This is a genomic window from Paraburkholderia domus (assembly GCF_905220705.1).
Taxonomy (GTDB): domain Bacteria; phylum Pseudomonadota; class Gammaproteobacteria; order Burkholderiales; family Burkholderiaceae; genus Paraburkholderia; species Paraburkholderia domus.
In genome coordinates this window covers 57672-519044 of record NZ_CAJNAT010000001.1, presented here as the reverse complement: position 1 = coordinate 519044, position 461373 = coordinate 57672, and the positions used below count along the sequence as shown (strand labels likewise).

The window sequence follows — 461373 nt, the reverse complement described above, 5'->3', positions numbered from 1 at the left end:
CGCGTGCTCGGGATTATCGCGAAGGAACACATCGCCGATGCTGTGGCGAGCAGCATCAGGATATTTCCCGGCTAGGCGGCAGCGGTAGCGGCAACTGACTGGCTGGGGCAAGTCGTTGGCAATAACAGGGTACGGGGCTGGGCTTGCTGTGAAGGAGCGACAAGTGAAACTGACACATGAGCTGGACGCTGTACGAAAGCGCATCAGCAAGGCGTTGCACCTTGATGCATTGAAGGGCGTCTCAGGTGAAAGCCACGTGGCAAGGGCGGTACCCACGCCCGAATGGGTCATTGTCTACCGCACGGCGCAGGGGTTCTGTTGCATGTACCACGATGCGCCGGTTGAGTTCGGCGAAATGCTCGACGTCCAGATCTGGTCCGAGGAAATGGATGTGCAGACCTATTTCATTGGTCTTTGAGCATCGGCGCCGGGCAACATGGAACCAGAACCCGAGCGAATTCGCTATCAGTGCTGATAACGGAACATAGCGTCTGCTTTAAGGCCGAGCGGCCTCAACGGTAGACGAGATCTGCGCGCCGGTTCTGTGCCCACGATGCCTCATCATGCCCCAACGCGACCGGCTTCTCTTTCCCGAAGCTAACCGCTTCCACCTGCGAGTCGGGTACGCCAAGCGTTGCAAGATCATGGAGTACTGCTTCCGAACGCTTTTCGCCCAAGGCGAATATTGTATTCGCTTGTTCCGCGCTCGTCGGTGTTGCCCTGAATCAGGACATGCCGGTTCGGGTGAGCCATCAGATATTTCGCGTGGGCCTCAAGCAGCGGTTGATGGTCGCTCTTGACGGTATAGCTGTCGAAATCGAAGTAGATGCTTTGTTTCGCAAGCGGCCCGTTAGGATTATTGAGTTCATCGACTGTTAGGGGCGTCACGTTTGCCGGCTGGCTGTCGACGGAGTTGCCTTGAGTGGCGCCGCCTTGCTGCTCTAGCTTTACACCCGAATGACACCCGGCGAGCATGCTCGCCATGAGAATGGCCGTGCACAATCCAGTCCTGGTCCCCCCTTGCTTAAGTCCCGTTTAAGGAAGGCGAAATAGATTGGTTGCAGGCATACCTGTCAGAGGTAGCAGGCGAAACGTCCGGACGTCCCCTCGCGTTGCGCTGGGGGCGACCTTTTCGGGATCCGGTGTCCTCAACCGGATCCGTTTTTTTCACGTAAGCCACGCAGGGGTTAAGCGTGTCGGCCGAGCGAACGGCCCGCTTGCGTTACGCCTCGCACTCGACGAGAAGTATCGGCGGATCTGATCGGGCTACTCGGGAGCAACGTTCCGTGCGACAGGCTCCATCTTCGCTAGTTGCAACCTCTGGCGATTCGTGGTGCGGCGGCGTGATTCAGATGTTTCCTTTAATCGACTACGAGATTCTGTTCCTCCTGACATCGGGCACCAGTTCAGCGGACGGCGAACTGAGCCGACGTCATTCAAAGCATTTTCGCGTGCGGCCGGAGGGAGCCGCTATCGAGTCTTTCGAAGAGGTGTGCCATGAACAGGATTTTCCTGGGTGCGGTTTTGATGAGCATCGGCCTATCACAAACCGGGTTCGCGCAAACAAAGTCGAGAGTCCAACCGGAAAAGATGAATTGCGAGGATTTTCTGGCATTGGCGGACAACTACAAGCCAGCCTTGCTGTACTGGGCTGCCGGCGTGAGCAAGGTCGACGTGAAGGCAACCGACGAGCTGATTGTTGACGCGGCAAATCCCGTAGGTCTGGTTGTTGACGAATGCAAGAAAAGCCCGCAGACATCATTTATGAACAAGGTTCGGCAGCTCACGAAGTCTGGACGGCTCAATGTCGTCGCCCACGGTGATCACGGCTAGTGCCTTGACCGACTGGTTTGCTCAGGCACTGACGGCGTCCGTGAGCCGTTTAAAGAGGGGCGCCTTAACGGAACGCTGGCAAGGCGCCCAGCGTGATCTCAAACGATCGCTCAGACCTTGATTAGAGTTCTTCTGAATTGAGTCCGTCAGGGTGCGTGCCATCTACGATTGATCGTCCCTCTGCGAATCCGGCCTGTTCCGCGGCTTGTGCAGTGAGCAGATCGGCGATCGGATGGGCAAAGCTCACCCGCGACGACCCGTAGCGAACGTCGGCCCCGGGACGCGCGACATAACCGACATAGGCAAACGGGATATTCGGCGGGTGCGGCGAATACTCGGGAACAGCGAGGACACGAATGGTATAGCCCTTGTATTCGTCAAACTGCTCTCGTCCTTCAGACATGTCGGTCTCCTCTGATACGCGCACGTATACGCCCGCGCAGCGCTATCCGGCAACACGAGGGCGCACAACAACACCAGACTCTAAAAAAACAGCAGAAACAAGTCCGGCTGGTCAGAACCGTCCCGGCGGCCTGTCGGATGAACGCTCCCTGGTTGGAGCGGATGGCACGACATTCGGCGCCACATGGGGCCTGCTGTAACGCTCAGACAACGCTTCGTAAAGTGCAGGCGCAAACAGTTTCGATATCTGGCTGGCGATTAACGCCGTGGCCATGAGGGAGATGACGAGTGCGTGGCCGTTGATCATCTCGATCACGATCACAAAAGCGGTAATCGGGCTTTGCGTAACTGCCGCCAGATAGCCCACCATGCCGAGAGCGATCAGCATCGGCAACTGCATCTGGCCAAACAGCAAATGTAACGCGTTGCCGATACCCGCACCGATCGCGAGCGACGGCGCAAACAGGCCACCCGGCGCGCCTGGCAGATACGATCCGACCATCGAGGCCATCTTGAGCACCGGGTAAGCCGCGCCCAGTTGCGCGCGCCCTTCCAGCATTGCGCGCGCTTCCGCATAGCCGCTACCGAAGGTGTGGCCGCCCGACGCCACACCGATCACAGCGATGATCAGGCCACATGCCGCGCCAAATGCCACCGGTTGGTTGCCGCGCCAGGCGGTCACGGACGACGGCATCCAGCGGTTAGTATTAAGCAGTAACCAGCAGAAGACGCCGCCGGCAACACCGGATAAGGCGCCAATCATGATCACCGCCACTGCCAGCAGATCGGGAAAACGACTGCCGACGTCGATCGTTCCGAAATACGTGTAGTTGCCCTGCAGGCCGAGCGAGACGACACCCGCAAAGATGATCGCAGTAATCAGCACACCGCTCGTGCGCTGCTCAAAGCTGCGGGTCAATTCTTCGATGGCGAAGACGACACCCGCGAGCGGCGCGTTGAACGCCGCCGATAGACCCGCAGCGGCACCGGCGAGGGCTAGGCGCCGTTCCAGTTCGATGCCCCGGATGGCCCGGAATCGCTGTGGATAAAAGCGTCGCAGATTGAACATGAGCGCGGCGCCCACATGGATCGTCGGTCCCTCGCGGCCGATCGTGAATCCGCCGAGTATTGAGAGGAACGACACCGCAATCTTGCCGATGAGGATCCTGATGCTCAGTAGACGTCGAGCAAGATCGCCGCGGTCATGGAGCGTGGCAATGACCTGGGGGATGCCACTGCCTTCGGAACCGGGAAAGAAGCGTCTGGTAAGCCATACGCCCAGAGCGCCGATTGCCGGGGTGACGGGAAGCGGCAGCCACCAGTATCGCGCCGAATAGCGAAGGAAGGTGTCATACCCGATGTCGATCAGCTTCGCGTAGAAAACGGCGATGAGCCCGGTCGCGATGGCGCCCAGCCAGAACACACCATAGTGCAACCATAGTCGCCGGGCGTGTTGTAGCGCACGTTTGTTAATAAGTTCTGAAATATGCATGCCGCCGCCTAAAACGCATCAGTATGGTTTATATAGCACAGTGTGCCATATATTTGCATAGGCCATGCATGGCAAAGCGGCTGGCGATGGTCCGCGAAAGGCGATATCTACGGCAGCTCGGTCGACTTCCCAAACACCCAGCCAAATGACGCGATCTCGGGCTTGTGCAGCGCCGCCAGTTTAAGCAGACACCGTTCTCCCTTTGAGGTGAGGTGAACCCGTACCTGGCGTCGGTCCTCTTCACCAGGTTTGCGAAGCACCAGCCCGGCGGATTCGCAGCGCGATACCAGGGCCGCCGTGCCGTTAGGCGCTGCCTGCAGTCGTTCGGCCAGTTCGCCTACTGTTGCCCACGATCTGCCGGGAAAACCTTTGAGCTGGAGCATCAGTTGATACTGCAAAGGCGTGACCCCCGCAGCATGAGTTACCTCTTCGGAAAACCGCAGGAAGCGGCGCAACCTGTAACGGAACTCGGACATCGCCTCCAGATCTTCCTTGCTCAGTGCTTCGGGCGATTCGCCTTTGCGTGAACTCATTCGATCTCCTGTCGTTGAATGGGGTGTAACGTTGCGTGCGGGCATCCTTTTGTCGCCCATTCCCGCGTCAGCAAGAAAGGGAGCAGTCAAGGCGACGACTCAACCAAGATCGTCCGCGCTTGTTCGGGATTCTAAAGTGGACCACTGATAGTGTGAGCAAATTAAGTATGTTCAATTGAACGTACGTTGGTCGCTGCCATGGCAAACATTGAATGACTGACGGTAGCTGGCTAAGGTGGGTTGGGACTGCGAATCCGCTGAATCTGGAACCGGACGTCCGTGACCGAGAAGTGATAAATGGCCGTTGAACAGCCCATAGCGGTCCCCCCAACTCCGATGGGCGACCGTCGGCTTTGGTCCGACCGGACTTATCTTAAAAGTCGTCGTTGCGGTCAGGGAAGCTCGAACAGTGGTTCAGGGTTGATCGTGTTGAAAAAGGGCGCGGTCTGACGGTATCGATGACGGCATCAACCTCCCAAGTCGTCTTGAGATGCGTGGCTTTCCCGATCTTTTAAGGCGTGCGGCGTTCATCTTCTAACGCGGTCCACCTAAAACCGTTGAGTGGCGGGAAGGAATGCTGGTATCGCTGACGGTATCGGCGGTGCAAGGGGATCCGAGCTGGGCTCAGCGTTGGATTGCGACAGGTGGTTGTCAATCGAGTGGGTATTGCGCTGAAAATTGGATCGCTGGCAAAGGACGCGGCCCGCAATTTTTGTCTATGGCGATGGAGGCGTGCGTCGCCTCCATCGCTTCGCTTTCTCTCAGCGTTGAGCGTTCGAACGATGCAACGTGCCGCCCACCGCAGCGCGATATTCGCGAAGCCATTGTTCACGTCTCGTCGCCGCGGCAATGACATTGCGTTCCTTGACGTGACCAAAGCCGCGAATTTCATCGGGAAGGTTAGCGAGCTTCATCGCAACATCGAGTCGCGCGCTGTCGAGCGTTGCGCAGAACTCGTCGATCAGCGCGACGTACTGGTCGATCAGCTCACGTTCATTGCGACGCTCGGACGTCTTGCCGAACACGTCGAATGCTGTCCCGCGCAGGACTTTGAGTTTGGCAAGCACACGGAACAGGGTGAGCGTCCATTGACCAAAGCGCTGTTTCTTCAGGTGGCCGTGTTCGTCGCGTTTAGCCAGCAACGGCGGCGCGAGATGGAACGCGAGCTTGTAATCGCGGCCCGGTTCGCCTTCGAACTGCGCGCGCAGTTTGTCCATATAAGCCGGATCGGCGTAGAGACGCGCGACTTCGTACTCGTCCTTATAGGTCATCAGTTTGGCGAGATTGCGCGCGACCACCGGTGTGAGGCGCAGCTTCGCACCTGTTGCAAGCTTCGTTTCGGCGGCTCGCACTCGTTCAACCACCTCCACGTACCGAGCCGCATAGCGCGCGTTCTGATAGAGGCCAAGCCGCTCGACGTTGCGTTCAATGAGGCGGTCAAGCGATTCCGGCATCTGCACGACGATTGCCTGCTGCTTTTCTGCACGCGGCGCAAATGCACCGGCGGCGGTTTCACCGTGCTGCGCGACATAGCGACCCCACTCGAACGCGAGACGGTTTTTCTCGACCGCCACTGCATTGAGCTCAATAGCACGATCAAGGCTCTCGTAGCTGAGCGGCAGCCAGCCGCGTTGCCATACGAAACCGAGCAGCAGTGGGTTGGCGTAGAGCGTGTCACCGAGAAGCTCGAGGGCAAGACGGTTTGCGTCGATGAAATCGCAGTCGTCACCCATCGCGGAACGCAAATCGTCGCGCGTCTGATCGGCAGGGAAACTCCATTGCGGATCGCGGACAAACTGCGCGGTCGGCGTCGCGCCGCTGTTGATTACCGCCTTGGTCACACCGTGTTGCGTGCGGGCGAGCACTTCGGCAGAAGCTGAAACGATTGCATCGCAGCCGAGAATCAAACGCGCTTCACCGGTCGCGATACGCGTCGCGTGCAATTGACTGGGCGTCGCGGCGATCTGCACATGACTGAGCACCGCGCCGCCTTTCTGCGCAAGGCCCGCCATATCGAGCACGGTGACGCCTTTGTTTTCGAGGTGAGCGGCCATTCCCAGCAAGCCGCCAATCGTCACCACGCCGGTGCCGCCGACACCGGTCACCAGCACGCCATAAGGCTTCGATAGCGAGGCGATCGCAGGCCGGGGCAGCGCCGCAAAGTCCGGCAGTGCGCCTGCCGAAGAAACCTTCGCCGGCTGCCTGAGTTGTGCGCCTTCAGCCGTCACGAAGCTCGGGCAAAAGCCGCTCACGCATGAGAAATCCTTGTTACACGACGACTGGTTGATCTTGCGCTTGGTGCCGAGCGGTGTTTGCAGCGGCTCGACCGAGAGGCAGTTCGATTGGACCGAGCAGTCGCCGCAGCCTTCGCAAACGGCATCGTTGATGAACGCGCGCTTCGCGGGATCGGGATACGTGCCGCGTTTGCGGCGCCGGCGTTTTTCGGTTGCGCAGGTCTGGTCGTAGATCAGGATTGTCGTGCCTGCAACCTCGCGCAACTCCCGCTGCAATCGATCGAGTTCATCGCGGTGGTAGACCTTCACGTCTTCTGGAAGACGCACGTTCGCATCGTATTTGGCAGGCTCGTCGGTGACGATGAGCACCTGCTTCGCGCCTTCCGCCACGACCTGAAACGCGATCTGCGGAACGGTGAGCACGCCGTCGACCGGTTGGCCCCCCGTCATCGCGACAGCGTCGTTGTAGAGGACCTTGTAAGTGACATTTGCGCCTGCCGCAATCGACGCGCGAATCGCGAGAAGGCCTGAGTGAAAGTACGTGCCGTCGCCGAGATTGACGAACACGTGCCGCTCATTCGTGAAATGCATCTGCCCGGTCCACGCGACGCCTTCACCGCCCATCTGGCTGAACGTTTCCGTCTTGCGGTCCATCCACATCGACATGTAGTGGCAGCCGATACCGGCCAGTGCACGTGAGCCTTCCGGCACACGGGTCGACGTGTTGTGCGGACAGCCGGAGCAAAACCACGGCTGACGCTCGGCGACCGAACGCGGCGTGGCGGCTTCACGCTCTTTTGCCTCGATGATCGCAACGCGCGCTTCGATCCGGGCGCGTACATCAGCAGGCAAATCGGCCTTCGCCAGACGCCGCGCTATCGCCTTCGCAATCAGGGCAGGCGAGAGTTCGTAATGCGCGGGCAGCAGCGTCTGGCCGCGCGGCACCGACCATTCGCCACCCTCGTCGTCGCGCTGGTCGAATTTGCCGAAGACCTTGGGCCGTACATCGTCGCGCCAGTTGTACAGCTCTTCCTTAAGCGCATATTCGAGGATCTGGCGTTTCTCTTCGACGACCAGGATTTCGTCGAGACCGGTTGCGAAGTCACGCGCGTTCTGCGCGTCGAGTGGCCACACGCAGCCCACTTTCAACACACGAATGCCGATACGTGCGCAGGTTTCATCGTCGAGCGACAGATCCGCTAGCGCCTGCCGCACATCGAGATAGGCCTTGCCCGCGGTCATGATGCCAAGCCGGGGTGTCGGGCTATCGATCACCACCCGATTCAGTTTGTTCGCGCGAACGTACGCGAGCGCCGCATACCACTTGTGGTTCAGCAGTCGTGCTTCCTGCGCGAGCGGCGGATCGGGCCAGCGGATATTGAGGCCGCCTTCGGGCATGTCGAAGTCGTCCGGCAGTACAATTTGCAAACGGTCCGGATCGATATCGATCGATGCGCTCGATTCGACCACGTCGGTCACACATTTCATCGCGACCCACAAGCCGGAATAGCGGCTCATTGCCCAGCCGTGCAGGCCGTAGTCGAGATACTCCTGAACGCTCGCCGGATACAGCACCGGAATGCCGCTCGCGACGAACATATGCTCGGACTGGTGCGCGACCGACGACGACTTGGCCGCATGATCGTCGCCCGCCAGCACCAGCACGCCGCCATTCGGATCGGTGCCTGCCGAGTTGGCATGCTTGAAGACGTCGCCAGTGCGGTCGACGCCCGGCCCCTTGCCATACCACATGCCGAATACGCCATCGACCCTGGCGCCGGGCCACAGGTTGATCTGTTGCGTACCCCAAACGGCTGTGGCCGCGAGATCCTCGTTAACCCCTGGCTGGAACACGACATCGTGTTCCTTGAGATGCTTCTTCGCTTTCCACAATCCCTGATCCAGCGCGCCCAGCGGTGAGCCGCGATAACCGGAAACGTAGCCAGCTGTGTTGAGCCCCGCGCGCTGATCGCGTTCCTTCTGCAGCATCGGCAGGCGGACCAGCGCCTGCGTGCCGCTCATGTACACCCGGCCTTTCTCGAGCGTGTATTTGTCGTCGAGCGAGACGGTGGCGAGCGCGTCAAGTAGCTGTGGCGATAGCGGGGCATTCATGGTCTACGTCTCCGATGGCTTTATTTGAGCCCGAGTATAGAAAGCGGAATTTCCATCGTAAAATCACGAATACCGAACCCTGCTATGCGAAAAACACATGTCTAAAGACATCACCTTGCGGCAGATGCGTTACTTCGTGGCAGCTGCGCAAAGCGGGCAGTTTTCGATGGCGGCGACTGTCGAACATGTGTCGCAATCGGCTATTACGAATGCTGTACTCGCACTGGAGGAAACCCTGGGTGCGCGGCTCTTCGAACGCTTGCCGCAGGGCGTCGCGCTAACGCCTGACGGGCAGGACTTTCTGAATCACGCGCGGCACATACTCGATTCAGTGCGCGACGCGGTCTACAAGGCGCCGTTCCGCGCACATGACCTGAAGGGGACCGTACGCATCGCGGCGTCGTACACGGTGCTGGGCTATTTTCTTCCGGAGCTGATGGCGCGCTTTCGCGCAACCTACCCCGACGTCGAGATCGATCTACACGACGTGGATCGAACGTCGATTGAGCAGGCAGTGCTCGACGGAACAGTGGATCTCGGCGTGGTGCTTCTGTCGAATGTCGAGAACATCAGGCGTTTCGGTCATCACGTGCTGATCCGCTCGCGCCGGCAGTTATGGACCTCGCCAACGCATCCGCTCGCGCAGCTCAATGCGCCGTCGCTCGCGGATATCGCGGCGTATCCGTACATCCTGATCACGGTCGACGAAGGTGAACAGTCGACGCTACGCTACTGGAAACAGAATGGCGTCGCGCCGAATATCGCGTTCCGGACGAGTTCGATGGAAGCGCTGCGCGGTCTGGTCGCACATGGCTTCGGCGTGACCATTCTTTCTGACATGGTGTTTCGTCCCTGGTCGCTGGAAGGCAAGCGGATTGACGCGCGGCCCATACTCAATGCGATTCCGCAGATGGACGCGGGTATGTTGTGGCGCAAAGGCGTGACGCTCGATACGCCGGCTTTGGCGTTTCAGCAGTTTCTGATTCACGCATGTGGGAGTTGAGGACAGGAAGGGCATGCACCTGTACTGGGAGGCATCGGAAGGGCGGGTTCCTTATGCGTATCCGTTTATCGAATACCGTCAGCGCTGATTTTCGTAACACTCGCGCCAGAACCGGTGCCGGTACGTGCCGCACTCGCTGATCTGTGCGCCGCGCCCGGCAGCGAGATCCGTGCCGATCAGGTATTGCATGCTACGATTCCTCGAAAGTCACGACGGAGGCAGCCATGTGGGACAAGATCGAACACGACGGATACGAAGTCTGGGTCCTGCCGATCCTTGCATACGGTCCCCCGGCCCCAACTACCTTGTGGCATTACTCCGCGTACATCTGTCGCCATGGTTCCGATGCTCACCTGGCTGGGCAGAGCATTCGCTTCCAGGAACTTGTCGCCACTTTCCTCAGTGAAGAAGAAGCCCGCGAGGCCGGGTATGTCGAAGGCAAGCGGCGCGTCGACTCGATTCCCAATGGCGGCCTGGATGCCGGCAACGGCTGACCACCGCACTGGTTGTTCAAAATGGAACTCTGGATTCAACCCTGCGCACGATGCGCTGATCTGTATGGGCAGCCGGCTACTGCGGCTCCGCACGACGACCTGACGCTTAACGGTGTCGGCGCCGTGAAGGATGCGCGAGCAGAAGAGCACTACACCTGCGTGCGGTGTGGCGGCGTGTTTGCGCGCATTCTCGCCGGTCCGCCCATGCGACAGAACTGGATGCTCCTGAACGCGGGGCAACACTGATTCTCTTAGGCCGGCGAGTCGGCCTACGGATAGTTCCTTCATACTAGGATTCCTCGAAGCTACCGACGGAGGCCGCTATGTGGACCTGTCGAAACTGCAACGTGTCGTTCGACGCTGATCACGTCGAGCCGGAAGTCGATGAAGAAGGATTCTTTTTCCTCTGTCCCGCCTGTGACTACCGGAACAAGCTGGTGGATACAGGTCCAGACGCGACGGGGCGCCCAAAGCTTGGCCAGAGCGACGAGTAGAGAAATCTTCCGGAGACGGCTACGCAGTTCGACTGCAAGGCGTTCCACATCGGCGCGTCGCCGTCGCAGATGATCCGGCAAGGAAGTTGGCCCGTGAGCCAGAAAAGGAAGCAGCGCATAATGCTGAAATCCCTTTGTCAGGATGATGGAGGCAGATATGACTACGTTTGCTATCGACGCCATTCGTATCAATCCGACGAACGACAGGATTACCCACGTGCGTTGGGGTCCCGTCGACCCGTCGACGCGTGACTGGTTGTCCCCCACGTCGATTGTCGAGGTGGCCGAAGTCGTGGCCGCGATCCGTCGCGGGAATGTCGTTTGGTCCCTTTTTACGCTCGGCGGCACACGGTTTCTGGGGCCAAAAATCGTGTCTGTCGCTCACACCGACGGGCACGACGGGATTGATACGGATGTCCCTGGCGAGCATGTCGAAAAATGTATTGACGACCTGCCGCACGTTTGACCGCGCGCAGCCGGTCAGTCAGATCTCGAAGCGGTGGATGCTGTCGGCGCGCACGGTCATGGTGTCCTCGGAAATCATTCGCAAAGAACGTCGCCATGTTTAATGTAAATTAGTCGTTCTTGAGAGCGCCTTTCAGCGAAGAAACCCATGAAAAATGGCAAGCCAAAATTGACCCGTCGGGATGCCGACGGTCTTTTCCCCGACCTGCAGCAAAGCGGCGCCCATCTCGCGAGCCGGCCTGATAACCCGTTTGGAGAAGGCGTGTCGAAGAAAATCGGTCGACGCGATCGTGACGAGGCATCGCTTTGGAAAGACAACCTCGTCACCTTGCCCAAAGCGATCGAATTGCCTCCGGGATATGAGTCGGTGTCGCACGTGCGCGAGGCGATGGAGCGGGCATGGCGTATGAAATGGATCAGGGAGAGCGGCAACGAGGTCGTCGTGGAATTTCCTGAAGGCTGGTCGGCCGTTCGGCCGCCAAGCGGTGCTGTGGAGTTGAGGGACGCGACCGGCGTGGTCCGAGCCGTGTACGGCTGGGCAGGGGATGCTGAAGTGAGACTCCTGCCGCGGTATCGGGTCGAATCGCAGGAGAACAGTTCGAGCGGTCTCGGCAGTCTGGTTGTCCGTGATCGCGAGAACGGACAGATTCTTGAGCGATCGTCGATCTGGTCTGCTCAGACCGGGACAAACCACCCCGATTGGGCCAGACTGTCGACGTGGCTCGACAGGCAGTATCCGCTTCACCGAAATCCGCTGCGGCTCTGGGGGGATTGCGAAGACAATCTCGGTTGAATTCTGCTCATCGGGAGTCCGGTTCCCCCGCCGCGAGGCATGCAACCTGTGCCGCCGCCAATCGCAAAGAACACCACCATGCAACACCTGAAATACCTGACCGGCTACCCGTCCGGGCTACAAGAAAAAGTCAAAAAGCTGATAGCGGATGAGGAACTCGGTCTTTACCTCGCGAAGCGGTACCCCAACTCGCACGACGTGCAAACAGACAGAGCCTTGTATGAATACTGCGCGGATCTGAAGCGCGAACACCTTCGCAACGGCGCGCAAATCGACAAAGTCACCTACGACAGCAAACTCGACGTCGTGCGCCACGCACTCGGCCTTCATACGAGCATCTCGCGCGTGCAAGGCGGCAAGCTGAAGGCAAAGAAAGAGATTCGCATCGCCTCGCTATTCAAAGACGCTGCGCCGGAATTTCTGAAAATGATCGTCGTGCATGAACTCGCTCATCTGAAAGAAAGCGACCACAACAAGGCGTTCTATCGCCTCTGCGAGTTCATGCAACCGGGCTACCATCAGATCGAATTTGATCTGCGCTTGCATCTGACGTATCGCGATCTGAAGAAAAATCAGACGTAAGCGTCACGCTTCAGGTGCAGCGCTTCGGGCGACGCTTGCCGTTCGTCATCCGGAACGCAGCGCCCTTCAAGCAGCAACCGCTTCGACCACCGCCGACGCAGTCAACAACACCGGTATCGATTTCGAAGTCGGCGTCCCCGCGCCATCGGCGACCGAAGAGAGCGGCACGAGCGGATTGGTTTCCGGATAGTAAGCGCCGAGACAGCCACGCGGAATGTCGTACTCCACCAGCAGGAACCCAGCCGCGTGACGCTCGATCCCATCGGCCCACACGCTCGTGATATCCACGCGCTGGCCCGCAACGAAACCCAGCATTGCGAGATCGTCCTTGTTCGCGAACAGCACACGCCGCTGCCCATACACACCGCGATAACGGTCGTCGAGGCCGTAAATTGTGGTGTTGTACTGGTCGTGTGAACGCGTCGTCATCAAGGTCATCAGACGCTCGCCGTGCTCTGCGCGCGCTTGATGAATCGGCGTGTCGACATCAATCGCATGCACCAGGAATTGCGCCTTGCCGCTCGGCGTTTTCCAGATCCGCTCGCGCGACGCCACGCCCAGGTGAAAGCCGCCTGGGTTCTTCAGGCGCTCGTTGTAGTTCTGGAATCCTTCGATTACCTGCGCGATGCCGTCGCGGATCAGCGCATAGTCGGCGGCTTGAGCAAGCCAGTCGACCTTGCTGCTGCCGAGCGTGGCGTGCGCCATGCGAGCGACGATTGCAATCTCAGACAGCAGATTCGCCGAGGCCGGCTTGTTCATGCCATACGAGATGTGCACCATGCTCATCGAATCCTCGACGCTCACGCCTTGCGCGACACCATTTTGCAGATCGATTTCGGTGCGCCCGAGTGTCGGCAGAATCAGTGCGTCGCGGCCATGCACAAGATGGCTGCGGTTCAGCTTGGTCGTGATGTGCACGGTCAGATCGCACGAGCGCATCGCGTCCCACGTGCGCGGCGTGTCGGGTGTCGCGATCGAGAAGTTGCCGCCTAGCCCGATGAACACCTTCACCTTGCCGTCGAGCATCGCTTGAATCGTGTTGACGACGTCGAGGCCATGCTCGCGCGGCGGCTCGAAACCGTAGACTTCACCGAGCCGGTCCAGGAACGCTTGAGTGGGCCTTTCTTCGATGCCCACCGTGCGGTCGCCCTGCACGTTCGAGTGTCCGCGCACCGGACACAAACCCGCGCCGCGCCGGCCGATATTGCCGCGCATCATCATCAGGTTCGACAGGATTTGCACCGTCGGCACGGAGTTCTTGTGCTGCGTGAGGCCCATGCCCCACGTCGAAATCACCGCGCGGCCCTTCACGTAGATATCGGCGAGCTTCAGCACGTCTTCAAACGGCACGCCTGATTCCGCGACGATGGTGTCCCAGTTTTCGGCGCGCAAATCGTCGGCGAATGCATCGAAGCCGACCGTGTGTTCGGCGATAAACGCGACGTCGAGTACGCGCGCGAGACCCGAGGCCAGCGCTTCGTCGTCGAGTTCGATCACGCGTTTGGCGACGCCCTTGATCAAGGCGAAGTCGCCGCCCACCTTCGGACGGATGAACACGGAGCTGATCTTCGTGCTGCCCATCGTGATCATTTCCACCGGATGTTGCGGGCTGGCAAAGCGCTCCAGACCACGTTCCTTCAGCGGATTGATCGACACAATGGTCGCGCCGCGCTTCGCGCACTCACGCAGCTCGCCGAGCATACGCGGATGGTTGGTCGCGGGATTCTGGCCGAAGATCAGGAGCGTGTCGGCGTGTTCGAAGTCGTCGAGCGTGACCGTGCCCTTGCCGATGCCGACCGTGTGCGGCAAGCCGCGGCTGGTCGCTTCGTGACACATGTTCGAGCAATCGGGGAAGTTGTTGGTGCCGACCATTCGCACGAACAACTGGTACAGGAACGCGGCTTCGTTGCTGGCGCGGCCCGAAGTGTAGAAAGCCGCGCTGTCCGGATTGTCGAGTCGCTTCAGATGATCGGCGATGAGGTCAAAGGCTTCGTCCCAGCCGATCGGCACGTAACGGTCGCGCACGGCGTCGTAGACGAGCGGGTCGGTCAGGCGGCCATGTTGTTCGAGTTCGAAATCCGACTGCGCCATCAGTTCTTCAACCGTGTGCGCCTCGAAAAAAGCCGGCGTCACGCGCTTGCTGGTCGCCTCGGCCGCCACCGCCTTAACGCCGTTTTCGCAGAACTCAAAGGTCGACGCATGCTCGCGGTCCGGCCACGCGCAACCCGGGCAGTCGAAGCCGTTCGGCTGATTCTGTTTGAGCAGCATGCGGTAGTCGCCGCCCGTCACCTTTTCCTTGATGAGGTTGATGGCGACGTACTTAAGCGCACCCCAGCCAGCGGCGGGGTGGGTGTACGGTTCGATGCGAGCTTCGGGTTTCTTCATGATCTTGCCGCCGGATGTGGCTTGGACGAGGCTTTTATGCCGATGCATAGAAGCCTACTGTGTTCCAAAAGCGCCGCAGCATACAGAAAATCGGAAAGAGGAGGGATACAGTTGCTTGGTATTTGTCATAGACTGGCGTTCCCGCCCACGCGTTTGTTTGAGCCAGGTCCTTGAAACTGTACGAAAAACTCGCCGATGAAATGACCGAAGCCGTGCGCCGCGGCGTCTTCGCGGCGGGTGAGCGGATTCCGTCTGTGCGGCAGGCGAGCCAGCAGCACGGCGTCAGCATCAAGACCGTGCTGCACGCGTACGCGCTACTGGAAAGCCGGGGGATTGTCGAGACGCGTCCGCAGTCGGGCTATTTCGTGCGCGACGCCGTGGCGACCGCAGCAGCGCTCGACGAGCCGCGTCTGAGCCGCAAGCCTGTTGCCCAAACGCAGCCGGTGGCCGCCGCGGTCGACGTGAGCCGGCTCGTGCTGTCGACCCTGCGCAGCATCCGCGCGCACGATGCCGTGCCGTTCGGCTCACCGTATCCCGATCCGTCGCTGTTCCCGTGGCGGCGCATCAACCAGTACGCGAATGCGATTGCCCGGCGCCAGGCGAGCTGGAACCTGATGGACGACTTGCCGCCCGGCAACCCTGAACTGATCCGGCAGATCGCGCGCCGCTATGCCGAAAACGGCGTGCCGGTCGATCCGGACGAAATCATCATTACGCTCGGCGCGACCGAGGCGATCAACCTCAGCTTGCAGGCGGTCGCCAAGCCAGGCGATACGGTCGCCGTCGAGTCGCCGACTTACTACGCGATGCTTCACGCCATCGAGCGTCTCGGCATGCGCGCAATCGAAGTGGCGACGCATCCGGTCCACGGTATCGATATCGAGGCGTTAGCCCAGGTCATCGCCAGGCAGAAGATCGCCGCGTGCATGGTGATGCCGAACTTCCAGAATCCGCTTGGTTTCCAGATGCCGGACGAGCGCAAGCAGCAACTGGTCGACCTGCTTGCGGCGCACGAAATTCCTGCCATCGAGAACGATGTCTACCAGGAGCTGTATTTCGGCGAGGCGCGACCGTCGACTTTGAAGAACTTCGATACCAAGGGGCTGGTGCTGCATTGCGCGTCGTTTTCGAAGAGTCTCACCGCGTCGTACCGGATCGGCTGGGCAATGCCGGGGCGCTACCGGGCGCAGGTCGAGAAGCTGAAGTTTCTCAACACGCTGACTACGCCTTCGGTACCGCAAGTTGCCGTCGCCGACTACCTCCGGCAGGACGGCTACGACCGGCATCTGCGGCACGTGCGCAAGGTCTACCGGCAGCAGGCGAGCATCATGATGGCGATGGTGCAGCGGTTTTTCCCGACCGGTACGCGCATGTCGACACCGCAAGGCGGGTACGTGCTGTGGGTGGAATTGCCCGAACGGGTCGACTCGATGCGGCTCTATCAGGCAGCACTCTCACGTAGCATCACGATCGGGCCGGGCATGATGTTTTCGATGCGCAACGATTTTCGCCACTTCATCCGGCTCAATTACAGCTATCCGTGGACGGCGCAGACCGAGGCGGCTTTGAAGACGCTGGGCGAACTGGTGGCGCAGATGGCTCGATAGGGTTTGAGAAAAGCGAGGAGACATTGACGATGGAAGACGACGAACTCGATCCGGTGCTGGTCGCCATATTGGCGCAGTTATGGCGCGCACATCGGGAAACGCCTGGCGGCGCGTGGTCGCTCGCTAAGCTATCCAAGCAGGCAGAGGTGCCGATGAGCGGCTTGCGGCGGCAGTTGACGGCGCTGGTCGACGGCGGGCTGGTGGACACCACGTTCAACGAGGAAGGTACGGGGACTGCGCGCTTGAGTGAGATCGGCCAGGGCTTGTGTGCGGAGTTGTTCGGTGAGGAGGGTCCGCCTGACGATGAGCAGGCCGACCTGGCTCCAAAGCTCCATTGAACTGAATGGTCTGCCTGCCGCGCTGGCGGCAGGAACGCCCACCGCGAATGGCGAACGGCGCCCGATTGCTTGTCCGCGTTCCACTGGCCGCGCCTTGAATTTCGTCGGCTCGTGCGCACGTCGCACGCGGCTAAATGCTAAATGCTAAATGCGAGTTGCGAGGCACCGCTTGCCTCGGAAGGCTCGCGGTGCGACTCGCACTTTCGCGTCTTAAAGCTGGCTCATACCGCCATCGACGATGATTTCCGTGCCGACGATAAAGGCCGACTCCGGTGCGGCCACGTGCAGCACAGTCGAGGCGATTTCCTCCGGCGTGCCGAAGCGGCCGGCCGGAATCTGGCCGAGAATGTGCGCGGCTGTAGCGTCGAGCGTGGCGGCATCGAGACCGAGCTTGCCGTACAGCGGCGTTTGCACCGGCCCGGGACTCACTACGTTCACGCGCACGCCGAGCGGCAGCAATTCCGACGACAAGGTCCTGGCCAGCGAAATCACCGCCGCTTTGCTCGCTGCATAAACCGACGAGGCCGGCATACCGATACGCGCATTGATCGAACCGTTGATGACGATCGATGCGCCACGATTGAGCAACGGCAGGAGCGACTGGATCTGGAAGTAGGCGCCTTTGACATTGGTGTTGAACATCGTGTCCCAGAAGGCTTCATCGACATCCGGAAAGGCGGCGAACTTCGCCACGCCGGCGTTCACGAACACCGCATCGAGCCGGATACCGGCGGCGCTGATCGCGGCCGCCAGTTCGCGGGCCGCGGCAACCGAGCCGGCGTCGTTACGCACGGCTATGGCATTGGCGCCGAGCGCTGCCTTCGCGGATTCGAGCGCGTCCGCATCGCGGCCGGTAATGACGACGCGGGCGCCTTCGTTTGCAAACGCCTTGGCGGTAGCGAAGCCGATACCGCTGCTGCCGCCGGTGACGAGAACTGATTTACCTTGGAAGCGAGTCATTTTGTTTCTCCGAAAGAGTGTTACGGGTTGATGTGAGTGATATTGCGCTTGCGTCGAGCGCTTGCCGTACCACTTTGCCGATGTACTCGTTCGAAGATATCGAACATGTTTTTCGGGTACCAAAATACGGAATCGGTTATGGGCGGAATAACGAAAAATAATTTTTCCGCTGAAATTGACCTTCGAATATGGCCCCCTATGCTTGAGCCTTGCCCGGGATAGTCCCGAGCACTGTGGCAGGCACCTGGAAACCCTCTGCGGAGAACTCATGAAAGCAAAGCTGGCGCGAGCGCTACATCATTCATTGCGCATCAAAACCGTTCGAACCGTTCTCACCGCGGCACTCGGCGCGACGCTCGCGTTCGGTGCCGCCGCGGCAGCAGCAGCGACCGCGCAGCCGCTGGGCATCGCCTTCATCTATCTCGGCAATCCGGGCGACGCTGGCTGGACCTACGCGCACGAGCAGGGCGTGAAAGAGGTCGAGGCGAAATTCGGCGACAAGATCAAAGTGACGCGCGTCGAGAACGTGCCGGAGTCGGCGGATTCGGAGCGCGTGTTTCGCGATCTGGCGTCAAAGGGCAACAAGATTGTGGTCGGGTCGAGTTTCGGCTTTCAGGATTTCGAGTTGAAGGTCGCCAAGGATTTCCCGGACACCGTGTTCGAACATGCGACCGGCTACAAGAAAGCCGCCAACTTTGCCACCTATGATGTGCGGACCTATCAGAGCGCCTACCTGGCCGGACTGGTCGCCGGTTATACGACGAAGTCCAACACGCTCGGCTTTGTCGGCTCGGTGCCGGTGCCGGAGGTGGTGCGTAACATCAACGCGTTCACGATGGGGGCCCGCTCGGTCAATCCGAATGCGCGCGTGAAGGTCGTGTGGATCAACAGCTGGTTCGACCCGGGCCGCGAAAAGCAGGCCGCCGAAACGCTGATCGGGCAGGGCGCCGACGTGCTGATCCAGAACACCGATTCGACGGCGACGATGCAGACGGCCGAACAGAAAAAAGTGCATGCTTTCGGCTGGGACTCCGACATGAAGAAGTTCGGGCCGAACGCGCAATTGGGCGCATGCGTGAGCAACTGGGGTGTGTACTACACGCATCTGGTGGACCAGGTGAGGGCGGGCACGTGGAACAACACGCCGGTCTGGTGGGGGTTGAAAGAAAAGGCGATCGATCTGGCCAACATCAACACGGATGCGGTGTCGCCAACGGCGCAAAAGGCGCTGAACCAGAAGCGTGACGACATCATCTCGGGCAAGTTCAATCCGTTTGCCGGGCCGATCGCGGATCAGTCCGGTGCGGTGAAAGTCGCTGCAGGCAAGTCATTGAGCGATGCAGAACTACTGCGCCTGAACTGGTTCGTGCAGGGCGTGGACGGCTCGCTGCCAAAGTAATAAATTGCCTGGTTTGCCTAACTATTATTAAAGATTAAAGGAGATTGCCCGTGAGTCTGACCGTCCCAACCGATGCCGGTGCCGCTGGAGTGGCGGCCACCTATCCGCCGCAGGGCTTAACGCCGACGCACGAACAGATCGTGCGGCATCTGCGGCATTCGAGCCGGGTAGCCGAGCGAGCGACGCTGCTGGGGCATCATCCGTTCGGTGCCGTGCTGGTCGGCCCGGATCAGGAGACCGTGTTGATGGAGCAGGGCAACGTCGACACGGTGAATCATGCCGAGTCGGTGCTGGCTCGCGTGGCGGCGTTGAATTTCACGCCAGAGTATTTGTGGAGCTGTACGTTGTACACGTCGGTCGAGCCTTGCTGCATGTGTGCCGGCACGATGTATTGGGCCAATATTGGCCGCGTCGTGTTTGGGATGACCGAGAAGCGATTGCTCGAGGCGACTGGCGATCATTCCGAGAATCCGACCATGAGCGTGGATTGCCGGTATGTGTTCGATCATTGCCAGAAGCCCGTCGAGGTGATTGGTCCCGTGGTCGAGGTGGAGGGTGAGGTGATGGATGTTCAACGGAGGTTCTGGAGCGGCAGGTAGCTCCTTTGCCGCCGCGTCTCACTGCGCCGTGCCGGCCTCAGCACCCGAGAGCATAGCCAGTCCACAAAACCAGTCGCCGCCGTGTGGCTGATATTTCCACCGGCCGTTGTTCTCCTTGATCACGGTGGAACACTGGTCATTCACGACGATCCCGGGATTCGGGGCGGTGCATTGAAGCGTCGCGGTCCCGGTTTGTTGTAGCGCGGGCATTGCCGCCTTACGCTGAACGTCTGATTCGGCCGGCACGTCCGGCTTTCCCGTTTGCATGCCTTCGATCAGCCGTTGCAGTTCCTCTATCCGCGTCGCATACCACCTCCCCAGACACGCCGCATCGCGGCAATTCGCTTCCCGCCACGTCCACTTGCTGTCACTGTCGGTGAGGAAGGCTCGGCGGTTGATGACCCGCCGCCGTGCTTTCCAGTACAGTTGCCCAAGCGTGTCATCGAGCTTCGAGAGAGAAGGGTCGTTGCAGATCATCCGTTCGGTGAGCGAGCGTCCCCTGTTGCAGTCGAAGCGGGTAGCGTGAGCGGGCAGATGCGTGAGCATCAATGCGGCGACGAAGATTGGGCGAGAGATTTTCATTGTGGTCCCGGCAGTGCATGCGTTTTTCATGCAATGGATGATCTGCCGAGTCGCCGGAATACAGGCGCCCGAAAACAGCGTGACTTCGGCTGGGTGATTACCAGATCTTGCCTTGTGCGAGCCGCACACAGGCGTGCACGCAAATGCGGGACGTGAAAACGGGAGAAAAAATGAAACAACACCTCGTGCCGTGGTTTTACGCGGCGGTCGGTTTGATGGCCCTGCCCGCAGTGGCTTTTGCGCAGTCACAGGCTTACACGAACAGTTCGGTCAACGTGCGCGCCGGGCCCGCTAAGGATTACCCGGTCGTGACGCAGTTGCCGGGCGGCTACCCGGTTACCGTGATGGGCTGCATCAGCAGTTACCACTGGTGTGACGTTGCCGGTCCGAACCTGCGCGGCTGGGTCTATGCGGCGCGGCTCAGCTATCCCTATCAGGGCAGCAATGTGCCGGTGTTGAGCTACGGCACGGTGATCGGCCTGCCGATCGTGACGTTCTCGATCGGCACATATTGGGGTAATTATTATCGGGGCCGGCCGTGGTACAGCCAGCGATCGCGCTGGGCGCATCATCCGCCCCCGCCACCACCGAGACCCGGTGCCGGACGGCCGCCAGGGGGCCGTCCACCGGGTGGTCAGCAAGGTGGCGGGAATAATCGCCCTCAAGGTGGGTCTCCACAGGGTGGCGGAGGCAGACCCCCTGGCGGCGGGAACGGCTGAAACACGGTGGGCCGGCCCATATCCGGCCCACCCATTCTCGTCAGTACGCCGCGTTCAGAAACGCCGACCCGCGCTCGCAAGGATTCCTGCGAGCGCGGGTCGGCGAGTCGCGTGTGCAGTACCACTTTCGAGGTTGGCAGCGGCGGCAAGCCGAGTTGCTCGCCGACTTCGGCCGTCCCGACGTCGAAACCTGGCTGCCGCTCGATGCCGGCGTCGTGCTCGCCGCGCACCTGGCAGGACTGGCACTGACGGCGGTTGCGCTAGTTGCATTCACCGGATTAATGGTCTTTTCGCTTCATTGGCTGACCGGATAGCCGGTCAGCCCGCGCACTTCTTCGCTATGCATCGCGATTAAAGTGCGTGGGCCTCGCGTAAACCCCGGTGCGCCGCGTACACTAACTTGCCGATGTGGGGTTAGGGGGCGCACAAATGACTTGCGAAGCGACATCAGATAACACGATGGGAGCAACGCCTGAGGGCACCCGCTACCGGCCGGATCTGGCCGAGGGAGTGCTGGCGTCGGAGCGTACGGTGTTGCGGCTGATTACCCGCAACACCCCGCTGCCGGAATTGCTCGATGAAGTATGCCGCCGCGCGGAAGCGCTGCTCGGCGATGGCGCGACCTGTTCGATCCTGTTATTGGATGCGGACGGCATACGTGCGCGCGTGGGCGGCGCGCCCTCGCTGCCGGCGCATTTCAGTGCTGCGATCGACGGTGTCGCGATCGGCCCAAGTGCCGGGTCTTGCGGCACCGCGATGTACGAGCGGCGCATGATCGCCGTTGAAGATATCGAAACCGATCCGCTGTGGGCCGATTTCCGGCACCTCGCGTTGCCGCTCGGCTTGCGCGCGTGCTGGTCGGTGCCCTTTGAAAACGATACCGGCGTGGTGTTGGGCGCGTTCGCGGTTTATTACCGCACGCCGCGCCGACCGACCGCAGAAGAAGAGGCGATGCTCCACGACATCAGTCACAGTGTCGGTCTCGCCGTTCATCAGGACGCCATGGCGCAGCGGCTCGCGCACAGCGAGGAGCATCACCGGCTGGTTGTCGACCATCTCAACGAAGGGATCATCGTGCAGTCGCGCGACGGTGTGGTGCTGGCCTGTAATCCGAGTGCGCAACGCATTCTGCGGGCGAACGCCGACCTGATCGGCCACGACATCCTGACGGTGATGGTGCGCGCGTACCACGAGGACGGCTCCATTGTCACCGACGCGGATCGCCCGACCAGTCAGGTGCTGACGACCGGCAAACCATTGCTCGGCGTCACGATCGGACTGGAACTGACCGACGGCGATGTCGTCTGGATTACTGAGAATGTTGTGCCGATCATCAAACCGGGCGACAGCGAACCCAGCTCGGTGTTGATCTCGTTTACCGACATCGGACCGGTGCGCGAGGCGCAACGGCAGCTCAAGTTTCTGGCCACCCGCGATCCGCTCACCGGCCTCTACAATCGCGCCTACCTGGCCGAGCGAATGCGCGATCTGTTCGCGCCGGGTGGGGTGGCCGGGATGGGCGAACTGGAGCGGGTCGCTGTACTGTTTGTCGATCTGGACGGTTTCAAGAAGGTCAACGACACCGCCGGTCACGAGGCTGGGGATGCGCTTCTGTGCAGCGTGGCGGAGCGGCTGTCGGCGTGTATCGCGCCGGACGACACGCTCGCGCGCGTGGGCGGCGACGAGTTCGTGATCGTGATCAGCGCTTACGAAAACACGGGCCATCTGATCGCGCTCGCCCAGCGCATTCTCGACATGATCGCGGTGCCGTTCGCGGTGGCGGACAACGAGTACTACATGGGCGCTTCGATCGGCATCAGTCTGTTTCCCGAAGACGGCCAGGACGTGCCCACGCTGATGCGCAACGCCGACTCGGCGATGTACCACGCGAAACAGTGTGGCCGCAACAATTTCCAGTTCTTCACGGCTGAGCTGAATCAGCATCTGCAACGCCGCTTCATGATCGAGCAGGCGCTGCGGCGCGCGCTCGCCACCAATGAGCTGAGCCTCGTCTATCAGCCGATTGTCGACAGTGAGTGCGGTCGTACAATCGGCGCCGAAGCGCTGCTGCGCTGGTACAACAGCGAGCTGGGCAACGTCTCGCCGGTGGAATTCATCCCTGTGGCCGAAGACGCCGGCCTGATCGTCGAAATCGGCGCCTGGGTGCTGGCACGGGCCTGCGAGCAGGTCGCGCATTGGCGGCGCACGTTGGCGCCGGATTTGATCGTCGCGGTGAATCTGTCGCCGCGTCAGTTCAAAGGCGGCCTGGTGGAGCGGATCGAGCACTGCCTCGAGCAGTCCGGACTCGAACCCGGGGCGCTGGAGTTGGAGATTACCGAGCGGCTGTTGATGAGCGACAGTGACGCCGTCCTGCCGATGCTGAGCGCGTTGAGCGCGATGGGTGTGCGGATTTCCGTCGACGATTTCGGCACCGGGTATTCGTCGCTGTCGTATTTGAAACGGTTCCCGCTGCATAACCTGAAGATCGATCGTTCGTTCGTCGCGGGATTGCCGGATCATCGCGATTCGATCGCGATCACGCAGGCGGTGGTGGCAATGGCTCATTCGCTTGGAATGAGTGTCACGGCTGAAGGCGTGGAGACTGCCGAGCAGGCGGCGTTTTTGCGCGGGATCGCTTGCGACAAGCAGCAGGGGTATTTTTATAGCCGGCCCGTTGGGGCGGCTGCTTATGCGCGTAGTTTGTGCGACGAGCAGGTGGGGCTCGCCGGGGCGGCATAACTGTCCGGATGTCTCTGGCCACGGTCGCAAACCCACTTCGCCAGGGTGGCCAATGCCACAATCGGACCCTACTGCCGCGGGTATCCAGACGCGATTGTTCAGTTTGACGAACAACTGCCTTCGCGTTCCGGGTATTTATCCGCGCCCCCAGTCTCTCTAAAATTCTCCCATCGTATGTAAATTCCGCGCCGCGCCGTTGCGGCCTCGCGCGATGGGAGTCGTTATGCCAGCCTTGATTACAAACCAGCTTTATCGGCCATCGGTGGTCCTGCCGATGGTTGCCCTCATGCAAGTGATGGTGTCGCAGGATTTCAACCTCGGGCAGGTCGGCTGGGTCGTCGCGACGCGCGGCGCTCAGGCCGCGCTGCAACGTTCGCGCGAATTGATCTGCGCGGTGCACTGCCACGCCTGAACGCAATCCGGCGCAGTCCGCGACAGTCGGGCAGCGCCAGCCCCCCGGCGGGGCGAAAAGAGAGCGCAACAGAAACAACCAGAAGAGGCAATAAAGGCAACGCGAGGCGCTGAGGGTAAGATGCTACGACCTGCACCCCAGCCTCGGGAGATCTGCCATGCCACAGCATTTCGACGCAGTCGTGATCGGCACGGGACAAGGCGGTGCGCCGCTTGCTGTGCGTCTCGGTCAAAGCGGCCGTAAAACCGCAGTCATCGAACGTGCGGCTTTTGGCGGGACCTGCGTGAATGTTGGCTGCACGCCTACCAAGTCGTATGTGGCCAGCGCCCGCGCGGCTCATGTGGCGCGCCATGCCGCGGACCTGGGTGTGCAGGTGGGCGGCGCGGTTAGCGTCGATCTGGCCGCGGTCAAGGCGCGCAAGGACAGGATCATTGGCCAATCGCGCGATGGCGTCGAGAAATGGTTGCGCAGCGCGGATAACGTTACGGTCTTCAACGGCCATGCGCGCTTTACCGGTGCGCATACGCTCGCCATCCACGGCCCGGACGGCGCAGTGTCCGACGAACTCAGCGCCGACGAAATCTTCATCAACACCGGCACGCGCGCAGTTGTGCCGCCGCTCGAAGGGCTCGAGCGAATTCGCTACTACACCAACTCCAATCTGCTCGAACTGACGGAATTGCCGGGTCATCTGGTGATTGTCGGCGGCAGCTATATCGCGCTCGAATTTGCGCAGATTTTTCGCCGCTTCGGCAGCCGGGTGACGGTGCTGGTACGCGGCCAGCGCGTGCTCACGCGCGAGGACGCCGATTTCGCCGACTCCGTGCAGAAGGTGCTGGCGAGCGAAGGGATTGAATTTGTCTTCGGCGTGCAGCCCTCGCGGGTCGAACCGCATCCGCATCACGAGAACGACGTGTGCATCGGCTTTGAGCAGAACATTCCCGCGCTCGAAGCAACGCACTTGCTGTTCGCCACCGGCCGTGAACCGAATACCGACGACCTCGGCCTCGACGCCGCCGGTATCGTGACGGACAAGCACGGCACGATTCCAGTCGACGGCCAGTTGCGTACTAACGTGCCTGGCGTCTGGGCGATCGGCGACATCAACGGACGCGGTGCCTTTACTCACACGTCCTACGATGATTTCCAGATCGTTGCCGCCAATCTGCTGGACGGCGGCGCGCGCAGCGTCGACACGCGGATCATGACGTATGCGGTGTTCGTCGACCCGCCGCTCGCACGCGTCGGGCTCTCGGAGGCCGATGTGCGCAAGGCCGGCCGCGACGCGCTGATCGCCACCATGCCGATGACGCGGGTGGGCCGTGCCCGCGAACGCGGCGAGACCGACGGCTTCATGAAGGTGCTGGTCGACGCAAAGAGCAAGCAGATTCTTGGCGCGGCGATTCACGGCATCGAAGGCGACGAAGCGTTGCACACGTTTGTCGACATCATGACGGCAGGCGCGCCGTATCCGACCCTGCAGTACGCCATGCACATTCATCCGACCATCAGCGAACTGGTGCCGACCTTGCTCGATGGACTCAAACCGATGAAATGAGCGGTGCACCCAGTACCAAACCGGGTGACGAGCGCGATGGGCGAAAACACGCAAGGAACGCAGGCGGCGAGCATAGCCGGAGCACAAGCGATGAAACGCGTAATCAGCAGCGGCAATCTCTTCGATCTCAGCGCGTCGGCGAGCCCTGCCGAGCAAGTCGACGCGCTTGTGGATGAAGCCGGCGTGAGCATCGAGCGGATCGTCTCGAGGGGGCACGCAAGTCCGCCGGGCTTCTGGTACGACAGTCCGCGCGCCGAGTGGGTCGTGCTGCTGAGCGGTGCGGCGACGCTCGAATTCGAGGGCGAGCGTGAGCCGCATCCGATGAAACCTGGCGATCACATGCTGATCGACGCGCATTGCCGCCATCGGGTGGCGTCGACGAGCGGCACGGAGCCGAGTGTGTGGCTAGCGGTTTACTACCCTGGCGGTACGCCAGACGGCACCCGAGGGGTTGATGGGCAATGACCGATAGCTGAGAACACGCCGCCATAACGGGATTACACTCGAACTGGCACGTATCCTGGAGCAAGATCATGACTGATGCCGACCCCAAAAGCACTTTTCGCGGTCTTCCGTTGACCCCGGAACAGGACGCGGAAGTCAGGCACTACATAAAAAAGCAGAAGCAACAGGGCGCGGCGTGGGACACGCCAGAGCTGGCGGCCATGCTTCAGGACATGCTGGAGCCTCCGGGCGACGACGACGCAGAATTCGATCCTGTTTTCGACGAAACGAAAGCGGTGGCTGAACGTGCGGCGGCTTCGATCGACGAGGCGATGGACCCGATTGAAGCGAGCGAAGAGCGGACCGCGGCCATGGAAATCGAGGCGATGAAGGGCATGAGGCGTTGAGTCCGCATGACAGAACGACTGACGAGCGGCGCTTATCGACCCGGCGGGGAGGCGGTCGCGAGTCCACTACGAATCAGGAAAAAACATGAGTATTAGCATCGTCCAGCTCGGGTCTCCAAGGGCGGCAGACGAAGGGGTGCGTATCGGTACCGTTCGGCGGCCGCCACGCGGCGTGCCCCGGACGGAATTCGCCACCCGCGACTATTACGATGTGTGGCTGCCCAATCTGTCGCCTGATGCCGAGCTGGTAAAAGAAGCGAAGGCGGTTGCCAGCGACGCCGAGTGGGCCGCGTTTGCGAAAAAATTCCGGGCGGAGATGAATAGCAGCGATACCAGTAAGGTGCTGGACCTGCTTGCCGCTTTGTCAAAAACGACGCACTTTTCCATCGGCTGCTACTGCGAAGACGAAAACCGGTGTCATCGCAGCATTCTTCGTCAGTTGTTAAACGAGCGGGGTGCGCTGATAAGGTGAGGCGTGCCTACGCGGCCGGCCGGCATTCGACAAGACCCATTGTCGTCGCCGATAATCGGCAGCGTGCGGGCCTGCCGGGGCAGCCGGCACGATGCGGGTCCGGCTGGCAAGCGCGGTGCGCCAAGCCTGCGAGCGCATGTCTTCACAATCGCGACTACACAATCAGGAAACCGACCGATGGGCAAGGGACGCGTCGAAGCCTTCAGCGATGGCGTGATCGCCATCATCATCACGATCATGGTGCTCGAGCTGAAGGTGCCGGACGGCTACGACCTCGCCGCGCTGCGCCCCGTGATCCCCGTGTTCTGCGCCTACGTGCTGAGTTTCATCTACGTCGGCATCTACTGGAACAATCATCACCACATGTTCCATGCCGTGCAGAAGGTCAACGGCGCAGTGCTCTGGGCCAATCTCCATCTGTTGTTCTGGCTGTCCCTGCTGCCGGCCGTCACGCATTGGGTCGGCGCAAACCATCTCGCCGCCTGGCCGACCGCGATGTACGGCGCCGTGCTGTTCATGTCGGCGATTGCGTATTTCATTCTGACCCGCGTACTGATCCGCGAGCACGGCATGGAGTCGACAATCGCGAAGGCGGTCGGTAATGACTTCAAGGGCAAAGTCTCGGTCGTCATCTATCTGGCAGGCATTGCGATGGCATTCGTTCAGCCGTGGCTCTCGGCTGCGCTTTACACGCTGGCCGCGGCGTGGTGGCTGGTGCCCGACCGGCGCATCGAACACCTGATGGAGGCGTAAGCATGTTGCTTGCGCTCAAGCTCGCGCTGGTGCCCGCGTTCCTTGCCGCGCTGACCGTGGCGGGGCGTGTGTGGGGGCCGTCAGTGGCGGGATGGCTGGCGGGGCTGCCCGTAGTGGCCGGGCCGATCGTGTTGCTGCTCGCCCTGGAGCGTGGGCCGGCGTTCGCGGCGCAGGCGTCGGCGGCATCGATCGCGGCGATTGCCGCATCCGAGGCGTTCAATTTTACGTATGCGTGGACGTGCCGGCGTTCAGCATGGCCGCTTGCGCTCATGGCCGGCATGCTCGGGTGGGGCGGCATTGCGATGCTGCTCACGCATCTACCGGGTGGATTGATCTGGGCAGTGGCTGCGGGCTGTGTCGCTGTCGCCATTTCTCAAAGCGGCTTGCCGCGCGTCACGGGCCACGTGCCGGCGGCGCGCCTCGGACTCGGCGACCTCGCGCTGCGCATGCTCGCCGGCGCGCTGCTGACGGTTGCGGTGACGACACTGTCCGCGTCGATGGGTGCGACGTGGAGCGGGCTGCTGTCCGTATTTCCTTTGCTCGGCATCGTGCTCGCGGTGTCGGCGCAGCGCGCGCATGGCGCGGACTTCGTCGCGTTGTTGATGCGCGGCATGGTGATTGGCCGCGGCTCGTTTGCGGCGTTCTTCGCCGTGGCCGCGACAATGTTGCCGCATTACGGCGTGTGGCTGAGCTTTGCGTGTGCTGCGGCGGTGTCGATGGTGGTGCAGGGAGCGACCAGGCGGTTGCTCCGCGCGAAGCGGACAGTGCGGGTGGTGACGCGGGAACTTGCAGAACAGCAGTCGGCAGACTGAGACCGTTTGGCCGATACTCGCGTCATGACTTCGCACACCCAACGCTCCCCAGCTACCCGAATCGGCCTGATCTCCGACACGCACAACCTCGTGCGTCCTGAAGCCCTGCAGTACCTCGCAGGGTGCGATGCGATCATCCATGCGGGCGATATCTGCAATCAGGCGGTGCTCGATGCACTCGCGCAGATCGCGCCGGTCACCGCGGTGCGCGGCAATAACGATATCGACGAGCCGGTCGCGTCGCTGCCGACGCGTGTGAAACTGACCGTGCAACAGGTGATGATCCTCGTCGTGCATGACATCGCCGATCTGGGCGACGATCCGCGTAGCGCAGGCATCGACGTGGTCGTGACAGGGCATTCGCACAAGCCCGCGATCAGCGAGCGGGACGGGGTGCTGTTCGTCAATCCAGGCAGCGCCGGACCCAGGCGTTTCAAGTTGCCGATCTCCGCCGGCATGCTAATCGTTGAAGGTGCGCACGCCACGGCGGCGTTCGATTCGCTACTGACGTAAAAAAACGGGCCGGCAGATTTTTGCCGGCCCGTTTTCGGACACGCTGGTGTTCCTGGTTGCGGCTCACTGCCGCCGCATGCTAGCGCGGGTGATACTCGCAGAACTTCGGCGGCGAGCTAGCGCGCAACCCAGGATCAGGCACGCGCCGTCGCCGTGGCAGCGTAACGTTCATCGATCTCCGCTGCCTCACGCTCGCCGCGCAACACCGCATGCGCTTCCGCGCGCGTTGCAACGCAGGGACCCGAACCGAGCAGCGGCTTGCGGGCCGTTTCACGCAGCGCGAACACCGACACGATACCGATCAGCGATGCGCCCATCAGGTAGTACGCGGGCATCATCAGATTGCCGGTGCTCTCGACCAGCCATGCCGTCACGAGCGGCGTCGTACCACCGAACAGCGATACCGAAATGTTGAAACCGATCGCCAGTGCGCCGTAGCGGATCTTCGTCGGGAACAGCGCCGGCAGCGCCGACGGCATCACGCCGGTAAAGCACGACAGCAGCACGCCGAGAATCATCAGCCCGCCGAACACCGGCAGGACCGTGCCCATGCGAATCAGCAGCAACGCAGGAATCGACAGCACGAACAGACCTACGCAACCGAACAGCATCACCGGCTTGCGGCCGATCGTGTCGGACAGGCGGCCGGCTGCCAGCGTCATCGGCATCATCAGCACCATCACGAGCAGCACGAGGAAGAGACCGTGCGTTTCGTTGAAGTGCAGCGTGGCCGACAGATAGCTCGGCAGATACGAGAGCGCCATGTAGTCGGTGACGTTGAAGATCAGCACGAGGCCGACGCACAGCAGAAGCGGCTTCCATTGCTGCATCAGCAACTCGCGGAAAGATTGCTTCGGGAGCGCTTTGTCTTCGGCTTCGCGTTGCTCGGCCTGCTTCTTGAACGCCGGCGTTTCTTCGAGCTTCATCCGGATGTACAGGCCGACAAGACCCAGCGGGCCCGCGATCAGGAACGGCACACGCCAGCCCCACGAGAGCAGCGCGTCGTTCGACAGGGTCGCCGTCAGGATCGCGACCGTACCCGCGCCAAGCACATAGCCGATCAGCGTGCCGAATTCGAGGAAGCTGCCCATGAAGCCGCGGCGCTTGTCGGTCGAGAATTCGGCGATGAAGGTGGCGGCGCCGCCGTATTCGCCACCCGTTGAGAAGCCTTGCACCAGGCGCGCGACCAGCAGCAACACCGGCGCGAAAATGCCGATCGTCGCGTAACTCGGAATCACGCCGATCGCGAAGGTGCCAATTGCCATCATGATCATCGTCATGGCCAGCACCCGCTGACGGCCGATGCGGTCGCCCAGCGGCCCGAACACCATGCCGCCGACCGGCCGCACGAGGAACGCCGCGGCAAATGTGCCGAAGGTGGCGATCAACTGGGCGGCGGGACTGGCCGACGGGAAGAACACTTTGCCGAGCGTGACAGCGATGTAGCTGTACACGCCGAAATCGAACCATTCCATCGCGTTGCCGAGCGCCATGGCGCCGACGGCCCGCTTGAGGAGGGATTTGTCGACGACGGTGATGTCGTCGAGTGAGAGGCGTTGTTCTTCTTTGTGATGTCGCCAGAAGCCGTTGCTGGAAGCGGTCAAGGTGAAAACTCCAATGACTGCGACGAAACTCATGAAAACGCGCATGAATGTTCCGCCACGGGTGCTGGGGAAGTGCAGTTTCGCGAGCAGAGCGATAGCGTCTCTCTCGCCCAAAGGCGATAAGAAGTGGGCGTGAAAAAGAAAATAAAACGCCCGTGCCTCGCGAACGATTCGCGAAAAAACACTCGTCTAGATTGTGCTGACTGTTGCATCTGCGTGGCCGTGGAAGGGGGGCAGATGCATGAGGACGCTGGGTGGCTGAAAGCTGGCCCATGCGCCGCTGGAAGGCTTGAAACGAAAAAGGCCGGTGCTTTATTCGCCGCTGATGGTTGGCATCAAACGGGGAAACGACCGACAAGCCTTCTTGTATAAAAACTATTCAATCCCGCCCTTGGTACGCACTGCATGCCAAGTTTGAACTGAACGTGACGCGGGGTGAAATGCTGGTGAATTGCTGTTGGAACGGTGCACATGATAGCACGATGACGGATGATCGTGCAAACCCGAGGTCCGGCCGGCAGCCCGGAGGGAGCGCTCAATCCCTTGCGTGGCGGGGGATTCGGCCGATTGCGGCGGTATGGAAAAGAGGCTTAAAAGTGGCTGGAAATGGTCCGGTTAGTGAATTTTGCCAATGCTCGAAAGTGGCGAAAGGCGAGGAAAAATGCGAAGCGAAAGACGAGGCGAAAGACGAGGCGAAAGACGAGGCCAGACAGGCGAAAAAAATCCGCGCTCGCGGCGCGGATTTTTCGTCAGGCTAGTCGCCAATCCTGGCTCGTAGCGCAGGAAAGTGCTTACTCAGCTGCCGGCGGCACGTAGCCCTGCGCCGTATCCGCGCCTTCGCCGAAGAAGAACTTTTCGGTCTGCTTCATCAGATACTGGCGTGCGCGCGGATCGGCCATGTTCAGGCGATTTTCGTTGATCAGCATGGTTTGCTGCTTCAACCAGGCCTGCCACGCTTCTTTCGAGATGCCTTCGTAGATCCGCTTGCCGAGTTCGCCCGGCAGCGGCGGGAAATCGAGGCCTTCGGCTTCCTTGCCGAGCTTCGCGCATTGAACCATACGAGTCATGCTGTGCTTCTCCTTTGTCGACCGGAGTTAGTGCTTCAGCACTTACTCCGGTCCCATAAAAAATGTTTACTGTAGTTAGTGCTTCAGCACTTACTCCGGTCCCATAAAAAATAGTTACGGCGGGCAGTCGCTTTATATGGGGACGCTTAGAGCTGTTTCATCAGCACGAGCGACTTGCGCTGCCAGTTATAGAGTCGGCGGCGATCTTCAGGCAGGTCGTCTACCGTGACCTTGACGAAGCCGCGCTTGAGGAACCAGTGTTCGGTGCGGGTGGTGAGCACGAAAATCCGCGTGAGGCCGCGTGCCCGTGCGCGTTGTTCGATGCGCTTGAGCAGGCGCTCGCCGTCGCCGGTGCCTTGTGCTTCAGGCGCGACCGTCAGGCACGCCATTTCGCCGATGCGCTCCTGCGGGTACGGGTACAGCGCTGCACAGCCGAACAGCACGCCATCGTGCTCGATCACCGAGAAATGGTCGATGTCGCGTTCGATCTGGTGGCGGCCTCGCCGCACCAGCGTGCCGTCGGATTCGAGCGGCTCGATCAGCGAGAGAATGCCGCCGACGTCGTCCGGCGTGGCTTCGCGCAGGCTTTCGAGGTTCTCGTACGAGATCATCGTGCCCACGCCATCGTGCAGGAACAGTTCGAGCAGCAGGCTGCCGTCGAGCGCGTAGGGGATGATGTGCGCCCGCGCCACGCCGCCGCGGCAGGCGCGGATCGAATGTTTCAGATAGAAGCCCGCGTCGCCGGTGACTTCGCCGCTTTCATGCAGCTTGTAGGCGTCGTCGAGCGACAGTTCGCGGACCAGCTCTGGACCTTCTTCGCCGGTTTCCATCAGGCCGGGCGTTTCGGTCAGGAACACGATCTTGTCGGCGCGCAGGGCGATGGCCGCCGCCGAGGCGACGTCTTCCATCGACAGATTGAACGCCTCGCCGGTGGGCGAGAAGCCGAGCGGTGACAACAGCACCAGCTTGCGGCTCGCGAGCGAATGGCGGATCGAATCCGCGTCGATCTTGCGCACCACACCGGTGTGGGCGAAATCGACGCCGTCCAGAATGCCGACCGGGCGCGCCGTCACGAAGTTGCCGGACACCACGCTAATGTGCGCGTGCGCCATCGGCGTGTTCGGCAAACCCTGGCTGATCGCCGCCTCGATATCCAGCCGCACTTCGCCGGCCGCTTCTTTCGCAGACTCCAAGGCGCGTGCATCCGTAATGCGCATGCCGTGCGAAAACTCGGATTCCACGCCGTGCAGGCTCATCTGCTCTTCGACCTGCGGCCGGGAGCCGTGCACCAGAACGATCTGGATGCCCATGGCCTGCAGCAGCGCGATATCAGACACGAGCGCATTCAGGAGCCCCTGATGCACCACCTCGCCGCCGAAACCGACGACGAACGTCTTGTTACGGAACGCATGGATGTAAGGAGCGACTGAACGCATCCAGTCGACGAATTGCGCGTGCTGAGCGAGATCTTCCGTCGCTCCGGCGGGGGCCGGAGCGCTCGCGGGCGCGGGGACGAGGTCGGTTTGGGAATTCATGCCGGGGATTATAATGCGCCCCCATGTCGAATGTACCCAAAAGTCCCGCTACGGCGAACGAGAATGTGGCGCCGGCCGCCGATCAGGTGAAGCCCGGCGACGCTGCGCGCCGCGATGCGCAGGACGCTAACCGCAACACGCCGCCAGCAACGCGTGAATCCCGCCGCGCTGCGGATGACGCGCGCGTGTCTGCGCAGAAAAAAAATCCGTCAGAGGACGCGCGCAACGACCGTCGCGAACCACGGCCGCCGCGCGTTCAACGCGTCGTCGAACCGAACCCGATTCCGCCGATTACTTTCCCGGAAGCGCTGCCGGTGTCCGGCCGTCGCGAAGAGATCGCGCGCGCCATCGCAGAGAATCAGGTCGTGATCGTGTGCGGCGAGACCGGCTCGGGTAAGACGACGCAGTTGCCGAAAATCTGCCTCGAACTCGGTCGCGGTCTCGGCGCGGGCGGCAAGGGTCTGATCGGTCACACGCAGCCCCGCCGGATCGCGGCCTCGGCGACGGGCCGCCGCATTGCCGAAGAACTCGGCACGCCGTTCGGCGAAGTGGTCGGCTACAAGGTGCGTTTTACCGACAATCTGTCGCCGGGCGCGTCGGTCAAACTCATGACCGACGGTATTCTGCTCGCCGAAACGCAGACCGATCCGCTGCTCAAAGCGTATGACACGCTGATCATCGACGAAGCGCATGAGCGCAGCCTGAACATCGATTTTCTGCTGGGCTATCTGAAAGAAATTCTCGTCAAGCGGCCCGATCTGAAGCTGATCGTGACCTCGGCGACGATCGACGCGGATCGCTTCGCGCGCCATTTCGGCAGCGACGACAAGCCCGCGCCAGTGATCGAAGTGAGCGGACGCTTGTATCCGGTCGAGGTGCGCTATCGGCCGGTCGTGGAGGACAGCCCGGCGGTAAAGGCGGCAGAAGGTTCGTCCGCATCGTCTTCGCGTGACAGGCCGAAGACCCAGCGCGAAACCGACCGCGATCTGATGGAAGCCATCGTCGACGCGGTCGACGAACTGTGTCGTGAAGGTCCCGGCGATGTATTGGTCTTCCTGCCCGGCGAGCGCGAGATTCGCGATGCCGCTGAGGCACTGCGCAAGCACCATCCGCCGCATACGGAAATTCTGCCGCTGTTCGCCCGTCTGTCCGCGGCCGAACAGGAACGCGTGTTTCGCACCTCGAACGCGCGCCGCATCGTGCTCGCGACTAACGTCGCCGAAACCTCGCTCACCGTGCCAGGGATTCGCTACGTGGTCGATACGGGCCTCGCGCGGGTGAAGCGCTACTCGTATCGCAACAAGGTCGAGCAACTGCAGGTCGAGTCGATTTCGCAGGCCGCCGCGAATCAGCGGGCAGGGCGCTGCGGGCGCGTTGCCGATGGCGTGTGTATCCGCCTCTACGAGGAAAGCGACTACCAGGTCCGCGTGCGCTTCACCGATCCGGAGATTTTGCGTTCGTCGCTGGCGTCAGTGATTCTGCGCATGAAGTCGCTGCATCTCACCGAGATCGAAACCTTCCCGTTCATCGAGCCGCCGCCAGGCCGCGCGATTGCCGACGGCTATCAACTGCTCAACGAACTGGGCGCCGTCGACGACGACAACCAGCTCACACCGCTCGGCCGCGAACTCGCGCGCTTGCCGCTGGACCCGCGCGTCGGCCGGATGATTCTCGCCGCGCGCGATCAGCAGGCGTTGAAGGAGGTGCTGATCATCGCCAGCGCATTGTCGGTGCAGGATCCGCGTGACCGGCCGATTGAAGCGCAGGAGCAAGCGGACCAGGCGCATCGCCGGTTCGCCGATGAGCGCTCCGAGTTCCTGCAATGGCTGAAGATCTGGAACTGGTTCGAAGAAGCGATCGCGCACAAGAAGTCGAATCGGCAATTGCAGGACGAGTGCCGCAAGAACTTCCTGTCGCAATTGCGCCTGCGTGAATGGCGCGACGTGCATTCGCAACTGTTGACAGTGGTGCGCGAGCACGGCTGGCGTCTGAACGAAGCCGAGGCGACTTTCGAGCAGATCCACCTCGCGTTGCTGACCGGCCTGCTCGGCAACATCGGCCTGAAAGCCGACGACGAACCGTATTTCCTCGGCGCGCGCAGCATCAAGTTCTACCTCTGGCCGGGCTCGGCGCTGGTGAAGAAGGCCGGGAAGTGGGTGATGGCCGCGGAACTGGTCGAGACGAGTCGTCTGTACGCACGCTGTATCGCGAAGATCGAGCCGGAATGGATTGAGAAGATCGGCGAGCATCTGCTGAAGAAGTCTTTGTCCGAGCCGCATTGGGAAAAGCGCGCGGCGCAGGTCTCGGCATTCGAGCGCGCGGTGCTGTACGGCCTGCCGATTTATCACCGGCGGCGCGTGAGCTTCGGCAAACAGGACCCCGCGCGGGCGCGCGAGTTGTTCATTCGCGGCGCGCTGGTGGAGGGCGAGTTCGATACGAAGCTTGCGTTCTTCGCGCACAACCGGAAGCTGCTCGCCGATATCGAGCAACTCGAGCACAAGTCGCGCAGACAGGACGTGCTGGTCGACGATGAACTGATTTTCGGCTTTTACGATCAGGCGTTACCGCAAGGGATTTACACGGGCGCGTCGTTCGAGCGCTGGTATCGCGACGAGGTAAAGAAGAGCGGTCAGCCGGAAGACAAACTGCGTTTGCTGTATCTGTCGCGTGACGATCTGATGCGGCACGAAGCCGCGGGCGTCACGACCGACCTGTTCCCGAAGCGGATGACGATGGCGGGCGTCGAGATGGCGCTCACGTATCACTTCGAGCCCGGTTCGCCGCGCGACGGTGTGACGCTCGCGGTGCCGCTCTATGCGCTGAATCAGGTCGATGCGCGGCGTTGCGAATGGCTTGTGCCCGGCATGCTGAAAGAAAAGACGCAGCTTCTGCTGAAGTCGTTACCGCAGAAGTTGCGGCGCCATTGTGTGCCGCTGCCTGAGTTCGCGGCGGGTTTCGTCGAACGGCATGGTGGTCCGCGCTTTGGCGCGGGCGGTTTGCTCGAGTCGCTGATCGCCGATGTGCGCGAGCAGACCCAGGTCGCGATGAAGCAATCGGACTTCAAGCTCGAGACGCTGACGCCGCACTTGTTCATGAACTTCAAGGTCATCGACGAGCATGGGCGGCAGCTCGCGATGGGTCGCAACCTGTCGCAATTGCGCGCTGAACTCGGCGGGCAAGCGCAGCAGCATTTTCAGAAGATTGCATCGGGTGCGGCTGGGGCGGCATTGGCCGATGCGGGCGGCGGCATCGGTGTGGCCGCTGGCGCGCAGACGAGCGGAACAGCCGGCGCGGCAAGCAGTGCGGCGTCGCGAGGCAAGGGCGCCGCTGCGTCCGGACCGCTTGCCGCGTCGCAAGACGGACCGCAAGGCACTGCGCTGTACGAAAAGCTGACGACGTGGAATTTCGGCAAGCTCCCCGAGTTGCTGGAAATTCGGCGCGGCGGCCAGACATTGTTCGGCTATCCCGCCTTGGTGGATCGTGGCACACATTGTGATGTCGAAGTCTTCGATTCACCGGACGAGGCTGCGCGCATCCATCGCGCGGGGTTGCGGCGACTGTTCGCGTTGCAACTGAAAGAGCCGATCAAGTATCTGGAAAAGAATCTGCCGGGGTTGCGCGAAATGGCGATGCAGTTCATGCCGCGCGGCACTCAGGAAGAACTGCGCGATCAACTGATCGACACTGCGCTCGACCGCGCCTGCCTGCAAGACCCGCTGCCGGCCGATGATGTCAGTTTCCATACGCGCCGCGACGAAGGGCGCAGCCGGTTGACTCTGTTGGCTCAGGAAATCGCCCGGCTGGTAGGGCAGATTCTCAGCGAATACGCGACAGTAACGAAAAAGCTCGTGCAGGCGAAGGCGTTCACGGCGGCGCATGCGGACATGCAGAATCAGCTCGATCAGCTGATCGGCAAGCGCTTCGTGGTGGATACGCCGTATGCGCAGTTGGCGCACTTCCCGCGCTATCTGAAGGGCATTGCGCTGCGCATCGACAAGCTGAAGGCGGACTCTGCACGCGATGCGCGGCAGTTCGCCGAATTCCAGCCGCTGTTGCAGAACTATCAGCGCGCGCTTGCGCAACGCGGCGGCGTGCTGGACCCGCGCTTGTCGGAATTCCGCTGGCTGCTGGAAGAGTTGCGCATTTCGCTGTTCGCGCAGGAGTTGCGCACGCCGATGCCGGTATCGGTGAAGCGTCTGCACAAGGTGTGGGAATCGATGCAGCGCTGAGCCATGGGTGGGTGGCGAGCCGCAGGTGGGCCCTCCACTCGTCTCGTGTTGGACAATGCGGTTCTACACATTGCGTCGGGCAAAAAAACGCGCGACGCTACTCCTTTTGAGAATGACGTCGCGCGCAAAGGGCGCGAGCTCTTCCGGGCCCGCGCTCGCTCGCTGCTTGTACAGCAACGCTATTGGCCCGACGTGACTGGCTCGGATCGAGCCGGTCACGCTTCTTGCCGAGTTTTACCAGTGCATGCCTGCGCCGACCGACGCGCCGAACTGACCGCGCGAGTCGGTCGTACCTTGCACCTTGTAGACCCACTTACCGGTTTCCGACAGTTGCGACACGCCGATGGCCATTGCGGACTGGCCGCCATACGTGCCGCCTGCGATCGCCACCATGCCGTGACCTGGCAAGACAGCTTGCGGCAAGCCTGCTGCTGCAAGCGCCGATGCTGTGCCACCGTACGAATCGCGGCGGGCCGAGCGGATCTGGTCGTCGGTGTAGCTGTTAGCCTGGCCGACTGCCCCGCTCACAGATTGCTGCAACTGATTGACGTTGACGGCATCTGTGCCTTGCACACCGGCTGCGACGTTGGTGATCTGGCGCTCCTGGCCCGCTGCGCCGACCGATACCGTGTTCGCACGATCCGCGACCGAGCCTTGACCCAATGCCACCGAGTTGTCGGCGCTGGCGTTTGCTGCGGCGCCGAGCGCTGTGGCGTTGTTGCCGCTCGCGATCGAATTCGCACCTATAGCGACAGCGTTAGTGCCAGTGGCCTGAGCATTTGCGCCCGAAGCAACCGAATGCGTACCGGTTGCCACCGCGCCTTCGGTGCCGCTATCGCCGTCGGCGCTGAAGAACGGATTGGCCGTGTTGACGCTGATGTTGCTGACCGCACCGTTGATTGCCGCGTTCAACTGGCCGAGGTTGACGGCGTCAGATGCATCTACACCCTCGGCGACGTTGTGGATGACCGTGCCGCCGCTCGCTGCATCGCCGCCCAGCGTCACGCTGTTCTTGTTGACGCTGCCGTCGGGGTTCGTGTCGTACATGACTGCGCCGTCGAGTTTGGCGGCGGTGGCGGCGCCCTGGTCGCTGACGGCTTTCAGTTGGGCGACGTTGACTGCGTCGGTGTCGGCGGTACCGGCTGCGACGTTGGTGATCTGTCGTTCTGCACCGGCTGAACCGACCGAAACGGTGTTGGCGCGATCGGCGACGGAGCCGTTGCCGAGTGCAACCGAGTTGGACGCAATGGCGTTCGCCTGGTAGCCGAGGGCGGTCGAGTTGTCGCCCTGTGCCGTTGCCAGGGTTCCGACGGCGGTGCTGAAATCGCCTTGTGCCCACGAACTCGTACCAGCTGCAAAAGATGCGTTGCCTGAGGCGCCGGCGTAACTGCCAATCGCGACGGCGTGGTCGCCGCTTGCGACTGCGTCGTCGCTACCGTTGTTGGCGCCGTTTGCCTTGAAATAGTGCGAAGTGCTCGCAGTGGCGGCTTGCAATTGGCTCAGATTGACAGCGTCGGTCGCTTCGGTGCCGGCCGCCACATTGGTGATCTGGCGTTCGCTGCCCGCTGAGCCGACCGAGACGCTATTTGTGCGGTCGGCGACGGAGCCTTGACCTAGCGCGACTGAGCCGTCGGCGCTGGCCTCACTCAGATTACCGAGCGCGACGCTGCCGTTTCCGCTTGCCGTGGAATTCATGCCGAGCGAGGTAGCGAGCGGGCCGACGGCTTGTGCGCCAGCACCTACTGCGGTGGCGCCAATGGCGCCGGCAACGGACTTATCGCCCACTGCCGTCGAAACCTGGTCCGTCGCCGTTGCCAACGTGCCGACCGCGGTGCTGTTCGAGCCTTGCGCCCAGGCGCCCGTTCCGGCTGCGAATGAGAAATCACCCGTCGCGAACGAACCGCTGCCGATCGCGACGGAGTGGTCACCCCTCGCAACTGCGTCGTCCCCGCTGCCGGGAATGCCGGTTGCCTTGAAATAACGCGAAGCGCCGGCCGTGGCAGCGTTCAATTGGCTGACGTTGACGGCGTCGGTCGCCTCGACACCGGATTTGACATTGGTGATCTGGCGTTCATTGCCGGCGGAGCCGACGGATACGGTGCCCGCGCGGTCTGCCAGCGAATTTTGGCCGAGCGCAACGGATCCGTCAGTTTTGGCCTGAGCACCACTGCCGAGTGCGACGGAGTTCTCGCCGCTCGCTTGAGCGTTGTAGCCGAGTGCTGAGGCGCCGGTGCCGGTGGCGTGGGCGTCGTCTGGCGTCAACGTGCTGTCGTTGGTGCGAACGTATTTCACGCCGCTGCCGTTCTTCTGAATGTAGGCGTCGCTGGTGTCGCCGGCGATCGCATAGAGTTGCGCGCCGTTGATCGCGTCGGTGCTGGTGGCCGATACCGCACCTTGATGCACATTGCTGATCGTGGTGCCGCCGGTTGCACCACCGTCCGTCGAAGCCGGGCCGCCGAGCGTGACGCTGCTCTTGTCGGCGGGCGTTGCGTCGTACTGGACGCTATTGGCGGTGGCTGTGGCGATCTTGCTGTCGACGGCCTTGAGCTGGCTGACGTTGACGGCGTCGGTATCGGCTGCGCCCGCTGCGACATTGGTCAGGCGCCGCTCGTTGCCGGCCGAGCCGACCGACACTTCGCCATGGGCCGTAAGGCCGCCGATGGCCGAATCGTCGGCGCCGAAATTTTCACCCGGTGAGCTCAGGTCGGCAGTCGTGGTGGACTTTGCGCCTAACGCAACGCTATTGACCGCAGTCGCTGCTGCTGCCGAACCTATGGCGACGCTGTCGGTAGCGGCTTTTGCAACGGATGCATTGGCACCCAACGCGACACTGTTGGCTGCCGCTGCTTTACCCTGCAACCCGACCGCCACCGAGTTGGCTCCAGTCGCTGCGGTGTTGGTGCCGAGCGCAATGGTCTCGCTGTTCAGTGCGCGGGCGGAATTGCCAATCGCTATCGAATCGAGGGCGGCGGCTGTGGCTGTGGGGCCGGCCGCGATGGCGTTCATGCCGTCGACCGCGAGGGCGTCGTCTGAACCATCGGCGAGTCCGCTTACGCTGAAATAATGATCGGCCGACGCCGTATCCGCATATGCCGCCGAAACGCTCCCCACTAACGCTGCCCCTGCCAGCACGACTTGCGCCATCGCCAGCTTTCGGGATGCGCCCCGCTTGGTCTTCGAGCGCGCCACTTCCGAGGTGGCAGTCCACGTGCCCGTTGCTTCACACCAAACTGATTTGTAAATCTTGTTCATACTTTATGAAACTCCGCGGAATTACGAGTGTGGACGGCACGTGAAAGCAGGCTGATTCGGAAAAGGCGTCATCGCCCTTATATGTCGCGCACAAATAGAACATGTCGACCGCGGTATTTGCGTCGTCCGTTTTCCGTGTCTTGCTGAATTTTTCGCGCGTCCGAATCATCTGCGTCACGCCCTTAAATCCACAGGATTAAATGCTTGGGCGATGATCGGCGGGATTGTCAGACTTGGTGGGGAGACGGCGGAATAAGCTAATTCCTAAATGGTTGAAAATAAATAACCAGTTGTAATTAAATTTGAATAAGTGTTATTTGATTGTTGAAAATAAAGAATAGTCTTGCTTTGTCTTATGTAATGGCTTGAGATCTGAGAATGTAATAATCTATTGTTTTCGGAGGTTATTTGATTTGATGCGGATGGGCAGCCGACTTTCTTACGTAAATCCGACGGCGTCTCATCAAGACGGTGGAAAGTGCTGACAGAGTCGTGTCTTGCCTCCTGTCGCACCCTTGCTTCCCGCAGCGTCAAACCGGTATCTAAGTCAACCGTGCTTCTCGGCAAACGTTCTACAATGTCGGCTGTTCTCCGAAGTGAGTTTTCATGCGTAAATTTTTTCTTCGCGGCTGGACTGCCACGTTCGCCGCAAGCGGGGCGCTGATCGCCGCCGCAGGCTTTTTTTCTCCCGCAGCCCACGCCAACAACGTGATCGTGCTCAATTCCGGCGAAGCCACGCTGAGCCTGATCGACGAGACCACCCGGCAGGTCGTCGGCACGGTGCCGACGGGCAAGGAACCGCATCACCTGATGGCCACACCGGACAATTCGTCGCTGATCGTGGCCAACTCGGTGTCGAACAACCTGATGTTCGTCGATCCGAAGTCGGGCCAGGTGCAGCGCTGGATCGAGAACATCGAGGATCCGTACCAGATTGGTTTTTCGCCCGACCGCAAGTGGCTTGTCACCACCGGGCTGCGCTTGGACCGCCTCGACATCTATCATTACGACGGCCAGAAGAACCAGATGACGCTGGCCTCGCGTTTGCCGCTAGCGGTAATGCCGAGCCACATGGCGTTCACCAATGACAGCAAGACGGTTTTCGTCACGCTGCAGGTCTCGGGCGAACTGGCCGCGATCGATCTGGCCACGCAAACCGTCAAGTGGAAGATGAAGGTCGGCAAGGTGCCGGCCGGCCTGTGGATGACGCCGGGCGAGAAGTACCTGTTGATCGGCATGACCGGCGCGGACTACGTCGCGGTGGTCGACTGGCGCAACCAGAAAATCGTCAAGACGATCCAGACCGGCAAGGGCGCGCACAACTTCCGCTCGCTGGCTGACGGCAAGCATGTGGCGGTGTCGAACCGCGTCGCGAGCACGATCAGCATCATCGACGAAGACACGCTCACCAATGTCGGCGACATCACCGGTTTGATGCCGGGGCCGGACGACATGGAACTTTCCGCGGACAAACGCTATCTGTGGGTGACGTTCCGCTTCGCGAAGCATGTCGGCATCATCGACCTGAGCACGCGCAAGCTGATCCAGACGATAGCCGTCGGCCGTTCGCCGCACGGTATCTATTTCTTCAATCGCGCGCCGGTCACGGCGCCGAACGGCGCGTGATGCTGCAACAAGCGAACCGTCAGGAATGAAGTAACAGGCCAGCACCATGTTCCATCTGATTTTTTCTTCTCTCGACAGCTTCGTCTCGGCCGTGCAGACGCTGCTGTACGTCGACGTGGTGCAGCCTTTGCTGTTCCGCTTCGATCTGATGGACTATGACGAAGATACCTACGACAGCCTGTATTGGGTGATCGTGGGCGTCTTCGAGGTGCTGGCAATGTACGCGATCTTGCGCCCGCTCGAGGCGCTCCGCCCGGCGGAGCAGTGGGAAAACCGCAAGGCAGTGCGTGTCGACGTGATTTACACGTGGATCGCCAAGCTGGGCATCCTCAACCTGTTCTTCTTCTTCGCGTTGCAGCCGTTCTTTGACAACGTGCAGGCATGGCTGCGACTGCACAACATTTCGAATATCGATTTCGACAACCTATGGCCAGGCGTCACCACGCAGCCGCTCGTCACGTTCGTGATGTATCTGCTCGTGCTCGATTTTGCGGGTTACTTGTACCACCGCTGGGAACATCGGATCGGCGTGTGGTGGGAATTGCACGCCGTGCACCACAGCCAGCAACAGATGTCGCTGTGGTCCGACGACCGTAACCATCTGCTCGACGATCTGCTGCAGGCGTCATTCTTCGCGGTGATCGCGCTGGTGATCGGCGTGCCGCCGTCGCAATTCGTCGTGCTGGTCGCAATCACGAACCTCGCGCAGAGCGTGCAGCACGCGAACATCCGTCTGTACTTCGGCTGGCTCGGCGAGCGACTGATTGTCAGCCCGACTTTTCATCGCAGGCACCATGCGATGGGCTATGGGCATGAAGGCCTGAACTACGGTTGCAATTTCGGCGTGCTGTTCCCGTGGTGGGACATGCTGTTTCGCAGCGTGTCCTGGAACCAGGAGATGGAGCCGACCGGCATCCAGGACCAACTCGAAGGCCGGCGCTACGGCGACGGTTTCTGGGCGCAGCACTGGCTCGCCTTCGTGCGCATCGCTGACCGGCTTTCGCCGAAGCGTCGTACCGAGGGTAGCGACACCGCTCCGGTTTGAGCTTTCATTCTCTTACGCCGCCGGTTTGCCCGGCGGCGCGTCACGTGGTTTATCCTGTCCACGTTTGCGCGCACGTTCCTGGTTCGTTTTCTGTTCGGCATTGCGGTCCGTATCCTGATCCGTTCGCCGCACATTTTGCCGGTTTGTCGCGTCGCGTCCCTTATTCCATCGTTTCGTTCACCGGCACTGGCTCGCATGAATGATCTGTTGCGCTCGTTTGGGCGCGCGCTCGCAAGCGCGCTCCACCCGCGCATGCTCTGGCTGACCTTCCTGCCGTTTCTGGCGGCAACGGTCGGGTGGGGTGTGATCCTATGGTTTTCCTGGCAGACGCTGATTGGCGCGACCCGCACGTGGCTCGAAAGCTGGTCGTTCACGGTCACGCTTTACCATCTGTTCGACTGGCTCGGCTTTTCGGCGCTGCACGCGGCGATCGCGCCGTTCATTGTGATTGCGATGGCGATTCCGTTGATCGTCGTCACGGTGCTGCTGTTGATTGCCACGCTGTCAATGCCGGCGGTGATCCGCTTTCTGTCGGCACGGCAATTTTCCGGCCTTGAAATGCGCCGCGGCGGAACGTGGTACGGTAGCCTCGGTCAGGCGTTGTGGACCACGCTGGTCTGTCTCGTGCTGCTGATCGTCACGTTGCCGCTCTGGCTGGTACCGCCGTTCTTCGCGCTGATTCCACCGCTCCTGTGGGGCTGGCTGACGTATCGCATAATGAGTTACGACGCGCTCGCGCTGCACGCTACGCGTGACGAACGGCGCGCCTTGGTGAAGCGTTTCCGGTTGCCGCTGCTGTTGATCGGCATCGCGAGCGGACTGCTAGGATCGCTGCCGACGCTGTTGTGGGCGTCGTCGGTCTGGCTGATCGTGCTGTTCCCGGTGATCACCGCCGTAACAATCTGGATCTACGCGTTCATCCTCGTGTTCTCGGCGCTGTGGTTTGGCTACTACTGTTTGCGCGCGCTGCAACGCATGCGCGCGGAAGAGCACGGCCCGCGGCACGCGGCGCCGGTTCCATACTGATGAATTACTGACTAAGCGAAAGAGGCGGCAATGGCATTTGGCGTCATCATCATCGGCGACGAAATCCTGTCGGGCAGACGTATCGACAAGCACCTGCCGAAGGTCATCGAACTGCTGGGCGCACGCGGGCTGTCGCTCGGCTGGGCGGAGTACATCGGCGACGAGCCGGAGCGCATCACGGCAACGCTGCGACGCACGTTCGCGTCGGGCGACATTGTGTTTTCCACGGGCGGTATCGGCGCCACGCCGGACGATCACACTCGCCAGTGCGCGGCAGCCGCGCTCGGCGTGCCGCTCGAGTTGCATCCTGAAGCCGCGAAGCTGATTCAGGAGCGTATTCGCGATATGTATCCGGCGAACTCAGCTACGCCGCTCGATCTGGCGTCGCCGGAGAACCGGCATCGTCTGAATATGGGCACGTATCCGCAGGGCGCATCGATCATTCCCAACGGCTACAACAAGATTCCTGGCTTCTCGATCAAACAGCACTACTTCGTACCTGGCTTCCCGGTGATGGCGTGGCCGATGATCGAGTGGGTGCTGGACACGCAGTACGCGCATCTGCATCACGCAATGCCGCACGCGGAAAAGTCATTGCTGGTCTTCGAGCTGCCGGAGTCGCGCGTTACGCCGTTGATGGAAAAGATCGAACACGATTTTCCAGGCGTGCGGGTGTTCAGCCTGCCGAGCGTCGGCGACGCGGAGCGCGGCGGCGTGTATGCGCGGCATCACATCGATCTCGGTGTGAAGGGCGAACCGGAAGCGGTAGCGGCTGCATTCGTGAAGCTGCGCGAGGGGGTGCACCTGCTGGGCGGCGATATCGTCGAGCTGGAGGTGGCTGCGGCTAAACCGCGCGGTTGAACCGCTGTACACGTCAAGCATGGGGCGCCGCGCTCGCGCCTATCCCTAACTTAAGACTCAACGCATCATCGGGCTGTCACATGCAGCGCCGACGATGCGTCTAATCGTCCCGCCTAACCCGCGAGGGCATCCTCAAGTGTCTGCATGCATTGCTTTGCACGCGCGACCGGCGAAAGATCCTTCGCACCGTGCAGGCAACGGTATCTCCACGCAGTCGCCGCTGAAGCAGGCGAGCAGCGATCAAGCTTGCGCCGTTGAAAGCGGGCAGCAGTGATCGAGCAGCCGATCAAGCTGCTGATCAGGCAACCGCTCAGCAATCAGGCGCCGATCCACGGCAACCCGCGAAAGCACCAGCCCGACACCGTCTTCCGATGCCCTTGGCCGTCCTTATCGCCTTCGAAACCTTCCAGCAGGTCGTACGCCTTGGCGTATCCCGCCTGGGTGGCGGCGATCGCAGCGAGCTTCGAGCGCGCAGCGCTGCGGCACAAAAACAGCACCGGCGTATCGGGCGATGCTGCGTGGCTCAGTTGCTGAAGGAATTCCTGATTCGGCACGGCGCCCGGATAACGCGTCCACTCTACGTGCACGTATTGCCCGTCGCCGATAACCGGCCGGCCGACCCAATCGAGTTCGGCACGGGTGCGCACGTCGACGAGACGCGTGCGCGGATCGAGTTGCAGCAGTTCGAACGCTTCGGCAGGCGACACCGCGCCCGCATAGGGCAACTGGTTCTCGGTGCGGCGCTTGTCCGCCTGGGCGTACAACTGTTCGAGCGTGCTCATGAGCGTAAATCTCCTTCGGACCAAATAACCATTCTAGCGCGCGAGGTGCAGCACGCATGCGGTTCAGAGGAGACGTCTCGTCGGTGCGAAGCAAGAGGATGCGCGCTCAAAAGTGGTGCATATTCCCGTGGATGCACCAAAATGAAGATATCTTCCGTTGTTGATTTTGTAGATGCACTATTTCGGTGCTGGATGCGAAGCAAAGATTTTAGGGCTGCATGCTGTTCGGTGCGCCCATTCCCCGCAAACGCGCGCGCAGTGTGGTTTTGCGCCGGGTTGGCGCATACATGGCACAGAAGCTGCTTTATTGGTGCCGATCGATTTGTCCCAGCAGGCCTTTATGTTCACCCTCAACGATAGAGGGGTGGACGCGCCGGGATGGGTCAGCTAGATTGGGCGGCGGCTGAATCCGCCGAATTCGTTAATCAGGAGATAGGTTATGAGTAAATCCGTGGCCGACGTCGTTCAACTCGTCAAAGACGAAGACGTCAAGTTTGTCGACTTCCGTTTCACCGACACGCGCGGCAAAGAGCAACACGTTTCGGTGCCGGTGTCGGCATTCGATGAAGACAAGTTCGAAAGCGGCCATGCGTTTGACGGTTCGTCGATTGCCGGCTGGAAGGGCATCGAAGCATCAGACATGTTGCTGATCCCGGACGCGAACACCGCCTTCATCGACCCGTTCTATGAAGAGTCGACCCTCGTGTTGACCTGCGACGTCGTCGAACCGGCTGACGGCAAGGGCTACGAACGCGACCCGCGTTCGCTCGCCAAGCGCGCTGAAGCGTACCTGAAGAGCACGGGCCTCGGCGACACGGCCTTCTTCGGTCCGGAACCGGAATTCTTCATTTTCGACTCGATCAAGTGGGGCACGGATCAGTCGGGCACGTTCGTCAAGATCGGTTCGGAAGAAGCACCGTGGTCGTCGTCGATGGACTTCGAAGGCGGCAACACCGGCCACCGTCCGGGCACGAAGGGCGGCTACTTCCCGGTCGCTCCGGTCGACACGTTCCAGGACATCCGTTCGGAAATGTGCCTGCTGCTCGAACAGATCGGCATCCCGGTCGAAGTGCATCACCACGAAGTCGCGGGCCAGGGCCAGAACGAAATCGGCACGAAGTTCTCGACGCTGGTGCAACGCGCCGACTGGCTGCAGCAGATGAAGTACATCATCCACAACGTCGCGCACACGTACGGCAAGACGGCTACGTTCATGCCGAAGCCGGTGGTCGGCGATAACGGTTCGGGCATGCACGTTCACCAGTCGATCTGGAAAGACGGCACGAACCTGTTCGCAGGCAATGGTTACGCAGGTCTGTCGGAATTCGCGCTGTTCTACATCGGCGGCATCATCAAGCATGCTCGCGCGCTGAACGCGATCACGAACCCGTCGACGAACTCGTACAAGCGCCTCGTGCCGCACTTCGAAGCACCGGTGAAGCTGGCTTACTCGGCTCGCAACCGTTCGGCGTCGATCCGCATTCCGCACGTGTCGAACCCGAAGGGCCGCCGTATCGAAACGCGCTTCCCGGATCCGATGGCGAATCCGTACCTGTGCTTCTCCGCGCTGATGATGGCCGGTCTGGACGGCGTGCAGAACAAGATTCACCCGGGCGAAGCTGCCGACAAGAACCTGTACGACCTGCCGCCGGAAGAGGATGCAAAGATCCCGACCGTGTGTGCCGGCCTCGACCAGGCGCTGGACGCACTCGACGCGGACCGCGAGTTCCTGACGCGCGGTGGCGTGTTCACGGATTCGATGCTCGACGCGTACATCGAACTGAAGACGGGCGAGCTGCAACGCTATCGTCAGTCGGTGCACCCGATCGAATTCGAAATGTACTACTCGCTGTAAGCGGCAATGGTGCTTCGCCCTTCAAACGGCGAAGCACTTTGCCCGACGCTCGCGATCGGTCACGAAGGGACGGCGGCGCCGTCCCTTTTTTGTTAGACCCGAATGCGTCCGCTCACGACGTTTGCGGCGTAGGGGCAATGAAGCAGGGCAGTAGGCAGGACAACAAGCGGTACACCTGATTTATCACCATCTCCTATCGGCCAGACTGCAAGATGGTTCTGAAGAATCTGATGAAGGCAAGGAAAGGACACGAGCAGACGCTGTCGGACGACGCTCAGCTGGTGAGTTCCGGTTTGTTGCCGGGCTTCGAAGCATTGCCGACGGTCGTGCTGGTGCTCGACAAGCGCACGCTGCGTGTGGTGTTTGCGAACCCGTCGGCGGAATCGATGCTTGAGCTTTCGCGCAAGCAACTGACGCAGATGGCGTGGCAGGACATCTTCTCGAATGCCGACGAACTGGTCGCGACCATCTCCGCGATCGCTGCTCACCGTTTTCACGCGACGCATCTGGACGCCGTACTCGAGCGCCCGGGCCACGAGCCGCTGCATGTGCATGCGATCGTCGGTTTTCTGGAAAGCGTGCAGGACTATGTGCTGCTCGAGCTGTTCGAGAACGAGCGGCATTTGCGCTCTGACCGCGAGGAGCGCATCAATGACCTCACGGCGGTCAACAAACAACTGATCCGCAATCTCGCGCACGAGATCAAGAACCCGCTCGGCGGGATTCGCGGCGCGGCACAACTGCTCGAATTCGAACTCGGCGAGCGTCAGCGCGACGAGTTGCGCGAGTACACGCAGGTCATCATCAAGGAATCGGACCGGCTGCAAACGCTGGTCGATCGCTTGCTGGAGCCGCACCGTCATCCGCATATCGTCGGCGACGTGAATATTCACGAAGTATGTGAACGTGTGCGCCAGGTGATTCTCGCGGAGTTTCCGCGCGGACTCACGATCGAGCGCGATTACGACGTGAGCGTGCCGGACCTCCGCGGCGACAAGGAGCAACTGATCCAGGCGCTGCTGAACATCGTGCGCAATGCTGCGGAAGCATTGCGTGAGCGCATCTCTCAAGGCGACGCGCGCATCGAATTGCGCACGCGCATTGCACGCAAGATCACTGTGTCGAAACGTTTATGTAAGCTGGCACTGGACTTGCATATCACTGACAACGGGCCAGGCATTCCTGAGGAAATCCGTGACCGCATTTTCTATCCGCTCGTGTCGGGGCGCGAGGACGGTAGCGGTCTCGGCCTGACGCTCGCGCAGACCTTCGTGCAACAACACGACGGTTTGATCGAGGTGGAAAGCCGGCCGGGCCACACCGAGTTTCAGATTCTGCTGCCGCTCGACTGCTAACACCACAAGCTTATCAAGACTTCTGACCGACCTATATGAAGCCGATCTGGATAGTAGACGACGATCAATCGATTCGCTGGGTGCTCGAAAAAGCGCTCGCCCGCGAAAACTTCGCGACACGCAGCTTCGCGAACGTGCGCGAGGCTTCCGCGGCGCTCGATCACGACAGCCCTCAGGTGCTGGTGTCCGACATCAGGATGCCTGGCGGCTCCGGCCTCGAATTGCTGCAAACCGTCCGTGACAAGGTGCCGGGCTTGCCCGTCATCATCATGACGGCGTTCTCGGACCTGGACAGCGCAGTCGCCGCATTCCAGGGCGGTGCTTTCGAATACCTCGCCAAACCGTTCGACGTCGACAAGGCGGTCGAGTTGATCCGCCGCGCTGTCGACGAAAGCATGCGTGGCGAACAGACATGGGACGACCGCGTCGCCGAGGCGCCGGAAATGCTCGGCCAGGCGCCCGCGATGCAAGACATGTTTCGCGCGATCGGCCGGCTATCGCATTCCTCGGCCACCGTGCTCATTACCGGCGAATCAGGCACCGGGAAGGAACTGGTCGCGCGTGCGTTGCACCGACATAGCCCACGCGCGAACGGTCCCTTCATCGCGTTGAATACGGCGGCGATTCCGAAGGATCTGCTGGAATCCGAACTGTTCGGTCACGAGCGCGGTGCGTTTACCGGCGCACAGGCCATGCGGCAGGGGCGCTTCGAGCAGGCCGAGAATGGCACGCTGTTTCTCGATGAAATCGGCGACATGCCGTTCGATTTGCAGACTCGCCTGTTGCGCGTGCTGTCGGACGGGCAGTTCTATCGCGTCGGTGGCCACAATCCGTTGCGCGCCAACGTGCGCGTAATCGCGGCGACGCACCAGAACCTCGAATCGCGTGTGCGTCAGGGCCTGTTCCGTGAGGACTTGTATCACCGTCTCAATGTGATCCGTTTGCGCCTGCCGGCATTGCGCGAGCGCAGCGAAGACATTCCGCTGCTCACTCGCCACTTCCTGCAAAAAAGTGCACGCGACCTGGGCGTGGAGCCGAAGCGCGTGTCCGAAGAAGCACTCGCTCATCTGGCATCGCTGCCGTTTCCGGGCAACGTGCGGCAACTGGAGAATCTCGCCAACTGGCTCACGGTGATGGCGCCGGCGCAGACCATCGAGATCAAGGACTTGCCGCCCGATCTGGGTCCCGCGCAAGCGGGTGTGACCGATCTCGCCGGCGGTGGCACTGGTGTGATCGGCACCGGCGAGGCGGGTCTCGCAGTCGGCGCGCCGATCAATGGCACCAGTGCGGCCGTGCATCCGGCTAGCAGTGCCGGCATGCCGGCTGCGACCACCGTCAGCGCCTGGGAAGGCGGCTTGCGCACTGAAGTCGCGCGGATGCTGCGCGAGAATGCAGCTGACGTCATGGACGAACTTGCGCGCCGTTTCGAAGCAGCGGTGATTCGCGAGGCGCTGGATTTCACGCGCGGACGCAAGGTGGAGGCGGCGGAGCGCCTTGGCATTGGTCGCAATACGATTACGCGCAAGATTCAGGAGCTCAATCTCGAGCCCTGAGGTTTGTATGATCAGCCGGGGCGGCTTGCCAGCCGCCCCGGCCGTTGTCGATTAGGGGGTTCATCAGGCCGCGTGTTGCGGCAGCCTCATAATCCGCCCCGTCGGCGCATCTTCAGCCGCTCTGACGGCTGCACCTTCATCCGCTCCGGCACCGAGCGTCAAAGGTCCTCGGGCTCCCGCAAGGCATAATCGACGCTGTTTTCATTCGACAGCTGACGATGCCCGCTTCCCCCGCTACTTTCTCCTGGCCGCTTTCCCCCGATCCTTTTCTGTCGCTCGAAGCGCTCGAGGACCCTCAGGCGCTCGCGTGGGTCGAAGCGCAGAATGCCCGCACACACGCCGCATGGGGCCGAAGCGCGGAATTCGAGTCGCTCAAACAGCGGCTTGCCAAAGCCTATCTGCCGCGCGAGCGTCCAGTCATCCCCGATCGCTGGAAGGACTGGGCCTATGACCTGTGGCAGGACGAACGCAATCCCAAAGGCATCTGGCGGCGCACGACGTGGGCGGCCTGGCGCAGTGGCGCACCTGTTTGGCAAAACCTGCTCGATTTCGACGCGCTCGGTGCGGCCGAAGGCACGCCATGGGTCTGCGCCGAACTCGACATTCTTTATCCGGACGGCGATCGTGCGCTGATTACGCTGTCGCCGGGCGGCTCGGACGCGCTGGTGGTGCGTGAGTTCGATATCGAAGCGCAACGTTTTGTCGACGACGGTTTCGTGATCGCGAAGGCCGGCAAGCACACGGCTTCGTGGATCGATCGGGATACGCTTTATGTCGGCTGGGACAACGGTCGCAAGACGCTGACGCGCTCCGGCTATCCGCGCGAAGTGCGGCGCTGGACGCGGGGTAGCGCATTGGCCGACTCGCCGGTGGTCTTCAAGGGAGCGTTCGGCGACATCGGCGTGGAGGCCCACTACGATCCCGTCGAGCAGCGCCACACCGTGGTGAGCAGCGTCGATTTCTTCGATTCGCATACGTACTACCTCGATAGCGCCAATGCCGCCACAGACGGTGCCAATGCCGCCACAGACGGTGCCAATGCCGCCAATCGTGCCAGTGCTGCCAACCATGCCAGCGCCTGGAAGCAGTACGACGTGCCGTCGCACGTTGCGGTCGGCGGCTGGCAGGGCTGGCTGCTGCTCGAACCGCGCCTCGATTGGGATTGCAATGGCGTGCGCTATCCGGGCGGCGCATTGCTGGCGATCCGGGAAATCGCGTTCCTGCGTGGTGAGCGTGACGTGGTGCCGCTTTTCACGCCGACGTCGCAAACCTCCGCCTGCGAGTGGACACACACGCGCAATCACCTGATCGTGTCTTACCTGGAGGATGTGCAGAGCAAGACCTCGCTGTGGATTCCGTCGCAAACGGACGATCAAGCCTGGCACTGGCATCAACGCGTCTTTCCATCACGTGACGACGTGCAAGCCGACGTCTCACCCGTCGAGCCGACGCTGGACGACGAAGTGTTCGTCGATACCGACGACTATTTGCAGCCGCCTGCCTACTGGCTCGCCGATCTTGACCGTGATGACTTGACCGATTGGGTGTTGCTCGACCGCTGGCCGACTCAGTTCGATGCGACGCCGTTCGCCGTGACGCGTGGGCACGTAGTGTCTGCGGACGGTACGCGGGTGCCGTACACCGTGATCGGACCGCAGGCGGCGCACCAGGCTGTGCAAGGGCAGACGGCGCAGACGGCGCGGCAGACACACCAGCAAGCGCACGAACAACCGCGCCCATGCCTGCTCAACGGTTACGGCGGCTTCGCAATTCCGTTGCTGCCGGGTTATCTGACTGGGCCAGGCATCGGCTGGCTGGAGCGGGGCGGTGTGTACGTAGTGGCGCATATTCGCGGAGGGGGCGAGTTCGGCACGCAGTGGCATACGGCGGCGCAGGGCGAGCACCGGCAGCGCGCGTTCGACGATTTCATCGCGGTGGCCGAGGCGCTCATCAGCACAGGCGTGACCAGTGCCGCGCAACTCGGCATTCAGGGCGGCAGCAATGGCGGCCTGCTGGTCGCGGCGTGCATGGTGCAGCGGCCCGAGTTGTTCGGCGCCGTGGTGTGCGAGGTGCCGCTGCTCGACATGAGCCGCTATCACCTGCTGCATGCGGGCGCGTCATGGATCGATGAATACGGCGATCCGGACGAGCCCGACGAAGCGCGCGTGCTGGCGGCTTACTCACCCTATCACCGTGTGAGCGCGGACGTGGCGTATCCGCCCGTGCTGTTCACCACGTCGACTGCCGACGACCGCGTGCACCCTGGACACGCGCGCAAGATGGCCGCGCGCATGCAGGCGCTGGGCGCGGAACGGGTCTGGTACCGGGAAAATACAGAAGGGGGCCACGGCGGCTCCGATGAGCTGGAGCAGGCCGAGCATGATGCGATGGTGTTCGAATTCTTGTGGCGTTGTTTGAACCGGGCGGCGTAGGCCTCGCTTGCGGCGCCTTCAGCCGATCTGCGCGATAACCGGTGCGTGGTCCGACGGCTGCTCCCACTTGCGCGGCACCTTGTCGACATCGCAGGACGAGCATGCTTCGGCAAGCGCTTTCGACAGCAGAATGTGGTCGATGCGCAGGCCCGCATTACGGCGGAACGCCATCATCCGGTAATCCCACCACGAGTAGATCTTTTCCGGTTGCTCGAACTGGCGGAACGCATCGACGAGACCGAGTTCGATCAGCCGCACGAACTCGGCACGCTCTTCGGGCGACACCAGATTCTGGCCTTCCCATGCTTTCGGGTCATGCACGTCGCGATCTTCCGGCGCGATGTTGTAGTCGCCGAGCAGCGCGAGCTTCGGATACAGCGCCATTTCGCTCGCGACCCAGTCGTGCAATGCAGCGAGCCAGCCCAGCTTGTAGGCGAATTTGTCGGTGCCCGGCGCCTGGCCGTTCGGGAAGTACGCGGAGATGATGCGCACGCCCTCGACGGTCGCGGCAATCACGCGTTGCTGCGGATCCTCAAAACCGGGGATATTGCGCACGATGCTGCTTTCGTCGACGCTCAGGCCTTCGCGCACCAGGATGCCGACGCCGTTATAGGTCTTCTGGCCCGCGAACCAGCTCCGGTAGCCTTTCTCTTCGAGTTCGGCGCGGGGGAATTTGTCGTCGGTCAGCTTCAACTCCTGCAGGCACAGCACATCCGTGTGGCTGGTTTCGAGCCAGTCGATGACGTGCTGCAGGCGCACTTTGAGGGAGTTGACGTTCCAGGTGGCGATTTTCATGAAGTTCTCACATTCTTGCAGGGCAAGGCCTTGCGGGGCGCTGACCCCTCGTTTTTGCTTTATTTCGCGTTAGCTGCCCGTCCGGCGACCCGAATTCGGATCCGGCAGGATCGGGTTGATTCCGATAGTCCCGCATCTTATCGCGCGAGACGAGCGACCGTGAAAATTGCCCCGGTGGTCGACAAAAATAAAAGCCCGATCCCGTCATGCCGCGGCGTATAGTGGGATCACATTGACGCGCATCGGGGATTCATCATGGCTCAACTTTATCCTGCCCTTTATAAGGACTTCGAAGTTCATCCGCTGGTGTTTTCGCGGCAGTTCGACAAGTTCGACGGTCACAAGCGTCATGCCGAAGGTTACGACGTTGCGGTGCGAGTTTGCCGGCCGGGCGCGATCAGCGGCTCGAAGGCAAGCCGCGTATTTCGTCTCGAGTTGCCGTCCACGTTTTCCGATTTCGGCGTCGCGAAACGCAGCGCGAGCCAGTACGGCGCGGACATCATCGACGGCAAAGTGGAAGGGGCGACGGTCGAGGATCTCTGAGTTGCCCGCTCATTTGCTGCATGAGAGCGGACACGCGTAGCGCCTTGTCTGAAATTATTTCGTCCGATTGTTTGACGTCTCGCGAACGGCCCTATATACTCTTTTTCTCTGACGCGGGGTGGAGCAGTCTGGCAGCTCGTCGGGCTCATAACCCGAAGGTCGTAGGTTCAAATCCTACCCCCGCAACCAAGTTTTGTTGAAAGCCCGCTAGCGCAAGCTACGCGGGCTTTTTAACTTCTGGCGCTTCCTGTTTCCTTTCCTCATGCGTGCGCCACACGCGCGTGCATTCAGTCCGATTCGATCGCCCATTCCACTGCCGCTTGTGCATGCAACGCGGTCGTGTCGAACACGGGCAACGCCGAATCTTCCGGCTTGATCAGCAAGGTGATTTCCGTGCAGCCGAGAATCACCGCTTGCGCACCACGCGCAGCGAGTCTTTCGATCACACGTTGATACACCGCACGCGAGGCGTCGTTCACTTTGCCGTGGCATAGCTCGTCGTAGATGATGCGGTGCACATCTGCGCGTTCGGTGTCATCTGGAATGAGTGTCTCGAGGCCGTAGCATTCACGTAAGCGCCCCGCGTAAAACGCCTGCTCCATCGTATAGCGCGTACCCAGCAAACCCACCCGCGTGATTCCGGCGGCGCGCAGCGCGTTGCCGGTCGGATCGGCGATGTGCAGGAAGGGCACGTCGATTGCCTGCTCGATCGATTCATATACGCGATGCATCGTGTTGGTCGCCAGTATCACCAGATCGGCGCCGCCTCGTTCGAGTTGACGTGCGGCGTCGGCCATCTGTGTGCCGAGCGCGGTCCAGTCGCCCGCGCGCTGGCTGGCCTCGACCGACGCGAAGTCGACCGTCAGCAACAGACTGCGGGCGTTGTGGTGGCCGCCTAGGCGCGCTTTGGCGTGGCGGTTCATGAGCGTGTAGTACTCGGTGCTCGATTCCCAACTCATGCCGCCAATCACGCCGATCATTTTCATGGTCTTGCTCCGTGGGGGAGGTTGTCAGCCGTTGTGCGCCGAACGCCCAAGCATCGAAAGTGTGAGAGTCGAGTATAGGCGGGCTTCAGCGCCCGCAGCCGGTACGGATATCCCGCTGCCCACCGGTACGGCATCCTGTTAAAACATCGGCATGCCCTTTCTGACGCCGATAGAATCGTGATCAGTCAAAGAGCGGTCAACAGGGAGCGAACCATGGATCTGATCATCCGCCGCGCGATGCTGCCGCCGAGCGCCATATCACAGCACAAGCAGCACAAGCAGCCGGTCGACATCGGCATTGAAGCGGGCCGTATCGTCGCCGTCGAACCGAATCTGGCTGCCAGTGCGCGCGAAGAAATTGATGCCGCCGGCTCGCTCGTCACGCCGCCCTTCGTCGATCCGCATTTCCACATGGACGCGACGCTGTCGTACGGCTTGCCGCGCGTGAACGCGTCGGGCACCTTGCTGGAAGGTATCGCGCTGTGGGGTGAGTTGAAGCCGGACCTCACACAGGAAGCGCTGATCGAGCGGGCGCTGCAGTACTGCGACTGGGCTGTCGCACGCGGTCTGCTAGCGATTCGCAGCCACGTGGACGTGTGCGATCCACGCTTGCTCGCGGTCGAGGCACTGATCGAAGTAAAACGCCGCGTTGCACCGTACCTCGACTTGCAACTGGTCGCGTTTCCGCAGGACGGCGTCTTGCGCAGCGCCGGCGCATTCGAGAATCTCAAGCGTGCAATTGCGATGGGCGTCGACGTGGTCGGCGGGATTCCGCATTTCGAACGCACGATGGCCGACGGTGCGCAGTCCGTGCGCATGTTGTGCGAGTTCGCGGCAGAGCAGGGCTTGCGCGTCGACATGCATTGCGATGAATCTGATGACCCGATGTCGCGCCATATCGAAACGCTCGCAGCTGAAACGCACCGGCTTGGCTTGCATGGACGCGTCGCCGGGTCGCACCTGACCTCGATGCATTCGATGGACAACTACTACGTCAGCAAGCTCTTGCCGCTGATGCGCGAGTCGGGTGTCGCGGCGATCGCCAATCCGTTGATCAACATCACGCTGCAAGGCCGCAGCGATACGTATCCGAAACGGCGTGGCATGACACGCGTGCCGGAGATGATGGCGGCGGGCATCAACGTCGCGTTCGGTCACGATTGCGTGATGGACCCGTGGTACAGCCTCGGCTCGGGCGACATGCTCGAAGTCGCGCACATGGGTTTGCATGTTGCGCAGATGACGGGTGTCGATGGCATGCATGCGTGTTTCGACGCGGTCACAGTGAATGCCGCGCGTATTCTTGGTCTGGAAGGCTACGGCATTGCGCCGGGAAGCGCCGCCAATCTCGTGCTGCTCGACGCACGCGATCCGGTCGAAGCGATCCGTCTGCGCGCCGCCCGGCTCGTGGTGGTGAGCCGCGGTAAGGTGGTGAGCCGCGCGCCTGCTGCGCGCGCGGCGTTGTCGCTGGAAGGGCGTCCTGCGCAGGTGGATTTCAAACTGCATCGCGGTTAGCCGCAGCGCGCAGCATACTTGCGCGCGTATGAAAAAAGCCGGTGCTCGCTCACGCGAGTCACCGGTTTTTTTATTGATGCTGTGCGAACAAACAAAAGAGATTGATACGTGGGGGCTTTTTAGAATCAAGGGCCTAGCGATAAATGCGAACTCGATCCAGAGAAATAGAGTTCGACACACGCACTGCTCAATGCGACGTGACCCGGGTAAATCTGCACCATCCTGCCATGTCAGGGCACACGAAAGATTGTCGCAAACAGAGGCGTTCATATAAATCGCCCTGGTTTTCATGCGGGACGTTGTCGAATCTTTACAATTCGTATGATGAATGCGGTGTAGCCTCGTAAAAGACGCCATGTCGGGTCACGACGATACCGACAAGCTGGGGAACGTCCTCGCCAGTTTGGTCCTGGGTTGCGCTCTGGCCCAATCCTGTTATTTGCGATGACGTTTTCTGGCTTGTGTCCGGTTGTGCTGTCTTTGACTTTTTTGTCGTTGCGGCGCGTCACACCTGTTCAGAAAACATGCATTCATGAAATCGATGGTTCTGCCGTCCCAGGCGTATGAGGTCAAACTTGCGCCGCATCCAATCCTATCGGGTCGAACTGGCAAATGGCGTGGCCTACGAGATCCCGGTGAACGACGGGTTCCGGCGAGATGCCGCCAACGGTCAATTGGCGAATCAAGGTTTTCATTTTTTCGAGCAAGGCCAGGATGACGATGGAGAAGATCGCGCGGCCCACCGTCAGCACTACTACCGCCTGCTTAACCCCGATACGGACGCCCGGCCATGAGTCAATCCGCAGCAATTACCACACCGATCGCGCTATCTTGCGGGAACACGGCGACGTTGACGTTGCCGCATTTCGTGCAGAAGGCCGAGTACAAACCCAAACCGGCTACGCATCAACCGCTGGTGAACGGGGAGGAAGCGTTCGGCGCCGTCCATGACGCGATCGCTCTGGCACAACACAGCATCGACATCATCTGCTGGGGGTTCCAGCCGTCGATGTATTTCAGGCGAGGCGGCCCGGATTCGCGGCCAATCGGGCAGTTGCTGCTGGAGATGGCGCGCAGGAAGGTGAAGGTGCGTCTGCTCGTTTGGGGCGATAAGGCCCACGTCGCGCAGTTCCTGGAAAACATGATGCCGGGCGGGCGCTTCACAACGGCGGCGGATAACCGGAATTCGACCCAGCAGGAATTCGATAGCTGGTGGTACGGGCAGGTCAAGCTGGACAGGAAGAATCAGCCGGGAACGGAACTGACGGGGGCCGACCTTCTGCCGTTCCCATTGAATGCGATGGGAAAGGGCGCCGAGCATACGGTCAACCATGCGTTGCGGCACTGGCGTGACCCGGCGTTCGACAATATTGAATTCGCGACGCGCGATTTCAGTCTGGAGGAGCACGCAGAAATCGCCTGGCGGACCGCGTTCGACAGTGACTATGCCGGGCGTGGTACGGGTGTGAAGGCGAAGAATAGCCTGGCGATGGGAGGCGCACCCTCGCATCATCAGAAAATGGTGCTGATCGACTATGAGTATCCCGAGCTGGCCACCGGCTTTGTGATGGGACACAACACGCTCGACGAATACTGGGACACCAGCAGCCATGGCAGCCTGCGGATGCATCCGCAGATGGGGCGCAACGGATTTCGCCCGCGGCAGGACATCTCCGCCCGGGTGACGGGGCCGATCCTGATCGACCTGAACCGCAATTTCTGTCAGGCGTGGGATAAGGCAACGGGACAGCAACTCGGAAAGGAGCGCGCATCGGCGAAGGAACCGGTCATGCGCTGTGGCAAGGATGACGTACCGGTGATGGCGCAGATCCTGCGAACCCAGTCACAGGCGGGAAAGCATGGTGTTAAGGATATCGAATCGCTTTACCTTCAGGCGGTCAACAATACCAGCAATTTCATTTACATCGAGAATCAGTATTTCCGCTTTCCGCCGCTGGCGGACAAGCTGACCAGTCTGGTGAAAGCCTATCAGCAGGGCGGGCGTAAGACGCCGCTGTATCTGTTTGTCGTGACGAACTCGAGCGATGACGGGATTGGTCTGGGCACGGTCAGCACGTATCAGATGCTCAATGCGCTGGGGCGCGCGGATGTCCTGCCGGGTGTCGCAAAGCTTGAGCGTGCCGACGATCTGGGCAGGCAGTATGACGCAGCGCTCAAGGCGAAAAAGGCGGCTGACCAGGCGCTTGAGAATGCCATGCAGATGAAGGTCGATCCATTTTCCGGCTCGGCGCAGTATGCGGTGAACAACATGGCGGCCTGTCAGCAGGAAGCCGCTGAGGCTGCCCAGCGGGTGAGCGAATTGAAATCGCAACTGGAGAAGGCGAAGACGGAAGACCCGCAGAAACTGAACATTCCGGGGCTCAATGTGCATATCTGCACCCTCGTTCCGCCCGATACGCCGAAGGGAATGCAGTGGGACGAGGTGTATATCCATTCCAAGCTGATGATCGTTGACGACGTTTTTGTAACGCACGGTTCGGCCAACATCAATCTGCGCAGCATGGAGGTGGATAGCGAGTTGAATATCTGCCACGAGTCCATGCGCGTGACGCAGCCGCTGCGGGAGAAGCTGTGGGGGATTCATACGAAGGGGATGGGGGTGGGGGAGAAGGGTTTGAATGGGAGGTTGGATGCGCAGAGAGCTTTCAAGAGTTGGGATTCCATTATTTCGAAAAATAAAAAAAGAAAATCTATTGAAAAAAATAGCCCGTACGCATCCTTGGTTGAGTTTCATCGGGATGACCCAAGTCGATCCAGCTGGGACTAGGAAATGAGAGTTGCCGCGTTACTGTTGTTAACGATCACAAGTTTGGCCGCCTGTTCGAAGGAGAATGACTTGCCTGGTTTACCTGACATTGCCAGCGTTCGCGCCAATCTGGCGTTCACCTGCACCCACGAAGCTGATCGTCTACCCGCGCTTGATCCGGACGCAGATGCCTTGTTCCGTTACAGCCGGTATCTGCAAACGCGGGATGGTCCGAAGAACTTCGACGAGATGGCGCGTTACTACCGCATCGCAGCGGCACATGGCCACTACAAGGCGAACCATAATGTGCAGCAACTGGTATCGCAAGGCATGGCGGATTCACCAGACGCATCACGCGAAGCTGTTGAATGGGCTACCCAACTGGTCAATGAGGGGATACCGACGGGTTACTACGATATTGGCTATTACCTGAATGCCGGATACGGCCTGAAGCAGAACAGGGAGATGGCGCTGAAGTACATTCGCAAGGCAGCAGATCTGGGGAACGCGGACGCCCAGCATTACATTGCTGGATTACTGGCTCCCCATGATAGGGCACCGGACATCGCAAGCCAGATGCAGCAATGTGCTGCCGATCAGGGGCACGGGCGTGCAGCCTTTGAGTGGGGTATAGATCGCCAAGAAGAGGGGAAATACCGTGATGCTCTCGTGGCATATCAGAAAGGCGTAGCTGCGGGAAGTAGCGTATCGGCACTGAATCTTGAGGAATCGTTTCTCGCGCCACCTGCTACTGAGGAACTCTATTTTCTTGATCTTTCCAAGGATCAGGAACGTTCGCGCCGCTATAAATTGATAGGGAAGTTTCTTGATCTTAACCAGTTGAGTAACCCAACCGTCCCGGATATCGGCAGGATCGTTCCGCTGCCACCGGCTCAACTACCGGCATGGGACGGCACGTTCGAATGGGAAAAGAAGCAGGCAGAGATTCCACCGAAGCCATCGGACGAACTGATCAACCGCCTGGCGAAGGAAAAGAACCTGGACCCGGCGACCGGCCTGCCACTACCGGCTGCAGCAAGCCAGACCTCCCAGGCGGGTAAGCCTGCGAAGCTGGCGCGTGTACCACTGGGCACGATGGTGCGGGCCGGCGCGCGATGTCCGGAAAGCGGCGTGTGGTGCACACAGATTCTGGCAGAGCTACGCGGCGAGACGACACAGTACTTCCGTAAGGGCGAAACGTTGCCGATGCTGGACGTGTACAGGCCACGCATATTCGTGTGGCTCGACGACGTACAGGGGAAACGTCGCTACACCACGGACGTGATCTGGACACTGACCGCTTACAACGATAAGGCGTAACGCCGGTGAGCCGATGAGATATCCCGTACTGGTTTCACTATTCATTTTGCTGGCGAGCGGCTGTTCGAACCGGGGTGACGCGCTACCTTGGGATGCGGCATTGGGGAACATACGCGCCAATCTGGCGTTCACCTGCGCCCACGAAGCTGATCGTCTACCCGCGCTCGATCCGGGCGCGGATGCCTTGTTCCGTTACGGCCGGTATCTGCAGACGCGGGATGGTCCGAAGAACTTCGACGAGATGGCGCGTTACTACCGCATCGCAGCGGCGCACGGCCATTACAAGGCGAACCATAACGTGCAGCAACTGGTGTCGCAGGGCATGGCAAGTTCGCCGGGCGCCGCACGCGAGGCCGTTGAATGGGCGACCCAACTGGTCAATCAGGGGATTCCGACGGGTTACTACGATATTGGTTACTACCTGAATTCCGGATACGGCCTGAAGCAGAACACGGAGATGGCGCAGAAGTACATCCGCAAGGCCGCGGATCTGGGGAATGCGGACGCACAGTACTACGTTGCCGACTTATTGGCTCCCCATGATCGAGCGCCGGACGTTGCAAGACAGATGCGGCAATGTGCTGCCGATCAAGGGCATGGGCGGGCAGCTTATGAACTGGGAGTAAATCGTCAAAATAATGGGAAATACCATGATGCTGTCGTGGCATATCAAAGGGGTGTGGCCGCAGGAGAGAGCATCTCGGCTCTGATTCTTCAGAGATCATTCCTGGCACCACCCGCCACGGACGAAGGCTCCTACCTTGATCTGCCCAAGGATCAAGAACGCTCGCGCCGCTACAAACTGATAGGAAATTTCCTTGACCGCAACCAGCTGAGCAACCCTACTGTTCCGGATATCGACAGGATCGTTCCGCTGCCACCGGCTCAACTACCGGCATGGGACGGCACGTTCGAATGGGAAAAGAAACAGGCCGAGATTCCGCCGAAGCCATCGGACAAACTGATCAACCGCCTGGCGAAGGAAAAGAATCTGGACCCGGCGACCGGCCTGCCGCTACCGGTTGCAGCAAGCCAGACCTCCCAGGCGGGTAAGCCTGCGAAGCTGGCGCGTGTACCACTGGGCACGATGGTGCGGGCCGGTGCGCGGTGTCCGGAAAGCGGCGTGTGGTGCACACAGATCCTGGCAGAGCTACGCGGCGAGACGACACAGCGCTTCCGCAGGGGCGAAACGTTGCCGATGCTGGACGTGTACAGGCCACGCATATTCGTGTGGCTCGACAGCGTGCTGGGGAAACGTCGCTACATCACGGACGTGATCTGGACACTGACCGCTTACAACGATAAGGCGTAACGCCGGTGAGCCGATGAGATATCCCGTACTGGTTTCACTATTCATTGTGCTGGCGAGCGGCTGTTCGAACCGGGGTGACGCGCTACCTTGGGATGCGGCATTGGGGAACATACGCGCCAATCTGGCGTTCACCTGCGCCCACGAAGCTGATCGTCTACCCGCGCTCGATCCGGGCGCGGATGCCTTGTTCCGTTACGGCCGGTATCTGCAGACGCGGGATGGTCCGAAGAACTTCGACGAGATGGCGCGTTACTACCGCATCGCAGCGGCGCACGGTCATTACAAGGCGAACCATAACGTGCAGCAACTGGTGTCGCAGGGCATGGCAAGTTCGCCGGATGCCGCACGGGAGGCTGTTGAATGGGCGACCCAACTGGTCAATCAGGGGATTCCAACGGGTTACTACGACATTGGTTATTACCTGAATGCCGGATACAGCCTGAAGCAGAACAGGGAGGTGGCGCTGAAGTACATCCGCAAGGCGGCAGATCTGGGCAATGCGGACGCCCAGTACTACATTGCCGACTTATTGTTTCCTCATGACAAGGCGCCGGATATCGCAAGACAGATGCGGCAGTGTGCTGCCGATCAGGGGCATGGGAAGGCGGCTTTCGATTTGGGCATAAGTCTCGAAAACGACAAGCTATACCGAGAGGCGCTGTCGGCATATCAGAAAGGTGCGGCCTCCGGTAACAATACATCTGCGTTGGTTCTTGAAAAATCGTTTTTGTCATTGACCTCCGCAGAGGAAGGCTTCTTTCTTGACCTTCCAAAAGATCCGGAACGCTCGCACCGCTACAAATTGATCGGTGCTTTCCTTGACCGCAACCAGCTGAGCAACCCCACCGTCCCGGATATCGACAGGATCGTTCCGCTGCCACCGGCACAACTCCCCGCGTGGGACGGCACGTTCGAATGGGAAAAGAAACAGGCAGAGATTCCACCGAAGCCATCGGACGAACTGATCAACCGCCTGGCGCAGGAAAAGAATCTGGACCCGGCGACCGGCCTGCCGGTATCGGCTGCGGCAAGCCAGACCTCCCAGGCGGGTAAGCCTGCGAAGCTGGCGCGCGTACCGCTGGGCACGAAGGTGCGGGCCGGTGCGCGATGTCCGGAAAGCGGCGTGTGGTGCACACAGATTCTGGCAGAGCTACGCGGCGAGACGACACAGTACTTCCGTAAGGGCGAAACGTTGCCGATGCTGGACGTGTACAGGCCACGCACATTCGCGTGGCTCGACAGCGTGCTGGGGAAACCCCGGTACCCCACGGACGTCACATGGAAGCCGATTTCTTCCGGTGACGAGGCCTAGCCAGCTACCCAAGCCACCTCGCACGAGCCCGATATGTGCCCGAACCCAGTTCAATGCAGAACCAGCGAGGTGGTCCGCGGTCGACTCGACCGCATCTGGCCAATTTTTACTGGTCGTGCCCGGCGCCTTCGGCCCGCTTGAGCCGTACGGCTTGTGTCGAACTCCATTGCTTCGTGTCCCACTCTATTGTCGGTTCATCAGTCGGCGCCATCTACAACGCCGACTGACGCTTCAACGCAAGATCAATGCGTCGCGGCAGGCGTCATGCCGTTGTGCCGCAACAAGGCGTCGATATTCGGCTCGCGGCCGCGGAACGCCTTGAACGATTCCATCGCGGGGCGGCTGCCGCCCACTTCCAGAATTTCCTTGCGATAGCGCATGCCGGTCGCCTGATCGAGCACGCTGCCGCTTGCGGCTTGTGCCGCTTCTTCGAATGCGGCATACGCATCGGCGGAGAGCACTTCAGCCCACTTGTAGCTGTAGTAGCCTGCCGCGTAACCGCCCGCGAAAATATGGCTGAACGTATTCGGCCAACGCGAGAACGGAGCTTGCGGCACCACATGGAAACGCTCATTGATCTCGCTAGCGAGTTCGGTCGCGTTCTTCGTGCCGGATGCATCAAAACCGGTGTGCAGTTGCATGTCGAACATCGAGAATACGATCTGACGCAACGTGCCGAGACCGCTCTGGAAATTCTTCGCAGCAAGCATTTTGTCGAACAGATCACGCGGCAGCGGCTTGGCGGTTTCGACGTGCGAGGTCATGTCGCTCAACACGTCCCACTCCCAGCAGAAGTTCTCCATGAATTGCGACGGCAGTTCGACCGCATCCCACTCGACGCCGTTGATGCCCGACACGCCGAGTTCATCGACACGCGTGAGCATGTGATGCAGCCCGTGGCCGAACTCGTGGAACAGCGTGATCACTTCATCGTGCGTGAAGCAGGCGGGCTTGCCGCCGACCGGTGCCGAGAAGTTGCAGGTCAGATACGCCACCGGCGTCTGCACGCTGCCGTGCGTGTGCTTGTGACGGCCGCGCGCGTCGTCCATCCATGCGCCGCCGCGCTTGCCTTCGCGTGCATACAGGTCGAGATAGAACTGCGCGACGAGGCCGCCGTCCTGATTCTCGACACGGAAAAAGCGCACGTCCGGATGCCATACTGCCGCTTCGTCTCGACGGATGCGCACGTTGAACAGCGTTTCGGTGACCTTGAAGAGACCCTTGAATACGGCGTCTTCCGGGAAGTACTGTTTGACTTCGTTCTCGGAGAACGAATAACGCTGCTGACGCAGACGTTCAGCGGCGAACGTCATGTCCCACGGCTGCAGGTCGGTCAAGCCGAGTTCGTTCGCGGCAAATTCGCGCAGTTCCTTCCAGTCCTGTTCGGCGTGCGGACGCGCGCGCGTGGCGAGATCTTCGAGGAAGGCCATGACTTGCGCCGGCGACTCGGCCATCTTCGGCGCGAGCGAGACTTCGGCGAAGTTGTTGTAGCCCAGCATGTGCGCTTCTTCCGCGCGCAGCTTCAACTGATCGGCGAGCACCTGAGTGTTGTCCCACTCGGGCTTGCCGTCGCCGTATTGCGGGCCGAGCTCGGAGGCACGCGTCACATACGCGCGGTAGATCGCTTCGCGCATCGCGCGATTCTCCGAGTACTGCATCACCGGGAAATACGACGGAAAGTGCAGCGTGAATTTGTAGCCAGTCTTGCCTTCGCGTTCGGCCGCTTCCTTCGCGGCTTCGATCACGTCTTCGGGCAGGCCGGCTAGCTGTGCTTCATCGCCGGCTTCGACGAGATAGGCGTACGCGTTCGTTGCATCGAGCACGTGATCCGAAAACGCTTTCGACAACCCCGCCTGGCGTTCCTGCAATTCGGCGAAATGCGGCTTCTGGTCCTCCGGCAACTCCGCGCCGGACAGGCGGAAATCGCGCAGCGCATTGCTGAGAATTTTCTTGCGCTCGCCGGTCAGTGACGAGAAATCGCTGCTGGCGTGAAGCGCCTTGTACTTCTCATACAGCGCGAGATTCTGGCCGACGCTCGACCAGAATTCGGTGACGCGCGGCAGATTCTCGCCGTACACGGCGCGCAACTCCGGCGTATCCGCTACGGCATTCAGATGACCGACTACGCTCCAGGCGCGCGACAGCGGCTCGGTGGCGCGCTCGACCGGCTCGACCACGTCGGCCCACGAAGCGGGCGTAATGGGCTGGGCGGCGCGCTCGACGGCGGCGGCTGCATCGGCGAGCAGGACATCGAGAGCGGGCGTGACGTGTTCGGGGCGGATTTCGCCAAAGCGCGGCAGGTCGGAGAAATCGAGGAGCGGATTGTCGTGCTTCGAGAGGGTAGTGGACATAAGGCTTCCTGTCTGACGCGGGTGAACGGGTAATGGGAGCATCGACGGGCGTGCGCGACGACACCCCGATAACACTCCATAAGGACATTATTGGGGCAGGGCACGCCGATTCCAATCCGTCGGCAGACAAATTATCAGATGTCGCGCGACTGTGCGCGGGGAAGCGAGTGCCGCACGTGGTTCAGGCGGCAGGAATGCGCCGCCGGGTTGCTCCCGAATCGCCGCGCCGGCTATGGCGCTGCATTCTGTGCGAAAACGAACGGTGGGAATTGCTGCCATGCCGCATTCTGGCGTGTCGCTATCTGTCAGCGACGCTTTCTGTAAGAGGTATCGATGAACCCGCTTTCGCACGCCCTATCGCGCAACGGCAACAACTTCGACCTCGTGCGGCTCCTTGCCGCCGTTGCCGTCGTGTATGGCCACTCGTATCTGCTGCAAGCGCCCGACGGCACGACGGACTGGGTCCAGAGTGCGCTCGGCTTCGACGGTTTCGGCGCGCTCGGCGTCTACGCATTTTTCCTGCTGAGCGGCATGCTGGTGACCGCCAGTTTCGACCGGCAGCGCTCGGTGCCCCGTTTCGCTGCATTGCGCATCGCGCGCCTGTGGCCGGCGGTGGCAGGCGGTTCGCTGGTGACGGTATTCATCCTCGGCCCGTTGTTCACGACACTGCCGCTGCGCGACTATTTCACCTCCGGCATGACGTGGGCCAGCCTCGACAACTTCTCCACCATCGTGCTGAAAACCGGTTGGGCGCTGCCCGGTGTATTCGAGCACAACCGTTTTCCGGTCGACGTCTGTGCGCCGTTGTGGACCCTGCCGCTCGAAGTGCGCTGCTATCTGATCGTGATGGTGACCGGCATGCTGGGGTTGTTGTCCAGCGCGCGCGGCGTGGCGCTGGCGGCGTTGCTCGGGTGCATCGCGTTCATTCTGCGCGTGCATCTGCCCCATCTGCAGATTGGGCTGCGTGACTTCAGCGAACCGCCCGGCGGCTATTCGTTCTGGCCGGAGCCGTTTTTCATGCTTGGGATGCTGTTGTACGGCTGGCGCGAATGGATCGATATCAACGGCCTGACGGCTCTCGCACTGGCGATGGTGTTCCTGGTGTTCCGCGACACGGCCGGCGCCCAACCGCTGTTCTATCTGGCCTTCGTTTACGGCGTGCTATGGGTGGGCACCACGCCGCTTTTGCGGCGCTTCGTGCCGCGCCACGATTACTCGTATGGGATTTATCTGTACGGCTTCATGGTGCAGCAATGCGTCGCGAATATCGCGCCGCAGTTGAGCCATGTGACAGCGGTGCTGATCGCCGCGCCGTTCATCCTGCTGTGCGCGGCGCTGTCGTGGCACTGCCTGGAGCGGCCAGTGCTGAATTGGTGCCGCGGGCGCCTTGCGCGTCCGCAGACGCCGCTTGGCGCGAGTATGGCGGCAGGGGATCAGGCGGCCCGCTGAGAGGGTGATGTTGGCGTGGAAGGGGGTGCGACAGGCATTCGAAGCCGTACATGCCGGCGAATCCGCTTCGCCGGCATGTGCTCGCAGCGTTACGCCGCTGCCGCTGCTTCGCGTTCGGCGGCTTCGATCGTGTTGACGAGCAGCATCGTGATGGTCATCGGACCGACGCCACCCGGCACCGGCGTGATGTAACCGGCCACTTCCTTGACACCGGCGAAATCGACGTCGCCGCACAGCTTGCCGGCTTCGTCGCGATTCATGCCGACGTCGATCACGGCCGCGCCCGGCTTCACCATGTCAGCCGTGAGAATGTTTCGCAGGCCGGTGGCGGCGACCACCACGTCGGCGTTGCGTGTATGCGCGGCCAGATCGCGCGTCTTGCTGTGGCAGATCGTGACGGTCGCGCCGGCTTCGAGCAGCAGGAGCGCCATTGGCTTGCCAACGATATTCGAGCGGCCGATCACCACCGCGTTCGCGCCTTGCAGCGGAATTTCATAGGCCGCCAGCATCTTCATCACGCCGTACGGCGTGCACGGACGGAACAACGGCCGGCCGGTCATCAGCGCGCCGGCGTTCGCAACGTGAAAACCGTCGACATCCTTTTCCGGGGCAATCGCCTCGATCACCTTGTGGCTGTCGATATGCGGCGGCAGCGGCAGTTGTACCAGAATGCCGTGGATGCGCGGGTCGCGGTTCAGTTCGTCGATGCGAGCCAGCAGATCGGCTTCCGGCAGATCGGCCGGATAGCGGTCGAACGACGAACCGAGGCCGTTGTCATTGCACGCCTTGACCTTGTTGCGCACATAGACTTCGCTGGCCGGATTGTCGCCGACCAGCACGACAGCGAGGCCCGGCTGATGCCCGCGGGCGGTAAGCGCGGCGGCGCGTGCGGCGACGTCGGCGCGCAGGGTCTTGGAAAGGGCAAGGCCGTCGATCAGTTTGGCAGTCATGGTCGGTCGAGATGGGCGGTTTGGAAAGCGGAGCAGGGCGCAGGCGCGCGTGTGCGGCACGTGCGATGGCGCTTTTCATCTGAAACGGGTCGGCACATGAAAAGCGCGCGGCGCAAATCAGGAATAAGCAGCGCTGCAAAGTGCGACATTATACCGGCCCGCCATGGCGTGCCATGTACGGATTCCTGGCGTGCGGGAGTGCGGCGGATTCGCGATGCCTCCGGCGGTCCATACCCGCGCTGGCCGCAGGTGTCAGGCGTGGGTGCCAGCGGGGACGTCAAGATGGATGTCGGCACCGGACACCGGCGTAGATCTGAAAGTAGATCGGCCGCAGACGGGCTTGCGCGCCGCCGCGGCCGTCGAGCGCCTTGCTCTTCTACTGCTGCACGGGCTGCCAGCTATCGTCCGGGTCGAACGATTTAATCGCGGCCGCGGCACGCGCGGTCTGCGGCCCCAGGTTCTTCTGATAGACCTGACCTTCCTGATTGACGATAAAGCTCATCACGCCGGTCTTGCCGTACTCGGCCGGCGAGGCGACCAGACCGAACCCTTTGGTCAGCACGCCGTTTTCGACGTAGTTCTGCGCACCGCCCTTCGCATGCGGACCTTGCGCCGTCAGGATCCGGTAGTGGTAGCCGTGGTAGGCCTCAGTCGGCAGGGTGCCGTTAGGCATGGTGGCGGCGAGCGGTCCGAGCGGGCTTTCCGCTTCGCCTGGCGCCGTCGGCCAATACAGGCCGTCATGCTGGCCCTGCGTACTGACGAAGCGCTGCGCATAGTGCTGCGTCAGATTGTGATAGTCGTTTTGCGAGTCGAGGTAGGCGAGCGAGGTCAGGATCGCCGCGTGTTCGTTGCGGCCGATGCGCCGCGTCAGCATTTCGTCCTGCGCGGCCGGCGGATCGAAACGCCAACCCTTGCCCGCCTGCACGAGCGGAATCGGCAAGGTCCAGCCACTGTCGCCGACCGCCAGATGCGCGGTTGCGCGACCCTTGGTCTTCACTGGATCTTCGACGATCTGATGCCCTTTCGACCATGCGCCGAGGAACTGATAGACGTCGTCCTCGCCGATTCCTTCGGAAGGAATGAAGCGACGGAAATCGTTGCCGAGCACGTGTTTGAGCGCACTTTCGTCGTTGCGGGCCAAGGCGTCGACGAACGCATTGGCCGCGTCGTCCGCGCTGGGATAGACCGCCTGCGCGTGAGCGGCGGTCGTGCCAAGCAGCAGTACCGGCGCCACCAGCAGGGTGCCGGACGTGCCGAAGGCGACGGCGAGTGTCAGAGCGCGGGCGCGCAAGGCACCGCGTGGAAATAAGCGAATCATCAGAGACTCCTCTTGATCGTTCAACGGTTGCGGCCGGGGTGGCGCTCACCGCCGCCGCCACCACCCAGTCTGCCGCCCCCACCGCCGCCCCCACCGCCGCCACCTCCGCGCTGGACGCCGCCGCCGTTTGCACCGAGACCACCGGCCGTGCGTTGCTGGCCGCCTCCGTTGGCGCCTAGGCCGCCGTTGCCCGAACGGTTCGTGGCCGCGTTGCGGCTCGCCTGGCCGCGCTGCGTATCCTGCCGCGCGGTGTTGCCGTCGCCGGCGCCGCGCAGCGCGTTGTCGCGATTAGCGTTCTGCGCGCGGTTCTGCAGATTGGCGTTCTGCGTGCCGCCCTGGTGAATCCCTTGCACGCGCTGGCTCGCGCTACCGCTCATGTTCTGGCCGGTACGGTTCTGCAATGTCTGCTGCGCCTGGGCACGGGCCGCGTCGTCACGGCCGCGATAGGCATCGCGCTGCGCACTGCCGAGGTTGTTGTTGACGTTGCGGTTGACATTCGCGTTGTTGACGTTGCGATTGACGTTGGCGTTGCGGTTCCAGTTCGTCGTGCTGCTGTTCACGTTGAGCCGGTTGTTCACATTGATGTTGTTGTACCGGTTCACGTTGATATTGACGTCATGCGTGTTCCAGTTGAAGCCACCCCACAACGAATTGGCAACGGCGATGCCTGCACCGAACGCAAGGCCGGCAGCGAAACCGGACGCGATTGCATAACCGGGCGGCGGTGGCACATAGACAGGCGGGTAGGCGGGATAGGGCCATGTACCATAGACGACGGTCGGGTTATACGTTGGCACGTACACCACTTGCGGATTGGCCGGCACGATCTGAATCGTGCTTTGCTCGACCACGACCTTTTGTTGCGAGCTCGTCTTCAGATTGCCCGCCGCTTGCGCCTGTTTGCGCAAGCGTTGCACGGAGTCCATCACGTCGTTTGGCTGGCCGAGAAAAGCGGTGCCGAGTTGCGAGACCCAGTCGGGTTTCGACGCCATCGTTGCGAGGACCTGCGGGAAGGCGACGAGTGACTGCACGCTCGGGTCCCATGGCTCGGACGCGACTGCTTTGACGGCGTCGTCGCCTTGCAGCTTCGAGTTCGCTTTTGACCATTGGGCTGCGGCCTCCACGTCCTGCGGGAAGGTGGCGGCCATCAGCACCTGCGCGAGCAGTGCGTCGGGATAGAGCGCGATGGGCGCGGTCAGCGAATCGAGTTGCTGGTTCGACATCTTCGCGGCGCTTTGCGCATAAACCGCGCTCGGCATGGCTAGACCGACGAAGAGTGGTGCGCCCGCAAGTGCGGCGCAAACAAGCAACACACGCGAACGGTGTGTTCCGGATCGTTTCACGTTGAAATCCTCCCGGCTGCGTTAGACGCACGAAGTCAATGAGCAGCGCATGCTGCGTCGCTTCGGCGCGATGGAATGGAGAAGGAAGCGAATAAAGGCCGGCGTGGTTTCGCTTGAGCCGTTTGATAAATCGGATACCTCAGCTACGTGGCCGAACCGCGATAACTGTTTCGCATCGCATGGCGACGCTCTATACGACAACGACAGCACACTTGTTCTGCGTTCATCGGGCATTAACAGTTCCTGCTGAGGAGTTCTGTGTAAATTAAGGGGCGTAGTGAAGCTTGTCAATCTTGTCGGAGGAAAGAAGTTATTGCCACGCGACGTAAGCACATGCCGATTAATGCGTATTGATTGACGGACGCGGACGCGTCGAATCATGCCGCCCGTCGTTGTCGCGAAGCGGGGGGAGGGGGAGGGAAGGTGAAGCGGGCCGGACTTTTCGACAGTCCGGCCGTTGAGACTCAGTCGCGACCAGCGGAGCGTGCCGCGGTCGCTATGTTCACTGTTATTGCGCGGGTTGCGGCTTGTTCGACAGCGCCAGTCGCAGCAGATCGGCGACGGTGTTGACGTTGAGCTTTTCCATGATGTTCGCGCGGTGCGCTTCGACCGTCTTGATGCTGATGCCGAGGTCGTCGGCGATCTGCTTGTTCAGGCGGCCGGCAATGATGCGCTCGAGCACCTGGTGCTCACGCGCGGTCAGCTTGCCCAGACGTTCGGCGGCGGCGCGTTGCTGCTGCACGCTGGTGCTTTCGCTGCGCGCCTTGTCGAGCATGCGCTCGACCAGCTTGCGCAGTTCGGCTTCGTCGAACGGTTTTTCGATGAAGTCCATGGCGCCTTTTTTCATCGTCGACACGGCCATCGGCACGTCGCCGTGGCCCGTCACGAAGATGATCGGCAGCGACGCGTTGTCGGCGATCAGGCGTTCCTGCAACTCGAGCCCGCTCATGCCGGACATCCGCACATCGAGAATCAGACACGCGATCTGGCCCGGATGCGTATGCGGCTGCCATGCGTCGATGAACTGCTCGGCGCTGGAGAAGCATTGCACGCGGTAGCCGTTCGCCTCCAGCAGCCAGCGCAGCGAATCTCGCACGGCCTCGTCGTCGTCGACGACAAAGACAGTTTCCTGTGTGGTGACTGGGCTGTTCATAGCTCTCCCGTAACGGTTTGTGGTGTCGGCGCCTCTGACCCGCCGTTGCTCGGGCCGTCAGGCTCTCCAATAGGCAGACTGCAATGGAACGTGGCGCCTGTGATGTGACCGTCGGATTCGACGTTGTTGACCACCCACAGACGGCCGCGGTGCGATTCGATAATCGAACGGCAAATGTTCAGCCCCATGCCCATACCATCGGACTTGGTGCTGTAAAACGGTTCAAACAGACGCTCGGCTGTCGCTTCGTCGACGCCCGGTCCCTGGTCGACGACGCTGATGCAGACAAACCCGCCTTCCAGACGCACGACGACGCGAATCACCGGGTCGACTGCATTCGGGCGCGCATCGTGCATCGCTTCGACGCCATTCTTGATCAGGTTCACCAGCACTTGCTCGATCAGAACCGGATCGACATAGATCACCGGCAGGCGCGAACGCAGATCGGTCACGATACGGATCTTGCGCTTGCGCGCTTCGAGTTCGGCGAGACCCACCGCGTCCGCGACGATATCGGCCACTCGCGTGGCCTGGCGTTTCGGCTCACTGCGTTTCACGAATTCGCGAATGCGCTTGATGATCATGCCGGCCCGCACTGCCTGTTGGGCGGTTTTCTCGAGCACGGGCAAAAGATTGTCAGGCGTCGTCCGACCGGATTTAACCAGTGCTACGGTTCCCGAGCAATAGTTATTGATCGCGGCGAGCGGCTGGTTCAGCTCGTGCGCGAGCGACGAGGCCATTTCGCCCATCGTCATCAGGCGGCTGGTGAACTGCAGCTTCTCGTCCTGCTGACGCGAAAGTTCTTGCGCCTGCTTGCGGGTGGTGATGTCGGTCGCGATCTGCATTTGCGCGAGGTGGCCGTCCACCCACTGGATGTACTGGCGGCGCACTTCGAACCATTTCTGGATGCTCTGCACATAGACTTCCTGTGCGTCGGCCGTGCTTTCGGTCAACGCGGCGGCGGGCAGGCCCGCGTAAGCATCCACCATATCGATCGAATCGGACGATGCCTGTGCGCTATCGAACCCGCCGCCCGCTAATTCCAGATGGCCGTCCGGGCGAATGCCGAAGAGGTGCCGGTAGTAGCGGTTGGCGAACAGCAGTTCGGCTTCGTCGGCGGCCAGCACGGAGACGGCGGCGTCGAGACTTTCGAGCACGGTCGTGAAGCGCTCGTGCGCGGCGGCGAGTTCTTCGCGCGCGCGCTTGGGCTCGGTGATGTCGGTCATCGACGACATCCAGCCGGTCTGGCGCCCCGAGCTGTCGATCAGGGGTGACACGTAGAGTCGCGCATGGAACAGCGAACCGTCTTTGCGGCGCACCCGCAATTCGAAACCTGAAGAGGGCGCCTTGCCGCGCAGCGTCATGTCGAGCTGGCGTTGCATCTCAGGGTAGGCGTCGCGCGGCCAGTAAGCGAACGGCGCGTTCTTGCCGACCAGATCGCTCTCGTCCCAGCCGGTCATGCGGCAGAACGCCGGGTTCACGTGCGTGATACGCCCATGCATGTCGAGCACGCGCATACCGATCAGCACCGAATTTTCCATCGCGCGACGGAAGAACGCTTCGGCATAGAGCGCCTGCTGCGCCTCGAAGCGTTGCCGCGTGTGTTTCCACAGGCTCCACAGGCTCCACAACACGAAGCACGACAGGCCGGCTACCAGCCAGACCAGCGTGTTGTTGGTGAAGTTGGTCATCTGCGGGAACGCGTAGACGCGTACCGAGATGCCCTGGCCCGGTGGGTCGAGCGGCAGATCGTAGAACATGTCGCGCGGCAGCCGCGGCCGGGTCGACGTGGTGGTCAACTCGCGGTTGTTCACGTCGATGATCGAGATTTTGTATTTGGCCGACAACTCGGGCGGAATGTCGTGCTTCAGGATCCCTTCTACCGAGAACACGGCGGCAATCGTGCCGAGGAAGTCGCGGTCGCGATAGACCGGTGTTTGCAGGGTGATGTAGCCGTTGCCGACGTCGTCGTAGATTAGCGGCGAGTACACCTGGCGACGTGTATTGCGCGCCTCGGCGAAGGCGGCTTTGACCGCTTCGTCCATCTGCGCGTCGTTCGGCTTGGCGAGGCGCTGGCCGAACACGGGGAGTGCGGTATTGGGCCAGCGCGGCTGCTGCTGGCTGGTGTACCAGTTCATGTAGAGGATCTCGGGATGCCCCTGCATGATGTCCGTGGTGGACACCTGGAATGAATGCGGATCGGCGTGGCCGGCGACGAGGTCGCGGCCGAGGGCCTGAATCTGTTCCTGCGCGCCCGTCATGGACAGGCGGATTTGCTGCTGCGCCCACGCGACGTTGCGGTAGAGCGTGTCTTCCTGCTGTTGCTGTTCGCGCCGGTTCAGACTCCACAGAATCAGGCTCATGACGACCAGGAAAACCAGGATCGACAGCAGCGGCGTGAGCAAATAGGAGTTCGACCACCACGGTCCGTGGTGCCAGCGGGAGGACGGCGTCGAATCCGCCGGCGAACCGGCGGTGCGCGCCGAGCGTGCGAAAAGCCGTTCGGTCAACATGCGTGGCATTGTAGCGCAGCGTGTGACTAGCAAATGGCGCAAAAAAGCGCTGAAAGAACCGTTATTCGGCGCAAACTAGCCGACGTATCCGTCGATCGGCAGTCAAATCAGGTTGCGCCGCAGCAATTTTCCGCATTGTGAGATTCGATCTCGTAATTTGAAAATTTTGTTGCGCGGACGTCGGGACCCCTTTTACAATCGGGCGAAGCTGCCGCGGTCGTGCTTCGTCCGCGTCGTCTGTTCAAAGAGCGTTCCTCTATATCCAGGAGACGAGCATGTCCGCTGTACCCGACGAAGTCATGAAATATGTCGCTGCCGAAAAAGACGACGATCCCCAGGAAACCGGCGAATGGCTGGAAGCGCTGGATGGCGTGATTTCTGCTGTGGGCCCTGATCGCGCTCACTACCTGATCGAGAAGCAGATCGAATTCGCCCGTGTACACGGCGAACATCTGCCGTTCTCTGCCAATACTCCGTACATCAATACGATTCCTGTGTCGCGTCAGGCGCCGATTCCCGGCGACCAGGACCTCGAACACCGCATCCGCTCGTACACGCGCTGGAACGCCATCGCGATGGTGCTGCGCGCGGGCAAGGACACGAACGTCGGCGGCCACATTGCTTCGTTCGCTTCCGCCGCCACGCTGTACGACGTCGGCTACAACCACTTCTGGCACGCACCGTCGGCTGAACATGGCGGTGACCTCGTGTTCGTGCAGGGTCATTCGTCGCCGGGTGTGTACTCGCGCGCGTTCCTGCTCGGCCGCCTGAGCGAAAACCAGCTCGACAACTTCCGTCAGGAAGTGGGCGGCGAGGGCATTTCGTCGTATCCGCACCCGTGGCTGATGCCGGATTTCTGGCAATTCCCGACCGTCTCGATGGGCCTTGGCCCGATCATGGCGATCTATCAGGCGCGCTTCATGAAGTACATGCAGGCGCGCGGCATTGCGAAGACCGACGGCCGCAAGGTCTGGGCTTTCCTCGGCGACGGTGAAACCGACGAACCGGAATCGCTCGGCGCGATCGGCATGGCCGGCCGCGAGCGTCTCGACAACCTCGTGTTCGTGATCAACTGCAACCTGCAGCGCCTCGACGGTCCGGTGCGCGGTAACGGCAAGATCATCCAGGAACTCGAAAGCGAATTCCGCGGCGCCGGCTGGAATGTCATCAAGGTCATCTGGGGCAGCCGCTGGGATGCGTTGTTCCAACGCGACAAGTCGGGCGCGCTGATGCGCCGGATGATGGAAGTCGTCGACGGCGAATATCAGACGTACAAGTCGGAGTCGGGCGCGTTCGTTCGCGAGCACTTCTTCAACACGCCGGAACTGAAGGCGCTGGTCGCCGACTGGTCCGACGAGGACGTGTGGAACCTGAATCGCGGCGGCCACGATCCGCACAAGATCTACGCAGCGTTCACCGAAGCCTCGAATGCCAACGGCCAGCCGACCGTCATCCTCGCGAAGACGATCAAGGGCTATGGCATGGGCGAAGCCGGCCAGGCGATGAACATCACGCACCAGCAGAAGAAGCTGCACGTGGATCAGCTGAAGAAATTCCGCGATCAGTTCCGCCTGCCGATCTCCGACGACGACCTCGTCCACGTGCCGTACCTCAAGTTCGAAGAAGGCTCGAAGGAACTCGAGTACATGCGTGCCCGCCGTCAGGACCTCGGCGGTTATCTGCCGGCGCGCCGCCAGAAGGCGGAATCGCTGCCGGTGCCGGAACTGGCAGCATTCGACCCGTTGCTGAAGGGCACGGGCGAAGGCCGCGAGATCTCCACGACGATGGCGTTCGTGCGGATCCTCAACATCCTGCTGAAAGACAAGGCGCTCGGTAAGCGCATCGTGCCGATCGTGCCGGACGAATCGCGTACCTTCGGTATGGAAGGCCTGTTCCGCCAGATCGGTATCTGGAATCAGGAAGGCCAGAAGTACATTCCGGAAGACTCCGATCAGCTGATGTTCTACCGCGAATCGGAAACCGGTCAGATCCTGCAGGAAGGGATCAACGAAGCCGGCGGTATGTGTGACTGGATCGCAGCCGCGACGTCGTACTCGACGCACGGCGAGATCATGATCCCGTTCTACATCTTCTACTCGATGTTCGGCTTCCAGCGTATCGGCGACCTGGCATGGGCGGCGGGCGACATGCGTTCGCGCGGCTTCCTGCTGGGCGGCACGGCTGGCCGCACGACGCTGAACGGTGAAGGTCTGCAACACGAAGACGGCCACTCGCTCCTGTGGGCGGCTTCGGTGCCGAACTGCATCAGCTATGACCCGACGTTCGGTTACGAACTCGCCGTCATCATGCAAGACGGTCTGCGCCGCATGGTCGCGGATCAGGAAGACGTGTATTACTACATCACGGTGATGAACGAGAACTACGAGCACCCGGCGATTCCGCAGGGCGACTCGGTGGCGGCCGACATCATCAAGGGTATGTACGCGTTCCGCAAAGCTGAAGCCGACAAGAAAGCGCCGCGTGTTCAGCTGATGGGCGCCGGCACGATCTTCAACGAAGTGATCGCCGCTGCCGACCTGCTGAAGAACGACTGGGGCGTCGCCGCCGACCTGTGGAGCGTGCCGAGCTTCACCGAACTGGCTCGCGAAGGTCACGAAGTTCAGCGCTGGAACCTGCTGCACCCGACCGAAGAGAAAAAGGTCTCGCACGTCGAGAAGCTGTTGAAGGACGCACAAGGCCCGGTCATCGCATCGACCGACTACGTGCGCGCGCTGACCGAGCAGATCCGCGCGTTCGTGCCGCAGAAGTTCATCGTGCTGGGTACGGATGGCTACGGCCGTTCGGACACGCGTGAAAAGCTGCGTCACTTCTTCGAAGTGGACCGCTACTGGGTCACGGTTGCCGCGTTGAATGCACTGGCAGATGAAGGCACGATCGAACGCAAGGTCGTCGCCGAGGCGCTCAAGAAGTACAACCTTGATCCCGCCAAACCCAACCCGATGACCGTCTAAGGCATCATTCCCCGTGTGCCACGGCGCGCGCGCCCGCCCCTGATCGACAGGAGCGGGTGGCGTGCGCGGCCCAGGAGACACTAACAATGAGTCAAGCGATCGAAGTCAAGGTGCCGGACATCGGCGATTACACGGACATCCCGGTGATCGAGGTGCTGGTGAAGGCGGGTGATACCGTCGAGAAAGAGCAATCGCTCGTTACGCTGGAATCCGACAAGGCGACCATGGACGTGCCGAGCTCGGCCGCCGGCGTCGTCAAGGAAGTGAAGGTCAAGGTTGGCGACAACGTGTCGGAAGGTTCGCTGATCGTCGTGCTGGATGGCGCGGGCGCGGCTGCCGCGCCGGCACCAGCGCCTGCTGCTGCACCGGCTCCCGCGCCGTCGCCGGCCGTGGCACCCGCTGCCGTCGGCGGTGGTCTGCAAGAAGTCAAAGTGCCGGATATCGGCGACTACAAAGACATTCCCGTGATTGAAGTCTCGGTGAAGGTCGGCGATCGCGTCGAGAAAGAGCAGTCGCTGGTGACGCTCGAATCCGACAAGGCGACCATGGACGTGCCGAGCTCGGCCGCCGGCGTCGTCAAAGAAGTGAAGGTCAAGGTCGGCGATAACGTGTCCGAAGGCTCGGTCATCGTCGTGCTGGAAGCGGATGGTGCTGCTGCACCGGCTGCCGCACCGGCACCGAAGCAGGCTGCGCTCGAGAAACCGTCGGATGCGCCGGCTGCGCCGTCGCCTGCTCCGGCTTCGCCGTCAGCGCTTGCGCAGGCGCCGCTGATTCCGGCCGGCGAGGGTGGTGCGCGGCGTGCGAGCCACGCGTCGCCTTCGGTGCGCAAGTTCGCGCGCGAACTCGGCGTCGACGTGGTGCAAGTTCAGGGCACGGGTCCGAAGGGCCGTATTACCCAAGCGGACGTGACCGGCTTCATCAAGGGTGTGATGACGGGGCAGCGTGCTGCACCGGCAGGCGCTGCTGCACCTGCTGCTGGCGGTGGCGAGTTGAACCTGCTGCCGTGGCCGAAGGTCGACTTCACCAAGTTCGGCCCGGTCGATCCGAAGCCGCTGTCGCGCATCAAGAAGATCTCGGGCGCGAATCTGCATCGCAACTGGGTCATGATTCCGCACGTCACGAACAACGACGAAGCGGACATCACCGATCTCGAAGCGCTACGCGTGCAGTTGAACAAGGAAAACGAAAAGGCCGGCGTGAAGATCACGATGCTGGCGTTCGTGATCAAGGCGGTTGTTTCTGCCTTGAAGCAATTCCCGACGTTCAACGCGAGCCTCGACGGCGACAACCTGGTATTCAAGCAGTACTACCACATTGGGTTTGCTGCCGATACGCCGAATGGTCTGGTCGTTCCGGTCATTCGCGATGCCGACAAGAAGGGTTTGATCGATATCGCGAAGGAAATGGCCGAGCTGTCCAAGGCCGCGCGTGATGGCAAGCTGAAGCCGGATCAGATGCAAGGCGGTTGCTTCTCGATTTCTTCCCTGGGTGGGATTGGCGGGACGAACTTCACGCCGATTATTAACGCGCCTGAAGTCGCCATTCTCGGTCTGTCGCGCGGCGCGATGAAGCCCGTTTGGGATGGCAAGCAGTTTGTGCCGCGTCTGACTCTGCCGCTGTCGTTGTCGTATGACCATCGGGTCATTGATGGTGCGGCTGCGGCGCGGTTCAATGCTTATCTGGGTGCGATTCTTGCCGATTTTCGGCGTGTGATTCTTTGATCTGGTGACGTCGCTGTAGCGCCGGGAGCGTGGGTTTCTGTTGGTAATCCACGTCTCTCGTTGAACTTGTTTTCATGTCGGTCTATTAGCGTCGCCCCTGTGCGGGGCGGCACCTACTTTTCTTTGTCTTCCAAAGAAAAGTAGGCAAAAGAAAGGCGCGTCCTTGGGCGGACGGCAAAGGATGTTTCTGTCCAGCACGCTGCCAGCTTTTGCGCTGTTTTTAGGCTGCTTGATTTCGTTCGCGCTACCTCATCATCACGATCAATAAGAGAAGGGGACACTATGAGTCTCGTCGAAGTAAAAGTGCCGGATATCGGTGACTTCAAGGACGTCGATGTCATCGAAGTCAATATCAAACCTGGCGATGTCATCGAGAACGAACAGGCGCTGATGACGCTCGAGTCCGATAAGGCCTCGATCGAAGTGCCGAGCGATACCGCAGGCACCGTCAAGGAAGTGCGCGTCAAAGCCGGCGACAAAGTCTCGCAAGGCACGGTCATCGCGCTGGTCGAGTCGTCAGCAGGCGCGGCGCCGGCTAAAGAGGCACCGAAGGCCCCGGCCAAAGAACCTGAGAAAGCGCCCGCTCAAGCTGCTGCTGCACCGAAGGCCGCGGCGCCCGCACCGCAAGCGGGTAGCTTCTCCGGTAACGCGGATATCGAGTGCGACATGCTCGTGCTCGGTTCAGGCCCCGGCGGTTACTCGGCTGCGTTCCGCTCGGCCGACCTCGGCATGAAGACGGTGCTCGTCGAACGTTATGCAACGCTCGGCGGTGTGTGTCTGAATGTCGGCTGTATCCCGTCGAAGGCGCTGCTGCACACGGCCCTCGTCATCGACGAAGCCGAAGCGCTCGGCGCGCACGGCATCACGTTCGGCAAGCCGCAAATCGATCTCGACAAACTGCGCGACTTCAAGTCGGGCGTCGTCAAGAAGCTCACCGGCGGTCTCGCCGGCATGGCCAAGATGCGCAAGGTCGAAGTCGTGACGGGCACCGGCTCGTTCGTCGATCCGCATCACATGGAAGTGCAGACCGAAGGCGGCAAGAAAGTCGTCAAGTTTAAGCAGGCGATCATCGCCGCAGGCTCGGAAGCGGTGAAGCTGCCGTTCATTCCGGAAGATCCGCGTGTGGTCGATTCGACCGGCGCGCTTGAACTGCGTCAGATTCCGCAACGCATGCTCGTGATCGGCGGCGGCATCATCGGTCTGGAAATGGCGACGGTCTATGCCACGCTCGGCGCGCAAATCGATGTGGTCGAAATGCTCGACGGCCTGATGGCCGGCGCGGATCGCGATCTGGTCAAGGTCTGGGAAAAGTACAACAGCAAGCGTTTTGCCAACGTCATGCTGAAGACCAAAACCACCGCGGCGGAAGCGAAAGACGACGGTATCTATGTGTCGTTCGAAGGCGAAAAAGCCCCGGCCGAAGCGCAACGCTATGACCTCGTGCTGGTCGCCGTCGGCCGTACGCCGAATGGCAAGAAGATCGGCGCGGACAAGGCAGGCGTCGCGGTAACGGATCGCGGCTTCATCGACGTCGATAAGCAGATGCGCACCAACGTGCCGCACATCTTCGCGATCGGCGATATCGTCGGTCAGCCGATGCTCGCGCACAAAGCGGTGCATGAAGCTCACGTCGCCGCCGAAGTCGCACATGGCGAGAAGGCGTACTTTGACGCCATGCAGATTCCGTCGGTGGCCTACACCGATCCGGAAGTGGCGTGGGCCGGCAAGACGGAAGACCAGCTGAAGGTCGAGGGTATCAAGTACGGCAAGGCAGTGTTCCCGTGGGCAGCCTCGGGCCGTGCAATTGCCAACGGCCGCGACGAAGGCTTCACCAAGCTGCTGTTCGACGAAGAAACGCACCGCGTGATCGGCGGCGGGATCGTCGGTCTGAATGCCGGCGATCTGATCAGCGAAGTCTGCCTTGCAATCGAAATGGGTGCGGATGCAACGGATATCGGTAAGACGATTCACCCGCATCCGACGCTCGGTGAATCGATCGGGATGGCCGCCGAGTTGTACGAAGGCGTCTGCACCGACCTGCCACCGCAGAAAAAGAAGTAATGCTGAAGGCCCGCGTGAATCCACGCGGGCTCGATGCACCGAACGCTGAACGCAAAAAAACGGCGCACCCCGCAAAGGGTGCGCCGTTTTTTTATACCGCAGCAGGGCAGAGCGTTTTGCCGTCGAGAAGCAACGAGCCATTCGCCGGGCGCATCAGACTACGGGAAAAAAATCCCGGCCTTTCGCCGGGCAAACGATACGTCATTCAACGTATCGGAGCGTTCGGCCAATTGAAACCGTGTGAGCGGCAACGGCACGACGCTGTTGCTTGCGATAACGCCGGCCCAGTCTGTGAGACGGGTCGGCGTGATGCGCGGCTTGAAACTTAGACTGCCTTCTTGGCCGAGCGCGATGCTTGCGCGGCGGCTTGCGATGCTGCCTTCGATGCGGCCGTTGCGGCTGCGTTGAAGTTGCTTTCCGCGATTTCGACAGCTTGCTTGGCTGCCTTGTGAACCGTTTCGTACGTGGTGTTGGCGGCGGTAATAGCCGACTTCATCACGGCGACAGCGGTTTCCGAACCGGCCGGGGCATTCTTCGCAACGTTTTCGACGAGCGACTGGACCTTGCGGTTTTGCTCTTCGAATTGGGCTTCAGCGACGCGACTGAATTCACCTTGCGTTGCCGAAACGATTTCATACACGTGACGGCCGTACGACAGCGCCTTTTCAGCCACCGGCTGTGCAAGGCTTGCTTGCAGTGCCAGCAGTTCCTGCGCGTCCTTCACCGACAGCGCGCGCTGGGCATTTTCCTGGCTTTCCGCGAGCGTCGATTTCACGACTTGCAGGTTCAGTTCAACCAGCTTTTCGACGCCTTCGAATGCTTTGGTCGTCAGGCCGAACAACGTTTCAAAGTTGGCTTTCTGGGCTGCAGCGAATTGCTCAGGGGTCAGCAGAGTCATGGTTTACGCTCCTGGGTTGCGGCCTGTCTGTGCGGACCGCATTGGGTTAGTGGCGAGACACTTTAAGGTCGTCTCCCCGGACCGCGATGTTTTGTGCATCGCAGCAATGGTTCCCATTTTAGGATGGCTACAACGAATGTCAAGTGCTTTTTGTGCATCGCACAATGTTGAGAAATTACCGATAAAACAATACCTTATGCAGTAGGCATGTCATTAATATGACGCAAGTCAATTTACCCGCCGCACTGTGCTGGTGCGGGATGGACCTGCATTTGTTACCGATTTCAAGAGAGGTTTTGACCGCTTGGCGAGGACCCGCCTGTGCTGGAAAGTGATGGCAGTTTTGACAAAAAATCCATCAATTGGGCATTCTGATGTAAACCAGAAAGTGTCACGGAACGTTAACGCTCTATGCCGGTCGAATGCGCGTTGGCGGTCTCCAGCAGGTGTTTAACAGCCTGCAGCGAGGCTCCTGCGACGTTCCGGTGCGCTGGCAACGCTTAACACGCCTGCGCTCAGACCGTATTTCCCCTGATCAAGGTTGTCTCGAAATTGCCGTTATGCTGAAAGAATCACCTCGATTCCGGCATGTGACGGCAAAAGCGAGGCGAAGCGCACTGACGATTGTTTTTTTCGATCGAAGCGCGGCACTTATTTGTGTTTTTGCGATCGGAGCTTACAAGCCGGTTTAAGGAGCGCGTATAAGTGCTTCAAATTGCTAATTTTTCGTTGTTTTACTACACTTGCGGAAACCTCTTGCCGCTCCCTACCGAACACCCATGAAAACCGACATGTTTTCGTCGCTAAAAGTGATCCACGGCGCGGCCCGCAGCACCGCTCTGTCGGTGGCCGCCTCCATGGTCATCGCAGCGGCGTTCGCCACGCCCGTCAGCGCTTTTGCCGCCACGCCCGCGGCCACGCCTGCCGCGACTGCAAAAACCTCCAAACACGCGAAAGCAGCGAAGAAGCCCGCAGCGGCCAGCGCCGACAAAGTGTCGGGCAAGAAGGCCGCCAAAGGCGCAGCGGTGAATACCGTTGCCGCCGCGGGCGACGACGCGCCGCGCACGAGCGTCAAGCGCAAGCGTGTGACGTACACGTCGAACGGTCGCCACCACTCCGTGGTGCGCCGCGTCGCGTACGAGCCGCGTCAGCCTACCGTTGGCCAGGCTTTCGGTCTGCACGACACGCCGGACGCGCTGATGCTGCGTTCAAGCGTTGCCTACGTGATCGATCAGAACTCCGGCGAATCGCTATTCGACAAGAATTCGCGCGCCGTGGTGCCGATCGCGTCGATCACCAAGCTGATGACCTCGATGGTGGTGCTCGATTCGAAAGAACCGATGACCGACCAGATCGAAGTCACCGACGAAGACCGCGACTACGAGAAGAACACGGGCTCGCGCCTGTCGGTGGGCTCGGTGCTTTCGCGTGAAGACATGCTGCACATCGCGCTGATGGCCTCGGAAAACCGCGCAGCCGCAGCGCTGTCGCGTTATTTCCCGGGCGGTCGTCCCGCGTTCCTCGCGGCCATGAACGCGAAGGCCAAGCAACTCGGCATGACCGATACGCACTTTGAGAACCCCACGGGTTTGACGAGCCAGAACGTGTCGAGCGCGCGTGACCTCGTGAAGATGGTCAACGCGGCGTATCAGTATCCGCTGATCCGCAAGTTCTCGACCGACCGCAGCTATGAGGTCTACACCGGCAAGCGTTCGCTGGCGTACAACAGCACGAATGCATTGGTGCGTAACCCGACGTGGGACATCGGTCTGCAAAAGACCGGTTTCATCAACGAAGCAGGCGAGTGCCTCGTGATGCAGGCAACCATTCATGGGCGTCCGATGATCATGGTGCTGCTCGACTCGTCGGGTAAGTATTCGCGTTTTGCGGACGCTACGCGTCTGCGCACTTGGCTCGACAATGGTGGCGATCAGCCGCGCATCACCAGTGCGGATGCCGGCGGCCCGGGCACCTGATTGCGCTAGCATGCTCTACCGGCTGGTTTTCGGACCGGCCAGCAAAAAAGCCTCGCATCTGCGAGGCTTTTTTTATTGAGCCGGAGGAGGACGCAGCCGCCAGTTTAGGCGTGCTGGGAATGCGTATGCTGCTGCGGTGTCTGCGGGCGATAACCAAGCGACTCGGAAATCAGCAAGGCCGTTTGGCTGAGCTGTCCCAGCCACGAATCCTGCAGGCGATCCGCCGGGGCGGACAGTGACAGGCCCGCAACCAGCTTGCCGGTGTCGTCGTAAATCCCTGCTGCGATGCAGCGCACACCCAGTTCCAGTTCTTCGTTATCGCGCGCGCATGCCTGCTGCCGCACGTGCGACAACTCGCGTTCGAGCTTGGTCAGATCGGTGATGCTGTTCTGCGTGTGACCGGACAGGCCGGTGCGCGTGGCGTAGGCCCGCACGCGGGTTGATTCGTCGGCGGCGAGGAAGAGCTTGCCCACCGAAGTCAAATGCAACGGCGCGCGCCCGCCAATCGCTCGCACCACCTGCATGCCGGAGCGCTCGGAGTAAGCGCGTTCTATATAGACGATCTCGTCGCCCTGACGCACCGACAGGTTCACCGTCTGCCCGGTTTGACGATGCAGTTCGCGCATCGGCGTGAGCGCCGCGTCGCGTACCGACAGCCGCGCCTTTACCAGATTGCCGAGTTCGAGCAGACGCATGCCAAGACGGTAAGTGCCGGGATCCGACCGGTCGACCAGCCGGCACATCACCATATCGTTCAGGATGCGGTGCGCAGTGGACGGGTGCAGCTCCGTGCGGATGGCAAGTTCTTTCAGGCTGACCGGGTCGCTATGCGCAGCGAGTGCATCGAGCAGGCGCATCATGCGTTCGATCACCTGGATCGAAGTTTTGGGATCCGGGTTCGTATCGCTCATGGAAGGAATCGGTTGGCGCGTCAAACAGCGGAAATTGATTGTATCCCGTATTGTGAAAAGAAGGAAAGTGCTTGGAAGCGCTATTCCAATTTAACGTGGCATTCGTCCTATGCCTTCCGGCCGTTGGTATTGTGCGTTAAACAGCGGATAATCAGGCACGTTTTCCTGAAGGAGGGCTCATGCGAGTCGGATTGTTCGTCACCTGCCTGATCGACCTGATGCGCCCGGAGATCGGTTTTTCGGTCATCAAGCTGATCGAAGGCGCCGGTTTCGAGGTGGTGGTGCCACCCGCGCAAACCTGTTGCGGGCAGCCCGCATACAACTCCGGCGAGAGGCGCATCGCGCGCGACCTGGCGGAGAAGACCTTGCGCGAGTTCGAACAGTTCGACTACGTCGTGGTGCCGTCCGGTTCGTGCGGCGGCATGATCCGCGCGCATTACGGCGACCTGTTTGCCGACGATCCTGAGTTGATGAACCGCTTCGGCCGGTTGCGGGCCAAAGTGTTCGAGTTGACCGATTTTCTGGTCAATGTGGCCAAGGTGCAGTTGCAGCCGGGCGAGTTCGCGGGTCAGGTGACCTACCACGATTCCTGTTCCGGATTGCGCGAACTCGGCGTCAAAGCGCAGCCGCGTGCCTTGCTGGCGCAGGTGGGCGTGGCGGTGACCGAAATGAAGGATTGCGAGCACTGCTGCGGCTTTGGCGGCACCTTCGCGCTCAAGTACGGCGACATCTCGACGGCGATCGTCGACGAGAAATGCGCGAATATCGGCGCGAGCGGCGCCGGCACGGTCGTGCTCGGCGATCTCGGTTGCATGCTGAATATCGAAGGCCGCCTGCGGCGCACCGGCGATACCACCACGCGCGTGCTGCACATCGCTCAGGTGCTGGCCGGCGACGCTTGAAGTCGCCGCGGCACCCAAGCCGGCGCGCTTGATTCGGCGCACTCCGTTTCACGCGCTTCACTCGTAAATTTCGCTCGCATTTCGCTCGCGCATTTCACTCGAATACGATCAAGGCCGCCATGCAAGTCCAATCGATGCATTTCAAGGCCCGCGCGGGCCAGAAGCTCGCCGACCAGCGTCTGCAGCAGAACCTGACCAAGCTGTCGACCAAGTTCGTGTCGGCCCGTGCCACGGCCATGACCGCAATCGACTTTCCCGCCACCCGCGCCGCGTTGAAGGAGCGCCGCAATCGCGCGCTGGAAAATCTCGACGTCTGGCTGGAGACCTTCGAACGTGAAGCAACCCGGCGCGGCGTCACGGTCCTGTTCGCCGAGACGACGCAGGAGGCCGCGCGCCTCGTCGGCGATATTGCGCGCCGGCACGAGGTGAAAAAGGTGATCAAGACCAAGTCGATGGTCACCGAGGAAATGCGCTTGAACGAAGTGCTCGGGCAGATGGGCGTGCAGTCGATCGAAACCGATCTGGGTGAATACATTCTGCAGATCAACGACAACGAGCCGCCGAGCCACATCATCGCGCCGGTCGTCCATAAGGATAAGGACGAGATCGCCGACCTTTTCGCGAAAACGCACGACCGGCCACGTCTGACCGAAATCACCGACATGACCCGCGAAGCGCGCGAGATGCTGCGTCCGCACTTCATGAGCGCGGACATGGGCGTGACCGGCGGCAACTTCGTGGTGGCGGAGACGGGTTCGGTCGTGCTGGTCACGAACGAGGGCAACGAGGGCATGTGCACGGTGATGCCGCGCGTGCATGTGGCGGTGACTGGCATCGAGAAAGTGTTGCCCACGCTGGAAGATCTGGCGACGGCAATGCGTCTTTTGCCGCGTTCGGCAACCGGCCAGTCGACGTCGAACTATTTTTCGTTGCTGACCGGGCCGCGTGGCGCGGGCGATCAGGACGGTCCCGAGCATATGTACGTGGTGCTCGTCGACGGTGGGCGCACGGGGCTGATCGGCGGCGACTTCCAGGAGATGCTGCGCTGTATCCGTTGCGGCGCCTGCATGAACCACTGCCCCGTGTATCAGAAGGTGGGCGGTCACGCCTACGGCTGGGTTTATCCGGGGCCGATGGGATCGGTGCTGACGCCGAGCTACGTCGGCATCGACAAAGCGCTGGATCTGCCTCAGGCGGCGACCTTGTGCGGCGAGTGCAACAGCGTATGTCCGGTGGGGATTCCATTGTCCGATCTGCTGCGCAAGTTGCGCGAGAAGCAGGTCGAGCGGCACCTGCGGCCGTGGCGTGAGCGGGCAGGGTTGGCGGTATGGGGGTTCCTCGCGCTGCACCCGGACGCTTATGCGCTCTTCACCAAGCTGGCGGTTCGCGTGCTGGAACGAATGGGCGGTCGAAATCGTTCGATTGCCAAGTTGCCGTTGGGTGGCGCGGGCTGGACCAATACGCGTGACATGCCGGCTCCGGTCGGCCGTACGTTCAGAGAACTGTACGCTGCGCAGCGTAGCCATATTGGCTGAGCGAGCGGTGCGGTTGTCGCAGTTTGCGCGGGAGGTGGAGTGTGGCGTGAAGCTGCCTGCCAGCCTGCCTCGCATCGCCTCGCGCTTTATAGCTGACGCTTCTGAAGCCACTCGCCTAAAGCCGGTCGCGTAGGGCAATTCGGTCGCAAAACCCGAGGCGCGTCCTGGGCCCGGGAGGCGTAACGCGAGACTGCGCCTGCACCTCCGCCGTTCCCTGCTGGCTCAATGGTCCGACATTCCGGGTTGGCGGTTGTAATTGCCTCTGGCCGGCGCATTGCCTCCGTTGCCACGCCCACCGTTATTGCCCGCCTGTTGCGGTGGAGGGGGAGGAGGGTTGCCTGCCCCGGGTCGTGGCGCACTAGATCCACTCGGTCCCCTTGGTCCGCCCACTGCGCCTTGAGGCGGCGGGCCTCCATGCGGGCCGCCGTTCGGCTGACCATGCCAGCCGCCGTTGTCTCCCCGGTTACCGTTGTTTCCATAGTTGCCGTTATTCGGCCGCCCCCCATCAGGATGCCCCGGGTAGCCACGATAGCCCGGCCCCGGTCCGTAATAGCGCCCCGGCCCGTCGTAATAACCAGGGCCCGAGTAATTGCTGTAGCCCATGTAGACGTTGGTTTGCGGCACAACCGGCACGCCGGTGGCATAGCCGTCGTAGCCTTCATAGCCGCTGTAACCGCCGCTATAGCCGTTGCCAGCCATCGGCGTGCCGTCCGGATAAACGGCGCAGCCGCCTAGCAATGCAGCGGCGACCGTGAGGCCGGCGAGTGGAGCAATACGTTTCATTTGGAAGACCATTACGAAGATTTCATGTCTGTAAGACAGCTATTATCGCTAACCGTCGCGCCAGCTTTGTATGTGTTTGTAAGGATTACTTTTTCATGCCACGACGCAAGTCAACGTCGTGCGCGGCAAGACAGTCAATGCACTGTTCTATTCAGCGCAACGCTGTATCTCGTTCCGGTGGGTTTTTCCCGATTGCTAATTCCTATAGCATTTCGACTGGGCATAGTGGGTCATGAGCTCACGAGCCCCTAATCGGAAGAAACGACATCATGAAAAAGACAATATCGGTGTACTGGCCCTTTGCCATCGTTGTGCCGCTTGCTGCGGCAGCCTATCTGCACATTTGCGGCGACGCCGCTTCGCGTTCCTCGCAAGCCCCGCTCGCTGCTGATCAACTGACCGCGGAATTGGCGCGTGCCGTCTCGTACGGCATGGTCGACAGCGCGACGACGTTGCCGGCCAAACCCATGCGCGCCGTAACGGCAATGCCGTTGGCCGAAGCGTCTTAAGCGCGGCGTCCGTAGCCGACTCCGGTGCTGCCTGAGGCACGGGCTCGTCGGCGCGATCTGGTTCAACTTTGTATAATCGCGGCACCGTTTCCTAACTGCCGATCCACGCGCGTTTGGCGCCCGAAAGCCTCTGATGAAAACCGTGTCCATCTGCTTTGTCTGCCTGGGGAACATCTGTCGTTCGCCGACCGCGGAAGGCGTGATGCGCCGTCTGGTCGGCGAGGCGGAGCTTGCGGAGCGGATTCTGATCGATTCCGCCGGCACGGGCGACTGGCACATCGGCCAGCCGCCTGACGACCGCGCTCAACATGCGGCCGCCCGGCGAGGTTATGAGTTGGCCGCCTTGCGCGGACGGCAGATCTCGGCAGCCGACTTCGAGCGCTTCGATCTGCTAATCGCGATGGACGACAAAAACGTCGCTGCATTGCGCCAGGTTTGTCCGGCCGAGCAGCGGGACAAGATCCGGCTGCTCATGGAGTTTGTGTCTGAGACGGATGGCCGTTGGGGTGGCGCGCACGAGGTTGTCGACCCTTATTTCGGCGGCGCCGAAGGGTTTGAACAGGTGCTGGATCAATGCGAAGCAGCCTGCCGCGGGCTGATCTCAGCGCTGCGTCCCCAATTGGTTGCATAAGGCCCGCCGGTCATTGGCGAACTGCGGCCACCTTATTCAGCAATTAAGCAAATGACCCAAATCACGGTAGGGATACTTGACTAATTCAGTCATGTATTTATACTTGACCAAACTTGTCGAGAATTGCGGTTCCCACACCATATGAGACTCACCACGAAAGGCCGTTTCGCCGTCACGGCGATGATTGACCTGGCACTGCGCCAGGAGCAGGGCCCGGTGACGCTTGCGGGTATCAGCCAGCGCCAACATATCTCCCTGTCTTATCTCGAGCAGCTGTTTGGCAAGCTGCGTCGTCACGAAATCGTCGAGTCCGTGCGCGGACCGGGCGGCGGCTACAATCTGGCCCGCCGCGCTGAAGACGTGACGGTTGCCGACATCATCATCGCTGTCGACGAACCGCTCGACGCCACCCAATGCGGCGGCAAGGGCTCGTGCGAGGGCACCAAACAGCACGACGGCCACTGCATGACGCACGAATTGTGGTCGACGCTGAACCAGAAAATGGTCGAGTACCTGGATTCGGTCTCCCTGAAAGACCTGGTCGATCAGCAGCGTTCGCGCGAAGGTGCGCCGGCGGTGTTGCGCGACCGGCGTAACGAGGCGCCGGCGGTCGAACCCGCACGCGTCGTGCCGAAAGGGCCTAATTCAGTTTTCAACATGGCCGGTTCCTAGGCGCGGCAATCTGAACGCACCGCAGCCTGATCAGGAACCCAGAAGCCAGAGCAATGACGTCCCCGGAGCAATTGATGAACAACGACACTCTCCACCTGCCCATTTACATGGACTACAGCGCGACGACGCCGATCGATCCGCGCGTGGTGGACAAGATGATTCCGTACCTGCGTGAGCAGTTCGGCAACCCCGCATCGCGCAGCCACTCGTATGGCTGGGCGGCGGAGCGTGCGGTCGAAGAAGCGCGCGAGAATGTCGCCGCGCTGGTGAATGCCGATCCGCGCGAAATCATCTGGACCTCGGGCGCAACGGAGTCGGACAACCTCGCGATCAAGGGTGCGGCGCATTTCTACAAGAGCAAGGGTAAGCACATCATCACGGTGAAGACCGAGCACAAGGCTGTGCTCGACACCTGCCGTGAACTCGAGCGCGAAGGCTTCGACGTCACGTATCTGGATGTGAAGGACGACGGTCTGATCGACCTCGAGAAGTTCAAGGCCGCGCTGCGCCCGGATACGATTCTGGTCTCGGTGATGTCGGTGAACAACGAGATCGGCGTGATCCAGGACATCGAGGCGATCGGCGAGATCACCCGTGAAAAGGGCATCATTTTCCACGTCGACGCGGCGCAAGCCACGGGCAAGATCGAGATCGACCTGCAAAAGCTGAAGGTCGACTTGATGTCGTTCTCGGCGCACAAGACGTATGGTCCGAAGGGTATCGGCGCGCTGTACGTGCGCCGCAAGCCGCGTATCCGTATCGAAGCGCAGATGCACGGCGGCGGTCACGAGCGCGGCATGCGTTCGGGCACGCTGGCCACGCACCAGATCGTCGGCATGGGCGAAGCGTTCCGCATCGCACGCGAAGAAATGGCAACGGAAAACGAGCGCATTCGCATGCTGCGCGACCGTCTGCTGCGCGGCCTGCAGGACATGGAAGAAACCTATGTGAACGGCGACATGGAAAAGCGTGTGCCGCACAACCTGAACATCAGCTTCAACTTCGTCGAAGGCGAGTCGCTGATCATGGCGGTGAAGGACGTGGCCGTGTCGTCGGGCTCGGCTTGTACGTCGGCTTCGCTGGAACCGTCGTACGTGCTGCGCGCACTGGGCCGTAACGACGAACTGGCGCATAGCTCGATCCGTTTTACGGTCGGCCGTTTCACGACGGAGCAGGATGTTGACTATGTGATCAACCTGTTGAAGACCAAAATTTCGAAGCTGCGCGATCTGTCGCCGCTGTGGGAAATGCACCAGGACGGGATCGACATTTCGACGATCAAGTGGGCTGCGCACTGACCGCCAACGCTTAAGCGTCGCGCTTTGCGTTGCGCTTTTCGTCGAATACGCAACGAATGCAGGTTGAAACGAAACAAGGAGTGTAATCATGTCTTATAGCGCTAAGGTTCTGGACCACTACGAAAATCCGCGCAACGTCGGTTCCTTCGAGAAAGGTGACGATGCGGTCGGTACGGGCATGGTCGGCGCGCCGGCGTGCGGCGACGTGATGAAGCTGCAGATCCGCGTGGGTGCGGACGGCATCATCGAAGACGCGAAGTTCAAGACGTATGGCTGCGGTTCGGCGATCGCGTCGAGCTCGCTCGTCACCGAATGGGTGAAGGGCAAGACGCTCGATCAGGCAATGTCGATCAAGAACACGCAGATCGCCGAAGAACTGGCGCTGCCGCCGGTCAAGATCCACTGCTCGATCCTCGCGGAAGACGCGATCAAGGCAGCGGTCGCCGATTACAAGCAACGCCACGGTGAAGCGGTCGTCGAAGGCGATAAGCAACACGCGTAAGCGCGCTTGAGTGTGTTTGAGTGAGTCGAAGCGGGCGGTGCAAGTAAAAACGCACGGTCCGGCATGAGCGATATTTGATGCAGGCAGGGTGGCAGCGCGTTAGTAGGCACAAGAGTGACGAACGCGCGCGGCGCAATGAGAAACGCTATGGCAATTACGTTGACCGAAAAGGCAGCACAGCACGTCCAGAAGTATCTGACTCGTCGCGGCAAGGGTGTCGGGCTGCGCGTGGGCGTGCGCACGACCGGTTGCTCGGGTTTGGCCTACAAGCTCGAGTACGTGGATGAACTCGCGCCTGAAGACGAAGTGTTCGATTGCAACGGCGTGAAGATCATTGTCGACCCGAAGAGCCTCGCCTATATCGACGGCACCGAACTCGACTTCGCACGCGAAGGGTTGAACGAAGGCTTCAAGTTCAACAACCCGAACGTGAAGGACGAGTGCGGTTGCGGCGAATCGTTCCGCGTGTAAATCGGCTCACTCCGCGTGCAGCGGATCAAAGGCGGCGCGTGCCGCCTTTTTAGTTTGATCCGCGCATCCGGGTTGGTGTCTTGCGGCCGTCTTTGCCGTTGAATCCCTGCTGCGCGCTTTCGACCTGCGTAACCTGCATTTTTAGCCTGCACTCCGGTGCGCTTTCCTGAACGGACTCCTTCTATCCGATGGTCTCGCTGAACGACAGCCACTTCGACCTGTTCGATCTGCCGGCGCAATTCGCGCTTGACGCATCGGCGCTCGATCACGCCTACCGCACCGTGCAGACGCAAGTGCATCCGGACCGCTTCGCGGCGGCCGGCGATGCGCAAAAGCGCATCGCGATGCAATGGGCGACGCGTACCAACGAGGCCTATCAGACGCTGCGCGATCCGTTGAAACGCGCGACCTATCTGTTGCACCTGCGCGGCATCGACGTCGGCGCGCAGAACAATACGGCGATGGAGCCGGCGTTCCTGATGCAGCAGATGGAGTGGCGCGAAGGGATTGAAGACGCGGCCGCGGCGAAGAACGTCGACGCGCTCGACGCCTTGCTAACCGAACTGCGCGACGAAGAACGCATGCGTTTCGACAAGCTTGGCGCGCTGCTCGACAGCGGCGCGAATCAGCCGGCGGGCGAGGCGGTGCGGCAGTTGATGTTCATCGAGCGGGTCGCGTCGGAAATCAGCACGCAGATCGAGCGGCTCGAAAACTAGCGGTCCGGCATGCGCCGAAGCCGCGCATGAATACACAGCGATAGCAGCCGTAGCATTACATCCAGCAACGCGAAAATTCAGGACGGGGCCAAGCGGCTCCGAGAAGATCCAGATGGCCCTACTGCAAATCTCCGAACCCGGCATGGCGCCGGCGCCCCATCAGCGGCGTCTGGCGGTCGGTATCGATCTCGGCACCACCAATTCCCTCGTCGCCGCCGTGCGCAGCGGCGTGCCCGACGTGCTGCCCGACGAGGACGGCTATGCGCTGCTGCCGTCGGTAGTGCGTTACCTGGAAAAGGGCGGCCGCCGTATCGGCCGCACGGCCAAGGCTGAAGCCGCAACCGATCCACGCAACACGATCGTGTCGGTCAAACGCTTCATGGGCCGCGGCAAGGCGGAAGTGGAAGGCGCCGAAAACGCGCCCTACGATTTCGTCGACGCGCCCGGCATGGTCCAGATCCGTACCGTCGACGGCGTGAAGAGCCCGGTCGAAGTGTCGGCGGAAATTCTCGCGACGCTGCGCCAGCGTGCAGAAGATACGCTCGGCGACGAACTGGTCGGCGCGGTCATTACCGTGCCCGCGTATTTCGACGAAGCGCAGCGCCAGGCGACCAAAGACGCTGCGCGGCTGGCCGGTTTGAACGTGCTGCGTCTCTTGAATGAGCCGACCGCGGCTGCGATCGCCTACGGCCTCGACAACGGCTCTGAAGGCCTCTACGCGGTCTACGACCTCGGCGGCGGCACCTTCGATCTGTCGATTCTGAAACTCACCAAGGGCGTGTTCGAAGTGCTCGCGGCGGGTGGCGATTCCGCGCTCGGCGGCGACGACTTCGACCACGCGTTGTATCGCCATGTGCTGGAGCAGGCAGGCATCGCGCCGCAAACGCTCGCACCGGAAGACGTCCGCCTGCTGCTCGACAGCGTACGCGTGGCCAAGGAGGCTTTGTCCGACGCACCGAGTGCGAAGGTGCAGGCGGTGCTCTCGAACGGCACCCGGATCGATCTGACGGTCGACGAGGCCACTTTCGAGGCCATCACCCAGGCGCTGGTTCAGCGCACGCTTGGGCCCACGAAGAAAGCACTTCGCGACGCCAAGGTTGTCACCAAGGACATCAAAGGCGTGGTGCTGGTCGGCGGCGCAACGCGCATGCCGGTGATTCGCCGCGCGGTCGAGTCGTTCTTCGGCCAGCCACCGCTCATCAATCTGGATCCGGATCAGGTTGTCGCGCTCGGCGCGGCGATCCAGGCCGATCTGCTCGCGGGCAACCGCGGCGCGGACGGTGACGACTGGCTGCTGCTCGACGTGATTCCGCTGTCACTCGGCGTCGAAACGATGGGTGGTTTGACCGAGAAGATCATCCCGCGCAATTCGACGATTCCGGTCGCCCGCGCGCAGGATTTCACGACCTTCAAGGACGGCCAGACGGCCATGGCGATCCACGTCGTGCAAGGCGAGCGCGAGCTCGTCAACGATTGCCGTTCGCTCGCGCGTTTCGAACTGCGCGGCATCCCGCCGATGGCGGCCGGCGCGGCGCGGATTCGCGTTACGTATCAGGTCGACGCGGACGGCCTGCTGTCGGTGTTCGCGCGTGAACAGGGTTCGGGCGTGGAAGCGTCGGTGGTGGTCAAGCCGTCCTACGGCCTCGCCGACGACGACATCGCCAGGATGCTCGAAGAGAGCTTCTCGACCGCGGAAGTCGACATGCGTGCTCGCGCACTGCGCGAGGCGCAAGTCGAAGCGCGCCGTCTCGTCGAAGCGACCGACGCGGCGCTCGCCGCCGACCCCGAGTTGCTCGACGACAGCGAACGCACCGAACTCGACGCGTTGCTTACGGCTTTGCGCAACATCGCCCAAAGCGACGACGTCGACGCGATCGAAGCCGCGACTAAAACGCTCGCCGAAGGCACCGACGAGTTCGCTGCCCGCCGTATGAACAAGGGCATTCGCCGCGCGCTGGCCGGCCGCAAGCTCGACGAGATCTGAGCGCTTCGCGGCGTGGCGCGCCATGCGCGCCAGCTGGCAATGAACCGCGCCGCGCAGACTTAAAAAGTCCGCGCGGCGCCAGTAAAATGGTACGGAGCCTGTTTGCGGCAGCCGTGCCGCAGACCCAAACGGAAAATGTATGCCTCAAATCGTTGTGCTGCCTCACGTCGAACTGTGCCCGGAAGGCGCGGTGATCGATGCCGTGCCCGGCAAGAGCATCTGCGACAGCTTGCTCGAACACGGCATCGAAATCGAGCACGCGTGCGAGAAGTCCTGCGCGTGCACAACCTGCCACGTGATCGTGCGTGAGGGTTTCGCCGCCTTGACGCCGTCTGAGGAAGACGAGGACGATCTACTGGACAAGGCGTGGGGGCTTGAACCGGCCTCGCGTCTGTCGTGCCAGGCGATGGTGCCGGCCGAGCAGGATCTGGTCGTCGAAATCCCGCGCTACTCGATCAATCACGCGAAGGAAAATCACTAACTGGAGGATGCAGCCATGAAGTGGACCGATACGCAAGACATCGCGATGGCCCTGACTGACAAGCACCAGGACATCGATCCGCAGCAGGTGCGCTTCACTGATTTGCACCGCTGGGTCACCGAACTTGAGGGTTTCGACGACGACCCTAACCGGTCGAACGAAAAGATCCTCGAAGCGATTCAGGCTGCATGGATCGAAGACGCGGATTACTGAGCGCATTGCTGGCTTTTCCGCTGGCGGCAGGGCGCGATTGATTCCGCCCCGGTTGCGGCAAAGAAAAAGGCGATTCCATTGGAATCGCCTTTTTTAACGCCTCGTGAATCTTCAGGTTGCCAGCGGTCAGCTTGCTACGAGCGTGCCGTTTTCGACCCGCACGCGCTGGCCTTGCTGGAACGGCGGCGCTTCGTGATACGTGAAGTAGCGCGTCTTGCCGCTTTCCATCCGTACCCGCACGGAATAGGACGTCGTGCTGCGGATGTGCTTTTCGACCGAGTTACCGGCGAAGCCGCCGCCGAGCGCGCCAAGCACCGTCATTGCGGTACGGCCGTTGCCGCTGCCGAACTGGTTGCCTACCACGCCGCCGGCCACTGCGCCGCCGACCGCGCCGATACCGGTGCCATGGCCTTCCTGACGGACCGTCGAGATGCCCTCCACCGTGCCGCAGGTCGAGCAATAGGCCGGTTGCGATGGCTGTTGCTGAGCGTATTGCGGTGCCGGCTGGGCCTGTTGCTGCTGGGCGTACTGTTGTTGCTGCGCTGGCGTCGGGGCAGGCGGGCGTTGGGCCGGCGACTGAGCCTGTTGTTGGGCCTGCTGTTCGGCCTGTTGTTGCGCTGCCTGTTGCGCCGACGGATTGGCCGGTGCAGCCGAATCGACCACTGCCGGTTGGGTGGTCACTTGCGCGGCCTGGGTTTGGTCGGTTTGTGCGCCGCTGCTCGACGCCTTCGGGAACAGACCGGTGACGGCAGCCGTCGCGGCAAGACTGGCGATAATGACAGCGCCGGCAGCGGTTGCTACGAGCGGGTGAATACGACGTTGTTGCGTGGGTTTGGTATCTGGGTTGTCCATATTGGCCTCCGTCTGGAGCAGAGTCGACTGTTATTGAGACTGAGTGTCGGGCAAATCGATCCCCGGAGGGTTTCAATTTGTAACCATTCCCCGGCAATTTTCGCGGCTTGTTCGCGTCAAAGCGCGCGCAGCGGGGCGGGGTGCCTGATTCCTTGCGGGTCTGCAGCAGCTTAAGAAAACAGCGGCCCGAAGTAGGATACGCGCCTTTTACCGATGGTTACAAACTGTCAGGTTTCGACCAGCGGTGTTTTTCAAGCGCCGCAAGAAAAAACGCCCGGTATCGAGCCGGGCGTTTTTTTGCGAGCCGTTGACGCGCGCGGCGCGACGATCAGTCTTCGCGGCGCAGATGCGGGAACAGAATCACGTCGCGAATGCTCGGGCTGTCTGTCAGCATCATCACCAGACGGTCGATGCCGATGCCGCAACCGCCGGCCGGCGGCATGCCGTATTCCAGCGCGCGGATGTAGTCCGCGTCGTAGAACATTGCTTCTTCGTCGCCGGCGTCTTTCTGGTCGACCTGCTTCTTGAAGCGGGCGGCCTGGTCTTCCGGATCGTTCAGTTCCGAGAAGCCGTTGGCGATTTCACGGCCGGTGATGAACAGCTCGAAACGCTCGGTGATGCCGGCGACCTTGTCCGACGCGCGCGCCAAAGGCGACACTTCGACCGGGTAGTCGATGATGTAGGTCGGCTCCCACAGTTGCGACTCGGCGGTTTCTTCGAACAGTGCCAATTGCAGCGCGCCCACGCCGGCGTTCAGGAATTGCGGCTTCGACGCGTCCACGCCGAACTTCTTCAGTTCCGTGCGCAGGAATGCGTCGTCACCGAGTTGTGCGTCCGTGTATTGCGGCGCGTACTTCTGGATCGCCTGGCTGATCGTCAAGCGATGGAAGGGCTTGGCCAGATCCAGCTCGCGACCCTGGTAGCTGATCGTGGCGGTGCCGAGTGCGTCGATCGCCGCCTGGCGGATCAACTGCTCGGTGAAATCCATCAGCCACTTGTAATCGGTGTAGGCCGCGTAAAACTCGATCATCGTGAATTCCGGATTGTGGCGTACCGACACGCCCTCGTTGCGGAAGTTACGGTTGATCTCGAACACACGCTCGAAGCCGCCGACCACGAGACGCTTCAAATACAGTTCCGGCGCGATGCGCAGGAACATTTGCATATCGAGCGCGTTGTGGTGCGTTTTGAACGGCTTGGCCGCCGCGCCGCCCGGAATCGGGTGCAGCATCGGCGTTTCGACTTCCATGAAGTCGGCGTCCGACATGAACTTGCGGATCGACGAAATCGCCTTGGTGCGCGCGACGAACGTCTTGCGCGTTTCCGGTGTGACGATCAGGTCGACATAGCGCTGGCGATACTTCATTTCCTGGTCGGCGAGACCATGGAACTTGTCCGGCAGCGGACGCAGCGACTTCGACAGCAAACGCAGTTCGGTACAACGCACCGAGAGCTCGCCCTTGTTAGTGCGGAACAGCACGCCGCGCGCGGCGACGATGTCACCCATGTCCCACTTCTTGAAGGCGTCGTACGTTTCCTGGCCGATGTCGGCGGGCGTAATGAAGAACTGGATCTGACCCGAACCGTCGCGCACAGTCGCAAAGCTCGCCTTGCCCATCACGCGCTTGAGCATCATGCGGCCGGCGATCGCGACTTCGAGCGGATTGGCTTCGAGCGTTTCCTTGTCGGTCTCGGCGTATTGCGATTGCAGATCGTCGGCGTGATGCGTGGGGCGGAAATCGTTCGGATAGGCGATGCTTTGCTCACGCAGTTCGCGCAGCTTCTCGCGGCGCTCGGCCATGATCTTGTTGTCGTCCACCTCGGGTACGGCGTTCGGCTGGGCCGCGTCAGGCTGGGCCGCATTCGGCTGGGTCGGTTCGGTCATGATGATTTGGTATTCGGTGGCCCGCATCGGGGTGTCCCACATGCGGGTGGCCAGTCAGTGTAAAAACCTCAGGCAGTAAAAAGATGCGGCGCGGCGATGCGATGCATGCCGCGCCGATTGCGCTTAGACGCCCTGTTTCAGGCTGGCGCTGATGAACGGATCGAGGTCGCCGTCGAGCACGCTCTTGGTATTGCTGATTTCGACGTTGGTGCGCAGATCCTTGATACGGCTGTTGTCCAGCACGTACGAGCGGATCTGATGACCCCAGCCCACATCGGTCTTGCCGGCTTCCAGCTTGTCCTGCTCTTCCTGACGCTTGCGGATTTCCGCTTCGTACAGGCGCGATTTCAACATGGCCATGGCTTCGGCGCGGTTGCGGTGCTGCGAACGGTCGTTCTGACACTGCACGACGATGCCCGACGGCATGTGCGTGATCCGCACCGCGGAGTCGGTCTTGTTGATGTGCTGACCGCCCGCGCCGGACGCGCGGTACGTGTCGATGCGCAGATCGGCCGGGTTGACGTCGACTTCGATCGAATCGTCGATTTCCGGGTACACGAACACCGACGAGAACGACGTATGACGGCCGCCCGACGAATCGAACGGCGATTTGCGCACGAGGCGGTGCACGCCGGTTTCGGTGCGCAGAAAGCCGTATGCGTATTCGCCTTCGATCTTGATCGTGGCGTTCTTGATGCCCGCGACGTCGCCGTCGGTCTGTTCCAGCACTTCAGTCTTGAAGCCTTTGCGCTCGCAGTACCGCAGATACTGGCGCAGCAGCATGGACGCCCAGTCACACGCCTCGGTGCCGCCGGCGCCGGCCTGAATGTCCAGGAAGGCATTGTTCGGATCGGCCGGGTTCGCGAACATGCGGCGAAATTCCATGTCGGCGACACGTTGTTCGATGCCTTGCGCGTCGGATTCGCAGGCGAGGAGCGTTTCCTCGTCGTCTTCCTCGCGGGCCATGTCGAACAGGTCCTGCGCGTCGCGCAGGTCGTTATCGAGCGACGTGAGTTTGCCGACGACGTCGTCGAGCAGCTTCTTTTCCCGGCCGAGGGCCTGGGCGTGCTTCGAGTCGTTCCAGACGTCCGGGTCTTCGAGTTCCCGGTTGACTTCGATTAGACGCAGTGCTTTGTCGTCGTAGTCAAAGATACCCCCGTAGCGAGTCCGCGCGCGTGCGCAGGTCCGCCAGTGAGGCTTCGATCGCGTTGAGACGTTCCGCTTCCATGTCGATCTTTTATAGCTTCGTAAAAAGGGGAAATTATAGCCGATCGGCGCGCCGCGCCGGAGGCTTGTGAGCGATCCGGCGCGGGTTTGGGGTTGATTCTGTGGGGATTTTTGGCGCTTTGCGCGCGCGTGGCGACCCGGCAGCCGCTTCAGCTCGCCGCGTGCTCGACGATCAATTGCACGCGCGATACGCCATTCCACGTGTCGCTGGCCAGCCGATAGGCAACGGTAGTGCGCGCCGGCAGCGTGTCGGTGTGGTTGAACCAGATCGCGTTGAAACGCTGGCGGCCGCGTACGAGTTGCAGCTTCAGATGCTTGTCCTTCACCAGCGCCTGCGAGGCGATGTCGAACTCGCCGGAAAACACCGGCGCCGGGAAGCCCTGGCCCCATACGGCAGCATCGAGCATTTCGACGAATTGCGGCGTGAAGTAGGCGTCTTCGAGTTCACCGTCGGTTTCGACCGTGCGCGAAAGCGCCTCTTCGGAGAGCCATTCGCGGCCCACTGCCTCGAACGCGGCCGTAAAGCGCGGTACATCGGCGGCGGCGATCGTCAGGCCCGCGGCCATCGCGTGGCCGCCGAATTTGACGATCAGGCCCGGCTCGCGCTTCGAGATCAGATCGAGCGCGTCACGCAGATGGAAGCCCGCGATCGAGCGGCCCGAACCTTTGACGAGCTGGCCGCTGTCGTCGGCGAGCGCGAACGTGAACGACGGCCGGTGGAATTTCTCCTTCAACCGTCCGGCGACGATGCCGATCACGCCCTGGTGCCAGCTCGGATTGAACAGCGTGATGGTGGTCGCGCCCTCGGGATTGATCGCCGAAAGGTCGTCGAGCGCCTGTTGCTGCATGCCGGCTTCGATTTCGCGGCGCTCGCGGTTCATCGTGTCGAGCTGCTGCGCGAGATCCCATGCGCGGCCGATGTCGTCAGTGGTCAGACATTCGATTCCGAGCGACATGTCCGACAGGCGACCGGCCGCGTTCAGACGCGGCCCGAGCGCGAAACCGAGGTCGAAACCCGACGCGCTGCGGGCGTCGCGCGCGGCGGCGCGAAAGAGGGCGGCGATGCCCGGCTGCATCTTGCCTTTGCGAACCCGCTGCAGACCTTGCGCGACCAGCACGCGGTTATTGCCGTCGAGTTTGACCACATCCGCGACCGTGCCGAGCGCGACCAGATCGAGCAGGCCATCCAGACGCGGCTCAGGGAAATCGTCGTTGAAGGCGCCGCGGCGGCGTAATTCCGCGCGCAATGCCAGCAGCACATAAAACATCACGCCGACGCCCGCGATGCATTTGCTCGGGAACGTGCAGCCCGGCTGATTCGGATTGACGATCGCCCGGGCAGCCGGCAGTTCGTCGCCAGGGAGGTGGTGGTCGGTGACCAGCACGTCGATACCGAGCGCGTTGGCCGCTTCCACACCGTCGACGCTGGCGATGCCGTTATCGACCGTAATCAGCAGTTCCGGCTTGCCCGACGCGCTGCGGGCGGCCAGCGCGACGATCTCGGGTGTCAGGCCATAACCGTACTCGAAGCGATTCGGCACCAGATATTCGATCCGGCCGCCGAACATGCGCAGTCCGCGCACCGCGACCGCACAGGCGGTGGCGCCGTCGCAGTCGTAGTCGGCGACCACCAGCATGCGACGCTTGTTCTGGATCGCATCGGCGAGCAGCACGGCGGCGTCTTCGCAGCCCTTGAGCGCAGCAGGCGGCACAAGCCGCGCGAGACCGGTTTCGATTTCATCGGGCATGCACACACCGCGCGAGGCGTACAGGCGCGCGAGCACCGGATGCAGGCCGTGGCGGGTGAGGATTTCGGCGTCGACAGGTGAAGCGGCGCGCGTAACGATTCGAGTCATTCGGAAAGGCCGTGGATCATTCGATAGGTCATTCGATGAAAAGCGAGGCGAGCACGCGCCGCCGCCAGAATTTGCGCAGATCGCCGCGCGTGACCGTGAGCGTCACCGAGCCGGTGTCGCCGCACAGCGTCAGGCCGAGTTCGCCGAGCTGCCCCGACTGCAACGCTTCCAGCGCCGGTTCGAGCCAGTCGGTCTGCAACGCGGCGAAGGCGTCATTCCAGCGCGCCCAGTCCTGCTGGATGTAGGGCGCGGAGAAGGGATCGAGTTCGACCAGCGTGGCGCTGTTGGCGTCGGCGTTTGTGTTGGCCGCGGACGACCCGCCCGAAGCGCCACCCGAACCCACCGCCGGTAGTGCCGCGAACGAGGTCGGCGCCGCCGCGGTTGCAACGCCGGCCGTCATGGCGAGACCGCGTGTGGCCGCCGCGTCGGAGAACACCCGCGCGAACGGGCTCTTGACTGGCTGTGCCGCGCCCTGCGCGTGAAACCAGATCGAGTTGACGGCCGGCAGGCCACGTGCCTCGCGCGCTTCATTGATGGGATGCTCGAACCACGCCATCTGCACTTCGTTCTGCAGCTTCATCCAGGCGCGGGAACGCTCGCCGGAATGGGCCTCGTGCGGCAGCCAGATTTCAATGTTGCGCCCGCTTGCGCGCAACGGCGACGCCCCGGCCAGCGTGCCGAAGCCGTCGCCCGACAAATACCAGCGTGTGGGCTTCGGCGCTTCGATTCGCACGCCGAGCTCCTCGATCAAGGGCTGGGCGACCGCCAGCAGCACGCTGGCTTCGTCATCGGACAATTCGAGCGAGGCCGGATCGATCAGTATCAGATGGTCGTGCGCGATGCGCACGTGCACCGGTTGCACGCAGGCCCACGTGGCATTGCCGGGCTCGCCGCCGTCGGCGCGCAGCATGTACGGGGCAAGCGGCGCTTCGTCGGCGGCCGCCGCGCCGCTGGGTAGCGCGCCGAACTGGCGCGCCACCCAGCGCTCGTGCGGCAGCGTGCGCTGAAAATCTTCGCCGATCACCCGTTCGACCAGCGTCGCGCGGGCGATCAGCCGGTCGAGGGCCGGACTCTGGATGTCGTGCAGGGCGGTGGAGGCGTCCGCTGCGGCGGGCAGCGCGAAGGGCAGGAGAAGATGAAGACGGTTGGCGTGCATGATGCTGCGCATTGTAGGGCAAAGAGTGCGAGTATTCAGACCATATCGGCGGATTCGGACATCGCACCCGAACCCCGTCGATGGCAGCAGCCGAGCGCGGCGGCACCGCGCACATGACGAGGGAGACCGGCATGCCGCGTGAACTGAAAACCGAGCAGGAACTGCTTGGATTGGTCGTGCAAGCGCTCGACGCCAATCCGGCCACGGCTGGCTGGATTCCGACCGGATTCCACGAGACCGTCGAAGACGAGGAAGGCTGCAACTGGGATATCACCCACCTGCATCGCGACCGTAAAGACGCGGAAGTTCGCGAAGTCGCGACCAGCCAGGCGGCCGGGATCATCAATGATCTGAGGAGCCGCTACAACTTGCGCTAGGGTGCTGGCCGCGAGCTCCGTGTGCAATGCCTTTGCGCGGGGGCGCGGCATTGTATGGCAAACTTCGCGCTTGATTGACGGCAGTGGCAGCCCCGGTGGGGCGGCGGCTTCGGTGGCGCGGGGTTTGCTGAGAGCCCCGAGCTGAGGGTCCCGAGGCCAACGGAACGTCATACCGGAACCATCCGGGTTGCCGCGACACCAATGATCACGATGCTCAGGCCGCATGACAGGGGCGACAACTGCAAGTTGCCGCCGTCATGTCCTGCAAAAGGCCCGGGAGCAGACGAAGAACGCAGAAAAGGATTCGCTTGAAATTTCCCTACGAATGGCAGATTGGCTGGCGCTACACCCGCGCCGGCAAACGCACGACCGGTAACGGCTTCATTTCATTCATCGCGCTGGTCTCGATGTCGGGCATCGCGCTCGGCGTCGCGGCGCTGATCGTCGTGTTGTCCGTGATGAACGGTTTCCAGAAAGAGGTGCGTGACCGGATGCTGTCAGTGCTGGCGCACGTCGAAATCTTTTCGCCGACCGGGTCGATGCCCGACTGGCAGTTGACCGCCAAGGAAGCCCGCCAGAACAAGGAAGTGATCGGCGCGGCGCCGTATGTCGACGCGCAGGCGTTGCTCACGCGCCAGGACGCCGTGAGCGGCGTGGCGCTGCGCGGCGTCGAACCGACGCTCGAGCCTGAAGTTTCCGACATCGGTAAGGAAATGAAGGGCGGCAAGCTGACCGACCTCGTGCCGGGCGACTTCGGCATCGTGCTGGGCGCGGACCTCGCCACCAATCTCGGCGTAACGGTCAACGACAAGATCACACTGGTTGCGCCTGAAGGCACGATCACGCCCGCCGGCATGCTGCCGCGGCTGAAACAGTTCACGGTGGTGGGCATCTTCGAGTCGGGGCATTACGAATACGACAGCACGCTCGCGCTGATCAACATCAAGGACGCAGAGGCGCTGTTCCGGCTATCCGCGCCGACCGGCGTGCGGCTGCGGCTGACGGACATGCAGCGGGCGCCGGAGGTCGCGCATCAACTGGCGCGCAGCCTGTCTGGCGATCTGTACATCCGCGACTGGACCCAGCAGAACAAGACCTGGTTCTCGGCGGTGCAGATCGAAAAACGCATGATGTTCATCATCCTCACGTTGATCATCGCGGTGGCGGCGTTCAATCTGGTGTCGTCGCTGGTGATGACGGTGACCAACAAGCAGGCCGACATCGCGATTCTGCGCACACTCGGCGCGCAGCCCGGCTCGATCATGAAGATATTCGTGGTGCAGGGCGTGACGATCGGCTTTATCGGCACGGCGACCGGCGTCGCGCTCGGCTGTCTGATCGCGTGGAGCATTCCGTGGCTCGTGCCGATGATCGAACATCTGCTCGGCGTGCAGTTCCTGCCGCCGTCCGTGTATTTCATCAGCGAACTGCCGTCCGAACTGATTCCCGCCGACGTGGCGCGGATCGGCCTCATCGCGTTTGCGATGTCGGCGCTGGCGACCCTTTATCCGAGCTGGCGTGGTGCGAAAGTCCGTCCTGCGGAGGCACTGCGCTATGAATGACCGTTCCACTAGCGTATCCATGGCCTCTGAAGACACCGCGCTGCATCCCTATGTGCTGGAAGCAACCGGCATTTCGAAGGCGTTCGTGCAGGGCGGCCTCAATGTGCAGGTCCTCAACAACGCACAACTGAATGTCCGGCGCGGCGAAAAGCTGGCGATCGTCGGCGCGTCGGGTTCCGGCAAGAGCACGCTGCTGCATGTGCTCGGCGGTCTCGACGATCCGAGCGCGGGCCATGTCTCGGTGATGGGCAAGCCGTTTACGAAGCTCTCCGAGCGCGAGCGCAACGACCTGCGCAATCGCGCACTCGGTTTCGTGTACCAGTTCCACCATCTGCTGCCGGAATTCACCGCGCTCGACAATGTCGCCATGCCGCTGCGGATTCGCCGCATGACGACCGAAGCCGCGCGGCGCGAAGCGCTCGCGGTGCTGGAGCGCGTCGGTATGGGGCATCGCGCGAAGCATCGTCCGGGTGAGCTGTCGGGCGGCGAGCGTCAACGTGTCGCGATCGCGCGGGCGCTGGTGACGAAGCCCGCGTGCGTACTCGCCGACGAACCCACCGGCAATCTGGACGGCGGCACCGCCGACACCGTGTTCAACCTGATGCTCGAACTGTCGCAAACGTTCGATACCAGCTTCGTGATCGTCACGCACGATCCGGAGCTGGCCGGACGTTGTGACCGGATCATGCGGTTGCGCGATGGCGTGTTGCACGAAGAACTGCCGGTGCCGGTCTAATCACCGCGCGGAACGTGAGCGATGCTCTGCCGCTAGCGAGGCGCGCCATGTGGATCGATACGCACTGCCATCTCGACGCTTCGGAATTCAACGCCGACCGCGACGAAGTCGCTCATGCGGCGCGTCAAGCAGGTGTGGGGCGGATCGTGATTCCGTCGGTCGGCCGCGAGAATTTCACGACGGTGCGTGAACTCGCGCACCGCGTCGACGGCGGCGCGTATGCACTCGGCATCCATCCGCTCTTCACGCCGGGCGCAGAGGAGCGCGATCTCGAACTGCTGCGCATGGAAATCGAGGCGAGTCTCGACGATCCGCTGTTCGTCGGCATCGGCGAGATCGGCCTCGACTATTTCGTCGAAGGTCTCGACGATGCGCGCCAGCAGTTCTTCTATAACGGTCAACTTCAACTGGCGCGCGAATTCGATCTGCCGGTGATTTGCCACGTGCGCAAATCGCAGGATCAGGTGATCAAAGGGCTGCGGCGGCATCAGATTCATCGCGGCATCGCACACGCCTTCAACGGTAGTTTCCAGCAGGCTCAGGCGTATATCGACCAGGGCATGCATCTCGGCTTCGGCGGCAATCTGACCTTCGAGCGGGCGCGGCAAATCCGTCGACTTGCCGGGCAATTGCCGTTCGACGCGCTGGTTGTCGAGACCGACGCGCCCGACATCGCTCCTTCCTGGATGTATAAGCAGCGCAACTCGCCAGACCAGATTCCGGCCATTGGCGCGGGTCTCGCGCAACTGCGCGGCATGACCGCTGACGAAGCCGCCCTAGGCACAACGGCTAACGCGCTCGCCGCGCTGCCGCGGCTCGCACTTTCCTCTGCATAATTGAACGCGATGGTTTGAGTGGTTCGCGCCGGGCGGAACACACGCCCGGCGGGCCTGCTGACGCCTGCTCGCTGTGCGTTGCGCTGTCCGGCGTTTGCTGGGCGGAAGGTGCGGAGGGCGGATGCGGGCATGGTGGGGCGGGTTTGCGTTGGGGGTGATCTGGCTGCAGCGGCAGGCGGCGTTGCCGGATTGGGGTGTGTGGTGCGGGCTGGTACTGGTTGGGTGCGTTGCGATTCCTATAGCGGCATGGGGCTTGCGTCGCGGTGCTTCTGTGATCGCGGACGCCCATGGGGTAGTTGTAAGGTCGCGCGCGTGCCGCGTCTTGTTCAGCGCACGCGTGCGTTCATGGGTCGGTTGGGGGGCGTTGTGGATTGCGGCCTTATGTGCGGGCTTTGGTTATGCCGCCTGGCGTGCTGAAACGCGACTCGCGGTGAGCTTGCCGAGCGCCTGGGAAGGGCGCGATATCGACGTCGTTGGCAGTATCAAGGGGCTGCCGTCACGCGATGAAAAGGGCGCACGTTTCCTATTCGAAGTCGAGTCAGCGGATGCGCCGATTGCCGTTTTTCCGCGTGTGATTCAACTGTCTTGGATTGCCGACGATGCGCCCGCACCGTCGCTCGAACCGGGCGCGCGCTGGCGTCTGAGCGTGCGGCTCAAACGCCCGCATGGCAATGCGAATTTCGGGGTGCGAGATGCCGAAGCCGGTTTGCTCGCGCGCAATGTGCGCGCCACCGGCTATGTGAGTACACCGGCTCACGCGGTGCGTTTGCCGGGCAATGCGCGTGGCGTCGGCGTGACGGTCGATCGCTGGCGCGCCGCGCTGCGTGCGCGCATCAACGCGGTGCTCGCCGGCGCACCGCATCGTGGGATCGTGGTGGCGCTCGCGATCGGCGCGCAGGATGAAGTCAGCGCGGCCGACTGGCTGCTGATGCGCGGCACGGGCACAAGTCATCTGGTGGCGATTTCGGGCTTGCATATTGGCTTTGTCGCGGGCCTTGCGGCGTGGCTCGCCGGTGCGGTGTGGCGGCGCTCGGGGTTCATCGGTCGCAACTGGCCGTTGGTGCTGCCCGCGCAGGTCGTCGCGGTGACGGCCGGCGCGTTGTTCGCCGGGTTGCATGCGGCGTTGGCCGGTTTCAATGTGCCTGCGCAGCGTGCGCTGTGGATGGCGGGTGTGGTGGCGCTTGCGTTTATCAGCGGGCGTAACGTCGCCCGATCGGTGGTGCTGGCGTGGGCGTTGGGGTTGGTGCTGCTGATTGATCCGTGGGCGGTCGTATCGGCGGGATTCTGGCTGTCGTTCTGTGCGGTGGCGGCGATTCTGTTCGCGATGTCGGGACAGCCCCGTGTGCAGGATCATGAGCAGCGTCGCGACGAAGAGGACGAAGGCGGCGTGACACCGACAAGGCTCTCGCGCCTGTGGTCCGGTCTGTGCCGCCGCATTCGCGCTTTCGGTGAACGCCTGCGCGGTGCCGCGCATGTGCAGTTCGCGGTGACCGTTGCGCTTGCGCCGCTCACCGTCTACTGGTTCGCGCAGATTCCGTTGATTGGCCCGCTCGCGAATGCCTTCGCGATTCCATGGGTGAGCCTGTTGGTGACGCCGGCGGTACTGGCGGGCGTCGCGTTGCCCGCGCCATTTGATGTCTACACCTTTCGCACCGCTCACGCCTTGCTCGACCTGCTGGCCACAGGCCTCCAGATGTTGTCCGGTCCGGCGTGGACGCTCTGGCGATTGCCGCAACCAGGCGCGTGGACGCTCGCCGCGGCGGCGGTCGGCGTGCTCTGGTGTCTGGCGCCGCGTGGCTGGCCGCTGCGCTGGGCCGCGCCGCTCACGTGGCTGCCGCTTCTGATGCCGGCGCCGCCCGGCCCTCCGTATGGCAGCTTCCGTCTGACGGCGCTCGACGTTGGGCAAGGCACCTCGGTGCTGGTCGAAACCGCGCATCACGCACTGCTGTTCGACACCGGACCGGGGCCGGAATCGACGCATGCGGGCGAACGGGTTGTCGTGCCGTTTTTGCAGGCGCACGGCGTCACGGCGCTCGATACGCTGATTATCAGCCACGCCGACTCCGACCACTCGGGCGGCGCACCGGCTGTACTGGACGCGATCGAGGTACGTCAAATGGTGGCGGCATTGGCGCCGGCGAATCCGCTGTGGTTGAACGCCAGGCAACGCGGCGCGGACACGCTGCCCTGTGCGGCGGGACAGCGCTGGCAGTGGGACGGCGTCGAATTCGCGATGCTCTGGCCGGATGCCGGACCGCTGCAAGGCAAACCGAATGCGCATTGCTGCGTGTTGCGGGTGAGTACACTGCCTGCTGAGGTGAGTCTGCCCGCCATGGCGAACCCGTCTGATGCGGAGCGCATGTCGCTTGCACAGGCCAGCGTGGGTGCAGGGAGCATACAGGCCGGCAACGGTCAAACGGCGCCGCCGCGCATGACAGCCTTGCTGACGGCGGACATCGAAGCGCCGACCGAACGTATCCTGCTCGCGCGGGATCGCGAGGCGTTGCGTGCCCAGGTGCTGATCGTGCCGCATCATGGGAGCAAGACCTCGTCGACCGAGCCGTTCCTCGATTCTATCGACCCGCTCGTCGCGCTATTTCAGGTAGGCTATCGCAACCGTTTTCATCATCCGAATGCAGGCGTGTTTGAACGTTACACGGCACGGCGCATCGAGCTTGCGCGCAGCGATGTGGACGGTGCGGCGCGGGTCGAGGTGAAGCCGGCTTTCAGCCCCGGCCTCAACCCGCACATCGGACGCGAGGGAGGCTCCGGCGTGAGTGCGGAAGCCGGCCCGGGCCTGAACGGCGCCGCACTGACGCTCGAGCGCTATCGCGACACGCAGCGCCGCTACTGGATGGATCGATGATGGATTGCCGGCCGCATAGATAGAACAAACGCGCCGCCGGGCCCGGAGCCTGCACGACAAGTCAGAACCCGGCCCGCGCGCCAAAACAGAACGGAGATAGCCGCAGTTGAAAAACATCATCCACTTCTCGCACGCGAATGGTTTCCCTGCGTCGACGTACCGGACGATCTTCGCTGAACTCGCCGACGACTATGAGCTGCGCTCCATCGAGCGCATCGGTCACGACGCGCGCTATCCGGTTACGCAGGACTGGCCGCATCTGGTCGAGCAGCTGCTCGATGACGTCGGCCGGTCGTATGAGCAGCCGGTGTGGCTGGTCGGCCATTCGCTGGGCGGTTATCTGTCGCTGATGGCCGCGCTGAAAAAGCCGCAGTGGGTGAGGGGCGTGGTGATGCTCGATTCGCCCGTGATCGCGGGGTGGCGCAGTAGCATGCTGCGGGTCTCGCAATGGACCGGACTCGACGAGCGTCTGTCGCCCGCGGCGGCAACCCGCACGCGCCGCACGCAGTGGGCGAGTCGCGAGGAGGCGTGGCGGCATTTCCACTCGAAGCCGGCGTTCGCGCGCTGGGACGAGCGGATGCTGTCCGACTACATCGACTTTGGCATCCCGCAGAGCTCGCCCGATGGCGCCCGGTCGCTCGCTTTCGACCGGCGCACCGAGTATCAGATCTACAAGACCTTGCCGCATACGCTTGGGCCCCGCCTCGCGCGCGGGGCGCCGGTGCCGGTGGGGTTCATCGCCGGCACGCGTTCAAAGGAGGTGCGTCAGGCGGGTCTGGAAGCCACGCGCCGCGCGGCGAGCGACCATGTGGAATGGATCGAAGGCAGCCATCTGTATCCGATGGAAAAACCGCTCGAAACCGCGCGCGCGGTGCAGCGGATGTTGCGCGAACTGGAGCGGGGGGCTTAAGGCCATGCGCTGTGCGGCGCGCGAGTTCGCTGGCGCGGTGGCCTGCTTGTTAGAAGCGCCGCTGCGGTAACGGTGGCGGCGCGGCCCGCCAAAGTGATTGGGCACCGCAGCCAAAAACGGTGCATGATCGGCGCGCGGCGGTTGCCGCCGGCGCGGCATACTGTCGTGCGGATGTCGCCAGGATTTTGCTGGGTTGAGACCCTGCTTTACGGTATAATCCGTTTTTCCCGCGAGCATCCAGCGATGACCAAATATGTTTTCGTCACCGGCGGCGTAGTATCTTCCCTCGGCAAGGGTATTGCCGCCGCTTCCCTCGCCGCGATCCTCGAATCGCGCGGTCTTAAAGTCACCCTCCTCAAGCTCGATCCCTACATCAACGTCGACCCCGGCACGATGAGCCCGTTTCAACACGGCGAAGTGTTCGTGACGGAAGACGGAGCGGAGACTGACCTCGACCTCGGCCACTATGAGCGCTTCATCAGCACGAAGATGCGCAAGGCCAACAACTTCACCACGGGCCAGATTTACGAATCGGTGATCCGCAAGGAACGCCGCGGCGATTATCTGGGCAAGACGGTGCAGGTCATCCCGCATATCACCAACGAGATCCAGGCGTTCATCGAACGCGGCGCGGCTTCCGCGACGTGCGGTGAGCCGGACGTTGCGATCGTCGAAGTGGGTGGCACCGTGGGCGACATCGAATCGCTGCCGTTCCTCGAGGCTGCGCGTCAGATGAGCCTGCGCATGGGCCGCAACAGCGCGTGCTTCGTGCACCTCACGCTGGTGCCCTGGGTCGCCACTGCAGGCGAATTGAAGACCAAGCCTACCCAGCACAGCGTGCAGAAGCTGCGTGAAATCGGTATCTCGCCGCACGTGTTGCTGTGCCGCGCCGACCGCCGCATTCCGGACGACGAGCGCGCGAAGATCTCGATGTTCTCGAACGTGCCCGAAGACGCGGTGATTTCCGTGTGGGACGCCGACAGCATCTACAAGATTCCGCAGATGCTGCACGACCAGGGTCTGGACGCGATCATCTGCGAAGAGCTCAAGCTCACGCCGAAGCCGGCCGATCTGTCGATGTGGTCGAACCTCGTCGAAAAACTCGAACATCCCAAGCACGAAGTCACGATCGGCATGGTCGGCAAGTATGTCGATCTGACCGAGTCGTACAAGTCGCTGATCGAGGCGCTGCGCCATGCGTCGATGCATACGTCGACCAAGGTCAACATCGAGTACATCGATTCGGAAGAGATCGAGACGCAAGGCGTCGAGAGCCTCAAGCATCTGGATGCAGTGCTCGTGCCGGGTGGCTTCGGCCGTCGCGGCACCGAAGGCAAGATGGCCGCGATCCGCTATGCACGCGAAGCGAAGGTGCCGTATCTCGGCATCTGCCTCGGCATGCAACTGGCCGTGATCGAATTCGCCCGCGACGTGGTCGGCCTGAAGAACGCGAACAGCACCGAGTTCGATCAGGAAACCGAGAACCGCGTGGTCGCGCTGATCACCGAGTGGTACGACCGCGAAGGTAAGGTCGAGAAGCGCACCGAAGAATCGGATCTGGGCGGCACGATGCGCCTCGGTTCGCAGCGTTGCCCGATCAAACCCGGCACGATGGCCGAAGAGATCTATGGCAAGGATGTGAACGAACGCCATCGTCACCGTTATGAGGTCAATAACCGTTTCGTGCCCCAGCTCGAAGCCGGTGGCCTTATCATCAGCGCCCGTACCCCGAGTGAAGATCTGCCGGAAATGATGGAATTGCCGCGCAGCATGCACCCGTGGTTCGTTGGTGTGCAGTTCCACCCGGAATTCACGTCCACGCCGCGTGACGGTCATCCGCTGTTCAAGTCGTTCGTCGAAGCGGCGCTCGCGCATCATCTTCAGTTGTCGGGCGTCGAGGAGAAAGCATGAAACTGGGCGATTTCGAAATCGGGCTCGACAAGCCGTTTTTCCTGATCGCAGGCACCTGTGTTGTCGAATCGGAACAGATGACGATTGACACAGCCGGCCGGCTGAAGGAAATCTGCGCGAAGCTGAACATTCCGTTCATCTACAAATCGTCGTACGACAAGGCCAATCGCAGCAGCGGCAAGTCGTTCCGCGGTCTGGGCATGGACGAAGGTTTGCGCATCCTGTCGGAAGTGAAACGTCAGCTCGGTTTGCCGGTGCTGACCGACGTGCACGCCGAGCACGAGATCGAGCAGGTTGCGTCGGTGGTCGACGTCCTGCAAACGCCTGCTTTCCTGTGCCGTCAAACGGACTTCATCCACGCTTGCGCGCGTTCGGGCAAACCGGTCAACATCAAGAAGGGCCAGTTTCTCGCACCGCATGACATGAAGAACGTGATCGACAAGGCGCGTGATGCGGCGCGTGAAGCGGGTCTCTCGGAAGATCGCTTCATGGCCTGCGAGCGCGGCGTGTCGTTCGGCTATAACAACCTCATGTCGGACATGCGTTCGCTTGCGATCATGCGCGAAACCAACGCGCCGATCGTGTTCGACGCGACTCACTCGGTGCAGTTGCCGGGCGGGCAGGGCACGAGCTCGGGCGGTCAGCGCGAATTCGTGCCGGTGCTGGCGCGTGCCGCGGTTGCTGTCGGCGTGTCGGGTCTCTTTATGGAAACTCATCCGAAGCCTTCGGAAGCCAAGTCGGACGGCCCGAACGCGGTGCCGTTGCATCGCATGGCCGATCTGCTCGAAACGCTTGTTACGCTCGATCAGGCCGTCAAGCGCGCGCCGTTCCTCGAAAGCGATTTCAACTGATTCAGGTGTTCGCGGCGTGTCACGATTGCCACGCATAATCGGCTCAGTCGGCACGCGGCGAATGCACGCAATGGTCGTCGAAAGCATCAGGGCGCACGTAGTTTGCTGGGGAGACCGGCACGGCCCGGTGCAGTGTCACAGTAAAGAATTCAACGTCATTTCTTGAGGAAACCATGAGTGCTATCGTAGATATCATCGGTCGAGAGATTCTCGATTCGCGAGGCAACCCCACCGTCGAATGCGACGTGCTGCTCGAGTCGGGCACGATGGGCCGCGCTGCGGTGCCGTCGGGTGCGTCGACGGGCTCGCGCGAAGCAATCGAACTGCGCGACGGCGAAGCCGGCCGTTACGGCGGCAAGGGCGTGCTGAAGGCTGTCGAGCACATCAACACCGAAATCTCCGAAGCGATCATGGGCCTCGACGCTTCCGAGCAGGCCTTCCTCGACAAGACCCTGCTGGAACTCGACGGCACCGACAACAAGTCGCGCCTTGGCGCGAACGCGATGCTGGCCGTTTCGATGGCCGTCGCGAAGGCTGCTGCTGAAGAAGCCGGCCTGCCGCTGTACCGCTACTTCGGCGGCTCGGGCGCAATGCAACTGCCGGTGCCGATGATGAACATCGTCAACGGCGGCGCGCACGCCAACAACAGCCTGGATATCCAGGAATTCATGATCGTGCCGGTGAGCCAGCCGACCTTCCGCGAAGCACTGCGTTGCGGCGCTGAAGTGTTCCACGCGCTGAAGAAGATCCTGAGCGACCGCGGCATGAGCACGGCAGTGGGCGACGAAGGCGGCTTCGCGCCGAACTTCGGCAGCAACGACGAATGTCTGTCGACCATTCTGCAGGCCATCGAAAAGGCAGGCTACCGCGCCGGTGAAGACGTGCTGCTGGCACTCGACTGCGCCGCGAGCGAGTTCTACCACGACGGCAAGTACCAGTTGGCGGGCGAAGGCCTGCAACTGTCGTCGACGGAATTTGCGGACTACCTGGCGAACCTGGCCGACAAGTTCCCGATCGTCTCGATCGAAGACGGCATGCATGAAAGCGACTGGGCCGGCTGGAAAACGCTGACCGACAAGCTCGGCAAGAAGGTGCAACTGGTGGGCGACGATCTTTTCGTCACCAACACGCGCATCCTGAAGGAAGGCATCGAGAAGGGCATCGCCAACTCGATCCTGATCAAGATCAACCAGATCGGTACGCTGACGGAAACCTTCGCGGCGATCGAAATGGCAAAGCGCGCCGGCTACACGGCTGTGATCTCGCACCGCTCGGGCGAAACCGAAGATTCGACGATTGCGGATATCGCAGTCGGCCTGAACGCCGGTCAGATCAAGACGGGTTCGCTGTCGCGTTCAGACCGCATCTCGAAGTACAACCAGTTGCTGCGCATCGAAGAAGACCTCGGTGATATCGCCAGCTACCCGGGCAAGTCGGCGTTCTACAATCTGCGCTAATGGCTTGTTTGCTAGCGCCGACCGATGAGCCGGTTATCCTTCGTTTCTGATTGACCCCGCCGCCCTGCGTATAGCGCAGGGCGGCGTGTATTTATTGTGCTTACTTCATGCGGCTTGTCACTGCTGTCCTGATCGTTCTACTGGCGCTGATCCAGTACCCGCTCTGGTGGGGGCATGGCGGCTGGTTGCGCGTGCATGAGTTGCAGCAGCAACTGGCGCAGCAACTGCAGAAGAACACTGATTCGAAGCTGCGCAATGAGCGGATCCAGGGCGAAGTCCAGGATTTGCAGAGCGGAACGGCCGCGGTGGAAGAGCGCGCGCGTTACGAAATGGGCATGGTGAAGGACGGCGAAGTGTTCGTACAGTTCGTCTCGCCGAACGCGCCGTTGCCGAGCGCGAACACGCCTTCGGTGACCACGTCTACGCGTGGTGAGGTGTCGGCGGCACCGCTGCATGTGGTGCCGAATCCTGAGTCGCGCGCGAAGCCGGATCGCAAGCATGGTGGTAAAGCGACGAAAGACAAGAAGGCCACGCACTGAGTGTATTCAGGCTGGTTGAGCTCGCAGGCGGAATGCGGAAGCAAGCTCTGGTGCGAACGTGAAGGCTCACAAGAGGACGCAAAAAAGGCGCGGTGAAAACCGCGCCTTTTTCTTTGGGCTGTATCGCCGGCTTCCCGGCTCGATCGCCGCGCGGCGTCTCGGGGTGTCCGCTTCGGCTTACCAGCCCCAGTACGGTGAGTAACCTACGCCGACACCCGTACCCCAGCCGTGCCCCCAACCGCCGCCGTAATAACTGCCGTACACGCTGACAGGTGGCGAGTAATAACGTGAGTACGCTTGAGCTGCGTTCTCGGCGGCGATGGCCTGATTCTGATCCGACAGCACCTGACGGTCGATCGCATCGTAGCGCTCGCGTTCTTCAGGCGTAAGCGGCCGGGCGGTGCTGGCCATGCCCGACTGGTCAGCCGGTAGGCGGCTATAAATCGGCGATGGGCCCGGTGGGTCCATCACGCAGCCCGCAAGCGCGGCGCTGCCGGCGACGACTGTCAGCACGGTGAGTGAACGCACGCAATGCTTCAATGAAGTAGGGATGTTCATTTTGATCTCCATCGGTCGGATGCCTAAGCAAAACATGCGCAGCGCGCACGGCTAGTGATCCAACGCAATGCTCGACGAAAACGCGCCACATGTGCCCTGAAAAGGCAGCGGGCGGCGCGTTATTTACTGCCGTACTCAGGTGTTAAAAACCGCCGCCTGGCTGCTTCAGTGCCGCTGGTCAGCAGCCGGCGTCACTCCTTGTGAGAGCGCATTGGCCACAAAAAGTTGCGCGACGTCGACCGGATCGAATTCGTACCGTTGATTACAGAACTCGCAATGAATCTCGACGTGACCGCGCTCTTCGATCACGCCGTCCACTTCCTCGCGACCCAGCATCTTCAGCATCGCGCCGACCTTTTCGCGCGAACAGCTGCATTCGAAGCGCGTCATGGCCGGTTCGAAATGCTGCACGTTCTCCTGCCAGAACAGACGTCGGAAAATCGTTGCCGGTTCTTCTTTCAGCAACTCGTCTTGCGACATCGTGCCGCCGAGCGTGCAGACGCGCTCCCACGTATCCGCGTCCAGATCGCCCGGATGGGGGACGATGCCGCCGTCGCCCGGCAGCTTTTGCAGCAGCATGCCGACTGCGCGTTCGGTGTTCGCCGCGAGCCACAGGCGCGTGTCGAGCTGCTCCGAGTGATGCATGTAATGCTCGAGGACCTCGGACATCGACTTAAGCGGGCCATCCACACCCGACAGCGGCACAATACTTTGATACGGTTGCTGGCCGGGCTGCTTGTCGCGCGGGTCGAGCGTGATCACGCAGCGGCCATGGCCGCTCGCGTTGACCAGTTCGATCATGGAGGTGGTGTCGTCGATCGTATTGCCCGCTTCGCCGGAGAGCTTGGCGGTGGCGCGCATCGACAGGTCGGAGCTGCACTGCACCACCAGCATCTTGGCCGGTCCGTCGCCGAAAATCTGCATGACGAGCGTGCCGTCGAACTTGAGGTTCGCCGAAAGCAGCGCGCACGCGGCCATCATCTCGCCCAGAATCGTCCGCACGGGCGCCGGATAGTCCCGGCGCGTCAGCACTTCCTGCCACGTATTGCGCAGCGAAACGATCTCGCCGCGCACGGGCGCCGCGCTGAACATGAATTTCTGCAACTGGTCGCTCACAACTTTTCCTCGGTCGTATGACGCAGCCTGATGCTGCGCCGTGCGCGCCGCGCGCTCCGGCTGATTAGCCGATGCGCACGAGCTGCGCCTTGAAATATTCGCGGCGCTCGGCATAACTTGCCGTGCCGCGCTGCATATTGGCGATATCCGTCTCGGTCAGTTCGCGCACCACTTTGGCGGGCGCGCCGAGAATCAGCGAATTGTCGGGAAACACTTTGCCTTCGGTGACGATGGCGCCCGCTCCAACCAGACAGTTGCGGCCGATCACCGCACCATTCAAGACCACCGCCTGAATTCCGATCAGCGAGCCTTCCTTGATCGTGCAGCCGTGCAGCATGACCTGATGGCCGATCGTCACATTCGGCTCGATCGTCAACGGGAAGCCCGGATCGGTGTGCAGCACCGCGTTTTCCTGAACGTTGCTGCCGGCACCGAGCGTGATCGGCTCGTTGTCCCCGCGAAGCGTCGCGCCGAACCAGACGCTCGAATTTTCCTCAAGCGTCACATTGCCGATAATGTTCGCCGAATCCGCGACGAATACGCTTTCATGGATGGTCGGGGCTGCTTCGCCAAGCTTGTAAATTGTCACAGTGTCTCCTCTTGATCGGTCGCTACCACGCTGCCCGGGCGGACTGGGCTTGCAAAACGGGGCTGCAAAACACCCGAAAACGCAGCGACGGGCCGGGTTGTCCTGCCGGCCCAGCGCAATCGGCGCGTGAGATGGTCGAATCGAGTATTGTAAACGGTTGTGTGGTTAGGCCGCTTGGCGCCGCCGCGAGCCGTGCGGCGCTCAGCCGTAGCGAGCGCCGCGCCTCCCGTCTTGCCTGTTGTCGTTCCCTTTGCCAACGTGGTTGCCATGATTTCCGCTGCTCCGTCTGTTTCGCCTGCTTCGCCACTATCGAGTCCGGAGAATCGGCCGACTTGCGCGCGCACTGCGGCACTGGCCACATTGCGCGAAATCGACCCGGTAACCAAGGCAGCCGCGGCCCGGGCGCTCTACGCCGCGGCCCTCGACGGCAGCCTCTTATGCTCCGCGGACCTCGAACTCGCCGAGCCGGCAGATCTGCCGGGCCGTCCCGGCCGCCCGGAATTGGTCGATCCGCGCAAACTCAAACGCCGCAGCATGCAATCGCCCGAAGGGCGAGCCGTCTTGCTGCATGCGCTCGCCCACATCGAATTCAACGCCATCAATCTCGCGCTCGACGCCGTCTGGCGTTTTGCCGGCATGCCCGCCGCGTTTTACACAGACTGGCTCAAAGTTGCCGCCGAAGAGGCGCATCACTTCTCGCTGCTGGTCGCGCGGCTTGCGGAATTCGGCCATGCCTACGGCGACTTCCCAGCACACGACGGCCTCTGGGACATGTGCGAGCGCACGCGCGCTGACGTGCTGGCGCGCATGGCGCTGGTGCCGCGCACCCTCGAAGCGCGCGGCCTCGATGCCTCGCCGCCTATCCGCGCCCGCCTGCAGCAGGCGGGCGACGAGGCGTCCGCAGCGATTCTCGACGTGATCCTGCGCGACGAAATCGGCCATGTCCTGATCGGCAACCGCTGGTTTCGCCATCTGTGCGACAAGGGTGGCCTCGATCCGCACGCTACCTACACGCGCCTCGCCGACCAGTATCACGCACCGAAATTACGCGGTCCGTTCAATTTCAAGGCACGCCGCGACGCCGGTTTCGACGAAGCCGAACTGGCCGCGCTGGTTGCCCTAGCTGGCCTCGACGCCGGGCAACCGGCTCCGCCAGCCCCGCCGGTCATGCGCGACTGAAACCTTCTTCCATAGCCTGACCCCACGCATCGCCCGGCTATCTCGTTATAATCGAACGACCATTCTTTTTTCGGGCGTGATGTTCATGAATACCTCCAAGTCTGAATTCATTTCCGTGCGCGGCGTCCGTCTGCACGCGCGGCGCTGGGGCAATCCGGATGCGCCGATGCTGTTCATGCTGCACGGCTGGATGGACGTGGCGGCGTCATTCCAGTTCGTCGTCGATGCATTGGGCGGCGACTGGCAGGTGATTGCGCCCGATATGCGCGGCTTCGGGCTGTCGGATTGGCCGGTCGCCGAGCGCGGCGGCAACTACTGGATCCAGGACTACCTTGCCGATCTCGACGTGCTGCTCGACCACTATGCGCCGACCGGTGAAGTCAATCTGGTCGGCCACAGCATGGGCGCGAACATCGTCTGCCTGTATGCGGGCGTGCGGCCGGAGCGGGTGCGGCGCGTGGTCGATCTGGAAGGCTTCGGTCTCGCGCCGTCGCACTCGGCGCAAGCGCCCAAGCGCCTGCGCAACTGGCTCGACGAATTGCGCGATCCGCCGCAGTTGAAGCGCTACGCGTCGCTCGATGACGTCGCCGGTCGCCTGATCAAGACCAATCCACGCCTCGATCCGCAGCGCGCGCAGTTTCTCGCGCAGCATTGGTCCAAGCCGGATGGAGAAGGGCGCTTCATGCTGCTCGCCGATCCGGCACACAAGCTTCGCGGGCCGACGCTGTACCGCCTCGACGAAGTGATGGCCGTATGGCGCAAGGCCACCGCCAAAGTGCTGCACGTCGAGGCCGCTAACTCGCCGACGCTCGCGCAGATCGCCGGCGAGATTCCGCTCGACGAATTCAAGGCGCGTTTCCAGGCTTTCCCGAACTGGCGCGAGAAGATCATCGACGAAGCGGGGCACATGGTGCACCACGACCAGCCGGAGCAGGTAGCCGCGCTGATCGAAGGCTTCTGCGCCTGAACCTTGCAATCAGGTTTCGATGCGAGGTCCACTATCGCGAGATAGCTCTGCGGCCATTTACTGCGTTGCAGTAAAATGAGTACAGAACCTTCTCAAGACAAAGATGAACGCCGACCTCCACTGTCATTCCACCGTTTCCGACGGCCAGTTCGCGCCGGCCGATGTCGCGCGCCGCGCGCACGCGGGTGGCGTCACGCTGTGGGCGTTGACCGACCACGACGAACTGGGCGGCCAGCACGAAGCGCGCAGCACCGCTGAGGCGCTTGGCATGGGCTACCTGAGCGGCGTGGAGATTTCGGTGACGTGGGCTTCGCGCACCGTGCACATCGTCGGTCTCGGCGTCGATCCGACGAGCGCAACCCTGATCGACGGCCTCGCGCGCACCCGCAACGGCCGCGCGGCGCGCGCCGAAGCGATCGGTGAGCAGTTGGCCACGCTCGGCATCCCCGACGCCTATCAAGGCGCGCTCAAATACGTCTCGAACCCGGACATGATTTCGCGCACGCACTTCGCGCGCTTCATGGTCGAAAACGGCTACGCCAGCTCGACACAGGACGTGTTCAACCGCTATCTCGGCGATGGTAAACCGGGCTACGTGTCCCATCGCTGGGCGAAACTGGCGGACGCGGTCGGCTGGATCCAGGCCGCCGGCGGCGAGGCGATCATTGCGCATCCCGGCCGTTACGCATACTCGCCGGTAGAATTCGACGCATTTTTTTCTGAATTCATCGATCTCGGCGGCAAGGCGATCGAAGTGGTGACGGGTAGCCACACGCCTGATCAGTACCGCGAATACGCGGACGTCGCGCGCCGCTTCGGCTTCGAGGCCTCGCGTGGTTCCGACTTCCATGCGCCCGGCGAGGGCCGTGTCGATCTCGGTACGCTGCCGCCGCTGCCTGCCGATCTCAAGCCCGTCTGGGAACGCTGGTTGTGATCGCGCGCCGTGCCACGACGGCACGATATGCGCGAAAGCCTTCGTTCGAAGGACGTGCTTTCGCCCGATCTTCCGTCCGACTTTCCGTTCGACTTTTTGTCCGTAGCCACCCGTAGCCATCGTTAGTCAAAATGTCCCAATACTTTCGGCTTCATCCGGAGAACCCGCAGCCGCGCCTCGTCAAACAGGCTGTGCAGATCATCAAGGACGGCGGCGTCGTCGCGTTGCCGACGGATTCAAGCTATGCGCTCGCCTGTCATCTCGACGATAAGGACGCGGTCGAGCGCTTGCGGCGGATTCGCGGGCTCGACGAGAAAGCTTTGCTGTCGCTGCTGGTGCGTGATCTGTCGGAGTTGTCGAACTTCGCAATGGTCGACAATCGGCAGTACCGCCTGATCAAGTCGGTCACGCCGGGCCCATACGTCTTCGTGTTGCAGGCCACCAAGGAAGTGCCGCGCCGTCTGTCGCACCCGTCGCGCAAGACCATCGGTCTGCGGGTGCCGGATCATGCGATCACGCTGGCGATTCTCGAAGAACTCGGCCAGCCGCTGCTAGGCTCGACGCTGATCATGCCGGACGAAACCCAGCCGCTGAACGACCCGGAAGAAATCCGGGAGCGGCTCGAGAAACAGTTGGACCTGGTGATCGATGGCGGCCCGTGCGTGTGCGAACCGTCGACAGTGATCGATTTGACCGGCGCTGAGCCGGTGCTGGTGCGGGCAGGGCGTGGTTCTCTCGCGCCATTCGGTCTCGAAGAGACGGCATGAGCGAAAGCGGACAGACGCACGCCATCGCGTTGTTACAATAGCGAGTTATGGATTCCTCCCTGATACAGACCATTGCGGTTTACGCATTGCCGGTGATTTTCGCCATCACGCTGCATGAAGCCGCGCATGGCTACGTCGCGCGCTGGCTCGGCGACAACACTGCGTACGTGCTCGGCCGCGTCTCCATCAATCCGATGCGACACATCGATCCGCTCGGCACGATCGCGATTCCCTTGCTGCTGTACTTCGCCACCAGCGGCGCGTTTATGTTCGGTTACGCTAAGCCGGTGCCGGTCGCCTTCGGCAACTTGCGCAATCCGCGTTGGGGCAGCCTGTGGGTCGCGGCCGCTGGGCCGGGCTGCAATTTCGTGCAGGCGCTGGTGTGGGGCGTGATCAGCGTCGCACTTGGCGTGGCGGGGGTCGACGAACCGTTCTTCACGCGTATGGCGGCAGCCGGCGTCGGTGTGAACCTCGTGCTCGGTGTGCTCAACCTGTTTCCGCTGCCCCCGCTCGACGGCGGCCGCGTGCTGATGGCGCTGTTGCCGCCGCGGCAATCGATCGCGCTGTCGCGCCTCGAACCGTACGGCTTTTTCATCGTAATGGCGCTGGTCATGACGGGCACGCTCACGCGTTATTGGCTCAGCCCGCTCGTGACACTCGGCTACGGTGCGATTACCGCAATTCTGACTCCACTTGTTTCGCTTTTCTAAATAACCATGTTCCCAGACCGTATCTTCTCCGGCATGCGGCCCACCGGGTCGCTGCACCTCGGCCACTATCACGGCGTGCTGAAAAACTGGGTGCGGTTGCAGTCCGAATACCCGTGTTTCTTCTGCGTGGTCGACTGGCACGCGCTGACGACGCACTACGAAACGCCCGAAGTGATCGAAAAGAACGTGTGGGACGTGCTGATCGACTGGCTCGCCTCAGGCATCGATCCGGCGCAGGCTACGCTCTTCATTCAGAGCAAGGTGCCCGAGCATGCGGAGCTGGCGTTGCTGCTCGGCATGAGCACGCCGCTCGGCTGGCTCGAACGCGTGCCGACCTATAAGGAGCAGCAGGAGAAGCTGAAGGACAAGGACCTGTCCACCTACGGCTTCCTCGGCTATCCGGTGCTGATGGCGGCGGACATTCTGCTGTACCGCGGCTCGCTCGTGCCGGTCGGCGAAGACCAGGTGCCGCACGTCGAAATGACGCGTGAAATCGCGCGCCGCTTCAACTACCTGTACGGCCGCGAACCGGGCTTCGAGGAGAAGGCCAATGAAGCCGCGAAGAAGCTGGGCGGCAAGCGCGCCAAGCTCTATCACGAGCTGCGCAACGCCTACCAGCAGGAGGGCGACGACGAAGCACTCGAACAGGCGCGGGCGATGTTGCAGGAATCGCAGAGCCTGTCGATGAGCGATCGTGAGCGTCTGTTCGGCTACCTCGAAGGCTCGCGCAAGATCATTCTGGTTGAACCGCAGGCCATGCTGACCGAAGCGTCGCGCATGCCGGGTCTGGACGGCCAGAAGATGTCGAAGTCGTACGGCAACACGATCGGCCTGCGCGAAGACGCGGAAACGATCACGAAGAAAGTCCGTACCATGCCGACCGATCCGGCACGCGTGCGCCGCACCGATCCGGGCGATCCGGACAAGTGCCCGGTGTGGCAGCTGCACCAGGTTTACACGGACGAAGCCACGCACGAGTGGGTGCAGAAGGGTTGCCGTTCGGCAGGTATCGGCTGCCTCGAGTGCAAGCAGCCGGTGATCGAAGGCATTCTGCGCGAGCAGCAGCCGATGCTCGAGCGCGCGCAGAAGTACATGGACGATCCGTCGCTGTTGCGCGCAATCGTCGCCGACGGTTGCGACAAGGCTCGCAAGTACGCCACGGAAACGATGCGCGACGTGCGCGAGGCGATGGGCCTCTCGTACAACTGAGTGCGGCGTTGAAGTGATGAGCTCTCCTGTTGCCATGCCGGACGGTTCCTCGCACGGAAACGGCGAACCGTCGCACTGGGTGCGCCACTGGGCGCATCTGGTCGCGGCGGGCGGCGCGGTGCTCGACGTGGCGTCGGGGGCGGGGCGGCATGCCCGGTTCTTTGCGTCGCTGGGCCACCCGGTGACCGCGCTCGACCGCGATGCGGCTGCGCTGGACCTCATGCGAGACGAACCGCTTGTCACCACGCTCGTAGCTGATATCGAAGGCGCCGCGTGGCCCTTGTCCGTGGATGCGAGATTTGCCGCGATCGTGGTCACGAACTACCTACATCGGCCCCTGTTTCCGCAGCTTTTGCGCTCGCTTGCGCCCGGCGGCGTACTGGTTTACGAGACCTTCGCGCAAGGCAACGAAAGTGTCGGCAAGCCGTCTAATCCGGCGTTTTTGCTCGCGCCCGGCGAGTTGCTCGACGTGGTGCGCGGCCACCTCCGTGTGGTCGCATTTCAAGACGGATTTCTCGCGCAGCCACGCCCGGCTTACGTCCAGCGGATATGCGCAATTATGGAGGCGGATCGCTCAGCCGAGCGCGCAGAGGTGGCACCGCCGCCTTGTTACGAGCTGGCTGGGTAATCCGCTACAATCGCGGTTTACCTGATCAAATTCATGGCGTTTCATGACTAACGGCAATCAAAGCACTGACGGCGTTCAGATTCGCGGCAGCATCCCTGCCATCATTACCCCGATGCTCGAAGACGGCGGCCTCGATCTGCCGGCGTTTCGCAAACTGATCGACTGGCACATCGCAGAGGGCACGAACGCACTGGTCGTGGTCGGCACGAGCGGCGAGTCAGCCACGCTGTCGGTCGAAGAACACGTGCTGATGGTCAAAACCGCGGTCGAGCATACGGCGGGCCGGATTCCGGTGATCGCGGGCTCGGGCGGCAATTCCACTACTGAAGCCATCGAGCTCACGCAGCAGGCCAAGGAAGTCGGCGCGGACGCCACGCTGCAGGTCGTGCCGTACTACAACAAGCCGACTCAGGAAGGCATCTATCGCCACTTCGCGAAGATCGCCGAAACCGTCGATCTGCCGGTCATCCTGTACAACGTGCCAGGCCGCACCGTTGCGGACATGAGCAACGAAACGATTCTGCGTTGCGCGCAAGTGCCGGGCATTATCGGTGTGAAGGAAGCGACGGGCAACATCGATCGCGCCGCGCATCTGATCAAGTCGGCACCGGCACATTTTGGCATCTACAGCGGTGACGATCCCACGGCGATCGCGCTGATGCTGCTTGGCGGCCATGGCAATATTTCGGTCACCGCGAACGTCGCGCCGCGCGCGATGAGCGATCTGTGCAAAGCCGCGCTCGCCGCTGACGCGAAGACCGCTCGTGAGATTCATTTGAAACTCCTGTCGCTGCATAAGAACCTGTTCATCGAATCGAATCCGATTCCGGCGAAATGGGCGTTGCAGCAACTGGGTCGTGTGCAGGGCGGAATCCGCCTGCCGCTTACGCCGCTCGACGCGCAATACCACGAAGTGGTGCGCGGCGCGCTGCGCGAAGCGGGCCTGCTGGGCTAAGCGGGCTCGACCCGTCCCCCAGCGCCAACGAAAGCCTGCTACCGGCATTCCCTTAACCGACGTCGATCCAGCCCACGTTCCCGGCACACAGAACCAGGCACCGCGTTCCAGCATCACGAAGGACCTCATGAAACGTTCCGCACTTTCCCTCCACGCAACCCGCATGGCGGCGCTGGCGCTTGCCCTGGTAACGCTCGCCGGCTGTGACACGCTGAACGACTGGTTCGCCTCTGACCGCGTCAACTACAAGGGCGCGGGCAGCGCACCGCCGCTCGCAGTTCCGGGCGATCTGACCACCACGCCGACCGATCAGCGCTATGTTGCGCCGCCGGCCAATCTGGCGTTGGGCGGCTCGCCGCAGCGCGCGGTCACCGCCGCGGGTAATGCCACTGAAGGCCAGCCGAATGCGCAAGATCCGCTGGGCATGCACATCGAGCGTGACGGCGACCGTCGCTGGCTGGTAGTCGACGGCCGCACGCCGGAACAGCTGTGGCCGCAACTGCAGGAGTTCTGGCAGGAGAACGGCTTCGCGCTGAAAACCGACGCGCCGGCCACTGGCATCATGACGACCGACTGGGCTGAAAACCGCGCCAATATTCCGGACGACTGGTTCCGTCGCACGGTCGGCAAGGTGATCGACTTCGCTTACTCGTCGGGCACCCGAGACAGCTTCCGCACGCTCGTGTCGCGTGGCCCGGCTGGCGCCACGGACATCTCGATCACGCATAGCGCGATGGAAGAAGTGCTGACTGGCCAGGACAAGACGTCGTCGCGTTGGGAAGAACGTCCGCGCGATCCGGCGCTGGAAGCGTTGTTCCTGACCAAGCTGATGCAGAAGTTCGGCCTGACCGAAGTGCAATCGAAGCAACTGCTAACCGATGCCCGCCCGGCCGTCGCGCCGGCCACGATTGACCAGAGCGCGGGCGCCTCGACGCTCGACCTGCCGGAATCGTTCGACCGCGCGTGGCTGCGCGTGGGTCTCGCGCTTGACCGCACCAACTTTACCGTCGACAACCGCGACCGCTCGAAGGGCATCTATTACGTGCGTTACGCGGATTCGATGCAGGAACTGAAGAAGGAAGGGCTCTTCGGCAAACTGTTCTACAGCGGCAATTCGTCGAAGAAGCCGGGTCAGGAATTCCTCGTCAATGTGCGCTCGAAGGGCGACACCGTGACGCAGGTGGCGGTGGTGGATGCGAACGGGCAGGTGGATAACTCGTCCGACGCGCAGCGCATCGTGACGTTGCTGCACGCACAACTGAACTAAGCGGGCTGTGCGCTTCGCCAGTCTCGGCAGCGGCAGTGAAGGCAATGCCTTGCTGGTGGAAGCGCAAAGCGGCGCGACTACCACACGCGTTCTCCTTGATTGCGGCTTTTCGGCCAAGGAAGTCGAGCGGCGTCTAACGCGGCTCGGCGCGGGCGTTGAAGGTCTCGACGCCATTCTGATTACACATGAACACAGCGACCACATTGGCAGCGCGCTGACGCTGGCGCGCAAGTGGTCGATTCCGTTGTACATGAGTTGGGGCACCGCCCGCGCGGTGGGGGCCGACGAAGCCGACGTCGACCTGCAGGTGCTCTGGGGCGACGAAGCGGTAGCGATCGGCGACCTTAGCATCCTCCCTTACACCGTTCCTCACGACGCCCGCGAGCCGCTGCAGTACGTACTCTCCAATGGCGCGAGCCGGCTTGGCGTGCTGACCGACGTCGGCACTTCCACGCCGCATATCAGCGCGGTGCTGAGCGGCTGCGACGCGCTGGTGCTCGAATGCAATCACGATGTGCGGATGCTGGCGGGCAGCCGGTATCCCCAATCGCTAAAGGCGCGCATCGGCGGCAATCACGGGCATCTGAACAACGAAGCTGCGGCTGAAATTCTGGCCTCGCTCGATCGCTCACGCTTGCGCCATCTGGTGGCCGCACATCTGAGCCAGCAAAACAACTCGCCGGAACTGGCGCAGGCTGCCATGGCGGGTGTGCTGGGTGCGGCGCCAACCGAAGTCGTAGTCGCTTCCCAGGACGAAGGCTTCGCCTGGCTAAGCCTGTGATCTGTCTCTGATTGCCTTGCGTCGCCGTGTGCAGTTGCGATTGGCGTCCGCGCGCAACGGCAATGCAATGAAAAAAGCCCATGACGATTGCTCGTCATGGGCTTTTTCTTCAAGGCCGGCGTTTCGGGCGCCGTGCCTTGCGTCAGACTTAATTGCGGTTGCCGCCGAAGATGCCGAGCAGCGCGAGCAGATTGACGAACACGTTATACAGATCCAGATAGATCGCGAGGGTTGCGGTGATGTAATTCGTTTCGCCACCGTTCACGACGCGCTGGACGTCGAACAGCATGTAGGCCGAGAAGATCACGATTGCCAGCACCGACACGGTCAGCATCAACGCGGGCAGGTGCAGGAACACGTTGGCGACCGAAGCCAGCAGCAGCACGATCACGCCCATGAACAGCCACTTGCCGAGACCCGAAAAATCACGCTTGCTGACCGTGGCGATGGTTGCCATGGACGCGAAGATCACACCAGTGCCACCGAAGGCGAGCATGATCAGCGACGGGCCGTTCGAAAAACCGAGTACGAAGCTCAGGATGCGCGACAGCATCAGGCCCATGAAGAACGTGAAGCCGAGCAGCACGAATACGCCAATGGCGTTGTCTTTGGTTTTCTGGATGGCGAACATGAAGCCGAAGGCGATCGCGAAGAACGCCAGCATGCTCATGCCGGGGCTGGTGGCGGCGAACAGCGAGAAACCGGTGGCCACGCCGACCCAGGCGCCGAGCACTGTCGGAATCATGGACAGCGCGAGCAGCCAGTAGGTGTTCCGTAGTACGCGGTTGCGCGTTTCGACCGTGCTGACCGCGCCATTGCGGCCAAAGCTATACGGATGATCGTTCATGGTCTCTCCTTACCTCAGAAGCGTGTTGCGTAATGGTTGTGTAGCGCGTCGTGCACCAGGTCGTACGGCGCTGGCCGGGATTCTTGCCGCCAGTCGCAGGGTGTTCATCCCTAAGATTGGCGCGGTGGCCGGGAGTTTCAATACCCGGGAAAAGTCCACACGGCCTACGCTACCAGTATTCAGAAACTCCTGCTTGGAGTCTTTCAGTTCTGTAAGGGTTCAATCGCAATCATACACGGGAACATGCTACAATAGCGGATTCATTTGAATCTGTAACCTCTTAATTTTTTGGAGTTTTTATGGCGATCGAACGCACCCTGTCGATTATCAAGCCGGACGCAGTGGCCAAGAACGTGATCGGTCAGATCTACAGCCGTTTCGAAAACGCTGGCCTGAAGATCGTGGCTTCGCGCATGGTCCATCTGTCGCGCGCTGACGCAGAGAAGTTCTACGCTGTGCACGCTGCACGTCCGTTCTTCAAGGACCTGGTCGATTTCATGATCTCGGGCCCGGTGGTCGTGCAAGCGCTGGAAGGCGAAAACGCGATCCTGAAGCACCGTGACCTGATGGGTGCAACGGACCCGAAGAAGGCAGAGAAGGGCACGATCCGCGCCGACTTCGCCGACAGCATCGACGCTAACGCGGTGCACGGTTCGGACGCCGTTGAAACGGCAGCAGTTGAAATCGCGTTCTTCTTCCCGGAAGTGAACGTCTACTCGCGTTAAGCGGGTTTGGACGGGTTTGGACGGGTTTGAGCGGGGTTGAGTTTTAGAAGCTCTATCCGCGCGATTCGTGCGCAGCCGTTGGATTTGTCGCACGAATCCGCACGAACAGTCCGGCAAAGTAGTAGGGTAAAGCAGCAGGAATGGGCGCGAACGGCATTGCGTTCATGCAGCTTGTTGCATGAATGTAGTCTCGCACTGAAATGGCAGGATTCGATATGACGAGCAGTTCCACCGTCAACCTTCTCGACCTCGACGCCCAAGGGCTTGTCGCCTACTGCGACAGCCTGGGCGAGAAGCCGTTTCGCGCCAAGCAATTGCAGCGCTGGATCCATCAGTACAACGCCGCCGACTTCGACGGCATGACCGATCTGGCGAAGTCCTTGCGCGAAAAGCTCAAAGGGCGCGCAACGATCACGATGCCCGGCATCGTCAGCGACAATATTTCGACCGACGGCACACGCAAGTGGCTGATCGACGTCGGTAACAGCAACGCGGTTGAAACCGTTTATATCCCCGAAGAAACGCGTGGCACGCTGTGCGTGTCGTCGCAGGCCGGGTGCGCGGTCAACTGCCGTTTCTGTTCGACCGGCAAGCAGGGTTTTTCCCGCAATCTCACTACCGGCGAAATCATCGGCCAACTGCGGATGGCCGAGTTCGCGCTGCGCGCGACGCGTGGCACGGACGGTGGCCGTGCCACGGGTGGTGACGGCAAAGGCGAGCGCGTCGTCACGAACGTCGTGATGATGGGCATGGGCGAGCCGCTGCTCAATTACGACGCGGTGGTGCCCGCCATGAGCCTGATGCTGGACGACAACGCATACGGCCTGTCGCGCCGGCGCGTCACGCTGTCCACCTCGGGCGTGGTGCCGATGATGGACAGGCTCGGTGCCGATCTGCCGGTGGCGCTCGCGGTATCGTTGCATGCGCCGAGCGACCCGCTGCGCGACATGCTGGTGCCGCTGAACAAGAAGTATCCGCTGCGCGAATTGATGGCTGCCTGTCAGCGCTATCTGAAAGTTGCGCCGCGCGATTTCATTACATTTGAATATTGCATGCTCGATGGCGTGAACGACAGCGAAGCGCAAGCGCGCGAATTGCTGGCCGTTACACGCGACGTACCGTGCAAGTTCAACCTGATTCCGTTCAATCCGTTCCCCGAGTCGGGCCTCATCCGCTCGAAGCCGGAGCAGATCAAGCGGTTTGCACAAGTGTTGATGGACGCAGGCGTGGTCACCACAGTGCGTAAAACACGCGGCGATGATATCGACGCTGCCTGCGGTCAGTTGGCCGGTGCGGTGAAAGACCGCACGCGCCTCGCTGAGCGCACCGGGAAGGCGGCGAAGGTTATCGAGGTTCGCGCCGTGTAATCGTGCGAGGCGGCAAGGGCGAAGGCGTTCGGTGGAAAGTACTGCGAACGCGCGAAATCTTGCCGTTCCAGCAGCGATTGAAAAGAAAGTTTGCAGAAGCGATCGGAAGCGGCACACAAGGCCGCACATTTTGTTATAAACGGTCTGCGATTCGGGCGTGAGGCTTTGGCCCGTCCGGGTTGCACAAGTGAAAAAGAATCGACGCTAAAGGATTTGGGATGAGTGAGCCGCAGCACCCGCAGCCGCAGGACGCAGACACAAACGAAGGCCATCCGGCGCCGGCCACGCGGGCGGTGGTGCAGCCTGTTGTGCCGCCGGGACTGGCGGGTTTGGATTCCCTGGCGGCGGTTGGCGCGCGCTTGACCCAATTGCGTGAATCGAAAGGCTGGACGATTGAAGATGTGTCGGCGCGCCTGAAGGTATCCGTGACCAAGCTGCGTGCGCTCGAATCGGGTGACATCAGCCATTTGCCGGACACGACCTTTGCGCTCGGCGTGGTGCGCAGCTACGCGAAGATGCTCGGTGCTGATCCCACGCCGTTCACACAGGCTTTGCGCCGCGAGAAGGGTGTGCCTGCGCCGGATCTGTCGATGCCTGCTTCGTCCGGCAGGGATTTGCCGCGCGGCCGCGTATCGCTGTCGCTCGGCGGCAGCGGGCAAAAGAGCCGCTCGTGGCTATGGGGTATTGCGGCGGTGATCGTCGCGGTGATCGCGCTCGGGATGTGGCATACCAATGGTGGCGATTCGTCGGCCTGGCTCGCACGTTTGAAAGCGAGCGCCAACGGCGCTGCAGGTGGCGCGACCGGAGCATCGGGCGCGGTGGCGCAAGGTCAACCGGCAGGTTCCGAGGCAACTGCGGACGAGGCTGCTTCCGCGCCGGAAACGCAGGCCGCAGCAGATAACACAGCGTCGGCTACGCCGATGCCCGCACCGCTGGCGACCGGTACGGAGCCGTCGTCCGCTCCGGCAGTCACGGCAGCAGCGGTAGCGCCGAAGGCCGGTTCGCAGGTCCAGGCTGCGGCGCAAGGCGCGAGCGTGCCGGTGGTCGCCGCAATAGGCGCGCCGGGTGCGGATACGGCAACGGCAGCGCCGGTCGCAGGTGAAGCGATCGTCGCGTTGCGCGTGACACAGGACAGCTGGTTCAGCGTGCGTGGCAAGGACGGTAAGGAGGTGTTCTCCGGCCTTGTGCACGCGGGCGATACGAAGGAAGTAACGGGTGCGGCCCCTTTCAAGGTCACGATCGGTAACAAGGCAGGTCTCGAATCGCTTACGCTCGACGGCCAGCCAGTCGATCCGTCGAAATATTCGGCAACCATGGGTAATGTGGCGCGCTTCGCGTTGCCTTGATAGATACGGTATGCGTCGCGGCCAACCGGGTCGCGGCGCTTTTTCAATTCAGGCGCTACGTCTTTTGTGTGGCGCATGCGGCGTAAATGGGTTTTTCGATGCAATCCGAAGCTCAATCCCAATCCAGTAGCAAGATTGTTTCAAACGAGCCGGTGTTCGGCGGCCACGCCGCCCGGCGCAAGTCGCACGCGGTCGATGTCCGTTGGGGTGGCCAGCTCGTCACCATCGGCGGTGATGCGCCCGTGCGCGTCCAGTCCATGACTAACACCGATACCGCGGACGCGATCGGCACGGCGATCCAGATCAAGGAACTTGCGCAAGCCGGTTCGGAACTGGTCCGCATCACGGTCAACACGCCGGAAGCGGCGGCGGCCGTGCCGGCTGTTCGAGAGCAGCTCGATCGCATGGGCGTGTCGGTGCCGCTGGTCGGCGATTTTCACTACAACGGTCATTTGCTGCTGCGCGATTACCCCGCGTGCGCGGAGTCGTTGTCGAAGTACCGGATCAATCCGGGCAATGTCGGCCACGGCGCGAAGCGCGACACGCAGTTCGCGCAAATGATCGAAGCGGCGGTGAAGTACGACAAGCCGGTACGGATCGGTGTCAACTGGGGCAGCCTCGATCAGGATCTGCTCGCGAAAATGATGGACGAAAACGCCGCGCGTTCCACGCCGTGGGAAGCGCAGAGCGTGATGTACGAAGCGCTGATCCAGTCGGCGATCGGCTCGGCGGAGCGTGCGGTCGAGATCGGCCTCCCGCGCAACAAGATCATTCTGTCGTGCAAGGTCAGCGGCGTGCAGGATCTGATCGCGGTGTATCGTGAACTCGCCCGCCGTTGCGAATTCGCGTTGCATCTTGGCTTGACCGAAGCAGGCATGGGTTCGAAGGGCATCGTGGCGTCGACCGCTGCGTTGTCGGTGTTGCTGCAGCAAGGCATTGGCGACACAATCCGCATCTCGTTGACGCCGGAACCGGGCGGTCCGCGAACCGGTGAAGTGATCGTCGGCCAGGAAATTTTGCAGACCATGGGTCTGCGTTCTTTCACGCCGATGGTGATCGCATGCCCGGGTTGTGGCCGGACGACCAGCACGTTGTTCCAGGAACTGGCGTCGCAAATCCAGACCTATCTGCGCACGCAGATGCCGGTGTGGCGCGATCAATTTCCTGGCGTCGAGAAGATGCACGTCGCGGTGATGGGTTGCATCGTCAACGGTCCGGGCGAATCGAAGCAGGCAAATATCGGCATCAGCTTGCCGGGTTCGGGTGAAAATCCGGCCGCGCCGGTGTTCGTCGACGGTGAGAAGGTCAAGACGCTGCGCGGCGATAACATCGCGCAAGAATTCCAGCAAATCGTGAGTGACTACGTCGAGCGCCGCTATGGCCGCACCGAAGCCGGCCGCGCCGAAGCACTCAACTAAATACCGTCAATCCAAGACAGATGACTGAACAGAAGAAAAAGCTCGAAAAGTTGTCCGGCGTGAAGGGCATGAACGACATCCTTCCGCAGGAAGCAGGGCTGTGGGAATTTTTCGAAGCGACCGTCAAGTCGATGCTGCGTTCGTACGGATACCAGAATATTCGTACGCCGATCATCGAGCATACGCAGTTGTTCAAGCGCGGTATCGGTGAGGTGACCGACATCGTCGAGAAAGAGATGTACAGCTTCACCGATGCGTTGAACGGCGAAAATCTGACGATGCGCCCGGAAAACACGGCGGCTGTTGTGCGCTCGGTGATCGAGCACAACATGCTGTACGACGGTCCGAAGCGCCTGTGGTACATCGGCCCGATGTTCCGTCACGAGCGTCCGCAGCGCGGCCGCTACCGGCAGTTCCACCAGGTCGGCGTGGAAGCCTTGGGCTTCGCCGGCCCGGATGCCGACGCTGAAATCATCATGATGTGCCAGCGCTTGTGGGACGACCTCGGCTTGATGGGCATCAAGCTCGAACTCAATTCGCTGGGTCTCGCGGAAGAGCGCGCGGCACATCGCGTCGAGTTGATCGCGTACCTCGAAAAGCACATGGACGTGCTCGACGAAGAGGCGAAACGCCGTCTGTACACGAACCCGCTGCGCGTGCTCGACACGAAGAATCCCGCGATGCAGGAAGTCGCGCAGAACGCGCCGAAGCTGATCGATTTTCTCGGCAAAGAATCGCACGCGCACTTCGAAGGCCTGCAGCGCATTCTGAAGGCGAACAACATTCCGTTCACGATCAATCCGCGTCTCGTGCGCGGCCTCGATTATTACAATCTGACCGTGTTCGAATGGGTGACCGACAAGCTTGGCGCGCAAGGCACGGTCGCGGCCGGCGGGCGCTACGATCCGCTGATCGAGCAGCTTGGCGGCAAGCCGACGGGTGCGTGCGGCTGGGCAATGGGTGTCGAACGTATCCTCGAGTTGCTGAAAGAGGAGCAACTCGTGCCGGAAGACGAAGGCTGCGACGTGTACGTGGTCCATCAGGGCGACGCGGCACGCGAACAGGCCTTTATCATCGCCGAGCGTTTGCGCGATACGGGCCTCGATGTGATCCTGCATTGCAGCGCGGACGGTCAAACGGCGAGCTTCAAGTCGCAGATGAAGCGCGCTGACGCCAGCGGCGCGGCATTCGCGGTGATCCTCGGCGAAGATGAGATTGCCAACGGTACGGTCGGCGTCAAGCCGCTGCGCGATACAGGCGCTAACGGCGGTAAAAACGAGCAACATAACGTGCCCGCCGAAGACTTGACCGAATTTCTAATCAATGCGATGGTTGCAACCGCCGAAGACGGCGACGACTGATCGCGATGTCGTCGAGCCCCTTGGCTCGACACGTACAAGTATCAAGAAAGAGGAAATCGCCGGGCGATGAGTTACCACGACGAACAAGAATCGATTGAAAGTCTGAAAGCATGGTGGACGCAGTGGGGCAATGCAACCACATGGATCGTGCTGGTGGCGTTGGTCGCTGCAGCAGGCTGGAACGGCTGGAATTTCTGGCAACGGCGTCAAGCGGCGGAAGCCGCGGTGCTGTATGACCAGGTGCAGCAAGCTGTGGCATCGGGCGACAAGGCGAAGATCACGCGCGTCGCGACCGACATGGAAGACAAGTTCAGCCGCACCGCGTATGCGCAGATGACCGCACTGGGCGCTGCCAAGGCGCTGTACGCCGCGGGTGACGAAGCCGCCGCGAAGGCCCAACTGCAATGGACCATCGATCACGCAAAAGACGACGAGTTCAAGCAGATCGCCAAGCTGCGTATGGCTTCGCTGTTGCTCGACGACAAGGCTTACGACCAGGGCCTGGCACTGCTCGCCGAACCGCAGTCCGATGCGTTCAAGGGCATTGTGGCGAACGGCCGCGGTGATCTGCTCGCGGCTCAAGGCAAGCGTGACGATGCGCGCGCGGCCTACAAGCTCGCGCTCGACTCGCTGTCGAAAAACGATAGCTCGGCTCGCCAGTTGATTCAGTTCAAGCTGGACGCGCTGGGCGGCTAATCGCCGCATGCAGCGCGCCGCATGTAACGACCAACCGGTCTCCTTTAATTAATTTCCTGAATGCTTCGTCCACCGATGAATCTGCTGAAACGTTACGCTGTGCCCGTTGCCTGTGCGATGACCGTGCTTACCATGGCGGCTTGCTCATCCACGAAAGACGAGCGCCGCGTGCCGACGCCGCTCACCGAGTTCAAACCCGTGCTCGACGTGCAGCAAGCGTGGAAGACAAGCGTGGGCAAGGCGGGGCGTTACCTGTTCTCGCCGGTCGCGGTCGGCAACGCGGTGTACGCGGCTGGCGCGAACGGCTCGGTTGCGAAGATCGACGCGCAAACCGGCAAGGACATCTGGCGCGTCAAGCTGCATGACGACCTCTCGGCAGGTGTCGGCAGCGACGGCACGCTCGCGGCGGTCGGCGGCCTGAAGGGCGACGTTTACGTGCTCGGCGCGGACGGCAAGCAGTTGTGGACCGCCAAGGCGCCTGGCGAGATCATCTCGCCGCCGCTGGTCGGCAATGGCCTTGTGGTGGTGCGTACTGTCGATGGTCAGATCGTCGCGTTCAATGCGCAAACTGGTGAGCAGAAGTGGAACTATCGCAACCGCGCGGTGCCGCTCAATCTGCGCGTCTCGTCGGGCATGACGTTCGCGGGTGACGCGGCTGTGCTGGCGGGCTTCCCGGGCGGCGCGTTCGCCGCGATCAACCTGCAGACCGGCGACAACTACTGGCAGACGCCGGTGTCGTATCCGAAGGGCGTGACGGAAGTGGAGCGCATCAATGACGTGACGGGTCCGCCTACGCTGGTCGGTTCCGAAACCTGCGCGGTGACGTTCCAGGGCCAGATTGGCTGCTTCGATGCGAACTCGGGCCGCGCGCTGTGGGAAAAGGCGTTTTCGAGCACAAGCGGCCTCGCGCAGGACGACCGCGCTGTGGTGGCGGCTGATGACTGGTCGGTGGTGTCGGCGTTCGACGTCAGCAGCGGTGCACCGCTGTGGAAGAACGACAAGCTGAAGAACCGCGAACTCAGCGTTCCGTTCATACTGGGTCACGCAGCCGTGTTGGGCGACTATCAGGGTTTCGTGCACTTCCTGTCGCGCGACGACGGCACGCTCGTGGCCCGTGTGAAGACCGACGGCAGCCCGATTACCGCGGCGCCGGTGCTGGCCGGAGAGACGCTGGTCGTGCAGACGCACGACGGCGACCTGTACGGCTACCGCCCGCGCTAATCGCGCAGGGCGTCGGTAGTCAGGCTTCGTCAAGCGTGCAGGCCGGCTTCGCCGGCCGCACGCGTTTTTGCTGTGCAGCAGAGTAACCAGAAATATTTCGCCGGACTGGCTGGTCCGGCAAGTCGGATCAGAACGGCCCATGTGGCCATCGGTGGCTGCTTGCGGCGCCACCTTCAACGGCATCGTAGAGAATCGTATCGAACTGGCGTGCGAGCCGTTGAGCAAGAAAGACTGAAACTGGCGGCCCATTGGCGCCGCCCCATACAGCCAAACCCCCGTCCGCCCGGGTGCGCATATTGACAGCACATCCGGGGCTGGCCGAATTCGTGATAATTTTCGTCAAACGCTGCCGTGTAGCGGCCGCATGGCGTCGCTACGCGGGCGGTCGATTTCGATCCCGCGTTTCACCGTGAACAACATCTGATGAAACCCGTTATTGCCCTGGTTGGGCGCCCCAATGTGGGGAAATCCACGCTATTCAACCGTCTCACGCGTACGCGTGACGCGCTGGTTGCCGACCTGCCCGGTCTCACCCGCGATCGCCATTACGGCGAAGGCCGCGCCGGCGACCGGCCGTATCTGGTCGTCGATACTGGCGGCTTCGAGCCGGTCGCGAAAGACGGCATCCTGCACGAGATGGCGCGTCAAACCCGCCAGGCGGTTGAGGAATCGGACGTCGTCGTGTTCATCGTCGACGGCCGCAACGGTCTCGCACCGCAGGACAAGACGATCGCCGACTACCTGCGTAAGACCGGTCGGCCGATTTTCCTCGTCGTCAACAAGGCGGAGGGGATGAAGTACAGTAACGTCGCCGCCGACTTCTACGAGCTCGGCCTCGGCGACCCGCGCGCGATTTCGTCCGCGCACGGCGACGGCGTGACCGAAATGATCAACGAAGCGCTCGCGGTCGCCTACGCCGGTCAGCCGGAAGAGAGCGACGAAGAGAAAGCAGCGCATGGCGTGAAGATCGCGATCGTCGGCCGCCCGAACGTCGGCAAGTCGACGCTGATCAATTCGCTGGTCGGCGAAGAACGCGTGATCGCGTTCGACATGCCCGGCACCACGCGCGATTCGATCTACGTCGACTTCGAACGTCAGGGCAAGCCGTACACGCTGATCGACACGGCCGGCTTGCGCCGTCGCGGCAAAGTGTTCGAAGCGATCGAGAAGTTCTCGGTGGTGAAAACACTGCAGTCGATCTCCGACGCGAACGTCGTGATCCTGCTGCTCGACGCGCGCCAGGACATCTCGGAGCAGGACGCGCACATTGCCGGCTTCGTGGTCGAGCAGGGTCGCGCGCTGGTGGTAGGCGTGAACAAGTGGGACGGACTCGATTCGCATGTGCGCGAGCGCACCAAGGCGGACCTCGAGCGCAAACTAAAATTTCTGGACTTTGCGAAATTCCACTTCATTTCCGCGACGGAAAACACGGGGATTGGCCCGCTGATGCGCTCGGTGGACGACGCGTACAAGGCTGCGATGGCCAAGCTGCCGACGCCGAAGCTCACGCGCGCGCTGATCGAAGCGGTGGAATTCCAGCAGCCGCGTCGCCGCGGTCCGGTGCGTCCGAAACTGCGCTATGCGCACCAGGGTGGACAGAACCCGCCGCTCATCGTGATTCACGGCAACGCGCTCGACGCGATCACCGAAACGTACAAACGCTACCTTGAAAACCGCTTCCGGGAAACTTTCAAGCTGACTGGGACTCCATTGCGAATAGAGTTCAGATCGTCGACGAACCCTTACGCGGATAAAGGCTAAACCCAGGCTGAAACCCGTGTGTGTGCTGGGTTTGGCCGCAAGGCCAGGCCTCTCGCGCAAAAATGAAAATCGGCTATAGTGTAGCGGTTGACGGCGGATCTCTTTTTCTTCGTCGTCAATTCAGTCAACCTGCAAAAAAATACGGAGTTTGCTATGAGCAACAAAGGGCAATTGTTACAAGACCCGTTTTTGAACGCACTGCGTAAAGAGCATGTGCCGGTGTCGATCTACTTGGTCAACGGCATCAAGCTTCAAGGGAACATCGAATCGTTCGACCAGTACGTCGTGTTGCTCCGGAATACGGTCACCCAGATGGTCTACAAGCACGCAATTTCTACTGTCGTGCCGGCCCGTCCGGTGAATTTCCACCCGGATTCCGAACAGTCCTAACCCCCGTCGCGGCCGGCGTAGCGTCGCCCGTTGGCGATTACTCCCGGCCGCCTCATTTTGATACCCTCCAATTTGATCAATGCAGCGCTTGTCGGCATCGACTTCGGTAAGATCGATTTCGAAGCCAGTCTCGAAGAACTCAGCCTGCTCGCGCAAAGCGCGGGCGCGAATCCCTTAGTCACCCTCACGGGGCGCCGGTCCAGTCCCGATGCCAAGATGTTCGTCGGCAGCGGCAAGGCCGAGGAATTGCGTCTTGCGTGTGAGGCGAACGACATCGAACTCGTCATTTTCAATCACGCTCTGGCACCTGCGCAGCAGCGCAATCTGGAGCAGGCGCTTAACCGCCGCGTGATTGACCGCACCAGCCTCATCCTCGATATTTTTGCGCAACGCGCCCGCAGCCATGAAGGCAAGCTGCAGGTGGAGCTCGCGCAGTTGCAGTATCTATCGACGCGGCTAATCCGCGCATGGACCCACCTTGAACGCCAGAAGGGCGGTATCGGTTTGCGGGGTCCAGGTGAAACGCAGCTCGAAACCGACCGCCGTTTGATCGGCGAGCGTATCAAGGCGCTGAAAACCAAGCTCGAAAAGCTGCGCCGTCAGCACGGCACGCAGCGCCGCGCGCGCAGCCGTAACCAGACCATGTCCGTATCGCTTGTCGGCTACACGAACGCGGGCAAATCCACACTTTTCAATGCGCTGACAAAGGCCCAGGCGTACGCCGCCGACCAGTTGTTCGCCACGCTGGATACCACGTCCCGCCGCGTCTATCTCGGCGACGAAGCCGGCCAGGTGGTGGTATCCGACACGGTCGGTTTCATCCGCGAATTGCCGCACCAACTGGTGGCGGCTTTCCGCGCCACGCTCGAGGAAACCATCCACGCCGACCTGCTGCTGCATGTGGTCGACGCATCGAGCGCCGTGCGCCTCGATCAGATCGATCAGGTGAACGAGGTGTTGCACGCAATCGGTGCGGATACGATCCGTCAGGTGCTGGTGTTCAACAAGATCGATGCCGTGCCGGAGTTGGCGGCCCGTGGCGACGCGGTTGAGCGGGATGAGTATGGTAATATTTCGCGCGTCTTTTTGAGCGCGCGCACGGGACAAGGGCTGGATACATTGCGCGCTGCCATCGCTGAAATCGCTACTGCCGAACCTCTCTCCGATGCGCTGCTCGATCTGTCGGAAGAAGACCGGTCGGCAGCACCGCGCGAGGACCACAAGGTCTCAGAACTCGGGCACTGACCCGCTCCAATTGCACTGACCCGCTGTCTACTCTGGTGAACGAACACAGGTGAACGATTACAACGAGCGGAGTATCTGGCTGCGCATGCGCGCCATGCTTTCACTGAACGATCCGCGCTGGGGCCGGGGCGACGGCAATGGGGATCGCCAACGACCCAACGAACCCAAGCGTCCGCCGGCCAAGGACGGTGAAGGTCCGCCCGATCTCGACGAGATGTGGCGCGATTTCAACCGCCGTTTGAGCCGGGTGTTCGGTCGCAAGGGCGGCGGTGCGGGTGGTGGTGGCCGTCCGGACAACGGTCGTGGCGCGCGTATCGGTGTGGGCATCGTGATCGGCGTGCTGATCGCGATCTATCTCGGCAGCGGCGTGTTCGTCGTGCAAGATGGCCAGGCCGGCGTCGTGATGCAGTTCGGCAAGTATCGCTACACCGCGGGGCAGGGTGTGCATTGGCGCCTGCCGTATCCATTCGAAGCGCACGAACTCGTCAATATCGGCCAGATCCGCCAGGTGGAAGTCGGCCGTAACAACGTGGTGCGTCTCGCCAACGTGAAGGACGCGTCGATGCTCACGCACGACGGCGATATCGTCGACGTGCGCTTTGCCGTGCAGTACCAGGTGAGCAAGCCGACGGATTATCTCTTCCGCAGCGTCGATCCCGATCAGAGCGTGATGCAGGCCGCGCAGGCGGCGGTGCGCAGTATCGTCGGGGCGCGCAGCACCAACGACATCCTCGCTCAGGATCGCGAAACAATTCGCCAGCAACTGATGGCGTCGATTCAGCAATCCCTGGATGAATACCAGTCCGGCCTTGCCGTGACCGGTGTAACGATCCAGGGCGTGCAGGTGCCCGACCAGGTGCAAGCCGCTTACGACGCCGCCGCCAAAGTGCGTCAGGACAACGACCGCGCCAAACGCGACGCGCAAGCGTATGCCGCCGAGTTGCTGCCGCGCGCGCAAGCCGACGTCGCGCGCCAGATCGACGAAGCGAAAACGTATAGCGACAAGACCGTGGCTCAGGCGCAAGGCGACGCTGAGCGCTTCAAGCAGGTCTACGCGCAGTACTCGAAAGCGCCCGCTGTGATTCGCGAGCGCATGTACCTGGAAACCATGCAGCAGATCTATTCGAATACGACCAAGGTGTTTGTGGACAACAAGAGCGGCAACAACGTGCTGTATCTGCCGCTCGACAAGCTGGTCGAGCAGACTCGCCAGCGTGTTGCCGACGCCGCCGCGGCCGCTTCCGGCGCTGCTGTTGCATCGGGTGCTGCCGTGCCGCAAGCCGCGAGCGGCGCAGCCACGGCGTCTGCCGCTGCTTCCGCACCCGCCGCGGTCGCGACGCCTGCCAGTCAGGCTGCAGCCAGCAGCGATGCACTGCGTTCACGCGACTCCTTCCGCAGCCGTATGCGCGAAGACGACGTTCAATAAGGCGCGCACACCATGAACAAGATCATTGCGCTCGTTGTTGCCTTAGTCATCGTGCTGTTTGCCGCGTCGTCGATGGTATTCGTGGTCGACCAGCGGCACATGGCCGTGCTGTCATCGCATAGCGACACCGCACCCGCCTTGCTCGGCCCCGGTCTGCACGTGAAGTTGCCGCCGCCGCTGCAAACGGTCACGCTGGTGGATAGCCGCATCCAGTCGCTCGACGCGCCGGATGAAGACCGTTATGTCACGTCGGATAAAACCGATCTGCTGGCCAACCCGGTCGTCAAATACCGTGTGACCGATCCGCTGAAGCTGCTCGCTGAAACCAAGGGCGACGTGCAAAGCTTGCCGGACCGCCTGGCGCTGTTGTCGCGCAGTGCGCTCGGCGACGCGTTCGGCAAGGTCACGCTGACCGATGCGCTTGCCAAGCAACAAGCCGTTGCCGACGAAGCGCGTAGCGCGATGGACAAAGCCGCGGCATCGCTGGGCATTTCGGTGCTCGACGTGCAACTTACGCGCGTCGATTTCCCGGCGGCGATGGCTGACTCGGTCTACAAACGGATGATCGCCGCACGCGAGCAGGCCGCGGCCGACGAACGTGCGAAGGGCACGGCCGAGGCCGACCAGATCAAGGCGGACGCCGTCGGCCAGCAACAGGCGATTCTCGCGGACGGCTATCGCCAGGCACAGACCATCAAGGGCGAGGGCGATGCCAAGGCGGCGGAAATCGCCGCTGAGGCATACGGCAGCGACCCGCAGTTCTACCAGTTTTATCAAAGCATGCAGGCGTACAAGAACACCTTCAAGCCAGGCGACGTGATCGTGGTCGACCCGAGCAGCGAGTTCTTTCGCTTCATGCGTAGCCCGACCGGCGGCGCTGCCCCGGACGCTCCCGCGGCACAGCGCAAACACTGATAACCGGAACGCCGCGGCATCCGCATCGCGGCCACTTCATTCGCATGGACATAGCCGGCTCGTTACTGCTCGCGATCGCATTGATGCTGATTATCGAAGGGATGTTTCCCTTCGTTTTTCCGAGCGCCTGGCGCGACACGTTCCGTAAAATAGCGGAACGGCCGCCGCATCAGATTCGCGTCGGCGGCTTGGTCGTGATGGTGCTCGGGCTGATCCTGCTGTTTATCGTGACCTGAAGGGGTGCTTCACGGCGCCCGCCGCTGCGCGCTGTTGAGTTGGCGATATGCGTGGCGACAGGAGCACTCCTGCGCGGGCCAAGGTCGGCTGAGGGGCTGCGAAGGGCGGCTCCGATGCCCGCGAAAGCCGCCAAAATAAAGCCGTCGCCCGCCATTCACACACACTTACCGGCGCACCCAGCCGCCGTGTTCAACGTCGTAGGACTGTATCGATGTCGACCTGGTTACTTCCCGAGAATATCGCCGACGTGCTGCCGTCGGAAGCCCGCAAGATCGAAGAGTTGCGGCGCCATTTGCTGGACCGTTTCCGCTCGTATGGCTACGAGATGGTGATGCCGCCGCTGCTCGAGTACATCGAGTCGCTGCTCACCGGCGGCGGCCACGATCTGAATCTGCGCACTTTTAAACTCGTCGATCAGATGTCGGGGCGCACACTCGGTCTGCGTGCCGACATCACGCCGCAGGTCGCGCGTATCGACGCGCACCTGTTGAATCGTCAGGGCGTGACGCGGCTTTGCTACGCCGGCAATGTGGCGCACACGCGTCCACGCGGTTTGCACGCCACGCGTGAGCAGATTCAGATTGGCGCGGAAATCTACGGCCACGCCGGTCTCGAAGCGGATCTGGAAATCCAGCAGTTGATGCTCGACGCGCTGCGTCTGGCCGGCCTCGCGAAAGTGCGGCTCGATTTGTGTCACGCAGGCGTGCTTGCCGCGCTGATCGAAGCGGAGCCTGCTGCTGCCGAACTGGGTCAATCGCTCTATGACGCATTGGCCGGCAAGGACGTGCCGCGCCTCGTCGAGCTGACCGCCAACCTCACGCCGGTTACGCGCGACGCATTGCGCGCGCTCCCCACGCTTTACGGTGACGCATCGGTGCTCGATGAAGCCCGTGCACGCCTGCCGAACGCACCGGCGATTGCCCGCGCGCTCGACGACCTCGCGTTTCTCGCGAGCCAGGTCGATGGCGCCGAGGTGATGATCGATCTGGCCGATTTGCGTGGCTACGCGTATCACAGCGGCGTGATGTTCTCGGCGTATGTCGACGGCGTGCCGAATGCCGTTGCGCGCGGCGGCCGTTACGACCACGTCGGCCAGGCCTACGGCCGTGCACGCGCGGCCACCGGCTTCTCGCTCGATCTGCGCGAAGTCGCGCGTATTTCGCCCGTAGAAGCCCGCAGCAGTGCGATTCTCGCACCGTGGCAGCACGACGAAGTGTTGCGCACCAGCGTCGCCGCGCTGCGTAACGCCGGCGAAGTCGTGATCCAGGCGCTTCCGGGTCACGAGCACGATCTGGATGAATTCGCCTGCGACCGCGTGTTGGTCGAGCGCAACGGCGCGTGGGTCGTCGAACCCCGTTCCTGAGCGTGAGTCGGCAGGCCGCCTGAGGGGCATCCCAAGGGCATTTCAGAAGGCGTCCAAAGCGTCGCCGGACCCGGCGCGGCCCCTCGCCGCGCTATTTTCGATATACCCACCATAACGTGCATACCGTTGAGCGGAAACGGAAAAATTCGGAAGGTTCCGCGAACATAGGTAGAATACGTTTTTAACCAGCTTACGAAACAACATGTCTGCCAGCGCAGTGAATGTGAACCCCGGGCGTAACGTCGTCGTCGTGGGAACCCAGTGGGGTGATGAAGGCAAGGGCAAGATCGTCGACTGGCTGACGGACCACGCTCAAGGCGTCGTTCGCTTCCAGGGCGGTCACAATGCCGGTCACACGCTTATCATCGGCGGCAAGAAAACCATCTTGCGTTTGATTCCGTCGGGCATCATGCATCCCGGCGTCGCGTGCTACATCGGCAATGGCGTCGTGTTGTCGCCGGAAGCGCTGTTCAAGGAAATTGGCGAACTCGAAGCCGCCGGGGTCGATGTTCAGAATCGCCTCTTCATTTCCGAAGCCACCACCCTGATCCTGCCGTACCACATTGCCATCGACCAGGGCCGCGAAGCGCGCCGTGGCGCGAGCAAGATCGGCACCACCGGCCGCGGCATCGGCCCGGCCTACGAAGACAAGGTGGCGCGCCGCGGTTTGCGCGTGCAAGACCTGTTCGAGCCGGAAAGCTTCGCCGAACGTCTGCGTGAAAATCTCGATTACCACAACTTCGTGTTGACGCAATACCTGGGCGTAGCCGCTGTCGACTTCCAGCAGACGCTCGACACGATGCTGAGCTACGCCGATCGTCTGAAGCCGATGGTGACCGACGTGTCGCGCCGTCTGTACGACGAAAACGCTGCCGGCAACAACCTGCTGTTCGAAGGCGCGCAAGGCACGCTGCTCGACATCGACCACGGCACCTATCCGTATGTCACGTCGAGCAACTGCGTGGCTGGTGCGGCTACGGCGGGTGCAGGCGTCGGTCCGCAAAAGCTGAACTACATCCTCGGCATTACCAAGGCGTATTGCACGCGTGTCGGTTCGGGCCCGTTCCCGAGCGAACTGTACGACGCGGATAACGCCGCGCGTCAGGAGTCGATTGGCCTGGAACTTGCCAAGGTCGGCAAGGAATTCGGTTCGGTCACCGGTCGTCCGCGCCGCACGGGCTGGCTCGACGCCGCCGCGCTGCGCCGCTCGATCCAGATCAACGGCGTCTCGGGCCTGTGCATGACCAAGCTCGACGTGCTCGACGGCCTCGACGAAGTGAAGCTGTGCATCGGCTACACAGTCGACGGCAAGAATGTCGACCTGCTGCCGCGTGGCGCGTCTGAAGTCGCGCGTTGCGTGCCGGTGTACGAAACCTTCGCGGGCTGGAAGGAAAGCACCGTTGGCATCACGGAATGGGACAAGCTGCCGGCTAGCGCGCGTGCGTATCTGACACGTGTGCAGGAAGTCGCGGGCATTCCGATCGACATGGTGTCGACCGGTCCGGATCGCGACGAAACGATTCTGCTGCGTCATCCGTTCAAGGTTTAAGCCATGGTTCAAGGTGTACCTATGATTGCGATGAAAGATCCGCGCAACGACGACAAGAACCTGTGGGTTGGCTGGGACGAGTATCACCGGCTGATCGAACTGCTGGCACTGCAGGTGCACGAGTCGGGCTGGAAGTTCGACAAGATCCTGTGTCTCGCGCGGGGCGGTTTGCGCGTCGGCGATCAGCTCTCGCGCATTTACGATCTGCCGCTGGCGATTCTTGCCACTAGTTCGTACCGCGAAGCGGCTGGCACGGAGCAGGGCGAACTCGACATCGCGCAATACATCACGATGACGCGCGGCGAACTGCACGGCAACGTGCTGCTGGTCGACGATCTGGTCGATTCCGGTGTGACGCTGGCACGCGTGCAGCAGCATCTGAAAGAACGCTATCCGGCGATCACCGCGGTGCGTTCGGCGGTGCTCTGGTACAAGGGCTGCTCGAAAGTGAAGCCCGATTACCATGTGCAGTATCTGCCTACCAATCCGTGGATTCACCAGCCGTTCGAGGAATGGGATACGGTTCGCCCGCACAACCTCGGCGCGTGGATCAAGCGCGGTATGCAGCAGGAGCAGCAGTCGTCGGGCACGTGATGCGTGCTACGACGCCGTATTTATCGCGTCGTAGTCAGTGCAGTGTCTGCAAGACGGAGTCCGGTTGGGCTCCGTTTTTTTATGTGCGTCTTATTTGCACTGTATGTGTCGGATGTGTGTCGCGCGAACGGCGTCTCGCAAAATGCGCGCACGGCGCCGGCCAAACGCCTGACGCAGCAGACGCGCCCAAATCGCGGTGCTACACTTCGCGGACCATCCACGTGGTGTATCCACAACAAGCCGGGCGGCGCTAAGCGGGCAGTTTAGAATAGCGGTCGTTTTTTCCGCTCAGGGAACGGATTTCCTCGCGTCTATGACAGATAACAATCACGTGCACAAACAGCCTTTGCCTTCCCTCGCGATTGCCGCGATCGGAGTGGTGTTCGGCGATATCGGCACGAGCCCGCTGTACTCGCTGAAAGAGGCATTCAGCCCGTCACATGGCATTCCGCTGACCGATCAATCAATTTTGGGCGTGATCTCGCTGCTGTTCTGGGCGATCGTGATCGTGGTCGGCATCAAGTACGTCATGTTCGTGATGCGCGCCGACAACAACGGCGAAGGCGGCGTCCTTGCGCTGATGGCGCTGGCGTTGCGCTCTCTCGACCAGAAGTCGAAAATGACCGGATTGTTGATGATGCTCGGCATCTTCGGCGCCTGCATGTTCTATGGCGACGCGGTGATCACGCCCGCCATTTCGGTGATCTCGGCGGTCGAGGGTCTGGAGATCGCGGCGCCCAATCTGTCTCATCTGGTGTTGCCGCTCACCATGGTGATTCTTGTGTTGCTGTTCTGGATTCAGCGACACGGTACGGCCACCGTCGGCCGCCTGTTCGGTCCGATCATGGTGCTGTGGTTCCTGGTGCTCGCCGCGCTGGGTCTGTGGCACATCATTCAGTCGCCGAACGTGATCCAGGCATTGAACCCGTATTACGCCTACACCTTTATGGCCGCGCATGTGTTGCAGGCCTACGTGGTGCTCGGCTCGGTCGTGCTGGTGTTGACGGGCGCCGAAGCGCTGTACGCCGATATGGGCCACTTCGGCGCGCAGCCGATCCGCATGGCGTGGTACTTCCTCGTGATGCCCTCGCTGGTGCTCAACTACTTCGGCCAGGGCGCGCTGCTGATGCATGACCCGAAGGCGATCGAAAACCCGTTCTTCCTGCTCGCGCCGGATTGGGCGTTGCTGCCGCTCGTGGTGCTGTCGACGGTGGCGACCGTGATTGCGTCGCAGGCGGTGATTTCGGGTGCCTATTCGCTGACAAGCCAGGCGATCCAGCTCGGTTACGTGCCGCGCATGAAGATTCTGCATACGTCGGAGCTGGCGATCGGTCAGATCTATGTGCCGGTGGTGAACTGGATGCTGCTGTTCATCATTCTGTGCATCGTGATCGCGTTCAAGAGTTCGGATAACCTCGCCGCGGCCTACGGTATCGCGGTGACGGCCACCATGGTGATCACCACGGTCCTCGCCTGCGTCGTGATGGTGAAGGTGTGGAAATGGAACAAGTTCCTCGTGGCGATGATCATCGGGGTGTTCATGGTGGTCGACTTAGGCTTTTTCGGCGCCAATCTGCTGAAGGTCGAAGAGGGCGGCTGGTTGCCGCTCGGCATCGGCGCATTGCTGTTCTTCCTGCTGATGACCTGGTTCAAGGGCAGGATGATCGTCAAGGAGCGCACGGCCGCCGACGGCATTCCGCTCATGCCGTTCCTGCAAGGCTTGCTCGCGCATCCGCCGCATCGCGTGTCGGGTACCGCGATCTATCTGACCGGCAGTGATTCGCTCGTGCCGGTGAGTTTGCTGCACAACCTGAAGCACAACAAGGTGCTGCACGAGCGCACCATTTTCCTCACCTTCGTGACGCTCGATATTCCGTATGTGAAGGATGAGGAGCGCGTGACAGTCAAGGATCTCAACGGCGGCTTGTATCTCGTCAAGGCGGCGTACGGTTTCAACGAAACGCCCGACGTGAAGGCGGTGTTGCTCGAGGTGGGCCGCACGAACGACATGACGTTCGAGTTGATGGACACGTCGTTCTTCCTGGCGCGCGAAACGGTGGTGCCGACACAGTTGCCTGGTATGTCTGTGTGGCGTGAACGGGTATTCGCGTGGATGCATCAGAACGCTGCCAAGCCGACTGACTTCTTCAGCATCCCGGCGAATCGGGTGGTTGAGTTGGGGACGAAGATCGAGATCTGACGACGGACCCAAGGTCGTCAGCGCCTTGCATGCCGGGGTGCGATAAGCGATAAAAAAGCCCACGCAATTTGCGTGGGCTTTTTTTCGTCGCTCAGTCTCTCGAACATCAGTGCGTGAGTGAATCACGCACTAATGAATCGGCTTACTTCTGCTTGAGCTTGGCGAATGCCGCGGCCATTGCGCCGCCTGCTTCCGGTTCACGCGAGCGCTGTTGCTGCGCGCCGCGTCCGCCACCGCCGCCGGAACGGCCGCGATCCTGCTGGGCGCCGCCACCGCTGCGTGGCGCTGCTGCCGCGCCGAACTCGTCGTCGAGACGCATGGTCAGCGCGATACGCTGGCGCTTCACGTCGACTTCCAGCACCTTCACCTTGACGATCTGACCGGCCTTGACCACTTCGTGCGGGTCTTTGATGAACTTTGTCGACATGGCCGACACGTGCACCAGACCGTCCTGATGCACACCGATGTCGATGAACGCACCGAAGGCCGCGACGTTTGTCACGACGCCTTCGAGCACCATGCCCGGCGTCAGGTCGCTGACTTTCTCAACGCCTTCGCGGAAAGTTGCGGTCTTGAATTCGGGGCGCGGATCGCGGCCCGGCTTCTCGAGTTCGAGCAGAATGTCGCGCACGGTCGGCAGGCCGAAGCGTTCGTCGACGAATTCCGCCGGCGACAAGCCGCGCAGCGCGTCGCGATTGCCGAGCACGTCGCCGACATGCTTCCTGATCTTCGCGAGCATGCGTTCCACGACCGGATACGCTTCCGGGTGAACCGACGAGCGGTCGAGCGGGTTCTCACCGTTGTTGATGCGCAGAAAGCCGGCTGCCTGTTCGAAGGTCTTGTCGCCCAGACGCGGCACCTTGCGCAGATGTTCGCGCGAAGGGAACGGGCCGTTTGCATCGCGATAGTCGACGATGTTGCGGGCGAGCGTCGCGTTCAGACCCGACACGCGCGCCAGCAAAGCGACCGACGCCGTATTGGCATCCACGCCGACCGCGTTCACGCAATCCTCGACCACCGCGTCGAGCGAGCGGGCCAGTTCGCGCTGATTCACGTCGTGCTGGTATTGGCCGACGCCGATTGCCTTCGGTTCGATCTTCACCAGTTCCGCGAGCGGATCCTGCAGACGGCGCGCAATCGACACGGCGCCGCGCAGCGACACGTCCATGTCCGGGAATTCCTTTGCCGCGAGTTCGGAGGCCGAGTACACCGACGCGCCGGCTTCCGAGACGACGATCTTTTGCATCTTGAACTCTGGATGACGTGCGATCAGTTCGCTCGCGAGCTTATCCGTTTCACGCGACGCCGTGCCGTTGCCGATGCTGATCAGTTCCGCTTGCGTCTGCGCACAGATGCGCGCGAGCTTGGCGAGCGAGCCATCCCAGTCGCGGCGCGGCTCGTGCGGGTAAATGACGTCGGTTGTCAGCACTTTGCCGGTGCGGTCGACCACAGCCACCTTCACGCCGGTGCGCATACCCGGATCGAGGCCGATCACGGCCTTCGGACCCGCCGGCGCTGCCAGCAGCAGATCCTTCAGGTTGCGCGCGAACACGCGAATTGCTTCATGTTCGGCTTCGTCGCGCAGATTGGTCAGCAGTTCGTTTTCGATGTGCGGCTGCACCTTCACGCGCCAGCACCAGCGGCACACGTCGGAAAGCCACTTGTCAGCCGGGCGGTTCTGATTGGCGATGCCGAAGTGGCGGGCGATTAACGCTTCGCCGGGATGCGGCGCCTGCGCGTCGAGTTCTTCACCGAGCCCCAGCTTGACCATCAGCACGCCCGCATTGCGGCCGCGGAACAGGGCCAGTGCGCGATGCGACGGCACGGTCCTGATGGTTTCCGAATAGTCGTAGTAGTCGCGGAATTTCTCTTCTTCCGCGTTTTCCTTGCCTTCGACCACTTTCGACGACACCACGCCCTGGTTGAACAGGTAATCGCGCAGCTTGCCGAGCAGATCGGCGGTTTCGCCGAACTGTTCGGAGAGGATGTCGCGCGCGCCGTCGAGCGCGGCCTTGATGTCGGCGACGCCTTTTTCGGCGTCCACGTAGGCGGCGGCTTCGGTTTGCGGGTCGAGCAGGGGATTGGCCAGCAGCGCGTCGGCAAGCGGCTGCAGACCGGCTTCGCGGGCGATCTGCGCGCGCGTGCGGCGCTTCGGCTTATAGGGGAGATACAGGTCTTCCAGCACCTGCTTGCTATCGGCGCCTTCGATCGCGGCGCGCAACTCGTCGGTGAGCTTGCCCTGTTCGTCGATGCTCGCGATGATCGCGGCGCGCCGGTCTTCCAGCTCGCGCAGATACAGCAGGCGCTCCTCGAGATTACGCAGTTGCGTGTCGTCGAGATTGTCGGTCACTTCCTTCCGGTAGCGGGCGATGAACGGAACAGTCGCTCCTTCGTCGAGAAGTTGCACCGCGGCCGCGACCTGGCGCGGCTGGACGGACAGTTCGGCGGCGATGCGCTGTACGATCTTGAGTGCTACGGTTTCCGTCATAAGGTCTTGGTGTTCCTGCTACTCAATCAAAGGTCGCGTGGTAATGACACACGCCGGGCCCACGTAGGGCACGTCGGTGCATGCTGGGCGTGCGCGCTGCGACCAGGTTGCTGGAGCGGGGCATTTTGCCATAAATGCAAAGGGGCTCAACCGCAGGGTGATAGAATTTCGGGCATGTTCCGTTGACCATTTACGACGTTGCCATCATCCTTGTCCCTCAACCGCCTGGACTCCCGCTTGGTCTCTCGCTTGTCACAACAGCCGCCTTTTTTGTCGCCGCGTTTGTCATGCTCGCCGCTTACATCGCTCGTGTTGGCGTCGCGGTCCGTGTTCAAGTCGGTGTTTCCGTCCAATGGGATGTTTTTCGCTGCATGCGCCGTGTGCGTGATGAGCGCTGCGCTGACCCTGTCCGCGCCGGCCGCAGCGCAAACCGCAGCGCCGCTCGAGGCCGCCAGCAGTCTCGCGCCGGCGGCCGTTCCGGGCGCACGGGCGGCGAGCGCGGCGAATGCCACGGGCGCGGATAAAGCCGGCAACGCTGGGAATACTGATAACGCGGCATCGCTTGACAGCGCATTCGACGCGCGGCAAAGAGTCCTGGATCAGCGCTCCGAGGAAAACAACTACCGCTACGCGGTCGCCGAACACGATTGCTATAGCAAGTTCCTGGTCAACCACTGTCTGAACAAGGCGCGCGACAGCATGCGCTCGGTGCAAGCCGACATTCGCAAGGAGCAGCTCGCGCTCGACGGCGAACAGCGTGTCCAGCGCGCCCGCGAGCGTGACGAGCAGGCCGCGCTCAAACGCGCACAAGACGAAGCTGGCGCGCCGCAACGCGCCGCCGACGACGCGCGTAATGCGCAGGCCTACGAAGACAAGCAGCGCCAACATCAGCTCGACCAGGCCCAGCGCGCAGCCGAGGCGCCGCAACGCAGCGCCAACGCAGAGGCTTATCAGGCCAAGCAACAACAGCACGCGCTGGATCAGGCGCAACGCGGTATCAGTCCGTCGCAAGCCGCAGCCAACAGCCAGGCATACGATCAGAAGCAGGCCGACTTCCAGCGTAAGCTCGACGAAGCGCGTCAGCAGGGCGCGCAAAAGGCCCAGGAGCGGGCGGAGAAGCAGCAGACTTTCGAAAAGAAGCAGACCGAAGCGGCTCAGCACAAAACCGACGTCGAAGCCCGTCAGAAGCAGGCGGCCGAGAAAGCCGAGCAGAAACGCCAGGACCAGTTGAAAGAGCAGCAGCAACTTGAAGAACAGCAAAAGCAGCAGCAACAACAGCAACAGCAGTAGGTGTGCTGTTGTAGGTTCTGGTAGGGTTGTAGCAGGAAAGTAGTCGCCGTAACGCGTTTTAAGCCGGACAGCAACCTCAGGCATTGGGCTGCACCATGCAGCCCGTGCCGCTTACGAGAGGAGGCGAGTATGCGCGATCAACATCACGTCATCACCGCGGACACACTTCGCGATCGTATTCTGCAGTTGGAATCGGAGCATAGTGGGCTCGATCGCTTGATCGACCGAATGTCGGATGAGCCCGGCATCGACGACTTCGAGTTGCAGCGCCTGAAAAAGCGCAAACTCAAAGTCAAGGACACCATCATCTTGCTGCAATTGCAGCTCGAACCGGACGCACGCGCCTGAGTTCGCGGCCTGGCAGGTGCCGGGTCGCGCCGCGCGCGCCGGACTTTGCAGGAAACGCTTGCCTTGAATTCACCGCTTGAAACTTCCCCACGTGCCACGGCTAGCGACGACGCTGCGGCGGCCGGCAGCCCGGTGGCCGGCGCTCCGGCGTCGCGTCCTCCCACGTCGGCGCTCTCCGCGTCATTGAACCCACGCCGGGTCGCTGAACTGGACGATATCTTCGCCGACAACGGTCTGCTCGCCCGTCAGATCGACGGCTATCGTTCGCGCGCGTCGCAGATCGAGATGTCGCGCGCCGTCGCCGCAGCCATGGAAGCGTCGGGCCGCGCGATGCCTGAGCCCGCGATGTTCGAGGCGCAGAAGCGTCCGGCGCGGCGTCTGCAATCGCCGGGCGCGAATGCTGCCCCTGATGTCCCCGAGAACGACGAATCGAACGGTCTCGACGGCAGCGAAAATACGCTGATCGTGGAAGCGGGTACCGGCACCGGCAAGACCTACGCGTATCTTGTGCCGGCTATGTTATGGGGCGGCAAGGTGATCGTCTCCACGGGCACCAAGCATTTGCAGGATCAGCTCTTTCAGCGCGACATTCCGACCGTGCGCGATGCGCTCGCCGTACCGGTGTCGGTGGCGATGCTCAAGGGCCGTGCGAACTACCTGTGCCACTACTATCTGCAGCGCACCGCGGATAACGGCCGTCTGCCGTCGCGCCAGGAAACCTCGTATCTGCAGGACATCATTCGCTTCGCCAAGATCACGCGCACCGGCGACAAGGCTGAACTCGCGAGCGTGCCGGAAACCGCGGCGGTGTGGTCGATGGTCACGTCCACGCGTGAAAACTGTCTTGGCCAGGAGTGCCCGCATTACAAGGAGTGCTTCGTGATGCAGGCGCGTCGCGAGGCTCAGCAGGCCGACATCGTGGTGGTCAATCACCACCTGTTTTTCGCCGACATCATGTTGCGCGATACCGGCATGGCTGAATTGCTGCCCACCGCCAACACCGTTATCTTCGACGAGGCGCATCAACTGCCGGAGACCGCAACGCTGTTCTTCGGCGAGACGCTTTCGACAACGCAATTTCTCGAACTCGCGCGCGATTCGGTGGCGGAGGGTCTGGGCCATGCGCGCGAGACTGTCGATTGGGTGACGCTCGGCTCGACGCTCGAACGCGCGGCGCGCGACGTGCGGCTGGCGTTCAAGGAAGACTCGGTGCGTCTGTCGATCGGCCAGTTGCCCGACGATCATCCGTTGTTCCCCGCGCTCGAAACGCTCGAAACCGAGCTCGATGCATTGGCCTCAGCGTTGGCCGGTCAGGCTGAGCGTGCCGAGTCGATCGGCGCGTGTCTGCGCCGCGCACGCGAGCTGCAAGGCGTGCTCGCGGGTTGGACCACGCCACCCACCGAGACCGAGCGCGCAGCCGCTGAGCAGGCCCCGGCTGACGCCAAGGCCGAGCGCGCCGATCCGAATGAAAAGGTGCGCTGGATCGAAGTATTCGCGCACACCGTGCAGTTGCACGAAACACCGCTGTCGGTCGCACCGATCTTCGCGAAGCAGCGCGCTGGTGTGCCGCGCGCGTGGATCTTCACGTCAGCCACTTTGTCGGTGCGGGGCGACTTTACTCACTATGCTGCGCAGATGGGCCTGAACGCGAAACGTTCGATGACGCTGCCGAGTCCCTTCGACTATCCGACGCAAGGGCTTTTGTACGTGCCGCGTAATTTGCCGCAGCCTTCGTCGCCGATGTTTACCGACGCCGTGTTCGATGCGGCATTGCCCGCGATCGAAGCATCGGGCGGCGGTGTATTCATGTTGTGCACGACGTTGCGCGCAGTGGACCGCATCTCGGCCAAATTGCGCGACACCATTGAAGCGCGCGGTTGGGGCTATCCGTTGCTCGTGCAGGGCGATGCGAGCCGCACCGAGTTGCTCGACCGCTTCCGTGCGTACGGCAATGCGATTCTGGTGGGCAGTCAAAGCTTCTGGGAAGGCGTGGACGTGCGTGGCGATGCGCTCTCGCTGGTCGTGATCGACAAGCTGCCGTTCGCGCCGCCAGATGATCCCGTGTTGTCGGCGCGTCTGGATGCGCTGACGAAGAAGGGGTTGAGCCCGTTTGCGGTCCATCAGTTGCCGCAGGCTGTGATTACGCTCAAGCAGGGCGCAGGCCGTCTGATTCGCGCTGAGACCGATCGCGGCGTGCTGATGATCTGCGACACGCGTCTCGTCGACAAACCGTATGGGCGCCGCATATGGCAGAGCCTGCCGCCATTCAAGCGCACACGTGAGATCGAAGTCGTGCGGGAGTTTTTCGAAGAGAACGGAACGCCGGCTCAATAGGTGACTAAGTGAATGCCGTTAAAAAAACGGCGCTTAAATGACAAAACGCCACGGATGTGAATCCGTGGCGTTTTGCTTTACTGTCTCAGGAAATCGAGGTGATTTCCTGAGACAGTTTTCGCCCAGAGGCGAGCCCTATGCGACAGCTTACTGGCTTGCGCCCGAAGCCGGAGCAGCAACAGCAGCCGAAGCGGCAGCCATTGCGTCCGAAGCAGCGGTCGTAGCCGAAGCAGCAGCGTCGCTCGCAGCAGCAGCCGCACCCGAAGCAGCAGTCGAAACGTCCGAAGCGGCAGCCGTTGCTGCCGAGGCAGCAACCGTTGCGTCGCTAGCTGCGGTCGTAGCTGCCTGATCGCTGCTCTTGTTGCATGCAGCCAGTGCCACAGCTGCCAACAGGGATGCTACGAGGAGGGATTTCTTCATGATCACGTCCTTTTATGGTTAAAGGTAAGCAACAGCGCAAAATAATACCGGTAATGTGCTCCAACACCGACCTGGGCCGTTGGTGGAGACGCTCTTTTGACGAGCTGGAATCTTCCCTACGGCTTGGGCGGAAATTATATGCACTTTCGTACTGACAATCCATAAATCCGGGGTCAATACGTTGTCTTTCTCATACAAAATTTCACAGTACGGTATAACAGGCGGGCAGAGTTACGCAAGCTCGCCCACTTGTATCCAGCCCGCACAATACCACTCGTGCAGCAGTGCTGTCACCGACGAATCGTGTGAGAGTGTTACAAAGCGTTTCGCACTCACACACCGGTGATCAGCGAGGTCAATCAACCACTTTCTTGCGCCATCAAACGGTATTTCCTCTCCATTTACGAAGAAAAAACGGCGGTTGTACAACAAATTAGTCTTGCGGTCCAGCCGAATGCCGGACTTCGATGCCTGACTGATGAAACGCGCTGCATTAAGCGGTCGTTGCGGCGGATCAAATACGACGCTCGGCTTCGGTTCGCTGAGGTACGTACCAAGGAACGTTGCAATGTCCTGCTCACGCCATTTGACGCCAGCAAGGATCGCACCAACTCGCTCGATCAACGCGGCGGGCAGTTCCGCCGGACGGTCGACAGCGGGCTGTTGCGGGTCGCGATAAAGCGCATCGGGCCGCACGGCCGCTTCGCCGCGTTCGGCCAGATGGTAGAGGAACTGCGCGGTCAACTCGCCCGCGGACGGGGCGCGAAAACCCATCGAGCAGGTCATGCATTCGCCTTCGGCGACGCCGTCATGGGCGATATGCGGCGGCAGGTACAACATGTCGCCCGGTTCAAGCAGCCATTCCTCTTCCGGCTCGAAATGCTGTAAAACTTTCAACGGCAAACCCGGTTGGAGTGTCAGATCTTTCTGCGCACTGATCCGCCACCGGCGCTTACCTTTTACTTGCAAAAGAAACACATCGTAGGAATCGAAGTGGGGGCCGACGCCGCCGCCATCGCTCGCATACGAAATCATCAGATCGTCCAGACGCGCGTCCGGTACGAAGCGAAAACGGTCGAGCAACGCGCGCGCGCGATCGTCGTAGAGGTCCACGCCTTGCACTAGCAGCGTCCATGCGCGCTGTTTGACCGACGGCAGTTCATCAGGCGCGAACGGGCCGTGCTCCATTTGCCATTTGTTGCGAAAGTGCGTGATCAGGCGCGCTTCGACTTCATCCTGATCGGCCAGCTCGAAAAACTCGTCGCGCGACAGCGGTGCCTCCACATTCGGGATCGCCTGACGGATCAAGAGCGGCTTCTTCTGCCAGTACCGGCGCATGAATTGCGACGGCGTCAGATTGCCGAGCAACGGCGTGGGCGTGTCCGGCGAGGGCGGGAGAATAGGGCGTGCCGGCTTTGAAGCCGGCGAAGATTTCCGTGCCGAAGCTGCATCGGCCGGGTGGTCAGTGGGCCGCTTGGGCATCGTATAATGTGAGTTGTATTCTGGAGAATCGAATGAAAATCGCAAAGAACACCGTCGTGTCGGTCGCTTATAAGCTATCGGATGCGCAGGGCAATCTGATTGAAGAAAGCGACGAGCCGATGGTCTATCTGCACGGCGGCTATGATGGCACGTTCCCCAAGATCGAGGAAGAGCTCGACGGCCACGAGGCCGGCTTCGAGACCCAGATCCAGCTCGAGCCGCAAGACGCGTTCGGCGAGTACGACCCCGATCTCGTGAAGATCGAGCCGCGCGACCGCTTCCCGGAACCGCTCGAAGTCGGCATGCAATTCGAGGGCACGCCGGAAGAAGGCGATGAGGATCTCGATTCCCTCGTCTACGTGGTGACCGACGTCGCAGGAGACAAAGTCGTGCTCGACGGCAACCATCCGCTCGCCGGCATGGCGCTGCGTTTCGCGCTGACGGTCAAGGACGTGCGTCCGGCTACCGAAGACGAAATCCAGCACGAACACGCGCATGGCGCCGACGGCCTCGAAGTCCTCGATGACGATGACGACGAAGCCGAAGAAGACAAGTCAGGGCCCACGCTGCACTGAACTCGCGGGCGTGCCGGGAGCGCCTGAAGGCACACCCGGTGCGCGCGGCAAAACAGCCGAGGCGGGCGGTGCGGACATGGCGGGCCCGTATTCGCCGCTTCCGTCCTCCGCCGGTTCGCGTTGCGGCTGAACCGGTTGTGGCTGCCCGGGCGCCTGCAACAACGGCGGCAACTCGGAAGCCGGGCCTAACGCAGGCACGGCAGGCATCGAAGCTGCCGGCTCTTCGCGCGGCTGCAGGGGTGCTGCCGTGGGCATCGGCATTTGCCTCGGCACATCGCGCACACTCACGCGGAACGGCGGCTTCTTGCTGAGATCCGCTTCAATCTGAATCCACTGGTTAAGACGATCATGCGGCGCAAGCGCGACACGTGTGAGATTCGTCACCAGCATCCCCTTGTCATTGCGCAGCGGCTGATCGATCACGAAGCCGGCGCTCGCGCGTTCATCGTCGCAATGGATCACCAGCACCGGTCCGCGAAAAATCTGCGCGAGTTTGACGAGGCTGCGCTTGAATTCCAGAAAACCGTCGCGGCGCGTATTGCGAGTAAAACGCAGCCAGGCAAAACGGTCGGGTCGTTCGTAACGCTCCGGATCGGGGTCGCCCTGAATGAACACGACAATCGCGTGCGCGTCGCGGCGTTTCGCGTATTCGGCGGCGTGCTCGAGCCAGAATGCATTGGCGATCACGCGATCTTCGAACTCGCCGTTGCGGCCGCCTGCAGTCAGGTAGTGATTGTTCGGACTCGGCGCGTTCAGACCGACAAAGACAGTATCGCCGACCTGCCAACGCACGTTCTCCCGGAACGGACGGAAGCGCGACACTTCGCTCTCGCGTGTTAATGCGATCGGGTTCTGACCCATCGACGTGGAGTCGGTGAACAGGGTCTGGCGTAGTTGATCGAGCCGTTCGACCGGGTCGAAGCCGCCGGCCTCAGCCGTGCCGCAGTCGGCCCAGTCGTGCTGGCCCGGAATGAAGAAGAGGGCGGGCCGCGATGTTTCGAGCAGCGCGTGGCGCCGTTCGTATAACGCATCGCGGCACGCTTCTTTCGCACCTTTCAGATTCCCGTCGTAGACAATGAACGATACTTCGCGGTCGCGGCTGATCGCCTCGATAAGGCGCTGCGTGGGCGCTTCGTCGGCGGGGCTTTGCATCGTGTTGGCGATGACCGCGAAGGCATAGCGCGGCGCCTCGGCGTGCGCGAGCGGGGCAAACGCTACAAGCGCCACGAGCGACATGAGGCCGCCCCTGAATTTGAGGGCGTTGGTCAGTGCCGCGCAAAGTTTGCGCGGGCACTGCGAGGGCCTGTGTGCGTCAATGATCTGCATCCGGCGCGGCGGCCAGGTCGTGCAGTTCGTACAGCAGATCCAGCGCTTCGCGTGGCCGCAGTTCGTTCGGGTCGATTGCGCGCAGACGTTCGACGAGCGTCTGCATGGCCGGCGACGCCGCTGTCGATTCCCGCGTGTCGTCGCGCGCGTCGTCGGCGTCTTCGACCAGCATGGGCATGGGTGCCGCGAACAGATCGAGTTGCGGTGCGGGTTGCGCCGCAGATTGCTGTTCGAGATGCGCGAGGTGCTTGCGGGCTGCGCGAATCACCGCGTTCGGCACACCGGCTAGTTGTGCGACCTGCAAACCGTAGCTCTGATTCGCCGGACCTTCACTGACCGCGTGCAGGAACACGATGCCGTGCCCATGCTCGACCGCCGACAGATGCACATTGGCCGCGTGTGGAAACTCGGCAGGCAACTGCGTGAGTTCGAAGTAGTGCGTGGCGAACAGCGTATGGCAGCCATTATGCGAGAGCAGATGCCGCGCGATGGCCCACGCTAGCGCGAGGCCGTCGAACGTCGACGTGCCGCGCCCGATCTCGTCCATCAGCACGAGACTTTGCGGTGTCGCGTCGTTCAGGATCGCCGCCGCTTCCGTCATCTCCACCATGAAGGTCGAACGGCCGCCGGCCAGGTCGTCGGCGGCGCCGATTCGCGTGAAGATGCGATCGATCGGACCGAATGCCGCGCGCCGTGCCGGCACATAGCTGCCGACGTACGCCAGCAGTGCAATCAGCGCGGTCTGCCGCATAAAGGTCGATTTACCGCCCATGTTCGGGCCGGTGATCAGCAGCAGTTTGCGCTCGGGTGTGAGCGTGCAGTCGTTAGCGATGAATTGCTCGACCTGCGCCTCGACAACCGGATGCCGGCCCTGTTCGATTTCGATGCCGGTATCCGGCGAAAACGTCGGCGCGACCCAATCGAGCGCGCGGGCGCGTTCGGCGAAGGCTGCCAGCAAATCGAGTTCGGCGAGCGCCGCGGCGACCCGCTGGCAGTCCGGGATAAAAGGCAGCAGCGCTTGCAGCAACGCGTCGTAAAGCGAGCGTTCGCGGGCCAGCGCGCGTTCCTGCGCGGACAGTGCCTTGTCTTCGAACGTTTTCAGTTCCGGTGTGATGTAACGCTCGGCGTTTTTCAGCGTCTGACGGCGGCGGTAATCGTCCGGCACCTTGTCAGTCTGGCCGCGCGTGACTTCGATATAGAAGCCGTGCACCTTGTTGTACTCGACGCGCAGATTGCCGATACCGGTGCGCGCCCGTTCGCGTGTTTCGAGGTCGATCAGGAACTGCCCGCAGTTCTCCGAAATATCTCGCAACTCATCGAGTTCCGCATCGTAGCCGCGGGCGATCACGCCGCCGTCGCGCACCATGGCGGATGGCTCTTGCGCGACTGCGCGCTTGAGCAGTTCGACGCACGCTTGCGGCGGTTCCAGCGATGCGTCGATACGCGCCAGCGAATCAGCATTCGACGAAACGGCCGCCAGTTGCGCGCGCAACTCGGGCAAGGCGATGAACGTATCGCGCAGGCTTGAGAGATCGCGAGGCCGCGCCGACAGCAGTGCGAGGCGCCCGGTAATCCGCTCGATGTCGGAAATCTGCCGCAACGCGCCGCGCAGCGAGTCGACGCCTGCGCCCAGCGGCGCGTCGAGCAATGCGCCGATGGCCTGCTGACGTGCTTGCGCCACAGCGGCTTCGCGTGGCGGATGATGCAGCCAGTGACGCAGCAGACGGCTGCCCATCGTCGTGCAGCAGGTGTCGAGCAGCGAGCACAGCGTGGGCGATTCAGTGCCGCGCAGCGTTTCAGTGAGTTCAAGATTGCGGCGCGTGGCGGGGTCGAGCCCGATATATTCGGACTCGTACTCGACCTTCAGGCTGCGCACGTGACGCAATTGCTGGCCCTGCGTGGCCGCCGCATACAGAAGAAGCGCACCGGCCGCGCCGCATGCCGCTGTCAGCGAATGCGCGCCGAAGCCGTCGAGGCCGGCCACTTCCAGCTGATCGCACAGACGCTGCGTGCCCGACGTGATATCGAAGTGCCAGACCGGCACGCGGGTGAGGGCGCCCGCGCTGACGGGCGGCGTCCAGCTCGCGGAGTCGGCAGGCGCATCGGCCACCAGAATTTCCGCGGGACGGATCCGCTCGAGCGCGGCGGCCACCTGGTCGGGTGCAACTTCGGCGAGGCGCAACGCGCCGCTCGCCAGATTCAGCCACGCGAGCCCGACACTCGTTGCGACGCCGCGGCGGTTATGTGCGACGCACAGCGCCATCAGGTAGACATCGTTTTTGTCGGACAGGAGTGCAGCGTCCGTCAATGTGCCCGGCGTGACCACGCGCATCACTTTGCGCTCGACCGGCCCTTTCGACGTAGCCGGATCGCCGATCTGTTCGCAAATCGCGACGGATTCGCCTAGCTTTACCAGCTTGGCCAGATATTGTTCGACCGCGTGATGCGGCACGCCCGCCATCTTGATCGGATTGCCCGCCGACGCGCCGCGCTGCGTCAGTGTCAAATCGAGCAGGCGTGCGGCTTTTTCCGCATCTTCGAAAAAGAGTTCGTAGAAGTCGCCCATCCGGTAGAACACCAGCGTGCCCGGATGATCTGCTTTGATGCGCAGGTACTGCTGCATCATCGGCGTGTGTTGTGCGACGTCATTGGCCGCTGCGGTTTGAATGCCCATCCTCGGTGTCTTCTTGCGTTAGCTGTTCAGGGCGTGAGTTTAACCTGCCGGCGCGGCGAGCGGACCCTGGCCGGACGGCCAATCCGCAAAGCATCTCAGCAGGCCGCCACGCAAATTCTCGCGCCAGCCGGGCGCCGCTGGCCATGCCGTCATTCTTCTACTAAAGCCCGCATATCCACCGTGCGCTCATTCACGGCACTACGCCGTTTTGCGAGCCACATCATGAAGGTGATGAAACTGCCGAACACTAACGCGCCGATTTTGCTTCGCATTGTCAAAGACGCCGACGAGCTGTGCCCGCGGCAAGTAAGAGATGGAAAAAATCTGCTGTAGCCCGAACGCATTCTTACATTCACGGGGTGGGCGAATCATCAAACACTGGTGGCCCCAAGTCCAGGGTGATTAGGTAGCGCTCGTCGTTCGGATGGTCTTCAGTGCGGAAACAACGGATATTGAGCGAGACTTGATACTTGTTTTCGGCCTGCCAGTAGCTCGTCGGTGCGGCGCATGTCCGAATCTCTGCGCGCCTCGTTGGCGTGTCTTCGATTGGCTGGCTTCGCGCTTCTCGAAATGGTTTCCATCCTCCCCGTCGAAGCTGATCCTGTATATCTTCGAGGATTGCCATCGCCTCATCAAGATGCAATGTCGTGACTTGTGGGGACAGTGTCACGGAATCGACGTTGCCCTTGCGGTCGTAATTTACCACCAGGAATTTCGCAGCAGGAGTGACAAAACCATATTTGGGGGCGGTGAAGCGCAATCGAGTGGGACGGCTCACGTAGCCTCCCCAGTTTGCGTTGGACTCGAGGGCAGGCAATGTTGAGCGAGAATGCTGGCGCATCTGCTCGTACGGTTCGCCAATTGCTAGTGTGACCTCATCAATGGGACGAAGCATTGCAAAGACTCCCCAAATGAGAGCCAGTCCAGGTATCGCGCAAACGGTAAGCCAGCGCCAACTGAATTTCCTGATTGCCATCAGCGGCTTCCCTGTGCAATGAGGAACAGGGAATTTTCCACAAAATGCCGCTGGATAGGATCATGTAGGAGCTCATTGAACCGCTGTGCAGCGCGTAAAACGAACGCCATTCGTTGGCTGCCATCCGCAAGATTGGCTAGGGGCTGCTTGCTGAATGTCTCGTATTTCGCATTGGCACCTGCAACTGTGCACTGATTGGCAAGAGTCAACTGGATCTCCCGCGCCGATCCGGTTGGGATATTCAGCGCCCACGCGAACTGGTTGGCCCGCATCAATATGGCAAACGCCGAATCGTTGTACATGGATGGTTGCAGGATGTTGATCTGCTCGTGCCAAGCCAGCGTTTCGACGCTTTGACTGATATTTCCGGCATCGATCGCTTCAAATCCTTGCACAACGTGGGGACTGGCAACGCCAAACGATACGCTCGTAGCGATCGGCCACACGACTGATCCGTTTAACAGTTGACGCTCGCGTAGGCATCGCTTGAACCTCTGCAAGCCGAACTCCTTGTAGAACATGTGCAGCGGCCAGATATCGAGAAACAACGACGTGTTGCCCTTGGCGAGCATTTTATAAACATTCTCCGCACCGGCGCCGTTCACCTGATCCGGGATCGGCATTCGTGGCGACCCATAGGGTGCCATCCGCTCAAACGCGGAGCTTTGTCTTTCCCATTGCTGGTAGGCGTTACGCTCCCTGTTCGATTTGCCGATCAACTCTGCAGCGTTAAGCAAGCCGCAGCCGACTTGTTTGGACGCAAAGGCAGCAAGCCCCGCCCACTGGAATCGATGGTCGTCTAGCCACAATTGCGCATACGCCGCATTGATGCGTCGGTTGCGGGCGATTGGATCGTCGACGGAAGCGATGGCTTCTGCCTTTTTCTGATAGAAGCGCCAACTGTTGATGCAATCCTGCTTTTCATCTTGCGCCCGCTTTTTCGCAGCCGCCTCTTCCTCTCGCCAATTCGGGTAACAGACCGGGCAACGGTGGTTGTCGCACTTCGCCATCGAACGTTCTTCCAATATGGGATTTCACATGCGGGGATGTTGCTGACCCCAGTTTCCCATACGAAAAGTGACGACTATCTCAATAGAGTAGCTGCTGCCGTTGGCGTGGCTGTGTCGGCGCAAAGTCAACGGATGCCAATGCGGTCGGAGGGGATATTTCGATGCCGGCCAACTCATGCGTTAGCGTAAACGCGCTCGGTTCGCCGTCAATGCGCCGTCATTCTTCTACTAACGCCCGCATATCCACCGTGCGCTCATTCACCGCACTGCGCCGTTTTGCGAGCCACATCATAAAGGTGATGAAACTGCCGAACACGACGATGATCCATTGCGCCGGCATCTTTGCGGTGAGCAGCACTGCGTAGGCGCCAAGCATTAGCAGTACGGCGAGGTTCTGGTTGAAATTCTGCACCGCGATCGAATGTCCCGCGGAGAGCAGCGTCGCGCCACGATGCTGGAGTATCGCGTTCATCGGCACGATAAAAAAGCCGGACAGCGCGCCGAGCAGGATCATCAGCGGATAGGCGAGCAGGATATAGATCGGCAGGACGTACGAGCCGATACGAATGCCTGCGCCCGCCGGAAACAGGTCCTTGTTGTAGAACGCCACGGCGATCGCTGCGGCGCCAGTGAGGATGCCGATGGGCAGCACGCGCAGCGAATTGCGTAACGGAATCAGCGCTGCGGCAGCAGCCGCGCCGACCGCGATGCCGAGCCCCGTGACGCCCTGCATCACCGCCGCCTTCGACAGCGACAAGCCGAGGTTCACGTTCGCCCATTTGAGCACCAGCAATTGCAGCGTGACCGCGCCACCCCACATCAGCGTCGTGACCCACAGCGCGATCTGCGCGAGCTTGTCGGCCCACAGTACGTTGAAGCAATGATAGAAGTCGCCGACCAGTTTCTTCGGCTCGGTTAAACGGTTCGGATAGCGCGCACCGGTGTCGGGAATGAAGATGTTGATCCCCGCCGCGATGGCATACGTGACCATCACCGCGAACATGGCCAGGTCGGCCGAGGAGCGGATCAGCGGCAGATGCGCATGCGCGACGAATCGGTCGGCGAGGGTGCTGATCAGCGCGCCGCCCACCATCGTGCCGACAATGGTCGACAGGACGGTGGCCGATTCGAGCCACGCGTTCGCCTTGACGAGTTTTTCCGCGGGCAGGAGTTCGGTGAGGATGCCGTATTTGGCCGGCGAATACGCGGCCGCGCCAAAGCCGACCACGCCGTACGCAATCATCGGATGGACGCCGGCGATCATCATCAGGCAACCGCTCGCCTTGAGTGCATTGGAGATGAACATGACGTGCCGCTTTTGCATCGCGTCGGCAAACGCGCCAACGAAGGGGGCGAGCAGCACGTAGGAGATGGTGAAGAAAATCTGCAGCAGCGGCGTGACCCAGGCGGCCGAACGGATCACCGATAGCAAGGCGATGGCGGCGATCAGCAGTGCATTGTCCGCGAGCGACGAAATGAACTGCGCCGCGATGATTGTGTAGAAGCCTTTTTTCATGAAGCGGATCGTAAGCTGCGCGACAGTCTGGCGCGAAGCAGGGCGCTGCGTGAAACGCGCAAAACGCAGCCGGTGATCGAGCGTGCCGGCGCGGCTTCCCGCTTTGTAGCACGAACGCCTGCCGGATGCAGGCGCGCCAACGAAAAAGCGGCCGAAGCCGCTTCTATGTTGCCGATACCGGCGTAGAGCCGGTCGGATTACAGGTTCAGGCTCCAGACCTGAGACCTTAAGCCGATTGCTGGCGTGTGCGGCTGTAGCGCGACAGGATCGGGATCATCTGCGCGTAGACCTTCGGATTGCCCGCGACGATTTCGCCGACGTGCAGGAAGTCCGAGTCGCCCGTGTAATTGCCGACCAGACCGCCGGCTTCCGTGATCAGCAGGCTGCCAGCGGCGACGTCCCACGGATTCAGACCTTGCTCAAAGAAGCCATCCATGCGGCCGGCAGCGACGTTCGCCAGATCGAGCGCGGCGGCGCCCGGACGGCGCAGGCCGGCGCAGGCTTCGGTCATTTCAGCGAATTGGCGGCCGTACGCTTCGAGACCGTCCTTTTCACGGAACGGGAAGCCCGTGCCGATCAGGCCGTCGGCGAGGCGGTCGCGTTTGGCGACGCGAATGCGGCGGTCGTTCAGGTACGCGCCACGGCCGCGCGAGGCGGTGAACAGGTCGTTGCGGGTCGGATCATAGACCACGGACTGCGTCACGATGCCCTTGTGGGCAAGCGCGATCGACACGCAGTAATAGGGGAAGCCGTGGATGAAATTGGTGGTGCCGTCGAGCGGATCGATGATCCACTGGAATTCGGACTCGTTGTCCGACTTGCCGGATTCTTCGGCGAGGATGGCGTGATCGGGGTAAGCGGTCTTTAGCGTATCGATGATCGCGGCTTCAGACGCTTTGTCGACCTCCGTGACGAAATCGTTGTGCTGTTTCTTGCTGACCTGGATGAGATCGAGGTCGAGCGACGCGCGGTTGATGAGCTGGGCTGCACGGCGCGCGGCCTTCACAGCGATATTGAGCATGGGATGCATGAGACTGGATCCTTGTGCCGGGGCAGCACGGCTGCTTACCGGTAAATGAGCGCGGGATGAGCGCTGATTGTGCGCCATCGAGGGGCGCGGAAACAGCACGGAACGCACGTCCGATGAACAACCGGGTGCGCATTCCGCCGACGGAGACGAATTGGATAAGAACGATGCGCCGGACTTTTCGTAAGCGAAAGCCGGGCGCGAATACTGGTATTTTACCTGAGTCCGCGCGCCGCGGCAGCGATTGCTGCCCGGCACGGCGTATGAAGGTCAATCGGCGCGGGTTTTGCACGGTGGCAAAGCGCAATTTGGGAGCGGGTGCAAGGTTGGCGCTACCATACGCGTTCTTTAGCTTGCCGAGTTCCATCGTGGACCACACCCACCATTCTTCCGATCCCGCCGTGGCGGACCTGCGCGGCGGTTTTACGTCGACGCGCTTCGTGCTCGTCGAGCCCAGCCATCCCGGGAACGTCGGCGCTGCGGCGCGCGCACTGAAAACCATGGGCTTTTCGCGCCTCGTGCTGGTGTCGCCGCGCGTGCCGCACGTGCAGAGCGATCCGGAAGCCATTGCCATGGCGAGCGGCGCCGACGACGTGCTGGCATCCGCGCATGTCGTGCCGACGCTTGCTGATGCATTGAGCGGCGTGCATTGGTCGATCGCGCTGACCGCGCGGCTGCGCGAATACGGGCCGCCGCAATGGACGCCGCGTGCTGCGGCTGGTGCCGCGCGTGAGCAGGCAGTGCACGGCGAGATCGCGCTGGTGTTTGGCAACGAGCGCACGGGTTTGTCGAATGAGGACGTCGAGCGTTGTAGCGCGCTCGCCCATATTCCGGCCAATCCGGCCTACAGTTCGCTCAATCTTGCGCAGGCCGTGCAGGTGTTGGCGTATGAATTGCGCACGACGTATTTGTCCGCTGACGACGCACCGGCCTCAGCGCCCGCGCCGCTTCAGGCCGGCGCAGGGGCGGCGAGCGACGAGATCGAAAGCATGTTCACGCATCTGGAAAGCGCGCTGATCGCGCTCGAGTTTCTCGATCCGGCCAATCCAAAGAAGCTGATGTCGCGCTTGCGGCGCCTGTTCGCGCGTTCCGGTCTGGAGCGCGAAGAAGTGAATATCGTGCGCGGCATCGCCAAGCATATTTTGCTGAAGACCAAACCGCCGGGCGGCGACGCTTCCTAAGGGCACCCCCCAATCGACGACCTTGCCGACAGCGTGGGCTTCCGGCAGGTTTCGCGCAATCGCCCTACAATCGCTCAAAACGTTCTAAGCAAAGCTGCCGATCTGCTATGCGGCAAGCCATCCGCTATGCGTGGTGTTTCGCGCATGCGGTTTTTTCCCCCACGACACAGTCCCTGCCATGTTCACGAGACTTCGCGAAGACATTGCCACGATCCGCGAGCGCGATCCCGCCGCCCGCAGCGCCTGGGAAGTCCTCACGTGTTACCCGGGTCTGCACGCGCTCGTGCTGCACCGGCTCGCGCACGCATGCTGGCAGGCCAAGCGCCGCTGGCTCGCGCGTTTCATCTCGCAGATGGCGCGTTTCATAACCGGCATCGAAATCCATCCCGGCGCGACGCTGGGCCGCCGGGTGTTCATCGATCACGGCATGGGTGTCGTGATCGGCGAGACGGCACAGATTGGCGACGACTGCACGATCTACCAGGGCGTTACGCTCGGCGGCACGTCGCTCACGCGGGGTGCGAAACGGCATCCCACGCTTGAGCGCGGCGTGATCGTCGGGGCGGGGGCGAAGGTGCTCGGCGGTTTTACGATTGGCGCGGACGCGAAGATCGGCTCGAATGCGGTCGTCACGAAACCGGTGCCGGCACGCGGCACAGCGGTGGGTAATCCGGCGCGGATCATTGTTCCGGCGGCTGCTGCGGTGGCCTCAGCCGCTGCGTCCAGTGCGGCATCTGACGGTGCTGCGCGCGACGCCAAACGCACGACCGAAAGCAGCGCATTTTGTGCCTACGGCATCACGCCGAATGCGGACGATCCGGTTTCGCTGGCGATTCACGGCCTGATCGATCACGCCGCCACGCAATCGAAGCGTATCGACGAGATTGTCGACGCACTGGAGCGGCTCGGAACAAGTCTGGAAGGACTGCAGGGCGCCGATGCGGCGCTGCTCGATCTGCGGCGCCTGTCGGCCGCGATTGCTGGAAAGGTGGAAGGGGTGGCGGAGCGCTAAGTGAATCAATCGAGCGGCAACGCTCGAATCCCTTCCGCATCGATCCGCAGATAACCGCCGCGGCGCTCGCCGTGGTCAAGATCCCAATCCGGCAAAACCCAGCGGGTGCCGTCCGGCTCGCGATGCCGCGCCGGACGATGCGTATGCCCGTGAATGATCGTGGCCGTTTTCGACGATTTGAATAACGCAGCGACGGCTTTCGGCGTCACGTCATACTTCGCTGAAATTGGACGCGAGCGGCCAAGCTCGCTTTTCGAACGCATGTTTTCCGCTAGCGCCTGACGCCAGCGAAACGGCCATGCGAGAAATAGCATCTGCGCGGCACGGCGGCGCGCAAAGCGCCGGAACAATTGATAGCCGCGATCCGCGGTGCAGAGACCATCACCATGCGCGAGCGCGATACGTGTGCCGAACGCGGTAATCACAAACGGATCGGGCAGCCAGATCGCGCCGGCCGCTTTCATGAAACGCTTGCCAAGCAGGAAATCGCGATTGCCGTGCATGATGTAGAGCGCGATGCCGCGCTCCGACAAGGTATGCAGCAAGGCCGCCATGCGCGCGACGAACGGCTCGACAAGCATGTCGTCGCCGATCCAGTACTCGAACAGGTCGCCGAGGATGAAAACCGAATCTGCCTGCTCGGCCGTGACGCGAATGAAGTGTTCGAACGCGGCGACCGTGTGCGGAATCGCCTCGCTCAGATGAATATCGGAGAGGAAAAAAAACGGGCGTGCGGCGTGCGGGCGTTTGCCCTCGCCAGGCACGCCCGCGGCGACGCTTCGCAGCGGCGTTTCTTGCAGCATTGAAGGTGCCTGATGTCAGTTCAAACGGGTTTGCCCTGATCGGACGCTTAGTCGACGATCACCGCTTTTTCGATCACGACGTCGTCGGCCGGCACGTCCTGATGGAAGCCCTTCGAACCCGTCTTGACCTTCTTGATCTTCTCGACGATGTCCATGCCGTCGACCACCTTGCCGAACACGGCGTAGCCCCAGCCCTGCGGCGTCGGCGACGAGTGGTTCAGGAAGTCGTTGTCGTTCACGTTGATGAAGAATTGCGCGGTCGCCGAGTGCGGGTCGTTCGTGCGAGCCATCGCAACCGAGCCGTTGACGTTCTTCAGGCCGTTGTTTGCTTCGTTTTCGATCGGCTCAGCCGTCGGCTTCTGCTTCATGCCGGGTTCGAAGCCGCCGCCCTGGATCATGAAGCCGTCGATCACGCGGTGGAACACCGTGTTGTCGTAGTGGCCGGCCTTCACGTAGTTGAGGAAGTTCTCAACCGACTTCGGTGCCTTTTCAGCGTCCAGTTCGAGTTTGATGACGCCGTGGTTTGTATGCAGTTCAACCATGATGGAATCCTTTAATGAGCGGGGTGGGTAAAAGGCGCGGCGAGTCGTCTTATGAACTGACGACGGCCCGCGCCGGTGCGTAGATTTGAGGCTTAGGTGTTCTTCCGCAGCGTGTTTATGCTGTCTTCTACTTCTATTCTTACTTGCCGACAACCGTGGCCGATTCAATCACGATCGCCTTTTGCGGCACGTCGCTCATCGGGCCACGCGTGGTGGTGGGCGTGCCTTCGATCTTCTTCACGACGTCCATGCCGCTCGTGACCTTGCCGAACACCGCGTAGCCGTTGCCGTCCGGATTCGGATAGTCGAGGCCGGCGTTGTCCACCGTGTTGATGAAGAACTGCGCGGTGGCCGAATTCGGATCGCTGGTGCGCGCCATGGCGAGCGTGCCGGCGGCGTTCTTCAGACCGTTTTGGCTTTCGAGCGGAATCGGCGCGCGCGTGGGCTTCTCAGCGAAGCTCTGCGTATAACCGCCGCCCTGAATCATGAAGCCGCGAATCACACGATGGAAAATCGTGCCGCTGTACTGGCCGGACTTCACGTAGTCGAGGAAGTTGGCGACTGTCTTCGGCGCCTTCTCAGGATACAACTCGACGCGGATGTCGCCTTCCGTGGTCTTGAAGAGGACGGACGGATGCGCGGCCTGCGAACCGGACTGGGCAAAGGCGGGGGCGTTTGCGATCAGGGCGGCGCTGCCGAGCGCCAACATCAACCATTTCATGAAGATCCTCAGGGTTGGAAAAAACGTGTTGCCGAAAACGGTGACGGTGTTACTTCGACGGCGCCATGTAGGGCGGCATGGCGAGCGAGCCATTTGCGCCGCCGTACTGGAAGCTCGGCGTTTGTGTCATGTCCGAGGTAGCGCGCGTGGCACTCGCCTCGACAGGCGCGGCGGCTTTTTTCGCCGGCGCGGTGCCCTTGGGCGGCGAGACGATCTTCTGGATGTCGACGAGGCGCTGCGTGGTGGTGGCGCTCGCTTTGCCGAGACCTTGCGCACGACGGTAAGCCGCGTCGGCCATGCGCAGATACAGATCGCCGAGATTCTCGTACGCGAGGCCGTAGCCCGGGTTCACCTTGGTCGCGGTTTCGAGCGCGGCGCGTGCTTCGTCATAACGGCCGTGCTTCGCATAGAGCGCCGCCAGGTTGTTATACGGTTCGGGCAGTTCCGGATACAGCTGCATGAGTTCGGTGAACGCGGTGATCGCGTCGTCGTCACGATTCAGATGCGCCAGCACCGTGCCGCGCTTGAATTTTGCTTGCGCGTCGTGCGGATTCGAGGCGATGCGCGCGTCGAGTTGGGTGAGCGCGGCTTCCCAGTTCTTCTGCGCGATCGACGCATCGATCTCCGGCGTGTTGTCACGCACGGCGGGGCCCTGCGGCATCGTGGCGGCTTTCTGCGCGTACGCGGCAGCGCCCGGCAAGACCGTGAGGGCGACAGCGCAGAATGCCGTCGCGGCGAGGGTCGCAGCGCTGCGCGCGCGGCCGCTGGAAGGTTTCATAGGCTCGGGTCTGGATGTTATACTCCGACCCATTCTAACAAAAGGTCTGCGCGTTCCGTCGAACCGCAAACTGTCTTTTCGCCACTCGTGGTCGTCTCCGCCTTGATCGCAGCCTGACCGCCGCACCAGATGCACCGGTTTGCTGCTGCGCTTGTTGTTGTGTAAAGCGGCACTACAGGACGCACCCGCCGTCTTCTCGCGGGGGCCTCATGCGCACAACAGCACGAAACACATTGCGGATTTCTTTCGGCCCACGCACCGTTCTCTATGGAATCACTGCGCATCTACAACACGCTCGCGCGTGACAAGCAAACTTTCGTGCCGCTGCAAGATGGCGTCGTGCGGATGTACGTCTGCGGGATGACCGTATACGACTATTGTCACGTCGGTCATGCGCGGGTGATGGTCGTGTTCGACATCGTGCAACGGTGGTTGCGCACGCTCGGCTACGACGTGACCTACGTGCGCAATATCACGGATATCGACGACAAGATCATCCGGCGCGCAGTGGAGAACGGCGAAACGATCAAATCGCTGACCGACCGCTTCATCAAGGCGTTGCATGAAGACGCGGATGCGCTCGGCATCGAGCGGCCCGATCTGGAGCCGCGCGCGACGGATTTCATCCCGCAGATGCTCGGCATGATCGAGAAGCTTGAGGCAAACGGTTACGCCTATCAGGCGGGCGACGGCGACGTGAACTACGCGGTGCGCAAGTTCGCGGGCTACGGCAAGCTGTCGGGCAAGTCGCTTGAAGATCTGCGCGCGGGCGAACGCGTCGCCGCGAACGACGCGAAGCAGGACCCGCTCGACTTTGTATTGTGGAAGCAGGCGAAGCCGGATGAACCGGCCGACACCGGCTGGGATTCGAAATATGGGCGCGGCCGTCCGGGCTGGCATATCGAATGCTCGGCGATGGGCTGCACGTTGCTCGGTGAACATTTCGACATTCATGGCGGCGGTCAGGACCTGCAGTTTCCGCACCACGAGAACGAGATTGCACAAAGCGAAGCTGCGACCGGACAAACCTTCGTCAATTACTGGATGCACAACGGCTACGTACAGATCGACAATGAGAAGATGTCGAAGTCGTTGAACAATTTCTTTACGATTCGCGAAGTATTGGCGCAGTACGATGCCGAGGTCGTGCGGTTTTTTATCGCGCGTGCGCATTACCGTTCGCCGTTGAACTACAGCGACGTGCATATCGACGACGCGCGCAATGCCCTCGCACGTTTGTACACCGCGCTGAAAGACGTCACGCCAGACGGCGCGGAGCTCGACTGGAACGAAGCGCATGCGCAACGTTTCCAGGCAGCAATGAATGACGACTTCAACACGCCGGTGGCAGTTTCGGTGTTGTTCGAGTTGGCAACTGAAGTGAACCGCACGCGCGACCCCGCGCTGGCCCGTCAATTGCGCTCGCTCGCGCAGGTGCTCGGGTTGCTCGGCCGAGAGCCGCGTGCATACCTGCAGCAGGCTGCGGGCGCGGCCGCGGAAGGCGCACTCGATGCCGTCGCGATCGAAGCGAAGATCGCCGCGCGCGTGGCCGCCAAGCAGGCGAAAGACTATGCGGCAGCAGACCGGATCCGGGCCGAATTGCTCGAGGCCGGCGTTGCACTTGAAGACAAACCCGGCGGGTTGACCGAGTGGCGGCGCGTGTGAGCGCACCTCGTACTTCCCTTTGATCGACTCGCCAGGCAGGAGGCAGGATGGCAACGGCCACGAAGACGCCGGCTAAACGAGCCACGTCTCAAACAAACGCCGCAGCCGCGGCAAAGTCGACGCGAACGTCGGCTCGTGCGGGCAGCGGCGCGGTAACGAAAGCATCGTCGAAAGCCGCTGGAGTGGCGGCCAAGAGCGGCGCGGGCGGGGCAACCTCGGCGACGACGGGCGCAGCGAAGAAGGCCCCGGTCAAGCGCGCGCTGAACGGCGCGTCGGCGCACGCGCCTGTTTCGACGCGGGCCAAAACGTCGCGTGCAAAGAGCAATGGTGCGTTGCCTGCTGAAATTGCTGGCGACGTGCAGGAGCTCGCGCGCGATTCACATGAAGATGAAGTCGTACGCAAGACGCGCGCGTCGTCGAGTGCGGGCGGCGAAGCCGCGGGTGTTGCTGAACTCGCGGTGCCGGTGCAGATCGGCGGCCTCACGCCTGAAGTCACCCGTCCAGCCTATTGGGACAAGGCATGCGCGGACCTCGTCAAGCGCGACCGTATTCTGAAGAAGCTGATCCCGAAGTTCGGCCCGGTGCATCTGCTGAGTCGTGGCGATCCGTTCGTCACGCTCGCGCGTTCGGTGGTCGGGCAGCAGATTTCGGTGGCATCCGCGCAAGCTGTCTGGGCGAAAGTCGAGGCGGCGTGTCCGAAGCTCGTGCCGCAGCAGTTCATCAAACTCGGTCAGGACAAGCTGACCGCCTGCGGGTTGTCCAAGCGCAAGGCCGAGTACGTGCTCGATCTCGCGCAGCACTTCGTGTCGGGCGCATTGCACGTCGGCAAGTGGACCTCGATGGACGACGAAGCGGTGATCGCCGAACTCACACAGATCCGCGGCATCGGCCGCTGGACTGCGGAAATGTTCCTGATCTTCAATCTGTCGCGCCCGGACGTGCTGCCGCTCGACGACCTCGGCCTGATTCGCGCGATCAGCGTCAATTACTTTAGCGGCGAACCGGTTACGCGCAGTGAAGCGCGTGAGGTTGCGGCAAACTGGGAGCCGTGGCGCACCGTCGCTACCTGGTATATGTGGCGTAGTCTCGATCCATTGCCGGTCGACTACTAAGCGCCCCCAAACCTGGCGCTTCGCACCAGGCCCCCCGAGGGGGACAATCCCCCAAGGGGACTTCCTGCGGGGCGGAAAACGTGGGGCGGCCCGGCGTTTTCTTGAAAAGAACAAGAAGCAATGTTATTTCGAAAGCTATCAATTGCTAAGAATCGATAGTTGCGAGATGGTTTTGACATCGGCGCGCGCGGTTAGAATACGCGCTGCCCGGTAAGTCCAAGGATTACAACCAATGAAGACCACCTTTCTGGATTTCGAACAGCCGATCGCTGAACTCGAAGCGAAGATCGAAGAATTGCGCTTCGTGCAGGACGATTCGGCCGTCGATATTTCGGAAGAGATCGAGCGGCTGTCCAAGAAGAGTCAACAGCTCACCAAAGATCTGTACGCGAACCTCACCCCGTGGCAGGTTTCGCAAATCGCCCGACACCCCCAACGCCCGTACACGTTCGATTACGTGAGCGAGCTGTTCACCGATTTTCACGAGCTTCACGGCGACCGCAATTATGCGGACGACCTGTCGATCGTCGGCGGCCTTGCGCGTTTCAACGGCCAGGCTTGCATGGTGATCGGCCATCAGAAGGGCCGCGACACCAAGGAGCGCGCGCTGCGCAACTTCGGCATGCCGCGTCCGGAAGGCTATCGCAAGGCCGAACGCCTGATGCGTCTCGCCGAGAAGTTCGGCTTGCCGATCTTCACGTTCATCGATACGCCGGGCGCCTATCCGGGTATCGGTGCGGAAGAGCGGGGCCAGTCGGAAGCGATCGGCCGCAATCTGTACGTGATGGCTGAACTCAAGACGCCGCTGATCGCCACGATCATCGGTGAAGGCGGCTCGGGCGGCGCACTTGCGATTGCCGTCGGCGACAGCGTGCTGATGCTGCAATTCTCGACCTATTCGGTGATTTCTCCGGAAGGCTGCGCGTCGATCCTGTGGAAGAGCGCCGCGAAGGCGCCGGAAGCCGCGGAAGCGCTCGGCCTGACCGCGCATCGCCTCAAGGCGCTCGGCCTGATCGACAAGATCGTCAACGAGCCGCTGGGTGGTGCGCATCGCGATCCGAAGGGCATGGCCGCGATGTTGCGCCGTGCGCTCGCCGACTCGCTGCGCCAGTTCCAGGGCATGAGCATCAATGACCTGCGTCAACGCCGTTTCGAACGGTTGATGTCGTACGGCAAGTTCAAGGAAACGACGCCGGGTGCTTAAGCCCGCGCGCGTTTTCTTTCGTCTCTCAGCGCTTCGCGCGCTAGCGACGTGACTCCCACCGCCGATTCGCCTGCCGACCGCCTCGTTCTCGAGGCGGTCGGCGTGGCGCTGTCCGTGCTCCCTGCGAGCGCGCGCATCGCGATTGCGTTCAGCGGTGGCGTCGATTCGAGTGTGCTGCTCGATGCGGCGGCGCGTGTCGCGGGTGCGTCGCGTTGTGTCGCGCTGCATGTGCATCACGGTCTGAGCGCTCACGCCGACGAATGGCTCGCGCACTGCGAAGCGTTTGCACAGGAACGTGGCGTTGAATTCGCGGCGCAGCGTGTCGAGGTGCCGCGTGACGGGGGGGTGAGTGTCGAAGCCGCGGCGCGCGATGCGCGTTATCGCGCGCTGGACGCGATGTGCGCAGCACGCGGCGTTCACACGCTATGGCTCGCTCAACACGCTGACGACCAGGCGGAGACGGTACTGTTGCAACTGCTGCGCGGCGCGGGCCTTGCGGGCCTTGCTGCGATGGCGCCCGAGTACTTGCCGGCGGGTGCCTCCACGGTACGCGTGCGGCCTTTGCTGCACCTCCTGCGTGCGCAACTCGAGCAGTACGCGAGCGCCCGCAATCTGCGCTGGATCGACGACGAATCGAACGCGGACCTACGTTACGCGCGCAACGCACTGCGCCACGAGGTGACGCCGGCGCTGGCCGTCCACTTTCCTGGTTTTCGCGACGCACTCGCGCGCACAGCGGCGCACGCGGCATCATCGCAGCGTCTCCTCGACGATCTCGCGCGCATCGATCTGGACGGAGCAGTACGCGATGAAGGTCATGCGCTATCGCATGACGCGCTGCTCGCCCTCGACGACGATCGTGCGCTCAATCTGCTGCGCTACTGGATGCGCACTTTGGGTTTCGTTGCTGCTTCGACTGCGCGTCTTGTCGACGCTTTGCGCCAGTTGCGCGAAGTCGGCGCATCGGGCGAGGGCAATAGTCTGCGTATCGATCATGCAGGGCAGACGCTGCGCAGTTATCGCGGCCTCGTCTACTGGGAAGCGGGAGATAGCAACGAACCTGCCGACGAAACCGCGCTTACTGAGCGCGCAGTCAGTGAACTCGCATGGCAGGGCGAAGCAATCTGGCGCTTGCCGCAATGGCGGGGCACCTTTGTATTTGTCGCTGTCGAAGCGAATCTGAATGGGGATGCCGGCGCGGGTGCCGATACCGATCGCAGCAATGCCGCTGGCCATGCCGGTGCTGTGTCGAACGATCCCGATATGCTTCCCCTCAGCGTTTTACGTCGGGCATTGTTGAGCGCGCGTTCGCGCAGCGGCGGTGAACGGATGCGCACGAGCGAGACACCAGGCAGCCCGAGCCGCACGCTGAAAAATCTGTTCCAGGAGCGCGGTATTCCTGCATGGAAGCGCGACGTGCCGCTGCTCTACGTGGGCGACGAGCTGCTGTTCGTACCCTTCCTCGGCGTGAACCGCGCAGCGATGCCCGAGCAGCTCAATGCGGCCGAACAGCGTGTCCGGATCATCTGGCGCGACGATCTGCTGATCGCCTGACCGGCCGGTCGGACAGGTGCGTTGTCCATCCGGCGAATCTCCGACTCAGGGCGCAAAACCGCACCGAATAAGCCTTTTCAGCCGGTAATACGGGCCATTCGACGGGCATTTCGGCTTGTCTTTTTGCGCTCGATCGGGTAATTTAACTTGTTTGCCCGACCCGATTTCGCCGTCGCTTTTGCGGTTTCCGATCGTGATCCGTCGTTTCCGGTAAGTCACTAGCGATCATTCCCGGGCAAATCCGCGCGTGCTACACGCGTGCTGCATCTACGCCGCCACACACTTTGCCGCCGTTCACAAGACGTTGCGCCCCTGTGCTTTTGTGCGGTCGTCTCCAGCGCGCCAGCGCGGTTTCTCCTCCAGTTCAGAACGACAATGGCACTCATCGTACATAAATACGGCGGCACTTCGATGGGCTCGGTCGAGCGCATCAAGAACGTCGCCAAGCGCGTCGCGAAATGGCACAAGGCTGGCCACAAGATGGTCGTCGTGCCGTCGGCAATGTCCGGCGAAACCAACCGCTTGCTCGGTCTCGCGAAAGAAATCACGGGTCAGCCGAGCCCGCGTGAACTCGACATGATCGCGGCCACGGGCGAGCAGGTCAGCTCGGGACTGCTCGCCATCGCGCTGCAGGAAGCCGGCGTCGACGCGGTCAGCTATGCCGGCTGGCAAGTGCCGGTCAAAACGGATAGCGCGTTCACGAAAGCGCGCATCAGCGAAATCGACGGCGAGCGCGTGCTGCGCGATCTCGACGCGGGCAAAGTGGTGGTGATCACAGGCTTCCAGGGTATCGACCCTGAGGGCAACATCACCACGCTGGGGCGTGGCGGTTCGGATACGTCCGCTGTCGCCGTCGCTGCCGCATTGAAAGCCGACGAGTGCCTGATTTACACGGACGTCGACGGCGTCTACACGACCGACCCGCGCGTCGTGGAAGAAGCGCGCCGGCTCGATCGCGTGACGTTCGAAGAAATGCTGGAAATGGCAAGCCTGGGTTCCAAGGTGCTGCAGATCCGCTCGGTGGAATTCGCCGGCAAATATCAGGTGAAGACGCGCGTGCTGTCGAGCCTGACCGATCCGCTCATCCCGCTCGACACTGAAATGAAGTCGGGCACCCTGATTACTTTTGAAGAAGACGAGACCATGGAAAAAGCAGTCATCTCGGGCATCGCGTTCCAGCGCGACGAAGCTCGTATCGCCGTGATGGGTGTGCCCGACAAGCCGGGCATCGCGTATCAGATTCTCGGCCCGGTGGCGGACGCGAATATCGACGTCGACATGATCATCCAGAACCAGAGCGTCGAGGGCAAGACGGACTTCACGTTCACGGTCGGCCGCGGCGACTATCAGCGCGCCATGGACATTCTCACGGGCCAGGTGAAGGGTCACGTGCAGGCTGAGCAGGTGCTGGGCGATCCGAAGGTATCGAAGATCTCGGTGGTCGGCGTCGGCATGCGTTCGCATGTGGGTATCGCGAGCACGATGTTCCGCACGCTGTCGGAAGAGGGCATCAACATCCAGATGATCTCGACCTCCGAAATCAAGATTTCGGTGCTGATCGACGAGAAGTATATGGAGCTCGCCGTGCGCGCGCTGCATAAGGCGTTCGAGTTGGATCAGGCGTAATTTGCCGGACAGGGCGGGGCGTACAAGAGCGCCTCGTCTTTTGATGCACGGGGGCCGCATACGCGGCCAATGTGACGCGGTCAATGGGCATTAATTGCGTCGTCGATGACAAAACTGGCACAAAAAATGTGCGGTAGACATTGACCTTCGCGGTTCGGCCCGCTATTATCTTGGCTTCGTTGCGCTGACTCCCTGCGCAACCGAAAGTTTGGGAGACGTGGCCGAGAGGTCGAAGGCACTCCCCTGCTAAGGGAGCATCTGGGCCAAAACCTGGATCGAGGGTTCGAATCCCTCCGTCTCCGCCAGCGATGGCGGTGGAACCCCGCAGAGTCTAGGCTCTGCGGGGTTTTGTTTTTTCAGCCCTCAATTCATGCGACGGGCAAGCTCAAAACGCGTGACGCAGCCCCACCCTGCCGACGAATTGCGATGGCCCTGACGACGGCGTCGTATTCTGCGAGTCGCCGGCCACAGCCACTGCGTTGGTGATACTCGTCCCCGTGCTACCCGCCGCAACCAACGTCTTGCCTCGCGCATGCCGATACGCCAGTAATGCGTACACCGTGGTGCGGGCGGAGAGGTTGTACGTCTGCTCGAGCGAAATCTGCTGATTGGCGGTTTGTGCGAATGGGCGCAGTCGGGCGTCGCGGCAATCGCGGCGGCGGATTGGTTGGGCGATCGTGACGCTATGCGGTTTTGCGATCCGATTTGAACCACCTGCGAGGGCGGGGCGCTAACGCGCTGGAAGGCAAGGGCGATTGATGCGGACGGAGCGGGCGAGTTTCATTGTCCGGTCGACTCTTTTACATGCTGCGCAAATATTTCGGCATCCTGCTGATGTGAGTGTGCGGTCAATGCGCCGCCGCAAGGCAGATCGGGGAGCCGCCGACCCGATTACCTGGTGCATGCGAGGGCAGCGGCAAGCGTTGCCGCGCAGAGGATGCCGGCGCTGAAAGATGCGTGACTGCCGACAATCGAGTGACTAACGGCGAGGTGGGCCGGTTACATCGCCACTACTTTTCCACCAAACCTTCGTCCAATGTAACGAGACGTAACCGGGCGGCCAGCGGCGCGATGTTATGCATCAGTTATTACAAAGTTGAAATACGCGGATGGCTGCCTTGCGCTATATTTCGGCCAACAACACATTCTTCAAAAGGGTGATTCAATGAAGTCCGCACGTCTTGTTCCACTTCTGATCGGGGTTCTCGGGTTGGCTGCGTCGGGTGCTGCAATGGCCGGTGGGCTCAACATTGGCGTCAACATCGGCATTCCCGCGCCGATCTATGTGGCTCCGGCTCCGGTCTATGCACCGCCGCCGCCGCCTCCGCCGCCTGTCGTCTATCAGCCGGCTCCTGTGTACTACGGCGGCCCGGCGATCGTGATCGGCTGGCACGGCGACCGTTACTGGGACGGCCGCCGCTACTGGGCGCGTGACGACTGGTATCGCCATCATCCCCCGGGCCGTTACGACTACGGCCGTGACCACTACGACAATCATCGCGGCTGGCATTAAGCCATCAACAGGCCGCAGTTGACGCGGTCGCCACGTGGAAAAAGAAACCGCCCGAAAAGGGCGGTTTTTTATTGCGCCCGCGAAATCAGCGGACTGGGCAGAAAGCGCCGGGTCAACGCAGCACATGCGGTTACTCGGCGCCGAGGTAGCTGAGCGTGAGCAGCGACGCGTCCGGCGCAGGCATGGATTGCACGGGTTTATTGGGTAGAATCCTCTCACATTGAGATCACCCGCTGACCAACAAGGCCCCTATGACAACTGGCTCGCGATGGGTTCAAACGCCTCGTGCACTTTGGTGCAGTGTGATTCACAGGCTATCGCGTGTCGGTCTACCGCTTGTGCCGCGCTCCCGGCGCTTAGTGTGCGCTGTCGCGCTGTGCGGCGTGTCCGCGCTGGCCGGTTTGCTTGCGGCGCCCGAGGCCCATGCGGTCTATGCGATCGCGCAATACGGCGAGCCGAAGTATCCCGCGGATTTTAAGCACTTCGACTACGTCAACCCGGATGCGCCAAAAGGCGGCACGCTGGTGCTGGCCAATCCGAGCCGGCTCACCAGTTTCGACAAATTCAATCCGTTCACACTGCGCGGCAACCCCGCACCGGGCGTCGACCTGATGTTCGAAAGCCTGACCATAGGCAGCAGCGACGAAGTGGCTTCTGCCTATGGCTTGCTTGCCGACGATATCAATATCGCGCCCGACGGCCTGTCGACTACTTTCCACATCAATCCCCGCGCACGTTTTTCGAATGGGGATCCGGTCACCGCCGACGACGTCAAGTTTTCGCTCGACACGCTGAAAAGCCCGCAGGCCGCGCCGCAGTTCGCGTCGATTTTCGGCGAGATCACGCGAGCAGTTGTCGTCGATCCGCATACGATTCGCTTCGAGTTTCATCAACGCAATCGCGAGTTGCCGTTGCTCGTGGGCAGCATGCCGGTGTTCTCGCGCAAGTGGGGGATGAAGCCGGACGGCAGCCGGATCGCCTTCGACCAATTGGCGTTCGAAAAGCCGATTGCCAGCGGGCCTTATCTGATCGATCAGTACGACAACGGCCGCACGATCACGTATAGGCGTGATCCGAACTACTGGGGTGCGACGTTGCCGGTGCGCGTCGGCATGAACAACTTCGATCGCATCGTCTATAAACTGTATTCGGATAACGTCGCGCGCCTGGAAGCGTTCAAGGCCGGCGAATACGATGCGATGGTCGAGTACGTCGCGCGCAATTGGGTGCGGCGCGACGTCGGCAAGAAGTTCGATAGCGGCGAGTTGATCAAGCGCGAGTTTGTGCAGCATAACGGCACGGGCATGCAGGGTTTCATGCTCAATCTGCGTCGGCCGCTGTTCCAGGACGTGCGAGTGCGCAAGGCGCTCGATCTCGCGTTCGACTTTCAGTGGCTGAATCGCCAGTTGTTCTTCAATCAGTACACGCGCATCGACAGCTTCTTCGTCAATACGGATTTGCAGGCGAAGGGTCTGCCTTCGCCGGGTGAACTCGCGCTCCTCGAGCCATGGCGCGCAAAACTCGATCCGGCGGTATTCGGTCCGCCGCCGAAGCAGCCGGACACGGATCCGCCGGGTTCGCTGCGCGCCAATCTGCTGCAAGCACGCGCCTTGTTGCAGCAGGCGGGGTGGACCTATCGCGACAACGCCTTGCGCAACGCCAAGGGCGAGCCATTCCGGTTCGAGATCCTCGACGATTCAGGTTCGGCCGCGCAAATGGAGCCGATTGTCGCGACGTTCATCCGCAATCTGCAGAAGCTCGGCATTACCGCGACGTTTCGTGTGTCCGATTTCGCGGTCTATCAGAAGCGTCTCGACGCATTCGATTTCGACACGACCACCATCCGCATGCCGGACGTGCAGGTGCCGGGGTCGGAGCAGATTGATCGCTTCGGCAGCAAAGCCGCGGATACCGCTGGCTCGGACAACATGATCGGGCTGAAATCGCCGGCCGTCGATGCGATCCTGAACGCGCTCGTGCATGCGCAGACGCGCGAGCAATTGATCGACGCGACACACGCGCTCGACCGCGTGCTGATGCATGGCTACTATGTGGTGCCGCAGTGGTACAGCGCGACGCACCGGGTAGCGTTCAAGCGTGGTCTCGCGTGGCCCAGAACCTTGCCTCTGTACTATGGAGCGGAAGGCTGGATCACGTCGATGTGGTGGTATGCGCAGCCACAGCCACAGCCACAAGCACAGTCGCACTAAAAGCGTCCATTCATTCACCGCCTTCGCACCGGAACCGACGCCATGTGGAGCTACATTCTCAAGCGCCTGCTGTTGATGATCCCGACCTTGCTCGGCGTGCTGACGCTGACCTTCGTCGTGATCCAGTTCGTCCCGGGCGGCCCCGTCGAACAGATGCAGCATGAACTGCGCAAAGGCGCGGAGAACGGCGCACCGTTCGGTTTGCGCACGCATACAGGTGTCGACGCGCAGCAGATCGCGCAACTGAAAGTGCTGTATGGCTTCGATAAACCGCCGCTCGAACGCTACGTCCTGATGCTAAAACGCTTCGCGACATTCGACTTGGGGCAGAGCTATTTCCGTCACCAAAGCGTGTGGTCGCTGATCGTTTCGAAGTTGCCGGTGTCGATCAGCATCGGCTTATGGACGTTCTTCCTGACCTACCTGATATCGGTGCCTCTGGGCATCGCCAAAGCGGTGCGCAACGGCTCGCGCTTCGATATTGCAACGAGCCTCGTCGTGCTGGTCGGTTACGCGATTCCGGGCTTTGTATTGGGTGTGCTGTTGCTGGTGCTGTTCGGCGGCGGCAGCTTCCTGCAGCTTTTCCCGTTGCGCAATCTCACCTCGGACAACTGGGCGCAGTTGAGTGTCGGCGGCAAGATCGTCGATTACCTGTGGCATATCACGTTGCCGATCACGGCCTCGGTGGTGGGCAGTTTCGCCGTCGTCACGATGCTGACGAAGAACGCTTTTCTCGACGAAATCCGCAAGCAATACGTGCTGACCGCGCGCGCCAAAGGTCTGTCGGAAAAGCGCGTGCTGTGGAAGCACGTGTTTCGCAACGCGCTGCTGCCGTTGATCGTCGGTTTCCCGTCGGCGTTCATCGGTGCGTTCTTCACCGGCAGTCTGCTGATCGAGACGCTGTTTTCGCTCGACGGACTCGGCCTGCTGTCGTACGAATCGGTGGTGCGGCGCGACTATCCGGTTGTGCTCGGCACGTTGTATCTGTTCACGCTGATCGGTCTTGCGACCAATCTGATTTCCGACCTTTGCTATGTGTGGGTCGATCCCCGCATCCAATTCGAACAACTGGAGCGCAGATGAATCGAGCCCGCCTTTCCGCCGATGCGGCGGCGCGCGCCGAACCGGTTCGCGCGTTCGTCTCTCCAACGCCTGCGCGTCGCGTATGGCAGCGTTTTCGCCAGCAGCGCCTTGGCTACTGGAGCCTGATCATATTTGTCGTCGCGTTTGCGGTGAGCCTCGCCGGGCCGCTGTGGTCGAACGACAAGCCACTCGTGGTGCGCTACGAAGGGCAGCTGTATTTCCCGATGTTCAAGACTTACGCGGAGACCACCTTCGGCGGCGACTTCCCGACGCCCGCCGATTATCTCGACCCGTATATCAAGCATCGTTTCGACGCGCCGGGTAACTTTGCGGTGTATCCGCCGAACCGGTACTACTACGACACGCTGAATTATTTCTCGAAGGCGTCGAACCCGGCGCCCCCGTCGCGCGATAACTGGCTTGGCACCGACGACCGTGGTCGCGATCTCTTCGCGCGTCTTCTGTACGGGTTTCGCGTGTCGGTGGAATTCGGGCTGGTGCTGACCGTGATCGGCACCGTGCTCGGGATCGCCGCGGGCGCCGTGCAGGGTTATTTCGGAGGACGTATCGACATTGTCGGGCAGCGCTTGATCGAAATCTGGAGCGCCATGCCGCAGTTGTATCTTCTGATCATTTTCGCTTCGATATTCGAGCCGGGCTTCGTTCTGTTGATCGTGCTGCTGTCGCTGTTTGGCTGGGTCGGCCTGGCGGCCTATGTGCGCGCAGAGTTTCTACGCAATCGCCAGCAGGACTATGTGCGCGCGGCACGGGCGATCGGCCTGTCGAACTGGCAGATCATGTGGCGGCATATATTGCCGAACAGCCTGACGCCGGTGATCACGTTCCTGCCGTTTACCATGAGCGGCTCGATTCTCGCGCTCACCAGCCTCGACTTTCTCGGTCTCGGCGTGCCGTCGCCGACGCCAAGCCTGGGCGAGCTGCTTGCGCAAGGTAAAGCGAATCTCGACGCGTGGTGGATCTCGCTGTTCACGTTCGGCGTACTGGTCGTGTTGCTACTGCTCCTGACCTTCATGGGCGATGCGCTGCGCAATGCGCTGGACACCCGCATCTCCGATGCCATGCGTGCTGGAGGCAACCAGTGAGCGCTATGGGCGAGAACAACGCAAAACACGGCATGACGCCGCCGCTCCTGGAGCTCGATCGTTTGCATGTGGCCTTCGGCGACACCGTCGCGGTGAGCGATGTAACGCTCGCGATTCAACGCGGCGAGCGGGTCGCGCTGGTCGGCGAATCGGGCTCGGGAAAGAGCGTGACCGCGCTGTCGATCTTGCGTCTGTTAAGAGACTCGCAGGTGAGCGGGTCGATCCGTTTCGACGGCCAGGATCTGCTCGCGAAAAGCGAGCGTGAGATGCGCGGCATGCGCGGCTCGGACATCGCGATGATCTTCCAGGAGCCGATGACGGCTCTCAATCCGCTTTATACGGTCGGTGACCAGATTGCGGAGACGATCGTCATGCACGACGGCGTCGCAGCGAATGAAGCGCGTAAGCGCGCCGTGGCGCTGCTGGGGCGCACGGGCATCGCCGAGCCCGGCAAGCGCGTGAACAACTATCCGCATCAGCTCTCGGGCGGTCAGCGGCAACGCGCGATGATCGCGATGGCGCTCGCGTGCCGCCCACGTTTGTTGCTGGCCGATGAGCCGACCACGGCGCTTGATGTGACGATTCGCGCGCAGATCGTCGACCTGCTGCTGGAACTGCAACGCGACGAAGCGGAGAAGCGCGGCATGGCCGTGCTGCTGATCACGCACGACCTGAATCTGGTGCGCCATTTCGCGCAACGCATCGCGGTGATGGAGAAGGGCGTGCTGGTGGAAAGCGGGTCGGTCGAGCAGGTATTCGAGTCGCCGCAGCATCCGTACACGCAGCGTCTGCTGGCGAGCCGTCCGCAGCGCACGGTGGTCCCTGTGCTGCCGATTTCACCCGTGCTGCTCGAAGCGCGCGATGTCTCAGTGGATTTCAAAACGAAACTGCCGGGCGTCAGCGGCTGGTTTCGCTCGGGACACTTCCGCGCGGTCGCCGATGCGAATGTGTCGGTGCGCCAGGGTGAGACGCTGGGGATCGTCGGCGAATCGGGTTCGGGCAAATCGACGCTCGCGATGGCCTTGCTCGGTCTGCAACGCACCGTGCGCGGCGAGATCGAGTTTCAGGGCAGGGCGCTCGGCAGCTATCGCGGCCTCGAACAGACCGCCTTACGCTCGAACATGCAAGTTGTCTTTCAGGATCCGTTTAGTTCGCTTTCACCGCGTCAGACCATCGAGCGGATCGTCGGCGAAGGGCTCGCGCTGCATCGGCCGCAGATGAGCCCGGAGGCGCGGCGCGACAAGGTGGTTTCGGTCCTGCGCGAAGTCGGTTTGGACCGTACGGTGTTGTACCGCTATCCGCATGAGTTCTCCGGCGGCCAGCGTCAGCGGATTGCGATCGCGCGCGCTCTGGTGCTGGAGCCACGCATCCTGATCCTCGACGAACCGACCAGTTCGCTCGACGTGTCGATCCAGCAGCAGGTGCTGAAACTGCTCGCCGGGTTGCAACAGAAGTACAACCTCGGCTTCGTTTTCATCAGTCACGATCTGGCCGTGATCGGGGCGATGGCGCACCGTGTCGCGGTCATGCAAAACGGTTCGATCGTCGAAAGCGGAGACGTTGAGCAGATTTTTGCGACACCGGCGCACCCTTACACCCGAAAGCTGCTGAAAGCGGCGCTTGACTACTGATTTTGCACTCTTTCACCAATTGGGTGCGTGTCTCGATTGTATTTTTCTATTTGTTTTGACATGTGAATACTTACTGGCTAGTATCGACCAAACTTTTTTCCGTAGCCCACTGATTTTTAGGCAAAAAATACCGACCAATGCAGCACAGAAACCTAACCCAGGCTTGCACGCGCGTCGTCGCCGGGATGTTCATTGGCGTCTTGATGGCAGCAACTCCCGGCGCGTTCGCCGACGAAGTAAGCAGTTTTAATCAGAATGCCTCATATTCGACCCCCAGCGGGTCGAATTCTTTGTCCCCCCTCAATTCGCAATCGGCCGCTCCCGACAGCGACGGCGGCGCCAAATCGTTCCTCTCCGGCATGGCCGGAAAAGCGGGCGATGTGGTGGTCGGCGCGCTGAACATGATCGGCGTTCGCTATCGTTGGGGTGGTAATACACCCGATTCGGGGCTCGATTGCAGCGGCTTTGTCCGCTACGTGTTCCAGGACACGCTTGGTATGGCGCTGCCGCGCCGCGCTGAGGAAATGAGCCGCGTCGGCGAGAAGGTTCGCGTCAGCGACCTGAAGCCGGGCGATCTGGTGTTCTTCAACACCATGCGCCGTACGTTCTCGCACGTTGGCATCTATATCGGCGACAACAAGTTCGTGCATTCGCCTTCCACGGGCAGCACGATTCGCGTCGACGATCTGGACAGCGGCTATTGGGAAAAGCGCTTCACAGGTGCCCGCCGGATCGAGACGTCCTATCAGGACGGTGAAGATCTGCGCAAGCGCGTGAATGCTTCGATCGGCGGTAATCAGTAACTAATTCTGTCTGCACCGGCGGTCTGGGTGTGAAAAAAAGCCTGCTTCGCTCGAAGCAGGCTTTTTGCGTTTGGGCGCTTGCTGATGTGTCACCGAATCTTTCTCGCTGCACCCCGGGGTGGGTCTGGGCTGCGTGTGCGCGGCTTACGACAGCAGGTAACGCGCACCGGCCGGTGTAGCCAGTGCGACCCAGGCGCGGGTTACGCCGCGCTGCGGCTTGCGGCCAGCTTGCGTTGTAACTCCGGCATCATCTTCGCTACGGCTTCCTCTCCGGCCAGGATCGCTGCGTTACGCTGCGAGAAATCGCTGCCGCTCATGGCGGCCAGATTCGGCCGGATCACGACGTCGGCATACTTGTCGAGTTCATAGGTCTTGATCGTCTGGCCCATGATCGTGAAGGTTTGCATGAGTACGTCAAACGAGCTGGCGGTGACGCCGCTTTCCGGGCGCTGCGAGATGTCCACGGCGATCACGAAATCCGCCCCCATCTTGCGCGCAAACGAGGCGGGCACCGGGCTCACCAGGCCGCCGTCCACGTATTCGTGCCCGCCCATCTTCACCGGCTCGAAGATCGACGGCACGCTGCATGACGCGCGCACCGCAATGCCGGTGTTGCCGCGCTGGAACAGGATCGGCTGGCCGGTCCTCAGGTCGGTGGCGACCACGCCGAGCGGTTTGACCATCTTCTCGATTGGACGGTTGTTGAGCGTCGTATTCAGGTAGTTCTGCAGTGCGACGCCTTGCAGAAAGCCGCGCGTGCGAAACGGCATGGCCCAGTCGCTGATCGATGCTTCGTCCATGTTCAGCGCGAGCTTGTTCAGCGCAAAGCCGTTCATTCCCGAGGCGTACAGCGCACCGACGACCGAACCGGCGCTGGTGCCGGCCACCAGGTCGACCTGGATATTGCGTGCCTCGAGCGCCTTGATCACGCCGATGTGCGCGAACCCGCGAGCGGCGCCGCCGCCTAGCGCGAGCCCAACGCGGATCGATCGCTGCGGTTTGTCGAGCGGTGGCGTGTTCGTAGTGGGCGTGCCGGCAACCGGCGTGCTATCGGTCTTGCTGCCGCCGGTCGTGGTGCAGGCGGCCAGCACCGCGGAGGCGGCCGCCAATGAGAAGTTGCGGCGGGCGAGGCGAGGGGATGACGGTTTCAACGGGTTCTCCAGCAACGGCCAAGGGCGGCGCAATCGATGCAAGCGGCGCAACCTGTGCCGCGATCAGGCGGATAGTCAAACGGACGGAACCGCCGGTGGCGATTCCATGCGCTGTGGTTCTATCCCCACCCGCAGCGCGCGCACATCATAAATCAAAGCTCCGGGCGCGCGTCGGCCTCGTAATGAAACGTTGCAGAGGAAGCTCTCGGGCGCCTTGATGCACGCTTTCCACGCGCCCTGCGTGCTGCCATTGGCCATTCGGACGAGGGCAGGCAACACGTGTTCGGAAGGTATAATTCGGCTCTCGCATTTTTTTCCTTCGTGTCCGTGCAAGGCGTTTTCAGCTGCACGGACACGGTCCGCTGCCGCGCTTCACTGGCGATGTCTGCTACGGCGCCGGCGCCTGTCTTCCGAGTAACCGCTAATGACCACCTCCGTCCGTACCCGTTTCGCACCGAGTCCCACCGGCTTCATCCACCTCGGCAACATTCGCTCCGCGCTTTATCCGTGGGCGTTCGCGCGCAAGATGAAAGGGACCTTCGTGCTGCGGATCGAGGACACCGACGTCGAGCGTTCCAGTACCGAAGCCGTGGACGCCATTCTCGAAGGCATGGAATGGCTCGGCCTCGATATCGACGAAGGCCCGTTCTACCAGATGCAGCGCATGGACCGTTATCGCGAAGTGCTCAAGCAGATGCAGGACGCGGGGCTCGTGTACCCGTGCTACATGTCGACGGAAGAGCTGGACGCACTGCGCGAACGCCAACGCGAAGCCGGCGAAAAGCCGCGTTACGACGGTACGTGGCGTCCGGAACCCGGTAAGGTCTTGCCGGAGCCGCCGGCCGGCGTGCAGCCCGTGCTGCGCTTTCGCAATCCGCTCTCGGGTGTGGTCGCATGGGACGACGCCGTGAAGGGCCGCATCGAAATCTCGAACGAAGAACTCGACGACCTCGTGATCGCGCGCCCGGATGGCACGCCGACCTACAACTTCTGCGTGGTGGTGGACGATCTGGACATGCGCATCACGCACGTGATTCGCGGCGACGATCACGTGAACAACACGCCGCGTCAGATCAACATTCTGCGTGCACTCGGCGCCGAGCCGCCGGTGTATGCCCACTTGCCGACCGTGCTGAACGAGCAGGGCGAGAAGATGAGCAAGCGTCACGGCGCGATGAGCGTGATGGGTTATCGCGACGCCGGCTTTCTGCCGGAAGCGGTGGTCAACTATCTGGCGCGTCTGGGCTGGTCGCATGGCGATGCGGAAATCTTCACGCGGGAGCAGTTCGTCGAATGGTTCGATCTGGAGCATCTGGGCAAGTCGCCGGCTCAGTACGATCACGACAAGCTGAACTGGCTCAACGCGCACTACATCAAGGAAGCGGATAACGCGCGCCTCGCAGAGCTTGCCAAGCCGTTCTTCACCGGTTTGGGTATCGACGAAGCCGTCATTGCGCAAGGCGCCGATTTGACGTCGGTGGTGGGCTTGCTGAAGGACCGTGCGTCGACGGTGAAGGAAATCGCCGAAAACGCCGTGATGTTCTATCGCGCGCCGGTACCTGAAGCCGATGCGCTCGCGCAGCACGTCACGGATGTCGTGCGTCCGGCGCTTGCCGATCTGGCTGCATCGCTCAAGACGGTGGAGTGGAGCAAGGAAGCAATCGCTGCAGCCTTGAAGGCAACGCTCGGCGCGCACAAGCTGAAGATGCCGCAACTGGCCATGCCGGTTCGTCTGCTGGTGGCGGGCACCACGCATACGCCCTCGATCGACAGCGTCCTGATGCTGTTCGGCCGCGATGTCGTGGTGAGCCGTATTGAAAAAGCGTTGGCCTGAGCGCATTCGCGCCTGCGTTGAGAGGGTTTGCATGCGACTTGCGAAAAAAGTCGCATGCAATTGCTCAAAGGGTATTTACAAAGCGCAGATTGGCCTCTAGAATCTCGTTTCTGTTCTGCAAGGGGGGTATAGCTCAGCTGGGAGAGCGCTTGCATGGCATGCAAGAGGTCAGCGGTTCGATCCCGCTTACCTCCACCATCAGAGCAGAGTGAAGTGGTTCCGAAGTCTGGAGCTTGTAGCAAAAAAGACTTCACAAACAGCTGTAACGTAGTTAGAATATCGGTCTTTGCTGCTGACGAAACGAAGTTAGCCGAAAGTTGAAGTAAGTTAGCAGCAAGATAAAGACAGATCTGAAAAGATTATGTCCCCTTCGTCTAGAGGCCTAGGACATCACCCTTTCACGGTGAGTACAGGGGTTCGAATCCCCTAGGGGACGCCAAACATCAGCGTCGCTTGGAAGTAGTAAAGCAGCGCAGCTTGCAGAGAAAAAACCAACGCTCGCAAGTCATGATAGGCAAACTGGAGTGGTAGTTCAGTTGGTTAGAATACCGGCCTGTCACGCCGGGGGTCGCGGGTTCGAGTCCCGTCCACTCCGCCAGACAAAGCCCGTTCATACAAACTTGAACGGGCTTTTTCATTAAAGGTGTAAGCAGTACGTTGTCCCCTTCGTCTAGAGGCCTAGGACATCACCCTTTCACGGTGAGTACAGGGGTTCGAATCCCCTAGGGGACGCCAGAACATCGGTGTCGCTCAGTTAGCAATATGAGTTAGCAGTATGAGCGGTGCAGTTGGTGAGAGAGCCAAGCTCACACACCACGGTTAAAAAATCTGGAGCGGTAGTTCAGTTGGTTAGAATACCGGCCTGTCACGCCGGGGGTCGCGGGTTCGAGTCCCGTCCGCTCCGCCAGATTTTGAAAAGCCCACTTCGAAAGAAGCGGGCTTTTTTTATTTCCGCAGCCGGCTCTGCCTGGGTATCGTCCGGGTATGCTCGGGACAAACAGCCATTGCCAGCACGCGCGGCCTGTTTTACCGTTGACCCGACTCATCTTCGTCGTTCCACCATGTTCGATCCAACCGAAGCTCCGTCACCGTTTCATCTGCGCAGTGCCAGCATGGACGATTTCGAGTTCGCCGAGGCGCTGACTCGCAATAACATGGGTGGCTACTATCGCCGGCACCATCTGGTCTGGCGTGGCGATCTGTTTCTCGGCAGCTGGCGCGAGTCGGAGAATTTCATTCTCGAAGTGGACGGCGAACCGATCGGTGTGCTGCGCATCACACAAGAAGGCGATTCGCTGCATATCCGCGACGTGCAGATTGCCGAAGGGCATCGGCGGCTGGGCGCCGGCACATACCTGCTCGATATGTCGCATCAGTGGGCGCGCGAGCGCGGACTGCGGGAGTTGCAGTTACGCGTGTTCGTCGACAATCCTGCAGCGCGGCTGTATCAGCGCAAGGGCTACAAGCTGGCCGGGCCGCGCCTGGCGCAACTCGGGGCGATCCGTCATCTGGCGCGGCGCGTCTGACGCACTGCGGCTAGCGGTTGCGCGTTACGCCATCACTTTTGCGCGGTCTCTTCGTCCGCCTCTCGATCGCCACGATCCCCGCTCTCCACACGATGTTCAGAGCCACGCTCGATGAATGCACGCGGACTTTCGCCGAAGGCCCGCCGGAACATCGCCGAGAACGCACTCTGGCTCTGATAACCCAGCTCCTGTGCGACATGTGAAAGCGGCCGTCCTTGGCTCAACAGTGGAATTGCGCGCGCGAGAATGGCCTGCTGACGCCATTGCGAAAAACTCACGCCCAACTCCTGACGAAACAGCCGCGCAATCGTGCGCGTACTCGCCCCCACGCTCGATGCCCATTGTTCGAGCGAGTCGCCGTGAGTCGGGTCTGCGATCACGGCCTCGCACAGCGCACGCAAGCGCTTTTCGTTGGGCATCGGCACGGACAGAGGCAGCGGCTCCGAACGCGTCAGCTCGTCGAGCGCGAGGGCGCCTAGCAGCTGTTCGCGTGTCGCTGAAATGCCTGGTGTATCGAGCGCTGCGATGACTTCGCGCAGCAGATCCGACACTTCGACCACGCGCGGCGTATCCAGTCCGGCCGGGACGGTGCTTTCGGTAATGTAGAGCGTGCGCAGAAATGCATCTTCGACGGCGACGACTTCGTGCGTCACATGCGGCGGTACCCAGATCGCCCTGGATGGCGGCACCATCCACGTCGTGCCCGTCGTCGCAACCCGCAGCACGCCGCGCGAGGCGTAGGCTACCTGTGCCCATGCGTGCGTGTGGCGCGCGATGCGCCAGCCCGAAGGTATCAGCCGCGAGCGTACGCGGATCGGGTGCGTTTGCGTCGGCTGGAATTCGGGCGGGATGTCGGCGAAGTGGACCTGGCTCGACTGGACTGAGTCAGTGGACGAATTCATGTTGAAGATCGATCCAGTGGACAGAACTCAAAAAACGCGGAGCCTGTGAGCACGGAATCTACGAGCATGGGGCGCTCAAACATCGAGCGCTCAAGCGCGGACTCCGAAGGCGCGGACCCAAAACCACCGCGGGCTTCTCATTGTAGGTGTTACGTCGGAGTCAACGTTGCATAATGTCTCGATTGCACCGATCCCGAGGAGAACCCCATGAGCTTTGCAACCGCTGACTTGTGCGATGCGCACGAGGACCAACTGGCGCTGGGCACGCTGCGTGTCCTCGAGCCGGTGTTCCATCTCTTCAGTCGCGCCGAGTGTTTCAGCGGCGAGGCGGTGACGCTAAAGGTGTTCGAGGACAACGCACTCGTGCGCGCCACGCTCGAGGAGAAGGGCGCGGGCCGGGTACTGGTGGTCGACGGCGGCGGCAGTCTGCGTCGCGCGCTGGTCGGCGGCAATCTTGCGCAAATCGCCGAGCAGAACGGCTGGGCGGGCATCGTGCTGAACGGCTGCGTGCGCGATGCGCTGGAGCTCAATGAAGTCAATGTCGGCGTGGCGGCGTTGACAACCTGCCCCCGGCGTGGCCAGAAGCTCGGCACAGGCGAGCGCGACGTGCCGGTGCAATTGCCGGGCGCGCTGGTACGTCCGGGCGAATGGATCTATGCGGATATCGACGGCGTGCTGGTGGCGAGTACGTCGCTGATTTGAACCCTCGGCTACAGCCGAGGCAAGCCAAACCCATCCTTAAGGAGAGCAAACAACGATGCAGACCGTCTTTGTATACGGCACGTTGCGTGCCGGTGAAGTGAACGACCTCAGGAATGCTGCGGCGCGCAACGAGATCGCCGCGCCCAATCTGCTCGGCACGGCCACCGTGCGCGGCCATTTATTCGACTTCGGCTTGTATCCGGGCCTGGTGGTCGACGAAGCGGGCGTGGATGTCACAGGCGACGTCTACGAAATCGACGATGAACTGGTTGCGGTGCTCGACGAGATCGAGGCAGTGTATCCCGGCGTCGAAGATCGTTTCCTTGCGCGAGAAGTGATGGTGAAAGTAGACGGCAACGTCGTGAACTGCCGCTTCTATCCGGTTGCGCCCAATGCGGTGAAGGGTCTCCCGGAAATCAGATCGGGCGATTGGGTCGAGTACCGCAGCACGCGCTGAAGGGCGCATAACTCGCCCGCAGCGAGCGGACTGCGAGCACATGACGAACGCATCGCCAGCACGTTGCGCGAGCACATAAAAAAACGGCCCGGCAGGCATATGCCTGTCGGGCCGTCCGGTCGGTCAGCCTTGCGACCCAGGCCGCTCTTTCATCGTGCGTGGCTGGCGAAAGCGGGTCTGGTACGACGTCGTTATTGCTGCACCATGAGGCCGATGCATGAGGCCGGTCAGATGCCTCAGATTTCCTCGTACAGCGGCAGCGTCAGGAAGTCGGTGAACTGCTCCGACGTCGACATGTCTTCGAAGATTTGTGCGGCGCGATCGTACGGCTTCGTATCGCCGCCGACTGCCTGCTTCACCTTGTCGAGCTCTTGCGCCGACAACTCGCGCACCAGCTCGGCCGTGACTTTGCGGCCGTCGTCGAGTTTGCCCTTCGGCGAGCGCAGCCATTGCCACACTTGCGAGCGCGAGATCTCCGCGGTGGCGGCGTCTTCCATCAGGTTGTGAATCGGCACGCAGCCGTTGCCCTCGAGCCACGAACCCAGGTAGTGAATGCCGACGTTGATGTTGTTGCGCAAGCCCGCTTCGGTGATCGACGCTTCCGGGCGGAAGTCCATCAGGTCGGCCGCGGTGACGAGCACGTCGCCGCGCTGCTTGCCGATCTGATTCGGCTTGTCGCCGAGCACCTTGACGAATTCTTCCATCGCGATCGGCACGAGGCCCGGATGCGCGACCCAGCCACCGTCGTAACCGTCGCCCGCATCGCGCGCCTTGTCGGAGCGCACACCGCCCATTGCCTTGTCGTTCGCCGCCGGATCGTTCTTGATCGGGATCAGTGCGCTCATGCCGCCGATTGCCGGTGCGTTGCGGCGGTGGCAAGTCTTCAGCAACAGCAGCGCGTACGCACGCATGAACGGCGAGGTCATCGTGATCTGCGAGCGGTCGGCAAGGCAGAAGTCCTTGTCGCTCTTGAACTTCTTGATTGCCGAAAAGATGTAGTCCCAGCGGCCGGCGTTCAGGCCAGAGCTATGTTCGCGCAGCTCGTACAGGATCTCGTCCATTTCGAATGCAGCGACGATTGTTTCGATCAGCACGGTCGCGCGGATCGTGCCGCGCGGCACGCCGACGGCTTCCTGTGCCGCGAGGAAGATGTCGTTCCACAGGCGCGCTTCCAGATGGCTCTCCATCTTCGGCAGATAGAAGTAGGGCGCCGTGCCGCGCGCGACCTGTTCCTTCGCGTTGTGAACCATGAAGAGCGCGAAATCGAAGATGCCGCCGGAGACGCGCTTGCCGTCCACCGTCACATGCTTTTCGTCCAGATGCCAGCCGCGCGGGCGCACGATCAGCGTGGCGATCTTGTCGTTCAGCGTGTACGACTTGCCGTTCTGTTCGAGCGAAATCGTGCGGCGCACCGCGTCCTTCAGATTGATGTGGCCGGTAATCTGGTTGTCCCAGCTCGGCGCATTCGAATCTTCGAAGTCGGTCATGTACGAATCCGCGCCCGAATTCAGCGCGTTGATGATCATCTTGCGCTCGACCGGGCCGGTGATTTCCACACGGCGGCATTGCAGATCTTGCGGCAGCGGCGCGATCTTCCAGTCGCCTTCACGCACGCTTTTCGTTTCGGCGAGGAAGTCGGGGCGCTCGCCGGCGTCGAGCCGTTTCGTGCGTTCTACGCGAGCCTGCAACAGCTGCTGACGGCGCGGTTCGAACGTGCGATGCAGCGCGGCGACGAGTTCGAGCGCTTCGCGGGTGAGGATCGCTTCATAACCAGGCTTGATCTCAGCCGTGATTTCCATGCCTTGCGGCAGCTGCAGCGGCGATTGCGATGACAGCGGATTCGTCATGGTTTCTCCTTGGTCGGTCAGATTGCAAAGATGCATATGTTGAAATGCGGTTGAGTTGCGTCGCGGAATCGAAGTGGTAGCCGTCATGCGCCAGGGCTGTGGCGCGTGCGGCTGCCGCCGGGATTGCCGGTGTTGCCCGTACCGCTGGTACGGCCGGGCGATGCGAGGGACTTCAGAAATGCGAGCAGATCGTTCATGCCTCCACCCGCGCCATGCGGCGTGACGCCCAGTTCTTCGGCTGGTGCGTTTTGCCGGTTAAGCCAGAACGTTGTGAAGCCGAACCAGCTCGCGCCTGCCACGTCCCAGCCGTTCGACGACACGAAGACGATCTCGCGCGCTTCTGCGTCGAAGGCTTGCGTGCCGAGTGAGTAGGCCGCGGGCGAGGGTTTGTAGGCGCGCACTGTGTCGACGGATAGAACATGGTCGAACAGGCCCGTCATGCCGGCGCTCTTCACGGCGATGTCGAGCATTTGCGGATTGCCGTTCGAGAGAATCGCGAGACCAAGCCGTGAGCCGGGTTTGCCGCCCACAGGTACAGACGCTGACGATCTGGAAGGCGCATCGCGCAGCTGGCGCAGCACCGGCACGGCATCGGGAAAGGCGGACAGGCACGCATATTCGTCCATCAAACGCTTCTCTGCCGCACGGCTCAGGGTGAGATGCAGTTTCTTGGCGGCGAAGCGCAAGGCGTCGAGCGTGATGTCCCAGAACGGCCGGTAATGCACGCCGGGCGCGCTGGCCGGCGCCGCGAGTGTACGCAGCTGCGTGTATTCGATCTGTTTTTGGCGCCACAACTGCGAGAGCGCGTCGCCGTGGCCGGGGAACATCTGCTCCGCGGCGGCGATCACCGAATGCACGTCGAAAAGCGTGCCATACGCGTCGAAAATCACTGCTTTAGGGGAGAGTGTCGTTGTGGCCGACATTGCCGTGCACTCCTATCAGAGGTCAGGAGGAATTGTATTAGTGATGCTACGCGCTAAAAAAGAGGCTAAACATCACTTGATCTTTTACTTTCATACACCTAATCTGACGCGCACCGACCACTTTCCCACGCAAGCGCCCAAGGGGACTCCCTTCGAGGCGTTGCGGCTCCGCTAGCCATGGACCGTTTCAAGCAAATCGAAACTTTCGTTACCGTCGCGGCGAGAGGCAGCCTGTCTGCCGCGGCCTCGGCCGAGGGCGTCGCGCCCGCAATCATCGGCCGCCGCATCGATGCGCTCGAAGAGCGCCTCGGCGTCAAATTGCTGGTGCGCACCACGCGCAAGATCACGCTGACCTTCGAAGGCTCGGCGTTTCTCGAGGACTGTCAGCGTGTCATTCACGACATGCAGAACGCCGAGGCCAGCGTGTCGGCGGGCGGTGTGAAGGCGAGCGGCCATTTGCGGCTGTCGGCGCCGGCCGGGTTCGGGCGGCGGCACGTTGCGCCACTGGTGCCGGCCTTCACTGTCGCGCATCCGGATGTGTCGATTACGCTCGACTTGTCCGACCGGCTGGTCGACCTCGTCAACGAGGGGTTCGACTGCGCCGTGCGCCTGGGCGAGCTGCCGGATTCGTCGCTGGTGTCGCTCAAGCTGGGTGAGAACCGCCGTGTGTGCGTGGCATCGCCGTCGTACCTGAGCCGGCGGGGTTCGCCGCACTCGTTGGCCGATCTCGCGCACCACAACTGCCTCGCCCTGGGCGCGAGCGCCAATCAGCAGCGCGGCTGGATGTTCCAGCAGGGCGACAAGGTCGTGTCGATCAAGGTGTCCGGCACGATGGAATGCTCGGACGGTGCCGTGCTGCACGAGTGGTGCCTCGAAGGTTATGGGCTCGCATGGCGCTCGTGGTGGGAGGTCGGCACGGATATCGCGGCTGGCCGGCTGGTCAGCGTGCTCGACGAGTTCGCCGCGCCGCCGATCGGTATCCATGCGGTCTTTCCGCAGCGACGGCATTTGCCGCTGCGGGTCCGGCTGTTTCTGGACTTTCTCAAGCATACGTACGGCCATCCTGATTACTGGGGCTGAGCGCGGCAGAGGTCCGGCCAGCTGGCGTGATGGTCCTTGTGCCGCCTCACGCAGCCGTTGCGAAGCTCCACGCAGCGGGTTTCCGATATGCGGACAGACCCGCACGACAGCCTTGAGCGCTTTTCTGCGAACTACAATCGATTGAAGCGGCTTTTATGCCGAGCCTCGTGGGACGCTGACGCCGCGCTCTGTAAGCAGCCGGCGACGGAGGGCAACATGTTCAGGCACATCCTGGTTCCGACCGATGGTTCAGACCTGTCGCGCAAAGCGATAGACGGCGCCATCGATCTCGCGCAGGTTGTCGGCGCTCGCGTCACTGCCTACGCGTGTCTGCCGCAATATCCCTACTCGCCGTTCTCCGACGTGGTGATCGAGCCCCCGGTCGAGTTTCTGCAGCGCAGCGAGCGTGAAGCGCAGGTGCATCTGCGGGAAGTGGAGCTGGCCGCGCGCCGTGTCGGTGTCGCGTTCGACAGCCGCACCAGCGTGCATCCGGCGCCGTACCTCGGCATCATCGAAGCGGCTGAGCAGGGCGGCTGCGACGTGATTTTCATGGCGTCGCATGGACGGCGCGGTCTCGGCAGCCTGCTGATCGGCAGCGAGACGCAGCGGGTTCTGACGCATACGAAGATTCCAGTGATCGTGTACCGCTGAGGTGCACGCTCGCGATTTCCATCGCGAGTACGTACGGCAGGCATGGCAAAAAAACGCGCCGGCGATGATGCCGGCGCGTCCTGTACCCGCCGCACAATGCGTTGCGCTGGCTTTGTCTTAGCTACTGCTCTCTCCCAGATTCCAGCGATCAGGGCAGACCGGCGTACGTCAGCCCTGATCGCTTTGCTCCTCCCTGACGGCGGCCCTCTAACGGGGCCGCTTTCTCGTCTGCGTTGCCATTCTCGCGATCAGACCGCGAGATGACCGATGACCTAAGCGACCTTCTTGTCGAAGAACTGTTCGTCTTCCGTCGAACCATGCAGGGCAGTCGTCGACGCATCGCGCTCGACCGTTTGCGTCACGGCGTCGAAGTAGCCGGTGCCGACTTCGCGCTGGTGCTTGACCGCGGTGAAGCCCTTTTCGGCCGCAGCGAATTCAGCCTGCTGCATTTCGACGAAGGCGGTCATCTGGTTGCGGGCATAGCCGTACGCCAGGTTGAACATCGAGTAGTTCAGCGCGTGGAAGCCGGCCAGCGTGATGAACTGGAACTTGTAGCCCATTGCGCCGAGCTCGCGCTGGAACTTGGCGATGGTTGCGTCGTCCAGGTTCTTCTTCCAGTTGAACGACGGCGAGCAGTTGTACGACAGCAGCTGGTCCGGGAATTCCTTGTGGATCGCGTCGGCGAATTTCTTCGCGAACTCGAGATCCGGCTTGCCGGTTTCGCACCAGATCATGTCGGCGTACGGCGCGTAGGCGAGGCCACGCGAGATCGCTTGTTCGAGACCCGGCTTCGTGCGATAGAAACCTTCCACTGTGCGTTCGCCCGTCAGGAACGGCTTGTCGTTGTCGTCCACGTCCGAGGTGATCAGGTCGGCGGCTTCAGCGTCGGTGCGAGCCAGCAGCACGGTCGGTGCGCCGGAGACGTCGGCGGCCAGACGTGCAGCGGTGAGCTTGGCGATGTTTTCGCGGGTCGGCACGAGCACCTTGCCGCCCATGTGGCCGCACTTCTTCACCGAAGCGAGCTGGTCTTCGAAGTGGACGCCTGCAGCGCCGGCTTCGATCATTGCCTTCATCAGTTCGAACGCGTTCAGCACGCCGCCGAAACCGGCTTCCGCGTCGGCCACGATCGGTGCGAAGTAGTCGATGTAACCTTCGTCGCCCGGGTTCTTGCCTTCCGACCACTGGATCTGGTCAGCGCGCGTGAGCGTGTTGTTGATGCGCTTCACGACGAGCGGCACCGAGTTCGCCGGGTACAGCGACTGGTCCGGGTACATTTCGCCGGCGACGTTCGCATCGCCCGCCACTTGCCAGCCCGACAGGTAGATCGCCTTCAAGCCTGCTTTCACCTGCTGCATTGCCTGGTTGCCGGTCAGCGCGCCGAGCGAGTTGACGAACGGCTCGTTGTTCACGCTTTCCCACAGCTTTTCCGCGCCGCGCTTGGCAAGCGTATGCTCCACTTGCAGCGACCCGCGCAGACGGATCACGTCTTCAGCGGTGTACGTACGCTTCACGCCTTTCCAACGCGGATCGGTTTCCCATTGCTGCTGGAGTTGCTTGGCTTGTTGTTCGCGCGACATGGTGTGCTCCTCGGTTGCCTGTAATGAATGGTTGACTCTGGTCCCATGCAAGAAACTTGCGATCTTCGTCGAAGCGACTGGCCCTTTTAGGCGTTACGTTTCGTGAAGTCTTGTATAAGAGTCTAGGCAAATCGATGGCGTCGCAATAGTCGCGAAGAGGCGTTTTTTGGATATTAATTTATGTTTAAAATCAATTGATTACGGAGATCGTTCCGCATTGAGAAACGTCTTTTCCCATCTCGCAATAGGTATCTTGTGCCTTGCAACACAATTTTTTACGACGCAAAAAAATTTTCCACATCGTGAAATTCGGGCGATGAGCAAAGCACGGACGAAAAGAAACCGGTGCCTGAGCACCGGTTTCTTTCGACTGAGGATCGGCGCGAGGCCGTCCGGGTCTTTTCAGGCCGCCTTACGTACTGAACGAGCCACGTAAATTGCGCTTGCCTGATGACTGCTGAGTCGCTGCTTAGCTGCCGCGACGCGCCGTACGCGGGCCGTCGCTGCGGCGTGCGCCGTAGCCGCCGTCACGCGAACCGCCGCCGAAGCCGCCTTCACGCGAACCGCCGCCGAAGCCGCCTTCACGCGAACCACCGCCAGCCGACTTGCCTGCCCAGCTGCCGCCATTGCCGCTACCGCTGCGAGCACCGCCGCCGTTACCGGCCGGCTTGCCAGCACCGCTGCCGCTGCCGAAGCGACGGCCACCGCCGTTGCCACCGCCCGGACGGCCGCGGCCGCCAAAGCCAGGACGGCCGCCGTTGCCCGACGGAGCCGACTTGCGCGGCTCGAAGCCTGCGACGACGTTGACCGGCAGCGGAGTGCGCACGAAACGCTCGATACGCTTCAACGCGCCTTGTTCAGCGTGGTGCACGAGGCTCACTGCGATACCCGAGCGGCCAGCACGGCCGGTACGGCCGATACGGTGCACGTAGTCTTCAGCGAACTTCGGCAGATCGTAGTTGAATACGTGCGTGATGCCCGGGATGTCGATACCGCGAGCGGCGACGTCCGTTGCGACCAGCACGCGCACACGGCGCTCGCGCAGCGCGCGGATCGTGCGGTTACGTGCGCCTTGCGGCAGATCGCCGTGCAGAGCAGCCGATTCGAAACCGGCGTCGGCCAGACGGCCAGCCAGTTGGTCAGCGTCCATCTTGGTTGCCGTAAAGACGATAGCCTGGTCGAGGCCCTCGTCGCGCAGCAGATGGTCGAGCAAACGATCCTTGTGATCGCGGTCGTCAACATAGTGGACGGTTTGCGCGATGTTGGTACGTTGTTCGAGGCGTTGAACGATCTCGATGCGTTCCGGATCCTTCAGCAGACGGCCGGTCAGCGAACCGATCTTGCCGTCGAGCGTGGCCGAGAACAGCATCGTTTGACGCGTTGCCGGCGTAGCGGCGACGATCGTTTCGATGTCTTCGATGAAGCCCATGTCGAGCATGCGGTCGGCTTCGTCGAGCACGAGGATCTGCAGTTGCGACAGATCGATACGGCCGCGTTCCAGGTGGTCGATCAAACGGCCAGGCGTAGCAACCAGGATTTCCGGGTTCTTTGCCAGCAGCATCAGTTGTTGACCATACGCGACGCCGCCCAGAATGCTGACGGTGCGCAGACGCTTGAGGTGCTTGCCATACGTGGCAGCGGCGGTGGTGACCTGCATGGCGAGTTCGCGGGTCGGCGTCAGAACCAGCATGGTCGGACGGGCAACCGGTTGCGGACGGCGCGTGCGGGCACCGTCAGCCGGACGCGGTTCACGCGGCTGGCTGGCTTGCGCCTTTTGCAGTTGTGAGAAACGTTCGATAGCGGGCAGCATGAACGCGGCGGTCTTGCCCGAACCGGTCGGGCTCGAGACCATCAGATCGCGGCCGGCGATGCCAGCGGGGATCGCGCGTTGCTGAACCGGAGTCGGGTTTTGATAACCAGCGGCGGTCAGCGCGGAGACGACATCCGCGGAGAGACCGAGCGACGCGAACGACGGGCCGGTCGGCGCTGCGGCTTCTGCGGCGACGGCTTCCGGAGCGGCAGCAACAGCTGCGGCTTGTGCGGGTGCGTCGGCGAGACCGAGGGCTTGATCGGCGATGGCGTTCAACGGGCTGCTGGGGGTATTGCTCGAAGTCATGAGAATCCTTGGTACACAGGGAATTAAAACGTCGGCGCCAATCGGCATACCCAAGTCGTCGGATTCAGCGAGCAAAGAAGCAGCGAGCAAATCGAAAAACGGGGGCAGCTCGCGACAATGAAGGCGAGCTTTTCGTTAGAAGCTGTATCGGATGCGACATGCCAACACGGCGTGCCGCCAGCCTGGGACATGATCGCCCGTAGGGGGCTAGGCAGGAGGGGACAGGTTCTAAACTGGATTGGAGCTAAACGCTACGAGGCGCTGCGCCGCAAAGGCCGCTAGAGGAAAGCCGGGCAAAGCAGTGAAGCGCAGGCCGCATTATATAGAGTTTTGCTGCACTGCGCCACCGTTAAGACGTTTCCTGGCGGAAAACTTTCGTTTGGCTGCTCGAATCGGCTTAAGGGCTTCCTCGCGGGTCTGGCCATGTGGCTCCCCAAGAGGCCACCGGGGGGCTGTCTGGGCTAACTGCCTTGCCGTGGCCAAGCCAGGCCGATGTTCCCGGCCTGCCGTTTCGACAACGGATTTCGTTACGGGGCCAGATTCAGGCCGCGGCGCCGCTCTTGAGGGCTTCGATCAGTTCGACGTATTGCTGCTTCGCGGCGTCTTGAGCGGTGCCTTTGAGTGCGGCCCACGCATCGTACTTGTATTTGCCGACGATATCGGTGAAGCCGGGTTTGTCGCCGTGGACGTCGCCCTCCGTGGCCTGCTTGAAGAGGGCGTAGAGGCGCAGAAGGGTGAGGTTGCCCGGACGCTCGGTCAGTTGCTTGGCATCTTCCTGGGCCTGGACGAATTGTGCGTTGATGTCTGTCATGGTGGTTTTGCCCGGTTGGCGGGGTTGGTTCTGGCTGGGCTGATGATCATAACAACTGCATGCTGTCGCGGAGCCGAGGGCTTATTCCAAACACCGATTGCCACCCGGCGGACCTACCCAAAACCGCATCCGCACGCGCCGTGCCGATTACAATACGGTCCATGACTCAAACTGTGCTTCTTGCCCTCGATACCTCGACCGAATTCTGCTCGGTAGCGCTCCTGTCCGCCGTCGGCGGCGCGGCGAGCCAGACAGCGAACCCGGCCCGTGCCGAACCCCGGATCTGGGTACGCCACGAGCAAACCGGCGCAGTCTCCAGTACGCGCCTCTTGCCCGCCATTCGCGAACTGTTCGACGAAGCCGGCCTGAAGCTGGCGGACTGCCACGCTATCGCCTTCGGCTCGGGCCCCGGTTCGTTCACAGGGCTGCGCACCGCGACGGGCGTCGCTCAAGGCCTCGCGTTCGGCCTGAACCTGCCGGTCGTGCCGGTCAGCACGCTGCTGGCCTGCGCGGAAAGCGCACGGTTGCGCGATCCGTCGGCGACCCGCGTGCTCGCTGCGCTTGACGCCCGGATGGACGAGATCTATTGGGCCGACTACGCATGGGACGAAGCCGTAGGCGAATGGCGCACGCTTCAGCCGGCTTCGCTCGACGCGCCGGAGCGGCTTGTTTTGCCCGACGTCCCCTTTACCCTGGCCGGTAATGCTGCTGCCGCTTTCGGCGCGCGGCTGCCCGCTGTCGCGGCTGCGCGAACCGTCGACGGCGAAGCGCTGCCGCACGCGGTGCCGCTCGCGCACGTGGCGCTGCGCGCGTTTCGCGCCGGACGTATCGTGCCCGCCGATCAGGCCGCGCCGGAATACGTTCGCGACAAGGTTGCCCAGACCACCGCGGAGCGCGTTGCCGAAAAGGCCGAGAAAGCCGCCAAGGCCGAGCAGGCTGCCGCCAGGTTGGCACATGACGCGGATCAAGGCGAGGGCCGGCAATGAGCGGTGTGTTGCTGGCGGACCGTTATATGTCGCCGATGACCGAAGGCGATCTGGACGAGGTCGCGGCTATCGAAAAGATTGCCTACGAGTTCCCCTGGAGCCGCGGCAATTTCGGCGACTCGCTGCGCAACGGCTATTTCGGCATCTGCCTGCGCCACGTAACAGGCACGCTGATTGGCTATTGCGTGCTGATGCCGGTGGTCGATGAAATGCATCTGCTCAATTTGTGCGTAACGCCCGCCGCGCAAGGCGCCGGTGCCGGGCTCGCGCTGCTGCGCGAAGCGGTGCGTATTACGCGCGCCGAAAAACTCGAAGGCCTGTTGCTCGAAGTGCGGCCGTCGAATCATCGGGCTATCCGGCTTTACGAGCGCTTCGGCTTTGCGTCGATTGGCCGGCGAAAAAACTATTATCCGGCGCGGCACCGCAGCCGGGAGGACGCCATCGTGATGCGTTTCTCGTTTGCCACGGAGGGCGCAGATGGCGCTGCATGAATCGGTACTGGAAGAGTTTGGACTTGCGCCACTCTGGGTGCGTCGCGGGATGGCGGTGCAGGAGGCGGCGGTCGAAGTCGCGATCGAGCAGGGCGTTGCTTCGGCAACCGCTTCTGTAGCGCGTCGCGACGATCCACCTGCGACGAAGCGTGAGTTGTCGCCGTCCGCGCTGGCCGAGGACGCTCGCCGGCCTGCGATTCGTGTCAGTGAAGCTCAGCAGGCCGATTCGCCGCAGGCCATGCAGGCACGTGATCAGGGCGACCGGCGTGAGCCGTCGGCACAACAGCAGGGGCAGCAAGGACGGATGCAAGCGCTGGTTGAAGCGCGCCCGCCTTCCCAGCCGACCCGAACCCCTGAGCCACCGGCGGTTGAAATACCGCCCGACGACGATTTCGCCTGGTTCGACGATCTACCCACGCACCCCGGCACCGACGCGCGCGCCGAGACACCCGAGCCGCCCTCGATCCAGACCCTCGACTGGGACGCGTTGAGCGCGCGGGTCGCTGCCTGTGAACGCTGCCGTCTGTGCGAGAAACGCACGAACACGGTATTCGGCGTCGGCGATCGCAACGCCGACTGGATGCTGATCGGCGAAGCCCCGGGTGAGAACGAAGACCGCCTGGGCGAGCCATTCGTCGGCCAGGCCGGCAAGCTGCTCGACAATATGTTGCGTTCGCTGACGCTCGCGCGCGAACGCAACGTCTATATCGCCAACGTGATCAAGTGCCGGCCGCCGGGCAACCGCAATCCCGAGCCGGACGAAGTCGCGCGTTGCGAGCCTTATCTGCAACGGCAGGTCGCGCTGGTCAAGCCGAAGCTGATTGTCGCGCTGGGCCGCTTCGCCGCGCAAAGCCTGCTCAAGACTGACGCGAGCATTTCGTCGCTGCGCGGCCGCGTGCATGAATACGAAGGGGTACCGGTCATCGTCACCTATCACCCGGCGTATCTGCTGCGCAGCCTGCCGGACAAGGCGAAGGCCTGGGCAGACCTGTGTCTCGCGCGCGATACGTGGCTCGCGGCGGGCGGCGTGCCGTCCAGCGCGGCAAAGTGACGGACGCAAGCGGACCGGCGGCGCGCCTCGCCGCCGCGCCCGTCACATCCGCCGTAGCCCTCGAGACGCTGCTCGACACTTTGCGTGACCCGGCCGTGCGCGATCTCGCGTGGGTGCTGCTGAGTGCCAATTTGTTGCGCGCGCAACCACCCGTGGGCGCGCTTGCTAGTCCTTTCGGATCGCAGCAGGAAGCTGCTGCAACCGTCGACTGGTTACGTGCGCTTGACGCCGATCCGGCCGGCTTGCATAGCGATCTCACCGCGACGCGTATGACGCGTCTTGGCCGCTACGCCGAGCGGCTGCTTGGATGGTTCCTGCAATATGGACCGGCGGCGCGGCTGGTCGCGGCCGGTGTGCCCTTGCGGCGCGCGGGCGTGACGCTCGGTGAATGCGATTTTCTCGTGCAGACGCAGCAGGGCGCGCGCTTGCATTGGGAGCTGGCGGTGAAGTGCTATCTGCATGCAGGCGAAAGCCACGCGCAGCCCGCGGCGCGGTTAGCCGATTACGTCGGTCCGAATCTGAAAGACCGCTTCGATCTGAAGCTCGCGCATCTGCTGAATCACCAACTGCCGTTGAGCGCGCGCGACGAGTTTGCATCCATCGGCTATGCAGGGCCGTGGACGCCGCAGATGTTCATCAAAGGCTGGTTGTTCTATCGCGCCGGCGAGACGCCTGCCGATCCCGCCGAGCTCGATCCGTCGCATGGACGTGGCTGGTGGGTGACCCGCAAGGATTGGCCGGACTTTGCCGCGGCGCATGCGCACATGTGGCGCGTGCTACCGCGGCTGGAATGGCTTGCGCCGAGGCGTTATGGAAAGGGGGAGGCGGAGGCCGCAGGGTTTGCTTTCGTCGATCAGCAGACGCTTGCCGAACAAACCTCACATCAGCATGGACCAACAATGGTCGCGGCGTTCGCCAACGACGGCGTAGGCAATCTTGCAGAACTGTCGCGCGGCTTCATCGTGCCGGACGATTGGTCAGAGCAGGCGCAGATCTACGCGCGGCAATAGCAGGACGTGTGGTTGGTGACATCGGCGAGGGGCTGTACCCATCCGTGGCTGCTGAGCGCTGATCCAATTCGCCGTTGAACCCGGCATTTGAATCGAACGGCCTGCGGCATTGTTTGGTGCAGCCGTGGGCGGCTTCCGTTCAGCCCTTCACCACCATCGATAAAAATGATGCACCGGCCCGACGCCGCTGCCGACGTCGAGTCGATCGCTCGCTTGCAACGCGCCGGTCAGATACAGCTTGGCGTCGGCGACGGCGCTCGCCAGATCGTCGCGCTGCGGAATCAGCGCCGCAATTGCCGACGACAGTGTGCAGCCCGTCCCATGGGTATTCTTCACCGGCACGCGCGGGCCGCCGAGGCGCAGCGTGCCGCTGTCCTGTACGAGCCAGTCGGGACTGTCCACCGCGCTCAAATGGCCGCCCTTCATCAGTACCGCCCGCGCACCGAGCGCGCGCAGCGCTTCGCCTTGTTCGACCATGCCGGCTTCGTCGGTGGCAGCTTGCATGCCGAGCAAGGCCGCTGCTTCCGGCAGATTGGGCGTCAGCAGATCGGCCAGCGGCAGCAACTCGTCACGGACGGCCGCGACCGCATCTGGCAGCAGCAGCGCGTGATTGCTCTTCGAAATCATCACCGTGTCGAGCACGATGTGCTTCGGCTTGTGCCGCCGCAGCGCATCGGCGACCGCGCGCGCGATCGGCGCATTCGCCAGCATGCCGATCTTCACGGCGTCGATACGGATGTCGTCGAACACCGCATCGAGTTGCGCTGTAATGAAGGCGGGATCCGGCGCATGAATCGCCGTGACGCCACGCGTGTTCTGCGCGGTGAGCGCGGTGATCACGCTCGCGCCATAAGCGCCGAGCGCCGAGAAAGCTTTCAGATCGGCCTGAATGCCGGCGCCGCCGCCAGAGTCGGAACCGGCGATCGTCAGCACATTGGGAATGGGTTGAGTCATGGCAAAGCGAGGAAAGGGGAAAGGCGCGGGCAGTAAGCGCGGGAATTAAGCGCGCTGCCCGCCGCGGGTCAGTGCTTGACTTCGCCGATCAGCGCGACCGAGTCGAACGCGCGCTGATTTGCCTGGTGGCGCCGCATCACGAACCACATCATCACGCAGACGAAGGTGCCGAACAGCACGATCACCGCGGCGACAGGCACGTCGAGCCACACCAGTACTGCGTATAGGCACAGCATCACGAGCACCGAGAGATTTTCGTTGAAGTTCTGCACGGCGATCGAGTGACCCGCCGACAGCAGCACGTGACCGCGATGCTGGAGCAGCGCATTCATCGGTACGACGAAAAAGCCCGACAGGCCGCCGACGATCATCAAGAAGATATACGCAAAGATCAGATAGCCCGGCAGGTGCACGTGGCCGAAATACAGACCCCAATGCCTAGGGAACAGATCGCGTGTATAGAAGGCCATCAGCATCACGGCGATGCCCATCATGATGCCGACCGGAAGTACCGTCAGCGATTTTTTCAACGGCACGCGCGAGGCTGCGTAAATCGCGCCGACCGCCACGCCGACCGCCACCACCGCCTGCAGAATTGCGGCTTCCGAAAGCGACATGCTCAGCGACACTTCGGCCCACTTCAGCACGATGAATTGCAGTGTCGCGCCGGCGCCCCAAAAGAGCGTCGTGACGGCGAGCGAGATCTGACCGAGCTTGTCACGCCACAGCACGAGGAAACAGTCGGCGAAATCAGTGACGAGCTTGATCGGGCCGCGTTCCTGTTTTGGATAGCGTGCGCCGGTGTCGGGAATGCGCAAATTGAAGAGCGCCGCGATCACGTAGATCGCCATGATCACCAGCATCGCCGCTTCAGCGGGCGTATTGACCGTGGGGATGTGGTGCCGGAGGATCGGCGCGGCAATGTGAGGGCTGATCAGCGCGCCGCCGAGCACCGTACCGAGAATGATCGAGCCGACGGTGGTGCCTTCAATCCAGCCGTTCGCGGCGACCAGTCGGTCAGGCGGCAGCAGTTCAGTGAGAATGCCGTATTTGGCGGGCGAGTAGGCCGCCGCGCCGAAACCCACAATGCCATAGGCGAGCAACGGATGCGCGCCCACCAGCATCGTGATGCAACCGACTACTTTGATGGTATTGGTGACGAACATCACCTGTCCCTTTGGACGGGAGTCGGCGAAGGCACCTACGAAGGCGGCCAGAACGACATACGACAGCACAAAGAACAACTTGAGCAGCGGCGTCATCCAGTTCGGGGCGTGGAGATCTTTCAGCAGTGCGATAGCAGCGATCAGAAGCGCATTGTCGGCCAGCGACGAAAAAAACTGCGCGGCCATGATGGTGTAAAAACCTTTTTTCATCTGATGCGATGCTGTCCTCGCTGCGGTCTGTCCGCCCCGGCCGTGTGCTAAGCGTCCGGGCTTATGCCGTTCGAAATGGGTTGTGCGCACGGCTTTATATCACGAAAATAGCTGGATTCGGACTAGCAAAATCCTTGATCGCACCGCCCAGCGGGCCGCCGAGCGCTGAAAACGCCCTGTAAGCTCCTGATTCGCAAGCGTCTTTACGAAAATTACCCATGCCGCGCCCCCTCTCAGCCACGATTCATACAGCCGCACTCGCCAATAATCTCGCCGTCGCCCGGCGCTATGCACCAAAATCCAAGATCTGGGCCGTCGTCAAGGCAAACGCCTACGGACACGGCCTCGCGCGCGCTTTTCCCGGTCTGCGTGCAACGGACGGCTTTGGTCTGCTTGACCTCGAAGAAGCCGTGAAGTTGCGCGAATTGGGCTGGGCCGGCCCGATTTTGTTGCTCGAAGGCTTCTTCCGTCCGACCGATATCGACGTGATCGACCGCTACAGCCTGACCACGGCGCTGCACTCGGACGAACAGCTGCGCATGCTCGAAATGGCGCGCCTGTCCAAGCCGGTCAATATCCAGCTGAAGATGAACACCGGCATGAACCGCCTCGGTTACACGGTGGAAAAATTCCGCTCCGCGTGGGAGCGTGCGCGGGCCTGCCAGGGCGTCGGCCAGATCACGTTGATGACCCATTTCTCGGATGCCGACGGCGAACGCGGTATCGCGCATCAGATGGAAGCGTTCGAACGCGGCGCGCAAGGTATTGCCGGCGCGCGCAGCCTCTCGAATTCGGCGGCGACGCTGTGGCATCCCGAAGCACACTTCGACTGGGTCCGGCCGGGCATCATCCTGTACGGCGCGTCACCCTCGGGCGTGACGGCCGCGATTGCAGGCACCGGCCTGCAACCGGCCATGACGCTCACCTCTGAACTGATCGCCGTGCAGACGCTCGCCGAAGGCCATACGGTCGGCTATGGCTCGGCGTTCAAGGCGCGCGGGTCGATGCGCATCGGTGTGGTGGCCTGCGGTTACGCGGACGGTTATCCGCGGGTCGCGCCGGAAGGCACACCGGTGATCGTCGACGGCGTACGCACGCGGATCGTCGGACGGGTATCGATGGACATGCTGACCGTCGATCTGACGCCAGTCCCGACGGCCAACGTCGGTTCGCGAGTCGAGCTGTGGGGTCCGTCACTGCCGATCGACGACGTCGCGCAGTCGTGCGGGACGATTGGCTATGAGCTGATGTGCGCGGTGGCGCCGCGCGTGCCAGTGCGCGCGGAGTAAGGCGCGTGGCTAAACAGAAGACGTTGTACGTCTGCAGTGAATGCGGCGGCCAGTCGCCGAAGTGGGCCGGGCAGTGCCCGTCATGCAATGCGTGGAACACGCTGGTCGAATCGGTGGCGGAGACGCCGTCTACGCATCGCTTCCAGTCGCTCGCGAAGAGCGCGCCGGTGCGGCGTCTCGCCGATATCGACGCGTCCGACGTGCCGCGCTTTTCGACCGGCGTCAGCGAGTTCGACCGTGTGCTGGGCGGCGGTCTGGTGCCGGGCGGTGTGGTGCTGATCGGCGGGGACCCCGGCATCGGCAAGTCGACGCTGCTGCTGCAGTCGCTTGCCGAAATCGCCGCGGATAAACGTGCGCTTTATATCAGCGGCGAAGAATCGGCTGCGCAGATCGCGTTGCGCGCGCAACGGCTTTCGTTGCTGGAGCCCGGCTCGAAGGCCAGCGAGCTGCAACTGCTCGCGGAAATCCAGCTCGAGAAAATTCAGGCGACGATCGCCGAGCAGCGGCCGGACGTCGCGGTGATCGACTCGATTCAAACCGTTTATTCCGACGCGCTGACCTCAGCGCCTGGTTCGGTCGCGCAGGTGCGCGAGTGCGCGGCGCAATTGACGCGCATCGCCAAACAGTCGGGCACCACGATCATCATGGTCGGACACGTCACCAAGGAAGGTGCGCTCGCGGGGCCGCGCGTGCTCGAGCACATCGTCGATACGGTGCTGTATTTCGAGGGCGACACACATTCGTCCTATCGTCTGGTGCGCGCGATCAAGAACCGCTTCGGCGCGGTCAACGAACTCGGCGTCTTTGCGATGACCGAGCGCGGTTTGCGCGGCGTCGCCAATCCGTCGGCGTTGTTTCTGTCGCAGCATGAGCAATCCGTTGCGGGGTCGTGCGTGCTCGTCACGCAGGAGGGCACGCGGCCGCTGCTGGTCGAAGTGCAGGCGCTGGTGGATTCGGCTAACGCGCCGAATCCACGGCGCTTGGCCGTTGGACTGGAACAGAACCGCCTGGCGATGCTGCTGGCAGTGTTGCATCGGCACGCCGGCATCGCCTGTTTCGACCAGGACGTGTTCCTGAACGCAGTGGGCGGCGTGAAGATCACCGAGCCGGCGGCCGACCTGGCCGTGTTGCTCGCGATTCACTCTTCGATGCGCAACAAGCCGCTGCCCAAGGGGCTCGTTGTATTCGGCGAAGTGGGACTGGCCGGCGAAATCCGGCCATCGCCGCGTGGTCAGGACCGTCTTAAGGAAGCGGCCAAGCTGGGGTTTTCTGTCGCGGTCATTCCGAAGGCCAATGCCCCCAAACAGCCGATTGAAGGCTTACAAGTTGTTGCGGTCGAACGGATCGAACAGGCCATCGATCGGGTTCGCACGCTTGAATAGACGGGGCTCCCGCGTCGGCGGGGCCCCTACGGTCCGTAATGGTCAGTAAATATCTCCATATTGGCTGTAACCTACCCGACATTCCTTTTTCCTAAGCTGGCAGGGTATTGCATCCCTTCTGATGCTCGAAAAAGGATCGCACCTTGAAACAGTCTTATGAAACCGTGGCCGAGCGGCCGATGCAGGTGCGCGGCTGCCGCGTCTCCGAGCCTATTCGCCAGCCCTGGGGCGGCGCTTGCCGGATTGTCGAGTGGATCGATACGACGGGACAGATTTCCCGCCGGGTAGTGGCCGAAGATGTCACGGCCGCCGAAGTGCGCGCGACGATCAACCGTCACGTGGAAGGCCGCAAGCATTTCCTGTACGACGACGAACAAACGCCGCGCCAGGTTTTGCCGCGGCAGACGGCGGTGCGGCGCTGAGGTACGGGGCAGTGGGGCATTGGCCTGCACCGCCTGAATTCAAGTCGTAGCTTGGCCTTGGCTTAACCTTCGCCACGCTTCAATAGCGCTTAACCGTGATGACGACCATCGTACCCGGCATCGTTTCCTTTCTGGTCTTCGTTCATTGCCGCGCACGCTTGTGGATTGAACAACGGGTGCTGCGCGGCTTCAGCCGGGGTCAGTACCGGCGAGACGCAGCAGTCCAGCGATTCCAGCAGCAGGACCCATTCTTCCAGTGGGCGCTTGCCGATCAGCTCGGCTAACTCCTGCGTCAATGCGGCGGCATCCGGGCCGCCAATCGCCTGGCCGAGGCTCCAGTGGCGCGTCGCCCATTCGGGCCGGTCCAGCGCCATGCACAGCGTTTCCCAGAACTTCAGTTCCAGCGCGCCGACAGCGAGCCAGCGCTTATCGAGCGTCCGGTACAGGTTGTAGCAGGGCACGCCGCCGTTCAGCAGACCAGCGCCGGCGGCCGGCGCGGCGCCCTCGTTGGCGAGCGCCACTTGCGCGACGACGTTGTGAGCATGCGTGACATGCGTCATCGATACGTCGACGAAGCGGCCGTCCCCTCCGCGCGACACATGCCATAGCGCGGCGAGAATCTGCGTCACTGCACTCAATGCGCCGCCGAGCAGGTCGGCAATCTGGAAATTCGGCAGAATCGGCGCACCGTCGCGGCCCGCCAGTTGATCGAGCACGCCCGCGTAGCCGATGTAGTTCAGATCATGACCGGCATGGTCGACAAAGGGACCGCTCGCGCCGTAACCGCTGATCGCGCAGTAGACCAGCCCCGGATTGACCGCGCGCAGGGTTTCGTAGCCGATGCCGAGGCGCTCCATCACGCCGGGCCGGAAACTCTCGATCAGCACATCCGCTTCCGCAGCGAGTGCGCGCAATACATTGCGCCCCGCTTCCGATTTGAGGTCGAGGCGCGTCTCGCGCTTGCCGCGATTCACCAGGCGGTAAAACGCGCCGGGGCGGCCTGCCACGCGGTCTCCCGACGACTGCATCATCGTGCGGGTGGGGTCGCCCGCACCGGGCGCTTCGATCTTCAGCACGTCGGCGCCGAGTTCCGCAAGCCGCAAGGCGGCCACCGGACCGGGCAACAGGCGCGTCAGGTCCAGTACGCGCAGGCCTTGCAGCGGACCGGGCGCTGCCACGGATGACGGCGCAACTGACGGCGCGACTGACGCCTCGGATACAGATTCAGACGAAGACGCTGACGAGCTCACGGGTGACAAGGGCTACCTCCGATCGATGCCGGCGCGGTCCGGGAACAGCCTGCCGCTAGCCGATTTGTTCGAGTTCCTCGTGAGTCTCGAGCCAATCGGCTTCGAGCGTTTCGAGGCGCGCGTTCACATCTGCCTGACGGCGGATTGCCTCCGTCAGTTTGCTCTTCTGCTCGGGCTCATAACTGGCCGGATCGACGACGAACGCATCGAGGGTCGCCTTTTCCGCGTTGAGCACGTCCATTTCCTTTTCGATCTTCATGATGCGGCTTTGCAGCGGCTTTTTCAGATGCGCGAGCTTCTGGCGTGTTTCCGCTTCGAGGCGGCGTTGCTCCTTGCGATTGACGCCGCTGTCCGCGCTATCCGCATCGTTCGACGCCGTGCCCGCTTTCAGCGCCGCGCGTTGTTCCGCGGCATGCTGGAGCAGCCAGTCACGGTAGTCGTCGAGATCGCCGTCGAATTCCTGCAGACGGTGTTTGGCGACCAGCATGAATACGTCGGTGGTGGCGCGCAGCAGATGCCGGTCGTGCGACACCAGAATCAGTGTGCCCTCAAATTGTGCGAGCGCCATGGTCAGCGCGTGACGCGTTTCGAGATCCAGGTGGTTGGTCGGCTCGTCGAGCAGCAGCAGATTTGGCTTTTGCCAGATGATCAGCGCGAGTGCCAGACGTGCTTTTTCGCCGCCCGAGAAGGGCGCGATCTTCGCGGTCGCCATCTCGCCGGAAAAGTTGAAACTGCCGAGGAAGTCGCGCAATTCCTGTTCGCGCGTATCCGGTGCAAGACGCGCCAGATGCTGCAGCGGCGTGTCGTCCGGGCGCAGCGTTTCGAGCTGATGCTGCGCGAAGTAGCCGATGCGCAGACCCTTGCCTTCGCGCACATGGCCGCCAAGCGCCTCGAGCGTGCCGGCGAGCGTTTTGATCAGCGTCGACTTGCCCTGGCCGTTCGCGCCGAGCAGGCCGATGCGCTGACCATTCTGGATCGACAGCATCACGTGGTCGACGATTGGAATTTCGCCGTCTTCACCACGATAGCCGCAGCGCACGTCTTCCATCACCATCATCGGATTCGGTGCGGAATCGGGCGTCCGGAATTCGAACGTGAACGGCGAAGACGCATGCGCCGGTGCGATCAACTCCATCTTTTCGAGCGCTTTCACGCGGCTCTGCGCCTGGCGTGCCTTGGTGGCCTGCGCCTTGAAACGGTTGATGTAGCTCTGCAGATGCTCGACCGTGCGCTGTTGCTTCTCATACGCGCTCTGCTGCAGAGCGATCTGTTGCGCGCGCAGGATTTCGAACTGCGAATAGTTGCCGCCGTAACGCTTGATCTGCTGATGCTCCAGATGCAGCGTGACGTTGCAGACCGAATCGAGAAATTCGCGGTCGTGCGAGATCACGATCAGCGTGCCTGGATAACGGTGCAGCCAGTCTTCCAGCCAGACGATTGCGTCGAGATCCAGGTGGTTGGTCGGTTCGTCGAGCAGCAGCAGGTCGGAGCGGCACATCAGCGCCTGCGCCAGATTCAGCCGCATGCGCCAGCCGCCCGAGAAGCTGCTGACCGGCTCGCGCGTTTGTTCGAGCGTGAAGCCGAGGCCGAGCAGCAAAGCCTCGGCGCGGGCGGGCGCGGTGTAGCCGTCAGCGTCGGCGAACGCGGCGTGCGCTTCGCCTTCGGCGGCGCCGTCATGTGCGGCCGAGGCTTCGGCGATGCGTGCTTCGATGGTGCGCAAGGCGGCGTCGCCGTCGAGCGTATAGGCGAGGGCGGTTTTGTCGGCGGCGGGTGTTTCCTGCGCGACGTGGGCGATCTGCCAGTTTGGCGGCATGGCGAAATCGCCGCCGTCGGCGTGCAGTTCGCCGAGCAGCACGGCAAACAGCGTCGACTTGCCCGCGCCGTTCGCCCCCACCAGACCGGCCTTCTCGCCGGGGTTGAGGGTGAACGTGGTGTTTTCAAAGAGCGGCTTGGTGCCGCGCGCGAGGCTGAACTGGTTAAAGCGGATCACGAAGAGGCCGGCTGGAGAAAAACGCTATTTTAGACTGCCGGGGCTGACACCGGGCGCTCAACCGGGATCGGCCATTCGGCCGACTGTACCGGTGAAGCTTTTGGCATAGACTGACGACTTTCACGGGGGAGAGCATATGACATCGATTTATTCGTTTTCTGCACGTACGCTCGGCGGCGAGGAAGTGAGCCTCGAGCGCTACCAGGGCAAGGTCTTGCTGATCGTCAATACGGCAAGCGAATGCGGATTCACGCCGCAGTACGCGGGTCTGCAAAAGGTTTTTGACACTTACGCGGCGCGCGGACTCGCGGTGCTCGGTTTTCCGTGCAACCAGTTTGGCAAGCAGGAGCCGGGTGACGCCACGCAGATCGGCAGTTTCTGCGAAAAGAACTACGGCGTGACCTTTCCGATGTTCGACAAGATCGATGTGAACGGCGCCAACGCGCATCCGCTGTTCCGCTATCTGACGGGCGAGGCGCCGGGCTTGCTGGGACTCGAAGCGATCAAATGGAACTTCACCAAGTTCCTGATCGGCCGCGACGGCAATGTGGTGAAGCGCTACGCGCCGCTGACCAAGCCCGAGGCGGTTGTCGAAGACATTGAAAAACAGTTGTAACACGCGGCGCAGCCGGAGGTTCGCCACGAGCTGAGAGCTGGAGCTGGAGGCCGCGCACGAGCGAGCGCTCAAACCCGAGTTGATGCCGGGCCGGTCTCGGTGGCGCAGCAGCAGGGGGCGCTACAGGATCGGCGAGAACAACCGCGCCACGTGCATCAAAACGCGCCGCAGCGCGCTCGCGTTGCGGTACTCGGTGCGGTCGATTTCGAGCGACTCCGCGAAGTCTTTGAGCAGCATCGCTTCGACATCCCTGGCGAAGCCGCGGTCCACGGTCAGCACCATGATTTCGAAGTTCAACCGGAACGAGCGGTTGTCGAGATTGGCGCTGCCGATGGCCGCCGCCGCGCTGTCGATCAGCACGACCTTCTGATGCAAGAAGCCCGGCTGGTAGCGGAAGATGCGGATGCCCGCGCGCAGTGAGTCGTACGCATACAGTTTCGAGGCTGCGAACACCACGCGGTGATCGCGCCGGCACGGAATCAGAATCCGCACATCCACGCCGCGTAGCACGGCCAGTCGCAACGCGGCGAATACAGCTTCGTCGGGTATCAGATAAGGCGTGGTGATCCAGATCCGCTCGCGTGCCGCATTGATCGCTTCGACGAAGAAGAGCGAGCAGGTCTCCTGCTTGTCGGCCGGACCGCTTGGCACGACGAGGCAGTGCATGCCCTGGTCGTCTGGCTGGAAGGCGGGCATCTCGAACGCAGGCAGTTGCTGGGTCGCCCAGTGCCAGTCCTCAGTGAACACGAACTGGATGCTGGCGACCGCTGGGCCGCGCACTTCGATATGCGTATCGCGCCACGGCGACAGCGGCGGTTTGCCACCGAGATATTCGACGCCGACGTTGTGTCCGCCGACAAACGCGCGCTCGCCGTCCACCGAGACGATCTTGCGGTGATTGCGGAAGTTCAATTGCAAGCGGTTGACGAAGCGGCGATTGGTGGCGAACGGGTGCGTCTCCACGCCGGCCGCGCGCAGCGTCGCCACGTAGCGGTGGGGTAGATCGAAACTACCGATGCTGTCGTACAGGAAGTAGACGCGCACGCCCTGCTGCGCTTTCGCGATCAGCGCGTCTTTGAGCATCTCGCCGAGCGCGTCGTCGCGCACGATGAAGAACTGCACGATTACGTATTTGCGTGCGCCTTCGATCGCTTCGAAAATCGCCTCGAAAGTCGCGGCTCCGTTCACCAGTGTGCGTACGGAATTGCCCGGCAGGAACGGCATGCCACCCAGGCGCGTAAGCGAATGCACAAGTCTCGCGCCAAGTTCCTGGGTAGGCAGCCCTGCCGAGGAGGCCCGCGTGTCCCATTCCTGAGGATGGGCGCGTGTGCGCAGCAATTCGTTTTCGATGCGACGAGCGTCTGCATAACCCTGGAATTTGCTGCGACCGAGGAACAGGTACGGCACCAGCGTCAGATAGGGCATGGCGACCAGCGATACGGCCCATGCGATCGCGCCTTGCGACGTGCGGGTGTTCAGAATCGCGTGGCACGCTGCCACCACGCCGAGAATATGGGCGAGGGCGACCAGCGGGCCGATATGAAGCAGGTCGAATTCCATAGGCGGACGAAGGGTTGGCAATGTGCTGTCAGCGGCTGCCTGACAGCACAGCGGAAAGCCGACCGCGCCTATCTTACCGAACGTACGTGCGTTGAGGGGCGTGACGGTCCAGCTTCTTCGTGGATTCCGCGAATGCGGGGCGGGGGAGAGACGCACGGTACTGGCGTGTGCGGCGAGGCGGCGCGACACGCGCGGCAGGCAATGAACGTCCGCCGCGCGTGTCGCGCGATAAAGCGATCCAGCGATAAAAAGTCAGACCGGCAGATCCGCGGCCTGAATCAGGAACACGTTGTCATCGCCGGCGCTCGTCGACAGCCAGACCAGATCGAGGCCGCCGAATGCCGCTTCGACATTCGCGCGTTCGTTGCCGATCTCGACCACCAGCACGCCGTCTGCGGTCAGCCAGTTGCGCGCTTCGGCGATGATCCGGCGCACGATATCCATGCCGTCCGCGCCGCCTGCCAAAGCCATGTCCGGCTCGTGCTTGTATTCGGCGGGCAGTTCCTGCATCGAGGTGGCGTTCACATACGGTGGATTGCTGATAATCACGTCGTAGCGGCGCTCGGCGAGCGGCGCGTACAGATCGCCTTCGAAGAGGGCGACGCGGTCGTCGAGTTTGTAGTCCGTGACGTTGCGCGTGGCGACCTCCAGAGCAGGTGCGGAGAGATCGACGGCATCGATATCCGCGTTCGGGAAGGCGTGCGCGGCTAGGATCGCGAGGCAGCCGGAGCCGGTGCACAGTTCGAGCACGGCGCTGACCTGCTCGGGATCTTCCACGTACGGTTGCAGACCGTCCTGCAGCAATTCGCCGATGAACGAACGCGGCACGATCACGCGTTCATCCACGTAGAAGCGGAAGCCGTGCATCCACGCTTCCTGCGTGATGTACGCCGCCGGCACGCGCTGGCCGGCGCGGCGCTCGATCACGTTCAGCACGGCGTCGATTTCAGCGGCGGAGAGGCGTGCGTCGAGAAACGGGTCCAGCAGATCGAGCGGCAAATGCAGCGTGTGCAATATCAGATAAGCGGCTTCGTCGTAGGCGTTGGCCGAGCCGTGGCCGAACGACAGCTCGGCCTGGTTGAAGCGCGACACCGCGAAACGCAGCAGGTCGCGGACAGTGGAAAACGGGAGCGTCATCGCAGTAATTCCTTGGTCAGGCGATCAGTTGTTCGAGCACGCGGCGATACACGTTTTTCAGCGGCTCGATGTGTGCGACTTCGATATGTTCGTCGATCTTGTGGATGCTGGCGTTCAGCGGGCCGAATTCGATCACCTGCTCGCAGATGCGGGCGATGAAGCGGCCGTCCGAGGTGCCGCCGGTGGTCGACAGTTCGGTCGTGACGCCGGTTTCGTCCTTGATCGCTTTAGCGAGCGCATTCGACAGATCGCCGCGCGGCGTGAGGAACGGCAGGCCGCTCACGGTCCATTGCAGGTCGTATTCAAGATTGTGCTTGTCGAGGATCGCATGGACGCGTGCCTGCAGGCCTTCCACCGTGCTTGCCGTCGAGAAGCGGAAATTGAACATCACGTCCGCATGGCCAGGAATCACGTTGGTCGCGCCGGTGCCGCTATGGATGTTCGAAACCTGCCAGGTGGTCGGCGGGAAGTACTCGTTGCCGTCGTCCCAGCGTTCGGCGACCAGCTCGGCCAAGGCGGGCGCGAGCAGATGCACCGGATTTTTCGCCAGATGCGGATAGGCGATATGGCCTTGCACGCCCTTGACGATCAGCTTGCCCGACATTGAACCGCGCCGGCCATTTTTCACCATGTCGCCGAGTTGAGCGCTCGACGTCGGTTCGCCGACGATGCAGTAGTCCATGCGCTCGCCGCGCGCCTGCAGGGCTTCGACGACCTTGACGGTGCCGTCGGTAGCGGGGCCTTCTTCGTCGCTCGTAATCAGGAAGGCGATCGAGCCGCGATGGGCGGCGTGGGCCGCGACGAACTCCTCGCTGGCCACCACGAAGCCGGCGATCGACGCCTTCATGTCCGCTGCGCCGCGGCCATAGAGCTTGCCGTCACGATGGGTCGGCTCGAACGGCGCCGAGTGCCATTGTTCGAGCGGGCCAGTCGGCACGACGTCCGTGTGGCCGGCGAACGCGAGCAGCTTGCCGCGCGTGCCGTCGACGCCGCGTTTGACGGCCCACAGATTGGTCACACCGTTCGATTCGATCGTCTCGTGCTCGAAGCCGAGCGCGGACAGGCGTTCGATCAGCAGACGCTGGCAATGCTGGTCGTCGGGCGTCACGGAGGCGCGCGCGATCAGTTGTTCGGTAAGGGCGAGGGTGCCGGACATGGATTCAGTACAAGCCACTTTGAAATGAAAAAATGCCGGCTGGCGGTTGGACACCGCAGCCGGCAACAGCTTTTAAGCAACGCGGCGAGGCCGCGTTTTACTTCTTGTTGCGTTCGATCTTGCACTGATGCGAGTCTTTGATCGTGACGTTCGAACCGTTGTAGCCGGTCCCACGCCTCAGATCTTGCGCATCAGATCACGCAAACAGCGCCGCGTATTCGTCCGCGGAGAAGCCGAGCGATTTGACCTTTCCATTGACCACCAGCACCGGCCGCTTGATCACCGACGGCTTGTGGATCATCAACGCGATCGCGCCCGACTGCGTGTCCGCCGCCGCTTTCATGTCGTCGGACAGTCCGCGCCAGGTTGTGCCCCGACGATTGAGCAACGCGTCGAGCTTCACATCCTTCAGCCAGTCCTGCACGAGCGGCTCGGTCACGCCGTGTTTCTTGAAGTCGTGGAATTCGAACTCGACGTCATGCTCTTCGAGCCACACACGGGCCTTCTTCACGGTGTCGCAGTTCGGGATGCCGTAGACGACGGTCTTGGTGCCGCGTGCCATCAGTCGCCTCGCAGCAGCTCATTCAGGCCGACCTTCGCACGCGTCTTGGCGTCGACCTTCTTGACGATCACGGCGCAGTACAGGCTGTGCGAGCCGTCCTTCGACGGCAGGTTGCCCGCCACCACCACCGAGCCCGCCGGAATGCGGCCGTACGTGACTTCACCGGTTTCGCGGTCATAAATCTTGGTGCTTTGGCCGAGGTACACGCCCATCGAGATTACCGAGTTTTCTTCGACGATCACGCCTTCCACCACTTCCGAACGCGCGCCGATGAAGCAGTTGTCTTCGATGATGACCGGGTTCGCCTGCAGCGGCTCCAGCACGCCGCCAATGCCCACGCCACCCGACAGGTGGACGTTCTTGCCGATCTGCGCGCACGAGCCGACAGTCGCCCACGTGTCGACCATCGTGCCTTCGTCCACATAGGCGCCGATGTTGGTGTACGACGGCATCAGGACGACGTTCTTCGCGATGAACGAGCCGCGGCGTGCGATGGCGGGCGGCACCACGCGGAAGCCGCCTGCAGCAAAGTCTTCAGCCGTGTAGTTGGCGAACTTCGAGGGCACCTTGTCGTAGAACTGCGAGTAGCCGCCCGCCGCTTGCACCACGTTGTCTTCCAGGCGGAACGACAGCAGCACGGCTTTCTTCAGCCATTGATTGACGACCCAGTCGCCGTCCTTCTTTTCGGCGACGCGCAGCGCGCCCTTGTCCAGTTGCTCGATGGCGTGGGCGACGGCTTCGCGCACGTCGGCCGGAGCGGCTTTCGGCGACAGTTCGGCGCGGTTTTCCCAGGCGGTATCAATGATCTGCTGAAGTTGTTGCGACATATGCGTGCTTTTCTGAAGAGTTGAAGTCTGAAGAAGGGAATGCGGTGCGCGGGGTTGCTGAATTCGAAAAATTCGCGAAAAACTCAGCCCGCGAGCGCGCGGCAAAAATCGACGATCCGTTGTGCGCCTTGCGTGCATTCGTCGACATCGGCGACGAGCGCCATGCGCACAAAATTGCGGCCGGGGTTCGCGCCGTGCGCAGTACGCGCGAGGAACGAGCCCGGCAGAACCGTCACATTATAGTCGGCGTAGAGGCGCTGGGCGAACTCGGTGTCCGACAGGCCGGTGCGCGAGACGTCTGCCCACAGGTAGAACGCAGCGTCCGGCAGGCGTACGTCGAGCACCTCGGCGAGCATCGGCGTCACGGTGGAAAACTTCTGCACGTACTTCGCGCGGTTCTCGCGCACGTGCGTTTCGTCATTCCAGGCCGCGATGCTGGCATTCTGGAACACCGTCGACAAGGCCGCACCGTGGTATGTCCGGTATAGCAGGAAAGCTTTCAGGATCGCCGCGTCGCCCGCCACGAAGCCCGAGCGCATGCCCGGCACGTTCGAGCGCTTGGACAGGCTCGACAGCATCACGAGACGCTCGAAGCCGCGGCCGAGCTTGTGGGCCGCTTCCAGACCGCCGAGCGGCGGATTGGCTTCGTCGAAGTAGATTTCCGAGTAGCACTCGTCCGAGGCGATCACGAAGCCGTAGCGGTCCGACAGCGCGAACAGTTCGCGCCAGTCGTCGAGCGTGAGCACCGCGCCGGTGGGATTGCCCGGCGAGCACACGTACAGCAGCTGCGTGCGCGCCCAGATGTCGGCCGGGACCGCCGAATAGTCGCAGGCGAAGTTGCGCGCCGGGTCGCTATTGACGAAGTACGGCTGCGCGCCGGCCAGAATCGCCGCGCCTTCGTAGATTTGGTAGAACGGGTTCGGACAGAGTACGATCGCAGGTTCGCCGTCGGCAGTAAGCTTGGGGTCGATTACCGTTTGTGCGAGCGCAAAAAGCGCCTCGCGCGAGCCCGACACGGGCAGCACCTGGGTGGCCGGATCGACCGGCGGCAGGTTATAGCGCTGCGTGACCCACTTCGCAATCGATTCACGCAGCGGCTGCGAGCCGATGGTCGCAGGATAGGCTGACAAGCCGCCGAGCGAAGCAATTACCGCGTCGCGAATCAGCGAGGGCGTGGGATGTTTTGGCTCGCCGATGCCGAAGCTGATGTGCGCGAGGCCGGCCGGCGGCGTGACGTCCTTGAAAAGCGCGCGCAGCTTTTCGAACGGATAGGGCTGAAGGGAGTCGAGTAGCGGGTTCACTGGGCGGATCGAGCCTGATCGAAGATGGGCGCAGAGGAATGCTGGGCACGCATGCTGACCGTAAAACGCGTGAAACACGCGAAAAGGGCGGCAGCGGCGGCGAGCGAATGATTATAGCGTGGCGGCGCGGGCGGGAAATTCATGGCGGCATTGCCGTGTGCCAGCCAAAACGCATGCAACAGAGAGAAGCCGGACGGTAGTCATCTTGGATGACTCAGGGCCGCAATGGCCCGAACGCAAGCTTTGTGGCCCGCAGAAGGTATCTGGGAGCACATTGCGGCGGCGCCTGGCGTGTAAGACGCGGCGCAACCCGCCAGGCAGCGCAGGCATTGCGACGCAGCGGGAACGACGCGAACTGCCGGCGGTTCGCGCAAAAAAGAAGCAGGAGCAGCAATGGTCGTAGCAGCAACGGAGACATCCGGACGATTCGGACGATTCGGACGAAGCGGGCGCGAGGACGCCGCCGTCCGTAACCTCAGCAACCCCACCCGCAAGCGCAGCCACTGCAGCGGGAGCACCGCACCATGACCAACTGGATCCGCAACGGCTTGCCGACGGGTTGGCCCACCCTGGCGATCATGCTGGGCGCCTCGGTGTGGGGGATGATCTGGTACCCGCTGCGCATGCTGAATGCGCTCGGCGTGACCGGTACGGCAGCGAGCGCGCTCACGAGCGGCGCGGGTTGCCTGTTCGTCCTGCTGGTGCGCTATCGCGCGCTCAGGACCGTGCGCTGGCACTGGCTGCTGCCGGCCTTGGCGCTGGCCGCGGGCATTACCAATCTCGGCTTCGTGTGGGGCTCGATCCACGGCGAGGTGATGCGCGTGCTGTTGCTGTTCTATCTCACCCCCGCCTGGACCGCGCTCTTTGCGCACTTCATTCTGCACGAACGGCTGACCTGGGCGGGCGCGGGCCTCGCCGCGCTGTCGCTGGCCGGTGCGATGACGATGCTGTGGTCGCCGCAACTGGGCATGCCGGTGCCCGGCAACCTCGCCGAATGGGCAGGACTTGCGGGCGGCATGGGCTTTGCAATGAGCAACGTGCTGATTCTCAAGACGAGCCGCGTGCTGCCCGAGATGAAACCCGAAATGCGCACGGCGACGATCTTCGGCGGTGCCGCGATTTTCAGCGCCTTTGCGTCACTGTTCGAGGCGATGCCCGCACCGCCCACCGGCGCGCATCTCGGCACGGCCGCATTACTAGTGCTCGGCCTCGGTTTTCTGCTCGCATCGAACAATATGCTCGTGCAGTATGGACTCGCGCGGGTGCCGGCCAATCGGGCCTCGATCATCATGCTGTTCGAGATCGTGGTCACGGCCCTGTCCGCGTGGCTCTTTGCTGGCGAGACGCCGGGCCCGCGCGAATGGGCCGGCGGCGCGTGCATCGTGCTGGCGTCGGCACTGTCCAGTTGGGTGCATCGGACCAAGGTTTTGCCGCCTGATCCGGCCAATCAGGATGTGGGGCTCGACGCCGACGGTGACGCAGACCGTAAGGACGCTAAGAACCGCTCACGCGCGATGGTATGATTGCCCCTCATTAGCCGGCGCACGCTTCACCGCGTGCGATTGGCGCCCGTATCGCGGGGTTGCGCGGGTCGTGTCGCTGCATCGGCGAACGGCTGGCGCGGCCTTCACGAGCCACCTTTTATTTTCCCTTTTCAAACAGCGAAATCGCCGTGCGTCTGACCTCGATCAAACTCGCTGGCTTCAAGTCATTCGTCGATCCCACGCATTTCCAGGTACCGGGCCAGCTCGTCGGCGTGGTCGGGCCGAATGGGTGCGGCAAGTCCAACATCATCGACGCCGTGCGCTGGGTGCTTGGCGAATCGCGCGCTTCCGAGCTGCGCGGCGAGTCGATGCAGGACGTGATCTTCAATGGCTCGACCGCGCGCAAGCCGGGTAGCCGCGCCAGCGTCGAACTCGTGTTCGACAACGCCGACGGCCGTGCCGCCGGGCAGTGGGGGCAGTATGCCGAAATCGCCGTCAAGCGCGTGCTGACGCGCGACGGCACCTCGAGCTACTACATCAACAACTTGCCGGCGCGCCGTCGCGACATTCAGGACATTTTCCTTGGCACCGGCCTCGGGCCGCGTGCGTACGCGATCATCGGGCAGGGCATGATCGCGCGCCTGATCGAAGCGAAACCGGAAGAGCTGCGCGTGTTCCTCGAAGAGGCCGCGGGCGTGTCGAAGTACAAGGAACGCCGCCGCGAAACTGAGAACCGCCTGCACGACACGCGCGAGAATCTGATTCGCGTCGAAGATATCGTCCGCGAACTCAGCGCGAACCTCGAGAAGCTCGAGGCGCAGGCGATCGTCGCGACCAAATACAAGGATTTGCAGGCCGACGGCGAAGAGAAGCAGCGTTTGTTGTGGCTGTTGCGCAAGAACGAAGCCGGCGGTGAGCAGGAACGCCAGCAACGCGCGATCGAACAGGCGCAGATCGACCTCGAAGCGCAAACCGCGAAGCTGCGCGAAGTCGAAGCGCAACTCGAAACGCTGCGCGTCGCGCATTACTCCGCCAGCGACGCGATGCAGGGTGCGCAAGGCGCGTTGTACGAGGCGAATGCCGAAGTCAGCCGCCTCGAGGCCGAGATCAAGTTCATCGTCGAATCGCGCAACCGCGTGCAGGCGCAGATCGCCGCGTTGACCGCGCAGCGTGAACAGTGGCAGTCGCAAGCCCAAAAAGCACAAGACGATCTCGAAGACGCTGAAGAACAGCTGGCCGTCGCCGAAGAAAAAGCCGCGCTGGCCGAAGACGAAGCCGCCGGCAAGCATGACGCGATGCCGGCGCTCGAAGCCCGCTGGCGGGATGCGCAGACCGAACTGAACGCCGAGCGCGGCGGTATCGCGCAGACCGAACAGGCGCTCAAGCTCGAAGCGGCGCATCAGCGCAATGCCGACCAGCAGCTGCAGCAATTGCAGCAGCGTCACGAGCGGCTCAAGTCGGAAGCGGGCGGTCTGGACGCCCCTGACGAAGCGCAGCTCGAAGACTTGCGCATGCAGCTCGCCGAGAACGAAGAAATCCTGCATGACGCGCAAACGCGCCTCGCCGACGCTCAGGAAACCCTGCCGCGTCTGGACGGTGAACGCCGCAGCGCGCAGGAACGCGTGCAGTCCGAAAGCGCGCAGATCCACCAGCTCGACGCACGCCTCGCCGCGCTCAAGCAACTGCAGGAAAACGTCCAGACCGAGGGCAAGATCCAGCCGTGGCTCGAAAAGCACGAACTGAACGGCTTGCCGCGTCTGTGGAAGAAGCTGCACGTCGAAGCCGGTTGGGAAGCCGCGCTCGAAGCGGTGCTGCGTGAGCGGCTCGCCGCGCTGGAAGTGTCGAACCTCGACTGGGTCAAGGCGTTCGCCACCGACGCGCCGCCTGCCAAGCTCGCGTTCTACGCACCGCCGGCAGCCGGTCAGGCTGTCGCTACGCCGCCGGCTTTGCGTCCGCTGCTGTCGCTGGTTCGTATCGACGATGCAGGTATTCGCGCCGTGCTGAACGACTGGCTTGGCCTCGCCTTCGTCGCTGACGATCTGCAACAGGCACTGGCCATGCGCGCGCAATTGCCGGACGGCGGTTCGTTCGTCGTCAAGGCTGGCCACGTCGTGACGCGTGTCGGTGTCCAGCTGTATGCCGCCGATTCCGAACAGGCCGGCATGCTGGCCCGTCAGCAGGAAATCGAAAACCTGGGCCGTCAGGTGCGTGCGCAAGCCTTGCTCGCCGATGAGGCGAAGGCTGCTGCGATCCGTGCCGAAGCCGCGCACACGCAAGCCGCCCAAGCTTTGACCGATGTCCGTCAACAGTCGGAGCGTGCGACGCAACGCGTGCACGCCTTGCAGATGGACGTGCTCAAGCTCGCACAAGCGCATGAGCGCTACACGCAACGCAGCACGCAAATCCGCGAAGAGCTCGAAGAAATCACCGCGCAGATCGAAGAGCAGCGCGCATTGCGCAGCGAATCGGAAGCGAACTTCGAGCGTCACGACTCCGAACTCGCCGAATTGCAGGCGCGTTTCGAAGATCACCAACTGGCCTTCGAAGCGCTCGACGAAGCGCTCACCGCTGCGCGCGCCCAATCGCGCGATCTCGATCGGGCCGCCACCGACGCGCGCTTCGCCGCGCGCAACATGGCGAACCGCATCGACGAATTGAAGCGCAGCATCCAGGTCTCGCACGAGCAGAGCGAGCGCGTGGCCGCGTCGCTGGAAGATGCGCGCGCCGAGCTGGAAACGATCAACGAGCAAACCGCGCATACCGGTTTGCAGGACGCGCTCGATATTCGTGCGGTCAAGGAAGAAGCGCTGCACGCTGCGCGCCTCGAACTGGACGATCTGACGGCCAAGCTGCGTGCCGCCGACGAAACCCGCCTGACCGCCGAGCGTGCGCTGCAACCGCTGCGTGACCGCATCAACGAATTGCAGTTGAAGGAACAGGCCGCGCGCCTGAACGGCGAGCAGTTCATCGAGCAACTCGCGGCAGCCGGCGTCGATGAAGCCGAGTTGCAGGCCAAGCTCACGCCGGACATGAAGCCGTCCTACTTGCAAGGCGAAGTCACGCGGATCAACAACGCGATCACGGCGCTCGGCCCCGTCAACATGGCCGCGCTCGACGAACTGAAGGCAGCGACCGAGCGCAAAACGTTCCTCGATGCGCAATCGGCCGACCTGAACAACGCAATCGAAACGCTGGAAGACGCGATCCGCAAGATCGACGGCGAGACGCGCACGCTGCTGCAAGGCACCTTCGACGAAGTGAACCGTCATTTCGGCGAACTGTTCCCGCGTCTCTTTGGCGGTGGCCAGGCCAAGCTGATCATGACCGGCGACGAGATTCTCGACGCCGGCGTGCAGGTGATGGCGCAACCGCCAGGCAAGAAGAATTCGACGATTCACCTGCTGTCGGGCGGCGAGAAGGCATTGACGGCCACGGCGCTGGTGTTCGCGATGTTCCAGCTGAATCCCGCGCCGTTCTGTCTGCTCGACGAAGTGGACGCGCCGCTCGACGACGCCAACACGGAACGCTTTGCGAACCTCGTGCGCGCGATGTCGGACAAGACACAGTTCCTGTTCATTTCGCACAACAAGATCGCGATGGAAATGGCGCAGCAACTGATTGGCGTGACCATGCAGGAGCAGGGTGTGTCCCGGATCGTTGCGGTCGACATGGAAACGGCTGCTGGTTTCGCCCAGAATATCGTTTGAGTTTAGTTTTGAGTTGACCATCGCGGGCGCCCGCGTTCAGCGCAGCGGCCATCGGCCGCGCGACACGTGGGGCGGGCGCATAGCCGCGCAGACAGAAGAATTGCTGATGGAGCATGCATGGACGAGTTGACACTCGGTTTGATCGGCGCGGGTGCCGTGGTGGTCGGGGGCGTGGTTGTGTACAACGCATGGCAAGGCGCGAAGGTGCGCCGCAAGATGCCGCGCCCGATGCCGGCCGATACCGCCGAAAGTTTCGCGCGGGACGATCAGGAGGAGCAGAGCCCGTTTATCGAACCGGCCCGGCCGACCACGCGGCGCGAGCCGGTAGTGGGTTCCGACACGGCGGCGGAAACGGCAGCGGCGCGCGTCGAGCCGACTTTTGGCTCAACCGCCGCACCGCTCGATACGCCGGCCGATATCCAGGCCGAGACGACTACACCGAACGGCTATCCGGAAGCGGAGGGCATTGCCGAAGCCGAAGGCGGCCATGCTGCGCAAGCCGACGAACCGGTCGAGCCGATCCTGCCTGCTGCCACGACGATTTCGTCGGCGCCGCCGGCCATCGTCGACCGCCGCATCGACTGTATTGTGCCGATTCGTCTGAACGGCCCGGTGGCCGGCGACAAGGTGATTCCGCTCGCGCAGCGTCTGCGCCGCGCCGGCAGCAAGCCGGTGCATATCGAGGGCAAGCTCGAAAGCGGCGCGTGGGAATTGCTGCAAAACGGCGCGCGCTATGAAGAGCTGCGCGCGGCCGCGCAATTGGCCAATCGCAGTGGCGCGCTCAATGAACTGGAATTCTCGGAGTTCGTGACCGGCGTGCAGCAGTTTGCCGATGCGCTCGACGCGTCGCCGGAATTCCCCGATATGATGGAAACGGTCGCGATGGCGCGCGAGCTCGACGGGTTCGCCGCGCAGTGCGATGCGCAACTGTCGATCAACGTGCTGTCCGACGGAGCGCCGTGGTCGGCCAACTATGTCCAGGCCGTCGCGTCGCAGGACGGCTTGCTGCTCTCGCGCGACGGCACGCGCTTCGTCAAGCTCGACGCGAAGCAGAGCCCGGTGTTCATGCTGCAATTCGGCGACACCAATTTCCTGCGCGACGACCTGACTTACAAGGGCGGCCAGATGATCACGCTGGTGCTCGACGTGCCGGTCGCGGACGAAGACATCCTGCCGTTCCGCCTGATGTGCGATTACGCGAAATCGCTTGCCGAGCGTATTGGCGGACGGGTGGTCGACGACGGGCGCCGCCCGCTGCCGGAAACCGCGCTGCTGGCAATCGAAAAACAGTTGATGACGCTCTATGCGAAGCTCGAACAGGCGGGCATTCCGGCGGGTTCGCCGGCCACCCGGCGTTTGTTCAGCCAGTAACGGCTCTGATTTTGCATGCAGGACTCGACGGCCGCACGATGTGCGGCCGTTGTTGTTTGGGGCAGTACGTCACGTGATGCTGCAGGCGCGGCTTGGCGTGATGCGCATGTCGCGTCCGAGGCTGGGCTTCCCCAGCGGTGTTTGCCTGGCGTTTCGCGCGACGGTTTCATCGGCCGTTTCGCGGCAACGACGAACGCACGAAACTGGCCGTTCGGCCGATGTAAAGGGGCACGCTTTCCTGCGATAATCCAATGTCTGAATTTCACTGAAGAACCTTCCGACAGCATGGCCCGAACTCCCGCCTCAAACCCTGCAACCAGCGCTCCGGCAGAGCGGGCCGCGTGGCTGCGCGCGGAACTCGAACGCGCCAACTACGCGTACTACGTACTCGATCAGCCGGACTTGCCGGATGCGGAGTACGACAAACTCTTCAAGGAACTGGAGCGAATCGAGACTGAACATCCGGACCTGGTTGTGCCGGACTCGCCCACCCAGCGCGTGGGTGGCGAGGCGTCAAGCGGCTTCGAAACGGTCGTGCACGATCAGCCCATGCTGTCGCTGAACAACGGCTTCGCCGATGAAGATATCGCCGCGTTCGACAAACGCGTCGGCGATGCGCTCGGCAAGAATACGAGCGAACCGCCGGTACCGGTCGAATACGCGGCTGAGTTGAAGTTTGACGGCCTCGCTATCTCCCTGCGCTATGTCGACGGCATATTCGTCCAGGCGTCCACGCGCGGCGACGGCGCCACCGGCGAGAACGTCACCGAAAACGTCCGCACGATCCGTTCCATTCCGCTCAAACTCAAGGGCAAACGCGTGCCGCATGTGCTCGACGTACGCGGCGAAGTGCTCATGTTCAAGCGCGATTTTGAACGTCTGAACGAGCGCCAGCGGGCCGCTGAGCAGAAGGAGTTCGCCAATCCGCGCAACGCCGCCGCGGGCAGTCTGCGGCAGCTCGATTCGAAGATCACCGCGCAGCGGCCGCTGTCGTTCTTCGCTTATGGAATCGGTGTGCTCGAGGGCATCGAGATGCCGGCCACGCATAGCGAATTGCTCGACTGGTACAAGGAACTCGGCTTGCCGGTGAATGGCGAGCGGGCGGTGGTGCAGGGCGCCGAAGGATTGCTGGGGTTCTTCCACGCGGTAGGCGAGAAGCGCGACACGCTGCCTTACGATATCGACGGTGTCGTCTACAAGGTCAATCGGCGCGATGAGCAGGACGCGCTCGGCTTTGTCTCGCGCGCGCCGCGTTTCGCTCTGGCGCACAAATTTCCGGCGCAGGAAGCGCTAACCAGACTCGTCGCGATCGACGTACAGGTTGGCCGCACCGGCGCGATCACGCCGGTTGCGCGGCTGGAACCGGTGTTCGTCGGCGGCGCGACGGTGACGAACGCGACGTTGCACAATGAAGACGAAGTGCGCCGCAAAGATATCCGGATCGGCGACACGGTCATCGTGCGGCGCGCCGGCGACGTGATTCCCGAAGTGGTGAGCGCGCTGCTCGACCGCCGCCCGGACGACGCCCGCGAATTCGTCATGCCTACGCATTGCCCGGTGTGCGGCTCGAGCATTGAACGGCTGCCGGACGAGGCGATTGCGCGTTGCACGGGTGGCCTGTTCTGCCCGGCGCAGCGCAAGCAGGCGCTGTGGCACTTCGCGCAGCGGCGGGCGCTGGATATCGACGGACTCGGCGAAAAGATTATCGATCAACTCGTGGAGCAGAATCTGGTGCGCACGCCGGCCGACCTGTTCAACGTTGGCTTTGCGACGCTTGCTGAACTCGATCGTTTCGCCGAAAAGTCCGCGCAGAATCTGCTCGACTCACTCGAAAAAGCCAAGCACACCACGCTGGCACGCTTCATTTACGCGCTCGGCATCCGGCATGTGGGCGAATCGACGGCGAAAGATCTTGCCAAACACTTCGGCTCGCTGAATCCGATCATGGATGCCTCGGTCGAAGAATTGCTGGAAGTGAACGACGTGGGTCCCGTGGTGGCCGAGTCGATTCATCAGTTTTTTGCGGAGGAGCACAATCGCACGGTGATCGAGCAACTGCGCGCGCCGGGTAAGGTTACATGGCCGGAGGGACCGCCCGCGCCAAAGGCGCCGCAAGGGGTGCTAGCCGGCAAGACGGTCGTATTGACCGGCACCTTGCCGACGCTCGCCCGCGAAGAGGCGAAAGAAATGCTCGAAGCGGCCGGCGCGAAAGTGGCCGGCTCGGTGTCGAAGAAGACAGACTACGTGGTGGCGGGGGCCGAAGCGGGCAGCAAGTTGGCGAAGGCCGAGGAACTCGGCATCCCCGTACTCGACGAAGATGGTATGCGTAAGCTCCTGGAGGGGCAGTCATGATCCGTGAAATTCTCAAGATGGGCGATCCACGTCTTCTGCTGATTGCCGATCCGGTCGATCATTTCGACACGCCCGAACTGCATGCGCTCGTCAAAGACATGTTCGAGACCATGCACGACGCGGACGGCGCGGGGCTCGCCGCGCCGCAGATCGGCGTTAATCTGCAGGTGGTGATCTTCGGCTTCGGCCACAACGAACGCTATCCGGATGCGCCGCCGGTGCCGGAGACGGTGCTGATCAACCCGACCATCACGCCGGTGTCGCTGGATATGGAAGAGGGCTGGGAAGGCTGCCTGTCCGTGCCTGGCCTGCGAGGCGCGGTGAGCCGCTTTTCGATGATCAAGTATCACGGCTTCGATCAATACGGCAAGCCGATCGACCGCGTTGCCGAGGGCTTTCACGCGCGCGTCGTGCAACATGAGTGCGACCACCTGATCGGTAAGCTGTACCCGATGCGGATCAACGATTTCGCGAAATTCGGCTTCACGGAAGTCCTGTTTCCGGATATGGACCCGAATCGCGACGATTGACGCCGCATCGTGGCCAGCGGCGGACGCATTGTCGCGTGCGCCGCCAGCATAAAAAAACCCACGTTTTCACGTGGGTTTTTTGTTGGGCGAGTGTCACGGTGCGGGCACCGTTAGTCTTTCGCTGTTGAGCGTCAAACCCCCGGCATCAAAACGACTCGTCCGCCGAGAGATAGCGCCATTGGCCCGGCGGCAGTGCACCCAGCATGACCTGGCCCATCCGCACGCGCTTCAGGCCGATCACTTCGAGGCCGACCAGCTCGCACATCCGGCGGATCTGACGCTTCTTGCCTTCGCGCAACACGAAACGCAGCTGCTCGCCGTTTTGCCAGTTGACCTGTGCGGGCTTCAGCGGCACGTCGTCGAGCGAGAGGCCGTGGCACAAGAGCGCGAGGCTTTCCGGCGGGAAGTGGCTTTCGACATCGGTTGTGTGCTCGCCGAACGACACGCGCACCAGATACTCCTTGTCGATCTCCGAATGGCCGCCAATCAGCTGCTTGGCAATGCGGCCGTCCTGCGTCAGAACCAGCAAGCCTGTCGAATCGATGTCCAGGCGCCCGGCCGGCGCCAGCTGGCGCAGATGCGAGACCGAGAAGCGAATGTCAGAACTGTCGCCTTCCCAGCGATTTTCCGGCGTGACCAGCGTGATGGCCGGTTGATAGCCGTCTTCCGCCTGGCCCGATACAAGGCCTACCGGCTTGTGGATCAGGACCGTCACCTGGCTTGCTTGCGCGGCTTCGGCGGCCGGATCGATCTCGATGCGCTGGTCCGGACGAACCTTGGTGCCGAGCGTGTCGATCCGCTCGCCGTCGACCAGCACCCAGCCTTTTTCGATCCACTCGTCGGCTTCGCGGCGTGAGCACAGGCCGAGTTCCGACATCAGCTTGGACAGGCGCAGGGTGCCTGGCGCGTCTTCGTAATCGCGGCGCGGCGTGCGCGGGGCGGCATCGGCGTCGCGTTCGGTTCTGGCGGCAGGCGCCGGGCCGCGCGGCTTGTCGGCACGGGCGGGGCGGTTGTCATCGCCAAAGCGACGGCCGGCGGCCGGCAGCGCCTTGTCGAAGCTGCGAGCAGGGCGTTCGCTTCGGTCACTACGTTCGCCGGCACGCGGCGGACGATCGCCGAATTCACGCTTGGCCGGTGCCCGGTCGCCGCGGTCGTCGCGCGGTGCGCGTGCCGGACGATCCGTTCGATCACCGTAGCCGCTTTTGACGGGCTTCGCGAAAGTGCGCTCGCCACGCTCGCCTTCAAAACGACGCGGCGCGCTGTCGCTGCGCGGCCCGCGTTCGCCGCCACGGCGCTCCTGCGGGGCGCCACGGTCACTGCCGAAGCGGGGGCGATCCGAAGCGTCGCGCGCCGGACGCTCGCCGCGCGGTCCGCCTTCCGACGGACGGCCTGCGCCCGGGCGCGGACCGCTGAACGAGCGGCGTTCGCTGTCGTCTCGGCGCGGTGCGCGGTCGCTGCGGTCCGCGCTTCCTTCGAACCGGCGGGGTGCGCCCTGGCTGCGTTCGCCGCGATCCGCGCCGCCTTCAAAGCGACGGGGAGCACGATCGCCGCCGCCTTCAAATCGACGCGGCGCGCCCTGACTGCGTTCACCGTCAGCGCGACGTGGAGCGCGCTCGCTACGGTCGGCGCCACCTTCAAACCTGCGCGGCGCACGCTCACCATCGTCCCGACGCGGAGCACGGTCGCCGCCGCCCTCAAACCGGCGCGGCGCGCCTTGAGTACGTTCGCCGTCAGCGCGACGCGGAGCGCGTTCGCTACGATCGCCGCCACCTTCAAACTTACGGGGCGCGCGAGCGCCCTCGTCCCGACGCGGAGCACGGTCGCCGCCGCCCTCGAAGCGGCGCGGCGCGCCTTGGCTACGTTCACCGTCAGCACGGCGCGGAGCACGTTCGCTACGATCCGCCCCACCTTCAAACCGGCGCGGAGCGCGCTCACTGTCGTCCCGACGCGGAGCGCGATCGCCGCCGCCCTCGAAGCGGCGCGGCGCACCGCCGGCCCCTTCACGCCGCGGCGGCCGATCCGACGGTGCCCGGCGCGCAGCGCCGGCACCACCCGCATCCCGCTCGCGGGAAAACGATCCTTCAGCGCGTGGGGCACGCGCACCGGCGCCCGCCGGCTTACCCGCACCGGCCGGCCGCTTGCCGCCACCCGCCGCTGCGCCAGCGCCTTCACCCCGTGCCCCGCTAAAACCCGCCGTCGGTGCAGACGGCTTCGGCCCAGCCGGGCGCGTCGGCTTACGCGCCGAGGTGCTTCCGGTACGGACAGGGGCGCGTTCGGACGAAGCCGGCCGCGGGTGCTTGGCTGTTAATTTGAGTCGCATGAAATCTCACACTGCAATCGCGCGCAGCAGTTCGGTCTCGACCTGAATTTGCAGGCGGTTGTCCGACAGACCGTGCCCATCCAGCAGGAACACGTCTTCGACGCGTTCGCCGAGCGTATTGATCCGCGCCGACGCGACGCCGACCCGGTGCTCGGCCAGCACGCGCGCGATCGAATAAAGAAGGCCTGGCCGGTCGTTCGCAGACACGGACAGGATGTAATATTGGCCGCGCTCGTCGGCCCGAAGATCGACGCGCGGCGTAACAGGGAAGGTCCGCGACAGCCGTGACAAACGGCCTTTCGACGGTCCCGGAAGCAGGGTGCCGTCACCGGTGAGGCGTGCGGTCAGTTCCTGTTCGACCAGATTGGCAATATCGCGATAATGCACGTCTTCTTCGGTATGCGCGACGAGGAAATTATCGAGCGCGTACCCGTGACGGGTCGTGCTGACCCGCGCATCGAGCACCGACAAGCCATTGCGGTCGAAATACGCACAAATGCCGGCGAACAGATCGGGCTGATCCTTCACGTACACCAGCACTTGAAGCGCTTCGCCGATCGGCGACGGACGCGCCCGCACGATCGGCGTCGTGGTCTCGACGTGCCGATACAGCACGCGGGTCTGCCACGCGATGTCCGCCGCGTCGTGGCGCAGGAAGTAGCCGATATCCAGCTTGTCCCACAGCGCTTTTTGGGCGCCCTCCGGCACGGTTTCAAGGCGCAGTAGCGCGAGCGCCTCTTCCTGGCGCGATTTCAGTTCCGAATGCGCGTCAGGCCGTGCGCCGCCGAGCACCGCCAGGGTCGCGCGGTAAAGGTCCTCGAGCAGCTTGCCCTTCCACGTGTTCCATACTTTCGGGCTGGTGCCGCGAATGTCGGCCACGGTCAGCAGGTAGAGCGCCGTGAGCCGGCGCTCGTTGCCGACCAGTTCGGCAAACCGCTTGATGACTTCCGGGTCGCTGGTGTCCTGTTTCTGCGCGACCTGGCTCATGGTCAGATGCTGCTGGACCAGCCAGACGACCAGTTCGCCGTCCTCGCTTTCGATGCCGTGGCTGCGGCAGAAGCGCCGCGCGTCGGCCATGCCGAGCGTGGAATGGTCACCGCCGCGGCCCTTGGCGATGTCGTGAAACAGGGCAGCCACGTACAGCACCCACGGCCGGTCGAAATTGGCGATCAACTGGCTGCAGAACGGATATTCGTGCGCATGCTCGGCTACAGCAAAGCGGCGCAGATTACGCAAAACCATGAGGATGTGCTGATCGACCGTGTAGACGTGATACAGGTCGTGCTGCATCTGCCCGACGATGCGCCGGAAGTTCAGCAGATAGCGCCCGAGCACGCTGGTCTGGTTCATCAGGCGCAGTGCGTGCGTGATACCGGCCGGCTGCTTCAGGATGTCCATGAACAGGCGCCGGTTTTCCGGATCGCGCCGCCAATGCTGATCCATCACGTCGCGGGCGTTGTAGATTGCGCGCAGCGTGCGCGCCGACAAACCTTTCACGCCCGGCGTCTGTTCGTAGAGCAGGAAAGCTTCGAGGATCGCATTGGGCTCGCGCTGGAATACGTCGTCGCTGGCGATCTCCAGCATGCCCTGCTTCTCGACGAAACGATCCGACAGCACGCGCGTGATGCCGCTCGTGTTGGGGAACAGTTGCGCTTCAATGTTCTGGATCAGGATCGTGGCGAGCTGCGTGACAGCCTTGGCGGACCAGTAATAGCGGCGCATCAGCTGTTCGCTGGCGCGCTTGGTGGCCGTTGGCTTGTAGCCGAAGCTTTCGGCTACCGGTGTTTGCAGGTCGAACACCAGAATGTCCTGGCGGCGGCCGGCGATCACATGCAGCCGTGCACGCAGCGTTTTCAGGAAGCCTTCGTTGCGGCGCAGTTCGCGCGCTTCGCGCTCGGTGATGAGGCCGCGTGCTTCGAGCTCGCGCCAGCTGCTGCCGAAACCGGCCGCCTGTGTAATCCACAGAATCAGTTGCAGATCGCGCAAGCCGCCCGGGCTTTCCTTGATGTTCGGTTCAAGCGAATACGGCGTGTCCTGAAACTTGGCGTGCCGCTGACGCATTTCCAGCACTTTGGCCTGGAAGAACGCGCGGGGGTCGAGCGTTTCGCGGTAGCGCTTCGCAAAGTCGTCGAACAGCAGGGCGCTGCCCGTAATGCGCCGCGATTCGAGCAGCGAAGTGCGCACGGTGACGTCGTTCGCGGCTTCTTCGACGCATTGCGCCACGCTGCGCACGCTGCTGCCGAGTTCGAGCCCCAAATCCCACGCCAGGCTGATAAAGCGCTCGATGCGCGCTTCAAGATGCTCGATCGGCGCGTCGGGCAGCAGGACCAGAATGTCGATGTCGGAGTGCGGCGCGAGTTCGCCCCGCCCGTATCCGCCGACAGCGAGCAGCGCCAGTTCGGGCGGCAGCTCGCAGGTGTTCCAGGCGGCGCGCAGCGACTCGTCCGTGGCGCGCGCCAGCGCGGCCATCAGCGAGTCGACGTTGGAGGCGGTCTTGAAGCGTTCCAGCAACTGGGCTTTGGCCACCTTGTAGTCCGCCTTGAGCGACGTGGCATGAGATTGGGCGACGGCTGGAACACTACTCATTGGCAGGCGGGGCAGGTGAGGGCGGAAGTCGGTCAGGCCGTGGCTGCGACAACCGGCGGACGCGCGGGCGTACCGGCCGAGACAGTCAGCACGTCGTAGCCGGTTTCGGTGACGAGCACGGTGTGCTCCCACTGTGCCGACAGGCTGCGGTCTTTGGTCTTGACGGTCCACTGGTCCGGCATGGTGCGGATGTCACGCCGTCCGGCGTTGATCATCGGCTCGATCGTGAAGATCATGCCGGCCTGCAGTTCGAGTCCGGTACCGGGACGGCCATAGTGCAGAATTTGCGGGTCTTCGTGGAACACCGTGCCGATGCCATGGCCGCAATACTCGCGCACCACGCTGTAGCCTTGCCCTTCTGCATGCTTCTGGATTGCGTAGCCGATATCGCCGAGATGGGCGCCCGGGCGCACCTGATCAATGCCGAGCCACATGCATTCGAAGGTGGTCTGCACCAGGCGTTTGGCCATGATCGAGCCTTCGCCGACAATGAACATCCGGCTGGTGTCGCCGAAATAGCCATCCTTGATCACCGTGACGTCGATATTCAGGGCGTCGCCGTTCTTCAGCGTCTTGTCGCCCGGAATGCCGTGGCAGATCACGTCGTTCACCGAAATGCAGGTGGCCTTCGGATAAGGCGGATAGCCGGGCGGCTGATAATTCAGCGGCGCCGGAATCGTGCCTTGTTCCTTGAGCATATATTCGTGACACAGCCGGTCGAGTTCGCCGGTCGTGATGCCGGCCGTGACGAACGGCGTAATGTAGTCGAGCACTTCGCTGCCAAGCTTGCAGGCGACGCGCATCTGCGCGATATCGTGTTCGTTTTTGAGCGTAATAGCCATGAGTCGGGCCTGAAATGCGATTTATTGCAGGATTATCGCACCATATTCCGGTAACCGCAGGGTTTTGCCACGGTTTTGCAATAAGGCGGCGCACGTGCAGGTGCAACCCGGCTGTGGCAAACGGGAGCTACCGCGCGGGTTGAGTCGGGCGATAGGCCCGTGCTATAATCTTTGGCTAAGTCGATCTCTGTCTTATTTTTGTTGCCTTATTGTTGTTCCAATGGGCGCAAGCAGGCGGGAAAGGCTTCTCGTGGCGATAGTTGCCTTCGCTACGGGATAAGGTGGTACCAAGGCAGCAGACTCGCAAGCCGGCGCACCCAGGGTGTCCGTCGCGTTCAGCCAAAAATGGCAGCGCGGCTGATACGGCAGCCGGCTTAAGACCCAACCCTCGCGGAGATTTTCATGGCAGTTACCATGCGTCAAATGCTGGAAGCCGGTGTCCACTTCGGTCACCAAACGCGCTTCTGGAACCCGAAGATGGCCCCCTTCATTTTCGGTCATCGCAACAAGATTCACATCATCAACCTCGAAAAGACGCTGCCGATGTACAACGACGCGCTGAAGTACGCGCGTCAGCTGGCAGCCAATCGCGGCACGATCCTGTTCGTCGGCACGAAGCGTCAATCGCGCGACACGATCGCTGAAGAAGCACAGCGCGCTGGCATGCCTTTCGTCAACGCACGCTGGCTCGGCGGCATGCTGACCAACTTCAAGACGCTGAAGGTCTCGATCAAGCGTCTGAAGGACATGGAAGCAGCGCTGGAAGCAGGCGAAACCGAACGCATGAGCAAGAAAGAAGCGCTCCTGTTCGAACGCGAAATGGCCAAGCTGCAAAAGTCGATCGGCGGCGTGAAGGACATGGGCGGTATTCCGGACGCGATCTTCGTGGTCGACGTCGGTTACCACAAGATTGCCGTGACCGAAGCTAACAAGCTCGGTATTCCGGTCATCGCCGTGGTCGACACGAACCACTCGCCGGAAGGCATCGACTACGTGATCCCGGGTAACGACGACGCTTCGAAGGCTGTCGCTCTGTACACGGCTGGCGTGGCTGACGCGATCCTGGAAGGTCGTGCAAACGCAGTGAACGAAGTGGTGCAAGCTGCCCGTGGCGGTGACGGCGACGAGTTCGTCGAGGTCAACTCGGAAGCGTAAAGCTGCCCCGTGTCCGGCAAAAAAGGGGGCTTTCTACAGGCCCCCTTTTTTTAAGCCGCGACAAAGTAGTGGTGTGCTGTGAGCAGTGCCTGAAACATAGCCCGTAGAAAATACGTGCGATGTTGAAACGAATTCTTGCCGCCGGTATCGAAGTCCGGGCGGCGTGTGACAGACGGAACTCAAGGAGCAAATGATGGCGGCAATTACCGCAAGCATGGTTGCAGAACTGCGCGCAAAGACCGACGCGCCGATGATGGAATGCAAGAAGGCGCTGACGGAAGCCGACGGCGACATGGCGCGCGCTGAAGAGCTGCTGCGCGTGAAGCTGGGCAACAAGGCCAGCAAGGCAGCGTCGCGCGTGACGGCTGAAGGCGTCGTCGCATCGTTCATCGGCGGCAACGCGGGTTCGCTGGTCGAGCTGAACTGCGAAACCGATTTCGTTTCGAAGAACGACGATTTCCTGGCTTTCTCGAAGACGGTCGCTGAACTGGTCGCTACGCAAAACCCGGCTGACGTCGCGGCTCTGTCGGCATTGCCGCTGGACGGCTCGACGGTCGACGCAGTGCGTCTGGCACTGGTTGGCAAGATCGGTGAAAACCTGTCGATCCGCCGTTTCGTGCGTTTCGACACCGCAAACAAGCTGGCGGCGTATCTGCACGGCACGCGTATCGGCGTGCTGGTCGAGTACACCGGCGCGGACGAGCAGGTCGGCAAGGACGTGGCGATGCACATCGCCGCAATGAAGCCGGTTTCCCTGTCGTCGGACGACGTGCCGGCTGATCTGATCGCCAAGGAACGCAGCATCGCTGAACAGAAGGCTGCTGAATCGGGCAAGCCGGCTGAAATCGTCGCCAAGATGGTCGACGGCAGCGTGCAGAAGTACCTGAAGGAAGTGTCGCTGCTGAACCAGACGTTCGTTAAGAACGACAAGCAGACGATCGAACAGATGTTGAAGGCTGGCAACGCGAGCGTGCAGAAGTTCGCGCTGTTCGTGGTCGGCGAAGGCATTGAGAAGAAGCAGGACGACTTCGCAGCTGAAGTGGCCGCTCAAGTCGCTGCTGCAAAGCAACAATAAGCATCGCTTAAGCTTCAGTTAGTACCGTTGGACCCGCGGCGAAGCAAGACTTTGCCGCGGTCGGCGGCGCCGCAAGGCTGCGCGCGGGTGACCCTCGTAGCGCACGCCGCTGGCGAACCTTAGGGTTTGTCAATTTGGCGACGCTTGCCCGAATCAGTATTTCACCCCTACATTAGTCCTTTGTTGTTGCCCTGTTCTGCGCGATCTGGATACCCCTTATGCCCACTGCCTATAAACGCGTCCTGCTCAAACTCTCCGGTGAAGCTCTGATGGGCGACGATGCCTTCGGCATCAATCGCGCGACCATCGAACGAATGGTGGCGGACGTGGCCGAAGTGGTCCGTCTCGGAACGCAGCTGGCCGTGGTCATTGGCGGCGGTAATATTTTCCGCGGCGTCGCGGGCGGCGCAGCGGGTATGGATCGCGCGACAGCCGACTACATGGGCATGCTGGCCACGATGATGAACGCGCTGGCGCTGCAAGATGCAATGCGCCATGCCGGTATCGAAGCGCGCGTGCAGTCCGCGCTGCGCATGGACCAGGTGGTTGAGCCGTACATCCGGCCCCGCGCGATTCGCCAGCTCGAAGAAGGCAAAGTCGTGATTTTCGCGGCCGGTACCGGCAACCCGTTCTTCACGACCGATACGGCCGCCGCGCTACGCGGCTCGGAAGTCGGTGCGGAAGTGGTGCTGAAGGCCACCAAGGTGGACGGCGTGTATTCCGCCGACCCCAAGAAAGACCCGAGCGCGACCCGTTACACCACGATCAGCTTCGACGAAGCCATCGGCCGCAATCTGCAGGTGATGGACGCCACGGCGTTCGCGCTGTGCCGCGACCAGAAGCTGCCGATCCGGGTGTTTTCGATCGTCAAGCCGGGTGCGCTCAAGCGCATCGTACTAGGCGAAGACGAGGGCACCCTCGTCCACGTGTAAACTCTCGTTCACATAACGTGGGCTTTAACGCGAGCCCAGGCCGCCGCATAGTGCGCGCGCTGGCCGGCTCGCACCGTTTTGAAGGTTCGGAGGTTTAAAAATGTCTGTGGCTGATATCAGGAAGGGCGCTGAACAAAAGATGCAGCGTTCCATCGACGCGTTCAAGAACGACCTGTCGAAGATCCGCACGGGCCGTGCACACACGGGCCTGCTCGATCACATCCAGTGCGACTACTACGGATCACCGGTGCCGATTTCGCAGGTCGCGAACCTGACGCTGATCGATGCCCGCACGATCGGCGTGCAGCCGTGGGAAAAGAAGATGGTCCAGGTCGTCGAAAAGGCGATCCGCGAGTCGGACCTCGGTCTGAACCCGGCTACGCAAGGTGACGTGATCCGTGTGCCGATGCCCGCGCTGACCGAAGAACGCCGCCGCGAACTGACCAAAGTGGTCAAGAGCGAAGCGGAAACGGCCAAGGTCGCTGTTCGCAACCTGCGCCGTGATGCAAACGAGCAACTGAAAAAGCTCGTGAAAGACAAAGAAATTTCGGAAGACGACGAGCGCCGTGCAGGTGACGACGTTCAGAAACTGACGGACAAGTTCGTCACCGAAATCGACAAACTGGTAGTGACCAAGGAAGCCGAGATCATGACGGTCTGAGGCTGGTTGGCTCCCACGAAAACGCCGGGCCGCCCCAAGTTTTCGTGCCCCCTTGGGGGCCTGGTGCGAAGCGCCAGGTTTGGGGGCACTCAACAGCTTCAAGGTTTCCACTTCTTTTTGCAGTCACTGTCCCGACGGCCATGACCTACACCAGCTCAACCGTGCGCGTGCCTGATGTCGCCACGGTGCCGCGACATATCGCGATCATCATGGACGGCAACGGCCGTTGGGCGACCCAGCGCCGTCTGCCGCGCGTGGCTGGCCATACGCGCGGCGTCGACGCGGTGCGTGCGGCCGTCGAAGCCTGCGCCCGGCAGGGCGTCGAATACCTGACGCTCTTTGCCTTCAGCTCGGAAAACTGGCGCCGCCCGAACGACGAAGTGTCGTTCCTGATGCGTCTCTTCGTCACTGCGCTGGAGCGTGAAATCGGCAAGCTGCACGCGAACGGCATCCGTTTGCGCGTGGTCGGCGATCTGTCGAAGTTCGATGCACGCATCCGCGATCTGATCAAGCGCGCGGAGACCAAAACCGCGCGCAACACCCGTCTCACGCTCACCATCGCCGCCAACTACGGCGGCCGCTGGGACATCATGCAGGCCACCCGCAAGCTCGCTGAGCAATCGGCGCTGGCGGGCAAGGCGGTCGAGGTGAACGAGGACTCGTTCGCCGAACACCTGTCGATGGCCTATGCGCCGGAGCCGGACCTCTTCATCCGCACCGGCGGCGAGCGCCGCGTCAGCAACTTCCTGCTCTGGCAACTCGCGTACACCGAGTTCTACTTCACCGACACGTTCTGGCCGGATTTCGACGCCGACGCGCTCGGTCACGCTATCGCTTCCTACGCGGAGCGCGAACGCCGCTTCGGCCGCACCAGTGCTCAACTCGAGCCGCAATCGCAAAACGTCGATTCGCTTCCATGCTAAAAACCCGTGTCATCACGGCGATCATCCTGCTGGCGGTCTTCCTGCCGGTCACGTTGTTCGCGCCGGTGGGCGCGTTCGGCGCGCTGATTGCCTTCGTCGTCGTGTTCGCCGCGTGGGAATGGGCGCGCTTGCTGAAGCTTGGCGGCGCGGGCCCGGTTATTTATGCACTGCTGGCCGCCGTTGCGCTGGTCGCGAGCACGCGGCTCGGTACGGGCGTCGAAGAGCCCCGGCCGCTCTTTCAGGCGGCCGCTATTTTCTGGGTGATCGCCGGGCCGTATGTGCTCCTGCGCAAACCGACGCTTGCGCAAGGCGCCTGGCGCGCCTTTCTATTCCTTGCCGGCATTGTGGTATTCGTCGCGTGCTGGCATGCTCTCGTCGCCGCGCGCATGAAGGGTGTGCCGTTCGTGCTGTCGCTGCTGCTATTGGTATGGCTGGCCGATATCGGCGCATACTTCTCCGGAAAGGCTTTCGGGAAACACAAGCTGGCGCCTGCCATCAGCCCGGGTAAGACCTGGGAGGGCGCGATCGGCGGCTGGCTGGTGGTGATGATCGTCGCCGCGGCGGCGGTCTTTTTGCACGCATTCGAGCCGACCCTGTATTCTGCGCTGCTGGCGCAATTGGGCGCCGTACGTACACTGCTCGCACTGACCCTGCTAGTGGCATTCAGCGTGGTGGGTGACCTGTTCGAATCAATGATGAAACGCCAGGCCGGAGTGAAAGATTCAAGCGGCCTGTTGCCTGGGCACGGTGGTGTACTCGACCGCATCGACGCATTGTTGCCGGTGCTGCCGCTTGCCATGCTGCTGCTCGGCTAGAGAAAGAGATATGCAAAAACGTCTGACATTGCTCGGTTCCACGGGCTCGATTGGAGACAGCACGCTCGACGTCGTCGCGCGTCATCCCGAGCGCTTTTCGGTTTACGCGCTCACGGCGCATCGCAACGGCGACAAGCTCGTCGAGCAATGCCTGCGCTTTCAGCCCGAAGTTGCCGTGGTCGGCGATGCCGATACTGCCGCGCGCGTCGCAGCGAAGCTGCGCGAAGCGGGCTGCAAGACCGAAGTCACGTACGGGCAGCAGGCGCTCGTGGACGTGTCGAAGAGCGACAACTGCGATACGGTGGTGGCGGCGATCGTCGGCGCTGCAGGGCTCGCGCCGAGCCTGGCCGCCGCGCGCGCCGGCAAGCGCATTCTGCTCGCCAACAAGGAAGCGCTGGTGATGTCCGGCGCGATCTTCATGGACGCGGTGCGCGACAATGGCGCCGTGTTGCTGCCTGTCGACAGCGAACACAACGCCATTTTCCAATGCCTGCCGCGCGACGCCGCGCTGCATGGCGGTGTCTCCAAGATCATCCTGACCGCCTCGGGTGGGCCGTTCCGCACGCGCGAACCGGCCACGCTGGCCGACGTCACACCAGACGAGGCCTGCAAGCATCCGAACTGGGTCATGGGCCGCAAAATTTCGGTCGACTCCGCCACGATGATGAACAAGGGCCTCGAGGTGATCGAGGCGCATTGGCTCTTCAATCTGCCCGGCGAGCGCATCGAGGTGCTGATTCACCCGCAAAGCGTGATTCATTCGATGGTGTCGTACGCCGACGGCTCGGTCCTCGCGCAACTGGGCAATCCCGACATGCGCACGCCAATCGCGCATGCGCTGGCGTTTCCGGATCGCGTCGATTCGGGTGTTGCGCAACTCGACCTGCTGCAGGTCGCATCGCTCTCGTTCGAAAAGCCGGATTACACGCGCTTCCCGTGTCTTGCGCTCGCTATGAAGGCGTTGGCCGAAGGTGGCGTCGCGAGCGCGGCCTTGAATGCCGCTAACGAGATCGCTGTTGAAGCGTTCCTGTCTCGCCAGATCGGTTTCATGGCGATTGCGCAGGTGGTTGATGCGGTACTCAACGCGTTGCCGAACCGCAGCGCGCACGCGCTTGAAGACGTGATCGAAGCGGACGCGGCCGCGCGCCGCGCCGCCACCGACTTCATCGCGCGTCTGCCGGACGGCGTCCGTCGCACGGAACGCGCCGTCCAGTGAGGCGCCTATGAATCTGCTGATCGAACTGCTTGCCTTCGCGGTGGCGATTGGCGTACTCGTGGTCGTCCACGAGTACGGGCATTACAGCGTGGCGCGTTTGTGCGGCGTCAAGGTGTTGCGCTTTTCGATCGGCTTCGGCAAGCCGCTGTTTCAATGGGTGAGCCCGAAGACAGGTACCGAATGGGCGATTGCCGCGCTGCCGCTGGGCGGCTACGTGAAGATGCTCGACGAGCGCGAGACCGGCGGTGCGCCGATTCCGGCTGAAGCCTTGCCGTATGCGTTCAACCGGCAGTCGGTGTGGCGCCGTTTCGCGATTGTCGCGGCCGGCCCAGTCGCAAACTTCCTGCTCGCCATCGTACTGTTCGCCCTTGTGTTCGCCACCGGCGTGACCGAGCCAGCGGCGGTGGTTGCCGCGCCTGCTCCGAATACGCCGGCGGCATTGGCCGGTTTCGACGGTGGCGAAACTATCGTTGCGGTGCGTGCCGAGAACGCCAGCGAATCCGAGCACGTGCGCTCGTGGTCCGACCTGCGCTGGAAACTGCTGGGCGCTGCATTCGATCACAAGCGCGTCGTGCTGAGCGCGAAAGATGCCCACGGCACCTCGGATTTCCAGTTGGATCTGAGCGGTATCACCGAGAAAGACGTCGACGACGACTTTATGTCGCATCTCGGTTTCGAGCCGGGTGGTGGCAAGCTGACGGTCGCGGGGGTGCAGCCGGCTAGCGCAGCGCAAAAAGCGGGTCTTGTGGCGGGTGACCGTCTTCGCGCAGTCGACGGTATTCCTACCGACAATGCCACGGCCTTCATCGCTTATGTAAAATCGCACGCCGGTTTGCCCATGACGCTGCAGGTGGAGCGTGGCGGGCAAGCTGCAGGCAAGCTGGAAGACATTCGCATTGTTCCGCAGTCCCAGCGTGATGACGCGACGGGACAGCAGATCGGTCGTATCGGCGCGGAACTTGCGACCCAGGTGCCGTCGATCGACGTTCGTTACGGACCGGTCGAAAGTCTGCAGCTGGGCGCTCGCCGTACGTGGGACCTGGCTGTTTATTCGGTGCGCATGTTCGGGAGAATGATCGTCGGCGAGGCTTCGCTGAAGAATCTTTCCGGTCCTGTCACGATCGCCGATTACGCAGGAAAGAGCGCACGTCTAGGTCCTTCTGCATTCCTGTCGTTCCTGGCCCTTGTCAGTATTAGCCTCGGCGTACTGAACCTGTTACCAATTCCGGTATTGGACGGGGGTCATCTGTTATATTATTTGGTTGAAGCTGTAACCGGCAAAGTTGTCTCTGATCGCTGGCAACTCGTTTTTCAGAGGGCGGGTCTCGCCTGCATCGTCGCATTGTCGGCGATTGCGCTGTTCAACGATCTGGCTCGTTTAATCCATTTTTAAAGTGTCTGGCGGCGTTCACGATGGCGACCGTCTGACCTGATGCAGCTATACACACTGGGGAAGCACGTTGTTTAAACCTCATCGCTTTGTTCCAAAGACGGTTATAGCCGCGGCGTTCGCCGCGCATGGGCTGGTTGCACACGCAACGACGCCCTTCGTGGTGCAAGACATCCGGATCGAGGGATTGCAACGCGTCGAACCTGGTACCGTGTTCGCATACCTGCCCATCAAGCAAGGCGACACGTTTAGCGACGACAAGGCTTCTGAAGCCATTCGCGCGCTGTACGCCACGGGCTTCTTCAACGACGTCAAGATTGCGACCGAAGGCAATGTCGTCATCGTGCAGGTGCTGGAACGTCCGGCCATCGGCACGATCGACTTTTCCGGCATTCACGAGTTCGACAAGGACAACCTGACCAAGGCGCTGCGCGCAGTCGGTTTGTCGCAAGGCCGTTACTACGACAAGGCACTCGTCGACAAGGCCGAGCAGGAACTGAAGCGCCAGTACCTGACGCGCGGCTACTATGCCGCCGAAGTCACCACCACGATCACGCCGATCGACCGCAATCGCGTGTCGGTGCTGTTCTCGGTGGCCGAAGGTCCGAGCGCGAAGATTCGCCAGATCAACTTCATCGGCAACAAGGCGTTTAGCACGGGTACGCTGCGCGACGAAATGCAGTTGTCCACGCCGAACTGGTTCTCGTGGTACACGAAGAACGACCTGTACGCGAAAGACAAGCTGACCGGCGACCTCGAAAACGTTCGCTCGTACTACCTGAATCGCGGCTATCTCGAGTTCAACATCGAGTCGACCCAGGTGTCGATCACGCCGGACAAGAAGGACATGTATCTGACGGTCACGCTGCACGAAGGCGAGCCGTACACGATCAACAGCATCAAGCTGGCCGGTAACCTGCTCGACCGCGAGCCGGAGTTGGCCAAGCTCATCAAGATCAAACCGGGTGACCGCTTCTCGGCTGAAAAGCTGCAAGCCACCACCAAGGCGATCGTCGACAAGCTCGGCGAATATGGCTATGCGTTTGCCACCGTCAACGCGCAGCCGCAGATCGATCAGGAACACCACAAGGTCGACCTGACGCTGCAAGTGGACCCGAGCCGCCGCGTGTACGTGCGCCGCATCAACGTGGTCGGCAACACGCGGACTCGCGACGAAGTGGTGCGCCGCGAAATGCGCCAGCTCGAAAGCTCGTGGTTCGATTCGAACCGCCTCGCGCTATCGAAAGACCGGATCAACCGTCTCGGCTACTTCACCGATGTCGACGTGACCACGGTCCCGGTCGAAGGCACGCCGGACCAGGTCGATGTGGACGTCAAGGTGGCCGAAAAGCCGACCGGCGCGATCACGCTGGGCGCGGGCTTTTCGTCGACCGACAAGGTGGTGCTTTCCGCGGGCGTGTCGCAGGACAACGTGTTTGGTTCGGGTACGAGTCTCGCGGTGAACGTGAATACCGCCAAGACGTACCGTACGTTGACGGTCACGCAGGTCGACCCGTACTTCACGGTCGACGGCATCAAGCGGATTACCGACGTTTACTACCGTACGTACCAGCCGCTGTACTACTCGACGGATTCGAGCTTCAAGATCGTCACGATCGGTGGTGACCTGAAGTTCGGTATTCCGTTCTCCGAAGTTGACACGGTGTACTTTGGTGCCGGCCTCGAGCAGAACCAGCTGGACATCGACGCGAACACGCCGCAGAGCTATATCGACTACGTGAACGAGTTCGGCCGTGTGTCGAACAACGTGCCGATTACGGTGGGTTGGTCGCGCGACGCGCGTGACAGCGCACTGGTGCCGAGCCGCGGTTACTTCACGCAGGCGAACGCCGAATACGGCACGCCGCTTGGCGGCACGCAGTACTACAAGGCCGACATCAACGCGCAGTACTATTATTCGTTTGCGCGCGGCTTCGTGCTGGGCTTCAACTTCCAGGGCGGTTACGGTAACGGCCTCGGTGGCAAGCCATACCCGATTTTCAAGAACTACTACGCGGGCGGTATCGGTTCGGTGCGGGGCTACGAGCCGAGCTCGCTGGGTCCGCGTGACGCGAAGACGAACGACCCGATCGGCGGCTCGAAGCTGCTAGTGGGCAACGTCGAATTGACGTTCCCGTTGCCGGGCACAGGCTACGACCGCACGTTGCGTGTTTTCACGTTCCTCGACGCCGGTAACGTCTGGGGTACGGAAGGCAACAGCACTGGCGCGAACGGTCTGCGTTACGGCTATGGTGTCGGTCTCGCATGGATCTCGCCGATCGGCCCGCTCAAGCTCAGCCTGGGCTTCCCGCTTACGAAGCACACTGGCGACCAGTATCAGAAGTTCCAGTTCCAGATCGGGACGGCGTTCTGATGCGGCGGCCGGCGATCCGGCGGCGGGCAGCCCCGGCCAATATGGGCGGCTCCTGGCGTCGGGCCCGGCCAAACTACAGTATCGAGAGGATGACTTTGCTAACCGGTATGTTTTCGAAACGTGTGGCGTGCGCGCTGGCACTGGCAATGACGCTGGGTGTCGGCCTGGCGGGGACAGCGCACGCGCAGGAAGCGAGGATCGCTGCGGTGAATTCGGACCGTATCCTGCGTGAATCGGCTGCCGCGAAGGCTGCCCAGGTCAAGCTCGAGGCAGAGTTCGCCAAGCGCGACAAGGATCTGGCCGATATGGCACAGAAGCTGAAGTCGATGTCGGACTCGCTCGACAAGAGCGGCGCGTCAATGTCGGCCGCCGATCGCGCGCAGAAGCAGCGCGATCTGTCGCAGTTGGATACGGACTTCCAGCGCAAGCAACGCGAGTTTCGCGAAGACCTGAACCAGCGCCGTAATGAAGAGCTGGCGGCGGTGCTCGACCGGGCCAACAAGGTGATCAAGCAGATTGCCGAGCAGCAGCACTACGACCTGATCGTTCAGGAAGCGGTGTACGTGAGCCCGCGCATCGATATTACCGATCAAGTGCTCAAGGCTCTCGCGGCCTCGGGCAACTGAACGCGCACGCCGGTCCGCAGTATTGGGCCGTAGAACTGACAAGTTGGACTGATTTTGCAGCAACCATCTTGCATGGGACCGGAGTAGGCGCTTTGCATGGGACCGGCGTAACGCGCTGAAGCGCTAACTCTGGTCGACAGCGTTGCTTGGGATCGGAGTAAGCGCTGAAGCGCTAACTCCGATCGACAGCGTTGCATGGGACCAGAGTAAGCGCTAAAGCGCTAACTCTGGTCGACACAGGAGAAAGGATAGGCATGGCATTTACGCTCGAGGACATCGTCCAACGGTTCGGCGGTGAAGTAGTCGGAGATGGTTCGCAGCGCGTCGGCAGTCTGGCGCCGCTCGACCAGGCAGGCCCGGACCAGCTGGCGTTCCTCGCCAATCCGAAGTATCTGTCGCAGGTCGAGACGACCCGTGCCGGCGCCGTGTTGATCAACGCCGACGACCTCGCGAAACTCGCTTCGCGCGAAACTCGTAACTTCATCGTCACGCCGAATCCGTACGCTTACTTTGCGCGCGTCGCGCAGACCTTCATCGACATGGCAGCGCCCAAGGCTGTGCCCGGCGTGCACCCGAGCGCGACGATCGACTCGTCGGCCCAGATTGCCACGAGCGCGGTGATCGGTCCGCGCGTCACCGTGGAAGCGGGCGCCGTGATCGGTGAAAATGTGCGCCTGGATGCCAACGTGGTGATCGGCCGCGGCACGCGGATCGGCGCGGGCTCGCATCTGTATCCGAATGTCACCGTGTACTACGGCTGTAAGCTCGGCGAGCGCGTGATCGTGCACGCGGGCGCGGTGATCGGTTCGGACGGTTTTGGCTTCGCGCCAGACTTCGTGGGCGAAGGCGATGCGCGTACCGGCGGTTGGGTGAAGATTCCGCAGGTCGGCGGTGTGTCGATCGCGGCAGACGTCGAAATCGGCGCAAACACCACCATTGACCGTGGCGCCATGGCCGACACGATCATCGAAGAGTGCGTGAAAATCGACAATCTCGTGCAAATCGGCCATAACTGCAAGGTCGGCGCCTATACGGTGATTGCGGGTTGCGCGGGTATTGCGGGCAGCACTACGATTGGCCGTCATTGCATGATCGGCGGCGCGGTCGGGATTGCCGGTCATGTGACGCTGGCTGATTATGTGATCGTCACGGCGAAGTCCGGCGTGTCGAAGTCGTTGTTGAAGCCCGGTATGTACACCAGCGCGTTCCCGGCCGTGAATCATGCGGACTGGAACAAGAGCGCCGCTTTGCTGCGTAACATCGACAAACTCCGCGACCGAATCAAGGCACTCGAAAATGCTGCGTCGGCAGGCAAGCCAGCCAATGCAGCAAGCAATTCCGAAACCGACAAAGTCTGAGTATCAGGCCGGCCCGCAGGCCAACTCGTGAAACAATCCGCGGGGCAACCTGCCGGCACCGCGTAAAATAGCGGCCAGGCATCAGAAGCAAAGTCGGTTGCCGTGACCGGGTGGCACGGCCGCCGGGTCTCGGCAAGCGCCGGTAGCACGCGTTACCAACCCACCTGCACCAGCATCCGCAGTCATCATCGCGCAGTTAATGCGTGAGTAGAAACACCATGAGCACCGAAAAAATCAATCTCGACATTCATAAGATTCTCACGCTGCTGCCGCATCGTTACCCGATCCTGCTGGTTGACCGGGTGCTCGAACTCGAGCCGCACAAGCGCATCAAAGCGTTGAAGAACGTGTCGATCAATGAGCCGTATTTCCAGGGGCACTTTCCGACCCGTCCGGTGATGCCCGGCGTTCTGATCCTCGAAGCGCTTGCGCAAACGGCGGCCCTGCTGACGTTTTCGGAAGAGCCGAGCGATCCGTCGAACACGCTGTATCTGTTCGTGGGCATCGACAATGCGCGCTTCAAGCGCGTGGTTGAGCCGGGCGATCAGTTGATCCTGAACTGCACGTTCGAGCGTCATATGCGCGGCATCTGGAAGTTCAAGGCGCGCGCCGAAGTGGATGGTGCCGTGGCGGCAGAAGCTGACCTGATGTGCGCGGTGCGGCACACGGACAAAGACGCTTGAAGATCGGCTTCCGGGCAGTCAGCGGCTTACTCTGAGCCCTGCAAGCCCAGACTACGCCCATCCAGACAACGCAACAGAATCAGAAGCGAGGACGCATGAGCAGGATTCATCCCACTGCGATCGTCGAACCGGGCGCGCAACTCGACGAATCCGTCGAAATCGGACCGTATGCCGTGATTGGCGCACATGTGACGATTGGCGCACGGACCACGGTCGGTTCGCACAGCGTGATCGAAGGTCACACCACGATCGGCGAAGACAACCGGATCGGCCACTACGCATCGGTTGGTGGCCGTCCGCAGGACATGAAGTACAAGGACGAGCCGACCCGGCTCGTGATCGGCAATCGCAACACGATCCGTGAATTCACCACGATCCACACCGGCACGGTGCAGGACGCGGGCGTCACCACGCTGGGCGACGATAACTGGATCATGGCCTACGTGCACGTCGGACATGACTGCCACATCGGCAACAACGTCATCCTGTCGAGCAATGCGCAGATGGCCGGCCACGTGACCATCGGCGACCACGCGATCATCGGCGGCATGTCGGGCGTGCATCAGTTCGTGCGGATCGGTGCGCATTCGATGCTGGGCGGCGCTTCGGCGCTCGTGCAGGACGTCCCGCCGTTCGTGATTGCCGCCGGCAACAAGGCCGAGCCGCACGGCATCAACGTCGAAGGCCTGCGCCGCCGCGGTTTTTCGGCGGACGCGATCTCGGCGCTGCGTTCGGCCTACCGCTTGCTGTACAAGAACGGCCTGTCACTGGAAGAAGCGAAGGTGCAGTTGCGCGAACTCGCATCCGCGGGTGGCGATGGCGACGCGCCGGTACAAACGCTGCTCGCGTTCGTCGAAGCGTCGCAACGCGGCATCATCCGCTAACCGATGGCCTTGAACCCGAGTCCGCTGCGCGTCGCGATGGTGGCAGGCGAGCCGTCCGGCGACCTGCTGGCGGCGTCGCTGCTCGACGGCCTAGCGAGCCGTCTGCCCGCCGGTAGCCAGTATTACGGGATCGGCGGCCCGCGCATGATCGCCACGGGCTTCGATGCCCACTGGCCGATGGAAAAGCTGACGGTGCGCGGCTATGTCGAAGCACTGCGGCATATCCCCGAGATCCTCGGCATTCGCAACGAACTGAAGCGCCAGTTGCTGGCTGAGCCGCCGTCGGTGTTCGTCGGCGTGGATGCGCCCGATTTCAACTTCGGACTCGAGCATCCGTTGCGCGAAGCGGGCATTCCGACCGTTCACTTCGTCTGTCCGTCCATCTGGGCGTGGCGGGGCGGGCGCATCAAGAAGATCGCCAAGGCGGTCGACCACATGCTGTGCGTGTTCCCGTTCGAAACGGCGCTGCTGGAAAAGGCCGGCGTCCCGGCGTCCTACGTGGGCCATCCGCTGGCTGACGAGATTCCGCTCGAACCGGATACGCTCGGCGCGCGCCGCACGCTCGGCCTCGCCGAAAGCGGGCCGATCATCGCGGTGCTGCCGGGCAGCCGGCGCTCGGAGATCGATCTGATCGGTCCGACGTTTTTTGCCGCGATGGAGATGATGCAGCACCAGGAGCCGGGTTTGCGTTTCGTGATGCCGGCGGCCACGCCCGCACTGCGCGAAATGCTGCGGCCGCTGGTCGATTCGCATCCCGGCCTCGCGCTGACCATTACCGACGGCCAGTCGCAACTCGCCATGACGGCGGCGGATGCGATCCTCGTCAAGAGCGGCACGGTGACGCTGGAAGCCGCGTTGCTGAAGAAGCCGATGGTGATCTCGTATAAGGTGCCCTGGCTGACCGGCCAGATCATGCGCCGCCAAGGCTACCTGCCATACGTCGGCTTGCCGAACATTCTGGCGGGGCGTTTCGTCGTGCCGGAAATCCTGCAGCACTTCGCGACGCCGCAGGCGCTCGCCGAGGCTACGCTGAAACAGTTGCGTGACGAGACCAACCGGCGCACGCTGACGGAAATCTTCACGGAGATGCATCACGTGCTGAAGCAGAACACCGCGCAGCGTGCGGCGGAAGTCGTGGCGAGCGTCATTGAAAAGCGGAAGGCGCGGCCGTGACCACGGCACGCTCACCTCGTCGCAAGGCCGCTACTGTTGCAGGCGCGGCGGCGCGGCAGGTCGGTCTGGACTTTGAGACACCGGATGACATCGTCTGCGGCGTCGACGAGGCCGGACGTGGGCCGCTGGCTGGCCCGGTGGTCGCTGCCGCAGTGATTTTCGACCCGTCGAAGCCGATGATTCGCGGCCTCGACGATTCGAAAGCGCTCACCGCCAAAAAACGCGACGAGCTGTACGACAAGATCGTCGACCGGGCGCTCGCGTACTGTATCGCGTCGGCGAGTGTCGAAGAAATCGATACGCTGAACATCCTGCACGCCACGATGCTGGCGATGAAGCGGGCTGTCGAAGGCCTCTCGGTCGTGCCGACGCTCGCGAAAATCGACGGCAATCGCTGCCCGACACTGAGCATTCGTAGCGAAGCCGTGATCGGCGGCGATGCACTGGTCAAGAGCATTTCGGCGGCGTCGATTCTCGCCAAGGTCACGCGCGACCGGCTGCTGCTCGAATTGCATCAAACCTATCCGGTCTACGGCTTTAACGCGCATGCCGGGTATGGCACGCCGCAGCATCTCGCCGCGCTGCGCGAACATGGGCCCTGTGAGCATCATCGGCGCTCGTTTGCACCGGTGCGTGAAGCGCATCTGCGCTTCGGTACGGGTTTGAAGCGCCCGGCGGGCGACGTCATCGTCGTTCCGGGCACGCTCACCGGCACGACGCTCGACGACGACGCCTTCGGCGAACGCAGCGGCGCCTGAGCGCCATGTACGGCCCGGCGCGTCGCCAACTCTTTCCTCATTCTCTAAGCCTTCGCTGCCTGTGAAAGCCATCACCTCGCGGGACAATCCGCTCTACAAGCGCCTGAAGGCATTGGCCGGCTCGACGCATCAGCAGCGTCGCAGCGGCCATGCGCTGCTCGAAGGCTTCCATCTCGCGAGCGCCTATCTCGACGTCGCCGGTCAGCCGGAAATGTGCATCGTCACCGAGGGCGCGTTGCGCCACGACGAAGCGCAGGCGATCGTCTCGCGCATCGACGAGCACCGTATCGTTACGTTGCCTGATGCGTTGTTCGGCCAATTGTCGAACGTCGTGCACGGTGTCGGGATTTTGCTGCTGGTCGAAAAACTCGATACGCCGTTGCCGGAAGAGGTCGCACAGACCTGCCTCGTACTCGACGGCGTGCAGGATGCCGGCAACGTCGGTTCGATTCTGCGCAGTGCGGCGGCCGCGGGTATTCAGCAGGTGTTTTGCGCACCGGGCACCGCGTACGCGTGGTCGTCGAAAGTATTGCGCTCGGGCATGGGCGCGCATTTCCTGCTGCAAATCCACGAGGATGTCGAAGCACAGGTGTTGATCGAGCGCCTCACCGTGCCCGTCGTCATTACGGACTCGCACGGTGCCGAGGCGATCTACGACTGCGATCTGAGCGGACCGCTCGCATGGGTGTTCGGCAACGAAGGCGCGGGCGTGTCGCAGACCTGGCGCGATGCGGTTTCGTTGCGGGTGACGATTCCTCAGCCGGGCGGCATGGAATCGCTCAATGTGGCGGCCGCGGCGGCAGTCTGTGTGTTCGAACAATGCCGCCAGCAGCGCCGCGCGTAGAGCACGGTACTGAATAAGCCGCGCGGCCGCGTATGACGGCGTGGTCTAAAGCGTCACCAGCCAGTCCGGCTGCCGCGCGCCTGGTGAGCGCGCGGTGCCGACCGAACCGGATTCAGTAAACCGGCCGGTCCAGCTTGATCTCTTGCAGAATCGTCGTCGCGATCTCCTCGATCGACTTATGCGTCGACGACAGCCACTTGACCCCTTCGCGCCGCATCATCGCTTCAGCCTCATTGATCTCGTAACGGCAATTTTCCGGCGCAGCGTATTTGCTGCCCGGCCGGCGCTCGTTACGAATCTCCGACAGCCGCTGCGGATCGATCGACAAACCAAACATCTTCTGCCGATGCGCCAATAGCGGCGTGGGCAGCTTGCCGCGCTCAAAATCTTCCGGAATTAGCGGATAGTTGGCCGCTTTCACACCGTACTGCATCGCCAGATACAGGCTCGTCGGCGTCTTGCCGCTGCGCGACACGCCGACCAGAATCACGTCCGCGTCGGCCAGATTGCGGTTCGATTGACCGTCGTCGTGGGCGAGCGAGAAGTTGATCGCCTCGATCCGGTTCTTGTATTCCTCGGTATCGGCGTTCTGGTGGCCACGGCCCATCGCGTGGCTCGACTTGAGTTCCAGTTCCTGTTCGAGCGGCTCGACAAAGGTCTGGAACATGTCCAGCACGAGCGCATTCGAGCCTTTGACGATCTGATTCGACGCGCTGTCCACCAGCGTCGTGAAGACGATCGGACGGCGGCCGTCCTGCTGGATCGCTTCGTTGATCTTTTCTAGCGTGGCGTAGGCTTTGTCCGTCGAGTCGACGAAGGGCACGCGAACCAGGCGGAATTTCTGGTCGAACTGGGAAAGGATCGAATGCGCGAAGGTTTCGGCAGTGATCCCGGTACCGTCGGAGACGATGAATACGGTGGGCGGCATCAGTGGGGCAGGGAACGTGAGCGGACAAAAGCGCTCGAATGAAACATCGCCGCATTGACGTCGCTGCACGGTGGCTAACCGGAGATTGCAGCGGCGTCATTGCAGCGCGCCGTGGGCACCGCAACTGCGCCCGGATGGCGGCGGGGCCTCGCAAAAGCCCGTCAGCCGGTCCGGGGCGCGATTCGAGGCGCAATTCTCGTCCGACTGTCACATTTTGAGAGTCGGCACGGTAGAATAGCGGCAACCTGTTGGATAAGCAATTGCAGGCGATTGGCGTCTAATTCACCTCGAACGGTCGGTCAACGCCGCGCTTTCAGCCAGTAACGTGCGGCGAATGGGGTGGATTGATCGGTAATTTCGTCCATCCGCTTTCTACGTCGTGCATCTGGCACCTGATGATGTTCCCGGCCATTTGCAGCGATTGCTTCTCCAACAGGTTGTGCAAGACGCGAGGTCACGATTCCAATGGGCGTCTCGCGTTCAAGCCCACTTGCACAGCCGTGAATTTCTTTCACACTTAGGGGCTTGTATGACTAACGCAGTTACCGTCGCAAAGGAAGAGGCGTATGTAGTTCCGTTTGAGCAGTTGCGGATGACCGATGTGGAGATTGTCGGCGGCAAGAACGCGTCGCTTGGCGAGATGATCAGTCAGCTCGCCGAAGCCGGCGTGCGCGTGCCGACTGGCTTCGCCACCACGGCGCTGGCTTTCCGTGACTTCTTGCATCACAACAATCTGACTGACCGCATCGCGAAACGTCTCGAAACGCTCGATATCGACGACGTGAAGGCGCTCGCCGAAGCGGGCAAGGAGATCCGTCAATGGATCGTCGACGCCCCGATGCAGCCGCGTCTCGAAGCGGATATCCGTGCAGGCTTCGACACCCTGCAAAACAGCTCGCCTGAAGAGTTGTCGTTTGCCGTGCGTTCGTCGGCAACGGCAGAAGACTTGCCGGACGCGTCGTTCGCAGGTCAGCAGGAAAGCTACCTCAACGTGGTCGGCATCGACGACGTGCTCGATCGCATGAAGCACGTGTTCGCGTCGCTGTATAACGACCGTGCTATCTCCTATCGCGTCCACAAGGGCTTCACCCACGCTGAAGTCGCGTTGTCGGCTGGCGTGCAGCGCATGGTGCGCTCGGACGTCGGCGCGGCGGGCGTGATGTTCACGCTGGATACGGAATCGGGCTTCAAGGACGCCGTCTTCATCACGTCGAGCTACGGTCTCGGCGAAACGGTCGTGCAGGGCGCCGTGAATCCGGACGAGTTCTACGTCTTCAAGACCACGCTCGCACAAGGCAAGTACCCGATTATCCGCCGCTCGATCGGCTCGAAGCTGATCAAGATGGAATTCACCAAGGCCGGCGAGCAAGGCCGCGTGAAGACCGTCGACGTTGCGCACGAGCAGCGCAACCGTTTCTCGATCACCGACGAAGACGTGATCGAACTCGCGAAATACGCCGTCATCATCGAAAAGCACTACGAGCGTCCGATGGACATCGAGTGGGGCAAAGACGGCCGCGACGGCAAGATCTTCATCCTGCAGGCGCGCCCGGAAACGGTGAAGAGCCAGGCTGCGGGCAAAGCCGAGCAACGCTTCAAGCTGAAGGGCCAATCGAACGTGCTGGCTACCGGCCGCGCGATCGGCCAGAAGATCGGTGCGGGTCCGGTGCGCGTGATTCACGATCCGTCGGAGATGGACCGTGTGCAGCCGGGCGACGTGCTGGTCGCCGACATGACCGACCCGAACTGGGAGCCGGTGATGAAGCGCGCATCCGCGATCGTCACGAACCGTGGCGGCCGTACCTGTCACGCGGCAATTATCGCGCGTGAGCTGGGCGTGCCGGCCGTGGTCGGCTGCGGCGACGCCACCGACGTGCTGAAGGAAGGCGCGCTGGTGACGGTGTCATGCGCTGAAGGCGACGAAGGCAAGATCTACGACGGTCTGCTCGAAACCGAAATCACCGAAGTGCAGCGCGGCGAACTCCCGCCGATTCCGGTGAAGATCATGATGAACGTCGGCAACCCGCAGCTCGCCTTCGACTTCTCGCAACTGCCGAACGCAGGCGTGGGTCTGGCGCGGCTCGAGTTCATCATCAACAACAACATCGGCGTTCACCCGAAGGCGATTCTCGAGTACCCGAACATCGATCAGGACCTGAAGAAGGCCGTGGAGAGCGTCGCACGCGGCCATGCGTCGCCGCGCGCCTTCTACGTCGACAAGCTGACCGAAGGTATCGCAACGATCGCTGCGGCGTTCTATCCGAAGCCCGTGATCGTGCGTCTGTCGGACTTCAAGTCGAACGAGTACAAGAAGCTGATCGGTGGTTCGCGTTACGAGCCGGACGAAGAAAACCCGATGCTGGGCTTCCGTGGCGCATCGCGTTACATCGCTGACGACTTCGCTGAGGCGTTCCAGATGGAATGCATCGCGCTGAAGAAGGTGCGTGAAGAGATGGGCCTCGACAACGTCGAGATCATGGTGCCGTTCGTCCGTACGCTGAAGCAGGCGGAGCGCGTGGTCGGGTTGCTGGAGAAGTTCGGCCTGAAGCGCGGTGAGAAGGGTTTGCGCCTGATCATGATGTGCGAAGTGCCGTCGAACGCGATTCTCGCCGAAGAATTCCTGCAATTCTTCGACGGCTTCTCGATCGGTTCGAACGACCTGACGCAGCTCACGCTCGGCCTCGACCGCGACTCCGGCATGGAACTGCTGGCAGTCGATTTCGACGAACGCGATCCGGCCGTCAAGTTCCTGTTGAAGCGCGCGATCGACACGTGTCTGCGACTGAACAAGTACGTCGGCATCTGCGGCCAGGGCCCGTCGGATCATCCTGACTTCGCGCAATGGCTGACCGATGAAGGCATCAAGTCGATCTCGCTGAACCCGGACTCGATCATCGAGACGTGGCAAAAGTTGGCGAAGTCGTCGGCGAAGTAAGCGAAAAAACAAGCGCCGGGCAGCTGCCCGGTAAGCGGTTTGCATAAAGGGTGTGCGGTACATCAAAAGCACGTAAAAGCGTACTGCACCGCCCGATAAATGCATCCGCTTCGTGCTATAAACACCCCGGTAGATCCGGGGTGTTTTGCTTTGTGGAGGTCGACGTGGCGCCAGGTGGCTTGGTCTGGTGGATCGGGGCGGGTGTGCTGGTCGTGCTGGAGCTGATCAGCGGCACCTTCTATTTGCTGATGATCGCATTGGGCTGCGTTGCAGCAGCCATTGCGCAACTGGCGGGCGTGACCGCCGACCTGCAGTTCGCGATTGCCGCCGTTGTGGCGCTTGCGGCCGTCCTGTTGCTCAGGCGCTCGCGCTTTGGCCGTAGAACGCGCAAGGAGGCGTCGAAGAACCCGGACGTGAATCTGGACATCGGCCAAACCTTGAGCGTGCCGGCGTGGCACGAGCGCCGGGCGCGGGCCAATTACCGCGGCGCGGCATGGGACGTCGAACTGGCGGCTGGCGAGCCTGAAGATGCGCAGCTCTATGAAATCGCCGAGATGCGCGGCAGTTGCCTCGTCGTCGTGGCCAGCCGGCAGGCGAAAACCAAGGTAACCGTGGCCTGAGCGCGCCAATGCGTGCACAGAACCATGTACAACTATTCGAACTACGGACCGGAGGTTAGTAATGGATTCAACCATTGTCGGGGCGGTGTTTCTGCTTATCGTGATCGTGCTGGCGGCGCAGACGCTCAAGATCGTGCCGCAGCAGCATGCGTGGGTGCTGGAGCGGCTCGGTCGCTATCACCGCACGCTGACGCCGGGCTTGAGCTTCGCGTTCCCATTCGTCGACCGGATCGCGTACAAGCATATCCTCAAGGAAATCCCGCTCGAAGTGCCGAGCCAGGTGTGTATCACGCGCGATAACACACAGTTACAGGTGGATGGTGTGCTGTATTTCCAGGTCACCGACCCGATGAAGGCGTCATACGGCTCTAGCAACTTCGTATTCGCGATTACGCAGTTGTCGCAGACCACGCTGCGCTCGGTGATCGGCAAACTCGAACTCGACAAGACTTTCGAAGAGCGAGACTTCATCAACCACAGCATCGTGTCGTCGCTCGATCAAGCGGCGTCGAACTGGGGCGTCAAGGTGCTGCGCTACGAGATCAAGGACCTGACACCGCCCAAGGAAATTCTGCATGCGATGCAGGCGCAGATCACCGCCGAGCGCGAGAAGCGCGCGCTGATCGCGGCCTCCGAAGGGCGCAAGCAGGAGCAGATCAATATCGCGTCGGGTGGGCGCGAGGCGTCGATCCAGAAGTCCGAGGGCGAGCGGCAGGCGGCGATCAATCAGGCGCAGGGTCAGGCCGCGGCGATCCTGGCGGTGGCAGAGGCTAACTCGCAGGCAATTCAGAAGATCGCTGCGGCTATCCAGTCGAATGGCGGGATGGAGGCGGTGAACCTGAAAGTGGCCGAGCAGTACGTGAACGCGTTCGGCAACCTCGCCAAGCAGGGCACCACGTTGATCGTGCCGGGCAACCTGGCGGATATGAGTTCGATGATCGCGTCGGCGCTGACCATCGTGAACAAAGGGAAGGGCGCAACCGAAGTGCGCTGATTGACGTTTTTCCTTGCCGAAAAGAAATGGCCCGCAAATCAGCGGGCCATTTTTCGTTGAATCGCAGCTTTTTGCCGGCGAACCAGTCGGGTGGCGCAGCACGGCAAAACCACGCATCACGCGAGGCTAATCAGGCCAACTTGCCGGCCAGCGCGCAATTCAAGCCGGAGATGACGATCACGATCACGACGGTGAACGCATCAGACGCGCCTTCTCGCGTTCCCAGTCGCGCTTCTTTTCGGTTTCGCGCTTGTCGTGTTGCTTCTTACCCTTGGCCAGCCCGATTTCGCATTTGACGCGGCCGCCTTTGTAGTGGAAGTTCAGCGGCACGAGCGTGTAGCCGCGCTGCTCGACTTTGCCGATCAGTTTGCTGATTTCCTCGCTATGCAGCAGCAGCTTGCGCGTGCGCACCGGGTCTGGGTTGATGTGGGTCGAGGCTTCGGGCAGCGGGCTGATGTGCGTGCCGATCAGGAACAGTTCGTTATTCTTGATGACCACGTAGCCTTCCTTGATCTGGCCGCGGCCCGCGCGCAAGGCTTTGACCTCCCATCCCTCGAGCACGAGCCCTGCTTCATAGCGTTCTTCGACCGAGTAGTCGTAGAAGGCTTTTCTGTTGTCGATGATGCTCATGAATGGAAAGTGCCCAACTCGTTTAAAATCACGATTTTAGCAAAGCGGGGCAAGGAAAGCCCGCGGCGCTTGTCCACCCTTGCCACGCGCTGTTCAATTTATGGCAGATGTCCAGAAAACCGTGTTGATCCGCCATTCGGCGGAACAGATGTTCGACCTCGTTACCGACGTCGCCGATTACCCCAATTTCCTGCCCTGGTGCGGGGGAGTCGAAATCCGCCGCCAGGACGAAACCGGCATGGAGGCGAAGATCGACATCAACTTCAAGGGCATCAAGCAGCACTTCGCCACGCATAACAGCATGGAACGGCCCACCCGCATCGATATGGAGTTCGCGGACGGTCCGTTTCGCAAATTCACCGGTTTCTGGCGTTTCACGCCATTGCGGGCGGACGCCTGCAAGATCGAATTCGCGTTGCACTACGAATTCACCAACATCATTCTCGAGAAGATCATCGGGCCGGTGTTCAGTCACATTGCCAACACCTTCGTCGAATCGTTCGTGAAGCGCGCCGATCAGCGCTACGGTAAGGCATGAGCGCGCGCTTGTCGATTGAAGTCTGCTACGCGCTCGCCAGGGAGCAGACGCTCATCGCCGTGGAATTGCCGGAAGGCGCCACGTTGCAGCAGGCGCTCGACGCAAGCGGCATTTTGCAGCGCTATCCGCAGATCGATCTGGGCACGCAGAAGGTCGGCGTGTTCGGCAAGCTCAAGCCGCTCGATGCGGTGCTCGCCGACCACGATCGCGTTGAGATCTACCGGCCCCTGCTGGTGGATCCGAAGCTCTCGCGTCAACGCCGCGTTGAGAAGACCCGCAAGGCGGGCTCGATCGAAGGGCGCCGCTGGCAGAACAAGGATTCGCGCTAGTGCACGGAAGGCTGCGCCTTCTCCTCAATCGATGCCGCGCCGGACGTGTCGTCGTCCGCATGCTGGCGCACCGACCAGCACACGCCCGCCACCAGCAGCAGGATCGCCGCCGTTTCCAGCGGCCGGGGCAGGCGCTGGTCGTAGATGAACGCATAGAGCAGGGCGAAAAGCGTCTCGAACACGATCATCTGGCCGGACAGGGTGAGCGGCAGCCGTTTCGACGCGGCATTCCATAACCCATTGCCGAGCCACGACGCGCCGACTGCGAGGCCCAGATTCAGCATCCAGAAGGTGTGCCAGCGCTCGTCGCCGAGCGGCCCCTGGAGGCTGCCAGACGGCATGACGGCGACCACCAGCCACAATCCTGCGCCTAGCGCGCCGGTCACGACACCCCACAGCACCGACCACTCGTTACCGCTGAAATGCGTCTGGCGCTGCAGATAGCGGGCGTTTTCGACCGCGAACCAGGTCCAGCAGGCGAGTGCGCCAACCGCGCAGGTGAGGCCGAGGATTTTCGTCGCGATACTTACTGGCGTGCTGTCCGCGACCGTGAACACGTCGATGTTGATGCAGGCGATGCCGGCCACCACCAATGAGAGCGGCCATACGAGGCGGGCGAGCGGCACGGCGCCGTGATCACGCCGGCCGAGCAGCGTCACCGTGACCGGCAGCACACCGACGATCAGCGATGCCGGCGCGATGCCGATCATATGGACCGCTGCGGTCAGCAGCAGGTAGTAGAGCAGATTGCCGGCCAACGCCAGTTTGACCAGCGCGCCGAGATCCTCGCGGGTCAGGCGTTTGACGAGCGAACGCGCCATCGGCAGCGCGGCGGCCAGCGAGACGATGCCGTACATCGTGTAGCGGCCGGCGCTCAGCAGCAGCGGCGAAAAATCGGGCAACACGCGCGGCACCAGAAACACCATGCCCCACAAGGCCCCGGCCATTACTCCATATGCCACACCGCGCTGCATCGACTGCCCCTGCAAGAAAAACTGGAATGGTCGGCAGAATAGCCGTTCGGCGGGCAGCGTGTCTTGTTTGATTCTGCATTCCAGCGGTTCTATCCGGCGTGTTCAGGCGCTTTTTAACTTCCACGCGATGGCCCGGCGGCGCGCAAGCACCCCGAAATACCCATTCCCGAACCGGGTGGGGCGTCCATGCGCCCGAACGCGCAAACGAAACCGGATCGAACTCGAGGCGAACGCAGAAGCGAAATCGGAGGGTGCAAAGTCACGAAAAAAATCCCCCGAAATTCGCTAAGCTGCTGTTAGTGCAGTGAAAACCGGGGAGGTATCGCGTATAATTCGCTTTTGCGCCTATAGGATTTGCCATGCGTCTGATCCAAACAGCACTCACGTTCGATGACGTGCTCCTCGTCCCGGCTTTCTCCGATGTTCTGCCGCGCGACACCAGCCTCAAGACCCGGCTGACCCGCAACATCTCCCTGAATATGCCGCTCGTGTCCGCCGCCATGGACACCGTTACCGAAGCCCGTCTCGCGATCGCGATGGCGCAAATGGGCGGCGTGGGCATCATCCACAAGAATCTCACGCCGGCCGAACAGGCGCGTGAAGTTGCCAAGGTCAAGCGCTTCGAATCCGGCGTCGTGCGCGACCCGATCACCGTGCCGCCGCAAATGAAGGTGCGCGACGTCATCGCGCTGTCGCGCCAGCATGGCATTTCGGGCTTCCCGGTCGTCGAAGGCGCGCAACTGGTGGGTATTGTCACGAACCGCGACTTGCGCTTCGAAGAGCGTCTGGACGAGCCGGTGCGCAACATCATGACGCCGCGCGAGCGCCTCGTCACCGTCAAGGAAGGCACGCCGCTGGCCGAAGCCAAGGCGCTGATGCATAGCCACCGCCTCGAACGCGTGCTGGTCATCAACGACGCCTTCGAATTGCGCGGCCTGATGACCGTCAAGGACATCACCAAGCAAACCGAACACCCGGACGCGTGTAAAGACGAACACGGCAAGCTGCGCGCAGGCGCAGCGGTCGGCGTGGGCGAAGACAACGAAGAGCGCGTTGAGCTGCTGGTGCAGGCAGGGGTGGACGTGATCGTCGTCGACACGGCGCACGGCCACAGCAAGGGCGTGCTCGAGCGCGTCAAGTGGGTCAAACAGAAGTTCCCGCACGTCGAAGTGATCGGCGGCAACATCGCCACCGCTGCGGCGGCAAAGGCACTCGTCGAATACGGCGCAGACGGCGTGAAGGTCGGTATCGGCCCGGGCTCGATCTGCACGACGCGGATCGTCGCCGGTGTGGGCGTGCCACAGGTCACCGCGATCTCGAACGTGTCGGAAGCGCTGAAGGGCACGGGCGTGCCGGTCATCGCCGACGGTGGCGTGCGTTTCTCGGGCGACGTCAGCAAGGCGCTGGCCGCCGGCGCCAATTCCGTGATGATGGGCAGCATGTTCGCCGGTACTGAAGAAGCGCCGGGCGACGTGTTCCTGTTCCAGGGCCGCCAGTACAAATCGTACCGTGGCATGGGCTCGGTCGGCGCCATGAAAGACGGCGCGGCAGACCGCTACTTCCAGGACAACTCCGCGAACATCGACAAGCTGGTGCCGGAAGGCATTGAAGGCCGCGTCGCGTACAAGGGCTCGGTCAACGCGATCCTGTTCCAGCTGATCGGCGGCGTGCGCGCCAGCATGGGCTACTGCGGTTGCCGCACGATCGCGGAGATGAACGACAAGGCCGAGTTCGTGCAGATCACGGGCGCGGGCTTGCGCGAGTCGCATGTGCATGACGTGCAGATCACCAAGGAAGCGCCCAACTACCACGTGGACTAAACGCCAATGAAGCCATTGCTGCGCGCTGTACTCATCCTCGATGCCTTGTTGTTGCTTGCGTTCGGCCTGCTGTTTCTGCTGACGCCCTGGACTTCGTTGTACAACGCGCTGCTATTGGTGCAAACCCAGCCGGCTCTGGTCGGCCAGGGGTTTGGCGTGGCGCTGATCGGGCTCGCGTGGCTCGCTTTGCACGCGTCGATCGACGGATCGCTCACGTCGACGGTTGCCAAGGTTGTCGGCCATGTGAACTGGCTGACCGGCGTGCTGATGCTGGTCTGGCTGCTCGGGCTGCATACGCCGGCGCTGACCGGTTTCGGGCAGATCATCGCAGTGCTGACAGGTGTCGTGCTGCTGGTGGTCGGCCTGGGTGGTGTGCGCCTGTCGGGTGCGGTGCGGCGGCGTGAAAAGGTGCGGCTGGTTGAAGCTGCGGCCGCCGAACGTGCCGAAAAGCAGGCGGCGAAAGATGCCGCCAAAGACGCTGCCAACAAACGCGACTCCGGTCGCGTGACTGCGGGCTTTCCTGTCTATCATGCCGAACCCGTAGTCGAGCCTGTTATGCCCGTCACGCGGCCCGTGGGTCCTGTTTCGGCAGCGCCGCTTCCTCCGGTCGATGAACCGGGTCTGACGGCATCTGAACGCGCTGCCCGGGCCGATGCTGCCGCAGCGCGCGACGACGCTCGCAACTCCGCCGCCGATGCACCTGGTGCGCCCCGGCCGCCGTTTCATGGCTGATGCGCCAAGCGCCAGAACGCCTGCCGAAGCTACCGGTTTTCGTTCGCACGCGCCGCAGTTGAATGCCTGCGGCGCCCGCAAATCCAGCGCGCTTCATCGTTACGCTTCATGCTCGATCGTCCCCACGTGGACCGCTTTGAATTCAACGCCGCGCTTCGTGCGCGGCATCCCGTATCCGTTCACTTATGACTCCGTCCGCTGCCATGCATGACAAGATCCTGATCCTCGACTTCGGTTCGCAAGTCACCCAACTGATTGCACGTCGCGTTCGCGAAGCCAACGTGTATTCGGAAATTCATCCGTACGACGTCGACGCGTCGTTCATTCGCGATTTCGCGCCGAAGGGCGTGATCCTCTCCGGCGGCCCGAGCTCGGTCACCGAAACGGATACGCCGCGCGTGCCGCAAGCGGTGTTCGAACTCGGCGTGCCGGTGCTGGGCATTTGCTACGGCATGCAGGCGATGGCCGAGCAGCTCGGCGGCAAGGTCGATATCGGGCACCTGCGTGAGTTCGGCTACGCCGAAGTACGCGCGCGCAACCATACGAGTCTGCTCGAAGGCATCAGCGACTTCACCACGCCGGAAGGTCACGGCATGCTGAAGGTGTGGATGAGCCACGGCGACAAGGTGCTGGAAATGCCTGAGGGCTTCCAGTTGATGGCGTCGACCGAATCGTGCCCGATTGCCGCGATGGCCGACGAAAAGCGCCATTTCTACGGCCTGCAATGGCACCCGGAAGTCACGCACACCGTGCAGGGCCGCGCAATGCTCGAACGTTTCGTGCTGCAGATTTGCGGCACGAATCCCGACTGGGAAATGGGTCATTACATCGACGAAGCCGTCGCGAAGATTCGCGAGCAGGTGGGTAACGAACACGTGATTCTGGGCTTGTCTGGCGGCGTGGATTCGTCGGTGGCGGCGGCGCTGTTGCATCGCGCGATCGGCGATCAGCTGACCTGCGTGTTCGTCGATCACGGTCTCCTGCGTTTGAACGAAGCCGAGCAGGTGATGGCAACGTTCGCCGATCACCTCGGCGTGAAGGTGATCCACGTCGACGCGAGCGACGTGTTCCTGTCGAAGCTGGCCGGCGTGACCGATCCGGAAGCGAAGCGCAAGATCATCGGCGCGGAATTCGTCGAAGTGTTCCAGACCGAAGCCAACAAGCTGACTGATGCGAAGTGGCTCGCACAAGGCACGATCTATCCGGACGTGATCGAATCGGCCGGCAAGGGCAAGAAGGCCACGCAGACCATCAAGAGCCACCACAACGTGGGCGGCTTGCCCGAGACGCTGAATCTGAAGCTGCTTGAGCCGCTGCGCGAATTGTTCAAGGACGAAGTGCGCGAACTCGGCGTGAAGCTCGGTTTGCCGCCGGCAATGGTGTATCGCCACCCGTTCCCGGGCCCGGGTCTGGGCGTGCGGATTCTCGGCGAAGTACGCCGCGATTTCGCGGATCTGCTGCGTCGTGCGGATGCGATTTTTATCGAGACGCTGCGCACCTTTATCGACAAGGAAACCGGCAAGTCCTGGTACGACCTGACGAGCCAGGCGTTTGCGGTGTTCCTGCCGGTGAAGAGCGTTGGCGTGATGGGCGACGGCCGGACTTATGAGTACGTCGTTGCGCTGCGTGCTGTGCAGACGCTGGACTTCATGACCGCGCATTGGGCGCATCTGCCGCACGAGTTGCTGGGGCACGTGTCGAATCGCATCATTAATGAAGTGCGCGGGATTAACCGGGTGGTGTACGACATCTCGGGGAAACCGCCGGCGACCATCGAGTGGGAGTGAATCCCATTCTGGTGCATTTTCTGGCAATGCCTAGCAAAGCCAAGCAGTAGAAGACTAAGCCCGCGATTTTGCGGGCTTTTTTGTGCCTGTTCCTGAATCATCAATAGGAATCCGAAGCGCCTGCTGGTAGCGAAAAGCACGGCCAAGCACTTTTTCCGAATGGTGTTTTGATGGGTGGTTTATGATACTTGTTGTTCTTTAACGGGTTGCCCTGGTTGCGTTGCTTAGAACTGCCGCAAGTCGAATATTCGCTGCATCGGCATCCACTTCTGTCCGGTTGGGGTCCACGGCGTGGGAGCCTGGAACCTCCACATCAGATCCTCCCACTGTCGAACTGCCGCATTGGTTTCGGCGGCACGGGCCATTCTGTCGGCGTCGAATATGGCGTCGTCCGTTTCCATGATCATGAGTAGTCGCGTCCCTAAGCGATAGATCTCCATACTCAAGACTCCATGCTCGCGTATGTGCCTGACGACATCCGGCCAGACCTGACGGTGAAGCTCCTCGTAACGCGCAATCAGATTCGGATCGTCTCTCAAATCCAGGGCAAAACAGTGGCGCATAGCCGTTTCCTTTTACGATACGTTCGAACCGACAACGAACGGATTGGGGGCGAAGCGCGTCATTGACCAAACATTCCCTGATGCGAGCCCGGCGAGTCGCCCACCGTCATACCGTCGAATTTCCAGAGCCGTCCGGCATTGTCAAATCAATCGTGCTGGCTGCTGAACTGTCTTTGCAGCTCGATGATTGCGGGAAGGTGAAAATCGAGAACATCGGGAGCCGCGTTGCCTTGCCGGCGGCAGACTTCCACAGCAAGTTCGAGCGCCCGGGCACGCGCGATGATCAATAGGGATCGCGCCTCCCACAATAAGTCCTTCTGTAGCGCGGATAGCCGAAAAGCTTGCTCAGCCTCCACAACTGTAAGTTCAAACGCTTCAGTATCCATTGGCAATTGTCCCCGACCGTTCACATTCACTCCTTGAGTGCGACGCTCATCCTTACCTCCTGGCGCTTACCAGTCACATGACTGGGGCGCATCGAGCCACGGCAAACACCACGTCAGATTCCGCTAGCAATCATTTCTTTAAGACGTGGTTGCTCGATCCGCGTGCCGTTGGCTTGTGTCAGGGAGGCCGTCAACGCCAGCAATGGGGCTATCCGACGTTGCTTCTTCTGCGCGTGATTCTGTGCGATATCGGCGAGGCGGTGCGCGAGAAAGGGATTGAGCAACCGCTCACGGAGTTGTGCCACATAGGCAAGTGCATCATCCCGCTGACCCGAGGCCTCGAATACGGGTAAGACTTCCTCGTGCCAAATCGTCTCGAGTTCCGCCCGTAGGACAGGGTCGTTCATCGCACCGCAGACTGTCTCGTCAGCTGCGCGAGCGTCGCGTAACCAGCGCTCGGCGAGAAAGGTATGCCCGAGATTCAGCAGGAACAGCTTGCGCCGCTCGAAATGGTGGAGATTCTCAGTGAGCACGATCGAAGGATGTACACACGGTACCTGCAGCCGTGGCTGCTGTTCTATCGCCCACAGTGCATACGGTTCCGCGATCGCGCCCACAGGCCGGATCGGCTCTGACACGATCCGGTCGACCAGCGAATTGGCCCATACGCAATGGTCAGTCAGATAGCGGATAAACTCGTCGGGCATGTGCCATTGCAACGCCAATTCCACGGCGATGCCTCTTAACACTTCCCCGTTTTTCTCGATCAGCTCGCAAGGAAACAGCGATAGCGGTGCGTCGGGCTGGTTTTGCCATCGTGTGTGCAAGAGGGACAGCAGTCTGGCGGGGAAGCTGTGCGGTACGCGGCTCGGGTCGGCGAAAGCGCGAGCATTATCGTGTTCATCGAGTTGATAACCCTGGTCCCCCGTGTTCGAAACAATGATCCGCACGGGACCGGAGATCGCCTCGCGGAGCAGAGCCCAATCCTTGCGCACGTGCACGGCTTGGCGAATCGCCCGTCCGGTCAGTGTTACGTCAATCAATCGGCCTGAATGCAGTCCACGTATATGGACCGGATAGCCGCCGCCGTTCGCGAGCGCGGCGATGCGCGCGGCGCTGTCGGCGCTTTCTGTGGTCTGAACCACGGCAATGCCGCCTGGCGCCGCGCCTGGTTGGCCGGACTCGAGCGCCTCTGAGACGAATAAATCGACATGCGCCTGCAGGAAACGGCTCGTGCCGAATTGCAGAATGGGTTGCGTGAGCGGTGCGGCCGTTGCCTGTGCTTCCTCATGCGAAGGGCGCATCGCTAACATTCCACGATAGCTTTGACGACACCGCCGGCAGGATCAAGCAGTGTCGCGAAGTGAGCAGGGACATCGGCCAACGCCATTCGATGCGTATTCAGCGCGCGGTCCGGGATATGGCCGGCCCGCATGGCCTTGATGACGGTGTCGAAGTCCTCGAGCGTCGCGTTGCGGCTGCCGAGCAGGGTGGCTTCGCGCTTGTGGAATTCGGGGTCCGAAAAAGTGATCGTGTCAGCCACGATGGAAACGAGTACATACCGGCCGCCATGGGCGATGAACTGGAAGCCGCGTTCCATTGCTTTGGGGTTGCCGGTTGCGTCGAACACCACATCGAAAAAGTCGCCGTCCGTCAGTTCCGACAATTGCGCGTGATCGCCGTCGCCAATCTGCACCGCTGCGGCGGCGCCTAGATGTTTAACGCAGAAATCGAGCCGGTCCACACGCGTGTCGAGGGCGGTCACCGTCGCGCCGCGCAGTCTGCAGAAGGTCAGGACCGCCATGCCGATCGGCCCCGCGCCGACTACGAGCACGCGCTCACCCTGCTTCACGTCGCCACGCCTGACCGCATGCGCGCCGATCGCAAGGAATTCGACCATGGCCGCCTGATCGAGCGTGATGCCTTCGGCCTTGTGGACGAACTGCGCGGGAACGCTCAGGTACTCGGTGAACGCGCCGTCTCGATGCACGCCCAACACCTGGATATTCACGCAGCAATTGGTCTTGCCGCGGCGGCACGCAATGCATTGGCCACACGACAGATACGGCATCACGTAGACCTGGTCGCCCGCAACCAGTCCGCTGTGGCGCGGCGCCTGTTCGACGATGCCCGACAACTCATGGCCCATCACGCGCGGATAGGCCAGATAAGGCTGATTTCCCGTGAAAATATGCAAGTCCGTACCGCATACGCCAACACGCTTGACGCGCAACAGCACGTCGTTTTCTCCCGTTTCGGGTTTAGGCCTTTCCTGTGCGCTCAGCGTTCCTGGCGTCTCGCATATCACCGTAAGCATAGCAATCCTTATTTCGTCGCCGTTTCGACCGGCGCAGCGTTAGTTCGAGTACGTCTTGCGGCGGCAGCCGGGCGCGATTTCGATCGAGCCGCCCGGATCCGCCAGGATGGTCAATACAGCACGTTCTTCGCTTCGGGCTTGTCAATGTTGTCTTTGGTCACCATCACCACGCCGGTATCGAGGTTCTTCGACACCGGTTTCTTTTCGATCAGATTGACCGCTGTTTTCACGCCCAGCTCTCCCATCTGGTACGACCCCTGTACGGCGGTGGCGGCAAGCGTGCCGTCCTTGACGAACCCCTGGAGATCCTGATTGCCGTCGAAGCCGATCGCCACCACTTTGCCGGCTTTGCCGGACTGTTCGAGCGCGCGGCCCATGCCGACCGCGGTTGGCTCATTCGCGCCGAAAATGCCTTTGAGGTCGGGATTGGCGGTCAATGTGTCGGTGGTCTGATTGAGCGCAGTCGCCATCTGCGAGTTGGAATAGAAAGGTCCCACCACCTGCAATTGCGAATGTGCCTTCAGATAGTCGCGGAACCCGCCGACCCGGCCGATTTCCGAGCCCGCACCGGCCACGTAGGACATGACCGCGACCTTGCCGGTTTGGCCCACGCGATCGATCAGCGCTTTGGCGCACAGTTCGCCCGCCTTCTTGTTGTCGGTCGAGAGGAATGACTGGTAGTACTGCTTGCCGGAATCGGAGAGCGCTGAATCGATGATGACGACCGGGATATGGGCTTCCCACGCCTTCTTGACGGCCGGCACGAGCGCGTCGGGATCGGACGGGGCAAGTACGATGCCGGCCACCTTGCGATTCACCGCGTTCTCGACCATGTTGACTTCGTCGGCAATGGCGGTTTCCGCCGCCGGGCCCTGGAAAGTCATCGTGTAGCCCTTGAGTTGACCCATTGCCGCATTCGCGCCCTTCTGGACGTTCTGCCAGTAGTTGGAACTCGATGTCTTCACGATAACCGCGATCTCGCCGCCGGCGGCGCGAGCAAGTCCGGTGGCCAGCATCAGGGTGGCGGCCAGCAGGCTGAGTTGGAATGTGCGCATGTCTCTACTCCTGTGAGGATTTGTTGTCGTACATGGACTTCTCGGCGGCGCGGACCAGCCGGTCCGAACCGCCGATGGATTTCACCGGCGATTGCGGAGCTGGTCGATCCAGACAGTGCCCAGAATCACCAGGCCGATGATGATTTGCTGAATGAAGCTGGACACTCCATTCATGTTCAACCCATTACGCAGAATGCCGATCACGAAAGCGCCGATCGCCGTGCCGGAAATCGTGCCGACGCCGCCCATCAGCGACGTGCCGCCGATCACCGCGCTGGCAATCGCGTCGAGTTCGTACATCACGCCTTCATTCGGCTGCGCGGTGAGCAGTCGCGACATCAGCACGCAGCCGGTGACGCCTGCAAGCGCGCCGGAGAGCACATACGTGAACATCGTCACGCGCGCGACATTGACGCCGGACAGCCGGGCCGCTTCGGCGTTCGAGCCGACCGCGTAAATATGCCTGCCGAGTGTGGTGCGGCTTAGCATGATCGACACGGCGATCGCGATGACGATCATCAGGAGCACGGGGTAGGGGATGCCTGGAAACGTCACGTCCGGAAAGCCGTCCGCCCCAATCGTCTCGATCCTGAACAGCGCGCCGTTGCCGAGCACACCGAAGGCTTCACCCAGCCCCGACACGGGGCGTGCGCCGGTGATTTGCAGTGCCACACCTCGCGCCACGAGCATCATGCCGAGCGTGGCGATAAACGGTGGCAGGCGCATGCGCGTCACACACAGACCGTTCACGGCGCCGCACAGCGCGCCGACGACGATGCCAAGCAGCATGCCGACGGTGACCGGCATGCCGGCCTTCACCGCGAGGGCCGCCACGACGCCGGACAGCGCGAGCACCGAGCCGACCGAGAGGTCGATACCGCCGGTGATGATGACGCAGGTCGCGGCGACGCCAAGGTAGGCAATCGAGGTCACCTGCAGCGCGACGGTCATCGCATTGTCGACGGTATGGAAGGCCTCGCTCGTAGACGAGAACACCAGGATCATCACAATCAGGCTGGCGAAGGCGGCAAACTTCTGAATCAGATCCTTGCGCCGTTCGCTGGCAAGCGAACGGCTGGGACGTGTAAGCGTGCTCATTGCGAAGCTCCCGAGGTGTCCGAAGCGCCTCTGCGTCCCGAGGCGTAATGCATGATTTCTTCCTGACTCGTTTGGCGCGTCTCGAGGATCGTTACGAGGTCGCCCTCATGAAAAACGGCCACGCGATCCGTCATGCCGAGAATCTCGGGCAGCTCGGAGCTGATCATGACCACGCCGATGCCTTGCGCCGCCAGCTTGTCGAGCAGTTCGTAGATCGCGAATTTGGCGCCGACGTCGATGCCGCGGGTGGGCTCGTCGAAGAACAGCACCCGTGAGTCGCGAAACAGCCACTTGCTGATGACAACCTTCTGCTGATTGCCGCCTGACAGGTTGCGTGCGATCTGCCTGACGCTCGGCGTGCGTATGCCCAGCGCGTCCACGTAGCGTTTCGCAACGGCGGCCTCGGTTGCGAAGCGTATAAAACCCAGGCGGTTCGAGACCGCATCCATGTTGGCCAGCGTGATATTGCTGGCGACGGGCATGTTGAGCGACAGGCCGTTGGCCTTGCGGTCTTCCGACAGGTACGCAATGCCGCGCCGGATCGCGTCGATCGGCGAGCGGATCGCAAGGGTCTCGTGACCTAGCCTGATCGTGCCGCTGTCGGGTAGATCGGCGCCAAAGATCGCGCGCGCGACTTCCGTTCGGCCCGCGCCCATCAAGCCGGCGAAACCCAGGATTTCGCCGCGCCGCAATTCGAAGCTGACGGGTCCGAAGACATTGGCGCGCGTTAATTGATCGACCGACAGCAAGACCTCCCCGGTCGGAACGGACGTGCGCGGCGGAAATTTATCTTCGAGCGAACGGCCGACCATGCGTGCGACGACCTTATCGATGGTGGTTTCGCGGAACACATCCGTCGACACATAGCGTCCGTCGCGCATGACGGTGACGCGGTCGACGATCTCGGTCATTTCATCGAGCCGGTGCGAGATATAAATGATTCCGACGCCGGCGCGTTTCAGCTCGTGAATGATCCTGAACAGCTGACAGGTTTCCGTCTCCGTAAGAGACGACGTCGGCTCATCCATGATCAGCACTTCGGCGTCCAGCGAGAGCGCCTTGGCGATTTCCACCATTTGCCGTTGCGCGACCGGGAGCGTGCGCACGAGTGTTCCCGGTGCGATGTCGACACCGAGCCGGTCGAGGCAGCGCTGCGCATCGGCGCGCAGACGCGCCCGGTCGACGAATACACCACGGCGCGGTTCACGGGCGAGAAAGATGTTCTCAGCCACCGACAGGTGCGGCACCAGGTTCAGCTCCTGGTGAATGATGGCGATGCCTGCCGCTTGAGCTTCGAGCGACGAAGCGAAGCGGCATTCGCTGCCCTTGTAGATGATGGAGCCATCGTCGGGCGGATACTGGCCGCTGATGATTTTCATCAGCGTCGATTTGCCCGCGCCGTTCTCTCCGCAAACGGCATGAACTTCGGCACGCCGCAAGTCGAAACTGACGCTGTCTAGCGCGACGACGCCCGGGAAGCGCTTGGTCACGCCCGTGAGTCGCAACAACTCGCCGTTCTCGTCGGGCCGTGAGGAGCGAGCCGGCGCATCGGCAGCCGGGGCGTTTACCGGTTCGGACGCCGATACACGGGCGGACAGGGCAGACATACGATGTTCGCCGGGAGCAACTGCGAGGCGGGCATGACCCGAATGCGGGCGCGCCGATAGAGCGCGGCGCGGCGCGGGCCGTGTTGAGAATTCCAGCAAGGCTGTCTCCAATTCGTGACTCCGCTGGGTGGGCGGGTACGTGGTTTTGTTCTTTGCGAATCGAACCCGTATCCGGTGCGGCAGCGAACGGTGGGGGCAAATTGATCATAGATACGTAGTGTAAATTGGTCAAGCCACTTTTAATTTTGACGAGTGGGTTCAGTCGTATCCATGGCTGACAATAGTTGCCAGAAGCCGGGAGCTGGAGCGGCAAGCGCACAGACTGGAGGCTTATTGGCGGCCATGCGGACGGGTGGCCTATAATCTCTATCGAGCTTTCGTCGCGGTAAATTGGCCTGACCAAAACGCAATCCGGTCTTTCGCGCGGCGGGCGATATGCGGGTTCCAGGGAGGACACTTGACAAGCACCCAACTCAAACAGGTCGAGACGAAACGTCTCTATCAACACATCGCTGATCAGATACGGGCGCTCATCCAGTCGGGTGGCTTTGCCCAGGGCGCACGTTTGCCTCCCGAGCGCGATCTCGCCCAGCAACTGGGTGTTTCGCGGCCCTCATTGCGAGAAGCGTTGATCGCACTGGAGATTGCAGGCTCCGTTGAGATTCGCCAGGGTTCCGGTGTCTACGTGTGCCGGACGCCCGAGCGTTCGCCGAATGCAACCGTCGCCTTGGGTGAAAGTCCGTCCGAGTTGATGCAGGCACGCGCGGTATTGGAAGGCTCGCTGATCGTGTTGGCCGCCGCGCTGATTACGCCGGAGAGGTTGGCCCGCCTGCGCGAGACGCTCGATGGGATGCGCGCTCAGATCAAGGCAGGGCGTTCTCCGCTCGACCATGATCGCGCGTTCCACGTGGGTATCGCAGAGATGACCGGCAATCTCGTGCTGGTCCGGATGGTGACCGAATTGTTCGACGAGCGTCACAGTCCGATTTCAGCGCGTCTCAGCGGACACGCGGAAACGGGGCAAACCTGGGCGGCAGCGCTCGAGGAGCATGAGACGATTTATCGCGCACTCGAGGAGCGCGACCCGCTCGCTGCTCAATCGGCGATGCGCAGCCATCTGAAGGCATCCGAGATACGGTGGACTGAGACGGGATGATGTCTTGTAAGCGTCTTTGCACACATGCGTCCACTAAATGTTGCCGGCCTCTCACGCTGTGGTGCATGGACGCCCAGGGTGGGCGGTGATCTGCACGATTTTCTGATGAAGTTGGCCAAAGGTAGCGGTACGTTCAACTGGCATCATCACCGGCACGAAGATGAGCTGTTCTTCGTCGTCACGGGTGTGCTGCGGATGGGTCTCCATCTAACGGCGGGCGACGCCGAGATCGAAGTGGGTTCTCGACGGACATCGATTGATAACAAATGAACATCAATCATTCCAATCGGCAGGCAGCAACAAACCGCTCCTGCAGCAGCATCTTGAACTCAATATCAGGCTCCTGGCTGCCCATAAAACTCACGCTGAAATCGGCCTCGCCACTGATGACGGAGCCAAGCACCTCGTTCGCGCTCGAGTCCAGCAGCTTGACCCTGATGCGCGGAAAGCGGCGATGATAGTTTGCGATGACGTTCGGCAGAAAGTAGTAGGCCACCGAAGGCACGCACGCGATAGTCACACGCCCCAGGCGGCTCGATGAGACATCGCGGATGCCGAGCAGTGCGACGTCGAGATCGTCCAGCAGTTGCTCGGCGCTCGGCGCAAACACGCGGCCGATGGTGGTCAGCGTGACACTGCGCGTGGTGCGCTCGAATAACCGCACGCCGAGCGCTTCCTCCAGTTTGTCGATCCGGCGACTCAACGCGGGCTGCGAAATGCTGATCGCCTCGGCGGCCTTTCGGAAGCTTCCCAGCTCCACCACCGCGCGAAACGCCTGCAAGTCGGTCAAATCGAAGTTAATTCCCACGGGCCAGCCTCCGCATGTCAGATGCCGAGTATTTTGCATGATTCTGCCGGGACTACGCCGCCGCGATGGCGCGCGTCTATGCAGTCCCTGATCCATACTACGAACCTCGGGTCGTTGGTTTGAATGATTGATGCATCGGGTTATCAATCGTCCTCGTAGTGAGACGGAAGCTAGCCATTCGAGCTATTTCCGGCTTTGAGTTCGGGCTACGAACGAGCGCTGAGTTCGATCCACAGATTGCGAAGAGGCCTGCAACCGGTATATTTGCTCGAATGATGTGAAACAGGAGTCAGAGAGATGGACTTTGATTCGGCAAGTCGAAATCGTAGTGTCGCTATGCTGTTGACGTTGTCGGGCGGCTTTCTGGACGCATTCACGTATGTCGGGCATGGTGGCGTATTTGCCAACACGATGACGGGGAACGTCGCACTTCTCGGCATTCAGATAGCCGCAGGACAGTGGGCTCAAGCGGCCCGGCACATCCCTCCCTTGATCGCTTTCGTCTTCGCGGTATTTGTCGTTCATCTTCTGCGCCTCGATGCCCTCAAGCCATCGATCCGTCGTCCGGCGCTCGTTTGTCTGCTACTCGAGATCGTCTTTTTGGCCGTGGCGGCAAGCGGTCTGCTCGGTGACTCGGACGCCTGGCTTATCCCCGGCATTTCGTTTGTCGCCACTTTGCAGACGTTATCATTTACGCACGTGGAGAAGCTGACCTATACATCAGTCATGACGACAGGAAATCTGCGGCGAGCTGCGAAGAAGCTTATGGAGGGCTTTATCCCGAACTACGATAGGGCTGCGTTGCACGATGCGTCACTGCTTGGTATGGCAGGTTTCTGCTTTTTTGCTGGCGCGGTTTTAGGAGGCGTGAGCACACGGGCGCTGCATGACGGTGCACTCTGGCTTGCGGTGCTACTTCTTGTTGCAGCGCTTCTACAGATAGTCCTGCTGGTTCGCCAGCGCGGCGACGAGGCCACCGCGCAAAGTTCCGGCGAGTGATGTTAGTGTCCATTAATTCTCCTGGCCATATTCACCGCATTTGCTGGCGCAAGAAGGGCCGCGGCCTCTGCCAGATAAGGCCTGCGTGGTGAACCTTTCCTGCTGTGGCGTGCAGTCGACGAGCACGGCGTCGAACTCGACATCCTGCTGCAAAATCGGCGCGACAAAGCCGCCGCCAAACGCTTCTTCAAGCGTGTGCTGCGCTCGAACCCGGTGCCACGCACGATCGTCACCGATCAATTGCGCAGCTATCCGGCGGCGAAAGGCGACATCCCGAAACTACTCGACGTGAAGCATAGGCGATACGCCCCGCGCCTGTTCACTCATCAAGCGTTTTCTGGCGCGAGCACGGCGACACCATCAGCGGCACGCACGCCCTGTCCCACGGGGAGCACGAAGAGCGGATTGATTTCCGCCTCGACGATCCTGTCTCCGAGTTGCACGGCCATGCGCGAAAATGAAACGATTGCGTCCACAAGCGCATCGACGTCGGCGCGAGGCCGTCCACGGAATCCGTCGAGCAGCGGCCACGTTTTCAGTTCGTGGATCATCGCAAGTGCTTCTTCACGCGCGAGCGGCGACTCGGGGGACAGCAGTCGCATCGTGGTGTCCTTGAACAGCTCTGCCGTGACGCCGCCCATGCCGAGTAGCAATGCGGTGCCGAGCGGATCGCGATGAAGACCGAGAATCAGTTCGGTTCCTCCGCTTACCATTTCCTGCACCAGGAAGGCATTTGCCGACACGCCGGTCGCGATCTGGACATCATCGCGCATGCGGTTCAGGCGCGAGCCGATCTGGTCGACGTTCAGGCCGACCGCCACGCCACCGACTTCGCTCTTGTGCGTAATCTCACTCGACAGTAACTTGAGCACGACCTTGCCACCGAGTTCGCGGGCGGCCATTTCAGCTTCCACCACGCTACCCACCGTCCGTTCGCGTACCGACGCCACGCCGAAGCTTGCGAAGAGCGCTTTAGCCTGTGCTTCATTCAGGGAGCCGGCCGGGAGGTCGATTGTGTCGACTTCCGCTACAGGCGGGCGGTCGTCCGAACGCAAAGCACTGCGCATGTTTTCACCGTGGAACCACATTGCCGCGAGTGCACTCGTCACGCTTTCGGGCGAGACGAATGCGGGGACGTCCTGTTCGTTCAGCAGGCGTGTGATTTCCGGCGCATGAGGGCTCACGAAGGCCATTACGGGTTTGTCGCTGCCCGGCAGAGAGTCGCGGATCGCGCCAGCCATCAGGTCAGGCATCGCGAGCCCCGACGATCCGACAATCACGACTACCGCGTCATAGGCTGGGCTATCAAGCAGCGTACGGATTGCGCCGCGCAGAAGATCCGGTTGCAAGCCGGCCAGCGTCACGTCAATCGGGTTGCGGTCGAGTACCGCATGATCGCCCGTTTGCAATGCGCGCAAGCGCACAGCGGTCGCCTCGTCAGGGGGCGGCGTCTCGAAGTTCGCCATGCCCAGACTGTCGGCGACGAGCGTGCCGGCACCGCCTGTCGATGTCAGGATCGCGACCCGTTTTCCGGGCAGCGTACGGCGAGTGGCAAGCGCATGAGGGATGTCGAGCAGGTCTGAGAAGGTCTGCGCGCGAATGATGCCGACCTGCCCGAAGAGCGCGTCATACATCCGGTCGGAACCTGCCATGGCGCCCGTGTGCGAGACGGCGGAACGGGCGCCGGACTCCGACCGGCCAATCTTGAACACCACGACCGGCTTACCCGCGGCCTGCGCGCGCAATGCGGCGCGGCGGAACCTGTCCGGATGGCGCAATCCCTCCATGTACAAAGCGATAACAGATGTTGCATCGTCGTCGACGAGATAGTCGACGAAGTCCGCCATGTCGAGGTCGGCTTCATTGCTGGTCGACACGAGCTTCGACAGGCCGATTCCGCGTGCGGCTGCCCGCGACAGCAACGAACCAAGAATCCCGCCGCTTTGCGACACCACACCGATCCCACCGACGGTAAAGCGATCGGTCTCCAATGCGCCGCTTGCCGACAGTGTGATGCGGTCAGTCAGATTGACGAGCCCGATGGTATTCGGCCCAAGCAGGCGCATGGCTCCAGCTGCTTCGACGAGTTGCGACTGCCGTTGTGCGCCTTCCTGACCAGTCTCAGCGTAGCCGCTTGCCAGAACGATCGCCGCGCTGGTGCCGCGATCGGCCAGTTCCTTGACTGCAAGATGGGCGCGTTCGGCACCTAGCAGTACGATGCCGACATCGGGCGCATGGGGCAACGACTTCACATCGGCATAGCAGCGCAGGCCGTCAATGGTTTCATAGCGCGGATTCACGGGATAGATGTCGCCTTCGAAACCGTGCTTCCTGAGGTAAGCCACCGGTCGACCGGCAGTTTTCGCCGGGTCCGCCGAGGCGCCGATCACCGCCACGCTCGCAGGGCGCATCAGTCTGGAAATAGCATTCATGTTGGTCTCCCTGGCGCTCATTTGCTTTTGTTCAGGAACGCGAGCACCGCGTCGCGATGCTCGCCGCTCGTATAGCAGACGGCCTGTGCCTGGCTGCCCTGCGCGAATACCTGCGGCGCAGAGAGCTCGTAGCTCTGGTTGAGAATCGACTTGCCGAGTGCGAGTGCGGTGGGCGAGCCGACGCTCAATTCCGCAGCCCATGCGTGCGCGTCGCCCAGGAGAGCGGCGGGTGTGCTGAGCCGATCCGCGATGCCGAGTTGCAACGCTTCCTTTGCATCGACCTTGCGTCCGCTGAAAACAAGCTCCTTGGCACGGGCGAGCCCCACGCGGCGCGGCAGAAAGTACATGCCGCCGCCGTCGGGAATCAGACCGCGTTTGATATAACTCCATGCGAAACTTGCTTCCTCTGACGCGATAACGAAGTCACACGAGAGCGCCATGTCGGCGCCGAGGCCAGCGGCCGCTCCGTTCACTGCGGCAATAGTCGGTTTGGGCATGGAGTAGAGGAGGTTGACCGTGTGATGCACGAGCTGTTGGCGCGACCAGCCGTTGAATGCAATCTCTCCGGCGGGGGCCTGCATGCGCTCAGCCATGCCGCTTACGTCACCGCCCGCGCAGAAGCCTTTACCGTTGCCCGTCAGGACCACCGCATGCACCTGCCGGTCTCGTGACACTTCCTCTAGTGCTGTGATCAGTTCGAGGCGCATCTCGTTGGAGATGGCGTTACGTTTTTCCGGACGATTTAGCGTGATCGTGGCGATCCGGGATTCGATGGTGACTTGAATGGTCGATGGGTTCATGCGTGTCTCGATAGGGGAATTGACGTCGCGGACTGCTTGATCGCGTTAGTGCAGCTTAGCCGTACATCCTGCCGAAGACATCACTCCAATTCCACACAGTGAAACTAACGCGCTGGTCGTTCGGTCAGCTGCCGCAGTTTCACTGTGTGGAATTGAGCTCTTGTCAGCGTCCTTCCGGCGTCGATAATGAATTCAACGCAGGGCACATACACGACGCACCTGTGACCACTTATAAAGACCGGAGACACCATGCAGGTAGCCCCTTCCAGTTCAATCGATGACAGCGCCACCGGGCAGCCTGAAGCAGAAGGCGTCTACCGGAAAGTCACCTGGCGGCTATTGCCGTTCCTTTTTGTGTGCTACGTCTTTGCTTATCTGGACCGTGCGAATGTCGGTTTTGCGCACCTCCAGTTCTCAAAAGACATTGGCCTCTCGGATGCCGCTTTCGGGCTGGGCGTCGGTCTGTTCTATGTCGGCTACATGCTCTTTGAGGTGCCGAGCAATCTGTGGCTCGCCCGGGTCGGTGTAAGAAAGACGCTGTTGCGCATCATGGTATTGTGGGGCATCGTCTCAGCGGGCACGGCGTTCGTCCATACTCCCACGCAGTTCTATATCGCTCGGGTTTTACTGGGCGCAGCCGAAGCAGGCTTTTTCCCGGGCGTCATTCTCTACTTCACCTACTGGTTTCCCGCAGCGCGCCGGGCGCGCGTCACGTCAATCTTCATGACGGCGATCTGCGTGTCGGGGATCATCAGCGGACCGTTGTCAGGGTGGATACTGAACAGTATGTCGGGCTTATTCGATTACAAGGGCTGGCAATGGCTGTTTCTGCTCGAAGGCTTGCCATCGGTGGTCGCCGGACTATTCGCTTATGCCTATCTGACCGACCGCCCGGAGCAGGCCACCTGGCTCTCGGACGACGAAAAGGCGTTTCTGCTTAGCGAGTTGAAGCGCGACGCGCAGACGAAAGCCGGCCGCGCGCACGGTTCGATCTGGGTGGCACTGAAGGAGCCGAAGTTCTACTTTCTGACCTTCGCGTATTTCAGCGTACCGTGGGCGAGCATCGTCGTGCATATCTGGGCGCCAAGCGTGATCCAGAAAAGCGGTGTAACAAATTTCTGGCATATCGGGCTTCTGTCTGCCATTCCTTATGTGGTCGGCGCTGCTGCGATGTACCTGCTCGGGCGCAACTCGGACCGCATGCTGGAGCGGCGGTGGCACTTTATGGCGAGCGCGCTGATGGCTGCGTTCGGCGTCGCGCTTCTGCCTGCTGCGGCGAATCACGCAGGCGTACTGGTGGCGCTGCTGTGCGTCGCGACTGCCGGTTATCTCGGCATGTTGTCGCTTTTCTGGACGATCCCGCCAGCTTACCTGTCGAGCACCGTCGCAGCGAGTGGCATTGGTCTCATCAGCAGTCTCGGTCAGTTCGGCGGCATTTCGGCTCCGACTGTGATCGGCTTTGCGTCGACCCACTTCGGCAGCAGCGCAATGGGCCTGTATGCGGTGTCGGTCGTTTCAATTCTCGGCGGTCTTGCGGTTGTGCTCGGCATCCCCGCGCGGGCGATCAGCGAACGCCGTGAGTGATGGCGGCATGCAGGCGCTTAGCCCTCGAGACGTGCGCATTCAGCGGTGATATCGTCGCGCAGGCGCAGCAGCTTCGCCGCCAGTTCACGCACGATGCCGTCCTGAGACGTTGTGGTGCGTACGCTAAAGTTAAGCACAAGCAACTGGTGTCCCGGGATGACGAGTGGTGTGGCGAGCGCGATGACTTCGGGTTGCCAGCTCGCCACACAGAATCCGTTGCGATGTACTGCTTCGACGGCGCTGGTGATTTCACGCGCAAGCATTGCCCAGTCATTTCGTCCGCGCCGCTGGAAGGTGTCCATTAGCAGCGTGAAATTCTCCTTCGGCTGCATCGCGAGATAGGCCCGGCCGAGTGACGTCAGCTCCATGGGCACGCGTTGCCCTGACACGATGGTACGCAAGGACGCGCGCTGGTTATAGCGGATTGACTCAAGGTAGACCATTTCGTGCCGGTCGGCCCCTGCAATCCCGACATTGATGTGCAATTGCTGGGCCGTTTCACGGATAAGTGGGCCTGCGACACTCAGTACGGTCGACCCGCTACGCAATGCCTGTGCAAGACTCAGTACCGGCAGGCCAAGCCTGTAGGCCCGGCGCGCCGCATCGTGCTCGAGATAACCTTCCTGCACGAGGGTTCGCGTCAGACGGCTCACGGTAGCCTTTGGCAAACCGGTTCGTTCGGCCAGATCTCCGTTGCCGAGAAGCGCCGCACCGGGGCCAAACGCGCGAAGCAGTTCGATCCCGCGCTCGAGCGAGCGATTCAATCTGGACGGCGTGGCGGCCGGTAATGCACCTTTACGATTTGCCATTTAATGTTTGATGTCGAAGTTGCTGCGTGAAGCGCGAATGCCTGGCTTGCCGATCAACGTCCCGGGTCTGTCAGATCTCGCCCCTGCAGCCAGACGACATCAGATTTCCATGCGTCGCTTGAGGTGAGCCCGCGAAGTTTTTCCTGCAGTAACGTGGACCACGCATTGACAAGACGCGACGGCCGGCTTTCTCGCAGCGTCGTAATAGCGACGGTCGAACGGATCGCAGGCCGCTCGATGCTGAGCGCCGTAAGCTCGCCGCGAGCCGCTTCCTGCTGGATCGCGATATAGGTGAGAATTGAATAACCCGCCCCCGATTTCACGAGTTGCTTTGTTAGTGCGACGCTGTCGACTTCAAGTTCTACACGTAGCCGTACACCGTGCTGAATTGCCGCCTGCTCGATTAGCCGGCGGTTGCTATGCGGGAGCCCAGGCAGGATCAGCGGGATGTCCCCGAGATCCCGGACCTGATATTCGCGCCTGGCTGACTGCGCCCCAGGCGGTCCCACGAGGAACATGGGTTCACTGAACAGTGGCCGGACATCGAAAGAATCGAGCAATGGCTGGTTATAAACGACCGCGAGGTCGACGCGCTTGTCCAGTACCCACTCCTGGAGCGAGCTGCTGAGACCTTCGCGCATGTGCAGGCTGACCCGAGGCCATAGGGTCCTGAAATCCCGGATCAGTTCGGCACCTATCAACATCCCGATTGTCGGCGGTAATCCGACGGCGAGATGGCCCCGGTCCTCGTCGGAACTGGCCCGGACCTGTTCCCCGGTTTCGCTAACCATGTGAATGATCAACTCTGCTCTTTCCAGCAGACGCGCTCCTGCTGCCGTCAGCCTTACTCCACGACCGTGGCGAACCAGTAGCGGGACGCCGATGTCCGTCTCCAGTTTCGCGATCTGTCTGCTGAGCGCTGGTTGCGCGATGTACAGGTCCGAAGCAGCCCTGCTGAAGCTACCCGCACGGGCAACATGCACAAAACTTCGTAGTTCCCGGAAGTCCATGACAGGAGAAGCTATGCCAGAAAAGCATAGGAATACATGTTTTAACGGTCTTTGTCAAAGTATTGGCCGACCGATATGCTTAACGCAAATACAAGAGCAGTTCGCAAATTTTGGAGACATCATGCTGTACCTTCCAGTCTTTCATTGCTTTCCTACGTCTGATAGCGCCCGGGTCTCGAACGGCTGGCCTACGCGGCGGCTCTCAATCTGACCGGCGCTTTGGCGCGACCCTAGTCAAACCCGCAGCTTCCACGGCGCTCCCGGCGAGGGATGCCGTCGGAATAGCTAAAGGTTTTCGTTCGGGCACTGCTCATACGACAAGGCTTGCAGTCGTCTATCTGCTGTCGCTTCGCAGTGGTACACGTAGGATACCTAATGAACGTCCTAAGAAAACTGCATGTCCAGGTACTGATTGGCCTTGCATGCGCAGTTGTACTTGGTCTCGCTGCACCCCAGTCTGCGATTGCCATGAAGCCGCTCGGACAGGGATTTATCGCGCTGCTGAAAATGATGCTCGCACCGATAATCTTCTGCACGCTGGTTCAGGGACTGGCGCATGTGAAGGATCTGCGCATGCTGGGCCGGATGGGCGTGAAGTCCCTCGTTTATTTTGAGGTTGTCAGCACTTTTGCCATGGTGCTCGGCTTTGCGATGGTCAACCTGTTCCAGCCGGGGGCGGGTCTTCACGCTTCGAACATTGCCGAGAGCGCAGAGGCGCTCAAAACAACCTCGGGCGCCGCCAATATCTCGGCGGTCAATTACCTGCTTAGCCTGATACCGCATACCCTCGTCGACGCGTTCGCAAAGGGAGATATCGTTCAGGTCCTCATCATATCGCTGCTTGCCGGGCTGGCGCTGAACATGGCGGTGGGCGCCGACTCCGTCATCCTGCGGGGAATCGATGAGGCACAGAACGTCCTGTTCCGGATGCTGGCCTTCATTATGAAACTTGCACCGCTTGGCGCGTTCGGCGCGATGGCCGCGGCGATAGGCAGCTACGGCGGAATGACGCTCGTCTATCTTCTCAAGGTCATTGTTCTGTACTACGTCACGTCCTTGTTTTTCGTGTTCGGTGTGCTCGGTTCCATTAGCTGGGGGATCGGGCTGCCATTTTTCAGCGTTCTCCGGCTGATCCGTGACGAGATCCTGCTGATATTCGGTACGGCGTCAAGCGAGGTCGCGTTTCCGCGACTGGTCGAAAAGCTGCAGAAGGCTGGGTGCGATGAAGTCGTTGTCGGATTCGTCCTCCCGGCGGGTTATAGCTTCAACCTGGACGGCACATCGATCTATATGGCAATCGCCATCGGGTTCATCGCGCAGGCGACCGACACGCCGTTCTCGCTCTGGCAGCAGCTTGGACTGCTCGCCATCCTCAGTCTCACGTCGAAAGGCGGCACAACTGTCGCAGGGGGCGCTTTTGTCAAACTCGCGGCAACCCTGCAATCAGTTCACACGCTACCGGTAGGTGGCCTGGGACTCCTCTTTGGTATCGATCGCGTGATGGCCACCGCTACCGCCCTCGTCAACGTTGTGGGCAACACGATGGCGGTGTTTGCTATTTCCCGCTGGGAAGGTGCGTTCGACGCGGAAGCTTATGCGCGGGAAACCGGCAAGCGGCCCCGTAGTTCCTGTCTGAAGCTTCGCAAGCCCGCGGCCCAGGCCGGCGCAGTCCAGTCGAACTGAATATATCGTCAAAGGAAAAATTCATGCAGCGCATATCACCCATTGACCCTGATCGCCTCGATCCAGAGCAGCGCGCAGTCTACGACTCGATTGCGAGCGGGCCTCGCAAGGGAGTCCGCGGACCCCTCGCAGTCTGGCTGCACCGTCCGCAGCTGGCGGACCGTGCACAGGCACTCGGACGCTATTGCCGGTACGACAGCAGCATTACGCCCCGGCTGTCAGAACTCGCCATCCTGCTGATGGGTCGACACTGGCTCGCGGAATACGAGTGGGCTGCGCACAAACCATTCGCGCTCGAGGCCGGCTTGTCGCTGGAGGTCATCGACGCTATCCGCGATGGGCGGGAGCCCACGTTCGCGCAGCAGGATGAAGCACTGGTCTATGCCTTCATGAAACAACTTCATGAGAATCGCGCAATCAGTGATCAGCTTTATAGCGACCTCGCGCGCGCCATAGGACAGAACGGACTCGTTGATCTGGTCGGCATCGCCGGCTATTACACCCTGATCTCGATGACGATCAAGGTGTTCGAGGTGCCACCTCCGGCTGGCGTCGCTCCCGAACTGCCCAACACATTTGATTGAGGTAACTACTATGGAAACGTCATTGAACAGCAGCCATTTCAGCAATTACGCAGGCCGCCTTAAGGGAAAAGTGGCAATTGTCACCGGGGCAGGTTGCGTAGGCCCGGGATGGGGCAATGGACGCGCCGTCGCGGTCCTTTTTGCGCAGGCAGGTGCGACCGTGTTCGCCGTCGACAAAAGTGCGGAGGCGATGGATGAGACGGTGCGCCGTGCACGAGAAGCAGGTGGCGAAGTAACCGCGCACACGTGCGATGTTACCGACAGCGCAGCAGTGGAGGCAATGGTCGCTGCATGCAGGGGCAAATATGGCCGGGTGGACATTCTGGTCAACAACGTCGGCGGCTCTGCTTCTGGCGGTCCGGTAGCACTGCCGGAGGACAAATGGGATGCCCAGGTGGCGTTCAATCTCAAAAGTGTCTACCTGACCTGCAAGCACGTCCTGCCTGTTATGGAAGAGCAGGGAAGTGGGGCGATCGTCAACACGGCATCGACCTCGGGCATTCGCTGGACGGGGTCCGCGCAGGTCGCCTACGCAGCTTGCAAGGCAGGGGTGATCCAACTCTCAAAAGTCGTCGCTGTCGAGTACGCAAAAAAGGGCATCCGCGTCAATACCGTTGTCCCGGGCCAACTTCACACGCCGATGGTTGAAGTCCGACTGGCCGGTCAACGGGCCGGTGGGGATGTGGACAAGCTGCTCGAAAGCCGGGTCGCGCGTATCCCGCTGGGATTCATGGGCGATGGACGCGATACGGCAAACGCTGCCCTGTTCCTTGCCTCGGACGAAGCCCGGTTCATTACGGGTACCGAGATCGTTGTGGACGGTGGTATGACCGCGCGGTGCGATTGATGATGATGAGCGCCCAGGCAGGCGGATTGTGGGACTGCCACACCCATATCTACGGTCCATGGAAGTCGTTTCCGCTTCCCGATGATGCTGCCTACCGACCAGCCGAAGCGCCGATGACCCGCTTGCTGGAAATGCATCAGGGACTCGGCATTTCCCACGGCGTGCTGGTTCAGGCCGCCTGCTATGGGACGGATCATCGCGCGTTGCTTGCCGCTCTCGCGATCACTGAGGGCCGCTACCGCGGTGTGGCGCTGATCGACGGCACAGTCGACGACGCAACGTTGCAGACAATGCACGACGGCGGAATTCGAGGGATTCGTTTCAACTTCATGGGGCATCTACCGGGAGAGCGCAATCTGGACCAGTTGCGCGTGCTCGTTGAGCGGATCAAGCCTTTCGGGTGGCATGCCCTGCTGCACGGCCAACTGCGGCAGCTCCTGCCGGTGCTTGACGCATGGAGCGATCTGGATATCCCACTGGTGATCGACCACATGGGGCGCGAGGAAGCGACGCGCGAACCCGATGAATCACGGCTCAAGGAACTGGCAAAACATCTTCGTCACACGAAACGCTGGATCAAGTTATCTGGTGTTGACCGGATGATGAAAGGTGTGCCGTCATCCTGGACCGCGGCGATACCCGTCGCAAGGATGTTGCTCGCCGCTGCCCCGGAGCGGGCCATCTGGGGCACGGACTGGCCGCACCCGAACGTGCAGGGCAACGTTCCGGACGACGCGTGTCTGCTCAGGTTCGTCCAGGACGTTTGCGGCGATGACAAAACGAAAGAGGCGGTACTCGTGGATAACCCACGGCGTCTGTATTTTTAACGGTGGACTTTTCAATGCAATCGATAGCAACCGATGCCGTGGCCTCGTCTGACGCCGAACAATCAGCCTGCCGGAAGGCGGCATGGCGGCTGGTGCCTCTCCTCGCTCTGGCGTACTTTGTCAATTATCTGGACCGTACTAACGTCGGCTTTGCCGCCCTGACCATGAACCGCGACCTCGGCTTGACAGCTTCGGAGTTCGGCTTCGCGGCAGGCATTTTCTATGTCGGATACTGCCTGTTTGAAGTACCCAGCAACCTCGCGCTCTATCGATACGGTGCGCGCAAATGGCTGGCGAGAATCATGATCAGTTGGGGACTGTTTGCTGCTGCCACGAGTCTCGCAGCAGGTGCCACGAGTTATTCGCTTATCCGCCTGCTTGCCGGGATCGGCGAGGCTGGGTTCTTCCCGGGAGTGATCTTCTACCTGACGCTCTGGTTTCCATCCCAGTATCGCACGCGCATGATGGGATGGTTTCTGGCAGCGATTCCGCTTTCATCGGTATTCAGCGGCCCGCTTTCTGTTTCCATGCTGAAGCTGGACGGGTCGTTCGGCCTGCATGGATGGCAATGGCTCTTTATCCTTCAAGGGCTGCCAGCCTGTGTTCTCGGTGCCCTGTGCCTCATTGTTCTTACAGACACCCCAGACAAGGCGAAATGGCTAACTCCTGATGAACGTGCGGCGCTCCAATCGGCGATCAGCAATGAGCAGCAGGGCCGTCCCGGCGAGCACAGCTTCTCCCGTTCGCTCCGGGACACCCGCGTCTGGCTGCTGGCTGCGATCCTGTTCAGCTACATCATCGGTATCCTGGGGATCGGGGTATGGCTTCCCACGATTCTCAAGACCCATCACCTGTCGGACACCCAGGTCGGTTTTGCGACCGCGCTCCCTTATGTCGTCGCGAGTGTTGCGATGCTGACGTGGGCTCGTGTGGTAGCGAAGTCGCGCCGGTACGTGAAGCATCTCGCATTGACATGCGGGCTCGCGGCGATCGGATTTTTTGGTTCGGTAGCATCGGACAGTCTGATGCCGGCCATGATAGGACTGACCGCTGCATTAGTCGGGCTGTCATCCGTCAGGACCTGCTTCTACAGCATTCCAGCCACGTTTCTCAGCCAGGAAGCACGGGCGGGAGGCCTCGCCTTCATCAATGCAGTGGGTAGTCTTGGTGGCCTCTGCGGTCCGTACATGGTGGGCTGGCTCAAGGACGTCACAGGCTCGTTCAAGGCGGGGTTGATCGGTATGGGAAGCATGCTGGTGCTTGCCACAGTCCTGACGCTTGTTCTCAGAAAAATCATCAAGGAGGATTAAGGCCATGGCTGACAGTATCTGGCAGCGCAGCATGCGCACGCCCGATCCATCGATCATCATTCTGGACAAACGCTTTGAGCGTTACCGGCTTGCACATGCGACCGTTGAGCGCCTGTGGACCGGGACCCGATGGGGTGAAGGCCCCGTCTGGTTCGGCGACGCCCGCGCGCTGCTCTGGACAGACCTTCCTAACGACCGGATCCTGCGCTGGGACGAACAGACGGGCGCGGTCGCGCCCTATCGTGCCCCGTCCAGTAAGGCCAACGGCCTCACCCGCGACCGGCAGGGACGACTCATCGCCTGCGAACACGGGCAGCGACGCGTTACGCGCACGGAATATGACGGCCGGGTAACCGTCATCGCGGACAGCTACCAGGGCAAGCCGTTGAATTCGCCGAACGATGTGGTCGTATCAGGCGACGGCGCCGTCTGGTTTACTGACCCCCCGTTTGGACTGGTTAGTGATTACATGGGCCAGATCGCGGAGGCCCAGCTTCCGGCAAGCATTTACCGAGTCGATCCCGGTAACGGCTCCATCACCTGTGTCGCGGACGATGTGCCCGGGCCGAATGGCCTCGCGTTCTCACCGGACGAGCGGATCCTGTATGTCGTGGCATCGCGTGCCCGTCCGCGGACCATCCTTGCTTTCAACGTGGAAGACAGAAGAAGTCTCCGGGACGGGAGAGTGCTCATCGACTCAGGAGACGGCACGCCTGACGGTTTTCGGGTGGACGTCGACGGAAATCTCTGGTGTGGGTGGGGCACCGGCACGGCCGAACTGGATGGCGTACGCATATTCGCGCCGGATGGCGCCGCGATTGGTCACATCGGATTGCCGGAACGATGTGCAAACCTGTGTTTCGGTGGGCGTGATCACAATCGCCTCTTCATGGCGGCTACATCGTCCCTTTATTCGCTCTACGTGAACACACGCGGCACCGTCTGATGCCGGCAAATAAAATTAAATTAATCAAGGAGACAAAACGATGGTGTCGAAAAGAAAGCCCTTTCACGCGAAGTTACTGATTGCGTTGTCCTGGGCGACACTCACGGCGGCATCGGCGCACGCGGCCGATGTTCATGTTCTGGCCACGGGCGCCCTGTCTGCCGCTTTCCGGACTCTCGGACCAGGCTACGAGCGCGAGACGGGTAATCACCTCATCGTTTCATGGGGCCCTTCCTATGGGACTTCTGCGGACGCACTGCCTATGCGCATCAGGAATGGCGAAGCGATGGATGTCTGTTTCATGATGGGTGCTGCGCTTGATGGACAGATCAGGCAAGGCAAATTCATTGCGCAATCGCGCGTTGATGTGGCGCAGTCGCGCATAGGTGTTGCGGTGATGGCTGGCGCGCCGAAGCCGGACGTGAGTACGGTGGAACAGCTGCGCAATGCACTGCTGGCGGCGAAGTCAGTGGCGTTCTCCGAAGGCGCGAGTGGAGCCTATATCACCGGCACGTTGTTTCCGAAGCTTGGCATCGCGGATCAGATGAAAGCAAAGAGCATCCAGATCAAAGGAAAAGAACTGGTCGGAAATGCTGTCAGGCGGGGCGACGCGGAACTCGGCCTCCAGCAGATCAGCGAGCTTCGCGCCATCGATGGAATCCAGTATGTCGGGCCGCTTCCGCAGGAAGTTCAGAAGACGAGTGTCATATCCGTTGCAGTAGCGCGTGACGCAAAAGAACGTGCGGCGGCTGAAGCGCTCATCGCATATCTGAAAACACCAGCGGCCTCGGCAACGCTTGAAAAGACCGGACTTGATCCGGTAGCCGAGAGCAAATAAAGCGCATTCGCTCGTGTACTGCGGCCCCCACTACGGACCGCAGGCTCAACCTTAATTTTCCATATTGGACCCCGCGAGGCCCGAAGGAGACGTCATGACATTTAAAAGAATCGCAATCCTGGTTTTACTCGCAGGCTTGAGCACGGCCTGCACCACGCCTTCAGTATCGAGTCAGAGAATTGAGCGAACAATAGTCAAGCGGGGCGACGTACGGATTGAGACCATCAGTCAGGGCAAAGGTCCCGTCATTGTCATCCTGCCGTCGTTGGGTCGCTCCGCTGAGGACTATGACGAGGTTGCCCGGCTGCTGGCGACCGACGGCTTTCGCGTCCTGCGCCCCGAGCCCCGCGGCATAGGGCAGAGCAAAGGGCCAATGGAGGTTGACATGCATGCGTTCGCCGCAGATGTCGCATCCGTACTCGACCAGGAAAAGACTGGCCCGGTTGTGGTCGTTGGACACGCGTGGGGCAGCCAGCCGGCGCGCATGCTGGCAGTCGATCGTCCCGATCTCGTGCGCGGCCCTGGTGATGGCTGCCGCGTCGGCAGGCAAACTGCCTCCGGGCTCGACGGAGAAACCCTATGGACGGTTGCGCGAGGCGATCGACGGTTCGGGAAATCTGGCGCTACCCGAATCGCAGCGACTCACGTACCTCCGGCAGGCGTTCTTTGCCCCGGGTCATGATCCGCGACCGTGGTTGACCGGGTGGTTCCCACAAGCGCACGAGGCGCAGGCCCACGCGCGGGACATTACCCCTGTTGACGCCTATTTCGCTGGCGGTTCGGTTCCTATCCTGGATCTGCAGGCTCAGTACGACGCCGTGGTCGTGCCGAATGTATTCAAGCCGATGCTGGGCGAGCGCGTGACGGTCCAGGTTATCGATGATGCCGGTCATGCGATGGCACCCGAGCAGCCGCGCGCGATGAGCGCCGCAATCGCGCATTTTGCGCGTCGCATTTACGCACAGTGATCACAGAGATAGTCGCCTTGTCCCGCCACAAGGATGCTTGAGGAGAAACACAATGAAACTCGTAAAGTACAGCGGTGCTTTGATCGTCGCAGCGACGTTATCATCCCACGGGTTCTGGTGCAAATAGGCTGATATGCTGTCCTGTTCAATAAATAAGGCATCCATACGTATTGGAGACGTCGCGGCTTCACCGGCTGTTTGCACCAGAACCTGACTGGCGGTATCTTCAACTTCACCGCCAACATAGCCGGGATCGCCACGCCGATCGTGATCGGCACAATCGTTGCGATCACGGGTTCGTTCTATTGGGGGCTCATGTTCATCGGCGCCGTGGCTGTGCTGGGCGCGGCGTCGTACATCTTCATTCTCGGCGATGTCAAGCGCATCGAATTGCCCGAGGCAGGCGCCGCGGGAAGGATGTCGTGAGGGCCGCTCGAGTGGTGTATGTTTGATCTACCGCGTCAATCTTTCGAGGGCAAACAGATGGGGCTTTCCAATTACGCACGTGAAGACATCGGCAATCTTGTGCTGCTGGAACACGTCAATCTCACGATCCCGGACCAGCGTCTCGCGACCGCGTTTTATGTCAGTGCACTCGGTCTGACGCGCGATCCCTTCCTGATGACGGGAGTGACCAACATGTGGATCAACGTCGGCCGCTCGCAGATTCACTTGCCACACGGCGACCCACAGCGTCTTCGCGGGCATGTTGGGCTGATGGTGGGCAAGCGCGCGCCGCTGATCGAGCGGCTACGCGCCGTCGAGCCCGTGCTGGAGCAGACCCGATTCGGATGGACCGAGCGGGACGACCGCGTGGAAGTGGTCTGTCCATGGGGGAATCGTTACGACTGCCTCGATCCTGATGCATGCACAGCGAGCGACCCGTGGGCGGGCATTGACCTTGGCATCGGGTATGTGCAACTCGATGTGCCCGTCGGCTGTGCGATGTCGATTGCTGGGTTCTATCGGGAGATATTCGATGCGTCCGTCGACGTACTTGAGCGCAACGGTTCGCTACAAGCCGTGATCGCGGTCGGTAGGCATCAACAACTCGTCTACGCGGAAACCCTCTCGGCAAGCCAGGAATACGATGGGCATCACATTCAGCTCTATGTATCCGATTTCTCCGGACCTTATGAGCGGCTCGCCGGTCGCGGGTTGAGTTATGGGGAGGAGACGCACCAATATCGCTTCGCCGAGCTCGTCGATCCTGTAAGTGGAAGGCATTGCTTCACGCTTGAGCACGAGGTGCGCAGTTTGCGACATCCACTGTACGCGAGACCCTTGGTGAACCGGAACCCGGATCTAACAAACCGTAACTACAGAATGAGCGACGAGGGGTTTGGCGGGGTGTTCTGATTGGTAGGGCGAACCTGACTGAGAGAAGCGAGTACCGTAGTTGTGCCGTTGATTTGCATAAGCCTGATCGGGAGGTCCCCGATGTGAAGGGCCGGAGCGGCGCCAATGTGAATCACTCAGGGCGTCGTAGCGAAGTATGGGTAGGCCGTGTTCAGGCAGAGCGGGAGTCAAACCTGGTGTGTGCGGTGATGGAAATGGACTGGCGCCGCCGGCCACGAGGCCGGCGGCGCAAAAACGGGCGATTTCCCGATGGGTTACCGGCTTTGGCGCCGAATTGATGACTACGACGACCGCTCTTCGGCCGTACGTTCGCCGGCCTCGTCCGCTGTCTCTACATATATCGCACACTCGGGGCAATTCTCAGCCGCGAGTTCCGCCAACTCTTCCAATTCCTTCGGCAGTGTCGATTGAATTCGTACGGTAGCGTAGCCACCACTGTCGAGTCCAAACAGTTCCGGGGCAAGACGGCTGCAATTGTTGTGGCCGTGACAGAGGCCCGGCGTAATGCCTATCTTCATGGTGGTCACCTGTAGTGTGCGATATGAGATCGTGAAGACCCGCGACTGTTTCCAGCAATAGACTGCCGCGGCTGGCGTACCGTCACGAGCGGCCGCGAGGGCAATAGCGGACCTGAAGCGAACAGAACGCGTCGAGTCCCCATGGGCCGTTCTCTATGCCGATGCCGCTCCATTTCCAGCCGCCGAACGGTAAATGCGGCTGCACGACCAGGTGCGTATTGACGTACGCGCTTCCGCAATCGAGCTGGGCGGCCACGCGTGCCGCACGCTCCTCGTCCGAGCTCCACACCGATCCGGACAATCCGTACGGCGTTGCATTGGCCCGTGCGATCGCTTCGTCGAGATCGCTGTAGCGCAGAACGGGTAACGCCGGACCGAACTGCTCTTCATCGACGATGCGCATGCCCTCACGCGCCTCGTGCAAAATCGTCGGCTCGAAGAAGTAGCCCGGCCTGTCCATCGCGTGTCCGCCGGCGGCCGCCAGTGCGCCGTCAGCCAATGCATCGGCGACGAGGCTCGACACCCGCTCGAACTGTGGCTTGTTGTTGATCGGACCGAGCTGCACGCCATCGTCCATGCCGTTGCCAACCCGTGCGCGACGGGCGCGCTCAGCGAGCGCTTCGACCACCGCATCGTGCAGCCGGTCCGGTACGTAGACGCGTTTGATTCCCGCGCAAATCTGCCCGTTGTTCGTGAACGCTCCCCAGAAAATGCCGGCCGCGACGCGTGAGGGATCGGCATCATCCAGCACGATCGCGGCGTCGTTGCCGCCCAGTTCGAGGGTGATGCGCTTCAGATCCGGAGATGCGGCAGCGGCGACCGCTTTGCCCGTTGCAACGGATCCTGTAAAGCTGATCTTGCGAACTGTCGGATGACCGGTCATCCACGCACCCAGCGCGTCGCCGCCGCTGACCACGTTCAGTACACCAGATGGCAAATGCCCGGCGATGATTCGCCCGGCGGCGAGTGTCGACAATGGCGTGAACGGCGAAGGCTTCAACACGATCGTATTGCCCGCGAGCAGTGCGGGTGCGAGCTTCATCCCGAGAAGAAGCAACGGGAAATTCCACGGCGTGATCGCGGCAACGACGCCCAGCGGACGGCGCACGAGCACTGCCCGACCCCGTGCATCGTCCTGGAGCGTCTCCGGCTGCAGCGGCAGCTCCGCGAAATAGCTGAACCAGCGCGCGGTCTCGGTCACTTCGAAGGCGGCCGCCATGAGCGGCTTGCCTTGTTCTTTTGTCACCAGTTCAGCAAGCTCCAGCTGTGCCGCGATCAATGCATTAGCAATGCCTTGCAGCGCCGCGCGGCGCACGCTGTCGTCGCTTACGCCCCACGACACGAAAGCGCGCGCCGCACTGGCCATCGCGTCGTCGAGCTGATCCTGTGTGCATTGTGGGGCCTGCGCAAAGACCTCGCCGGTGGCGGGATTGACGACGTCGAACCACGAGGCAGCGGTCGTCTCGCCGCCGTCGATCGTCATGTTGTAGAGGCTCATAAAAGCTCCAGATTGGAAAAGGGTGGCGTTGCGTTCGGTCAGAACCGCAAGACGGCGCGTGCGCCGCGTCCAGATGCACAGTAGTCGAGTGCATCGTTGACGGCGGGAAACTCGAACGTGCGGGTCACCAGTTCGTCGAGCTTCAACAGTTTCTGTTCGTAGAGACCAATCAGGCGTTGCACTTCGCGATGAACGTGCGCGGAACCGTAAAGCGAACCGCGAATGGTTTTCTCGGTCATGACGATGCCGGTAAACGACGGCACGTTGACCACCACATCGTCGGGGCCCGCACCGACCAGCACGGCACGGCCGCCACGCCGCGTCATGCGGATCGCGTCGCGCACTGTGTCCTGATGGCCGACCACCTCGATGGCCGCATCCACGCCGCGTCCCTCTGTCGCCTTGCGAATCTGGCGGATCAGGTCGGCGCCTGGCTGTAGCGTCAGCGTCGCGCCGAATTCACGGGCGAACGCGAGCCGTTCCTCACTCGGATCGATCGCGATGATCTGGCTCGCGCCGCTGATACGCGCGCCTTGTATCGCGTTCAGACCGACCCCGCCGCAACCGATCACTGCAATCGATTCGCCGACCGCGACGCGGGCCGTGTTGACCGCCGCGCCGAACCCGGTCAGCACGCCGCACCCGATCAATGAAGCTGGGGCGAGATCCATCTCGGGCGGCAGTTTGACAGCGGCGCGGGCGGGCACGACGCAATGCCTCGAGAAGGTTCCGAGCCCGGCCATGTGATAGACCGGCTCGCCGTTCCATCGGTAGCGAGTCGTGCCGTCAGGCATCGTGCCGCGCGCCATCGCCGCTGTGCCCGAGTCGCACAGCGACGGCTGCTCGTGCTGGCAGTAGAAGCATCGGCCGCATTGGGTGAGCCAGCTCAACACGACGCGATCGCCCGCAGCGAGTTCGGTCACGTCTTCGCCGACTTCGACGACCGTGCCGGCGCCTTCGTGACCGAGAACGACGGGCAATGGATTGGGCAGGCGCCCGGTGAAGACGGACAGATCGGAATGACAGACACCCGATGCGCCGATTGCGACGAGCACTTCGCCGGCGCGCGGCGGTTCGAGATCCAGATCGATCATCCGGATCGGTTCGCCCGGACGGGTGAGGACGGCGGCTTGCGTTTTCATAGGTGAGGATGTTTTCGCGGAGAGTAGAGGGACGATGGGCGGGTATGCCGGCCAGTCAGCGGTCGACAGCGATCAGAACCTGTTCCGGTCCGCGCGTTTGACCGGCGGTCCATTCGACCGCGTCCGGCGCGGTGAGATGGAAATTCGGCACCACACGCAACCATTCTTCGAGCGCCACGCGCAATTCGAGGCGCGCCACGTTCGAGCCGAGGCAGCGATGCTCGCCGGAGGAGAACGTCAGATGCCGGTTGCGTTTGCGATCGAGCTTGACGGTGTCGGGCTCGTCGAACACGGCCGGATCGCGATTGGCGGCGGCCAACGGCAGAATCACGCGTTCCTGCGCGGCAATGCAGCGGCCGTGCAGTTCGACCGGCTCCGAGGTCAGGCGCGCAATCGAAACCGGCGCATAAGCGCGCAACAATTCTTCGACCGCAGTGGTGCGCATCATGTCCGGCTGCGCCAACAGCTGCGCGCGATCGTCTGGGTGCGATGCGAGGTGCCACAGGCTCGCGCCCATCGCGCTCCAGGTCGTATCCGCTCCGGCCAAAACGAGCAGGAACAGGCTGCCCAGCATGTGCTTGCGACTGAGCGGTTCGCCGTTCAGCTTGGCATGGGCGAGATAGCTGATCAGATCGTCTCCCGGCGCGCCCGCGCGTTCCTCGAGAAGCTTCTCCAGATACGCCAGCTTTTCCTGCACGACGGCGCTGCGCACCTTCTGGTCGAGCGGGCCAAGCCGGACCAGTCTGACGACCCAATCGACAAAACGGTTCTGCGCGTCGAGCGGGACCTTGAGAATGTGCGATATCACCGAGAGCGCGAGCGGGCGCGCGAAATCGCCGACGGCATCGCCTTCACCTCGCTCGGCGATGGCGGTGGCGAGCCGGCGTGCTTCGTCGCGCACGAACGGCTCCAGTTCGGCAATCTTCGCGGGCGTGAAGAAAGGCGCGAGCAGATCGCGATGCGCCTTGTGGTCTTCAGGACTCGACGTGAGCGGCGGCAAAAAGAGTTCATGTCCGATTTCCGGAATCGGTCCGGCCACTTCGACGGCGCGTGACGAAAAGCGCGCGCCGTCGTGAGCGATGTCGCGCACGTCGTCATAACGGGTGACGACCCATGAGCCGCCCCACTTGTCACTGTGCGCCACGGGGCAACCGCCTTGCCGCATTGCAGCCCACAGCGCGTCTGGGTCGTTGGCGTAGTCGCCCGCGAAGATGTCGTAGCCGTCTTTTACGTTGCCTGCGTTCGTTGTGTCGCTCATGAGTGTCTCCGGTGTCGTTCCCTGTCACGTGCAGTTAACACTACATATAACAATCCAAAATGTCAAAGTGTGTAGAACGTTTTACGGGGTATTCGGAACGGCAAAATACCTTCCGGCTGTCGTCGGAGATCGCCGATAACCTGCTGGCAAAGGTCGCTACGCCGATGCCGCGTTTACACCTATCGAGGTTGACGCAAGCGATGAACTAGACTTGGTTATGTTCTACACAAAAATGAACATGGGAGCGAAGTAGGTAGACTAAATTCTGTGTGCAGCGCGGTGTTCCTGCAGCCCGTAACAAACATGGCGCGCCACAGCCCGCATTCACTACAATCGATGGAGCGAAGCGATGGGCGTGGAGGTTGGATTGGCCGGCTCGTACTGGGCGAAAGACACATCGGTCGAGGTGCTGGACTGCACCCTCGGCGATCTGTTGCGTAAGGCAGCGGCCGAGGTGCCGGAGCGCATCGCACTGGTCGAAGGAATCGAAGACCACGCGGTGCGGCGGCGGTGGAGTTATCGCGCGTTGCTCGAAGCGGCCGAGCAGGTGGCCCATGCGCTACTTTCCCGTTTCGCGTCCGGCGAGCGGATTGCGGTGTGGGCGCCGAACTGCCCCGAGTGGATCCTGTTGCAATACGGCGCGGGGCTCGCGGGAATCGTTCTGGTGCCGGTCAACCCGGCTTTTCTCGCGGACGAACTCACGCACGTTCTGAAGACGTCGGAAGTCGCTGGCGTCTTCTACGCATCGGTCTACCGCAATAACGATCTGTCGGCGGTCCTCTCGTCGGTGCGCGCGCGCCTGCCGCATCTGCGCGAAACGGTGTGTCTGAGCGACTGGGAGGACTTCGTCGATTCGGCCAGCGCGAGCACGCCGCTGCCGGCAATCGCCCCCGGCGACATGGTGCAGATTCAATACACGTCCGGCACCACGGGATTTCCCAAAGGCGCCTGTCTGCATCAACGCGGCATCGTCAACGCATCGCGCTTCGCCGCGTTGCGCGCGGGCTTCGGCGACGGCGGCGTGTGGATTAACGCGATGCCGTTGTTTCATGTGGGCGGCTGCGGGGTGTCCGCAGTCGGTGCGCTGGCGCAACGCGGGACCTTCGTGCTGATGCCGGGCTTCGATGCCGCGAAGATGCTGGAAATGATCGAAAGCGAAGGGGGTACGGCCACGCTGGTCGTGCCCACAATGCTGGTTGCGATGCTCGATCATCCGGACCGGCCGCGCCGCGATCTTTCGTCGCTCAAGCTGATTCTCTCTGGCGCGTCGGCTGTCCCTGCGACGCTCGTCAGGCGGACGACCACGACGTTCGGCTGCAAGTTTTCGATCCTCTTCGGTCAGACGGAACTGAACGGCGTCATTACGCAAACCGGCGGCGACGACTCGCCGGAGGATCAGGCCGAAACAGTAGGCCGTCCGTTACCGCAGATGGAACTGAAAATTGCCGACCCGATCTCGGGCGAAGTGTTGCCGCTCGATACGTCGGGCGAAATCTGCGCGCGCGGCTATCAGACCATGAAAGGCTATTTCAACGCGGCCGATGCGACCGGCGCCACGCTGCGCGAAGACGGCTGGCTTCATACCGGCGATCTCGGAGCAATGGATGAGCGCGGCTATGTACGCGTCACGGGCCGGCTCAAGGACATGATCATTCGCGGCGGCGAGAATATCTATCCGCGTGAGATCGAAGAGGTGCTGTTCGATCATCCCGGCATTGCGCACGTGTGCGTGATAGGTCTGCCCGACGAGCGGTGGGGTGAAGTCGTGGCGGCAGTCATACGGCTCTCGGCTAACGACGGGACGGCTCCTGATGCGGCGCCTCCTTGCGCGGCATTTGTCGACGGCTTGCATGCGTGGTGCCGCAGCCGTCTCGCCGCCTACAAAACGCCTGCCGTCTGGTTCTTCATCGACGAATGGCCGCTCACCGCGAGCGGCAAAGTGCGCAGGCACGTGCTGCGCGAGCAGATCCTGGGTGGCGGCCATCGTGGGCTAGTTGCCACGAAGACGCCCGTGCAACCGGTCGGTTGATCAGGTTGGCCTCATGAGCGCACGCCTCGCCCTCGCGACAGACACCTCGACGCGTGCCGCCTCCGCGGATACCGCTGCGCGGCGCATGAATTCCGGTAGCGCTCGCTCTTTGCTGCTCACTTTGCTCGGCGAATTCGTTCGGCCCGGTGGACGCGCGGTCTGGACCGCCACGCTCGTTCACGCGATGGGCGGAATCGGGATCACGGAAAAGTCGGTGCGTCAGGCGATCGCGCGCGCGGGGGCGTCGGGATGGATCGAGGCGCACCGGGTCGGCAGGGAGACCTGCTGGTCGCTGACCGGGCACGGCCGCCGCATCATCGACGAAGGTGCGCAGCGCGTGCAGTCGATGAGCCGCAATGCGCCATGGGACGGCCGCTGGCTGGTCGTCGCGATTTCGCTGCCGGAATCGCATCGGCCCGAGCGCATCAAGCTCTATCGCGCGCTGTCGTGGGCGGGTTTCGGCAATCCGATGCCGGGTATCTGGGTCAATCCGCACACGGAACGTTAAGAAGAGACGCATCGCGTGGTCGAGAAACTGGGTCTGGCCGCCTTCACGTGCGCATTCGCTGGGTCCGGGTTGCGTTTCGGTTTGACGGACCGGCAGTTGGTCGAAAAGTCATGGGACCTGGAGTCGGTCGCGGCACACTATGACTCGCTGCTCGAACAGTTCGGCAAGCTGCGGCCTCGCTCCGATGACTCGGTGCTGTTCACGCACGTCAAACTGGTGAACGCGTGGCAGCGCGTGCCGTTCATCGATCCAGGTTTGCCAGCCGCCTTGCTGCCGTCGCGCTGGCGGGGCCGCGAGGTGGCCGCGAAGCTCGAGTCGTTGCGCGAGCAATGGAGCGGCGCGGCGCATGCTCGTTGGGGGCAACTCGCGGGCGCCGCGCCGGTGCTCTGAGCGGCGTCGTGTCGACTCGTTGCGCTAGCGGTTGGTGATCCTGGCTGGCAGCAGGAACGTGAGCAGGCAGCCCAGCATGGCGAGCCCGGCGAATACCACGAGCCCGGCGCTGACGCTATGCGTGGCATCCTTGATCCAGCCGATGAGGAAGGTCGCGAAGAACCCACCGAGGTTGGCCACCGAGTTGATGAGCGCAATGCCTGCTGCCGCGGCGCGTCCTTTCAGCAGACTGCCGGGTATCGCCCAGAACACGGGAAACGACGCAAAAATGCACGCATTGGCGACAGTCAGGAGTGCGAGCGTGATGAATGTGTTGTCGAGAAAGCGTGCCGCTATGGGGATGCAGACGCCCGCGGTGAACAGCGGAATGATCAGGTGCCAGCGCCGCTCGCGATGTTTATCCGAACGTTTCGCGAGCACCAGCATCAACAGGATCGCCGCGAGGCTCGGGATCGCGGTGAGGAGGCCGATCCGCAGACTGCCTTGTACGCCCGACTCGCGAATAATGGTCGGCAGCCAGAAGCCAATCACGTAGATGATCAGCGCCAGCGTCATGTTGATCAGCGACAGCACCCACACATAGCCGTTACGCAACGCCGGGCCGGCGCCTTCGTGCTTCAGCATCGGCGGATGGCGTGCCAGATCGCCGCGCAGCGCGTCTTTTTCGCTTGCAGTCAGCCAGGTCGCCGCCTGGGCGTCGCGCGGCAGCAGCATCAGAACCAGCAGCCCGAGCATGATCGACGGGATGCCTTCGAGAAAGAACAACCATTGCCAGCCCGTCCAGCCATGCACGCCGGCGGAGGCACCCATGATCCAGCCTGACAGCGGGTTGCCGATCAGACTCGCAAGCGGCAGCCCCATCAGAAACAGCCCAACTGCGCGGCCACGCAAATCCGGCGGATACCACTGCGTCAGATAGAGCAGCACGCCGGGCAGAAACCCCGCCTCGGCCGCGCCGAGCAGAAAGCGCACGACATAGAACTGCGTTGGCGTGGTCACGAGCAACGTGCACATCGACAACGCACCCCAGGTGATCATGATGCGGCTGATCCAGAGTCGCGCGCCGAAGCGGTGCAGCAGCAGGTTGCTTGGCACTTCCAACGCGACATAGCCGACGAAGAAGAGCCCCGCGCCGAGTCCATAGACCGTTTCGCTGAAGTGCAGATCGACCGACATCTGTAACTTCGCCAGACCGATGTTGATGCGGTCGAGATACGCGGCGAGATAGCAAAGACAGAGAAACGGAATCAGCCGCCAGGTGATCTTCCGGTATATCGACGCCGTCGTTGCAACGGGCAACGCGATGCCGGGCGCTTCATAAGTCGGTTGCATTTGGTTTTCCTTTGAGCTTGCACGTGCGGTGGCGGGAGGGCAACAGGAGCGACGCCGCGTGACCTAGAATTTGTGCCGCAAACCGATGCGTACCGCGAGCTGATTGGTCGTGGAGGAAGCCGGCAGCGAGTACAGGTTGGCCACCTTGGCATCGCCACCCGCATGCTGGTAAGAGATCGACGTGTAGACGTCAGTGCGTTTGGAGAGGAAGTAATCCACGGTGCCGCTGACTTGCTGGTACTTCGGCTTCATGCCGGAATCCACCAGCTTGACGTTGCTCTGTGCGAGCGCGGTGGTCAGAAACAGCGCGGGACTCGCCGCGTAACTGCCGAAGACTTCAAAGTTGTCGACATTCACGGGCGAGGTGGTGACGTCGAAACGCACATGGCTGTAGGTCGCACCGACGGTGAATTTGCCGATCTGGTAGTTACCGGACACGACCGCGATCTGTTGTTTGAGTACGGTGCCAGTCTCGTAGAGAGCCGGAAGCGACGGATAATCCGAGCCGGAAGTCCCGGACACACCCACCGCGCCCGTCGTGTTGCCGGCGGGTTGGTTCAGATCCTCATAGGCCGCGGCAATCGAAAGCCCACCGTGTTTGTAGCTTGCCCCGACGTTCCACACCCGGTTGGTCGCAAACGAGCCTGCCTCATTACCGAATGCGTAAATACCGCCGAACGAAAAGCCACCGTAGCTCGGACTGATGTATTTGACGGCGTTGCTAAGACGGAACGTGTGCTGGAGGTTGTCGTTATCCTGAACATGCCCGGAATAGACACCGAGATACGGTACCGAGCTGACCGGGATGACGAAATCCGCGATCAGGTCGTATTGCCGGCCGACCGACACCGTGCCGTACTGATTCGACAGGCCAAGATACGCTTGCCTGCCAAATTCGCGGCCGCCTTGCATGAAAGTGCCGTCGAACAGGTTGAAACCGCTTTCCAACACCGCGACGCTTGTCAATCCACCGCCCAGGTCTTCAGTGACACGCAGTCCCCAGGCGTCGCCCTGCATCACGCTGCTGGCGGTCTGCCAGTTCGATGATCCTTTCTGATTGTTGGTATAGGTGAGGCCCGCGTCGATCAGGCCATAGAGCGTCACAGTCGCGTGCGCGGCGCCTGTGAACGCAAGACAGGTCATGCCTAAGGCAATCTTCTTCATCAACGTCTCCAAATGATCAAGATTTTTTTGTTATACGTAGGACTAAGGAAAGTGATCTGGGGTGGCGCTTTTCGTCGCCGCGATTCGTTCATCGCGGAACATGGGTCGTTTGCGGAGCGCTTCTGATGTGCTACATTATGCGATATCAATTTACATCGCATGTAGCATTTATGCAGCGACGTGTTTACCCTTAAGCACCGATTTCTGGCGTCGGGGAATGCGTTCGCCAATCCACCATGGAGCAGGGACACATGAAGCTCAATCCGTTCATCGATCTGCTTGGTGCAAGGGTCGAAGTGTGGCGTGACGGCTATGCCGAGATCGTTTTACCGGTCACGCCGAGCCTGCAGAATTCCGGTGGCATTCTGCACGGCGGTGTGACCGCCGCGCTGCTGGATTCGGTGTGTGGCCTCGCGGGTCTGTTCAATCGCGAAGCGGGGAAGCAGCGCGTCGGCTCGACCCTTTCGCTGACGCTCTCGTATCTGGAGAAGGGCGTGGGCACGCATATCGTCGGCAAGGGCTACGTTCAGCGCGAAGGCCGTTCAGTGTTCTTTGCCAACGGCGAGGCGTGGACCGATAGCGGTGTGCTTATCGCCACCGCGCAAGGCGTGTTCAGCCACGCCACGTTTGCGGCGTGAAGCAGAGGGCAGCGGCTCACGTGGGCGCGCTTCGCTGCTTGACGTAGCCGTGGCAAACTGCCTACCATCGGACGTTTTTACAGCACCCTCCATTTTTACGTTCGTCAGATCAGGAACGCGGCATGGCAGATTCGTCTCACAACGCAATTGAATTCGGCGACGAAGCCGATACCGCAGAACGCGTCACGCCGGGCAGCGCTCGCTCGCTTCTGTTGACGCTGCTCGGCGAGTTCGTCGTGCGCGAGGATCGTCCTGTGTGGACGGCTGCCTTGCTGCACGCATTAGAAGGTGTTGGCGTGGCCGAGAAAGCGGCTCGCCAGGCGATTGCGCGTGCGGCAACAGCGGGATGGATCGAGAATGCACGCGACGGCCGACGCGCCAGCTGGTCGCTGACCACGCGCGGCCGCGATCTGATCGCAGCGGGGTCGCTGCGTGTGAAGTCGCTGGCAGGCGAGGCGTGGAACGGTCATTGGCTGGTCCTGCATCTGTCCTTGCCCGAAACGCATCGCACGATGCGCGTCAAAGCCTATCGCGCGCTGAGCTGGTTGGGCTTCGGCAATCCATCACCGGCACTGTGGGTCAACCCTCACGTGAACAGACAGGCTGAAACGAAGGCGGTACTTGCGGAGCTGGGTCTGTCGGGGGTGGCCTTCGGGTTTGTCGGCAAATCGTTCGATCTCGGGGTGAGCGATGCTGAACTCGCCCAGCGAGCATGGAATCTCGACGGCGTGTCGGAACACTATCGCGAACTCGCATCGATCTTCCAGAAGATGCGGCCGCGCTCCGACGACGCGATCCTGTTTGCGCACGTGCAACTGGTCAATCAGTTGCAACGCCTGCCCTATATCGATCCCGGTTTGCCGGACATTCTGTTGCCGGCCGGTTGGCAGGGGCGCCAGGACGCCGCGAAGCTAGGCACGATTCGGGCGCGCTGGCAGGACGCCGCCCATGCGAGGTGGACGGAGCTAACCGGCACCGCGCCGGCGCGGTAACCGGCCTCAGCAGTTGGGAGTGACACGCGAAGGCTCCGTGAGCTGCGTGTCACGCGGGCCGGCCGTTGCGTCGGCTGCGGGCCATTGTTCGACGAGTTCGCGCTTGAGAATCTTGCCTGACGCATTGGTCGGCAACGCGTCGAAGCGCAGCCACCAGCGGGACGGAATTTCGAAGCGACCGAGTGTCGCGCCCGCATGCGCCGCGAGATCCTCCGGGCGTATCGTCGCACCCGGCCGCAGCACGACGGCGGCGGCCACTTCCTCGCCGAGATCGTCATGCGGCAATGCCACGACGGCGACTTCGAGCACGTCCGGATGCGTAGACAGGCAGCGCTCTACATGAGCCGACGCGATATTCTCGCCGCCGCGAATGATGATGTCTTTCGAACGACCCACTACATAGAGTCGATTCTCTTCGTCGAGACGGCCGAGGTCGCCGGTACGAATCCAGCCGTCCTTGTCGGCGATCGAGGCTTCTTCGCCCCAATAGCGGCTGGCCGCCGAAGGCGTGCGCGCGCAGATTTCGCCCACGCCGTGCGGATCCGCTTTATCGATCCTGATCTCGACTACCGGCAACGGCCGGCCGACGCAACCAGGCCGCCCTTGCAACTCCGCACCGGATGCCGCGGCCAATACGCCGCCGGCCTCCGTCAAGCCATACAAGCTGTTGACACGCTTCTTGATGAGCGGAAACGCCGCCTGAATTTTCGCGCGCAGTTCGGGCGAGACGGCGGCGCCGCCCATCGGGATCGATTTGACGCTGGAGGTGTCGTAGTCGGCGAAGTGTTCGAACTCGATCACGCGTGACACCATCGTTGGAATGCCGCCCCATACGCGTACGCGTTCCTGCTGGATCAGACTCAATACCTTTTCGGGTGTGAAGCGGCCTTCCAGAAAGATCAGGGCGCCGCCGGAGAGCAGCGTCGAGAAGCTAATCTGAATGCCCGACAAATGAAACAGCGGAACGGTCAGCAAGCTGGTCGTGCCGGCGTGGTCCGGGCCCAGTTCATCCGGCAGGCGGCCGGTCAGCACCAGCAGATTCTGGATGTTCGCGATCACAGCGCGATGCGACATCACCACGGCCTTGGCGGCGCCTGTTGTGCCCGAACTGAACATGAGAATGGCCGGATCGTCTTCCGCGATATCCGCGTCGGGCAGATGAAACATCGCGTCTGCGCCATGTTCCGCGTGCAACTGATCGAAGGCAAGCCGTGTATAGCCGGCCGGAAAGGTGCGGTCGGCGGGACGGTCGCTGAGGATGAGCGCGGGCTTCACCAGATCCACTGCGTGAGCCGTTTCCGTGTCGCTCCACCAGGCATTGCCGAGTGCGGCGACGGCGCCCAGACGCTGGGTGGCCCAGAACGCGAGCAGCCACTCGACGCTGTTGAAGCCGAGCAGCATCACGCGGTCGCCGGTCCGCACGCCGGCCGCGCGAAGCTGTGTCGCCACTACGCCGACGGCACGCGCATGCGTCTCGAAGCTGAGGCGCCGCTGTCCTTCGACGAGAAACGGCCGCTCGCCCCAGCGCAGGCTATCGGTCAGCAATTCGCCGAGCGAGCGCGGCCGGTTTCGATAGGCGCGGCAGGCATGCTGATCGACCGTGATCGATTCGACATCGCGGCCCCAACGTTGGGATTGACCGGCTTCGGTCATGATTTCCGCCATTTTTTACCTCTGTGATTGGATAGAAAGCGCTGCGCGCGTGAGATGCATTGCGTGGTTCAGGAACCAGCGCACTGGCGCGCGGCGAGACCCAGCGCGCCGAGGACTTCGTCGGTGTGTTCACCCACGGCGGGCGACGCGGCCACGCGCGAACGTCGCTTGCCGTCGAAACGGATCGGCGCTTCTACCGATTTCACCGGTGCCGAACCGGCGCCGGTGTCCACTTCAATCCATGCGCCCGTGGCGGCGGCCTGCGCGTCGTCGATCAGATCCGCCGGCGTTTGCACCGGCGCCCACCACACGCCGTGTTCGTCGAACACTTCGGCCCAATGCGCGAGCGGATGCGCGGCAAACGCGGTGTCGAGCATGGGAATGAATTCAGCGCGATGCTTCGCGATCGCCCGGGCGCTGTTGAAGCGCTCGTCGCTCAGCAAATCGCTGCGGCCGATCGCGGCGAGCACCGAGGGCAGATGGCGTTGCGCCTCCACGCCCACCAGGAAGAACCAGCGGCCGTCCTGCGTGCGATAGGAGTTGTACAGCGGCGTACGCGACTCACCGCGCGGATATGGCGGCTTGGGGTTGCCACCCATGGCTTGCACGCCGAGTTCGCCGCACAGCGCCCACATGCCGGTGCGCAATAACGACGCCTCGACGAATTGGCCCCGGCCGGTGCGCTCGCGCTCCAGCAATGCCGCCAGGGTGCCGGTCGCCGCCGTCATCGCGGTGAAGCTGTCGCCGATGCCTTGCATCAGGGCAAGCGGCGCGCTGTCCTGCTGCGTGATCTCGTGCGAAATGCCGGTGCGCGCGAAAAAAGCCGCCACGTCATAGCCTGGGCGGTTCTGGTCGGGACCACCCCAGCCATATGCGCTAACCGAGCAATAGACGAGCCGGGGATAGCGCTCGCGAATCGCCTCGGGTGTCAGGTCGAGACGCATCAGTGCATCGGGGCGCAAGTTGGTGAGCAGCACGTCGGCGCTGGCCAGTAAGGCGTCGAACGCTTGCATGCCCGCCTCGGATTTGATCTCGAGTGCCACCGATCGTTTGCCGCGATTGGCCGCCAGAAACGCACCATTGGGCGTGTCGCTGCGCGCACCGAGCGACGAGAAGATCGCCCGCATCGGTTCGCCGCCCGGTGGCTCGATCTTGATCACGTCCGCACCCCAATCGGCCAGCAGGCCGCCGGCGAGCGGCCCGGCCATCCAGTGCGCAAATTCGATCACCCGTATGCCAGCCAGCGGCTGTGCGCCTTGATCGTGCGGCGCTGCATGGGCGCCGTGCGTTGTCTCGCTCATATCTGTTCTCCAGGGTTTTCCAGAAGCATCCCGATCGATAAGGCCTGAAATGCGGCACTTGCGAGAGATCGGGTTGGCCTTGAAAAAATACTACATACGTTGATACTATTAGTCAAACGATGTAGCATTTATTCGGGCGCTGGCACAGTGGGCCGGATTGAACGGTCGACGGCCCTGTCCTCGCGGTTGGCAACTTTTTGCATGGAGCTATGTATGGAACCAGCGATCCTGGTCGAGAAAGACGGTCCGGTTGCGCGGTTGATCCTCAATCGCCCCGAAAAGCACAACGCGCTGAAATTCGACGACCTCGACACGCTGGTCGAAGCGCTTCACGAAGCGGAGGCCGACGACGACATCAAAGTCATCATCCTGAAGGGGCGAGGGCAGTCGTTCTGCTCGGGACACGATTACAACGACGCAGTGCGCTCATACGGGCTCGAGGTGACCGAACCTGGTGTGAAGCCGCGCCGGCCGAGTCAGCGCTCGCGCTTGCTGCGCGATCGTAAGCTCGGCGAGAACTACATGGCGTTCCAGTACTCGCTGAAGCCCGTCATCGCGCAGGTGCAGGGGTGGTGCACGGGCGCCGGGCTGTATCTGGTGGAACTGGTGGACCTCGCGATTTCTGCGGACGACGCCCGCTTCAGCCATTCGGAACAACGCCTCGGGCTCGCCGGCAATACGTGGCATCTGAATACGCAGATCATGACCTATGGTCCGAAGAAAGCGCGTGAATTACTACTGCTGGGTGACAACTTCGACGGCCGCGATGCGGAACGCCTTGGCCTCGTGAATCAAAGCGTGCCGCAGGAGCAACTCGAATCCACCGTCGAAGACTGGGCCCGCCGCGTCGCGCAGCATCCACGCGACGCGCTCGTCACCGGCAAGGCAATGTTCCAGATGGCACTCGACAGTCTCGGTGGCTCGCAGCAGTTCTATCGTGGCTATGTGGGCCACACACTCGGCACCAATCTTCGTCTGGAAGAAGATGAATACAACTTTTTGCGCGAGCGGCGCGACAAAGGCACCACTGCTGCGTTTAAAGAACGCAACAAGGTGTTCGACTGATTCGCCGGCGTTGCGCAGACATCAACGGCGCCGTGATTGAGCGCTTGTCGCACGCACATGAGAGGAGACGAAAGTATGGATCTGCATGTCACGGAAACGAGCAAGGAAGATGGCGTGGCGATCGTGCGCCTGAGCCGCCCCGGTCGCGGCAATTCCTGGACCAAACGCATGAACGAGGAATATCGCTGGCTGATGGCGAGTCACGACGCGGATCCAGAGGTGCGGGTCATTGTCGTGACCGGCGCGGGGCGGCAGTTTTGCGTCGGCGCCGATTTCAAGGCGCTCGATCACTATGTCGACGCGAAACAGGATTATGTGGAAAGCACCAATGCACAGGTGTTGCCACAACCGGGACATGGCGTGCGAGAGGAATTCGATCACGAGATGGTCTGGCACTGGGGCCTGCAAAAGCCTGTGATCGCGGCGATCAACGGCGCCTGCGCGGGCATCGCCGTTGCACTCGCATCGTTCTGTGACCTGCGCTACGCAGTGAGCGGCGCCAAGCTCACCACCTCGACGCCGCGCCTGGGCCTGCCGGCCGAATACGGGCTCGCGTGGATTCTGCCGCGCATCGTCGGCCTGACGCATGCCATGGATATTCTGATCTCCGGCCGTGTGCTGGTTGCCGAGGAAGCGGACCGTATGGGCTGGTTGAACGGCGTGTTCGAAGCGGAAACATTCGAATCGCGGATCATGCAGATCGCCAAAGACCTTGCGAAGACGACCTCGCCGATCGCGGTCAAAACCGCCAAGCGACAGGTCTATGCCGAGTTGCTGAGCGCCAACGTGGGCGCTGCCGTCGAAGATTCGAAGCGGCTCATCGGCGAGCTGATGAAGGCGCCCGACTATCTGGAAGGCGTCAAGTCGATGCAGGAAAAACGCGCACCGGCGTTCGCGGCGCTGGCAGCGCCGTGAACCGCGCAATCGGCTGTACGCTGAAAGGGGACACACGAGGTGCGGGCCACCAGTCTGCATCGACGTCGGGCAAGAAGGAGAAACGGGATGCAAGCAGAGTTGAAACTTGAAGAGTCGTATTGGCCAGCGGACCGTGCGCCGGATTTGTGGGAAACCACACTGGGCGACGTGTTGCGTGACGCTGCACGGCAGGTGCCCGATCGAATTGCGTTCGTGGAAGGCAATGCCGCCACGAAGGCCACGCGCCGCTGGAGCTATCGCGAACTGTTGAGCGCCGCCGAGCGCGTGGCGTTTGCCTTGTTGAAGCGCTTCGCTCCCGGCGATAGGGTCGCGGTGTGGTCGCCCAATTCCGCCGAATGGATTCTGTTGCAGCATGGCGCGAGTCTCGCCGGTCTGGTGCTCGTGACGGTCAATCCCGCCTATCTCGCGGACGAAGTCCGCCACGTTTTGCGCAGTGCCAGAGCAGCGGGGATATTCTTCACGGCGGCGTATCGCAATACCGATCAACGTGCGATTGTCGACGCGATTGCCCCGAGCTTGCCGCATCTGCGCGAGATGATCTGCTTTGACGACTGGGCGCAATTCTGCGAGGCCGGCGACTCGCCGGTTGAATTGCCGCGCGTGCAGCCCACCGATATGGTGCAGATTCAGTTCACGTCCGGCACCACCGGTTTTCCGAAGGGGGCATGTCTACACCATCGCGGCCTGGTCAACGCATCACGCTTCGCATCGTTGCGCGCGAACTTTCCGGAAGGCGGTGTGTGGGTCAGCGCGATGCCGCTCTTTCACGTCGGCGGGTGCGCGGGGAGTCAGTTGGGCGCGTTCACCCGGCTGGGCACTTTCGTGATGCTCACGCAGTTTGACGCTGCATTCATGCTCGATCTGATCGCCGGGGAGCGGGGCAATCACATTCATGCGGTGCCCACCATGGTGATCGCGTTGATGGAGCATCCGAGCCGGCCGCGACTGGATCTAACGAGTCTGAAGGTAATCATGAGCGGCGGCACACCTGTGCCTGCGCCGCTGGTGGTCAAGGTCATGCAGACCTTCGATTGCCGCTTCACCATTACCTTCGGGCAAACGGAACTGAACGGCGTCATCTGCCAGACCTTTCCAGACGACACACCGGAGCGCCAGGCTGAAACCATCGGGCGTCCCGCGCCGCAGATGGAAGTGAAGATTGCCGACCCGCAAACCGGTGCGACTCTGCCGCTCGGCCAGACGGGCGAAATCTGGGCGCGCGGCTATCAGTCCATGCTCGGCTATTTCGACATGCATGAAGCGTCGAAAAGCACGCTGCGCGAGGACGGCTGGCTGCGTACCGGCGACCAGGCACGAATGGACGAGCACGGCTATCTGCGCATTACCGGGCGTCTGAAGGATTCGATCATCCGCGGCGGCGAGAACATCTATCCGAAAGAGATCGAGGACGTGCTGTGGACCCATCAGGCCGTTGCGCAGGTCGCGGTGGTCGGCGCCCCGGATTCGAAGTGGGGCGAAATCGTGGCTGCCGTGGTGCGCTTCAAAGACGACATACCGAAGCCGACCGCCGACGATCTGCACGCGTTCTGCCGCGCACGGCTCGCGGCGTACAAGACCCCTGCGTTGTGGTTCTTCGTCGACGAATTTCCCGCAACGTCGTCGGGGAAGATCCAGAAATACAGGTTGCGCGAACAGATCGCGGCAGGTGAGTTGGTCAGCGAGCCACGCATCGTCTCGCAAACTGCGGCCCCGTCCGTAGCGAAGGCGTCGATCGCATAGAGACTCAAGGCCGCTTGCGAAAGCTCGCGGTATAAAACGGAGCGGTCAGGCCGCCGCTCACAGGAGACAGGCATGATGTCATTTAACGACGCCTTGCGCGAAAAGCAGACCTTCCTCCGCGAAGGCGAGAAACGACTACTGATCGACGGGCAGCATGTGAGCGCGGCGTCCGGGCAGACGTTCACGTCGATCAACCCGGCTACGGGGCGCGTGATCGCGACGGTGTCCGATGGCGACGCGGTCGATATCGATCGCGCTGTCGCTTCGGCGCGCAAGGCTTTCGAAGGGCCGTGGAGCCGTTTCAAGCCGGCTGAGCGTCAGGCGCTGCTACTGCGTCTCGCGGATGTCCTCGATGAACATTACGAAGAACTGGCTTCGCTGGATACGCTCGATATGGGCGCGCCTTTGCTGCGCACGCGTGCTTCTCGCGAGCGCGCCGTCGGGCTGATCCGCTATTACGCGGGTCTTGCGATGAGCATTCATGGCGAGACGATTCCGAATTCGGTTCCAGGCGATATCTTTTCGTACACGGTGAAGGAGCCGGTCGGTGTGGTCGGCGCCATTACGCCCTGGAATGGACCACTGACCCTGGCGTTGTGGAAGATCGGTCCGGCATTGGCCACCGGCTGCACGGTGGTGCTGAAACCCGCTGAACAGTCGCCACTGTCGTCGTTGCGGCTAGGGGAACTATGCCTCGAAGCAGGCTTGCCGCCGGGCGTGCTGAACGTGGTCACCGGACGTGGCGGCGCGGGCGCGGCACTGGCCGCGCACCATGACGTCGACAAGATCGCCTTCACCGGATCCACCCGCGTCGGGCAGAAGATCATCGAGGCGTCAGCCGGCAACATCAAGCGCCTTTCGCTCGAGTTGGGTGGCAAATCGCCTCACATTATTTTCGCGGACGCCGATCTCGACGCCGCAGTGCCGGTTGCCGCGATGGCGGTATTCGCCAACTCCGGGCAGATCTGCAGCGCCGGCACGCGGCTGTTCGTGCAGGAGGCGGTATACGACGAGTTCGTCGAAAAGGTCGCGGCGTTCGGCAACGCATTGCGCGTCGGCGATCCCGCTGACCCCGACATGCAGCTCGGGCCGCTCGTGTCCGAGCAACAACTGACGCGCGTCGCCGGCTATCTGCGCGCCGGCCAGGATGAGGGCGCGACGCTGCTCGGCGGAGGCCTGCCGGCTGGCCAGTCCGAATTGAGCAACGGATTTTTCGTGCGACCCACGGTGTTCGCCAACGTGCGCGACGAGATGCGCATCGCGAGAGAGGAGATCTTCGGTCCGGTGATTTCCGCGCTGCGGTTCAGCGACGCGGCCAATGTGATCGCGCGTGCCAACACCTCGGACTTCGGCCTCGGCGGCGGCGTGTGGACCCGCAGCCTCGCCACGGCGCAGCAGGTGACGCGTGGCCTGCGCACCGGCTCCGTGTGGGTCAATTGCTATCAGGCGATGGACCCAGCGGTGCCGTTCGGCGGCTACAAGATGAGCGGTTACGGCCGCGAGTCTGGACGCGAACACGTCGAGGAGTTCCTCAATACGAAGGCGGTGTGGATCAATGCATAGCCATGGATGCCGTTTGCTCGTGGACCTGTCCCGACCCGCTAACCGCTCGAACCCGAAGTGCGCGATATCCGCAGCATTGTCGCGCGCGCATGTGAAAGGAGTGCCACATGCCCGCAACATCTCCTTCTGAGCATTTCGATTACATCATCGTCGGCGGCGGATCGGCCGGCTGCGTGCTGGCGAGCCGCCTGTCGGCGAAGGCCGCCAACCGCGTGCTTCTCTGCGAGGCGGGCGCCGACATTTCGCTCGACAACGTACCACCCGCGATCCTCGACAGCTATCCGGGCACCGCTTATCTGAATCCCGACTACATCTGGCCGGAGTTGCAAGCGACGACTGTGCGGATCGACGGCGTAGCGGGCCGCGCACGCAAGTATGAACAGGCGCGCATTCTCGGTGGTGGTTCGTCGATCAACGGCCAGTTCTTCAACCGTGGTGCGCCGTCCGATTACGACGCCTGGGAGGCACACGGCGCGCGGGGCTGGGATTGGCAATCCGTGCTGCCAATCTTCAAGCGAATGGAAACGGATATTGACTTTCATGATGCGCTGCACGGCACCGATGGGCCGATACGTGTGCGGCGCATTTTTCCCGAGCAATGGTCCGGTCATGCGCGAGCTGTCGCCGCGGCGCTTGAGGCGCAAGGTTATGATTATTTGCCGGATCAGAACGGCGAGTTCCGCGACGGTTATTTCCCGATTGCGATTTCCAATTTCAACGAGCGGCGCGTGTCGGTCGCGACGGCTTACCTCGACGCGGCAACGCGCAGTCGGCCGAATCTCACGATCAGAACCGGCACCGAAGTCGCGAGCCTGGTCTTCGATGGCACGCGTTGCACGGGCGTCGTGATTCAGGAAGGCGACAAGGGCAAACGCGTGAGCGGCGGCGAGATCATCGTATCGTCGGGCGCGATCGGTTCGCCGGCGTTGCTGCTGCGCTCCGGGATCGGGCCGGTCGCGCATCTGCGCGATCTCGGCATCGACATTGTCGCGGGACTGCCGGGTGTCGGGCGGAACCTGATGGAACATCCGTCGATCGCGCTGGCGTCGTTCATCGACGACGGCGCGCGCATCAACGACGTGACGCGCCACCATATCCGCGTCGGAGCCCGCTATTCGTCGAAGATCGGCGGCGCGCCGCAAGGCGATATGCTGATCCTCGGCGTAACAAAAACGTCGTGGCATGCGGTGGGCCGCCGCATTGGCACCTTGCTTAACTACGTCAACAACCCGTTCTCGAAGCGAGGCGAGGTTACGCTGCAGTCGCGCGACTGGCGTGTTCGACCCAACGTCGCATTGAACCTGCTGGACGACGAACGCGATCTGGACCGGCTCGTCGACGGTTTCCAACGCATGGCCTTGTTGCAGGCGAGTGCGAGCATGCAGGCCGTGACGAAAGATCCTTTTCCCGCCAGTTACAGTGAGAAGGTGCGGCAGGTAGCGATGCTGAGCGCGAAGAACAGATTTATCACGGACGTACTGGCGAAACTGCTCGACGGCCCGGCACCCTTGCGCAGCTTCCTGATGCGGCGTGTGGTGGCGGGCGGTCCGACGCTGGACGAATTGCTCACCGACGATAAGGCATTGCGTGCCTTCATCCGCAGTGCATGTGTCGGCGTATGGCATGCCTCGTGTACCTGCCGCATGGGTGCCGCCGACGATCCCCTGGCCGTGACGGATGAGTTTGCGCGGGTGCGTGGCGTGGCGGGATTGCGAGTTGTGGACGCGTCCATTTTCCCGGTCGTTCCGGGTGCCAACACGAACGCACCGACTATCATGGTGGCGGAGAAGATCGCCGATGGATTGTTATCGATGCAGTCGGACGGCGGAGCGATCGCGGCAGCGAACGTGTTTTCGCGCAACGATCCATAGAACGAAGGGCGACGGATCGCCCCGTCGGCAAAGACGGGTTCAGCAGTATCCATAGTTGACAGTCCTTTTTTCTGTAGGGTGCGCCGCCAGGAATCCTGAGGCGCACGCTCATCTTAGGCAGTAGGGCGAATCGGGTCTGTCATGCACAGAGGGGACGAGCGAACAAACAGGTGTCACGCTCCTCAGTGCTTTCTTCTCCGTACCGCGTGATCGGCTGCGCAACGTAGCATTTATAAAGCGCTTCCTCGCTCGAGGTGATCGAGGACCCATTGCACGAGATCGCGCTTCGTTCTTACTCCGAGCTTGTGTATACGGAGGCGGGCACGGCGCACTGAACGTCTACGGAAAGTGCTCGCCCGCGACGGGCGAGCACTCGATGTCCTCCGATTATGTCCTCTGCGATTACAGGGCCGCAGTTTGCTCAAACGGTTTCGCGAATGCGGAGTCGGGGTAGGTTTCGATGAAGCCTGCCATGCTGCGCTGCAACTCCTCCGGGGAAAGCCACGGATAGGAAAGCCGTCCCTGCAGTGCGTTCAACTTTTCGGCGTGCAGGTCGGGCACAGCGTCCATGCGTTCGATATGAATGTGCAACTGGACAATCATGCCCCCGTTGCCCCCGTTGCCTGCATCGGCCGAAAAGCGCCAACGGTACGTACCGTTGCCAATTCGAAGCGATTCGGTTTCCTTCTCGCGCATGATCACAAGCCACGGCATCTCGCATGTGCGGCTCTCATTCAGGTGCGGCTCGACGCAAATATAGTAAGTGCGACACCGGTCAAAGCGCTCGCCGAAGTCAGCCACTAAGGTTTTGGCGATGGCGGGAGCGCCTGCAACCAGGCGAGGAAAATCGATGTCGTCGGTTGCGATTGAAAACGTCAGTTCGGCGTCTGTTGCAAAACATTCGGATATCAACGCCGGCTGGTTCAGGTCCTTGGCGCGAAGATAGCACTCCAGGAGCGAGCGGACGGAAGACAGCAGCGGAGAAGTGACCATAAATAACTCTCAGGATAAAGCGCAGGGGGGGGCGAGCGGTGCACAGCCGTGGTGCATACAGCTTTGAAGTATAATTAGCTTTCAAAGCTAAAACGTGTTCCTCCAGGGAGCGGAGTTGTCATGGCGAAAAATCAAGAAGAGTCCATTCTGACGGTAACAAACCCTGCCTGCCTGATCGACGGCACGGACACCGAATTCCGGCATCTCATCAACGGACTGTTGCCATTCGCCGCACGGCTGCTCTCGATTCGCGACGGGTTCGGAACGTTGATCGGTCTCACCGGAATCCAATATTCGTTACTCATTGCGGTTGCGCATCTGTCGCACGACGATGTCGTGACCGTCAACCGGCTGGCGGACCATCTGCATCTGAGCGGAGCGTTCGTCACTGTCGAGACCGGAAAGCTCAAAAAGCTTGGCGTCATCGACAAGCGCTCGGATCCTGACGACAAGCGCAAGATGCGGTTGACCATCACGTCAGCCGGCTCGAAACTGCTCAAGGAGCTTGCCGCCAGGCAACAGCACATCAACGACGTGCTGTTTGAAGGCGTGACCAGAACGGAGTTCAAGGCGCTGTGTTCCGTGGTGGACCGGCTGGTGACCAATGGAGATCGTGCCACGCTCGATCTTGCCCACCTGATTGCACGGCAGGACTCGCGATAGCCGTAAGGCACTGGTCGAGGTGAAGGGGAAGAGGGACGCACACCTCAACGGCCTCCTGTCAGTGCGCCGCCCATTGAATGGTACTGAGGTCGATCCCCTCGAGGTGCATGTCCCACAGCGGGCTCAACGCGCGTAGCTTCTCCACGGTGTTTTGTACCTGCAGCACCACCTGGTCGACTTCTTCCTCCGTGGTGAAGCGGCCGAGCGTAAAGCGAATCGAGCTATGCGCCAACTCGTCGCTCCGGCCCAGTGCCCGCAACACGTACGACGGCTCCAGTGAGGCCGACGTGCACGCCGAGCCGGAGGACACCGCAACACCCTTGATGCCCATGATGAGCGATTCGCCTTCCACGAAATTGAAGCTGACGTTCAGATTGTGCGCAATGCGGTGCGTCATGTCGCCGTTGACGTAAACCTCCTTCATCTGCGTCAGGCCGTTGAGCAGTCGATCGCGCAATGCCTCGACACGACGGCTCTCGGACGCCATTTCTTCCTTCGCGATTCGAAACGCTTCACCCATGCCGACGATCTGATGGGTGGGCAACGTTCCGGAACGCATCCCCCGCTCATGCCCGCCGCCATGCATCTGAGCTTCAATCCGCACGCGCGGCTTGCGTCGGACGTACAGCGCGCCCACACCTTTCGGACCGTACACCTTATGAGCGGTCACGGTCAGAAGGTCCACATTCAATGCGTTGACGTCGATGGCTATCTTGCCCGCCGCCTGCACGGCGTCGCAATGAAAGACGATGCCTTGAGCACGGCACATCGCGCCAATCTCCGCGATAGGTTGAACGACGCCGGTCTCGTTGTTGACCATCATGACAGAAACGAGAATCGTGTCGGGACGTAGTGCTTCCTGCAATGCACTGAGGTCTAGCAGGCCGTCCTGCTGGACGTCCAGGTACGTCACTTCAAAACCCTGCCGCTCCAGTTCGCGGCACGTGTCCAGTACCGCCTTGTGCTCGGTCTTCACCGTCACGATATGGCGGCCTTTTCCCTTGTAGAAGTTTGCTGCGCCTTTGATCGCCAGATTATTGCCTTCGGTCGCGCCGGAGGTCCAGACGATCTCTCGCGGGTCGGCCCCAAGAAGCCCGGCAACGTGTGTGCGAGCCGTTTCCACGGCGTCGTCTGCTTCCCACCCGTAACTGTGGCTCCGGGAAGCAGGGTTGCCGAAACTCTCGTTCAGGAACGGAAGCATGGTTGCGACGACCCTTGGATCAACCGGCGTCGTTGCGCTGTAGTCCATATAAATCGGACGAGAGGACTGTTTGGTTTGCATGGTTCTTACTCCAGAAGGCCCGGTCTTTCACATCGAGCGAATGCCGGCAGATGCAGCGGACGCAGTTTAGCTTGGAGTCGGCCGCATTCTCGTCAACATCCATCCGCCGAGTAGGGTTGTCGCGTCGCTGCCGGCCTCAAATCGGGGTTTACGATAGCTTGCTTAGCTTTATTGAAACGTCTTTAATAAAAGCTATGTAACAAAGCTAATTAACAACGCTTTGTATGATGAATTGTAGCATCGCCACACGGGCGGTGCGCTGGAAGGAGAGCGAGATGGGAGAGGACATCGTCAAGTCGAGTGACAACCCGGACGCGCAGCGTCAGTTCCGGACGGCGTTGTCGATGTTTGCGACAGGGGTGGCCGTGATCACGGCCCCGAGAAAGAATAGACCGCCGATCGGCATCACGGTTGCGTCGTTCAATTCCGTTTCGCTCGATCCGCCTTTGATTCTGTTTTCGGTTGACCGGCGAAACCTGAGCTTGCCCGACCTGAGCGCCGTAGGCACCTACGCGGTCAACGTTCTCGACGAAGCTCAGCAGGATGTGTCGAATCGATTCGCGAAAGCGAATACCGACAAATGGGCGGACATGCCCGGCGTCCCGAATGAGCGCGCCGACGTCGTCCTGCTGCCGAACTCACTAGCCACTTTTGAATGCGAATCGTATGCGCAGTACGACGGGGGAGATCACGTCATCTTCGTCGGCCGCGTCAACAAGTACCAATCGCGGTCGGAGGGACGTCCACTCGTCTTCTTTGGCGGGCGATACCACACGCTCAACGGTGCTCACCAGCCTTCTGCCTGAGCACGCATCTGATCCCATTTCCGGAGAACATCATGATCAAGAACGGGACCCAACATATCGCCTCGCTGCGCGATGGACGACAGGTCTATATCAACGGTCAGGCCGTCGGCGATGTGACGTCGCATCGGGCGTTCCGCAATTCCATTCGCAGCTACGCAAACCTGTACGACTTCCAGGCGCGTCCGGAGAACGTCGAAAAAATGACCTTCGAGTCGCCTGACACGGGGCGTAGGGTCAGCAAGATCTGGCAACTGCCGACCTCTTATGCCGAGCTCGTGGAGCGGCGGGGCGCGCTCGAGGCATGGACGGAGCTTCACTACGGCTTCATGGGGCGTTCCCCGGACCATGTCGCTTCATGCATCTCGGGCATGTACATGGGCATCGACGTGTTCGAGCAGTACGATCCGGCGCGCGCGGGTGCCTTGCGCGATTACTACAAATACGCACGCGACAACGACCTCTTCCTCACCTATGTGATCGTCAATCCTCAAGCCAATCAGGCCAAGGCGGCGCACGAGCAGGAGGATAAATATCTCGCCGTGGGTATCGTCGATCAGGACGCAGAAGGTATTACGGTGCGTGGCGCGAAGATGCTTGCCACCAGCGGCATCATGGCGAACGAGGTGTTTTGCAGTTGCATCCAGCCGCTACGCCAGGGCGACGAGATGTATGCGCTGTCATTCGCTGTGCCGATGAATGCCAAGGGCATGAAGGTGATGTCACGCAAGTCGTACGAGGAGAACGCGCCTTCGGTCTTCGACAACCCCTTGTCGAGCCGGTACGACGAAAACGACGCGGTGCTTTATTTCGACGACGTCAAGGTGCCGTGGGAGCGCATTTTTGTGGCCGGCGACGTGGCGATGTGCGCGAAGCAATTTCATGCGACGCCCGCGCACAGCTACCAGAACTACCAATGCCAGGTGCGTTTGATGGTCAAGTTGCGCTTCCTAGTCGGTCTTGCCCTGAAGATCACGGAAGTCAATGGAACCAACAGCTTCCCGCAAGTCCGTGAGACGTTGGGTCAACTCGCCTCTGAAGCGGCAATGGTGGAAGCCTGGGTGTACGGCATGGAGGCTAAGGGCCGCATTGAAAACGGCTACTTCGTGCCGGACCGCAACATGCTCTACGGCTCACAGGTCGTGACCCAGCAACTGTATTCGAAGGTGCTCAATACCCTGCGTGAACTGGCAGGGGGCGGGATGATCATGCTGCCCTCCAGCATTCGCGATTTCGAAAATCCGGACCTCCTGCGAATCATCGAGAAAACCCAGAAATCGCCGGTTTGCAGCCCGGAGGAACGCGTCAAGTTCTTCAAGCTCGCATGGGACGCCGTCGGTTCCGAGTTCGCCTCGCGTCACAACCAGTACGAACTGTTCTATGCGGGTGCGTCGTTCGTGACGAAGGGCCACGCATTCCGTACCTACGACTGGCCACGTGCCACCGGTCTCGTCGACGACCTCTTGTCGACCTATTCGCTCGGCGCGGAGCTGGCGACGTTGCAGGCCGCCTGATTCCGAATTTCACCCCGATTCCCATTCACACAGGAGAACAGCATGGCAATCAACAAACTTCACGACGAGTTTCGCACGCTGGACATGGAGCGGGGCTGGCAGTTGCCCGAAGGCTACGATCCGGCTTCCGGCGCGCAGGAACTGGTCCTCGCCGGCTCGCTCGATACCGTCAATAAAGCGGGCAGCCGCACGCGCCTGCTGCGCCTGCCGGGCGGGCTCTTCACGAAGAAGCCGTTCGTCCACGACTACTGGGAAGAGGTGTTTCTCGTGGAGGGCGACCTGACGGTCGGCAACGACGAGAACGGTCACGGCGGCACGCCGTTCAAGGGCTACACCTACGCGGTTCGGCCGCCTGGCGCCTACCACGGTCCGTTCAAGTCGGAGAAAGGCTGCGTCCTCCTCGAGACTCATTACTTCGATCCGGCCTGATCATGCTGCCTCCAATTGACGCCTTGCGCGTTCAGCTTGCCAATCGCCATCTCGACGCGCAGGCGCTCCTCGCCTCGTATGTCGGGAACATCGAGGCCGATGCGGGTGAGGGCCGGAGAGTCTTCCCGCACGGGATCAGTCCTGCCGCGGCGACACAGGCAATGACGAGCGATGCGCTGCGTCGATATGGGATTGCGGGGCCGCTCTCTGGCATTCCGATCTCGGTCAAGGATCTCTTCGACGTACAGGGGGAGATCACCCGGGCGGGAGGGCGAGTCCTGCCGGAGCAGCCTGCCGCCCGCGATGCCGTGGCGATTGGCCGGTTGCGCGCTGCTGGCGCGGTATTCGTGGGCCGAACACACATGACCGAATTCGCGTATTCGGGACTGGGTATCAATCCCCACTACGGTACGCCGACGAATCCGTTCGATCGCGAGGCGGCGCGCATTCCTGGCGGTTCGTCATCCGGTGCCGCGGTATCGGTGGCGGATGGGATGGCGGCCGCCGCAATCGGCTCCGACACGGGGGGATCGTGCCGGATTCCCGCGGCCTTATGCGGTGTAGCGGGCTTCAAAGCCACCGCGTCACGCATCTCACTGGACGGCACGGTGCCTTTGTCGTCCAGTTACGACTCGGTCGGATCGATGGCGCCGAGCGTCGCTTGCTGTGCCTTGATCGATTCGATCATGGCAGGCGAACCGGAAGCGGTGCCGCCTCCCTTTGCGATGCAGGGCTTACGGCTGGCCGTGCCGACGAAACTGGTGTTCGACGAGATAGACGCGCATGTGGCCAGCACTTTCGAGCGTGCTATCTCAAGACTGAGCGCGGCCGGCGCGATTCTGCGAGAAGTGGAATTCGATAGCTGGAACGCTCTCTCCGAGTTGGGGCAGCACGGCGGCCTGGTAGCGGCAGAAGCGTGGGCGTGGCACGTCAATCTGATCGGTAGCCAGGCGAGTCAGTATGACCCGCGAATCCTGTCTCGCATCCGTTTCGGCAGCCAGCAAAGCACGGCCGAATATCTCCGCACCAAAGCGCGCGGTCGCTGCTATGCAGTCAGGCTGACGCTGAATTGCAGCCGTTCGACGCCGTGGTATGTCCGACGGTACCGATTATCGCGCCACGGATCGCGGATCTCGCCGAGGAGCGTGTCTATGTGTCGACCAATCGACTGCTGCTGCGCAATCCGGCGATCGCCAACATGCTCGATCTGTGCGCGCTATCGCTTCCTTGTCACGAAGAGGGCCACGCGCCGGTTGGCCTGATGTTGATGGGACGGCACATGAGTGACCGGCGTCTGCTTGCGATCGGCGCCTCTGTAGAAGCGATGTTGCATCAAACCGGCTGACCTCGCGGGTTGGCGAGCTGTGCGGGCCCCGTCCGCTATCCATAACAAGGAGGAGATCATGTTCAAACGTCTTGCGCGTACTGCCGTTCCAGCCGCAGCCATGCTGTGCGCCGCCGTATCTCATGCCGGCGAGCCGGTCATGACCAACGGTGGTGTGGTGAAAATCGGTGTGCTCACCGATATGTCTTCCATATTTTCCGACATCGGCGGAAAGGGTTCCGTGGTCGCCGCGCAGATGGCCGCGGACGACTTCGGCGGCAAGGTCAACGGCGTACCCATCAAGGTGATCAGCGCCGATCACCAGAACAAGACAGACGTGGCCGCCACTGTTGCGCGCGACTGGTTCGACAACCAGCACGTGGACATGGTCGAGGACCTGCTGCCGTCCTCGGTCGCGCTGGCGGTCTCGAACGTGGCGAAGGAAAAGCATCGGATCGCCATTGCAAGCGGCGCTGGAACCACACGGCTTAGCAATGAAGACTGCTCGCCGTACACGATTCAGTACTCGTACGACACGTATGCACTCACCACGAGCCTCGTGAAGTCGATGGCGCGCAGCGGCGACAACACCTGGTTCTTTCTGACGGTCGACTATGCGCTTGGCGCGTCACTGGAAAAGGACGCGACCACCGCGCTGACGGCAACCGGCGGCAAGGCGGTGGGCAAGGTGAAGCACCCGATCAACTCGTCGGATCTGTCGTCCTATCTGTTGCAGGCTCAGGCGTCGAAGGCAAAGGTGATCGGCCTCGCCAACGCCGGTAGCGATACCGTGAACGCGATCAAGACAGCGCGCGAGTTCGGCATCATCGGGCAAGGCAAGCAAAAAATCGCGGGCCTGCAATTGTTCATCAGCGACATCAACAGTCTTGGCTTGCCGGCGGCACAGGGAATGATGCTGACGACGTCGTTCTATTGGGATCGTGATGACGCAAGCCGCGCGTGGTCGCAACGCTTCTTCGCAAAGACCGGGCGTATGCCGACCTTGGTCCAGGCAGGTGTCTATTCGTCGACGCTCCATTACCTGAAAGCGGTCCAGGCAAGCGGAACCGATGCGGCCGATGCGGTCATGGCGCAAATGAAGAAAACCCCGGTCGACGATTTCTTCGCGAAGAACGGGACGATTCGAGCCGATGGTCTGATGGTCCATGACATGTATCTGGCCGAGGTCAAGAGCCCTCAGCAGTCCCATAAGCCGTGGGACTACTACACGATCAAGCAGGTCATTCCCGCGCAGGAAGCGTTCGCACCGCTTAGCGCGAGCCGCTGCCCGCTCGTCACTGCAAAATCCAACTGAATCGGATCGCGGGTGGCGAGGCATTTCGTGCGTTCACCCGCTACAAGGAGTATCTGATGAAAACAATCTTGTTTGAAGTCGACGACCGTCACGGTTCATTTGAACGCACGATCTCGATTGACGCACTGGTCATTGCCGGCTGGACTGGCCGCGATACGGTCGCGATGGAAAAACACATTCGCGAGCTGGAAGAGCTGGGCGTCAAGCGGCCGGCCTATACGCCCGTCTTTTACCGTGTCGCAGTCGAACGGCTCGAACCGACGCCGAAGATCCAGGTGACGGGCTCGCAGAGCAGCGGCGAAGTGGAGTTTGTCCTGTTGAAAGACGACGGCGAAACCTTCGTCGGAATCGCGTCCGACCACACGGATCGCGAAGTGGAAACCTACGGCATCACCGTATCGAAGCAGATGTGCGGCAAGCCGTGTTCACGCAAGCTCTGGCGGTTAAGCGAGGTCGCCGCTCATTGGGACGAGCTTGTCTTGCGTTCCTACGCGACGATCGACGGCGAGCGCGTCCTTTACCAGGAGGGCAAGGTGACTGCCATGCGCGCGCCCCAGGACCTGCTCGACGAGTTCGCACGCCGTGACGGCCAGCTTGTGGACGGCACGGCCATGCTGTGCGGCACGCTCGCCGCGTTGGGCGGCATCCGGCCCGCCGAGCGGTTCGAGATCGAACTGGAAGATCCGGTCCTGCGACGGTCGTTGACTCACAGTTATGCGGTCGAAACGCTCCCTGTGGTCGGCTAAAGCCGCTTTATTCACCGCACGCGTCCAATAAGCGAGGAGGGCGGGCATGGCGCACAACGACCTGATTCTTGAAACTAGCAGGCTCACCAAGTCGTTCAATGGCTTTACGGCAGTGAGCGACGTCAATTTGCGTGTCCGGCGCGGCACGATACACGCACTGATTGGACCGAACGGCGCCGGCAAGACCACTTGCTTCAATCTCCTGACCAAGTTCCTGACACCGACGTCCGGGCAGATCTTCTTTGACGGCAGGGAGATCACCCGCGCGGCGCCGGCGTCGATTGCCCGCCGCGGGGTGATTCGCTCGTTTCAGATATCCGCGGTATTTCCGCATCTGAGTCCGGTGGAGAACGTGTGTATCGGACTGCAACGCTCGCTCGGCGTGTCGTTCCGTTTCTGGATGAGTAGTGCGGTGCTAGGCCAGCTCAGGGAACGCGCGCTGTCATTGCTCGATGAAGTGGGTCTCGCCGAATTTGCCGACGTGAAAACGGCTGAGCTCTCGTATGGCCACAAGCGCGCCCTCGAAATCGCCACGACGCTCGCAATGGATCCGGTGCTGATGCTGCTCGACGAACCGACGCAAGGCATGGGGCACGAGGACGTCGATCGAGTCACCGCGCTGATCAAGAAGGTATCGGCTGGCCGGACCATCCTGATGGTCGAACACAACATGAAAATCATTTCCAGTATTTCGGACACGATCACTGTCCTGCAGCGCGGAGAGATTCTTGCGGAAGGCGCTTATGCAGACGTTTCTGCCAACCCGCGCGTGCGGGAAGCCTACATGGGGACCGAAAGTGGATCGCTTGAACAGTGAACGCCTGAAGAGCCCGGCTTCGGCCGACAACCGGGTAGCGCAACCCGAGGTCCTCAATATCAAGGGCTTGCATGCGTGGTACGGCGAATCGCACATTCTGCATGGTGTCGAGGTTCACGCGGCGCGTGGCGAAGTGGTCACGCTGCTGGGACGCAATGGTGCCGGCCGCAGTACGACGCTCAAATCCATTATGGGTTTGACCGACGCGCGACGAGGGTCGATCTGCGTGAATGGCCGCGAAACGATCGGGATGCCACCGCAAGGTGTCGCGCGGTTAGGGGTGGGTTACTGCCCCGAGGAGCGCGGAATCTTCGCGGGTTTGTCGTGCGAAGAAAATCTGCTGCTGCCGCCGCGGCTGCCGGTGGCGAGTTCGGCCGGCATGTCGCTTGAAGAGATCTACGAGATCTTTCCGAATCTTGCTGAACGCAGAGCGAGTCAGGGCACACGCCTGTCCGGCGGCGAGCAGCAGATGCTGGCGATCGCGCGGATTCTGCGCACCGGAGCGAACCTGTTGCTACTCGACGAAATTTCGGAGGGGCTGGCGCCGGTGATCGTGCAGACGCTGGCGCGCGTCATCACGCTCCTCAAGTCACGCGGCTTTACGGTGCTGCTGGTCGAACAGAACTTCCGATTTGCCGCACCGCTCGCCGATCGCTTTTACGTGATGGAGCACGGCAAGATTGTCGAGAGTTTTGACGCAGCATGTCTCGATGAAAAGACGGGCGTGCTTCAGGAACTGCTCAACGTTTGAACGGGAAGGTTATTGTGGAACTCTTTGGTATTCCGCTAGCTGCGTTCTCCAGCCAGCTGGTTCTCGGTCTCATGAACGGCTGCTTCTATGCCGTTCTGAGCCTGGGCTTGTCCATCATTTTCGGGCTGCTGAACGTCATCAACTTCACACACGGCGCATTCTTCATGCTCGGCGCGCTGTTTGCATGGATGGGCACGAATTATCTGGGTCTCGGTTATTGGCCGATGCTTGTCGTTGCCCCCTTCGCAGCAGGCGCACTAGGGATGGTCGTCGAACGGACCATGCTGCGCCGGATCTACAAGCTCGACAATCTTTATGGCCTGCTGCTTACCCTGGGCCTGACGCTGATCATAGAAGGACTGTGTCGCTCCTTCTATGGTGCCTCCGGCATGTCTTACCCGGCGCCGGAAGGGTTGATGCAAGGCGTCCAGTTGGGTTTCATGGTGCTGCCCGCGTATCGGGGGTGGGTGGTGGTGGCGTCGCTGCTCGTGTGCGGCGGGGTCTGGTGGGCCATCGAGCGCACGAATCTTGGCGCGTTGCTTCGCGCGGCGACTGAGAACCCCCGTTTGGTCGCGGCATTCGGCGTCAATGTGCCGGCAATGGTCACGCTGACTTACGGGATCGGGGTGGCGATTGCCGCACTGGCCGGCGTTCTCGCCGCGCCCGTCATGCAAGTGTCGCCGCTGATGGGGCAGAGCGTGATCATTACCGTGTTCGCGATCGTCGTGATCGGCGGCATGGGATCGATCGCGGGGTCGGTCGTCACCAGTTTGTGCCTTGGCCTGATCGAAGGCCTGACCAAGATGTTTTATCCGGAAGGATCCGCTACGGTCGTATTTGTGATCATGGCGCTTGTACTGCTCGTGCGCCCAAGCGGGCTCTTTGGACATTCGAAATGAGGCACATCATGCGAAATTGGCTTGTAGGCGCTGTCGTGTTGGGTTGTCTGGCCGTTGCTCCGTGGCTGGGCGCCTATCCGGTGTTCATGATGAAGCTGATGTGTTTCGCGCTGTTCGCATGCTCGCTGGATTTGCTGCTCGGCTATGTCGGCTTGCTATCGTTCGGGCACGCGGCGTTTTTCGGCGGTGCTGCCTTTATCGCGGGGAGCGCCATGCGGGATCACGGCTGCTCTCCTGAGGTGGCGCTCCTTCTCGGCACCGGCGTTGGAGCGGCGCTCGGGCTGATAGTCGGACTCTTTGCCATTCGGCGCAAGGGAATCTATTTTGCAATGGTGACCTTGGCCTTTGCACAGATGCTGTTCTTTTTCTGCGTCCAGGCGCCATTCACGGGGGGTGAAGACGGCATGCAAGGTGTGCCGCGCGGGCGCCTGTTTGGGGTGATTTCGCTCGAGAATGATCTAACACTGTATTTCGTTATCCTGTCGATCACGACGATCGCATTCCTGTTTCTTCGCCGCGTCATTCATTCTCCATTCGGCAAAATCCTGACGGCGCTGAAAGAGAACGAGGCGCGGACGATTTCCCTTGGTTACGATGTGAATCGCTTCAAGCTTCTCGCATTTGTCCTATCGTCGGCTATGGCAGGGCTTGCTGGTGCGATGAAAACTTTGGTGCTGGGTTTTGCAACGCTCTCGGACGTGCATTGGACGCTATCCGGCACGGTCATTCTGATGACCCTGATCGGCGGGCTTGGAACACGATTTGGCCCGGTGGTGGGCGCGGTGATCGTCGTCGTGCTGGAATCCAGGTTGGCGGCGTTTGGCGGCTGGCTGGCCGATATGACGCACATCGCCTGGTTTCAGGGATTGGGGGAGTCGGTCAGCTTACTGACCGGCGTGATGTTCGTTGCCTGTGTTTTGCTGTTCAGGCGCGGCATCGTCGGGGAATGGGCGCAATGGATGGAGCGGCGCGGCCGGATGTGGATCCGGGATGTCGGGCACGACGCGGTCCATGCGCAAGAGCATCCTTGTTCGTGACATCGTTTCAGCCTTCAGGGTGCCTGCTTAGCCTGCCCGGCGCGACTCATTCCATGCTTCCCGCAAACCTTTTGGCCAACCGCTCCCGCTCGAACGCCTCGACAACGAAATCGACAAACACCCGCGTTTTCGCCGGCAGCAGCGCTCGCGTCGCGTAGTAGATCGAAATCGCCCCGGTGTCCGCGTACCAGCGCGGTAGCAATCGCGCGAGTTCGCCCCGTTCGACCGACGACAGCACATCCGACACGGACAGCAGCGCAACCCCCAGTCCGAGAATCGCAGCCTCGCGCATCGCCGCGGGGTCGTTGACCATGATGGTCTCGCGCAGCCGCGCAGGCATCTCGCCGTCCGCCGAGTTGCGCATCGTCCGGTGGCGCACACGGCCGGTTCGGCTCGAGCGCATCACGATGCCGTCGAGATCCGCAAGATCTCCAGGGTCAGCCGGTGGCACGCGGCCGGCCATGTAAGCCGGAGATGCAACCGCCACGAGATGCACGGGCGCCAGTGCGCGCGACACGACGCCCGGCGCGAGATCGAAATCGCCCCCCAGCGCCGCATCGTATCCCTCTGCAATCAGGTCGACCTGCCGGTTCTCGAAGTGCCAATCCGGACGAATCAGCGGATAGCGTGCGAGGAATGCCGGTAGCAGCGGCATGACGTACGTGATGCCAAATGTCGGCGCCATGCTGACTTTCAGCACGCCTGCGGGCTCGCCGCGATCGGTCGAAACGGACGCGATCGCTGCCTGCAGCGCGTCCAGATTGCCGCCAATTTCGACGAGAAAGCGCTCGCCTGCCTCGGTCAACGTGAGCTTGCGCGTCGAGCGTTGGAACAGTCGCACGCCAAGATTGCGCTCCAGCAACGCAACGTTCCGACTGACCGCAGCGGGCGTCAACGCAAGACGCCGCGCGGCCGCGGAGAAGCTGCCCGTTTCGGCGCTGCGTACAAACGACTCGAGGTTGGCGAGGGTTTCCATACGGGAATCTTAAAGCATTGATTGAAAATAATTCAAGCGATTCCTCTCTAATCATCTTGCAATAAAGACGGCAATATTCACTGACTTACCCGCACGAGTGAACGGCAAATGCCCTTTCCCTGCGGGCAGGACCGCGCTCGTCATAGGCGGCTCTACCACTTGATTCATCACCCTTCACAGGGAGTATCACTATGAGCACCATCGGTATCATTGGAGCAGGCGCCATCGGGTCCGCGTTCGCGAAAGCGCTGGCGGGCAAAGGCATCGAAGCCATCATTGCGAACAGCCGAGGGCCGGCCTCACTCGCGGACCTCGCGCGCGAGATCGGCCCCTCGATCACGCCGGGAACGCGCGAACAAGCGGCCGCGCAGGACATCGTCCTTGTCGCAGTGAATTGGTCGAAGCTGCCGACCGCCCTGGCCGGGCTGCCGGACTTCGGCGGACGCATCGTGATCGACGCGAACAACCCGATCGAGCCACCGCTGTTCGAAGCAGCCGAATTGCATGGCCGCACGTCGAGTGAAACAATCGCCGACCTCGTGCCGGGCGCACGCGTCGTCAAGGCATTCAATCATCTGCCGGCGCATCTCATCTCCGACGATCCACAGGCCGAAGGCGGACGTCGCGTGCTGTTCTTCGCGGGCGACGACGCGCATGCGAAATCGGCTGTGAGCGGACTAATCGAGCGGCTCGGCTTCTTCGGCATCGACCTGGGTTTGCTCGAAGACGGGGGCCGGCTGGTTCAAATCCCGGGCGGTCCGCTGCCGGTGCTTAATCTCGTCAAATTGGGCTAGCCAACGGAAGGCGCGGCATACCGCGCCTTTCACTCAAAGACCCTGGCACGCTTCACGGGTGCCGGCTCCGGTCCGCAAACGGTCACCTCTAAACCGAGTTCGCGTAAGACCACCGGGTCGACGTCGGAAGTCCAGTATGAGTCTGGACTTGGCCCGAGGCGGCTGCTAAGGCGCACCTGCTAAACTCGGGCCGATCCCCGACTTAAGCGTCTGTCTTTGAGTAAGCCAATCATGAAGAGTAGTCCCCAAGGCGGCCTTGTCTATTCCACCGACGGCGGGCGGATGTGTCCCGAATGCCGGCAGGCGCTCGCGAATTGTGTCTGCAAGACAGTTGCCAGGACACGGCTGGCAGGTGATGGCGTCGTGCGGGTGACGCGCGAGACCAAAGGCCGAGGCGGCAAGAGCGTGACGCTCGTTAAAGGGCTTGCGCTCGATCCGCTTGCTTTGGCGCTGCTAGGCAAGCAGTTGCGCACGGCTTGCGGTTCTGGTGGCACGGTTAAGGATGGTGTGATCGAAGTGCAGGGTGACCATTGCGAGCGGATCATCGAAGCGCTCAAAAAATACGGCCACCAAGCGAAGCGGGCCGGGGGCTAATCGCTTCAATGCGAGGCAGATACGTCCACATGATGGTCGTGAACCCGCCTAAAATCTGCTGGATACCCGACAGGTCGACACGCCAATGGAATCCAGCCTGCACCGCTACCGGTCACAACTCGAAACGACGCCGTGGTTTCGAGGTTTGCCTGTCGAGTTGCGGGACTATCTGATCAGCCATGCCAATCTGCTCACGCTGGAAAAGGGCCAATTCCTGTATCGGCGTGGCGAACAGTCTTATGGCCTGTACGCCGTTCTGGGCGGCGCACTCGCTTTCGGCACAGTCGGGGTAGACGGGAAAGAGGCGTTGCTCGCGGTGCTCGGACCGACTGCATGGGTGGGGGAAATCTCGATGTTCGATGGGCTGCCACGTCCGAACGACGCCACTGCCGTCAGCAGGACGCTGTTGCTGCGCGTGCCCGAGGCCGCGCTGCAAGACCTGCTCGATGCCACGCCTCGTTATTGGCGCGATTTTGCGTTGTTGATGGCGCAAAGACTTCGGGTTTCGTTCGAGAACGCCGAAGCGATGACGCTGTTGCCCGCGGCACAGCGCGTGGCGAACCGTTTGCTGATGATCGCTGGAGGTTATGGCGGTCTCAACGCCTCGCAGAGCAGGATCAAGGTCTCGCAAGACAGCCTGGCTTCAATGGTGTCGCTGTCGCGACAGACCACGAATCAGTTGCTCAGGAACCTCGAAAGCCAACGCATATTGAGCCTGAAATCCGGGGAGATCGCCATTCTCGATTTCAACCGATTGCGCGCAGCCAGTCTCGGCGATCCAAATCCCTGACTGTCACGCCGTTTCGTCGCATCGTGGGTCCAGTTCAACGTCGCGCTCGGCTATGGCCAGAAGCAGAACTTGCCTTGGCCAGACGGATGCAAGCGAATGCCGGATATGCCGCCGCCTGGCAAGAAAAAGCGCGCCCGCCATACACGACCACGGATCCACACCGTGACTCAGGAAATACGTGGGCGAGCGTGGAACGGACATGGCGGTGTTACCTCACGCGGCGAGCGCGGCGGTCTCTTTCTTCGCCGAGGCGATGGCCCCACTGCGTGCTTCCTCACTTATCGCCACACCTTCGGCGCGAATAAAGGTGATATCCGTGATGCCCAGAAAGCCGAAGGCCGCTTTCAGATAGGTTTCTTGATGATCGAAGAAGGCGGCGGGCGAACCTTCGCTGTAAACACCGCCGCGCGAGGAGGCGATGACCAGCTTCTTGCCGCCGCACAGTCCGACCGGGCCGTGCTCACCGTAGCTGAACGTCTTCCCGGTGACAGAGATGCGGTCGATCCAGGCCTTCAGTTGAGAGGGCACGCCAAGGTTGTACATCGGCGAGCCGATGACCACGATGTCGGCGGCCAGGAACTCATCGAGCGCGACCTGGCCCATGGCCACGTCGGACTTCAATGCCTCGTCTACCGGAGCGCCTTGCGCGGCCGCGAGGTGGGCTGCCGTCAGATGGCCGATCGGTGTGGCGGCAAGGTCGAGACGAGCGATTGTGAGGTCGGGGTGGCCGGCCCGGAAGGTCGCGACGAACTCCGCTGACAGGTCACGACTGACAGAGCCCTGTCCGAGGATGCTGGGATCTACGCGTAGCAGTTTCATGAAAATAATCTCCGAGGTGGCAGACGATGCGTATCCCGTAATCCCGGACGATAGGCTTCGACTTCCAATCTGGATAGCCTATATTTTCAGCTGAAATCCATCGATTTCGTAGATATATGCCTGACGGCGTGGCGCCGAATCAGTTGCGCAAGTTCATCCCAGCGGCCGGCACAGGCCGCAACCCGAAACTGATCACGATAGGGCACGCTATTCGCCGATGCGCGTGTCGCTGCCAACGAGATGGATAACCGCTGCAGCAGCGCGGGATACCTCAGCTGCTCTTCACGCTAGGGTTATCCCTCGCGCCTCGTCAACGCGACGGAATAAGGCGTGGCGCGGTGGCCATTGCGTTCGCAGCGCGCAACGTAAGTTTTCTGGCAGTTGCGCTCAACGTTTCCGGGCAACGTGTGGTTGTGGACACAACGCCTTGATCGGAGCCGGTGCCGTCAGAGGATGAGGTTTTCGCCGAGCCGGCAGGCTGATCAAGTCATGTCGGCTTATTGAGTCACGCAACAAGACCTCAAGCGCTCGTGCCCAGCTGGCAATGAATAGGTTGCCGATGGGGTTCATATAGTTCGCAGTACAACATAATCATAAAATTGGAGTTCATCAATGATGAAGTTAGGGAGATTGGCTGGAAAGGAGCGATATCGACGCAAGGCCGGGCTGTTGGCGGCCATCATGTCTACTGCGGCGCTGTACTCTGTCTCAGCCGCTGCGCAGTCGTCGATCACGCTTTTCGGCGTCGTCGATCAAGGCGTTCGCTACACGACTCATGCGGATCCGCAAGGCGATTCTCGTGTACAGCTCGCCAACGGCGCAAACGAGAGTCTGTGGGGATTCAAGGGAGCGGAAGACATTGGTGGCGGAACGAAGGTCATATTCCAGTTGGAGAATCGCTTTTTCCCGAACACCGGGGCGACCGACCCCGCTTATCCGTTCTTCAATACGGCCTTTGTTGGCCTGCAGTCGAGCAGTTACGGAAAGCTGACCATGGGCCGTCAGATCAACCCGCTTACCGATGCTGTTGTGGGCGCCTTCGTGACCAATGCATGGCTGCCGACCTTCTACCAGTTTCGGCCAGAAGTCATGATGGCTCAGGGCGTGTGGACCAGCAACATGGTCAAATACGCGGCGCACTGGCAATACCTCACGGCTGAGGTGTCGTATGCGTTTGGTGGCAATGCAGGCGCATTTGGTTCGGGAAGCCAGATTGGGGCATCGATTCTCTATTTGCCCGGCGCACCCTTGCGCCTGGCTGCCGCCTACCTGGACTCGCGCGATGCCGTGAACGGCTCCGCGCACTTCAAATCCTGGACGGCCGGCGGGTCCTATTCGTTCGGCGATACGACAGTCAATGCCGGCTGGGCCGTGAACCGGCAGGATGCCGGGTTCGTCGGCAATTTCCCTAACGGTCCATTCACTCCACCGGAATTGTCCGCGCTTAAATTCAATACGTTCAGTGCCCGGGAAATGTTTTTTGGTGGCGTGACGCAACTGGTAGGGAATGCGACTCACCTTTCCGCGAACGTATGGCGCACGATTCAGACCGGAAAGACGCAAGCGGCCGACGGCAACGCGACGCAATTCCAGCTGCTCGCGGACTATAACTGGTCGAAACGCACCGATACCTATCTGGAAGCCGACTACTCGCTGTACCGCGGCGGCATGGTGGGTGCCCAGTTCCAGGGCATTAACGCCCTGAGCTCGGCGTACGGCACGACCCAGCTAGGCATCATGGCCGGCATCCGGCATACGTTCTAGGCTAGCTGCGGGACGACGCGCGGCCCAGGCGAGCGCCGGCGGGAGCGATCATGGGTAATCCTGAAAGGACGAGAGGATGTCCTTCGAACATATTTCGATTCGGCCATACCGCAGAGCGATCGCTCCTTTTTCGGCCAGGGCCTTGAGCTCCAGCGACAGCGTCTGCCGTGTGATGCCGAGCATCATGGCCAAGGTGTCCTGCGAGACGCTGACGTCCTGGCGACTCTGCGGCCACGCTGTCACGTCGCCCGACGCGAGCAGCAACAGGCGCCGGGCAACGCGTGCGCGCGTCGAGTGGAGGGTGGCATCTTCGACCATGCGATAGAGCCAGTTCATGTGAATGGACTGCAACTCGGCGATGGCCCGAAGGAACGCTTGACTCTGCATCAGCTCGTCAAAGGCGGGTGTCCTGACCACGAAGACGGTCGATCGCTCGATCGCTACGACGTCACGCGCGCGTGGCTGGCGAACGGTCATGGAGGTCTGTCCGAACCAGTTGCCGGCTTCGATGACTGCCAGGATCGCCTCCTTGCCGTCTTCGCGCAGCGTGAAGGCTTTGAGTCTGCCGTTCTTGAGGCCGCAGAAGCCGGTCGGCGTATCGCCGCGGCGGAACAGATATTCGCCGGGCTGCAGCGTCATCAATTCGCTTCGCTGGACGAGCGCCTCCTGCTCGACCGCAGGCAAGGAGCAGAACCACTGGTTTGTCCGCATTTCTTCGGACGTGTCGGTCATGAATGCCATTTCGGAACGGTCAATGTGCACAAGTGCTGAATACGCGGCAGGAAATCACAAACGAGCGCGGCTACCGACGCGTGCGTACCGCACCGTCAGGCGTTTGGCCGCCAACCCATTATCGGGTTCGGGCCGCTTATCGAGAAGATCGATTCATTTTATACGTGCGGAAAATTGCCGTGCAAGGTAGGGCAAAGGGGGTGGATTCCAGCTTCACTGCGGCGCAAGCCGGCCATTGCCCGGCCGCCCGAGCCTTGCCGGCTCCGGTCTCCCCCGGTTGCGTCCATGGCACTCCCCCATTCAGGGGGTACTTCCCGAGTCCTGACACTTGCATGATTATCCCAACGCATTTAACACAGCGGGCCGGGAAAAATTAAACGATCAACACCCGCTTGCCATCCATTTTGGAACTGAAGGAGATACAGATGCAGGACGAAGTCAAGACGCCAGGTGCCACCGCTTACGCCTATCCGTTGCTGATCAAGCAACTGTTGCTCACGCCGTTCGTTCAGTCGCAGGACGAGGAGATCGTCTACCGGGATCAGTTCCGGATGACCTACGCGACGATGCGCGAGCGTATCGCACGCCTCGCCAATGGTTTGAGCCAACTTGGTGTGCAGCACGGCTGCACCGTCGCGGTGATGGATTGGGACAGCCACCGCTACCTCGAATCCTATTTCGCGGTGCCGATGATGGGCGCTGTCTTGCAGACCGTGAACGTGCGTCTGTCCCCGGCTGAAATCGCCTACACGATCAATCACGCCGGCGCCGAGGTCCTGCTGGTTCACACGGATTTTCTGCCTGTCGTCGAAGCGATCAAGGACAAACTGGAAACCGTGCGTACTTTCATCTGGATCGATGAGCCAGGTAGCGAAGCTTCCGCGCACAGTATTCCCTTCTCGGCTGAATACGAGGCGATGCTCTCGGCGAACAGCACGAGCTACACGTTTCCGGACTTCGACGAGAACACGCGCGCAACGACGTTTTACACCACCGGTACGACCGGTCTTCCCAAAGGCGTCTACTTCACGCATCGGCAACTGGTTCTGCACACCATCACCCTGATGGCGGCACTGGCGAGCCCTGTCTCGGGACAGCGTTTCCATCGCGGTGACGTGTATATGCCGCTCACCCCGATGTTTCACGTCCATGCGTGGGGCATGCCGTATATCGCCACGGTCATGGGCGTGAAGCAGGTCTACCCCGGGCGCTATTTGCCGGACCGCCTCGCACGACTCGTGCGCGACGAGGGCGTCACGTTCTCGCATTGCGTCGGCACGATCCTGCACATGCTGCTCTCGTGCGACGAAGGCAAGGTGACGGACATGAGCCGGTGGAAGATCATCATCGGTGGCGGCGCGTTGCCGCAAGGTCTCGCCAAAGCCGCGCTGGACCGCGGCATCGATGTGTTCGTCGGTTACGGCATGTCGGAAACCTGCCCCGTGCTCAGTCTCGCGCAACTTCCGCCCGGCGCCGAAAAACTCGACGCCGACGAGCAGCTTCGTCTGCGCTGCAAGACCGGCCGGCCGGTTCCTCTGGTTGATCTGCGTGTCGTCGACGACAACATGGACGAGCTCGCTCACGACGGCAAAGCCACCGGCGAGATCGTCGCGCGCGCCCCGTGGCTCACGCAGGGCTATCTGAACAATCCCGAGGCTTCGGAGCAACTTTGGGCCGGCGGCTATCTTCATACGCAAGACATTGCCAATATCGATCCGACCGGCAACATCCAGATCACCGACCGTCTCAAGGACGTGATCAAGTCCGGTGGCGAGTGGGTTTCATCGCTCGAGATCGAGAATCTGATCTCGCAGTACGAGGGCGTTTCCGAAGTGGCCGTCATTGGCATCAAGGATGAGAAATGGGGGGAGCGGCCGGTGGCGCTGGTCGTGCTCAAAGAGGGGGTGGCAGTCACGGAGGATGATATCAAGCAGCACGTACTGTCGTTCAGCACATCCGGAAAGATATCGAAATACGCGGTGCCGCAGATCGTGAAGTTCGTCGATGCGATCGGCAAGACGAGTGTCGGCAAGACCAACAAGAAGTGGCTGCGCGAGCAGTTCGCCTGATTGGCAAGCAAATTTCCAGGAGTGCAAGCGATGAGTATCGAGAATTACAGCGTGGCCACCATCGGCGACTTCGTGGGCCGCGAGTTGGGGGTGTCGAACTGGGTGGTTGTCGATCAGGCGCGTATCAATGCGTTCGCCGAGTGTACGGGCGACAGGCAATGGATTCACGTGGACGAGGAGCGGGCGAAGCGCGAGAGCCCGTTCGGCGGCACGATCGCACACGGCTATTTGACCCTGTCGTTGCTAGGGGGCTTCGCGATCGAGATCGGCATCGTTCCCAAGGACGCATCGGCGGGGCTCAACTACGGTTTGGACAAAGTGCGTTTCATGGCACCCGTCAAGGCAGGTGCGCGTGTGCGCAGTCGGGTGACGCTCGTGTCGGCGGAGCACAAGGGCGGCGGCCGCATCCTCATCAAGACCATGAACGAACTGCAGATCGATGGCGAGGACAAGCCGGCACTGGTTGCCGAAACCCTCGCGATGCTGGTCGCGTGAATCATGACGTTTGGCGTAGCGGAAGACTTTCCTGAAGGAGCAGCAACATGGCGGTAACCACTGAAAGCCCACGGCAAAGCGACAAGGTCGATGATCTCGCGGCGTCGGCTGCTGAAGAAATGCTGGGCCCCAATCCCTTTGTCGGCCTGCGACCGTGCGATATCGTCGCGACCGCGCAGCAAATCGGCGCTCAGGCATGGCGGCAACCCGGCCTGGTCATGGAGCAGGAAGCGGCTTTCGCTCGCGAGCTTTTCGGGCTCTTCTCGGGTAACGCGGAATCTACGCCGCCAAAAGGCGACAAACGCTTCACCGACGCCGCATGGCAGAACAATTCGCTGTATCGCGTGACGCTGCAAGGCTACCTCGCGTGGCGCAATGCGCTTGCGGGTTTCGTCGAGCGCTCGGGGCTGGATTCCGCCAACAAGGAGCGGGCGCGGTTCGTGATGTCGCTCATCACGGACGCGGCGTCGCCGACGAACACGCTGCTGGGCAATCCCGCTGCGCTCAAGAAGGTCATTGATACGGGCGGCGTCAGCCTGCTGGACGGTTGCAACAACCTCGTGATGGATCTGCTCAAGAATCACGGCATGCCCACGCAGGTCAACAAGTCGGCTTTCGAGGTAGGCAAGAATCTCGGTACATCCAAAGGTGCGGTCGTTTTCCGCAACGAAGTGCTGGAACTGATCCAGTACGCGCCGACGACGCCGAACGTATACAGCCGCCCGCAACTGATCGTGCCGCCTCAGATCAACAAGTTCTACATCTTCGATCTCTCCGAGGGCAAGAGCATCGTCGATTATCTGGTCGGGAACGAACTCCAGGTTTTTGTCGTCAGCTGGCGCAATCCGACCGCGGCGCAAAGCCACTGGGATCTGGACACGTATGTCAGCGCGCTGGTGGAAGCCATTGCGGCTGTGCGGGAGATCACCGGGTGCGACGACATCAACCTGCATGGCGCCTGCTCGGGTGCGATGACCATCTCTGCTTTGCTCGGACATCTCGCGAGCCGGGGCGATACCACGGTCAATGCCACGACGCTGATGGTCGCCGTACTCGACAATACCGCCGACTCGCAACTCGGCCTCTTTGCGACGCCTGAAGCCATTGCGGCGGCCAAGCAGCACAGCATCTCACGCGGGGTGCTGGCGGGCGAGGAAATGGGACGCGTCTTCGCCTGGATGCGGCCCAACGATCTGGTGTGGAATTACTGGGTCAACAATTACCTGCTGGGCAACGCACCACCGGCGTTTGACGTCCTTTACTGGAACAACGATACGACGCGGCTCCCGGCGAAGATGCACGGGCAATTGCTCGACATTTTCACGCAGAACCTCTTCAGCAAGCCAGGCGCGCTGAAGGTGCTGGGCACGCCGATCGACCTGTCCCAGGTCACGTGCGACAAGTATGTAGTGGCGGGCATGACGGATCACATTACGCCGTGGAAGGGGGTGTACAACACCGCCACGACGTTTGGCGGCGATACCCGTTTCGTCCTGAGTTCAAGCGGTCATATCCAGAGCCTGATCAATCCGCCCGGCAATCCGAAGGCGAAGTACTACCTCAATCCTGAGCTGCCTGCGAAAGCCGATGCATGGCTTGCCGGCGCAAAGACAGAAGCAGACTCGTGGTGGGGCAACTGGAGAGACTGGCTGACCGCCCGGTCCGGCGAAAAACGGGCAGCGCCTGCGGCCCTTGGCAGTGAACGGCACCCGGCCGGTGTGAACGCACCCGGGACCTATGTTTCGGAAGCCTAACCGGCATCATTGCCGGATAGCGAATACGATTTTTTCGCAACTGCTTTAACGGAGTCATCATGACAACAATCAATCCCAGCAATATGTTTTCTGAATATACGAAGCTCATCACGCAGTTCAAGCTGCCGGGCATCGACGTAGCCGCAATCCTCGAATCGCGCCGCAAGGACATTGAAGCGCTCGCCGAGGCGAATATGACTGCGCTCGCTGGTGTGCAGCAACTCGGTCAGAAGCAGATGGATGTCGTGCGTTCGACGATGACTGAACTGCAATCGCTCGTGACCCGCTTGCGGTCCCCGGGCAGTGAATCCGCTGCTGCAACGGGCGAAGGGGTTCAAAAAACATTGCAAAAGGCATTCGGCGACATGCAGGAACTCGCGGATGCGGCGTACCGGGCTCAAACCGACAGTATCGCTGTCGTCACGAAGCGCTTTGCGGAGCATGTCGAGGAACTCAAAGCGCTCGTGCAGCCCAAGAAGTGATCGAACGGGCTGATGCGAGCCGCCACAACGAAGCGGCTAATCAGCAACCATTTTGCATGAGACCGGGGTGGGTGTTAAAGCATCAACTCCGGTCAACAAGCGGATCAACCGGATGACCGACTTACAAACAGACGCGGAGTGTGTCGACGCCATGCAAATTCAGACGATCGAACTGGACGGCCAGTTGCTGCGTGTCGCAGTCCGGCGTGGCAGCGACGCCTCGCCGCCGTTGCTCTTATTCAATGGCATCGGCGCGAATATTGAACTGGTTGAGCCGTTCGTTGCAGCACTGGATGACGTGACCGTCATCGTCTTCGATGTCCCTGGCGTTGGCGGCTCGCCCGTCCCCTTGATCCCGTATCGGTTCTCGACGCTCGCCGTCCTGTCCGACAAGCTCCTGACGCGGCTCGGCTACGCCGGCCCCGTCGATGTGCTCGGCGTATCGTGGGGTGGGGCGCTGGCCCAGCAGTTCGCGCACCTTTACCCCAGGCGCTGCCGCAGGCTGATTCTCGCGGCCACGTCGCCCGGGGTGATCATGGTGCCCGCCCGGCTGTCGGTACTGTCAAAACTGATCGGGCCGCGACGTTATACCGATCCGGCCTACCTGCGGCAAATCGGGGCGGAGATATACGGCGGCGCGTACCGCCACGACTCCGCCTTGCTCGAGCAACACAGCCGCCATATCCAGGCGCCGCGTGGCCGCGGTTATCTCTATCAATTGCTGGCTGCATCGGGTTGGACCAGCCTGCCGTGGCTCGGCGCGCTTCGGCAGAAGACGCTCGTCATGCATGGAAACGACGATCCGATCGTGCCGCTCACGAACGCAAAGATTCTCGCGGCAAGGATTCGACATGCGACCCTGCACGTGGTCGATGACGGCCATCTCTTTCTCATCACCCGCGCAGGTGAGGTCGCTCCGGTGGTGAAGCGGTTCCTGCGGCAGGAGGCGGGTTGAGCTTCGTGACTGGGACGGACAGGAATTCCGGGCGCGCGAAGCTTGACCCAGTCGGGGACGGGAAGCGCGTTCGGTTAAAGCGCATGCGCACGACGGCGACCTGTTTGCTCGCGGCGATGATCGCACTGCTACTCGCCTGCGTGGTCTGCCAGGCAGCCTATCCGTGGTTGGAGTGGCCACGTGCTTTTGCCGAGGCAGGTACTGTCGGTGCGATTGCAGACTGGTATGCCGTCGTCGCGTTGTTCCGCTACCCGTGCGGGATCCCGATCCCGCACACGGCCATCATTCCGAGGAACCAGCAGCGCATCGCCGAGAGTCTGGGCAGCTTTGTCGAGGAGAACTTCCTGACACCCGAAGTCATCGTCGCGCGACTGAGTGGTTTCAATGCGGCAGAAGCGCTGGCAGGGTGGCTCGCAGTACGTGAAAACAGTGCGGTAATCGCGGACGTGGTGGCCGGCTCGCTCCCCCGATTGCTTGACGGCATGGACGAGACGGACGTCGAACATTTCTTTGATCGAGTGGTGATTCCGCGCTTGCGTACGGTCGAGGTATCGCGTGTCGCAAGCCAGCTCCTGGATATCCTCACCGAAGGTAACCGGCATCAGCCGCTACTGGATCGCGGACTCAGCGCCGCGGAAACGTGGTTGAGCGCCAACGTGAACCTGATCAAGGCGAAGTTCAGCGAAGCGTCGAAATTCACGCCTGCGCCGCTGGATGCATACATCGTCAACAAGTTTGTCGAAGGCATTGTCGCGCTCACCCATGAGGTCGTGGCGGACCCGGAGCACGAGCTTCGGCGTCGGTTCGACGTGGCGGTGCAAGAATTGTCCAACAACCTGCGGACCTCAGTTGCTTATCGCCGCTTTGGTCGACTGTTGCTGCGCGACTGCATTCGGCATCTTGAAGACGGCAACTACTACCGTGTCCTGCTCGATCGCGTCCGCGCACACGTGCTTGCTGATCTCGGCAGCGGGCGTTCCGCGGTGCGCGACATGATCACCGCCAGCTTCGTATCCGTCGGTAGAGGCGTGGCGAGTGAGCCTTCCATTCAGCGCAAGTTGAACGCCTGGTGGCTTGATATTGCCGGCCTGCTTGTGCTGCGCCATCGCCACCAGCTTTCGGCGCTGATTGCCGACGTCGTAAAAGGCTGGGACGCGAAGGAGGTGAGCCGGAAGCTCGAGGCCGAGATAGGCCGCGACCTGCAGTACATTCGGATCAACGGGACATTTGTCGGTGGCGCGGTGGGCGTCCTGATCCATGCATGCGTATTTCTTGTCTTGCGGTAGGCCAGGTGCTCTCCGTGTAGCATGGGCGGCTAGCGCGAGCCCGTTGTTGCCGTAGACGCACCCTAGCTATGGTTGACCAATCCGAGCGCCTGCGCGCGCGAGACGGCCTGGGCGCGTTTATCGACTTCCAGCTTCGTAAAGATGCTCTTTACGTGGGACTTGACCGTTTCAGGTGTGATCCCGAGCGTACGTGCAATTTCCTTGTTTGACTGTCCCTTCGCGATCAACTCGACGATGCCGCGCTCGCGCGAACTGAGGCGGTCGCGCTCGACTTCTCGCCGTGGCTGGCTGTTGGGTTCGTGCTGGGCTCGCCAGCTATCCAGCAGACGGTCTAGCCAGGTCGCGATCTCCTGCGTTTTGGCCGTCGTGGCGCCGACGCTCTCGCGCGCCAGCTTCAATAGCGGGCCGATTTCCGGCCCTTGATCGACAATGGATTGGCAGACTCCGGCAGGCGCTGCGACCGTCGCAACCTCGTGGAATATCGTGAGCGCCCGATCGCGCTCGCCGGCGTTCAGCCACGCCAGCGCGAGGAGGGTCCGCAGTCGCAACGCGAGATAGGTGCCGTGGAGATGTTCGAGACGGGCCAGTGCACCGTTCAATATCTCGACCGCCTCCTGGGTCTGCTGCCGTCGTATGGCGAGGCACGCAGCCCCCAGGTCCCGGTAGTTCTCGATCTCCGGCGACACGGGGCCGGCCGACCCGGCGTCGGAGGTGGCCAACTGACGCAGCTGTGCCACGCACGCGCCTGCTTCGGCAAGCCGGCCCTCTGCAAGATTCAGCCGGGTTCTTTCGGCGAGCGCGGCGGCAATCAGCCGGTTCCATCGACGTGCCTGACCCAGCGCCTGTCCGCTGTCGAGCAAGGCATACGCGTGCGCAAAATTGGAGCGTGCCACGGCGATTCGAATGAGTATGCGATAGCTGATGAGCACACTGTCGAGAAATACGGCAAGTTCAATGACCGGCATGAGCTCGACGAGCAGCGCTTCAGCTTCGTCCAGGCGCCCCTGCTCATAACGTAATTGGGCGATCATCGGCGCGCACAAGGCCGCCGCTATCGAGTGCGGGCCCGAATGGTGCTCGGCGAGTGCCATCGCTTCGTTGAAGCGGCGCTCCGCGAGCGGAAAGCGCAGTTGCTGCATTTCCACATGGCCGAGCAGGCAAAGCCGATAGACCGTGGAGAACACGCTGCGTTGATCTTCCTCGACTGGGTCTGGAATCCAGGGGATGGCGTGAAGGGCCTCGAGATTGCCCGCTTTCCAGTGGCAGAAGCGGGCCACGTTCGAGATCGCATTGGTAGTCCATGCATCGCGCGACGGCCGGGCCAGATACTGTTGCGCGAGCGGGAGTGCCCGTTGTGGATCATCCTGTAGTGCTGCAAGTGCCGAGCGAATCGCGGCGCACTCCCACCGGACGTAGTCCGCGTCGACCGCCTTGTCTGCGGCATCGTGTTCGATCGAATCCAGCATCGAGAGCGTGTCATCGAAGCGCATGGCGAGTACCGTGCCCCAGACAATCGCAAGCGTGACGGTAATCTGCGCCCGCATCAGGTCGGCCGGGAATTGACGCTGCCAGCCGACCAGCGTGAGCAGATCGCCGCTTTTGAGGAGCGACTTTGCGCAGTGTTCCATGAGGCGAATGGCATCGTCGGTTGCGCCGGCGGCGATGGCATGCCTGACTGCGTCGGTCCACTGGTGCTCTGCCGCGTACCACTGCCACGCGCGGCGATGCAGTTCGGTGATCTCGTCGGGATACCGGTCGTTCAGCCGACGCCGGAGGTACTCGGCCATGAGCGGGTGATAACGGAACCAATGTCCTTCCAGGTCCAGCGGCTCCAGCAGCAACTGGCGCGCCACAATCGCGTCCAGCGTGATCTGGCTCTGCTTCTCGCCGGTGAGCGCCTCGCAAAGCGGCGCACTCAGACGATCGAGTATCGCCGTACGCAGCATGAACTCGAACATCCCCGCAGGTAAGGACTGGAGTATGTCTTCGAGGTAGTCTGCCAGCGGCCTTGATGCGCCGGTCGGCGCGCTGGCCCGCCAGCCTTGGGGGCGATCGTCCCGCGCCAGCACCGACGCGGAGATCCGCAGCGCGGCAGCCCAGCCTTCGGTGGTTGCGAACAGGGACTTCACGTCCGTGGTGCCGAGCTTTCCTGGGCATTCGTGCTCGACGAAGCGGCGCGTCTCGTCGAAGTCGAATCTCAACGTCGACGCGTCGATCTCCAGAAGTTCGTTTCGGGCTCGCAGCTTGGCCGTAGGAAGCGGGGGATCGGTTCGCGTGCACAGCACCACGTGGACCTGGGAGGGCGCATTGGCAATGAACAGCGACATCGCTTCGTGAATCGGTGCCTCGCTGATCAAATGGTAGTCGTCGATGAAGAGGTAGACCTCCTCGTCGACGTCGACAAGCTCGTTAATTAGCGTCGATGCGAGTGCATTCGCCGGCACGAACGACGCTTCGGCGGTCAAGCCGATGACTGAGGCACCGACGTTGCCGCAGGCTTGCCGTAATGCGTGCGCAAGATGATTGAAGTATCGGGCGGGCTCGTCATCGTCGGCGTCGAGAGCGAGCCAGGCGACCCGCGCGCTGTTCGTCGCGAGCGCGCTGAGCCAGCCAAGCGCGAGCGACGTCTTGCCAAATCCCGCGGGCGCCTTGATCACCGTCAGGCGCTTCTTTTCCGTCTGCGCGGCAAGCGAAGCGAGGCGCGGGCGGTCGATCAAGCCCGTGGGCAGGCGTGGCGGAACGACCTTCGTTGCAAGGAAGAGAAGTGGCTTGTTCGAGATTGTCGCTTCTGTCACGTGCATCAGTTGCTCCAGGCGTACGGGTTGACCCTGGCTGCCATCCCCCGTCCATGCAATCGTGCTCCCCTTTAAGGGGGATTCTGCGCGGTGCTGCGCTCAGACACTATGGATTCCAGCGAGGAGACGCGCAGTTCCACAGTGGGACAACGGTGCGGCACCCCGGCCGGTGATGGGGGAATCGCCCCTCGGCGGGTGCCGCCTGAACCGTGTCTTGCTCACGAAATGATACGCCCAACCACCTTGAGGCAGGCGGCATGTCTGCCGCATCGAATTGCATTGCGGTGCACAAACTCTGGCCCGCGGCGCGTATCCCGAACGAACCAAACGAAATCGCTGGCGATCGGCTCACACGGCCGGCGTGAGAATGGAGACCTGTACCAGATTCGCGACGGAATCCGTCTGGATAACGAAGTTATTAGAATCGGTGCCTGTCCCGATTGGCGCGATGGTGAGCGCCGCGTTCAGGCCGTTTTCTTGTTCCACAAGGCCGCCAGCCCAGCCGGTCAGCACACTGCTGTTGCGTGAGCCGACGGCCACCTCTCCGGTCGCGGTTGCGAGGCGCAACGCGGCGTAGTCACATCGGATGCGGTGGCGCTGCCGAGTGCGTGTTCGGTACCGCCGTTCAGTGGCTCGGTGAAGCCTACATCCGTTGACGGCGTGTAGTTTTCAAAGACGAAGTAGCCGGCGTAGCCTGGGAGCGGAAGCTGCGGATTGCCACCGCCCGCTTTGGGCGCCATTCGTGAATGTGGGAGAGGGCGGCGAAGAATAGGATCAACGTGCTGCGTTCCCCGCCAGCGTATACGCCCCCCAGAAATACGGATGCCTGTACAAGGCGCCGTACTTGCCATTGAGCATGTCTCGCTGCACCTGTGCAAGCGAGCCGGCTTTCGAAAGCGCGGGCGCCTGGGTATAGGCCTGGAACAGTCCGACGGTCAGTTGCTTTGCCGATTGCGATTCGACTGCCCACTGCGTCACCAGCAAGGAGCGTGCGCCGGCTCCGAAAAATCCGCGTGACAGAGCGGATACGGAGTCGCCCGCGTCACCGGTCGCGAAGCCGGTATTGCAGGCCGACAGCACAACCCAATCGGCATTCAGACGCAGCGTGACGATATCGTCGATCGTCAGGATGGAATCGGCAAGGCCGCTGCCTTCATACGCCAGCGCCAGGCCGGCTTTACGCAGGCCCGGCACCTGGCCTGCGATGACGCCGTGCGTGGCGAACACCACCACTTTGTCGTCCGACATGTTTTCCTTGAGCACCTGGCTACGTGACGCCTGAATACCCCAGATCACGCTCTGTGGTGAAGCGCCGAGTGCAGCGGCGATGGCACGCGCTTCGTCGAGCGTTTCAGGAAGCGGCGCCACCCGGTGATAGTCGAAATCGGTGACGTCGGCATTCGCGGGTATCGCTCGCGCTCGCACTTCGGGCGCGGCGGTATCGGAGATCGGCAGGGTCTTGCGACCGTCGAAGGCGGGGTCGGCAAAGGCGATGAACGAATTGCCGGCCGTTCCGGCGTGCTCGCTGCGCGCGAGCACGAGCGCCGATGCGCTGGGCATTTGCACGGGTGTGGCCGCCGTGATCCACCAGTTTGCTTCGGCGAGGGTTTTCGCGGGGCGGGTCACGAGCACGTTGAAGGGCACGGCGGCCAGCAGGCCGGAGGTCGACAGGTAGATGGTGGTGGCGCCCTGCAGCGACGTCTGGATCGGCGCGATGAGCGCCGCGTAGAGGCCGGAAGCAGCGGCCAGATCAAAACCGCCGGCATCGCCGGCTCTTGACGGAGGCGTGCCGGCGTCGAAACTGGCACGCAAGGCCACGGCCATTTTTTTCAACTGCTCGCGGGTGACGTCGAGCCGGACCGCGCGCAAGGCGCCCCCGGGCTGGACCACGAAGGCGTAGCTCGCATTTCGACCGGCGTATAAATTGACGTACACCTCGTCGGGCTTCAATATCGCGCCGATTTTCTCAGGCGAGGGGATAGCCGGCGCCACCAGTTCGCGATAGATCGGAAACCTTTGGGCGATGTCATGGCGCAGGCCGCGCAACTTTTCAGACGCTTCCTTGAGCGCCTTCTCCCGATCTTCGACAATGCTGCTCTGCCGGTTGAGGACTGCGGTGTCCGCACGGCCGGTGAGGTTCGCGAGGTTATCCGTCGCGCGTGCGAACATCATTCGGCCCGTATTCTGCTCGTACCGTAGCGCCTGCTCCTTTTCGATCAGTGCGCGCAGAGCGGGATCGCCTGCGGCGAGCCGCGCGGCGCCGTCGATCATCGCGCCCTGCGTGGCGTTGACATGCAACAGTTCGGCAATGCGAAATGCCAGAGCCCGAGCCGATTCGGGCGCGCCTGGACGCATCAGCCGGTCCATGGATGCCACCAGCGCGCCGTCCTCGTCATACGAGCCGCGTGTGCTGGCGTCGCTCCAGTCGTCGTTCGTGCCGGTGAGTGGCATGACATAGCGCTCGATGTCCGCGTCGCTGATCTGGCCGGCTGGGTCGTCGAGCCGGTACAACATCTGCATTGCCGCCTGATATTTGTAAAACGGACTTTCGGCGCCTTGATAGCGCAGGGTTTTTGCCATCACGATACTGATTCTTTCGTTGGCGCTCGCCCATTGCCCATGCGCCGCAAGACTCATCGAGTCGTACTCTTCTGGCATAACGATGCCTGCCAGAACCGGGTTGATTGCACGGCCGCGATCGAGCGCTTCGGCATCGGCCGCGAATTGCTGGATTCGGCCCATGCCCAAGGCGACTAGCAGACGCATGCGCAGTGCGCCCCCGTAGCTGGTATCGTGCTCCACGAGCCCCGCGCGCTGGTATTCGGCAATGGTCGTATTGATCGCATCGAGCGCCGCGTCGTAATCGTCGAATGAGCAAAGCGCGATTGCACGGGCAAAATTGACGTCCGCACGTTGCGTCAGCGTAGGGTGCAGGTCGGGACGATGGTCGACATACCATTGCATTTCATTGGCATAACTGAGCGCCTCTGAGCGCCGGTTGTTTTGCACCATGAGACGCGTCAATCCGCTGACGGACGCGAGCACTTCGTTGGCCGCAGCGCGGCGCCGCCGTTCGCTCAGTGATACGTTGTTGAAGTTGCTCCAGGCGAGATCCGCATGCTCGCGATATTTGAGTAGGGCAAGGTCATGCCGGTTCAGATGGCGCCGGTCGATTTCCGCTTCCGTGGAGAGAAATGCGTAGGCGGGTTCACGTGGGAGGGTTTCCAACTCGCTGGCGGGCGTTTCTTGCGCCAGTTCCTTCGCACGATCCACCATCTTTTGACTTCTCGCGTAGTCGTTGGCAAGCGCATACGAGATGGCCAGGTCGGACGCCTTCAGCGAACGCCGCCCTTTTGAAATGGCGGAGTCGCTGAGTATTTCGTCACCTACGTGCAGGGACTCGGCGACATGACCGCTGCGATAATAACCACGGCTCAGTTCGATAAGCAGCGCATAGCGTTGCTCACCATCCTTGGTGGTTGCCAACTGTTCGCGGATCTCATGGGCGCGTGCATCCGACCAGGGCGGATTCTGAAGTGGGGCAGAAGGCGCGGTTTGTGACGCGGCCGCTACCTCGCTCGCTGTAGCCGGTGGCTTGTCATCGGACTGGGGCCACACGCGCAGCGGCAATGCGAGAACTAGCGCAATCGAAAGCGTGACACTCGTGTAGGTCAACGTCATGATTGGGCAAACCTCCGATTGCAACATGCCTCGCTAATAGGCTAGTTTTCGGTGCAGGAACAGGCCGGACATTCTTTGTCATTTCAACGCCAGGACCGACCATGCAAACGCGCATTGCGTTGAGCCACCCGTTTTGCGCAGGGGCGTTATCCGCCGTGCTCGCGCTGGTTTGGCTCGACAGCGCGTTAGCGCCGGAACCGAATCAGACGCAGCGGCCAGCCCATGCGCCGCGATCCGTTCGCTTTACGACGCCAGAGTCAGACGTTCGAATCCAGCGCGTGGACTTCGTTCTTGACCAGCCGCCCCCGACGAAAGAGGACGAGGCGCAAAAAAAACGCAAAGCCGAACAGCGTCGCGCCGCTGCGGCTAAATCAAAGTCAGGCGTGAAGTCTGCTTCCGAAGCAGGCGTGCCGCCTGGGGCGCCGCCTGCCGCCGCAGGCATTCCAGCGAATAACGTCGCGACCAGGCCCACCGCCCAGCCGATCGCGCCGAGTTCACGCGCTGCCGCATCCGCGCCGACACCGGCTTCATCGGCCGACGCCAAGGCAAGCTCATCTGCGGCGCAGAAACCCGTTGCCTCGGCCAACCCGCAACCCGCAGGCACCGGACGCCCTCCCAGACTCAGCAGAGATCAATTGCTGGCCTTGTTGCCCGGCTCCACCATGTTGCGAACCAACACGGCAGGCGCGCTCAGGCAGTGGGTCAACAAGCCCGACGGCACGCTGACCGTCTTCTGGGGCGGGGGCAACGTCCGCAACGGGGCGCACAGCGCAAGCGGCCACTGGAGTATTACCGACGAAGGCCGCTTTTGTCTCCACATCGATTGGGAAGATCTTCCCGAAAACTGGTGCCGCTTCCTGGAGCCGACGGCCAACGGCGAGTATCAGCCCATCGCCGACATCGCCGACGCAAACTGGACGCCGCCGACGGATAAAACCGATTGGCGGCCTCTGACCATTCATCACTAGCGCTGCGCGCACCGCACTACCGGTCTTGACGCGGCCAAAACAATCGCCTGTCCCACGGATGACATCTACGGCGCGTCGTCCACACACAGCACCGGATCGCTGACCAGACAATCCGCATTCGACGCAGCAGGATTCACGCCGCGCGTTTTTAAAGATGTCTCCTGCGCCGCGATGTGCAAGCCTTTCGGCAACAGTACCCACATTCGCAGCCGTTCCTTCGTGCGGCTTGCCTGAGTCTGCGCGGTTTGACCGAAGCCGTAAAAGTAATCGGCTCTCACGGCGCCCTGAATTGCGCCGCCCGAATCCTGGGCCAGCATCAGGCGGTTGATCGCACCCGGCGCCTGGGGGTCGTCGCGTGTGGAGACAAACACCGGCGCGCCGAGCGGCGTGGTGCGCGGATCGACAGCCACGGAACGGCCCGCCGATAGCGGTACGCCCAACGCGCCCAGCGGACCGTTCGGCGAATCCGGGATCACGCGAAAGAACACATAGCTCGGATCCGAAATCGCGAAGACGGGACGAGGCGCAGCCGCATTCGGCACATGTGCGCTGGCTGCGCCGCCAGCTGCATTGTCGGTACTGCGCCCGCCAGTGGTGCTCGTCACTGCCGGCGTGACCGCGCCCGCTGTCGAAGGCGTGGTCGTCGCCAGTTTGAAGCCGCGCAGCAATGGCGAGGCGGGTTCATCGTCGTCACCGTCCGCATGCGCTGCGTTGGCGTCGGTGCTCGTGGCCGGCGCGTCGTCGTCGCTGACATCGATTTGCATCTCCAGGCCGCGCACAACGAGTTTGTGCGCGCCAGCCGCCGTGTTGCCGTTGTGCGCGAGCGGCGGCAGAAACGGTCGGCCGTTCTGTTCCGCGTAGGCAAAGCGGCGAATCGAACCATCGCTCATGCGGACCTTGCCTGCGCCTTGCAACTGCATCGAATACAACATGACGGGGTCGTCGACGTACGCGAGGATCGGCGCTTTCAGCGCGCCGCGCTCGATCTCGGCGCGCGTGTAATACGGCACGATGCGCTCGCCATCGAGCCGCAGGCGAATCTTTTTGTCGCGGATATCCGGCACGCTGTCGCGCAAGTCCAGCGTGTAGATACCCTTGAGGCTGCCGATCGTGACATCGGCCAGCGGTATCACGCTATGCCCATCGATGCGAGCCGCGCTTACGCCGCCGCGCGCCCGGTCCGGCAGACGCCGCGAGTCGAGATAGAGCATGTCGCTCGGGGTGCCGTAGACCGGATAGACGTAGGCGCCGCCATACTGCCGGCTACCGTTGAGCAGCGGCTCGTAGTAGCCGGTCATCGTGCCGTCGAGCGACCGGTCGGTATTGCGGATCTGGTACGCGTTGAAATACGTTTCGAAGAATCGCCGGATCGCCGCGACGTTGCGAACGTCCACCGCCGACGCGGCACTGCAGGGTTCCGACCAGCCGCTACGGGCGCCGAGCACGGTGCAACTGCGGCGAAACGCTTCCCACGATGCGCTGACGTCGTCGGCGTTCCAGCCGGGCAAGTCGGTAAAGGCGGTCGATTCGTAGTAAGCGTGACGCGTCGCGAAGCCGCCGATCGGCGCGGGTTTGGGTCGCGGGCTGTCGGATCCAGTGGCCGTGGTCGATCCCACCGGCTGTGTCGCTGTCGGCACAACCTCCGGCCCACCTGTTTGCGTTACTGCGGCTGGCTGCGCGGGCGTTCCTTGTGTCGGCAGTGCAGCTTGTGCGGGCTGCGTTGCTTGCGCCACTTGCCCAGCCGGTGATGTGGCGGCGGGGTTCGTGGCGCCCACGGTCACGCTCGTCGCGGGATTGTTGCTCGCGCAACCAGCGAGCGTGGCTGTCAGCGCAAGCAGAAGAAGCTGAACCTTTTGCATGCGGCCTCCTTGCCGACCATCGGTACGTCGTGCGCGCGGCTAGCCAGGCGGCTTGACTGCATCGATGGTGAAAGTGGTGGCGCCGAAGTCGTCGGCGCAACCCGTCGCGTCTGCCGCGCAGCGCGGCTTGCCCGCGAACGGCGAATAGCGCGCGCTGCGCCGCGTGGCCGCTTCGCGCTGTGCGTCAGCCGGGAATGATTCGAACGGCGCCGCCGGCTTCAGGCCGCCATCGGAGAAATCGCGTGGCGTCGCCGACACCAGCGTCAGGAAGTGATTGGGACCGGGCGGGTCGCCCGCCAGCATCGGCCAGTTTGCGCGCGGCAACGACAGCGTCTGACCGGCTGCGATCTTGTTGTTGCGGTCCAGGCCGTTTGGAAACAGCATCAGATATTGACCGTCAGGATCGACCATGAACACATACACATAGCCCGCGCGGTTGCTGTTGAGTTTGAATTGCAGATGATCCTTGCCGATCCTCGCTGTCGTGCTCTGCGGTGTGGCGGTGACATGAATCGACGGATCGGCCAGCGCGGCAATTCGCTCGAGCTCGCTGGCGGGCGTATAGGGTGCAAGCGTATCTGCAGGCGCGAGAGCCGCGACTGGCGGCGGTGCGACGCTTGTGAGTGGAACAGGCGGTGTTGTCGCGGTCGGCGCCGCGGCGGACGCCCCTGCATCCGTAGGAGGATTCGAAGCGCGAGCAGCAGGCTCGTTCTGGATGGCCGCAGTGGTGGCTGCCGGACTTTGAACGGCGTTGCCCGGTGTCGATGGGCCAGCATTGGCCGGCTTCGGCGACGCCGGGCCGGCGGCGTCCACGCTAGCCGTAGTAGTCGCGGTCGCGGCCGGTGGCGTGCGCGTTGCGAACCAGGCGCCGATTGCCGCAAGCGCGACAATGCCAACGGCGGCGGCCGCGATCAGGCCCGCCCGTTTGCGTTGACTGCCGGCTGCTGCTGCGGCCGGCGCGCTTGCCTCTTTGCGGCTGGCCTCGCCAGTCCTTACGGTCGTTGTCCGGGCATTTGCGCCTGCCGCCTCGACGGGCGTGCGGGCCGTGTTTTCGGTCGCCGCCTCTGCGGCGTCGGCTGCATCAATGGAAATGCCCAGTTCGCTTGCGAGCGCCTGAACGCTTGGCGGGCGGTGTTCGGGGCGCACGGAAAGCGCATGGTCGATCGCGCGCAGAAACCGCTCGGTATAGCGGCCGGCCGCCGCCGTAGCGAGCGGCACATAAGTGTCGCTCATCAGCCTGCCGACAGAAGGCGGCGGCGTCTTGCCCTGAATCGCGAAATAGACGACAGCGGCGAGCGCGTACACGTCCGTCCACGGCCCCTGTTTCATGGCCGCCACTTCGGCGTATTGCTCGACGGGCGCATAGCCGGGCTTCAGAATCACCGTCAGCGCCTGGGTCATGTCGCCGATCACCCGCCGCGCGGCGCCGAAGTCCAGTAACACAGGGCGGCCGCTTCCCTTGAGCAGCATGATGTTGTCCGGCGCGATGTCGCGGTGATAACACTGTGCCGCATGCAGCACCGCCAGCGCTTCGATCAGCGGGGTCAGCAGGGCGAGCAGCCATACCTCATCGGGTGGCGCGGAGAGCTGGCGCAAGCCGTCGCGCAGCGTCATGCCCTCGTAATAGGGCATCACCATGTATGCCGTGCCGTTGGCTTCCCAGAACCGGTACACCTTGACAAGCGAATGATGGTCGAAGCGGGCGAGCAGGCGTGCTTCGTTGATGAAGCTTTTAAGTCCTGCGCGAAACGTTTCTTCATGACGTTCGGACCTGACCGACACTTCGGCTGCGCCGACGCGCGAGGCCAGCGCCGCGGGAATGTACTCCTTGAGCGCGACGTTTCGTCCGAGCTGGGTATCGTAGGCGAGGTACACGATACCGAAGCCACCCTCGCCAATCAGATCGACGATCTCGAACTCGCCGAGCCGTGTGCCGGCGGGCAGCGCATGTTGCGCGTTCGAGCCCACTACGGCCGGGCGGGTGACGACGGTGCGATCGGGGTCCGCCGCTTCGGCGGCGGCCTGCCGGTCGTCTGGTCCAGGCGACCGCTGCACGATCACCGTTTTGTCGTCGGGGCTGCTCATCGACTTCGGCTCCCTGGAGGGTTCGACGGCAGAGCCCGGCACACGCGAGCGCCACCCTCGCGCGCAGGCGCGTCCACCTTTAAGACGATTGACACGGCTATTTTTTGAAAACAGCCTGGCGCACCCGTGATCGAATGGGGGTTCGCGTTCGGGCACCGGTTTCAAAATCCGCCGGCCCGATTCGTTTACACGGATGTAGCAAACCGTTGTGTGCGGCCCGTGGACCGCGCGCGCATTCCGTCCTAGCCGCTTCCTTTTACCTTCTTGCAGGAAGTTAAAGTGAACGAGCGCAAAGGCTTGTCAAGCGGGATGGCACACAGCGTCGTGCGGGCTATCTCGTGGCGCGCTGCCCTTGCATTGCCCCGACGGCTCGACTCCTTACGGCTGACCTCTGCGCTCGTCATGGGCTCGCTCCTACTGATGAGCGCGACGGGCAGTGCGCTGGCGGCCAGCGCGTCCGCAGCCGCGGCGCAGCCCGCCAGTGGCACAGCGCTTGCGCCCGAATCGTTCGGTTTTCGCCAAGCCGCGGAACGCGAACGCGACGCGGAAACGATCAACACCCTGACCTCCGAAGGACGGCTCCTGCTATCGCGCGACCACGTCAAGCTGCCTGCTTACGACTATTGCAGCATGTCAGTCGCGGCCGCGGAGCGCGGTGACTTCCGTGACAGCGTCGATGCCGCGGCGCGCGCGCTGGTGGTCGCCGGGCAAACCAATAACGCCGATCTGGCGGCTTTGTCCAAACGCGACCTCGCGATTGCCTACAGCTATGCAGGCGATCTCGACAACGCCGAACGCTACGCCCGCGACGCTCTGGCTTCGACGCCCAAGGCGCCCGAGCAGGTCTACGCACCCGCCAACAAGGTGCTCGGCGACGTCGCCTTGCGCCGGGGCAAACCGCAGGAGGCGCTCGCCGCATACAACGACGCGCTCGCTACCGCGTCGCCACGCTACAAGCCGCTGGTGCTGATGTCGGTGATCAACGCGCAGATCGCCGCGGGCGACACGGTTGCCGCGCGCAAAACCTTCGATGCCGCCGGGGCCCCGGCCACCACCGAACTCGAGCCTGCCTACCGGCGCATTGAAGGCAACCTGCTGCTCGCCGAAGGCAAGCCCGAGGAGGCGAAACGAGCGTTCGAAGCGCTGTTGAGCCAAAGCGGCAACTCCAGCGACGCGAACTACGATCGCCTGTGGGCTCACGAAGGGATCGGCCGCGCCAATCTCGCTCTCGGCGACAAGCCGCACGCGCGCGAAGCCTACTTGCTCGCAGTCGACGACTCCGAGAAAATCCGCGCGCGCTTTCGCAGCGACGAGTTCAAGACGGGACTGTTCGGTGACACGCAAACAGTGTTCGAAGAGGCGATCGCGCTGACACTCGAAACCGGCAACTATGAGAGCGCCTGGAATCTGTCCGAACGCAGCCGGGCGCGTGCGCTGCTCGACGTCGTGCGCAACCGGGTCGACGCCGGCGTCGACGATCAGCAATTGAACGGACAGGTGCCGAGCCTTGCAGCCACACGCAGCGCGCTCAAACCGAACGAGGCGATTGTCGAATTCCACAGCCTTGAAAAGGAGTTGGTGGTCTGGGTGGTGCGCAGCGATGGCCTCACCGGGCACACGCTGCCGATCGCGCGCGCGGACATTGATGCCGCCGTTGCCGACCTGCGCAACGCGATCGTGCGCCGGCGTCCGGCCGCGCTGACCTACGGCGACAAGCTCGATGCGCTGCTGATCGCGCCGCTCGGCCTGCGTCCGAATGAGCGGCTGATCATCGTGCCGCACGGCGCGTTGCACTATTTGCCGTTTCAGGCACTGCACAGCACCGGCGGCTTTCTGATCGAACGTCACGCCATCGCGCTTGAACCTTCGGCGAGTGTCGCAGTGCAACTCGCGCAACGCCAACAGCAGATCGCGAGCAATCTGGTTGCGTTCGGCAATCCGGCCATTACGCCTGCGTTCGCGTTGCCAGGCGCCGAGGCGGAAGTGCGGGGGATCGCGCCGCTCTTTGCGCGCAAGGAGGTGTTTTTGCAAAGCGATGCCACTCGCCTGAGCTTTCGCGAGAACGCGCCGGCAGGCCGTGTGTTGCACGTGGCGACGCACGCGCAGGCCGACACGATCGACCCGCTGCACTCGAGCATCCTGCTTGCGCCCGCGACGCAGCCCGCCGACGGTCCGGACTCGTTGCTGGCTAAAGACATCTACAACCTGAAGCTCAACAATGTCTCGCTCGTTACGCTGTCGGCCTGCGAGACCGGTCTTGGACGGATCGCGCGCGGCGACGAGATTCTCGGCTTCACACGGGCGTTCTTCTACGCCGGCGCCACCAGTCTGATCGTGTCGATGTGGCCGGTCGCGGACGAATCGAGCGCGCTGACCATGCGCACGTTCTACTCGCAGCTGGCGGACGGCCATGAGGCGATCGATGCAATGCGTACTGCGCAACTGGCGGTTCTGCACGATCCGCGCTTCGCGCATCCGTTTTTCTGGGCGCCATTCGATCTGATGGGTGGCTGGCGCCTGACCATCGCGCGTCAACAATAAGAATGAACCGACACCTACACCCATGAACAGACTCCGACTGATTGCCGCGGCGGTGTCCTGCAGTAGTGCGCTCGCGTGGGGCCAGACGCTGCCAAATGCGGGCAGCATCCTGAACCAGACGGCGCCGCGCGACACGCGTCCGGCGCCACCCGGCGGCGGCCAGGCGTTGCCCGCCGTGCCGCAGGCGATCCCGCCGGTGACGGCGCCCGGCCCGACATTTCTGCTGAAAGGCATCACGCTCAAGGGCAACGATACGATTCCGGCAGACGTGCTGCTTGCGCCGGTCCAGGACAAGATCGGAAAGGAAATCGGCTTTGCCGATCTCGAAGCGATTGCCGCGCGCATCACGAAGGTCTATCGAGATCGCGGCTATGTGCTCGCCCAGGTGGTCATCCCACCGCAGGACGTGAGTTCTGGCAACGTCGAATTGAGCGTGCTCGAAGGGCGTGTCGGCCATGTGCGTCTCGACATCGCGGCGGGTACGCCGATCCGCGAAGACCTGCTGCGCGCACGTGTCGCGCAGATTCCGGTGGGCACGCCGCTGCAGCAGCACGAACTCGAGCGGACCATGCTGCTGCTCTCCGACCTGCCGGGCATCCTCGTCTCCTCGGCAATCGAAGCGGGCGACGAACCCGGCACGGTCGATCTGACCATTAGCATCGCGCCGGCCAAACGCTGGACCTTTGCCGTCGACGTCGACAACTATGGCGCGGACTCCAGCGGAACATGGCGTCTTGGCACACTGGCCCGTCTGAATTCGCCGTTCATGATCGGCGATAACCTCGATCTGCGGCTGCTGGCCAGCGAGCGGGGCGACACCTTATATGGGCGCGTCGGCTATGAAGCGCCGATCAACGCCCAGGGCACGCGCATCGGTGTCGCCGTGTCGCGGCTGAACTATGCGCTTGGCAAGGAGTTCGCATCGCTCGACGCGCAGGGCGAAGCGACCGTGCTCGACTTCACGCTCACGCATCCCCTCGTGCGGACCCGCAATCAGAGTCTGCTGGGCCGCGTCAATTTCGAGTACCGCGACCTGATCGACAACGTCGGCGTCGTCGATCTGCACAATCCCAGATCGATGGTGGAGGGCAGCGTCGGCCTGAGCTACGAAAGCCGTGACGCGCTCTTCGGCGGAGGCTTCAACAGCGCCGACGTGGAGTTGCTGATCGGCAGTCTTCATTTCCGCAACGCGGCGGCCGAGCAACTCGATGCCTCGTCGTTCGGGCGTGACACGCAAGGCAACGAACTGCGCGCGACGTTCTTCGCCAACCGCCTCAATGCGGTCACAGACCGGTTCAGCGTATTCGCCGGCGTATCCGGCCAATGGGCCGCCACGACGCTCGACAGTTCGTCACGCTTCCTGCTGGGCGGACCGCACGCGGTGCGGGCTTATTCGCCGTCCGAAGCGCTCGTCGACGAAGGTTTCGTCGCCACCTTGGAAGGACGTTTTGCAATTGATTCGCGGGCGACCGTGTTCAGCTTTTTCGACTTCGGCACGGGCTGGTACAACGCCAACTCGCGCCCGAACCAGGGGCCAAACATGATCACGCGCAGCGGCGTCGGTCTCGGCGCATTCTGGGCGGCGCCGGGCGGCTTTTCGCTGCAGGGCACGGTCGCATGGCGCACGACCGGGTCGGATACCACCGGCAACGACAAGGTGCCGCGCTTTTATATGCAATTGACGAAGACGTTCTAGTCAGAATTTGACCCCCTGTTTCCACGCGCGAAGCGCCGGCGACGGGATTGCTGAATCGTAGGTCGTGCCGGCATCCGCCCGGTGCTGAGGTGTGCGATGAACAAGCCATGCAGTGTGCGACCGAGGCATGCAGGCGCGATCGCCGGTGCGGTCGCCGCGTTGTTCGCGGCGTCGTATATGCCGTCCCTGCTGGCGAACCCGACCGGCGCGCAGGTGGTGGCCGGAACGGTGAACGTCAACTCGCCGGGCGCGGGGCAGATGAATATCACGCAGACATCGTCCAATGCGATCGTCAACTGGAACACGTTTTCGATCGGCGCCGGCGAAGCCGTCAGGATTGCCCAACCGTCGGCCTCTTCGGCGCTGCTCAACCGCGTGATGGGCAACGACCCCAGCGTGATCGCGGGACGCTTGCAGGCCAATGGCAAGGTGTTTCTCGTCAATCCCGCGGGGGTGATCTTTGCGCCGGGTTCATCGGTGAATGTCGGCTCGATGGTTGCGTCGACACTCAATATCTCCAACGCCGACTTCCTCGCCGGCAACTTTCACTTTGTCGGCACGTCCGTGGCGCCGGTCAGCAATGCCGGTTCGCTCACGGCCGGAGCGGGCGGCACCATCGCGTTGCTCGGCGGCGCCGTCAGCAATAGCGGCACCGTGAGCGCCAAACTTGGCACCGTCGCGCTGGGCGCCGGCAATGACATCACCGTCGATTTTGCCGGCGACGGCCTGACGACCCTGAAGATCAATCAGGGGGCGGCGAGCGCCCTGATCGGCAATACCGGCACGCTGGCCGCCGATGGCGGCACCGTGGTCATGAGCGCGCAGACTGCCGATGCGCTGGCCGGCACGGTCATCAACCAGCAGGGCATCGTGCGCGCGCAAAGCCTGAGCGAGCGCGACGGACACATTCTGCTCGACGGCGGCACGAACGGCGTGACGCTGGTAAGCGGAACGCTCGACGCAAGCGGCGGCGCAGGGCAAACGGGCGGCAGGATCGACGTGACCGGTCATGACGTGGCGCTGCTAGCCGGCGCGTATGTGGATGCGAGCGGCGCCGTGGGCGGCGGTACGGTGCACTTCGGCGGCGGGGCGGCGGGCGCGGACCCCACCATTCGCAATGCCAACGCGATCTGGATGTCACCCACAGCTAGCATCCATGCGGATGCGCTTGTCAACGGGAATGGCGGCAACGTCGTGGCCTACAGCGAGACAGCCAGCCGGATATACGGCACGTTGTCGGCGAAGGGGGGAGCGCAAGGCGGCAATGGCGGGTTGATCGAAACCTCCGGGCACGCGCTCGACACGACCGGAGCGACGATCGACGCGTCGGCGGCGAAAGGCCAGGGCGGCAGGTGGCTGCTCGATCCGTTCGAGGTCTTCATCGTGTCGGTGTTGCCGGAAGGCGCCACCGGGCCGACCCAAAGCGAAACCGGACCCGGCGATTCCAATACGGTGATGTTCGGACCGCTCACGGCCGGCACGTACATCCTGAACACGGCGATCACCGACCCGCTCAACCACGGCATGACGGTGACGGTATCGACGGGGCTCGATCTGGATGACAACGCAGGCGATATCAACGTCAACGCGCCGATTGTCACAACCGGCACCTTACCCGCCACGCTCAAGCTGAGCGCGTCGGGATCGGTTCTGGTCACCAGTAATATCACGTCGAGTTCGGGGCCGCTCAGCATCGTATTCGATGCGAACGTAGGCGGGACCAGCCCGGCCAGTCTGGTCTCGCTCCAGGGCATTACGCTGAGTACCAACGGCGGCAGTGTGACCCTGGGCGGCGGTGGGACCAGCCCGGTCCTGATCGACACCTCGAGCGTCAACACGGCGAACGGCAATCTGACGGTCACCGGCACATTCCCAGTGAATGGCGTCGCGATTGGCTACCTGACCACGTCCTCGGCGGGCGTCATCATCAACGCTTCGGCCATTACCACTGAGGGCGGCGCGATCTCACTAACGGGCACCGCACTGGGCCCGGACGCCTCGGGGGTGGCGATCAACGCCACCAGCACGATCTCGACGACGAGCGGCACTTTGGGTATCACGGGCACGGCCTCCGCCGGCGGCGGGGGGAATGACGGCGTGTTTGTCGTCGGCAACAACCTGATTCAAACCGGTACTGGAGCGCTCACCATCAATGGCACAGGCAGTTCGAATGGCGAAGATGAGGGCACGGGTGTTCTCCTGTCCGGCAGTTCCGCCCGCACCACAAGCGGGGCACTCAGCGTGACCGGCAGCGCCGTCGGCGACTTCGGGACCGGCGTCTTTCTGACCGGCGGCGCCACGGTGGGCGCGGGCCCCGCTTTGCAGCCCGGGCTCAGCAGTTCGGGCGGCGCGATCATGGTTAGCGGCAGCGTGGCGGGAAACGGGGGCGAAGGCGTGGGCGTCAACAGCACGACGATCTCCAACACAACCGGCGTGATCGGCATATCGGGCACTGTCACCGGGGCCGCCGGTTCCTTCGCGGACGGCGTCTATTTCTATGGCGTAACGTTGAACACCGGCAGCGGCGACATCACCGTCGCCGGGACTGTGCCGTCGGTCATGAATGGCAGCATCGGTTTCGACATGCACGGGTCATCGGTCCAGTCGGCGAGCGGCAACATCGCATTGTCCGGGCAAAGCATTGGAGCGGCTTTTCCAGGCGCTTCGGTCTTGGGCCTGCTGTTCGAAAACAGTCTATGCGACTGTGTACAGACGGCCCCGGTGTCGGTGACGACCGGCTCGGGCACGTTGAGCATCTTCGGCAGCGGTACCGGTACGTTCGTCGACGGCGTGTTGATCGGCGACGGGTCGACGATCAAGTCGACCAACGGCGGCGCGATCGATATTCGCGGCGCGGTGGCCGGCCCGGCTGGCACCGGCCCAAACTATGGCGTGCTGATTGCCAATGGCACGATCAGCGCGACAGGGCCGGCGACCACCATCGGGATCGCCGGTTCGACCACGACGTCCGATCCGGGCGTAGCGATCGGCGTTGTCGTACCCGCCAGTGCGCAGAACGAGTTTCCGCTGGCAGGTCCATCTGGCGGTTCCACGGTCAATAACGTCACGATCTCGACCACGAGTCCGGGTTCGATCGTGTTACGTGCATTCAACGACGGCACGGCGAGCAGCCTCGCCATCACGCAATCCACCCTGTCGTCGCCGGGCGGCGTGCTGTCGATCATGCCGGCGTCGGTCGATCCGTCGAGCTTCGCGATCACCGCGCAAAACGCGACGCCGATTACGCTGTTCGGCACGGGCGGTGGTCTCAGCATCGGCCCGCAGACCTTCGCGACCTTTGCGTCGATCCCGAACATCGTGCTGGGTTCCAGCACGCAAACCGGGCTTATCACGGTCAACGGACAGTGCGCGTCGGGCGGCTCGCCCTGCGTGCCGACGCGCCCGAGCTTCGCGAACAATCTCACGCTGTCCAATCCGGGCGCGGGCAGCCAGGGGATCGCGCTGCCGTACGGTATCTCGACACCAGGACAGACCTTGATGCTGCTCTCGGCTGGCCCTGTCACGGACCCGGGCGGCATACAGGCCGCCGGGCTGCTCCTCGCCGGCCCCGGCAACTTCACGCTGACGGATCCGCAAAACGATGTCGGCGTGCTGGCGATGGCCGGCGCGGGCAATGTCGACTTCTCTAACTCGCACGGTTTCGTGATCGGTCCGCTCACGAGCCAGACGTTCAATTCCGCTGCGGGCCAGTTGAACACGATCGACGCCACGAACTCCACCCTGACCGGCAACCTGGTTGCGACTGCGACAACGGGCAATATCGGGCTGGGCGGCAGCGCGCCGTCGCCGGCGGGTCCGAATACGAACCTCAGCGCGGGCGGCGCCGTCGATCTGGTGATGGAGAACGGCGTCTTCGTCGATGCGGGCTCGGGCATGATCAGCGCCGGCAACGCATGGCGAATCTGGGCGAGCACCTGGAACGGGGAGATGCGCGGCAGCGTTCAGCCGAACACCGCGCAGCCCAATTTCTACGGCTGCCTGTTTGGCTCGGGCTGTAGTTGGGGTGGCAGCGTGCCCACCACCGGCAATCATTTCGTCTATGTCGCGAGGCCGACGGTGACCGTCACCGCAGGCGGCGCGACGCGTTTCGCCGGAGCGCCTAACCCGCCTTTTACCGCCACATCGAATGGCTTCGTCAACGGCGATAGCGCGGCGGGAGCGTTGAGCGGCTCAGTGACATCCCCTGCCAATGCAAATTCACCCGGCGGACAATATCCGATCAACCCCAACTTTACGTCCGGCGTCGGTTATATCGTGAACGAAGTGCCTGGCACCCTGACGGTGATCCCGATATTGAATCCGATCGCGCAAAGCGGTCTGCAGTCGTTCTTCAGCAGTCAGGAGCAGACCTTCGTCTATGAAAACAATCTGCAGGGCACCAACATTTGCATCGGCTCGAACCAGCCGCTCTTCAGCACCACGCCGCCGGGCGACAATCAGGACATTCTCGCGGTCGAATGGAAGCGGGTACGTTCGCAGCCGAACCTGAACAGCTGCATGCTGATAAACAGCCAGCACGGCTGTGGCGACTTCTAGCGTTGGCAAGTGGGTGCAGGTGCGGCGTGCGCTGCCGTGCCGGCGGGCGAGTGCAGCGCGCGCAGTTGCGCGATCGCGGCCTCGGCTCCGGCAACAAACTGCTGCGACAGCCGCAGTGCTTCGACGACCTCCTCGTGGACAGGCTGCTCCATTCCCATGTGAATCCTGAAGAACCGTTCAGCATGGATGGCTGGATGGTAATGTTGGCGTACACGTTTGGCATCGATCAGCCGCCGGTTGCCGAACAGCTTGCTCAACGCCCATGAGAATGCGCCGTCTTCTCCGCCGACGCGACGAAAGAACTCGTCTGTCGGAAATCCGCCGAGCGCGCGGTACACCGCGCGCCGGATGACGAGGCTGCTCGGCACGGTGTTGCTCAGGATCGCGGCGTATTTTTCGAACTCGGGGTGCGCGACGATGGCCTGCGGAAAGCCGGCAAACTCGACATCCAGCCGCACGGACGCCTCCTGCGGACAACCCTGCAGATATCCGCTTGCGGCGCGCAACGCAGCGGGCAGGTATTCGTCGTCGGCATCGATAAAGGCGAGCAGATCCTGAGACGCATGCATGGCGGCCCAGTTGCGCGCGGCGGCGACGCCGCCGTTCACGTGCATGCGCAGCACTTCTACGCGCGCGTCGGCGCGCCTGTAGTGCTGCGCGATTTCGATCGAGGCATCGGTCGAGCCGTCGTCGACGACGATGATCTGCGCGGCCTCTGGCTGAATGAGGCAGCTTTCCAGCGCGCGTCCAAGCGTCGCTGCCATCTGAAGGCAGGGAATGATGATCGAGATTGGCACGATAGCGAGACTCGTCGAAACGGTTTCGGGCGCTATACCGGCGCCGGACCCTGCGCGAGCTGCAACACCGTCGCCTCCGGATCTTCACTGACCCACACCGCGAGCGCCGTGAAGTTGTCGTGATTCGCACTGGCGCTCGCGCGCACTTTCACCGCCAGCGCGTCGAGCCAGGCGCCGGGTGTCGCAGCCTCGGCCAGCGCTTCGCCCATGCAGGCGTCGTCGGCATACTCCCACAGCCCATCGGTGCAAATCAGAAAAGCGTCGCCGTCACGCAGCGCGAACGTGCCGTCCACGCCCGCAATGTCCAGTTGATCCTGGGTGCCCAGCGCGGCATACAGCACATTACGTCGCGGATGATGGCGCATCTCCTCCGCGGCGAGCAACTGCGCGTCGACCATCTCCTGAACCATGCTGTGGTCGCGAGTCCGGACGCTGATTTCGCCATGGCGGAAACAGTAGAGCCGGGTGTCGCCACAATGAGCCCATGCGGCCGTGCCGCATTCGCGATCGATAGCGAGCAGCACGGCCGTCGAGCGCATGTCCTTCTCGTTATCGTCGCCGCGCAACTGTTCTTCGACGATGTTCTCGTTGGCATGTGCGAGCGCGCTCACCAGCCGCTCGCCCGTCGGCGGCAATTCCGCAACAGTCAGGTAGCGCAAATCCGCCAGTACGGAATCGACGACGATGCGCGAGGCGGTGTCGCCGCCGCCGTGTCCGCCAGCGCCGTCCGCGACGACGCAATAGTAGAGCCGCTCGCTCGACCAGTCGCCGAACGAATCTTCATTGCGTGGCCGGCCGCCCTGGTCAGTCAGGCTTGCGGTGGCAAGTTGCACCGTTGACCTCTCATGTGCTCGTGGTCTCGCGACCTCATTCCTGCGCGTGCGACTGGGCGGACAGAATGCCCAAAACCAGCAGGATGGCAATGCGATTGCCCGGCGTGATATCGATGCCGAGGCGCTGCTCGATCCATTGGCCGATTTCCGTGCGGGCGAAGTCGGCGGGTATCGAGCCTTTTTTCAAGGTGACGCCGAGCTTGCGCGCCCGGTAGTGATATGACGCGATGCCGTAACGCGCCGCCACCTGCGACAAACCGCCTTTTTCGTTTGACAGCCAGCCGAGGCTGCCTGCGAGCAGCATGCGGTCGGCATCGTCGAGCGCGGCGATGAAGCGCGACGCGGATTCGCGCACCTCGGCTTCGTGCAGTCCGTATTGCAGCAGTACCGAGCCGATCGGATCCGGATGAAATGCCGTTTGCCGGTCGATTTCGAGCATCACGTCATCTTCATCGAGCGACACATTGCGCTGATGGCTTGCACTGCGCAGACAGTCGATCAGATAGCGGCGAAAGTACGCGCACACTGCATGACTGGTTGAAGGCGCACTGTGCAGCGGGAAGTTCTGCACGGCCGTCTGCGCGGTCTCGAGACGGAATACCTTCAAATAGAGAAACTGCGAGATGAGTTCTTCCTTGTCCTCGCCAAGCGCTTGCAGTTCCGACGGGTGGTAGCCCGTCAGCGCGTGGCGCACGATCGTATAGATCGATTCCATCTCGTCATGGCTCAGGCATGTGCGCCGTTGCCACAGGTCGGGCAGTGCGCTTTCCCCAGCATGGTCTACTGCAGCTGCGCCTTGGATATGTGCCACTCTTCACCCCGAAGTGGTGAGCCCCGCTGCCGGGGCGAAGCCCTGATGCGTACGCTGCAAGTTTTACCGCTTTTGTGGTACGGCGGATCCTGTCGCCAACGATTCTGGAACTCGCCCGCCGCTCCCGATTAGGCAGGCGACAGCGCCAAACGCGGGCAATACCATGAAATCCGCAACGCACCCCGCAGAGGCATCAGAAACAAAGTTAGTCTATTGGCCTGTTTTCTTTATTACAAGATAAAACTTAATATGTCATGCAGATGAATTCATACGCACGTTCCATTGATATCGGTACTAACCCTCAAATTTATATCAGGGTTTACCTGTTTCAAACGAGGCTTGATTTTTTAAAAAAATGAGCGTCTGATTCGTTTACTTATATGTTCGTCGATCCGCCGGATCGGCCATTGGATAGGGCTGTTCGGGTAGTCAGAAGATGACTTGAATAGTCTGATGATTGCTGGTTATTGATTGTCATACGAAATTTAACGTTTTAAACAATTACAAAATTATCCGTATTGGATATAGTGTTTCGTTTAATTAATGAATTTCCGTTTTTATTGATGTCTGGCTTTAATTTTCCGGGCTGCGTGCTATTCTCCTATCGGATTGTCGGTAAAAAAGTCCGCAGTGCGCTAAAACTCCGGAATACCCGCGCTTAGACAATCTAATTAGAGTTGATACGCATTTCTGGGAGCGCTGATTCATTGCTGGCAGGGCGACCCGTGCCGATCATTTACGGCACGTAAATATTACTCATCCGAGACCGATTCAAGACATGGCCACGCTTGCTGCGGGCGTAATGCTTGCCGAAATATCAGCTGCCAGTCCGTGCGGGGACGACCTCGAGTACGACCCTGACTTCCTTGAACTGGAGCAGGTCGTACACGGCAAGCCGGAGGTGCAGTACGGCGCAACCACGGTCGCCGCCACGCCGCCGGACTGGAAAATCGCGGAAGCGTTGTCACTCGATTTGCTCGCAAAGAGCCGCGACCTGCGTGTCGCGGTGCATCTGGCGCGCGCGCTACTGAACCGCAAGGGTTTCGGCGGTTTCGCCGAAGGCCTCGCGCTCGTGGAAGGACTGCTCGAACAGCGCTGGGACCACGTCTATCCGCAACTCGACCCCGACGACGACAACGATCCGACCGCACGCGTCAACGCGCTCGTCGCGCTCACTGAACAGTCCGGCATGTTGGTCGACGTTCGCGATGCACCGCTCGCGTCGTCGCGCATGCATGGTGTCGTCACGTTGCGCGACATCGAATATGCGACCGGAGAAGTCCCGCTTGCCAACGGCGCTGAGGCGCCGTCGCTGAACTCGATCGAGGCGGTGATTGCCGACGCGCACGAAGATGCCGCCGCTGCGCACGCGGCATTGCTCGATGCGCTGCATAGCGCAACGCGCATCGAGACGGTGTTGACCGAACGCGTCGGCGCAGCGCGTTCGATCGACCTGTCGCCGCTCGCGAGGCTGCTGCGGCGGGCAGCCGACTTTCTCGGCGAGCGTATCGGCGGTAGCGGCGGTACGGGCGGCCCAGCCGAGGCTGCGAACTCATCGTCAGACGGCGACGCTGCCACGGGCGAGCGCGCGAGCGCGGCGCCGGCGGGCGCGCCGCTGTCCGGCGACATCGTGGATCGTCAGGATGTGATCCGGATGATCGACAAGATCTGCGCGTACTACGAGCGCCACGAACCTTCCAGCCCGGTGCCACTGTTGCTGATGCGCGCGCGCCGGCTGGTCGACAAGAGTTTCATGGAAATTCTGCAGGACCTCGCGCCCGAAGGAATGGGCCAGGCACGGCAGGTCGGCGGGATCGATAACGAGTAGGCAGTCAGGCGGGGATGTGCTTTTTGCTTGTAGCAACGCCAGTCACGCGCCACGCTGCTCGCGGCCGTGCGGCGTCAACCAGGGGAATGGTCGTGGCCAAGGAAAGCAGCCAGAAATTCATCGCGCGCAATCGAGCGCCGCGAGTTCAGATCGAGTACGACGTCGAGGTCTACGGTTCGGAGAAAAAGGTCAATCTGCCCTTTGTCATGGGTGTGCTGGCCGACCTCTCAGGTCAGCCGGCGGATCCGCTGGCGCCGGTGGCGGATCGAAAGTTTCTCGAGATCGACGTCGACAATTTCGACGAGCGTTTGAAGTCGATGAAACCGCGCGTTGCCGTGCAGGTGCCGAACATGTTGACGGGAGAGGGCAACCTGGCGGTCGACATGACCTTCGAGAGCATGGACGACTTTTCTCCTGCGGCGGTCGCGCGCAAGGTGGACGCGTTGTCGAAGCTGCTGGAGGCACGCGGCCAGTTGCAAAACCTGCTGACCTATATGGACGGCAAGACCGGCGCCGAGGATCTGATCGCGAAACTGCTGAACGACCCTGCGTTGCTGCAGTCGTTGGCATCCGCACCGAAGCCGCAGGAATGAGCGTGATCTACAGGGGAGTCTGACCATGGCCGAACCCAGCACCGAAGGGCAAGCGCAACCAGGCGAAGCGGCGCTTGAAGTGAGCGATTTCGCGAACCTGCTGCAAAAGGAATTCAAACCGAAGAGCGACAAGGCGAAGGAAGCCGTCGAGACGGCGGTACGCACGCTCGCCGAACAGGCGCTGCGCGACACCAACGTGATCTCCGGCGATGTGCTCGCAACCATCGAATCGCTGATTGCGCAGATCGACGCGAAGCTCACCGCCCAGATCAACCAGATCATCCACTCGGAAGAGTTCCAGAAGGTCGAGAGCGCGTGGCGCGGCTTGCACTATCTGGTGAACAACACCGAGACGGACGAGTCGTTGAAAATCCGCGTGATGAATGTATCGAAGGGCGATCTGTACAAGACGCTCAAGAAATACAAAGGCACCGCGTGGGATCAAAGCCCGTTCTTCAAGAAGCTCTATGAAGAGGAGTACGGCCAGTTCGGCGGCGAGCCGTATGGCGCACTAGTGGCCGATTATCATTTCGACAACAGCGGACCCGACGTCGATCTGTTGACGCAAATGGCAAAAATTTCCGCTGCGGCGCATGCGCCGTTCATCTCGGGCGCCGATCCTGCCGTAATGCTGATGGACTCCTGGCAGGAGTTGGCCAATCCACGCGATCTGACGAAGATCTTTCAGACGCCCGAACATGCCGCGTGGCGTTCGCTGCGCGAGTCAGAGGATTCGCGCTACGTCGGCCTCGCCATGCCGCGTTTCCTCGCGCGCGCGCCGTATGGCGCCAAAACCAATCCGGTCGAAGAATTCGATTTCGAGGAAGACACCGCCGGCGCGGACAGCAGCAAATACGCGTGGGCCAATGCGGCCTATGCGATGGCGACCAATATCAACCGCTCATTCAAGATGTATGGCTGGTGTTCGCGGATTCGCGGCATCGAGTCGGGCGGCGCGGTCGAGAATCTGCCGGTGCATGCATTCCCGACCGACGACGGCGGCGTCGACATGAAATGCCCGACCGAAATCGCCATCAGCGACCGCCGCGAAGCCGAACTGGCGAAGAACGGCTTCATGCCGCTCGTCCACAAGAAGAACTCCGATTTCGCCGCCTTTATCGGCGCGCAGTCGCTGCATAAGCCGGCGGAGTACGAAGACCCGGACGCTACCGCGAACGCGAATCTGGCCGCGCGTCTGCCTTATCTGTTCGCCTGCAGCCGCTTTGCGCATTACCTGAAGTGCATCGTGCGCGACAAGATCGGCAGTTTCAAGGAGAAGGACGACATGCAGCGCTGGCTGCAGAACTGGATCCTCCAATACGTCGATGGCGATCCGGCGCACTCGACGGAAGAGTCCAAAGCACGACGCCCGCTCGCTGCAGCGGAAGTCGTGATTGAAGAGGTAGAAGGCAATCCGGGCTATTACACGTCGAAGTTTTTCCTGCGTCCGCACTACCAGTTGGAAGGCCTGACCGTATCGCTACGGCTGGTTTCGAAGCTTCCGTCAGCCAAGGCGGCATGACGGAAATCCCTATTCAGTGACGAATTGTTTTGAGCGGAGAAAGACATGGCCATCGATATGTTCATGACGTTGGGCGATATCAAGGGCGAGTCGCAGGACAAGACCCATAAAGAAGATATCGAAGTGCTGGCGTGGAGCTGGGGCATGAGCCAGAGCGGCACGATGCACATGGGCACGGGCGGCGGGGCCGGCAAGGTGTCGGTGCAGGACCTGTCGTTCACCAAATACAGCGATAAGGCGAGTCCACCGATCATGGCGGCGTGCACCAAGGGCACCCATATCGACAAGGCACTGCTGACCGTGCGCAAGGCCGGGGGCGACAATCCGCTCGAGTACTACAAGATCACCTTGGAGGGCGTGCTGATCAGTTCGTATTCGACGGGCGGGTCCGGTGGCGAAGAGCGCTTTACCGAGAACGTGACACTCAACTTCGAGAAGTTCCATGTCGAGTACCAGCCGCAAAACGCCAAGGGTGCGAAGGAGGGCGGCGTGGTCGAAGTGAAATGGAACATTCCCGCCAACGCGCCAACCTGAGCAGCTGGCGGCATAGGACGACCGCACTGCACCGGCCGCGCCGCTGCAGTGCATCGGCGCGTGGGATCACGTAAGCCTGACCGGAGCGAACCAGCATGACCGCAGAAGAGCATTTGCGCGAAGGCGATCTCGACGGGTGCCTGCGGGAGTTGCAAGCCCAGGTTCGCAAAGAGCCGTCGAAAGCCGCCTATCGCGTCTTTCTGTTCCAGTTACTCGCGGTGACGGGGGCCTGGGATCGCGCGCTGACGCAACTGAACGTAGTGGGCGAGCTCGACGCCGCCGCGCTGCCGATGGTGCAAACCTACCGCGAAGCGCTGCAATGCGAGGCGCTGCGCGAGGCGGTCTTCAAAGGCGAGCGCGGACCGCTGATTTTCGGCGAGCCGACCGGCTGGCTTGCATTACTGCTCGAAGCGTTGCGGCTCGATGCTGCGGGCGATACCGGCGCGGCGGCCGCCGCGCGCGCGCAGGCGCTCGACGAGGCGCCCGCCACAGCCGGCACCTTGAACGGCGAGCCATTTGCGTGGCTCGCAGACGCGGACAACCGGCTCGGCCCCACACTCGAAACCGTGCTGAACGGGCGTTATTACTGGATTCCGTTTTTTCGAATCAAACGCATCGAGATCGAACCGCCATCCGACCTGCGCGACCGGGTCTGGATGCCGGCCGTCTTCACATGGGCCAACGACGGCCAGGCCGCCGGCCTCATTCCCACTCGCTACCCGGGCACGCTCGCGCAAGAGAATCGTGCGCTGTGGCTTGCGCACCTGACGGAATGGATCGGTGACGACGCAACGGCTGCGCGTCCCGTGGGACAGCGCATGTTCGCCACGGATGCGAACGACTACGCGTTACTGGACGTGCGGACCATCGAACTGATGAGCGGCGACGCCCATCCTGACGAGGACGGCGCGGCCGTGCCGAACCATGGCTGAGCTGACCGCCCGCGACCGCCTGCAGCCTTCGCTGCTCGACCGGCTGACCGATCTCGAACCGGAGGCGAAACTGGAAGCGCGCGAGCGCCGTGTTCTGTCGATGCGTGCGCTGCGCCAGAGCGTGCAGCGCGATCTCGGCTGGCTGCTGAACGCGAACGGCCTCGCGTCGGTGCAGGATCTGACGGGCTATCCCTATGTCGCAACCTCGGTGATCAATTTCGGCTTACCGGACATTGCCGGCAAGACCGCCTCCGGGATCGATCCATTGCAGCTCGAGAGACTGGTGCGCGATGCAATCTGGGCGTTCGAGCCGCGCATCCTGCGCGATACCGTGCGAGTCAGTTCGATGCAGCTCGAAGAGACGACCGGGCGTCATAACACGGTGTCGTTTCTGGTAGAGGGCGATCTGTGGGCACAGCCGTATCCGGAGCGGCTCTACTTCAGGACTGAACTGGATCTGGAAGTCGGCGAAATCAGGGTGCTCGACCAGGGCGGACCGCGCTGAAGCCATGAATCCAGACCTGATCAAATACTACAGCCAGGAACTGCAGCATCTGCGGGAGATGGGGGGCGAGTTCGCGCGCGAGTTTCCGAAGATCGCGGGGCGGCTCGGATTGGAAAGCCTCGAGTGCGCGGATCCCTACGTGGAACGTCTGCTCGAAGGATTCAGTTTCCTTGCGGCGCGCGTGCAGTTGAAAATCGACGATGAATATCCGCGCTTCACCCAACATCTCGCGGAACTGGTGTACCCGCATTACCTCACGCCAACGCCGTCAATGGCCGTGGTGCAAATCCAGCCCGATCTCACCAGTTCCAATCTCGCGGAGGGCGTGCGGATTCCACGCGGCAGCGCACTGCGCAGCGCGCTCGACAAGAACGGCTCGACGCGTTGCGAATACCGCAGCGCGCATGAAGTGACGCTCTGGCCGCTCGAAATCGCGGAGGCCAAATTCTTTACGCATTCAGGCTCGCTCGGCGGCATGGATAGCGCACTGCCGGCGAGCATGGTGGCCGGAGCGGGTATCAAGGCCGGCCTCAGACTGCGCCTGCGTGCCACGGGCGGTCTGAAAATCAACCAGTTGAAACTCGACCGGCTGACCTTGTATCTGCGCGGTACCGACGGCATGCCCACGCGCATCCACGAACGTCTGCTGGGTTCGGTGAGCGGTATCGTCGTCATGCCAGTCAAACGCCCGGCAGCCTGGCATGTGCAGTTGCCGGCAAGCGCGCTGCGGCCAGTGGGCTTTGCCGACGACGAGGCGCTCCTGCCGATCAGTCGGCAGTCGTTCCAGGGCTACCGGCTCTTGCAGGAGTATTTCGCCTTTCCGCAGCGCTTCATGTTTCTGGCGCTCGACGGTTTGCAAGCGGCATTGCGCCGTTGCACTGACACCGAGGTCGAAGTGATCGTGCTGCTCAAGCGTAGCGATCCGCTACTCGAACAATCGCTCGACGCCGCGAATTTCGCGCTGCATTGCACGCCCGCGGTCAACCTGTTTTCACGGCGCACCGATCGCATTCCGCTGTCGGACGAGCAGTTCGAATATCACGTGGTCGCTGACCGCACGCGGCCGATGGACTTCGAGATCTATCAGATAGAAACTGCGACGGGCTATAGCGCGGGGGCGGGCGGCGAACAGCAGTTCGAACCTTTCTATCACGCGCGCGATCTCGGCGCGACCTATCGCGCCGGCGCCTATTACCAGGTACGCCGCGAAAAACGTCTGCCGTCCTCGCGTCAGCATGAGCGCGGGCCGCGCACCAGCTACCTTGGCAGCGAGATGTTCGTCGCACTGGTCGACGCGGCGAATGCGCCGTTTCGCGCCGACCTGCGGCAACTCGGCTTGCAGGTGTTGTGCACCAATCGCGATTTGCCGCTGATCATGCCGATCGGCGTCGGGCCGTCCGATTTCACGCTCGACGTCGAAGCGCCGGTCCAAAGCGTGCGGTGCCTGAGCGGCCCGAGCCGGCCGCTGCCGTCGTATGCGCACGGGGCCGTCGCGTGGCGGCTGCTGAGCCACCTGTCACTGAATTACGCGTCGCTGCTCGACAACGACGCACAGGAAGGCGCACGCGCCATGCGCGATCTGCTCGGACTCTACTGTCCCGCCGACGATATCGCGAGCCAGCGCCTGATCGAAGGCGTGCGCTCGATCGATTCACGTTCGGTGACACGACGTTTGCCATGCGCCGGACCGATCGTGTTCGGCCGCGGCCTCGAAGTCACGGTGACGCTCGATGAGGCAGCGTTCGAAGGCGCCGGCGCGTTTTTGCTCGGCGCCGTGCTCGCCCATTATTTCGCGCAATATGTGTCGATCAACTCGTTCACCGAGACCGTCGTGAAGACGCTCTCGCGCGGCGAGATCATGCGCTGGCCAGCGAGGGTCGGACAATGCCGGACGCTCTGACACTGTTGCGCCGGCTCGAGGACGAAGCCTATCGCTTCGACTTCTTCCAGGCCGTTCGGCTGCTGGAAAATGCTTATCCGGACAAGCCGCGCGTGGGCGAATCGCTGCAGCCGCGCGACGACGCGATCCGTTTCGTGCAGGAGCCGGAACTGGTGTTCCATCCCACTTCGCTGGGTGCCTTCACACCGGCCGGGGACCGTCACGCCGCGCGGCTTGCGGTCAAGTTCTTCGGCCTGCTCGGGCCGCACGGTCCGCTGCCCACTCACCTCACGGAGTACGTGCGCGATCGTGTACGCAACGCGAACGATCCGACCTTCGCGCGGTTTCTCGACGTTTTTCATCACCGGATGGTGACGCTGTTCTACCGCGCATGGGCCAATGCGCAGCCGGCTGTCAGCCTCGACCGTCCCGGGCGCGATCGCTTTTCCTTTTATGTCGGCAGTCTGTTCGGGCTCGGCGAAGCGATGCTGCGTGAGCGCGACGCGGTGCCCGATTTCGCCAAACTGCACTTCGCCGGTTTGCTGGCCGGGCCGACGCGTCCGGCTGCCGGTCTGAAGCTCGTATTAGCGCGTTTTTTCAATCTGCCGGTTGAAATCGAGCAGTGGGTCGGGCATTGGATGACGTTGCCGGCCAGTTCGCTGTCGCGCCTGGGCGCACCGGACGGCTCCGCCGCGCTCGGCGTGTCGACGCTGCTCGGTGCGCGCGTATGGGACTGCCAGCACAAATTCCGCATTGTCATCGGGCCATTGAGTCGCGCCGACTACGAGCGTTTCCTGCCGGGCGGCGAGAGCCTGAACCGCCTCGTCGACTGGGTGCGTAATTACGCTCGCGACGGGCTCGATTGGGACCTTCGGCTGGTACTCAGGCAGGAGGAGGTGCCACGCCTGAAACTCGGGCGTCACACCCGGCTCGGTTACACCACCTGGACGCTGCGCGGCGCGGCGCACGGCGACCAGCGCCAGTTGTTGCTGCATCCGACCGACCAGGAAGGCCGTTCGCGGATTTCCGCTGCGGCCCGCGCGTCGGCGTCCGAGGCGCCGCCACAGACACCATCGAGGGACTAGCAAAATGGCCGAGATCAAACGGGCAGCATTGTTCGGCAAGCTGAACAAGCTCGGATTCCGTGCAATCGAGAGCGCGAATGTCTTTTGCAAGTTGCGCGGCAATCCTTATATCGAACTGGTGCACTGGTTTCACCAGATCTTGCAACTGCAGGACTCCGACCTGCACCGTATCGTCAAACATTACGGACTCGAACCGTCCGGGCTGGCGCGCGATCTGACCGACGCGCTCGACCGTTTGCCGCGCGGCTCGAGTTCGGTGACCGATATCTCGTCGCAAGTCGAGGAAGCGGTCGAACGCGGCTGGGTGTTCGGCTCGCTGATGTTCGGCGATGCGCAGGTGCGCACCGGTCATCTGGTGGTGGGCCTGTTGAAGACACCGTCCCTGCGTAACGGGTTGTACGGCATCTCGCGCCAGTTCGAACGCATCAAGCTCGATTCGCTCGTCGACGATTTTGACAGCTTGCTGCGCGAGTCGCCGGAAGCGGGCATGAGCGCGAGTGACGGTTTTCAGCCGGCGGGCGCGCAAAGCGAAACCGGCGATGCCGGCGGTCCGGTGCCGGCCGCCGCGATGGGCAAGCAGGAAGCGCTGCGGCGCTTCACCACGGATCTGACCGAACAGGCGCGCAACGGCAAGCTCGACCCGATCGTCGGACGCGACGAGGAAATTCGCCAGGTGGTCGACATCCTGATGCGCCGACGCCAGAACAATCCGATCCTGACCGGCGAGGCGGGTGTCGGGAAGACGGCGGTCGTCGAGGGTTTCGCGCAGCGCATCGTGGCGGGCGACGTGCCGCCGTCCTTGCGCGACGTCCAGTTGCGCACGCTCGACGTCGGCCTGTTGCAGGCGGGTGCGAGCATGAAGGGCGAGTTCGAGAACCGCTTACGGCAGGTGATCGAGGAGGTGCAGGCCTCCGAGAAGCCGATCATTCTTTTCATCGACGAAGCGCACACGCTGGTTGGCGCGGGCGGGGCGGCCGGCACCGGCGACGCGGCGAATCTGCTGAAACCTGCGCTTGCGCGCGGCACGCTGCGTACGGTGGCCGCCACGACGTGGGCCGAATACAAGAAGCACATTGAAAAAGACCCGGCGCTCACGCGTCGCTTCCAGGTGGTGCAGGTCAGCGAGCCGGACGAAACCAAAGCGATCCTGATGATGCGTGGGGTCACCTCGACGATGGAGCAGCATCACAAGGTGCAGGTCCTCGACGAAGCGCTCGAAGCCGCGGTGCGGCTTTCGCACCGCTATATTCCGGCGCGGCAGTTGCCCGACAAGGCGGTCAGTCTGCTCGACACCGCCTGCGCGCGCGTGGCGGTCAGCCAGCACGCGACGCCGGCTTCGGTCGACGATTCGCGCAAGCGGATTGCGGCGCTCGAAACCGAGCTGGCGATCATTGGCCGCGAAACCGCGGTCGGCGTCAACACGCAGGAGCGTCACGCCGCGGCGTCGGAAAAGCTTGCGGCCGAACAGGCGCGCCTCTCCACGCTCGATATCCGCTGGCAGGCGGAAAAGGAACTGGTGACACGGATTCTCGCGCTGCGCGCACAACTGCGAGGCGAGACCGGCAAGGTTGAAGGCGCCAGCGAAGCAGGCGAAGCAGGCGAACCAGGCGCTACGCAGGAGACGGCCGCCGGCGATGCCGCCGTGCGCGATGCGCGACTCGCCGAACTGCGCGACCTGCAGGCGCAACTCGCACAGCATCAAGGCGAAGATCCGCTGATTCTGCCGACCGTCGACCAGCAGGCGGTCGCTTCCGTGGTCCAGGACTGGACCGGCATCCCGGTGGGCCGGATGGTCCGCAACGAAATCGAAAACGTGCTCAAACTCGCGGAGAACCTGAACCGGCGCATCATCGGCCAGGCCCATGCCACCGAGATGATCGCGCGGCGCATTCAGACTTCACGCGCCGGTCTCGACAATCCGAACAAGCCGATCGGCGTATTCATGCTTGCCGGCACCTCGGGTGTCGGCAAGACCGAGACCGCGCTGGCGCTCGCCGAGGTGCTTTACGGCGGCGAGCAGAACGTCATCACCATCAACATGAGCGAGTATCAGGAAGCGCACACGGTGTCGTCGCTCAAGGGGGCGCCGCCCGGATACGTCGGTTATGGCGAAGGCGGCGTGCTGACTGAAGCGGTGCGCCGCCGTCCGTACAGCGTGGTGCTGCTCGACGAAGTCGAGAAGGCCCATCCGGACGTCCACGAAATTTTCTTCCAGGTGTTCGACAAGGGTTGGATGGAAGACGGCGAGGGCCGCGTGATCGACTTCAAGAACACGCTGATCCTGTTGACCACCAATGCCGGTACGGACCTGATCACGAGCCTGTGCAAAGACCCGGAACTGATGCCGGAGCCGGAGGGCATCGCGAAAGCGTTGCGCGAGCCCTTGCTGAAGGTATTCCCGCCGGCCTTGCTTGGGCGCGTCGTGGTGATTCCGTACTACCCGCTCTCCGACGAGATGCTTGGCGCGATCATCCGCTTGCAGCTCGGGCGGATCGAGAAGCGCATGCGCGTGTCACACAAGATTCCGTTCAGTTATGACGACGACGTCGTGAAGCTGATCGGCAGCCGCTGCACCGAACTCGAAAGCGGCGGCCGCATGATCGACGCGATTTTGACCAACACGCTGTTGCCGCGTATCAGCACGGAATTTCTGACGCGGATGATGAATGGGAGCTCGGTAACGAAAGTGCAGATCGGGGCGCGCGACGGCGAATTTCTCTATACGTTCGATTGATGGTTCGACGGGACGCTCGCGTGGGTTTTCTGGTACTTCGCATGGTGGATGCCTTCATATGCCGCAACAAGTCAGCATGGGCGCAACGCTGCAATGTTCGTTCGGCGCCGCGCCTTCGTCTCTGGTGGTGCTGCCGGTCAATCGCGTGATGGGCGAAGGGCCGCCCGCGGCCAACATCATGGACCACATTCCGCTCGTCAACATCATGCCGTTCGGCGTGTGCAGTTCGCCCGCCAATCCGACGGTCGCTGCAGCGACGACGGCGGCGTTGGGCGTGCTGACGCCGATGCCGTGCATTCCCGCGACCATGACGCCGTGGACGCCAGGTGCGCCGACCGTGCTGCTCGGCAACCAGCCTTCGCTCGACAACGTATCGACTTGCATGTGCAACTGGGGCGGCGTGGTCACGATCATCAATCCGGCAACTGTCAAGACGATGATTCCGTGACATGACCACACAAGACCCGAACCGCCACGCCACCGTCAGTTGCGCACCTGCCGGCAAGGATCTGTTGTTTCTGCATCTGAGCGGCACGGAGGAGTTGGGGCGCCTGAGCGAATGGCGACTGGATCTACTGAGCATGCGCAACGACTTGCAAGCGGCCGATCTGCTCGGCCATGACATCTCGATCGCGCTTGCGCTGCCGGGCGACGGCGAACGCCAATTCAACGGTATCGTCACGGTGTTCCGGATCGTTGCGCCGGGTGACGGCACCCGCAACCGGATGGCACGCTATGAAGCCGTGGTGCGCCCGCGGCTGTGGCTGCTGACGCGCGCCTCGCATAGCCGCTTTTTCTATGAGACGAGCGTGCTGGATATCGTCACCCGCGTGCTGCAGGACTACAACATCGACGTCAGCAATAAATGCCAGGCGAGCTATCCGCCGATGCAGCACTGCGCGCAATACCGCGAAACCGATTTCGCTTTCGTTAGCCGGCTCATGGAGCATGAAGGCATTTACTACTACTTCGAGCACAAAGCGGGCAAGCACACGCTGGTGTTGACCGATTCGAGCGACGTGCATGGGCCGATCGATCACTATCCGTCTATCTCCTACGACGCATGGCACGAGCCTTCGAACGAGAAGGAATGCATCTATGCCTGGAGTTCGGGTGCGGAATTGCAGACCGGCAAGTACGAAGTCAACGAGTACGATTTCGAAAAACCTTCGTCGAGCAATCAGCAAGGCCTGCTGTCGCGTGCGACGCGGCCGAAAGTGTACGACCCGCCGGTGTACACGATGCAGGAACATCTGAGCGGTCACGTTCAGTCCGGCGATGGCGATCGTTATGCGAAGGTCGGCGTCGAAATTCATCAGGCGCGCAACGACAGCATCTCGGGCCGCTCGAGCGCGCGCGGCATCTGGCCGGGCGGCCAGTTCAAGCTCGAGGGGCATGCCTGTGACGCGCAGAACCATGATTATCTGGTGGTCAGCGCGGCGTACGAAATCAATTCGGATGTGTATGCATCCACGGTTCGCCACGATCCGTCGCTACCGTTCTTCGACTGTGCGTTCACTGCATTGCGCAAGGAAAACCACTTCCGCACGGAGCGGTTGACCCCGCAGCCGGTCGTGGCGGGTCCGCAGACCGCCGTGGTGGTCGGCCCGGACGGCGAAGAAATCCTCACCGACAAATACGGCCGCATCAAGGTGCAGTTTCATTGGGAGCAGTTCGCACCGCCGGCCGATGCGGACGCCCGCATGAAGCGCTGCTGGGTGCGCGTGTCGCAGAGTTGGGCCGGCAAACGCTGGGGGACCTTCTTCGTGCCGCGTATCGGCCAGGAGGTGATCGTCGATTTTGTCGAGGGCAATCCGGACCGGCCGCTCGTGACCGGCTGCGTCTACAACGCCAACACCATGCCGCCGTACGATCTGCCGGCCAATCAGGCGCTGTCGACGTTGAAGAGCAATTCGACCAAAGGTGGCGGCGGTTTCAACGAAATGCGTTTTGACGATGACAAAGGCGACGAGCAATTGTTCTTCCACGCAGAGAAGGATCACGAAACCTGGGTGAAGAACGACATGCTGAGCAACGTGGGAAACGATCGGCATCTGAAGGTCACCGGGAACGAGTTTGTGGCAGTCACCGGCGCACGCCATGACGCCGTGACCGGCGACCAGAACGCCCAGGTGGACGGCAACGCGTCGCTCAAGGTCGCGCAGAAGCTGCAGGAAAAAGTCGGGATGGACTATGCGATCGACGCGGGCATGAACATCCATATCAAGGCGGGCATGAACATCGTGTTCGAAGCGGGCGCGAGTATTACGCTAAAGGCAGGTGGCGCCTTCGTGGTGGTGGGCCCGGTGAGCGTGGCGGTGTCAGGCACGCCGATCCTGCTTAATTCCGGCGGCTCGGCGGGCTCCGGCAGCGGCTCGTCGCCAACCGCGCCGAGCGCACCCAAAGACGCCGACGACGGGACCAAAAAAATCAAATCGTGAGCTGATTGATCTGACCGGTTGTGGGGAGCCAAGTGAACTATCCGATTCTTTCGCTGCGGGTTGTGCGATTCAACGACGAGACGCTGGCCGAGCCGATTGCGATCGCGTTCGGACCCGCAGGCGGCACGATTGGCCGGGCAAACGACTGCACGCTGGTGCTGCCCGATCAACAGCGCGCGATTTCGCGCGTCCATGCGCGCGTCGAGTTTCGCGGCGGCGACTATTTACTGTGCGATCTCGGCAGCAATCCGAGCGTGTTGAATCAGCGCGCGCTAGGCGGCACGCGCGAGGCCCGGCTCGCGGATGGCGACCGTCTCCTGATCGGCTCGTATCTGCTCGAGGTGTCGATCGGCGAGCAGGCGGCGGGGTTGCGCAGTCTAACGGGCGGCCACGATCCGCTCAGCGCCGCGCAGGTGCTCGGCGGTCCGTTGCCGGCCGATCCGCAAGGCGACGTGTTGCGGCTTGGTTCGCTCGATCCGCTTGGCCAGCCGGGCTTTGGCGAACAGCCGCGAATATCGTCGCGGCCGGGCTTTGCGGGCTCGGAGAGCGATCACGTGTCGCCGGAGTTGCAAGCGTTTTCGGTGCCGCAACCGGCCCGGCAGGATCCCGGCAGGACGGCGCCACCGGCAGCAGGGATTCCGGCTGACTACGATCCGCTCGCCGATGCGTTGGCGCAGTGGGAAACGCCAGCGCAGGCGGGCAGCGCATCGTATGCGGCGACGCCGCGTCATACGCAAGAGGAGGCGGCGTGGCCCGCTTCGGCGCCCCCGGCACCCGCGCCTCAAGGCGGTCCGACGGGCTTGCCCGCCGGATTGCTCGATACCTTTTCGGCAGGCACCGCGGCCACCCCGTTCGATGACCTGTTCGCGGCGCCATCTGCGCCATCTGCGCCGGTTGTGCCGGTGGTCGTGCCGGTTGTAGCGCCACAGACCGCTAGCGTGCGGCTTGTCATGCCTGCGGCGGCGTCTGCCCCACAGCCCGCTCCGCCGCTTGCTCCGATCACGCCATCACCTTCTGTGCCGTTGCCGATCGCCGACGTTGCGCCAACTCAGGCGTTCGCCGCGGAGCTGCCTGGCGGCGTGCAAGCGGCCATGCCATCGCCCGCCCAGGCTGCCCAGGCCGCCCAGGCCGCCCAGCCCACTCCTGCGCGCCAGGACGCAGCCGTTCCGGCGAGCACGAATGCCGCCACGTTCCAGGCCCTGCTGGAAGGTCTCGGCCTCGATGCATCGCGCACGCCGAACTTGCCTGAGCCGGAATTCGCGCGCCTCATCGGCGAAATGCTGCGTGAATCGCTGCGCGGCACGATGGCCGTGCTGCGAGCGCGCTCGATGACCAAACGCGAAGCGCGCCTCGACACGACGATGATCGTCGCGCGCGACAACAACCCGCTCAAATTTTTCCCCGACGTCGACAGCGCGCTGGCGCCGATGCTGACCGGCCGCAATGCCGGCTATCTGCCGCCCGACGAGGCACTCAGGCGTGCCTTCAACGATATCGAGGCGCACGAACTCGCCGTCCTCGCCGGTATGCGCGCGGCGCTCGCCCACGTGCTCAGCCGCTTCAATCCCGGCTCGATCGAAGCGCAGTTAAAAGACCCCGGCGCACTCGAAAAAGTGCTGTCGAACCGCAAGGCGAAGCTGTGGGATCTGTTTGTCGAGTTACAGGGCGCCATCACGCGCGAAGCCGACGACGACTTCCAGAAGCTCTTCGGCAGGGCGTTCAACGACGCGTACGAGGCCCAGATCGACGCATTGCACGCGGCCCGCGAGCGTCAGCCGAAGGACCCGGCCAATCCCACCTGACATACTTTTGAACGAGACAACATGTCCTGGAACAGCAAAGTCATCTGGTCGGAGGGGATGTTCCTTCAACCCCAGCATCTGCAGCAGCACGACCGCTATCTGCAGAGGCAACTGGAGACGCGCGCCGCCGGCCTGCGCCCGTACAGTTGGGGCTTTACGGCGTTGGAGATCGACGAGCCCTTGCTCAAACTCGGCAAGCTCGCGCTGCTGTCGTGCTCCGGCGTAATGCCGGATGGCACACCATTCGATCTTCCCGCCGATGATGACTTGCCCGAGCCACTCGACATTCCCGAAAGCACGCGCAACATGCTGGTCCAACTGGCGTTGCCGGTGCGCAGGCCAGGTGTGGCCGAAACCGGCAACGAGGTGAGCGAGGAGAACTTCGCGCGGCATCGTATCGCCGAACTCGACGTGAGCGACAGCAATGACCCGAATGCCGGCGCTGCGTTGATGCAGATCGGCAAGCTGCGGGTGCGTCTCGCGCTCGCTCCCGAAGTGGCGAATGCCTACACGACGCTCGGCGTGGCGCGCGTGCTCGAACGCCTGCCCGACAACCGGGTCGTGCTCGAGAACGACTACAGCCCGCCGTGTCTCGACTATCGGGTGGCGCGCCGCCTTGGGGCTTTCGTCGACGACCTGGTGGGCCTTCTGCATCAGCGCGGCGAAGCGCTGGCCGCGCGCCTTGCGCAGCCGGGCGTGACGGGCGTCGCGGAGGTGGCGGATTTCCTCTTGTTGCAACTGATCAACCGTCACGAGCCGCTCGCTTCACATCTGTCGACGATGACTGGGCTCCATCCCGAGGAACTCTACCGGGTGGCAGTGCAGTTGGCCGGCGAACTGGCGACTTTCAGCCAGGCGTCGAAGCGGCCGCAGGCGTACCCGGTATACCGCCATGAGTGGTTGAAAGAAACCTTTGCGCCGGTGATCGACGACATACGTGCGTCGCTGAGCATGGTGATGGATCCGCATGCGGTGCCGATTCCGCTCGAAGAACGCAAGTTCGGCTTGCGCGTGGCGATCGTGCCGGACAAAACGCTGTTCGCCGGGGCTACCTTCGTGCTCGCGGTGCGCGCGCAGATGCCGGCCGAGCACATCCTGACCGGCTTCGCACCGCAGGTGAAGATCGGACCGGTCGAACGCATTCGAGATCTGGTCAACCTGCAATTGCCTGGCGTCGGCCTGCGTGCGTTGCCCGTGGCGCCGCGGCAATTGCCGTTCCACGCCGGCTTTACCTACTTCGAACTTGATCGTGGCAACGACCTGTGGAAGCAGTTCTCGAGTTCCGCCGGTATGGCGCTGCATGTCGCCGGCGACTTCCCCGGGCTGACGATGGAGTTCTGGGCAATCCGCCGCTGATGCATTGATTGAGGATGTTCATCGTGACTCCAGACGAACCGCGCGGCCCCAGCGACGATCCCGGCGCGACGATCCTGATCCCGACGCCCGGCGGCGCGCGGGCGGCGTTCATGGCGGCCGCGGCAACGCCCGCGCCGATGCTGCCCGCTGGCGGCGGTCTCAATCCGCTGTTGCGCGCGGCCAACCCGCTGATCGAACTGGCGCTGCCGCTGCGCCAGTTGCCCACTCATCCGAATGTCGAAGAGTTGCGCAACCAGCTGATGCAGATGGTGCGCAACTTCGAAGTGCAAGGCCGTGCCAACGGCATCGACGACGAGAAGCTCGGCGCTTCGCGCTACTGCCTGTGCACCTTTCTCGATGAGGCGATCTCCAGCACGCCATGGGGCGCGGGCCTGTGGGGCAGCCGCAGCCTGCTCGTGACGTTCCATAACGAGGCGTCGGGTGGTGAGCGTTTTTTTCTGATCCTGCAACGCCTCGCGCAGAATCCGGCGGGCAATGCCGACGTGCTCGAATTGATCTATGTGATTCTCGGACTCGGTTTCGAAGGACGCTACCGTCTGATCGACGGCGGCCGCACGCAGCTCGACACGATCCGCGAGCGCCTCGAGCAGATGATTCGCGGGCAGCGTGGCGCCGCGGAGCGCGATCTGTCGCCGCACTGGCTGCCGGTCAAGGTCGAGCGCAAGCCCTTGTTGCAGCTCGTTCCGTTGTGGGTCGCGGCGGCTGTCGCGTGCATGGTGCTCGTGATCGTTCACCTGGTGTTGAGCTTCAGACTCAACGACATGTCCGATCGGGTGTTCGAAGCGCTTCACGGTATTCGTGTTGCGCCGGCGCCCGCGCTCGCCTCGAAACTTGCAGCGGCGCCGAAGCTCGCGCCGAAGCTGTCGCAGTTCCTCGCGCCTGAAATCGCCCGCGGCCTCGTGAGCGTCGCCGAGTTACCCGATCGGACCGTTGTCACGATCAACGGCGACGGCCTGTTTGAGTCGGGCAGTGCCGATCTGGCGCCGGGTTTTGTCCCCCTCGTACAACGCATTGGCGACGCGCTGAAGGAAGTGCCGGGCAATGTCGTCGTGGCGGGCCACACAGACAACCAGCGGGTCTTCTCCGCGCGCTTCCCGTCGAACTGGCATCTGTCGCAGGCGCGCGCCGAAGCAGTGCGCGATATGCTCGTGGCCCGTGCCGGCACGCCAGGCCGCTTCAGCGCCGAAGGGCGGGGCGACGCCGAGCCGATCGCTCCCAATGACACCAGCGCGAATCGCGCGAAGAACCGCCGCGTCGATATCACCGTGCTGGCGCCGGGAGCGGCATCGTGAGCGTCTTTGCGCTCGGTGCGTCGCGCGTGGAAGGGAGCCGCGTATGAAAATCTTCAACTGGCTGAGACGGCCCATCGTGCTGTCGTTGCTCGGCGTGCTCGCACTGTCGCTGATCGTCTGGGTCGAGGGGCCGCTGATTGCGTACGCGGGCCACGAGCCGCTCGAAACCGCCAGCAGCCGGTGGACCGTGATCGTCGTGCTGTTGTTGCTGTGGGCGCTTTACTGGGGCGTGCGCTGGATCGCAATGCGCCTCGCCAACGTCAGGTTCACCCGCGTGGTTGCCGAGGGGCCGGTCGAGCCGGCGCCCGGCAAAAAGGAATCCGAGGCTGACGTCGCCGCCTTGAAGCAGCGTTTCGAAGCGGCCATGGCGACCTTGCGCAAGGCACGCGTCAAGGGTCGCTTCGGGAGTCAGTACGTGTATCAGTTGCCGTGGTACATGTTCGTCGGCGCGCCCGGCACGGGCAAGACCACCGCACTGTTGAACTCGGGGCTCAAGTTTCCGCTGGCCGACCGGCTCGGCAAGCAGTCGGTCGGCGGCGTGGGCGGCACGCGCAATTGCGACTGGTGGTTTACCGACGATGCGGTGCTGCTCGATACCGCAGGCCGCTTTACCACGCAGGACAGTTTCGCCGAGGCCGATCAGGCCGCCTGGGCCGGTTTCCTGCAACTGCTGCGCAAATATCGACCGCGCCGGCCGCTGAACGGCGTGATCGTCGCACTGTCGGCGCACGACCTGCTGCAACTATCGGATACGCAACGCGCGCAGCAGGCGAATGCCGTTCGCGAACGGCTGAAGGAACTGTACAGCCAGCTTGGCATGCGTTTTCCGGTCTATGTGATCGTGACCAAATGCGATCTGCTCGCGGGCTTCGCCGAATTTTTCGACGATCTCGGCCGCGACGAGCGCGAGCAGGTATGGGGCGTGACTTTTCCATTCAATGAAAAAGGCTCGCCTGACGACGCGTTGGCTGCATTTCCCGCTGAATTCGACGCGCTGGAAAAGCAGCTGCAAGCCCGCGTGCTGAACCGGATGCAGCGCGAGACCGACACGCGCCGGCGCGCGCTCGTCTATGGATTTCCGCAACAGTTCGCCGGTCTGCAGTCCGTGCTGAAAGGGTTTCTCAACGAAACCTTCAGTACGTCCCGTTTCGACCAGTCCGCGTTGCTGCGCGGGGTCTATTTCACCAGCGGCACCCAGGAAGGCCGGCCGATCGACCGCGTGATGAGCGCGGTGGCCGCGGCGCTCGGATTGCAGCAACAGGTTGTCGTGCCTGACCCGGCGAGCGGGCGTGCTTACTTCATCACGCGGTTACTGCGCGAAGTGATCTTCGAGGAAGCAGGGCTCGCGGGCACGAACCAGAAACTGGAGCGGCGCCGCGCGTGGTTCCAGCGTGCCGCTCTGGTGGCGATCGGCATCGTCACGGTGTTGGCGCTGCTGCTGTTCTTCGTCAGCTATCAACGCAACAGCACCTATATTGCCGATGTTCAGCAGCATGTTGGAGAGTTGCAGAAGCTCGCGCAGAGCACGCAGCAGACTGACAACCCGCTTGCGTTGCTACCGCTGCTCAATGCCGCGCGCGACATTCCCGGCGGTTATGCGGACCGCGACAAAGGCGTTCCGTGGTTGTCGCGCCTCGGCCTCTATCAGGGCGACAAGCTCGGCCTTGAAGCGCAGACCAGCTATCGCCGGCTACTGCGGCAAACCTTGTTGCCTCTCGTGGTCAGCCGAATGGAAGAAGAGCTGCGCCGCGGCGATGCGAACAATCCAGACTTCCAGTATGAAGTCTTGCGCGCGTACCTGATGCTCGGCGACTCGCTGCACTACGACGCCGACTCCGTGCGGCTGTGGGCGGATGTGGATTGGCGCCGCGGTCCGTTGCGCGACGCCAGCGATGATCAGCGCAACGATATCGACGGCCATCTCGCAGCGTTGTTCCAGCCGGCGCGCTTCGATGCGTCGCTGCCACTGGACAAGGACCTGATCGCGCAGGCGCGTGCGACGCTCGCCAAGATGCCGTTGACGCAACGCCTGTTCAACCGCGTCAACCGCAATCTCGAACAGGCCCGGCCCCAGGAGTTCAGCGTCGCCAATGCGGCCGGTCGAAACGCCGCGCTGGTGCTCGTGCGCAAAAGCGGCGCACCGTTGACGCGCGGCGTCTCCGGGGCTTACACGCGGGCCGGCTATCAGAAGTTCGGCCAGTTGCGTGACGAGGCGGTGATCGATGTCGCGAAGGACGACTGGGTGTTGGGCCGTGAGGAATCCGTACTGACGCCGAATGGCGTCGAGGACCTGAGGGCGGGTATTACGCGCCTCTACTATGACGAGTACATCCGCCAATGGGATGCGTTGCTCAATGACATCGATGTGGTTCCGTTCGACGGCGTGGAAAAAGGCGCACGGGTGGCGAACCTGCTCGCGGCGCCCGATTCGCCGCTGCGCTCGCTGATGTTGGCTGCGGCGCAGGAAACCACGCTCGGTACCGCGAAGACCGGCGCTTCGCTGACGGAGCAGGGCGTTGCCGCGTTGAGCGGCAAGCTCGATGCGGCCAAGAAGCGCCTCGAGAACGCCCTTGGCAACCAGCCGGACGACGCGGCAGCGCCGCCGCCGGCAGAGCTCAATCCCGTCGACGCGCATTTCCAGGCGCTGCATGAACTCGCCGGCAAACCGGGCGCCACAGGCCCGGTTCCGTTGGACGTGCAACTCGCGGCGTTGAAGGATGCGGCGGCCTACCTTGAGGCCGCGGACGCCGCGCGCCGACAGGGCTTGCCGGCTCCGCCAGGGGATGCGTTGAACAAGCTCAAGCTCGTCGCCCAGGGTGCGCCGCCACCGCTAGCGACAGTGGCCACGGCCGTTGCGACGGGTGCGGGATCGCTGATGGTCGGCGGTGAGCGGGCGCGCCTCAACGCGTTGTGGCAGGCGAACGTCGCGCAGTTGTGCCGGCAGGCACTCGACGGTCGCTATCCGCTCGTGCGCGGGTCCACGCGTGACGCCGCCCCCGATGATTTCGGCAGACTGCTCGGGCCGGGCGGCCTGATCGACGATTTCTTCCAGAAGAACCTGACGACGCTGGTCGATATGTCGGGACCACAATGGCGCTGGCGCAGCGGCGCCGATACGCTCGGCATACCCGTCGACGTACTCGCGCAGTTCCAGCGGGCCGCGCAGATCCGCGACGCGTTTTTCCGTGCGGGTGGCCGCGATGTGTCGGTGCGCTTCGAGGTGAAGCCGCTCACCATCGATCCGGCGATTACGCAATTCACGCTCGACATCGACGGACAGCAACTGATCGTCAAACCGGGCACACCGCAATCCATGGTGTTCCAGTGGCCGAGCGGGAAGGGGACCGGCCAGGCGCACGTCGAGTTCATGCCGCCGGGCAGCGCGACGCCTGCGCGTGCCGACGGCCCGTGGGCGCTGCTGCATCTGCTGGACGACGCGCATTTGCAGCCCACCTCGCAGGCTGACCGGTTCCGTCTGAATTTCGAATCGGATGGCCGGCGCGCGGAGTTCGAACTTGCGGCCAGCAGTATCGTGAACCCGTTTCGCCGCGGCATGCTCGAGCAGTTCCGCTGCCCGGATCGGCTATGAGCGAAGCCCCGTCTCCAAAGCCGGGTTTTTTCGGGAAGGTGCGCACGCATGGCGACTTCGTATCGCGGCGCTTGCCGGTGGAGTTCGTGACGCCTTGGGATAAGGGCTTGCAGGAAGGCATGTTGCTCGGGCGGCAGCGCTTCGGCGCACAGTGGCTGCCGTTGTATCTGAATGCGCCTGTGTGGTGTTTTGCGTTGGGGCCGCACGTGTATGGCCCGAGCGCCTGGGCGGGCGTGTTGATGCCAGGCGTGGACCGTGTGGGGCGTTACTTTCCGTTCACGATTGCTCAGGCATTCGAAGGCGTCGAACTCGAGCGGCAACTGGCCGGCGCACAAGCATGGTATGACCGCTTGGCGGAACTGGCACTGGCAACACTGGCGCCGGAATTCGCACTCGATGAATTCGATGCGGCGTTGCGCGCGGAGGATTTGTGCAATGGCGATCACGAGTTGACGCCATGGCGTCTTGCAGTGCGGGACGCGTCCGACGAGGGCTTTGCAGCATTGCTCGTAAACGCCGCCGTAACGGGACAGGGTGTCTGGTGGAGCGACGGATCGCCAGCCATGGCGGCTTCTGCGAGAATCTCCACGGGCGCGACGAGCGGCCTGCAGTTCGCGAGTCTCCTCGACCTCGGTGCGGACGAATGGGACTCGGTTGTCGAATTGACGTCGAACGCAGGTGCCTGGAAATAAGTTGAACCAACGCGCTGTACGCTGGCCCGGGTTTCAAATTGACTGCCCGTCATTCGTCTTTAAAGGATGAGGCTGTCATGCCGGTTCCTGCCGGTGTTCGCCGACGCTCCGTGACGGAGCGCTGGCGGTCTTACGGCATATGAATTCTGCGGAGATCGCCGTATGTCACGCCTGACACATTCATCTTCCGGACGACGCTCAGAAAGCGCTGTTCTGGTTGCCGCGCTCTGCCTCGTGGCGTTGCTGTGCACGGCCACACGCGCAGCCGAACCGGTCCTGAACGAGAAGGACATCAACGAGCAGTCGGTGACACGCGCGCTCGAGCCCGACAAGTCCAACGAGTCCAACGAACCTGACGACAACGTCGTGACACGCGGCTTCGTGCTGTCGAACAAGCAACCGTCGGTCGCGCCGCGACCCGCCGCTGCGTCGAGAAAGCCCGCCGCGCAAATGCTCATCACGTTTGCCAGCAATTCGGCCACGCTCACCGACAGCGCGCAGGCTGCGCTCGACAAGGTCGCCAGTGCATTACAGTCGGAGCGGCTCGCGGCGTACCGGTTTCGCGTCGAGGGACACGCTGATCCGCGCGGCTCGCCCGATGCCAACATGAAGCTCTCGGAAGATCGCGCAGCCGCGGTGGTCCAATACCTGACGCAGAAGGACGGCATTGCTCCTGAGCGGCTGTCGTCGCTCGGTAAAGGTTCTTCGGAGCCCTTGAACAAGCGCAATCCGGCGGCGCCGGAAAACCGTCGCGTGACGATCGTCACGGTGACGGAGTAGGTGGATTTTCGGGCTGGTGCCGATGACACGTTATCGCGTGCGTTGCGCCCGAGCGGCAATGGCGGCGCTGCTGTTTGCTTCGGCAACCGCGATTGCGGTTGCCGTGGAGGTGAATGCCTGGAAGAGCGCTGCTGATGGCTCGAGCGCGAGTGCGACGCTGGAGCCCGCTGTCGATAACGATACCGGCGCGCTACGCTTGCCGCTTGGCCATCTCGAAGCCGCGTTGGCGTCCGCGCGTTTGCAATTGTTCACCGTTACGGACCGACCCGGGCTCTACGTGATGCAGGCAGCAAGCCTCGCGCAACAGGGGGCAATGTTTGCGCGTGTGGTTGCCTTGCTCGAACGGCGCGATATGCCGCGCAATCGCGTGGTGTCGGCGGCGGCCATTGCGGCGCATGCGCGGCGCTTTGGTACCGACCCAGCGGGCCTGACTGCGGGCAACAATTTCAGCACCGTCGAGCTGACGCACTTTTTCGAAGTGGCGCGCGAGCAGGGCGTGGTGTTGAACCAGGACGAGCGCGTGTTGCAAACGATCCTCGTGCGATGGCGTTTGATCCGCCAGGAGCAGGGCATCTGGAAAGCGGTGAGCGCACGGGATTTTCTGATCACGATTCCAGGACTGGGGCCGGCACCGGGCGGAGAGATGATTGACGCCACGGTCAGGGCAGCGATCCTCAGTCACGAATTAGGGCATTGGCAGTATTTCTCCGACAGTGCGTATGCGCACGCGTGCCGTGTGTTCTGGTGGCAGGTATTGAGCTATGAAGAACGCGCGGAATTGACCCGGCAGTTGGCAAACCTCGGTTACGATCCGAGCGACCGGATTGTTATCGACGAGATGCAGGCGTATTTGCTGCATACGCCTGCGGCGTATATGCCGATCGTCGATACGCCGGGGGCGGGTGGGATCGATGTGGGGAAGGTGCGGCGGAGACTGGAGCAGAGTGTGGCGCGAGGCCCGCAGTAAAGAGGGTTGCTGAACGTTTGGGTGTGCTGCGGTGTGCTATATGGTGCGGCGATGAATTCATCGCGCTCGCTGGTATCGCAGGAGAAACGCTTACCCAAAGGATTTCGGGTGTTGATTGGCCGAGCGTCCAAGAGTTGCGCCGAGCGTTCTGACTGCCTTCATGCGCCTGCACAATGTTCGCAACGCTGAATAGAACGGTTTCCGGATCCTGAACTATATTTGGTAGGTCCGGATATTTGGTGCTGAGGAGCCTGCACATGACATCGATGCCCCGTTGGTTCTCTGATTTGCGGTGGTGCGACCCGCCCGTCCCGGTTACTCACTTCGTTGCAAACATTGTCAGTAGAGAACTGATTCCACTTGGGGCGGGCATCTACGTCTTTTCGACCGACGATCAGGCTCTGACAGCGACAAATGTCCTATATGTCGGAAAGGCGGACGGTGCCAGACAAACGCTTCGATTACGCCTTGGCGTGTATTTCCGAAGATTCGCGCGGCAAACCGGCAAGCCGAGCAAACATGCTGGGCTGGAATGTCTCTGCACGACCTACCAAAAAACTCCGAACGCCTTGTTCGTACGATGGGCAGGGTGCGTTGTAGCGCGAGAAATCGAGGGGGAATTGATCAGCATCTTCAATCCCGCCTGCAATGCTAAGGACGAGCATCGTTACGGGTACGACGAGGATGAGTTGATCCCTGCTGAATACCTTTATTAGCCTCTGATGTGATGGTCGACTCCTTCAGCACCGTGAAGAGCCCGCGCCAAAGCAGGAAGATCGTGGCTTCACGAAATGAGATGGATATCGCGCGCTTCCGGGGCAAACACGTCGCTCAATTACGCAGAAATTCAAAAAGTGTGAGGTAATCCCGTCTTTGTCGTGTACCGTCAGGCTGGATGTCATATCATAAAGTCACGACGTTTGATCCGTTGATCGACGCGTGAGAGTTTTTGAATGGAAAACGGTTTTGTCGCATTAAAATTTTGCAGACGTAAATCGGAAGCTTCCATGATAGTGCTGCACTACCGTAATCCGAAAATTGACGTACGTTCGCACAGGTCCGCCGCGTCGGTTGCTGCGATTATCCTACTGTCTGGGCTGCTGCTCCTCGATCTTTCTGCGAAGTGTTACGCCCAGGATGTCATTTACGATCGAACCTTCGACCTCGCGTCCGACACGGATTTTCGGGATTACGAGAAGGCTATTGCACATTTCTTGTTGCAGCATCATACGAAGACTGCGAACGATTTCTGTGTTCTCGGAGTTGCCGGCCCAGGTAATTTAAAGCAAGCGTGGATCTTGTGGCAGCAAGGCAGGAAGATCATTCTATGGGAAGGCCGAGGCGCGGAACTCGATCTTTCGCCACGGATGGTGGATCTTGACAAGGACGTAGTGAAATCGGATAGCGACCTGCATGGAAGCACATACCTTGTCACGAAGGCATGGGTCGACAAACTCACCGTCAAGTGCGATCAATTCGGCACGAAACTAAGATTCAGGAAACGAGACGGGACCCCCGACAAAATCGCTCCAAAACAGAGCGGTTGAGCATGCCTTCAGTTACTGAGAGGTTACGATGATCCTGCTACCGCCGAAGAACGACAATGAAGGCGCCGAGGTTCGTCTGCTGCTTGCCGAATGCCGCGGGCCGTCCTTTAGCACATTCACGCTTTCAGACGCCACGACTTGCATGCAACTGATGGACTTGGTGTTGTTCAATCGCCTAGATAACCCCGGTCGATTCGGCGCAAAAGGTGCAACGACGGTTGGCGACATTATAAGGGCGCCTGGCCAATTCGCTGGCTTTCAGAATTATCCAAAGTACGATAGCCATGTGCAACATCGAATCCAAGTAGCGCTCGACATTGCGAATGCAGCCAAGGACAAACGCAGTCCCGATTTTGCCGCATTCATAAATGCGGCCATAGCGATTGCGACGAGTACCTCTACCATTACCGAACCTTCGCCAGGGACGTTGGTGTCATGGCGGACCGCGGGTTCGGGATCTCCTGGCTCGGGGTTTGCTCTATTTAAAACTGTTCTAGGAAACGACTTTTATTTCGTTCCCTGATTTGCCCATATGAGCCACCGGTTATTGGCGGCGCCTGGATGGAAAGAAGACGGGTAGGGTCGGTCAGGATCACCGAATTCGCGCTTCGCAACCTTAAGCCCGGTAACGCTCTGTACAAGGTTGCCGACCGTGACTACATGTATGTCACGGTATTCTCGGCGGGCACGATTTCGTTTCGATACGACTACCGCGTCAATGGGCAGTGAGAGACGCTGACAATCGGCCGCTATGGTCGGGGAGGCATCTCGCTGGCATTGGCGCGTGGCGCACCGGCCACCGCAGTCTACATACGCGACGTAGTCAAGCAGATCTACGCCTAGGCGAACCTGCAAAGTGGAAAGATCCTTCGAATAAATTGACATGGGTGAGCTTGAGGCGTCGACCGTGGTCTATGCCGGAATGTGGAGCCGTTTTGCTCCGCATCTGCGTCGCTCATTCATGGCACATTGCTTCCGCCGGGCGAATCCTCGAACTGCGCCAGTTCGGGCAAATCCTCACGAGTGATGACATCAGAAAGCCGATCACGTCGATTCCGATCACGTCGGTCGCGCGAGTTTCGAGGGGAGTTCGCTGAGAAAATAGACAGACGGCGTCAGAAGCTGAATGCTGAGTATGTGTTCGACGGCCGGTAGGAACCACGGAATACTCCACGCAATTGGGCAGCCCACGAACACGCCGGTCATCGTTCCGACGAATCCGATCGTCGTACCTTGGACAACAAAAATTTTCATGATTGATCCCGGTTGAGCGCCGAGCGTGCGCAGGATCGCGATGTCTGCCTGCTTGTGCGTGACGCTCATGACGAGCGACGACACGAGATTAAATGCCGTGACGGAAACGATCAACATCAGGATCGGGAACAACATGCGCTTTTGAAGCTGCTCTGCGACGAACCATGTTTTGTTCTGTTGCGTCCAATCGCGGACATAAGCGTGCACGAAGCGTCCGCATGTCCCTGTTTGGCTGTCCCGCACTGGCAGGAGTAGACTCGCTGGGGTTGCTCCGTGATACCACGCCGATCGTCGCCATGCGCCGATGCACGCGCGTGAACAAAAGGAGTCGAAAATACAGTTCGAGTGGCGTCGGGGAATTCGAAAATGCGTCTATCAAAGGTTGATCTGAATCTCTTCGTGGTCTTCGAAGCCGTCTATAGAACGCGAAACCTGACGCGCGCAGCGGAGATGCTCTTCATCACTCAGCCCGCGGTCAGCAATGCGTTGGCGCGGATGCGCAAAACATTCGACGATCAGCTTTTTGTCAGCACGTCGGCCGGCATGATACCGACTGCTGTTTCGGAAAACATCATCGGCCAGGTTCGCGAGGCGCTGCAGCTGCTTGACTCGAGTACTCACGTGGGAGGGAGCTTTGACCCTGCGTCGTCTGAGCGTACGTTCCGGCTCAGCATGACCGACCTCACGGAGGCGCTCCTTCTGCCCGCACTGGAGGAGGTGCTGCAGCGACTGGCGCCCGGCATCCGCATCGAGAGCTACTTCACGACACGTAAAGACGTTCCGGAAGCGCTAGCCAGCAGTGCGATCAATCTTGCGATCGACGCGCCGCTGATTGACGACCCATCGCTCGAACAGGCGCCGCTGGGCCGCGACCGGTATGCATGCATGCTGCGTCACGACCATCCGTTTACCAGGAAGAAGCTGACGATCGATGACTACCTCAGGTTCGGTCATATCCACGTATCCAGTCGCCCGCAGGGGCCGGGTCTCGTCGATGCGGAACTGAACAGGCTCGGCCTCAGGCGATCGATTCAGACGCGGGTTCAACACTATCTGGTTGCCCCCTTGATCGCGATGCGAACCGATCTTGTCCTCACGGCCCCGCTCGTGCTCCTTCAGCGGTATGGCGCGCGAATCCTGGCGCTGCCGTTCGATGTTCCGGATCTCGAGTCTCATGGCTACTGGCATCGAAGCGTGACCGGGGACCCGGCTCATCGTTGGCTGCGCGAGCAGGTTGGCCGTCTCATGCGGGAAATGAACCAGTAGCCGGGGCTTATGGGGGCATAGGGGGAATGCGCTCCCGGTGTCACGAAAAGTTATAGCCGGCTATCACAACAATAAATTTCCTGAATGCCGCGGCGCTGGGTAATCTGCTAGTCATGTTGAAACGAGGACGGCATGGCAGAACTCTATCTTGTACGGCATGGTCAGGCGTCCTTCGGCGCCGAAAACTATGACGAGCTATCACCTTCCGGTCGTACCCAATCAAGTTGGCTCGGCGAGTACTTCGCGCAGGCGAGATTGCGGTTCGACCGCGTTGTCATCGGCACGATGCAGCGGCATCGGCAAACTGCCGATGCAATTCTCGCCGCAATGGGCGGCCCGCAAGCCGAGATCACTCAAGACGCGGGTTTGAACGAATACGATTTCCAGGCATTGTTCGCCGCCCTCGGCGAAGCGGGCATGCCGCTGGGTTTGTCGGCCGCCAGTTCAAAGAAGGACTTTTACAAAGGGCTCCGGCACGTGCTGCAACTTTGGGCCGATGACCGCTTGCCGGGCCGTGTGCCAGAGACGTGGCAGCAGTTCCAGGCACGTGTCCAGCGTGCGCGCAGCGAAATCCAGCGGGCTGGCGGCGGGCGCGTTCTGGTGGTGAGTTCGGGTGGTCCGATCGCGGTAACAGCACAACAGGTTTTGCAGACACCCGATGCAACCGCGATTGCACTGAACATGCAGATTCGAAACAGCAGCGTTTGCCAATATGTCTTTAACGAGGGAGCGATGTCGCTAGTCAGCTTCAATTCGGTGCCTCATCTCGAACGTGCCGAGCGGCATGAATTTGTGACCTACGGCTGACCTCAAACGGGATTCCTGCTATATGAACCACCCCAGCCTTCAATTCGACACTGAAGATCTCTCACGTTATCTGACGGCGCACGTGCCCGGGTTTCAAGGGCCGTTGTCCGTCGAGAAATTTCCCGGCGGACAATCCAATCCGACGTTTCTTTTGAAGGCGCAAAGCGGTAGCTACGTGCTGAGACGTCAACCTCCCGGCGCACTGCTCAAGTCCGCACATGCCGTTGATCGTGAATATCGCGTGCTGTCGGCGCTTGGCCGAACACCGGTCCCTGTCGCTCGTGCCTATCACCTTTGCGAGGACCGTGACGTCATCGGTAGTCTGTTTTACGTCATGAGCTACGAAGACGGGCAAATCTTCTGGAATCCGGCGCTGCCGGAAGTACCGGTCGAGGAGCGCGGTGCCATCTATGAAGCACTGCTCGGCACGATGGCGGCGCTCCACGACGTGGATATCGACGAAGTCGGATTGTCGGACTACGGCCGCCCGGGCGACTATTTCGCGCGTCAAATCGACCTGTGGACCAGGCAATATCGCGCCGCGCAGACCGATGCATTGGAGCCGATGGAGTCGCTGATCGAGTGGTTGCCTGCCCACTGTCCGGCGGAAACCGGAAAGCCTTCGCTCGTGCACGGCGATTTTCGTATCGACAACCTCATTTTCATGCGTGGCGCGCCGCAAGTTCGCGCTGTTCTTGACTGGGAGCTATCCACGCTCGGCAATCCCCTGGCTGACATCGCGTACTTCTGCATGTGTTTGCGGCTCCCGCCCGATGGTCATATCGCCGGACTCGAGGGCTTGAATCGACGGGCGTTGGGGGTGCCGGACGAGGCGTCGATTGTCGAACGGTATTGCGAGCTCCGGGGTCTTTCATCGATTGAGAACTGGAACTTCTACCTGGCGTTCAGTTTCTTCCGTCTCGCGGCTATCGCACAGGGCGTGAAGAAGCGAGCCTTGAGCGGCAACGCATCGAATGAAAAGGCGCGACAGGTGGGTGAGATGGCCGGGGCGCTTGCGAAGATGGGCATTGAGCTGACCTGACCTGAAGACAGGCAGGAAACACGGAACGTAGACATAGGGAGACTGATTGTGACTACTAATTTGTTTGATCTGAATGGAAAAATTGCTCTGGTTACGGGCGCCAGCCGGGGTATCGGTGAGGAGATCGCCAAACTACTCGCCGAGCAGGGTGCCCACGTGATCGTGTCGAGCCGCAAGCTGGAAGATTGCGAATCTGTGGCACGCGAGATCCAGGAAGCGGGCGGGAGCGCAGAAGCGCAAGCGTGCCATGTCGGGCGGTTGGAGGACATTCTTGCGATCTTCCAGCACATTCGTGCACGGCATGGCCGTCTGGACATCCTCGTCAATAACGCGGCAGCAAATCCGTATTTTGGCCACATTCTCGACACCGATCTGGCGTCCTTCGAAAAGACGGTGGAAGTCAACTTGCGCGGTTACTTCTTCATGTCTGTTGAGGCGGGCAAGTTGATGAAGGAGCATGGCGGCGGTGCGATCGTCAACACGGCTTCGGTCAATGCATTGCAACCCGGCGACATGCAGGGAATCTACTCGATCACCAAGGCCGCTGTTGTCAACATGACGCGGGCATTCGCGAAGGAATGCGGCCCGTTGGGGATTCGGGTGAATGCGCTGCTTCCCGGACTGACCAAAACCCGCTTTGCGGGGGCACTGTTCCAGGATCCGGCCACGTATGAAAACTGGATGTCGCGCATCCCGCTGCGGCGCCATGCGGAACCGCGTGAGATGGCGGGTACCGTGCTTTACCTGGTGTCCGACGCTGCGAGCTATACCAATGGAGAGTGTGTCGTCGTCGACGGCGGACTGACGATCTAGTCAAGGAGTCGAAGCGTGCTGTTGGCCGCGTAGTTGGCCGACACGTCGACGACATCAATCAGAATTATGGAAGAGTAAAAATGGATTTCGCATACAGCCCGAAAGTCGAAGCGCTACGCACACAGGTGCGTGCGTTCATGGACGCTCACATCGTTCCGCGTATCCGGCAATGGCACGAGGAAGTGAGTGCCGGTCAGTATCCAGTTTCCTTTATGGAAACCTTGAAAGAGCAGGCGCGTGAAGAAGGTCTCTGGAACCTGTTCCTTCCGCATCTGCGTGATGACGAACCCGGTACCCGCCTGACCAATCTCGAGTACGCGCCACTCGCTGAAATCATGGGGCGGGTGTCGTGGGCATCGGAAGTGTTCAACTGCAATGCGCCGGACACGGGCAATATGGAGTTGCTCCATATGTTCGCCACACCGGCGCAGCGCGAGCAGTGGCTCAAGCCCCTTCTCGACGGCAAGATCCGCTCGGCGTTTGCGATGACGGAGCCGGCTGTGGCCTCGTCGGACGCGACCAACATCACGACGTCGATTCGTCGTGACGGGGATGACTATGTCATCGACGGCCGGAAGTGGTTCATCACGAACGCAGCACACCCGAATTGCGAACTCTTCATTGTGATGGGAAAGACAGACCTGGACGCGCCGAGCCATCGCCAGCAAAGCATGATTCTTGTGCCCCGCGATACACCCGGCGTCAAGGTGATCCGCAATATCACGGTGGTCAATCACGCGGCGCCTGAAGGACACTGTGAGATCGAATTCAAAGGCGTACGTGTACCCCGTTCGAATCTGCTCGGCGAGGAGGGCAGCGGATTTGCGCTCGCGCAGGCGCGCCTCGGACCGGGACGGATTCATCACTGCATGCGCTCGATCGGTGCCGCGGAACTGGCGCTCGAGTTGATGGTGGAACGGTCCCAGGCGCGCACGGCATTTGGAAAGAAGCTGCATGAGCTCGGGTCAGTTGCTGAATCGATTGCGAAGTCGCGGATCGAAATCGATACGGCAAGGCTGTTTGTTCTGAAAGCCGCGTGGATGATCGACAGCGTGGGGGCAAAGGAGGCGCGCAAGGAGATCTCGATGATCAAGGCGCTCGTGCCGAATGTTCATACCGCCGTGTGCGAGCGGGCGATACAGGTGTTTGGCGCGATGGGACTGAGTCCCGATACGCCATTGGCCGATAGCTGGACGTGGGGCCGTGCGTTGCGGTTCGCAGACGGCCCGGACGAGGTTCACCTGCAGGGCATTGCACGCATGGAAATCAAGGCGCGGCCCTATGAGCCGGGCAAGGATAGTCCCTACCTGACGTCGTCGATGTAAGACAGGCAATCCGTTATGTGACCGTCGCGTGTGGCCCCGGATGGCGCCGCCGACGTTCCGGCAAAACGGAACGTCGGCAAGCGTCAGGTCATCGCGTGGGAATGAGTTTGCCGGTCTAACGACATGGAAAAGGGCGCTGCGGCGCCCTTTTTTATTGTCGGCGTTTTGGCACCGCAGGCGCTTTGGATTGGATTGCAGTGGCTTTGGTGCCTGTGCCGGTATCCGAGTCCGAGCCGATGCCAGAAAGATTACCGCGCCGAACTCATTGGAATCAGTCGGGACTTTTCGCTTTTAGATCGTCCCATTTGCAGTTGATACTGTATGAATGTACAGTGTTATAGGTATTTGGGCGGCCAGCGAATGCAAGCGCTTCCGAAGCCCACGTCCGCGATCGATGTGTCCACGCTTTCCAGAGGCGTGGGCACGCGCACTATTGAACGGAGATTCACCCCATGCCGGCTTCAACCCGTCAGGAACGACATGCCTGAACAACTCTGGTTGCCCGGGCTCGAGGCACCGCCAACGCCGACAGACGGCTTGTTCTTTGCGGTCTTTCCCGATACGAATACGGCGGCCGGTATCGCGAAGCTGGCGCAGCAGCTCTGCGGGGAGACGCGCTCGAAGAGCAAGCCTCTTGCGGCCAACCGCATGCACGTCACGTTGCTGCACCTCGGGAATTTCGCGGGCGGTTTGCCGCCGGCGCGGGTGGATGCGGCCGTGAACGCGGCCGCGTCAATCAGGATGGAGCCATTTAGCGTCGAGTTCGACAATGCCCTCAGTTTTGCGCTGAAGCCGCGGCCGGGACCGCTGGTGTTGGGGGGAGGCGAAGGTGTCGCTAGACTTCACGCGCTTCACGACGCACTTGCATCGGCATTGCAGCACGCTGGATTTGAGGATCGCGCTATCTCGGCAAATACGCCGTACACCCCGCACGTGACCCTCGCTTACGGCATGCCCTGGATCGCGGCACGTCCTGTCGAAGCCGTCAGCTTGAACGTGCGTGAGTTTGCTCTGGTGCACAGCTTGCTCGGGCGTACCCGGCATGTCGTTCTGGCGCGCTGGCCGTTGGCGGCCGGGTGAACGTACTGGCTCGCGTCGGACGTCGCGAAGCACATGCGTTGAGGCGCGCCGGACTAGAATCGCACGCCGGTCGCGCAACCGCCGGCAAAACCGCCGCCGCTTCCACCCCCACCTCCGCAGAACACGCCGCAGCCTGACAACGCGGCCGACATCGTAACGGCCGCCAATGCCGCGCTTAGATATCGCCTGAAAGCGCATTTTCGAAGCCGCGCAGTTAATGCGCTCAGTCGCAGATCGATGCGTGTGACACAAGCGGGACGTGCAGCGTCGGAGCTGTGATCGGTGATTCCGGATTGCATAGCGTAAGTGGACTCCATGAGTGGGGCAGGTGCGGGAGGCCGGCTTTTCGTCGCATGGCGAAAGACGTTCGTAAGTTTTTTTGTGAAGACGAAGCGTCGGCGCCGGCAACTTTTCAGCCTAGCCCACGCCATGCGCCCCTCAAATACGCAAAATCTGAAAACCAGGGGGATCCGTCGGTCAGACAGCCAGAATCGTCTTGCGCTCCCTGATAGAATGCTTGGGCCGCAACGTAGTGGACTGCAGATGAGATTGCTTGATGCGTTAGTCGAACAGCGTATTGCCGCCGCAGCCGCGCGCGGTGAGTTCGATGATTTGCCGGGCGCGGGTGCGCCGCTGCCTCTGGAGGACGATGCACTCGTCCCTGAGGAAGTGCGCGTCGCCAACCGGATTTTGAAAAATGCGGGTTTCGTGCCGCCGGCTGTCGAGCAGCTACGCGCCTTGCGCGACCTGCAAGCGGAGTTGAACGCCGTGAGCGATCCGGCCACCCGCTGCCGTCTCCAGGCGCGCATGCTGGCGCTTGATATGGCACTTGAATCCCTGCGCGGCGGACCGCTGGTCCTGCCGCGTGAATACTGCCGGCGCATTGCCGAGCGGCTGTCGGAGCGCGTCGGCAACCTCAATATGGCCGATGCGGGTTCGCAGTGAGCGAGCCGCTTACCCGCTCCGCTGCGCCTGACCAGGAGCCTGTCGAATCCGGCAAATCGTCCGAGGCCGCGACATTGTCGGTTGCTCAGGCCAGATCCATTGGTCACGACGCTCCAGCACCCTTGGCAGGTGATTCAACGCCAATGGCTGCCACCACGCCACTAATCGAAACTCTCACGCCAGACGAATCTCGGACACCACCTGTCTCGGAGCGCGATCGCCGCTTTATGGCGCTCGCTCAGGCCGCCGCCGAAGAAGCACGCGCAGCGGGCGAAGTGCCGGTTGGCGCTGTGCTCGTGCGGGGCGACGAAGTCATTGCCAAAGGGTTTAACCATCCGATCGGTGCGCACGACCCGTCGGCACATGCGGAAATGATCGCCTTGCGCGCAGCCGCGCAAGCTGTTGAAAACTACCGTCTGCCTGGCTGCGAGCTCTATGTGACACTGGAACCCTGCCTGATGTGCGCCGGTGCAATCATGCACGCCCGGATCGCGCGGGTTGTGTTCGGGGCGCGCGATCCGAAAACCGGAGCGTGCGGCAGCGTCGTCGATGCATTCGCGAATCCGCAGTTGAATCACCACACCACGGTGACCGGCGGCGTGCTCGAGGCCGAATGCGGCGGTGCGCTCAAATCGTTCTTTGCCGAACGGCGGCGCGCAAGCCGTGAAGCACGCGCGGCGGCACGGGGTGAAGCGCATGTCGTAGCAGGCGGCGAAGCACAGCCCGATGGACACGCCGGAGCGCGTGGCGAAGCACAGGTTGAAGCGCGGCTCGACGCACACGTGGGAGCGAGCAGCGAAGCACACATCGCAGCGGACCCCGCAGCAGGCAGCGAACCGGGGTCGGCTGAGCCGCTCTAAAACAATAACGTCTAAACAGGTCTTGCCAATGACCGTCCATCGCACCATTGAACTGATCGCACCTTCGGGGTATCCGCACGATTCCGAGGCGCTGCATCGCGCGTTGCACCGCTTGCATGCGCAGGGCCATCGCGTCGAGGGTGTGGAGGCGACAAGGCGCCGTTACCAGCGCTTTGCCGGCACTGACGGCGAGCGTGCAGCGGATCTCAACCGGCTGGCCGATCCCTCACGTGCGTTGCCCGATATTGTGCTGGCCGTGCGTGGCGGCTACGGCGCTGCGCGCATTCTGCACGGACTCGACTACGATGGGCTGCAGCGGCGGCTGACCGATCAGCCCATCGCGCTGGTCGGTCATAGCGATTTCACCGCGGTACAGCTCGCTTTACTGGCGCGCGCCGGTGTGAAAACTTTCGGCGGGCCGATGTTGATCAGCGACTTCGGCGCGGAAGATCTGAGCGAATTCACCATGCAGCATTTCTGGTCCGCGCTGACCACGCCGACGATGACGGTGGCGAGCAACGTACCGCAAGCGCAGACTGCCGACGTGACGGGCATGTTGTGGGGCGGCAATCTGGCGGTGGTGGCATCGCTGATTGGCACGCCGTACATGCCGCCGGTGCAGGGCGGCATTCTGTTCGTCGAAGATGTCAACGAGCAGCCGTTCCGGCTCGAGCGGATGCTCTATCAGTTGCACCTGTCGGGCATCCTCGCGCAGCAGCAGGCGCTTGTGCTCGGCGATTTCTCCGGTGGCAAATCGTACGAGTACGACAATGGGTACGACCTGCACACGATGATCGAGCAGGTGAGGTCGGTGATCGGGATTCCGGTTATCACCGGTCTGCAATTCGGCCATGTTCCAAACATGTTGACGCTGCCGGTCGGCGCGGACGCGCACCTCGTCTCCGACGCGCACGGGTTCAGGCTGACGGTGTCGGATTATCCACACCTGGCCTGAATCAGCGCGGGGCAGGGAAGCGGGCGTTTGCCCGCTTTATTTTCACATTCATAACGCAACTAACGGTCATTGATTCGAGATGGCCGCACGCAGAACGGTGTTGTGAAGGTCTTCTACTTTGTTGACAAAAATCGTCACCAATAGACGGCCCTCCCATACTTTAATTAAACTGGTAGTGAAGTAGCACAAGGCCTGCGTGGCGTGTTTACTAGCCCGCAGGCCGGTCCCGTCATTCGGATTGTCAAAATTTAAAGCAAAAATTGTTGACAATCTTTATGTCCGTCCTATGATGACAAACATACCGAGACACACATCATGTCCGACACAGACTCCGCCGCCGCGAATAGTTCGAAACCCGAAGCGATCGCCGAGCGCATCCGCGCTGCGATCCTCGAGCATCGGCTCGCTCCTGGCGCCAAGCTGACAGAAGCACAGTTATGCGAAGTATTTGGCGTGAAGCGCGGCCCGATCCGGCAGGCGCTCGCCCAACTGGCAACAGACCACCTCGTCGATCTCGAGCCAAATCGTGGTGCGTTCGTCGCTAGCCCGTCGCTGCAGGAAGTGCATGAAGTGTTCGAAATGCGCCGGATCATCGAACTGGCTGTGGTGGAAAAGATTTGCGGCGGTCATGGCATGCGCCGTTTGAAGAGCATCGGCAGCATGATCGGCCGCGAACGCAAAGCGTTCGAAACACGTGATTTTCCGGCGTGGATTCGCCTCTCGGGCGAGTTCCATACCGAGTTGGCCGGGCTCACCGGCAACGCCGTGCTGTGCGACTGCCTGAACGGACTGGTGGCGCGCTCCACGTTGATTTCGGCACTGTACGAGTCGCTCGGACGCAGCCCTTGCTCGTTCGAAGACCACGAAGCGATTCTCGCCGCGCTCGACGCCGGCGATGCAAAAGAGGCCGCGGCATTGATGTCGCGCCATTTGCAAAGCGTCGAGTTGAAGATGCTGGAGCGCCCCGTACGTGGCGCGGCCGATCTGCATGAAGTGTTTGGCGCACTCAACGGCGCACCGAAGGAAGCAACTAGACCCAAGTCCGCGCCAGGCTGAGGCGAGCGGCCGGTGCGCGCTCGTTGCTGGTGCGCGCCGCACTGAATTGAACTGAACCGAATCAAGCGTTGCAAGGCGGCTCGGCGTGAGCGCTGCCGGCTTGCGCACGCGTGGCCGTCACTGAATGACAGCCTTGGAGTAGTAACACACCGCCCGGAGTCCGCGGCTGCCAGCGGTGCGATAACCACAAGTACATCAAGTACGGAGACGCCCGCGGCGCGGTCAATCAGTTGGCTCGAACCTCCTGTTTCCAGATCGAGGAGAAGAGGGCGATTGGCATGGCCGATGCTAAGTCCTTCGATTCGCAATCGATGGTCCCTATCCCAAGGAGGAATCATGGCTCAGTTCAGTGCAGCGCCCGGCAGTCCCGCAATTCCCACCTACGCAGACGCCGGCACGCCCAGCGAATCGTCGATACCAGCAGGCTACAGCGAGAGGCTGTACAACGAGGATCTGGCGCCGCTGCGCCATCAAACCTGGGGCGCTTACAACATCTTCGCGTTCTGGATGTCTGACGTACACAGCGTCGGCGGTTATGTGTTTGCAGGCAGCCTGTTTGCACTTGGCCTGACGAGCTGGCAGGTGCTGATCGCGCTGCTGGTCGGCATTACCATTGTCAACGCGCTCTGCAATCTGATTGCAAAGCCTAGTCAGGCGAACGGCGTGCCCTATCCGGTGGCCTGCCGCGCGACGTTCGGCGTGCTCGGCGCGAATATCCCGGCCGTGATTCGCGGCTTGATTGCAGTGGCATGGTATGGAATCCAAACTTATCTGGCTTCGAGCGCGCTGGTGATCGTGGTGCTGAAGTTCGTCCCGCAACTGTTGCCGTATGCGGACGTTCATCACCATGGCTTCATGGGCCTCTCGACCCTTGGCTGGACCGGCTTCATGCTGCTTTGGGTATTACAGGCGCTGGTGTTCTGGCACGGCATGGAGACCATCAAGAAGTTCATCGACTTCGCCGGTCCGGCAGTCTATGTGGTGATGTTCATTCTCGCGGGCTACATGGTGTATCGCGCAGGATGGCGAAACATCGGCATCAACCTGGGCGGCGTAAAATATCACGGCATGCAAGTCGTGCCGGTGATGATTACGGCGACGTCGCTGGTGGTGTCGTACTTCTCCGGACCGATGCTGAATTTTGGCGACTTCTCGCGTTACGGCAAAAGCTTTCGCAGCGTGCAGCGCGGCAACTTCTGGGGTCTGCCGGTCAACTTCCTCGCCTTCTCGCTGGTGACGGTGGTCACGACCGCGGCCACGCTGCCGGTGTTTGGCCAACTGATCACGGACCCAGTCGAAACGGTGGGCCGTATCGACTATCCGACCGCGGTGATTCTCGGTGCATTGACCTTCACGATTGCAACTATCGGCATCAACATCGTCGCTAATTTCGTGTCGCCGGCCTTCGATTTCTCGAACGTCGCGCCGCGTCTGATCAGTTGGCGCGCGGGCGGCATGCTCGCGGCGGTGGCGTCGATCTTCATCACGCCGTGGAACCTGTTCAACAATCCGGCGGTGATTCACTACACGCTCGATGTACTCGGCAGTTTCATTGGACCTTTGTATGGCGTCCTGATCGTTGACTACTTTCTCGTGAAGCGTCAAAAGGTCGTGCTCGATGATCTCTATTCGGTCGCCCCAAGTGGTTCGTACTGGTATACCAACGGTGTCAACTACCGCGCCGTGGCCGCATTGTTGCCGGCTGCGCTTATCGCTGTGATCTGCGTGATGGTGCCGACGCTCGACGGGTTGGCTAATTTCTCATGGTTCATCGGGGCTGGATTGGGTGCCGTGTTCTACCGTGTGCTCGCTCGCTGAGCACGTGCTGCAACAGGAGTCGATATGCGTATCAAACTGATCAATCCGAATACAACGCAGCGTATGACGGACGCGATGGGCCGCTGCGCGCGCGAGGTCGCCGCGCCCGGTACTGAGGTGATAGCGGTAAATCCGACGATGGGGCCGCCGTCGATTGAAGGCTACTACGACGAAGCGCTCGCGACGCCCGGCTTGTTGGCCGAGGTCATTGCCGGCGAGCGTGAAGGCTGCGACGGTTACGTGATCGCCTGCTTCGGCGATCCCGGTCTGTACGCGGCGCGCGAGTTGGCGCGCGGTCCGGTGATCGGCATCGCCGAAGCGGCGATGCATGCAGCAAGTGTGCTGGCGCCGGGGTTTTCGGTGGTGACCACGCTGGCGCGCACCTGCGGGATGGCGTGGCATCTCGCGGAGCGCTACGGCATGAAGCGTTTTTGCCGCAACGTGCGCGCCACCGATGTCGCCGTGCTCGATCTGGACAAGCCTGGCTCGGCGGCGCGCCGCATCATCCTCGACGAATGCCGGCGCGCGCTGGAGGAGGACGGCTCGGACGCGATTGTGCTCGGTTGCGCCGGCATGGCCGAGTTGTGCGCGGAGATCGAAGATGCGTTGGGCGCGCCGGTGATCGAGGGCGTGACGGCGGCGGTCAAATGGACCGAGTCGCTAGTCGCGCTGCGGCTGTCGACAGCCAAACGGGGCGACTATGCGCGGCCACTGGCCAAGCGTTATGACGGCGCGCTGGAAGCTTTCAGTCCGCTTGATGCGGACCCCAATCCGCGGCCGCGGCGCGATTCGGCCGCAAATACGGCAGAAAGCGCAAATTCGGCCGGTTTACTGCGGGTAAACACCACAGAAAGCCCGGCGCAGCGGGCTCCGCACATACTTCCCGTCTGACACGCACTATCTGCCCGGGTGTATGGGCGCACCCGGGTGTTTTCGCTACACTGGTCCCACTCGGCGCTGGTGCCCGAACGCTATTTTCTGCTGCTTCTGGTGCCGCTTTTTTAGGGCCGTTTTCGCCCGCGCCGGCGTGAGCAACATGCACACGCCAAGCAAACCCCACGTGCATGTCACGTGAGTTCCTCGCGAATTTTACGTACCGTCACCACGCTTTCGTCAAACCATGCCACTCGACTCGAACTACCCACGCGATCTGATCGGCTACGGCCGCCACCCGGTGCAGGCGAACTGGCCGGGTCGAGCGCGCGTCGCGGTGCAATTCGTCCTGAACTACGAAGAGGGCGGCGAAAACTGCGTGCTGCACGGCGATCCGGGCTCGGAGCAGTTTCTGTCGGAAATCGTTGGCGCGGCGTCTTATCCGGCGCGTCACATGAGCATGGAGTCGATCTACGAATACGGCTCGCGGGCAGGCGTGTGGCGCATTCTGCGCGAATTCGAAAAACGCGACCTGCCGCTCACGGTGTTCGGCGTCGGCATGGCAATCGAACGGCATCCTGATCTCGGGCGCGCCTTCGTGGAGCTCGGTCATGAGATCGCCTGTCACGGCTATCGCTGGATTCACTACCAGGACGTGTCGCCGGAAAAAGAGGCGGAGCACATGCGCCTCGGCATGGAAGCGATCGAGCGAATCACGGGCGAGCGGCCGCTCGGCTGGTACACCGGCCGTGACAGTCCGAACACACATCGTCTGGTCGCCGAATACGGCGGTTTCCTGTACGACTCGGATTACTACGGCGACGATCTGCCGTTCTGGATGGATGTCGAAGTGACGGGCGGCGCAAAAAGCCCGCAACTGATTCTGCCGTACACGCTCGACACCAACGATATGCGTTTTGCAAGCCCGCAAGGCTTCAACACCGCTGACCATTTCTTCACGTACCTGCGCGACGCATTCGACGTGCTCTATGAAGAAGGCGACGAAGCTCCGAAGATGCTGTCGATCGGCATGCACTGCCGTTTGCTCGGCCGCCCGGGGCGCTTCCGCGCACTGCAACGTTTTCTCGACCATATCGAGCAGCACGATCGCGTGTGGGTGACGCGTCGCGTCGATATCGCGCGTCACTGGCGCGAACATCACCCTTACCAACAAAACAACCGCGGGGCAGCGGCATGAAGGCGATGCAATACACTCTGGACCAACTCAACAGCACCTCGACCGACGCGTTCGTCGCAGCGTTGTCGGGCATTTTTGAGCACTCGCCGTGGGTCGCGGAAATCGCCGCGCAGCAACGGCCGTTTGCCAGCATCGACGAACTGCATAGCAAGATGTCGAACATCGTCGAGACTGCCGGCGAAGAGAAGCAACTGGCATTGATCAACGCCCACCCGGAGCTAGCCGGCAAGGCTGCGGTGCGTGGCGAGTTGACGGCCGAATCGACGCGTGAGCAGAGCGGCGCGGGTCTCGCCCGGTGCACGCAGGAAGAATTCGACAAGCTGGTGGCGTTGAACAGCGCCTATCGCGAGAAGTTCGGCTTTCCGTTCATCCTCGCGGTGCGCGGTTACGACCGCCACGGCATCATCGCGAACTTCGAGGCGCGCGTGAACAACAGCCGCGCCGACGAATTGCGTGCCAGCCTCGATCAGATCTACCGCATCGCACGTTTCCGGCTCGACGACCTGATCGACGCGTAAGCTTGGCTAAGCGTCGCGGACCTCGAAGAGAAACGTTTTTTCAGCACTAACAAACATTAAGGAAGACAAAGATGGCACTCCCGATTCTCGACCCCAACGCACCGGAATTCACGCGTCGCTATGTGAACCTTGCGGACCCGCGTCTGGGCGCACAGGCGCTCGAGACCAGCGACGATTTCTTCGCACCGAAGGAACGCATGCTGAATCCGGAGCCGGCCGTCTTCATTCCGGGCAAGTACGACGACAACGGCAAGTGGATGGACGGCTGGGAAACGCGCCGCAAGCGCGCCACCGGCTACGACTGGTGCGTCGTCAAGCTGGCACGTCCGGGCGTGATCAAGGGTCTCGACCTCGACACCAGTCACTTCACGGGCAACTTCCCGCCGGCGGCTTCGGTTGAAGCTGCGCGCGTGGTGGACGGCGTGCCGAACCAGTCGACTCAATGGACCGAAATCGTCCCGTCGACCACGCTGCAAGGCAACAGCCACCACTATCACGAAGTCAGCGACGCGAACGCTTACACGCACTTGCGCGTGAACATCTACCCGGACGGCGGTATTGCGCGTCTGCGTGTGTATGGCCAGCCGCAAGTCGACTGGGCGGGCGCAAGCCGCACCGAGCAGTTCGATCTGGCCGCGATGGAAAACGGCGCATATCTGGTCGCGGCGAACAACCAGCACTTCGGCGCAGCGTCGACGATTCTGATGCCGGGCCGTGGCGTGAACATGGGTGACGGCTGGGAAACGCGCCGTCGTCGTGAACCGGGCAATGACTGGGCGATCGTCGCGCTGGCGCAACCGGGCGTGATCAGGAAGATCGAAGTCGATACGGCTCACTTCAAGGGCAACTATCCGGACCGTTGCTCGATCCAGGCTGCATACGTCACGGGCGGCACGGACAGCTCGCTGATCACGCAAGCCATGTTCTGGCCGGTGCTGCTGGGCGAACAGAAGCTGAAGATGGACAACCAGCACTATTTCGAAAGCGAAATCGCTGCATTGGGTCCGGTCACGCACGTGCGCTTCAACATCATTCCGGACGGCGGCGTGTCGCGTCTGCGTCTGTGGGGCACGCTCGCATCATGAAAACGCTGCTCATCGAACCGTTGACGAAGGAAGCGTTCGCCGCATTCGGCGACGTGGTCGAACTCGAGGGCGCGAAGCAGATCCCGATCAACCTCGGCACCACGATCCGCTTTCACGATCTCGCGAAAGTGGATGTGACCGACGAGAGCGGTCGTACGCTGGTGAACCTGTTTCGTGGGCAGCCGCGCACGTTGCCGTTCGAGGTGAAGATGCTCGAACGTCATCCGCTCGGCAGCCAGGCCTTCATGCCGCTGAACGACAAGCCGTATCTGGTGGTCGTGGCGCCGGCCGGCGAGCTGGACCCGAAGCAGATTCGTGCGTTCGTGACGAGCGGCTGGCAAGGTGTGAACTATGCGAAGGGTGTCTGGCACCATCCGCTGATCGCATTGGGCGACGTGAGCGACTTTATCGTCGTCGATCGTGGCGGCGATGGACTCAACCTGAACGAGCAGGATCTGGCCGAGTCCCTTTGGCTCACTGAAGATGCGTTGAGCGCGGTGACCGTTTGAGGTCGTTGCTTTAACGTAGTAGTTTGAGCAGGTTGGTTGTAAGAAAGCCCACAGTTCACATGCTGTGGGCTTTTTTGCTTTTACGTAAGACGAGGGCGGGGGCCAACTGATCTTTCAGCTACGCTTGCCTAAGAGCGGTGAGTGCCCGATCACCTCGCGCGCACGTTCCGCAGGCTCCGGCGCTGAAAACCCCGCGGCTTCGATTGCCGGTTTGAGTCCTTTGAATTGCAGGCTTTTCTTCGGCGATCGAAGCGACGCCATGCCGTCGTCCCAGGCATGGAGCATGTGTTTCGCGACGTTGTGCCACCGCGGTTCGTTGCGCGCCGCTTCAATTAACTCGCGGCCGACGGCGACCGCCGAATCGCACAACGCTTCGACCATCTGCGCGTATTGCCGTGGTGCGATCCCCGTGCGGGTGTTGAAAAAGCGCTCGAGCGTTTTGCCGGCCGCTCAGGTTTTACGGCCGTCGATCGGTCGCCGTTGTGTCGCGATCGTATTTGAGGACGTAGTCGTCGCGCTCGCGAAACAGCGTGGCGACGTGCTTGCCCAGTACCTGAACGTCGAGCCTCATGAGTCCGCGTCCGGCATGCGTTGTTCAGCCAGGATGTCTTCGAGCGTGCGCCCGTGGCCGTGCGCGACGAACTTGAGGTCGTAGCCGGCCGCTTCGAGCAGACGCACGAGCACGGACACGCTCATATCGTTTTTGGCTAGCGTTTCCATACGCGCGACAGTGGTGCGAGCCACGCCCGCGCGGAGGGCCAATTCCTCTTGCGACCGGTGGCTTTCGCGCCGAACGGCCTTCAGCATGTCCGATACGTCAGCGAGATTGGTCATTTGTAGCCCCTAGGTGTCAACTTGGCGAGTTTAAGGCTATCTTGTAGCCCATAAGGCACAAAACGTTTTTATGATTTTGTGCCTGTCAGGCTGCATTTCATCGACTTTCGTCCAATTTGTGTCTCTTGGGCTACAAATTAAATTGTCATTGCTGACAAGCAAGCCTAACCGACTGGCCAACAAAAAAGCGGGCTTCCCGCTCACGCGAAAAGCCCGCTTCATGCTGTTTTGCCCAGCCGGGCAACACGCCCGGCCAGTTCATTACTTCACTGCACCGCCTTCGAACCATGCGGCGATCTTCATCCGCTCGTCGTCGGTCATGTGCGTGACGTTGCCCAGCGGCATCGCCTTCAACGTCACTGCCTGCTGATAGATCCGCTGTGCATTCTGCGAGATCTCGTCCGGGGTATCCAGCAACACGCCAGCCGGGGCGCTGCCCATCAGCGTCGGATGCGCGGAGTGGCACGCAGCGCAGCGCTGTTGCAACACCGGCGCAATTTCAGCCACCGTGACCTTCGGCACGTTCGCGGCCTGCGCTTGCGGCACGATCGGCTTGGGCATTGTCGAGAAAAGGGCGGCGAACATCAGCACGATACCCACCAGCGGCAGATACCACAGCACCTGGCCACGGTGACGCATCACGAAGAACTGGCGAATCAGCGCGCCGGCCAGCATGATCATCAGGAGCACGACCCAGTTGTACTGATTCGTGTACGTCATCGCGTAGTGGTTCGACAGCATCGCGAACACCACCGGCAGCGTGAAGTACGTGTTGTGCACCGAACGTTGCTTGCCGCGCTTGCCGTAGATCGGGTTCGGCGTTTCGCCCTTGAGCATCGCGGCAACCATCTTGCGCTGGCCCGGGATGATCACGAAGAACACGTTCGCCGACATGATCGTCGCCAGCATCGCGCCCATGATCAGGTAAGCCGCGCGGCCCGCAAAGATATGGCACGCCAGGTACGCCGCGATCACCACATAAACGCCGACGCAGATGCCGAGCACCTTGTCCTTGTTGCCGAGGAGGCGGCACAGCGAGTCATAGACGATCCAGCCCGCGGCGAGGAAGCCGAGGGCCGAAGCAACTGCGACCACCGGGCCCATGTCGAGTACGTTCTTGTCGATCAGGTACGTGGACGGCGACATCAGATACAGCACGGTGAAGAGGCTCGCGCCCGACAGCCACGTGGTGTACGAGGGCCACTTGGACCAGTGCAGGTCGTCCGGCATTTCCGGCGGCGCGACGGTGTACTTCTGCATGTTGTAGAAGCCGCCGCCGTGCACGTGCCACAGTTCGCCGAACACGCCGCGCTTGCGCTGGTTCGGGTCCGTAGGCGGTTTCAGGCTGTTGTCGAGCGCGACGAAATAGAACGATTCGCCGATCCAGGCGATGGCGACGATGACGTGAAACCAGCGCAATGCCAGGTTCAGCCAGTCTGTGATAAAGCCTTCCATGAAACTCCTCCACTTCTGATTCGTTGCACGCGCAGCGACGCTTGTGCCTTGATTGCGCCTTCGGTGACCCGGCTGACGGGGCGTCGGCATGCATTGCGTCGCTGCACAGTGTGCGGGGTGTCCCCCAAGGGGACTTCTTTTGGGGCTCCGCCCCGTCGGGGCGAAAGACGCGGTGCGCTCAGTTCGCACGCGCCGTTTTTTATTGGAACGTCAGGTCGAGTCGCTCGCGTTCGATTGCGCTTCGCGGGTGTCTCCAAGGATCCGCACAGTGCAATCGGGCGCGCTCGGAAATACAACGCGACTTCAACCTCGTCCTCCTCCAACGCCTATCGAAAAACGCTCTGTGAGCTCAGTTGCCCACTTAACTGCCTCGATAAGTGCTGTACGACCACGGCGACACCAGCAGCGGCACGTGATAGTGCGCGCCGGCATCGGCCACGCCGAAGCGCAACACGACGCGATCGACAAACCGCGGCTCCGGCACCTTCGTGCCGATCGAGGCGAAGTAGTCGCCGGCGCCGAACACAAGTTCGTATTCGCCCGGGACCAATGCGTCGCCTTCGAGCAGCGGCTGGTCGCAGCGGCCGTCGTCATTGGTGGTGGTGGTTTTAAGCGCGCGGCGAGTGTCGCCGGAGAGCGCAAAGAGTTCGACCTTGATGCCCGCGCCAGGACGGCCGTTCGCGGTGTCGAGCACATGGGTAGTGAGCTTTCCCATTCGCAATTTTCCTTATGTGGATGCGAGGTTTCGGCGGCGGCCCGATCCAGAATACGTTGCGGCGGATCGAGGCTCCACGTCAGTGGCTACATACCCGTCGGCGAATTGAAGCGAGCGCCGTGGCAGCCATTGTAAAAAGGATGTTCCCTTCAGCGCGCGCGAGATAGGAAAGATAATACCTGGCGCATGACAGACAGCCTGTTGAAAGCCGTATCGTGCCGATTCGTCGACTATTGCCGTGCATTTAATCGTACACGCGGATCGTACCGGCGCCAAAATGGGCCCACTATATCGGCAGCGTGAGGTTGGGTATCGCACTGGCGCGAGTTGTCAGCATTATTTTGGCCGTCGAAGGTTACACCTGTGCGCCGCAGCAAACAGTAGCGAAGCGCGGCACACCCCGAAGACGGCGGAAGCACGCTGGGTAACCGGGCCAACGGCGTTCGACGGGACGCGGCGGCACGGTTTGCGTGCCGTCACATCGCGTTCGAACGGCTTTGCACGGAAGCAATAAAGCGGAGAAACGAATGACGATGGAGCAGGCGGCTATCAAGCCGAAAAAGACGATGTTGGTGAAGCACGCGGACGTGCTGGTCACGATGGACGGCGCCCGGCGCGAACTGCGCGACGGCGGCATGTATATCGAGGACAACCGCATCGTCGCGGTCGGACCGACGGCGGAATTGCCGCAAACGGCCGACGAAGTGTTGGACATGCGCGGCCACCTGGTGATTCCAGGGCTGGTGAACACTCACCACCATATGTATCAGAGCCTGACGCGCGCGATTCCGGCCGCGCAGAACGCCGAGCTGTTCGGCTGGCTGACCAACCTCTATAAGGTGTGGGCGAACCTCACACCGGAGATGATCGAAGTCTCGACGTTGACGGCGATGGCTGAGCTATTGCTGTCCGGTTGTACGACCTCGAGCGACCACTTGTATATCTACCCGAACGGCAGCCGCCTCGACGACAGCATCGTCGCGGCGAAGCGGATCGGCATGCGTTTTCACGCAGCGCGCGGCAGCATGAGCGTGGGGCAGAAGGACGGTGGTTTGCCGCCGGATTCGGTGGTCGAGCGCGAAGCGGACATCCTGAAGGACACGCAGCGGCTGATCGAGACGTACAACGACGAAGGGCGTTACGCGATGTTGCGTGTGGTGGTGGCCCCGTGCTCACCGTTCTCGGTGAGCCGCGACCTGATGCGCGAATCGGCGGTGATGGCGCGCCACTACGGTGTCTCGATGCACACGCACCTGGCGGAGAACGTCAACGACATCGCGTATAGCCGTGAGAAATTCGGCATGACGCCAGCGGAGTACGCGGAGGACCTGGGCTGGGTAGGTCACGACGTGTGGCATGCGCACTGTGTGCAACTCGACGACGCGGGCATCGAACTGTTCGCCCGCACGGGTACGGGCGTCGCACATTGTCCGTGTTCGAACATGCGGCTGGCGTCGGGTATTGCGCCGGTCAAGCGGATGCGCCTTGCGGGGGTGCCGGTGGGCCTGGGCGTCGATGGTTCGGCGTCGAACGACGGTGCGCAAATGGTCGCCGAAGTGCGTCAGGCGCTGCTGCTGCAGCGTGTCGGCTTCGGCCCGGACGCGATGACCGCGCGTGAAGCGCTGGAGATTGCGACGCTAGGCGGCGCGAAGGTGCTGAATCGCGACGACATCGGCGCGTTGGCGCCGGGCATGGCCGCGGATTTCGTGTCCTTCGATCTGCGTCAGCCGCTGTTTGCGGGCGCGTTGCACGATCCGGTCGCGGCCCTGGTGTTCTGCGCGCCGTCGCAGGTGAGCCATAGCGTGATCGGCGGCAAGGTGGTGGTGAAGAATGGTCAGTTGACGACGCTGGAACTCGGACCGGTCATCGAGCAGCACAACCGGTTGGCGAAGACGCTGTACGAAGCGGCAGTCTGAGCCCGGAGTAAGGGCGCAATAGAAGAAGCAGGTCTACCGGCATCCACGAAGGCGGGATGCCGATAGACCGCAGAGCAACGAATTATGGCTTATCGATCAACGTCTTGGTCGCCTCGGCAACCAGACTGCGCAGCCAGCGTACTTCGTCAGAGTAATGCACGCGCTCGTGCCACAACTGGTAGTACTGCATCGGCGGGAAATCGAGCGGGGCGGGTACCACGGTCAGCGGCAGGAACTTGGCGTAGTAGTCAGCAAAGAGGCGCGTTGTCGTGAAGATCAGATCGGACTTGATCAGCACGTAAGGCGCCAGATTGAAGTACGGCAACGTGACGACCACGTGACGCTTTAACCGCTCGCGCGCGAGATGCACGTCAATCGCGCCGCGTTGGCCCACCGAGTAAGGAGTAGGCGCAAGATGCGGAGCATTCAGGTACTGGTCGAGCGTCAACCCGCCGCGTTTGGCGAACGGATGCGCATTGCTCATCAGGCAGACGATCTGATCGACGAACAGGTTCGACAGGTGCAATTGCTCCGGCGGTTCCGGCCAGTTGCCGACCACGATGTCGAGCTTGCCGTCCTCGAGCGCGAGTTCATAGTCGAATGCCGGTCCGAGCGAGTGAAATTCAAGCGTCGCGTTCGGCGCGGCCTGACGAAAGCGTTCCACCACCGTCGGCACGAACAGCACGTTCAGGTAGTCCGGGCAGCCGATCCGGTAGCAACGGATCGAGGTCGCCGGATCGAAGTTGTGCTGCTGGAACTTGATGCGTTCGATCTCGCGCAATGCGTTTTGCACCGGCTCGAGCAGGCGCAGGCCGTACTCGGTCGGCACCATGCCGGATTTGCCGCGCACCAGCAGCGGGTCGCCGGTGATGTCGCGCAAACGGCGCAGCGCCGCGCTGATAGCGGGTTGCGATTGATTCAGTTTGACGGCCGCGCGCGTGACGCTGCGTTCCATCAACAGGGTATGCAAGACGCGTAATAGATACGTATCGATCGCCTCGCGTTGCTGACTCATGACTTCTCCGAAATATATGTTCTGGCTGATCGAACGGGCGTGGGTGTATATGACTTTTAATATGAACTCAAGGCCACGTCAAGAGTGGGATACCCGCAGAGCACGCTGCGGCGGGGGTTTGCGGGGAATTTTGACGGCTCGACTGACCGAGTTGAATTAGGTATTGTCATCCGGTTGTGGTGACGGATCGCCTGCTGACAGGGCAGGCGGACGCGCCGTAACCGGCAGTCTCTGACGTACTACGGAATCACATGAGCGACTCTTCTTATAGCGACGGCGCCGCCGCGCAGCCGGCAAGCAGGCCGGAACAGACGGCGCCCCGGTTGATGCTTCATGGCATCACCAAACAATATCCGGCCGTACGTGCCAACGACGACGTCACGTTGATCGTCGCGCCGGGTGAAATCCATGCCGTGCTCGGCGAAAACGGCGCCGGCAAAAGCACGCTGATGAAGATCATCTACGGCGCGGTACGACCGGACGCCGGTGAGATCCGCTGGGAAGGCCAGCCGGTCGAGATCGCCAACCCGGCGGCCGCGCGCAAGCTCGGCATCGGCATGGTGTTCCAGCATTTTTCGCTATTCGAGACGCTCACGGTCGGCGAAAACATCGCGCTCGCGCTCGACGAACCTTTCGATCTGAAGACGCTTTCGAAGCGTATCCGCGAAGTCTCCGCCGCCTACGGCCTCGACATCGACCCGCAACGTCACGTGCATAGCCTGACGGTGGGCGAGCGGCAACGCGTCGAAATTGTGCGCTGCCTGCTCCAGAATCCGCGTCTGCTCATCATGGACGAACCGACTTCGGTGCTCACGCCGCAAGCGGTTCGCAAGCTCTTCGCGACGCTGCGGCGTCTCGCGGCAGAAGGTTGCAGCATCCTCTACATCAGTCACAAGCTCGACGAAATCCAGGAGCTCTGCGACACCGCGACGGTGATGCGTGGCGGCCGCGTGACCGGTCACGTGACGCCGAAAGAAGAGACGCATGCCTCGCTCGCGCAGTTGATGGTCGGCCATTCGCTGCCCGATTACACGCGCCGTGAGCACACGCCGGGCGCCGTGCTGCTCGATGTGAAGCAGTTGTCAGTGGAAAGCGACGATCCGTTCGGCACCTCGCTCAATAACGTGTCGTTCGGCGTGCATGCCGGCGAGATCTTCGGCATCGCGGGGGTGTCGGGCAACGGGCAAGCCGAATTGCTGTCGGCACTCTCGGGTGAAAAGCGCGGCGCGCGTGCCGATGCGGTCACGATCTGTGGCAAGGCGGCAGGGCGGCTGGGGGCGGGCGGTCGGCGCGCGCTCGGTTTCGGGTTTGTGCCGGAAGAGCGTCTGGGCCGCGGCGCGGTGCCGGCGATGTCGCTGTCGGAAAACGCGCTGCTCACGGCGCATCGTCAGCAGATGGTGAACTCCGGCTGGATCAAGGCGGGCGCGATGCGCGCCTTCGCCAAACGCTGCATCGAAGCCTTCGACGTCCGCTGTGGCGGCTCGGAAGCGCTGGCGCAAAGTCTTTCCGGCGGCAATCTGCAGAAATACATCATGGGCCGCGAGATTTTGCAGGCGCCCAAGGTGTTGGTGGTCGCGCAGCCGACCTGGGGTGTCGACGTCGGCGCGGCGGCTTTCATTCGTCAGCAGTTGCTCGACCTGTCCGCACGCGGCGTGGCGATTCTGGTGATCTCCGAAGAGCTGGAGGAGTTGTTCGACATCTGCGATCGCGTCGCCGTGCTTGCCGGCGGCAGACTCTCGCCGGTGCGTGCCACGGGGGCGACTAACGCCGAGGAAATCGGCCGCTGGATGGCGGGCCTGTTCGGCGACCGCGAGGGCGCGGCGCCGTCGGCGGAACAGCAGGCGCATGCCTGATCAGATGCCTGATCGGACAGCTAATCGACGTTAGCACCAGAACCAGACATAAGCACTCACATAAGCACACGCTCCCATGATTCTTCCGTATCGACTCGAAGCACGCACGACGCCCTCGCGTACGATGCAAATTGCCGTGCCGCTGATCGCCGCGTTGCTCACGCTCGCCATCGGCTTCCTGATCTTCAGCCTGGTTGGCCGTGATCCGCTCGAAGCCATGCACGCGTTTTTTATCGAACCGCTCTCCAGCGTGAACGGCTGGTCCGAACTGCTGCTGAAGGCTTCGCCGTTATGCCTGATCGGACTCGGTCTCGCGATCGGTTACCGCGCCAACGTCTGGAACATCGGCGCTGAAGGGCAGATGCTGCTCGGCGGCATTGCCGCGAGCGGCGTCGCGATCTATTTCGATCAGGCCACCGGCTGGTGGATTCTGCCGACCATGATGATCGCCGGCGTGCTCGGCGGCATGGCGTGGGCCGCGATCCCGGCACTGCTGAAAAGCCGCTTCAACACCAACGAGATTCTCGTCAGCCTGATGCTCACGTATGTGGCCACGCAGTTGCTGATCTATCTGGTGAGCGGCCCGTGGCGCGATCCGCAGGGCATGAATTTCCCGCTCTCGGAGATGTTCAGCGGCGACGCGTTGTATCCGACGTTTTCCGGCGACTGGCACTGGAAATGGCTGCACGGCACGCGTCTGAACGCGTCGGTGTTCGTCACGCTGATCGCGATTCCGTGCGTGTGGCTGTTCATGCGCAAGAGCTTTGCGGGCTACCGGATGAACGTCGGCGGTCTCGCGCCGCTCGCCGCGCGCTACGCCGGCTTTTCAGACAAGAAGACCATCTGGACATCGCTGCTGATCAGCGGCGGTCTGGCGGGCCTCGCCGGCATGGGCGAGATTGCCGGTCCGATCGGCCAGTTGCAGGCGACATGGTCGCCGGGCTACGGCTTCACCGCGATCATCGTCGTGTTCGTCGGACGACTGCATCCGGTCGGCATCGTGCTCGCGAGTCTCCTGATGGCGTTGCTGTACCTCGGCGGCGAAGCGGTGCAGACCTCGATGCAATTGCCGCAGGCGCTCTCCGGCGTGTTCCAGGGGTTATTGCTGTTCTGCCTGCTGGGTGCTGATCTGTTCGTGAACTATCGCGTGCGCCGCCGTTCGCTCGCCGCTTAAGTCCACTCTTTCGCTACTGATATTCCCGACGGATCTCCATGGATATTCAACAAGCCAGCGCGCTCACCTCGAGCGCCGTCACCGCCGCGATTCCGCTGATGTTCGCGGGCGCAGGCGAACTCGTCGCCGAGAAGTCAGGCGTTCTCAACCTCGGTGTCGAAGGCATGATGCTGATGGGCGCCGTGAGCGGCTACGCGGTCACCGCTATCACAGGCAACCCGTGGCTCGGCGTGGTCGCCGCGATCGGCGCGGGTCTCGCGATGTCGCTGCTGTTCGCGTTCCTCACGCTGACCATGCTCGCCAACCAGGTCGCCACCGGCTTGTCGCTGACGATCTTCGGCATTGGGCTGTCGGCTTATGTCGGCAAGCCATACACGTCGGCGGCCGTGCGCGCCACGATCGACACGTGGACCATTCCGGGTCTCTCGAAGATTCCGGTGCTCGGACCTGCGCTCTTCAGCCTCACGCCGCTCGACTATCTCGCGTTCCTGATGTTCGCGGTGATCTGGTGGTTTTTGTATCGTACGCGTGCGGGCCTCGTGCTGCGCTCGGTCGGCGAATCGCCGCAAGTGGCGCACTCGGTCGGCTTTCCCGTGATCGGCGTGCGTTACGGCGCGGTGGCCTTCGGCGGCGGCATGGCAGGTCTCGCAGGCGGTTATTACTCGATCGTCAACCTGCACTTGTGGCAGGAGCAACTCACGTCGGGTCGCGGCTGGATCGCCCTCGCGCTGGTGGTGTTCGCGACGTGGCGCCCGGGGCGTTTGCTGATCGGTGCGCTGCTGTTTGGCGCCGTGACCGGCCTGCAGTTTTACGCTCAGGCTATCGGCGTGCCGGTGCCGACGCAATTCCTCGCGATGCTGCCGTATGTCGCGACCGTCGTCGTGCTCGTGCTGATTTCGCGCAACCCGAACACGATTCGCCTGAATGCACCGGCATCGCTCGGCAAGCCGTTTTTTTCGGCGGGATGACACGCTTGTCGCTTCATATGACCGACCACACGTTTCACATCAATCGATAAACACGACAGGAGAAAACATGAAGAGAAGAAATCTGCTGACCGCATTCGCATGGGGCGCGGCCTCGCTGGCGCTTGCCGCGCCGCTCGCGCAAACCGCGCAAGCGGCCGACGCACCGGGCGTTGCGTTCGTCTACCTCGGTAATCCTGGCGATGCTGGCTGGACCTATGCGCACGACCAGGGCTCGAAGGAAGTCGAGGCGAAGTTCGGCAACAAGATCAAGATCACCCGCATCGAAAACGTGCCGGAATCGGCCGACTCCGAGCGCGTGTTCCGCGATCTGGCGAACAAGGGCAACAAGATCATCATCGGTTCGAGCTTCGGCTATCAGGACTTCGAACTGAAGGTCGCGAAGGACTTTCCGGACACGGTGTTCCTGCACGCAACGGGCTACAAGAAGGCGCCGAACTTCGGCACCTATGACGTACGGATGTATCAAGGCGCGTACCTGGCGGGCGTCGCTGCGGGCTATGTAACGAAGACCAACACGCTTGGCTTTGTCGCATCGGTGCCGATTCCTGAAGTGGTCCGCAACATCAACGCGTACACGCTCGGCGCGCGTTCGGTGAATCCGAAGATTCACACCAAGGTCATCTGGATCAACAGCTGGTTCGATCCGGGCAAGGAAAAGCAGGCCGCTGAAACGCTGATCGGCCAGGGTGCGGACGTGCTGCTGCAAAACACCGATTCGAGCGCGACGCTCGCGACTGCATCGGAAAAGCACGTGCATGCGTTCGGTTGGGATTCGGACATGAAGAAGTTTGGTCCTGATGCGCACCTCGGGTCGGTGGTTGCGCACTGGGGCGTGTATTACAACGCGGCTATTCAGCAGGTGCTGGACGGCAAGTGGAAGAACGATCCGGTGTGGTGGGGCATTCCGCAGAAGGCTGTCAATCTTGAAGACCTGAATTCGTCGGTGATTTCGGCTGACGCGCAGAAGCAGGTCGCGGCGAAGCGCGATGAACTGGCAGGCGGCAAGTGGGACGTGTTCACGGGCCCGATCAAGGATCAGTCCGGCGCGGTGAAGGTGCCGGCTGGCAAGACGCTGACCGATCCGGAACTGCAACGCCTCAACTGGTACGTGGAAGGCGTGGACGGCTCACTGCCGAAGTAATCCGTTTTTGTGGTCGTCGCGAGCGACTAGGCGGCGGTTTCAGCAACCGCTGCTTTAAGGAGCTGCGTCCAGTACGGACGCAGCTTTTTTTTGCTTCGGGTTTTGCGTTGAACAGGTTTCAGGCGAAGCGCTAGTCGATGCGTAGGCCGACCTTGATGGTTACCTGCCAGTAGGCGACCTTGTCATTTTCGATCTGGCCCCGCGTTTCTGTTACCTCGAACCAGTGCAAATTGCGCAGCGTCTTCGACGCTTTTGTGATCGCGGTGCTGATTGCGTCGTCGATCGATTTGGTCGATGAGCCGGTCAGTTCGATTTGCTTGTAGACGTGTTCCGACATGAACTTCCTCCTTTGATCTTCGTTGGTGTGAAAAAAGTATAGGCAATGGATCGAGGCCGACGTCGCTCGTATGAGCGAGTCATCTCGCACATCGCGTGCCGGATATGCCGCGGCGAGGCGAGGCCGTTATGATGTCCGCGCAACTCAATCTGAATCTGAAACCTGACGAGGCTTGAAAGTGGAAATTGGTTTTTGCGGTCCCGGTCTGATGGGCGCGCCGATGATCCGGCATCTGTTGCGCGCGGGGCATGCCGTGCATGTCTGGAATCGCACGCGGGCCAAGGCGGAAGCATTGTCGGCGGACGGCGCCAAGGTGGTCGATACGCCGCGCGAGCTGGCCTCGCGGTGCGAGGTGGTGTTGCTGTGCCTCGCAGATGCGGCGGCGGTTGAAGAAACGGTGTTCGGTGCAGTTGGGCTGCTGAGTGCGGATGCCACGGCAACGCGACGGCTGCGCTGGATCGTCGATCACTCGAGCATTCCACCGGCGGCGACGAGGGCGTTCGCGCGGCGTGCGGCGACGGCTGCTGAAGCGGCGGCAAGCGCGGCCGCGGGTGAGGGCCAAGGTGAGCGAGAGCCTGAGGGCGACGGCGCCACAAGCGTCGGCTGGATCGACGCGCCCGTATCCGGTGGCGTAGCGGGTGCGACGGCGGGCACGCTGGCGATCATGGCGGGCGGCGCCGCGGCGGACGTCGAAGCGGTCACGCCGCTGCTTGGCGCGTATTCGGCCCGCGTCACGCACATGGGCAACGTGGGTGCGGGACAGACCACCAAGCTCTGCAATCAGACCATTGTCACCGCGACCCTTGCGGCGATCGCCGAGGCGGTGAGCCTCGCGCAACGCAGCGGCATCGACGCCGCCAAACTGTCGGAAGGCCTCGCCGGCGGGTGGGCCGATTCGGTCCTGCTGCAGATTTTCGTGCCGCGCATGACGCAAAGCGGCCTCGCGCCGATCGGCGCATTCCGCACGTTCCAGAAGGATATCGACACGGTTGCCGCGACGGCGTACGAGACCGGCACGCCGATGCCGGTTTCGTCGACGGTCCAGCAACTGTTGCGTCTCGGCGCGGCGATGGGGCTGGGCGAGGCCGATCTGTCGGCTTTCATCGACGTTTTGCAGACGCCGCGCGGCGCCTAGTGGGCACGCAGGAGGCATGAGCGGTGCGTGAACCGACCGTGAGCGCAGCGTGAAAGCGGCGTCAAAAGGCGCGTTCACGGCGCTTGCGTGGGTTGAATTCGCGATAACCTGCTAAAATATTGGGTTGTTCGCCGATATCACATTCAAAGGACGCGCCGTGCTGTCTACCGCCAATATCACCATGCAATTCGGGCCAAAGCCCCTCTTCGAGAACATCTCGGTCAAATTCGGGGGAGGGAACCGCTATGGCCTGATTGGTGCGAACGGTTGCGGCAAGTCCACCTTCATGAAGATCTTGGGCAGCGATCTGGAACCGAGCTCCGGCAACGTGATGCTCGAACCGAATGTGCGCCTGGGCAAGCTGCGCCAGGACCAGTTCGCGTACGAAGACGTGCGCGTGCTGGACGTCGTGATGATGGGCCACGCCGAAATGTGGGCCGCCATGACCGAGCGCGACGCGATCTACGCGAACCCCGACGCGACTGACGACGACTACATGCACGCCGCCGAACTCGAAGCGAAGTTCGCCGAGTACGACGGCTACACCGCCGAAGCGCGCGCGGGCGAGCTGCTGCTCGGCATCGGCATCGCGATCGAAGACCACAACGGCCCGATGAGCAACGTCGCGCCGGGCTGGAAACTGCGCGTGCTGCTCGCGCAGGCGCTGTTCTCGAAGCCGGACGTGCTGCTGCTGGACGAGCCGACCAACAACCTGGACATCAACTCGATCCGTTGGCTGGAAGACGTGCTCAACCAGTACAACTCGACGATGATCATCATCTCGCACGATCGTCACTTTTTGAACCAGGTCTGCACGCACATGGCCGACATGGACTTCGGCACGCTGAAAGTCTATCCGGGCAATTACGACGACTACATGCTGGCCAGCACGCAGGCACGCGAGCGTCAGCAGAACGCCAACGCCAAGGCCAAGGAACGTGTCGCCGACCTGCAGGACTTCGTGCGCCGCTTCTCAGCGAACAAGTCGAAGGCGCGTCAGGCGACCAGCCGTCTGAAGATGATCGACAAGATCAAGATCGAGGAATTCAAGCCGTCGTCGCGGCAGAACCCGTTCATCCGCTTCGAGTACGAGAAGAAGCTGCATAACATCGCCGTAGTGGCGGAGAAGATCGCGAAGAAGTACGAACGCACGATCTTCAACGACTTCAGCATTAGCGTGCAGCCGGGCGAGCGTATCGCGATCATCGGCGAGAACGGCGCGGGCAAGACCACGCTGCTGCGCTCGTTGCTGGGCAAGCTTGCGCTCGATCACGGCACGGTGAAGTGGGCTGAAAACGCGAACATCGGCTACATGCCGCAGGATACGTATGAAGAGTTTCCGGACGACGTCACGCTGATGGACTGGATCGACGGCTACCGCCAGGAAGGCGACGACGAGCAGATGGTGCGCGGCACGCTCGGCCGTCTGCTGTTCAATGCTGACGACATCCGCAAATCGGTCAAGGTGCTGTCCGGTGGCGAAAAGGGCCGCATGATCTGGGGCAAGCTGATGTTGGGCCGTCACAACGTGATGCTGATGGACGAGCCGACCAACCACATGGACATGGAGTCGATCGAATCGCTGCAAATCGCGCTCGACAAGTTCGACGGCACGCTGATTTTCGTGTCCCACGACCGTGAGTTCGTGAGCGGCCTCGCGAACCGGATCATCGAAGTGAAGACCGACGGCACGCTGAATGACTTCGGCGGCAACTATGAAGAGTTCCTGACGAGCCAGGGCGTGCAGTAAGCGTTCCTCGCTTCACGGTGTCGCGTCAAGCAAAGCCCGCTTCTTCGAAGCGGGCTTTTTTCATGGCGAGCGTCTTGCGGGAAGAACCATCAATTTCACCGTGAAGTGACCAGCATCAACCAACCAGACTCAAAACCAGGCCGGCAAGCAGGCTCATTGACCCAAAGCAACGTAAGCTGCGCCCGACGACCGATTATCACCGTTTCGATAGTCTATCCATCGGGTCGTCAATGCTCACCTCTCACTCGTTCCCACCGCTAGTTATCCGCGGCCGCTCACTGCTTCCGATCGTGCAAGGCGGCATGGGCGTCGGTATCTCGGCCCACCGGCTGGCAGGCAGCGTCGCGCGCGAGGGCGCGCTCGGCACCATCGCCAGCATCGATCTGCGCCATCATCATCACGATCTGATCGAACTCTGTCGGCAAAGCCCTGATCGGGCCACGCTCGAACGGGCGAACCTCACCGCGCTGGCCCGTGAAATCCACGCCGCCAAAGTACTCAGCGACGGCCACGGTATGATCGCCGTCAACGTGATGAAGGCAGTCAACGCGCAAGCAGATTACGTGCGCGTTGCCTGCGAAAGCGGTGCCGATGCGATTGTCATGGGCGCGGGCCTGCCGCTCGATTTGCCGGACATGACCCAGGGTCACGACATCGCGCTGATCCCAATCCTGTCGGATAGCCGCGGCGTCGCACTGGTGCTGAAGAAGTGGATGAAAAAGGGCCGTTTGCCCGACGCCGTTGTGATCGAACATCCCGCCCATGCAGGTGGTCACCTCGGCGTGACCAACCTCGCCGACCTGCACGACCCGCGCTTTGATTTCCTGCGTGTACTTGAGGAACTCGATGCAGTATTCACGTCGCTCGGAGTGAGTCGCAAGGACGTGCCCTTGATCGTCGCGGGCGGCATCAATAGTCACGAAGCAGTGCGCGAGTTACTGACCGCCGGTGCCAGCGGTGTGCAGCTCGGCACGCCGTTCGCCGTCACCGAAGAAGGCGACGCGCATCCCAACTTCAAGCGCGTGCTGGCCGAGGCGACGCCCGAGGACATCGTCGAATTTGTCAGCGTGACGGGGCTGCCCGCGCGCGCCGTGAAAACGCCGTGGCTGATGCGCTATCTGCGCCACGAAACGAAAATCCGCGAGAAGATCGGCGCGCTCAAACACGTCTGTCCCACTGCCCTCGAATGCCTCAGTGTTTGCGGCTGGCGCGACGGTGTCGAGAAATTCGGGCACTTCTGCATCGACACGCGGCTCGCCGCTGCATTGCGCGGCGACGTGGCCAATGGTCTGTTCTTTCGCGGCCGCGAAGCCTTGCCGTTCGGCACGGCCATTCGCAGCGTCCATGACCTGATCGAACTGCTGCTGACCGGCGCGACGCGACCCGCTGTCGCAGGGCGATGGGCGTTCTCGCTGGGTTGATACGGGTCAACGTGAAGCCTCGCGGGACCTTCGACAATCCCCGCACGCAAACACACACTCGGGGAAGCACATGAAGTACTCGCTCAGGAACAGAATCAAGGCCGCCGCCGTTGCGTCGTGCCTGCTATGCGCGGGCGCGCTGGCACCACAGGCTCAGGCTGCCGGCGATGACCAGATGAACGGCATTCACGCTGGTGACGTACTGGTGCGTCTGCGCGCAATCAGCATCATGCCGAACGTGGAGACCAATCAGTCGCTGTCAGCGCTCAACGTGGGCGTCAACAACGCCATCGTGCCGGAACTGGATCTGACTTACATGATCCGCGACTACCTCGGCGTCGAGCTGATTCTCGGCACGTCGCGTCATCAGCTGACGTCGAGCCTCGGCAATCTCGGCGGCGTGAACGTGTTGCCGCCCACGCTGCTGCTGCAATATCACTTCAACCACGCGGGGCGTATCCGTCCGTACGTCGGTGCGGGTCTGAACTACACGTTGTTCTATAACAACGGCTTGAACGCCGGCGGTCAGCCGATTTCGATCAACAACCACAGCTTCGGCCCCGCATTGCAGGCCGGTGTGGACGTACAGGTGACCAAGTCGCTGTTCGTCAACGCGGACATCAAGAAGATCTGGATGCACACCGACGCAACGCTCGGCGGTCAGTCGCTTGGTCGGCTGAATATCGATCCGGTGGTGGTCGGTCTGGGCGTTGGTATGCGGTTCTGAGTTCCGCGCTTGAGAAGCCGCGCTTGTCATGCAAAAACGCCGGAATTTTTCCGGCGTTTTTTCGTCATGGCGATCCCGATCGAGAGGCGGGTTCCCCGGCAGTAAGGCCGATGCAGGCGGCCGCGGCGCGAGGTGGCTACAGCTTGTCGTTCTTGAAGCGCATCGCAGTGCCATCCTGCTCAATGCGTACCCATACGGCGCGCTTTTCCTCGTCGCTCAGGAACACCCAGTTGGACACTTCGGTGGCGGTGCGGCCGCAGCCTTTGCAGACCTCGTCGAAAAGCGTGGAACAGACGCCGATGCACGGGCTGTCGGGAAGATCATGGAGATTCGAAGCCATCGGAAACCTTGGAGCAGAGAAGCGGAGTTCCGCTATGTTAACCGATGCGGCGATCGCGCCCTGGCGTCGCGCTCACCATGGCACAGATGCATGCACGGTTGGCCGTATCCACTGCCGCCTTCGTCCCAAATCGAACTCCGCCCCTCAGCGCGCGAAACGGCGAGATGCTCGGAGAATGCTTACAGAATAACTTCATTAAGACTGCATTCGCTTGCAAGCGAAGGATCCGGTACTCGACGCAGCGAGGTCAAGGCGCGTCCGCGTGATTCGCGCCGGTCTCCCAGCCCTATTGCAAACCGTGGCGCAACGGGTGGTTACACCTCGCATCGAGGTCAGCCGTATTGCATAAAATTCGCGAATGGTGGCCTCTGGCTGCTACCCCGAGATGAACATGGGTGTGGCGGGACCGCCGTAACTTGACAACGAGATAACACCGAGGCTGCCACTGGTGTTTTTTACGGGTAGACACGCGCCGATAACCCGCTAAAATTGCGCCCATTTTGTAGCGGCACGGCTTACGCTGTACCGTTTGCGCGACAGCCCAGCATTTTTTTTGGTGTGCGCAATAATTAATGGTAGTTTTCGGGTTTTTCAGGGGAGCCGCGTGCGGTGTGCCGCGGCGTGGGCGAAGGCGGCCGGCTCGGGCCGGTCAGGATCGGAGAACGGGATGAAAAGACGGGTAGTGGGGCAAGTGGCAGCGCTGGTCTTGTGCGCGACACCGTGGTTGGCGGCCGCTGCGAAAGATACGCAGCTGAACGTGTATAACTGGTCCGATTACATTGCCAAGGACACCATTCCGAACTTCACCAAACAGACTGGTGTCCAGGTCAAATACGACAACTACGACAGCGACGACACGCTGCAAGCCAAGCTCCTCACCGGCAACTCGGGCTACGACATCGTCGTGCCGACCAGCAATTACGCCGGCAAGCAGATTGCTGCCGGCATCTTCGCGCCGCTCGACAAGTCGAAGCTGCCGAACCTCAAATACCTCGACCCGTCGCTGATGGCCCTCGTGGCCGGCGCCGATCCGGGCAACAAGTACACGGTGCCTTGGGCATACGGCACGACCGGTCTCGCCTACAACGTCACCAAGGCTCAGCAGATCCTCGGCAAGAATGTGCCGCTCGACAACTGGGACGTGCTCTTCAAGCCGGAAAACATTTCGAAGCTGAAGGCCTGTGGCGTGTCCGTGCTCGACGCACCGGACCAGATGTTTGCCGCCGCGCTGCATTACATCGGCAAGGATCCGATGAGCACGAACCCGGCTGACTACCGCGCCGCGCTCGAAATGATGAAGAAGATCCGTCCGTACATCACGCAGTTCAACTCGTCGGGCTACATCAACGATCTGGTTGGCGGCGACGTGTGCTTCGCGTACGGCTGGTCGGGTGACGTCGTGATCGCCAAGCATCGCGCGATCGAGGCGAAGAAGGCCTACAAGATCGAGTACTACATTCCGAAGGGCGGTGCCCCGGTGTGGTTCGACGTAATGGCGATTCCGAAAGACGCGAAGAACAAGGAAGCCGCGCTCGAGTGGATCAACTACATCGAAACGCCGCAGGTTCACGCCGCGATCACCAACGCCGTCTACTATCCGAGCGCCAACCTCGAAGCGCGCAAGTATGTGGACAAGGACGTGGCGAACGACCCGGCCGTGTATCCGTCGCCTGAAGTCATCAAGACACTGTTCCTGTTGAAGCCGCTGCCGCCGGAAATCCAGCGGCTGCAAACGCGACTGTGGACTGAATTCAAGTCCGGCCGCTGATTCGCCGTTAGAGTGAACGGGTAAGTATCATCATGAAGCCCTCGGTGTCCACCGGGGGCTTTGTTCGTCAAACGCCGGAGTAAAGCATTGTGATGAGTAGTGACCAGTCGAGCGCGCTAGCGGGGGCCGCCGCGCCGTTCCCGAGTCTGAACGCCGAAGCGGGCGACGCAGCAGAGAACTTCGTCCAGATCGTCGATATCGTGAAAAAGTTCGGCGAGACCGTAGCGGTCAAAGAGGTCAACCTGTCGGTAAAAAAGGGCGAGCTGTTTGCGCTGCTCGGCAGTTCCGGCTGTGGCAAATCGACCTTGTTGCGCATGCTGGCCGGCCTTGAATCGATCACGTCGGGCAAGATCCTGATCGACGGCGAAGACCTCGCGCAATTGCCGCCTTATCGCCGGCCGGTCAACATGATGTTCCAGTCGTATGCGCTGTTTCCGCACATGACCGTCGAGGCCAACGTTGCCTTCGGACTGAAGCAGGAAAGCGTGCCGAAATCCGAACTGAAAGACCGCGTGCAGACCGCGCTCGATCTCGTGCAGATGGGCCGTTTTGCGAAGCGCAAGCCGCATCAGCTCTCCGGCGGTCAGCAGCAGCGCGTGGCGCTCGCGCGCTCGCTGGTCAAGCGACCGAAGCTCCTGTTGCTCGACGAGCCGATGTCCGCGCTCGACAAACAGATCCGTCAGCGTACGCAGATCGAACTGGTCAACATTCTCGACAAGGTCGGCGTGACCTGCATGATGGTGACGCACGATCAGGAAGAGGCGATGACGATGGCGGACCGTCTTGCCGTGATGAGTGAAGGCGAGATCATCCAGCTCGGCACGCCGCACGAAGTGTACGAATATCCGAATTGCCGTTTTTCGGCCGAGTTCATCGGCTCGACCAATCTGTTCGACGGCAACGTCGTTGAAGACGAACCCGATCACGTGTTCATCGAAACCCCCGACCTGCCGGTGCGTCTCTACGTGAGCCACGGCATTACCGGGCCGCTCGGCATGCCTGTGACGATCTCGGTGCGGCCCGAGCGCATCGCGCTCACGCGCAAGCCGCCTGAAGGCGCATACAACTGGGGCAAGGGCGTTGTCACGAATGTCGCTTACATGGGCGGCTATTCGCTGTATCACGTGAAACTCGACGCCGGCAAAACGGTAATCGCCAACGTGACCAGCCTCGCGCTGACGGAAATCGACCCGCCCACCTGGGGCGACGAAGTTTATGTGCGCTGGAGCGCGTCGGCCGGTGTGGTGCTGACGTCATGAAGCGCACGATCAATTCTCTGGCATCGTGGCCGGTGCGCCGTTTCAATCTGACCGGCCGCACCGCGGTGGTGGCCGGGCCGTTCATCTGGCTGCTGCTGTTTTTCCTCGTGCCGTTCCTGCTGGTCGTGAAGATCAGCTTTGCCGATTTGCAGCTCGGCATTCCGCCGTATACGGAACTCACCACGTACACGGATGGTGTGGTTCACGTTGCTCTGGACCTGTCGCACTATGCGTTTCTGCTCACCGACAGCCTGTATTTCGCGACCTATGTGAATTCGGTGGTGGTCGCGGCGGTATCGACGTTGCTGTGTTTGCTGATTGGCTATCCGATGGCGTACTACATTGCGCGATCGAATCCGGCGAGCCGCAATCTGCTGATGATGGCTGTGATGCTGCCGTTCTGGACGTCGTTTCTGATTCGCGTGTACGCATGGATCGGCATCCTGAAGAACAATGGCTTGCTGAACAACTTTCTGATGTCCGTGGGACTGATCCACACACCGATCGAGTTGTATCACACGAACACCGCGGTTTATATCGGCATGGTGTATTCATACCTGCCGTTCCTCGTCATGCCGCTGTATGCACATCTGGTGAAGATGGACATGACGTTGCTGGAAGCCGCCTATGATCTCGGCGCGAAGCCGTGGCGGGCGTTCTGGCAGATCACCTTGCCGCTCTCGAAGAACGGCATCATTGCCGGTTGTTTGCTGGTGTTCATTCCGGCGGTAGGCGAGTACGTGATTCCGGAACTGCTGGGTGGCGCGAACACGCTGATGATTGGCCGTGTGATGTGGAATGAGTTTTTCGACAATGCCGATTGGCCGATGGCGTCTGCCGTGACGTGCGCGATGGTGTTGTTGTTATTGGTGCCGATGGCGTTTTTCCAGTACGCGCAGGCGAAGGCGATGGAGGAACGACGCTGATGAAGCCGAACCGGATTTTGCAGTTTATTGCCTTGGGGATTGGGTTTCTGTTTCTCTACATTCCGATCGTGAGTCTGATTGTGTATTCGTTCAACGAATCGCAACTGGTCACGGTTTGGACGCGGTTTTCTACGCGCTGGTACGCGGCATTGCTGCAGGACGACGAGTTGATCGCGGCTGCGTGGTTGTCGTTGCGCGTGGCGTTGCTGACGGCTTTCGCGTCGGTGATCATTGGCACATGGGCTGGGTTTGTTTTGGCCCGGATGGGGCGGTTTCGTGGATTTACGCTTTATACGGGGATGATCAATGCGCCGTTGGTGATTCCCGAGGTGATTCAGGGGATCTCGTTGCTGCTGTTGTTCATCGAAATGGCCAAGTGGTTGGGGTGGCCCGCTGGGCGTGGCATTTTCACGATCTGGATCGGGCACGTGATGCTGTGTATTTCTTATGTGGCCATCATCGTGCAGTCACGTGTGAAGGAGTTGCATCCGTCTCTTGAGGAAGCCGCGCTTGATCTTGGGGCTACGCCGCTTAGGGTGTTTTTCTTCATTACGTTGCCGTTGATTTCGCAGGCTCTTGTTTCTGGGTGGCTGTTGTCGTTCACTTTGTCTATCGACGATCTGGTGTTGTCGGCGTTTCTGTCCGGGCCTGGGTCGACTACGTTGCCGCTGGTTGTTTTCTCTCGTGTGCGGCTTGGGTTGAATCCGGAGATGAATGCGCTGGCTACGTTGTTTATTGCTGTTGTTACCGTTGGGGTTGTTGCTGCTAATTATTTTATGCAGCGGGCGGAGAGGAAGAGGGCTGTGATGGCGGTATAGGGTTTGTTCTTGCGTGGCGCTTTGTTTGGCTGTATGCCTGCGGTGTTGGCCTTTCCTTGTTTTGTTAGTGGTTTATTAGCGTTGCCCCTGTGCGGGGCGGCACCTACTTCTCTTTGCTGCTGCAAAGAGAAGTAGGCAAGAGAAAGCAGCTCACACCGCCAATTTTTAAGCGGGTCCCCCGCGCAGTTAGGGTAGTGGTGCATCTGGAATCGGTGCCCTCGCACATTTGGCGTAAGTGACAAAGGATTCATCAGCGCCCACTCCGCACTGCGTGCGTCGCGGATGGGTCAGCGTGGGAAACCCGGGGCTTCGGTTACGCGCGGCGGGAGCGATGGGCCTTGCCTCGCCGAAATATCCCTGAACTCGTGGGCAAAGCGCGAGTGCGAAAACGTAGCAGCGGGTTTTGTGAAGTGCCCGTCGGCGCGCGTAGCGCCGCCGGAAGTATGACTGCCTTGTCGCCAGGGCTGAATGTGCGAGGGCACGGATTCCAGATGCACCACTACCCCCTCCGAGCCAGGGGACCCGCTTATGAGCTGGCGGTTTGAGCCGCTTTCTTTTGCCTACTTTTCTTTGCGGCATGCAAAGAAAAGTAGGTGCCCGCCCCGCACAGGGGCAACACTAATAGACCACTAAGAATTCAAGGAAAGGCCAACGCCATAGGCATGCAGACAGCAAGCGCCGCGCAGGCAAAAAAACCATCAAACCTTATACCCAATCCGAACCCCACCCCAATGCCGCCCGGCAACAAACACAGGCGCCGACGCATCCTTCATCAAAACAAACTGCCCACCGCCCATATCGCGCCGATACGTCTGCAGCAAAAATTTCTTAACATGCGAAGCCGCCGCAACCCCGGTACGGTCATCGAACATCCGCCGATTCCGGCAATTAGCCATGTTCCACACCACATCCTCGCGCTGCGGCAAAGAAAACTTCAGATTGTGAGTAGGCAGATACCCGCGCACATCGACCGCAGCACAAAACGCCACGCGTGGATCAAGCCCGAGTAACGGCTCCTGAATAGCAGGCAAAACCCGATCAGTAAAAGCAGTAAACCGGGTAACGAACTGAGCCGGATTGCTTCCCGCAACGGGCATATAACGTTGATCGAACAGATCCTCAATCGACACTTCGCCTCGAGCAACCGCCGCTTCGAATACCTTGCTCACCGCAGCCGCGGCCTGCTGCACCGCATCAATAAACCGCGTATCCGCAGTCTCGACCCCCGTGGCGGTCGTCAACTCGATCAACGTCTCGGACACGCTGAGCAGATTTCCCAGCCGGTCCTTCGCCTGGACGAAGTTCTCGCTCGAATCTTCAACGCCGCTCGCCATCTCCAGCACCTGCGCCTCGAGCCCGTTGCATTGTGCTTCGATCTCGCCGGTCAACGCGGCGATCTGCCCAGCCTCGTCGTTGAGCTGCGTAATCGCATCGCCCGTCGCATGCACGACGTCGCCGATCTTTCGCGTGCCTTCGCGTACCCGGTGTGCGCGCGCCGTGTTCACCGAACCCTCGGTGATCAACTGCTCGGTCTGTTGAGTGAGTTGCGCCAGCGTCGTTTCGATCTGGCCCGTCGCCTGCGCGGTCTTCGCCGACAGGTTCTTCACCTCGGCGGCCACCACCGCGAAACTCTTGCCGGAGTCGCCGGCGCGCGCGGCTTCGATGGCGGCGTTCAGCGCCAGCAAGTGCGTCTGGCGGGCGATCAGTGAAATCTCCTCGGAGACGCGGCTGACGTGCGCCAACGCGCTGCGCAACGCGCCGATCTGGCTCTCGATCACCGTCACGCCTTCGACCAGCCCGTGGATGTCGGCCAGCGACGCTTCCAGTGTCTGCTGCGATTCCAGCACGCTGGTCGCGGCTTCGGTCGACACGCTGCGCATTTCGCGCGCGGCAGTGGCAATGCGATGATTGCCCGCGAGTGTCTGTGCGGCGGACTCGCGCAGCGCGCGGCATACCTGCGCCTGGTGCTGCACGCGTGCGGCAACTTCTTCAACGTGGCCCGATACGTCGCAGATTTCAATTCCCAATTTGCCGGCCTGGGCGGCAATATCGCCGACGATCGTTTGCGAACGGCCGCTGCGGCGAAAGCTGAAACGCGTCATGCTCGTCTCCTTGATGGCGCAGTTGGCGCAGTCAATTGGCGCGGTCACCCAGTGCGGATGCCGCGTCTTCTCGATGCGTTTACGGCAGACTTTCAGTCAACTTGATACGGGGTATCCCGTGGTCGTTATGATGTGGGATTCGGCAGGGCGCAGACACAGCCCAGTGCGCGGCACGTGTGCGACGCCAGCCCCGAGACAGGCTCGGCCCCGCAAGTGGCTGTGCCGGCCATTTCTCGCAGCCCTCCCTCTCACCAGCGGACCATGATCGACTCCTTCGCGCGCGTTTCAGGCTGGCAGCAACTCTTTCACCTGTGGGAGCTGATCGTGATGCTCTGCAAATTCCTTTGGAGCCTGCTGCGTTTGCTCGGCGGCGGCTGAACATCGCCGTGAACCTTGCTCAATGAATGGCTGCTTGCCCCTGAAGCTTTGGAGGCGAGTCGGCCGAAGCAGGCGGCCAATATCGACCTGTCGCCACTCTCGTGCAGGGTCTCTTCGGAGAGGCGCATAATCTTGACTGAATTGCACTCTCTTCGGTCTCCGGGCGCGCCGCGAACGGCACGCCTTTACTTGCAACGTTGACAGACTGACGAGAATTCCTCATCTGAAAACAGTGCCCGATAAGGTTTGTGAACCCTCGGATGTCTTGCGCTCCGAGCCCCATAACCAAGGAGAGCCTCGTCATGGGAATGCGCCCAGATCCTACGTTCCACGCGTCGCCGAAACTCGCGATGGATGCGCCAGCGGAAGACTTCGCCTACACGTTGCTGCTCAGCCCGGATTTCTCGCAGCCCGACGCGCTCGCTGTGGTCGACGTGAAGCCCGGATCGCCGACTTACAGCCAGGTGGTCCACACAGTACCGGTGCCTAACAAGGGGGACGAATTTCACCACTTCGGATGGAATGCCTGCTCGTCGTCACTGTCGCCGCTGACCGGCCACGCCTTCCTGGAAAGGCGCTATCTGATCATTCCGGGGATGCGCTCCTCGCGCATCTACATCGTAGACACCAAGCCACATCCGACCCAGGCGCGCATCCACAAGATCATCGAACCTGAGGAAATCTTCCGCAAGACAGGCTACTCGCGTCCCCACACCGTCCACTGCGGGCCTGAAGGAATCTACGTCAGCACGCTCGGTGGCGGCGGGAAGGATGGCACCGACGGCCCCCCCGGCATCTTCATCATGGACTGCGAGACTTTCGATGTCCTCGGCCGCTGGGAAATCGATCGCGGGCTGCAGGAGAAACACTACGATTTCTGGTGGAACCTGCCGCGCGACTACATGGTGTCGAGCGAGTGGGCGTTGCCGCCGCAATTCGAGAACGGGATCGTCCCCGAAGATCTTCTGTCGAACAAGTATGGGCACCGAATCCACTTCTGGGATCTGCGGGCACGGCGCAACGTGCAGACGATCGATCTCGGCGCCAACCACCAGATGGCGCTCGAAGTACGGCCTGCGCACGATCCGAGTAGGGAATACGGTTTCATCGGCGTCGTGGTCGACACGACGAACCTTGAAGGGTCGATCTGGACCTGGTGGCGGGAAGGGGGGAAGTTTCACATCGAGAAGACCGCGACCATTCCGCCGGAGCCTGCAGCCGCAGAACTGCTTCCGCCGTTGCTTCAGGGATTCGGCGCGGTGCCGCCGCTCGTCACCGATATCGATCTCTCCATCGACGACAAATTCCTGTATGTCGCCTGTTGGGGAACCGGCGAGATGCGTCAGTACGACGTGACGGAACCCCGGAAACCAAAGCTCACGGGATCGGTCCACATCGGCGGAATCGTACGGCGTACGCCCCATCCAAACGGTAAAGCCTTTGCGGGTGGTCCGCAGATGGTCGAGATCAGCCGCGACGGAAAGCGGGTCTACTGGACCAACTCGCTCTACTCGACGTGGGACAACCAGTTCTACCCGGACGGTGTGCCAGCGGCACAGGTCATGGCTCGGGCTGAACCCGCCGGCGGCCTTACACTGGCTGACGACTACTGGGTAGCCTTTCCCGACGGATACCGGGCCCACCAGATCCGGCTTGAAGGTGGCGACTGCTCGACCGATTCGTTCTGCTACCCGTCGGTGGGGATTTGATAGAGGGCGGCTGGTCGCAGACCGGCCTTTGGTTAGCCGTCGCGGCGAGCGGTCTCTATCACGGGCTCAACCCGGCAATGGGATGGCCGCTCGCCGTTTCGAGCGGGCTGATGGACCGACGTGCGCGGGCGCTGTTCTGCACGCTCTTATATCTCGCAGCAGGGCACGTGCTGGCAATGTTCGTCGTGATGGTGCCCTTCGCCATGCTTGCGACGCTGCTCGCCTGGCAGCGCGAGATCCAGATTGGCGCGAGTGTGCTGGTCATCGGCTTTGGTGTCTTCCTTCTGATCCGGCGGCGCCATCCGCGCGTACTCGCGCGGATCCCACCGTCGCGGCTCGCGCTCTGGTCCTTCGCCGTTGCCATCGCGCACGGCGCAGGACTGATGCTGGTACCGATCTACCTCGGCCTTTGCCGGTCCTACGACTCGGATCAAGGGCATCAAGCCGCGCGGGCCCTGATCGACGCCAATCTGGGCATGGCGCTGCTTGTCTCCGGCGTCCATGCCACCGCCATGATCATGGTCGGTGGGCTCCTGGCCTGGTTGGTCTACCGCTACCTGGGACTGAAGTTCGTGTCACGGAGCTGGTTCAATCTGGACGCAGTCTGGGCATCGAGCCTTATCCTGGTGGGCACGCTCGCATTGGCGCTCAATACCGCGGTACCGGGCGGCGAGGGGTGATAGCCGTTGGCTTGTGGTGCCGCACGGCATCGCGAGCCGGGTCGGTATAAATCAGCGGGAGACGCTCGCCGTGCCTGCCGTTAATGGCGCGGCCGCGGTGCTCGTGCTTGTACCGAGAAACGCGCGCAGATCGGTCATGACGCGCTCGGGCGCCTCTTCCATCGGGATGTGACCGAGTCCCGGGTACATCACCGATTTCGCACCTGGAATACGGCTCGCAAATTCGGCCGCGTGCGCAGTCGGAATCCAGCGATCTTTCGCTCCCCACAGCACCAGCGACGGCACCTTCAGCGTCTTCAGCACATCGGTGTCGACGTCCTTGAAGTCGAGCGTCGGCACCATCTTGCCGATCGCCGCGCGCGTGCCTTCGCCGTGGAAGAATTCGATGTAACGCCGCAGTGTCACCGCATCGAGCTTGCGCGGATCGCCATATACGTTGCGCACGGCGCTCTTGATAATGACTTCAGGCAGCCACCACGGCGAACTGACTCGCACCAGCGCGCTATTGAAGAGGCCGATGTAAATCGGCAGCTTCATCGGAAAACCGGCCGAGTCGATCAATACCAGGCGTTCGACGGCGTCGCGATGGCGCACCGCGTAGTCCCACGAAATCAGGCCGCCGAGTGAGTTGCCGATCAGTGTCGCGCGCGAGATGCCGAGCGCCTGCATGAAGGTGTCGATGAAACGCCGGTAGGTCGGCAGGTTCATCGTTTCGATTTCGCCGGCGCTCGAGCGCAGCGGGCCGGTCACGCCGAATGGCGGAAGATCGAGACGGATCACACGATGCTCGCGTTTGAGTTCATCGGCAACGCGATTCCACGTATGCAGCGAAGACGCGAAACCGTGAATCATCACGATCGTGTCGCCGCTGCCTTCATCGACGTAATGCACGTCGGCACCCATGATCTTGACGAACTTCGAACCGCTTTGTGTGTAGCGCCGCTGCAATTCGGCGCGCGGCACGCTGGTGATGCCGAGGCGCGCGGCGACCGAGCGGGGCGGCAGTTGCGCTGTCGATGCGGACGTCGCGGATTCGATGCTTGCCATGATTGTTGTCTCCCTTTAGTTCGAGTTAGATCGTCTCTGCCTCTGCGTCCTGGCATCCGCGTCAACGTGCGCATCGCGAGCGTCCCCTCAGCCGCTGCTTGCTGCTTTACGGCGCGAAGCGATAGTCGCGTGGCCGCACACGCCGCGTGCGTTTGCGAAAGCTGAATGTGAAGCCCGGCCACAGCGCTGTCACCTTGCCGCTCTTCGTCTGGTACCAGCTATGACAGCCGCTGACCCACACGGAGTGCTGCATCTCTTTCTGAATACGCTCGTTGAAATCGCGCTGAACGTCGGGCCGCAGGGTCATCGTGCGTGCCTTGCGTCGCTGCAAAACGCGCAGGCAATCGGCGATGTACTGCACTTGCGACTCGATCATGTAGATCAGCGAGTTGTGACCAAGCCCGGTGTTCGGACCGACAATCATGAAGAAGTTCGGGAAGTTGGCGACGCTGGTGCCGAGGTAAGCCTCCGGCCCGTCGCGCAGCCACATCGCGCCGAGATCGGCGCCGTCGAGGCCGGTCACGTCGAACGGTGCGCCCACGTCGTTTACCTGGAAGCCCGTGCCGCAGATGATCGCATCGGCCTGGTGGTGCACGCCGTCGTCAGTGACAATACCGTCGGCGACGATTTCGCGGATGCCGGTCGTCACCACGTCGACGTTCGGTTGGCTGAGCGCCGGATAATAATCGCTCGACAGCAGCACACGCTTGCAACCGAGCCGGTAGTTCGGCGTCAGTTTGGCGCGCAGCGCCGGGTCCTTGACGCGCCGTTCGAGGTAGCTCATGCCGAACTTCATCGGCAACTTCATCAGCTTTGGATTGACGACGAACGCAATCGCGCGCGATTCGAGTTGCCAGTAGATCGCATTGCGCACGAAGCGCTGCGTGAACGGCAGATGGCGGAACAGCCAGTGCGCGCGTGGGCCGACCGGCTTGTTCGGCTTGGGCATGATCCACGGCGCGGTGCGCTGGAACAGTTCGAGTTGCGCGACACGCGGCTGGATCTGCGGCACGAACTGGATCGCGCTGGCGCCGGTGCCGATCACCGCGACGCGCTTGCCTTCGAGCGGATAGTCATGGTCCCAGCGCGCCGAATGAAACAGCTTGCCTTCAAAGCGGTCGAGGCCGGCGATCTGCGGCATGGCCGGTCGCGACAGCGGACCGCTCGCGGCGATCACCACATCGGCCTCGATGCTTTCGCGCACGCCGTTCGAATCGATCTCGACTCGCCAGATCTGCCGTACTTCGTCGAAACGCGCCGAAGCCACGCTCGCATTGCAGCGCACGTAACGATCGACGCCGTACTTGTGCGCACAATGCTTGAGGTAGGCGAGGATCTCCGCCTGGCCGCTGAACGCGCGCGACCACGACGGATTCGGCTCGAACGAAAACGAATACAAGTGCGACGGCACATCGCAGGCCGCGCCGGGATAGGTGTTGTCGCGCCACGTGCCGCCAATATCGCCGGCCGCCTCGTAAACCGTGAACGACGTGATGCCCATCTGCTGAAGGCGTATCGCCATGCCGATGCCCGCAAACCCGCTTCCGACAATGGCAATGCGTGGCGCGGCGGGTTTGGCGGATGAGGCAGGTGTCACAGCGGGTCTCCGGAAGTAGGCAAAATTCGGGTGTCTACATATGTCTACACCAGCATACCGCGCAGAGTAGACAACTGTACACTTCGCGTCAAGATCGTTTAGAGTACGACTATTAAACGCGCGAGCCGCGCTCAGACTGAAAGCTCATGAAACCCGTACCCGAAGCGGCGCCCGCCGTCGACCATGGCACTGTTGCCGGGCAGGACCTTGCGCCGGGCAAGCGCAAACTGATTGAAGCCGCGTTGCGTTTGACGGCGGGCGGGCGCAGCTTTGCAAGCCTGGGCCTGCGCGAACTGGCGCGCGAGGCGGGATTGAATCCCAACACGTTCTATCGCCATTTCGCCACGCTCGACGACCTGGCTCGCGAGGCAGTCGAATCGGTAAGCCGCCGCTTGCGGCCGATGCTCCGGCGCGAGCGCTGGCTTGCCGCGCACGACGAGCCGCAAAGCGTGCCACGTCGCGCGTGCGTAGCGTTTTTCGCGTTTGCGTTGGAGAACCGCGAGGCGTTTCTGAGCGCGCTGGCCGAGTATCACGGCACATCGCCAGCGTTGCGCGAAGCGGTGCGTGCGAACCTCAACGAGGTGTCGGCGGAAATGGCAGACGACGTCGTGCAACTGGACCTGATGCCGACGCTCGCCCGTACCACTGTCGACGAAGTCTGCACGCAGATCGTGCTGCAGCTGTTTCATCTGTCGGCGGAGTATATCGACGGGGATGCCGCGCGCCGGGAAGCGCTGGTCGCCTATGCGGAGCGTTTCATCGTCCGGCTGTTTGCGGGTTCGGTGCTGCTCGCGCAACATGAGTTGGCGAGGGCGCCTGCCGCAGTGAGGGCGTAAAGGGGTGCCGACATAAAAAAACAGGCTCCATGCGGGAGCCTGTTTTCAGTGCAGCTTGATTGATTGCAGCTTGATTGACTGCGTTTCAAGCCGCGCTGTGTTTCTCAGGTATCGCTCCAGCCACCGGAATCGTCGTTGCTGCCCATGTCGACGCCACCGCCGCTGTTGTCGCTCCAGTCGTTCGAGCCCTGGCCGAAGTCGAGGCCGCCGCCATTGCCGCCGTCACCGCCTCGGCGACGCGTTTCGTCATCGACAATCACGTCGCGCTCTACGACTCGTTCACGCCCGGAATTCAATGCCTCGCCGAGCAGCACGCCGGTCAGCAGACCGCCCATGCCACCGCCGAAACCACCACCACCTTGTTGCACGATGACTGGTGGTTGCTGCTGATACGGCCCTTGCTGCGGATAGGGCGCTTGCGGCGGGTTGCCAAAACGCTCGGCTTCCTGCGCATACGGCGACTGCTGCGTGGCGGCGGCCGGCGCGGCATAAGGATCGGGCCGCCCCTCGGCGCGGGCGCGCATGCTGCCGATGCGCTGCTCCAGTTCATCGAGCTGATACGGCGGCACCGGATTCTTGCTGTTCGACAGCGTTTCGACGAGACCGCGCAACTGGTCTTCGGTCGACTCGACTTCCTTCTCCAGCGCCTCATGACCTTGTACGGTGGAGAGCTTCACGTCGAGCTTCAACGAGCGCACGGCGTTGAGCATCTCGGTCGCGCGCTTGAGTTGTACTCGACGATCGTCGTCGGCGCGCGAATCGTCTTGCGAGCGGGCGCGACGCAATGTCCAGCGCAACACCAGCGCGATCACGCCGATCAGGAGAATGATGCCAACCCACATGCCGATGCCAGGGCCATGCCGTTGCGGCGCTTGCGGCACCACCGCCGACTGCTGCTGCACGGTGGGCGAATTTTGCTGCACGAACGGGTTGGCCGCGCGGCTCGTGGTGTTGCCGCCTGCGGCGCCGGCACGTTCTGCGTTCTTACGGATACGCGCTTCGGTTTGCGCGAAACGGGTCGGGTCCGTGAAGCGGATTTGCGGGTCGAGCGTCTTGGCCTGTTGGACCTGGGCGAGGGCGTCGGCAGAACGGCCTTCACGATCGAGTACCTGGCCGTACAGGTAGTGCGCGCGAGCATTGTTCGGATGTGCCTGCAGCACTTCGCTCAAACCGGCATCGGCCTGCTGCCAGTTGCCTTGCGACATGGCGGATTCGATCTGCTGGACCGTCGGCACAGCGAACGCCATGGCCGACACGAACATCAGCGAGGCGAACGCGCTTGCGAGAAATTTTTTCATTTACGGACCGGGTGCGATGCACCCGTCTCCTTCAGTCGATTCCGGCGGCCTTGGTAACGGCAGCCGGTATTTACTGCTGACGCAATCACTGGGCCGGCGTATTGATCTGCTTCTTCAATGCTTCGAGACGATCTTCGACCGATGGGCCACGGTTCAGCTCCGCGAGCTTGTCCTCGAGCGCCTTACCGCTCTTTACGTCGGCCGAATTCAGACGCGCGTCGGAACGGGCATTCGACAAAGCAACCTTGTCTTCCAGCTTCTGGAAATCTTCAGAGAGATTCTTGCCACCGATACCGCCCAACGCCGTAGCTGCAACATCTTTGGCTTGAGCGATCTGCTGCTTGGCTTGCAGAATGTTCGAACGCGCATTCAGGTCGTTACGACGGCTGCGCATGTCGTCGATCTGGCTCTTCAACTGCGCAACCGACGGCTCCAGCGTGGTCAGTTCCTTGGCCAGCGCATCGCGCTCGGCTTCGGCCGTGGCTTGTGCGCCGAGGGCTTCGCGCGCGAGTGCTTCGTCGCCGGATTGCAGCGCGCGCTTCGCGCCGTCTTCGTACTTCTTCGCCTTGTCGGCGGCCACATCGCGCTTGCTTTGCTGAGTGGCGACTTGCGCCTGAATCTCGATCAGCGAGTTCTCGGCTTTAGCGATGCTCTCGTCGAGTTCGCGCACGATCTGGCGCGAATCGCGCGACGGGTCTTGCACGGAATCGGCTGCGTCGTTCAGGAGACCTTTAAGCGTGCGCGAAATGCTGTCAAAAAGCGACATGAAAACCTCCAAAGAATGAAATCGGCGCTGAATAAACCCACGCGCTTTAACCGCTTTCAAATACTACTTTACGCCGCTGCGCGCGAAGCTGCGCAACGTTCGGACCGGAGTTCGGGGCACACCCGCCAATTGCAATAGCGGCGCCGTAAATTTACGGTTTTGAAACCGGATTTCAATCGTCCCGGCGGTTAAAACGCGCGGCCGGTCATTCAGCCGTTCGCGGATATTACACCACGCGTTCTCTTAAAACCCACTTAAAGGGCGCGATGACGCAATTGCGAACTTTGTGCGCGGCGTGTGTCGCGAATGTGAATAGGCTGGCATGTGGGCAGGGCGTGCCCGTGCTTCAGCCGCAGCGCGTCGATTCTCGTCGGGCCGGGCTGCGAGCCCCTGCTTCTTTCGATTCAGGCGAAGCGGCCGCCTTCCGTGCTCGGATCGCTTTGTGGATCGTCCGCGTCCCGCGCGGCGTCGAGGCGCGGGCGCTTGAGCACTTTGCGCAGCTGCGCTTCTGCGTCGCCCGGTTCCTGCGCCGAGTCCGCAATGGACGCCGCCTTGGCCGCGGCAACGCGCCCCACGGCTTCGGCTGCCGCGGCGGCTTCTATTTCCTCGGCGGTAGCGGTGAGGGCGGCCATTACACCGGCTGGCAGCAATGGTGCCGGGCTTGCGCCCGCAGGTGTGCCCAACAATTCGTTCGCTTGCGATGCGGCCGCGGTTACCGCCGGAGCAGCGGATTCGTTGTCGCCGCGGGTTTGCAAGGCCGCCGGGAGCGCCGCCCGTGCGTGGCGCGTGCCGCGCGCGACACGCTGCAGCGCCGCGTCGAGCGCGTCCGGCGCGCGCGGCGCATTCAGCCGGTCGACAATGCTGGCCGCTTTCACCTGTTCGCTGGTCGCGCCGAAGCTCAACACCGCGCGCCGCATCAGTTCGCTGACGCTAATGCCCAGGTTTTCGGCGGTGGCGGCGATCGCGCGTTTCTGCGCGGTCGTGACGAATACGACGATGCGTTCGCTGGGCTTGTTCATGGTCGGCTCGCATACTTGTTTGCATTGGCGATTCAAGGCGTGTATTTGGCGTACGCCGTCTTGCGCGTCGGTGACGACTCCCGCGCCGAGTCCATCATATGACGAGTTGCGGCAATGCGGAACGGGCGCGACATGAAAATCCCGTGACATCAACGAGTTGTAGCTTTTCCGGCGGGCTTGTCCACAGGCCTTTCAACAATTTCTGTTGATAACTCTGGCCGGCGGCGCCGGGCGCGTGGGCGATTGCCGCGATCTACCGTCGTGACGCGATGCGAAGGGAATTCTTACAAAAAAACTGTCTTGGACGGCGCTTGATTTCTTTAAAATGCGCTGTTACGTTGCGCCGGACGATGTCCCAGGCGTGCCGTGCGGCTGCCCGGGGGCATAGGGCCGCGCGGTGTTTTGCGCCTCATGCAGTCCGTTTGCTATTGTCGTTTGTTTTTCCGCCTGGTCTGCCGGCGCTGTGAGCCTTGGGTTCGCTGCCGGTTTGGCGCAGGGCACGGCGGGCAACTGCGTTTTCGCGCTACGACCACGATCCATGCACGCGCCAGGAGCGTGTGCAGAAAGGCGTTCAGTTACGCGCCCACTATTCCAGTCATGCCAATCATCAAACGACCGCATTCTTCAAATTCTCCGGCAGGTAATGACCGGGACGCCTACCACCGCACGCCAGGACGCAATGCCGCTTCGCGCGACGGCGAGGCAGGCCGCCGTTCGATCGGTGCGTCCATCACCATCTGGTTTGTCAGTCTGCTGGCGACGATCGCCGTGGTGGGCGCACTGATCGTCGGTTACGCGCTCGTGGTGATGGGGCCGCAACTGCCGTCGCTCGATGCGCTAACCGACTATCGTCCGAAAGTGCCGTTGCGGGTGTACACCGCGGATCACGTGCTGATCGGCGAGTTCGGCGAAGAGCGGCGTAGCATCGTGCGCTTCCAGGACATTCCGGACCAGATGAAGAAGGCGGTGCTCGCGATCGAAGACTATCGCTTCTACGAGCACGGCGGCGTCGACTTCATCGGCATTTTGCGGGCGGGCGTTTCCGACCTGATGCACGGCGGCGCCTCGCAGGGCGCAAGCACGATCACGATGCAGGTGGCGCGCAACTTCTTCCTCTCGAGCGAAAAGACCTATACGCGCAAGATTTACGAAATGATGCTGGCGTATAAGATCGAGCGTGCGCTGACCAAGGATCAGATCCTTGAGGTCTACATGAACCAGATTTATCTGGGCGAGCGCTCGTACGGTTTTGCAGCGGCCGCACGCGTGTATTTCGGTAAGGATCTGAAAGACATCACGCTGGCTGAAGCCGCGATGCTGGCAGGCTTGCCGAAGGCGCCGTCCGCATACAACCCGGTGGTGAATCCGAAGCGTGCGAAGGTCCGTCAGGAATACATTCTGAAGCGCATGCTCGAGCTGAAATACATCAGCCAGGACCAGTACGATCAGGCCGTCAAGGAAGAGATTCACACCAAGAATCCGGGCAACGAATACAGCGTGCATGCTGAGTACATTGCCGAAATGGTTCGCCAGATGATGTACGCGCAGTACAAGGACGAAACCTATACGCGCGGCCTGAACGTCACCACCACGATCGACTCGGCCGACCAGAACGCAGCCTATCAGGCAGTGCGCAAGGGCGTGATGGATTACGAGCGGCGCCATGGCTACCGCGGACCAGAAGGCTTCGTGGAACTGCCCGCACCGGGCGACGACCGCGATCAGGCCATCGACGACGCGCTCACCGATCACCCCGACAACGGCGAAATCATCGCCGCCGTGGTGACGGACGCGAATCCGAAGCAGGTGAAGGCGCAACTGGTCGACGGCACCGAAGTGACGATCAGCGGCGACGGCCTGCGCTTTGCAGCCGGCGCGCTCTCCGCGCGCGCGGCGGCCGCCACGAAGATCAAGCCGGGCTCGATCGTGCGCCTCGTCGCCGACGACAAGGGCAATTGGCAGATCACGCAGCTTCCGCAAGTGGAAGGCGCGCTGGTTTCGCTGACGCCGCAGGACGGCGCAATTCGCGCGCTGGTGGGTGGCTTCGACTTCAACAAGAACAAGTTCAACCACATCACGCAGGCGTGGCGTCAGCCGGGTTCGAGCTTCAAGCCGTTCATCTATTCGGCGGCGCTCGACAAGGGTCTCGGACCGGCCACGATCATCAACGACGCGCCGCTGTACTTCCCGCCGAGCACGCCGGGCGGCGATGCATGGGAACCGAAGGACGACGATCAGCCGGACGGTCCGATGCCGATGCGCCTCGCGCTGCAGAAGTCGAAGAATCTGGTGTCGATCCGCATCCTGTCGTTCATCGGCACCAAGTACGCCCAGGATTTTGTCACGCAGCGTTTTGGTTTCGACGCCGACAAGACCCCGCCGTATCTGCCGATGGCGCTCGGCGCGGGCCTCGTCACGCCGCTGCAATCGGCGGGCGCATATTCGGTGTTCGCGAACGGCGGCTACCGTATCAATCCGTATCTGATCAACGAGGTGACGGACGCACGCGGCGAGCCGCTGTCGAAAGCGCAGCCGCTGACCGCTGGCCGCGATGCCCCGCGCACGCTGGAACCGCGTAACGCGTACATCATGAACAGCCTGCTGCATTCGGTGGCCACGGCCGGCACGGGCGCGGGCACCAACGTGCTGCATCGTTCGGACCTGCAGGGCAAGACGGGTACGACCAACGACGCGAAAGACGGCTGGTTCGCCGGTTATCAGCAATCGCTGGTGGCGGTGGCGTGGATGGGTTATGACCAGCCGAAGAGCCTCGGCAGCCGCGAGTTCGGTGCACAGCTCGCGTTGCCGATCTGGGTCGAGTATATGCAGCGGGCGTTGCGCGGCGTGCCGGAAGCCGAGCCGGCGCAGCCGGACGGCGTGACCTCGGTCGACGGCGAACTGTTCTATACGGATATGACGCCGGGCAACGGTTTCGTGGCCAGCATCGGGCTGGATTCGGCGAATCCGACGGCCGGTGCGAGCGACGCAGTCGGCGGCGTCGGGCCGGCGGGTATGACGCCGCCGGCAGTGCCGCCGCCGAGCGTCTCGTCGAATGAAAAGAAGCAGATCATGGATCTGTTCGAGACAAACAAGCCTTGATGTCCCCGAATCTCCCAAGGGACTTCCTTCGGGGGGGGCGACTAGGGCGTAGAGAGCGTGTGCGGTCTGCCTCGGCCGCACACGCAAGTTTTTGAAAGGGCAGGGGAAATGGCTGCTTCGGGCGGATTCATCAGCGCTACTTGGGCGGCCCTCCGGGCAGATTTTGTGCCCGCCCGCCGCAGTGTGTTTTAATCACGTCTGCGGTGCTTTTATATTGGGTCCCATATGGACGTTCGATTCCTAAGCGGATTCGGCCTCCAGCACTGCTGAGTCTTGCTGTGAGTGAGGCGCCCATCTTCGAAAGCCGCGCCGCGCGAGACCCGTTTGACGCGCGCATGTCACTTCGCCCGTGGACAACTGTAAGGTTGCCGCGGCCGACGTGTTTGTCATCCAGCATCTACCGGGCCTTTGCCTCTTGAAAAGTCGAATACTCATCTGTCTGATGACAGGTCTGCTGCGCGTGTTTGCCTTCCTGCCGTATGGCGTTGTCGCGCGTATCGGCACCGGCATCGGTGCCTTGCTGTACCGGATTCCTAGCTCGCGCCGGCGCGTCGTGCATACCAATCTGAAACTGTGTTTTCCCGACATGAGTGACGAGGCGCGCGAACGTCTCGCGCGCGCGCATTTCTGCCATGTGATCCGCAGTTATGTTGAACGTGGGCCGCAGTGGTTCGGCAATGCGCAGTCTTTGGCGCGCCTTGTCGAAGTGGAGAGCGCGATCGATCTTACCGACATGCAGGGTCAGCCGACGATTTTTGTCGGCTTCCATTTTGTCGGTATCGAGGCGGGCTGCATGATGTATTCGACGCGGCATCCGGTTGCGTCGCTGTACACGCCGATGTCGAACCTGTTGCTCGACGCGATGGCCAAGCGGCAGCGCGCGCGTTTCGGCACGGAGATGATTCCGCGCAGCGATAGCGTGCGGAGGGCTTTGCGCGTGCTGCGCGAGGGTAAGCCGGTGATGCTGGCCGCCGATATGGATTTTGGGCTGCGGGATTCGGTGTTTGTGCCGTTTTTTGGCGTGCCGGCTTGCACGCTGACTTCTGTTTCGCGAATGGCGCGCGCTGGGAATGCGCGTGTGGTGCCGTTTGTGACTGAAGTCTTGCCGGATTATCGCGGTTATAAATTGACTATTTTTGATGCGCTAAGCGATTTTCCTTCGGATGATGTCGCTGTCGATGCGCGGCGGATTACCGAGTTTCTTGAGACGCAAGTGCGACGGATTCCTGATCAATATTACTGGGTTCATAAGCGGTTTAAGAACCGGCCGGTTGGGGAGGCGGGGGTTTATTGATGTTTTTTTGCGCGTGGCGCACTGGTTGGGATTTTTGCCTGCGCGGCGCTTGTTTGTCTGCGTGCCTATGGCGTTGGCCTTTCCTTGATTTGTTAGTGGTCTATTAGTGTTGCCCCTGTGCGGGGCGGCACTTACTTTCTTTGCCGCCGCAAAGAAAGATAAGCAGAGAAAGCGGCTCACACCGCCAGCTCATAAGCGGGTCCCCCGCACAGTTGCTGTAGTGGTGCATCTGGAATCTGTGTTCTCGCACATTCGAAGTTCGTGACACAGCAGTCATACTTCCGGCGGCGCTGCGCGCGCCGAAGCGATACTCCAACAGCCACTCGCCGTGCGGGCTAGCGCCCGAAATGTCTAAGCTCGATTTCGTTGCGCACTCAAGCACTTACCCCGGATGTCCAGGCGTTATCAACAGGCCTTTCAACAAAATCTGTGGATAAGGCGCCAGTCCGCAATTCGCCCGTCCTCTCGAACCGTGTGCTCGATCACCATTGCATCCACCCGCACCGCACGCAACAAACCGATCTGCATCAAACACTTACGCGCGTAGCCCCATAGTTATCAACAACCCTGTCAACATAAACTGGGGATAACGTTGATGTTTGGTGAGGCCTCCCAACGGCCTTCGCCGCGGCGAGATGGCATATTCAGCATCCCCTGGTTCATTCCGCACCGCACCCAGAAAATCCCGCGCGTTCAACGTGTTAGCCCGCTTGTCAGATAGTTTTCAACAGCCTCATCAACATAAACTGGGGATAAGTCCGCATCCGTCAGTACGGAATCCCAGGTTTAGTTGGACGCGCCCACGGTCGCCGCGGAAGCCGCTGGCACCGTAGCTGCCGCAGACGGCGTCGACTCCACCGGCGGATTGCCCATCGCCTGAAACAACGCCGCGGTATCCGTCAGCCGCGCACTCGTATAACGGATCTCATCGAGCTGCGCATTGCGAAACTGCTGTTCGCTCGAACGCGTTGACGCAATCGGTAACGCGCCCAGCCGGTAGCGCCCGCCCGTCTCGTCGAAAATCCCCTGCGCTGAACGCGCGGCGACGTTCGCCGCGTCGAGCGCTTGCGAGTCGTGCTCGAGCGCGGCGAGTGTATCGGCAACGTTCTGGAACGCGGCCAGCACGGTCTGCTTGTACTGCGAAACCGTAGCGTCATACGTGTCGACCGCCGCGCGGCGCTGCGCGAACAGTGCGCCGCCATGAAACAGCGGTTGTGACAATGACGCGCCAATACTCCATATCGCCCCCGCGCCGGACAGCGCCACCGGCCAGCTAAAGCCGCCTTGTCCCATCGACGCACTCAGCGAGAGGCTCGGGAACATCTGCGCCGTCGCGACGCCGACATCGGCCGCCGCGGCCTGCAAGGCGGCGTCCGCAGCCTGGATGTCGGGCCGGGTGCGCAGTAGCTCGGATGGCACCACGACTGACACCTGCTCAGGCAGATGCAGTTGCGCAAACCTTCGTCGACCAGCGCGTTCAGCGCCTCCGATTGATACAGCGTCCACCATTCGGACACGGGCTTCGCGCCGACCACGAATTGCTGAGTGATGCCTTGTGCGGGCACGGTTTGCGTCGATCGTGCCTCGCCGCCTTGGTGGGCCGACTGCAACATCGCGGGTTAGATATAGCCGCTGCGTGACGGAATTGTCATCCAGTCATCATTTTGGTGGAGACCGGGCTGGCTATATTGAAATTCGTTTTCGCGCATTTGCACGACGGTGATATTCAGTGCGAGGTCATGCCAGACATTGGCTGAGTAGCTTCGGCCGTCGCGATCGCCCGCAGATCCATTCCGAATTGCTCCAGCACCGCTGACGTTTCCGGTGCCACGTGGAGATGCCCGGAAGACGTTCCGATGACTCCGTGGCAATTCACCCGCCGCGGCTGAACAGCGCATATTGCTACCCGAATCACTTCTTCAAATCCGAGGTTGGTTATGCACAGGTATGCCGACAATGAGCGGTCACGCAAACGGCAAAATATCCGGAAGAACAAAAGAACGGCAAGGCGAGGCCGTACCGTTTCCGGGGCGAATTCAGCGGCCGACCTCATTGGGCAAAGCGGCGCATGGAACTTCGATGAATTCGACGTGGTGCCGTATTTGATGACGCAAATCCCCAGTTGGGCGGATTCAGGGTTGGCGTTAGACGTTGAACTGGAAAGCGGTTATACACAACGATTCGGCCCTGAGGGCAGCAGCGCGATCCGCGTCAGGTTGAGAAATGACCACTACAGCGCGGTGGTGAACGGCAAGGATGTGCTGGTGAGGGGCGATGGCAACTGTTTCTTCTATGCCGTCTGGGAGGCGTTGCAGGATGACAGGCATGAGACAGCCGCGCAGAGGATATTCAACGGACGGGAGCCCTTGACGAGGCACGAGGCCGCGCAATATTTCCGCGACGCAATCAAAGACTACGTAGAGCGGAATCCGGAGCGGTTCAGGGAAATAGCGGGCTCACAGCCTGATGTCGACGAAGCGGGCGCGGATATTTTCGTCGACGCGCCCGACAATGCCGAATGGCTACCGGAGCATTTTCTGCGTGCGCCAGACGCGTCTGCGTCGGAGCGGGCGGCTTCGACCGAACTATCCCGCACGCTCTTTCATGTCGGCAATCAGGCCACTGAATGGCTAGGTTATTCCGCGCTGACGAGATTCGTCTATCAACAGCTAGCCGCGTTCTCCCCGTTGCTGAGCGTCTACACGTCCTTCGCTGTCAGCGCATATCGTCTGGTGAATGCCTTGATCCGGCGCGATCTGCTGGACGGGTTGATGCAAACGCTCCTGATGCTCCCTTATCAGTTGCTGTCGCCGCAGACGTGTCTGTTTGTCCTCGCTGAGGAAACGAAGCGGTATATCGACGGCGTACTCGGAAGGGTGGATAGCGAAGTGATGAGTGAGGATGATGAGCATCAGCATGAAACGATATACATGTGGGTGGGAATAGCTGCGCTGATCACGCAATACCTCTATTTCTATCGCAGGGAAATGGCGTTCCCGCGGTCCGCGCTGGGCAAGAGAATGTTGGGCATGATTGCAGTGCTCAAACGCGCGGCACAAGGTTATGCGGTTTTGCAGACGCTTGTCGACGCGGTGCCTCTGGCGAGCACCACTGACGTGTATGACCCGCACGCTGAGGGGCATGATCCGCAGGCAGGCCGAATGCCCCTCAGTGCCGCGGAGAAGAAAATTCAGAAGCAGGAGAAACGGGCGCGAGTTGCTGCTGCCAAATCTGAACAGACCCGTTTGCGGACTTCGGCAGAAACTTCGGGTGGTGAATCCGCATCGCCAGCATCGACGCGTTCAACCGCTACCGACGCCACCGCGAGCAAGCCGCTCATTGTCGTGGGAGCGCTCGTCGCCAGCCACACGATCATTCACTTCGGTTCGGGCGATGCGGCCGCGATGGAGAACTCGGCTTTGCTGGTCAACGAAGATGCCAGTGTGATAGCGACATCTGCCGGTGTGCAATCACTGGTAAGGAAGAGCCCGCTCGCAGGTGCCGTGGTGGGCACGTTAGGGGCGGCGGCGGCGGCGGGGTACGGCCTCTATCGGCTGGTGATCTGGCTTGCGCAAAGCCACAGCGCCAAAGATATTCCGGAGGGTGTCAGTCATCTGATCAACGCGACATCCAGCGTACAAGGGGAAGCCTACGAGGCGATGGCGGGTGAGGGAGGCCGCACTGCGGTATATGGCACGGCGGACAGCTTGGTGAGTTCGGCCTTGCATGCGTCGGGGCATGCTGTTTCCGATACGGATGTAAACACGACAGGCCAAGTCCCCGTGTCGACGCAACTGACGACGGAAACCGCGTCGCAGAAAAATTCTGAACCGACCGCGGCATTGGGATCCGCATACGAGTTTCCGACACCGATGGGTGAGCGCGCCGATCAGCGCCCGCCGTCCGGCGTCGAACTCGAAGATATGGCGGACGATTTCATCGTCACAGTGACCCGGAGCGAAATTGATTTCCTGACGGTTCCCGACTCAGAACCGCCTGGCGATGCCGGTTTGACGGCGGAGGAGCGGGGTCTGATTTTGTACAGATCTGAACAGCAGGCGGCGAAAAAAACCCAAGGTGGGCAATCCGCACGAGTTCGGAATCGCAGGTCTGCGGAAGATGATGCGGGGGCTTCGAAGACCCGTGCCGTGACCAGCGAGCTCGATTCGTGGGTGCGGGAAAACTGGCTTGAGCGTGATTCGATCGTTACTAATCCTGCGGACGACTGGCGTGAAATTGACCGGAATATTTACAAGGACAAAAACGGGCGCGTTTGCCTTTACGTGGGCGGAAATTATTGGGAAATCCAACCCAAGGAGGTCTACGACGGAGAGTTAAAAAATGCGGCAACTGGAGACGGCTTGTCACTTCAACGATCCAGACCGGACTTCATTTGGGGGTTTACTGAAACAGATAGAAAAAGGCTGGGCTTCGGCGCGCTTCCCGAAGCCGATATACCGAAACCGGCAGTGGTTTCGCCTGACCTGGTCTCGTGGGTCGCTGAAAACTGGGGGGCAGGCAGTCTGGCCATGAAGCCGGGCGGCGTGCGGTTTTCGGATGGGCTTTATGAAGATGAAGACGGAAATCTGTTTCTAAACGTAGGCCGCTCATGGTGGCGGTTCAGTTTTATGGCTGACAGAAAAATCGGTAAAATACATAATCAAAAAAACGAAATTATCGATGTAAAGTTTGACGGCGTGGAGTGGCGCCAATTTAATGCCGACGACAGGAGGGGGCAGGGGGTTGCAGGCTTGCTAAAGAAAGGTCACGTAATCGAAGGTCTCTTCAGTTATAAGGTGTACAGTAATGATTCAAATTATCAGCTGAAAAAAATTATACAAACTGTTTTGGCCGGAAAGGATGAAATCAAGTATTCAGAGCTTCTGTTCGATGTAAGAGATCAACTTGATGGGTGGTTTGCAAAAGAATTTAAAAATTTTAAATCTCAATTAATCGCGGAAATAATGTTGGCGAAGAGTGAGGTGGAAAATCGGATTGCCCATCTGAGCTCTTCTGGACGTGATGAGAATTCGGAAGACTGGCTAACCTTGTGGAGTTATTATAATTCAGAAGTTCAGATTCCCATGTTCCAGGAATACCGAAACTCGCTTTCCTTGAGATGGGTCGACGAAGATGCCTTCGAGGAAGCATTATCAACAACAGAAGATAACAGTAGATATGTGTCATTTCGGCGTGACGTTAAGAATCGGATCACCCGGCTGGATACTGAGATGCTGGATCTGGAAGAGAGAAATGGATTCATATTGGCAGGTTTAGCGCCTCAGGAAACCAAAATGAAAGCCCTGCAAGACAGCCTGGATGAAATAATCGACGGGCATGTTTCGGCCAGTTTTTTTGGTGAGGAGCAAATCTACGCAATAAACGCCATTAATGCGGAAATAGAATCTCTCAAGAAAAAATACGGTCTCGATAAAGCTGGAATCGCTAGCGGAGTAGAGAAAATACAGGCTAAAAGAGAAGAAATCCGGAGTCTTGAGCAGAATCTTGAGGATTACAATAATGACGTGCGACTCGAGGAAGAGAGGCTCACTACTTACAGACATGGAATCGCATTGGCCAGGCAGGATATTCTGGACGTCTGGTCGAAGACTAACTCCGCTGAGGATTTTGCCTCCTGTTCGCGGGTAAGCCGCGTTGCATATCTTTATTCACTATTCAAGCAGTCTTCCGTGCGGATGAAATTGCTGGGTGACGAGCGAGCCAACTACACTCAGAAGGATGTGGAAGAGTTGGACGCATCCGACGTGGCAACGAAGTACCTGTACGAATTCTTTTCGCTTACCCAAAATTATATCAGGATAGTCTCAAGGTTAGATGTATCTGAAATTAATAAAATAATTCTTCACGGTGATTATCGCGATATTCTTGCTGCTCAAAGAGAGGCAGTCATATTCTATTCTGAAAATTCTGATACTCCATTGAAAGGAGTGTCCGGTCCAATTGCATTGGACGCTTATTATGATTTAAGTAAGTCTGATGAGAGTGTTGGGCGGGATTTGATAAGTGTGGCGGCAGTAATTTACGCTATTATGAAGGATTTGAAAATTTCGGCCGACTGCAGAGAGATACACTCTGACCGGATTCTTGTGAAATTTCTGTCTGACAAGAAGGCGATGGGCCCATTGGGAACTATTGCAAAGAAGCCTGAAGGGTATATCTCTCTCTGGGATTTCAAGAGTAGTGATAATTTTTACACGCAGCAGGAATTTACGGACCAGTTTGCCAATTATGTCGACCTGTTTAGCAAGCATGAGGCGGATTTGATATCGACGTCGTTAATGATATCGTCTGGTTTGACTGCCGCGCAAATCTACGGGAATTTCAGAAATTTTTATAAATTAAAATTTTGGGATGTGTTGGGCGGCTCGGAAGTTCCGGGTGGACTGGCATTTGTCAGATTGGAGAATTACGATTGGCTGCTGATTGCATGCTTGCCGAATGCGATGGTTGCCAAATATATTGGTAACCGGGAGATGGGTGAAAATGTATATTTAAAATCTATAAGGGACAATCCTTATCGCAGACAGCACGAGGGGAATAATGCCTGGTTTGATCTGTATGATTATGATTTCAATATGAATTATCCGGACGAAAATATTACCAAGGAAAGGAATTATGAACGGTGGCACGACTTAAGGGATAAGCTGATTGTTCCTCTTTTGGGCGAGAACAGTTTTTCTAATGAAAACGATAGGCCGTTGGTGCTTTTTTCTTACAAGTCGTCAATGTCTGAGATAACTGAGGGTCCGTTGCTTTCTGCAGTCAGGGATTTTAGTCATAAAAATATTAAAGAAATTGCGGAGGCGTCAAAAAGCGTCTTGTATAAGCCGTCGTTCTGGCAGCAGCTTGCGTTATCGTTCGTGCCATTTTATGCAGAGATTTATTCCAGTCAGACCGACAGAAAATATACGCCAAATGTGAGTCAACTTATATTCGACAGTCTCACAGTCTTTGCGGCGCTTGGCTCGACGTTTTTGTCCGCGGTGAGTTTGACCCGAGATATGCTTAACCGGATTGCAAAAATGGTATGGACGGCGCGAAAGACTGGCTTATCCGGTGGGCCATTAATCATGACAGTCGTAAGGGAATTGCCGCGTTTAGGCTTGATGACGGCTGGAGAGAGCGCCCGTATTATCGGGTGGGGATTATATGACCTGCTCGAGCCGGTTCCGTTGAAAACGGCATTCGGTCCGGTTTTCAACGGATTGGCGAAGCTGCCGAAGTTTAAAAATGGCGCCATGTTGAATGATGTAGCAGACACAGTATTCGGTCCGCCTCCGGTGAATGCGGGTGAATTTGGATCGATAAATAGTAAGTGGCAGAGAAAAGATATTACTTTGGATGGAATGATTGAAGGTGGCGGTCCGTTTGATAGCGGCATCTACAGCAAGCCAGTTTCAGGAAGTTCCATATCAGAAAACTCTTTTAATTACATTGAGATCGATCGCGCAGTCTATCAGGTGCGCTGGGATAATTATGCCAGTACTTGGCGGGTGATAGATCCCGCTCATCCAAAACGATTAAATCATGCAGTTCCAGTTAGATTGGATGATGACCGGCGTTGGGTTGTACATAATGGTTCTCCGACACAACGGAAGGTTATGTCCCCTGTGCCAGAAAATAAAAAAATGGAAAGACTAAAGCGTGGGGACGTACAGCCGTTGATGGGTTCGGGATTGTTATTTGGCGAAATGCCTGATAGCCCGGGTATTGATTTTGACTTTGTGCGAAGTGACTCGATCATAGAAACAGCGGCATTGTCGCCGCAAAAATTTTCGATGGCAGAAATCGATAAAGCCGACGGACGGTTGCGCGGGGCTATTGAGGTATGGGGAGGTGGACACGTCACGTCCAAATCCAGAAATGGTCCCGTTATGGGTTTGTGGGGAGATAAAAATTTGCTTGATGACAATGTCAAGATAATCGAGATTTCCAACGGTCAATCAGGAACAGTTGGAGTCCGCATCTTGCTTGAAGAGATACAGGAAGGACATCCGATTATCATTTCGGCTGGTGAATTGAGCGGTTGCACGATGATTTATGCCGTGGATGCGGATTACTTTTATGCTTTTCATTTCGGGCAAAAGGCGGGAGATAGTGACTGGCTAACAAGTCGCGATGGCGCAGCAAGTTTTTATAAGGCTCATCTTTCCCTTGGGGGAAAGCCGTTTACCGGTTTGCGGATCAATAACGGGATATTGACTGACGACCACGGGGCACCGCTTCGGGGTAACGACGCGCTGGTTGATATACTGTCAAATTATCATAAAAGCACGATTAACTACTTTGGAAAATATGCGCCTGATGGCACGAGTACCCGAACGACGAAAGTGAAGAGTAACGTAAATCAATTCGATTATAATAGAATTGATCCGGTGTCGCGTGATCCTCGGGTAGGAATCGCGTATGCGCTGCTGACGAAAGACAGAGGTAAAGTAAAAGTTTCGACCTATTCCGAAGATATGTCGATTGGAGCGCGTAAAGAGAAACCCGACTTCAAGGTGCTGGCGAATTCAGATTGTACAATTAAAGATTTTGACGAAAAATTTGATGCTCGAAAAATTGAACCAGTCAGGCGCATTGATGAATCTACCGTGCCGCGCGGAGAGATGGTTGATCATATCAGATCACTTCTGAATCTTGCTTATGAGCACAACGGGAACATCGCGGGTTTTATAAATTCTCAAGTCGACAATTCGATGGGCGCAGTAAGAAGGTTGTGGGATCTTTTAAAAGGTCGAGAAAATAGTGAATTCGTAAAGAGTTTTGACGTTAAGGGAATGCCGCAGGAAAAAGCTGAGCGTATTGAGGAGCTTCGGGATTTTATTAGCGACCCGAGGGTATCGGTCTATATCCGGGCTATTAACTATTGGGAAGAGGGGGGTATCGAATGGGTGAACGGGAGGCACTTCACGCTCATACTGGACGCTACCAATGTCAAGTTTGTGCTGGACCCTACTGCTGGCCAATTCGCTAAATTTGACATTACCGGTCCTCTGCTCGAAGTCGAGGAAGAGTGGGTCAGCATTTACCAGACAGGATTTGCGAATACGGAGGCAACCGTCAAATACAAAGATTTTCCGTCGTATGAGGCGGCGTTGGCATTCAGCCCGCCTTACCCGGTTGATGCGCGGACTTTTGTTGACGATGCTTTTTTGCTCAGAGAGGCCGACTGGTATGGCCAGGCGGGCGCCGGCCTAGCTGACGTGGCGCCGACTGTGTCCGCTTCGACCGTGGTTCAGCCCGAATCTACGCCGTCCGCTAACGACCGGGCAACGTCGCACGATAGCGATCGGCCGCTTGCGTCTATGTCGACGCCGGGCGCCGATCAGGGCAGCGGTGCGGTGTCGTCGCCCGCGCAAACCGGCTATGGGCGAGCGGAGTTGCGCGACACCACGCTTGCCGGTGGACTGATTCACTTCTTCTCATTCGATAACGGCCTCGCTGACGCGATTACGCCGGGCGTATCGCTGCGACCGTTCGGCAGCCTGTCGACGACGACCGAAGTACAGATCGACGACAATTTCGATGGCAAGGCGTTGCAGGTGTCGTCGCTGAATAACGTAAGGAGAGCGGTGAACCGTTTGAAGCTCGTCGATGACGTCAGCGCCCACCCGCAATTCTCAATTGGGTTCTGGTTCAAATCTGACGGTGTGCAGCACCATGCGCCCATTCTGTGCAACAAGGACTGGGGCGCGGCCCTGAATCCCGGCTTCGTGATTGATCAGCAAAACACAGGTTTGTTGAAGTTCAATGTTGCGGACGGCAGCAAGCGTGTCGATGGGTATATTCCTTTCACCATCAACGCGTGGGTTTACGTAGCAATAGCCTTCGACACCATCGCGCGGACTGCCACCGTGTACGTGGGCGACCCGTCGCGTGGTTTGCAGACAGCGACGTTGAGTCTGGACGGCATGGACATGAGAAAGCTTGTCGGTGTCCACTCGACCATCGGCCTTAACGAGGACGCACGGGGCGACTATTACTCACGCTACGGTCGTGCTACCGGTACGATGGCCTTCAACGACCTCGCTATGTGGAACAAGGCGCTCGCGCCGGAGCAGGTGCAATTGTTATTCACCTCGGGACGTTCCTTATCGACGTTCCTGCAGAGCTAACGCCCGGACGGGTCCGACTCCACCGGCGGATTGCCCATCGCCTGAAACAACGCCGCGGTATCCGTCAGCCGCGCACTCGTATAACGGATCTCATCGAGCTGCGCATTGCGAAACTGCTGTTCGCTCGAACGCGTTGACGCAATCGGTAACGCGCCCAGCCGGTAGCGCCCGCCCGTCTCGTCGAAAATCCCCTGCGCCGAGCGCGCGGCGACGTTCGCCGCGTCGAGCGCTTGCGAGTCGTGCTGCAGCGCTGCAAGCGTATCGGCAACGTTCTGGAACGCGGCCAGCACGGTCTGCTTGTACTGCGAAACCGTAGCGTCATACGTGTCGACCGCCGCGCGGCGCTGCGCGAACAGTGCGCCGCCATGAAACAACGGTTGTGACAATGACGCGCCAATACTCCATATCGCCCCCGCGCCGGACAGCGCCACCGGCCAGCTAAAGCCGCCTTGTCCCATCGACGCACTCAGCGAGAGGCTCGGAAACATCTGCGCCGTCGCGACGCCGACATCGGCCGCCGCGGCTTTCAAGGCGGCGTCCGCAGCCTGGATGTCGGGCCGGCTGCGCAGCAGCTCGGATGGCACCACGACCGGCACCTGTTCAGGCACATGCAGTTGCGCAAGATCGAGGTCGTCCGGGGCAGCGTCCGGCGTGCGGCCAAGCAGTACAGCCAAAGCATGACGCGTCGTTAGCCATTGTTGCTTCAAGCCCGGCAAACTCGCGGACAGGCTCGCCGCACTTTGCTGTGCGCTCAACTGATCGGCGTGTGAGACCGCGCCCAGTGCGTAGCGCCGTTGCGTGTCGCGCGCCTGATCGTTGGCAATCGTCACGAGCCGTTCGGTTGTCTCGATCTGCGCATGCAGCGCGGCGCTCGTGATCGCCGCCGTCACGATGTTGGCGGCCAGCGCGCGGCGCGCAGCGTCGAACTGATAGGCCTGCACGTTCACGCGAGCAGCAAGCGCGGCGTCGGCTAGACGCGCTGCGCCGAACAGGTCGAACGTGTAGTGCGCCTGCAATTGGCCGACGAAGATGTCGTACAGGAACGTATTCGGACCCGCCTCGGGGATCGCTAGCGCGCGATTGCGGGTGGCCTGGCCGCCCGCGTCGATGGTTGGCAGCATCGAACTGCCGATCTGTGCGCGCAGTTGCTCGCGGGCGGCGGCAAGGCTCTTGTCGGTGGCGGCGAGCGTCGGGCTGTTGCGCAAGCCTTCGTCGACCAGCGCGTTCAGCGCCTCCGATTGATACAGCTTCCACCATTCGGGCACGGGTTTCGCGCCGACCACGAATTGCTGGGTGATGCCTTGCGCGGGCACCGTTTGCGTCGGCTGCGCCTCGGCGCCGTAGTGGGCCGGTTGCGGCATGGCGGGCGGCTCGCCGTTCGGGCCGAACGAGCAGGCGGCCAGCGCCAGTGCGGCGGCGCTGAGAAGCGTGAGGCGCAAGTGTCGAGGGAATGCAAAGGTAGCCATGATCTCAATTCCCCGAATGCGTCGTGCCGGACGGCGTCTGCGGCTCGCGCTCGTCGTCGCGCACTCTGAACGATGTGGCGTACAAGGCCGGCAGATAGAACAGCGTGAGAATGGTCGCGCTCGTAATGCCGCCCATCAGCGCAGTGGCCATCGGGCCGAAGAAGTTCGAGCGCAGCAGCGGAATCAGCGCGAGCACGGCGGCTGCCGCGGTGAGCGTGATCGGCCGAAAGCGCCGCACCGTCGCGCCGACGATCGCGTCGAAGCGCTTATGCCCCGCAGCAATGTCCTGCTCGATCTGATCGACCAGAATCACCGAGTTGCGCATGATGATGCCGAACATGGCGATCACCCCGAGCATCGCAACGAAGCCGAATGGCTGGCCGAACAGCAGCAGCGTGATAACCACGCCGATCAGGCCGAGCGGCGCGGTCATCACCACCATCAGCACGCGCGCGAAACTTTGCAACTGAACCATCAGGAGCACCAGCACGGCGATGATCATGATCGGCATCTGTGCGTTGATCGACGTCTGCCCCTTGCCGCTTTCCTCGACCGACCCGCCGATTTCGATCCGGTAGCCGACCGGCAGCGTGCTGCGAATCTGGCTGAGGGCCTTGTCGACGGCATGCGTGACATCGATCCCTTGCGCGCCGGGGGCGACGTCGGACTGCACCGTGATGGTGGGTTGCCGGTCGCGTTCCCAGATCACACCGTATTCGAGGTCGTTGCGCAGGTGACCGAGCGTGCCGAGCGGCACCGGGCCGTTCGGCGTCGGCATCGCCAGCGTGACGAGTTTCGCGGGGTCGACGCGTTCCGCTTTGGGCGCGCGCAGATCGACGCTAATCAGCTTGTCGCGCTCGCGATACTGCGTGACGGTGTAGCCGGAGAGCGTCATCGCGAGGAAGCTCGAAATGTCTTCGGAGCTCACGCCGAGTTCGCGTGCCTTCTTCTGATCGACTTCGAAGCGCACCGAGCGCTCGGCGGGCTCGTCCCAGTCGAACTGGACGTTGCTGGTGCCGCGGTCGGCGCGCATGGTCGCGGCGACGCGCTCGGCGATCGAGCGTACGGTGGCGATATCGTCGCCGCTCACGCGGAACTGCACGGGATAGCCGACCGGCGGCCCATTCTCGAGGCGCGACAGGCGTGTGCGGATCGCCGGAAAGTTGTTGCGCAATTCCGGTTCGAGCCACTGTGCGAGTTTCTCGCGATCTTTCACGGATTTCGCCGTGATCACGAACTGCGCGAAATTGGGCTGCGGCAATTGCTGGTCGAGCGGCAGATAGAAACGCGGCGCACCGGTACCGACGAAGTTCACCGCATGATCGATTTCCGGACGGCCGACCAGCGCTTTTTCCAACCGCTCGGCTTGTCGCAACGTCGCTTCGAACGACGCACCTTCGGGCAAGCGCACATCTACCAGCAACTCGGGACGGTCCGAGCTCGGGAAGAATTGCTGCGGCACCAGCGTGAAGCCTGCCATGGCCAGAATGAACAACACGACGGTGATCGCCAGCACGACGAAACGCCGCTCGATGCACCAACCGATCCAGCCACGCAGCCGCTTATAGAAACGGGTGTCGTAGATGTCGTGTTCGTGATCTTCCGCTTCGTGTTCCTGACGTTTGCGCTCCGGCAGCATGTGATAGCCGAGCAGCGGAATCAGCACCACGGCCGCGAGCCATGACGCGATCAGCGCGATCGCCGACACCTCGAAGATCGAGCGCGTGTATTCGCCTGTGCTCGACTTCGCCAAAGCAATCGGCAGGAAGCCGGAGACGGTCACGAGCGTCCCGGTCAGCATCGGAAAGGCCGTACTGGTGTACGCATAGGCTGCGGCGCGTGTGCGGCTCCAGCCTTGCTCGAGCTTCACCGACATCATTTCGACCGCGATGATGGCGTCGTCCACCAGGAGCCCCAAAGCGAGCACCAGCGTGCCCAACGACACTTTGTGCAGCCCGATGTCGAATAGATACATGCACAGCGCCGTGACGGCGAGCACGACAGGTATCGAGATCACGACCACCATGCCGGTGCGCACGCCGAGAGACAGAAGGCTGACCACCAGTACGATTGCAATCGCTTCGGCGACGGCTTCGAGAAAATCGTCGACAGAACGCGCGACCGCGTTCGGCATGCTCGACACTTCGACCAGGTGTAAACCGGCGGGCAGGTAAGTCTGCAGCTTGACCATCTCCTGATCGAGCGCTTTGCCCAGACGAATCACGTCGCCGCCCGGCTGCATCGTTACGCCGATGCCGAGCACCGCCTTGCCGCCGGCGCGCATTTGCGTGGCGACTGGATCGTCGTAGCCACGCTTGATGGTCGCGATGTCGCCGAGACGGAACGAGCGGTTGTTGATGCGAATCAGCGTGTCGGCGAGTGCGTTGACGTCCTTGAACTGACCGGTGGGGCGCACGAACACTCGGTCGTCGGTGGTGGTCAGCGTGCCCGCCGGCGAGACGCTGTTCTGCGAATTGATGGCCTGGCCCAGTTGCTGCGGCGAGATGCCGAGACGTGTGAGTTGCGTGTTGGCAATCTCGATGTAGATGTGCTGATCCGGATCGCCGAAATAATCGACCTTGCCGACGCCCGGCACACGCAGCAGCACCGTGCGCAACTGGTCCGCGTAGTCGTGCAGTTGCGCGGCGGAAAAGCCGTCGCCTTCGAGCGTGTAGATGTTGGTGTAGACGTCGCCGAATTCGTCGTTGAAGAACGGGCCTTGAATGCCTGGCGGCAAGCTTGTCGCGATATCGCCGACTTTCTTGCGCACCTGGTACCAGGTTTCGGGCACGTCCTTGACCGGCGCCGAGTCTTTCATGGAGAAGAACATCAGCGATTCGCCGGGGCGTGAGTAACTGCGCACGAAGTCGATCGCGGGCGTTTCCTGCAATTTCCGACCGATGCGGTCGGTGACCTGTTCCTGCACCTGGCGCGCGGTCGCGCCGGGCCAGAAGGTGCGAATCACCATCACGCGGAACGTGAAGGGCGGGTCTTCGGACTGCGCGAGGCGGGTATAGGCGAGAATGCCGAACGCGGTAGCGAGCGCGATCAGGAAAACGACCAGCGCCTGATGGCGCAGCGCCCAAGCGGACAGGTTGAAGCGTCCTTCTTCATGCGTGGTGCTCATGAAGCGAAGTCCTCGGGATGCAGCGGCGGGATCACGTGGACTTTTTCGCCGGCGGTCACGGTGTGTACGCCTTGCAGTACGACGCGCTCACCGTCCTTGAGCCCCTGGCCGATCACGATCGTGCGCTCGTTATAGCGCGTGACTGTCACGCGGCGCAGTTCCAACGCGTTATCCGCGGCACGCACGACCCACACGGCCGGCTGCGTGCCGTCGTGGAACAACGCGGTGGCGGGCACGGTGAAGGAACCGCTCTGATCCGCAGATGAGTTGGCCGATGAGTCCGAGGGCGAGGGGGCTGAGAGCGCGATGTCGGCGGTCATGCCGAGGCGCACATCCGGGCCGGGATTGTCGAGCGTCAGCTTGGCGCGGTAAGTGCGGCTTTGCGGATCGGCGGCGGGCGACAGTTCGCGCACGCGCGCATTGAAGCTGCGGCCCGGCAGCGCGGCCAGCGTGACCTTCGCGGTTTGCCCGACCGAGAGCGCGGCTAACGCGCTTTCCGGCACGTCGCAGACCACGTCGATGTCGCCGCTCCATGCGAGGTTGTAGACGGCTTGACCCGCGGACACATTCTGGCCGGTGTCGGCCTGTTCGGCGGTGATCACGCCGGCGTGATCCGCAACGAGCGTGGTGTACTGCAACTGGTCTTTCGACAGCGCCGCCTGCTGCGCGGCCTGGTCGCGCTGCGCGGCGGCCGAAGCGTAGGCATTGGTGGTCTGTTCGAGTTGCGCAGGCGCGATCAGGTTTTCTTTCGCCTGTGCCTGGTCGCGATCGAGTTGCTGCTTCGCATACACGAGACTGTGTTGCGCGGCGTCGAGTTGAGCCTGCGCGCTGGCGGCATTCTTCTGTGCATCCGCCGGATCGAGCCGGGCGACGATCTGCCCGTTCTTCACGACGTCCCCCAGGCGTACGCGCCGTTCGATGATCTTGCCGCCGACGCGAAACGATAGCGGTGTGGAATAGCGCGCCTGCACTTCGCCGGGCAACGATGCCGCAGCCGTCGCGCTGCCGTCCGCATGCACGGCGACGGCGACCACCGGACGCGGCGCGGGCGCAGCTGCTTCTTTCTTCGAGCACGCGGCTAGCGTGACGATACCGGCGAGGGCGAGGGCGAATGCTGCGCGGCGCAGGCGCGCGGGACGGGCATACCGATGGGACTGCTGGCGCATCGCAGGCGATGCGGGAGAACCGGGACGCTTCACAATTACCCCAACTGGAGACAGCGAACGAACACGGCAAGCCGCAGCGGCCCGCCAGCGAAGACGCGGGGCCGAATCATGCAATTGGCATACGCATCTGACTTAGAATGATTGAATGCATTCTAATACACAGGTGTATTTGAATGTTGGTGTGAATTGGAATTCTTTTCAGTGCTAGACTTGCGCCCATGAAACGGCAACGACTTACACGCGAGCAGAGCAAAGACCAGACGCGTCAGCGTCTGCTTGACGCTGGGCAGGCGATTTTTATGAAGAAAGGCTTTGTCGCGGCGAGTGTCGAAGACATCGCCGGGGCGGCGGGGTATACACGCGGCGCGTTCTATTCGAACTTCCGCAGCAAGAACGAGTTGTTCCTCGAACTACTGCGGCGCGACCACGAGACCATGCAGGCTGGGCTGCACGCTATCTTCGAGACCGCGGCGTCGCGCGAGGAGATGGAAGAGCGCGTGCTGCGCTACTACAGCAGCTTGCATCGCGAGAACAAGTGTTTCCTGCTGTGGGTCGAGGCGAAGCTGCTGGCCGTGCGCGACGGCCGCTTCCGGATACGCTTTAACGCGTTCATGCACGAGAAACTCGAACAGTTGAGCGCGTACATTCGCGAATTTTCGACGCGGGTCGGCACGCCGCTGCTATTGCCGGCGGAGACGCTGGCGATGGGCTTGATGGGGTTGTGCGACGGCGTGCAGTTCTTCTACACGGTCGACCCGCAGAACGTGCCGGCGGAAATGGCCGAAACGGTACTGGCGGGGTTTTTCGCGCGCGTGGTGTTCGGACGCGACGCGTAATACGAATGCCGGCGGATCAGTTCGCCGGCAACTGCGCGCAGGCGTCCGCAACCGGCGTGGCGCAGGCGAACGAATACTGCCCGCTGTAGCGCAGCGCTTCTTCACCGACGTGCAGGACGACCTTGATCTCCGGACACCTTTCGTAAGCGATGAAGGCCGAACAGGCTGCGGCGGACCAGCAAACCAGTGAAAACGCGATTTTTTCGAAAAGCTGAAAACGATGTGGCATAGCGATTAATTTCCTTTCGGGCGCTATGTTACCAGCATCTAAGGGTTTATACCTACCAAATATCCGCAATAAGCCTCGCAATAGTGTCGCGAGCGCCTCAGAAACCTGACCGGATTGTCATGTTCGGGTCAGGGTTGGGACATGATCGGGTCGATACAATCGAATCGTTGGGCAAATCCGCGCGCGCCTTGTCGCGCGGGTCGACACAGGCGGCAGCGTTGCGCCGGCCCGGCGTTACCGAGGCAGGAGTCGTCCCATGAATCAATTGCAGTCGATGCGCGTATTCGTCAAGGTGGCCGACCTTGGTAGTTTCGTTCGCGCGGCTGGCGCGCTGGATCTTTCCACTGCCGTCGTCACGCGTCACGTCGCGGATCTGGAAGCGCGCCTCGGCACGCGGCTGCTCAATCGCACGACGCGCCGTCTTTCTCTGACCGAATCCGGCACGACCTATCTGGAACGTGTGCGCCACATTCTCGATGACCTGGAAGGCGTCGAGCAGATGGTGGTGGCGCGCAATCACGAGCCGGTCGGGACCTTGCGCATCGTCGCGCCGGTGGTGTTCGGGCTGCATAGCCTGGCGCCGGTGGTGCAGACGTACGCCGCGCGCTATCCGGATGTGAAGCCTGACGTCACGCTGGCGGATCGTCACGTCGATCTGGTGGAAGAGGGTTTTGACGTCGGCATCATGGTCGCGCGGCCGATGCGCAGCGCGAGCATCGTCACGCGGCGTCTGACCACGGGCTATATGACGGTCTGCGCGACGCCCGCCTATCTGGAGCAGCACGGTACGCCGACCCGCCCGGAGGATCTGCTGACGCATCCGTGCCTGAGCCGGCCAGCCGAGCAGGGCGGCGACGAAAAGGTGTTCTCCGGACCGCAGGGTGAAGTCCGTGTAAGGCCCACCAACGCGATTGCGGCGAACAACACGGAGATGCTGCGGCAGTTCGCCTTGCTCGGCATGGGTGTGGCGATTTTGCCGAGCTATCTGATCGGCCGCGATCTGGCGTCCGGGCGCCTTGTGCCGTTGCTCGGCGATTATCACCTGCCGCAAGTCGAAATTACGATTGCGTATCCAAGCCGCCTTCATTTGCCGGCGAAAGTGCGTACCTTTATCGACCACCTCGTCGCGCATTTCCAGCGAGCCGACGAGCACGCGAGCGATCCACGCGCCAGGATGCTGCGGCGTGCCGTTGCTGGTTCGCCGGCTTACGCCGACGACCTGCCGGTCTCTGCCTTGCCGGGCGACGCGGCGCGGCCGAAGCACCAGGCTTCGCGCGCGCGAATCGTGGCGTCGTCACCGATTTGACGGACGCATTGCGTGGCGGCGATTCGAATCGCTTTTACGTACGCCATGGCTTCGTTAAAACCGCCGAAAGCGAATGAGATATTTATTACGTGCGGCAAGCACGTGATTCAAGCTAGATCCACACGTCGTTTGCCGCGGTGCGTTCGTTGCTTTCTTCGCCGGTGTTCTTCACGCCGCGCGGCTCGATCAGCAGCAGCTTGACCTCGCGTTCGGCATACGGTTTGTGCTCCGTGCCTTTGGGCACCACGAACATTTCTCCTGCCGAGAGCAGTACGGATCCATCGCGCATGTCGATGCGCAACTGCCCGTCGAGCACGATGAACGTTTCGTCCGTGTCGGCGTGTTCGTGCCAGACAAAGTCGCCTTCAATGCGCACCAGCTTGAACTGGTAGTCGTTCATTTCCGCGACGACGCGCGGTTGCCATTGGTCGCCGATGAGCTGCAGTTTTTCAGCGAAGTTGATCGCACGGTGCGGCCGTTGAATCGTTTGATGATCGGACATTGGGGTACTCCTCCTGAGTGGTAGGTGTCAGGCACGAGCGTAGGGCGCAAGGCGCTATTGGGTCTTGTACGTTTGTGCGCGCGGCTGCCAGGGCGCGGGATATCCGGTGAGTCGCCGCTTAACGCGTGCCGCGCGCCGAAGGCCCTAGCATCTTGAGCCAATGTGCTGGCGCCACGCCCCACACGCGCTTGAAGTGCCGTGTCATATGGCTCTGGTCGGTGAAGCCGGCCGCTGCCGACGCGTCGGCGAGCGACACGCCCTGAACCGCGAGGCGGCGCATGAGATCGAGGCGGCGCATGGTCAGATAACGGTGTGGACTCGTGCCGAACAGCGCACGAAAATCCCGCGACAGACTCCAGCGGTCCCGGCCAGCGGCTGCCGCCAGTTCGTCGAGCGTGACTGCGCTATCGAGCGAGCCAAGCATATACTCGCGGGCCCGCTCCGCCGCGAGGTAGTCCACCGGACGGCGCGTTGCCGCCGCACCTGCCACGGCATCGAGCGCAATAGCCAGATCGTAGAGCGCGTCGTCCTGTTCGAGCGAATCGATTGCGCAGTCCA

The 461373-nt window shown here is 61.7% G+C and carries 378 protein-coding genes, 7 tRNA genes and 11 pseudogenes (2 of these 396 running past the window's edge); 271 read left to right on the top strand and 125 right to left on the bottom strand.

From position 1 onward, the window contains the following. Positions 1-75, top strand: partial view of a chloride channel protein gene (locus KHO31_RS02220; RefSeq protein ID WP_236060659.1) — the 3' end only. Its footprint begins 1503 nt before the window's first position; only the last 75 of its 1578 coding nucleotides appear in the window; its start codon lies beyond the left edge, outside the window; it ends in the stop codon at positions 73-75. Positions 76-163: 88 nt separating this feature from the next. Further along, entirely contained in the window at positions 164-418 is a 255-nt protein-coding gene (locus tag KHO31_RS02215) for a hypothetical protein (protein ID WP_201069743.1), read from the top strand. Positions 419-512: 94 nt separating this feature from the next. Here the strand turns inward: KHO31_RS02215 and pal are convergent. Beyond that, a pseudogene (gene pal / locus KHO31_RS02210) lies at positions 513-984 on the bottom strand (peptidoglycan-associated lipoprotein Pal). A 513-nt stretch (positions 985-1497) separates the two neighbouring features. Here pal and KHO31_RS02205 point away from each other — a divergent pair. Next, positions 1498-1833: an HdeA/HdeB family chaperone gene (locus tag KHO31_RS02205; RefSeq protein ID WP_201069741.1), complete on the top strand. Its 336-nt coding sequence runs from the start codon at positions 1498-1500 to the stop codon at positions 1831-1833. Positions 1834-1954: 121 nt separating this feature from the next. On the opposite strand, the gene KHO31_RS02200 is transcribed toward KHO31_RS02205, so the two are convergent. From KHO31_RS02200 to KHO31_RS02185, 4 genes are all read right to left on the bottom strand, one after another. Beyond that, positions 1955-2236, bottom strand: a complete 282-nt coding sequence (locus KHO31_RS02200) for a hypothetical protein (RefSeq protein ID WP_201069739.1) — start codon at positions 2234-2236, stop codon at positions 1955-1957. A 111-nt stretch (positions 2237-2347) separates the two neighbouring features. Next, a complete protein-coding gene (locus tag KHO31_RS02195; protein ID WP_201069738.1) occupies positions 2348-3727 on the bottom strand; it encodes a chloride channel protein in 1380 nt (459 codons plus the stop codon). Positions 3728-3834: 107 nt separating this feature from the next. Continuing rightward, complete coding sequence (locus KHO31_RS02190; RefSeq protein ID WP_201069737.1) at positions 3835-4260, bottom strand: MarR family winged helix-turn-helix transcriptional regulator; 426 nt, start codon at positions 4258-4260, stop codon at positions 3835-3837. Positions 4261-5021: 761 nt separating this feature from the next. Next, entirely contained in the window at positions 5022-8606 is a 3585-nt protein-coding gene (locus tag KHO31_RS02185; RefSeq protein ID WP_211622618.1) for an indolepyruvate ferredoxin oxidoreductase family protein, read from the bottom strand. Between the two features lie 97 nt (positions 8607-8703). On the opposite strand from KHO31_RS02185, the gene KHO31_RS02180 reads away from it, so the two are divergent. The 7 genes from KHO31_RS02180 (at position 8704) to KHO31_RS02150 (ending at position 12437) form a co-directional block, all read left to right on the top strand. Beyond that, complete coding sequence (locus KHO31_RS02180; RefSeq protein ID WP_201069735.1) at positions 8704-9609, top strand: LysR family transcriptional regulator; 906 nt, start codon at positions 8704-8706, stop codon at positions 9607-9609. A 224-nt stretch (positions 9610-9833) separates the two neighbouring features. Then, positions 9834-10103 (top strand): hypothetical protein, encoded by a 270-nt coding sequence (locus KHO31_RS02175; protein WP_201069734.1) that lies wholly within the window; start codon positions 9834-9836, stop codon positions 10101-10103. A gap of 21 nt (positions 10104-10124) precedes the next feature. Beyond that, positions 10125-10349 (top strand): hypothetical protein, encoded by a 225-nt coding sequence (locus KHO31_RS02170; protein WP_201069733.1) that lies wholly within the window; start codon positions 10125-10127, stop codon positions 10347-10349. A gap of 77 nt (positions 10350-10426) precedes the next feature. After that, positions 10427-10597, top strand: a complete 171-nt coding sequence (locus tag KHO31_RS02165; RefSeq protein WP_201069732.1) for a hypothetical protein — start codon at positions 10427-10429, stop codon at positions 10595-10597. A 157-nt stretch (positions 10598-10754) separates the two neighbouring features. Then, entirely contained in the window at positions 10755-11063 is a 309-nt protein-coding gene (locus KHO31_RS02160; protein ID WP_201069731.1) for a hypothetical protein, read from the top strand. Between the two features lie 147 nt (positions 11064-11210). Further along, on the top strand, positions 11211-11855 hold the full coding sequence (locus KHO31_RS02155; RefSeq protein WP_201084554.1) for a hypothetical protein: 645 nt from the start codon (positions 11211-11213) through the stop codon (positions 11853-11855). Positions 11856-11933: 78 nt separating this feature from the next. Next, the gene (locus tag KHO31_RS02150) at positions 11934-12437 is read left to right on the top strand and encodes a YgjP-like metallopeptidase domain-containing protein (RefSeq protein WP_201069729.1); all 504 of its coding nucleotides are present in this window, start codon (positions 11934-11936) and stop codon (positions 12435-12437) included. A 66-nt stretch (positions 12438-12503) separates the two neighbouring features. On the opposite strand, the gene KHO31_RS02145 is transcribed toward KHO31_RS02150, so the two are convergent. After that, on the bottom strand, positions 12504-14822 hold the full coding sequence (locus tag KHO31_RS02145) for an FdhF/YdeP family oxidoreductase (protein WP_201084552.1): 2319 nt from the start codon (positions 14820-14822) through the stop codon (positions 12504-12506). Between the two features lie 170 nt (positions 14823-14992). Between KHO31_RS02145 and KHO31_RS02140 the strand changes: the two genes are divergently transcribed. Further along, the gene (locus KHO31_RS02140) at positions 14993-16429 is read left to right on the top strand and encodes an aminotransferase-like domain-containing protein (protein ID WP_201069726.1); all 1437 of its coding nucleotides are present in this window, start codon (positions 14993-14995) and stop codon (positions 16427-16429) included. 29 nt (positions 16430-16458) lie between these two features. Beyond that, on the top strand, positions 16459-16767 hold the full coding sequence (locus KHO31_RS02135; protein ID WP_201069724.1) for a helix-turn-helix transcriptional regulator: 309 nt from the start codon (positions 16459-16461) through the stop codon (positions 16765-16767). A 210-nt stretch (positions 16768-16977) separates the two neighbouring features. On the opposite strand, the gene KHO31_RS02130 is transcribed toward KHO31_RS02135, so the two are convergent. Next, entirely contained in the window at positions 16978-17727 is a 750-nt protein-coding gene (locus KHO31_RS02130; RefSeq protein ID WP_201069722.1) for an SDR family oxidoreductase, read from the bottom strand. A 268-nt stretch (positions 17728-17995) separates the two neighbouring features. On the opposite strand from KHO31_RS02130, the gene KHO31_RS02125 reads away from it, so the two are divergent. Next, entirely contained in the window at positions 17996-19126 is a 1131-nt protein-coding gene (locus KHO31_RS02125; protein WP_211622616.1) for a BMP family ABC transporter substrate-binding protein, read from the top strand. Positions 19127-19176: 50 nt separating this feature from the next. After that, a complete protein-coding gene (locus KHO31_RS02120) occupies positions 19177-19725 on the top strand; it encodes a nucleoside deaminase (RefSeq protein ID WP_201069718.1) in 549 nt (182 codons plus the stop codon). Between the two features lie 18 nt (positions 19726-19743). On the opposite strand, the gene KHO31_RS02115 is transcribed toward KHO31_RS02120, so the two are convergent. Next, positions 19744-20307, bottom strand: a complete 564-nt coding sequence (locus KHO31_RS02115; protein ID WP_201084551.1) for a lysozyme inhibitor LprI family protein — start codon at positions 20305-20307, stop codon at positions 19744-19746. Positions 20308-20477: 170 nt separating this feature from the next. Here KHO31_RS02115 and KHO31_RS02110 point away from each other — a divergent pair, with 170 nt between their 5' ends. The 11 genes from KHO31_RS02110 to KHO31_RS02060 all read left to right on the top strand — a co-directional run bounded on the left by KHO31_RS02110 (position 20478) and on the right by KHO31_RS02060 (position 29136). Further along, positions 20478-21026: an SH3 domain-containing protein gene (locus KHO31_RS02110; RefSeq protein ID WP_211622614.1), complete on the top strand. Its 549-nt coding sequence runs from the start codon at positions 20478-20480 to the stop codon at positions 21024-21026. 113 nt (positions 21027-21139) lie between these two features. Continuing rightward, positions 21140-21340 carry a hypothetical protein gene (locus KHO31_RS02105; protein ID WP_201069712.1) on the top strand — a complete coding sequence of 67 codons (201 nt, stop codon included), beginning with the start codon at positions 21140-21142 and terminating at the stop codon, positions 21338-21340. Between the two features lie 115 nt (positions 21341-21455). After that, positions 21456-23765, top strand: coding sequence for a putative bifunctional diguanylate cyclase/phosphodiesterase (locus KHO31_RS02100; protein ID WP_201069710.1), 2310 nt, complete (start codon positions 21456-21458; stop codon positions 23763-23765). Positions 23766-23988: 223 nt separating this feature from the next. Then, positions 23989-24177, top strand: coding sequence for a hypothetical protein (locus tag KHO31_RS02095; protein WP_169483861.1), 189 nt, complete (start codon positions 23989-23991; stop codon positions 24175-24177). Between the two features lie 157 nt (positions 24178-24334). Further along, positions 24335-25735 carry an FAD-containing oxidoreductase gene (locus tag KHO31_RS02090; RefSeq protein WP_201069708.1) on the top strand — a complete coding sequence of 467 codons (1401 nt, stop codon included), beginning with the start codon at positions 24335-24337 and terminating at the stop codon, positions 25733-25735. A gap of 90 nt (positions 25736-25825) precedes the next feature. Further along, on the top strand, positions 25826-26200 hold the full coding sequence (locus KHO31_RS02085) for a cupin domain-containing protein (protein WP_201069706.1): 375 nt from the start codon (positions 25826-25828) through the stop codon (positions 26198-26200). A 68-nt stretch (positions 26201-26268) separates the two neighbouring features. Continuing rightward, on the top strand, positions 26269-26586 hold the full coding sequence (locus tag KHO31_RS02080; protein WP_201069704.1) for a hypothetical protein: 318 nt from the start codon (positions 26269-26271) through the stop codon (positions 26584-26586). 85 nt (positions 26587-26671) lie between these two features. Then, positions 26672-27058, top strand: coding sequence for a DUF488 domain-containing protein (locus KHO31_RS02075; RefSeq protein ID WP_201123063.1), 387 nt, complete (start codon positions 26672-26674; stop codon positions 27056-27058). Positions 27059-27235: 177 nt separating this feature from the next. Then, the gene (locus tag KHO31_RS02070; RefSeq protein ID WP_201069700.1) at positions 27236-27811 is read left to right on the top strand and encodes a TMEM175 family protein; all 576 of its coding nucleotides are present in this window, start codon (positions 27236-27238) and stop codon (positions 27809-27811) included. 2 nt (positions 27812-27813) lie between these two features. Beyond that, on the top strand, positions 27814-28623 hold the full coding sequence (locus KHO31_RS02065) for a hypothetical protein (protein WP_211622612.1): 810 nt from the start codon (positions 27814-27816) through the stop codon (positions 28621-28623). Between the two features lie 24 nt (positions 28624-28647). Continuing rightward, positions 28648-29136: a metallophosphoesterase family protein gene (locus tag KHO31_RS02060; RefSeq protein ID WP_201069697.1), complete on the top strand. Its 489-nt coding sequence runs from the start codon at positions 28648-28650 to the stop codon at positions 29134-29136. A gap of 134 nt (positions 29137-29270) precedes the next feature. Here KHO31_RS02060 and proP read toward each other — a convergent pair whose 3' ends face one another. The 3 genes from proP to argA form a co-directional block, all read right to left on the bottom strand. Next, positions 29271-30773: a glycine betaine/L-proline transporter ProP gene (proP, locus tag KHO31_RS02055; protein ID WP_236060660.1), complete on the bottom strand. Its 1503-nt coding sequence runs from the start codon at positions 30771-30773 to the stop codon at positions 29271-29273. Between the two features lie 758 nt (positions 30774-31531). After that, positions 31532-31807 (bottom strand): oxidative damage protection protein, encoded by a 276-nt coding sequence (locus tag KHO31_RS02050; protein WP_074282891.1) that lies wholly within the window; start codon positions 31805-31807, stop codon positions 31532-31534. Positions 31808-31953: 146 nt separating this feature from the next. Next, positions 31954-33342, bottom strand: a complete 1389-nt coding sequence (gene argA, locus KHO31_RS02045; protein WP_201084546.1) for an amino-acid N-acetyltransferase — start codon at positions 33340-33342, stop codon at positions 31954-31956. 23 nt (positions 33343-33365) lie between these two features. Here argA and hrpA point away from each other — a divergent pair, with 23 nt between their 5' ends. Beyond that, positions 33366-37571, top strand: a complete 4206-nt coding sequence (gene hrpA, locus KHO31_RS02040; RefSeq protein ID WP_211622610.1) for an ATP-dependent RNA helicase HrpA — start codon at positions 33366-33368, stop codon at positions 37569-37571. A 234-nt stretch (positions 37572-37805) separates the two neighbouring features. On the opposite strand, the gene KHO31_RS02035 is transcribed toward hrpA, so the two are convergent. After that, positions 37806-40823, bottom strand: coding sequence for a YadA-like family protein (locus KHO31_RS02035; RefSeq protein ID WP_211622608.1), 3018 nt, complete (start codon positions 40821-40823; stop codon positions 37806-37808). 606 nt (positions 40824-41429) lie between these two features. Between KHO31_RS02035 and KHO31_RS02030 the strand changes: the two genes are divergently transcribed. The 4 genes from KHO31_RS02030 to KHO31_RS02015 all read left to right on the top strand — a co-directional run bounded on the left by KHO31_RS02030 (position 41430) and on the right by KHO31_RS02015 (position 45381). Next, the gene (locus KHO31_RS02030) at positions 41430-42449 is read left to right on the top strand and encodes a YVTN family beta-propeller repeat protein (protein WP_201069691.1); all 1020 of its coding nucleotides are present in this window, start codon (positions 41430-41432) and stop codon (positions 42447-42449) included. 46 nt (positions 42450-42495) lie between these two features. Continuing rightward, the gene (locus tag KHO31_RS02025) at positions 42496-43494 is read left to right on the top strand and encodes a sterol desaturase family protein (RefSeq protein WP_211622606.1); all 999 of its coding nucleotides are present in this window, start codon (positions 42496-42498) and stop codon (positions 43492-43494) included. Positions 43495-43689: 195 nt separating this feature from the next. Continuing rightward, entirely contained in the window at positions 43690-44520 is an 831-nt protein-coding gene (locus KHO31_RS02020; RefSeq protein WP_201084542.1) for an EI24 domain-containing protein, read from the top strand. 30 nt (positions 44521-44550) lie between these two features. Further along, positions 44551-45381, top strand: coding sequence for a competence/damage-inducible protein A (locus KHO31_RS02015; RefSeq protein ID WP_201069688.1), 831 nt, complete (start codon positions 44551-44553; stop codon positions 45379-45381). 317 nt (positions 45382-45698) lie between these two features. Here KHO31_RS02015 and KHO31_RS02010 read toward each other — a convergent pair whose 3' ends face one another. Continuing rightward, on the bottom strand, positions 45699-46163 hold the full coding sequence (locus KHO31_RS02010; protein WP_201069687.1) for a rhodanese-like domain-containing protein: 465 nt from the start codon (positions 46161-46163) through the stop codon (positions 45699-45701). Between the two features lie 439 nt (positions 46164-46602). Between KHO31_RS02010 and glnA the strand changes: the two genes are divergently transcribed. The 4 genes from glnA (at position 46603) to KHO31_RS01990 (ending at position 53358) form a co-directional block, all read left to right on the top strand. Continuing rightward, positions 46603-48018 (top strand): type I glutamate--ammonia ligase, encoded by a 1416-nt coding sequence (gene glnA, locus KHO31_RS02005; protein ID WP_105506871.1) that lies wholly within the window; start codon positions 46603-46605, stop codon positions 48016-48018. A gap of 212 nt (positions 48019-48230) precedes the next feature. Then, a complete protein-coding gene (gene glnL, locus KHO31_RS02000) occupies positions 48231-49373 on the top strand; it encodes a nitrogen regulation protein NR(II) (RefSeq protein WP_201123067.1) in 1143 nt (380 codons plus the stop codon). Between the two features lie 35 nt (positions 49374-49408). After that, entirely contained in the window at positions 49409-50926 is a 1518-nt protein-coding gene (gene ntrC, locus KHO31_RS01995) for a nitrogen regulation protein NR(I) (protein WP_201069684.1), read from the top strand. A 218-nt stretch (positions 50927-51144) separates the two neighbouring features. Beyond that, complete coding sequence (locus KHO31_RS01990; protein WP_201140830.1) at positions 51145-53358, top strand: prolyl oligopeptidase family serine peptidase; 2214 nt, start codon at positions 51145-51147, stop codon at positions 53356-53358. An 18-nt stretch (positions 53359-53376) separates the two neighbouring features. On the opposite strand, the gene xth is transcribed toward KHO31_RS01990, so the two are convergent. Beyond that, entirely contained in the window at positions 53377-54153 is a 777-nt protein-coding gene (xth, locus tag KHO31_RS01985; RefSeq protein ID WP_201069680.1) for an exodeoxyribonuclease III, read from the bottom strand. A 255-nt stretch (positions 54154-54408) separates the two neighbouring features. On the opposite strand from xth, the gene KHO31_RS01980 reads away from it, so the two are divergent. Both KHO31_RS01980 and KHO31_RS01975 read left to right on the top strand, forming a co-directional pair. Next, positions 54409-54696: a hypothetical protein gene (locus tag KHO31_RS01980; protein ID WP_201069679.1), complete on the top strand. Its 288-nt coding sequence runs from the start codon at positions 54409-54411 to the stop codon at positions 54694-54696. A 112-nt stretch (positions 54697-54808) separates the two neighbouring features. Beyond that, a tRNA-Met gene (locus KHO31_RS01975) sits at positions 54809-54885 on the top strand. A 98-nt stretch (positions 54886-54983) separates the two neighbouring features. Here KHO31_RS01975 and KHO31_RS01970 read toward each other — a convergent pair. Beyond that, positions 54984-55682 carry an aspartate/glutamate racemase family protein gene (locus KHO31_RS01970; RefSeq protein WP_211622604.1) on the bottom strand — a complete coding sequence of 233 codons (699 nt, stop codon included), beginning with the start codon at positions 55680-55682 and terminating at the stop codon, positions 54984-54986. A gap of 213 nt (positions 55683-55895) precedes the next feature. On the opposite strand from KHO31_RS01970, the gene KHO31_RS01965 reads away from it, so the two are divergent. Continuing rightward, positions 55896-57197 (top strand): amidohydrolase family protein, encoded by a 1302-nt coding sequence (locus tag KHO31_RS01965; RefSeq protein ID WP_211622602.1) that lies wholly within the window; start codon positions 55896-55898, stop codon positions 57195-57197. A 569-nt stretch (positions 57198-57766) separates the two neighbouring features. Here KHO31_RS01965 and KHO31_RS01960 read toward each other — a convergent pair. After that, positions 57767-57949, bottom strand: a complete 183-nt coding sequence (locus tag KHO31_RS01960) for a hypothetical protein (protein WP_201069676.1) — start codon at positions 57947-57949, stop codon at positions 57767-57769. Between the two features lie 38 nt (positions 57950-57987). Between KHO31_RS01960 and KHO31_RS01955 the strand changes: the two genes are divergently transcribed. Genes KHO31_RS01955 through KHO31_RS01940 form a run of 4 tightly spaced genes read left to right on the top strand, consistent with a single transcriptional unit; the run spans position 57988 to position 63908 of the window. Beyond that, complete coding sequence (locus tag KHO31_RS01955; RefSeq protein WP_211622600.1) at positions 57988-59985, top strand: phospholipase D-like domain-containing protein; 1998 nt, start codon at positions 57988-57990, stop codon at positions 59983-59985. 3 nt (positions 59986-59988) lie between these two features. After that, positions 59989-61284 carry an SEL1-like repeat protein gene (locus tag KHO31_RS01950; RefSeq protein WP_211622597.1) on the top strand — a complete coding sequence of 432 codons (1296 nt, stop codon included), beginning with the start codon at positions 59989-59991 and terminating at the stop codon, positions 61282-61284. Between the two features lie 13 nt (positions 61285-61297). Next, a complete protein-coding gene (locus KHO31_RS01945) occupies positions 61298-62596 on the top strand; it encodes an SEL1-like repeat protein (RefSeq protein WP_211622595.1) in 1299 nt (432 codons plus the stop codon). A 13-nt stretch (positions 62597-62609) separates the two neighbouring features. After that, complete coding sequence (locus KHO31_RS01940) at positions 62610-63908, top strand: SEL1-like repeat protein (RefSeq protein WP_211622593.1); 1299 nt, start codon at positions 62610-62612, stop codon at positions 63906-63908. Positions 63909-64150: 242 nt separating this feature from the next. Here KHO31_RS01940 and KHO31_RS01935 read toward each other — a convergent pair whose 3' ends face one another. Continuing rightward, positions 64151-66259: a M3 family metallopeptidase gene (locus tag KHO31_RS01935; RefSeq protein WP_201107948.1), complete on the bottom strand. Its 2109-nt coding sequence runs from the start codon at positions 66257-66259 to the stop codon at positions 64151-64153. A gap of 333 nt (positions 66260-66592) precedes the next feature. On the opposite strand from KHO31_RS01935, the gene KHO31_RS01930 reads away from it, so the two are divergent. Beyond that, positions 66593-67708: an acyltransferase family protein gene (locus KHO31_RS01930; protein ID WP_201073401.1), complete on the top strand. Its 1116-nt coding sequence runs from the start codon at positions 66593-66595 to the stop codon at positions 67706-67708. Between the two features lie 89 nt (positions 67709-67797). Here KHO31_RS01930 and folD read toward each other — a convergent pair whose 3' ends face one another. The 5 genes from folD to fixL all read right to left on the bottom strand — a co-directional run bounded on the left by folD (position 67798) and on the right by fixL (position 74985). Then, the gene (folD, locus tag KHO31_RS01925) at positions 67798-68658 is read right to left on the bottom strand and encodes a bifunctional methylenetetrahydrofolate dehydrogenase/methenyltetrahydrofolate cyclohydrolase FolD (protein ID WP_201073399.1); all 861 of its coding nucleotides are present in this window, start codon (positions 68656-68658) and stop codon (positions 67798-67800) included. A gap of 376 nt (positions 68659-69034) precedes the next feature. Further along, entirely contained in the window at positions 69035-69976 is a 942-nt protein-coding gene (locus KHO31_RS01920; RefSeq protein ID WP_201073397.1) for a DUF2950 domain-containing protein, read from the bottom strand. Positions 69977-69996: 20 nt separating this feature from the next. Further along, on the bottom strand, positions 69997-71319 hold the full coding sequence (locus KHO31_RS01915; RefSeq protein ID WP_211622591.1) for a DUF3300 domain-containing protein: 1323 nt from the start codon (positions 71317-71319) through the stop codon (positions 69997-69999). Positions 71320-71827: 508 nt separating this feature from the next. Beyond that, on the bottom strand, positions 71828-72472 hold the full coding sequence (fixJ, locus tag KHO31_RS01910; protein ID WP_011488992.1) for an oxygen response regulator transcription factor FixJ: 645 nt from the start codon (positions 72470-72472) through the stop codon (positions 71828-71830). Beyond that, complete coding sequence (gene fixL / locus KHO31_RS01905) at positions 72469-74985, bottom strand: oxygen sensor histidine kinase FixL (RefSeq protein ID WP_201073432.1); 2517 nt, start codon at positions 74983-74985, stop codon at positions 72469-72471. Before fixL ends, fixJ begins: the two co-directional genes overlap by 4 nt. A 275-nt stretch (positions 74986-75260) precedes the next feature. Here fixL and aceE point away from each other — a divergent pair, with 275 nt between their 5' ends. From aceE to lpdA, 3 genes are all read left to right on the top strand, one after another. Beyond that, on the top strand, positions 75261-77957 hold the full coding sequence (gene aceE / locus KHO31_RS01900) for a pyruvate dehydrogenase (acetyl-transferring), homodimeric type (protein ID WP_211622589.1): 2697 nt from the start codon (positions 75261-75263) through the stop codon (positions 77955-77957). Positions 77958-78043: 86 nt separating this feature from the next. After that, positions 78044-79678 (top strand): dihydrolipoyllysine-residue acetyltransferase, encoded by a 1635-nt coding sequence (gene aceF, locus KHO31_RS01895; protein ID WP_201073394.1) that lies wholly within the window; start codon positions 78044-78046, stop codon positions 79676-79678. Positions 79679-79960: 282 nt separating this feature from the next. After that, entirely contained in the window at positions 79961-81739 is a 1779-nt protein-coding gene (gene lpdA / locus KHO31_RS01890) for a dihydrolipoyl dehydrogenase (protein WP_201073393.1), read from the top strand. Positions 81740-82064: 325 nt separating this feature from the next. Here lpdA and KHO31_RS01885 read toward each other — a convergent pair whose 3' ends face one another. Further along, a complete protein-coding gene (locus tag KHO31_RS01885; protein ID WP_201073392.1) occupies positions 82065-82637 on the bottom strand; it encodes a phasin family protein in 573 nt (190 codons plus the stop codon). A 779-nt stretch (positions 82638-83416) separates the two neighbouring features. On the opposite strand from KHO31_RS01885, the gene pbpG reads away from it, so the two are divergent. Then, positions 83417-84613 (top strand): D-alanyl-D-alanine endopeptidase, encoded by a 1197-nt coding sequence (gene pbpG / locus KHO31_RS01880; protein ID WP_201107949.1) that lies wholly within the window; start codon positions 83417-83419, stop codon positions 84611-84613. A 104-nt stretch (positions 84614-84717) separates the two neighbouring features. Here the strand turns inward: pbpG and KHO31_RS01875 are convergent, their stop codons facing one another. Further along, positions 84718-85524: an IclR family transcriptional regulator gene (locus KHO31_RS01875; RefSeq protein ID WP_201073388.1), complete on the bottom strand. Its 807-nt coding sequence runs from the start codon at positions 85522-85524 to the stop codon at positions 84718-84720. 179 nt (positions 85525-85703) lie between these two features. Here KHO31_RS01875 and KHO31_RS01870 point away from each other — a divergent pair, with 179 nt between their 5' ends. Both KHO31_RS01870 and KHO31_RS01865 read left to right on the top strand, forming a co-directional pair. Then, positions 85704-86426, top strand: a complete 723-nt coding sequence (locus tag KHO31_RS01870) for a (Fe-S)-binding protein (protein WP_201139075.1) — start codon at positions 85704-85706, stop codon at positions 86424-86426. A gap of 119 nt (positions 86427-86545) precedes the next feature. Further along, entirely contained in the window at positions 86546-87961 is a 1416-nt protein-coding gene (locus tag KHO31_RS01865) for a lactate utilization protein B (protein ID WP_211622587.1), read from the top strand. A 222-nt stretch (positions 87962-88183) separates the two neighbouring features. Here the strand turns inward: KHO31_RS01865 and KHO31_RS01860 are convergent, their stop codons facing one another. Beyond that, positions 88184-88744, bottom strand: a complete 561-nt coding sequence (locus tag KHO31_RS01860) for a hypothetical protein (protein ID WP_211622585.1) — start codon at positions 88742-88744, stop codon at positions 88184-88186. Positions 88745-89013: 269 nt separating this feature from the next. Between KHO31_RS01860 and KHO31_RS01855 the strand changes: the two genes are divergently transcribed. From KHO31_RS01855 to iscX, 10 genes are all read left to right on the top strand, one after another. Continuing rightward, a complete protein-coding gene (locus tag KHO31_RS01855) occupies positions 89014-89253 on the top strand; it encodes a hypothetical protein (protein ID WP_201073381.1) in 240 nt (79 codons plus the stop codon). A gap of 133 nt (positions 89254-89386) precedes the next feature. Then, positions 89387-89884: a low molecular weight protein-tyrosine-phosphatase gene (locus KHO31_RS01850; protein WP_211622583.1), complete on the top strand. Its 498-nt coding sequence runs from the start codon at positions 89387-89389 to the stop codon at positions 89882-89884. A 141-nt stretch (positions 89885-90025) separates the two neighbouring features. After that, positions 90026-90556 carry a Fe-S cluster assembly transcriptional regulator IscR gene (gene iscR / locus KHO31_RS01845; RefSeq protein WP_028199491.1) on the top strand — a complete coding sequence of 177 codons (531 nt, stop codon included), beginning with the start codon at positions 90026-90028 and terminating at the stop codon, positions 90554-90556. Positions 90557-90630: 74 nt separating this feature from the next. Continuing rightward, positions 90631-91854: an IscS subfamily cysteine desulfurase gene (locus KHO31_RS01840; protein ID WP_201073378.1), complete on the top strand. Its 1224-nt coding sequence runs from the start codon at positions 90631-90633 to the stop codon at positions 91852-91854. Between the two features lie 88 nt (positions 91855-91942). After that, complete coding sequence (gene iscU, locus KHO31_RS01835; protein ID WP_201073377.1) at positions 91943-92356, top strand: Fe-S cluster assembly scaffold IscU; 414 nt, start codon at positions 91943-91945, stop codon at positions 92354-92356. A gap of 147 nt (positions 92357-92503) precedes the next feature. After that, complete coding sequence (iscA, locus tag KHO31_RS01830) at positions 92504-92827, top strand: iron-sulfur cluster assembly protein IscA (protein WP_028199494.1); 324 nt, start codon at positions 92504-92506, stop codon at positions 92825-92827. Between the two features lie 188 nt (positions 92828-93015). Then, positions 93016-93543, top strand: a complete 528-nt coding sequence (gene hscB / locus KHO31_RS01825) for a Fe-S protein assembly co-chaperone HscB (protein WP_201073376.1) — start codon at positions 93016-93018, stop codon at positions 93541-93543. Between the two features lie 112 nt (positions 93544-93655). Further along, positions 93656-95527: a Fe-S protein assembly chaperone HscA gene (gene hscA / locus KHO31_RS01820; RefSeq protein ID WP_201073375.1), complete on the top strand. Its 1872-nt coding sequence runs from the start codon at positions 93656-93658 to the stop codon at positions 95525-95527. A 139-nt stretch (positions 95528-95666) separates the two neighbouring features. Further along, positions 95667-96008, top strand: coding sequence for an ISC system 2Fe-2S type ferredoxin (gene fdx, locus KHO31_RS01815; protein ID WP_097389705.1), 342 nt, complete (start codon positions 95667-95669; stop codon positions 96006-96008). 15 nt (positions 96009-96023) lie between these two features. After that, positions 96024-96221, top strand: coding sequence for a Fe-S cluster assembly protein IscX (iscX, locus tag KHO31_RS01810; RefSeq protein ID WP_007181290.1), 198 nt, complete (start codon positions 96024-96026; stop codon positions 96219-96221). A 126-nt stretch (positions 96222-96347) separates the two neighbouring features. Here iscX and KHO31_RS01805 read toward each other — a convergent pair whose 3' ends face one another. The 5 genes from KHO31_RS01805 to KHO31_RS01785 form a co-directional block, all read right to left on the bottom strand. Beyond that, a complete protein-coding gene (locus tag KHO31_RS01805; protein WP_201073374.1) occupies positions 96348-97073 on the bottom strand; it encodes a glycine zipper 2TM domain-containing protein in 726 nt (241 codons plus the stop codon). A gap of 328 nt (positions 97074-97401) precedes the next feature. Beyond that, positions 97402-98958 carry a lysine--tRNA ligase gene (gene lysS, locus KHO31_RS01800; RefSeq protein ID WP_407945915.1) on the bottom strand — a complete coding sequence of 519 codons (1557 nt, stop codon included), beginning with the start codon at positions 98956-98958 and terminating at the stop codon, positions 97402-97404. A 123-nt stretch (positions 98959-99081) separates the two neighbouring features. Next, positions 99082-100186 (bottom strand): peptide chain release factor 2 gene (gene prfB, locus KHO31_RS01795; protein WP_201073373.1). Its coding sequence is split into 2 segments (ribosomal slippage): positions 99082-100104 and positions 100106-100186, totalling 1104 coding nucleotides; the frame shifts between segments, so codons are not numbered across the junction. A 148-nt stretch (positions 100187-100334) separates the two neighbouring features. Then, the gene (gene recJ, locus KHO31_RS01790; RefSeq protein ID WP_201073372.1) at positions 100335-102041 is read right to left on the bottom strand and encodes a single-stranded-DNA-specific exonuclease RecJ; all 1707 of its coding nucleotides are present in this window, start codon (positions 102039-102041) and stop codon (positions 100335-100337) included. Between the two features lie 28 nt (positions 102042-102069). Beyond that, the gene (locus KHO31_RS01785; RefSeq protein WP_201073369.1) at positions 102070-103209 is read right to left on the bottom strand and encodes a regulator; all 1140 of its coding nucleotides are present in this window, start codon (positions 103207-103209) and stop codon (positions 102070-102072) included. Positions 103210-103277: 68 nt separating this feature from the next. Between KHO31_RS01785 and KHO31_RS01780 the strand changes: the two genes are divergently transcribed. The 10 genes from KHO31_RS01780 (at position 103278) to ftsB (ending at position 115242) form a co-directional block, all read left to right on the top strand. Further along, complete coding sequence (locus tag KHO31_RS01780; protein WP_201073367.1) at positions 103278-103574, top strand: hypothetical protein; 297 nt, start codon at positions 103278-103280, stop codon at positions 103572-103574. A 308-nt stretch (positions 103575-103882) separates the two neighbouring features. Then, entirely contained in the window at positions 103883-105136 is a 1254-nt protein-coding gene (locus KHO31_RS01775; RefSeq protein WP_201073365.1) for a lipoprotein-releasing ABC transporter permease subunit, read from the top strand. Continuing rightward, the gene (gene lolD, locus KHO31_RS01770) at positions 105129-105872 is read left to right on the top strand and encodes a lipoprotein-releasing ABC transporter ATP-binding protein LolD (protein WP_201073363.1); all 744 of its coding nucleotides are present in this window, start codon (positions 105129-105131) and stop codon (positions 105870-105872) included. Before KHO31_RS01775 ends, lolD begins: the two co-directional genes overlap by 8 nt. Positions 105873-105919: 47 nt before the next feature. Next, complete coding sequence (locus tag KHO31_RS01765; protein ID WP_201073361.1) at positions 105920-106708, top strand: TatD family hydrolase; 789 nt, start codon at positions 105920-105922, stop codon at positions 106706-106708. Between the two features lie 121 nt (positions 106709-106829). Further along, the gene (locus tag KHO31_RS01760) at positions 106830-109574 is read left to right on the top strand and encodes a DNA internalization-related competence protein ComEC/Rec2 (RefSeq protein WP_211622581.1); all 2745 of its coding nucleotides are present in this window, start codon (positions 106830-106832) and stop codon (positions 109572-109574) included. 106 nt (positions 109575-109680) lie between these two features. Then, complete coding sequence (locus tag KHO31_RS01755) at positions 109681-110484, top strand: alpha/beta fold hydrolase (RefSeq protein ID WP_201073357.1); 804 nt, start codon at positions 109681-109683, stop codon at positions 110482-110484. A 243-nt stretch (positions 110485-110727) separates the two neighbouring features. Then, the gene (locus KHO31_RS01750; protein ID WP_201073355.1) at positions 110728-112395 is read left to right on the top strand and encodes a CTP synthase; all 1668 of its coding nucleotides are present in this window, start codon (positions 110728-110730) and stop codon (positions 112393-112395) included. Next, positions 112392-113246, top strand: coding sequence for a 3-deoxy-8-phosphooctulonate synthase (gene kdsA, locus KHO31_RS01745; protein WP_211622579.1), 855 nt, complete (start codon positions 112392-112394; stop codon positions 113244-113246). Before KHO31_RS01750 ends, kdsA begins: the two co-directional genes overlap by 4 nt. 173 nt (positions 113247-113419) lie before the next feature. Then, entirely contained in the window at positions 113420-114703 is a 1284-nt protein-coding gene (gene eno / locus KHO31_RS01740; protein ID WP_042322785.1) for a phosphopyruvate hydratase, read from the top strand. Between the two features lie 107 nt (positions 114704-114810). Beyond that, a complete protein-coding gene (gene ftsB, locus KHO31_RS01735; protein WP_201073353.1) occupies positions 114811-115242 on the top strand; it encodes a cell division protein FtsB in 432 nt (143 codons plus the stop codon). A gap of 177 nt (positions 115243-115419) precedes the next feature. Here the strand turns inward: ftsB and KHO31_RS01730 are convergent, their stop codons facing one another. The 3 genes from KHO31_RS01730 to KHO31_RS01720 form a co-directional block, all read right to left on the bottom strand. Then, positions 115420-115800, bottom strand: coding sequence for a hypothetical protein (locus tag KHO31_RS01730; protein ID WP_201073351.1), 381 nt, complete (start codon positions 115798-115800; stop codon positions 115420-115422). Between the two features lie 165 nt (positions 115801-115965). Continuing rightward, positions 115966-116916, bottom strand: a complete 951-nt coding sequence (gene hslO, locus KHO31_RS01725) for an Hsp33 family molecular chaperone HslO (RefSeq protein WP_201073349.1) — start codon at positions 116914-116916, stop codon at positions 115966-115968. A gap of 64 nt (positions 116917-116980) precedes the next feature. Beyond that, the gene (locus KHO31_RS01720) at positions 116981-117505 is read right to left on the bottom strand and encodes a gamma carbonic anhydrase family protein (RefSeq protein ID WP_172173977.1); all 525 of its coding nucleotides are present in this window, start codon (positions 117503-117505) and stop codon (positions 116981-116983) included. A gap of 267 nt (positions 117506-117772) precedes the next feature. On the opposite strand from KHO31_RS01720, the gene KHO31_RS01715 reads away from it, so the two are divergent. The 10 genes from KHO31_RS01715 (at position 117773) to KHO31_RS01670 (ending at position 126902) form a co-directional block, all read left to right on the top strand. Then, positions 117773-118684: a ferritin-like domain-containing protein gene (locus tag KHO31_RS01715; RefSeq protein ID WP_211622577.1), complete on the top strand. Its 912-nt coding sequence runs from the start codon at positions 117773-117775 to the stop codon at positions 118682-118684. 85 nt (positions 118685-118769) lie between these two features. Further along, positions 118770-119651, top strand: a complete 882-nt coding sequence (locus KHO31_RS01710; protein WP_201073345.1) for an alpha/beta fold hydrolase — start codon at positions 118770-118772, stop codon at positions 119649-119651. A 103-nt stretch (positions 119652-119754) separates the two neighbouring features. Continuing rightward, the gene (locus tag KHO31_RS01705; RefSeq protein ID WP_201073343.1) at positions 119755-120585 is read left to right on the top strand and encodes a 3',5'-nucleoside bisphosphate phosphatase; all 831 of its coding nucleotides are present in this window, start codon (positions 119755-119757) and stop codon (positions 120583-120585) included. A gap of 131 nt (positions 120586-120716) precedes the next feature. Beyond that, complete coding sequence (locus KHO31_RS01700; protein WP_201073341.1) at positions 120717-121352, top strand: L-threonylcarbamoyladenylate synthase; 636 nt, start codon at positions 120717-120719, stop codon at positions 121350-121352. 47 nt (positions 121353-121399) lie between these two features. Next, positions 121400-122062 carry a site-2 protease family protein gene (locus KHO31_RS01695; protein WP_201073339.1) on the top strand — a complete coding sequence of 221 codons (663 nt, stop codon included), beginning with the start codon at positions 121400-121402 and terminating at the stop codon, positions 122060-122062. Positions 122063-122068: 6 nt separating this feature from the next. Beyond that, the gene (locus tag KHO31_RS01690) at positions 122069-123271 is read left to right on the top strand and encodes a tryptophan--tRNA ligase (protein WP_201073337.1); all 1203 of its coding nucleotides are present in this window, start codon (positions 122069-122071) and stop codon (positions 123269-123271) included. A 16-nt stretch (positions 123272-123287) separates the two neighbouring features. Beyond that, a complete protein-coding gene (locus tag KHO31_RS01685; protein WP_211622575.1) occupies positions 123288-123899 on the top strand; it encodes a class I SAM-dependent methyltransferase in 612 nt (203 codons plus the stop codon). 43 nt (positions 123900-123942) lie between these two features. After that, positions 123943-124854 (top strand): 4-hydroxy-tetrahydrodipicolinate synthase, encoded by a 912-nt coding sequence (gene dapA, locus KHO31_RS01680; RefSeq protein WP_201073333.1) that lies wholly within the window; start codon positions 123943-123945, stop codon positions 124852-124854. A gap of 127 nt (positions 124855-124981) precedes the next feature. Beyond that, positions 124982-126121, top strand: a complete 1140-nt coding sequence (gene bamC, locus KHO31_RS01675) for an outer membrane protein assembly factor BamC (RefSeq protein WP_201073331.1) — start codon at positions 124982-124984, stop codon at positions 126119-126121. A gap of 7 nt (positions 126122-126128) precedes the next feature. Continuing rightward, a complete protein-coding gene (locus KHO31_RS01670; protein ID WP_097389678.1) occupies positions 126129-126902 on the top strand; it encodes an MBL fold metallo-hydrolase in 774 nt (257 codons plus the stop codon). Between the two features lie 148 nt (positions 126903-127050). Here KHO31_RS01670 and KHO31_RS01665 read toward each other — a convergent pair whose 3' ends face one another. Further along, the gene (locus KHO31_RS01665; RefSeq protein WP_211622573.1) at positions 127051-127749 is read right to left on the bottom strand and encodes a Bax inhibitor-1/YccA family protein; all 699 of its coding nucleotides are present in this window, start codon (positions 127747-127749) and stop codon (positions 127051-127053) included. A 299-nt stretch (positions 127750-128048) separates the two neighbouring features. On the opposite strand from KHO31_RS01665, the gene ndk reads away from it, so the two are divergent. From ndk to KHO31_RS01580, 17 genes are all read left to right on the top strand, one after another. After that, a complete protein-coding gene (gene ndk, locus KHO31_RS01660; protein ID WP_074282955.1) occupies positions 128049-128474 on the top strand; it encodes a nucleoside-diphosphate kinase in 426 nt (141 codons plus the stop codon). 215 nt (positions 128475-128689) lie between these two features. Next, positions 128690-129841 (top strand): 23S rRNA (adenine(2503)-C(2))-methyltransferase RlmN, encoded by a 1152-nt coding sequence (gene rlmN / locus KHO31_RS01655; protein ID WP_211622571.1) that lies wholly within the window; start codon positions 128690-128692, stop codon positions 129839-129841. 218 nt (positions 129842-130059) lie between these two features. Continuing rightward, the gene (locus KHO31_RS01650) at positions 130060-131187 is read left to right on the top strand and encodes a RodZ domain-containing protein (protein ID WP_201073330.1); all 1128 of its coding nucleotides are present in this window, start codon (positions 130060-130062) and stop codon (positions 131185-131187) included. Positions 131188-131273: 86 nt separating this feature from the next. Further along, on the top strand, positions 131274-132605 hold the full coding sequence (ispG, locus tag KHO31_RS01645) for a flavodoxin-dependent (E)-4-hydroxy-3-methylbut-2-enyl-diphosphate synthase (protein WP_211622569.1): 1332 nt from the start codon (positions 131274-131276) through the stop codon (positions 132603-132605). Between the two features lie 20 nt (positions 132606-132625). Further along, complete coding sequence (hisS, locus tag KHO31_RS01640; protein WP_211622568.1) at positions 132626-133966, top strand: histidine--tRNA ligase; 1341 nt, start codon at positions 132626-132628, stop codon at positions 133964-133966. Between the two features lie 66 nt (positions 133967-134032). Continuing rightward, entirely contained in the window at positions 134033-134662 is a 630-nt protein-coding gene (locus KHO31_RS01635; protein ID WP_201073324.1) for a YfgM family protein, read from the top strand. Positions 134663-134737: 75 nt separating this feature from the next. Beyond that, a complete protein-coding gene (bamB, locus tag KHO31_RS01630; RefSeq protein ID WP_201073321.1) occupies positions 134738-135883 on the top strand; it encodes an outer membrane protein assembly factor BamB in 1146 nt (381 codons plus the stop codon). 423 nt (positions 135884-136306) lie between these two features. Beyond that, the gene (gene der / locus KHO31_RS01625) at positions 136307-137644 is read left to right on the top strand and encodes a ribosome biogenesis GTPase Der (protein ID WP_201073319.1); all 1338 of its coding nucleotides are present in this window, start codon (positions 136307-136309) and stop codon (positions 137642-137644) included. A 153-nt stretch (positions 137645-137797) separates the two neighbouring features. Continuing rightward, positions 137798-138034: an RNA chaperone Hfq gene (hfq, locus tag KHO31_RS01620; protein ID WP_006051315.1), complete on the top strand. Its 237-nt coding sequence runs from the start codon at positions 137798-137800 to the stop codon at positions 138032-138034. Between the two features lie 57 nt (positions 138035-138091). Continuing rightward, complete coding sequence (gene hflX, locus KHO31_RS01615) at positions 138092-139279, top strand: GTPase HflX (protein WP_201073318.1); 1188 nt, start codon at positions 138092-138094, stop codon at positions 139277-139279. A gap of 49 nt (positions 139280-139328) precedes the next feature. Beyond that, complete coding sequence (gene hflK / locus KHO31_RS01610) at positions 139329-140705, top strand: FtsH protease activity modulator HflK (protein ID WP_201073317.1); 1377 nt, start codon at positions 139329-139331, stop codon at positions 140703-140705. A 12-nt stretch (positions 140706-140717) separates the two neighbouring features. Next, positions 140718-141620, top strand: a complete 903-nt coding sequence (gene hflC / locus KHO31_RS01605) for a protease modulator HflC (protein ID WP_201073316.1) — start codon at positions 140718-140720, stop codon at positions 141618-141620. Positions 141621-141664: 44 nt separating this feature from the next. After that, positions 141665-141856 carry a DUF2065 domain-containing protein gene (locus KHO31_RS01600; RefSeq protein ID WP_054041860.1) on the top strand — a complete coding sequence of 64 codons (192 nt, stop codon included), beginning with the start codon at positions 141665-141667 and terminating at the stop codon, positions 141854-141856. A gap of 212 nt (positions 141857-142068) precedes the next feature. Next, positions 142069-143220, top strand: a complete 1152-nt coding sequence (locus tag KHO31_RS01595) for an ATP phosphoribosyltransferase regulatory subunit (protein ID WP_201073315.1) — start codon at positions 142069-142071, stop codon at positions 143218-143220. Positions 143221-143422: 202 nt separating this feature from the next. Further along, positions 143423-144769, top strand: coding sequence for an adenylosuccinate synthase (locus KHO31_RS01590; protein WP_201073314.1), 1347 nt, complete (start codon positions 143423-143425; stop codon positions 144767-144769). Positions 144770-144772: 3 nt separating this feature from the next. Continuing rightward, positions 144773-145363: a phosphoribosyltransferase gene (locus tag KHO31_RS01585; protein ID WP_201073312.1), complete on the top strand. Its 591-nt coding sequence runs from the start codon at positions 144773-144775 to the stop codon at positions 145361-145363. 313 nt (positions 145364-145676) lie between these two features. Next, positions 145677-147563: a potassium transporter Kup gene (locus KHO31_RS01580; protein ID WP_201085087.1), complete on the top strand. Its 1887-nt coding sequence runs from the start codon at positions 145677-145679 to the stop codon at positions 147561-147563. Positions 147564-147705: 142 nt separating this feature from the next. On the opposite strand, the gene KHO31_RS01575 is transcribed toward KHO31_RS01580, so the two are convergent. Then, the gene (locus KHO31_RS01575) at positions 147706-150051 is read right to left on the bottom strand and encodes a Tex family protein (RefSeq protein WP_211622566.1); all 2346 of its coding nucleotides are present in this window, start codon (positions 150049-150051) and stop codon (positions 147706-147708) included. Between the two features lie 357 nt (positions 150052-150408). On the opposite strand from KHO31_RS01575, the gene KHO31_RS01570 reads away from it, so the two are divergent. From KHO31_RS01570 to KHO31_RS01560, 3 genes are all read left to right on the top strand, one after another. Then, positions 150409-151341, top strand: a complete 933-nt coding sequence (locus KHO31_RS01570) for a hypothetical protein (protein WP_201085145.1) — start codon at positions 150409-150411, stop codon at positions 151339-151341. 129 nt (positions 151342-151470) lie between these two features. Beyond that, positions 151471-151689: a DUF465 domain-containing protein gene (locus tag KHO31_RS01565; RefSeq protein WP_028199545.1), complete on the top strand. Its 219-nt coding sequence runs from the start codon at positions 151471-151473 to the stop codon at positions 151687-151689. Positions 151690-151752: 63 nt separating this feature from the next. Then, on the top strand, positions 151753-154023 hold the full coding sequence (locus KHO31_RS01560) for an ATP-dependent DNA helicase (protein WP_211622564.1): 2271 nt from the start codon (positions 151753-151755) through the stop codon (positions 154021-154023). Positions 154024-154170: 147 nt separating this feature from the next. Here KHO31_RS01560 and KHO31_RS01555 read toward each other — a convergent pair whose 3' ends face one another. Together KHO31_RS01555 and KHO31_RS01550 are read right to left on the bottom strand one after the other, a co-directional pair. Next, positions 154171-154443, bottom strand: a complete 273-nt coding sequence (locus KHO31_RS01555) for a hypothetical protein (protein ID WP_201073305.1) — start codon at positions 154441-154443, stop codon at positions 154171-154173. A 231-nt stretch (positions 154444-154674) separates the two neighbouring features. After that, positions 154675-155925 carry a cupin domain-containing protein gene (locus KHO31_RS01550; protein WP_211622562.1) on the bottom strand — a complete coding sequence of 417 codons (1251 nt, stop codon included), beginning with the start codon at positions 155923-155925 and terminating at the stop codon, positions 154675-154677. Positions 155926-155957: 32 nt separating this feature from the next. Here KHO31_RS01550 and KHO31_RS01545 point away from each other — a divergent pair, with 32 nt between their 5' ends. Further along, complete coding sequence (locus tag KHO31_RS01545) at positions 155958-156500, top strand: FKBP-type peptidyl-prolyl cis-trans isomerase (RefSeq protein WP_201073303.1); 543 nt, start codon at positions 155958-155960, stop codon at positions 156498-156500. Here the strand turns inward: KHO31_RS01545 and KHO31_RS01540 are convergent. The 6 genes from KHO31_RS01540 to KHO31_RS01515 form a co-directional block, all read right to left on the bottom strand. Further along, the gene (locus tag KHO31_RS01540; protein WP_201085088.1) at positions 156480-157826 is read right to left on the bottom strand and encodes a hypothetical protein; all 1347 of its coding nucleotides are present in this window, start codon (positions 157824-157826) and stop codon (positions 156480-156482) included. The genes KHO31_RS01545 and KHO31_RS01540 overlap by 21 nt on opposite strands. Next, entirely contained in the window at positions 157813-160500 is a 2688-nt protein-coding gene (mutS, locus tag KHO31_RS01535) for a DNA mismatch repair protein MutS (RefSeq protein WP_201073301.1), read from the bottom strand. Before mutS ends, KHO31_RS01540 begins: the two co-directional genes overlap by 14 nt. A 352-nt stretch (positions 160501-160852) precedes the next feature. Continuing rightward, positions 160853-161395, bottom strand: coding sequence for a flagellar biosynthesis sigma factor (locus KHO31_RS01530; protein ID WP_236061132.1), 543 nt, complete (start codon positions 161393-161395; stop codon positions 160853-160855). 80 nt (positions 161396-161475) lie between these two features. Beyond that, positions 161476-162486, bottom strand: a complete 1011-nt coding sequence (locus KHO31_RS01525) for a DUF2515 family protein (protein ID WP_201073298.1) — start codon at positions 162484-162486, stop codon at positions 161476-161478. Between the two features lie 217 nt (positions 162487-162703). After that, positions 162704-164002, bottom strand: a complete 1299-nt coding sequence (gene lplT, locus KHO31_RS01520; protein ID WP_201073297.1) for a lysophospholipid transporter LplT — start codon at positions 164000-164002, stop codon at positions 162704-162706. Positions 164003-164228: 226 nt separating this feature from the next. Continuing rightward, positions 164229-165032: an inositol monophosphatase family protein gene (locus KHO31_RS01515; protein WP_201073296.1), complete on the bottom strand. Its 804-nt coding sequence runs from the start codon at positions 165030-165032 to the stop codon at positions 164229-164231. A 365-nt stretch (positions 165033-165397) separates the two neighbouring features. On the opposite strand from KHO31_RS01515, the gene KHO31_RS01510 reads away from it, so the two are divergent. Together KHO31_RS01510 and cysE are read left to right on the top strand one after the other, a co-directional pair. Beyond that, positions 165398-166210, top strand: coding sequence for an RNA methyltransferase (locus tag KHO31_RS01510; RefSeq protein ID WP_201073295.1), 813 nt, complete (start codon positions 165398-165400; stop codon positions 166208-166210). Positions 166211-166388: 178 nt separating this feature from the next. Beyond that, entirely contained in the window at positions 166389-167222 is an 834-nt protein-coding gene (gene cysE, locus KHO31_RS01505) for a serine O-acetyltransferase (protein WP_201073294.1), read from the top strand. Positions 167223-167227: 5 nt separating this feature from the next. Here the strand turns inward: cysE and KHO31_RS01500 are convergent, their stop codons facing one another. From KHO31_RS01500 to KHO31_RS01485, 4 genes are all read right to left on the bottom strand, one after another. Continuing rightward, positions 167228-168025, bottom strand: coding sequence for a UDP-2,3-diacylglucosamine diphosphatase (locus KHO31_RS01500; RefSeq protein ID WP_211622560.1), 798 nt, complete (start codon positions 168023-168025; stop codon positions 167228-167230). Between the two features lie 47 nt (positions 168026-168072). After that, on the bottom strand, positions 168073-168567 hold the full coding sequence (locus KHO31_RS01495) for a peptidylprolyl isomerase (RefSeq protein WP_201073292.1): 495 nt from the start codon (positions 168565-168567) through the stop codon (positions 168073-168075). Positions 168568-168706: 139 nt separating this feature from the next. Then, entirely contained in the window at positions 168707-169288 is a 582-nt protein-coding gene (locus KHO31_RS01490) for a peptidylprolyl isomerase (RefSeq protein ID WP_211622558.1), read from the bottom strand. 49 nt (positions 169289-169337) lie between these two features. Continuing rightward, positions 169338-170066, bottom strand: a complete 729-nt coding sequence (locus KHO31_RS01485) for a tetratricopeptide repeat protein (protein ID WP_201073288.1) — start codon at positions 170064-170066, stop codon at positions 169338-169340. Positions 170067-170333: 267 nt separating this feature from the next. On the opposite strand from KHO31_RS01485, the gene cysS reads away from it, so the two are divergent. The 6 genes from cysS to KHO31_RS01455 all read left to right on the top strand — a co-directional run bounded on the left by cysS (position 170334) and on the right by KHO31_RS01455 (position 177532). Further along, a complete protein-coding gene (cysS, locus tag KHO31_RS01480; protein ID WP_201073287.1) occupies positions 170334-171731 on the top strand; it encodes a cysteine--tRNA ligase in 1398 nt (465 codons plus the stop codon). 47 nt (positions 171732-171778) lie between these two features. After that, a complete protein-coding gene (locus tag KHO31_RS01475; RefSeq protein ID WP_211622556.1) occupies positions 171779-172843 on the top strand; it encodes an endonuclease III domain-containing protein in 1065 nt (354 codons plus the stop codon). 232 nt (positions 172844-173075) lie between these two features. Beyond that, positions 173076-174047 carry an acetyl-CoA carboxylase carboxyltransferase subunit alpha gene (locus KHO31_RS01470; RefSeq protein WP_074283028.1) on the top strand — a complete coding sequence of 324 codons (972 nt, stop codon included), beginning with the start codon at positions 173076-173078 and terminating at the stop codon, positions 174045-174047. Between the two features lie 48 nt (positions 174048-174095). After that, complete coding sequence (gene tilS / locus KHO31_RS01465; RefSeq protein WP_211622554.1) at positions 174096-175601, top strand: tRNA lysidine(34) synthetase TilS; 1506 nt, start codon at positions 174096-174098, stop codon at positions 175599-175601. A gap of 375 nt (positions 175602-175976) precedes the next feature. Further along, on the top strand, positions 175977-177227 hold the full coding sequence (locus KHO31_RS01460; protein WP_201073277.1) for an aspartate kinase: 1251 nt from the start codon (positions 175977-175979) through the stop codon (positions 177225-177227). A 211-nt stretch (positions 177228-177438) separates the two neighbouring features. Continuing rightward, a tRNA-Ser gene (locus tag KHO31_RS01455) sits at positions 177439-177532 on the top strand. 80 nt (positions 177533-177612) lie between these two features. Here KHO31_RS01455 and KHO31_RS39080 read toward each other — a convergent pair. After that, positions 177613-177831 (bottom strand): annotated as a pseudogene (locus KHO31_RS39080) (porin); the annotation flags it as partial. Positions 177832-178392: 561 nt separating this feature from the next. On the opposite strand from KHO31_RS39080, the gene KHO31_RS01450 reads away from it, so the two are divergent. The 6 genes from KHO31_RS01450 (at position 178393) to KHO31_RS01425 (ending at position 185570) form a co-directional block, all read left to right on the top strand. Next, a complete protein-coding gene (locus tag KHO31_RS01450; protein ID WP_201073276.1) occupies positions 178393-178740 on the top strand; it encodes a hypothetical protein in 348 nt (115 codons plus the stop codon). Positions 178741-178991: 251 nt separating this feature from the next. Beyond that, positions 178992-180950, top strand: coding sequence for an extracellular solute-binding protein (locus KHO31_RS01445; RefSeq protein WP_201139077.1), 1959 nt, complete (start codon positions 178992-178994; stop codon positions 180948-180950). A gap of 42 nt (positions 180951-180992) precedes the next feature. Then, positions 180993-182033: a microcin C ABC transporter permease YejB gene (locus KHO31_RS01440; protein WP_201073274.1), complete on the top strand. Its 1041-nt coding sequence runs from the start codon at positions 180993-180995 to the stop codon at positions 182031-182033. After that, entirely contained in the window at positions 182030-183136 is a 1107-nt protein-coding gene (locus tag KHO31_RS01435; RefSeq protein ID WP_201073273.1) for an ABC transporter permease, read from the top strand. The genes KHO31_RS01440 and KHO31_RS01435 overlap by 4 nt, the downstream gene beginning before the upstream one ends. A 5-nt stretch (positions 183137-183141) precedes the next feature. Continuing rightward, positions 183142-184767 (top strand): ABC transporter ATP-binding protein, encoded by a 1626-nt coding sequence (locus KHO31_RS01430; protein WP_201073426.1) that lies wholly within the window; start codon positions 183142-183144, stop codon positions 184765-184767. Positions 184768-184904: 137 nt separating this feature from the next. After that, positions 184905-185570 carry a C40 family peptidase gene (locus KHO31_RS01425; RefSeq protein ID WP_172315611.1) on the top strand — a complete coding sequence of 222 codons (666 nt, stop codon included), beginning with the start codon at positions 184905-184907 and terminating at the stop codon, positions 185568-185570. A 200-nt stretch (positions 185571-185770) separates the two neighbouring features. Here KHO31_RS01425 and KHO31_RS01420 read toward each other — a convergent pair whose 3' ends face one another. Then, positions 185771-186721, bottom strand: coding sequence for a patatin-like phospholipase family protein (locus KHO31_RS01420; protein ID WP_201073271.1), 951 nt, complete (start codon positions 186719-186721; stop codon positions 185771-185773). A 424-nt stretch (positions 186722-187145) separates the two neighbouring features. Between KHO31_RS01420 and gltX the strand changes: the two genes are divergently transcribed. The 7 genes from gltX (at position 187146) to KHO31_RS01385 (ending at position 190081) form a co-directional block, all read left to right on the top strand. Further along, entirely contained in the window at positions 187146-188555 is a 1410-nt protein-coding gene (gltX, locus tag KHO31_RS01415) for a glutamate--tRNA ligase (RefSeq protein ID WP_211620804.1), read from the top strand. Positions 188556-188677: 122 nt separating this feature from the next. Beyond that, positions 188678-188753, top strand: a tRNA-Ala gene (locus tag KHO31_RS01410). Between the two features lie 165 nt (positions 188754-188918). Next, positions 188919-188994: transfer RNA gene (locus tag KHO31_RS01405), tRNA-Glu, on the top strand. Positions 188995-189076: 82 nt separating this feature from the next. Beyond that, positions 189077-189153: transfer RNA gene (locus KHO31_RS01400), tRNA-Asp, on the top strand. A gap of 61 nt (positions 189154-189214) precedes the next feature. After that, a tRNA-Glu gene (locus KHO31_RS01395) sits at positions 189215-189290 on the top strand. A 95-nt stretch (positions 189291-189385) separates the two neighbouring features. After that, positions 189386-189462 (top strand) — tRNA-Asp (locus KHO31_RS01390). Positions 189463-189667: 205 nt separating this feature from the next. After that, positions 189668-190081, top strand: a complete 414-nt coding sequence (locus tag KHO31_RS01385; protein WP_201073269.1) for a GNAT family N-acetyltransferase — start codon at positions 189668-189670, stop codon at positions 190079-190081. Between the two features lie 32 nt (positions 190082-190113). On the opposite strand, the gene KHO31_RS01380 is transcribed toward KHO31_RS01385, so the two are convergent. Beyond that, positions 190114-190983 carry an AraC family transcriptional regulator gene (locus KHO31_RS01380; protein WP_201073268.1) on the bottom strand — a complete coding sequence of 290 codons (870 nt, stop codon included), beginning with the start codon at positions 190981-190983 and terminating at the stop codon, positions 190114-190116. Positions 190984-191190: 207 nt separating this feature from the next. Between KHO31_RS01380 and rraA the strand changes: the two genes are divergently transcribed. Both rraA and KHO31_RS01370 read left to right on the top strand, forming a co-directional pair. Continuing rightward, positions 191191-191685: a ribonuclease E activity regulator RraA gene (rraA, locus tag KHO31_RS01375; protein WP_201073267.1), complete on the top strand. Its 495-nt coding sequence runs from the start codon at positions 191191-191193 to the stop codon at positions 191683-191685. 55 nt (positions 191686-191740) lie between these two features. Beyond that, on the top strand, positions 191741-192142 hold the full coding sequence (locus tag KHO31_RS01370; protein WP_120304772.1) for a gamma-glutamylcyclotransferase family protein: 402 nt from the start codon (positions 191741-191743) through the stop codon (positions 192140-192142). A gap of 236 nt (positions 192143-192378) precedes the next feature. Here KHO31_RS01370 and aceB read toward each other — a convergent pair whose 3' ends face one another. Together aceB and KHO31_RS01360 are read right to left on the bottom strand one after the other, a co-directional pair. Then, on the bottom strand, positions 192379-193989 hold the full coding sequence (gene aceB, locus KHO31_RS01365; RefSeq protein ID WP_201073266.1) for a malate synthase A: 1611 nt from the start codon (positions 193987-193989) through the stop codon (positions 192379-192381). An 83-nt stretch (positions 193990-194072) separates the two neighbouring features. Continuing rightward, positions 194073-194912 (bottom strand): (S)-2-haloacid dehalogenase, encoded by an 840-nt coding sequence (locus tag KHO31_RS01360; RefSeq protein ID WP_201073264.1) that lies wholly within the window; start codon positions 194910-194912, stop codon positions 194073-194075. 177 nt (positions 194913-195089) lie between these two features. On the opposite strand from KHO31_RS01360, the gene KHO31_RS01355 reads away from it, so the two are divergent. Further along, positions 195090-195992, top strand: a complete 903-nt coding sequence (locus KHO31_RS01355) for a LysR family transcriptional regulator (protein WP_211620798.1) — start codon at positions 195090-195092, stop codon at positions 195990-195992. 216 nt (positions 195993-196208) lie between these two features. After that, the gene (locus KHO31_RS01350; RefSeq protein ID WP_201073262.1) at positions 196209-196643 is read left to right on the top strand and encodes a universal stress protein; all 435 of its coding nucleotides are present in this window, start codon (positions 196209-196211) and stop codon (positions 196641-196643) included. Between the two features lie 272 nt (positions 196644-196915). On the opposite strand, the gene aceA is transcribed toward KHO31_RS01350, so the two are convergent. The 3 genes from aceA to KHO31_RS01335 all read right to left on the bottom strand — a co-directional run bounded on the left by aceA (position 196916) and on the right by KHO31_RS01335 (position 201147). Then, entirely contained in the window at positions 196916-198220 is a 1305-nt protein-coding gene (aceA, locus tag KHO31_RS01345; RefSeq protein ID WP_201073261.1) for an isocitrate lyase, read from the bottom strand. A gap of 469 nt (positions 198221-198689) precedes the next feature. After that, positions 198690-200336 carry a DEAD/DEAH box helicase gene (locus tag KHO31_RS01340; RefSeq protein WP_211622552.1) on the bottom strand — a complete coding sequence of 549 codons (1647 nt, stop codon included), beginning with the start codon at positions 200334-200336 and terminating at the stop codon, positions 198690-198692. Positions 200337-200877: 541 nt separating this feature from the next. Continuing rightward, entirely contained in the window at positions 200878-201147 is a 270-nt protein-coding gene (locus KHO31_RS01335) for an acyl-CoA-binding protein (protein WP_201073259.1), read from the bottom strand. Positions 201148-201308: 161 nt separating this feature from the next. Between KHO31_RS01335 and tsaB the strand changes: the two genes are divergently transcribed. The 4 genes from tsaB to KHO31_RS01315 are packed head-to-tail and all read left to right on the top strand — an operon-like array spanning position 201309 to position 204685. Continuing rightward, the gene (tsaB, locus tag KHO31_RS01330; protein ID WP_201073258.1) at positions 201309-202133 is read left to right on the top strand and encodes a tRNA (adenosine(37)-N6)-threonylcarbamoyltransferase complex dimerization subunit type 1 TsaB; all 825 of its coding nucleotides are present in this window, start codon (positions 201309-201311) and stop codon (positions 202131-202133) included. Then, complete coding sequence (gene rimI, locus KHO31_RS01325) at positions 202130-202624, top strand: ribosomal protein S18-alanine N-acetyltransferase (RefSeq protein WP_064266022.1); 495 nt, start codon at positions 202130-202132, stop codon at positions 202622-202624. The genes tsaB and rimI overlap by 4 nt, the downstream gene beginning before the upstream one ends. Then, the gene (locus KHO31_RS01320) at positions 202611-203675 is read left to right on the top strand and encodes a uracil-DNA glycosylase (RefSeq protein WP_201085097.1); all 1065 of its coding nucleotides are present in this window, start codon (positions 202611-202613) and stop codon (positions 203673-203675) included. Before rimI ends, KHO31_RS01320 begins: the two co-directional genes overlap by 14 nt. Beyond that, positions 203672-204685 (top strand): DUF1853 family protein, encoded by a 1014-nt coding sequence (locus KHO31_RS01315; protein WP_211622550.1) that lies wholly within the window; start codon positions 203672-203674, stop codon positions 204683-204685. Before KHO31_RS01320 ends, KHO31_RS01315 begins: the two co-directional genes overlap by 4 nt. Positions 204686-204832: 147 nt before the next feature. On the opposite strand, the gene thiD is transcribed toward KHO31_RS01315, so the two are convergent. Continuing rightward, entirely contained in the window at positions 204833-205639 is an 807-nt protein-coding gene (thiD, locus tag KHO31_RS01310; RefSeq protein ID WP_201085099.1) for a bifunctional hydroxymethylpyrimidine kinase/phosphomethylpyrimidine kinase, read from the bottom strand. Positions 205640-205707: 68 nt separating this feature from the next. After that, positions 205708-207015, bottom strand: a complete 1308-nt coding sequence (lplT, locus tag KHO31_RS01305; RefSeq protein WP_201073253.1) for a lysophospholipid transporter LplT — start codon at positions 207013-207015, stop codon at positions 205708-205710. Between the two features lie 218 nt (positions 207016-207233). On the opposite strand from lplT (KHO31_RS01305), the gene alr reads away from it, so the two are divergent. The 3 genes from alr to KHO31_RS01290 all read left to right on the top strand — a co-directional run bounded on the left by alr (position 207234) and on the right by KHO31_RS01290 (position 210108). Further along, positions 207234-208304: an alanine racemase gene (alr, locus tag KHO31_RS01300; RefSeq protein WP_201073251.1), complete on the top strand. Its 1071-nt coding sequence runs from the start codon at positions 207234-207236 to the stop codon at positions 208302-208304. A 5-nt stretch (positions 208305-208309) separates the two neighbouring features. Further along, entirely contained in the window at positions 208310-209686 is a 1377-nt protein-coding gene (gene radA / locus KHO31_RS01295; protein ID WP_201073249.1) for a DNA repair protein RadA, read from the top strand. Positions 209687-209829: 143 nt separating this feature from the next. Beyond that, positions 209830-210108, top strand: coding sequence for a DUF2866 domain-containing protein (locus KHO31_RS01290; protein ID WP_074283080.1), 279 nt, complete (start codon positions 209830-209832; stop codon positions 210106-210108). An 89-nt stretch (positions 210109-210197) separates the two neighbouring features. Here the strand turns inward: KHO31_RS01290 and KHO31_RS01285 are convergent, their stop codons facing one another. Together KHO31_RS01285 and KHO31_RS01280 are read right to left on the bottom strand one after the other, a co-directional pair. Next, the gene (locus KHO31_RS01285) at positions 210198-211268 is read right to left on the bottom strand and encodes a CaiB/BaiF CoA transferase family protein (protein ID WP_201073424.1); all 1071 of its coding nucleotides are present in this window, start codon (positions 211266-211268) and stop codon (positions 210198-210200) included. Between the two features lie 145 nt (positions 211269-211413). Further along, complete coding sequence (locus tag KHO31_RS01280) at positions 211414-213348, bottom strand: ATP-binding cassette domain-containing protein (RefSeq protein ID WP_201085100.1); 1935 nt, start codon at positions 213346-213348, stop codon at positions 211414-211416. A 136-nt stretch (positions 213349-213484) separates the two neighbouring features. Between KHO31_RS01280 and KHO31_RS01275 the strand changes: the two genes are divergently transcribed. Next, entirely contained in the window at positions 213485-213964 is a 480-nt protein-coding gene (locus KHO31_RS01275) for a glutathione peroxidase (RefSeq protein ID WP_211622548.1), read from the top strand. 120 nt (positions 213965-214084) lie between these two features. On the opposite strand, the gene cls is transcribed toward KHO31_RS01275, so the two are convergent. The 6 genes from cls to dapC all read right to left on the bottom strand — a co-directional run bounded on the left by cls (position 214085) and on the right by dapC (position 220507). Beyond that, a complete protein-coding gene (gene cls, locus KHO31_RS01270) occupies positions 214085-215524 on the bottom strand; it encodes a cardiolipin synthase (RefSeq protein WP_211622547.1) in 1440 nt (479 codons plus the stop codon). 252 nt (positions 215525-215776) lie between these two features. Continuing rightward, entirely contained in the window at positions 215777-216661 is an 885-nt protein-coding gene (gene prmB, locus KHO31_RS01265) for a 50S ribosomal protein L3 N(5)-glutamine methyltransferase (protein ID WP_201073243.1), read from the bottom strand. 16 nt (positions 216662-216677) lie between these two features. Further along, entirely contained in the window at positions 216678-217817 is a 1140-nt protein-coding gene (gene dapE, locus KHO31_RS01260) for a succinyl-diaminopimelate desuccinylase (protein WP_201073242.1), read from the bottom strand. Between the two features lie 196 nt (positions 217818-218013). After that, complete coding sequence (locus KHO31_RS01255; protein ID WP_074283086.1) at positions 218014-218379, bottom strand: ArsC family reductase; 366 nt, start codon at positions 218377-218379, stop codon at positions 218014-218016. Next, positions 218379-219206 (bottom strand): 2,3,4,5-tetrahydropyridine-2,6-dicarboxylate N-succinyltransferase, encoded by an 828-nt coding sequence (gene dapD, locus KHO31_RS01250; RefSeq protein ID WP_201073241.1) that lies wholly within the window; start codon positions 219204-219206, stop codon positions 218379-218381. The genes KHO31_RS01255 and dapD overlap by 1 nt, the downstream gene beginning before the upstream one ends. A gap of 83 nt (positions 219207-219289) precedes the next feature. Continuing rightward, positions 219290-220507, bottom strand: coding sequence for a succinyldiaminopimelate transaminase (gene dapC / locus KHO31_RS01245; RefSeq protein WP_201073240.1), 1218 nt, complete (start codon positions 220505-220507; stop codon positions 219290-219292). A gap of 524 nt (positions 220508-221031) precedes the next feature. On the opposite strand from dapC, the gene KHO31_RS01240 reads away from it, so the two are divergent. The 5 genes from KHO31_RS01240 to def all read left to right on the top strand — a co-directional run bounded on the left by KHO31_RS01240 (position 221032) and on the right by def (position 229951). Further along, positions 221032-222030, top strand: a complete 999-nt coding sequence (locus tag KHO31_RS01240; RefSeq protein ID WP_201073239.1) for a DMT family transporter — start codon at positions 221032-221034, stop codon at positions 222028-222030. Between the two features lie 149 nt (positions 222031-222179). Further along, positions 222180-225698: a chromosome segregation protein SMC gene (gene smc / locus KHO31_RS01235; RefSeq protein WP_211622546.1), complete on the top strand. Its 3519-nt coding sequence runs from the start codon at positions 222180-222182 to the stop codon at positions 225696-225698. Positions 225699-225815: 117 nt separating this feature from the next. Continuing rightward, positions 225816-227069, top strand: a complete 1254-nt coding sequence (locus KHO31_RS01230) for a cell division protein ZipA C-terminal FtsZ-binding domain-containing protein (protein WP_201073237.1) — start codon at positions 225816-225818, stop codon at positions 227067-227069. A 285-nt stretch (positions 227070-227354) separates the two neighbouring features. Beyond that, positions 227355-229421 (top strand): NAD-dependent DNA ligase LigA, encoded by a 2067-nt coding sequence (gene ligA, locus KHO31_RS01225; protein ID WP_211622545.1) that lies wholly within the window; start codon positions 227355-227357, stop codon positions 229419-229421. After that, positions 229418-229951, top strand: coding sequence for a peptide deformylase (gene def / locus KHO31_RS01220; RefSeq protein ID WP_201073233.1), 534 nt, complete (start codon positions 229418-229420; stop codon positions 229949-229951). Before ligA ends, def begins: the two co-directional genes overlap by 4 nt. Before the next feature lie 145 nt (positions 229952-230096). On the opposite strand, the gene KHO31_RS01215 is transcribed toward def, so the two are convergent. From KHO31_RS01215 to map, 3 genes are read right to left on the bottom strand one after another with little or no spacing between them, the layout of a single operon-like run. Then, positions 230097-232271 carry a pseudouridine synthase gene (locus KHO31_RS01215; RefSeq protein WP_201073232.1) on the bottom strand — a complete coding sequence of 725 codons (2175 nt, stop codon included), beginning with the start codon at positions 232269-232271 and terminating at the stop codon, positions 230097-230099. Positions 232272-232277: 6 nt separating this feature from the next. Next, entirely contained in the window at positions 232278-234857 is a 2580-nt protein-coding gene (locus KHO31_RS01210) for a [protein-PII] uridylyltransferase (RefSeq protein WP_211622544.1), read from the bottom strand. A gap of 32 nt (positions 234858-234889) precedes the next feature. Further along, positions 234890-235699: a type I methionyl aminopeptidase gene (gene map, locus KHO31_RS01205; RefSeq protein ID WP_201073230.1), complete on the bottom strand. Its 810-nt coding sequence runs from the start codon at positions 235697-235699 to the stop codon at positions 234890-234892. Between the two features lie 402 nt (positions 235700-236101). On the opposite strand from map, the gene rpsB reads away from it, so the two are divergent. The 16 genes from rpsB to KHO31_RS01125 all read left to right on the top strand — a co-directional run bounded on the left by rpsB (position 236102) and on the right by KHO31_RS01125 (position 252566). Beyond that, positions 236102-236854, top strand: coding sequence for a 30S ribosomal protein S2 (rpsB, locus tag KHO31_RS01200; protein WP_115780234.1), 753 nt, complete (start codon positions 236102-236104; stop codon positions 236852-236854). A 193-nt stretch (positions 236855-237047) separates the two neighbouring features. Beyond that, positions 237048-237929: a translation elongation factor Ts gene (gene tsf, locus KHO31_RS01195; RefSeq protein ID WP_201073229.1), complete on the top strand. Its 882-nt coding sequence runs from the start codon at positions 237048-237050 to the stop codon at positions 237927-237929. A gap of 218 nt (positions 237930-238147) precedes the next feature. After that, a complete protein-coding gene (gene pyrH, locus KHO31_RS01190) occupies positions 238148-238861 on the top strand; it encodes a UMP kinase (RefSeq protein WP_054926390.1) in 714 nt (237 codons plus the stop codon). A 100-nt stretch (positions 238862-238961) separates the two neighbouring features. After that, positions 238962-239522 carry a ribosome recycling factor gene (frr, locus tag KHO31_RS01185; protein WP_054035184.1) on the top strand — a complete coding sequence of 187 codons (561 nt, stop codon included), beginning with the start codon at positions 238962-238964 and terminating at the stop codon, positions 239520-239522. Between the two features lie 140 nt (positions 239523-239662). Beyond that, positions 239663-240445 carry a polyprenyl diphosphate synthase gene (gene uppS, locus KHO31_RS01180; RefSeq protein WP_201073228.1) on the top strand — a complete coding sequence of 261 codons (783 nt, stop codon included), beginning with the start codon at positions 239663-239665 and terminating at the stop codon, positions 240443-240445. Beyond that, complete coding sequence (locus tag KHO31_RS01175) at positions 240439-241260, top strand: phosphatidate cytidylyltransferase (protein ID WP_201073227.1); 822 nt, start codon at positions 240439-240441, stop codon at positions 241258-241260. Before uppS ends, KHO31_RS01175 begins: the two co-directional genes overlap by 7 nt. Before the next feature lie 10 nt (positions 241261-241270). Next, entirely contained in the window at positions 241271-242476 is a 1206-nt protein-coding gene (locus KHO31_RS01170; protein ID WP_201073226.1) for a 1-deoxy-D-xylulose-5-phosphate reductoisomerase, read from the top strand. Positions 242477-242483: 7 nt separating this feature from the next. Next, a complete protein-coding gene (gene rseP / locus KHO31_RS01165) occupies positions 242484-243869 on the top strand; it encodes an RIP metalloprotease RseP (RefSeq protein ID WP_201085102.1) in 1386 nt (461 codons plus the stop codon). 67 nt (positions 243870-243936) lie between these two features. Then, a complete protein-coding gene (gene bamA, locus KHO31_RS01160; protein ID WP_201073222.1) occupies positions 243937-246240 on the top strand; it encodes an outer membrane protein assembly factor BamA in 2304 nt (767 codons plus the stop codon). Between the two features lie 89 nt (positions 246241-246329). Next, complete coding sequence (locus tag KHO31_RS01155; protein WP_201085103.1) at positions 246330-246866, top strand: OmpH family outer membrane protein; 537 nt, start codon at positions 246330-246332, stop codon at positions 246864-246866. 254 nt (positions 246867-247120) lie between these two features. Beyond that, positions 247121-248224, top strand: coding sequence for a UDP-3-O-(3-hydroxymyristoyl)glucosamine N-acyltransferase (lpxD, locus tag KHO31_RS01150; protein WP_201073218.1), 1104 nt, complete (start codon positions 247121-247123; stop codon positions 248222-248224). Positions 248225-248442: 218 nt separating this feature from the next. After that, positions 248443-248907, top strand: coding sequence for a 3-hydroxyacyl-ACP dehydratase FabZ (gene fabZ, locus KHO31_RS01145; protein ID WP_201073216.1), 465 nt, complete (start codon positions 248443-248445; stop codon positions 248905-248907). A gap of 95 nt (positions 248908-249002) precedes the next feature. Next, positions 249003-249791, top strand: a complete 789-nt coding sequence (gene lpxA / locus KHO31_RS01140; RefSeq protein WP_201073215.1) for an acyl-ACP--UDP-N-acetylglucosamine O-acyltransferase — start codon at positions 249003-249005, stop codon at positions 249789-249791. A gap of 3 nt (positions 249792-249794) precedes the next feature. Next, a complete protein-coding gene (lpxB, locus tag KHO31_RS01135; protein WP_201073214.1) occupies positions 249795-250964 on the top strand; it encodes a lipid-A-disaccharide synthase in 1170 nt (389 codons plus the stop codon). Beyond that, positions 250961-251722: a ribonuclease HII gene (gene rnhB / locus KHO31_RS01130; protein WP_201073213.1), complete on the top strand. Its 762-nt coding sequence runs from the start codon at positions 250961-250963 to the stop codon at positions 251720-251722. Before lpxB ends, rnhB begins: the two co-directional genes overlap by 4 nt. Before the next feature lie 61 nt (positions 251723-251783). Beyond that, positions 251784-252566: a TrmH family RNA methyltransferase gene (locus tag KHO31_RS01125; protein WP_201073212.1), complete on the top strand. Its 783-nt coding sequence runs from the start codon at positions 251784-251786 to the stop codon at positions 252564-252566. Between the two features lie 112 nt (positions 252567-252678). Here the strand turns inward: KHO31_RS01125 and ppsR are convergent, their stop codons facing one another. Further along, positions 252679-253494 (bottom strand): posphoenolpyruvate synthetase regulatory kinase/phosphorylase PpsR, encoded by an 816-nt coding sequence (gene ppsR, locus KHO31_RS01120; RefSeq protein WP_201073422.1) that lies wholly within the window; start codon positions 253492-253494, stop codon positions 252679-252681. 529 nt (positions 253495-254023) lie between these two features. Here ppsR and ppsA point away from each other — a divergent pair. The 3 genes from ppsA (at position 254024) to KHO31_RS01105 (ending at position 258043) form a co-directional block, all read left to right on the top strand. Continuing rightward, positions 254024-256429 carry a phosphoenolpyruvate synthase gene (gene ppsA / locus KHO31_RS01115; RefSeq protein ID WP_201073211.1) on the top strand — a complete coding sequence of 802 codons (2406 nt, stop codon included), beginning with the start codon at positions 254024-254026 and terminating at the stop codon, positions 256427-256429. A 164-nt stretch (positions 256430-256593) separates the two neighbouring features. Further along, positions 256594-257049 (top strand): NfeD family protein, encoded by a 456-nt coding sequence (locus KHO31_RS01110; protein WP_201073210.1) that lies wholly within the window; start codon positions 256594-256596, stop codon positions 257047-257049. 61 nt (positions 257050-257110) lie between these two features. Then, positions 257111-258043 (top strand): SPFH domain-containing protein, encoded by a 933-nt coding sequence (locus KHO31_RS01105; RefSeq protein WP_201085104.1) that lies wholly within the window; start codon positions 257111-257113, stop codon positions 258041-258043. Positions 258044-258226: 183 nt separating this feature from the next. On the opposite strand, the gene smpB is transcribed toward KHO31_RS01105, so the two are convergent. Continuing rightward, positions 258227-258673: an SsrA-binding protein SmpB gene (gene smpB / locus KHO31_RS01100; protein ID WP_042323149.1), complete on the bottom strand. Its 447-nt coding sequence runs from the start codon at positions 258671-258673 to the stop codon at positions 258227-258229. 100 nt (positions 258674-258773) lie between these two features. Here smpB and KHO31_RS01095 point away from each other — a divergent pair, with 100 nt between their 5' ends. Beyond that, entirely contained in the window at positions 258774-259211 is a 438-nt protein-coding gene (locus KHO31_RS01095; RefSeq protein ID WP_063496516.1) for a type II toxin-antitoxin system RatA family toxin, read from the top strand. Beyond that, a complete protein-coding gene (locus KHO31_RS01090) occupies positions 259208-259540 on the top strand; it encodes an RnfH family protein (protein ID WP_201073207.1) in 333 nt (110 codons plus the stop codon). Before KHO31_RS01095 ends, KHO31_RS01090 begins: the two co-directional genes overlap by 4 nt. Here KHO31_RS01090 and KHO31_RS01085 read toward each other — a convergent pair. After that, the gene (locus tag KHO31_RS01085) at positions 259537-260514 is read right to left on the bottom strand and encodes a DMT family transporter (protein ID WP_201073205.1); all 978 of its coding nucleotides are present in this window, start codon (positions 260512-260514) and stop codon (positions 259537-259539) included. The genes KHO31_RS01090 and KHO31_RS01085 overlap by 4 nt on opposite strands. Positions 260515-260873: 359 nt before the next feature. Between KHO31_RS01085 and guaB the strand changes: the two genes are divergently transcribed. The 3 genes from guaB (at position 260874) to guaA (ending at position 264853) form a co-directional block, all read left to right on the top strand. Beyond that, positions 260874-262334, top strand: a complete 1461-nt coding sequence (gene guaB, locus KHO31_RS01080; protein WP_074283115.1) for an IMP dehydrogenase — start codon at positions 260874-260876, stop codon at positions 262332-262334. A gap of 6 nt (positions 262335-262340) precedes the next feature. Then, positions 262341-263066, top strand: coding sequence for a hypothetical protein (locus KHO31_RS01075; protein WP_201073203.1), 726 nt, complete (start codon positions 262341-262343; stop codon positions 263064-263066). Between the two features lie 203 nt (positions 263067-263269). After that, positions 263270-264853 carry a glutamine-hydrolyzing GMP synthase gene (guaA, locus tag KHO31_RS01070; RefSeq protein WP_201073201.1) on the top strand — a complete coding sequence of 528 codons (1584 nt, stop codon included), beginning with the start codon at positions 263270-263272 and terminating at the stop codon, positions 264851-264853. Between the two features lie 224 nt (positions 264854-265077). On the opposite strand, the gene KHO31_RS01065 is transcribed toward guaA, so the two are convergent. The 7 genes from KHO31_RS01065 to KHO31_RS01035 form a co-directional block, all read right to left on the bottom strand. Further along, positions 265078-265416 carry an L-rhamnose mutarotase gene (locus tag KHO31_RS01065; RefSeq protein ID WP_201085105.1) on the bottom strand — a complete coding sequence of 113 codons (339 nt, stop codon included), beginning with the start codon at positions 265414-265416 and terminating at the stop codon, positions 265078-265080. A 146-nt stretch (positions 265417-265562) separates the two neighbouring features. Then, positions 265563-265802 carry a hypothetical protein gene (locus KHO31_RS01060; protein WP_211622543.1) on the bottom strand — a complete coding sequence of 80 codons (240 nt, stop codon included), beginning with the start codon at positions 265800-265802 and terminating at the stop codon, positions 265563-265565. A gap of 113 nt (positions 265803-265915) precedes the next feature. After that, a complete protein-coding gene (locus KHO31_RS01055) occupies positions 265916-267106 on the bottom strand; it encodes a mannitol dehydrogenase family protein (RefSeq protein WP_211622542.1) in 1191 nt (396 codons plus the stop codon). A 2-nt stretch (positions 267107-267108) separates the two neighbouring features. Next, the gene (locus KHO31_RS01050) at positions 267109-268119 is read right to left on the bottom strand and encodes a zinc-binding alcohol dehydrogenase family protein (RefSeq protein WP_211622540.1); all 1011 of its coding nucleotides are present in this window, start codon (positions 268117-268119) and stop codon (positions 267109-267111) included. A 110-nt stretch (positions 268120-268229) separates the two neighbouring features. Beyond that, positions 268230-269174: an ABC transporter substrate-binding protein gene (locus KHO31_RS01045; protein ID WP_211622538.1), complete on the bottom strand. Its 945-nt coding sequence runs from the start codon at positions 269172-269174 to the stop codon at positions 268230-268232. A gap of 81 nt (positions 269175-269255) precedes the next feature. After that, on the bottom strand, positions 269256-270272 hold the full coding sequence (locus KHO31_RS01040; RefSeq protein WP_211622536.1) for an ABC transporter permease: 1017 nt from the start codon (positions 270270-270272) through the stop codon (positions 269256-269258). Further along, positions 270269-271879 carry a sugar ABC transporter ATP-binding protein gene (locus KHO31_RS01035; RefSeq protein ID WP_211622534.1) on the bottom strand — a complete coding sequence of 537 codons (1611 nt, stop codon included), beginning with the start codon at positions 271877-271879 and terminating at the stop codon, positions 270269-270271. The genes KHO31_RS01040 and KHO31_RS01035 overlap by 4 nt, the downstream gene beginning before the upstream one ends. Positions 271880-272336: 457 nt before the next feature. On the opposite strand from KHO31_RS01035, the gene KHO31_RS01030 reads away from it, so the two are divergent. Next, positions 272337-273035, top strand: a complete 699-nt coding sequence (locus tag KHO31_RS01030) for a FadR/GntR family transcriptional regulator (protein ID WP_201085109.1) — start codon at positions 272337-272339, stop codon at positions 273033-273035. Positions 273036-273140: 105 nt separating this feature from the next. Further along, a complete protein-coding gene (locus tag KHO31_RS01025; RefSeq protein WP_201073190.1) occupies positions 273141-273305 on the top strand; it encodes a cupin domain-containing protein in 165 nt (54 codons plus the stop codon). A 16-nt stretch (positions 273306-273321) separates the two neighbouring features. On the opposite strand, the pseudogene KHO31_RS01020 reads toward KHO31_RS01025, so the two are convergent. Next, positions 273322-273843, bottom strand: a pseudogene (locus KHO31_RS01020) (LysR family transcriptional regulator); the annotation flags it as partial. Between the two features lie 297 nt (positions 273844-274140). On the opposite strand from KHO31_RS01020, the gene KHO31_RS01015 reads away from it, so the two are divergent. Continuing rightward, complete coding sequence (locus KHO31_RS01015) at positions 274141-274842, top strand: YoaK family protein (protein WP_201085110.1); 702 nt, start codon at positions 274141-274143, stop codon at positions 274840-274842. A gap of 81 nt (positions 274843-274923) precedes the next feature. Further along, a pseudogene (locus tag KHO31_RS01010) lies at positions 274924-275139 on the top strand (DDE-type integrase/transposase/recombinase); the annotation flags it as partial. 29 nt (positions 275140-275168) lie between these two features. On the opposite strand, the gene KHO31_RS01005 reads toward KHO31_RS01010, so the two are convergent. Then, positions 275169-277274 carry an acetate--CoA ligase family protein gene (locus KHO31_RS01005; RefSeq protein ID WP_211622532.1) on the bottom strand — a complete coding sequence of 702 codons (2106 nt, stop codon included), beginning with the start codon at positions 277272-277274 and terminating at the stop codon, positions 275169-275171. A gap of 17 nt (positions 277275-277291) precedes the next feature. Beyond that, positions 277292-278074, bottom strand: a complete 783-nt coding sequence (locus KHO31_RS01000) for an enoyl-CoA hydratase/isomerase family protein (protein ID WP_211622531.1) — start codon at positions 278072-278074, stop codon at positions 277292-277294. Between the two features lie 249 nt (positions 278075-278323). Between KHO31_RS01000 and KHO31_RS00995 the strand changes: the two genes are divergently transcribed. Then, the gene (locus tag KHO31_RS00995; protein ID WP_090692586.1) at positions 278324-279658 is read left to right on the top strand and encodes an MFS transporter; all 1335 of its coding nucleotides are present in this window, start codon (positions 278324-278326) and stop codon (positions 279656-279658) included. A gap of 17 nt (positions 279659-279675) precedes the next feature. Here KHO31_RS00995 and KHO31_RS00990 read toward each other — a convergent pair whose 3' ends face one another. After that, positions 279676-280467, bottom strand: a complete 792-nt coding sequence (locus KHO31_RS00990; protein ID WP_211622529.1) for an IclR family transcriptional regulator — start codon at positions 280465-280467, stop codon at positions 279676-279678. Between the two features lie 53 nt (positions 280468-280520). After that, complete coding sequence (locus KHO31_RS00985) at positions 280521-281477, bottom strand: LysR family transcriptional regulator (protein ID WP_211622527.1); 957 nt, start codon at positions 281475-281477, stop codon at positions 280521-280523. A gap of 375 nt (positions 281478-281852) precedes the next feature. Between KHO31_RS00985 and KHO31_RS00980 the strand changes: the two genes are divergently transcribed. The 11 genes and pseudogenes from KHO31_RS00980 (at position 281853) to KHO31_RS00935 (ending at position 290839) form a co-directional block, all read left to right on the top strand. Beyond that, complete coding sequence (locus tag KHO31_RS00980; RefSeq protein ID WP_090692597.1) at positions 281853-283160, top strand: cation:dicarboxylate symporter family transporter; 1308 nt, start codon at positions 281853-281855, stop codon at positions 283158-283160. Between the two features lie 23 nt (positions 283161-283183). Next, positions 283184-283744: a carboxymuconolactone decarboxylase family protein gene (locus tag KHO31_RS00975; RefSeq protein WP_201085113.1), complete on the top strand. Its 561-nt coding sequence runs from the start codon at positions 283184-283186 to the stop codon at positions 283742-283744. A 10-nt stretch (positions 283745-283754) separates the two neighbouring features. Further along, entirely contained in the window at positions 283755-284591 is an 837-nt protein-coding gene (locus tag KHO31_RS00970) for an SDR family NAD(P)-dependent oxidoreductase (protein WP_090692604.1), read from the top strand. Next, positions 284591-285418 carry an amidohydrolase family protein gene (locus KHO31_RS00965; RefSeq protein WP_211622525.1) on the top strand — a complete coding sequence of 276 codons (828 nt, stop codon included), beginning with the start codon at positions 284591-284593 and terminating at the stop codon, positions 285416-285418. Before KHO31_RS00970 ends, KHO31_RS00965 begins: the two co-directional genes overlap by 1 nt. 14 nt (positions 285419-285432) lie before the next feature. Further along, the gene (locus KHO31_RS00960) at positions 285433-286728 is read left to right on the top strand and encodes an MFS transporter (protein ID WP_201107980.1); all 1296 of its coding nucleotides are present in this window, start codon (positions 285433-285435) and stop codon (positions 286726-286728) included. Positions 286729-286732: 4 nt separating this feature from the next. Then, entirely contained in the window at positions 286733-287674 is a 942-nt protein-coding gene (locus KHO31_RS00955) for an SMP-30/gluconolactonase/LRE family protein (RefSeq protein ID WP_211622523.1), read from the top strand. Positions 287675-287714: 40 nt separating this feature from the next. After that, positions 287715-288512 (top strand): molybdate ABC transporter substrate-binding protein, encoded by a 798-nt coding sequence (locus KHO31_RS00950; RefSeq protein ID WP_201073176.1) that lies wholly within the window; start codon positions 287715-287717, stop codon positions 288510-288512. A gap of 94 nt (positions 288513-288606) precedes the next feature. Beyond that, positions 288607-289194, top strand: coding sequence for an alpha/beta fold hydrolase (locus KHO31_RS00945; RefSeq protein WP_236071042.1), 588 nt, complete (start codon positions 288607-288609; stop codon positions 289192-289194). Next, positions 289100-289480 carry an alpha/beta fold hydrolase gene (locus KHO31_RS39075; protein ID WP_236071091.1) on the top strand — a complete coding sequence of 127 codons (381 nt, stop codon included), beginning with the start codon at positions 289100-289102 and terminating at the stop codon, positions 289478-289480. The genes KHO31_RS00945 and KHO31_RS39075 overlap by 95 nt, the downstream gene beginning before the upstream one ends. A gap of 210 nt (positions 289481-289690) precedes the next feature. Further along, positions 289691-289906, top strand: a pseudogene (locus KHO31_RS00940) (hypothetical protein); the annotation flags it as partial. An 18-nt stretch (positions 289907-289924) separates the two neighbouring features. Continuing rightward, the gene (locus KHO31_RS00935) at positions 289925-290839 is read left to right on the top strand and encodes a VOC family protein (RefSeq protein ID WP_236061127.1); all 915 of its coding nucleotides are present in this window, start codon (positions 289925-289927) and stop codon (positions 290837-290839) included. A gap of 281 nt (positions 290840-291120) precedes the next feature. Here KHO31_RS00935 and KHO31_RS00930 read toward each other — a convergent pair whose 3' ends face one another. The 4 genes from KHO31_RS00930 to KHO31_RS00915 all read right to left on the bottom strand — a co-directional run bounded on the left by KHO31_RS00930 (position 291121) and on the right by KHO31_RS00915 (position 295255). Beyond that, the gene (locus tag KHO31_RS00930) at positions 291121-291357 is read right to left on the bottom strand and encodes a ferredoxin (protein WP_211622521.1); all 237 of its coding nucleotides are present in this window, start codon (positions 291355-291357) and stop codon (positions 291121-291123) included. An 82-nt stretch (positions 291358-291439) separates the two neighbouring features. Continuing rightward, the gene (locus tag KHO31_RS00925) at positions 291440-292855 is read right to left on the bottom strand and encodes an aldehyde dehydrogenase family protein (RefSeq protein ID WP_211622519.1); all 1416 of its coding nucleotides are present in this window, start codon (positions 292853-292855) and stop codon (positions 291440-291442) included. A gap of 38 nt (positions 292856-292893) precedes the next feature. Then, positions 292894-293997 carry a Zn-dependent alcohol dehydrogenase gene (locus tag KHO31_RS00920; protein WP_211622517.1) on the bottom strand — a complete coding sequence of 368 codons (1104 nt, stop codon included), beginning with the start codon at positions 293995-293997 and terminating at the stop codon, positions 292894-292896. Between the two features lie 55 nt (positions 293998-294052). Beyond that, positions 294053-295255, bottom strand: coding sequence for a cytochrome P450 (locus tag KHO31_RS00915; RefSeq protein WP_211622515.1), 1203 nt, complete (start codon positions 295253-295255; stop codon positions 294053-294055). 349 nt (positions 295256-295604) lie between these two features. On the opposite strand from KHO31_RS00915, the gene KHO31_RS00910 reads away from it, so the two are divergent. From KHO31_RS00910 to KHO31_RS00900, 3 genes are read left to right on the top strand one after another with little or no spacing between them, the layout of a single operon-like run. Beyond that, positions 295605-297284 carry an AMP-binding protein gene (locus KHO31_RS00910; protein ID WP_211622513.1) on the top strand — a complete coding sequence of 560 codons (1680 nt, stop codon included), beginning with the start codon at positions 295605-295607 and terminating at the stop codon, positions 297282-297284. Between the two features lie 13 nt (positions 297285-297297). Then, the gene (locus KHO31_RS00905; protein WP_211622511.1) at positions 297298-297792 is read left to right on the top strand and encodes a hypothetical protein; all 495 of its coding nucleotides are present in this window, start codon (positions 297298-297300) and stop codon (positions 297790-297792) included. A gap of 15 nt (positions 297793-297807) precedes the next feature. Beyond that, positions 297808-298182, top strand: coding sequence for a PaaX family transcriptional regulator C-terminal domain-containing protein (locus tag KHO31_RS00900; RefSeq protein WP_211622510.1), 375 nt, complete (start codon positions 297808-297810; stop codon positions 298180-298182). 24 nt (positions 298183-298206) lie between these two features. Here the strand turns inward: KHO31_RS00900 and KHO31_RS00895 are convergent, their stop codons facing one another. Continuing rightward, entirely contained in the window at positions 298207-299514 is a 1308-nt protein-coding gene (locus tag KHO31_RS00895) for an MFS transporter (protein ID WP_211622508.1), read from the bottom strand. A gap of 63 nt (positions 299515-299577) precedes the next feature. Then, positions 299578-300678, bottom strand: coding sequence for a porin (locus KHO31_RS00890; protein WP_211622506.1), 1101 nt, complete (start codon positions 300676-300678; stop codon positions 299578-299580). 251 nt (positions 300679-300929) lie between these two features. On the opposite strand from KHO31_RS00890, the gene KHO31_RS00885 reads away from it, so the two are divergent. Both KHO31_RS00885 and KHO31_RS00880 read left to right on the top strand, forming a co-directional pair. Further along, positions 300930-301316: a PaaI family thioesterase gene (locus KHO31_RS00885; RefSeq protein WP_236061125.1), complete on the top strand. Its 387-nt coding sequence runs from the start codon at positions 300930-300932 to the stop codon at positions 301314-301316. 122 nt (positions 301317-301438) lie between these two features. Further along, positions 301439-302308, top strand: a complete 870-nt coding sequence (locus KHO31_RS00880) for a PaaX family transcriptional regulator (RefSeq protein WP_211622503.1) — start codon at positions 301439-301441, stop codon at positions 302306-302308. A 6-nt stretch (positions 302309-302314) separates the two neighbouring features. Here the strand turns inward: KHO31_RS00880 and KHO31_RS00875 are convergent, their stop codons facing one another. Continuing rightward, positions 302315-303973, bottom strand: a complete 1659-nt coding sequence (locus tag KHO31_RS00875; protein ID WP_236071039.1) for a class I adenylate-forming enzyme family protein — start codon at positions 303971-303973, stop codon at positions 302315-302317. 56 nt (positions 303974-304029) lie between these two features. Beyond that, positions 304030-305262, bottom strand: a complete 1233-nt coding sequence (locus tag KHO31_RS00870) for a CaiB/BaiF CoA transferase family protein (protein WP_211622501.1) — start codon at positions 305260-305262, stop codon at positions 304030-304032. Positions 305263-305475: 213 nt separating this feature from the next. Here KHO31_RS00870 and KHO31_RS00865 point away from each other — a divergent pair, with 213 nt between their 5' ends. The 5 genes from KHO31_RS00865 to KHO31_RS00845 all read left to right on the top strand — a co-directional run bounded on the left by KHO31_RS00865 (position 305476) and on the right by KHO31_RS00845 (position 312437). Continuing rightward, positions 305476-306327 carry an enoyl-CoA hydratase/isomerase family protein gene (locus tag KHO31_RS00865; protein ID WP_201073165.1) on the top strand — a complete coding sequence of 284 codons (852 nt, stop codon included), beginning with the start codon at positions 305476-305478 and terminating at the stop codon, positions 306325-306327. Positions 306328-306402: 75 nt separating this feature from the next. Continuing rightward, a complete protein-coding gene (locus tag KHO31_RS00860; protein WP_211622499.1) occupies positions 306403-307242 on the top strand; it encodes an enoyl-CoA hydratase-related protein in 840 nt (279 codons plus the stop codon). Positions 307243-307329: 87 nt separating this feature from the next. Further along, positions 307330-309003, top strand: a complete 1674-nt coding sequence (locus tag KHO31_RS00855; protein ID WP_201139082.1) for an AMP-binding protein — start codon at positions 307330-307332, stop codon at positions 309001-309003. 72 nt (positions 309004-309075) lie between these two features. After that, on the top strand, positions 309076-310566 hold the full coding sequence (locus tag KHO31_RS00850) for an aldehyde dehydrogenase family protein (RefSeq protein ID WP_201073161.1): 1491 nt from the start codon (positions 309076-309078) through the stop codon (positions 310564-310566). Between the two features lie 107 nt (positions 310567-310673). Further along, complete coding sequence (locus KHO31_RS00845; RefSeq protein WP_201073160.1) at positions 310674-312437, top strand: GMC family oxidoreductase; 1764 nt, start codon at positions 310674-310676, stop codon at positions 312435-312437. Between the two features lie 402 nt (positions 312438-312839). On the opposite strand, the gene KHO31_RS00840 is transcribed toward KHO31_RS00845, so the two are convergent. Further along, positions 312840-313430: a hypothetical protein gene (locus KHO31_RS00840; protein ID WP_211622497.1), complete on the bottom strand. Its 591-nt coding sequence runs from the start codon at positions 313428-313430 to the stop codon at positions 312840-312842. A 120-nt stretch (positions 313431-313550) separates the two neighbouring features. On the opposite strand from KHO31_RS00840, the gene KHO31_RS00835 reads away from it, so the two are divergent. Beyond that, positions 313551-314093, top strand: a complete 543-nt coding sequence (locus KHO31_RS00835) for a MarR family winged helix-turn-helix transcriptional regulator (protein ID WP_201073158.1) — start codon at positions 313551-313553, stop codon at positions 314091-314093. A gap of 58 nt (positions 314094-314151) precedes the next feature. Here the strand turns inward: KHO31_RS00835 and KHO31_RS00830 are convergent, their stop codons facing one another. Continuing rightward, complete coding sequence (locus KHO31_RS00830; RefSeq protein ID WP_211622495.1) at positions 314152-315375, bottom strand: IscS subfamily cysteine desulfurase; 1224 nt, start codon at positions 315373-315375, stop codon at positions 314152-314154. Between the two features lie 275 nt (positions 315376-315650). On the opposite strand from KHO31_RS00830, the gene KHO31_RS00825 reads away from it, so the two are divergent. The 10 genes and pseudogenes from KHO31_RS00825 (at position 315651) to KHO31_RS00780 (ending at position 325010) form a co-directional block, all read left to right on the top strand. Then, entirely contained in the window at positions 315651-316181 is a 531-nt protein-coding gene (locus KHO31_RS00825; RefSeq protein ID WP_201073156.1) for a flavin reductase family protein, read from the top strand. A gap of 32 nt (positions 316182-316213) precedes the next feature. Further along, complete coding sequence (locus KHO31_RS00820; protein ID WP_201073154.1) at positions 316214-317692, top strand: 4-hydroxyphenylacetate 3-hydroxylase family protein; 1479 nt, start codon at positions 316214-316216, stop codon at positions 317690-317692. A 42-nt stretch (positions 317693-317734) separates the two neighbouring features. Continuing rightward, the gene (locus KHO31_RS00815; RefSeq protein WP_211622494.1) at positions 317735-318121 is read left to right on the top strand and encodes a cupin domain-containing protein; all 387 of its coding nucleotides are present in this window, start codon (positions 317735-317737) and stop codon (positions 318119-318121) included. Between the two features lie 2 nt (positions 318122-318123). Beyond that, positions 318124-319466, top strand: a pseudogene (locus KHO31_RS39955) (amidase). Positions 319467-319524: 58 nt separating this feature from the next. Further along, positions 319525-320760: an ABC transporter substrate-binding protein gene (locus tag KHO31_RS00805; RefSeq protein ID WP_201107983.1), complete on the top strand. Its 1236-nt coding sequence runs from the start codon at positions 319525-319527 to the stop codon at positions 320758-320760. A gap of 56 nt (positions 320761-320816) precedes the next feature. After that, the gene (locus tag KHO31_RS00800; protein ID WP_211622492.1) at positions 320817-321506 is read left to right on the top strand and encodes a DUF2848 domain-containing protein; all 690 of its coding nucleotides are present in this window, start codon (positions 320817-320819) and stop codon (positions 321504-321506) included. A 46-nt stretch (positions 321507-321552) separates the two neighbouring features. After that, on the top strand, positions 321553-322323 hold the full coding sequence (locus KHO31_RS00795) for an ABC transporter ATP-binding protein (RefSeq protein WP_201073145.1): 771 nt from the start codon (positions 321553-321555) through the stop codon (positions 322321-322323). A gap of 4 nt (positions 322324-322327) precedes the next feature. Further along, entirely contained in the window at positions 322328-323074 is a 747-nt protein-coding gene (locus KHO31_RS00790) for an ABC transporter ATP-binding protein (RefSeq protein ID WP_236061139.1), read from the top strand. A 14-nt stretch (positions 323075-323088) separates the two neighbouring features. Then, positions 323089-323973 (top strand): branched-chain amino acid ABC transporter permease, encoded by an 885-nt coding sequence (locus KHO31_RS00785; protein WP_201073143.1) that lies wholly within the window; start codon positions 323089-323091, stop codon positions 323971-323973. Next, positions 323970-325010: a branched-chain amino acid ABC transporter permease gene (locus KHO31_RS00780; RefSeq protein WP_211622490.1), complete on the top strand. Its 1041-nt coding sequence runs from the start codon at positions 323970-323972 to the stop codon at positions 325008-325010. The genes KHO31_RS00785 and KHO31_RS00780 overlap by 4 nt, the downstream gene beginning before the upstream one ends. A 46-nt stretch (positions 325011-325056) precedes the next feature. Here KHO31_RS00780 and KHO31_RS00775 read toward each other — a convergent pair whose 3' ends face one another. Then, positions 325057-325986, bottom strand: coding sequence for a LysR family transcriptional regulator (locus KHO31_RS00775; RefSeq protein ID WP_211622488.1), 930 nt, complete (start codon positions 325984-325986; stop codon positions 325057-325059). A gap of 191 nt (positions 325987-326177) precedes the next feature. Here KHO31_RS00775 and KHO31_RS00770 point away from each other — a divergent pair, with 191 nt between their 5' ends. The 3 genes from KHO31_RS00770 (at position 326178) to KHO31_RS00760 (ending at position 328164) form a co-directional block, all read left to right on the top strand. Continuing rightward, positions 326178-326780, top strand: coding sequence for an NADPH-dependent F420 reductase (locus tag KHO31_RS00770; protein WP_201073140.1), 603 nt, complete (start codon positions 326178-326180; stop codon positions 326778-326780). A 231-nt stretch (positions 326781-327011) separates the two neighbouring features. Further along, the gene (locus KHO31_RS00765; RefSeq protein WP_201107989.1) at positions 327012-327374 is read left to right on the top strand and encodes a translation initiation factor Sui1; all 363 of its coding nucleotides are present in this window, start codon (positions 327012-327014) and stop codon (positions 327372-327374) included. An 85-nt stretch (positions 327375-327459) separates the two neighbouring features. Beyond that, positions 327460-328164, top strand: a complete 705-nt coding sequence (locus KHO31_RS00760) for a Crp/Fnr family transcriptional regulator (RefSeq protein WP_211622487.1) — start codon at positions 327460-327462, stop codon at positions 328162-328164. A gap of 213 nt (positions 328165-328377) precedes the next feature. On the opposite strand, the gene KHO31_RS00755 is transcribed toward KHO31_RS00760, so the two are convergent. Further along, entirely contained in the window at positions 328378-328983 is a 606-nt protein-coding gene (locus KHO31_RS00755) for an FMN-dependent NADH-azoreductase (RefSeq protein WP_211622486.1), read from the bottom strand. Between the two features lie 681 nt (positions 328984-329664). Between KHO31_RS00755 and KHO31_RS00750 the strand changes: the two genes are divergently transcribed. Further along, the gene (locus tag KHO31_RS00750) at positions 329665-330747 is read left to right on the top strand and encodes a porin (protein WP_236061119.1); all 1083 of its coding nucleotides are present in this window, start codon (positions 329665-329667) and stop codon (positions 330745-330747) included. A 48-nt stretch (positions 330748-330795) separates the two neighbouring features. On the opposite strand, the gene KHO31_RS00745 is transcribed toward KHO31_RS00750, so the two are convergent. Next, positions 330796-331479: a Crp/Fnr family transcriptional regulator gene (locus KHO31_RS00745; RefSeq protein WP_201073130.1), complete on the bottom strand. Its 684-nt coding sequence runs from the start codon at positions 331477-331479 to the stop codon at positions 330796-330798. A 425-nt stretch (positions 331480-331904) separates the two neighbouring features. On the opposite strand from KHO31_RS00745, the gene KHO31_RS00740 reads away from it, so the two are divergent. The 6 genes from KHO31_RS00740 to KHO31_RS00715 all read left to right on the top strand — a co-directional run bounded on the left by KHO31_RS00740 (position 331905) and on the right by KHO31_RS00715 (position 338520). Further along, positions 331905-333548, top strand: a complete 1644-nt coding sequence (locus tag KHO31_RS00740; RefSeq protein ID WP_211622485.1) for a fatty acid--CoA ligase — start codon at positions 331905-331907, stop codon at positions 333546-333548. A gap of 30 nt (positions 333549-333578) precedes the next feature. Beyond that, on the top strand, positions 333579-334043 hold the full coding sequence (locus tag KHO31_RS00735; RefSeq protein ID WP_211622484.1) for a MaoC family dehydratase: 465 nt from the start codon (positions 333579-333581) through the stop codon (positions 334041-334043). 47 nt (positions 334044-334090) lie between these two features. Further along, on the top strand, positions 334091-335797 hold the full coding sequence (locus KHO31_RS00730) for an alpha/beta fold hydrolase (RefSeq protein WP_211622483.1): 1707 nt from the start codon (positions 334091-334093) through the stop codon (positions 335795-335797). Between the two features lie 59 nt (positions 335798-335856). After that, on the top strand, positions 335857-336279 hold the full coding sequence (locus KHO31_RS00725; protein ID WP_201107994.1) for a phasin family protein: 423 nt from the start codon (positions 335857-335859) through the stop codon (positions 336277-336279). A 112-nt stretch (positions 336280-336391) separates the two neighbouring features. Then, a complete protein-coding gene (gene phaZ, locus KHO31_RS00720; protein WP_201073119.1) occupies positions 336392-337234 on the top strand; it encodes a poly(3-hydroxyalkanoate) depolymerase in 843 nt (280 codons plus the stop codon). Positions 337235-337338: 104 nt separating this feature from the next. Beyond that, positions 337339-338520 (top strand): DUF445 domain-containing protein, encoded by a 1182-nt coding sequence (locus KHO31_RS00715; protein WP_236071033.1) that lies wholly within the window; start codon positions 337339-337341, stop codon positions 338518-338520. A gap of 62 nt (positions 338521-338582) precedes the next feature. Here the strand turns inward: KHO31_RS00715 and KHO31_RS00710 are convergent, their stop codons facing one another. From KHO31_RS00710 to KHO31_RS00700, 3 genes are all read right to left on the bottom strand, one after another. Then, complete coding sequence (locus tag KHO31_RS00710; RefSeq protein ID WP_201073114.1) at positions 338583-341321, bottom strand: LuxR C-terminal-related transcriptional regulator; 2739 nt, start codon at positions 341319-341321, stop codon at positions 338583-338585. Positions 341322-341663: 342 nt separating this feature from the next. Then, positions 341664-341855, bottom strand: coding sequence for a hypothetical protein (locus KHO31_RS00705; RefSeq protein WP_201073112.1), 192 nt, complete (start codon positions 341853-341855; stop codon positions 341664-341666). Between the two features lie 234 nt (positions 341856-342089). Continuing rightward, on the bottom strand, positions 342090-344996 hold the full coding sequence (locus KHO31_RS00700; protein ID WP_201073110.1) for a CHAT domain-containing protein: 2907 nt from the start codon (positions 344994-344996) through the stop codon (positions 342090-342092). A 635-nt stretch (positions 344997-345631) separates the two neighbouring features. On the opposite strand from KHO31_RS00700, the gene KHO31_RS00695 reads away from it, so the two are divergent. After that, a complete protein-coding gene (locus KHO31_RS00695; protein ID WP_201073108.1) occupies positions 345632-345964 on the top strand; it encodes a hypothetical protein in 333 nt (110 codons plus the stop codon). A 65-nt stretch (positions 345965-346029) separates the two neighbouring features. Here the strand turns inward: KHO31_RS00695 and mltA are convergent, their stop codons facing one another. Together mltA and KHO31_RS00685 are read right to left on the bottom strand one after the other, a co-directional pair. Next, positions 346030-347823: a murein transglycosylase A gene (gene mltA, locus KHO31_RS00690; RefSeq protein ID WP_201073107.1), complete on the bottom strand. Its 1794-nt coding sequence runs from the start codon at positions 347821-347823 to the stop codon at positions 346030-346032. Positions 347824-347862: 39 nt separating this feature from the next. Beyond that, complete coding sequence (locus KHO31_RS00685; RefSeq protein ID WP_201073106.1) at positions 347863-349908, bottom strand: serine/threonine-protein kinase; 2046 nt, start codon at positions 349906-349908, stop codon at positions 347863-347865. Between the two features lie 279 nt (positions 349909-350187). Between KHO31_RS00685 and KHO31_RS00680 the strand changes: the two genes are divergently transcribed. The 3 genes from KHO31_RS00680 (at position 350188) to KHO31_RS00670 (ending at position 358702) form a co-directional block, all read left to right on the top strand. After that, positions 350188-352449 (top strand): CHAT domain-containing protein, encoded by a 2262-nt coding sequence (locus KHO31_RS00680; RefSeq protein ID WP_236061115.1) that lies wholly within the window; start codon positions 350188-350190, stop codon positions 352447-352449. Between the two features lie 22 nt (positions 352450-352471). Beyond that, positions 352472-354145 carry a ShlB/FhaC/HecB family hemolysin secretion/activation protein gene (locus KHO31_RS00675; protein WP_201073105.1) on the top strand — a complete coding sequence of 558 codons (1674 nt, stop codon included), beginning with the start codon at positions 352472-352474 and terminating at the stop codon, positions 354143-354145. A gap of 96 nt (positions 354146-354241) precedes the next feature. Further along, entirely contained in the window at positions 354242-358702 is a 4461-nt protein-coding gene (locus KHO31_RS00670) for a beta strand repeat-containing protein (RefSeq protein WP_211622482.1), read from the top strand. Here KHO31_RS00670 and KHO31_RS00665 read toward each other — a convergent pair. Genes KHO31_RS00665 through KHO31_RS00655 form a run of 3 tightly spaced genes read right to left on the bottom strand, consistent with a single transcriptional unit; the run spans position 358699 to position 361047 of the window. Next, on the bottom strand, positions 358699-359502 hold the full coding sequence (locus KHO31_RS00665; RefSeq protein ID WP_201073410.1) for a glycosyltransferase family 2 protein: 804 nt from the start codon (positions 359500-359502) through the stop codon (positions 358699-358701). The two genes, KHO31_RS00670 and KHO31_RS00665, sit on opposite strands and share 4 nt — an antisense overlap. 29 nt (positions 359503-359531) lie before the next feature. After that, positions 359532-360332 carry a PP2C family protein-serine/threonine phosphatase gene (locus KHO31_RS00660; protein WP_211622480.1) on the bottom strand — a complete coding sequence of 267 codons (801 nt, stop codon included), beginning with the start codon at positions 360330-360332 and terminating at the stop codon, positions 359532-359534. Positions 360333-360366: 34 nt separating this feature from the next. Then, the gene (locus KHO31_RS00655; protein WP_236061112.1) at positions 360367-361047 is read right to left on the bottom strand and encodes a hypothetical protein; all 681 of its coding nucleotides are present in this window, start codon (positions 361045-361047) and stop codon (positions 360367-360369) included. Positions 361048-361921: 874 nt separating this feature from the next. Between KHO31_RS00655 and tssA the strand changes: the two genes are divergently transcribed. The 22 genes and pseudogenes from tssA to KHO31_RS39060 form a co-directional block, all read left to right on the top strand. Then, on the top strand, positions 361922-362971 hold the full coding sequence (tssA, locus tag KHO31_RS00650; protein ID WP_201139088.1) for a type VI secretion system protein TssA: 1050 nt from the start codon (positions 361922-361924) through the stop codon (positions 362969-362971). An 86-nt stretch (positions 362972-363057) separates the two neighbouring features. Continuing rightward, complete coding sequence (gene tssB, locus KHO31_RS00645) at positions 363058-363564, top strand: type VI secretion system contractile sheath small subunit (RefSeq protein ID WP_201073099.1); 507 nt, start codon at positions 363058-363060, stop codon at positions 363562-363564. A 25-nt stretch (positions 363565-363589) separates the two neighbouring features. After that, positions 363590-365086 (top strand): type VI secretion system contractile sheath large subunit, encoded by a 1497-nt coding sequence (tssC, locus tag KHO31_RS00640; RefSeq protein ID WP_201108685.1) that lies wholly within the window; start codon positions 363590-363592, stop codon positions 365084-365086. 45 nt (positions 365087-365131) lie between these two features. Then, positions 365132-365620 carry an Hcp family type VI secretion system effector gene (locus KHO31_RS00635; RefSeq protein WP_201073094.1) on the top strand — a complete coding sequence of 163 codons (489 nt, stop codon included), beginning with the start codon at positions 365132-365134 and terminating at the stop codon, positions 365618-365620. Between the two features lie 95 nt (positions 365621-365715). Then, the gene (locus tag KHO31_RS00630) at positions 365716-366552 is read left to right on the top strand and encodes a type VI secretion system accessory protein TagJ (protein ID WP_201073092.1); all 837 of its coding nucleotides are present in this window, start codon (positions 365716-365718) and stop codon (positions 366550-366552) included. Then, positions 366545-367057: a type VI secretion system baseplate subunit TssE gene (gene tssE, locus KHO31_RS00625; RefSeq protein ID WP_201073090.1), complete on the top strand. Its 513-nt coding sequence runs from the start codon at positions 366545-366547 to the stop codon at positions 367055-367057. Before KHO31_RS00630 ends, tssE begins: the two co-directional genes overlap by 8 nt. Before the next feature lie 4 nt (positions 367058-367061). Next, positions 367062-368957: a type VI secretion system baseplate subunit TssF gene (gene tssF / locus KHO31_RS00620; RefSeq protein ID WP_211622478.1), complete on the top strand. Its 1896-nt coding sequence runs from the start codon at positions 367062-367064 to the stop codon at positions 368955-368957. Beyond that, a complete protein-coding gene (tssG, locus tag KHO31_RS00615) occupies positions 368942-370021 on the top strand; it encodes a type VI secretion system baseplate subunit TssG (RefSeq protein WP_201073087.1) in 1080 nt (359 codons plus the stop codon). The genes tssF and tssG overlap by 16 nt, the downstream gene beginning before the upstream one ends. Positions 370022-370025: 4 nt before the next feature. Continuing rightward, the gene (gene tssH, locus KHO31_RS00610; protein ID WP_201073086.1) at positions 370026-372755 is read left to right on the top strand and encodes a type VI secretion system ATPase TssH; all 2730 of its coding nucleotides are present in this window, start codon (positions 370026-370028) and stop codon (positions 372753-372755) included. 58 nt (positions 372756-372813) lie between these two features. Beyond that, on the top strand, positions 372814-373203 hold the full coding sequence (locus KHO31_RS00605; protein ID WP_211622476.1) for a DUF4280 domain-containing protein: 390 nt from the start codon (positions 372814-372816) through the stop codon (positions 373201-373203). A gap of 1 nt (position 373204) precedes the next feature. Next, positions 373205-375196, top strand: a complete 1992-nt coding sequence (locus KHO31_RS00600) for a type VI secretion system Vgr family protein (RefSeq protein ID WP_211622474.1) — start codon at positions 373205-373207, stop codon at positions 375194-375196. A gap of 32 nt (positions 375197-375228) precedes the next feature. Further along, positions 375229-376998, top strand: a complete 1770-nt coding sequence (tagH, locus tag KHO31_RS00595) for a type VI secretion system-associated FHA domain protein TagH (RefSeq protein ID WP_211622472.1) — start codon at positions 375229-375231, stop codon at positions 376996-376998. 21 nt (positions 376999-377019) lie between these two features. Further along, complete coding sequence (gene tssK / locus KHO31_RS00590) at positions 377020-378354, top strand: type VI secretion system baseplate subunit TssK (protein ID WP_211622470.1); 1335 nt, start codon at positions 377020-377022, stop codon at positions 378352-378354. A gap of 23 nt (positions 378355-378377) precedes the next feature. Further along, complete coding sequence (gene tssL / locus KHO31_RS00585) at positions 378378-379667, top strand: type VI secretion system protein TssL, long form (RefSeq protein WP_201073080.1); 1290 nt, start codon at positions 378378-378380, stop codon at positions 379665-379667. Positions 379668-379710: 43 nt separating this feature from the next. Beyond that, positions 379711-383256, top strand: a complete 3546-nt coding sequence (gene tssM, locus KHO31_RS00580; protein WP_201140507.1) for a type VI secretion system membrane subunit TssM — start codon at positions 379711-379713, stop codon at positions 383254-383256. Continuing rightward, complete coding sequence (gene tagF, locus KHO31_RS00575) at positions 383253-383948, top strand: type VI secretion system-associated protein TagF (protein ID WP_201073077.1); 696 nt, start codon at positions 383253-383255, stop codon at positions 383946-383948. Before tssM ends, tagF begins: the two co-directional genes overlap by 4 nt. Before the next feature lie 162 nt (positions 383949-384110). Next, positions 384111-384728 carry an OmpA family protein gene (locus KHO31_RS00570; protein ID WP_201073076.1) on the top strand — a complete coding sequence of 206 codons (618 nt, stop codon included), beginning with the start codon at positions 384111-384113 and terminating at the stop codon, positions 384726-384728. Between the two features lie 22 nt (positions 384729-384750). Next, positions 384751-385695, top strand: a complete 945-nt coding sequence (locus KHO31_RS00565; protein ID WP_201073075.1) for a hypothetical protein — start codon at positions 384751-384753, stop codon at positions 385693-385695. A gap of 257 nt (positions 385696-385952) precedes the next feature. After that, positions 385953-386411: a GIY-YIG nuclease family protein gene (locus KHO31_RS00560; protein WP_201073074.1), complete on the top strand. Its 459-nt coding sequence runs from the start codon at positions 385953-385955 to the stop codon at positions 386409-386411. A 237-nt stretch (positions 386412-386648) separates the two neighbouring features. Next, positions 386649-387242 (top strand): hypothetical protein, encoded by a 594-nt coding sequence (locus tag KHO31_RS00555; RefSeq protein WP_201073073.1) that lies wholly within the window; start codon positions 386649-386651, stop codon positions 387240-387242. 28 nt (positions 387243-387270) lie between these two features. Beyond that, positions 387271-387765 (top strand): hypothetical protein, encoded by a 495-nt coding sequence (locus KHO31_RS00550; RefSeq protein WP_201085137.1) that lies wholly within the window; start codon positions 387271-387273, stop codon positions 387763-387765. Between the two features lie 38 nt (positions 387766-387803). Continuing rightward, positions 387804-387968: pseudogene (locus tag KHO31_RS39060) on the top strand (Arm DNA-binding domain-containing protein); the annotation flags it as partial. Positions 387969-388197: 229 nt separating this feature from the next. Here KHO31_RS39060 and KHO31_RS00545 read toward each other — a convergent pair. After that, a pseudogene (locus KHO31_RS00545) lies at positions 388198-388694 on the bottom strand (FtsX-like permease family protein); the annotation flags it as partial. A gap of 168 nt (positions 388695-388862) precedes the next feature. Here KHO31_RS00545 and KHO31_RS00540 point away from each other — a divergent pair. The 16 genes and pseudogenes from KHO31_RS00540 (at position 388863) to KHO31_RS00465 (ending at position 404646) form a co-directional block, all read left to right on the top strand. Further along, positions 388863-389762, top strand: a complete 900-nt coding sequence (locus KHO31_RS00540; protein ID WP_211622468.1) for a LysR family transcriptional regulator — start codon at positions 388863-388865, stop codon at positions 389760-389762. A gap of 132 nt (positions 389763-389894) precedes the next feature. Then, positions 389895-390569 carry a histidine phosphatase family protein gene (locus KHO31_RS00535; RefSeq protein ID WP_211622466.1) on the top strand — a complete coding sequence of 225 codons (675 nt, stop codon included), beginning with the start codon at positions 389895-389897 and terminating at the stop codon, positions 390567-390569. Positions 390570-390591: 22 nt separating this feature from the next. Further along, on the top strand, positions 390592-391611 hold the full coding sequence (locus tag KHO31_RS00530; protein ID WP_211622464.1) for a phosphotransferase: 1020 nt from the start codon (positions 390592-390594) through the stop codon (positions 391609-391611). A gap of 48 nt (positions 391612-391659) precedes the next feature. Then, positions 391660-392424: an SDR family oxidoreductase gene (locus KHO31_RS00525; RefSeq protein WP_201073059.1), complete on the top strand. Its 765-nt coding sequence runs from the start codon at positions 391660-391662 to the stop codon at positions 392422-392424. A gap of 80 nt (positions 392425-392504) precedes the next feature. After that, positions 392505-393749: an acyl-CoA dehydrogenase family protein gene (locus KHO31_RS00520; protein WP_211622462.1), complete on the top strand. Its 1245-nt coding sequence runs from the start codon at positions 392505-392507 to the stop codon at positions 393747-393749. Positions 393750-394229: 480 nt separating this feature from the next. Continuing rightward, positions 394230-394829, top strand: a complete 600-nt coding sequence (locus KHO31_RS00515) for a 2'-5' RNA ligase family protein (protein WP_201073055.1) — start codon at positions 394230-394232, stop codon at positions 394827-394829. 543 nt (positions 394830-395372) lie between these two features. Next, positions 395373-395774, top strand: a complete 402-nt coding sequence (locus tag KHO31_RS00510) for a DnaJ family domain-containing protein (protein WP_201073053.1) — start codon at positions 395373-395375, stop codon at positions 395772-395774. A gap of 143 nt (positions 395775-395917) precedes the next feature. After that, a pseudogene (gene tadA / locus KHO31_RS00505) lies at positions 395918-396469 on the top strand (tRNA adenosine(34) deaminase TadA); the annotation flags it as partial. A 193-nt stretch (positions 396470-396662) separates the two neighbouring features. Continuing rightward, positions 396663-397589, top strand: a complete 927-nt coding sequence (gene ldcA, locus KHO31_RS00500; protein ID WP_201073052.1) for a muramoyltetrapeptide carboxypeptidase — start codon at positions 396663-396665, stop codon at positions 397587-397589. 315 nt (positions 397590-397904) lie between these two features. Next, positions 397905-398645 carry a GntR family transcriptional regulator gene (locus KHO31_RS00495; RefSeq protein ID WP_201073050.1) on the top strand — a complete coding sequence of 247 codons (741 nt, stop codon included), beginning with the start codon at positions 397905-397907 and terminating at the stop codon, positions 398643-398645. A gap of 336 nt (positions 398646-398981) precedes the next feature. Beyond that, on the top strand, positions 398982-400463 hold the full coding sequence (locus tag KHO31_RS00490) for an NCS1 family nucleobase:cation symporter-1 (RefSeq protein ID WP_201073048.1): 1482 nt from the start codon (positions 398982-398984) through the stop codon (positions 400461-400463). A gap of 24 nt (positions 400464-400487) precedes the next feature. Then, positions 400488-401354, top strand: coding sequence for an aspartate/glutamate racemase family protein (locus KHO31_RS00485; protein WP_201073046.1), 867 nt, complete (start codon positions 400488-400490; stop codon positions 401352-401354). A 229-nt stretch (positions 401355-401583) separates the two neighbouring features. Continuing rightward, positions 401584-402534, top strand: coding sequence for an allantoinase PuuE (gene puuE, locus KHO31_RS00480; protein WP_201073044.1), 951 nt, complete (start codon positions 401584-401586; stop codon positions 402532-402534). Then, positions 402531-403052, top strand: a complete 522-nt coding sequence (uraD, locus tag KHO31_RS00475; protein WP_201073042.1) for a 2-oxo-4-hydroxy-4-carboxy-5-ureidoimidazoline decarboxylase — start codon at positions 402531-402533, stop codon at positions 403050-403052. Before puuE ends, uraD begins: the two co-directional genes overlap by 4 nt. A 71-nt stretch (positions 403053-403123) precedes the next feature. Further along, positions 403124-404137: an allantoicase gene (gene alc / locus KHO31_RS00470; RefSeq protein WP_201073041.1), complete on the top strand. Its 1014-nt coding sequence runs from the start codon at positions 403124-403126 to the stop codon at positions 404135-404137. Further along, positions 404134-404646, top strand: a complete 513-nt coding sequence (locus KHO31_RS00465) for an ureidoglycolate lyase (protein ID WP_201073039.1) — start codon at positions 404134-404136, stop codon at positions 404644-404646. Before alc ends, KHO31_RS00465 begins: the two co-directional genes overlap by 4 nt. Positions 404647-404760: 114 nt before the next feature. Here KHO31_RS00465 and KHO31_RS39055 read toward each other — a convergent pair. From KHO31_RS39055 to uraH, 4 genes and pseudogenes are all read right to left on the bottom strand, one after another. Then, a pseudogene (locus KHO31_RS39055) lies at positions 404761-405120 on the bottom strand (type II toxin-antitoxin system HipA family toxin); the annotation flags it as partial. A 93-nt stretch (positions 405121-405213) separates the two neighbouring features. Then, complete coding sequence (locus tag KHO31_RS00460; RefSeq protein ID WP_201073037.1) at positions 405214-405480, bottom strand: helix-turn-helix domain-containing protein; 267 nt, start codon at positions 405478-405480, stop codon at positions 405214-405216. A gap of 261 nt (positions 405481-405741) precedes the next feature. Next, complete coding sequence (locus KHO31_RS00455; RefSeq protein WP_201073035.1) at positions 405742-406935, bottom strand: urate hydroxylase PuuD; 1194 nt, start codon at positions 406933-406935, stop codon at positions 405742-405744. Between the two features lie 361 nt (positions 406936-407296). Beyond that, positions 407297-407650 carry a hydroxyisourate hydrolase gene (gene uraH, locus KHO31_RS00450; protein ID WP_074283346.1) on the bottom strand — a complete coding sequence of 118 codons (354 nt, stop codon included), beginning with the start codon at positions 407648-407650 and terminating at the stop codon, positions 407297-407299. Positions 407651-408177: 527 nt separating this feature from the next. Between uraH and KHO31_RS00445 the strand changes: the two genes are divergently transcribed. After that, positions 408178-409566: an 8-oxoguanine deaminase gene (locus tag KHO31_RS00445; RefSeq protein ID WP_201073033.1), complete on the top strand. Its 1389-nt coding sequence runs from the start codon at positions 408178-408180 to the stop codon at positions 409564-409566. An 82-nt stretch (positions 409567-409648) separates the two neighbouring features. Here KHO31_RS00445 and KHO31_RS00440 read toward each other — a convergent pair whose 3' ends face one another. Then, positions 409649-410581: a LysR substrate-binding domain-containing protein gene (locus KHO31_RS00440; RefSeq protein WP_012433318.1), complete on the bottom strand. Its 933-nt coding sequence runs from the start codon at positions 410579-410581 to the stop codon at positions 409649-409651. Between the two features lie 251 nt (positions 410582-410832). Here KHO31_RS00440 and KHO31_RS00435 point away from each other — a divergent pair, with 251 nt between their 5' ends. The 4 genes from KHO31_RS00435 (at position 410833) to KHO31_RS00420 (ending at position 415738) form a co-directional block, all read left to right on the top strand. After that, positions 410833-412434: an ABC transporter ATP-binding protein gene (locus KHO31_RS00435; protein ID WP_201073031.1), complete on the top strand. Its 1602-nt coding sequence runs from the start codon at positions 410833-410835 to the stop codon at positions 412432-412434. A 76-nt stretch (positions 412435-412510) separates the two neighbouring features. Then, positions 412511-413608, top strand: a complete 1098-nt coding sequence (locus KHO31_RS00430) for an ABC transporter permease (protein ID WP_201073030.1) — start codon at positions 412511-412513, stop codon at positions 413606-413608. Between the two features lie 38 nt (positions 413609-413646). After that, positions 413647-414576, top strand: a complete 930-nt coding sequence (locus tag KHO31_RS00425; RefSeq protein ID WP_201073029.1) for an ABC transporter permease — start codon at positions 413647-413649, stop codon at positions 414574-414576. Between the two features lie 67 nt (positions 414577-414643). Then, a complete protein-coding gene (locus tag KHO31_RS00420) occupies positions 414644-415738 on the top strand; it encodes a BMP family ABC transporter substrate-binding protein (protein WP_201085142.1) in 1095 nt (364 codons plus the stop codon). A gap of 130 nt (positions 415739-415868) precedes the next feature. Here KHO31_RS00420 and KHO31_RS00415 read toward each other — a convergent pair whose 3' ends face one another. Continuing rightward, positions 415869-416075, bottom strand: coding sequence for a dodecin (locus tag KHO31_RS00415; RefSeq protein WP_074283352.1), 207 nt, complete (start codon positions 416073-416075; stop codon positions 415869-415871). A 178-nt stretch (positions 416076-416253) separates the two neighbouring features. Here KHO31_RS00415 and KHO31_RS00410 point away from each other — a divergent pair, with 178 nt between their 5' ends. From KHO31_RS00410 to KHO31_RS00395, 4 genes are all read left to right on the top strand, one after another. Beyond that, a complete protein-coding gene (locus tag KHO31_RS00410; RefSeq protein WP_211622460.1) occupies positions 416254-417210 on the top strand; it encodes an NAD(P)-dependent oxidoreductase in 957 nt (318 codons plus the stop codon). A 157-nt stretch (positions 417211-417367) separates the two neighbouring features. Then, a complete protein-coding gene (locus KHO31_RS00405) occupies positions 417368-418960 on the top strand; it encodes an ABC-F family ATPase (protein WP_201081993.1) in 1593 nt (530 codons plus the stop codon). A 230-nt stretch (positions 418961-419190) separates the two neighbouring features. Then, positions 419191-420381: an NAD(P)H-dependent flavin oxidoreductase gene (locus KHO31_RS00400; protein WP_201081991.1), complete on the top strand. Its 1191-nt coding sequence runs from the start codon at positions 419191-419193 to the stop codon at positions 420379-420381. Between the two features lie 94 nt (positions 420382-420475). After that, the gene (locus KHO31_RS00395; RefSeq protein ID WP_407945918.1) at positions 420476-421108 is read left to right on the top strand and encodes an OmpW/AlkL family protein; all 633 of its coding nucleotides are present in this window, start codon (positions 420476-420478) and stop codon (positions 421106-421108) included. 136 nt (positions 421109-421244) lie between these two features. Here KHO31_RS00395 and KHO31_RS00390 read toward each other — a convergent pair whose 3' ends face one another. Beyond that, positions 421245-421448, bottom strand: coding sequence for a DUF1289 domain-containing protein (locus tag KHO31_RS00390; RefSeq protein WP_028199276.1), 204 nt, complete (start codon positions 421446-421448; stop codon positions 421245-421247). 667 nt (positions 421449-422115) lie between these two features. Between KHO31_RS00390 and KHO31_RS00385 the strand changes: the two genes are divergently transcribed. The 4 genes from KHO31_RS00385 (at position 422116) to KHO31_RS00370 (ending at position 426219) form a co-directional block, all read left to right on the top strand. Further along, complete coding sequence (locus KHO31_RS00385; protein WP_201081987.1) at positions 422116-423216, top strand: polyamine ABC transporter substrate-binding protein; 1101 nt, start codon at positions 422116-422118, stop codon at positions 423214-423216. 92 nt (positions 423217-423308) lie between these two features. After that, positions 423309-424475 carry an ABC transporter ATP-binding protein gene (locus KHO31_RS00380; protein ID WP_201081985.1) on the top strand — a complete coding sequence of 389 codons (1167 nt, stop codon included), beginning with the start codon at positions 423309-423311 and terminating at the stop codon, positions 424473-424475. Continuing rightward, entirely contained in the window at positions 424472-425401 is a 930-nt protein-coding gene (locus KHO31_RS00375; RefSeq protein ID WP_201081983.1) for an ABC transporter permease subunit, read from the top strand. The genes KHO31_RS00380 and KHO31_RS00375 overlap by 4 nt, the downstream gene beginning before the upstream one ends. After that, complete coding sequence (locus KHO31_RS00370; RefSeq protein ID WP_201081981.1) at positions 425401-426219, top strand: ABC transporter permease subunit; 819 nt, start codon at positions 425401-425403, stop codon at positions 426217-426219. Before KHO31_RS00375 ends, KHO31_RS00370 begins: the two co-directional genes overlap by 1 nt. A 698-nt stretch (positions 426220-426917) precedes the next feature. On the opposite strand, the gene KHO31_RS00365 is transcribed toward KHO31_RS00370, so the two are convergent. Beyond that, positions 426918-428321: a methyl-accepting chemotaxis protein gene (locus tag KHO31_RS00365; RefSeq protein ID WP_201086556.1), complete on the bottom strand. Its 1404-nt coding sequence runs from the start codon at positions 428319-428321 to the stop codon at positions 426918-426920. A gap of 680 nt (positions 428322-429001) precedes the next feature. On the opposite strand from KHO31_RS00365, the gene KHO31_RS00360 reads away from it, so the two are divergent. Together KHO31_RS00360 and KHO31_RS00355 are read left to right on the top strand one after the other, a co-directional pair. Further along, positions 429002-430408 carry a selenium-binding protein SBP56-related protein gene (locus tag KHO31_RS00360; RefSeq protein ID WP_201081977.1) on the top strand — a complete coding sequence of 469 codons (1407 nt, stop codon included), beginning with the start codon at positions 429002-429004 and terminating at the stop codon, positions 430406-430408. Next, positions 430405-431088: a hypothetical protein gene (locus tag KHO31_RS00355; RefSeq protein ID WP_211622458.1), complete on the top strand. Its 684-nt coding sequence runs from the start codon at positions 430405-430407 to the stop codon at positions 431086-431088. Before KHO31_RS00360 ends, KHO31_RS00355 begins: the two co-directional genes overlap by 4 nt. A gap of 51 nt (positions 431089-431139) precedes the next feature. On the opposite strand, the gene KHO31_RS00350 is transcribed toward KHO31_RS00355, so the two are convergent. Continuing rightward, the gene (locus tag KHO31_RS00350) at positions 431140-432135 is read right to left on the bottom strand and encodes an alpha/beta fold hydrolase (protein ID WP_201081973.1); all 996 of its coding nucleotides are present in this window, start codon (positions 432133-432135) and stop codon (positions 431140-431142) included. Between the two features lie 106 nt (positions 432136-432241). Next, positions 432242-433732, bottom strand: coding sequence for a flavin-containing monooxygenase (locus KHO31_RS00345; RefSeq protein ID WP_201081971.1), 1491 nt, complete (start codon positions 433730-433732; stop codon positions 432242-432244). A 146-nt stretch (positions 433733-433878) separates the two neighbouring features. Here KHO31_RS00345 and KHO31_RS00340 point away from each other — a divergent pair, with 146 nt between their 5' ends. Beyond that, positions 433879-434568: a TetR family transcriptional regulator gene (locus tag KHO31_RS00340; RefSeq protein WP_201081969.1), complete on the top strand. Its 690-nt coding sequence runs from the start codon at positions 433879-433881 to the stop codon at positions 434566-434568. A gap of 104 nt (positions 434569-434672) precedes the next feature. On the opposite strand, the gene KHO31_RS00335 is transcribed toward KHO31_RS00340, so the two are convergent. The 3 genes from KHO31_RS00335 to KHO31_RS00325 form a co-directional block, all read right to left on the bottom strand. After that, on the bottom strand, positions 434673-435866 hold the full coding sequence (locus KHO31_RS00335) for a tetratricopeptide repeat protein (protein WP_211622456.1): 1194 nt from the start codon (positions 435864-435866) through the stop codon (positions 434673-434675). 85 nt (positions 435867-435951) lie between these two features. Continuing rightward, entirely contained in the window at positions 435952-436632 is a 681-nt protein-coding gene (locus tag KHO31_RS00330) for a PspA/IM30 family protein (protein WP_201081965.1), read from the bottom strand. Between the two features lie 404 nt (positions 436633-437036). After that, positions 437037-437651 (bottom strand): hypothetical protein, encoded by a 615-nt coding sequence (locus KHO31_RS00325; RefSeq protein WP_201086551.1) that lies wholly within the window; start codon positions 437649-437651, stop codon positions 437037-437039. Positions 437652-438248: 597 nt separating this feature from the next. Here KHO31_RS00325 and KHO31_RS00320 point away from each other — a divergent pair. Beyond that, positions 438249-440750: a penicillin-binding protein 1A gene (locus tag KHO31_RS00320; RefSeq protein ID WP_201081962.1), complete on the top strand. Its 2502-nt coding sequence runs from the start codon at positions 438249-438251 to the stop codon at positions 440748-440750. 415 nt (positions 440751-441165) lie between these two features. Then, positions 441166-442044, top strand: coding sequence for a lipid A biosynthesis lauroyl acyltransferase (locus KHO31_RS00315; RefSeq protein WP_201081959.1), 879 nt, complete (start codon positions 441166-441168; stop codon positions 442042-442044). Between the two features lie 786 nt (positions 442045-442830). Here KHO31_RS00315 and KHO31_RS00310 read toward each other — a convergent pair. Then, positions 442831-443499 (bottom strand): annotated as a pseudogene (locus KHO31_RS00310) (TolC family protein); the annotation flags it as partial. A 482-nt stretch (positions 443500-443981) separates the two neighbouring features. Here KHO31_RS00310 and KHO31_RS00305 point away from each other — a divergent pair. Beyond that, positions 443982-452183: a cytotoxic necrotizing factor Rho-activating domain-containing protein gene (locus KHO31_RS00305; RefSeq protein ID WP_211622454.1), complete on the top strand. Its 8202-nt coding sequence runs from the start codon at positions 443982-443984 to the stop codon at positions 452181-452183. Here the strand turns inward: KHO31_RS00305 and KHO31_RS00300 are convergent. The 3 genes from KHO31_RS00300 to KHO31_RS00290 are packed head-to-tail and all read right to left on the bottom strand — an operon-like array spanning position 452180 to position 457942. Beyond that, positions 452180-453649: an efflux transporter outer membrane subunit gene (locus KHO31_RS00300; protein WP_201086549.1), complete on the bottom strand. Its 1470-nt coding sequence runs from the start codon at positions 453647-453649 to the stop codon at positions 452180-452182. The genes KHO31_RS00305 and KHO31_RS00300 overlap by 4 nt on opposite strands. A gap of 4 nt (positions 453650-453653) precedes the next feature. After that, complete coding sequence (locus KHO31_RS00295) at positions 453654-456776, bottom strand: efflux RND transporter permease subunit (protein ID WP_201081948.1); 3123 nt, start codon at positions 456774-456776, stop codon at positions 453654-453656. After that, entirely contained in the window at positions 456773-457942 is a 1170-nt protein-coding gene (locus tag KHO31_RS00290) for an efflux RND transporter periplasmic adaptor subunit (RefSeq protein ID WP_201081946.1), read from the bottom strand. Before KHO31_RS00290 ends, KHO31_RS00295 begins: the two co-directional genes overlap by 4 nt. A gap of 218 nt (positions 457943-458160) precedes the next feature. Between KHO31_RS00290 and KHO31_RS00285 the strand changes: the two genes are divergently transcribed. Beyond that, positions 458161-458778: a TetR/AcrR family transcriptional regulator gene (locus KHO31_RS00285; protein WP_201081944.1), complete on the top strand. Its 618-nt coding sequence runs from the start codon at positions 458161-458163 to the stop codon at positions 458776-458778. A gap of 16 nt (positions 458779-458794) precedes the next feature. Here KHO31_RS00285 and KHO31_RS00280 read toward each other — a convergent pair whose 3' ends face one another. Next, positions 458795-459007: a hypothetical protein gene (locus tag KHO31_RS00280; RefSeq protein ID WP_201081942.1), complete on the bottom strand. Its 213-nt coding sequence runs from the start codon at positions 459005-459007 to the stop codon at positions 458795-458797. A 256-nt stretch (positions 459008-459263) separates the two neighbouring features. On the opposite strand from KHO31_RS00280, the gene KHO31_RS00275 reads away from it, so the two are divergent. Further along, positions 459264-460313 carry a LysR family transcriptional regulator gene (locus KHO31_RS00275; protein ID WP_201081940.1) on the top strand — a complete coding sequence of 350 codons (1050 nt, stop codon included), beginning with the start codon at positions 459264-459266 and terminating at the stop codon, positions 460311-460313. A 112-nt stretch (positions 460314-460425) separates the two neighbouring features. On the opposite strand, the gene KHO31_RS00270 is transcribed toward KHO31_RS00275, so the two are convergent. Together KHO31_RS00270 and KHO31_RS00265 are read right to left on the bottom strand one after the other, a co-directional pair. Then, positions 460426-460815 (bottom strand): cupin domain-containing protein, encoded by a 390-nt coding sequence (locus tag KHO31_RS00270; protein WP_201081938.1) that lies wholly within the window; start codon positions 460813-460815, stop codon positions 460426-460428. Positions 460816-460933: 118 nt separating this feature from the next. Beyond that, positions 460934-461373, bottom strand: the 3' portion of a protein-coding gene (locus tag KHO31_RS00265) for an AraC family transcriptional regulator (protein WP_211622452.1). It continues 433 nt past the right edge of the window; the window shows 440 of its 873 coding nt (coding positions 434-873); its start codon lies off the right edge, out of view; the stop codon is at positions 460934-460936.

Excerpts from the sequence above, each read along its gene's own strand:
- KHO31_RS00995 (WP_090692586.1), top strand. The coding sequence starts at position 278,324 with ATGCAGGTAGCCCCTTCCAGTTCAATCGATGACAGCGCCACCGGGCAG.
- KHO31_RS01690 (WP_201073337.1), top strand. The coding sequence starts at position 122,069 with ATGTTCCCAGACCGTATCTTCTCCGGCATGCGGCCCACCGGGTCGCTG.
- KHO31_RS00270 (WP_201081938.1), bottom strand. The coding sequence starts at position 460,815 with ATGTCCGATCATCAAACGATTCAACGGCCGCACCGTGCGATCAACTTC.
- KHO31_RS01870 (WP_201139075.1), top strand. The coding sequence starts at position 85,704 with ATGCGAGTCGGATTGTTCGTCACCTGCCTGATCGACCTGATGCGCCCG.
- eno (WP_042322785.1), top strand. The coding sequence starts at position 113,420 with ATGAGTGCTATCGTAGATATCATCGGTCGAGAGATTCTCGATTCGCGA.
- KHO31_RS01075 (WP_201073203.1), top strand. The coding sequence starts at position 262,341 with ATGAAGCCATTGCTGCGCGCTGTACTCATCCTCGATGCCTTGTTGTTG.
- lpxD (WP_201073218.1), top strand. The coding sequence starts at position 247,121 with ATGGCATTTACGCTCGAGGACATCGTCCAACGGTTCGGCGGTGAAGTA.
- KHO31_RS01275 (WP_211622548.1), top strand. The coding sequence starts at position 213,485 with ATGACATCGATTTATTCGTTTTCTGCACGTACGCTCGGCGGCGAGGAA.
- KHO31_RS02200 (WP_201069739.1), bottom strand. The coding sequence starts at position 2,236 with ATGTCTGAAGGACGAGAGCAGTTTGACGAATACAAGGGCTATACCATT.
- KHO31_RS01000 (WP_211622531.1), bottom strand. The coding sequence starts at position 278,074 with ATGAACCCATCGACCATTCAAGTCACCATCGAATCCCGGATCGCCACG.
- KHO31_RS02150 (WP_201069729.1), top strand. The coding sequence starts at position 11,934 with ATGCAACACCTGAAATACCTGACCGGCTACCCGTCCGGGCTACAAGAA.
- KHO31_RS00945 (WP_236071042.1), top strand. The coding sequence starts at position 288,607 with ATGACATTTAAAAGAATCGCAATCCTGGTTTTACTCGCAGGCTTGAGC.
- KHO31_RS01440 (WP_201073274.1), top strand. The coding sequence starts at position 180,993 with ATGTGGAGCTACATTCTCAAGCGCCTGCTGTTGATGATCCCGACCTTG.
- thiD (WP_201085099.1), bottom strand. The coding sequence starts at position 205,639 with ATGACTCAACCCATTCCCAATGTGCTGACGATCGCCGGTTCCGACTCT.
- KHO31_RS01695 (WP_201073339.1), top strand. The coding sequence starts at position 121,400 with ATGGATTCCTCCCTGATACAGACCATTGCGGTTTACGCATTGCCGGTG.
- aceB (WP_201073266.1), bottom strand. The coding sequence starts at position 193,989 with ATGACGAATCCGCTGTCATCGCAATCGCCGCTGCAGCTGCCGCAAGGC.
- KHO31_RS00390 (WP_028199276.1), bottom strand. The coding sequence starts at position 421,448 with ATGGCTTCGAATCTCCATGATCTTCCCGACAGCCCGTGCATCGGCGTC.
- KHO31_RS01040 (WP_211622536.1), bottom strand. The coding sequence starts at position 270,272 with ATGAGCACGCTTACACGTCCCAGCCGTTCGCTTGCCAGCGAACGGCGC.
- KHO31_RS02050 (WP_074282891.1), bottom strand. The coding sequence starts at position 31,807 with ATGACTCGTATGGTTCAATGCGCGAAGCTCGGCAAGGAAGCCGAAGGC.
- KHO31_RS00335 (WP_211622456.1), bottom strand. The coding sequence starts at position 435,866 with ATGAAAAAATTTCTCGCAAGCGCGTTCGCCTCGCTGATGTTCGTGTCG.
- alr (WP_201073251.1), top strand. The coding sequence starts at position 207,234 with ATGCCGCGCCCCCTCTCAGCCACGATTCATACAGCCGCACTCGCCAAT.
- KHO31_RS02180 (WP_201069735.1), top strand. The coding sequence starts at position 8,704 with ATGTCTAAAGACATCACCTTGCGGCAGATGCGTTACTTCGTGGCAGCT.
- KHO31_RS00895 (WP_211622508.1), bottom strand. The coding sequence starts at position 299,514 with ATGCAACCGACTTATGAAGCGCCCGGCATCGCGTTGCCCGTTGCAACG.
- KHO31_RS02195 (WP_201069738.1), bottom strand. The coding sequence starts at position 3,727 with ATGCATATTTCAGAACTTATTAACAAACGTGCGCTACAACACGCCCGG.
- KHO31_RS00285 (WP_201081944.1), top strand. The coding sequence starts at position 458,161 with ATGAAACGGCAACGACTTACACGCGAGCAGAGCAAAGACCAGACGCGT.
- KHO31_RS00515 (WP_201073055.1), top strand. The coding sequence starts at position 394,230 with ATGCCTGAACAACTCTGGTTGCCCGGGCTCGAGGCACCGCCAACGCCG.
- KHO31_RS01445 (WP_201139077.1), top strand. The coding sequence starts at position 178,992 with ATGACAACTGGCTCGCGATGGGTTCAAACGCCTCGTGCACTTTGGTGC.
- KHO31_RS00570 (WP_201073076.1), top strand. The coding sequence starts at position 384,111 with ATGTCACGCCTGACACATTCATCTTCCGGACGACGCTCAGAAAGCGCT.
- KHO31_RS01780 (WP_201073367.1), top strand. The coding sequence starts at position 103,278 with ATGGCAGCAGCCGAGCGCGGCGGCACCGCGCACATGACGAGGGAGACC.
- KHO31_RS01015 (WP_201085110.1), top strand. The coding sequence starts at position 274,141 with ATGGACTTTGATTCGGCAAGTCGAAATCGTAGTGTCGCTATGCTGTTG.
- lpxB (WP_201073214.1), top strand. The coding sequence starts at position 249,795 with ATGGCCTTGAACCCGAGTCCGCTGCGCGTCGCGATGGTGGCAGGCGAG.
- KHO31_RS00860 (WP_211622499.1), top strand. The coding sequence starts at position 306,403 with ATGGATCTGCATGTCACGGAAACGAGCAAGGAAGATGGCGTGGCGATC.
- xth (WP_201069680.1), bottom strand. The coding sequence starts at position 54,153 with ATGAAAATCGCCACCTGGAACGTCAACTCCCTCAAAGTGCGCCTGCAG.
- smpB (WP_042323149.1), bottom strand. The coding sequence starts at position 258,673 with ATGAGCATCATCGACAACAGAAAAGCCTTCTACGACTACTCGGTCGAA.
- hscB (WP_201073376.1), top strand. The coding sequence starts at position 93,016 with ATGGTCTCGCTGAACGACAGCCACTTCGACCTGTTCGATCTGCCGGCG.
- aceA (WP_201073261.1), bottom strand. The coding sequence starts at position 198,220 with ATGTCGCGCGAACAACAAGCCAAGCAACTCCAGCAGCAATGGGAAACC.
- KHO31_RS02010 (WP_201069687.1), bottom strand. The coding sequence starts at position 46,163 with ATGAGCACGCTCGAACAGTTGTACGCCCAGGCGGACAAGCGCCGCACC.
- tssG (WP_201073087.1), top strand. The coding sequence starts at position 368,942 with ATGCCGGACGCTCTGACACTGTTGCGCCGGCTCGAGGACGAAGCCTAT.
- KHO31_RS01765 (WP_201073361.1), top strand. The coding sequence starts at position 105,920 with ATGTGGATCGATACGCACTGCCATCTCGACGCTTCGGAATTCAACGCC.
- recJ (WP_201073372.1), bottom strand. The coding sequence starts at position 102,041 with ATGACTCGAATCGTTACGCGCGCCGCTTCACCTGTCGACGCCGAAATC.
- KHO31_RS01940 (WP_211622593.1), top strand. The coding sequence starts at position 62,610 with ATGAGATATCCCGTACTGGTTTCACTATTCATTGTGCTGGCGAGCGGC.
- KHO31_RS01840 (WP_201073378.1), top strand. The coding sequence starts at position 90,631 with ATGAACAACGACACTCTCCACCTGCCCATTTACATGGACTACAGCGCG.
- KHO31_RS00935 (WP_236061127.1), top strand. The coding sequence starts at position 289,925 with ATGTTTGATCTACCGCGTCAATCTTTCGAGGGCAAACAGATGGGGCTT.
- KHO31_RS00490 (WP_201073048.1), top strand. The coding sequence starts at position 398,982 with ATGGCTCAGTTCAGTGCAGCGCCCGGCAGTCCCGCAATTCCCACCTAC.
- KHO31_RS01730 (WP_201073351.1), bottom strand. The coding sequence starts at position 115,800 with ATGAACATCCCTACTTCATTGAAGCATTGCGTGCGTTCACTCACCGTG.
- KHO31_RS01950 (WP_211622597.1), top strand. The coding sequence starts at position 59,989 with ATGAGAGTTGCCGCGTTACTGTTGTTAACGATCACAAGTTTGGCCGCC.
- KHO31_RS00560 (WP_201073074.1), top strand. The coding sequence starts at position 385,953 with ATGACATCGATGCCCCGTTGGTTCTCTGATTTGCGGTGGTGCGACCCG.
- KHO31_RS02085 (WP_201069706.1), top strand. The coding sequence starts at position 25,826 with ATGAAACGCGTAATCAGCAGCGGCAATCTCTTCGATCTCAGCGCGTCG.
- KHO31_RS02030 (WP_201069691.1), top strand. The coding sequence starts at position 41,430 with ATGCGTAAATTTTTTCTTCGCGGCTGGACTGCCACGTTCGCCGCAAGC.
- KHO31_RS01340 (WP_211622552.1), bottom strand. The coding sequence starts at position 200,336 with ATGACTTCGAGCAATACCCCCAGCAGCCCGTTGAACGCCATCGCCGAT.
- ldcA (WP_201073052.1), top strand. The coding sequence starts at position 396,663 with ATGACCGTCCATCGCACCATTGAACTGATCGCACCTTCGGGGTATCCG.
- KHO31_RS00415 (WP_074283352.1), bottom strand. The coding sequence starts at position 416,075 with ATGTCGGAACACGTCTACAAGCAAATCGAACTGACCGGCTCATCGACC.
- KHO31_RS01685 (WP_211622575.1), top strand. The coding sequence starts at position 123,288 with ATGAGCTCTCCTGTTGCCATGCCGGACGGTTCCTCGCACGGAAACGGC.
- uraD (WP_201073042.1), top strand. The coding sequence starts at position 402,531 with ATGAAGGCGATGCAATACACTCTGGACCAACTCAACAGCACCTCGACC.
- KHO31_RS00565 (WP_201073075.1), top strand. The coding sequence starts at position 384,751 with ATGACACGTTATCGCGTGCGTTGCGCCCGAGCGGCAATGGCGGCGCTG.
- KHO31_RS00830 (WP_211622495.1), bottom strand. The coding sequence starts at position 315,375 with ATGCAAACCAAACAGTCCTCTCGTCCGATTTATATGGACTACAGCGCA.
- glnL (WP_201123067.1), top strand. The coding sequence starts at position 48,231 with ATGGTTCTGAAGAATCTGATGAAGGCAAGGAAAGGACACGAGCAGACG.
- KHO31_RS00835 (WP_201073158.1), top strand. The coding sequence starts at position 313,551 with ATGGCGAAAAATCAAGAAGAGTCCATTCTGACGGTAACAAACCCTGCC.
- rimI (WP_064266022.1), top strand. The coding sequence starts at position 202,130 with ATGAGCGGTGTGTTGCTGGCGGACCGTTATATGTCGCCGATGACCGAA.
- phaZ (WP_201073119.1), top strand. The coding sequence starts at position 336,392 with ATGACCGACTTACAAACAGACGCGGAGTGTGTCGACGCCATGCAAATT.
- KHO31_RS02115 (WP_201084551.1), bottom strand. The coding sequence starts at position 20,307 with ATGAAAATCTCTCGCCCAATCTTCGTCGCCGCATTGATGCTCACGCAT.
- KHO31_RS00385 (WP_201081987.1), top strand. The coding sequence starts at position 422,116 with ATGAAAAGACGGGTAGTGGGGCAAGTGGCAGCGCTGGTCTTGTGCGCG.
- KHO31_RS00425 (WP_201073029.1), top strand. The coding sequence starts at position 413,647 with ATGGATATTCAACAAGCCAGCGCGCTCACCTCGAGCGCCGTCACCGCC.
- KHO31_RS01930 (WP_201073401.1), top strand. The coding sequence starts at position 66,593 with ATGAACCCGCTTTCGCACGCCCTATCGCGCAACGGCAACAACTTCGAC.
- prmB (WP_201073243.1), bottom strand. The coding sequence starts at position 216,661 with ATGACGCTCCCGTTTTCCACTGTCCGCGACCTGCTGCGTTTCGCGGTG.
- KHO31_RS00605 (WP_211622476.1), top strand. The coding sequence starts at position 372,814 with ATGCCGCAACAAGTCAGCATGGGCGCAACGCTGCAATGTTCGTTCGGC.
- KHO31_RS01470 (WP_074283028.1), top strand. The coding sequence starts at position 173,076 with ATGAAGACCACCTTTCTGGATTTCGAACAGCCGATCGCTGAACTCGAA.
- KHO31_RS02175 (WP_201069734.1), top strand. The coding sequence starts at position 9,834 with ATGTGGGACAAGATCGAACACGACGGATACGAAGTCTGGGTCCTGCCG.
- KHO31_RS00670 (WP_211622482.1), top strand. The coding sequence starts at position 354,242 with ATGAACAAGCCATGCAGTGTGCGACCGAGGCATGCAGGCGCGATCGCC.
- KHO31_RS00780 (WP_211622490.1), top strand. The coding sequence starts at position 323,970 with ATGAGGCACATCATGCGAAATTGGCTTGTAGGCGCTGTCGTGTTGGGT.
- tssC (WP_201108685.1), top strand. The coding sequence starts at position 363,590 with ATGGCCGAACCCAGCACCGAAGGGCAAGCGCAACCAGGCGAAGCGGCG.
- KHO31_RS01920 (WP_201073397.1), bottom strand. The coding sequence starts at position 69,976 with ATGATTCGCTTATTTCCACGCGGTGCCTTGCGCGCCCGCGCTCTGACA.
- KHO31_RS01360 (WP_201073264.1), bottom strand. The coding sequence starts at position 194,912 with ATGTCGGCCACAACGACACTCTCCCCTAAAGCAGTGATTTTCGACGCG.
- KHO31_RS01990 (WP_201140830.1), top strand. The coding sequence starts at position 51,145 with ATGCCCGCTTCCCCCGCTACTTTCTCCTGGCCGCTTTCCCCCGATCCT.
- tssH (WP_201073086.1), top strand. The coding sequence starts at position 370,026 with ATGGCCGAGATCAAACGGGCAGCATTGTTCGGCAAGCTGAACAAGCTC.
- KHO31_RS00520 (WP_211622462.1), top strand. The coding sequence starts at position 392,505 with ATGGATTTCGCATACAGCCCGAAAGTCGAAGCGCTACGCACACAGGTG.
- KHO31_RS00880 (WP_211622503.1), top strand. The coding sequence starts at position 301,439 with ATGGCAGATTCGTCTCACAACGCAATTGAATTCGGCGACGAAGCCGAT.
- KHO31_RS00510 (WP_201073053.1), top strand. The coding sequence starts at position 395,373 with ATGAGATTGCTTGATGCGTTAGTCGAACAGCGTATTGCCGCCGCAGCC.
- rpsB (WP_115780234.1), top strand. The coding sequence starts at position 236,102 with ATGGCAGTTACCATGCGTCAAATGCTGGAAGCCGGTGTCCACTTCGGT.
- KHO31_RS00975 (WP_201085113.1), top strand. The coding sequence starts at position 283,184 with ATGCAGCGCATATCACCCATTGACCCTGATCGCCTCGATCCAGAGCAG.
- KHO31_RS01710 (WP_201073345.1), top strand. The coding sequence starts at position 118,770 with ATGAATACCTCCAAGTCTGAATTCATTTCCGTGCGCGGCGTCCGTCTG.
- KHO31_RS01865 (WP_211622587.1), top strand. The coding sequence starts at position 86,546 with ATGCAAGTCCAATCGATGCATTTCAAGGCCCGCGCGGGCCAGAAGCTC.
- KHO31_RS02155 (WP_201084554.1), top strand. The coding sequence starts at position 11,211 with ATGAAAAATGGCAAGCCAAAATTGACCCGTCGGGATGCCGACGGTCTT.
- KHO31_RS01475 (WP_211622556.1), top strand. The coding sequence starts at position 171,779 with ATGGCAACGGCCACGAAGACGCCGGCTAAACGAGCCACGTCTCAAACA.
- KHO31_RS00870 (WP_211622501.1), bottom strand. The coding sequence starts at position 305,262 with ATGAGCGAGACAACGCACGGCGCCCATGCAGCGCCGCACGATCAAGGC.
- KHO31_RS00725 (WP_201107994.1), top strand. The coding sequence starts at position 335,857 with ATGACAACAATCAATCCCAGCAATATGTTTTCTGAATATACGAAGCTC.
- KHO31_RS01240 (WP_201073239.1), top strand. The coding sequence starts at position 221,032 with ATGACCAACTGGATCCGCAACGGCTTGCCGACGGGTTGGCCCACCCTG.
- KHO31_RS01525 (WP_201073298.1), bottom strand. The coding sequence starts at position 162,486 with ATGGCGAAGTGCGACAACCACCGTTGCCCGGTCTGTTACCCGAATTGG.
- KHO31_RS01965 (WP_211622602.1), top strand. The coding sequence starts at position 55,896 with ATGGATCTGATCATCCGCCGCGCGATGCTGCCGCCGAGCGCCATATCA.
- cysS (WP_201073287.1), top strand. The coding sequence starts at position 170,334 with ATGGAATCACTGCGCATCTACAACACGCTCGCGCGTGACAAGCAAACT.
- dapE (WP_201073242.1), bottom strand. The coding sequence starts at position 217,817 with ATGTCCGGCACCCTCGCCCTTACCGAACAACTGATCGCGCGCGCCTCC.
- KHO31_RS00985 (WP_211622527.1), bottom strand. The coding sequence starts at position 281,477 with ATGGACTTCCGGGAACTACGAAGTTTTGTGCATGTTGCCCGTGCGGGT.
- KHO31_RS00330 (WP_201081965.1), bottom strand. The coding sequence starts at position 436,632 with ATGTCGCTTTTTGACAGCATTTCGCGCACGCTTAAAGGTCTCCTGAAC.
- KHO31_RS00400 (WP_201081991.1), top strand. The coding sequence starts at position 419,191 with ATGCTCACCTCTCACTCGTTCCCACCGCTAGTTATCCGCGGCCGCTCA.
- KHO31_RS01600 (WP_054041860.1), top strand. The coding sequence starts at position 141,665 with ATGGACATAGCCGGCTCGTTACTGCTCGCGATCGCATTGATGCTGATT.
- frr (WP_054035184.1), top strand. The coding sequence starts at position 238,962 with ATGTCTGTGGCTGATATCAGGAAGGGCGCTGAACAAAAGATGCAGCGT.
- KHO31_RS01700 (WP_201073341.1), top strand. The coding sequence starts at position 120,717 with ATGTCCCAATACTTTCGGCTTCATCCGGAGAACCCGCAGCCGCGCCTC.
- folD (WP_201073399.1), bottom strand. The coding sequence starts at position 68,658 with ATGACTGCCAAACTGATCGACGGCCTTGCCCTTTCCAAGACCCTGCGC.
- tssE (WP_201073090.1), top strand. The coding sequence starts at position 366,545 with ATGGCTGAGCTGACCGCCCGCGACCGCCTGCAGCCTTCGCTGCTCGAC.
- KHO31_RS00300 (WP_201086549.1), bottom strand. The coding sequence starts at position 453,649 with ATGGCTACCTTTGCATTCCCTCGACACTTGCGCCTCACGCTTCTCAGC.
- tssF (WP_211622478.1), top strand. The coding sequence starts at position 367,062 with ATGAATCCAGACCTGATCAAATACTACAGCCAGGAACTGCAGCATCTG.
- KHO31_RS01490 (WP_211622558.1), bottom strand. The coding sequence starts at position 169,288 with ATGAAATGGTTGATGTTGGCGCTCGGCAGCGCCGCCCTGATCGCAAAC.
- dapD (WP_201073241.1), bottom strand. The coding sequence starts at position 219,206 with ATGTCGCAACAACTTCAGCAGATCATTGATACCGCCTGGGAAAACCGC.
- KHO31_RS01500 (WP_211622560.1), bottom strand. The coding sequence starts at position 168,025 with ATGCTGCAAGAAACGCCGCTGCGAAGCGTCGCCGCGGGCGTGCCTGGC.
- KHO31_RS00740 (WP_211622485.1), top strand. The coding sequence starts at position 331,905 with ATGCAGGACGAAGTCAAGACGCCAGGTGCCACCGCTTACGCCTATCCG.
- KHO31_RS01565 (WP_028199545.1), top strand. The coding sequence starts at position 151,471 with ATGCGCGATCAACATCACGTCATCACCGCGGACACACTTCGCGATCGT.
- pbpG (WP_201107949.1), top strand. The coding sequence starts at position 83,417 with ATGAAAACCGACATGTTTTCGTCGCTAAAAGTGATCCACGGCGCGGCC.
- puuE (WP_201073044.1), top strand. The coding sequence starts at position 401,584 with ATGCCACTCGACTCGAACTACCCACGCGATCTGATCGGCTACGGCCGC.
- hrpA (WP_211622610.1), top strand. The coding sequence starts at position 33,366 with ATGTCGAATGTACCCAAAAGTCCCGCTACGGCGAACGAGAATGTGGCG.
- KHO31_RS00865 (WP_201073165.1), top strand. The coding sequence starts at position 305,476 with ATGGAACCAGCGATCCTGGTCGAGAAAGACGGTCCGGTTGCGCGGTTG.
- hfq (WP_006051315.1), top strand. The coding sequence starts at position 137,798 with ATGAGCAACAAAGGGCAATTGTTACAAGACCCGTTTTTGAACGCACTG.
- KHO31_RS02100 (WP_201069710.1), top strand. The coding sequence starts at position 21,456 with ATGACTTGCGAAGCGACATCAGATAACACGATGGGAGCAACGCCTGAG.
- ntrC (WP_201069684.1), top strand. The coding sequence starts at position 49,409 with ATGAAGCCGATCTGGATAGTAGACGACGATCAATCGATTCGCTGGGTG.
- KHO31_RS01090 (WP_201073207.1), top strand. The coding sequence starts at position 259,208 with ATGAGCGCGCGCTTGTCGATTGAAGTCTGCTACGCGCTCGCCAGGGAG.
- KHO31_RS01210 (WP_211622544.1), bottom strand. The coding sequence starts at position 234,857 with ATGAGTAGTGTTCCAGCCGTCGCCCAATCTCATGCCACGTCGCTCAAG.
- cls (WP_211622547.1), bottom strand. The coding sequence starts at position 215,524 with ATGGAATTCGACCTGCTTCATATCGGCCCGCTGGTCGCCCTCGCCCAT.
- KHO31_RS01665 (WP_211622573.1), bottom strand. The coding sequence starts at position 127,749 with ATGAACGATCATCCGTATAGCTTTGGCCGCAATGGCGCGGTCAGCACG.
- KHO31_RS00675 (WP_201073105.1), top strand. The coding sequence starts at position 352,472 with ATGAACAGACTCCGACTGATTGCCGCGGCGGTGTCCTGCAGTAGTGCG.
- KHO31_RS01945 (WP_211622595.1), top strand. The coding sequence starts at position 61,298 with ATGAGATATCCCGTACTGGTTTCACTATTCATTTTGCTGGCGAGCGGC.
- KHO31_RS01050 (WP_211622540.1), bottom strand. The coding sequence starts at position 268,119 with ATGCTTACGGTGATATGCGAGACGCCAGGAACGCTGAGCGCACAGGAA.
- KHO31_RS01425 (WP_172315611.1), top strand. The coding sequence starts at position 184,905 with ATGCAGCACAGAAACCTAACCCAGGCTTGCACGCGCGTCGTCGCCGGG.
- KHO31_RS00530 (WP_211622464.1), top strand. The coding sequence starts at position 390,592 with ATGAACCACCCCAGCCTTCAATTCGACACTGAAGATCTCTCACGTTAT.
- KHO31_RS00930 (WP_211622521.1), bottom strand. The coding sequence starts at position 291,357 with ATGAAGATAGGCATTACGCCGGGCCTCTGTCACGGCCACAACAATTGC.
- KHO31_RS01540 (WP_201085088.1), bottom strand. The coding sequence starts at position 157,826 with ATGCAGATCATTGACGCACACAGGCCCTCGCAGTGCCCGCGCAAACTT.
- KHO31_RS00755 (WP_211622486.1), bottom strand. The coding sequence starts at position 328,983 with ATGAAACTGCTACGCGTAGATCCCAGCATCCTCGGACAGGGCTCTGTC.
- KHO31_RS01585 (WP_201073312.1), top strand. The coding sequence starts at position 144,773 with ATGGTTCAAGGTGTACCTATGATTGCGATGAAAGATCCGCGCAACGAC.
- KHO31_RS01575 (WP_211622566.1), bottom strand. The coding sequence starts at position 150,051 with ATGACGGAAACCGTAGCACTCAAGATCGTACAGCGCATCGCCGCCGAA.
- KHO31_RS00540 (WP_211622468.1), top strand. The coding sequence starts at position 388,863 with ATGCGTCTATCAAAGGTTGATCTGAATCTCTTCGTGGTCTTCGAAGCC.
- fdx (WP_097389705.1), top strand. The coding sequence starts at position 95,667 with ATGCCTCAAATCGTTGTGCTGCCTCACGTCGAACTGTGCCCGGAAGGC.
- KHO31_RS01485 (WP_201073288.1), bottom strand. The coding sequence starts at position 170,066 with ATGAAACCTTCCAGCGGCCGCGCGCGCAGCGCTGCGACCCTCGCCGCG.
- KHO31_RS02075 (WP_201123063.1), top strand. The coding sequence starts at position 26,672 with ATGAGTATTAGCATCGTCCAGCTCGGGTCTCCAAGGGCGGCAGACGAA.
- KHO31_RS02020 (WP_201084542.1), top strand. The coding sequence starts at position 43,690 with ATGAATGATCTGTTGCGCTCGTTTGGGCGCGCGCTCGCAAGCGCGCTC.
- KHO31_RS02060 (WP_201069697.1), top strand. The coding sequence starts at position 28,648 with ATGACTTCGCACACCCAACGCTCCCCAGCTACCCGAATCGGCCTGATC.
- KHO31_RS02110 (WP_211622614.1), top strand. The coding sequence starts at position 20,478 with ATGAAACAACACCTCGTGCCGTGGTTTTACGCGGCGGTCGGTTTGATG.
- KHO31_RS00825 (WP_201073156.1), top strand. The coding sequence starts at position 315,651 with ATGGGAGAGGACATCGTCAAGTCGAGTGACAACCCGGACGCGCAGCGT.
- KHO31_RS00840 (WP_211622497.1), bottom strand. The coding sequence starts at position 313,430 with ATGGTCACTTCTCCGCTGCTGTCTTCCGTCCGCTCGCTCCTGGAGTGC.
- KHO31_RS00375 (WP_201081983.1), top strand. The coding sequence starts at position 424,472 with ATGAAGCGCACGATCAATTCTCTGGCATCGTGGCCGGTGCGCCGTTTC.
- tssM (WP_201140507.1), top strand. The coding sequence starts at position 379,711 with ATGAAAATCTTCAACTGGCTGAGACGGCCCATCGTGCTGTCGTTGCTC.
- kdsA (WP_211622579.1), top strand. The coding sequence starts at position 112,392 with ATGAAACTGGGCGATTTCGAAATCGGGCTCGACAAGCCGTTTTTCCTG.
- rseP (WP_201085102.1), top strand. The coding sequence starts at position 242,484 with ATGAATCTGCTGATCGAACTGCTTGCCTTCGCGGTGGCGATTGGCGTA.
- uraH (WP_074283346.1), bottom strand. The coding sequence starts at position 407,650 with ATGGGAAAGCTCACTACCCATGTGCTCGACACCGCGAACGGCCGTCCT.
- hscA (WP_201073375.1), top strand. The coding sequence starts at position 93,656 with ATGGCCCTACTGCAAATCTCCGAACCCGGCATGGCGCCGGCGCCCCAT.
- KHO31_RS01105 (WP_201085104.1), top strand. The coding sequence starts at position 257,111 with ATGGATTCAACCATTGTCGGGGCGGTGTTTCTGCTTATCGTGATCGTG.
- tssB (WP_201073099.1), top strand. The coding sequence starts at position 363,058 with ATGGTCGTGGCCAAGGAAAGCAGCCAGAAATTCATCGCGCGCAATCGA.
- KHO31_RS01355 (WP_211620798.1), top strand. The coding sequence starts at position 195,090 with ATGGACCGTTTCAAGCAAATCGAAACTTTCGTTACCGTCGCGGCGAGA.
- KHO31_RS00730 (WP_211622483.1), top strand. The coding sequence starts at position 334,091 with ATGGCGGTAACCACTGAAAGCCCACGGCAAAGCGACAAGGTCGATGAT.
- dapA (WP_201073333.1), top strand. The coding sequence starts at position 123,943 with ATGACTAACGGCAATCAAAGCACTGACGGCGTTCAGATTCGCGGCAGC.
- KHO31_RS01635 (WP_201073324.1), top strand. The coding sequence starts at position 134,033 with ATGAGTTACCACGACGAACAAGAATCGATTGAAAGTCTGAAAGCATGG.
- aceF (WP_201073394.1), top strand. The coding sequence starts at position 78,044 with ATGAGTCAAGCGATCGAAGTCAAGGTGCCGGACATCGGCGATTACACG.
- mltA (WP_201073107.1), bottom strand. The coding sequence starts at position 347,823 with ATGCAAAAGGTTCAGCTTCTTCTGCTTGCGCTGACAGCCACGCTCGCT.
- KHO31_RS01435 (WP_201073273.1), top strand. The coding sequence starts at position 182,030 with ATGAATCGAGCCCGCCTTTCCGCCGATGCGGCGGCGCGCGCCGAACCG.
- KHO31_RS01650 (WP_201073330.1), top strand. The coding sequence starts at position 130,060 with ATGAGTGAGCCGCAGCACCCGCAGCCGCAGGACGCAGACACAAACGAA.
- KHO31_RS00910 (WP_211622513.1), top strand. The coding sequence starts at position 295,605 with ATGGGCGTGGAGGTTGGATTGGCCGGCTCGTACTGGGCGAAAGACACA.
- KHO31_RS00320 (WP_201081962.1), top strand. The coding sequence starts at position 438,249 with ATGCCAATCATCAAACGACCGCATTCTTCAAATTCTCCGGCAGGTAAT.
- gltX (WP_211620804.1), top strand. The coding sequence starts at position 187,146 with ATGACCACCTCCGTCCGTACCCGTTTCGCACCGAGTCCCACCGGCTTC.
- KHO31_RS02070 (WP_201069700.1), top strand. The coding sequence starts at position 27,236 with ATGGGCAAGGGACGCGTCGAAGCCTTCAGCGATGGCGTGATCGCCATC.
- uppS (WP_201073228.1), top strand. The coding sequence starts at position 239,663 with ATGACCTACACCAGCTCAACCGTGCGCGTGCCTGATGTCGCCACGGTG.
- KHO31_RS01590 (WP_201073314.1), top strand. The coding sequence starts at position 143,423 with ATGTCTGCCAGCGCAGTGAATGTGAACCCCGGGCGTAACGTCGTCGTC.
- KHO31_RS01025 (WP_201073190.1), top strand. The coding sequence starts at position 273,141 with ATGAAGTTGGCCAAAGGTAGCGGTACGTTCAACTGGCATCATCACCGG.
- rraA (WP_201073267.1), top strand. The coding sequence starts at position 191,191 with ATGAGCTTTGCAACCGCTGACTTGTGCGATGCGCACGAGGACCAACTG.
- glnA (WP_105506871.1), top strand. The coding sequence starts at position 46,603 with ATGAGTAAATCCGTGGCCGACGTCGTTCAACTCGTCAAAGACGAAGAC.
- KHO31_RS00760 (WP_211622487.1), top strand. The coding sequence starts at position 327,460 with ATGGAATCCAGCCTGCACCGCTACCGGTCACAACTCGAAACGACGCCG.
- KHO31_RS01170 (WP_201073226.1), top strand. The coding sequence starts at position 241,271 with ATGCAAAAACGTCTGACATTGCTCGGTTCCACGGGCTCGATTGGAGAC.
- bamB (WP_201073321.1), top strand. The coding sequence starts at position 134,738 with ATGAATCTGCTGAAACGTTACGCTGTGCCCGTTGCCTGTGCGATGACC.
- KHO31_RS01335 (WP_201073259.1), bottom strand. The coding sequence starts at position 201,147 with ATGACAGACATCAACGCACAATTCGTCCAGGCCCAGGAAGATGCCAAG.
- fabZ (WP_201073216.1), top strand. The coding sequence starts at position 248,443 with ATGAGCACCGAAAAAATCAATCTCGACATTCATAAGATTCTCACGCTG.
- KHO31_RS00920 (WP_211622517.1), bottom strand. The coding sequence starts at position 293,997 with ATGAAAACGCAAGCCGCCGTCCTCACCCGTCCGGGCGAACCGATCCGG.
- KHO31_RS00710 (WP_201073114.1), bottom strand. The coding sequence starts at position 341,321 with ATGCACGTGACAGAAGCGACAATCTCGAACAAGCCACTTCTCTTCCTT.
- argA (WP_201084546.1), bottom strand. The coding sequence starts at position 33,342 with ATGAATTCCCAAACCGACCTCGTCCCCGCGCCCGCGAGCGCTCCGGCC.
- KHO31_RS00950 (WP_201073176.1), top strand. The coding sequence starts at position 287,715 with ATGGTGTCGAAAAGAAAGCCCTTTCACGCGAAGTTACTGATTGCGTTG.
- guaA (WP_201073201.1), top strand. The coding sequence starts at position 263,270 with ATGCATGACAAGATCCTGATCCTCGACTTCGGTTCGCAAGTCACCCAA.
- map (WP_201073230.1), bottom strand. The coding sequence starts at position 235,699 with ATGGCTATTACGCTCAAAAACGAACACGATATCGCGCAGATGCGCGTC.
- KHO31_RS00855 (WP_201139082.1), top strand. The coding sequence starts at position 307,330 with ATGCAAGCAGAGTTGAAACTTGAAGAGTCGTATTGGCCAGCGGACCGT.
- KHO31_RS02080 (WP_201069704.1), top strand. The coding sequence starts at position 26,269 with ATGACTGATGCCGACCCCAAAAGCACTTTTCGCGGTCTTCCGTTGACC.
- KHO31_RS00795 (WP_201073145.1), top strand. The coding sequence starts at position 321,553 with ATGGCGCACAACGACCTGATTCTTGAAACTAGCAGGCTCACCAAGTCG.
- KHO31_RS00360 (WP_201081977.1), top strand. The coding sequence starts at position 429,002 with ATGGGAATGCGCCCAGATCCTACGTTCCACGCGTCGCCGAAACTCGCG.
- KHO31_RS00485 (WP_201073046.1), top strand. The coding sequence starts at position 400,488 with ATGCGTATCAAACTGATCAATCCGAATACAACGCAGCGTATGACGGAC.
- KHO31_RS00775 (WP_211622488.1), bottom strand. The coding sequence starts at position 325,986 with ATGGAAACCCTCGCCAACCTCGAGTCGTTTGTACGCAGCGCCGAAACG.
- def (WP_201073233.1), top strand. The coding sequence starts at position 229,418 with ATGATCCGTGAAATTCTCAAGATGGGCGATCCACGTCTTCTGCTGATT.
- KHO31_RS01370 (WP_120304772.1), top strand. The coding sequence starts at position 191,741 with ATGCAGACCGTCTTTGTATACGGCACGTTGCGTGCCGGTGAAGTGAAC.
- KHO31_RS00280 (WP_201081942.1), bottom strand. The coding sequence starts at position 459,007 with ATGCCACATCGTTTTCAGCTTTTCGAAAAAATCGCGTTTTCACTGGTT.
- iscU (WP_201073377.1), top strand. The coding sequence starts at position 91,943 with ATGTCTTATAGCGCTAAGGTTCTGGACCACTACGAAAATCCGCGCAAC.
- KHO31_RS01885 (WP_201073392.1), bottom strand. The coding sequence starts at position 82,637 with ATGACTCTGCTGACCCCTGAGCAATTCGCTGCAGCCCAGAAAGCCAAC.
- KHO31_RS00820 (WP_201073154.1), top strand. The coding sequence starts at position 316,214 with ATGATCAAGAACGGGACCCAACATATCGCCTCGCTGCGCGATGGACGA.
- KHO31_RS01060 (WP_211622543.1), bottom strand. The coding sequence starts at position 265,802 with ATGGATACTGAAGCGTTTGAACTTACAGTTGTGGAGGCTGAGCAAGCT.
- KHO31_RS01715 (WP_211622577.1), top strand. The coding sequence starts at position 117,773 with ATGATTTCCGCTGCTCCGTCTGTTTCGCCTGCTTCGCCACTATCGAGT.
- KHO31_RS01855 (WP_201073381.1), top strand. The coding sequence starts at position 89,014 with ATGAAAAAGACAATATCGGTGTACTGGCCCTTTGCCATCGTTGTGCCG.
- KHO31_RS00275 (WP_201081940.1), top strand. The coding sequence starts at position 459,264 with ATGAATCAATTGCAGTCGATGCGCGTATTCGTCAAGGTGGCCGACCTT.
- KHO31_RS01450 (WP_201073276.1), top strand. The coding sequence starts at position 178,393 with ATGAAGTCCGCACGTCTTGTTCCACTTCTGATCGGGGTTCTCGGGTTG.
- iscX (WP_007181290.1), top strand. The coding sequence starts at position 96,024 with ATGAAGTGGACCGATACGCAAGACATCGCGATGGCCCTGACTGACAAG.
- KHO31_RS00845 (WP_201073160.1), top strand. The coding sequence starts at position 310,674 with ATGCCCGCAACATCTCCTTCTGAGCATTTCGATTACATCATCGTCGGC.
- KHO31_RS00685 (WP_201073106.1), bottom strand. The coding sequence starts at position 349,908 with ATGAGCAGCCCCGACGACAAAACGGTGATCGTGCAGCGGTCGCCTGGA.
- KHO31_RS00305 (WP_211622454.1), top strand. The coding sequence starts at position 443,982 with ATGCACAGGTATGCCGACAATGAGCGGTCACGCAAACGGCAAAATATC.
- KHO31_RS00770 (WP_201073140.1), top strand. The coding sequence starts at position 326,178 with ATGAGCACCATCGGTATCATTGGAGCAGGCGCCATCGGGTCCGCGTTC.
- lpdA (WP_201073393.1), top strand. The coding sequence starts at position 79,961 with ATGAGTCTCGTCGAAGTAAAAGTGCCGGATATCGGTGACTTCAAGGAC.
- KHO31_RS00965 (WP_211622525.1), top strand. The coding sequence starts at position 284,591 with ATGATGATGAGCGCCCAGGCAGGCGGATTGTGGGACTGCCACACCCAT.
- KHO31_RS00600 (WP_211622474.1), top strand. The coding sequence starts at position 373,205 with ATGACCACACAAGACCCGAACCGCCACGCCACCGTCAGTTGCGCACCT.
- alc (WP_201073041.1), top strand. The coding sequence starts at position 403,124 with ATGGCACTCCCGATTCTCGACCCCAACGCACCGGAATTCACGCGTCGC.
- KHO31_RS00455 (WP_201073035.1), bottom strand. The coding sequence starts at position 406,935 with ATGGAAGGCTTTATCACAGACTGGCTGAACCTGGCATTGCGCTGGTTT.
- iscR (WP_028199491.1), top strand. The coding sequence starts at position 90,026 with ATGAGACTCACCACGAAAGGCCGTTTCGCCGTCACGGCGATGATTGAC.
- iscA (WP_028199494.1), top strand. The coding sequence starts at position 92,504 with ATGGCAATTACGTTGACCGAAAAGGCAGCACAGCACGTCCAGAAGTAT.
- KHO31_RS02160 (WP_201069731.1), top strand. The coding sequence starts at position 10,755 with ATGACTACGTTTGCTATCGACGCCATTCGTATCAATCCGACGAACGAC.
- KHO31_RS01155 (WP_201085103.1), top strand. The coding sequence starts at position 246,330 with ATGACTTTGCTAACCGGTATGTTTTCGAAACGTGTGGCGTGCGCGCTG.
- KHO31_RS00350 (WP_201081973.1), bottom strand. The coding sequence starts at position 432,135 with ATGGCAAGCATCGAATCCGCGACGTCCGCATCGACAGCGCAACTGCCG.
- KHO31_RS00805 (WP_201107983.1), top strand. The coding sequence starts at position 319,525 with ATGTTCAAACGTCTTGCGCGTACTGCCGTTCCAGCCGCAGCCATGCTG.
- KHO31_RS00420 (WP_201085142.1), top strand. The coding sequence starts at position 414,644 with ATGAAGAGAAGAAATCTGCTGACCGCATTCGCATGGGGCGCGGCCTCG.
- ppsR (WP_201073422.1), bottom strand. The coding sequence starts at position 253,494 with ATGCCGCCCACCGTATTCATCGTCTCCGACGGTACCGGGATCACTGCC.
- KHO31_RS00765 (WP_201107989.1), top strand. The coding sequence starts at position 327,012 with ATGAAGAGTAGTCCCCAAGGCGGCCTTGTCTATTCCACCGACGGCGGG.
- KHO31_RS01980 (WP_201069679.1), top strand. The coding sequence starts at position 54,409 with ATGGCTCAACTTTATCCTGCCCTTTATAAGGACTTCGAAGTTCATCCG.
- KHO31_RS01860 (WP_211622585.1), bottom strand. The coding sequence starts at position 88,744 with ATGAAACGTATTGCTCCACTCGCCGGCCTCACGGTCGCCGCTGCATTG.
- aceE (WP_211622589.1), top strand. The coding sequence starts at position 75,261 with ATGTCCGCTGTACCCGACGAAGTCATGAAATATGTCGCTGCCGAAAAA.
- KHO31_RS01055 (WP_211622542.1), bottom strand. The coding sequence starts at position 267,106 with ATGCGCCCTTCGCATGAGGAAGCACAGGCAACGGCCGCACCGCTCACG.
- KHO31_RS00290 (WP_201081946.1), bottom strand. The coding sequence starts at position 457,942 with ATGCGCCAGCAGTCCCATCGGTATGCCCGTCCCGCGCGCCTGCGCCGC.
- KHO31_RS00970 (WP_090692604.1), top strand. The coding sequence starts at position 283,755 with ATGGAAACGTCATTGAACAGCAGCCATTTCAGCAATTACGCAGGCCGC.
- KHO31_RS02130 (WP_201069722.1), bottom strand. The coding sequence starts at position 17,727 with ATGACTCGCTTCCAAGGTAAATCAGTTCTCGTCACCGGCGGCAGCAGC.
- KHO31_RS00445 (WP_201073033.1), top strand. The coding sequence starts at position 408,178 with ATGACGATGGAGCAGGCGGCTATCAAGCCGAAAAAGACGATGTTGGTG.
- KHO31_RS01705 (WP_201073343.1), top strand. The coding sequence starts at position 119,755 with ATGAACGCCGACCTCCACTGTCATTCCACCGTTTCCGACGGCCAGTTC.
- KHO31_RS01215 (WP_201073232.1), bottom strand. The coding sequence starts at position 232,271 with ATGCGACTCAAATTAACAGCCAAGCACCCGCGGCCGGCTTCGTCCGAA.
- KHO31_RS01955 (WP_211622600.1), top strand. The coding sequence starts at position 57,988 with ATGAGTCAATCCGCAGCAATTACCACACCGATCGCGCTATCTTGCGGG.
- KHO31_RS01095 (WP_063496516.1), top strand. The coding sequence starts at position 258,774 with ATGGCAGATGTCCAGAAAACCGTGTTGATCCGCCATTCGGCGGAACAG.
- KHO31_RS00925 (WP_211622519.1), bottom strand. The coding sequence starts at position 292,855 with ATGAGCCTCTACAACATGACGATCGACGGCGGCGAGACGACCGCTGCC.
- KHO31_RS01460 (WP_201073277.1), top strand. The coding sequence starts at position 175,977 with ATGGCACTCATCGTACATAAATACGGCGGCACTTCGATGGGCTCGGTC.
- KHO31_RS00750 (WP_236061119.1), top strand. The coding sequence starts at position 329,665 with ATGTCTACTGCGGCGCTGTACTCTGTCTCAGCCGCTGCGCAGTCGTCG.
- KHO31_RS00365 (WP_201086556.1), bottom strand. The coding sequence starts at position 428,321 with ATGACGCGTTTCAGCTTTCGCCGCAGCGGCCGTTCGCAAACGATCGTC.
- ppsA (WP_201073211.1), top strand. The coding sequence starts at position 254,024 with ATGACTAACGCAGTTACCGTCGCAAAGGAAGAGGCGTATGTAGTTCCG.
- KHO31_RS02170 (WP_201069733.1), top strand. The coding sequence starts at position 10,125 with ATGGAACTCTGGATTCAACCCTGCGCACGATGCGCTGATCTGTATGGG.
- KHO31_RS02205 (WP_201069741.1), top strand. The coding sequence starts at position 1,498 with ATGAACAGGATTTTCCTGGGTGCGGTTTTGATGAGCATCGGCCTATCA.
- KHO31_RS01595 (WP_201073315.1), top strand. The coding sequence starts at position 142,069 with ATGTCGACCTGGTTACTTCCCGAGAATATCGCCGACGTGCTGCCGTCG.
- KHO31_RS00635 (WP_201073094.1), top strand. The coding sequence starts at position 365,132 with ATGGCCATCGATATGTTCATGACGTTGGGCGATATCAAGGGCGAGTCG.
- KHO31_RS01035 (WP_211622534.1), bottom strand. The coding sequence starts at position 271,879 with ATGTCTGCCCTGTCCGCCCGTGTATCGGCGTCCGAACCGGTAAACGCC.
- guaB (WP_074283115.1), top strand. The coding sequence starts at position 260,874 with ATGCGTCTGATCCAAACAGCACTCACGTTCGATGACGTGCTCCTCGTC.
- KHO31_RS00905 (WP_211622511.1), top strand. The coding sequence starts at position 297,298 with ATGAGCGCACGCCTCGCCCTCGCGACAGACACCTCGACGCGTGCCGCC.
- KHO31_RS01850 (WP_211622583.1), top strand. The coding sequence starts at position 89,387 with ATGAAAACCGTGTCCATCTGCTTTGTCTGCCTGGGGAACATCTGTCGT.
- tsf (WP_201073229.1), top strand. The coding sequence starts at position 237,048 with ATGGCGGCAATTACCGCAAGCATGGTTGCAGAACTGCGCGCAAAGACC.
- KHO31_RS00435 (WP_201073031.1), top strand. The coding sequence starts at position 410,833 with ATGAGCGACTCTTCTTATAGCGACGGCGCCGCCGCGCAGCCGGCAAGC.
- KHO31_RS01495 (WP_201073292.1), bottom strand. The coding sequence starts at position 168,567 with ATGGTTGAACTGCATACAAACCACGGCGTCATCAAACTCGAACTGGAC.
- KHO31_RS01970 (WP_211622604.1), bottom strand. The coding sequence starts at position 55,682 with ATGAAAATGATCGGCGTGATTGGCGGCATGAGTTGGGAATCGAGCACC.
- KHO31_RS01065 (WP_201085105.1), bottom strand. The coding sequence starts at position 265,416 with ATGCGCCACTGTTTTGCCCTGGATTTGAGAGACGATCCGAATCTGATT.
- KHO31_RS01570 (WP_201085145.1), top strand. The coding sequence starts at position 150,409 with ATGTTTTTCGCTGCATGCGCCGTGTGCGTGATGAGCGCTGCGCTGACC.
- KHO31_RS00990 (WP_211622529.1), bottom strand. The coding sequence starts at position 280,467 with ATGGCAAATCGTAAAGGTGCATTACCGGCCGCCACGCCGTCCAGATTG.
- KHO31_RS00430 (WP_201073030.1), top strand. The coding sequence starts at position 412,511 with ATGATTCTTCCGTATCGACTCGAAGCACGCACGACGCCCTCGCGTACG.
- KHO31_RS01085 (WP_201073205.1), bottom strand. The coding sequence starts at position 260,514 with ATGCAGCGCGGTGTGGCATATGGAGTAATGGCCGGGGCCTTGTGGGGC.
- KHO31_RS01430 (WP_201073426.1), top strand. The coding sequence starts at position 183,142 with ATGGGCGAGAACAACGCAAAACACGGCATGACGCCGCCGCTCCTGGAG.
- KHO31_RS00440 (WP_012433318.1), bottom strand. The coding sequence starts at position 410,581 with ATGAGTCAGCAACGCGAGGCGATCGATACGTATCTATTACGCGTCTTG.
- KHO31_RS02015 (WP_201069688.1), top strand. The coding sequence starts at position 44,551 with ATGGCATTTGGCGTCATCATCATCGGCGACGAAATCCTGTCGGGCAGA.
- KHO31_RS01875 (WP_201073388.1), bottom strand. The coding sequence starts at position 85,524 with ATGAGCGATACGAACCCGGATCCCAAAACTTCGATCCAGGTGATCGAA.
- KHO31_RS02025 (WP_211622606.1), top strand. The coding sequence starts at position 42,496 with ATGTTCCATCTGATTTTTTCTTCTCTCGACAGCTTCGTCTCGGCCGTG.
- rlmN (WP_211622571.1), top strand. The coding sequence starts at position 128,690 with ATGACGAGCAGTTCCACCGTCAACCTTCTCGACCTCGACGCCCAAGGG.
- KHO31_RS00800 (WP_211622492.1), top strand. The coding sequence starts at position 320,817 with ATGAAAACAATCTTGTTTGAAGTCGACGACCGTCACGGTTCATTTGAA.
- KHO31_RS00495 (WP_201073050.1), top strand. The coding sequence starts at position 397,905 with ATGTCCGACACAGACTCCGCCGCCGCGAATAGTTCGAAACCCGAAGCG.
- KHO31_RS00850 (WP_201073161.1), top strand. The coding sequence starts at position 309,076 with ATGATGTCATTTAACGACGCCTTGCGCGAAAAGCAGACCTTCCTCCGC.
- KHO31_RS00460 (WP_201073037.1), bottom strand. The coding sequence starts at position 405,480 with ATGACCAATCTCGCTGACGTATCGGACATGCTGAAGGCCGTTCGGCGC.
- KHO31_RS01255 (WP_074283086.1), bottom strand. The coding sequence starts at position 218,379 with ATGGCACGCGGCACCAAGACCGTCGTCTACGGCATCCCGAACTGCGAC.
- KHO31_RS00875 (WP_236071039.1), bottom strand. The coding sequence starts at position 303,973 with ATGGCGGAAATCATGACCGAAGCCGGTCAATCCCAACGTTGGGGCCGC.
- KHO31_RS01175 (WP_201073227.1), top strand. The coding sequence starts at position 240,439 with ATGCTAAAAACCCGTGTCATCACGGCGATCATCCTGCTGGCGGTCTTC.
- KHO31_RS00955 (WP_211622523.1), top strand. The coding sequence starts at position 286,733 with ATGGCTGACAGTATCTGGCAGCGCAGCATGCGCACGCCCGATCCATCG.
- KHO31_RS00700 (WP_201073110.1), bottom strand. The coding sequence starts at position 344,996 with ATGACGTTGACCTACACGAGTGTCACGCTTTCGATTGCGCTAGTTCTC.
- ligA (WP_211622545.1), top strand. The coding sequence starts at position 227,355 with ATGGCCCGAACTCCCGCCTCAAACCCTGCAACCAGCGCTCCGGCAGAG.
- KHO31_RS00550 (WP_201085137.1), top strand. The coding sequence starts at position 387,271 with ATGATCCTGCTACCGCCGAAGAACGACAATGAAGGCGCCGAGGTTCGT.
- lolD (WP_201073363.1), top strand. The coding sequence starts at position 105,129 with ATGAATGACCGTTCCACTAGCGTATCCATGGCCTCTGAAGACACCGCG.
- ndk (WP_074282955.1), top strand. The coding sequence starts at position 128,049 with ATGGCGATCGAACGCACCCTGTCGATTATCAAGCCGGACGCAGTGGCC.
- KHO31_RS00630 (WP_201073092.1), top strand. The coding sequence starts at position 365,716 with ATGACCGCAGAAGAGCATTTGCGCGAAGGCGATCTCGACGGGTGCCTG.
- KHO31_RS00295 (WP_201081948.1), bottom strand. The coding sequence starts at position 456,776 with ATGAGCACCACGCATGAAGAAGGACGCTTCAACCTGTCCGCTTGGGCG.
- lpxA (WP_201073215.1), top strand. The coding sequence starts at position 249,003 with ATGAGCAGGATTCATCCCACTGCGATCGTCGAACCGGGCGCGCAACTC.
- KHO31_RS01935 (WP_201107948.1), bottom strand. The coding sequence starts at position 66,259 with ATGTCCACTACCCTCTCGAAGCACGACAATCCGCTCCTCGATTTCTCC.
- KHO31_RS01385 (WP_201073269.1), top strand. The coding sequence starts at position 189,668 with ATGGACGATTTCGAGTTCGCCGAGGCGCTGACTCGCAATAACATGGGT.
- KHO31_RS02145 (WP_201084552.1), bottom strand. The coding sequence starts at position 14,822 with ATGAAGAAACCCGAAGCTCGCATCGAACCGTACACCCACCCCGCCGCT.
- KHO31_RS00980 (WP_090692597.1), top strand. The coding sequence starts at position 281,853 with ATGAACGTCCTAAGAAAACTGCATGTCCAGGTACTGATTGGCCTTGCA.
- KHO31_RS00535 (WP_211622466.1), top strand. The coding sequence starts at position 389,895 with ATGGCAGAACTCTATCTTGTACGGCATGGTCAGGCGTCCTTCGGCGCC.
- KHO31_RS00890 (WP_211622506.1), bottom strand. The coding sequence starts at position 300,678 with ATGAAGAAGATTGCCTTAGGCATGACCTGTCTTGCGTTCACAGGCGCC.
- KHO31_RS02165 (WP_201069732.1), top strand. The coding sequence starts at position 10,427 with ATGTGGACCTGTCGAAACTGCAACGTGTCGTTCGACGCTGATCACGTC.
- KHO31_RS00555 (WP_201073073.1), top strand. The coding sequence starts at position 386,649 with ATGGAAAACGGTTTTGTCGCATTAAAATTTTGCAGACGTAAATCGGAA.
- KHO31_RS02135 (WP_201069724.1), top strand. The coding sequence starts at position 16,459 with ATGGAAGACGACGAACTCGATCCGGTGCTGGTCGCCATATTGGCGCAG.
- KHO31_RS00325 (WP_201086551.1), bottom strand. The coding sequence starts at position 437,651 with ATGAACAAGCCCAGCGAACGCATCGTCGTATTCGTCACGACCGCGCAG.
- KHO31_RS02090 (WP_201069708.1), top strand. The coding sequence starts at position 24,335 with ATGCCACAGCATTTCGACGCAGTCGTGATCGGCACGGGACAAGGCGGT.
- KHO31_RS00465 (WP_201073039.1), top strand. The coding sequence starts at position 404,134 with ATGAAAACGCTGCTCATCGAACCGTTGACGAAGGAAGCGTTCGCCGCA.
- KHO31_RS01230 (WP_201073237.1), top strand. The coding sequence starts at position 225,816 with ATGGACGAGTTGACACTCGGTTTGATCGGCGCGGGTGCCGTGGTGGTC.
- KHO31_RS02095 (WP_169483861.1), top strand. The coding sequence starts at position 23,989 with ATGCCAGCCTTGATTACAAACCAGCTTTATCGGCCATCGGTGGTCCTG.
- ftsB (WP_201073353.1), top strand. The coding sequence starts at position 114,811 with ATGCGGCTTGTCACTGCTGTCCTGATCGTTCTACTGGCGCTGATCCAG.
- KHO31_RS00745 (WP_201073130.1), bottom strand. The coding sequence starts at position 331,479 with ATGACCGACACGTCCGAAGAAATGCGGACAAACCAGTGGTTCTGCTCC.
- KHO31_RS01545 (WP_201073303.1), top strand. The coding sequence starts at position 155,958 with ATGAAAATCGCAAAGAACACCGTCGTGTCGGTCGCTTATAAGCTATCG.
- lysS (WP_407945915.1), bottom strand. The coding sequence starts at position 98,958 with ATGACCGAACCGACCCAGCCGAATGCGGCCCAGCCTGACGCGGCCCAG.
- lplT (WP_201073253.1), bottom strand. The coding sequence starts at position 207,015 with ATGAAAAAAGGTTTTTACACCATCATGGCCGCGCAGTTTTTTTCGTCG.
- KHO31_RS01045 (WP_211622538.1), bottom strand. The coding sequence starts at position 269,174 with ATGCGCACATTCCAACTCAGCCTGCTGGCCGCCACCCTGATGCTGGCC.
- KHO31_RS01805 (WP_201073374.1), bottom strand. The coding sequence starts at position 97,073 with ATGGACAACCCAGATACCAAACCCACGCAACAACGTCGTATTCACCCG.
- lplT (WP_201073297.1), bottom strand. The coding sequence starts at position 164,002 with ATGAAAAAAGGCTTCTACACAATCATCGCGGCGCAGTTCATTTCGTCG.
- KHO31_RS01785 (WP_201073369.1), bottom strand. The coding sequence starts at position 103,209 with ATGCGCAGCATCATGCACGCCAACCGTCTTCATCTTCTCCTGCCCTTC.
- hflC (WP_201073316.1), top strand. The coding sequence starts at position 140,718 with ATGAACAAGATCATTGCGCTCGTTGTTGCCTTAGTCATCGTGCTGTTT.
- KHO31_RS01320 (WP_201085097.1), top strand. The coding sequence starts at position 202,611 with ATGGCGCTGCATGAATCGGTACTGGAAGAGTTTGGACTTGCGCCACTC.
- KHO31_RS00380 (WP_201081985.1), top strand. The coding sequence starts at position 423,309 with ATGAGTAGTGACCAGTCGAGCGCGCTAGCGGGGGCCGCCGCGCCGTTC.
- KHO31_RS00960 (WP_201107980.1), top strand. The coding sequence starts at position 285,433 with ATGCAATCGATAGCAACCGATGCCGTGGCCTCGTCTGACGCCGAACAA.
- tssA (WP_201139088.1), top strand. The coding sequence starts at position 361,922 with ATGGCCACGCTTGCTGCGGGCGTAATGCTTGCCGAAATATCAGCTGCC.
- tsaB (WP_201073258.1), top strand. The coding sequence starts at position 201,309 with ATGACTCAAACTGTGCTTCTTGCCCTCGATACCTCGACCGAATTCTGC.
- proP (WP_236060660.1), bottom strand. The coding sequence starts at position 30,773 with ATGAGTTTCGTCGCAGTCATTGGAGTTTTCACCTTGACCGCTTCCAGC.
- KHO31_RS01530 (WP_236061132.1), bottom strand. The coding sequence starts at position 161,395 with ATGCTTCGTCCCATTGATGAGGTCACACTAGCAATTGGCGAACCGTAC.
- KHO31_RS00370 (WP_201081981.1), top strand. The coding sequence starts at position 425,401 with ATGAAGCCGAACCGGATTTTGCAGTTTATTGCCTTGGGGATTGGGTTT.
- KHO31_RS01550 (WP_211622562.1), bottom strand. The coding sequence starts at position 155,925 with ATGCCCAAGCGGCCCACTGACCACCCGGCCGATGCAGCTTCGGCACGG.
- KHO31_RS00340 (WP_201081969.1), top strand. The coding sequence starts at position 433,879 with ATGAAACCCGTACCCGAAGCGGCGCCCGCCGTCGACCATGGCACTGTT.
- hisS (WP_211622568.1), top strand. The coding sequence starts at position 132,626 with ATGACTGAACAGAAGAAAAAGCTCGAAAAGTTGTCCGGCGTGAAGGGC.
- mutS (WP_201073301.1), bottom strand. The coding sequence starts at position 160,500 with ATGGGCATTCAAACCGCAGCGGCCAATGACGTCGCACAACACACGCCG.
- der (WP_201073319.1), top strand. The coding sequence starts at position 136,307 with ATGAAACCCGTTATTGCCCTGGTTGGGCGCCCCAATGTGGGGAAATCC.
- KHO31_RS00815 (WP_211622494.1), top strand. The coding sequence starts at position 317,735 with ATGGCAATCAACAAACTTCACGACGAGTTTCGCACGCTGGACATGGAG.
- KHO31_RS00655 (WP_236061112.1), bottom strand. The coding sequence starts at position 361,047 with ATGGAATCGATCTATACGATCGTGCGCCACGCGCTGACGGGCTACCAC.
- KHO31_RS01350 (WP_201073262.1), top strand. The coding sequence starts at position 196,209 with ATGTTCAGGCACATCCTGGTTCCGACCGATGGTTCAGACCTGTCGCGC.
- KHO31_RS00885 (WP_236061125.1), top strand. The coding sequence starts at position 300,930 with ATGAAGCTCAATCCGTTCATCGATCTGCTTGGTGCAAGGGTCGAAGTG.
- cysE (WP_201073294.1), top strand. The coding sequence starts at position 166,389 with ATGTTCACGAGACTTCGCGAAGACATTGCCACGATCCGCGAGCGCGAT.
- KHO31_RS01580 (WP_201085087.1), top strand. The coding sequence starts at position 145,677 with ATGACAGATAACAATCACGTGCACAAACAGCCTTTGCCTTCCCTCGCG.
- tagF (WP_201073077.1), top strand. The coding sequence starts at position 383,253 with ATGAGCGAAGCCCCGTCTCCAAAGCCGGGTTTTTTCGGGAAGGTGCGC.
- KHO31_RS00915 (WP_211622515.1), bottom strand. The coding sequence starts at position 295,255 with ATGAGCGACACAACGAACGCAGGCAACGTAAAAGACGGCTACGACATC.
- fixJ (WP_011488992.1), bottom strand. The coding sequence starts at position 72,472 with ATGAACAGCCCAGTCACCACACAGGAAACTGTCTTTGTCGTCGACGAC.
- KHO31_RS02185 (WP_211622618.1), bottom strand. The coding sequence starts at position 8,606 with ATGAATGCCCCGCTATCGCCACAGCTACTTGACGCGCTCGCCACCGTC.
- tssK (WP_211622470.1), top strand. The coding sequence starts at position 377,020 with ATGTCCTGGAACAGCAAAGTCATCTGGTCGGAGGGGATGTTCCTTCAA.
- KHO31_RS01515 (WP_201073296.1), bottom strand. The coding sequence starts at position 165,032 with ATGCATCCCATGCTCAATATCGCTGTGAAGGCCGCGCGCCGTGCAGCC.
- KHO31_RS01380 (WP_201073268.1), bottom strand. The coding sequence starts at position 190,983 with ATGAATTCGTCCACTGACTCAGTCCAGTCGAGCCAGGTCCACTTCGCC.
- KHO31_RS01005 (WP_211622532.1), bottom strand. The coding sequence starts at position 277,274 with ATGAATGCTATTTCCAGACTGATGCGCCCTGCGAGCGTGGCGGTGATC.
- pyrH (WP_054926390.1), top strand. The coding sequence starts at position 238,148 with ATGCCCACTGCCTATAAACGCGTCCTGCTCAAACTCTCCGGTGAAGCT.
- KHO31_RS00735 (WP_211622484.1), top strand. The coding sequence starts at position 333,579 with ATGAGTATCGAGAATTACAGCGTGGCCACCATCGGCGACTTCGTGGGC.
- KHO31_RS02190 (WP_201069737.1), bottom strand. The coding sequence starts at position 4,260 with ATGAGTTCACGCAAAGGCGAATCGCCCGAAGCACTGAGCAAGGAAGAT.
- KHO31_RS01555 (WP_201073305.1), bottom strand. The coding sequence starts at position 154,443 with ATGAAGAAATCCCTCCTCGTAGCATCCCTGTTGGCAGCTGTGGCACTG.
- fixL (WP_201073432.1), bottom strand. The coding sequence starts at position 74,985 with ATGTTGACCGAACGGCTTTTCGCACGCTCGGCGCGCACCGCCGGTTCG.
- KHO31_RS02125 (WP_211622616.1), top strand. The coding sequence starts at position 17,996 with ATGAAAGCAAAGCTGGCGCGAGCGCTACATCATTCATTGCGCATCAAA.
- KHO31_RS02035 (WP_211622608.1), bottom strand. The coding sequence starts at position 40,823 with ATGAACAAGATTTACAAATCAGTTTGGTGTGAAGCAACGGGCACGTGG.
- KHO31_RS02065 (WP_211622612.1), top strand. The coding sequence starts at position 27,814 with ATGTTGCTTGCGCTCAAGCTCGCGCTGGTGCCCGCGTTCCTTGCCGCG.
- bamC (WP_201073331.1), top strand. The coding sequence starts at position 124,982 with ATGAAACGTTCCGCACTTTCCCTCCACGCAACCCGCATGGCGGCGCTG.
- ispG (WP_211622569.1), top strand. The coding sequence starts at position 131,274 with ATGGGTTTTTCGATGCAATCCGAAGCTCAATCCCAATCCAGTAGCAAG.
- KHO31_RS01760 (WP_211622581.1), top strand. The coding sequence starts at position 106,830 with ATGCGGGCATGGTGGGGCGGGTTTGCGTTGGGGGTGATCTGGCTGCAG.
- KHO31_RS01750 (WP_201073355.1), top strand. The coding sequence starts at position 110,728 with ATGACCAAATATGTTTTCGTCACCGGCGGCGTAGTATCTTCCCTCGGC.